This is a genomic window from Duffyella gerundensis (assembly GCF_001517405.1).
Classification (GTDB): Bacteria; Pseudomonadota; Gammaproteobacteria; order Enterobacterales; family Enterobacteriaceae; genus Duffyella; species Duffyella gerundensis.
The window spans coordinates 2,578,336-3,039,708 of sequence record NZ_LN907827.1; the positions used below are offsets into that span (position 1 = coordinate 2,578,336).

At 55.4% G+C, this 461,373-nt stretch carries 402 protein-coding genes, 14 tRNA genes, 3 rRNA genes, 2 other RNA genes and 1 other annotated feature (2 of these 422 cut by a window edge); of the genes, 151 read left to right on the forward strand and 270 right to left on the reverse strand.

Annotation, left to right across the window (positions count from 1 at the left end):
- The 6 genes from mglA to EM595_RS11990 all read right to left on the reverse strand — a co-directional run.
- Nucleotides 1–16, reverse strand: partial view of a galactose/methyl galactoside ABC transporter ATP-binding protein MglA gene (mglA, locus tag EM595_RS11965; protein WP_067432222.1) — the 5' portion only. Its footprint begins 1,505 nt before the window's first position; 16 of the gene's 1,521 nt are visible here — the first part of the coding sequence; it begins with the start codon at nt 14–16; its stop codon lies off the left edge, out of view.
- A gap of 66 nt (nt 17–82) precedes the next feature.
- Entirely contained in the window at nt 83–1,078 is a 996-nt protein-coding gene (gene mglB / locus EM595_RS11970; RefSeq protein WP_067432225.1) for a galactose/glucose ABC transporter substrate-binding protein MglB, read from the reverse strand.
- A 311-nt stretch (nt 1,079–1,389) separates the two neighbouring features.
- Entirely contained in the window at nt 1,390–2,430 is a 1,041-nt protein-coding gene (gene galS / locus EM595_RS11975; RefSeq protein ID WP_067432228.1) for an HTH-type transcriptional regulator GalS, read from the reverse strand.
- Between the two features lie 157 nt (nt 2,431–2,587).
- Complete coding sequence (yeiB, locus tag EM595_RS11980; protein WP_067432230.1) at nt 2,588–3,745, reverse strand: DUF418 domain-containing protein YeiB; 1,158 nt, start codon at nt 3,743–3,745, stop codon at nt 2,588–2,590.
- Between the two features lie 26 nt (nt 3,746–3,771).
- Nucleotides 3,772–4,437 (reverse strand): GTP cyclohydrolase I FolE, encoded by a 666-nt coding sequence (folE, locus tag EM595_RS11985; protein WP_067432232.1) that lies wholly within the window; start codon nt 4,435–4,437, stop codon nt 3,772–3,774.
- A 123-nt stretch (nt 4,438–4,560) separates the two neighbouring features.
- Nucleotides 4,561–5,688: a YbfB/YjiJ family MFS transporter gene (locus EM595_RS11990; protein ID WP_067432235.1), complete on the reverse strand. Its 1,128-nt coding sequence runs from the start codon at nt 5,686–5,688 to the stop codon at nt 4,561–4,563.
- 128 nt (nt 5,689–5,816) lie between these two features.
- Between EM595_RS11990 and ptrR the strand changes: the two genes are divergently transcribed.
- The 3 genes from ptrR to fghA are packed head-to-tail and all read left to right on the forward strand — an operon-like array spanning nt 5,817 to nt 8,765.
- Nucleotides 5,817–6,728 (forward strand): putrescine utilization regulator PtrR, encoded by a 912-nt coding sequence (gene ptrR, locus EM595_RS11995; protein ID WP_067432238.1) that lies wholly within the window; start codon nt 5,817–5,819, stop codon nt 6,726–6,728.
- Nucleotides 6,729–6,784: 56 nt separating this feature from the next.
- Entirely contained in the window at nt 6,785–7,912 is a 1,128-nt protein-coding gene (locus EM595_RS12000; protein WP_067432241.1) for an S-(hydroxymethyl)glutathione dehydrogenase/class III alcohol dehydrogenase, read from the forward strand.
- A gap of 10 nt (nt 7,913–7,922) precedes the next feature.
- Nucleotides 7,923–8,765 (forward strand): S-formylglutathione hydrolase, encoded by an 843-nt coding sequence (gene fghA, locus EM595_RS12005; protein ID WP_067432244.1) that lies wholly within the window; start codon nt 7,923–7,925, stop codon nt 8,763–8,765.
- Between the two features lie 101 nt (nt 8,766–8,866).
- Here fghA and EM595_RS12010 read toward each other — a convergent pair whose 3' ends face one another.
- From EM595_RS12010 to EM595_RS12020, 3 genes are all read right to left on the reverse strand, one after another.
- Nucleotides 8,867–10,333, reverse strand: a complete 1,467-nt coding sequence (locus tag EM595_RS12010; RefSeq protein ID WP_067432247.1) for an amino acid permease — start codon at nt 10,331–10,333, stop codon at nt 8,867–8,869.
- Between the two features lie 129 nt (nt 10,334–10,462).
- Entirely contained in the window at nt 10,463–11,332 is an 870-nt protein-coding gene (yieE, locus tag EM595_RS12015; protein ID WP_067432250.1) for a DNA-binding transcriptional regulator YeiE, read from the reverse strand.
- Nucleotides 11,333–11,342: 10 nt separating this feature from the next.
- Nucleotides 11,343–11,708, reverse strand: coding sequence for a YkvA family protein (locus EM595_RS12020; RefSeq protein ID WP_067432253.1), 366 nt, complete (start codon nt 11,706–11,708; stop codon nt 11,343–11,345).
- Between the two features lie 102 nt (nt 11,709–11,810).
- Between EM595_RS12020 and EM595_RS12025 the strand changes: the two genes are divergently transcribed.
- Together EM595_RS12025 and nfo are read left to right on the forward strand one after the other, a co-directional pair.
- Nucleotides 11,811–12,866, forward strand: coding sequence for a YeiH family putative sulfate export transporter (locus EM595_RS12025; protein WP_067432256.1), 1,056 nt, complete (start codon nt 11,811–11,813; stop codon nt 12,864–12,866).
- 55 nt (nt 12,867–12,921) lie between these two features.
- Nucleotides 12,922–13,770, forward strand: a complete 849-nt coding sequence (nfo, locus tag EM595_RS12030) for a deoxyribonuclease IV (protein ID WP_067432259.1) — start codon at nt 12,922–12,924, stop codon at nt 13,768–13,770.
- A gap of 46 nt (nt 13,771–13,816) precedes the next feature.
- Here nfo and fruA read toward each other — a convergent pair whose 3' ends face one another.
- The 4 genes from fruA to EM595_RS12050 form a co-directional block, all read right to left on the reverse strand.
- The gene (fruA, locus tag EM595_RS12035) at nt 13,817–15,514 is read right to left on the reverse strand and encodes a PTS fructose transporter subunit IIBC (protein WP_067432262.1); all 1,698 of its coding nucleotides are present in this window, start codon (nt 15,512–15,514) and stop codon (nt 13,817–13,819) included.
- A gap of 16 nt (nt 15,515–15,530) precedes the next feature.
- Complete coding sequence (gene fruK / locus EM595_RS12040; protein WP_067432265.1) at nt 15,531–16,469, reverse strand: 1-phosphofructokinase; 939 nt, start codon at nt 16,467–16,469, stop codon at nt 15,531–15,533.
- Complete coding sequence (gene fruB, locus EM595_RS12045; RefSeq protein WP_067432272.1) at nt 16,466–17,599, reverse strand: fused PTS fructose transporter subunit IIA/HPr protein; 1,134 nt, start codon at nt 17,597–17,599, stop codon at nt 16,466–16,468. The genes fruK and fruB overlap by 4 nt, the downstream gene beginning before the upstream one ends.
- A gap of 281 nt (nt 17,600–17,880) precedes the next feature.
- Complete coding sequence (locus EM595_RS12050; protein WP_067432280.1) at nt 17,881–18,141, reverse strand: YkgJ family cysteine cluster protein; 261 nt, start codon at nt 18,139–18,141, stop codon at nt 17,881–17,883.
- Nucleotides 18,142–18,309: 168 nt separating this feature from the next.
- Between EM595_RS12050 and yeiP the strand changes: the two genes are divergently transcribed.
- The 5 genes from yeiP to EM595_RS12075 all read left to right on the forward strand — a co-directional run bounded on the left by yeiP (nt 18,310) and on the right by EM595_RS12075 (nt 23,548).
- Entirely contained in the window at nt 18,310–18,882 is a 573-nt protein-coding gene (yeiP, locus tag EM595_RS12055; RefSeq protein ID WP_067432283.1) for an elongation factor P-like protein YeiP, read from the forward strand.
- A 38-nt stretch (nt 18,883–18,920) separates the two neighbouring features.
- On the forward strand, nt 18,921–19,898 hold the full coding sequence (locus EM595_RS12060; RefSeq protein WP_067432286.1) for a CobW family GTP-binding protein: 978 nt from the start codon (nt 18,921–18,923) through the stop codon (nt 19,896–19,898).
- A 44-nt stretch (nt 19,899–19,942) separates the two neighbouring features.
- Nucleotides 19,943–20,650 carry a phosphatase PAP2 family protein gene (locus EM595_RS12065; protein WP_067432288.1) on the forward strand — a complete coding sequence of 236 codons (708 nt, stop codon included), beginning with the start codon at nt 19,943–19,945 and terminating at the stop codon, nt 20,648–20,650.
- 513 nt (nt 20,651–21,163) lie between these two features.
- Nucleotides 21,164–21,739: a bifunctional murein DD-endopeptidase/murein LD-carboxypeptidase gene (gene mepS / locus EM595_RS12070; protein WP_067432291.1), complete on the forward strand. Its 576-nt coding sequence runs from the start codon at nt 21,164–21,166 to the stop codon at nt 21,737–21,739.
- A 216-nt stretch (nt 21,740–21,955) separates the two neighbouring features.
- Nucleotides 21,956–23,548, forward strand: coding sequence for a cyclic di-3',5'-guanosine monophosphate phosphodiesterase PdeN (locus tag EM595_RS12075; RefSeq protein ID WP_067432294.1), 1,593 nt, complete (start codon nt 21,956–21,958; stop codon nt 23,546–23,548).
- Between the two features lie 192 nt (nt 23,549–23,740).
- On the opposite strand, the gene EM595_RS12080 is transcribed toward EM595_RS12075, so the two are convergent.
- The 3 genes from EM595_RS12080 to rsuA all read right to left on the reverse strand — a co-directional run bounded on the left by EM595_RS12080 (nt 23,741) and on the right by rsuA (nt 26,288).
- Nucleotides 23,741–24,088: a YejG family protein gene (locus tag EM595_RS12080; RefSeq protein ID WP_067432297.1), complete on the reverse strand. Its 348-nt coding sequence runs from the start codon at nt 24,086–24,088 to the stop codon at nt 23,741–23,743.
- 256 nt (nt 24,089–24,344) lie between these two features.
- Nucleotides 24,345–25,547 (reverse strand): Bcr/CflA family multidrug efflux MFS transporter, encoded by a 1,203-nt coding sequence (locus tag EM595_RS12085; RefSeq protein WP_067432300.1) that lies wholly within the window; start codon nt 25,545–25,547, stop codon nt 24,345–24,347.
- 24 nt (nt 25,548–25,571) lie between these two features.
- A complete protein-coding gene (gene rsuA / locus EM595_RS12090; protein ID WP_067432303.1) occupies nt 25,572–26,288 on the reverse strand; it encodes a 16S rRNA pseudouridine(516) synthase RsuA in 717 nt (238 codons plus the stop codon).
- 266 nt (nt 26,289–26,554) lie between these two features.
- On the opposite strand from rsuA, the gene radD reads away from it, so the two are divergent.
- Nucleotides 26,555–28,309: a DNA repair helicase RadD gene (radD, locus tag EM595_RS12095; protein ID WP_067435439.1), complete on the forward strand. Its 1,755-nt coding sequence runs from the start codon at nt 26,555–26,557 to the stop codon at nt 28,307–28,309.
- Between the two features lie 122 nt (nt 28,310–28,431).
- Nucleotides 28,432–28,716, forward strand: coding sequence for a 50S ribosomal protein L25 (rplY, locus tag EM595_RS12100; RefSeq protein WP_067432306.1), 285 nt, complete (start codon nt 28,432–28,434; stop codon nt 28,714–28,716).
- A gap of 65 nt (nt 28,717–28,781) precedes the next feature.
- Here rplY and yejK read toward each other — a convergent pair whose 3' ends face one another.
- The gene (yejK, locus tag EM595_RS12105) at nt 28,782–29,786 is read right to left on the reverse strand and encodes a nucleoid-associated protein YejK (protein WP_067432309.1); all 1,005 of its coding nucleotides are present in this window, start codon (nt 29,784–29,786) and stop codon (nt 28,782–28,784) included.
- Between the two features lie 453 nt (nt 29,787–30,239).
- On the opposite strand from yejK, the gene EM595_RS12110 reads away from it, so the two are divergent.
- From EM595_RS12110 to EM595_RS12135, 5 genes are all read left to right on the forward strand, one after another.
- On the forward strand, nt 30,240–31,295 hold the full coding sequence (locus EM595_RS12110) for an acyltransferase family protein (RefSeq protein WP_067432311.1): 1,056 nt from the start codon (nt 30,240–30,242) through the stop codon (nt 31,293–31,295).
- Between the two features lie 180 nt (nt 31,296–31,475).
- Nucleotides 31,476–31,703, forward strand: coding sequence for a YejL family protein (locus tag EM595_RS12115; protein ID WP_067432320.1), 228 nt, complete (start codon nt 31,476–31,478; stop codon nt 31,701–31,703).
- A 21-nt stretch (nt 31,704–31,724) separates the two neighbouring features.
- The gene (yejM, locus tag EM595_RS12120; RefSeq protein ID WP_067432322.1) at nt 31,725–33,476 is read left to right on the forward strand and encodes an LPS biosynthesis-modulating metalloenzyme YejM; all 1,752 of its coding nucleotides are present in this window, start codon (nt 31,725–31,727) and stop codon (nt 33,474–33,476) included.
- Between the two features lie 73 nt (nt 33,477–33,549).
- Nucleotides 33,550–33,626, forward strand: a tRNA-Pro gene (locus EM595_RS12125).
- Nucleotides 33,627–33,931: 305 nt separating this feature from the next.
- Complete coding sequence (locus EM595_RS12135; protein ID WP_067432327.1) at nt 33,932–34,768, forward strand: glycosyltransferase family 17 protein; 837 nt, start codon at nt 33,932–33,934, stop codon at nt 34,766–34,768.
- A gap of 7 nt (nt 34,769–34,775) precedes the next feature.
- Here the strand turns inward: EM595_RS12135 and EM595_RS12140 are convergent, their stop codons facing one another.
- Nucleotides 34,776–35,318 (reverse strand): GNAT family N-acetyltransferase, encoded by a 543-nt coding sequence (locus tag EM595_RS12140; protein WP_067432330.1) that lies wholly within the window; start codon nt 35,316–35,318, stop codon nt 34,776–34,778.
- Nucleotides 35,319–35,507: 189 nt separating this feature from the next.
- Between EM595_RS12140 and EM595_RS12145 the strand changes: the two genes are divergently transcribed.
- Entirely contained in the window at nt 35,508–35,711 is a 204-nt protein-coding gene (locus tag EM595_RS12145) for a hypothetical protein (RefSeq protein WP_067432333.1), read from the forward strand.
- 140 nt (nt 35,712–35,851) lie between these two features.
- A complete protein-coding gene (locus tag EM595_RS12150; protein ID WP_162265766.1) occupies nt 35,852–36,523 on the forward strand; it encodes a 4'-phosphopantetheinyl transferase family protein in 672 nt (223 codons plus the stop codon).
- Here the strand turns inward: EM595_RS12150 and EM595_RS12155 are convergent, their stop codons facing one another.
- From EM595_RS12155 to apbE, 3 genes are all read right to left on the reverse strand, one after another.
- On the reverse strand, nt 36,524–38,176 hold the full coding sequence (locus tag EM595_RS12155) for a multidrug ABC transporter permease/ATP-binding protein (RefSeq protein WP_067432339.1): 1,653 nt from the start codon (nt 38,174–38,176) through the stop codon (nt 36,524–36,526).
- A gap of 78 nt (nt 38,177–38,254) precedes the next feature.
- On the reverse strand, nt 38,255–38,908 hold the full coding sequence (gene alkB / locus EM595_RS12160; RefSeq protein WP_067432342.1) for a DNA oxidative demethylase AlkB: 654 nt from the start codon (nt 38,906–38,908) through the stop codon (nt 38,255–38,257).
- Between the two features lie 17 nt (nt 38,909–38,925).
- Nucleotides 38,926–39,963 carry an FAD:protein FMN transferase ApbE gene (gene apbE, locus EM595_RS12165; protein ID WP_067432345.1) on the reverse strand — a complete coding sequence of 346 codons (1,038 nt, stop codon included), beginning with the start codon at nt 39,961–39,963 and terminating at the stop codon, nt 38,926–38,928.
- Between the two features lie 432 nt (nt 39,964–40,395).
- Here apbE and EM595_RS21140 point away from each other — a divergent pair, with 432 nt between their 5' ends.
- On the forward strand, nt 40,396–40,560 hold the full coding sequence (locus tag EM595_RS21140; RefSeq protein WP_157883886.1) for a hypothetical protein: 165 nt from the start codon (nt 40,396–40,398) through the stop codon (nt 40,558–40,560).
- A 52-nt stretch (nt 40,561–40,612) separates the two neighbouring features.
- Here the strand turns inward: EM595_RS21140 and ompC are convergent, their stop codons facing one another.
- The 5 genes from ompC to EM595_RS12190 all read right to left on the reverse strand — a co-directional run bounded on the left by ompC (nt 40,613) and on the right by EM595_RS12190 (nt 48,749).
- Nucleotides 40,613–41,734 (reverse strand): porin OmpC, encoded by a 1,122-nt coding sequence (ompC, locus tag EM595_RS12170; protein ID WP_067432348.1) that lies wholly within the window; start codon nt 41,732–41,734, stop codon nt 40,613–40,615.
- A 528-nt stretch (nt 41,735–42,262) separates the two neighbouring features.
- On the reverse strand, nt 42,263–43,432 hold the full coding sequence (locus tag EM595_RS12175) for an HlyD family type I secretion periplasmic adaptor subunit (RefSeq protein ID WP_067432351.1): 1,170 nt from the start codon (nt 43,430–43,432) through the stop codon (nt 42,263–42,265).
- Nucleotides 43,429–45,567 carry a type I secretion system permease/ATPase gene (locus EM595_RS12180; RefSeq protein WP_067432354.1) on the reverse strand — a complete coding sequence of 713 codons (2,139 nt, stop codon included), beginning with the start codon at nt 45,565–45,567 and terminating at the stop codon, nt 43,429–43,431. The genes EM595_RS12175 and EM595_RS12180 overlap by 4 nt, the downstream gene beginning before the upstream one ends.
- Nucleotides 45,568–45,596: 29 nt before the next feature.
- The gene (locus EM595_RS12185; RefSeq protein WP_082691663.1) at nt 45,597–46,955 is read right to left on the reverse strand and encodes a TolC family outer membrane protein; all 1,359 of its coding nucleotides are present in this window, start codon (nt 46,953–46,955) and stop codon (nt 45,597–45,599) included.
- Nucleotides 46,956–47,309: 354 nt separating this feature from the next.
- Nucleotides 47,310–48,749 (reverse strand): hypothetical protein, encoded by a 1,440-nt coding sequence (locus EM595_RS12190; RefSeq protein ID WP_067432357.1) that lies wholly within the window; start codon nt 48,747–48,749, stop codon nt 47,310–47,312.
- Nucleotides 48,750–48,759: 10 nt separating this feature from the next.
- Between EM595_RS12190 and EM595_RS21245 the strand changes: the two genes are divergently transcribed.
- Entirely contained in the window at nt 48,760–49,056 is a 297-nt protein-coding gene (locus tag EM595_RS21245) for a hypothetical protein (protein ID WP_162265767.1), read from the forward strand.
- 124 nt (nt 49,057–49,180) lie between these two features.
- Here the strand turns inward: EM595_RS21245 and EM595_RS12195 are convergent, their stop codons facing one another.
- Entirely contained in the window at nt 49,181–64,621 is a 15,441-nt protein-coding gene (locus EM595_RS12195) for an Ig-like domain-containing protein (protein WP_067432360.1), read from the reverse strand.
- Nucleotides 64,622–65,406: 785 nt separating this feature from the next.
- On the opposite strand from EM595_RS12195, the gene EM595_RS12200 reads away from it, so the two are divergent.
- Genes EM595_RS12200 through rcsB form a run of 3 tightly spaced genes read left to right on the forward strand, consistent with a single transcriptional unit; the run spans nt 65,407 to nt 69,889 of the window.
- Complete coding sequence (locus EM595_RS12200; protein ID WP_231938706.1) at nt 65,407–66,552, forward strand: MFS transporter; 1,146 nt, start codon at nt 65,407–65,409, stop codon at nt 66,550–66,552.
- Nucleotides 66,553–66,576: 24 nt separating this feature from the next.
- Complete coding sequence (gene rcsD, locus EM595_RS12205; RefSeq protein ID WP_067435443.1) at nt 66,577–69,234, forward strand: phosphotransferase RcsD; 2,658 nt, start codon at nt 66,577–66,579, stop codon at nt 69,232–69,234.
- A 1-nt stretch (nt 69,235) separates the two neighbouring features.
- Nucleotides 69,236–69,889 (forward strand): response regulator transcription factor RcsB, encoded by a 654-nt coding sequence (rcsB, locus tag EM595_RS12210; protein ID WP_067432366.1) that lies wholly within the window; start codon nt 69,236–69,238, stop codon nt 69,887–69,889.
- 63 nt (nt 69,890–69,952) lie between these two features.
- Here the strand turns inward: rcsB and rcsC are convergent, their stop codons facing one another.
- Nucleotides 69,953–72,799 (reverse strand): two-component system sensor histidine kinase RcsC, encoded by a 2,847-nt coding sequence (rcsC, locus tag EM595_RS12215; RefSeq protein ID WP_067432369.1) that lies wholly within the window; start codon nt 72,797–72,799, stop codon nt 69,953–69,955.
- A 149-nt stretch (nt 72,800–72,948) separates the two neighbouring features.
- Nucleotides 72,949–75,585 (reverse strand): DNA topoisomerase (ATP-hydrolyzing) subunit A, encoded by a 2,637-nt coding sequence (gene gyrA / locus EM595_RS12220; RefSeq protein WP_067432372.1) that lies wholly within the window; start codon nt 75,583–75,585, stop codon nt 72,949–72,951.
- Nucleotides 75,586–75,761: 176 nt separating this feature from the next.
- Here gyrA and ubiG point away from each other — a divergent pair, with 176 nt between their 5' ends.
- The 4 genes from ubiG to yfaE all read left to right on the forward strand — a co-directional run bounded on the left by ubiG (nt 75,762) and on the right by yfaE (nt 80,755).
- The gene (gene ubiG / locus EM595_RS12225; RefSeq protein WP_067432375.1) at nt 75,762–76,481 is read left to right on the forward strand and encodes a bifunctional 2-polyprenyl-6-hydroxyphenol methylase/3-demethylubiquinol 3-O-methyltransferase UbiG; all 720 of its coding nucleotides are present in this window, start codon (nt 75,762–75,764) and stop codon (nt 76,479–76,481) included.
- Nucleotides 76,482–77,003: 522 nt separating this feature from the next.
- Nucleotides 77,004–79,289: a class 1a ribonucleoside-diphosphate reductase subunit alpha gene (gene nrdA, locus EM595_RS12230; RefSeq protein WP_067432378.1), complete on the forward strand. Its 2,286-nt coding sequence runs from the start codon at nt 77,004–77,006 to the stop codon at nt 79,287–79,289.
- Between the two features lie 72 nt (nt 79,290–79,361).
- The gene (gene nrdB, locus EM595_RS12235) at nt 79,362–80,492 is read left to right on the forward strand and encodes a class Ia ribonucleoside-diphosphate reductase subunit beta (RefSeq protein WP_067432380.1); all 1,131 of its coding nucleotides are present in this window, start codon (nt 79,362–79,364) and stop codon (nt 80,490–80,492) included.
- A 2-nt stretch (nt 80,493–80,494) separates the two neighbouring features.
- Complete coding sequence (yfaE, locus tag EM595_RS12240; protein WP_067432383.1) at nt 80,495–80,755, forward strand: class I ribonucleotide reductase maintenance protein YfaE; 261 nt, start codon at nt 80,495–80,497, stop codon at nt 80,753–80,755.
- A gap of 24 nt (nt 80,756–80,779) precedes the next feature.
- Here yfaE and EM595_RS12245 read toward each other — a convergent pair whose 3' ends face one another.
- The gene (locus EM595_RS12245) at nt 80,780–81,976 is read right to left on the reverse strand and encodes a nicotinamide mononucleotide deamidase-related protein YfaY (protein ID WP_067432386.1); all 1,197 of its coding nucleotides are present in this window, start codon (nt 81,974–81,976) and stop codon (nt 80,780–80,782) included.
- 198 nt (nt 81,977–82,174) lie between these two features.
- On the opposite strand from EM595_RS12245, the gene EM595_RS12250 reads away from it, so the two are divergent.
- The gene (locus EM595_RS12250) at nt 82,175–83,608 is read left to right on the forward strand and encodes a catalase (protein WP_067432389.1); all 1,434 of its coding nucleotides are present in this window, start codon (nt 82,175–82,177) and stop codon (nt 83,606–83,608) included.
- A gap of 70 nt (nt 83,609–83,678) precedes the next feature.
- On the opposite strand, the gene elaB is transcribed toward EM595_RS12250, so the two are convergent.
- Nucleotides 83,679–83,987 carry a stress response protein ElaB gene (gene elaB / locus EM595_RS12255; protein WP_067432392.1) on the reverse strand — a complete coding sequence of 103 codons (309 nt, stop codon included), beginning with the start codon at nt 83,985–83,987 and terminating at the stop codon, nt 83,679–83,681.
- A 338-nt stretch (nt 83,988–84,325) separates the two neighbouring features.
- Between elaB and EM595_RS12260 the strand changes: the two genes are divergently transcribed.
- On the forward strand, nt 84,326–85,984 hold the full coding sequence (locus EM595_RS12260; RefSeq protein ID WP_067432395.1) for a glucan biosynthesis protein D: 1,659 nt from the start codon (nt 84,326–84,328) through the stop codon (nt 85,982–85,984).
- Nucleotides 85,985–86,015: 31 nt separating this feature from the next.
- Here EM595_RS12260 and EM595_RS12265 read toward each other — a convergent pair whose 3' ends face one another.
- The 14 genes from EM595_RS12265 to EM595_RS12330 all read right to left on the reverse strand — a co-directional run bounded on the left by EM595_RS12265 (nt 86,016) and on the right by EM595_RS12330 (nt 101,773).
- Nucleotides 86,016–86,480, reverse strand: coding sequence for a GNAT family N-acetyltransferase (locus EM595_RS12265; protein ID WP_067435446.1), 465 nt, complete (start codon nt 86,478–86,480; stop codon nt 86,016–86,018).
- 83 nt (nt 86,481–86,563) lie between these two features.
- Nucleotides 86,564–88,021 (reverse strand): NADH-quinone oxidoreductase subunit NuoN, encoded by a 1,458-nt coding sequence (gene nuoN / locus EM595_RS12270; RefSeq protein WP_067432398.1) that lies wholly within the window; start codon nt 88,019–88,021, stop codon nt 86,564–86,566.
- Between the two features lie 6 nt (nt 88,022–88,027).
- Complete coding sequence (gene nuoM / locus EM595_RS12275) at nt 88,028–89,548, reverse strand: NADH-quinone oxidoreductase subunit M (RefSeq protein WP_067432400.1); 1,521 nt, start codon at nt 89,546–89,548, stop codon at nt 88,028–88,030.
- A 209-nt stretch (nt 89,549–89,757) separates the two neighbouring features.
- Entirely contained in the window at nt 89,758–91,593 is a 1,836-nt protein-coding gene (gene nuoL, locus EM595_RS12280; protein WP_067432403.1) for an NADH-quinone oxidoreductase subunit L, read from the reverse strand.
- Nucleotides 91,590–91,892 carry an NADH-quinone oxidoreductase subunit NuoK gene (nuoK, locus tag EM595_RS12285; protein ID WP_013509877.1) on the reverse strand — a complete coding sequence of 101 codons (303 nt, stop codon included), beginning with the start codon at nt 91,890–91,892 and terminating at the stop codon, nt 91,590–91,592. The genes nuoL and nuoK overlap by 4 nt, the downstream gene beginning before the upstream one ends.
- Nucleotides 91,889–92,440 carry an NADH-quinone oxidoreductase subunit J gene (gene nuoJ / locus EM595_RS12290; protein WP_067432406.1) on the reverse strand — a complete coding sequence of 184 codons (552 nt, stop codon included), beginning with the start codon at nt 92,438–92,440 and terminating at the stop codon, nt 91,889–91,891. The genes nuoK and nuoJ overlap by 4 nt, the downstream gene beginning before the upstream one ends.
- 10 nt (nt 92,441–92,450) lie before the next feature.
- The gene (gene nuoI / locus EM595_RS12295) at nt 92,451–92,993 is read right to left on the reverse strand and encodes an NADH-quinone oxidoreductase subunit NuoI (protein ID WP_067432410.1); all 543 of its coding nucleotides are present in this window, start codon (nt 92,991–92,993) and stop codon (nt 92,451–92,453) included.
- Between the two features lie 12 nt (nt 92,994–93,005).
- Nucleotides 93,006–93,983 carry an NADH-quinone oxidoreductase subunit NuoH gene (gene nuoH / locus EM595_RS12300; RefSeq protein WP_067432414.1) on the reverse strand — a complete coding sequence of 326 codons (978 nt, stop codon included), beginning with the start codon at nt 93,981–93,983 and terminating at the stop codon, nt 93,006–93,008.
- Entirely contained in the window at nt 93,980–96,706 is a 2,727-nt protein-coding gene (gene nuoG / locus EM595_RS12305) for an NADH-quinone oxidoreductase subunit NuoG (RefSeq protein WP_067432417.1), read from the reverse strand. Before nuoG ends, nuoH begins: the two co-directional genes overlap by 4 nt.
- Before the next feature lie 151 nt (nt 96,707–96,857).
- Nucleotides 96,858–98,198: an NADH-quinone oxidoreductase subunit NuoF gene (gene nuoF / locus EM595_RS12310; protein ID WP_157883923.1), complete on the reverse strand. Its 1,341-nt coding sequence runs from the start codon at nt 98,196–98,198 to the stop codon at nt 96,858–96,860.
- A 2-nt stretch (nt 98,199–98,200) separates the two neighbouring features.
- A complete protein-coding gene (gene nuoE, locus EM595_RS12315; RefSeq protein ID WP_067432423.1) occupies nt 98,201–98,716 on the reverse strand; it encodes an NADH-quinone oxidoreductase subunit NuoE in 516 nt (171 codons plus the stop codon).
- Between the two features lie 2 nt (nt 98,717–98,718).
- Entirely contained in the window at nt 98,719–100,518 is a 1,800-nt protein-coding gene (nuoC, locus tag EM595_RS12320; RefSeq protein ID WP_067432426.1) for an NADH-quinone oxidoreductase subunit C/D, read from the reverse strand.
- Between the two features lie 118 nt (nt 100,519–100,636).
- Nucleotides 100,637–101,314 carry a NuoB/complex I 20 kDa subunit family protein gene (locus tag EM595_RS12325; RefSeq protein WP_067432429.1) on the reverse strand — a complete coding sequence of 226 codons (678 nt, stop codon included), beginning with the start codon at nt 101,312–101,314 and terminating at the stop codon, nt 100,637–100,639.
- A 15-nt stretch (nt 101,315–101,329) separates the two neighbouring features.
- On the reverse strand, nt 101,330–101,773 hold the full coding sequence (locus tag EM595_RS12330) for an NADH-quinone oxidoreductase subunit A (protein ID WP_071852517.1): 444 nt from the start codon (nt 101,771–101,773) through the stop codon (nt 101,330–101,332).
- 360 nt (nt 101,774–102,133) lie between these two features.
- Here EM595_RS12330 and EM595_RS12335 point away from each other — a divergent pair, with 360 nt between their 5' ends.
- Nucleotides 102,134–102,358, forward strand: coding sequence for a hypothetical protein (locus EM595_RS12335; RefSeq protein WP_067432435.1), 225 nt, complete (start codon nt 102,134–102,136; stop codon nt 102,356–102,358).
- A 71-nt stretch (nt 102,359–102,429) separates the two neighbouring features.
- Here EM595_RS12335 and lrhA read toward each other — a convergent pair whose 3' ends face one another.
- Nucleotides 102,430–103,353: a transcriptional regulator LrhA gene (gene lrhA, locus EM595_RS12340; protein ID WP_067432438.1), complete on the reverse strand. Its 924-nt coding sequence runs from the start codon at nt 103,351–103,353 to the stop codon at nt 102,430–102,432.
- A 975-nt stretch (nt 103,354–104,328) separates the two neighbouring features.
- On the opposite strand from lrhA, the gene EM595_RS12345 reads away from it, so the two are divergent.
- Together EM595_RS12345 and yfbR are read left to right on the forward strand one after the other, a co-directional pair.
- Nucleotides 104,329–105,546, forward strand: a complete 1,218-nt coding sequence (locus tag EM595_RS12345) for a pyridoxal phosphate-dependent aminotransferase (RefSeq protein WP_067432441.1) — start codon at nt 104,329–104,331, stop codon at nt 105,544–105,546.
- A 78-nt stretch (nt 105,547–105,624) separates the two neighbouring features.
- Nucleotides 105,625–106,224, forward strand: a complete 600-nt coding sequence (yfbR, locus tag EM595_RS12350; RefSeq protein WP_067432444.1) for a 5'-deoxynucleotidase — start codon at nt 105,625–105,627, stop codon at nt 106,222–106,224.
- Nucleotides 106,225–106,240: 16 nt separating this feature from the next.
- On the opposite strand, the gene EM595_RS12355 is transcribed toward yfbR, so the two are convergent.
- Both EM595_RS12355 and yfbV read right to left on the reverse strand, forming a co-directional pair.
- A complete protein-coding gene (locus EM595_RS12355; protein ID WP_067432448.1) occupies nt 106,241–106,900 on the reverse strand; it encodes a sugar phosphatase in 660 nt (219 codons plus the stop codon).
- 178 nt (nt 106,901–107,078) lie between these two features.
- Complete coding sequence (gene yfbV, locus EM595_RS12360; RefSeq protein WP_067432451.1) at nt 107,079–107,531, reverse strand: terminus macrodomain insulation protein YfbV; 453 nt, start codon at nt 107,529–107,531, stop codon at nt 107,079–107,081.
- A 334-nt stretch (nt 107,532–107,865) separates the two neighbouring features.
- Between yfbV and ackA the strand changes: the two genes are divergently transcribed.
- The 3 genes from ackA (at nt 107,866) to EM595_RS12375 (ending at nt 112,558) form a co-directional block, all read left to right on the forward strand.
- Nucleotides 107,866–109,068, forward strand: coding sequence for an acetate kinase (gene ackA / locus EM595_RS12365; protein WP_067432454.1), 1,203 nt, complete (start codon nt 107,866–107,868; stop codon nt 109,066–109,068).
- An 83-nt stretch (nt 109,069–109,151) separates the two neighbouring features.
- Nucleotides 109,152–111,287 (forward strand): phosphate acetyltransferase, encoded by a 2,136-nt coding sequence (pta, locus tag EM595_RS12370; RefSeq protein WP_067432457.1) that lies wholly within the window; start codon nt 109,152–109,154, stop codon nt 111,285–111,287.
- A gap of 263 nt (nt 111,288–111,550) precedes the next feature.
- Nucleotides 111,551–112,558, forward strand: a complete 1,008-nt coding sequence (locus EM595_RS12375) for a hypothetical protein (protein ID WP_067432461.1) — start codon at nt 111,551–111,553, stop codon at nt 112,556–112,558.
- 49 nt (nt 112,559–112,607) lie between these two features.
- Here EM595_RS12375 and yfcD read toward each other — a convergent pair whose 3' ends face one another.
- A complete protein-coding gene (yfcD, locus tag EM595_RS12380; protein ID WP_067432464.1) occupies nt 112,608–113,129 on the reverse strand; it encodes an NUDIX hydrolase YfcD in 522 nt (173 codons plus the stop codon).
- 338 nt (nt 113,130–113,467) lie between these two features.
- Here yfcD and EM595_RS12385 point away from each other — a divergent pair, with 338 nt between their 5' ends.
- Nucleotides 113,468–114,361 (forward strand): TIGR01777 family oxidoreductase, encoded by an 894-nt coding sequence (locus EM595_RS12385; RefSeq protein WP_067432467.1) that lies wholly within the window; start codon nt 113,468–113,470, stop codon nt 114,359–114,361.
- Nucleotides 114,362–114,396: 35 nt separating this feature from the next.
- On the opposite strand, the gene hisP is transcribed toward EM595_RS12385, so the two are convergent.
- The 14 genes from hisP to pdxB all read right to left on the reverse strand — a co-directional run bounded on the left by hisP (nt 114,397) and on the right by pdxB (nt 127,448).
- The gene (gene hisP, locus EM595_RS12390) at nt 114,397–115,170 is read right to left on the reverse strand and encodes a histidine ABC transporter ATP-binding protein HisP (protein ID WP_067432470.1); all 774 of its coding nucleotides are present in this window, start codon (nt 115,168–115,170) and stop codon (nt 114,397–114,399) included.
- 10 nt (nt 115,171–115,180) lie between these two features.
- Nucleotides 115,181–115,888, reverse strand: a complete 708-nt coding sequence (locus EM595_RS12395) for an ABC transporter permease (RefSeq protein ID WP_067432471.1) — start codon at nt 115,886–115,888, stop codon at nt 115,181–115,183.
- Complete coding sequence (gene hisQ, locus EM595_RS12400) at nt 115,885–116,571, reverse strand: histidine ABC transporter permease HisQ (protein ID WP_067432473.1); 687 nt, start codon at nt 116,569–116,571, stop codon at nt 115,885–115,887. The genes EM595_RS12395 and hisQ overlap by 4 nt, the downstream gene beginning before the upstream one ends.
- A gap of 76 nt (nt 116,572–116,647) precedes the next feature.
- On the reverse strand, nt 116,648–117,427 hold the full coding sequence (argT, locus tag EM595_RS12405) for a lysine/arginine/ornithine ABC transporter substrate-binding protein ArgT (protein ID WP_067432476.1): 780 nt from the start codon (nt 117,425–117,427) through the stop codon (nt 116,648–116,650).
- A 265-nt stretch (nt 117,428–117,692) separates the two neighbouring features.
- Complete coding sequence (locus tag EM595_RS12410) at nt 117,693–118,268, reverse strand: UbiX family flavin prenyltransferase (RefSeq protein WP_067432479.1); 576 nt, start codon at nt 118,266–118,268, stop codon at nt 117,693–117,695.
- A gap of 90 nt (nt 118,269–118,358) precedes the next feature.
- Nucleotides 118,359–119,876 (reverse strand): amidophosphoribosyltransferase, encoded by a 1,518-nt coding sequence (gene purF / locus EM595_RS12415; protein ID WP_067432482.1) that lies wholly within the window; start codon nt 119,874–119,876, stop codon nt 118,359–118,361.
- 35 nt (nt 119,877–119,911) lie between these two features.
- Nucleotides 119,912–120,397, reverse strand: coding sequence for a colicin V production protein (cvpA, locus tag EM595_RS12420; protein ID WP_067432485.1), 486 nt, complete (start codon nt 120,395–120,397; stop codon nt 119,912–119,914).
- Nucleotides 120,398–120,572: 175 nt separating this feature from the next.
- On the reverse strand, nt 120,573–121,322 hold the full coding sequence (gene dedD, locus EM595_RS12425) for a cell division protein DedD (RefSeq protein ID WP_067432489.1): 750 nt from the start codon (nt 121,320–121,322) through the stop codon (nt 120,573–120,575).
- Entirely contained in the window at nt 121,312–122,580 is a 1,269-nt protein-coding gene (gene folC / locus EM595_RS12430; protein WP_067432492.1) for a bifunctional tetrahydrofolate synthase/dihydrofolate synthase, read from the reverse strand. The genes dedD and folC overlap by 11 nt, the downstream gene beginning before the upstream one ends.
- Nucleotides 122,581–122,644: 64 nt before the next feature.
- Nucleotides 122,645–123,556: an acetyl-CoA carboxylase, carboxyltransferase subunit beta gene (accD, locus tag EM595_RS12435; protein ID WP_067432495.1), complete on the reverse strand. Its 912-nt coding sequence runs from the start codon at nt 123,554–123,556 to the stop codon at nt 122,645–122,647.
- 148 nt (nt 123,557–123,704) lie between these two features.
- Complete coding sequence (locus EM595_RS12440; RefSeq protein ID WP_067432498.1) at nt 123,705–124,367, reverse strand: DedA family protein; 663 nt, start codon at nt 124,365–124,367, stop codon at nt 123,705–123,707.
- A 25-nt stretch (nt 124,368–124,392) separates the two neighbouring features.
- Nucleotides 124,393–125,199: a tRNA pseudouridine(38-40) synthase TruA gene (gene truA, locus EM595_RS12445; protein WP_067432501.1), complete on the reverse strand. Its 807-nt coding sequence runs from the start codon at nt 125,197–125,199 to the stop codon at nt 124,393–124,395.
- Nucleotides 125,199–126,209, reverse strand: coding sequence for an aspartate-semialdehyde dehydrogenase (locus tag EM595_RS12450; RefSeq protein ID WP_067432504.1), 1,011 nt, complete (start codon nt 126,207–126,209; stop codon nt 125,199–125,201). Before EM595_RS12450 ends, truA begins: the two co-directional genes overlap by 1 nt.
- Nucleotides 126,210–126,314: 105 nt before the next feature.
- Complete coding sequence (gene pdxB, locus EM595_RS12455) at nt 126,315–127,448, reverse strand: 4-phosphoerythronate dehydrogenase PdxB (RefSeq protein WP_067432507.1); 1,134 nt, start codon at nt 127,446–127,448, stop codon at nt 126,315–126,317.
- Nucleotides 127,449–127,620: 172 nt separating this feature from the next.
- Here pdxB and EM595_RS12460 point away from each other — a divergent pair, with 172 nt between their 5' ends.
- On the forward strand, nt 127,621–128,505 hold the full coding sequence (locus EM595_RS12460) for a DMT family transporter (protein ID WP_067432510.1): 885 nt from the start codon (nt 127,621–127,623) through the stop codon (nt 128,503–128,505).
- Here EM595_RS12460 and EM595_RS12465 read toward each other — a convergent pair.
- Both EM595_RS12465 and tctD read right to left on the reverse strand, forming a co-directional pair.
- The gene (locus tag EM595_RS12465) at nt 128,492–129,871 is read right to left on the reverse strand and encodes a sensor histidine kinase (RefSeq protein ID WP_067432513.1); all 1,380 of its coding nucleotides are present in this window, start codon (nt 129,869–129,871) and stop codon (nt 128,492–128,494) included. The genes EM595_RS12460 and EM595_RS12465 overlap by 14 nt on opposite strands.
- A complete protein-coding gene (tctD, locus tag EM595_RS12470) occupies nt 129,862–130,533 on the reverse strand; it encodes a transcriptional regulator TctD (RefSeq protein WP_067432516.1) in 672 nt (223 codons plus the stop codon). Before tctD ends, EM595_RS12465 begins: the two co-directional genes overlap by 10 nt.
- Nucleotides 130,534–130,652: 119 nt before the next feature.
- Here tctD and EM595_RS12475 point away from each other — a divergent pair, with 119 nt between their 5' ends.
- From EM595_RS12475 to flk, 4 genes are all read left to right on the forward strand, one after another.
- A complete protein-coding gene (locus EM595_RS12475; protein ID WP_067432519.1) occupies nt 130,653–131,633 on the forward strand; it encodes a Bug family tripartite tricarboxylate transporter substrate binding protein in 981 nt (326 codons plus the stop codon).
- 12 nt (nt 131,634–131,645) lie between these two features.
- Complete coding sequence (locus EM595_RS12480; RefSeq protein ID WP_067432523.1) at nt 131,646–132,077, forward strand: tripartite tricarboxylate transporter TctB family protein; 432 nt, start codon at nt 131,646–131,648, stop codon at nt 132,075–132,077.
- A gap of 11 nt (nt 132,078–132,088) precedes the next feature.
- Nucleotides 132,089–133,594 carry a tripartite tricarboxylate transporter permease gene (locus EM595_RS12485; RefSeq protein ID WP_067432526.1) on the forward strand — a complete coding sequence of 502 codons (1,506 nt, stop codon included), beginning with the start codon at nt 132,089–132,091 and terminating at the stop codon, nt 133,592–133,594.
- Nucleotides 133,595–133,712: 118 nt separating this feature from the next.
- Nucleotides 133,713–134,744, forward strand: coding sequence for a flagella biosynthesis regulator Flk (flk, locus tag EM595_RS12490; RefSeq protein WP_067432529.1), 1,032 nt, complete (start codon nt 133,713–133,715; stop codon nt 134,742–134,744).
- Here the strand turns inward: flk and EM595_RS12495 are convergent, their stop codons facing one another.
- Nucleotides 134,745–135,197, reverse strand: a complete 453-nt coding sequence (locus EM595_RS12495; RefSeq protein ID WP_067432532.1) for a rhodanese-like domain-containing protein — start codon at nt 135,195–135,197, stop codon at nt 134,745–134,747.
- Nucleotides 135,198–135,281: 84 nt separating this feature from the next.
- Between EM595_RS12495 and pdxR the strand changes: the two genes are divergently transcribed.
- Complete coding sequence (gene pdxR, locus EM595_RS12500) at nt 135,282–136,715, forward strand: MocR-like pyridoxine biosynthesis transcription factor PdxR (protein WP_067432535.1); 1,434 nt, start codon at nt 135,282–135,284, stop codon at nt 136,713–136,715.
- Nucleotides 136,716–136,776: 61 nt separating this feature from the next.
- Here the strand turns inward: pdxR and fabB are convergent, their stop codons facing one another.
- Complete coding sequence (fabB, locus tag EM595_RS12505; RefSeq protein WP_067432538.1) at nt 136,777–138,000, reverse strand: beta-ketoacyl-ACP synthase I; 1,224 nt, start codon at nt 137,998–138,000, stop codon at nt 136,777–136,779.
- 155 nt (nt 138,001–138,155) lie between these two features.
- Between fabB and mnmC the strand changes: the two genes are divergently transcribed.
- Nucleotides 138,156–140,159, forward strand: a complete 2,004-nt coding sequence (mnmC, locus tag EM595_RS12510; RefSeq protein ID WP_067432541.1) for a bifunctional tRNA (5-methylaminomethyl-2-thiouridine)(34)-methyltransferase MnmC2/FAD-dependent 5-carboxymethylaminomethyl-2-thiouridine(34) oxidoreductase MnmC1 — start codon at nt 138,156–138,158, stop codon at nt 140,157–140,159.
- A gap of 21 nt (nt 140,160–140,180) precedes the next feature.
- On the opposite strand, the gene EM595_RS12515 is transcribed toward mnmC, so the two are convergent.
- From EM595_RS12515 to prmB, 6 genes are all read right to left on the reverse strand, one after another.
- A complete protein-coding gene (locus EM595_RS12515; protein ID WP_067432544.1) occupies nt 140,181–140,462 on the reverse strand; it encodes a YfcL family protein in 282 nt (93 codons plus the stop codon).
- Nucleotides 140,463–140,492: 30 nt separating this feature from the next.
- Nucleotides 140,493–141,041 (reverse strand): elongation factor P hydroxylase, encoded by a 549-nt coding sequence (locus EM595_RS12520; protein ID WP_067432547.1) that lies wholly within the window; start codon nt 141,039–141,041, stop codon nt 140,493–140,495.
- Between the two features lie 70 nt (nt 141,042–141,111).
- The gene (locus tag EM595_RS12525) at nt 141,112–141,909 is read right to left on the reverse strand and encodes a sulfite exporter TauE/SafE family protein (RefSeq protein WP_067432550.1); all 798 of its coding nucleotides are present in this window, start codon (nt 141,907–141,909) and stop codon (nt 141,112–141,114) included.
- 8 nt (nt 141,910–141,917) lie between these two features.
- Nucleotides 141,918–142,739 (reverse strand): penicillin-insensitive murein endopeptidase, encoded by an 822-nt coding sequence (gene mepA, locus EM595_RS12530; protein ID WP_067432553.1) that lies wholly within the window; start codon nt 142,737–142,739, stop codon nt 141,918–141,920.
- Between the two features lie 4 nt (nt 142,740–142,743).
- Nucleotides 142,744–143,829 carry a chorismate synthase gene (gene aroC / locus EM595_RS12535; RefSeq protein ID WP_067432556.1) on the reverse strand — a complete coding sequence of 362 codons (1,086 nt, stop codon included), beginning with the start codon at nt 143,827–143,829 and terminating at the stop codon, nt 142,744–142,746.
- Nucleotides 143,830–143,882: 53 nt separating this feature from the next.
- Nucleotides 143,883–144,815, reverse strand: coding sequence for a 50S ribosomal protein L3 N(5)-glutamine methyltransferase (gene prmB / locus EM595_RS12540; RefSeq protein ID WP_067432558.1), 933 nt, complete (start codon nt 144,813–144,815; stop codon nt 143,883–143,885).
- 154 nt (nt 144,816–144,969) lie between these two features.
- Here prmB and smrB point away from each other — a divergent pair, with 154 nt between their 5' ends.
- The gene (gene smrB / locus EM595_RS12545; protein ID WP_067432561.1) at nt 144,970–145,521 is read left to right on the forward strand and encodes an endonuclease SmrB; all 552 of its coding nucleotides are present in this window, start codon (nt 144,970–144,972) and stop codon (nt 145,519–145,521) included.
- Between the two features lie 418 nt (nt 145,522–145,939).
- Here smrB and EM595_RS12550 read toward each other — a convergent pair whose 3' ends face one another.
- The 5 genes from EM595_RS12550 to EM595_RS12570 form a co-directional block, all read right to left on the reverse strand.
- Nucleotides 145,940–148,948, reverse strand: a complete 3,009-nt coding sequence (locus tag EM595_RS12550; RefSeq protein WP_067432564.1) for an Ig-like domain-containing protein — start codon at nt 148,946–148,948, stop codon at nt 145,940–145,942.
- Between the two features lie 357 nt (nt 148,949–149,305).
- Nucleotides 149,306–149,788 carry a phosphohistidine phosphatase SixA gene (gene sixA, locus EM595_RS12555; RefSeq protein WP_067432567.1) on the reverse strand — a complete coding sequence of 161 codons (483 nt, stop codon included), beginning with the start codon at nt 149,786–149,788 and terminating at the stop codon, nt 149,306–149,308.
- A 171-nt stretch (nt 149,789–149,959) separates the two neighbouring features.
- Nucleotides 149,960–152,101, reverse strand: coding sequence for a fatty acid oxidation complex subunit alpha FadJ (fadJ, locus tag EM595_RS12560; protein WP_067432570.1), 2,142 nt, complete (start codon nt 152,099–152,101; stop codon nt 149,960–149,962).
- Nucleotides 152,098–153,402, reverse strand: coding sequence for an acetyl-CoA C-acyltransferase FadI (gene fadI / locus EM595_RS12565; RefSeq protein ID WP_067432573.1), 1,305 nt, complete (start codon nt 153,400–153,402; stop codon nt 152,098–152,100). Before fadI ends, fadJ begins: the two co-directional genes overlap by 4 nt.
- A gap of 148 nt (nt 153,403–153,550) precedes the next feature.
- On the reverse strand, nt 153,551–153,844 hold the full coding sequence (locus EM595_RS12570) for a YfcZ/YiiS family protein (RefSeq protein WP_157883888.1): 294 nt from the start codon (nt 153,842–153,844) through the stop codon (nt 153,551–153,553).
- A gap of 333 nt (nt 153,845–154,177) precedes the next feature.
- Between EM595_RS12570 and fadL the strand changes: the two genes are divergently transcribed.
- Complete coding sequence (gene fadL / locus EM595_RS12575) at nt 154,178–155,452, forward strand: long-chain fatty acid transporter FadL (RefSeq protein WP_067432576.1); 1,275 nt, start codon at nt 154,178–154,180, stop codon at nt 155,450–155,452.
- Between the two features lie 67 nt (nt 155,453–155,519).
- Here the strand turns inward: fadL and mlaA are convergent, their stop codons facing one another.
- The 10 genes from mlaA to ccmA are packed head-to-tail and all read right to left on the reverse strand — an operon-like array spanning nt 155,520 to nt 163,238.
- Entirely contained in the window at nt 155,520–156,281 is a 762-nt protein-coding gene (gene mlaA / locus EM595_RS12580) for a phospholipid-binding lipoprotein MlaA (protein WP_067432578.1), read from the reverse strand.
- A gap of 34 nt (nt 156,282–156,315) precedes the next feature.
- Nucleotides 156,316–157,530, reverse strand: coding sequence for a c-type cytochrome biogenesis protein CcmI (gene ccmI / locus EM595_RS12585; protein WP_067432581.1), 1,215 nt, complete (start codon nt 157,528–157,530; stop codon nt 156,316–156,318).
- Nucleotides 157,527–157,982 carry a cytochrome c-type biogenesis protein gene (locus EM595_RS12590; protein ID WP_067432584.1) on the reverse strand — a complete coding sequence of 152 codons (456 nt, stop codon included), beginning with the start codon at nt 157,980–157,982 and terminating at the stop codon, nt 157,527–157,529. The genes ccmI and EM595_RS12590 overlap by 4 nt, the downstream gene beginning before the upstream one ends.
- A complete protein-coding gene (locus EM595_RS12595; RefSeq protein ID WP_067432587.1) occupies nt 157,979–158,536 on the reverse strand; it encodes a DsbE family thiol:disulfide interchange protein in 558 nt (185 codons plus the stop codon). The genes EM595_RS12590 and EM595_RS12595 overlap by 4 nt, the downstream gene beginning before the upstream one ends.
- Nucleotides 158,533–160,488 (reverse strand): heme lyase CcmF/NrfE family subunit, encoded by a 1,956-nt coding sequence (locus EM595_RS12600; protein WP_067432590.1) that lies wholly within the window; start codon nt 160,486–160,488, stop codon nt 158,533–158,535. The genes EM595_RS12595 and EM595_RS12600 overlap by 4 nt, the downstream gene beginning before the upstream one ends.
- Nucleotides 160,485–160,961, reverse strand: a complete 477-nt coding sequence (gene ccmE / locus EM595_RS12605) for a cytochrome c maturation protein CcmE (RefSeq protein WP_067432593.1) — start codon at nt 160,959–160,961, stop codon at nt 160,485–160,487. The genes EM595_RS12600 and ccmE overlap by 4 nt, the downstream gene beginning before the upstream one ends.
- A complete protein-coding gene (gene ccmD / locus EM595_RS12610) occupies nt 160,958–161,188 on the reverse strand; it encodes a heme exporter protein CcmD (RefSeq protein WP_067432596.1) in 231 nt (76 codons plus the stop codon). Before ccmD ends, ccmE begins: the two co-directional genes overlap by 4 nt.
- Entirely contained in the window at nt 161,185–161,928 is a 744-nt protein-coding gene (locus EM595_RS12615; protein WP_067432599.1) for a heme ABC transporter permease, read from the reverse strand. Before EM595_RS12615 ends, ccmD begins: the two co-directional genes overlap by 4 nt.
- Nucleotides 161,929–161,961: 33 nt before the next feature.
- Nucleotides 161,962–162,621: a heme exporter protein CcmB gene (gene ccmB, locus EM595_RS12620; protein ID WP_067432603.1), complete on the reverse strand. Its 660-nt coding sequence runs from the start codon at nt 162,619–162,621 to the stop codon at nt 161,962–161,964.
- The gene (gene ccmA / locus EM595_RS12625; RefSeq protein ID WP_067432606.1) at nt 162,615–163,238 is read right to left on the reverse strand and encodes a cytochrome c biogenesis heme-transporting ATPase CcmA; all 624 of its coding nucleotides are present in this window, start codon (nt 163,236–163,238) and stop codon (nt 162,615–162,617) included. The genes ccmB and ccmA overlap by 7 nt, the downstream gene beginning before the upstream one ends.
- A gap of 242 nt (nt 163,239–163,480) precedes the next feature.
- On the opposite strand from ccmA, the gene EM595_RS12630 reads away from it, so the two are divergent.
- From EM595_RS12630 to EM595_RS12650, 5 genes are all read left to right on the forward strand, one after another.
- The gene (locus EM595_RS12630; RefSeq protein ID WP_067432609.1) at nt 163,481–164,395 is read left to right on the forward strand and encodes a formate/nitrite transporter family protein; all 915 of its coding nucleotides are present in this window, start codon (nt 163,481–163,483) and stop codon (nt 164,393–164,395) included.
- Nucleotides 164,396–164,451: 56 nt separating this feature from the next.
- A complete protein-coding gene (locus EM595_RS12635) occupies nt 164,452–165,144 on the forward strand; it encodes a hypothetical protein (protein WP_067432612.1) in 693 nt (230 codons plus the stop codon).
- Nucleotides 165,145–165,480: 336 nt separating this feature from the next.
- Nucleotides 165,481–165,555 (forward strand) — tRNA-Arg (locus EM595_RS12640).
- A 160-nt stretch (nt 165,556–165,715) separates the two neighbouring features.
- On the forward strand, nt 165,716–166,003 hold the full coding sequence (locus EM595_RS21535; RefSeq protein ID WP_371317189.1) for an Arm DNA-binding domain-containing protein: 288 nt from the start codon (nt 165,716–165,718) through the stop codon (nt 166,001–166,003).
- 137 nt (nt 166,004–166,140) lie between these two features.
- Nucleotides 166,141–166,344, forward strand: coding sequence for a hypothetical protein (locus EM595_RS12650; RefSeq protein ID WP_067432615.1), 204 nt, complete (start codon nt 166,141–166,143; stop codon nt 166,342–166,344).
- Between the two features lie 47 nt (nt 166,345–166,391).
- Here the strand turns inward: EM595_RS12650 and EM595_RS12655 are convergent, their stop codons facing one another.
- The 5 genes from EM595_RS12655 to EM595_RS12675 form a co-directional block, all read right to left on the reverse strand.
- Nucleotides 166,392–166,865 carry an anti-virulence regulator CigR family protein gene (locus EM595_RS12655; protein ID WP_067432618.1) on the reverse strand — a complete coding sequence of 158 codons (474 nt, stop codon included), beginning with the start codon at nt 166,863–166,865 and terminating at the stop codon, nt 166,392–166,394.
- A gap of 101 nt (nt 166,866–166,966) precedes the next feature.
- Nucleotides 166,967–167,485, reverse strand: a complete 519-nt coding sequence (locus EM595_RS12660; RefSeq protein ID WP_067432620.1) for a hypothetical protein — start codon at nt 167,483–167,485, stop codon at nt 166,967–166,969.
- Nucleotides 167,486–167,813: 328 nt separating this feature from the next.
- Nucleotides 167,814–167,936, reverse strand: a complete 123-nt coding sequence (locus EM595_RS21480; protein WP_262385444.1) for a hypothetical protein — start codon at nt 167,934–167,936, stop codon at nt 167,814–167,816.
- Between the two features lie 535 nt (nt 167,937–168,471).
- The gene (locus tag EM595_RS12670) at nt 168,472–169,335 is read right to left on the reverse strand and encodes a glucose 1-dehydrogenase (RefSeq protein ID WP_067432626.1); all 864 of its coding nucleotides are present in this window, start codon (nt 169,333–169,335) and stop codon (nt 168,472–168,474) included.
- A 222-nt stretch (nt 169,336–169,557) separates the two neighbouring features.
- On the reverse strand, nt 169,558–169,809 hold the full coding sequence (locus EM595_RS12675; protein WP_067432629.1) for a hypothetical protein: 252 nt from the start codon (nt 169,807–169,809) through the stop codon (nt 169,558–169,560).
- Nucleotides 169,810–170,165: 356 nt separating this feature from the next.
- On the opposite strand from EM595_RS12675, the gene EM595_RS12680 reads away from it, so the two are divergent.
- A complete protein-coding gene (locus EM595_RS12680) occupies nt 170,166–171,386 on the forward strand; it encodes an MFS transporter (RefSeq protein ID WP_067432632.1) in 1,221 nt (406 codons plus the stop codon).
- A gap of 50 nt (nt 171,387–171,436) precedes the next feature.
- On the opposite strand, the gene EM595_RS12685 is transcribed toward EM595_RS12680, so the two are convergent.
- From EM595_RS12685 to EM595_RS12700, 4 genes are all read right to left on the reverse strand, one after another.
- Nucleotides 171,437–172,321, reverse strand: a complete 885-nt coding sequence (locus tag EM595_RS12685) for an SMP-30/gluconolactonase/LRE family protein (protein WP_067432635.1) — start codon at nt 172,319–172,321, stop codon at nt 171,437–171,439.
- 492 nt (nt 172,322–172,813) lie between these two features.
- Nucleotides 172,814–173,095 carry a putative periplasmic lipoprotein gene (locus EM595_RS12690; protein ID WP_067432638.1) on the reverse strand — a complete coding sequence of 94 codons (282 nt, stop codon included), beginning with the start codon at nt 173,093–173,095 and terminating at the stop codon, nt 172,814–172,816.
- A gap of 260 nt (nt 173,096–173,355) precedes the next feature.
- A complete protein-coding gene (locus EM595_RS12695) occupies nt 173,356–173,805 on the reverse strand; it encodes a universal stress protein (RefSeq protein ID WP_067432641.1) in 450 nt (149 codons plus the stop codon).
- A 13-nt stretch (nt 173,806–173,818) separates the two neighbouring features.
- Entirely contained in the window at nt 173,819–174,601 is a 783-nt protein-coding gene (locus tag EM595_RS12700) for an IclR family transcriptional regulator (RefSeq protein ID WP_067432644.1), read from the reverse strand.
- A gap of 136 nt (nt 174,602–174,737) precedes the next feature.
- Between EM595_RS12700 and EM595_RS12705 the strand changes: the two genes are divergently transcribed.
- The 3 genes from EM595_RS12705 to ypdK all read left to right on the forward strand — a co-directional run bounded on the left by EM595_RS12705 (nt 174,738) and on the right by ypdK (nt 177,609).
- Nucleotides 174,738–176,348 (forward strand): MFS transporter, encoded by a 1,611-nt coding sequence (locus EM595_RS12705; RefSeq protein ID WP_067432645.1) that lies wholly within the window; start codon nt 174,738–174,740, stop codon nt 176,346–176,348.
- An 11-nt stretch (nt 176,349–176,359) separates the two neighbouring features.
- Nucleotides 176,360–177,382 (forward strand): HlyD family secretion protein, encoded by a 1,023-nt coding sequence (locus EM595_RS12710; protein WP_419190154.1) that lies wholly within the window; start codon nt 176,360–176,362, stop codon nt 177,380–177,382.
- Between the two features lie 155 nt (nt 177,383–177,537).
- Entirely contained in the window at nt 177,538–177,609 is a 72-nt protein-coding gene (gene ypdK, locus EM595_RS21145) for a membrane protein YpdK (RefSeq protein WP_157883924.1), read from the forward strand.
- Between the two features lie 44 nt (nt 177,610–177,653).
- Here ypdK and alaC read toward each other — a convergent pair whose 3' ends face one another.
- A complete protein-coding gene (gene alaC, locus EM595_RS12715; RefSeq protein ID WP_067432651.1) occupies nt 177,654–178,880 on the reverse strand; it encodes an alanine transaminase in 1,227 nt (408 codons plus the stop codon).
- A gap of 117 nt (nt 178,881–178,997) precedes the next feature.
- Nucleotides 178,998–179,525: a GNAT family N-acetyltransferase gene (locus EM595_RS12720; RefSeq protein WP_067432653.1), complete on the reverse strand. Its 528-nt coding sequence runs from the start codon at nt 179,523–179,525 to the stop codon at nt 178,998–179,000.
- Between the two features lie 434 nt (nt 179,526–179,959).
- On the opposite strand from EM595_RS12720, the gene EM595_RS12725 reads away from it, so the two are divergent.
- The gene (locus EM595_RS12725) at nt 179,960–181,642 is read left to right on the forward strand and encodes a sensor histidine kinase (RefSeq protein WP_067435452.1); all 1,683 of its coding nucleotides are present in this window, start codon (nt 179,960–179,962) and stop codon (nt 181,640–181,642) included.
- Between the two features lie 16 nt (nt 181,643–181,658).
- The gene (locus EM595_RS12730) at nt 181,659–182,387 is read left to right on the forward strand and encodes a LytR/AlgR family response regulator transcription factor (RefSeq protein ID WP_067432656.1); all 729 of its coding nucleotides are present in this window, start codon (nt 181,659–181,661) and stop codon (nt 182,385–182,387) included.
- Between the two features lie 27 nt (nt 182,388–182,414).
- Here the strand turns inward: EM595_RS12730 and glk are convergent, their stop codons facing one another.
- Nucleotides 182,415–183,380 (reverse strand): glucokinase, encoded by a 966-nt coding sequence (gene glk / locus EM595_RS12735; protein ID WP_067432659.1) that lies wholly within the window; start codon nt 183,378–183,380, stop codon nt 182,415–182,417.
- A gap of 362 nt (nt 183,381–183,742) precedes the next feature.
- On the opposite strand from glk, the gene mgrA reads away from it, so the two are divergent.
- The 3 genes from mgrA to EM595_RS12750 all read left to right on the forward strand — a co-directional run bounded on the left by mgrA (nt 183,743) and on the right by EM595_RS12750 (nt 187,660).
- Complete coding sequence (gene mgrA / locus EM595_RS12740) at nt 183,743–184,732, forward strand: L-glyceraldehyde 3-phosphate reductase (RefSeq protein ID WP_067432662.1); 990 nt, start codon at nt 183,743–183,745, stop codon at nt 184,730–184,732.
- Nucleotides 184,733–184,888: 156 nt separating this feature from the next.
- Complete coding sequence (locus EM595_RS12745; RefSeq protein WP_067432664.1) at nt 184,889–185,302, forward strand: DUF2502 domain-containing protein; 414 nt, start codon at nt 184,889–184,891, stop codon at nt 185,300–185,302.
- Nucleotides 185,303–185,791: 489 nt separating this feature from the next.
- Nucleotides 185,792–187,660 carry an acyltransferase family protein gene (locus tag EM595_RS12750; protein WP_067432667.1) on the forward strand — a complete coding sequence of 623 codons (1,869 nt, stop codon included), beginning with the start codon at nt 185,792–185,794 and terminating at the stop codon, nt 187,658–187,660.
- A gap of 55 nt (nt 187,661–187,715) precedes the next feature.
- Here EM595_RS12750 and EM595_RS12755 read toward each other — a convergent pair whose 3' ends face one another.
- Nucleotides 187,716–189,005, reverse strand: a complete 1,290-nt coding sequence (locus EM595_RS12755) for an Nramp family divalent metal transporter (protein WP_071852519.1) — start codon at nt 189,003–189,005, stop codon at nt 187,716–187,718.
- A 303-nt stretch (nt 189,006–189,308) separates the two neighbouring features.
- Here EM595_RS12755 and EM595_RS12760 point away from each other — a divergent pair, with 303 nt between their 5' ends.
- Complete coding sequence (locus EM595_RS12760) at nt 189,309–190,499, forward strand: NupC/NupG family nucleoside CNT transporter (RefSeq protein WP_067432672.1); 1,191 nt, start codon at nt 189,309–189,311, stop codon at nt 190,497–190,499.
- A gap of 227 nt (nt 190,500–190,726) precedes the next feature.
- On the opposite strand, the gene EM595_RS12765 is transcribed toward EM595_RS12760, so the two are convergent.
- Together EM595_RS12765 and EM595_RS12770 are read right to left on the reverse strand one after the other, a co-directional pair.
- A tRNA-Ala gene (locus tag EM595_RS12765) sits at nt 190,727–190,802 on the reverse strand.
- 44 nt (nt 190,803–190,846) lie between these two features.
- Nucleotides 190,847–190,922 (reverse strand) — tRNA-Ala (locus tag EM595_RS12770).
- Between the two features lie 402 nt (nt 190,923–191,324).
- On the opposite strand from EM595_RS12770, the gene EM595_RS12775 reads away from it, so the two are divergent.
- The gene (locus EM595_RS12775) at nt 191,325–192,113 is read left to right on the forward strand and encodes a formate/nitrite transporter family protein (RefSeq protein WP_067432676.1); all 789 of its coding nucleotides are present in this window, start codon (nt 191,325–191,327) and stop codon (nt 192,111–192,113) included.
- A 116-nt stretch (nt 192,114–192,229) separates the two neighbouring features.
- Nucleotides 192,230–192,586 (forward strand): YfeC-like transcriptional regulator, encoded by a 357-nt coding sequence (locus tag EM595_RS12780; protein ID WP_067432679.1) that lies wholly within the window; start codon nt 192,230–192,232, stop codon nt 192,584–192,586.
- Between the two features lie 41 nt (nt 192,587–192,627).
- Here EM595_RS12780 and gltX read toward each other — a convergent pair whose 3' ends face one another.
- Nucleotides 192,628–194,043 (reverse strand): glutamate--tRNA ligase, encoded by a 1,416-nt coding sequence (gene gltX, locus EM595_RS12785; protein WP_067432682.1) that lies wholly within the window; start codon nt 194,041–194,043, stop codon nt 192,628–192,630.
- 269 nt (nt 194,044–194,312) lie between these two features.
- Here gltX and EM595_RS12790 point away from each other — a divergent pair.
- From EM595_RS12790 to EM595_RS12815, 6 genes are all read left to right on the forward strand, one after another.
- A tRNA-Val gene (locus EM595_RS12790) sits at nt 194,313–194,388 on the forward strand.
- 38 nt (nt 194,389–194,426) lie between these two features.
- Nucleotides 194,427–194,502: transfer RNA gene (locus EM595_RS12795), tRNA-Val, on the forward strand.
- A gap of 32 nt (nt 194,503–194,534) precedes the next feature.
- A tRNA-Val gene (locus EM595_RS12800) sits at nt 194,535–194,610 on the forward strand.
- A gap of 4 nt (nt 194,611–194,614) precedes the next feature.
- Nucleotides 194,615–194,690 (forward strand) — tRNA-Lys (locus EM595_RS12805).
- Nucleotides 194,691–194,719: 29 nt separating this feature from the next.
- Nucleotides 194,720–194,856: non-coding RNA, RtT sRNA (locus tag EM595_RS12810), on the forward strand.
- 226 nt (nt 194,857–195,082) lie between these two features.
- On the forward strand, nt 195,083–195,424 hold the full coding sequence (locus EM595_RS12815) for a FlxA-like family protein (RefSeq protein ID WP_067432685.1): 342 nt from the start codon (nt 195,083–195,085) through the stop codon (nt 195,422–195,424).
- Here the strand turns inward: EM595_RS12815 and EM595_RS12820 are convergent.
- A complete protein-coding gene (locus tag EM595_RS12820) occupies nt 195,421–196,341 on the reverse strand; it encodes a LysR family transcriptional regulator (protein ID WP_067432688.1) in 921 nt (306 codons plus the stop codon). The genes EM595_RS12815 and EM595_RS12820 overlap by 4 nt on opposite strands.
- A gap of 95 nt (nt 196,342–196,436) precedes the next feature.
- On the opposite strand from EM595_RS12820, the gene EM595_RS12825 reads away from it, so the two are divergent.
- Nucleotides 196,437–197,453, forward strand: coding sequence for a bile acid:sodium symporter family protein (locus EM595_RS12825; protein ID WP_067432691.1), 1,017 nt, complete (start codon nt 196,437–196,439; stop codon nt 197,451–197,453).
- A 226-nt stretch (nt 197,454–197,679) separates the two neighbouring features.
- Here the strand turns inward: EM595_RS12825 and EM595_RS12830 are convergent, their stop codons facing one another.
- The 3 genes from EM595_RS12830 to zipA form a co-directional block, all read right to left on the reverse strand.
- Nucleotides 197,680–197,898: a DUF3820 family protein gene (locus tag EM595_RS12830; protein ID WP_067432694.1), complete on the reverse strand. Its 219-nt coding sequence runs from the start codon at nt 197,896–197,898 to the stop codon at nt 197,680–197,682.
- On the reverse strand, nt 197,891–199,918 hold the full coding sequence (gene ligA, locus EM595_RS12835; protein ID WP_067432697.1) for an NAD-dependent DNA ligase LigA: 2,028 nt from the start codon (nt 199,916–199,918) through the stop codon (nt 197,891–197,893). Before ligA ends, EM595_RS12830 begins: the two co-directional genes overlap by 8 nt.
- 69 nt (nt 199,919–199,987) lie before the next feature.
- Complete coding sequence (zipA, locus tag EM595_RS12840) at nt 199,988–200,983, reverse strand: cell division protein ZipA (RefSeq protein ID WP_067432700.1); 996 nt, start codon at nt 200,981–200,983, stop codon at nt 199,988–199,990.
- A gap of 216 nt (nt 200,984–201,199) precedes the next feature.
- Here zipA and cysZ point away from each other — a divergent pair, with 216 nt between their 5' ends.
- The 5 genes from cysZ (at nt 201,200) to crr (ending at nt 206,161) form a co-directional block, all read left to right on the forward strand.
- A complete protein-coding gene (gene cysZ, locus EM595_RS12845) occupies nt 201,200–201,967 on the forward strand; it encodes a sulfate transporter CysZ (protein WP_067432703.1) in 768 nt (255 codons plus the stop codon).
- Nucleotides 201,968–202,120: 153 nt separating this feature from the next.
- Nucleotides 202,121–203,092, forward strand: coding sequence for a cysteine synthase A (gene cysK / locus EM595_RS12850; RefSeq protein ID WP_067432706.1), 972 nt, complete (start codon nt 202,121–202,123; stop codon nt 203,090–203,092).
- Between the two features lie 385 nt (nt 203,093–203,477).
- Entirely contained in the window at nt 203,478–203,735 is a 258-nt protein-coding gene (gene ptsH, locus EM595_RS12855) for a phosphocarrier protein Hpr (RefSeq protein ID WP_007889063.1), read from the forward strand.
- Between the two features lie 152 nt (nt 203,736–203,887).
- Nucleotides 203,888–205,615: a phosphoenolpyruvate-protein phosphotransferase PtsI gene (gene ptsI / locus EM595_RS12860; protein WP_067432710.1), complete on the forward strand. Its 1,728-nt coding sequence runs from the start codon at nt 203,888–203,890 to the stop codon at nt 205,613–205,615.
- Nucleotides 205,616–205,657: 42 nt separating this feature from the next.
- A complete protein-coding gene (gene crr, locus EM595_RS12865; RefSeq protein ID WP_067432713.1) occupies nt 205,658–206,161 on the forward strand; it encodes a PTS glucose transporter subunit IIA in 504 nt (167 codons plus the stop codon).
- A gap of 67 nt (nt 206,162–206,228) precedes the next feature.
- On the opposite strand, the gene EM595_RS12870 is transcribed toward crr, so the two are convergent.
- The 10 genes from EM595_RS12870 to EM595_RS12915 all read right to left on the reverse strand — a co-directional run bounded on the left by EM595_RS12870 (nt 206,229) and on the right by EM595_RS12915 (nt 214,964).
- On the reverse strand, nt 206,229–207,563 hold the full coding sequence (locus EM595_RS12870) for an ATP-binding protein (protein ID WP_067432717.1): 1,335 nt from the start codon (nt 207,561–207,563) through the stop codon (nt 206,229–206,231).
- Nucleotides 207,560–208,240 carry a response regulator transcription factor gene (locus EM595_RS12875; protein WP_067432719.1) on the reverse strand — a complete coding sequence of 227 codons (681 nt, stop codon included), beginning with the start codon at nt 208,238–208,240 and terminating at the stop codon, nt 207,560–207,562. The genes EM595_RS12870 and EM595_RS12875 overlap by 4 nt, the downstream gene beginning before the upstream one ends.
- Nucleotides 208,241–208,351: 111 nt before the next feature.
- Nucleotides 208,352–209,233 (reverse strand): cysteine synthase CysM, encoded by an 882-nt coding sequence (cysM, locus tag EM595_RS12880; RefSeq protein ID WP_067432722.1) that lies wholly within the window; start codon nt 209,231–209,233, stop codon nt 208,352–208,354.
- Nucleotides 209,234–209,341: 108 nt separating this feature from the next.
- Entirely contained in the window at nt 209,342–210,430 is a 1,089-nt protein-coding gene (gene cysA, locus EM595_RS12885; protein ID WP_067432724.1) for a sulfate/thiosulfate ABC transporter ATP-binding protein CysA, read from the reverse strand.
- Nucleotides 210,420–211,295 carry a sulfate/thiosulfate ABC transporter permease CysW gene (cysW, locus tag EM595_RS12890; protein ID WP_067432727.1) on the reverse strand — a complete coding sequence of 292 codons (876 nt, stop codon included), beginning with the start codon at nt 211,293–211,295 and terminating at the stop codon, nt 210,420–210,422. Before cysW ends, cysA begins: the two co-directional genes overlap by 11 nt.
- On the reverse strand, nt 211,295–212,128 hold the full coding sequence (gene cysT, locus EM595_RS12895) for a sulfate/thiosulfate ABC transporter permease CysT (RefSeq protein WP_067432730.1): 834 nt from the start codon (nt 212,126–212,128) through the stop codon (nt 211,295–211,297). The genes cysW and cysT overlap by 1 nt, the downstream gene beginning before the upstream one ends.
- Nucleotides 212,128–213,144 carry a sulfate ABC transporter substrate-binding protein gene (locus EM595_RS12900; protein WP_067432733.1) on the reverse strand — a complete coding sequence of 339 codons (1,017 nt, stop codon included), beginning with the start codon at nt 213,142–213,144 and terminating at the stop codon, nt 212,128–212,130. Before EM595_RS12900 ends, cysT begins: the two co-directional genes overlap by 1 nt.
- A gap of 246 nt (nt 213,145–213,390) precedes the next feature.
- Nucleotides 213,391–214,011, reverse strand: a complete 621-nt coding sequence (locus EM595_RS12905) for an RpoE-regulated lipoprotein (RefSeq protein WP_067432736.1) — start codon at nt 214,009–214,011, stop codon at nt 213,391–213,393.
- A gap of 66 nt (nt 214,012–214,077) precedes the next feature.
- The gene (locus EM595_RS12910; RefSeq protein ID WP_067432738.1) at nt 214,078–214,527 is read right to left on the reverse strand and encodes a DUF2919 domain-containing protein; all 450 of its coding nucleotides are present in this window, start codon (nt 214,525–214,527) and stop codon (nt 214,078–214,080) included.
- Nucleotides 214,528–214,538: 11 nt separating this feature from the next.
- Nucleotides 214,539–214,964, reverse strand: coding sequence for a GNAT family acetyltransferase (locus tag EM595_RS12915; protein WP_067435455.1), 426 nt, complete (start codon nt 214,962–214,964; stop codon nt 214,539–214,541).
- 207 nt (nt 214,965–215,171) lie between these two features.
- Between EM595_RS12915 and amiA the strand changes: the two genes are divergently transcribed.
- The 5 genes from amiA (at nt 215,172) to ampH (ending at nt 221,678) form a co-directional block, all read left to right on the forward strand.
- Nucleotides 215,172–216,020: an N-acetylmuramoyl-L-alanine amidase AmiA gene (amiA, locus tag EM595_RS12920; RefSeq protein WP_067432741.1), complete on the forward strand. Its 849-nt coding sequence runs from the start codon at nt 215,172–215,174 to the stop codon at nt 216,018–216,020.
- Between the two features lie 30 nt (nt 216,021–216,050).
- Nucleotides 216,051–216,959 carry an oxygen-dependent coproporphyrinogen oxidase gene (hemF, locus tag EM595_RS12925; RefSeq protein ID WP_067432744.1) on the forward strand — a complete coding sequence of 303 codons (909 nt, stop codon included), beginning with the start codon at nt 216,051–216,053 and terminating at the stop codon, nt 216,957–216,959.
- 392 nt (nt 216,960–217,351) lie between these two features.
- Nucleotides 217,352–218,302 (forward strand): transaldolase, encoded by a 951-nt coding sequence (gene tal / locus EM595_RS12930; protein ID WP_067432747.1) that lies wholly within the window; start codon nt 217,352–217,354, stop codon nt 218,300–218,302.
- Between the two features lie 67 nt (nt 218,303–218,369).
- Nucleotides 218,370–220,370 (forward strand): transketolase, encoded by a 2,001-nt coding sequence (gene tkt / locus EM595_RS12935; RefSeq protein WP_067432750.1) that lies wholly within the window; start codon nt 218,370–218,372, stop codon nt 220,368–220,370.
- A gap of 138 nt (nt 220,371–220,508) precedes the next feature.
- The gene (gene ampH, locus EM595_RS12940) at nt 220,509–221,678 is read left to right on the forward strand and encodes a D-alanyl-D-alanine-carboxypeptidase/endopeptidase AmpH (RefSeq protein WP_071852561.1); all 1,170 of its coding nucleotides are present in this window, start codon (nt 220,509–220,511) and stop codon (nt 221,676–221,678) included.
- Nucleotides 221,679–221,680: 2 nt separating this feature from the next.
- Here ampH and EM595_RS12945 read toward each other — a convergent pair whose 3' ends face one another.
- From EM595_RS12945 to EM595_RS12960, 4 genes are all read right to left on the reverse strand, one after another.
- Nucleotides 221,681–222,724 (reverse strand): DUF1176 domain-containing protein, encoded by a 1,044-nt coding sequence (locus EM595_RS12945; protein WP_067432753.1) that lies wholly within the window; start codon nt 222,722–222,724, stop codon nt 221,681–221,683.
- A gap of 200 nt (nt 222,725–222,924) precedes the next feature.
- Complete coding sequence (nudK, locus tag EM595_RS12950) at nt 222,925–223,503, reverse strand: GDP-mannose pyrophosphatase NudK (protein WP_067432756.1); 579 nt, start codon at nt 223,501–223,503, stop codon at nt 222,925–222,927.
- Nucleotides 223,504–223,629: 126 nt separating this feature from the next.
- Nucleotides 223,630–225,099, reverse strand: coding sequence for an L-asparagine permease (gene ansP / locus EM595_RS12955; protein ID WP_067432759.1), 1,470 nt, complete (start codon nt 225,097–225,099; stop codon nt 223,630–223,632).
- Between the two features lie 288 nt (nt 225,100–225,387).
- A complete protein-coding gene (locus tag EM595_RS12960) occupies nt 225,388–225,663 on the reverse strand; it encodes a YdgH/BhsA/McbA family protein (protein ID WP_067432762.1) in 276 nt (91 codons plus the stop codon).
- A gap of 445 nt (nt 225,664–226,108) precedes the next feature.
- Between EM595_RS12960 and acrD the strand changes: the two genes are divergently transcribed.
- The 4 genes from acrD to EM595_RS12980 all read left to right on the forward strand — a co-directional run bounded on the left by acrD (nt 226,109) and on the right by EM595_RS12980 (nt 231,659).
- Nucleotides 226,109–229,225 carry a multidrug efflux RND transporter permease AcrD gene (acrD, locus tag EM595_RS12965; protein WP_067432765.1) on the forward strand — a complete coding sequence of 1,039 codons (3,117 nt, stop codon included), beginning with the start codon at nt 226,109–226,111 and terminating at the stop codon, nt 229,223–229,225.
- A 716-nt stretch (nt 229,226–229,941) separates the two neighbouring features.
- Nucleotides 229,942–230,322, forward strand: coding sequence for an ArsC family reductase (locus tag EM595_RS12970; protein ID WP_067432768.1), 381 nt, complete (start codon nt 229,942–229,944; stop codon nt 230,320–230,322).
- Nucleotides 230,322–231,449, forward strand: a complete 1,128-nt coding sequence (gene dapE, locus EM595_RS12975; protein ID WP_067432771.1) for a succinyl-diaminopimelate desuccinylase — start codon at nt 230,322–230,324, stop codon at nt 231,447–231,449. The genes EM595_RS12970 and dapE overlap by 1 nt, the downstream gene beginning before the upstream one ends.
- A 21-nt stretch (nt 231,450–231,470) precedes the next feature.
- The gene (locus tag EM595_RS12980; RefSeq protein WP_067432774.1) at nt 231,471–231,659 is read left to right on the forward strand and encodes a YpfN family protein; all 189 of its coding nucleotides are present in this window, start codon (nt 231,471–231,473) and stop codon (nt 231,657–231,659) included.
- Between the two features lie 33 nt (nt 231,660–231,692).
- Here the strand turns inward: EM595_RS12980 and ypfH are convergent, their stop codons facing one another.
- The 6 genes from ypfH to dapA all read right to left on the reverse strand — a co-directional run bounded on the left by ypfH (nt 231,693) and on the right by dapA (nt 238,232).
- Complete coding sequence (gene ypfH / locus EM595_RS12985; protein ID WP_067432777.1) at nt 231,693–232,388, reverse strand: esterase; 696 nt, start codon at nt 232,386–232,388, stop codon at nt 231,693–231,695.
- 108 nt (nt 232,389–232,496) lie between these two features.
- Complete coding sequence (locus EM595_RS12990) at nt 232,497–234,479, reverse strand: tRNA(Met) cytidine acetyltransferase TmcA (protein ID WP_067432780.1); 1,983 nt, start codon at nt 234,477–234,479, stop codon at nt 232,497–232,499.
- Nucleotides 234,480–234,482: 3 nt separating this feature from the next.
- Complete coding sequence (ypfJ, locus tag EM595_RS12995) at nt 234,483–235,337, reverse strand: KPN_02809 family neutral zinc metallopeptidase (protein ID WP_067432783.1); 855 nt, start codon at nt 235,335–235,337, stop codon at nt 234,483–234,485.
- Nucleotides 235,338–235,458: 121 nt separating this feature from the next.
- Complete coding sequence (purC, locus tag EM595_RS13000; RefSeq protein ID WP_067432786.1) at nt 235,459–236,172, reverse strand: phosphoribosylaminoimidazolesuccinocarboxamide synthase; 714 nt, start codon at nt 236,170–236,172, stop codon at nt 235,459–235,461.
- Between the two features lie 132 nt (nt 236,173–236,304).
- Nucleotides 236,305–237,339, reverse strand: coding sequence for an outer membrane protein assembly factor BamC (bamC, locus tag EM595_RS13005; protein ID WP_067432789.1), 1,035 nt, complete (start codon nt 237,337–237,339; stop codon nt 236,305–236,307).
- 14 nt (nt 237,340–237,353) lie between these two features.
- Nucleotides 237,354–238,232 (reverse strand): 4-hydroxy-tetrahydrodipicolinate synthase, encoded by an 879-nt coding sequence (dapA, locus tag EM595_RS13010; protein ID WP_067432792.1) that lies wholly within the window; start codon nt 238,230–238,232, stop codon nt 237,354–237,356.
- A gap of 157 nt (nt 238,233–238,389) precedes the next feature.
- Here dapA and EM595_RS13015 point away from each other — a divergent pair, with 157 nt between their 5' ends.
- Together EM595_RS13015 and bcp are read left to right on the forward strand one after the other, a co-directional pair.
- Nucleotides 238,390–238,971 carry a glycine cleavage system transcriptional repressor gene (locus EM595_RS13015; protein ID WP_067432794.1) on the forward strand — a complete coding sequence of 194 codons (582 nt, stop codon included), beginning with the start codon at nt 238,390–238,392 and terminating at the stop codon, nt 238,969–238,971.
- A complete protein-coding gene (bcp, locus tag EM595_RS13020; protein WP_067432795.1) occupies nt 238,971–239,438 on the forward strand; it encodes a thioredoxin-dependent thiol peroxidase in 468 nt (155 codons plus the stop codon). Before EM595_RS13015 ends, bcp begins: the two co-directional genes overlap by 1 nt.
- Nucleotides 239,439–239,481: 43 nt before the next feature.
- On the opposite strand, the gene EM595_RS13025 is transcribed toward bcp, so the two are convergent.
- The 5 genes from EM595_RS13025 to EM595_RS13045 form a co-directional block, all read right to left on the reverse strand.
- Complete coding sequence (locus EM595_RS13025) at nt 239,482–239,970, reverse strand: hypothetical protein (protein ID WP_067432796.1); 489 nt, start codon at nt 239,968–239,970, stop codon at nt 239,482–239,484.
- A 78-nt stretch (nt 239,971–240,048) separates the two neighbouring features.
- A complete protein-coding gene (locus EM595_RS13030; RefSeq protein ID WP_067432797.1) occupies nt 240,049–241,125 on the reverse strand; it encodes an AI-2E family transporter in 1,077 nt (358 codons plus the stop codon).
- An 88-nt stretch (nt 241,126–241,213) separates the two neighbouring features.
- Nucleotides 241,214–242,800 carry a sensor domain-containing diguanylate cyclase gene (locus EM595_RS13035; RefSeq protein WP_067435460.1) on the reverse strand — a complete coding sequence of 529 codons (1,587 nt, stop codon included), beginning with the start codon at nt 242,798–242,800 and terminating at the stop codon, nt 241,214–241,216.
- 267 nt (nt 242,801–243,067) lie between these two features.
- Nucleotides 243,068–243,676: a DsrE family protein gene (locus tag EM595_RS13040; RefSeq protein ID WP_067432799.1), complete on the reverse strand. Its 609-nt coding sequence runs from the start codon at nt 243,674–243,676 to the stop codon at nt 243,068–243,070.
- A gap of 28 nt (nt 243,677–243,704) precedes the next feature.
- Entirely contained in the window at nt 243,705–244,310 is a 606-nt protein-coding gene (locus EM595_RS13045) for a DsrE family protein (protein WP_067432801.1), read from the reverse strand.
- 753 nt (nt 244,311–245,063) lie between these two features.
- On the opposite strand from EM595_RS13045, the gene bepA reads away from it, so the two are divergent.
- Nucleotides 245,064–246,518 (forward strand): beta-barrel assembly-enhancing protease, encoded by a 1,455-nt coding sequence (bepA, locus tag EM595_RS13055; protein ID WP_067432806.1) that lies wholly within the window; start codon nt 245,064–245,066, stop codon nt 246,516–246,518.
- 5 nt (nt 246,519–246,523) lie between these two features.
- Here the strand turns inward: bepA and hda are convergent, their stop codons facing one another.
- From hda to upp, 3 genes are all read right to left on the reverse strand, one after another.
- A complete protein-coding gene (gene hda, locus EM595_RS13060; RefSeq protein WP_222938449.1) occupies nt 246,524–247,225 on the reverse strand; it encodes a DnaA inactivator Hda in 702 nt (233 codons plus the stop codon).
- Nucleotides 247,226–247,319: 94 nt separating this feature from the next.
- On the reverse strand, nt 247,320–248,603 hold the full coding sequence (gene uraA, locus EM595_RS13065; RefSeq protein ID WP_067432808.1) for a uracil permease: 1,284 nt from the start codon (nt 248,601–248,603) through the stop codon (nt 247,320–247,322).
- Between the two features lie 348 nt (nt 248,604–248,951).
- A complete protein-coding gene (gene upp / locus EM595_RS13070; RefSeq protein WP_067432809.1) occupies nt 248,952–249,578 on the reverse strand; it encodes a uracil phosphoribosyltransferase in 627 nt (208 codons plus the stop codon).
- Nucleotides 249,579–249,817: 239 nt separating this feature from the next.
- On the opposite strand from upp, the gene purM reads away from it, so the two are divergent.
- Together purM and purN are read left to right on the forward strand one after the other, a co-directional pair.
- A complete protein-coding gene (gene purM, locus EM595_RS13075) occupies nt 249,818–250,858 on the forward strand; it encodes a phosphoribosylformylglycinamidine cyclo-ligase (RefSeq protein WP_067435465.1) in 1,041 nt (346 codons plus the stop codon).
- On the forward strand, nt 250,855–251,493 hold the full coding sequence (gene purN, locus EM595_RS13080) for a phosphoribosylglycinamide formyltransferase (protein ID WP_067432812.1): 639 nt from the start codon (nt 250,855–250,857) through the stop codon (nt 251,491–251,493). The genes purM and purN overlap by 4 nt, the downstream gene beginning before the upstream one ends.
- A 36-nt stretch (nt 251,494–251,529) precedes the next feature.
- Here purN and pstB read toward each other — a convergent pair whose 3' ends face one another.
- Genes pstB through EM595_RS13095 form a run of 3 tightly spaced genes read right to left on the reverse strand, consistent with a single transcriptional unit; the run spans nt 251,530 to nt 256,056 of the window.
- Entirely contained in the window at nt 251,530–252,294 is a 765-nt protein-coding gene (gene pstB / locus EM595_RS13085; RefSeq protein WP_067432815.1) for a phosphate ABC transporter ATP-binding protein PstB, read from the reverse strand.
- Between the two features lie 13 nt (nt 252,295–252,307).
- Nucleotides 252,308–253,942 (reverse strand): phosphate ABC transporter permease PstA, encoded by a 1,635-nt coding sequence (pstA, locus tag EM595_RS13090; RefSeq protein ID WP_067432819.1) that lies wholly within the window; start codon nt 253,940–253,942, stop codon nt 252,308–252,310.
- Nucleotides 253,939–256,056, reverse strand: a complete 2,118-nt coding sequence (locus tag EM595_RS13095) for an ABC transporter permease subunit (RefSeq protein WP_067432822.1) — start codon at nt 256,054–256,056, stop codon at nt 253,939–253,941. Before EM595_RS13095 ends, pstA begins: the two co-directional genes overlap by 4 nt.
- A gap of 148 nt (nt 256,057–256,204) precedes the next feature.
- On the opposite strand from EM595_RS13095, the gene ppk1 reads away from it, so the two are divergent.
- The 5 genes from ppk1 (at nt 256,205) to mgtE (ending at nt 262,320) form a co-directional block, all read left to right on the forward strand.
- On the forward strand, nt 256,205–258,265 hold the full coding sequence (gene ppk1 / locus EM595_RS13100) for a polyphosphate kinase 1 (protein WP_067432825.1): 2,061 nt from the start codon (nt 256,205–256,207) through the stop codon (nt 258,263–258,265).
- 5 nt (nt 258,266–258,270) lie between these two features.
- Complete coding sequence (gene ppx / locus EM595_RS13105; RefSeq protein WP_067432828.1) at nt 258,271–259,800, forward strand: exopolyphosphatase; 1,530 nt, start codon at nt 258,271–258,273, stop codon at nt 259,798–259,800.
- A gap of 48 nt (nt 259,801–259,848) precedes the next feature.
- The gene (gene tehB / locus EM595_RS13110) at nt 259,849–260,451 is read left to right on the forward strand and encodes a tellurite resistance methyltransferase TehB (protein ID WP_067432831.1); all 603 of its coding nucleotides are present in this window, start codon (nt 259,849–259,851) and stop codon (nt 260,449–260,451) included.
- A gap of 131 nt (nt 260,452–260,582) precedes the next feature.
- On the forward strand, nt 260,583–260,768 hold the full coding sequence (locus EM595_RS21375) for a YfgG family protein (RefSeq protein ID WP_067432834.1): 186 nt from the start codon (nt 260,583–260,585) through the stop codon (nt 260,766–260,768).
- A gap of 121 nt (nt 260,769–260,889) precedes the next feature.
- Complete coding sequence (gene mgtE, locus EM595_RS13120; RefSeq protein WP_067432837.1) at nt 260,890–262,320, forward strand: magnesium transporter; 1,431 nt, start codon at nt 260,890–260,892, stop codon at nt 262,318–262,320.
- Between the two features lie 35 nt (nt 262,321–262,355).
- Here mgtE and EM595_RS13125 read toward each other — a convergent pair whose 3' ends face one another.
- From EM595_RS13125 to guaB, 3 genes are all read right to left on the reverse strand, one after another.
- On the reverse strand, nt 262,356–263,129 hold the full coding sequence (locus EM595_RS13125; protein ID WP_067432840.1) for a DUF3750 domain-containing protein: 774 nt from the start codon (nt 263,127–263,129) through the stop codon (nt 262,356–262,358).
- 100 nt (nt 263,130–263,229) lie between these two features.
- A complete protein-coding gene (guaA, locus tag EM595_RS13130; protein WP_067432843.1) occupies nt 263,230–264,810 on the reverse strand; it encodes a glutamine-hydrolyzing GMP synthase in 1,581 nt (526 codons plus the stop codon).
- 75 nt (nt 264,811–264,885) lie between these two features.
- Entirely contained in the window at nt 264,886–266,352 is a 1,467-nt protein-coding gene (guaB, locus tag EM595_RS13135; protein WP_067435468.1) for an IMP dehydrogenase, read from the reverse strand.
- A gap of 170 nt (nt 266,353–266,522) precedes the next feature.
- Between guaB and xseA the strand changes: the two genes are divergently transcribed.
- From xseA to EM595_RS13150, 3 genes are all read left to right on the forward strand, one after another.
- Nucleotides 266,523–267,875, forward strand: a complete 1,353-nt coding sequence (xseA, locus tag EM595_RS13140) for an exodeoxyribonuclease VII large subunit (protein WP_067432846.1) — start codon at nt 266,523–266,525, stop codon at nt 267,873–267,875.
- Between the two features lie 72 nt (nt 267,876–267,947).
- A complete protein-coding gene (locus EM595_RS13145; protein ID WP_067432849.1) occupies nt 267,948–268,964 on the forward strand; it encodes a M4 family metallopeptidase in 1,017 nt (338 codons plus the stop codon).
- Nucleotides 268,961–269,299: a protealysin inhibitor emfourin gene (locus EM595_RS13150; RefSeq protein ID WP_067432852.1), complete on the forward strand. Its 339-nt coding sequence runs from the start codon at nt 268,961–268,963 to the stop codon at nt 269,297–269,299. Before EM595_RS13145 ends, EM595_RS13150 begins: the two co-directional genes overlap by 4 nt.
- A 54-nt stretch (nt 269,300–269,353) precedes the next feature.
- On the opposite strand, the gene EM595_RS13155 is transcribed toward EM595_RS13150, so the two are convergent.
- The 10 genes from EM595_RS13155 to ndk all read right to left on the reverse strand — a co-directional run bounded on the left by EM595_RS13155 (nt 269,354) and on the right by ndk (nt 281,856).
- On the reverse strand, nt 269,354–271,789 hold the full coding sequence (locus EM595_RS13155; protein ID WP_067432855.1) for a glucose/quinate/shikimate family membrane-bound PQQ-dependent dehydrogenase: 2,436 nt from the start codon (nt 271,787–271,789) through the stop codon (nt 269,354–269,356).
- A 324-nt stretch (nt 271,790–272,113) separates the two neighbouring features.
- Nucleotides 272,114–273,607 (reverse strand): ribosome biogenesis GTPase Der, encoded by a 1,494-nt coding sequence (gene der, locus EM595_RS13160; protein WP_067432858.1) that lies wholly within the window; start codon nt 273,605–273,607, stop codon nt 272,114–272,116.
- A 226-nt stretch (nt 273,608–273,833) separates the two neighbouring features.
- Nucleotides 273,834–275,015 carry an outer membrane protein assembly factor BamB gene (gene bamB / locus EM595_RS13165; protein ID WP_067432861.1) on the reverse strand — a complete coding sequence of 394 codons (1,182 nt, stop codon included), beginning with the start codon at nt 275,013–275,015 and terminating at the stop codon, nt 273,834–273,836.
- A 19-nt stretch (nt 275,016–275,034) separates the two neighbouring features.
- Nucleotides 275,035–275,652 (reverse strand): YfgM family protein, encoded by a 618-nt coding sequence (locus EM595_RS13170; protein ID WP_067432863.1) that lies wholly within the window; start codon nt 275,650–275,652, stop codon nt 275,035–275,037.
- A gap of 42 nt (nt 275,653–275,694) precedes the next feature.
- Nucleotides 275,695–276,969 carry a histidine--tRNA ligase gene (gene hisS, locus EM595_RS13175; protein WP_067432866.1) on the reverse strand — a complete coding sequence of 425 codons (1,275 nt, stop codon included), beginning with the start codon at nt 276,967–276,969 and terminating at the stop codon, nt 275,695–275,697.
- Between the two features lie 135 nt (nt 276,970–277,104).
- Nucleotides 277,105–278,226, reverse strand: a complete 1,122-nt coding sequence (gene ispG, locus EM595_RS13180; protein WP_067432869.1) for a flavodoxin-dependent (E)-4-hydroxy-3-methylbut-2-enyl-diphosphate synthase — start codon at nt 278,224–278,226, stop codon at nt 277,105–277,107.
- A 41-nt stretch (nt 278,227–278,267) separates the two neighbouring features.
- Nucleotides 278,268–279,257, reverse strand: a complete 990-nt coding sequence (rodZ, locus tag EM595_RS13185) for a cytoskeleton protein RodZ (RefSeq protein WP_067432872.1) — start codon at nt 279,255–279,257, stop codon at nt 278,268–278,270.
- Nucleotides 279,247–279,981, reverse strand: coding sequence for a type IV pilus biogenesis/stability protein PilW (gene pilW / locus EM595_RS13190; protein WP_067432875.1), 735 nt, complete (start codon nt 279,979–279,981; stop codon nt 279,247–279,249). Before pilW ends, rodZ begins: the two co-directional genes overlap by 11 nt.
- A gap of 92 nt (nt 279,982–280,073) precedes the next feature.
- Nucleotides 280,074–281,243, reverse strand: a complete 1,170-nt coding sequence (rlmN, locus tag EM595_RS13195; RefSeq protein ID WP_067432878.1) for a dual-specificity RNA methyltransferase RlmN — start codon at nt 281,241–281,243, stop codon at nt 280,074–280,076.
- 181 nt (nt 281,244–281,424) lie between these two features.
- Complete coding sequence (gene ndk, locus EM595_RS13200; protein ID WP_067432881.1) at nt 281,425–281,856, reverse strand: nucleoside-diphosphate kinase; 432 nt, start codon at nt 281,854–281,856, stop codon at nt 281,425–281,427.
- A gap of 314 nt (nt 281,857–282,170) precedes the next feature.
- Between ndk and sseA the strand changes: the two genes are divergently transcribed.
- A complete protein-coding gene (gene sseA, locus EM595_RS13205) occupies nt 282,171–283,016 on the forward strand; it encodes a 3-mercaptopyruvate sulfurtransferase (RefSeq protein WP_067432884.1) in 846 nt (281 codons plus the stop codon).
- Nucleotides 283,017–283,049: 33 nt separating this feature from the next.
- On the opposite strand, the gene sseB is transcribed toward sseA, so the two are convergent.
- The 5 genes from sseB to trmJ form a co-directional block, all read right to left on the reverse strand.
- On the reverse strand, nt 283,050–283,826 hold the full coding sequence (sseB, locus tag EM595_RS13210; protein ID WP_067432887.1) for an enhanced serine sensitivity protein SseB: 777 nt from the start codon (nt 283,824–283,826) through the stop codon (nt 283,050–283,052).
- Between the two features lie 40 nt (nt 283,827–283,866).
- A complete protein-coding gene (gene pepB, locus EM595_RS13215) occupies nt 283,867–285,150 on the reverse strand; it encodes an aminopeptidase PepB (protein ID WP_067432890.1) in 1,284 nt (427 codons plus the stop codon).
- A 167-nt stretch (nt 285,151–285,317) separates the two neighbouring features.
- Entirely contained in the window at nt 285,318–286,514 is a 1,197-nt protein-coding gene (locus EM595_RS13220; RefSeq protein ID WP_067432894.1) for an IscS subfamily cysteine desulfurase, read from the reverse strand.
- A gap of 87 nt (nt 286,515–286,601) precedes the next feature.
- Entirely contained in the window at nt 286,602–287,096 is a 495-nt protein-coding gene (gene iscR, locus EM595_RS13225; RefSeq protein WP_067432902.1) for a Fe-S cluster assembly transcriptional regulator IscR, read from the reverse strand.
- Nucleotides 287,097–287,258: 162 nt separating this feature from the next.
- Nucleotides 287,259–287,987, reverse strand: a complete 729-nt coding sequence (gene trmJ / locus EM595_RS13230; protein ID WP_067432905.1) for a tRNA (cytosine(32)/uridine(32)-2'-O)-methyltransferase TrmJ — start codon at nt 287,985–287,987, stop codon at nt 287,259–287,261.
- Between the two features lie 118 nt (nt 287,988–288,105).
- Between trmJ and suhB the strand changes: the two genes are divergently transcribed.
- A complete protein-coding gene (gene suhB, locus EM595_RS13235) occupies nt 288,106–288,909 on the forward strand; it encodes an inositol-1-monophosphatase (protein ID WP_067432908.1) in 804 nt (267 codons plus the stop codon).
- A gap of 49 nt (nt 288,910–288,958) precedes the next feature.
- Here the strand turns inward: suhB and EM595_RS13240 are convergent, their stop codons facing one another.
- On the reverse strand, nt 288,959–289,939 hold the full coding sequence (locus EM595_RS13240) for a nickel/cobalt transporter (protein ID WP_067432910.1): 981 nt from the start codon (nt 289,937–289,939) through the stop codon (nt 288,959–288,961).
- Nucleotides 289,930–290,556 carry a DUF1007 family protein gene (locus tag EM595_RS13245; protein ID WP_067432913.1) on the reverse strand — a complete coding sequence of 209 codons (627 nt, stop codon included), beginning with the start codon at nt 290,554–290,556 and terminating at the stop codon, nt 289,930–289,932. Before EM595_RS13245 ends, EM595_RS13240 begins: the two co-directional genes overlap by 10 nt.
- Nucleotides 290,557–290,721: 165 nt before the next feature.
- Here EM595_RS13245 and csiE point away from each other — a divergent pair, with 165 nt between their 5' ends.
- A complete protein-coding gene (gene csiE / locus EM595_RS13250) occupies nt 290,722–291,981 on the forward strand; it encodes a stationary phase inducible protein CsiE (RefSeq protein WP_067435471.1) in 1,260 nt (419 codons plus the stop codon).
- On the opposite strand, the gene EM595_RS13255 is transcribed toward csiE, so the two are convergent.
- The 7 genes from EM595_RS13255 to treR all read right to left on the reverse strand — a co-directional run bounded on the left by EM595_RS13255 (nt 291,964) and on the right by treR (nt 300,217).
- Nucleotides 291,964–293,118, reverse strand: a complete 1,155-nt coding sequence (locus EM595_RS13255; RefSeq protein WP_067435474.1) for a 3-phenylpropionate MFS transporter — start codon at nt 293,116–293,118, stop codon at nt 291,964–291,966. The genes csiE and EM595_RS13255 overlap by 18 nt on opposite strands.
- A gap of 111 nt (nt 293,119–293,229) precedes the next feature.
- A complete protein-coding gene (glyA, locus tag EM595_RS13260; protein WP_067432916.1) occupies nt 293,230–294,483 on the reverse strand; it encodes a serine hydroxymethyltransferase in 1,254 nt (417 codons plus the stop codon).
- A gap of 333 nt (nt 294,484–294,816) precedes the next feature.
- A complete protein-coding gene (gene glnB, locus EM595_RS13265) occupies nt 294,817–295,155 on the reverse strand; it encodes a nitrogen regulatory protein P-II (protein ID WP_067432919.1) in 339 nt (112 codons plus the stop codon).
- Nucleotides 295,156–295,281: 126 nt separating this feature from the next.
- Entirely contained in the window at nt 295,282–296,616 is a 1,335-nt protein-coding gene (glrR, locus tag EM595_RS13270) for a two-component system response regulator GlrR (protein WP_067432922.1), read from the reverse strand.
- Complete coding sequence (qseG, locus tag EM595_RS13275; RefSeq protein WP_067432925.1) at nt 296,616–297,314, reverse strand: two-component system QseEF-associated lipoprotein QseG; 699 nt, start codon at nt 297,312–297,314, stop codon at nt 296,616–296,618. The genes glrR and qseG overlap by 1 nt, the downstream gene beginning before the upstream one ends.
- Nucleotides 297,311–298,744 carry a sensor histidine kinase gene (locus EM595_RS13280; RefSeq protein WP_067432928.1) on the reverse strand — a complete coding sequence of 478 codons (1,434 nt, stop codon included), beginning with the start codon at nt 298,742–298,744 and terminating at the stop codon, nt 297,311–297,313. Before EM595_RS13280 ends, qseG begins: the two co-directional genes overlap by 4 nt.
- Nucleotides 298,745–299,248: 504 nt before the next feature.
- A complete protein-coding gene (treR, locus tag EM595_RS13285) occupies nt 299,249–300,217 on the reverse strand; it encodes a trehalose operon repressor TreR (protein ID WP_067432937.1) in 969 nt (322 codons plus the stop codon).
- Nucleotides 300,218–300,423: 206 nt separating this feature from the next.
- On the opposite strand from treR, the gene treB reads away from it, so the two are divergent.
- Complete coding sequence (gene treB, locus EM595_RS13290; RefSeq protein ID WP_067435477.1) at nt 300,424–301,842, forward strand: PTS trehalose transporter subunit IIBC; 1,419 nt, start codon at nt 300,424–300,426, stop codon at nt 301,840–301,842.
- Nucleotides 301,843–301,854: 12 nt separating this feature from the next.
- Nucleotides 301,855–303,504 (forward strand): alpha,alpha-phosphotrehalase, encoded by a 1,650-nt coding sequence (locus EM595_RS13295; RefSeq protein WP_067432939.1) that lies wholly within the window; start codon nt 301,855–301,857, stop codon nt 303,502–303,504.
- 49 nt (nt 303,505–303,553) lie between these two features.
- On the opposite strand, the gene purL is transcribed toward EM595_RS13295, so the two are convergent.
- Nucleotides 303,554–307,444, reverse strand: coding sequence for a phosphoribosylformylglycinamidine synthase (gene purL / locus EM595_RS13300; protein ID WP_067432941.1), 3,891 nt, complete (start codon nt 307,442–307,444; stop codon nt 303,554–303,556).
- Nucleotides 307,445–307,714: 270 nt separating this feature from the next.
- On the opposite strand from purL, the gene mltF reads away from it, so the two are divergent.
- Complete coding sequence (mltF, locus tag EM595_RS13305) at nt 307,715–309,172, forward strand: membrane-bound lytic murein transglycosylase MltF (RefSeq protein WP_067435480.1); 1,458 nt, start codon at nt 307,715–307,717, stop codon at nt 309,170–309,172.
- On the opposite strand, the gene tadA is transcribed toward mltF, so the two are convergent.
- Both tadA and yfhb read right to left on the reverse strand, forming a co-directional pair.
- Nucleotides 309,169–309,663 carry a tRNA adenosine(34) deaminase TadA gene (tadA, locus tag EM595_RS13310; RefSeq protein ID WP_067435484.1) on the reverse strand — a complete coding sequence of 165 codons (495 nt, stop codon included), beginning with the start codon at nt 309,661–309,663 and terminating at the stop codon, nt 309,169–309,171. The genes mltF and tadA overlap by 4 nt on opposite strands.
- Before the next feature lie 62 nt (nt 309,664–309,725).
- A complete protein-coding gene (gene yfhb, locus EM595_RS13315) occupies nt 309,726–310,364 on the reverse strand; it encodes a phosphatidylglycerophosphatase C (RefSeq protein WP_067432942.1) in 639 nt (212 codons plus the stop codon).
- A gap of 225 nt (nt 310,365–310,589) precedes the next feature.
- On the opposite strand from yfhb, the gene EM595_RS13320 reads away from it, so the two are divergent.
- A complete protein-coding gene (locus EM595_RS13320) occupies nt 310,590–311,429 on the forward strand; it encodes a MurR/RpiR family transcriptional regulator (RefSeq protein ID WP_067432945.1) in 840 nt (279 codons plus the stop codon).
- A gap of 57 nt (nt 311,430–311,486) precedes the next feature.
- A complete protein-coding gene (locus tag EM595_RS13325; RefSeq protein WP_067432948.1) occupies nt 311,487–311,735 on the forward strand; it encodes a YfhL family 4Fe-4S dicluster ferredoxin in 249 nt (82 codons plus the stop codon).
- On the opposite strand, the gene acpS is transcribed toward EM595_RS13325, so the two are convergent.
- From acpS to rpoE, 11 genes are all read right to left on the reverse strand, one after another.
- On the reverse strand, nt 311,736–312,116 hold the full coding sequence (gene acpS, locus EM595_RS13330; RefSeq protein WP_067432950.1) for a holo-ACP synthase: 381 nt from the start codon (nt 312,114–312,116) through the stop codon (nt 311,736–311,738).
- Nucleotides 312,116–312,847, reverse strand: coding sequence for a pyridoxine 5'-phosphate synthase (gene pdxJ, locus EM595_RS13335; protein ID WP_067432953.1), 732 nt, complete (start codon nt 312,845–312,847; stop codon nt 312,116–312,118). The genes acpS and pdxJ overlap by 1 nt, the downstream gene beginning before the upstream one ends.
- Nucleotides 312,848–312,908: 61 nt before the next feature.
- Nucleotides 312,909–313,643 (reverse strand): DNA repair protein RecO, encoded by a 735-nt coding sequence (recO, locus tag EM595_RS13340; protein WP_067432955.1) that lies wholly within the window; start codon nt 313,641–313,643, stop codon nt 312,909–312,911.
- Nucleotides 313,644–313,655: 12 nt separating this feature from the next.
- Nucleotides 313,656–314,561 (reverse strand): GTPase Era, encoded by a 906-nt coding sequence (gene era / locus EM595_RS13345; RefSeq protein ID WP_067432958.1) that lies wholly within the window; start codon nt 314,559–314,561, stop codon nt 313,656–313,658.
- Nucleotides 314,558–315,238 carry a ribonuclease III gene (rnc, locus tag EM595_RS13350; RefSeq protein WP_067432961.1) on the reverse strand — a complete coding sequence of 227 codons (681 nt, stop codon included), beginning with the start codon at nt 315,236–315,238 and terminating at the stop codon, nt 314,558–314,560. The genes era and rnc overlap by 4 nt, the downstream gene beginning before the upstream one ends.
- A 137-nt stretch (nt 315,239–315,375) precedes the next feature.
- A complete protein-coding gene (gene lepB, locus EM595_RS13355) occupies nt 315,376–316,350 on the reverse strand; it encodes a signal peptidase I (protein ID WP_067432964.1) in 975 nt (324 codons plus the stop codon).
- A gap of 9 nt (nt 316,351–316,359) precedes the next feature.
- Complete coding sequence (gene lepA / locus EM595_RS13360) at nt 316,360–318,159, reverse strand: translation elongation factor 4 (RefSeq protein ID WP_067432967.1); 1,800 nt, start codon at nt 318,157–318,159, stop codon at nt 316,360–316,362.
- A gap of 225 nt (nt 318,160–318,384) precedes the next feature.
- On the reverse strand, nt 318,385–318,849 hold the full coding sequence (gene rseC / locus EM595_RS13365; protein ID WP_067432970.1) for a SoxR-reducing system protein RseC: 465 nt from the start codon (nt 318,847–318,849) through the stop codon (nt 318,385–318,387).
- Nucleotides 318,846–319,802, reverse strand: a complete 957-nt coding sequence (gene rseB, locus EM595_RS13370; protein WP_067432973.1) for a sigma-E factor regulatory protein RseB — start codon at nt 319,800–319,802, stop codon at nt 318,846–318,848. Before rseB ends, rseC begins: the two co-directional genes overlap by 4 nt.
- Entirely contained in the window at nt 319,802–320,452 is a 651-nt protein-coding gene (gene rseA / locus EM595_RS13375; RefSeq protein WP_067432976.1) for an anti-sigma-E factor RseA, read from the reverse strand. Before rseA ends, rseB begins: the two co-directional genes overlap by 1 nt.
- A 30-nt stretch (nt 320,453–320,482) precedes the next feature.
- Nucleotides 320,483–321,058, reverse strand: coding sequence for an RNA polymerase sigma factor RpoE (rpoE, locus tag EM595_RS13380; protein ID WP_067432979.1), 576 nt, complete (start codon nt 321,056–321,058; stop codon nt 320,483–320,485).
- 388 nt (nt 321,059–321,446) lie between these two features.
- On the opposite strand from rpoE, the gene nadB reads away from it, so the two are divergent.
- Nucleotides 321,447–323,066, forward strand: a complete 1,620-nt coding sequence (gene nadB / locus EM595_RS13385; RefSeq protein ID WP_067432981.1) for an L-aspartate oxidase — start codon at nt 321,447–321,449, stop codon at nt 323,064–323,066.
- On the opposite strand, the gene trmN is transcribed toward nadB, so the two are convergent.
- Complete coding sequence (gene trmN, locus EM595_RS13390) at nt 323,051–323,788, reverse strand: tRNA(1)(Val) (adenine(37)-N(6))-methyltransferase TrmN (RefSeq protein ID WP_067432984.1); 738 nt, start codon at nt 323,786–323,788, stop codon at nt 323,051–323,053. The genes nadB and trmN overlap by 16 nt on opposite strands.
- A gap of 132 nt (nt 323,789–323,920) precedes the next feature.
- Between trmN and srmB the strand changes: the two genes are divergently transcribed.
- Nucleotides 323,921–325,252 carry an ATP-dependent RNA helicase SrmB gene (gene srmB, locus EM595_RS13395; RefSeq protein WP_067432987.1) on the forward strand — a complete coding sequence of 444 codons (1,332 nt, stop codon included), beginning with the start codon at nt 323,921–323,923 and terminating at the stop codon, nt 325,250–325,252.
- Nucleotides 325,253–325,461: 209 nt separating this feature from the next.
- Here the strand turns inward: srmB and grcA are convergent, their stop codons facing one another.
- A complete protein-coding gene (gene grcA / locus EM595_RS13400) occupies nt 325,462–325,845 on the reverse strand; it encodes an autonomous glycyl radical cofactor GrcA (RefSeq protein WP_067432989.1) in 384 nt (127 codons plus the stop codon).
- Nucleotides 325,846–326,082: 237 nt separating this feature from the next.
- Between grcA and ung the strand changes: the two genes are divergently transcribed.
- Nucleotides 326,083–326,760, forward strand: a complete 678-nt coding sequence (ung, locus tag EM595_RS13405; protein WP_067432991.1) for a uracil-DNA glycosylase — start codon at nt 326,083–326,085, stop codon at nt 326,758–326,760.
- Nucleotides 326,761–326,809: 49 nt separating this feature from the next.
- Here the strand turns inward: ung and grpE are convergent, their stop codons facing one another.
- Entirely contained in the window at nt 326,810–327,388 is a 579-nt protein-coding gene (grpE, locus tag EM595_RS13410) for a nucleotide exchange factor GrpE (protein ID WP_067432995.1), read from the reverse strand.
- 121 nt (nt 327,389–327,509) lie between these two features.
- Between grpE and nadK the strand changes: the two genes are divergently transcribed.
- The 3 genes from nadK (at nt 327,510) to bamE (ending at nt 330,791) form a co-directional block, all read left to right on the forward strand.
- On the forward strand, nt 327,510–328,388 hold the full coding sequence (nadK, locus tag EM595_RS13415; protein WP_067432998.1) for an NAD(+) kinase: 879 nt from the start codon (nt 327,510–327,512) through the stop codon (nt 328,386–328,388).
- 85 nt (nt 328,389–328,473) lie between these two features.
- Entirely contained in the window at nt 328,474–330,135 is a 1,662-nt protein-coding gene (gene recN / locus EM595_RS13420; protein ID WP_067433000.1) for a DNA repair protein RecN, read from the forward strand.
- A gap of 308 nt (nt 330,136–330,443) precedes the next feature.
- The gene (gene bamE, locus EM595_RS13425; protein WP_067433002.1) at nt 330,444–330,791 is read left to right on the forward strand and encodes an outer membrane protein assembly factor BamE; all 348 of its coding nucleotides are present in this window, start codon (nt 330,444–330,446) and stop codon (nt 330,789–330,791) included.
- Nucleotides 330,792–330,826: 35 nt separating this feature from the next.
- Here the strand turns inward: bamE and EM595_RS13430 are convergent, their stop codons facing one another.
- Both EM595_RS13430 and EM595_RS13435 read right to left on the reverse strand, forming a co-directional pair.
- Nucleotides 330,827–331,114: an RnfH family protein gene (locus tag EM595_RS13430; protein WP_067433005.1), complete on the reverse strand. Its 288-nt coding sequence runs from the start codon at nt 331,112–331,114 to the stop codon at nt 330,827–330,829.
- Complete coding sequence (locus tag EM595_RS13435) at nt 331,107–331,541, reverse strand: type II toxin-antitoxin system RatA family toxin (protein ID WP_067433008.1); 435 nt, start codon at nt 331,539–331,541, stop codon at nt 331,107–331,109. Before EM595_RS13435 ends, EM595_RS13430 begins: the two co-directional genes overlap by 8 nt.
- Nucleotides 331,542–331,700: 159 nt before the next feature.
- Between EM595_RS13435 and smpB the strand changes: the two genes are divergently transcribed.
- The 4 genes from smpB to EM595_RS13455 all read left to right on the forward strand — a co-directional run bounded on the left by smpB (nt 331,701) and on the right by EM595_RS13455 (nt 334,794).
- The gene (gene smpB, locus EM595_RS13440) at nt 331,701–332,183 is read left to right on the forward strand and encodes an SsrA-binding protein SmpB (protein ID WP_067433011.1); all 483 of its coding nucleotides are present in this window, start codon (nt 331,701–331,703) and stop codon (nt 332,181–332,183) included.
- A 49-nt stretch (nt 332,184–332,232) separates the two neighbouring features.
- Nucleotides 332,233–332,596: a transfer-messenger RNA gene (ssrA, locus tag EM595_RS13445) on the forward strand.
- Nucleotides 332,597–333,114: 518 nt separating this feature from the next.
- Nucleotides 333,115–333,546: a carboxymuconolactone decarboxylase family protein gene (locus tag EM595_RS13450; protein ID WP_067433013.1), complete on the forward strand. Its 432-nt coding sequence runs from the start codon at nt 333,115–333,117 to the stop codon at nt 333,544–333,546.
- Nucleotides 333,547–333,939: 393 nt separating this feature from the next.
- Nucleotides 333,940–334,794, forward strand: a complete 855-nt coding sequence (locus EM595_RS13455) for a PA4780 family RIO1-like protein kinase (RefSeq protein ID WP_067433015.1) — start codon at nt 333,940–333,942, stop codon at nt 334,792–334,794.
- A 95-nt stretch (nt 334,795–334,889) separates the two neighbouring features.
- On the opposite strand, the gene EM595_RS13460 is transcribed toward EM595_RS13455, so the two are convergent.
- The 7 genes from EM595_RS13460 to EM595_RS13490 are packed head-to-tail and all read right to left on the reverse strand — an operon-like array spanning nt 334,890 to nt 340,986.
- Nucleotides 334,890–335,822 carry a hypothetical protein gene (locus tag EM595_RS13460; RefSeq protein ID WP_067433018.1) on the reverse strand — a complete coding sequence of 311 codons (933 nt, stop codon included), beginning with the start codon at nt 335,820–335,822 and terminating at the stop codon, nt 334,890–334,892.
- 39 nt (nt 335,823–335,861) lie between these two features.
- Entirely contained in the window at nt 335,862–336,296 is a 435-nt protein-coding gene (locus tag EM595_RS13465) for a hypothetical protein (protein ID WP_067433021.1), read from the reverse strand.
- Complete coding sequence (locus tag EM595_RS13470; RefSeq protein ID WP_067433024.1) at nt 336,296–337,294, reverse strand: hypothetical protein; 999 nt, start codon at nt 337,292–337,294, stop codon at nt 336,296–336,298. The genes EM595_RS13465 and EM595_RS13470 overlap by 1 nt, the downstream gene beginning before the upstream one ends.
- Nucleotides 337,295–337,298: 4 nt before the next feature.
- Nucleotides 337,299–337,568: a WXG100 family type VII secretion target gene (locus EM595_RS13475; RefSeq protein ID WP_067433027.1), complete on the reverse strand. Its 270-nt coding sequence runs from the start codon at nt 337,566–337,568 to the stop codon at nt 337,299–337,301.
- Complete coding sequence (locus EM595_RS13480) at nt 337,568–337,843, reverse strand: hypothetical protein (RefSeq protein ID WP_157883889.1); 276 nt, start codon at nt 337,841–337,843, stop codon at nt 337,568–337,570. Before EM595_RS13480 ends, EM595_RS13475 begins: the two co-directional genes overlap by 1 nt.
- Entirely contained in the window at nt 337,830–340,625 is a 2,796-nt protein-coding gene (locus tag EM595_RS13485; protein WP_067433032.1) for an FtsK/SpoIIIE domain-containing protein, read from the reverse strand. The genes EM595_RS13480 and EM595_RS13485 overlap by 14 nt, the downstream gene beginning before the upstream one ends.
- A gap of 13 nt (nt 340,626–340,638) precedes the next feature.
- The gene (locus tag EM595_RS13490) at nt 340,639–340,986 is read right to left on the reverse strand and encodes a hypothetical protein (protein WP_067433034.1); all 348 of its coding nucleotides are present in this window, start codon (nt 340,984–340,986) and stop codon (nt 340,639–340,641) included.
- Between the two features lie 331 nt (nt 340,987–341,317).
- Here EM595_RS13490 and EM595_RS13495 point away from each other — a divergent pair, with 331 nt between their 5' ends.
- Nucleotides 341,318–341,797 (forward strand): nuclear transport factor 2 family protein, encoded by a 480-nt coding sequence (locus tag EM595_RS13495; protein ID WP_067433037.1) that lies wholly within the window; start codon nt 341,318–341,320, stop codon nt 341,795–341,797.
- An 81-nt stretch (nt 341,798–341,878) separates the two neighbouring features.
- Nucleotides 341,879–342,424, forward strand: coding sequence for a spermidine N1-acetyltransferase (gene speG, locus EM595_RS13500; RefSeq protein WP_067433040.1), 546 nt, complete (start codon nt 341,879–341,881; stop codon nt 342,422–342,424).
- 5 nt (nt 342,425–342,429) lie between these two features.
- On the opposite strand, the gene EM595_RS13505 is transcribed toward speG, so the two are convergent.
- The 5 genes from EM595_RS13505 to EM595_RS13525 all read right to left on the reverse strand — a co-directional run bounded on the left by EM595_RS13505 (nt 342,430) and on the right by EM595_RS13525 (nt 348,029).
- Nucleotides 342,430–342,849, reverse strand: a complete 420-nt coding sequence (locus tag EM595_RS13505) for a putative periplasmic lipoprotein (RefSeq protein ID WP_067433043.1) — start codon at nt 342,847–342,849, stop codon at nt 342,430–342,432.
- A 107-nt stretch (nt 342,850–342,956) separates the two neighbouring features.
- Nucleotides 342,957–343,892, reverse strand: coding sequence for a homocysteine S-methyltransferase (gene mmuM / locus EM595_RS13510; RefSeq protein ID WP_067433046.1), 936 nt, complete (start codon nt 343,890–343,892; stop codon nt 342,957–342,959).
- Complete coding sequence (gene mmuP / locus EM595_RS13515) at nt 343,882–345,297, reverse strand: S-methylmethionine permease (protein WP_067433049.1); 1,416 nt, start codon at nt 345,295–345,297, stop codon at nt 343,882–343,884. Before mmuP ends, mmuM begins: the two co-directional genes overlap by 11 nt.
- A gap of 138 nt (nt 345,298–345,435) precedes the next feature.
- Complete coding sequence (locus EM595_RS13520; RefSeq protein WP_067433052.1) at nt 345,436–345,771, reverse strand: DUF2002 family protein; 336 nt, start codon at nt 345,769–345,771, stop codon at nt 345,436–345,438.
- Between the two features lie 299 nt (nt 345,772–346,070).
- Entirely contained in the window at nt 346,071–348,029 is a 1,959-nt protein-coding gene (locus EM595_RS13525; RefSeq protein ID WP_067433054.1) for a methyl-accepting chemotaxis protein, read from the reverse strand.
- Nucleotides 348,030–348,318: 289 nt separating this feature from the next.
- Between EM595_RS13525 and EM595_RS13530 the strand changes: the two genes are divergently transcribed.
- The 12 genes from EM595_RS13530 (at nt 348,319) to emrB (ending at nt 361,431) form a co-directional block, all read left to right on the forward strand.
- The gene (locus EM595_RS13530) at nt 348,319–348,636 is read left to right on the forward strand and encodes a DUF883 family protein (RefSeq protein WP_067433056.1); all 318 of its coding nucleotides are present in this window, start codon (nt 348,319–348,321) and stop codon (nt 348,634–348,636) included.
- Between the two features lie 255 nt (nt 348,637–348,891).
- A complete protein-coding gene (gene nrdH, locus EM595_RS13535; protein WP_067433059.1) occupies nt 348,892–349,134 on the forward strand; it encodes a glutaredoxin-like protein NrdH in 243 nt (80 codons plus the stop codon).
- 4 nt (nt 349,135–349,138) lie between these two features.
- On the forward strand, nt 349,139–349,540 hold the full coding sequence (nrdI, locus tag EM595_RS13540) for a class Ib ribonucleoside-diphosphate reductase assembly flavoprotein NrdI (RefSeq protein WP_067433060.1): 402 nt from the start codon (nt 349,139–349,141) through the stop codon (nt 349,538–349,540).
- A complete protein-coding gene (gene nrdE, locus EM595_RS13545) occupies nt 349,516–351,657 on the forward strand; it encodes a class 1b ribonucleoside-diphosphate reductase subunit alpha (protein WP_071852520.1) in 2,142 nt (713 codons plus the stop codon). Before nrdI ends, nrdE begins: the two co-directional genes overlap by 25 nt.
- Nucleotides 351,658–351,686: 29 nt before the next feature.
- Nucleotides 351,687–352,649 carry a class 1b ribonucleoside-diphosphate reductase subunit beta gene (nrdF, locus tag EM595_RS13550; protein WP_067433062.1) on the forward strand — a complete coding sequence of 321 codons (963 nt, stop codon included), beginning with the start codon at nt 351,687–351,689 and terminating at the stop codon, nt 352,647–352,649.
- 395 nt (nt 352,650–353,044) lie between these two features.
- A complete protein-coding gene (gene proV / locus EM595_RS13555) occupies nt 353,045–354,244 on the forward strand; it encodes a glycine betaine/L-proline ABC transporter ATP-binding protein ProV (RefSeq protein WP_067433064.1) in 1,200 nt (399 codons plus the stop codon).
- Complete coding sequence (proW, locus tag EM595_RS13560) at nt 354,237–355,325, forward strand: glycine betaine/L-proline ABC transporter permease ProW (protein WP_067433066.1); 1,089 nt, start codon at nt 354,237–354,239, stop codon at nt 355,323–355,325. The genes proV and proW overlap by 8 nt, the downstream gene beginning before the upstream one ends.
- 56 nt (nt 355,326–355,381) lie before the next feature.
- Nucleotides 355,382–356,377, forward strand: a complete 996-nt coding sequence (proX, locus tag EM595_RS13565; protein ID WP_067433069.1) for a glycine betaine/L-proline ABC transporter substrate-binding protein ProX — start codon at nt 355,382–355,384, stop codon at nt 356,375–356,377.
- A 135-nt stretch (nt 356,378–356,512) separates the two neighbouring features.
- Nucleotides 356,513–357,700: an MFS transporter gene (locus tag EM595_RS13570; RefSeq protein WP_067433071.1), complete on the forward strand. Its 1,188-nt coding sequence runs from the start codon at nt 356,513–356,515 to the stop codon at nt 357,698–357,700.
- Nucleotides 357,701–358,025: 325 nt separating this feature from the next.
- On the forward strand, nt 358,026–358,556 hold the full coding sequence (mprA, locus tag EM595_RS13575; protein ID WP_067433074.1) for a transcriptional repressor MprA: 531 nt from the start codon (nt 358,026–358,028) through the stop codon (nt 358,554–358,556).
- 152 nt (nt 358,557–358,708) lie between these two features.
- The gene (emrA, locus tag EM595_RS13580) at nt 358,709–359,881 is read left to right on the forward strand and encodes a multidrug efflux MFS transporter periplasmic adaptor subunit EmrA (protein WP_067433077.1); all 1,173 of its coding nucleotides are present in this window, start codon (nt 358,709–358,711) and stop codon (nt 359,879–359,881) included.
- A gap of 14 nt (nt 359,882–359,895) precedes the next feature.
- Nucleotides 359,896–361,431, forward strand: coding sequence for a multidrug efflux MFS transporter permease subunit EmrB (gene emrB, locus EM595_RS13585; protein WP_157883925.1), 1,536 nt, complete (start codon nt 359,896–359,898; stop codon nt 361,429–361,431).
- Between the two features lie 62 nt (nt 361,432–361,493).
- On the opposite strand, the gene EM595_RS13590 is transcribed toward emrB, so the two are convergent.
- On the reverse strand, nt 361,494–362,552 hold the full coding sequence (locus tag EM595_RS13590; protein ID WP_067433083.1) for a tRNA/rRNA methyltransferase: 1,059 nt from the start codon (nt 362,550–362,552) through the stop codon (nt 361,494–361,496).
- A 184-nt stretch (nt 362,553–362,736) separates the two neighbouring features.
- Here EM595_RS13590 and trxC point away from each other — a divergent pair, with 184 nt between their 5' ends.
- From trxC to EM595_RS13615, 5 genes are all read left to right on the forward strand, one after another.
- Nucleotides 362,737–363,156: a thioredoxin TrxC gene (trxC, locus tag EM595_RS13595; RefSeq protein WP_067433086.1), complete on the forward strand. Its 420-nt coding sequence runs from the start codon at nt 362,737–362,739 to the stop codon at nt 363,154–363,156.
- 86 nt (nt 363,157–363,242) lie between these two features.
- Nucleotides 363,243–363,938, forward strand: coding sequence for a tRNA-uridine aminocarboxypropyltransferase (locus tag EM595_RS13600; protein ID WP_067433089.1), 696 nt, complete (start codon nt 363,243–363,245; stop codon nt 363,936–363,938).
- Between the two features lie 91 nt (nt 363,939–364,029).
- Nucleotides 364,030–366,687 carry a bifunctional acetate--CoA ligase family protein/GNAT family N-acetyltransferase gene (locus EM595_RS13605; RefSeq protein WP_067433092.1) on the forward strand — a complete coding sequence of 886 codons (2,658 nt, stop codon included), beginning with the start codon at nt 364,030–364,032 and terminating at the stop codon, nt 366,685–366,687.
- Between the two features lie 117 nt (nt 366,688–366,804).
- Nucleotides 366,805–368,160 (forward strand): CDP-diacylglycerol--serine O-phosphatidyltransferase, encoded by a 1,356-nt coding sequence (gene pssA, locus EM595_RS13610; protein WP_067433095.1) that lies wholly within the window; start codon nt 366,805–366,807, stop codon nt 368,158–368,160.
- A gap of 4 nt (nt 368,161–368,164) precedes the next feature.
- Nucleotides 368,165–368,488, forward strand: a complete 324-nt coding sequence (locus EM595_RS13615) for a YfiM family lipoprotein (protein WP_067433098.1) — start codon at nt 368,165–368,167, stop codon at nt 368,486–368,488.
- Here EM595_RS13615 and EM595_RS13620 read toward each other — a convergent pair whose 3' ends face one another.
- On the reverse strand, nt 368,489–369,793 hold the full coding sequence (locus tag EM595_RS13620) for an MFS family transporter (RefSeq protein WP_067433101.1): 1,305 nt from the start codon (nt 369,791–369,793) through the stop codon (nt 368,489–368,491).
- Between the two features lie 199 nt (nt 369,794–369,992).
- Here EM595_RS13620 and EM595_RS13625 point away from each other — a divergent pair, with 199 nt between their 5' ends.
- Entirely contained in the window at nt 369,993–370,175 is a 183-nt protein-coding gene (locus tag EM595_RS13625) for a hypothetical protein (protein WP_067433104.1), read from the forward strand.
- A gap of 412 nt (nt 370,176–370,587) precedes the next feature.
- Here EM595_RS13625 and rrf read toward each other — a convergent pair.
- The 8 genes from rrf to rluD form a co-directional block, all read right to left on the reverse strand.
- Nucleotides 370,588–370,703 (reverse strand): 5S ribosomal RNA (gene rrf, locus EM595_RS13630).
- A 97-nt stretch (nt 370,704–370,800) separates the two neighbouring features.
- A 23S ribosomal RNA gene (locus EM595_RS13635) occupies nt 370,801–373,704 on the reverse strand.
- A 194-nt stretch (nt 373,705–373,898) separates the two neighbouring features.
- A tRNA-Ala gene (locus EM595_RS13640) sits at nt 373,899–373,974 on the reverse strand.
- An 86-nt stretch (nt 373,975–374,060) separates the two neighbouring features.
- Nucleotides 374,061–374,137: transfer RNA gene (locus EM595_RS13645), tRNA-Ile, on the reverse strand.
- A gap of 71 nt (nt 374,138–374,208) precedes the next feature.
- A 16S ribosomal RNA gene (locus EM595_RS13650) occupies nt 374,209–375,750 on the reverse strand.
- Together the 16S, 23S and 5S rRNA genes with 2 tRNA genes alongside form the textbook arrangement of a ribosomal RNA operon.
- Nucleotides 375,751–376,189: 439 nt before the next feature.
- The gene (gene clpB / locus EM595_RS13655) at nt 376,190–378,763 is read right to left on the reverse strand and encodes an ATP-dependent chaperone ClpB (protein ID WP_067433106.1); all 2,574 of its coding nucleotides are present in this window, start codon (nt 378,761–378,763) and stop codon (nt 376,190–376,192) included.
- A gap of 123 nt (nt 378,764–378,886) precedes the next feature.
- On the reverse strand, nt 378,887–379,621 hold the full coding sequence (gene yfiH / locus EM595_RS13660; protein WP_067433108.1) for a purine nucleoside phosphorylase YfiH: 735 nt from the start codon (nt 379,619–379,621) through the stop codon (nt 378,887–378,889).
- Complete coding sequence (gene rluD / locus EM595_RS13665; RefSeq protein WP_067433110.1) at nt 379,615–380,592, reverse strand: 23S rRNA pseudouridine(1911/1915/1917) synthase RluD; 978 nt, start codon at nt 380,590–380,592, stop codon at nt 379,615–379,617. Before rluD ends, yfiH begins: the two co-directional genes overlap by 7 nt.
- Nucleotides 380,593–380,722: 130 nt before the next feature.
- Between rluD and bamD the strand changes: the two genes are divergently transcribed.
- The 4 genes from bamD to pheA all read left to right on the forward strand — a co-directional run bounded on the left by bamD (nt 380,723) and on the right by pheA (nt 383,460).
- Complete coding sequence (gene bamD / locus EM595_RS13670) at nt 380,723–381,454, forward strand: outer membrane protein assembly factor BamD (RefSeq protein WP_067433113.1); 732 nt, start codon at nt 380,723–380,725, stop codon at nt 381,452–381,454.
- A gap of 274 nt (nt 381,455–381,728) precedes the next feature.
- Nucleotides 381,729–382,055 (forward strand): ribosome-associated translation inhibitor RaiA, encoded by a 327-nt coding sequence (raiA, locus tag EM595_RS13675; RefSeq protein ID WP_067433118.1) that lies wholly within the window; start codon nt 381,729–381,731, stop codon nt 382,053–382,055.
- 97 nt (nt 382,056–382,152) lie between these two features.
- Nucleotides 382,153–382,277, forward strand: a sequence feature (Phe leader region).
- A complete protein-coding gene (gene pheL / locus EM595_RS21300; RefSeq protein ID WP_187486813.1) occupies nt 382,154–382,201 on the forward strand; it encodes a pheA operon leader peptide PheL in 48 nt (15 codons plus the stop codon). It overlaps the preceding feature by 48 nt.
- Before the next feature lie 22 nt (nt 382,278–382,299).
- The gene (gene pheA / locus EM595_RS13680; protein WP_067433121.1) at nt 382,300–383,460 is read left to right on the forward strand and encodes a bifunctional chorismate mutase/prephenate dehydratase; all 1,161 of its coding nucleotides are present in this window, start codon (nt 382,300–382,302) and stop codon (nt 383,458–383,460) included.
- Nucleotides 383,461–383,535: 75 nt separating this feature from the next.
- Here pheA and tyrA read toward each other — a convergent pair whose 3' ends face one another.
- A complete protein-coding gene (gene tyrA, locus EM595_RS13685) occupies nt 383,536–384,657 on the reverse strand; it encodes a bifunctional chorismate mutase/prephenate dehydrogenase (RefSeq protein WP_067433124.1) in 1,122 nt (373 codons plus the stop codon).
- Nucleotides 384,658–384,671: 14 nt separating this feature from the next.
- On the reverse strand, nt 384,672–385,742 hold the full coding sequence (locus tag EM595_RS13690) for a 3-deoxy-7-phosphoheptulonate synthase (protein WP_067433126.1): 1,071 nt from the start codon (nt 385,740–385,742) through the stop codon (nt 384,672–384,674).
- Between the two features lie 479 nt (nt 385,743–386,221).
- Here EM595_RS13690 and EM595_RS13695 point away from each other — a divergent pair, with 479 nt between their 5' ends.
- Complete coding sequence (locus EM595_RS13695) at nt 386,222–387,025, forward strand: acyltransferase (protein WP_067433129.1); 804 nt, start codon at nt 386,222–386,224, stop codon at nt 387,023–387,025.
- Between the two features lie 175 nt (nt 387,026–387,200).
- On the opposite strand, the gene rplS is transcribed toward EM595_RS13695, so the two are convergent.
- The 5 genes from rplS to ffh form a co-directional block, all read right to left on the reverse strand.
- The gene (rplS, locus tag EM595_RS13700; protein WP_003849035.1) at nt 387,201–387,548 is read right to left on the reverse strand and encodes a 50S ribosomal protein L19; all 348 of its coding nucleotides are present in this window, start codon (nt 387,546–387,548) and stop codon (nt 387,201–387,203) included.
- A 42-nt stretch (nt 387,549–387,590) separates the two neighbouring features.
- Entirely contained in the window at nt 387,591–388,355 is a 765-nt protein-coding gene (gene trmD / locus EM595_RS13705; RefSeq protein ID WP_067433132.1) for a tRNA (guanosine(37)-N1)-methyltransferase TrmD, read from the reverse strand.
- A gap of 35 nt (nt 388,356–388,390) precedes the next feature.
- On the reverse strand, nt 388,391–388,939 hold the full coding sequence (gene rimM, locus EM595_RS13710) for a ribosome maturation factor RimM (protein WP_067433135.1): 549 nt from the start codon (nt 388,937–388,939) through the stop codon (nt 388,391–388,393).
- 18 nt (nt 388,940–388,957) lie between these two features.
- On the reverse strand, nt 388,958–389,206 hold the full coding sequence (rpsP, locus tag EM595_RS13715; RefSeq protein ID WP_007893313.1) for a 30S ribosomal protein S16: 249 nt from the start codon (nt 389,204–389,206) through the stop codon (nt 388,958–388,960).
- Nucleotides 389,207–389,352: 146 nt separating this feature from the next.
- Nucleotides 389,353–390,714, reverse strand: coding sequence for a signal recognition particle protein (gene ffh / locus EM595_RS13720; protein WP_067433138.1), 1,362 nt, complete (start codon nt 390,712–390,714; stop codon nt 389,353–389,355).
- A 165-nt stretch (nt 390,715–390,879) separates the two neighbouring features.
- Here ffh and EM595_RS13725 point away from each other — a divergent pair, with 165 nt between their 5' ends.
- Together EM595_RS13725 and EM595_RS13730 are read left to right on the forward strand one after the other, a co-directional pair.
- Complete coding sequence (locus EM595_RS13725; protein WP_067433141.1) at nt 390,880–391,671, forward strand: cytochrome C assembly family protein; 792 nt, start codon at nt 390,880–390,882, stop codon at nt 391,669–391,671.
- 27 nt (nt 391,672–391,698) lie between these two features.
- On the forward strand, nt 391,699–392,985 hold the full coding sequence (locus EM595_RS13730; RefSeq protein WP_067433144.1) for an HlyC/CorC family transporter: 1,287 nt from the start codon (nt 391,699–391,701) through the stop codon (nt 392,983–392,985).
- Nucleotides 392,986–393,053: 68 nt separating this feature from the next.
- On the opposite strand, the gene luxS is transcribed toward EM595_RS13730, so the two are convergent.
- The 16 genes from luxS to mltB all read right to left on the reverse strand — a co-directional run bounded on the left by luxS (nt 393,054) and on the right by mltB (nt 406,358).
- On the reverse strand, nt 393,054–393,569 hold the full coding sequence (gene luxS, locus EM595_RS13735; RefSeq protein WP_067433147.1) for an S-ribosylhomocysteine lyase: 516 nt from the start codon (nt 393,567–393,569) through the stop codon (nt 393,054–393,056).
- Between the two features lie 148 nt (nt 393,570–393,717).
- Nucleotides 393,718–395,322, reverse strand: a complete 1,605-nt coding sequence (gshA, locus tag EM595_RS13740) for a glutamate--cysteine ligase (protein ID WP_067433150.1) — start codon at nt 395,320–395,322, stop codon at nt 393,718–393,720.
- 31 nt (nt 395,323–395,353) lie between these two features.
- On the reverse strand, nt 395,354–395,782 hold the full coding sequence (locus tag EM595_RS13745; RefSeq protein ID WP_067433152.1) for a YqaA family protein: 429 nt from the start codon (nt 395,780–395,782) through the stop codon (nt 395,354–395,356).
- Entirely contained in the window at nt 395,779–396,345 is a 567-nt protein-coding gene (yqaB, locus tag EM595_RS13750) for a fructose-1-phosphate/6-phosphogluconate phosphatase (protein ID WP_067433155.1), read from the reverse strand. Before yqaB ends, EM595_RS13745 begins: the two co-directional genes overlap by 4 nt.
- 300 nt (nt 396,346–396,645) lie before the next feature.
- Nucleotides 396,646–396,722: transfer RNA gene (locus EM595_RS13755), tRNA-Arg, on the reverse strand.
- An 84-nt stretch (nt 396,723–396,806) separates the two neighbouring features.
- Nucleotides 396,807–396,883: transfer RNA gene (locus EM595_RS13760), tRNA-Arg, on the reverse strand.
- Between the two features lie 72 nt (nt 396,884–396,955).
- Nucleotides 396,956–397,032 (reverse strand) — tRNA-Arg (locus EM595_RS13765).
- Between the two features lie 8 nt (nt 397,033–397,040).
- Nucleotides 397,041–397,133: transfer RNA gene (locus EM595_RS13770), tRNA-Ser, on the reverse strand.
- Nucleotides 397,134–397,416: 283 nt separating this feature from the next.
- Nucleotides 397,417–397,602: a carbon storage regulator CsrA gene (gene csrA, locus EM595_RS13775; RefSeq protein WP_067433158.1), complete on the reverse strand. Its 186-nt coding sequence runs from the start codon at nt 397,600–397,602 to the stop codon at nt 397,417–397,419.
- 248 nt (nt 397,603–397,850) lie between these two features.
- Complete coding sequence (gene alaS / locus EM595_RS13780; RefSeq protein WP_067433162.1) at nt 397,851–400,478, reverse strand: alanine--tRNA ligase; 2,628 nt, start codon at nt 400,476–400,478, stop codon at nt 397,851–397,853.
- A 135-nt stretch (nt 400,479–400,613) separates the two neighbouring features.
- A complete protein-coding gene (locus EM595_RS13785) occupies nt 400,614–401,132 on the reverse strand; it encodes a regulatory protein RecX (protein WP_067433165.1) in 519 nt (172 codons plus the stop codon).
- A 245-nt stretch (nt 401,133–401,377) separates the two neighbouring features.
- Nucleotides 401,378–402,445 (reverse strand): recombinase RecA, encoded by a 1,068-nt coding sequence (gene recA / locus EM595_RS13790; RefSeq protein WP_067433168.1) that lies wholly within the window; start codon nt 402,443–402,445, stop codon nt 401,378–401,380.
- Nucleotides 402,446–402,535: 90 nt separating this feature from the next.
- Nucleotides 402,536–403,039, reverse strand: a complete 504-nt coding sequence (gene pncC / locus EM595_RS13795) for a nicotinamide-nucleotide amidase (RefSeq protein WP_222938628.1) — start codon at nt 403,037–403,039, stop codon at nt 402,536–402,538.
- A 97-nt stretch (nt 403,040–403,136) separates the two neighbouring features.
- Nucleotides 403,137–403,916, reverse strand: a complete 780-nt coding sequence (tam, locus tag EM595_RS13800) for a trans-aconitate 2-methyltransferase (RefSeq protein ID WP_067433171.1) — start codon at nt 403,914–403,916, stop codon at nt 403,137–403,139.
- Nucleotides 403,917–404,848: 932 nt separating this feature from the next.
- Nucleotides 404,849–405,184 (reverse strand): zinc ribbon domain-containing protein YjdM, encoded by a 336-nt coding sequence (locus EM595_RS13805; RefSeq protein ID WP_067433179.1) that lies wholly within the window; start codon nt 405,182–405,184, stop codon nt 404,849–404,851.
- Nucleotides 405,185–405,266: 82 nt separating this feature from the next.
- Complete coding sequence (gene mltB, locus EM595_RS13810) at nt 405,267–406,358, reverse strand: lytic murein transglycosylase B (RefSeq protein WP_067433182.1); 1,092 nt, start codon at nt 406,356–406,358, stop codon at nt 405,267–405,269.
- A 308-nt stretch (nt 406,359–406,666) separates the two neighbouring features.
- Between mltB and mutS the strand changes: the two genes are divergently transcribed.
- Nucleotides 406,667–409,228 carry a DNA mismatch repair protein MutS gene (gene mutS, locus EM595_RS13815; RefSeq protein ID WP_067433185.1) on the forward strand — a complete coding sequence of 854 codons (2,562 nt, stop codon included), beginning with the start codon at nt 406,667–406,669 and terminating at the stop codon, nt 409,226–409,228.
- Between the two features lie 98 nt (nt 409,229–409,326).
- Here mutS and EM595_RS13820 read toward each other — a convergent pair whose 3' ends face one another.
- From EM595_RS13820 to cysJ, 18 genes are all read right to left on the reverse strand, one after another.
- Entirely contained in the window at nt 409,327–410,076 is a 750-nt protein-coding gene (locus EM595_RS13820; protein ID WP_067433187.1) for a GolD/DthD family dehydrogenase, read from the reverse strand.
- A 39-nt stretch (nt 410,077–410,115) separates the two neighbouring features.
- Nucleotides 410,116–411,429: an MFS transporter gene (locus EM595_RS13825; protein WP_067433190.1), complete on the reverse strand. Its 1,314-nt coding sequence runs from the start codon at nt 411,427–411,429 to the stop codon at nt 410,116–410,118.
- A gap of 411 nt (nt 411,430–411,840) precedes the next feature.
- The gene (rpoS, locus tag EM595_RS13830) at nt 411,841–412,833 is read right to left on the reverse strand and encodes an RNA polymerase sigma factor RpoS (protein WP_067433193.1); all 993 of its coding nucleotides are present in this window, start codon (nt 412,831–412,833) and stop codon (nt 411,841–411,843) included.
- Between the two features lie 50 nt (nt 412,834–412,883).
- Nucleotides 412,884–413,999, reverse strand: a complete 1,116-nt coding sequence (gene nlpD / locus EM595_RS13835) for a murein hydrolase activator NlpD (protein ID WP_067433194.1) — start codon at nt 413,997–413,999, stop codon at nt 412,884–412,886.
- Nucleotides 414,000–414,175: 176 nt separating this feature from the next.
- A complete protein-coding gene (locus EM595_RS13840) occupies nt 414,176–414,802 on the reverse strand; it encodes a protein-L-isoaspartate(D-aspartate) O-methyltransferase (protein WP_067433195.1) in 627 nt (208 codons plus the stop codon).
- Entirely contained in the window at nt 414,796–415,557 is a 762-nt protein-coding gene (gene surE, locus EM595_RS13845) for a 5'/3'-nucleotidase SurE (RefSeq protein ID WP_067433197.1), read from the reverse strand. The genes EM595_RS13840 and surE overlap by 7 nt, the downstream gene beginning before the upstream one ends.
- 207 nt (nt 415,558–415,764) lie before the next feature.
- Entirely contained in the window at nt 415,765–416,805 is a 1,041-nt protein-coding gene (gene truD, locus EM595_RS13850; RefSeq protein WP_067433199.1) for a tRNA pseudouridine(13) synthase TruD, read from the reverse strand.
- Nucleotides 416,805–417,284 (reverse strand): 2-C-methyl-D-erythritol 2,4-cyclodiphosphate synthase, encoded by a 480-nt coding sequence (gene ispF / locus EM595_RS13855; RefSeq protein WP_067435491.1) that lies wholly within the window; start codon nt 417,282–417,284, stop codon nt 416,805–416,807. The genes truD and ispF overlap by 1 nt, the downstream gene beginning before the upstream one ends.
- Nucleotides 417,284–418,000 carry a 2-C-methyl-D-erythritol 4-phosphate cytidylyltransferase gene (gene ispD / locus EM595_RS13860; protein ID WP_067433202.1) on the reverse strand — a complete coding sequence of 239 codons (717 nt, stop codon included), beginning with the start codon at nt 417,998–418,000 and terminating at the stop codon, nt 417,284–417,286. Before ispD ends, ispF begins: the two co-directional genes overlap by 1 nt.
- A complete protein-coding gene (gene ftsB, locus EM595_RS13865) occupies nt 418,000–418,317 on the reverse strand; it encodes a cell division protein FtsB (protein ID WP_067433205.1) in 318 nt (105 codons plus the stop codon). Before ftsB ends, ispD begins: the two co-directional genes overlap by 1 nt.
- Nucleotides 418,318–418,467: 150 nt before the next feature.
- On the reverse strand, nt 418,468–418,788 hold the full coding sequence (locus EM595_RS13870) for a DUF3561 family protein (RefSeq protein ID WP_067433208.1): 321 nt from the start codon (nt 418,786–418,788) through the stop codon (nt 418,468–418,470).
- Between the two features lie 56 nt (nt 418,789–418,844).
- Nucleotides 418,845–419,450, reverse strand: coding sequence for an adenylyl-sulfate kinase (cysC, locus tag EM595_RS13875; RefSeq protein WP_067433211.1), 606 nt, complete (start codon nt 419,448–419,450; stop codon nt 418,845–418,847).
- Entirely contained in the window at nt 419,450–420,880 is a 1,431-nt protein-coding gene (gene cysN / locus EM595_RS13880; protein WP_067433212.1) for a sulfate adenylyltransferase subunit CysN, read from the reverse strand. Before cysN ends, cysC begins: the two co-directional genes overlap by 1 nt.
- An 11-nt stretch (nt 420,881–420,891) precedes the next feature.
- Nucleotides 420,892–421,800: a sulfate adenylyltransferase subunit CysD gene (cysD, locus tag EM595_RS13885; RefSeq protein ID WP_067433215.1), complete on the reverse strand. Its 909-nt coding sequence runs from the start codon at nt 421,798–421,800 to the stop codon at nt 420,892–420,894.
- Nucleotides 421,801–421,809: 9 nt separating this feature from the next.
- Nucleotides 421,810–423,225 (reverse strand): siroheme synthase CysG, encoded by a 1,416-nt coding sequence (gene cysG, locus EM595_RS13890; protein ID WP_067433217.1) that lies wholly within the window; start codon nt 423,223–423,225, stop codon nt 421,810–421,812.
- A 314-nt stretch (nt 423,226–423,539) separates the two neighbouring features.
- On the reverse strand, nt 423,540–424,274 hold the full coding sequence (locus tag EM595_RS13895; protein ID WP_067433220.1) for a phosphoadenylyl-sulfate reductase: 735 nt from the start codon (nt 424,272–424,274) through the stop codon (nt 423,540–423,542).
- Between the two features lie 9 nt (nt 424,275–424,283).
- Complete coding sequence (cysI, locus tag EM595_RS13900; RefSeq protein WP_067433223.1) at nt 424,284–425,996, reverse strand: assimilatory sulfite reductase (NADPH) hemoprotein subunit; 1,713 nt, start codon at nt 425,994–425,996, stop codon at nt 424,284–424,286.
- A complete protein-coding gene (gene cysJ, locus EM595_RS13905) occupies nt 425,996–427,795 on the reverse strand; it encodes an NADPH-dependent assimilatory sulfite reductase flavoprotein subunit (protein ID WP_067433231.1) in 1,800 nt (599 codons plus the stop codon). Before cysJ ends, cysI begins: the two co-directional genes overlap by 1 nt.
- Before the next feature lie 285 nt (nt 427,796–428,080).
- Between cysJ and queD the strand changes: the two genes are divergently transcribed.
- Nucleotides 428,081–428,443 (forward strand): 6-carboxytetrahydropterin synthase QueD, encoded by a 363-nt coding sequence (gene queD, locus EM595_RS13910; RefSeq protein WP_067433234.1) that lies wholly within the window; start codon nt 428,081–428,083, stop codon nt 428,441–428,443.
- Nucleotides 428,444–428,481: 38 nt separating this feature from the next.
- Here queD and queE read toward each other — a convergent pair whose 3' ends face one another.
- From queE to rlmD, 6 genes are all read right to left on the reverse strand, one after another.
- Entirely contained in the window at nt 428,482–429,153 is a 672-nt protein-coding gene (gene queE, locus EM595_RS13915; RefSeq protein WP_067433237.1) for a 7-carboxy-7-deazaguanine synthase QueE, read from the reverse strand.
- Nucleotides 429,154–429,408: 255 nt separating this feature from the next.
- A complete protein-coding gene (eno, locus tag EM595_RS13920) occupies nt 429,409–430,707 on the reverse strand; it encodes a phosphopyruvate hydratase (RefSeq protein WP_067433242.1) in 1,299 nt (432 codons plus the stop codon).
- A 91-nt stretch (nt 430,708–430,798) separates the two neighbouring features.
- Nucleotides 430,799–432,436 (reverse strand): glutamine hydrolyzing CTP synthase, encoded by a 1,638-nt coding sequence (gene pyrG, locus EM595_RS13925; protein WP_067433245.1) that lies wholly within the window; start codon nt 432,434–432,436, stop codon nt 430,799–430,801.
- A 257-nt stretch (nt 432,437–432,693) separates the two neighbouring features.
- Nucleotides 432,694–433,488 carry a nucleoside triphosphate pyrophosphohydrolase gene (gene mazG / locus EM595_RS13930; RefSeq protein WP_067435494.1) on the reverse strand — a complete coding sequence of 265 codons (795 nt, stop codon included), beginning with the start codon at nt 433,486–433,488 and terminating at the stop codon, nt 432,694–432,696.
- 77 nt (nt 433,489–433,565) lie between these two features.
- Nucleotides 433,566–435,797 (reverse strand): GTP diphosphokinase, encoded by a 2,232-nt coding sequence (relA, locus tag EM595_RS13935; protein WP_067433248.1) that lies wholly within the window; start codon nt 435,795–435,797, stop codon nt 433,566–433,568.
- A 32-nt stretch (nt 435,798–435,829) separates the two neighbouring features.
- On the reverse strand, nt 435,830–437,146 hold the full coding sequence (rlmD, locus tag EM595_RS13940; protein ID WP_067433251.1) for a 23S rRNA (uracil(1939)-C(5))-methyltransferase RlmD: 1,317 nt from the start codon (nt 437,144–437,146) through the stop codon (nt 435,830–435,832).
- 111 nt (nt 437,147–437,257) lie between these two features.
- Between rlmD and barA the strand changes: the two genes are divergently transcribed.
- Nucleotides 437,258–439,984 (forward strand): two-component sensor histidine kinase BarA, encoded by a 2,727-nt coding sequence (gene barA, locus EM595_RS13945; RefSeq protein WP_067433254.1) that lies wholly within the window; start codon nt 437,258–437,260, stop codon nt 439,982–439,984.
- A gap of 33 nt (nt 439,985–440,017) precedes the next feature.
- On the opposite strand, the gene EM595_RS13950 is transcribed toward barA, so the two are convergent.
- From EM595_RS13950 to EM595_RS13975, 6 genes are all read right to left on the reverse strand, one after another.
- Nucleotides 440,018–441,160 (reverse strand): glycerate kinase, encoded by a 1,143-nt coding sequence (locus tag EM595_RS13950; RefSeq protein WP_067433257.1) that lies wholly within the window; start codon nt 441,158–441,160, stop codon nt 440,018–440,020.
- Between the two features lie 86 nt (nt 441,161–441,246).
- Complete coding sequence (garR, locus tag EM595_RS13955; protein ID WP_067433260.1) at nt 441,247–442,137, reverse strand: 2-hydroxy-3-oxopropionate reductase; 891 nt, start codon at nt 442,135–442,137, stop codon at nt 441,247–441,249.
- 15 nt (nt 442,138–442,152) lie between these two features.
- Nucleotides 442,153–442,923 carry a 2-dehydro-3-deoxyglucarate aldolase gene (garL, locus tag EM595_RS13960; RefSeq protein WP_067433263.1) on the reverse strand — a complete coding sequence of 257 codons (771 nt, stop codon included), beginning with the start codon at nt 442,921–442,923 and terminating at the stop codon, nt 442,153–442,155.
- A 47-nt stretch (nt 442,924–442,970) separates the two neighbouring features.
- The gene (gene gudD / locus EM595_RS13965) at nt 442,971–444,308 is read right to left on the reverse strand and encodes a glucarate dehydratase (protein WP_067433272.1); all 1,338 of its coding nucleotides are present in this window, start codon (nt 444,306–444,308) and stop codon (nt 442,971–442,973) included.
- Nucleotides 444,309–444,320: 12 nt separating this feature from the next.
- Entirely contained in the window at nt 444,321–445,667 is a 1,347-nt protein-coding gene (locus EM595_RS13970) for an enolase C-terminal domain-like protein (RefSeq protein ID WP_067433274.1), read from the reverse strand.
- Complete coding sequence (locus EM595_RS13975) at nt 445,664–447,022, reverse strand: MFS transporter (protein WP_067433276.1); 1,359 nt, start codon at nt 447,020–447,022, stop codon at nt 445,664–445,666. Before EM595_RS13975 ends, EM595_RS13970 begins: the two co-directional genes overlap by 4 nt.
- Before the next feature lie 491 nt (nt 447,023–447,513).
- Between EM595_RS13975 and garD the strand changes: the two genes are divergently transcribed.
- Complete coding sequence (garD, locus tag EM595_RS13980) at nt 447,514–449,073, forward strand: galactarate dehydratase (protein ID WP_067433278.1); 1,560 nt, start codon at nt 447,514–447,516, stop codon at nt 449,071–449,073.
- 30 nt (nt 449,074–449,103) lie between these two features.
- Here garD and EM595_RS13985 read toward each other — a convergent pair whose 3' ends face one another.
- From EM595_RS13985 to syd, 4 genes are all read right to left on the reverse strand, one after another.
- Nucleotides 449,104–449,550 carry a flavodoxin gene (locus tag EM595_RS13985; RefSeq protein WP_067433281.1) on the reverse strand — a complete coding sequence of 149 codons (447 nt, stop codon included), beginning with the start codon at nt 449,548–449,550 and terminating at the stop codon, nt 449,104–449,106.
- Nucleotides 449,551–449,561: 11 nt separating this feature from the next.
- Nucleotides 449,562–450,341, reverse strand: coding sequence for a tRNA pseudouridine(65) synthase TruC (truC, locus tag EM595_RS13990; RefSeq protein WP_067433282.1), 780 nt, complete (start codon nt 450,339–450,341; stop codon nt 449,562–449,564).
- On the reverse strand, nt 450,341–450,670 hold the full coding sequence (locus EM595_RS13995; protein WP_067433283.1) for a YqcC family protein: 330 nt from the start codon (nt 450,668–450,670) through the stop codon (nt 450,341–450,343). The genes truC and EM595_RS13995 overlap by 1 nt, the downstream gene beginning before the upstream one ends.
- 593 nt (nt 450,671–451,263) lie before the next feature.
- The gene (syd, locus tag EM595_RS14000) at nt 451,264–451,815 is read right to left on the reverse strand and encodes a SecY-interacting protein (RefSeq protein WP_067433284.1); all 552 of its coding nucleotides are present in this window, start codon (nt 451,813–451,815) and stop codon (nt 451,264–451,266) included.
- Nucleotides 451,816–451,880: 65 nt separating this feature from the next.
- Between syd and queF the strand changes: the two genes are divergently transcribed.
- The 3 genes from queF (at nt 451,881) to xni (ending at nt 455,049) form a co-directional block, all read left to right on the forward strand.
- Nucleotides 451,881–452,723, forward strand: coding sequence for an NADPH-dependent 7-cyano-7-deazaguanine reductase QueF (queF, locus tag EM595_RS14005; RefSeq protein WP_067433285.1), 843 nt, complete (start codon nt 451,881–451,883; stop codon nt 452,721–452,723).
- Nucleotides 452,724–452,891: 168 nt separating this feature from the next.
- On the forward strand, nt 452,892–454,256 hold the full coding sequence (gene ppnN, locus EM595_RS14010) for a nucleotide 5'-monophosphate nucleosidase PpnN (protein WP_067433288.1): 1,365 nt from the start codon (nt 452,892–452,894) through the stop codon (nt 454,254–454,256).
- Between the two features lie 37 nt (nt 454,257–454,293).
- Complete coding sequence (gene xni, locus EM595_RS14015) at nt 454,294–455,049, forward strand: flap endonuclease Xni (protein ID WP_067433290.1); 756 nt, start codon at nt 454,294–454,296, stop codon at nt 455,047–455,049.
- Between the two features lie 31 nt (nt 455,050–455,080).
- Here xni and rlmM read toward each other — a convergent pair whose 3' ends face one another.
- The 4 genes from rlmM to EM595_RS14035 all read right to left on the reverse strand — a co-directional run bounded on the left by rlmM (nt 455,081) and on the right by EM595_RS14035 (nt 458,095).
- Nucleotides 455,081–456,181 carry a 23S rRNA (cytidine(2498)-2'-O)-methyltransferase RlmM gene (rlmM, locus tag EM595_RS14020; protein ID WP_067433293.1) on the reverse strand — a complete coding sequence of 367 codons (1,101 nt, stop codon included), beginning with the start codon at nt 456,179–456,181 and terminating at the stop codon, nt 455,081–455,083.
- Complete coding sequence (locus EM595_RS14025) at nt 456,174–456,569, reverse strand: DUF423 domain-containing protein (RefSeq protein WP_067433297.1); 396 nt, start codon at nt 456,567–456,569, stop codon at nt 456,174–456,176. Before EM595_RS14025 ends, rlmM begins: the two co-directional genes overlap by 8 nt.
- A 47-nt stretch (nt 456,570–456,616) precedes the next feature.
- Nucleotides 456,617–457,534 (reverse strand): transcriptional regulator GcvA, encoded by a 918-nt coding sequence (locus EM595_RS14030; protein ID WP_067433303.1) that lies wholly within the window; start codon nt 457,532–457,534, stop codon nt 456,617–456,619.
- Between the two features lie 336 nt (nt 457,535–457,870).
- Nucleotides 457,871–458,095 carry a YgdI/YgdR family lipoprotein gene (locus EM595_RS14035; protein WP_067433305.1) on the reverse strand — a complete coding sequence of 75 codons (225 nt, stop codon included), beginning with the start codon at nt 458,093–458,095 and terminating at the stop codon, nt 457,871–457,873.
- Nucleotides 458,096–458,289: 194 nt separating this feature from the next.
- Between EM595_RS14035 and csdA the strand changes: the two genes are divergently transcribed.
- Together csdA and csdE are read left to right on the forward strand one after the other, a co-directional pair.
- On the forward strand, nt 458,290–459,495 hold the full coding sequence (csdA, locus tag EM595_RS14040; RefSeq protein WP_067433307.1) for a cysteine desulfurase CsdA: 1,206 nt from the start codon (nt 458,290–458,292) through the stop codon (nt 459,493–459,495).
- Nucleotides 459,496–459,497: 2 nt separating this feature from the next.
- Nucleotides 459,498–459,938 (forward strand): cysteine desulfurase sulfur acceptor subunit CsdE, encoded by a 441-nt coding sequence (gene csdE / locus EM595_RS14045; protein WP_067433310.1) that lies wholly within the window; start codon nt 459,498–459,500, stop codon nt 459,936–459,938.
- Here csdE and tcdA read toward each other — a convergent pair.
- Both tcdA and mltA read right to left on the reverse strand, forming a co-directional pair.
- Nucleotides 459,935–460,741 (reverse strand): tRNA cyclic N6-threonylcarbamoyladenosine(37) synthase TcdA, encoded by an 807-nt coding sequence (gene tcdA, locus EM595_RS14050; RefSeq protein ID WP_067433313.1) that lies wholly within the window; start codon nt 460,739–460,741, stop codon nt 459,935–459,937. The genes csdE and tcdA overlap by 4 nt on opposite strands.
- Nucleotides 460,742–460,786: 45 nt before the next feature.
- On the reverse strand, nt 460,787–461,373 hold the 3' portion of the coding sequence (gene mltA, locus EM595_RS14055; RefSeq protein WP_067435497.1) for a murein transglycosylase A. The gene runs 562 nt beyond the window's last position; 587 of the gene's 1,149 nt are visible here — the last part of the coding sequence; the start codon falls outside the window, past its right edge; it ends in the stop codon at nt 460,787–460,789.

Here is a 461,373-nt window from a genome sequence, read left to right on the forward strand (position 1 = left end):
GATTATCACTGGCCATATTTTACCTGGCTAAAAATTCATAAGGTCACAATAAAGAGCGCGGCCAGTGCCGCGCCCACAGCTTTTATTTAGTGAACTGAGAAAGGTTTTCTTTATCAACCGGCACGTAAGGAACGCGGACGATTTTATTCTCAACTTTAAAGTTGGTTCCCGCAGTGGCTTCTTTGCCATCCGCCAGGTTTTTCGCCATATCCAGCGTCGCTTTTGCCTGGTTAGCCGCATCGTTCAGCACGGTACCGGCCAGCGCACCTGATTTCACTAACGCCAGCGCTTCTGGCAGGGCATCCACACCAAACACCGGAATAGAGGTTTTGTTGTGTGATTTCAGCGCTTCTACCGCACCCATTGCCATCGCATCGTTGTTAGCGATAACCACTTCGATTTTGTTAGCGTTTGGACCAGAGAGCCAGGCGTCCATTTTGTCTTTAGCCTGCGCGGTATCCCACATTGCGGTATCCATCGCCAGCTGCTGGGTTTTCAGGCCATCTTTGTTCAGCGTATCGATAACATATTTGGTACGCGCTTCAGCATCCGGATGACCCGGCTCGCCTTTCAGCAGCACGAACTGGATGGTGCCATCTTTGTTCAGATCCCACGCTGGAGTTGATTTCCAGTGTTTCTCGATCAGCTGGCCCTGGATAATGCCGGACTCTTTAGAATCGGTACCCACGTAGTAAGCTTTGTCATAGCTGGCCAGCACTTTCGCGTTCGGCTCTTTGTTGAAGAACACGATTGGCACGTCGTTGCTGCGCGCTTTATCAACCACTACCGCCGCTGCCGCCGGATCCACCAGGTTAATTGCCAGCGCCTTCACGCCTTTTGCCATCAGCACATCGATCTGGTCGTTCTGTTTGGACTGATCGTTTTGTGAGTCATTCATCAGCAGCTGAATGCCACCCAGGGTTTTCGCTTCTTTTTCAATGTCCTTACGTACCATCGACATGAAGTTATCATCGTATTTGTAGATGGTAACGCCGATACGGGTATCTGCTGCGTGTGCGGTGGCACCAAACATCATGCTGGCAACCAGTGCTGTGAGGGTGAAAACCTTCTTATTCATGGTATCTCCGGGTTTATGCAGGGTATTACGTGGCCCAGCGCATCGCTCTGTGGCCATCTCGCTCGGGCTATCGGTTAAAAACAATGTTAACGTTTGCGTGTTAGGCAACGCCGCCATATTGCCAAGTCAAAAATCGTGACTTCCGTGTTCGATGACGCGTCCTGTAAGAAGTGAACCCTGTTATAGCGAGACCAAAACAGCAGCAAGGGGGGGATTTGCTGCGTTACATTATGTTTCAGTTCGATAAGACGCTGTCATCATAGTGAGCAGCATGTTAATTAACTGTGAATCTGTTCACAGATTGAAAACGGTTACATGGATGATTCGCTCGGATTAGTGACCGGCTCCACATTTTGCCGTGCCGCCACTGAATGACGGCGCACCAGCGTCGGCATAAAGCAGTGCTGAGCGTTAGGATCAAGCTCACCAGCCGCCCCTTTCAGCGCCAGCTCCGTCGCCAGTTTTGCCATAGAAACAATGGGATAGCGCACGGTGGTAAGCTGTGGATCGGTGTAACGAGAAATAGGAATGTCATCGAAGCCAATCACCGAGCAGTGCTGTGGCACCTGAATACCGTTATCTTTCAGCGCGGTAAGTGCGCCAGCTGCCATGCTGTCGTTGTAAGCAAAAATCGCCGTGAGATGCAGATTACGTCCCAGTAGCTCAACCATCGCCGCTTCTCCGCCCTGCATATCAGGCTCGCCGTGCGCCACCCAGGCCTCTGGCGGCGTCAACTGATGCTCGTGCATCGCCTGACGCCAGCCTTCACGGCGCTGCGCGTTATCTTCAATGATATGGCTGGAGCCGAGGAAACCGATGCGCTGATGGCCCTGCTGTAACAGCATGCGCGTAGCGCTCAGCGCGCCACTGATGTTATCCAGACAGACGCAGCGATGCGCATAGCCGGGCACCACACGGTTAATCAGCACCATGCCGGGCACCTGATCCATGAACTCAGCCAGCTCGGCGTCTGAAAGCGTTTTCGCATGCACAATAAGCGCGTTGCAGCGCTGCCGAATCAACACTTCAATAGCATGACGCTCCTTCTCTTCCTGGTGCCAGGAATTAGTAATGAGCGTGTGCTTGGAGACCTGCTGCGCAACGTTGTCCACTGCCTTAACCAGCGCGCCGAAGAAGGGATCGGAGACATCCATCACCACCACGCCGATGGTGTCGCTGACCTGAGTGGCCAGCGCCTGGGCGTTGGCGTTAGGGCGATAGCCGAGCTGAGCCACCGCCTGTTGTACCGATTCCCGCGTCTCCGGCGTCACCGCGCTGCTGTGGTTGAGAACGCGCGACACCGTTGCCACTGATACGCCGGCCTGACGTGCTACATCACGAATTGTGATCATGATTGATCACCACTGAAGGAAAAAGGCATATGCATAGGACACCAGAAAGTAGGCTTTACCCTATTCTGACAGGCTCCGCCGCCGCGCAGCGTGAATCAGGTCACATCACTGAAAGCGGTTACATACAATTCTGTAACCTTTGTGATGCCGGTCATTATCAGTTGCGGGGAGAGAGCTGGCGTTTACGGGCGGAAAGTTGGGTAAGCTGTCGCCACAGCCATTCCACCGGTCCCTGGGCAAAAAAGCGCAGCCAGAGCAGTGAGAAGAGGATATTAATCAGCCAGATAACCGGCACGATAGCCAGCAGCTCCAGGCGGTCAAACTGCATGAACAGGCCAAAACGGTAGAATAAGGTGGTACAGATCAGCGTCTGTAGCAGGTAATTACTCAGCGCCATGCGGCCGACTTTGCCGATTGCCTGGCTCAACTGCCAGTGGGAGATCTGCGGCCAGAAGCCGTAGCATAGCGCGGCATAGCCCAGGCTCTGTAACGGGCTGGCGAGATCGCGCGGTGCCTGCAGATAAAACGCCGTCCAGCGAAATTCCCACTGCAGATGCCATTGCAACGCCACCGCCGGCAACTCAATCAGCCAGCCTGCCGCGGTCAACCACAGCGCAGCGCGGCGATAATGCTGTACGCTGAACTGGCCCTGTAGCCAGCCATTGCGCATCAGCGCGGCGCCAATCATCATGGTGCCAGCCAGCTGCCAGCCATACTGTGACGCCAGCGCCATCAGGCCGGACGAGAGATGATCCAGGCGATTTTCGACCGCCAGCCAGCCGCCGGAGAGTTTCCACTGGGTTTCATACTGAATATTTGCCGCACCCGGCAGCCAGGATGTTCCCGGCTCATGCTGCGAAATTGAACCAAACACCAGCAGCACGCCGACGCCTACCAGATAGAGCAGAATGCCGGTATTGAGCAAAGTGCGCGAAGATGGAACGTCGCGAATAATACGCCAGACCACCAGTCCCACCAGCGCGTAATCAAGCAGGATATCGCCGGTCCACAGCAATACGCCATGCGCGAAGCCAAACAGTAGCAGCCAGCTCAATCGCGCCTGTAGCCAGCCGGAGCCGCGCGACAGCTGAAGTTGCAAGCCGGCGCCAAACAACAGGGCAAATAAGGTGAGGAATTTAAGCTGTGCCAGCCAGTCAAGGATCGCCCAGGTCCAGCTGTCGCGCAGTGAAGGCGTGCCGTTCCAGCCGGGATTGATATAGGCCGCATCGGGCAGGCCAAACGCATTGATATTGAGCAGCAGAATGCCCAGGATAGCGAGGCCGCGAATAAAATCCAGCTGATGATAGCGAACCATGCGCGGCCTCCGTTTTACGCCGTTGCTTAACTATGGCGTACGGCGCGTAAAAATTCCTGACGCGTGTTCTGGCTCGATTTAAACAGGCCGCCAAGCGACGTGGTGGTGGTGGCGCTGGTGGCATCTTTTACGCCGCGCGCTTTCACGCAGTAATGCACCGCATCAATCGACACCGCAACGTTATTGGTGCCCAGCAACGTTTGCAGCGCGATCAGGACCTGCTGCGTCAGCCGCTCCTGCACCTGTGGGCGCTGGGCAAAGAACTGCACGATACGGTTGATTTTCGACAGGCCGATCACCTTGTCTTTTGGAATGTAAGCCACGGTCGCTTTGCCATCAATGATCACAAAATGGTGTTCGCAGGTGCTGGTCAGCGTGATATCACGCACCGTCACCATCTCATCCACTTTCATTTTGTTTTCAATCAGGGTGATTTTAGGAAAGTTAGCGTAATCGAGGCCTGAAAACACTTCATCAACATACATTTTTGCGATGCGATGCGGGGTTTCCATTAGGCTGTCATCTTCCAGATCGAGATTGAGCAGCTGCATGATTTCCGTCATATGCCCGGCAATCAGCTGCTTGCGGGTTTCGTCATGCATATCACGGGCAGGCGCGCGCAACGGGGTCTCGAGGCCGCGAGCCAGCAGCGTCTCATGAACCAGGGCAGCTTCACGGCTTAAGATTGTCATTGATGTCTTCTCCGGCAGGTAATGCTCCCGCCGGGTACACCGACGGGCCAAAATTGTCGGCCATATTGTGAAGCAGTCGACCGGCATTATCCAGCAATCGATCCAATCGGCGATGAAACCTTTTCATGCCGTACGCCGCCACACCAGCGCGCCAGCCAGCAACAGCCCTGCCCCGGCAACATAGAGTGCCGGTTCCAGCCGGTGAGTGAGCAGCGTGGAGATCGAGGAGACCAGCGGACCACCCAGCTGGCCGATGGCGTAACCGGTGGTTAACAGCCCGGCGAGATAGCGGCTATGCGCCGGTGCCAGTTCGCGGCCGCACTGCAACGCCAGCGGTACCACGTTGAGAAAGCCGCCGCCCACCAGCAGCGCGCCGGTGAGCAGACCGGCAAAACCCGGCAGCAGATCGGCGGCGAAAACGCCCAACGCCTGCAGCCACAGGGTTACCGCCAGTCGACGATGCGTCAGCCCACGATGGCGGGTAAGAATGCCGAGCAGAATACCCACTGCCGCGGCGCCGCCAAACAGCGGCCAGACGAACTGCGCGACGTTGCTACCGGGAAAGCGGCTGGCGGCCATCTGCGACAGAAAAGTTGCGGGCAAAATATAACCAAATCCCGCCAGGCTGTAGCTCAGCACCAGCTTTTTCAGATTCCCGTTCAGTTGTAGCGGCGCAGGTTGCTGCTCGGGCCGGTGTAGCTCGCCGCGGCGTGGCAGGAAGCGCACGATGCCTGCCATCAGCAGCAGCGCCATGACGCCATACGCCAGCCAGGCAACGGCGGCGCTAACGCCCCAGGCGTGTAATAGCACCGCCAGCATGCCGCTGACAAAGATACCAATGCCCGGCCCGGCAAACACCGCTACCGCCAGACGAACACGTCCTTGCGACAGCAGCTGTTCATTGCTCCAGGCGGCGATCAAGACCATCACCCAACCGCTGGCGCAGCCGAGTAAAAACCGCAGCAGGCCATGCAGCCACGCGTGTTGCGCCACGGCTGAAAGTAATGTCAGCAGCACCGCGGCCCAGATGCCGACGTGCAATCGCCACTCGACCCGCGTTTTCGCGCGCATGGCATCCCAGGAACCACACAGGTAACCGAGATAGTTGATGGCCGCCACCACGCTGGCGCTGGTCAGCGTCAGCTGATGTTCGGCGATCATCAATGGCACCTGCGGCGTATAGGCAAAGCGCCCTATTCCCATCGCCACCATCAACGATAAAAAAGCGCTCAACGCCACTTTTATTGTCATCCTCTGCTCCTGCCTGCGCGCCGTCTGGTGATGACCCGCTAAGATTAATCATTGCCAGCATCATGCATGGCGGTTAAAATCTCTTAAAGTGAATAATTAAGACCAACTTGCTCACGCGGAGAGAATAGATGGATTTTGTACAGTTGCGCATGTTCTGTTCCGTAGCGGAAACCGGCTCGCTGGCGCGCTCCGCAGAATTGCTGCATCGCGTGCCGTCTAATCTCACCACGCGCCTGCGCCAGTTGGAAGAGGAGATTGGCACCGATCTGTTTATTCGTGAGAAGCAGCGGCTGCGCCTTTCTCCCATGGGACATAACTTCCTGAACTATGCACAGCGTATCCTGGCACTGAGCGACGAGGCGCTGAATATGGCGCGCGCCGGTGAGCCCGGCGGGCCGTTTCATCTTGGCGCCATGGAAAGCACCGCCGCCACCCGTTTGCCGGGTCTGCTGGCATCGTTTCATCAGCGCTATCCCACGGTGACGCTCTCGCTGGTCACCGGCACCTCCGGCGAGATTATCGCCAAAGTGCGCGAAGGCACGCTGGCGGCGGCGCTGGTCGATGGTCCGGTGCGCTACGATGAGCTGAATGGCTGCATCTCTTATCACGAGCAGATGGTTCTGGTGACCAGCGCCGATCATGCGCCGGTGCTGAGTCCACAGGATGCACGGCACGACATGCTGTTTGCCTTTGGCAGTAGCTGCTCTTATCGCCAGCGGCTGGAGGCGTGGTTTCGTGACGCTGGCGTACAGCCCGCGGGCGTTACTGAAATTCAGTCTTATCACGCCATGATGGCCTGCGTGGCGGCCGGTGGCGGGCTGGCCATGATGACCAGCTCGGTGCTGGCGCTGATGCCGGATCGCGATCGTCTACGTGTGCATCCCCTGCCACCGCCGTTGGATCAATCCAGCACCTGGCTGATCTGGCGCCGCGACGCGTTCACCGCCAACGTGGAAGCACTGAAATACCTGATTATTGAGCAGTTTGATGACAAGCCTGAAAACGACGAATTAATGCATCCGTTACCGACACACGAGTAACCCAAAACTGGGCAGGTGAGCACTCATCTGCATCACGCCATAAAGAGGATTATAAAATGGAAATGATTAAAACCCGTGCCGCTGTTGCCTGGGCCGCTGGTGAGCCGCTGAAAATTGAAGAAGTTGATCTGATGCCACCGCAAAAAGGCGAAGTGCTGGTGCGCATCGTCGCCACCGGCGTCTGCCATACCGATGCCTACACGCTGTCTGGTAAAGATCCGGAAGGCGTATTTCCGGCCATTCTCGGCCACGAAGGCGGTGGTATTGTGGAAGCCGTTGGCGAAGGCGTTACCAGCGTTGAGGTTGGCGATCATGTGATTCCGCTTTATACCCCGGAATGCGGCAAGTGTAAGTATTGTTTGTCTGGCAAAACCAACCTGTGCCAGGCGATTCGCACCACGCAGGGCAAAGGATTGATGCCCGACGGCACCACACGCTTTTATAAAGATGGTAAACCGATTTTCCACTATATGGGCACCTCTACTTTCTCTGAATACACCGTAATTCCGGAAATCTCGCTGGCGAAAATCAGCAAAGAGGCGCCGCTGGAAGAAGTGTGCCTGCTCGGCTGTGGCGTGACCACCGGCATGGGCGCGGTGATGAACACGGCCAAAGTGAAAGAAGGCGATACCGTGGCCATTTTTGGTCTCGGCGGCATCGGTCTCTCCGCGGTTATCGGCGCGAAAATGGCCAAAGCGGGCCGTATCATCGCTATCGATATCAACACCAGCAAGTTCGATTTGGCACGCAAGCTGGGCGCGACCGACCTGGTCAATCCAAAGGATTACGACAAGCCGATTCAGGAAGTGATAATTGAGATGACCGACGGCGGCGTGGATTTCTCTTTTGAGTGTATCGGCAACGTGAACGTGATGCGTTCGGCGCTGGAGTGCTGCCACAAGGGCTGGGGCGAATCGGTAATCATCGGCGTAGCGGGTTCAGGCGAAGAGATTTCGACGCGTCCTTTCCAGCTGGTGACCGGTCGCGTCTGGCGCGGATCCGCATTTGGCGGCGTGAAAGGCCGTTCGCAGCTGCCGGGCATCGTCCAGGATTACCTCGACGGTAAATTCCAGCTCAACGACTTTATTACCCACAACATGCCGCTGGAAGAGATCAACGACGCCTTTGACCTGATGCACGATGGCAAGTCAATCCGTTCCGTGGTGCATTTCACCAAATCATAAGGAAGAGAGCATGCCATCGACGCTGGAATTACTGGAAGAGCATCGTCTGTTTGGCGGCTGGCAGCAGCGCTATCAGCACGCTTCGCCGGTGCTGAACTGCACCATGACCTTCAGCATCTTTCTGCCGGAGCCGAAGAGTGACGCGCCACCGCCGGTGCTCTATGTCCTCTCCGGGCTGACTTGCAATGATGAGAATTTCACCACCAAAGCGGGCGCGCAGCGCGTGGCGGCAGAGCTGGGCATTGTGCTGGTGATGGCCGATACCAGCCCGCGCGGTGATGACGTGGCGGACGACGACGGCTACGACCTTGGCAAAGGCGCCGGGTTTTACCTCAATGCCACTCAGGCACCCTGGGATCGTCATTACCGGATGTATGATTACATCAGCGAAGAGCTGCCTGCGCTGATTGCCGACAATTTTAACGTCGGCAAGCGGGCGGCGATTGCCGGACACTCGATGGGCGGCCACGGCGCGCTGATGCTGGCGCTGCGTAACCCGGAGCGTTTTACCTCCGCTTCCGCGCTGGCACCAATTGTGAATCCGTGCGATGTGCCCTGGGGAATCAAAGCCTTTAGCCACTATCTTGGCGACGATCGTTCACAATGGCTGCAATATGACAGCTGCTGGTTGATGCGTCAGGCGCAACAGCAGGTGCCGATGCTGATCGATCAGGGCGACAGCGATCAGTTTCTGGCTGACCAGCTGCATCCTGAACGCCTGCAACAGGTGGCTGAAGAAATGGGCTATCCACTGACCGTGCGCATTCAGCCCGGTTATGACCACAGCTATTACTTCATCGCCAGCGTGATTGAAGATCATCTGCGTTTCCACGCCAGCCATCTGTTTGGCTGAGTCTGCGGGGCAGCATCCGACTGCCCCGTCCTCTTTTCCTTTTCTCCCGTGATAAAAAAAAGCACGCCGTGGCGTGCTTTCTTTTATCTGACGGCTATCGCTTAGCGATCGAGGCCAGGAAACTCCATCTGGTTATATTTCACAAAGCGCGTTTTACGCACCAGCTTGTAGCCAAACCAGATAATCAGGAAGACCGGGATGCCAATATAGGTCGCGGTTACGCCATACCAGTCAATGCGATCCGCCAGGAAAGCCTGGTAATTCTGCCCAAGGGTAATCAACAGGCAAAGCACGAAGGCGAAAATTGGCCCCAGTGGAAACAGCGTCGAACGGTATGGCAGGCTGGCCAGATCGTGGCCCTGTTTTACAAAGCCGCGACGGAAGCGATAGTGGCTGATGGCGATGCCCAACCAGGCGATAAAGCCGGTCATGCCTGACGTATTCAGCAGCCACAAATAGACATCCTGATTGCCAAATTTGGAGGTCAGGAAGCAGAGTCCGGCGACTACCGTGGTGGCATACAGCGCGTTACGCGGCACGCCGCCTTTGGAAAGTTTGGCGAACACGCGTGGCGCTTTGCCTTCTCGCGCCAGCGTAAACAGCATACGCGTTGAGGCGTACATGCCGGAGTTACCGGCTGACAGCACCGCGGTCAGGATCACCGCGTTCATGATCGCCGCAGCAGAAAGCAGGCCAGCATGCTGAAATACCAGGGTAAACGGGCTGACGCTGATATCTTTGATGTCGTTGCGCAGTAATTTAGGATCGGTATAAGGCAGAATCAGGCTAATGATCAGAATGGCGAGGATATAAAACAGCAGGATACGCCAGAACACCTGACGCACCGCACGGGGAATATTTTTTTCCGGCTCTTCCGATTCGCCCGCGGCAATACCAATTAGTTCGGTGCCCTGGAATGAAAAGCCGGCGATCATCGCCACGCCAATCATCGCCGAGAAGCCGCCAGCAAAAGGCGCATCGCCAATCTGCCAGTTGTGCCAGCCCGCCTGTTCGCCACCGCGCAGAATGCCGAGGATCATGGCGACGCCAATGACGATAAAAATCACCACGGTGGCAACCTTGATCAGCGAGAACCAGTATTCCGCCTCGCCAAAGCCTTTTACCGAAATGTAGTTAAGCAGGAACATCAGACAAAGAAACAGCGCGCTCCAGATCCAGCCGGGGGTATCGGGGAACCAGTAGGCCATCAGCAATTGTGAGGCGACCAGCTCTACCGCAATGGTCACGGCCCAGTTGTACCAGTAGTTCCATCCCAGTGCGAAGCCGAAGCCCTCTTCCACATACTTTGAGCCGTAGGTGGAAAACGAACCGGCTACCGGCATAAAGGCGGCGAGTTCGCCAAGGCTGGTCATCAGAAAATAGACCATCAGGCCAATCAGCGCGTAAGAGAGCAGCGCGCCGCCGGGGCCAGCCTGGGAAATGGTGGCGCCCGAGGCGACAAACAGGCCGGTGCCAATCGAGCCACCAATGGCAATCATGGTTAAATGACGCGCTTTTAATTCGCGTCGAAGCGCAGGTTGTTGTGTTGTTTTTTTGTCTTCAGGCATGTGCAAACGCTGCTATAAGAAAAAATGAGGCGAGATTGTAGCAACTCATCCCGCTCTGTATAGCGATAACGCGAGGTTATAAGTTACGTTCATGATGACGCAGAAATTATTAGCGGCCGTCCGGCCGCCTTACGCTTCGGTACAATAAGAGAGAAAGCGACTCAGCGCTTTAGAGATATGTTTCTGCCGATGATGGATGCGATACAGCGTGCGCGACAGCCGGGGAAACGGCAGCGTCAGCTCAACCAGCGTGCCCGCTTCCAGCTGGTCGGCAATGACCCGGCGCGATAAACAGCTAATGCCCATGCCGTGGCGAACCGCATGCTTGATCGCTTCGGAGTTGCCCAGCTCCATCGCCAGCTCGAACTGCGGCAGATGGGACAACAGCAGATAATCGACGATTTCCCGCGTGCCGGAACCGCGTTCGCGCAGGATCCACGGCGCACTCCCCAGGCTCTCTGCGGTGATCGGGCCTGACAGAATCGGCGCATCCGGCGCGGCAAATACCACCAGCTCATCTTCCAGCCACGGCTCGCTGACCAGTTCGCTGACGTGACAGGGCCCTTCAATCAGCCCGACGTCAACGCGAAAATCGGCCACGGCGTGAATCACATCCTGGCTGTTGCCAACGCTCAGCTCCAGCGGCAAACGTGGAAAATCGCGCCGATAACGCGCCATCATCGCAGGTAACAGATAGTTGCCGATGGTGCTGCTGGCGGAAATACGGATCGCCCCGTTGTCTTCCTGAAACAGCTGTTGGATTTCGGTGGCCTGTTCCAGCAGCCCCACGGCGCGCGGATAGAGCAGTCGGCCATGTTCGTTGACCACCAGCCGTTTGCCCACGCGATCAAACAGCTGAACGCCCAGCTGCCCTTCCAGGTCGGCCAGCGCAGCGCTGACCGCCGACTGCGACAGCGCCAGCACCTGTGAGGCCTGCGTCGTCGAGCCGCTCTTCAGCACTTCGCTGAATACTTCGATTTGTCGCAAGGTAATGTGCATGTGTGCTCCGCTATCGTTGCAGCAGCCAGACGGTTGCCGCCAGCCAGATGATCACCAGCAGCAAACAGCCGCCGCCGAGTTTTTTCCCGCTGGCACGCTGGGCCGCCAGCCGCTGTTGCCCCGCCAGCTTCACGTCAGCGGGCAACAGACGCAGCAGCAGCATCATACCGGTCGGCAAAATCACCGCGTCATCCATCAGACCCAACAACGGAATCACATCGGGTACCAGATCGATCGGGCTGATGCCGTAACAGGCCAGCGCCACGGCGGCCGCTTTTTGCCACCACGGCGTGCGCGGATCGCGGCAGGCATACCAGAGTAAAAACATATCGCGCTTGAGGAAACTGGCCCAGCGCCGCAGACGTCTCACCATCATCCCATTTGCCTTATCACTTTTTCAGGTTAATTTTAAATATATAATCAATTTCTCTTTTATACCAGATGCCCTCATCATTCTCCTTACCAACGGGAGGTTATGATGACAACACACACTTTACCGCTAATTTCTCATCACGCTACGCGGCTGCTGCCAGGCCTGGCGCTGGCCGCTGTTATCGCCCTGTTCAGCCAGTGGCTGAGCCAACAGCCCGCGGTCGCCGCGCTGGGATTGGGCGCGCTTACCTTAGCGATCGTCTCGGGTATGCTGCTGGGCAACACGGCTTATCCCGCGCTGGAAACCCACTGTTCGCCCGGCGTGCTGCGCGCCAAACAGACGCTGCTGCGGCTGGGCATTATTCTCTATGGCTTTCGCCTGACGCTGCAGCAAATTGCCGATGTTGGCCTCAGCGGTGTGCTGATTGATCTGCTGACGCTGAGCTCAACCTTTTTGCTCGCCTGCTGGCTTGGCTGCCGACTGCTGAAGCTGGATCGACAAACCAGCTGGCTGATTGGCGCAGGCAGCAGCATCTGCGGTGCAGCGGCGGTGCTGGCCACCGAGCCGGTCGTCAAAGCAGACGGAGCCAAAGTAGCGGTCGCGATCGCCACCGTGGTAATTTTCGGCACGCTGGCCATCTTTCTTTATCCGGCGCTGTGGCCGCTGGTGCAGCATCTCTGGCCCGCCGTGTCGGCCACCGACTATGGCCTGTTTACCGGTTCAACCCTGCACGAAGTGGCGCAGGTAGTGGCGGCGGGTCATGCGATCGGCCCGGAAGCGGAAAACGCGGCGGTGATCGCCAAAATGCTGCGCGTTATGATGCTGGCTCCTTTCCTGCTGTTGTTGGGCGCGTGGATCCGCCGTTCTGCTGCGGCCAGTGCGACGCCGACGCCCATCGCGTTCCCGTGGTTCGCGCTGCTGTTTATCGGCGTGGCGCTGTTTAACTCGCTGCAGCTGTTGCCCGCGTCACTGATCCACGCCCTTACCCAGCTCGATAATCTGCTGCTGGCAATGGCGATGGCGGCGCTGGGCTTAACGACGCGGCTGCGCGATCTGAAACGCGCCGGCCTGCGTCCTCTGGCGCTGGGTCTGCTGCTGTTTTGCTGGCTGGTGCTGGGCGGCGGTGCCATCAATCTGCTGGTGCACCATTTGATGGCCTGAACGCTTCGGTTATGATGGCGCCCCTCACTTGCCAATAACCCACAGGAGAACCGGCATGAAATATATCGGTGCCCACGTCAGCGCCGCCGGTGGCGTGGATCAGGCGGTCATCCGCGCGCATGAGCTGGAGGCCACGGCTTTCGCGCTGTTTACCAAGAATCAACGGCAGTGGCGTGCCGCGCCGCTGAGCACGGAGGTAATTTCCGCGTTTCGCAGTGCCTGCGAACGTTTTAACTATCAGCCGGAGCAGATTCTGCCGCACGACAGCTTTCTGATTAACCTCGGTCATCCTGAAGCCGAGGCGCTGGAGAAATCACGTGCGGCCTTTATCGATGAACTGCAACGCTGTGAGCAGCTCGGATTGACCCTGCTGAACTTTCATCCGGGCAGCCATCTGAATCAGCTCGATGAAGCGCAGTGCCTGCAACGCATCGCCGAGTCGATCAATATCGCGCTGGATAAAACCCAGGGTGTGACCGCGGTGATTGAGAATACTGCAGGCCAGGGCACCAACCTGGGCTTTCGCTTTGAGCAGCTGGCGGCGATTATTGATGGCGTGGAAGATAAATCGCGGGTTGGCGTCTGTATTGATACCTGTCACGCCTTTGCCGGTGGCTATGATCTACGTACCGAAGAGGATTGTGTGGCCACTTTTGCCGAGTTCGAACGCATCGTCGGCTTCAACTATCTACGCGGTATGCACCTTAATGACGCCAAGAGCGCGTTTGCCAGCCGTGTCGATCGTCATCACAGCCTGGGTGAAGGCAATATCGGTAAAACGGTGTTCAGTTGGCTGATGAAGGATGCTCGCTTTGATGGCATTCCGTTGATTCTGGAAACCATCCAGCCAGCGATTTGGCAGGATGAAATTGCCTGGCTGAAGTCGCAGCAGAAAAGCGCGTAATAAAAAAGGCGGCTCCTGGAGCCGCCTTTTCTTTCGCGCAGAAGTATCAGGCTTTCGCCAGTTCCGCTTCCGGACGTTTCAGCACGGCATAGCTGAGACCTGCAATCAGCGTACCGGCGATAATCGCCACCAGATAGCCGACTACCGGCGTAATCGCACCTGGAATCAGCAGCACAAACAGACCGCCATGTGGTGCCATTAGCTTAGCGCCGATTGCCATGGAAACCGCACCGGTTACCGCGCCGCCGACGATACAGCATGGAATCACGCGCATCGGGTCACGAGCGGCAAACGGGATGGCACCTTCAGAGATGAAGCAGAGACCCAGTACCAGCGCCGCCTTGCCCCCTTCCTGCTGCCCTTTGTTAAACTTCCTGCGTGCCACCAGCGTAGCGATACCCATCGCCAGCGGCGGCACCATGCCCGCGGCCATAATAGCGGCCATCGGCGCATAGGTTTGCGAACTGAGCAACCCGACGCCAAACGCGTAAGCCACTTTGTTCACCGGACCACCCATGTCGGTACACATCATGCCACCGAGAATGGCACCCAGCAGCACGGCGTTCGCAGTGCCCATGTTCGCCAGCCAGCCAGTCAGGCCGGTCATGATGCCCGCAACCGGTTTGCCGACCACATAAATCATCAGCAGGCCGGTAATCAAGCTGGCGACCAGCGGAATCACCAGAATCGGCTTCAGCGCCTCCATACTTTGCGGCAGCTTGAGCTTGGTGCTGATCAACTTCGCCGCATAACCCGCTATGAAACCGGCAATGATACCGCCAAGGAAGCCGGCATTAATGCTGGTAGCGATCATGCCGCCAATCAGGCCCGGCGTTAAGCCCGGACGATCGGCAATCGAGAAGGCGATAAAGCCCGCCAGCACTGGCACCATCAACGCAAAGGCGCTGCCACCACCGATTTGCATCAGCGCAGCCGCCAGCGTGCCCGGCTCTTTAAACGCGGTAATACCAAAAGCAAAGGAAAGTGCGATACAGAGACCGCCCGCCACCACCATCGGCAGCATATAAGAAACGCCGGTCAGCAGATGACGATAAGCCCCTGCGCCGCCTTTTTTCTCATCGCTCTGGCTGGCGGATGACTGACCACCCTGCGGCTGATAAGGCTTCGCTTCCGCGACCGCTTTATCCAGTTCCTGTGCGGTTTTCTTCAGCGCCAGACCGGTTGAGGTGCGGTACATCGGCTTGCCGGCAAATTTCGCCAGGTCCACTTCAATATCCGCCGCCACGATCACCAGATCGGCCGCAGCCACTTCTTCTGGCGTAATGGCATTACCTGCGCCTACGGAGCCGCGTGTTTCAACCTTCACCCACCAGCCGCGTTTCGTTGCTTCGCTCTGGATAGCTTCGGCGGCCATAAAGGTGTGCGCCACGCCGGTTGGGCAGGCGGTCACCGCGACAATGCGTTTTTGTGCGTTGGCCGCAGGAGCAGCCGCCACCGTGGCTGGTGCCGCTTCAGCCTGGAAGCTTTTCGCTTCGGCCTTTGCCTTATTAAAGAAGTTTTCCGGTTCGCGCAGCGCTTCGTCCAGGCGACCCAAATAGACTTTCTTACCGTTTAGCGCGGTGTCCTGCGGTATGGCATGACCTGCCACCGCAACCAGCTCGGCTTCAGCCGGGCTGTCGGTTAAGCTCAGACCTGCTTTTTGCGCAGCAGCGGCACCTAACTGTTTCACCATATAGCGGGATGCTTGTCCCAGCGACGGATCGAGAATCAGCAGCGTTTTCATTATACCTCTCCTGCTGTTAGTTAACGGGTTTCAGTTCGACACGCGCCATCATGGCGGCCAACTGAGTACGATCGGTAATGCCCACGTTGCTCTGACTTACGGCCAAAGCTGCCACCGCAGTAGCAAGACGCAGCGTGTGTTCGCTGGATTCACGCATCAGCAAACCATAAATCAAGCCACCTACCATTGAGTCACCTGCACCCACGGTACTGACCACTTCGCAAACCGGTGGTTTGGCAATCCATTCACCCGAGGCGTTCACCCAGAGCGCCCCTTCGGCCCCCAGAGAAATCACCACGTGAGCGATGCCCTGCTCGCGCAGCTGGTGCGCAGCGGCAATCACATCCTGGAGCGTTGGCAGCTTTTTACCGGCCCAGATTTCCAGCTCGCGGCGATTGGGTTTAACCAACCACGGCGCGGCTTTAAGACCGGCTACCAGCGCCTCACGGCTGCTGTCGAAAATAATGCACGGGCAGTGGGTGCGCAGTTCGCTCATCCAGCGCGTAAAGTCATCGGGATCGACGCCAGCCGGTAAACTGCCGCTGACGCAGACCATGTCAAACTGACCCAGCCAACTCAGAGAATCGGTGCTGAAGCGCTCCCAGTCCTGCGCGCTGACGTCAAAACCTGAGAAGTTAAGGTCGGTGACCTCGCCCTCTTTTTCGGTGAGCTTGACGTTGATACGCGTGCGGCCCGGTACGACCTGAAAACGGTTGGCAATGCCCAGCTCGCTGAACAGCAGCTGAAAGCCATCCTGATTATCCTTGCCGAGGAAGCCGCCAACGGTCACGTCGATGCCCAGGTCTTTGAGCACTTTCGCTACGTTGATGCCTTTACCCGCGGCGTGCAAACCGGTGGTTTTCACCAGGTTGACTTCGCCACGTTCGATTTCGGCACAGTAACCCACCAGATCGTATGCCGGGTTAAGCGTGATGGTTGCTACGCGACGGGTCATGATGCCCCCTCGCCCAGCCCTGAGGTAATGGCTTGTTCAATCGCTTCCAGCGCCTGAGGCGCATCTTCGCCGCTGGCGGTAAAGCGCAGACGGTGGCCTTTCTTGACGCCCAGCGCGACAACCTTCATCAGGCTGCGGCCGTTAGCGGGTTTGCCACTGCCATCAAGATTGGTAATGGTGATATCGCTGTTGAACTGCTTGATGACGCTCACCAGCGCGGTGCCCGGACGCGCATGCAGGCCGTGCTCATTACGGATAGTGAACTCCGCCGTCAGCACTTCGGCTTGCTCATCCACTTCGCTGGTCAACAGTGCCAGGACGCCTGCGGCGTCAGCATTCAGCAGACGATCGGCCTTGTTGTTGATCAACAGCGCGCTGAGGTAATTCAGCACCTGCAAAGGCTGGTCATCTACCGCAGCCACGCTGATCAACATCACGGCTTTTTCACCGTTAACATCAAAAGGCGCCTGGGTGCGTGAAACGGCCACGGCGCTGCTCAGGTTGCCCTGCATGCTGTCGTTCAGCCAGATGCCTTGTCCCAGATTCAGTGGCTGCGCGCCGATCACCTGGCTGACAAAGCTGCTGTCGACCGCGCCCGCCTGTTGCAGCCGACCGGCATTCAATGCCTGCAGCGTCATCAGGTCGCTGGCGGCGACGTCCAGCACGATAAGAGAGGTATCAAACTTCAGGCCGTTGCCCTGTTTTTCACCCATCAGCAGGCTGCGCAGCTCTTCCGCCGAGGTGGTGGTTTTAAGCTGTTCTGCAACGTCATCATCGCTTAGCACGTGCGTCAGCTGACGCAACAGCGTGAGGTGCTCATCCGATTTCGCGGCGATACCGATAACCACATACGCCAGCTGATCGTCGCCCCAGGTAATGCCCTGAGGAAACTGAAACACCTGTACGCCAGTATTCAACACCAGATCGCGCGTGTCGGTGGTGCCGTGAGGAATGGCGATGCCGTTGCCAAGGTAGGTTGAGGTCTGTTTTTCACGCGCCAACATGCCCTCAACGTAGGCGTCGCCGACGTTTCCGGCCTGGGCCAGCGCGGCAGCAACCTGACGAATAGCGTCTTCTTTATTTGCGGCTGATGCGCCGACATGAATGGCTTGCGGTTCAAGCTGGAACATAATTCTCCTCTCCTGCTGATGTTGAATCGTTTCAGCTATATCGGGAAAAAAGGCGCTATCGAATAAGGCTTAGCCAGCAACGACAACGCTGAAACGTTTCAATGATAGTGAGCCAGAATAGGCAGATGTGGCAAGCTTTTGCCCAATCGGTATCACCGTTTTTTGAGCTTACGCACATTTCGGTACTTTTGATTTGACCTGAACCGATCGGCTGGCTGACGACATAGCTGAAAGCACAGTAAACGCAACGGCAACGGTCAGCCGATGTTCAGCAAAACCGATTACAATGAAGGTGCAGTGGCCGTTTCCAGATCAAGCAGCCAGATCATCGCCTGCTCGCGCGTGGAACCGCACATATCGGCGGCAGGTTGCAGGCCAGCACAGACTTTCGGCCGCAGCGGCGAATGGAAAATTTTGCAGCGCAGCTGCTCGTCGAGTTGCACACAGGGCACGTTAGCGGGTTTGCCGTTGGGCATGCCTGGAATGGGTGATGAGATAGAAGGCGCTGTGCAGCAGGCAGCACATCCGCTACGGCAATTCATAGGCGACTCCTGAAAAGGGGCAATGAAGATAGCAGCGGCCCGCAACATTTTCCACCACCTTGCGAGACGTTACGCAAAAAGTGGTTTTCGCCCCGCTCAGCGCTTGCCTCGCTGACGGGCCGCGAGTAACGTGACGCGACAAATTTCGGCGATCAAATGAGGATCACAATGCCAAGAGCCAATGAAATCAAACGCGGTATGGCGGTAACTTTTAACGGCAAGCTGTTGTTGGTAAAAGATATCGATGTGCAAAGCCCCAGCGCACGCGGTGCCAGCACGCTGTATAAAATGCGTTTTACCGATATTCGCACCGGACTAAAAGTAGAAGAGCGCTTTAAAGGCGATGACATTCTGGATGCTATTTCCCTGAGTCGCCGCAGCGTGGCTTTCTCCTATATCGACGGCGACGAATATGTCTTTATGGATGATGAAGATTACACGCCATACAATTTCAAGCGCGAACAGATTGAGGAAGAGCTGCTGTTTATACCGGAAAGCGGCATTCCCGGCCTGCATGTATTAACCATGGATGGCCAGGTACTGGCGCTGGAATTGCCACAAACCGTGGATATGGAAATTGTCGACACTTCGCCTGGCATCAAAGGTGCTTCAGCCAGCGCGCGCACCAAACCTGCGTCAATGATCACCGGCCTGACCATTCAGGTACCGGAATACCTGAGCAACGGCGATAAAGTGCGCATTCATATTCCGGAACGTCGCTATATGGGACGTGCCGACTAAATCTTTTTACCGGTCATCGTTATATAAAGGAGGATGCCGTGACGCGGGTCAATTTGATTACCGGATTTTTAGGCAGTGGTAAAACCACCACCCTGCTTCACTTGTTAGCGCACAAGCCAGCGAATGAAAACTGGGCCGTGCTGGTCAACGAATTCGGTGAGATTGGCATTGATGGTGCGCTGCTGGCGGAAAGCGGCGCCGTACTGAAAGAGATTCCGGGCGGCTGCATGTGCTGCGTCAACGGCCTGCCAATGCAGGTGGGTCTGAATATGCTGCTGAAGCAGCAGAAGCCCGATCGCCTGCTAATCGAACCCACCGGCCTCGGCCATCCCAAACAGATCCTAACCATGCTGACCGCTGAGGTTTATCAGCCGTGGCTGGATCTGCGCGCCACGCTGACCCTGCTGGATCCGCGCCAGCTGGCTGACGATCGCGTGCGGGAAAATGAAAACTTCCGCGATCAACTGGCCGCAGCCGATATTATCGTCGCGAATAAAGAAGATCGCTGGCAGGCCGATGACATTGCACGCCTGCAGCAGTGGCAGGAACAGGCGCTGGCGGATCGCACGCTGGTGACTACGCAGTTCGGTCATATCGATCCTACGCTGCTGGATCGCCCGCGGCTGAATCAGCGTGCGCTACCTGATGCGCATCATCATCATGCCCACCGCGCGGCGCCTTCTTTACTGTCTGCATTACATCTGGAAGGCAGCGCGCGCTGGCGTCGTGCGGTTAATCAGGGTCAGGGTTATGCTGGCTGCGGTTGGGTATTTGACGCTGATACCACCTTTGATACGGTTGGCATACTGGAATGGGCCCGGCTCGCGCCAGTGAAGCGGGTTAAAGGCGTGATGCGTATAAAAGAAGGGTTGGTTAGCATCAATCGCCAAGATAGCGATTTTCATATTGAGACGCGGCAGACGATGCCGCCTGACAGCCGTATCGAGCTCATACACGATAGCGAGGCTGACTGGAACCTGCTTCAGCAAAGCTTGTTGAAGCTTCGTTTAAGTTAGCCAGCCTACTCTTCGCTCTGTTTTTTTCTTTGAGTACTTTGACTATGCACGCTACCCGTTTAATCACCATTTTACTGCTCAATGCACTGGGCATTGTGCTGTTTCTCTCGTGGTATTTACCGCCCGATCATGGCTTCTGGTTTGCGCTGGATAAAACGATCTTTTTTGGCTTTAACGATCAAATGGTCGATCATCCGGCGTTTGCCCTACTGGTGGCGATCACCAATTTTCGCGGTTTTGATGCGGTTTCGCTGTTGGCGATGGGCGCGCTCTATTACAGCTTCTGGCGCGGTGAAACGCCGGTTGGACGGCGGCGTTTACTGCTGATTGGCATCAGCATGCTGCTCACTGCCGTGCTGCTTAATCAGCTGGGGCATCTGCTGCCGGTTAAGCATTCCAGCCCAACGCTTTACTTTGAAAATGTGCATCGCGTCAGCGAGCTTACCGGCATTCCGGCAAAAGATGCTTCAAAAGACAGCTTCCCGGGCGATCACGGCATGATGCTCATCATCTTCGCCTGCTTTATGTGGCGCTACTTTACGCCGCGCGCGTTTGTTCTGGCGCTGAGTATTGTGATCGTGTTCTCACTGCCGCGCGTCATGGCGGGTGCGCACTGGTTCACCGATATCATGGTCGGTTCCATGTCGGTAGTGCTGGTAGGATTGAGCTGGTGGCTATTGACGCCTGCAAACGACACGTTGATCAGCTGGCTCGATCGCAGCCTGCCGGGAAAATATAAAGCTACGTCGTAATCTTTATTTCTTCTGACTGGTATTAATGCCTTAATACCAGTTAAATTTAAAACTCACCTTTCATTAATTAATTAGCACGCTAACAAAATACCTTCAGAAGAAATTATTATCGCTGACGCCGTTATTGATGGGCGCTCACAGGATGTCCAGCCGGATATTTCTTATTTTCTCCCTCATCGCGCAAATTAGCAGCTGAAAAGGGTCTAATTCTCGCCATAGCGTCCGAACAAACGCTTAAAATGTAACCAAAGCGTTACAGTATGATTTCACATCAAAAAAACCTATAAATAATTGCATAAAACCCCTCGCCACGGGGTCTCGAATGGGTTAACCTCAGTTTCGATTAGTCTGAAGCAGCAGAAAATTCCACCTTTTTTACAATTAAAATGTGCGTAATCACACATTTTGAAGATTCAGGAATTGTCTTAGGTTCACGCGCTAATTAATCTCAAGCCGTTTTCGCAATTATTTGACGACTTCTGTCGTTAAGGACTTCAAGGGATCACAAACATAATGGTCAAGTCTCAACCGTTTCTGAGATATATCTGGCGGGTTTTACCCGCGGTCGCATTAGCGACGATGTTATCAGCCTGTACCAGCAGTAATCATGGAAATACCGCGCAAAACGAGAATCATGAAGTTAACAACCACAATGGTTTTTTACTTCAGGCGTCTCAGGACGAATTTGAACAGATGGTCCAGAACGTGGATATCAAATCCCGTATCATGGAACAATACGATGACTGGAAAGGCGTGCGTTACCGTATGGGTGGCACAACTAAAGGTGGTATTGACTGTTCTGCCTTTGTGCAACGTACTTTCCGCGATCAGTTCGGTCTCGATCTCCCTCGCTCGACCTGGGAACAGAAAGATACCGGCAAAGAAATTACCCGCACCAAGTTGCGCCCAGGTGATTTAGTGATGTTCCGCGCAGGCTCAACGGGCCGCCATGTGGGCATCTATTTGGGCAACGATAACTTTGTGCACGCGTCCACCAGCAGCGGTGTGATGATCTCCAGCCTGAATGACAGTTACTGGAAGCGTCGTTATACCGAAGCACGTCGGGTATTGAGCCGCTCGCAAAGTTGACCGGTTTCCTGAAGTTCGCGAAAACTGAGATTAATAACGCTGCTTAGGCAGCGTTTTTTTATGCCAAAAATAAACGCCATACCCTTTGTTAACAGATTAAATGATTGTTAATGCTCTTAATAACGCGACATCTTACCGAGAGCGTTATATTCTCCCTGGCTCATGTTGATATGCGGTTCACTTATAGAGACGGGCTTGATCGGGAGATCACACCTTATGCCACTTTCCAGGATAGTGTCGCGTCACGTTATGCATCCCCGACGCATTGCTGTAAACAGCCTCCTCGTCGGCGTGCTGTTCTTTATTCTGTTTATCAGTATTGTTTTTAGCATCACCTGGTATAAGCGCAGCGCAAGCCACGACCGACTCACGCACTATACGCGCGATTACATGAGCCAGGTGTTCACCGAATTACATCACTCTTTGCAACCGTTACTGACTCCCCCCTTTCCTGATTGCCATGCCAGCAATGCCGACCTGACCGCCCGTGCGGCATTTGGCTCAAACATTCGCGCAATTCTGCTGGTAAAGGATGCCATTGCCTACTGCTCTTCTGCCACCGGTGCGTTTTCCCTGGCGGTGCAGACGTTTTCACCCACTACGCATCTCGATCAGCCCATCGATATGAACTTGCTGGCTGGCACGCCCAGGGTACCAGGAAAGCCAGCGCTGGTGCTGTGGTTGCAGAACCCGCATCAGCCACGCAGCGGCATTTTGACCACCATTGATATCAATCTGACGCCTTACCTGCTGCTCGCGTCACGCCAGCAGGAGATTACCGGCATGGCGATGGTGGCAAAAGATCGGGCGCTGACGACGTGGAGTAAGAACATCTTGCCCGCATCGCTACTGCCGACCACGCCGCTGCGGCAGTTCAGCCTGCCCCACTATCCGATTACCTTTTATCTCTATGGCTCTACGCTGGCGCCGCGCGATGTGGAATTCATCGTGCTGGCCGGTATCCTGCTGGCGTTGCTGGTCAGCGCCATTAGCTATACCTTGCTGATCCTGAATATGCGCCCCGGCAAAGAGATTCTGTTGGGCATCAAACGTGGTGAGTTTCATGTGGAATATCAGCCGCTGATCAACAGCGACACTGGCCATATGTACGGCCTTGAGGCCTTGCTACGCTGGACGCACCCAGTAGCCGGTCGGGTGCCCGCCGAGGCGTTCATTCAGTATGCAGAAGTACAAAATTTGATTGTTCCGCTTACCCGCCACCTGTTTGAACTGGTGGCACGCGACGCCGCTGAACTCAAAAAGGCGCTGCCGTGTGGACTGCAGCTTGGCCTTAATCTCTCTCCCAGCCATCTCAGCTCGCCGCAGTTCCGGCAGGATATTACTCACTGGGTAGCGGCAATGCCACCGAACCACTTCGCCTATGTGTTTGAAATTACAGAGCGCGCCATGGTGGCGAACGATCATGCCAGCGAGATATTCAGCTGGATGCATGACAATCAGTTTAAAATCGCCATTGACGATTTTGGCACCGGACACAGCGCGCTGATCTATCTGGAAAAATACCGTTTCGACTATCTGAAAATCGATCGCGGGTTTGTACAAAGCATTGGCCGGCAAACCGTCACCTCGCCGGTGCTGGATGCGGTGATCATGCTGGCGAAGAGACTCAATCTGAACACGGTGGCTGAAGGCGTGGAAACCGCTGAACAGGCCGCCTGGCTAATGGCGCGTGGCGTCACCCATCTGCAGGGCTATCTGTTTAGCCGGCCTCTGACAGTGACGCAGTTGATCGCCTGGCATCAGCAGCAGAAAGATCTGAGAGTTCTTAAAGCAGTGGAAGAAAATTAGCGTTGGTTGGTTTCTGCCTGCTTCAGCTGCGCTTACTCATCGCTAAATTGCGTAATCATCGGCAACAGAAACGGTTCCTGAGGCTGTAACCTGATGGTTAGCTGAGGTCGCGGCGTTTTACATGAGTTGGTGCATGAAGGCGAAAGGGAAAACGACGAGTTTAACGGAAGGTATGTGGCGGCAGATGCAGCGCTAAGCGCGCTGCCAGGCAGCAAAGGTTTCGGCAATGGCGACGCCCTGATTTTTCAGGCGGCAGGTGGTAGCCGATTCATCGCAGCGGCGCACAAACAAACAGGGTTCTCCTTCGCATTCCACTACGCTGCCGTTAACCTCGATCTCCGCCAGCATCATCTTCATTTGCTGCATCACTTCCCACGCCGATTTACCGTCGTGGCTCAGCAACCGGAGACCGATCAGATCCTGCTCATTGGCCAGCAGATTGTTATCCTGCGGCTCAATTTTGCCGCCCGGACCTTCTGCGCACCAGCGATAGCTGTGTGGTAAACGATGAACAATCGAAAGTTGTAGCCCGCTCAATATTCTATCCCCGAGGTAACATTATCGGCACGGCAACGGCTCTGCGCTGGAGTTATCTTTCCAAAAGCGCCGAACAGAGCATCGCCCGGTTGGCATCGCGGTAACAATGCGCCTGTTTTTTGAGAGGAAGCTCTCATTTTGAAACTATATGTACCGCGATTAGCAACGGATAACAACCATTATTGCTGCAATTATTTTACCTGATTGACCCATTAATTTTACAAATAAGAAACATTAATCAGTGATGATGATCAGGCGCTTATTTTACCGCAGCAGAGCGGGATGGACGGCTGGCATAAAGATAGAGCAGCACCGATAACGTGGCGCACAGCGCGATTGACCAGACCATCGGCCAGGCAGTGGTAAACGTCGCCTGTGACAGCACAACGCCGACCATGGCACCGACGCCAAAACGCAGCGTACCGGCCAGTGAAGAGGCGGTACCGGCCATGTGCGGAAACTCATCAAGAATCACCGCCATTGCGTTGGAGGAGACCATCGCCACGCAGCCGATAAACATCGCTACGCCAAACACCAACGGCAGAAAGCCGAGGTCAAGCGCGCTGACAATCAGCAGCCAGATGCCCATAGCAAACTGAATATAAAGGCCCAGACGGAACATCGCCAGCGGGCCAAAACGTCGTACAAAACGACTGTTAAACAGCGTCATAAGGAACAGGAAAACTATGTTCAGCGCAAAGTAGTAGCCAAAGTTTTGCGGTGAAATATGGTTAACCTCAATGTAGACAAAAGGCCCGGCGTTAAGGAAGGAGAAGAGTCCGGCAAAGGAGAAACCGCTGGCCAGCATATAGCTGAAGGCTCGCTTGTGGCGAAACAGCGAAAGAAAGTTACCCAGCGTGGTACGCAGATGAAACCGCTGGCGCTTCTCTTTGGGCAGCGTCTCTTTGATGCGCGTGACCACCAGCACGGTGGTTAACAGCGCGGCAACCGACAGCGTCCAGAAAATCGCATGCCAGTTCCACAGCACTAACAGCCAGCCGCCGATAATCGGCGCCAGTAGCGGCGCAATGGTGGTGATCAGCATGACGAAGGACATCATGCGCGAAAACTCCTCTTTCGAGTAACTGTCGCGCATCAGCGCATTGATCACTACGCTCGCGGCCGCGGCCGAGAGACCGTGCAAAAAGCGCATCACAATGAGCTGATCGATAGTCTGCGCCAGCGCACAGGCCGCCGCCGCCAGTGCAAACGTCAGGGTGCCGAGAGCAATAACCGGTTTACGGCCAAAGCTATCTGCCAGCGGGCCATAAATCAGCTGACCCAGCGCGAAGCCAAAGATATAGATGCTGAGCGTCATCTGCACGCTGCCTGCGGAAACGCCAAACTCGCTAGCAATCTGCGGCATGGCAGGCAGATACATATCGATCGACAGCGGCATTAACATCGCCAGCAATCCCAGCACAACCACTAAACCCGTTGCCGAATTCTGTTGCTTAACCACCCTGTCCTCCCGGCACGAAAACCCTTATTTTTTTGGCTGAGGCACGTTTGCCACCGTGGCAATCTCTTCCGCGGTCAGAGGCCGGTATTCGCCCTCTTCCAGCGCATCATCCAGCGTAATACCGCCGATGCGTTCACGATGCAGCGCAACCACGTGATTCCCTACCGCGGCGAACATGCGTTTAACCTGATGATAGCGCCCCTCGCTGATGGTCAGGCGCACCTGATTCTCACTGAGCTGCTCCAGCGTCGCTGGCAAGGTCAGGCTTTTCTCATTATGCAGCTGTACGCCCGCAGTAAACTGCTCGGCGGTATCATCGGCCAGCGGATTCTCCAGCGTGACCAGATAAGTTTTTTCGCACAGATGGCGCGGTGACGTGATGCGATGCGACCACTGGCCGTCGTCAGTCATCAGCACCAGGCCGGTAGTATCGATATCCAGGCGGCCCGCTGCATGCAGCTTGTACGCCATCGGCTCTTCCAGAAAATAGAGCACGGTAGGATGATCGGGATCGTCGGTGGAACAGACGTAACCCGCGGGCTTGTTGAGCATGAAATAACGCGGACCAAACTGCTGTTGCAGAGGATTGCCGTCATATTCGACCTGATGCTCCGGCTGGAGTTTAAACGACGTGTCGCGCACGACCTCGCCATCCACCGTGACGCGTTTTGCCCGTATTTCACGCGTGGCAATGGCACGGCTGATTTCCAGTTGTTGAGATAAGAATTTATCGAGTCGCATGACGTCTGCTTTGCCTGTTAATTACTGAAAGTGAAAAGATGAAACGGCGTTTACTTCCCGGATAACGGGAGATGCCTCGTGCTGGCAAGAGAGGAAAGAGTCGAGCGCCGATGGGAACCGGAACCGCACTGCTTACCTGCGGGTAAAGCCATTGGAAAAACGATGGCAAGTATATCCTGTGTTCTTCAGCGTAGACAGAGGCGATCGCCCGCTTAGCGCATTTTCATGCCATAATGTGGCACTGTTTCCACATTTCCGCGTTTAACATGTCCTTTACCCTGCGTCCTTATCAACAGCAAGCGGTTGATGCCACGCTCAATCATTTTCGTCGCACCACCGATCCTGCTGTCATTGTGCTGCCTACCGGCGCCGGCAAAAGTCTGGTTATCGCCGAACTGGCGCGGCTGGCGCGCGGTCGCGTGCTGGTGCTCGCCCACGTTAAAGAGCTGGTAGCGCAGAATCACGCCAAGTTTCTGGCGCTCGGAGAACAGGCGGATATTTTTGCCGCTGGCCTGCAGCGCCGCGAAAGTCAGAACAAAGTGGTGTTTGGCAGCGTACAGTCGGTCGCGCGCAATCTGGATAAATTTGACAGCGCCTTTTCGCTGCTGATTGTCGATGAGTGTCACCGCATTGGTGACGATGAAAAAAGCCAGTATCAGCAAATTTTAACGCACCTGCGCGCCGCCAATGCGCAGGTACGACTGCTTGGCCTGACCGCAACTCCGTTTCGTCTCGGCAAAGGCTGGATTTATCATTTTCACTATCACGGCATGGTGCGCGGCGATGAAAAAAGCCTGTTCCGCGACTGCATCTATGAGCTGCCACTGCGTTATATGATCAAACACGGCTTTCTGGTGCCGCCCGAGCGCCTCGACATGCCCGTGGTGCAGTATGATTTCAGCCGCCTTACCGCTCAGGCAAACGGCCTGTTCAGCGACGCCGAAGTGAATCAGGAGCTGAAAAAGCAGGCGCGTATCACGCCGCATATTATCAGCCAGATCGTTGAGTTTGCGGAACAACGCCACGGAGTGATGATTTTTGCCGCCACGGTCGAACATGCGCACGAGGTGCTGGGTTTACTGCCGGAGGGCAAAGCGCTGGTGAGTGCCGGTACGCCGGCAGCGGAGCGCGACGCCATTATTACCGCCTTCAAGCAGCAGCAGATTAAATATCTGGTCAACGTTGCGGTGCTGACCACCGGCTTCGATGCGCCGCACGTCGATCTGATTGCCATTCTGCGCCCCACCGAATCCGTCAGCCTTTATCAACAGATCGTTGGCCGCGGGCTGCGCCTGCATCCGGGCAAGCAAGATTGCCTGATTCTGGATTACGCCGGCAATCCTCACGATCTGTTTACCCCGGAAGTGGGCAGCCCCAAGGGCGCCAGCGATAATCAACCGGTACAGGTATTCTGCCCTTCCTGTGGCTTTGCCAATACATTCTGGGGAAAAACCACCGCCGACGGCATGGTGATTGAACACTTTGGTCGCCGTTGCCAGGGCGTGCTGGAAGATGATGAGGGCCATCGCGAGCAGTGTGATTATCGCTTTCGCTTTAAACAGTGCCCGTACTGTAACGCCGAGAACGATATTGCCGCCCGTCGCTGCCATGAATGCGACAAGGTGCTGGTGGATCCTGACGATATGCTGAAGGCCGCGCTGAAGTTAAAAGATGCGCTGGTGCTGCGCTGCGGTGGGATGACGCTGGAACGCGGCGCTGACGTCAAGGGTGAATGGCTGAACGTCACCTACTTTGATGAGGATGCCACCAGCGTCAGCGAACGCTTTCGCTTACAGACACCGGCGCAGCGCACCGCCTTTGAACAGCTTTTTATGCGGCCACATCAGCGTGCGCCCGGCGTGGCACTAGGCTGGCAAACCGCCGCTGACGTGATCGCCCTGCAGCCGCTGCTGCGCCATCCTGACTTCGTCGTGGCGCGTGCGCGTGGCCATTTCTGGCAGGTGCGAGAGAAACTGTTTGACTATCAGGGCCGCTATCGTCGCGCCAACGAGCTGCGTTAACGCCTTGCCCGCGCAGGCAAAGATAGCTATAATGCCGCCCGCTTTTGCTTGTGCAGAAGCTGAACACTCCAACCTGTTGCTGGGTCGCCTGTAGCAGGAACATTTATTGAAGAGAATCAACAATGTTCACTATTGAAGCAGAAGAACGTAAAGAGCAGGGTAAGGGTGCGAGCCGCCGCCTGCGTACAGCTAACAAATTCCCAGCCATCATTTATGGCGGCGAAGAAGCAGCTGTTGCCATCGAACTGGATCATGACCAGGTTATGAACATGCAGGTTAAGCCTGAGTTCTACACCGACGTGCTGACCCTGGCTGTTGCTGGCAAAGAAGTTAAAGTTAAAGTGCAGGCTGTTCAGCGTCACCCGTTCAAGCCTAAACTGCAGCACATCGACTTCGTTCGCGCGTAATTGTCGCCAACGAGTTGCTAAGAAAACGCCGCATTATGCGGCGTTTTTTTTCGTCTGCGGCAAGGCTATTTCGCGCTGGTGCGGCGCTGTAACTGATCGCGCAGATTAGGCGGCGTGCCTTTAATGGTCAGCGTATCGGTGGCCGCATCCCAGAAAATGCGTTCCCCCAACAGCAGCGCATCAAAGTTGATCGTCACACCACCGCCGCTGCCAGCAAATTTTGTCAGCTGACGCAGCGTGCCACGATCGGCTGGAAAATGCTCTTCCAGTTCATAACCCTGTTCGGCGGTGAAGGCCTGAAAGGTTTTCTCACCCAGCGGCGGCAGTTCATTAGACAGTTCTTCCAGCGCGATCTCTTCGCCTGCCTGCAGTTGTTCATTGCAGTAGCTGTAAACCTGCTGGCGATAGTTCTGCCGCTCATTTTTATCGAGCTGCGATTCCGCACAGAAGTCATCTACCGCCTGCAACAAGCCGCGGTTCTGCGCTTTGGTGTCCAGCCCAACGCTGGCACCGAGGAAATCCATAAAGAAGTCAGCGACTTTACGGCCAACGCGTCCGCGCAGAAAGGTGAGATAACGCGTGGATTCCGGGTTCGTTTCCCATTCGGTGAGATCGATGCGCGCGACAATATCGGCATGATTGATGTCGAGATAGTGCGTCGAACTGATATCCAGCTCTTCATTGACACGCATGCTGCTCTGGCTGTTCAACACGGCAACCAGCAGATACTCAACCGCCAGATAACGGTAATGGCAAAACAGCACTACCCCGCCTTCTGCAAAAGGATATTTTGCCAGCTCGTCGCGTAACCGACCGGTTGCCGCCCGGCTGAAGGCCAGAAAATCATCTTCGCCTTTGCGGCAGTTACGCAGGGCATCCGCCAGTTCACTGCCTTCATCGAACAGGCCATAAGCCTTGCTCTTTGCGCTGTAAACCCGATGTAGTTCTTCAACCATGGCGCTGACGGTGGCATTGGTTGGCAGCAGGGAATCACGCAGAATCAGCTCAAGCGTTTGTTCATCACGCTTCACTAACTGATGCAGGGCGATCTGGTCGATATCCAGACTCATAGCAGGCTCTCCTCTTGGCTAAGGCGCGTATTCAATCATCGTAACGGCACGCTTTCAACTTGCATTCGCTGGCTAAGGCAAACTTTACAGCACGATCCAGAGTAGTCGCTGCGCCATTTTTTAGATCCCGCCTTATCTGTATGAACACATCATTTGCCAAAAAAAGAGAGAACAGAAAAGCAGATGAACTCTCACATTACGCAGACTGCAGGACTGATTTTTTGTTTTACCGATTAAACCACTGGGAAATGTCTATAAGAAAACACCTTGTTTTTAGACAGCCATTAATAAAATCTAAAATAATAATGTTTGATAAAGTAAAAAATGGCTTAATTAAAAAAATAAAACTTAAGCTTAGTCTGAATTCCTTACAAATTGCTGACATTAGGTGTTAACCAGAAAAAATGAAGAATAGACTACGCCTTGTGCATCCGACAAAGGCAGCCTCAGTCAATGAAAAAAGAAATCTATAACTTACAGATCGTAAGAGGAATTGCAGCGCTTATCGTTGTGGCCGGACATTTACTGCCACCCGCAATTGCTGAATATATTCCCGGACAAGTTGGCGTATCGATGTTCTTCTTTTTAAGCGGATATATCATGCTATATTCCTTTAAAGCGAGTGAGCATCCCGTTACATTTTTAAAGAAAAGATTCCTGCGAATTCATCCTGCTTATTTGATCATATCTTTGCCGCTGATTCTTGCTGCACTGGTGAAGACAACATCTGTCCAATACATGCTTCACACCGTCCTGTTGCTACCGTGGCTTGAATGGAGCAGAGAGAAAAATAGCTTTAACATTCACTCACCTATAGCCAACCCAGTCGCCTGGACGTTGATGTTTGAATATTACTTTTATGCTATTTTTACGCTGGGAAAAAGCATCAGGAATAATCGTAACTTTGTATTTTATTTTTCCAGCATAGCGATAGTCACTATTATGGCGTTAAGTAATTTCTTCCTGGGAAATGACGGAAAGCTGGGCTGGACAACGCTGAGTTGGCATGCAATCACCTCTAACCTGTGTAATATTTCATTTATCGCCGGTATGAGCTGGCAGCTTATGTCAGAAAACAAGCATGTTGAGCATAAGCGTCCCTGGGCGCTGCTTTTAATTCCGCTATCAATAATTCTTTTGGATAAAGTAAGCCCGCTAACTAATATTAGTAACAATCAAATAATTGATTTGCTTTTCTCATGTATTCCATGCTGGATTTTTGTAGCAGCACTTTCCACATCAGCCCGGCTTACCGGAAGAATTTTTGATCGTATTCATGCGACAGGCCAGTATTCTTACTCGCTTTATCTTTTTCACTCGGTACTGGCAACCATAATATATCAGCTGCATTTGGCGCCTAAATATGAATGGCCGGTTGCATTAGTGAGCATAACGCTTTCATTATGGATTTCGAAATATCTCTACAAATACATCGAATCGGTTAATGTTATTGAGCTGGTTAAAAATGGCCACAGCCGATACAAGAAAGCACGCGGATATACGGGCTAAGCCACTGCTCAGCCCGGCTTCGGCCGGGCTTTTTCTCGCTTCGTTTATTGCGCATGCCTGATGGGAGTAAACATTAACTGGCGCAACACCCCCTCGAACACATTTGCCTCCATAAAAGTGCAGAAAATGGCGCGCTGTTACGTTAAGATAGCGCCCTTTGCTACCTGATAATTCAACGCTATGCCACAATCATCCCGTTACAGCGACGACCGCGTGGAGAAACTCCTCGCAGAACTGGTGCAGGTTCTGGAAAAAGACCATGCGCCAACCGATCTTTCCCTGATGGTGTTAGGGAACATGGTCACCAATTTGCTCAATACCAGCATTGCGCCCGCTCAACGCCGCGCGATGGCCCGTTCTTTCGCCGATGCGTTACAGTCATCCGTGCGCGAAGACAAAGCCCATTAATGTGAAAATTCGACGTTAATTATGGTAACCAACCGGCAGCGCTACCGCGAAAAAGTCTCCCAGATGATCAGCTGGGGGCACTGGTTTGCGCTGTTTAATATTATCTTCGCTTTCATTCTCGGCAGCCGCTATTTGCTGGTTGCTGACTGGCCTGCCTCACTGGCGGGCCGTATCTATGCCTATACCAGTTGGGTAGGCCACTTCAGCTTTATCGTCTTTGCCGCCTATCTGCTGGTGATTTTTCCGCTGACCTTTGTGGTGATGTCACAACGGTTGATGCGCTTTTTATCGGCCATTTTCGCCACCGCGGGATTAACGCTGGTGTTGGTCGACAGCGCGGTGTTCAGCCGTTTCCATTTGCACCTCAATCCGGTGGTATGGGAACTGGTGATCAACCCCGACCAAAGCGAAATGGCGCGCGACTGGCAGCTGATGTTTATCAGCGTGCCCGCTATTTTCCTTGTGGAGATGCTGTACGCCACCTGGAGCTGGCAAAAGCTGCGCAGCCTCAATCGTCGCTCGTTTGGCAAACCGGTAGCCATGGTGCTGATTACCGCCTTTTTTGCCAGCCATCTGATGTATATCTGGGCCGATGCCAATTTCTATCGCCCTATCACCATGCAGCGCGCTAACCTGCCGCTCTCCTATCCGATGACCGCCCGACGTTTTCTGGAGAAGCATGGTCTGCTTGATGCGCAGGAATATCAGCGTCGGCTGGTACAGCAGGGAAATCCGGAAGCGCTGACCGTCGCCTATCCACTGAGCGATATCAGCTTCCGCGATGCTGGCACGCGCCAGAACCTGCTGCTGATTACGCTTGATGGCGTCAATCAGGCCAGCAGCAGCAAAACGCTGCCCGCCCTTAGCCAGTTCGCGCAGGAAAATGTGAATTTCACCCAGCATTACAGCGCGGGCGATGATGCCGACAGCGGCCTCTTTGGCTTGTTTTACGGTATTTCACCGACCTATATGGATGGTGTGCTGGCGGCGCGCATGCCTTCCACGCTGATCAACGCGTTGAGTAGCCAGGGCTACCAGTTTGGTCTGTTTGCTTCCGATGGTTTCCGTTCACCGCTGTTGCGTCAGGCGCTGTTGGCCGATTACTCCTTGCCTGCGGCGGCTGCGCAGTCGAATGCGCAAACCACCGCCCAGTGGCAAAACTGGTTAAGCAAACAGAAACCGGAAGGCGCGCCCTGGTTCTCATGGATCGCATGGAATGGCCTTGATCGTGCTGATGATAAAGGCGTGGTCTCCAGCCGTCGTTACAAACAGACCGCTGCCAGCGTCGACCAGCAGATTCAGTCTGTGCTGGCTACCCTGCGCGACAAAGGGCTGCTGGATAAAACGGTGGTGGTGATTACCGCGCAGCATGGCGTAGTGCTCGATAACGAAGAGCATGCAGGCGATCGTGCGGCGCTGCAGGTGCCGCTGGTGGTGCACTGGCCAAATACGCCAGCGCAGAGCGTGCAAAAGCTTACCGATCATCAGGATATTATGACCACCCTGATGCAGCGCCTGCTGCACGTCAGCACCAGCCCGGCGGACTATTCGCAGGGCGAAGATCTGTTTGCCGCCGAGCGACGTCATAACTGGGTTGCCAGCATGGATGACAAACGACTGGTGATTACCACGCCGGATACCACGCTGGTGCTGGATAATAACGGCAGCTATAAAGCGTACAACAGTCGCGGCGAGCAGTTGAAAGACCATAAACCGGAGCTGGCCTTACTGTTACAGGTGCTGACCGAAGAGAAACGCTTTATCGCTAACTGATTATTTATTAGTCAGTTAGCTTTTTTGCGGCTTGCATTACCAATGATAAGCGGTAGTATAAGCGTCCACGTGTCGGCACGTAGCGCAGCCTGGTAGCGCACTGTCATGGGGTGTCAGGGGTCGGAGGTTCAAATCCTCTCGTGCCGACCAAAAATTTGCAGTCTGAAAAAGGGATTATCCTGCGGGATAATCCCTTTTTTATTGCTCATCCTGGCACGGCCTTCGCTTCATATCAGCCCTGCAACGCACGCCTTTTTGCCGCATCCTCGGCGGTCAAATGCCGATCGGTGCCCTTCAACGCCCTGATTGTCCTTTGCCGAAGGCACCAGCCTGCTGGCTTTACCGCACTCTGGCCGTTGTAGCCCTCTCCTGCGCTGAATAAAATCTTGTGACCGCGCGCTGGCAATGCCATCATTTGCATCCTGTTTTTACTGCCGCTGTCCGGATGCGTTGCCATGATTTACGACTGTTTTCTCTATTATGATGAAGCGATGCTGCTGGAGCTTCGTTTGCACACCCTGCACCAGCACGTTGATAAATTTGTCATTGTTGAATCGACGCATACCTTTACCGGCAAGAAAAAAGCGCTGCATTTTGATATCACCCGCTTTGCGGCATTCGCCGATCGCATTATCTACGTGGTGTTTGATGAGCCGCCGCACAGCGATGCCTGGGAAAATGAGCGCCGCACGCGCAATCATATTATGGCGGGCCTGAAACAGGCGCAGGATGATGACCTTATTCTGATTTCCGATGTCGATGAAATCATCGATCCACAGCAGCTGGCACGGGCCAACCCACGAGCGCTGTGTAACACCTTTCACCTCAATTTTTATAACTATCAGTTCAACCTGCAGGTGTTTAACGACAACGGCTCGCCGCGGAAATGCACGCTGGTGAAAATGACGCGTTTCGGCACCCTGCGGGACTTTTTTGCCAGCAAGCCGGAAGATCTGCGTAACGTAAAACGCAGCGCCATTAAACGCAGCTGGTGGCGCTGGAATTACCTGAAATGGCGCACCACCATCGTTAACGATGCGGGATGGCATTTTTCCTGGCTGATGACGCCTGAGCGCATCGCAGAGAAGATGTCCAGCATCTCACACACCGAGTACGACCTGCCTGAGCTGAATAACGCGCAGCATATCGAGCAGGCGGTGCGTGAGGGAAAAGATATCTGGAAGCGCGATCGATCGCTGCGGCTGATTCCGCTGACTCACGACAGTTTCCCGGCGCATCTGGTGCAGCATCCAGAAAAATACGCCGATTTTATTCGCCAATCCGGCGAGTAAACCGGCATTAGCGCCTTGCCGCCCACTCTTCGCGGGTGATCTCCCAGATCTCTGATTCCAGCTCGCCAGACACATAATCGGCGAGCCGGGTATCCACCAGCCGCATGCCGCTTTGCAATGAGATGCGCCGTGAGCCGATATTCTCTCGCGCCTTTGGCGCTCGCAGCAGCGGCTTGTTCAATACGTTAAACCAGAAGTCGGTCACGCACTCACACGCCTCGCTCATCAACCCCTGGCGCTGCCATTCCGGCACCAGCCAAAAACCACGGTTATCGTCTTCCCCTTCGCGCAGTGAGATCAGGCCAATCAGCGTCTCCGGCTGCGAATGATGGCGCAGGCTCCAGTGCCATGCCGTGCCTTCTGCCATTGCCGGCAACGCCACGCCCTGCACGTAACGCAGCGCACCATCTTCGGGAAACGGCCAGGGCACCGCGTTATGCAAATATTGCACGATTTCCCAGCGCGGAAAGACCCGCTGAATGTGCGGCACATCGCTGAGGCTTAACGGCCTGAGTTCCAGACGAGCGGTAGAGAGCGGTGGCGTTTCCATGATTTCTCCTTCAGGTTATAAGCTCATTTATAGGGGAGAATGACCGGGCGGGTAAAGCGTAATCAGCACAGAGATCTGTCGTCTGACTGTCATTTTTTTATGGTATAAGTCTGAAAAATGCTGATTGAAACAAAAATGTCACATCGCCAATTTATTCTGTCTGCTCGAATTTGAAGGCAGGAAGACCTGATGATTATCAAAGCTAAAAACCTGAAGGATGCGGAGGAGATGCTGCATTCTGGCATCAACAAAGTCGAGCTGGCCTATGACATCGGCAGCGACGATTTTTTCCGCCTGGCCAGCCGCTGGTGTGAACGCGGGGCTAAAATATCCAAATCTGAGCGACACTTTGTCGTTTCCATCAAGGGGATGTCAATTCCGTCTAACGAGTGATCATTGTGGGAAAGGATGCCCTGTCGCTTGCTGCCTGGCACGCGACCTGCTTTAATTCCTGTCTGAATCCCCTACCCTTTGCGCCTATGTTTTGTGCCCAACAGCCTGTTGCCGTGCCCGATCAGCCTTTTTTCAGCAGCATGAGTGTTTCTCACTGGTGCGTATTGCCGCAGGTACGTTTCTGCGAGCTGCGTTTTAATAGCGCGCATTTCAGCGACGATCTGTTTGCCCTGAGTCAGCTGCCCGCGCCGTCACACCTTAACCGTTCGGTCAGTAAGCGGCGCGCGCACTGGCTCGCCAGCCGCTATGCGGTGCGGCATGCGATGGCAACCTGCGGTATTGATGATGTTGTGCTGGGTAACCATGCGGATCGATCACCGCGCTGGCCCACGGGGATCAGCGCGTCGCTGTCGCATACCGAAGGACGGGCGCTGGTGGTATATAGCGAAGAGCCGCGGCTGCTGGGCATCGATGTCGAACAAAAGATGTCGCTTTCCACGGCCGAAGAGGTCGCCGATACGCTGGTTTCCGCCAGCGAACTGTCGTTGTTGCGCTACTGTCGGCTCGACTTTGCCAGTGCGCTGACCCTGACGTTTTCGCTGAAAGAGAGCCTGTATAAGGCGGTCTGGCCGCGCTGCCAGCAGCTGATGGATTTTCATCAGGCGGAGGTGATTGAGCTTGACAGCCGCCGCGGCGTGGCGCGTCTGCGGCTGTGCGAAAGCCTGACGCCGTTTGTCGGCGGCAGGACCTTTATAGCCGCCTTTCAGATTCAGGAAGCGGAAATTACCACGCTGGTTGCCGCACCGGTGTAATTAAGCGGAGGTATCGGTGCGCGTGACCGCATCCAGCGTCGCCTGTTGCCGCTCATCGCCGGTCAGTTCGCTAAGCTGGCCTTCGCGCATCTCCAGCAGGCGATCCGCATGCACGAAGTAGTGATCGTCGTGGCTGATAGCAAATACCGTTTTGCCCATCTCCTGCAGCCAGGGCAGGATTTCCCGGTAAAAAACCCGTCGGAAATGGGGATCCTGATCGGCCGCCCACTCATCCAGCAGTAAAATATCCCGCTCTTCGGCAATCGCCAGCAGCAGCGCCAGCCGCTTACTCTGCCCTTTGGAGAGCTTGAGGTTGAGCACGCGGTTACCTTCCAGCTTGATTTTGTCCTGCATCTTCAGGCGAGCCAGCCAGTGCTGCACCAGCGTCGGGTTGGCGGGTTCACCGCCCGGCCCGATCAGCCGATCAAACAGATGGGGATCGGTGAACACGGCGGAAAATAGCTGACGATAGCCCTCGCGCTGGTTCTCCTCCAGCGCCACGCCATCGAGTAAAATGGTGCCGCCAGTGGGCTGATACAAGCCGGTGAGCAGCATCGCCAGCGTCGATTTTCCGCTGCCGTTACCGCCGATCAGAAACAGCAGTTCGCCGCGCTTCAGCGTCAGGTTAACCGGCCCGACACCAAAGCCTTTTTCGCCATAGTGAAAGCTGACATCGCGCAGCTCAAGCGTTTGCCACTGCGGATGAACCACCGGCGTGGCAAAGCCCGGCCGGTGCTCGGCCAGATCGAAGGTGCGCAGCTTATTGAAAGCCACCTGTGCGCTGAGTAAGGTTGGTAACGCGCCCACGGCAGAGAGCAACGGCGTGCGTAGAAACAGCAGCGTCAATGAGTAGGTTGCCGCCACTGCGGTATTGGCCCAGCCGAGGCTGTTGGCCATCCAGAACACAATGCCGATAGCGCCCAGCATCATGATGTTTGACCAGTTCACCGCGCTGAGGTGGTAGGTATCCGCCCTGACGATGTGATCGCGATAAGCGCTGGCGTTTTCCTGATAGACGGTGTCATAAATCAGCTGCGCGCGTTGGCGGTTAAGCTGTAGCTCTTTACGCCCTTCGGTCACCGTCTGAAAATCGCCATAAAGCCGATCTTCAATGTCGCGCAGCTTTGCCATATGGCGGTAAACTCGCGCCACCAGCAGCCAGCCGCCGACAATGGTAATCGCCACCCACAGCGAGGTGATCAGGAGCATTTTTGGTGACAGCCAGGCGAGCCAGGCAGCAGAGCCGAGGGTCAGGATCACTCCCTGAATCAGTTCCGGCAGGCGCACAAAGGCGATGGTGATGGCGCGCACGTCGCTGGTCAGTCCCGCCAGCAACTGCGCGTTGCCGATTTGCTCGATGCGTTCCACGCGCGTATCGAGAATACGCTTGATAAATTCGCCGCGCAGACGATAAACGAAATGGTGGCCAAGCTGCGTCAACGCCAGCTGCGAAGCCAGCGTCACCGCCATCAGAATCACCAGCAGCAGCAGGAACTCCGGCAGCACGGTCAACGACGCGTTGATGTTGACGATCAGTTCGCGATTGATGAAGGCGATCAGGCCGATGCCCAGCGCTGCGCTCAGCAGGCTCAGTACAATCACCGCGATAAACGGCCAGCGGTATTGCTTATAAACGACGTGCAGTAACTCCATGATACATTCCAGGTCAGACGAGAGCTGCCAGCAGTGTAATCAGATGATCGTTGATAGCAATAATAATTCTCATTAAGCTTAAAAATGCGCCATCCCAGCGCGACGAAACGTCAGGTTGTAGCGGAACGCGCCCGCGTCGGGATGCACGCCCGGCTTCAGCGGCTGAATGCCGTGAAAGCGCAGCCGCGACGGGCCACCCCACACCACTACATCTCCCTGTTCCAGCAGCACGCGCTGCACCGCGTCGCTGCGTTCAAAGCCACCAAACTGAAACACCGCTGGCAGGCCGAGCGAAACGGAGACGATCGGCTGACTCAGATCCTTTTCATCTTTGTCCTGATGCAGCGACATTTTGGCACCGGGCGCATAGCGATTGATCAGACAGGCATCAGGCGCAAAGTCCTTAAATCCCGCCAGACCAGCGGCGCGCTGCGCCAGCGCCAGAAACGACGCGGGCATCGGCGGCCAGGGGCGGTTGCTTTCCGCATCCTGCTCGCTGTAGCGATAGCCACGACGATCGCTGTACCAGCCTAAATTGCCGCAGTTGGTCATCGCCACCGACATGCGATAGCCGCCGGGCGTGATGCGATGCTGAAACGGATTCACGGCGGCAATCTCCATCACGGTGCGCAGCAGGTCGCCCGCCTCATCGCGTGCCAGCCGCCGCAGGATCACCGCGCCGGGTGCCAGTGGCTCAGTCCAGGGTGCTTCATCGCTAAACAGATCGAGCATCATCGCCTCCAACACTATTAAGGTGCAGTTTTGCCCTGCTCGTCGCGGAGAAAGGCGCGAAACTGCGGTGACATCCAGTGGGTGAAACCGTCACCCTGTTTGGTGACCAGATAGACCGCCAGCTTCTCTTTGATCGCCAGCGCCCGCGCTTTTTCCGTGCCCAGCACCATCAGGCCTGTGTCCCAGCCATCCGCTTCCAGCGCGGTGGTGGCGATCACGGTGGCGGAGACCAGCTTATGCTCAATCGGCGCACCGGTCGCCGGATCGATGACGTGCGAAATGCGTTTGCCATCCAGTTCATAATAGTTGCGATAGCTGCCGGAGGTGCTGATGCCGTGCCCCTGTAAATCGACAATCGCCTCGACGGCATTCTCACGATCGGTGGGTTTTTGCACCGCCACGCGCCAGGCGTTGCCGCCGCTGTTCAGGCCACGCGTCAATACCGCACCGCCCACCGACACCAGATAATTATTGATGCCCCTCTGTTCCATCAGGCGTGCCAGATGATCGGTGGCAAAGCCTTCGCCCATGGTAGAGAGATCGACATACAGATCGGGCAGATCTTTCTGCAGCGACGCGCCGTTTACGCCCTCAGTCACCCGCAGATGCTGTAAACCGGTTTGCGCTTTTGCCGTGGCAATTTGCGCCGCCGTCGGCAGATGGTGCGGCTGCGCGTCAGGCCCAAAGCCCCACAGGTTCACCAGCGGCCCAACGGTAATGTCCATCGCGCCCTGGGTTTTGGCGCCAATGCGCAGTGCCATGACAATAATATCCGCCATGTTGGCGCCGATCGGCTGGGGTTCAAGGCCGTGATACTGATTAAAGTGCGACAGCACCGAATCACTTTTCCAGGTGGATAGCTCGCGGTCGTCATGATCCAGCTGCTGCTGTATCGCCTGCTGCAGTTCCGCCTGCTGCGATGCTTCAACGCCCGCGAGGCTCACGCGCCAGACGGTGCCCATGGTCTTGCCCTGCAATACCAGCGTGGATTCCTGTGGCTTATCGCAACCGGTTAACAGCAGCGCCGCACAACAGACGGCGATCAAAAAGCGCATATCCTTCCCTTCTTTTACGGATAATGAAATTTTCAGCATAACTTGCGGCAAATTGGGACAATTGAACGTTGAATAATGTCTTCAGGCTAACGAAAATAGTGATTCATAGATCGCGTCGCAATTGTGGCGGACATATTACTCGCTAAACAGGAGACCGAAATGATCTATTATGCCCTGCTGCTGCTTTCTTTGGCGGCCATGTTCTATGCAACCTGGCGCATGAAAAAACAGACCAGCAAAAAATCGCTGACCGCTTATCGCGCACGTCGATAAGGCATCACGGCCTCCTTATGGGGCCGTTTTTGCACCGGCGCTGTGCAGCTCGCCTTAAAGGCTGCGCCTGAACCCGCGTTATTCCTGCTTTACAGATTTGGCACGACTCCTGCTTAGGTTAGATTGCGTATGTTACGCCTGCCGACTCAGGAGCTGACCATGATCAACACCCCTTCCGTAGTGATGCTTCACCTAATGAAGTTTTCCGGCCTGACGTTAAGCGGCCTGGCCTTTAGCGGCTTCAGTGAGCAGATGCTGAATGCGGCAACAAAGCCGGAGCAAGGTGGCGACACGCGCGTGTCACAGGAGGAAGCTAAGCGGTGAGCGAGCAGATGCATAAAAAAACGGAGCCTGAACAGGCTCCGTTTTTATTTGATCAGAACTGGTAAACCAGGCCGACACCCACCACGTCGTCGGTATTGATACCGGCATCGTCGGTGAACTGGTTGTCGTCCAGCATGTTGATTTGATAATCAACATAGGTCGACATGTTTTTGTTGAAGTAGTAAGTCGCGCCTACATCGATATACTTTTTCAGGTTCTGCTTGCCGTAACCCTGAATGTCGGTACCGCGTGAGGAGACGTAGGCCAGAGAAGGACGCAGGCCGAAATCGAACTGATACTGTGCCACCAGCTCCCAGTTTTCCGCTTTGTCTGCATAACCGTAAACATCGCTGTCGTTGCTGTCGCCGAAACGGGTAGCGTTATAGGATTTGCTGTAGGTCGCTGCCAGGTAGACGTTGTTGGCGTCATATTTCAGGCCGCCCGCATAGACTTCCGCTTTGTCGCCACGGCCACGAATATCGGTGTTGTTGTTGCCCAGGCCATTTTGATTGTTGGTACGATCAGACTGGAACATCGCCGCGCCGATACCGAAACCAGAGCCGAGATCGTAAGTGGTGCTCAGACCCCAGCCATCACCGTTCTGTGCCAGTACATCACGTCCGCCAGCCGCTTCGGTCGCGTTGTCGTTTTTACCCTGATACTGCACCGCAAAGTTCCAGCCATCAACCAGGCCGAAGAAGTTGTTATTGCGGTAGGTCGCCACGCCGTTGGTGCGCTGGTACATAAAGTTATCCGCGCCGTAGGTGTCGCCGCCGAACTCAGGCAGCACGTCGGTCCACGCGCCCAGATCGTAAATCACGCCGTAGTTACGGCCATAATCCAGCGAGCCCGCATCACCGAACTTCAGGCCGGCAAAGCCAACACGCGTAAAGCTGTCTGCGGTGCCCTGGGCTTCAGAATTATTCAGCGCCGCCTGATATTCCCACTGACCGTAGCCAGTCAGTTCGTTAGAGATTTGCGTTTCGCCTTTAAAGCCAAAGCGCACATAAGATTGGTCACCGTCAGAACCGTCGTTATCGGAAAAATAGTGCAAACCGTCTACTTTGCCGAAGAGATCCAACTTATTTCCATCTTTGTTGTAAATCTCAGCTGCGCCTGCTGAACCAGCGATCAGCATCGCGGGGACCATCAGGGAGAGAACGCGAAGTTTCATTTTTATTACCCTCTAATTATGTGCCTTTATTTGCCACTGCGTGCTGAATGCCTAAAAATTCAGCCGATGGGCCATTGTTCATTCGATGAGGGTAATAATCTATAAAGAAAATGCTACTAAATTTCCGAAGATGTTTCATCGATGCGAAGCAGTGTTTCTAAATGTAAATAAAGCGGAACTTTTAAACAGCACACATCGTTTAAAATTATCGCACAAAATGCACAAAAATATAAAAAACCTTCTATTTCATAACATTAATTTACGCTGAAATCTGAGCACTGAATGATAAAAAGAGTCGGTCATCGGGTTATATAATAGATCCCGCTATCATCATTTTATTTCATTATTACCTTCATTCACCCCGAATGATCTGTTTTACCCTTATTTCCCGCCGGGCTTATTGCCCGGCATTTTTTTGTCTGCAATATGGCGGAACTGGCAGGCCGAATATGATCAACCGCGGAAATAAATGCATCGCCAGGCTTCCTTGTCTGACAATTCAGCCATTCGGAATCATCTGACAAAATATCAGCGTTCGCGCATCGCCTCTTTCACTTTGTTCAGCGGTTTCAACAGGTAATCCATGACCGTTTTTTGCCCGGTTTTAATTTCCACGTTGGCAACCATGCCCGGCACAATAGGAAATTTACGCCCCGCTTTATTGGTCAGCTCCGCTTTCTGCGTGCGCACCCAAACGCGATAATAATATTGATCGCGCTTCACCTCATCCTGCAGCGTGTCGGGCGAGACGGTTTCCACTTCACCATGCAGATCGCCGTAAATCGACGAATCATACGCGGTGACTTTCACCACCGCCGCCAGGCCAGGGCGAATATAGGCGATATCACGGGGATTGATGCGCGCTTCGATCAGCAGCTGATCTTCCAGCGGCACAATCTCCATCAGCTTACCGCCGGGTTGCAGCACGCCGCCAACGGTGGTGACCTGAATATCCTTGACGATCCCGCGCACCGGTGAATAGAGCGTGGCGCGCGTCAGTTGATCTTCTTTACCGGCCAGCACCTGCAACTGGGCATCCAGATCGGCGTTATTTTTCACCTGCTCCTCCCTGGCGCGTACCGCGTAGTCGTTTTTTGCCTCATCGATTTTGCCGCGCAGATCGCTGATCTGACGGCGCAGGCGAATCACCTCAACCTGCCCCGCTGCGCCTTTCGCCACCAGCGGTTCAGTCATACGCAGCTCATCCTGCACCAGTTTCATCGACTGCTGTAAATTGCTGACCGTTTCAGTGAGATTGCGCCGCCGCGATTCAAACAGCTGGCTTTCGCGCGCCACCAGTTCCGGCGCCTTCAGCGTTTCTGCGCTGAACTGCAACGGCGCACCGGTCAGCTCGGCACGCAGCCGTTCTGCCGAGGCGCGCAGGGTACGCGCTTTGGCCTGCGCTTCGCCAAAGTTGGACTGAAAACGGGTGGGATCGAGCCGTGCCAGCACCTGCGATTTTTCCACAATATCGCCTTCATGGACGTTTAGCTCATTGACGATGCCGCCGTCGAGGCTCTCGATCACCTGCGCACGGCTCGGCGGCGTCACCTTACCGGTGCCGACCGTCACCTCATCCAGCACGGCAAAATGCGCCCACACCAGAAACAGCGCCAGCGCCGCGCTGCACAGCCAGATAATGGCTGACGTCCGCCGTTCGTTCTGTTTGAATTTGCGATCCATTAACACCAGGCTCATGCGTTTTCTCCCCGTGCGGGTTGCGGCGTGGCACGGCGCAGGATCTCATCGCGGGCGCCGTCAGCAATAATTCTGCCTCCTTCCATCACCACAATACGATCTACCATTTTTAGCAGCGCCGGTCTGTGCGTCACCAACACCAGCGTGCGGCCACGCAGCCATTCATCCATCTGTTTGATCACATGCTCTTCCAACTGCTCATCCATCGATGCGGTCGGCTCATCAAGCAATACCACCTGTGGCTGGCGCAGGATCATGCGACTGAGCATCACCATTTGCCGCTGGCCGCCGGAGAGTCCGCGGCCACCTTCGTTGATCACCCGATCGAGGCTGGCGGCATCCTGCTGCACCAGGCTCAGCGCGCCGCTGATGCGCAGCGCCTGTAGCATCTCCTGCTCGCTGGCGTGCGGATTACCCAGCATCAGATTCTGCCGCAGCGTGCCGAAGAAGAGCCGCGAATCCTGCGACAGCCAGCCAAGCTGACGACGCAGATCCACCGGATCGATGCGCGCAATGTCGACGCCATCTACCAGCACCTTGCCCTGAGTCGCCAGCGCCTGTCCGGCCAACAGCTTCAGCAGCGTCGATTTGCCTGCGCCCACCTTGCCCAGCAGCGCAATACGTTCGCCCGGCTTAATCTGCAACTGGCCGACGGTGAGCACATTTTTAACTTTCTCTTCATCGTAGCTGTAGCTGACGTTGCGCAGGTCGTAATGGCCGGTCAGCGTTGGGCAGTGTGCCGCTTCGCCTTCCGGCTGTTGATCCAGCGGCTTTTTCAGCAGTTCATCCAGCCCGTTCATCGCGCTTTTGGCATGCTGCCAGCGCGAAAACACCATGGTCAGCTGCATCAGCGGCGCAATGGTGCGCGAGGAGAGCAGGCTGCTGGCCACCAGCGTACCGGTGGTGATATCCCCCGCCAGCACCAGATAAACGCCAAACACCAGCATGCCGGCGTAGGTCAGCTGCTGCACGGTTGAAGCCCAGCCGGTGAGCCGCGCGCCCCACAGTCGCTGCTGCATGCCGATCGTGGCGCTAACCTCGTGCGTCTGTTCCCACTGCCGCTGGAAGTAAGGTTCCGCCTGTAGCGCCTTGATATCCTCAACGCCCTCAATGGTTTCCACCAGCACCGCGTTGCGCAGTGCACCTTCGCGCAGCCCCTCTTTCGCCAGTTTCGCCATCGGGATCTGCACCAGCAGACCGGGAATCACAATCAGCGGAATCGCCAGCAGCGGGATGATCACCAGCGGGCCGCCGATAAAGCCCATGATAAACAGAAACAGAATCACAAACGGCATATCTGCCGCCGCGCCGACGGTGGTGGAGGTCAGCAGTTCACGCACCTGATCGATTTCACGCAGCTGAGAAATAAAAGAGCCGGTGGATTTAGGCCGCGCCTCGTTACGGATGCTCATTGCCCGGGCAAACAGCATGGAAGAGACTTTCAGATCGATGCGCTTGCCCATCATGTCAGACACCTGCGTGCGCATCAGGCGAATCAGGTATTCCACCGCGGCGGCAATCAGCACGCCGGTAAACAGCACCCATAATGTTGGCTGCGACTGCGCCGGGATCACGCGGTCATAGACCTGCATCGAAAACAGAATGCCCGCCAGCGCCAGCACGTTGCCGACCACCGAGGCGAGCGAGATCTCGGCAATGCGCCGCCCCATACCGCGAAAATTGCGCCAGAACCAGTGCGGCTGATAGGGCTGCACAAATTCATCGATGCGTGCGTCACGACCGCGGGCGGCCACGCCGACCACGCCGACCAGCGGCTCCGCGCGCGCCAGCAGGCTGGCCAGTTCGGTTTCCCGCACCACGTCGCCGCCGTCGCTAAGCCAGTAGCGCGCGTTACCTGCGCCATCAATGGCTTCAATCACCGCCACGCCGCCGTTTTCCAGCGCCAGCACCACCGGCGTAATTTCCTGATGCCAGCGCAGTTTGTCGCGCGGCGTCATGGTGAGGTGCAGGCCCAGCAGCCCTGCCAGGCGCTCCAGCTGTTGCGCATCAGTTAATTGCTCAAACCAGCGCATCTGCTGGCGCAGGGTGTCACCATCGGCTGGCTTACCGAAGCGCGCCGCGACGCGCAGCATGGCGGCGATCCAGTTCTCGGTGGTTGCACGTTGTGTTGTCATTAATACTGCCTCTGTGTGCCGTTCGCCGCTTAGTTCAGCGAAGGTAAAGTGGTGCCGCTGCTCTTTTCACGATCGATGCCCATGATATCGAGCAGATTATCGACCGCCGCCGCGTAACGAACCGTGGCATCCCAGCCGTCATACAGCGCGCTGGTGCGCATGCTGTCCGCCTGAAAAACATCCTGCTCTACGCTGAGCAGATCGTTCAGGCTGCGCTTGCTGAGCTTGTACTCATCGGCGTAGACGTTGCGGGTATGTTCTGCGCTGGCCAGCTGAGCTTCGCCCGCCTGCTGACGCTGTTGGGCGCCGATCATGTCGGCATAGGCGGTAGAGGCGTGTTGATTAATATCGAGTTTGGCTTGCTGGATGGCCGCCTGTGCCGCTTCGCGTTCGCCTTCTGCCGAACGCGTTTTGGCATTGACCAGGCCGCCCTGATAGAGCGGCGCTTCCACCTGCAGCTGCAGCTCATCGTCCCAGTATGAACGGCTGTCGTTCTCATATCGGGTGCGGCCCGCCTGCACTTTGATGGTCGGCCAGTGATTAGAGCTGGCCTGCTTGATACGCTGCTGCGCTGCCATCTGTTTCGCCTGCGCGCTGCGTACCGCCGCGCTGTCCTGATAGCCAATTTTATCCAGCGTAATCTGCTGTTTAAGTAGCGCCTCGGGCAGTTCCGGCAGCGTGACCGGCACCACGCCGGTTAACACGGTGAGCTGCGCCAGCGCCGAGCGTTGCTGGGCGCGGTACTGCTCCAGCGTGGCGTGCATACCGGCGATGCGCGTTTCCGCCTGCAGTACGTCTGACTGCGAGCTGAGGCCGGCATCGGCGCGCAGTTTGGCGATATCGCGCACGTGCTCCAGCGATTTCACATTGCTCTGCGATGCGGTGACCAGCGCCTGATAGCGCTTCACCTGCAGATAGGCCTGTAAGGTATCCTGGCCGACGGTGGTCATGGTGTCGTAAAGCGCGAACCGGTAGGCGTCAGAGAGCGCGTACTGTTCATCGATGGCGCCGCCGGTACGACCAAAATCGTACAGCAGCTGGCTGAGCGTGACGCCCGCGGAGCCGCTGTTATTCAGGCTGCCGGACGAGTCCGTTTGATGAGAACGACCGCCAGAACCCTGCAACGAAATCTGCGGATACCAGGCGCTTTTCGCCGCATCCAGATCGCCTTCATTGACATGGATCTGCGCCGCCGCTTCGGCAATTTTGGGATTACGGGCAAAGGCCCTGAGGATAGCCTGGCGCAGCGTCAGCGAGGCTATTTGCTCCTCGCTCGGCGCGGCGCGCCAGTTGAACTCTGCTTTAGGTTCTGTTGCGGCCAGTAACGGTTGAGCCGACGCGCAGATCAGCGCGCCCAGGCAGCAGCAGGCAAACAGTCTGTTGATCATGTGGTATCACATCCCGCGATGTTATTTTTGTTGGTTTTTTTACCTGGCTGCCAGAAAGGCAACGGCCTTTCTGAACATGCTCACCCGATTCGAAACCTGACCGCCTGTCAGGCCAACCGGGCATGTTAGTATCCTGTTAAACGCATTACCTACATTAATACTTCAGCATGAATCAGCGCAACCGCAGACGATCGGAAAGTGTTAATAAAAAATCGGTAACGCGATGTTATAGCGCTTTATCTGTGTTCACGCATGACACTTTACGGAATTAACCGGCGCATAACGCGCGAGTCATTGTCAAAAAACATACAGTTTTACTTAACCCTGACGGCGAGGGTGTCGCCGTCAGTCGCGTTAAATCAGCGTGGCCTGAATATGCTGTTCGGTCAGCAGATCCGCCAGCGTCGAGGAGACGGGCTGATAATAACTTGTGTCACCACTGTGCTGAGCATCGCCCATTAGCGCAGCGTGGCTGCTGTCCGTGTGCTGCAAACCGAGGTCGGCAGCGCTCAGAGTGTGTGCAGCCTGCGTGCCGTGAGTAGCAGCGGTAAAAAAGTTGCTCAATGTTTGCGTAGCGCTGTTGCCGTAGCTATCCGCCTGATGAACGGTGGCGTTAACCGGGCCATCCGGCAGCGCCAGCAAATCAGCAGAAGGCACAGTGACCATGCCATCGGTGGGCGTGTAGCTCTTGCCGTTGATATCGATGCTCTGCACGCCGTCGATGTAGAAACTCAGATCGTGCTGCGCTTCCTGATGGCTCAGGGTCAGATCGCCGCCAATATCCAGCTCGTAATAGACTTCAGGCAGCTGCAACTGGGTGCTGAATTCAAAGCTGACCTGATTGTGGTTACCCGCCGCGTCGCTGGTTGTCGCCACCAGACGGTGTTCGTCGCCATCGATGAAGTTCGCCATATCCGCCGCCGGAATCGCCACGCTCCAGCTACCGTCGCTGTGAATGGTGGCGGCATACTCTTTCATGCTGTCCAGCCCGCCCGCCGAGGCGATGGTCAAACTCTGGCCCGGCGCGCTGTGCGTGGAGAGGTGGCCGGTGAGCACCAGACCCTGCTGCGATTCAGCAATGTTGATCACGTTATCGCTGGTGACATTATCGAAGGTGACGTTGGGGATGCTGGCAAGATGGGTGATCAGCGTGACGTTGCTGCTGGCGCTGACCAGTTGGCCGCTGGCGCTGGTCGCCGTGACCACCGCAGAATAAACGCCGTCGCTGAGCGTTGCCAGTTGCTGATCGTTGAGAGAGACGTGCCAGCTGCCGTCAGCGTTGACGAAACTGTCGAAGTGCTTACCGCCCAGCGTCACGCTAAGTGGCGTATCCGCCGCCAGCCCGCTGGCATGGCCGGTAAACACCAGGCCATAAATGCCTTCCTGATAGCTCACCGCGTTATCGCCAGAAACCGCATCCATGGTCAGGCTGGCAGCCGTGTTCACCGTTGCTGCGTGTACCACGCCATGGCTGGCGTCGGTGGCCGCCACAGCGGTATGACTTACCGCTGGAGCGCTGCTGAGCGTGCTCTCTGCGGCGATGCCAACCGGGCTGACCAGCCCGCTGGCGGAATAAAGCGTCGCGGTGGGCAGCGCGGTATCCGCGGTCTGCCCGGCGGCATACAGGCTGCTCAGCGACAGCGTATCGGCGGTAGCGGTAGAAAACGAAAGATTCAGCGGTTCAACCACGACGGGCTGCACGTTGTGCGTTTCCGGCAGCAGCGTATCGGCAGCGTTAAGGGTTGCCGCATCGCGGACCTGGCGGTGCTGGCGTGATGTTTTAACTGTAGACATAAAGTACCTCGTGAAAACCAAAGAGAAGTTTCGCTCTGAAAAACATAAACAGCAGTTAAGTTTTAGACGTGAGCGAGCCATTCAGCGAACGGGATCGCTGAGATTTCCTGGTGTTCAAGAGTTACAAATCGTAACGCGGAAAGGCGCGTCAAATCGTCAGTCAGCACTTTTAGTGCCAATCATTACCAGAGTGATTATTTTCACTTCCAGGCGTCTGATGCTTGCGCTCACAGGCCTGACTGGTGCCGTAAGCTACCGCTGCACCGTGGGCAAGACCAGTGTCATTATTCCTAAAAAATGGCTGTAACGATTTTGAGACGGGGATATCTCGAAGGAGCAGGAAAAAAGGAAGGAGAGTCAGAGAGATAGCAGATAAGGTAAACTAATAAATATTCCTTATAAAAAGCGGGGCTTTTGCCCCGCTCTGTTGCTTATACCACGTGAACCTGCAGGTTATGCTGCACCAGCACATCGCCCAGCGTGTTATCACTGGTCAGCGCCGAGTTATGGTAGATGTCATAGAGATGACCATCAATCGTACGCTGGCCCGCGGTGCCCCACACGCCGTCGCCGTTGGCCAGCGTTACCTGACCGCCGTTATCGCCTTTGATCAGCAGATCGTCAGCGGGCTTGTCGGTGATGCTCAGCGCCTCCTGTAAATTGAGCTTCACGCCGTTGGTGCCCGCTTTGCCGAGATCCAGCACTTCGATATGCTCAACTTTCAGCCCCAGCGCGGTGAGATCCAGCGTCATGTGGTCGCCGTTCAGCACCAGCGTATCGGTACCCGCGCCGCCATCGATATGATCAAAATTCAGATCGTTGAGCAGCACCTGGTCGTTGCCGCTGCTGCCAATTACCGATGGCCCCTCCTGCTGCGTTCCATCCGCCAGCGTGAGCACCAGGCCACCGATGGTATAGCCCTGATCTTCAGCCAGCGCCGCAGGAGCAGCGGCTGCCGTGCCCGAGTCGGCGGTAACGCTGCTGTGGCTCTGTTCATCCGTGGTAGCCACCAGCGTTGAGGCCACCGCAGCTTTGGTCGACAGCGCGGCAAAGGTGTGCGCCTCGCCGTTTTGCGTGTTGTTGCCCTCGGTGGAGGCCGCTGCTACCAGCCCATCGTCTGCTGCAAATGCCGCCAGCGTGCTGGTGCCGGTGCCGTTCAGCGCCAGCAGCGAACCCAACAGCAACGTTGCCGTGCTGGTACTGGTGTTGCCCGCCACATCGATCACCTGCGCGCGCACCAGCGTGGTCAGCGAGAGCCCCAATCCCGGCAGCGAGAGTAGCTGCGGTGTGAAGACCGCGCCGAAGCGACCCAGCGCATCGGTAGTGGTAACAACGGTTGGCCCCGGATTGCCGTTCGGCAGCAGCAAGGTCAGTCGTACGGTCGATCCCTGCGCGGCGTTAGCGGTGCCGCCGGTGACCGACAGCCCGGTCAGCAGCGAGGTCACCACGCTCAACACCGGATCCACGCCAACCAGCGGCGTGTTGTGCGACAGCGCGGTAAAGCCGCGGCTGGCCGAGGCGGTATTGCCGCCGGCATCGGTGACCGTGACCGACAGCGTCTGGCTGCCGTCGTTGATCGCCTTAAGCGCCGAGGAAGGCAGACTGACGTTCCAGGTACCGTTGCTGCCAATACTGCCGGTATAAGTGGTGCCGCCGACATTAACCGCCACCCGGCCGCCAATGGCGTTGGTTGAGGTACCGCTGATGGTTTCCACCGTGTTGGCTTCGGCAATATTCAGATAGCCGTCACCGCCAAAGAAAGTATTCAGGCCCACCGTTGGCGTTGAATGGCTGACCACGTTAAGCGCGGCGCTGCTGCTGCCGCTGTTGCCGACGAAGTTAGTCACGCTGGCGGTGACGTTATAGCTGCCGTCAGCGATGGCTGCCAGCGAGGCGGCGGGCACGGTGATGCTCCAGTTGCCTGCGGCGTTGACCGTGCTGGTGTAGTTGGTGGCGCCGATGCGCACCGTTACCGTTGAGCCTTCGGCGTTGCTGGCGGTGCCGCTGATGGTCTGGCTGGTTTTCACATCCGCCACGCTGAGTGCGTTATCGCCGAACAGTGAAGTGATGGCCACCGCTGGCGGTGTGTTGCTGATTACGCTGACGCTGCTGCTGCCGCTGGCGACGTTGCCATAGGCATCGGTGGCGCGGACGCTCACCGCCTGGTTGCCGTTGGCCAGCGCCGCCAGGTCGGCCTTCGGCACGCTTAACGTCCAGCCGCCGCCGCTGGTGACCTGCGTGGTATAAACCTTGTTGTTGAGGGTGACGCTCACGCTGGCCCCGGCGTTGAGATTGGTGCTGGCGCCGCTGATGGTCTGGTTATTTGCCAGATCGCCCGCGCTGAGCACGCCATCGCCAAACACCGTGTTCAGCGTCAGGGTTGGCTGATTGGCGATGCCAACCTGTACGCCGACATTGCTGCTGCTGGTATTGCCAACCGCGTCGGTAACGGAAACGCCCACGGTAATATTGCCATTCAGCAGGGTTGAGAGCACCGACGGCGCCACCTGCGCGCTGAAGGCGCCGTTGGCATCGGTGACCGCCCGAATCACCGTATCGCCAATGTTGATCCGCACTTCGGTATTGGGCAGCACGTTGGCGATGGTGCCGCTGACGGTTTGCGTAACCAGCGATTCCACCAGGTTTAGCACCCCGTCGCCGAACAGCGGCGCCAGGGTAATCGCTGGCGGATTGTGAATGCCGACCAACGCACCGGCGGTGGCGCTGTTGGTGTTGCCTGCGCTGTCGGTCACGCTAACGCCCACCGTCAGATTGCCGTCCGCGATGCCCTGCAAAATGGCCGGCGTCAGCACAACGCTGTAGCTGCCGTTCTGCGCGGCGGTGGTCACCAGCTGCTGACCGGCAATCGACACCACCACCCGTGCACCCGGCTCGACGTTGCCTACCACGCCGCTGATGGTCTGATTAATCAGCGCATCGGCGACGTTAAGCAGGCCATCGCCAAACAGCCGGTCAATGGAGACCGTCGGCAGCAGCGTATCGACGCGGAAACCGACCTGTGGCGAGGTGGCAGTATTGCCAGCCGCATCGGTGACGCTGGCGCTGACGATTAAATTGCCCTGTGCCAGCGTGCTCAGCACTTCAGGATTCACCGTCAGGTTAAAGGCGCCGTTCTGACCAACCGTCGTAGTGAGCTGACTGTTACCGACATTTAGCGTGACCACGCTGCCCGCCGCGACGTTATTGACCACGCCGCTGATGATCTGGCCGGTGGCGATATCCGCCAGGTTAAGCACGCCATCACCAAACACCGAACTGATGTTGATGGTGGGCTGCTGGGCAAAAATGCCGACATCGACCGAGGATTGCGCCACGTTACCGACCGGATCCACCACGCGCACGCCCAATGTCAGCGGGCCGTTGAGCAGTGAAGTAAGATCGGCACCGGGCAGAGCCAGGCTCCAGACGCCACCGGCGTTAACCGTAGTGTTGTAGGTGCGCGTGCCGAGCGTCACGGTTAGCTGTGAACCCTGCGCCGCCTGTACCACGCCGCCGATGGTTTGTCCGGCGGCGGCTTCGGCCACGCTCAGCAGATTATCGCCGGTGAGCAGGCCGTTCAGGCTGCCGATCACCGGCACGGCGTTAACGATCGCCTGCGCGGTGGCGCCTGCCGTCGCGGTGTTACCAACAGCGTCGCTGACGGTGACGTTCACCGCCAGCGAACCGTCCGGCACCGTGGTAAGCAATCCTTGTGGGATAGCAATTGAGAAGCGGCCATCCTGACCCACCGCGGCGCTAAGCGTCTGCCCGGCAAGGGTGGTGCTGACCGTGGCGCCAATGCCCGCCGAGGCGACCGTCCCGGTGATCACCTGCGCCAGCGTTGCATCAACAGCATTCAGGGCACCGTCGCCAAACAGCCGATCCACGGTAAGATCCAGCGCCGCATTGACCACTTTATTGACGTTCAGCGTCGCCTCGGTGGCGTTACCCGCGAGGTCAGCCACGCGCAGGCCGAACACCAGCGCGCCGTCGTTCAGACCGCTCAATACCTGCGGCGTTAAGGTAATCGTAAAGTTGCCATCGCCCTGCACCAGCGCCTCTGCAATCGGGTTGCCATCGCCCGCATACAACCTGATGGTCTGCCCTTCCGCACCGCGTGCGCTGCCGGTCAGCAGTTGATCAACGGTGGTATCCACCGCGTTGATCAGATTATCGCCGAGGAAGGCGTTCACCAGGATCAGCGGTGCGTTCTGGTCGACGGAGAAATCCCGCGTGGCGTTAGTGACGTTGCCCGCTGCATCACCGATCTGGGCGGTTATGGTTTGAGTGCCGTCCGCCAGCGCCCGCACGTCAGCGGCCGGTAAGGCCACTGACCAGCGACCATCCGCCTGCACAAAGGCGTTGTAATTCACGCCGTTCAGGGTAATCGCCACCGCCCGGCCCGCTTCACTCACCGATGCGGTGCCACTGATTTCAGCGGAGTTCGCTTCACTGCCGCTGACCACGTTATCGCTGGTAACCGGGTTGATGGTCAGCACAGAAGGCGTGCGATCCACCAGCACCGCTTGCGTGGTGGTAACCGTGCCGCCATCAAGGCCCGGCGTCGTCACCACCACAGGCACGCTGCCGTCGGCGGCAAAGGCGCTGTTGGGCACCGTTACCGTCCAGCCGCCGTTATTATCAAGGGTGGCGATATAGTTCGTACCGCCTACCGCTACGCTGATGTCGCTGCCCGTGGTCAGGTTGCTGTACGTACCGTTCAGCGTGATATCACCGCTCTCACCGGCGTTGATAATGTTGTCGCCGGTGACCGGAGCCAGCGTAATTAGCGGCCCGGCTGGCGGGGTAAGATCAACGCTGACGTTTATCGACGCGGGTTCACTGACATTGCCCGCCGGATCGGTGACCACCGCCTGTACCGTCGTCAACGACGGCAGCGTCTGCATCTGCTGTGGCGTCAGTGTCAGGCTCCATTGACCGTTAGCCGCCAGCTGGGTGGTTAGCGTCTCGCCGTTCAGGGTGATCGCCACCGTCGAACCCGGCTCCGTGCCGGTTGCACTGCCGGTCAGGGTTTGCGAGACGATGCTTTCGCCATAGTTCAGTGCGTTATCACCGGTGAAGGCATCAATATTGACCACCGGCACCGAGACATTGATCAGCGCCTGACCGCCCACGCTGGCGGTGTTGCCCGCGCCATCAGTGGCCTGCACCGTAAAGTTGTACGTGCCATCATCGATACCGGTTAACTGCTCTGGCGTCAGGGCCAGACGCCAGTTGCCGTCAGCATCTACCGTCGCGTTGGTGTAGGTCTGATCGTTAAAGTTCACGCTCACCGACTGGCCAGCCCCGCTGCTGCCGGTAGTGCCGCTGAGTACCAAACCCTCCGCCAGATCGGCAGCATTGAGGTAACCGTTGTCCGAAACCGGATCAACTACCGGCACCGGTGCGCTCAGCGCCGCGGTAAAGGTAAACGGCTGCGTGACGGTGTTGCCCGCCGCATCGGTGGCAATGACGTTTAGCGTATGCGGGCCGTTGCTCAGCCCGCTCAGCGCGCCAGGCGGAATGATCACGCTCCACTGGCCGTTGGCATCGACGGTGCCAGGATAATTAGTGCCGTTGACGTCGATGGTCAGGCGCACCGCCTGATTGGCGCCGCTGCTGCCGGTGCTGCCGGTCAGCGTGGTGCCGTTTGCCGCCTCAGCGATATTCATGACGTCGTCGGTAAACAGCGCGTTACCGGTGACGGTTGGCGGCGAGACGGTTACGCCGGTGATGATCGCCTGCGTGGCAACATCGCTGTTGCCGGCAACGTCGGTTGCGGTGGCGGTAATGGTGTGCTCACCGTTACTGAGCGTGCTCAGCTGCGCTGGCGTCAGCGCCAGGCTCCAGTTACCGTTGTCGTCAACGCTGGCGGGCAGCGCTACGCCATTGTTAAAGCCGGAAATGGTCACCAGCACCTGTTGCCCTGCGCCCACCGAGCCGGTAGAGCCAACAAGAGTTTGCGTAATTTGCGCTTCCGTGGCGTTCAGCGCGCCATCGCCAAACGGTAAGCTGATGGTGGCATCCGGGCCTGTTTGCAGCACCTGCAGCGCATCACTCTCTACAGAAACGTTGCCGGTGATATCGCTGACGGTGACCGTTACCGGCAGCGTGCCGTCCGGCAACGCCTGCAGCGTGGCGGCGTCCAGCGCTACGCTCCAGTCGCCGGTTTGCGCGTTAACCACCGCCGTGTAGTCGACGCCGTTAAGGCTAACCACCACCGCGGGCAATCGGCTGGGATCGAGATCGGTAAGGCCGGTGCTGCCGCGTAGCTCAATGCCTGCCGTCGCCTCAGCCGCATTCAGATAGCCGTCGCCCGCGGGCTGTGCTATCGAGGCGATCGGCGTGGCTTCGGTGATGGCGGTTACCAGTGCGCTGTTTTGACCGCTGTTTCCTGCGCGATCCTGCGCCGTGACCTGCACATTAACCGTGCCGTCGCCTGCTTCCTGTAGCAGCGTTGGCGAAACCGTCACGCTCCAGTTGCCGCTCTCGTCCACCGTGGCATCCGGCAGCGTTGCGCCGTTAAAGGTAACGGTAACGCTCTGGCCCGCCCCGCTGACGCCGGTGGAGCCGCTGATGGTTTGCGGCACCTGCGCTTCCCCGGCATTCAGCGCATTGTCGCCAAACACCGGGTTGATGGTAACCGTTGGCACGCTGCGGGTCAGCAGCTCGCTGCTGATGCTGCTGGTTGCCGGATTGCCCGCAGCATCGTTAGCGCTGACCGCGATCGACACCACGCCGTCGGCCAGCGCGCTGAGCGCATTGGCGGGCAGCGTCACGCTCCAGCGGTTTTCATTGTCCACCACGCCGCTGAAATTAAGTTCGCCCACCGCGACGGTGACCGGCGTACCTGACGCCAGCCCGGTTGCCACGCCGCTGAGCGTTTGTGACGTTTCGACTTCATTGCGATTCAACAACCCATCGCCGAACGGCTGATCGATGCTCAGCGTCGGTAACGTGAGAGCCGTTGTGAAATCAACAGTTTGCGTGTTGGTATTGCCCGCCGCGTCAATGGCGCTGATGGTTAGCTGCTGGGCGCCATCGGCGAGCAACAGCAGATCGGCACCCGGTACGGTGAGCGTCCAGCTGCCGCTGGCGTCGGCAAGGGTGTCATACACTTTGCCATTGAGCTGCACGCTGATTGGCTGATCGGCATCGCTGCTGCCCGTCAGCGTCAGCCCGGCCAGCGCATCCGCCAGGTTTAGCGTGCCGTCGAAGCCAGGCGCGGTGGCGTCAATCGGCGGCGGCGTGGTATTAACGCTGATGTCGCGGTCAACGGTGGCGACGTTGCCGCCTGTACCCGTTGCGGTCGCGCTGACCACTAACGCCCCCTGCGGCAGCGCTGCCAGCGCCGATGCCGGCACCGTCGCACTCCAGTTTCCATTGGCATCAATAATCGCCGAATAATCGGCGCCGTTCAGGGTGACGGTCACCGTCGTGCCCTGCGCCAGCTGCACGCTGTCACCGCTAATCGTCAGCGGGCTAGTCGACTCCTGCAGGTTAATGATGTCGTCGGTGGCGATCGCATCGAGCAGCAGCAACGGCTGCGAGGCGGCGCTGGCCAGTAACGTAACGTTGGCGGTGCTGCTGGCCGGATTGCCTGCCGCATCGGTTACGGTAGCGACAGCGGTTAGCGCGCCATCCGGCAACAGAGCCAGATCGGCGGCCGGTACGGTCGCCTGCCAGTTGCCACTGGCATCCGCGGTGGTGAGATAGGTTTGGCCACCAAAGGTGACGCTGACCTCGCGCCCGGCGATCTGCGCACCGCCACCGCGAATAGTCAGATCGCTGCCCGCCTCAACGGCATTGATATAGCCGTCGGCGCTGAGCGCATCGAGGGTCAGCGTAGGCAGATTTGCCGGATCGGCCTGACGCGTCAGCGTGGCGGTTTGCGTGGTGCTGTTAAGCGCAACGTCCGCCAGCGTGGCGGTTACGGTGTAGGCACCATCCGCCGCGCCCTGCATCACGCCCGCCGGTACGATCACACTCCAGCTGCCATCATCCAGTACCTGCGCGGTGAAACTGCGCCCGTTAAGCGTGACGTTTACCGGCTGGCCCGCATCCGCCAGCGAGGCAGTGCCGCTGATCACCACGTCCTGCGTGGCTTCCAGCACGTTCAGCCGGTTGTCGCCGCCGATCGGGTCGATCGTCAACGTCGGCGCGGTGCGATCAACGGTAAAGCTGTTGCTGGCGGTGCCGGTGTTGCCCACGCTGTCGGTAGTGGTGACAGTAACGCTATTCGCCCCCTCCGGCAGGTTACTCAACACGTCGCTGCCAAGGGTGAGCGACCAGCTGCCGTCGCTGTTGACCGTTACCGGCGAGCTTGTACCGTTCAGCTCGATCACCGCCGTTTGCCCCGGCCCACGAATGCCGGTGTTACCGCTCAGCGTTTGCTCGACGGCCGCCTCACTGATGTTCAGATAGCCATCGCTGAACGGTCGATCGATAGAGGGCGCCAGCGCATCCACGGCCACGGTGATATCCCGTCCGACGCTGGTGACGTTGCCCGCCGCATCGGCGACGCTGACGGCCAGCGGGTAGCTGCCGGACGTAATGCCCGCCAGCGCACCTGCGGGCAGATCCAGTGACCAGCTGCCATCGTTATTGACGGTGGTGCTGTAGGTTTGTCCATTCAGCGTTAACGTTACCGGCTGTCCGCTTTCCGCATCAGAGCGGCCGCTCAGCGTAATGGCCGCCGCGGCTTCACTGGCGTTGATCGCATTGTCACCGCCGATAGGATCGATCGTCAGCGTCGGCGGCACGCGATCCAGCACCAGGGCGCCGGTATCGCTGCTGCTGTTGCCCGCGGCGTCGCTCACCGTCACGCTGTAGTCAGTGCTACCGTCGCCTAACGCCGCCAGCGCCGTGGCCGGTACGCTGACCTGCCAGTTGCCGTTGCCATCCACCGTGCCGGTGTAAAGCGCGCCGTCCAGCGTCAGGGTGACGCTCTGGCCGTCGCCGCTGACGCCGGTGGTGCCGCTCAGCGTCTGCGCGCTGGTGAGCTCGCTGCCGTTAAGCTGTCCGTCGCCAAAGGCGCTGTCGATAGCCAGCGTCGGCAGTGCGGTAGCCAGCACGTTCAGCACGCTGCTGCTGCTCACCAGCACATTGTTCTGCGCATCGCTGGCGGTGAGGATCAAGGTAGCCGGACCGTCGGCAAGACCAGCGACGCTGCTGGCCGGAATCAGCGTGCTCCAGCTGCCGTTGTTAAAGGTGATGGGGAAAGTTTGATTGTTAAAGCTCAGTGACAGCGTGGCGTCGTTGGGCAGATTCTCCACACGGCCGCTGAGAAGGAGTGCCTGACCGGCTTCGCTGGCGTTGAGGTAATTATCACCGGCGATCGCATCAAACGACAGGCCCGCGACCGAGGTGTCAACCGTGATCGACTGACTGGCGCTGGCGGTATTGCCTGCGCTGTCGCTGACCGCAGCGCTGATGGTGGCGCTGTTACCGGTGATCGCCTGCAGTTCGGCGGCGGGGATCAGTACGCTCCAGCTGCCGCTGGCCTGCACCACCGCGCTGTAGAGACCGCTGTTCAGGGTTACGGTGACCGTCTGGCCCTGCTCAACGTTGCTGGTGGTACCGCTGAGCAGCTGATTGCTTTGCAGCTCTGCGCCATCAACAACGGTGTCGCCGGTAAACGGATTAAGGGTCACGGTGGGCGGCGTGGCTTTCAGCGTGATGCTGCTGGTTTGCGTGGTGACGTTGCCCGCCAGATCGGTGGCGGTGACCGGAATGGTGTAGCTGCCGTCGGCGAGGCCGTTCAGCGCACCCGCCGGCACCGACAGCGACCAGCTGCCGTCGCCGCTGGCCGTTACGCTGTATGGCGTACCGTTAACCACGGCAACCACGTTGCTGTTAGGTTCGCTGGTGCCGTTCAACAGCAGCGGCTGGCCGAGATCGGCCGCATTGAGCACGCCATCACCGCCCGGCGTTGCCACTACCAGCACCGGCGCGACGGTATCCACCAGCACGCTGCCGCCGGTGTTGGTATCCGTGTTGCCAGCGATATCGCTGACCGTCACGCTGTAAGGCTGAGTGCCCTGCGGCAGCGCGGCGAGATCGGCCGCAGGCACGCTAACCTGCCAGTTGCCCGCGGCGTCGACGTTGCCGCTGTAGGTGACGCCGCCAAGCACCAGGCTAACGCTCTGGCCAATGCCCGCCACGCCGGTGCTGCCGCTGATAATACCGGCGCCAGCAATATCCGCCGCGTTAAGCGCGCCGTCGCCAAAGGCGGGGTTGAGATCGGCAGCCGAAGGCCCGCCGGTCAGCAGATTAACCGTGCTGCTGTTGGTCAGCGTGACGTTGTTGTTATCGACCACGCTGCTGGTGAACGAGAGCGGACCATCGGCCAGGCCGCCGAGCGCAGCAGCTGGAATGGTGGTGCTCCAGCTGCCATCCGCATTGACAGTGGCGCTGAAGCTCTGGCCGTTGAATGCGACCGTTACCACCGTACCCGGCGCCACGTTGCTGGTGCTGCCGCCAACGATCAGCGGCTGGTTCAGCTCGGCGGCGTTGATATAGTTATCACCGGCGATCGGCGCCAGCGCGATACCGCTGGCGGTGGTGTTGACGGTGAAGGTGGCACTGCTGTCGGCGCGGTTACCGGCACTGTCGCTGACGCTGACCGTCAGCGCCTGACTGCCGTTGCCCAGTCCGCTGAGTGCCGCTGCGGGCACCACCAGGCTCCAGCTACCGTCGGCGGCGACCACGCCGCTGTAAATTTCACCGTTCAGGCTGAGGGTAACGGTTTGCCCCGCTTCGACGTTGGTGGTGGTACCGGTCAGCGTTTGCGGCTGCTGCTGCTCGGCGGCGTCAACCACGCCATTACCCGCAAAGTCGGTAATATTCATCGTCAGGGTCGGTTGATTATCTGCGGCCGCGTCCACCAGCAAATTACTGGTTTGAACGGTTTGATTACCGGCTGCGTCGGTCATGGTCACGGTGAGCGGATTATTACCGTCCGGCAAAACGGCCAGATCGCTGGCCGGGATTTGCAGCGACCAGCGGCCATTGCTGCCGACGCGGGCAAAGTAAAATTTATTGTTCAGGGCGACGGTAACGTCATCACCGTTTTGTCCGCTGCCTGACAGCTGCAACGGCTGGCTGATGTCGCTGCGGTTCAGGACGCCGTCACCGCCCGCCGGATCGACGCTCAGCGGCGGCGGCGTGGTATTCACCACCAGATTACGGGTTTCGCTGCTGCTGTTGCCAGCCGCATCGCTGACCGTCACCGCAACCGGATAGTTGCCGTTGTTCAGCGCTGCCAGATCGCTGACCGGCACCGTCAGTTGCCACTGACCCGTATTGTCGATTACCCCGGTATAGGTTGTGCCGTTGAGCGTAGCGCTGACGCTGCTGCCCGCGGTGCCAGTGCCGCTGAGAGTCAGCGGCTGTGCCTGTTCACTGGCAGAAAGCACGTCGTCGCCAGCCAGCGGATTGAGGCTCACGGCTGGCGGCGTGGTGTCGAGAGTGAAAGGTCGGCTGAGGCTGCTGCTGTTGCCGTTGGCACCGATGGCGGTCAGGGTGACATCGTATCTGCCGTCCGCGAGACCAGCCAGCGTATCCGCAGGCAGGTTCAGGCTCCAGCTGCCGTTGGCGGCCACCAGCGGCTGGTAGTTTTCGTCGTTGATCAGCAGATTTAGCGTGCTGCCCGGCGTGGCGTTACCGCTGAGCAACAGCGCACTGCCACTTTCGGCGGCACTGATGAGATCGTCGCCGCTGATGGTATTAATAGTCAGCAGCGGCGTACTGGTATCCAGTGTGACGCTGTCATTTAGCGTGCTGCTGTTGCCCGCCGCATCGGTCAGGGTCACCGTCAGCGGGATGCTGCCTGACGGCAGGTCTTGCAGCGCCGATGGCGGCAGCTGCAGGCTCCATTCACCGTTTGGCGTGACCACGGCCTGATAATCGGTGCCGTTTAGCGTGACGGTGACCGCCTGTCCGGCGCCATTCAGCCCGGTGGTGCCGCTGAGCGCCTGCGTTTCCGTGAGATCGCTGCTGTTCAGCACGCCATCGCCGCCCAACGGCGTAGTAATCGCCGCGGGATCAAGCGGCGCGGTGGCGATGTTCACCACCGCCGTGTTGGTCACATTGCCTGCGGTCACGGTTACCGTTTGCGCGCCCTGAGCCAGCGCGGCGATATTCGCTGCCGGTACATTCACCGTCCAGCTGAGATCGGCATTGAGCGTGGTGTCATAGTTCACGCCGCCGAGGTTAACGGTCAGCGCGCTACCGGCATCCAGTCCGGCGCTGCTGCCGCTGATGGCGATCGGTGCCTGGCCCTCGGCAATGTTGATGGCGTTATCACCGGCGATGGTGTTGATCGACAGCGTGGTGGTATTGGTATCCAGCGTGTAGTCCGCGCTGGCGTTGGCAACATTGCCTGCCAGATTCACCACGCTCGCGCTGAGCGTACCGTCACTGGCAATGTTGGCCATATTGGCAGCGGGAACCAGCACGCTCCACAGCCCGCCCGTTTGAACGGTAGTGGTGTAATCGATTTCATTCAGCGTGACAGTAATGGTCTGGCCCGGCTGCACATTGGTGGTGGAGCCAGTGATCTGCTGATCGACGCCCTTCTCGGCACCGTTGATCTTATCATCGCCGGTAAAGGGATCGATGGTCAGCGTCGGCAGCAGCGCAGGCGCGGTTTCCACCGTGATCTGCGTATTGCTGGTGATGCTGTTACCGGCAGGATTGGTTACCGTTACGGTGGCTGGATTAACCCCCTGCGGCAACTGTGCCACATCGTTAGCGGGCACCGTCACCGTCCATGCACCGCCGTCCGCTACGGTGTCGGTATAGCTCTTGCCATTCAGCACCACGGTGACGGTATCACCTGCGGAACCGGTGCCGGTGAAGACCAGCGGCGCATCTTCATCATCAACGCCAAAATAGCCGTTATCTCCCGGTGGATTAACCGAGGCCACCGGCGGCGTGCGGTCAAAAAGCAGCGAGGTATCGTCGACGTTGGTATTGCCTGCGGCATCGGTGGCGATCACCGTCAGCAGCTGACTGCCCGCGGGCACCTGAGCCAGATCGGAGGCAGGAATGGAGAGGCTCCAGCTGCCGTCGTTGCTGACCACCGTGTTATAGGTTTGATTATTCAGCGTAACGGCGATGGTATCGCCGCGATTGCCGGTGCCGTTAACCAGCAACGGCTGGGTCTGTTCGCTGGCATTGACCGTACCATCCTGCGCAATGGTATCCAGCGTTAGCGTCGGCTGCGCGGTGTCGATCGTGAGCGGAAGGGTTTGACTGCTGCTGTTACCCGCGGCATTGCTGGTTACCACCACGATGTCATAGCTGGCTGCGCTTAGCGCGGCTAAATCCGCTACCGGAATCTCTACAGACCAGCTGCCGTCGTCATTAACTGTGGTGCGATAAGGGACGTTATTGAGGGTGACACTGACATCATCACCCGGCGTACCGCGGCCGTTGAGGATTAACGGTTGCGCTAACTCGCTCTGGTTCAGCGTGCCGTCTCCGGCGAACGTGGCTACCGTCACCGCTTCGGGCGGCGTGGTATTCACGCTCAGCGGCACCGTCTGGCTGGTCGTGTTGCCGGTGCTGTCGGTGACGGTGGTCACCAGATCGTAGCTGCTGCCGTTGGTCAGCGTGCCCAGCGTGCTGACCGGTATGGTGGCCGTCCAGTTACCCGCGTCATCGACCACGGCATTGATTGTCTGCCCGTTCAGCACGACCGTGACCGTACTGCCTGCTGGCACATTGCCGTTAATCTCCAGCGGCACGCCCTGCTCAGCGGCGTTGATCACACCATCGCCCGCCACCGGTTGCTGAATCAGCAGCGGCGGCAGCGTTGCTGGCGGAACGTTGAAATTCAGCGTCTCAATAAATGGCGGATTACCGGCGACATCGCTGACGGTGATCTGAATAGCATTCGCACCCGCTGGTAATCCCTGCAACACCGCCGACGGAATACTCAGGCTCCAGCTGCCGTCACCTGCAACGGTAGCCGTATAATCCTGACCTGCCACGCGTACCACTACGCGCTGGCCTGGGCCGACCTGGCCCTGCAACTGCTGATCGCTGGCGGCTTCGACGGCGGTCAGCGTGCTATCGGCAAACACGGAATCGCTCAGCACCACGCGGGGCTGGCTGTCAATCGCCAGGTTCAGCGATGCCTGGCTGGAAATGACGGCGCCGCTGGCATCGGTGACGCTGACGGTGAGCGTTTGTGGGCCATCGGCGGCATTGGTAAAGGCCGAAGGCGGAAGCTGCACGCTCCAGCTGCCATCCGGGTTAACCGTGCCGCTGTAAAGCTGATTATTGAATAACAGCGAGACGGTGCTGCCCGGTGCGATGTCACCGCTGGTGATGCCGCTGACCGTTAAGCCAGCACTCGCTTCGCTGGCGTTAAGATAGCCGTCACCGCTGAGCGGCTCGGTAATGGTGATGGCATCGTTGTTGACGGTTGGTGCGGCGACATCAACCGTCAGCGTGGCGTTAGCCGCCGTACCTGCTGCGTTTGCTACGCTGGCGGAAAACGTGGCGTTGCCCGCAGCCAGCGCGCTCAGCGTGGCAGCAGGCACGGAGATGCCCCAGCTGCCATCGGTGCCCACGGTGCCGCTGAAGGTCTGGCCGTTAATGCTCACGGTGACCGTTTGTCCCGCTTCCACATTGCTGGTGGTGCCGCTAAGGGTTTGCGCACTCTGCTTTTCGCCGTTATCCAGCACGTTATCACCGGCAAAGGTATCAATAGCGATAACCGGCTGGCCTGGCGTCGGGGTTTCCGCCACGGTAAAGCTGTGGTTAGACGATGAAACGGTGCCCGCCAGATTGCTGACCGTGGCGGTAAAGGTGGCGGTGCCTGCATTAAGTGCGGCCAGCGTGCCTGCCGGTATCGTAATGCTCCAGTTACCGTCTGCGCCGACCGTGCCGCTAAAACTCTGGCCGTTGAGCGTGACGGTGACCGTCTGCCCTGCTTCGATATTGCTGGTGGTGCCGTTCAGGGTTTGCGCACTCTGCTTCTCACCGTTGTCCAGCAGGTCATCACCGGCAAAAGCATTGATACCAATGGTCGGCTGTCCGGCGACCGGTGCGATCACGCTGACATCAAGGGTTGCCGTAGCGGCGCCGTTGCTGACCGACACGCCGATGGTGGCGCTGCCGCTGGCAATGGCCTGCAGCGCGGCCGGGGGCACAGTGACGCTCCAGCTGCCGTCAGCCGCAACGACGGCCTGATAATTCTGGCCGTTAAGGGTAACGGTGACAATCTGTCCGGCGGCGACGTTGCTGGTGGTGCCGGAGATCGCCTGATCGCTCAGCTTTTCCGCATTATCGAGCACGTTATCACCGGCAAAGGCGTTAAGCGCGATAGTGGGCTGCGCCGGAGCCGGAGCCGGATTATCGTCGTCCCCGCCACCGCCTCCGCCGCCTCCGCCTACACCCACCGCGGCGCCAATCAGGCCCAGCGCACCGATACCACTGGCGGTAATCACACCGGTGGAGTAATCAGCACTGGCCAGCAGCAGCGGTTCAACGCTGGCAAGGGATTCATAACCAGGGGTTAACGTCATGGCGGTGGTGGCATCAACCGCTTCATTGGTCACCGGAAACAGTGCGTGATCCTGCGGATTGACGCCATCGTCGAACACCAGTTCGCTGTGTTCGCCCTCCGCGTTATCGAAGAAGAATTGTTGATAGCGCACCACGCTGCCATCACGCATATGCAGAATCAGGTCGTTACCCTGCCGCTCAAACTCCGTCACCATCGCCCGCGTGCCGTTGACGCGCACCACGCTGGGTTCGCTCAGCAGTACGCTGCGTGACAGCCCACCGTTTGACTGAGAAATGAGTTCGCCACTGTCACGCGAAAGAATGTCAACCAGGCCTTCATTCAGCTCTGCCATTTTTACAACCCCTTGTCTAAACACCTGTGGTGGCAATCAATTTTTTCTTAATACATAAACCAATCTGTCGCTTTCATAAGAAGCAACCTGCGAATGACTGATGTCGTTAAGTCGATTAACCTGGTGTCAGAAAAGGCATCCGGCCTGCAAGCCATGAAGAAAATTCTTTATAAAATGGTGAGATAGTTGTTTTTATCGCTGCACTTGTTTCAAGATATTAAGGAAAAAACGCGCCTTTATTGCAAACAATATTTATCGATTGGATAAAACATACAAATCAAATTGTTAAATAATGGTGATCTTTATTAATTAAAACCATTAAATTAATTGCTTATTTAGTTCGCTAATTGGTTGATTTATCGCAAAGAATTTGACTTAGCGGCGTAGTTTGCTGTGGGAATAAACGGCCGAAACGGCGTGCGGAAGAAGTAGTGACGTGCGGTGAGCAATGAAAATATTTCACCTGAATTCGTGACTGCCTGCACATAAGCGCAGGCTTTTTATCATCAGGCGTCCATAATATTGCCGTCTCATAGCGTAATAACCTGTTGAGTAAAAAGCATTAATGCCATTTGACTTAAGTCAAAGCGCGCTCTTCATCTGGTAAAGGCGCAAAAACAGCGACCTTAAGGTTGATGCGCAGTAAAACGTGCTTTTTAAACTCTTATTCGCCCGTCACCGCTGCATTTCAGTGCTTTCGCAGGCGACGTATCGTTCAAAAAGTAGCGCCATTATGGTATAAAAGCGCGCCAGATGGCCCTGATGTCAGAGATAACAGAATGTTGATGGATGCAAAACGGAATAATACCCACACTCTGGCGACCCAGCGTGCGACACGTGCGGTTTTTCTGGTCGCGGGGATCAGCATGTCGGCATGGGCGCCGCTGGTGCCTTTCGCGCGCGAACGGCTGGGCGTCAGCGATGCTTCGCTGGGTTCGCTGCTGCTGTTTCTGGGTGCCGGCTCGCTGATTGCCATGCCGCTGACCGGCTGGCTGGTGGCCCGCTTCGGTTGTAAAAACACCATGCTCTGTTCCAGCCTGCTGATCATGATGATGCTGCCTTTGCTGGCCATTCTGCCGACGCCGTGGATGCTGGCGCTGGCGCTGGCCTTGTTTGGCGCCGGTCTGGGGACGCTGGATGTCGCCATGAATTTTCAGGCAGTTGAGGTAGAAAAGCAGGCCGACCGGCCGATGATGTCCGGTTTCCATGCGTTTTACAGCCTGGGCGGCATTATTGGTGCCGGAGCGGTGAGCCTGCTGCTGTGGGTCGGCCTGACGCCGGTTGCCGCGATTGGCGTAATCATTGTTATGCTGCTGTTGCTGATGGTGTTTAGCCTGCCGCATCTGCTTAATGAGCGCATTCATCAATCTGACACGCCGCTGTTTGTGATTCCGCGCGGCTGGGTGGCGTTTCTCGGCCTGCTCTGCTTTATCCTTTTTCTGGCGGAGGGCGCGGTGCTGGACTGGGGCGCACTGCTGCTCATCCAGACGCGTGACCTGCCCGTGGCGCAGGCCGGGCTTGGCTACGCCATCTTTTCTGTGGCGATGACCATTGGCCGCCTGACCGGCGATCGCGTGGTAAAACGCTTCAGTCGCTACAGCGTTATGGTCAGTGGATGCTGTCTGGCGGCGCTGGGCATTGCGCTGGCCGTCTGGCTGCCACAGCCGCAAATCGCCCTGCTGGCGTTTTTACTGGTGGGCTTTGGCCTGGCCAATACGGTGCCGATGCTGTTTACCGCGGTAGGGGCGCAGAAAACGATGCCAGCAAACCTGGCGATTTCGGCCATGACAACCATCGGCTATACAGGTATTCTCACAGGTCCCGCTTTGATCGGGTATATATCCCAGTGGCTCAGTTTGAGCATTGCATTTAGCCTGATTGCGCTATTGCTGCTGGTTGTGGCTGCCAGCGCCAGGCTGGTTACACGTTAATTTCAGGTGTCACTTACTGCTATGGTGCCATATAAGTTTCCGCTCACGTCGGGCAACATCACGCGCTTCTTTGTGATCTTCAATCTGCTGTTGTTGCTGACTATCGGCTTTATGGTGCATAACTCGGTGGGCGCATGGCTGACGGCGAAACGTTACGCCATGCTTGATATCACCCATGCGGTGCAGAAGCGCATCGACACCTACCGTTTTGCCACCTGGCAAATCTATGAAAATCTTGCCACCAGCGCTGCGGGCACGCCGCCAGAAAGCTTGCAGGAGACGCGTCTGCGTCCTGACGTTTACTATCTTGAGAAGAATCGGCGTAAAACCGAAGCGCTGATTTTTGGCTCCCATGACAGCAGCACGCTGGATATGACGCTGCGTATGTCGAACTATCTTGATACGCTGTGGGGCGCTGAGAACGGCACCTGGTCGATGTACTTTCTTAATGGCCAGGACAACAGCCTGATCATGGTCTCTACCCTGCCGCTGAAAGATATGGCGACGCGCTTTAAAGAGAGCGCGGTGACCACGCTGGTCGACGCCCGACGTGCCGAAATGCTGCAACAGGCCAACGCGCTGGACGAGCGCGAAAGCTTCTCCCCGCTGCGCCGCTTCGCCTGGCAAAATGACAACTACTTCACCGTGCGCACCACCTTTAATCAGCCGGGACATCTCGCCACCGTGGTGGCCTTCGATCTGCCGATGAACGATCTGGTGCCGCGCAACATGCCGCTGGAGAACTTCCAGCTGCGCCAGGATAGCGCTACCAGTTCAAACACCGACGCCGATTCCGATGGCGATGTGCAAAATACTCAGATTGCGCTGGTGAACCCGAATCTGGAAATTTCCGCCTCGCTCTCCACCACGCCGCTGCAGCTGGTGTACCGCATTCCGCTGACCAGCCTGGTGCTGGATACGCTGCATAATTTGCTTTGGCCACTGCTGGCCAGCTTCTTGCTAATGCTGCTGTCGCTGGCGGGCCTGTTTCTGCTGCGCCAGCAGTCGCTGCGTCCCAGCGAGAATCAAACCGCCGAACTCGATTCCCTGCGCGTGCTGAACGAAGAGATCGTCGCCAGCCTGCCGGTGGGCCTGCTGGTTTATGACTTTGCCAGCAATCGCACCATTATCAGCAATAAAATCGCTGAGCATTTGCTGCCGCACCTTAATCTGCAAAAGATTATCAATATGTCCGATCAGCATCAGGGCGTGTTGCAGGCCACAGTGAATAATGAAGTGTATGAGATTCGCCATGCGCGCAGCGTCTATTCGCCCAATACGCAGCTTTTCCTGATGCGCGATCAGGATCGCGAGTTGCTGGTGAATAAGAAGCTGCAGAAGGCGCAGGTGGTGCTGGATCGCAATCATCAGATGCGTCAGCAGCTGCTGCTTAACCTGGGCCACGCGCTGAATCAGCCGCTGGAGCGGGTAGCCAGCAAACTGGAAGAGCTGAACCAGACCCGTCAGGACAATGCGCTGCAGGAAGTGGTTGAGGAAAATCAGGCGCTGGCCCGTTTAGTGGACGATATCGTGCTGCTGAATCGTTTGGAAACCCATGACTGGTTGCCGGATGCTACCTCATTCAATTTGCAGGCGCTGCTGGACGAGATTACCCTTGAATTGCTGCCGCAGGTTCGCCGTAAAGGCTTAACGCTGCTGGTGAACAACCATCTCAACAGCGATGAAGTGCGCTTCGGCGATCGCCGTTCGATCCGCAAAGTGCTGGCCACGCTGATGCACTATTCGCTGACCACCACTAACTGGGGCAAAATCACGCTCAATGTTGAGTCTCCCGAGGCGCGTCCCGATCGCTTAACCATGACGCTGGTGGATACCGGTGCCGGACTGAGCAAAGATGAACTGGGTAACGCTGATTTTCCTTTCCTCGGTGAAACCGCGCAGGACCGCTTTGGCCAGGCGTCCGGGCTCGCCTTCTTTCTCTGTAAGCAGCTCAGTAAACAGCTGGGCGGTCATCTGGAGATCGTGGCAAAAGAGGAGATTGGCAGCCGCTACACCATGCATTTCAACCTGCCGCTGGAACACCAGCAGCAGCAGGAAGAGAAACTGCTCGAAGGCGTGAATGCGCTGATTGAAATTGCCGTCGATGATGTGCGCAAGATTGTGTGTCATCAGCTGGAAAACTGGGGTGCCAACTGTATTACGCCCGATGAACGGTTTTCCGGTCAGGATCACGACGTGTTAATCACTGACGATCCGACAAAGCTGGTGCCATGGTCGCTGTTGCTTGATGGCTATGAACAGGGTTATCAGCGCCTGTCTGATAATCAGTACCGGGTGAACTTCAACCTCAGTGGCGCCTTGCAGGATGCACTGTTAACGCTGATTGAACAGCAACTGTCACAGGGCGAGGTTGAAGAGGAGCCGGAGCAAGAAGAGTTAACGCCGCTGCTTGGCGGTGGTTACTACCAGCTATTTGTCGAGACAGTACCGGTTGATGTCAAGAGATTGTATACTGAGTCAGCGGACAATGACTACAGTTCGCTTGCTCAGACAGCGCATCGCCTGAAAGGCGTGTTTGCCATGCTCAATCTGGTCCCAGGCAAGCAGCTATGTGAAACGTTAGAAGAACACATTAAAAAGTGTGACGATTCAAACATTAAAAATACCACCAGTAATATTGACGCCTATGTCAATCAACTGCTGCAGCAAGGTAACCAATAAGATGAATAATTTGAATGTAATTATTGCCGATGACCATCCAATCGTTCTGTTTGGCATTCGTAAATCACTGGAACAGATTGAATGGGTCAACGTTGTAGGTGAGTTTGAAGACTCAACAGCACTGATTAACAGTTTGTCCAAGCTTAACGCCAATGTACTGATCACCGATTTGTCGATGCCAGGCGAAAAATACGGTGATGGCATTACGCTGATTAAATATATCAAGCGCCACTATCCCGACCTCAGCATTATTGTTCTGACCATGAACAACAACCCGGCAATTCTTAGCGCCGTGCTGGATCTCGATATCGAAGGCATCGTGCTGAAACAGGGCGCACCAACCGACCTGCCTAAAGCCCTGGCCGCCCTGCAGAAAGGCAAGAAGTACACGCCGGACAGCGTGGCGAAACTGCTGGAAAGGATCAGCGCAGGTGGCTACGGCGACAAGCGTCTCTCGCCAAAAGAGAGCGAAGTGCTGCGCCTGTTTGCCGAAGGTTTCCTGGTAACGGAAATTGCCAAAAAGCTGAACCGCAGTATCAAGACCATCAGCAGCCAGAAGAAATCGGCCATGATGAAGCTGGGCGTTGATAACGATATCGCCCTGCTCAACTACCTGTCGTCGGTCAGCACCACGCCAGCCGCAGACAAAGAGTAACCTGCCCTTAGTGGCAAACAAAAGGCGACAGTGATGTCGCCTTTTTTATTGCCTCCGTCTCGCTTATTCCGCGCGACTTTTCCTCACCCGCTCGGCGTAATAACCCAGCGTCTTTTTCAGCACGTCGAGCGTGACCGGTTTTGACAGGCAATCATCCATGCCCGCTTCCATACAGCGCTGCTTCTCTTCGGCCAGTGCATTGGCGGTGACGCCAACTACCGGAAAACGATGGCCCAGTTCACGCAGGCGCTCGGTCAAGCGATAGCCGTCCATGTTAGGCATGTTGACATCGCTGAGTACGATATCAATCTCGCTGCGACCAATCACGTTCAGCGCATCGATGCCATCCTGTGCGGTCTTGACCTGATAACCGAGTGAGCCGAGCTGCTCTGACAGCAGCATGCGGTTGATCGGATGATCGTCCACCACCAGAATCATGATGTCGTCGTTGTTCTGGCTCATCGCCTCCGGCAGCGGCAGGCTGGTGCCCGCTGCCAGCTCAACCGGCACGCGATAGATGCGTCCTAGCAGCGCGGGCAGCTCATGCAACGTCGTGGTGCTGCAGATCCAGCGTCCCGGCGTGGTTTCGCGTGGCATATCAATATGTCGCGGACAGAAGAGCACCACGGCGCGCACCGGATCTTCCGGTTCGAAGGCGTAATCGGTCAGTACCACATCGTCCGGCTGACAGCGCGCTTTCTCCAGGCGGTTCACCGTCAGGCCCTGACCGCGCAGCAGATCGCACAGGAAGCTGGCCAGATAATCGTTGTGCATCTCCAGCCAAATCGGTTTGTCCTGTAGCCCGTCGAGCAGCGGCGGCGTCACGCCCTGGCTGTTATACATTGGAATGCGCACGATGAACTGGCTGCCCATGCCCGGTTCCGACTCCACTTCGATATCGCCATCCATCATGTTGATCAATTTCTCGCAGATGGCGAGGCCGAGGCCGGTGCCCTGGAAATTGCGCTGGACGCCGGTGCCGACCTGGAAGAAAGGATCAAACAGTCGGGTGATCTCTTTGGCCGGAATGCCGACGCCGGTATCACGAACGCGGAAAGCAAGATAGCCATCTTTAACATAGGCGTGCAGGATGATGCAGCCGGTATGGGTAAACTTAATGGCGTTGTTCAGCAGGTTGGAGATGACCTGTTGCAGGCGCAGCGGATCGCCATCCAGCGCCAGCGGCACATCGTTTTCAATAAAGCAGTACAGCGCCAGCCGCTTTTTCACCACCAGCGACAGATAGTTAGAGGTGATATGGGTAATCACTTCACGCGGCGAGAACTCACGTGGCTCAATCTTTAGCTGTTCCGACTCGATTTTTGAGAAGTCGAGAATGTCGCTGATGATTTTCAGCAGCAGGCTGGATGAGTTGGTCATCGCCGTTACCAGCGAATCAACGCCTTTCGGTAGCTGACGCGTTTGCAGCAGATCGAGGTTGCCGATAATGCCGTACAACGGCGTACGCAGTTCATGGCTGACGGTGGCGAGGAACATCGATTTCGACTGGCTGGCCTGCTCGGCCGCCTGCGCCATCTCCTGCAACGACTGTTCCATCTTCACGCGGGTGCTGACATCCACCAGCACGCAGATCGCCACGTTTTCGTTGCGGTAGCGTGAGTGAACAAAGCTGATTTGCAGGTTGGTGTTGGTGCCGGTCAGCACATCGACAAAGTTCACCTGCTGACCGCAGATGATCTCGGTTAGCCGCTGCCGATCTTCCTGGGTTAGCAGCGTCAGATAATTGTGCGCCAGTTCGTTGCTGAGAATGTTGGTGCCGTCGCTGGTGCGCAGAATACAGATGCCCACCGGCGCCGAGGCGACGATTTTGCGGTTGAATTGCTCATGCTCTTCCAGCCGGTGTGCGTTCTCTTCCGCCGGTAAAAACATGCGCCGCTCAAACAGCCAGGCGAGCGTAAACAGCACCAGCGCGCTGAGGATGTTCAGCAGCAGCGCATTAATCAGCATGATTTTCATGCGATCCATCAGCACCGCGGTCGGCACCGAGTAAACAATGCTCAGGCTGGAAGGCGCCAGCGCTTTTTTCAGCGCCAGCTGCTTGTAGCTGTTGAGATAGCCGAACCAGATTTTATCGTCCGGCAGTTCGCTGAAATTAAACCCCGGATTGCCACGCTGCGAGGTAATCAGCGGCCGGTTCTCTTCGTTGACCAGCGTGGTGGTCATCGGCAGGCTGCCCGGTGCCATAAACTCTTCCAGGCGAATGTTTTGCTCAATACCCAGCAGCGCTTCCAGTTTGTTGGCAACGTACACTGGTGTCATCATATAGAAATTACCGGTGCCCGGCTGCGCGGCGGGCGTGATCCACCAGCTGCTGTCGCGGCGCTCATCATCATTACCGTTGCGATAGCGCAGTACATGTTCACGCAGCGTTTTCAGCGCCCGCTCGCGGTCGACATTACCGCTGCTGATATCAAAATCCGCCAGGCACTGGCTGTCGCCACCGATAAAAAACACCCGGTTCAGCTCGTAGGCGGAAGCAAAGTTGTTTTTCCAGTAGTTGATAAAATAGCTAAGTGAGCCGAGCGAATTGCGCCAGGTACGGCTCATCGATGAGCAGTCTGCGTTGGCAAACAGCGGCGAATACCGCGGCACGCTTTTCCCCGGCACCAGACCGTTAAGCACATCGACGCCGCTGGATGAGGCGTTCAGCCGGTTTTCAGCAATGTATTTAAGCTGGCGCATGACGTCGGCCGAGTGGCGAACATACCACTGCGCCTGGCCAAAATTGACGTTGAACTCCTGTCGAACCTGCGACTCTTTTTCGTGCACGACGCTGATCAGGAAAAATGTGGTTAGCAGTGCGCCAAGCAGCCAGAGCAATAGCGCCAGCGCCCGGAACAGATAGCGGGAAATGCGCAGCGTTGTACGAAAGGAAACGAGGTATCTCAAGGGGAATCCGCTGGGTTGGCCTGGGTAAAATGCAATGCGGTTACACTACCGTTAGCGCCAGCAAAAAGCCAGTTTGCCAGCGGCTTTACGTGGATAACAGACGTAAAAAAGGCCGGGCAAGCCGGCCTTTTTTCAACGAGACAAGCAGATTACTCGTCGTCGCTTTCTGGTGCTTCGTCATCGCTTTCCACTTCTGGCGCGATCTCTTCTTCACCTTCCGCTACGCTGCCGTCGATGGTATCCAGTTCCTCTTCAGAAACGGGCTCCGCGACGCGCTGCAAACCGACAACATTTTCATCTTCCGCCGTACGGATCAGGATCACGCCCTGCGTATTTCGACCTACCACGCTCACCTCGGAAACGCGCGTACGCACCAGCGTACCTGCGTCGGTGATCATCATGATCTGATCGCCATCCACCACCTGCACCGCGCCGATAACCGGCCCGTTACGATCGGTGACTTTGATCGAAATCACGCCCTGCGTGGCGCGTGACTTGGTCGGGTACTCGGCGGTGGCGGTGCGCTTACCGTAACCGTTTTGCGTTACGGTCATGATAGCGCCCTCTTCACGCGGCACAATCAGTGACACCACGCGATCGCCTTCGGCCAGCTTGATACCGCGAACCCCCGAAGCAGTACGGCCCATGGTGCGCACGGCCTGCTCGGAGAAACGCACCACTTTACCGGCAGCGGAGAACAGCATCGCCTCGTTGCTGCCGTCGGTGAGCGCCACGCCAATCAGCTCGTCATCTTCGCGCAGGTTAACCGCAATGATGCCGGCGCTGCGTGGACGACTGAACTCGGTCAGGGTGGTTTTCTTCACGGTACCGCTGGCGGTGGCCATAAAGATATTCACCCCTTCGGCATACTCGCGTACTGGCAGAATCGCGGTGATGCGCTCGTTCGGCTCCAGCGGCAGCAGGTTAACGATAGGACGTCCACGCGCGCCACGGCTCGCTTCTGGCAGCTGATAAACCTTCATCCAATAGAGACGGCCACGGCTGGAGAAGCAAAGAATGGTATCGTGCGTGTTGGCGACCAACAGGCGATCGATAAAGTCTTCTTCTTTGATACGCGCCGCTGATTTACCTTTACCGCCACGACGTTGCGCTTCGTAATCGGTCAGCGGCTGGTACTTCACGTAGCCCTGATGCGACAGCGTAACCACCACATCTTCCTGATTGATCAGGTCTTCGATGTTGATGTCTGCGGTGTTCGCCGTGATTTCGGTACGACGCTGATCGCCAAAGGCGTCACGCATCGCTTCCAGCTCTTCACGGATCACTTCCATCAGGCGGTCAGCATTTTCCAGAATGTAGATCAGCTCCGCAATCTGCCCCAGCAGCTCTTTGTACTCATCCAGCAGCTTCTCGTGCTCAAGACCGGTCAGCTTTTGCAGACGTAAATCGAGAATCGCCTGCGCCTGCTGTTCGGTCAGGAAGTATTCGCCGTTGCGAATGCCGAACTGCTCTTCCAGCCATTCCGGACGCGCTGCGTTGTCACCGGCACGTTCCAGCATTGCGGCCACGTGGCCCAGCTGCCAGGAGTGAGCAATCAGCCCTGCTTTCGCTTCCGCTGGGTTTGGTGCACGGCGAATCAGCTCGATAATTGGGTCGATGTTCGCCAGCGCGATCGCCAGGCCTTCAAGGATGTGCGCACGGTCGCGGGCTTTACGCAGTTCAAAAATAGTACGACGCGTCACCACTTCACGACGATGGCGCACAAAGGCTTCCAGAATGCCCTTCAGCGTCATGATCTTCGGCTGGCCCTGATGCAGCGCCACCATGTTGATGCCGAAAGAGGTCTGCAGCTGAGTCAGTGAATAGAGGTTGTTGAGCACAACTTCGCCCACCGCATCGCGTTTAATCTCAATCACAATGCGCATGCCGTCTTTATCGGACTCATCGCGCAGTGCGCTGATCCCTTCGACACGCTTCTCTTTCACCAGCTCGGCAATCTTCTCAATCAGGCGCGCTTTGTTCACCTGATAAGGGATTTCGTGAATGATGATGGTTTCACGGCCAGTTTTAGCGTCGGTTTCCACTTCACCACGGGCGCGGATGTAAATCTTGCCGCGTCCGGTGCGATAGGCTTCTTCGATACCGCGACGGCCATTGATGATCGCTGCAGTTGGGAAATCTGGCCCTGGGATGTGCTCCATCAGCGCTTCAAGGCTGATATCTTCATCTTCAATAAAGGCCAGGCAGCCGTTGATCACTTCGGTGATGTTGTGCGGCGGAATGTTGGTCGCCATGCCCACGGCGATACCCGAGGAGCCATTCACCAACAAGTTAGGAATTTTGGTGGGCAGCACTTCCGGGATTTGCTCATTGCCGTCGTAGTTCGGCACAAAGTCCACGGTCTCTTTTTCGAGATCCGCGAGCAGTTCATGAGCAATTTTGGACATGCGCACTTCGGTATAACGCATGGCAGCAGCGGAGTCGCCATCAATCGAACCGAAGTTACCCTGACCATCTACCAGCATGTAACGCAGCGAAAACGGCTGCGCCATACGAACAATCGTGTCGTACACCGCAGAGTCGCCGTGCGGGTGATATTTACCAATGACGTCGCCGACCACACGGGCGGATTTTTTATAAGGTTTGTTCCAGTCGTTACCGAGTTCACTCATCGCATAAAGTACGCGGCGATGCACAGGCTTCAGGCCATCGCGAACATCAGGTAAGGCACGGCCAACGATGACCGACATGGCGTAATCAAGGTAAGAATTCTTTAATTCTTCCTCAATATTGACCGGTGTAATTTCTCTTGCAAGGTCGCTCATGGAGCCGCTATCCCTCTACATTATGCCCGGATTCAAAGGTGCGAAAGTATATCACACTGCAATCATCCGGTGAACGGAAAGCGACGTTTCACCTACACTTATCGCGCAAACTCTGCCGTGACCCTCAAGGGTGGAAACGGGTATACTCAGGAAAATTTTGGCAGGAGTCTTTTCTTATGAATGCACAACCACAAGCGAATGTTGATCAGGGCGAAATTGCCAAATTTGAAGCGGTCGCTTCGCGCTGGTGGGATCTGGAAGGCGAGTTCAAACCGCTGCACCGCATCAACCCACTGCGCCTTGGTTATATCGCGCAGCACAGCAACGGCCTGTTCGGCAAAAAAATCCTTGATGTCGGCTGCGGTGGCGGCATTCTGGCAGAAAGCATGGCGCGCGAAGGCGCGGAGGTCACCGGCCTGGATATGGGCGCAGAGCCGCTGCAAATTGCCCGGCTGCACGCGCTGGAGAGCGGGGTAAAAATCGATTATGTCCAGCAGACGGTAGAAGCGCACGCCGATGAGTTTGCCGGCACCTACGACGTAGTGACCTGCATGGAGATGCTGGAGCACGTACCGGACCCACGTTCGGTGGTTCACGCCTGCGCCCGGCTGGTTAAACCCGGCGGCGAAGTGTTCTTCTCCACGCTTAACCGCAACAGCAAAGCCTGGCTGATGGCGATTGTCGGCGCAGAATATGTGCTGCGCATGGTGCCGCGCGGTACGCACGACGTGAAGAAGTTTATCCGTCCGGCAGAACTGCTGGCCTGGGTCGACGAAACCTCGCTGCGCGAGCGTAATATGATCGGCCTGCATTACAATCCGCTGACCAACAAGTTCCGCCTCGGCGGCAACGTTGACGTGAACTATATGGTGCATACCCACGCCGTAGCGAAATGATGTTGATGGGCGGCAACCGTGCCGCCCACCTAAGATTTATCTTAATTCAGCCGCGGCACGCACTTTCTGTTCGCCTGACGGCAAGCGGGTTAATTGATAAGTCAGCCAACTGATTTCCTCGCGCTCTGCTTCTTCTAATCGGCCATTTTTTCATCAAAACATTCAGACGCACCGCGCGCAAAAAACGACTTAAACTGAACCAGTTGCCGTTAAAAAAAGCAGCGTGATTTAAAAAAGCAGCAGCTGAGAAAAATTTTCAAAACGCACGGAAACGGTTGACAGCGTGTTGAGCCTTAGCGGATGCGGACTTAGGAAATTTCCACTAAAAAGCAAGCCCCAAACACGATGTTTTCACGCTTGTACCTTCAGCAATTCTCACTACAATACACCTCATCTAGTACTCTTTTAGTTCAAAACCCCAATATATTGTGTTTATCCACAAGTTACCCACATGGCATAACTCTGTGTATAAACCGGGGATATCACTCACACACCGATATTCACGGACAGGTAAAACGCGACATGAATCAGAGTCTTCTCGTCACTAAACGCGATGGCAGCCAGGAGCGCATTAATCTCGATAAAATCCACCGGGTACTCGACTGGGCGGCCGAAGGTCTGAACAACGTCTCTGTGTCTCAGGTCGAGCTGCGTTCACACATCCAGTTTTACGACGGCATCAAAACGTCTGATATCCATGAAACTATTATCAAAGCCGCTGCTGATTTAATCTCACGCGATGCGCCCGATTACCAATATCTCGCCGCGCGTCTGGCGATTTTCCACCTGCGTAAAAAAGCTTACGGCCAGTTCGAGCCGCCAAAGCTGTACGATCAGGTCGTGCGCATGATCGAGATGGGTAAATACGATCGCCATCTGCTGGAAGATTACAGCGTGGAAGAGTTCGAGCAGATGGACGGCTTTATCGACCACTGGCGCGACATGAACTTCTCCTACGCCGCGGTTAAACAGCTGGAAGGCAAATACCTGGTGCAGAACCGCGTAAGCGGTGAGATTTACGAAAGCGCGCAGTTCCTCTATATCCTGGTCGCGGCATGCCTGTTCTCCGCCTATCCGCGTGAGACGCGCCTTGATTATATCAAGCGTTTTTATGACGCAATTTCGACCTTTAAGATCTCGCTGCCGACGCCGATCATGTCCGGTGTGCGTACGCCAACGCGTCAGTTCAGCTCGTGTGTGCTGATTGAATGTGGCGACAGCCTTGATTCGATCAACGCCACCTCCAGCGCCATTGTGAAATATGTGTCACAACGCGCCGGTATCGGTATCAATGCCGGTCGTATTCGTGCGCTGGGCAGCCCAATTCGCGGCGGTGAAGCGTTCCACACCGGCTGTATTCCGTTCTATAAGCATTTCCAGACCGCGGTAAAATCGTGCTCACAGGGCGGCGTGCGCGGCGGTGCGGCCACGCTGTTCTACCCCATGTGGCACCTGGAAGTGGAAAGCCTGCTGGTGCTGAAGAACAACCGCGGCGTTGAAGGTAACCGTGTACGTCACATGGATTACGGCGTGCAGATCAACAAACTGATGTATCAGCGCCTGCTTAAGGGCGAAGATATCACGCTGTTCAGCCCATCAGATGTGCCGGGCCTGTATGACGCGTTCTTCGCCGATCAGGACGAGTTTGAGCGCCTGTACTGCAAATATGAGAAGGATGAGAGCATCCGCAAACAGCGCGTTCGCGCCGTGGATCTCTTCTCACTGATGATGCAGGAACGTGCGTCCACCGGTCGTATCTACATTCAGAACGTCGATCACTGCAACACCCACAGCCCGTTCGATCCTGCTATCGCACCGGTGCGCCAGTCTAACCTGTGTCTGGAAATCGCCCTGCCGACCAAACCGCTGCTGGATGTGAACGATGAGAACGGTGAGATTGCGCTCTGTACGCTCTCTGCCTTTAACCTTGGCGCGATTGAGAGCCTCGACGATCTGGAAGAGTTAGCGACCCTCGCGGTGCGTGCGCTGGATGCTCTGCTGGATTATCAGGATTACCCAATTCCTGCGGCACAGCGTGGCGCAATGGGCCGCCGTACGCTGGGTATCGGCGTCATCAACTACGCCTACTATCTGGCCAAAAATGGCGTGCGTTACTCTGACGGCAGCGCCAACGCGCTGACGCACAAAACCTTTGAAGCGATTCAGTTTTATCTGCTGAAGGCGTCAAATGAGCTGGCGAAAGAGCAAGGTGCCTGCCCGTGGTTTAACGAAACCACCTACGCGCAGGGCATTATGCCGATCGACACCTACAAGAAAGATCTGGATGCGATTTGCAACGAGCCGCTGCACCTCGACTGGGATGGCCTGCGCGAATCGGTGAAAACCCACGGTCTGCGCAACTCCACGCTTTCTGCGCTGATGCCGTCTGAGACCTCGTCGCAGATCTCCAACGCCACCAACGGCATTGAACCGCCGCGCGGTCACATCAGTATCAAAGCGTCGAAAGATGGCATCCTGCGTCAGGTTGTGCCGGAGTACGAGCGCCTGAAAGATCAGTATGAGTTGCTGTGGGACATGCCAAACAACGACGGTTATTTACAGCTGGTTGGCCTGATGCAGAAGTTCATCGATCAGGCGATCTCGTCGAACACCAACTACGATCCGACACGCTTTGCCAATGGCCGCGTGCCGATGAAACAGCTGCTGAAAGACCTGTTGACCGCCTATAAGTTTGGCGTGAAAACCCTTTACTACCAGAACACCCGCGACGGTGCGGAAGATGCGCAGGATGATATGGCGCCTTCTGTGCAGGACGATGGTTGCGAAAGCGGCGCCTGCAAGATCTGATTTTAGGCTGGGGGCGGCCTGTGTCGCCCCTGCTCTTCCCCGTCGGGGCCAGTTTGCTTTGGATATTTCACTATGGCTTACACTACTTTTTCGCAGAACAAAAACAACCAGCTGGATGAGCCGATGTTTTTCGGTCAGTCGGTTAACGTTGCGCGTTACGATCAGCAAAAATATGACATTTTTGAGAAGCTGATCGAGAAGCAGCTCTCCTTTTTCTGGCGCCCGGAAGAGGTTGATGTCTCACGCGACCGCATCGATTATCAGGCCCTGCCGGATCATGAAAAGCATATTTTCATCAGCAACCTGAAATATCAGACGCTGCTCGATTCCATCCAAGGCCGTAGCCCGAACGTGGCGCTGCTGCCGCTGATTTCCATTCCGGAGCTGGAAACCTGGGTGGAAACCTGGGCATTCTCAGAAACTATTCACTCGCGCTCTTACACCCATATCATTCGCAACATCGTGAACGATCCGTCGCTGGTGTTTGACGATATCGTCAGCAACGAACAGATTCTGTCACGTGCGAAAGATATCTCCGGTTACTACGACGACCTGATCGAGATGACCAACTACTGGCATCTGCTGGGCGAAGGCACCCATCAGGTTAACGGCAAAACCGTTACCGTCAGCCTGCGCGCGCTGAAGAAGCAGCTCTATATCTGCCTGATGAGCGTGAACGCGCTGGAAGCGATCCGCTTTTACGTCAGCTTCGCCTGCTCGTTTGCGTTTGCTGAACGTGAGCTCATGGAAGGCAATGCCAAAATCATTCGCCTGATTGCCCGTGATGAAGCGCTGCACCTTACCGGCACGCAGCATATGTTGAACCTGTTGCGCAGCGGCGAAGACGATCCGGAAATGAAAGCCATTGCCGAAGAGTGCCGTCAGGAGTGTTATGACCTGTTTGCGCTGGCCGCGCAGCAGGAAAAAGAGTGGGCAGAATATCTGTTCCGCGACGGCTCGATGATTGGCCTGAACAAAGATATTCTTTGCCAGTACATCGAATACATTACCAATATTCGCATGCACGCGGTTGGCCTCGATCTGCCATTTAAAACCCGCTCTAACCCGATTCCATGGATTAACTCCTGGCTGGTCTCGGACAACGTGCAGGTGGCGCCACAGGAAGTGGAAGTTAGCTCGTATCTGGTGGGTCAGATTGACTCAGAAGTGGGCGAAGACGACTTCAACGACTTCCAGCTGTAAGCATGGCCAGTTCGCTTGTGATCCTGCGCACCAGCGGTGCGCAGTTACAGTGCAGTGATGAACACCCTTCTCTGCTCGCAGCACTGGAATCGCACAATCTGTGCGTGGAATACCAGTGCCGTGAAGGCTACTGCGGCTCCTGCCGTACCCGCCTGTTAAAAGGCGAAGTCTGCTATGCCGCTAAGCCGCTGGCTTTTGTACAGGAGGGCGAGATTCTGCCCTGCTGCTGCACCGCCAAAGGCGATATCGAAATCGAGATGTAGTCTCTGCTACATCTCGCCACTGTGTTACGCCTTCAACGACTCCACCACATCGACCCAACCGTGCCCGGTACTGACCTCCATTGCCAGCAGCCAGCGACGCAGCATATTTGCGGCCATCATCGCCACCACTTCCTGCCGCGCTTTAGTGTCATGACGGCTGTTGGTAAAGGCGATTCGTTGTGCCCAGGTGCCATCTGGCGTGGTTAACGCCAGGCTGAGCTGATTCTCCTGCAGGCTGCCGATCGCCAGTGCGATGTCAGCGCTGTTTTCGGCGGTCAACTGCGCACAGCGTGTGGCCAGCTCGGTCAGCGTCTCCTGTCCGGCAGGCTCCACATTGCCTGCGCGCAACGGCACCGCGGCGGAGGCGAGCTGCCAGTGGACTAAGCCAGCGGTAAATTGTTCACTGGTAGTGAGCGTCAAACCGCGCGTACGCAGCTGCTGTGCTAATAGCGCCGGCAGCCCGCCCGTTCCCTCATACAATGTGCATTCGGCCAGCTGCAACCGAACCTGCTGCCACGCCTGTTCCATTGCCGTACGTTGCGCAGCGGGGCCGGTGAGCTTGATTTCAATGATCGGCATGGATGAGCGATAGCCCATGGTGACGCCTTCCGGTAGCACAATCCCTTCCAGCTCAGCGGCCAGATCGCTTTCACCGCGGCCAAAGGTTGTCAGGCGCAGGCAGATCGGCGGTTCCGGCAGCTCAAAGCGGCTCTTCAGGCGCGGAATAATCTGCTGTTCCACCATGACTTTAAACTCCGACGGCACGCCGGGGGTAAAAAACATCAGACAGCGGTTAAGCTGCAGCGCAAAGCCGCAGGCGGTGCCGACCGGGTTATCCACCAGCTCGGCATTTTCCGGGATTTCAGCCTGTTTACGGTTGCTGGCTGCCATCACGCGGCCACGGCCAGCAAACCAGGCCTCCATCTTCTGCAGCCACTCTTCATGCAACACTAGTGCGGTACCGCTGGCAGTGGCCGCTGCCAGCGAGCTTAAATCGTCGCTGGTGGGCCCAAGTCCGCCATTAACGATCAGCACATCAGCAATCTGGCTGCGCTCCTGCAACGCACTGACCAGCGCCTCCAGGCTGTCGCCAACCGTTGAACGGCTGGTCATCGGTAAACCCTGTTGAAACAGCACATCCGCCAGCCACGCGGCGTTGGTATCAATAATCTGTCCGTGCAGTACTTCATCGCCCGTTGAGAGCATTTCGACTCTGATCACTTTTGATTTCCTTTATCAGCGCATATTGGCAGGCCAACGCGTAAGAAAAACCGCGCGGTTTGCCTTATTTGATAGATAGCAGCAATAGATTCTGCCTGATTGCCATGCTTCGCTTGCTCGTCACACAATAGGCTATCCCGATGGATATAGCAGAACCTGAAAGACCGTTCCTTAATTCACCTGCAGAGAGATAGCGACATGACTAAAAAAGGACTTACCAGCGCCTCGGGCGCGCCGATTGCTCATAATAATAATTCAATGACGGCCGGACGCCGCGGGCCGTTGTTATTACAGGATGTATGGCTACTGGAAAAGCTGGCGCATTTTGATCGGGAAGTGATCCCTGAGCGCCGTATGCATGCCAAAGGCTCTGCCGCTTACGGCACCTTTACCGTTACCCAGGATATCACCCGTTTTAGCCGGGCAAAAATCTTTTCCGAAGTGGGCAAGCAGACCGAACTGTTCCTGCGCTTCTCCACGGTAGCCGGTGAGCGCGGCGGCGCCGATGCCGAACGCGATATTCGCGGCTTCTCAATGAAATTCTATACCGAAGAAGGTAACTGGGATCTGGTGGGCAACAACACGCCGGTGTTCTACCTGCGCGATCCGCTGAAGTTTCCCGATCTTAACCACGTGGTTAAGCGCGATCCGCGCACCAACCTGCGTAACCCAACCTACAAATGGGATTTCTTCTCGCACCTGCCGGAAGCGTTACATCAGTTGACCATCGATTTCAGTGACCGCGGTCTGCCGCGCAGCTATCGCCACATTCACGGCTTCGGCAGCCATACCTACAGCTTTATCAACGACCAACACGAGCGCTTCTGGGTAAAATTCCATATGCGCTGCCAGCAGGGCATCGCTAACCTGATGGATGATGAGGCAGCACTGTTGATCGGTCAGGATCGCGAAAGTTCGCAGCGCGATCTGTTTGAATCCATCGAGCGTGGCGATTTCCCGCGCTGGAAATTCTACGTGCAGGTGATGCCGGAAAGTGAAGCCTCCTCTACCCCTTACAACCCTTTCGATCTGACCAAAGTGTGGCCGCACGCGGATTATCCGCTGATTGAAGTGGGTGAGTTTGAGCTGAACCGCAATCCGGATAACTATTTTGCCGAGGTTGAACAGGTTGCCATGAGCCCGGCCAACGTGGTTCCGGGCATCGGCTTCTCCCCTGATCGCATGCTGCAGGGCCGTCTGTTCTCGTATGGTGATGCACACCGCTACCGTTTAGGCGTAAATCATCATCAAATTCCGGTTAACGCACCGAAGTGCCCGTTCCATAACTATCACCGTGACGGCGCCATGCGCGTTGATGGCAACAGCGGAAACGGTGCTACCTATGAGCCCAACAGCTTTGGCGTATTTCAGGAACAGCCTGACTTCAGTGAGCCGCCTTTGTCACTGGAAGGTGCGGCCGATCACTGGAATCATCGCGAAGATGAAGACTATTTCAGTCAGCCGCGCGCATTGTTTAATCTGATTGGAGAAGCGGAGCGTCAGCGGATGTTCCAGCGTATCGCCGGTGAGTTGCGCCAGGTGCCGGAATTTATTCAGCAGCGACAGATTGCGTTATTTTATCAGGTTGATACCGCGTATGGCGCGGGCGTCGAGCAAGCGCTGGCTGGATAAGGCGATTGGCGGTCACGCCAGAAAGCAGGTTGTTAAACAGCAAAAAGCGCCCGATTGGGCGCTTTTTTTCTTATCGGCGCAGCAGCAAACCGATAATCAAACCGGCGGTGGCGCCGATGCCGATGCCCTGCCACGGTTTTTCGTGAACATAGTCATCAGCACGGTAGGCAACGTTCTTCGCCTGGTAGTAATAGCTGTCCGAAGCGTTGCTGACGCGTGTTTTCACATCATGCAGCGCCTGCTCAGCTTTGGTTTTCAGCTCAATGTACTTCTGGTCAGCCGGATCGCCGGAGGACTTCAACATCTCTTCAAGCGTGTCCGTTAACAGGGTTAAATCGTCATCAAGACGGGCTTCATGCGGCTCATTAGGTGTAGTCATCTTTTCCTCCGTGTAGGTAACAGCTATCCCATTAACTATAGTCACTTTTTCCGTCTGTGCGACCGATCGGCTCCAGGAATGCGCTGAGAATGGCTTTCGCGTCTGGCGGGCCTGAATCGTACGCCAGCCGCGGCCTTCTAAAGCAAAGATATGTCAGCGCACCGGCAGAAGCGGGGAATTTTCTGCGCTTGTTTGATTTATCTGATAAATTTTCCCTGGACTGAATTTTTATTTCTGCGGACTGTCGTACCTCCCTGTAACCTGGCTAAACAGGTCTGTTTGGGGTGCACGAGCACGACAGTCACTACACTCGTTCAGCAAAGGAAAAGATTTCTGGCATGAATCGTAGAATGTTTATGAAAGCGTCGATGGCCTTCGCCACGGTCAGTGGGATGTCCGGCGTCTCCACGCTATTTTCGCAGTCGGCCTGGGCCGCTGATGGGATCGCTGACGGCAACGCGATGCGCTTCGACTTTGAATCGTTGAAAAAGAACGCTGGCGCGCTGGCGAAGCAACCCTGGGGCGGCGCGCCAGGTCCTCTGCCGGCAACGTTAGCGAATCTTACACCGCAGGCTTATAACGATATTCAGTACGATGCCAACCACTCATTGTGGAACAACATCCCCGATCGTCAGCTTGATGTGCAATTTTTCCACGTTGGCATGGGCTTCAAACGCCGCATCCGCATGTTCTCCGTGGATGCCGCCAGCCGCGAGGCGCGCGAAGTTCACTTCCGTCCTGAATTGTTTAATTACAATGACGCCAAAGTGGATACCAAACAGCTGGAAGGCAAAAACGATCTCGGCTTTGCCGGATTCCGTGCCTTTAAGAAACCGGAGCTGGCGCGTCGCGATATCGTCTCCTTCCTCGGTGCCAGCTATTTTCGCGCCGTCGATGACACCTATCAATATGGCCTGTCAGCACGCGGCGTGGCGGTAAACACCTTCAGCAACGGCCAGGAAGAGTTTCCGGACTTCACCGCCTTCTGGTTTGAAACGCCAGACGCTTCTGCTACCACCTTTGTGGTATATGCGCTGCTGGATGGCCCCAGCCTAACCGGTGCCTATAAGTTCACCATTGAGTGCGAAGCGGAGCGGGTGGTGATGACAATCGAGAATCATCTCTTTGCACGCAAGGATATCGGTCAGCTCGGTATCGCACCGATGACCAGCATGTTCAGCTGCGGCACCAACGAGCGTCGGATGTGCAACACCTACCATCCGCAGATTCACGACTCCGATCGTCTGGCGATGTGGACCGGTAAAGGTGAGTGGATTGCCCGGCCGCTGAACAACCCGCAGCGCTTGCAGTTCAATGCTTATGAAGATGAAAACCCGCGCGGATTTGGCCTGTTGCAGCTCGATCACGACTTCAAAAATTATCAGGACGTGATCGGCTGGTATGATAAACGACCAAGCCTGTGGGTCGAGCCGGTCGGAAAGTGGGGCAAAGGCGCCATCAATCTGATGGAAATTCCTACCACCGGTGAAACGCTTGATAACGTGGTCTGCTTCTGGCAACCCGCGGAGCCAATTAAAGCGGGTAGCGAATTTAGCTTCCAGTACAAACTCTACTGGAGCGGATTACCGCCGGTTCGCAGTGGTCTGGCGCGCGTGGATGCCACGCGCACCGGTATCGGTGGCTTCCCGGAAGGCTGGGCGCCGGGTGAACACTTCCCGGATACCTGGTGCCGCCGTTTCTCCATTGATTTCATTGGTGGCGATCTCAAGGCCGCCGCGCCGAAAGGCATTGAGCCGGTGATTACCGTCTCTGCGGGCACCATCAAGCAGGTGGAGATTCTCTACGTTGAGCCGATCAACGGCTATCGCATCCTGTTTGACTGGTATCCGAACAGTGATGCCATTACGCCGGTTGAGATGCGTCTGTTCCTGCGCACCAAAGAGGAAACGCTGAGTGAAACCTGGCTTTACCAGTATTTCCCACCGGCGCCCGATCAGCGTAAGTATGTTGATGACCGGCAGATGACGCCGGGATAAACGAATAACGGGCGAGAAATCGCCCGTTTTTTTATGCGTGCGACGGCCCGCGCTGCATGCTGATATGCGGAATACCATCTTCAGAATAGACATCGCCATACGGCGTAAAGCCGAGCTGCTGATAAAACCCCTGCAAATGCGCCTGCGCTGAAAGATATTGCTGATGCTCCGGCCAGTGATGCTCACAGCTGCTTAGCGCTTGCTGCATCAGCGCAACACCAAGCCGCAGCCCGCGCGCTTCGTCCGACACAACCACGCGACCAATCGCTACCGGGCTCTGGGCATCGGCTGGCGCCAGAATGCGCGCGCATGCCAGCACGCGCTGCTGGTGCAACGCCAACACATGGCGGTTGTCGCCGACCAGGTCCAATCCATCCAAATCCAGATAGGGACACTGTTGCTCCACCACAAACACCTGCGAGCGCAGCGCCAGCATGCTGTACAGCGTGGTGGTATCCAGTTCATGGTGCGCATAATCACGCCATTCGATCTCCATCATGACAACTCCTGTTATTTCTCTGCGACAGAAATGAAAAAATCAGGCCCGGGAGCCTGATCTTTTTTAGCCTTGCTATGAGATTACATCAGCGGTTGGGCAAGCTGAACCAGCCTGATAAGCGGCTGTGGATAGACACCCAACAGCAGCACCAGAATTGCTGAAATCAGCACCACGACGCCACCGGCGGTAAACGCCCAGTTTGCTGGCGTATCGCGGGTGTGCATTTCCGGCGGGCTGAGGTAGAGGCTCACGGTCACGCGCAGATAGTAATAGAGGCCAATGGCGCTCCCTGCTACCACCGCACCGGTCAGCCACCACAGTTGGCCGCTGACGCTCGAAGCGATGACGTAGAACTTACCGATAAAGCCCAGCGTCATTGGAATACCTGCCAGCGACAGCATCATTACCGTCATCACCGCGGAGAGGATCGGGCGATGCCAGAACAGACCACGGTAAGAGAACAACGAATCGGCATCAGAACCGCGGTACGGGCTGGACATCAAACTGACCACGCCAAACGCGCCGAGGCTGCTGAACAGATAACCGGCCAGATAGACCCCGGCGGTTTCCAGCGCCAGCTGTTGGCTTTGCACTACGATCAGCGCCACCAGCAGATAACCGAGATGAGCGATAGAAGAGTAACCCAGCAGACGCTTGATGTTGCTCTGCGAAATCGCCATCAGGTTACCGAATAGAATGGAAACAAAGGCGATAACGGCCAGCACGGTACGTACTGCTTCGCTGTCGGTAACCGGTGCGTACATGAACAGACGCATGATTACGCCAAAGATAGCGATCTTGCTGGCGGTGGCGAGGAAGGTGGAAACCGGTGCAGGCGCACCCTGATAGACATCTGGTGTCCACAAGTGGAAAGGCACCAGCGACAGCTTAAAGCCAAGACCGATGATCATCATGCCAAGACCGATCAGCAGCAGCGGCTCACGCAGCATATCGTCGCTGAGGTGCTGTCCCAGCGCCACAAAGCTCAGATTGCCGGAGTCAGCGTAGATCAGGGCGATACCAAACAGCAGGAACGACGAGGCAGCAGCTGAAAGAATGGTGTATTTCAGCGCGGCTTCCAGCGAACGTTTCTGACGGAAAGCATAACCAATCAGACCAAACAACGGCAGCGACAGCAGTTCCACACCGATAAACAATGCGGCAAGGTGGTTGGCACTCGCCAGCACGATCCCGCCCAGCGCGGCAATCAGCACCAGCAGATAGAACTCATCCTTGTTATCCGGAAAGCCAGCCAGCCACGGATAGGCAAAGGTGCAGGTCGCCAGGCTGGCTAACATCACCAAACCGGTATAGAACATCGAATAGCCATCGACGCGCAGCAGTGGCGTCACGTCCATCGGGCCAGCGTGACCAACAAACCATAGCGAAAGCAGAGCCAGGTTGAGGCCAACGACCGTCAGCGTTGCGTTAACAAAATGGTTGCGTCGCCACGCAATGGACAGCATCACAACCACCACCGTCAATCCGACGATCAACAGCGGTAGCAACGCGATCAATTGTTGAGGAGTTATTGTCATGGCGAATTACGGCCTTGTAGTTGAAATTGAAGCGGTAAACCACTGCTGAATGTTGCTCATTGCAGCGTGTGAGGTGTCGAGAAGCGGTTGCGGATAAACGCCAACCAGCACCAGCAGCACCACCAGAACCATAATCATAATGAACTCACGCGGAGTCATGCTTTTCAGCGGCTCCTGCGATGTTGGCGCACCGTAATAGGCACGTTGCATCATGATCAGGGAGTAAACAGAGGCAAACACCAGCCCAAACGTCGCGATGATGATAATGGTCGGCACTACCTGGAAGCTGCCGGTCAGAATCATGAATTCACCAACGAAGTTACCGGTCCCCGGCATGCCCAGGTTCGCCACGGCAAAAAACAGTGACAGGCCCGGAATCCATTTGATGCGCGCCCACAAGCCGCCCATTTTACGCATATCGCGAGTATGCAGACGCTCATACAGCTGACCACACAGAATAAACAGCGCGGCGGCAGAGAGGCCGTGCGCAATCATCTGAATCACCGCGCCCTGGAAGGCCAGCTGGCTGCCGGTATAAATGGCGATCAGCACGAAACCCATGTGGGAGATCGAGGTGTAAGCGATCAGACGTTTGATATCGGTCTGTGAGAACGCCATCCATGCGCCGTAGAAGATGCCGATAATGCCCAGCCACATGGCGATAGGGGCAAACTCTGCCGAGGCGTTTGGAAACAGCGGCAGGCTGAAACGCAGCAGGCCGTAGGCGGCCGTTTTCAGCAGGATGCCGGCAAGGTCAACTGAACCCGCCGTTGGCGCCTGACTGTGCGCATCGGGTAACCAGCCGTGCAATGGTACAACCGGCATTTTCACCGCAAAAGCGATGAAGAAGCCCAGCATCAACACATACTCAACCGTTTTGGACATCGGTGTGTTCAACAACAGCTCATAGTTGAACGTCCAGACGCCGGTGGCGTTGTAGTGCACAAACACCAGACCGAGAATAGCGATCAGCATTACCAGGCCGCTTGCCTGGGTGTAGATGAAGAACTTGGTCGCGGCGGTGATACGCGTTTTTCCGTCGGCGGCTTTGTGTCCCCACAGCGCGATCAGGAAGTACATCGGGACCAGCATCATCTCCCAGAAGAAGAAGAACAGGAACATATCGATGGCAAGGAACACGCCAATCACACCGCCGAGGATCCACATCAGGTTAAGGTGGAAAAAGCCCTGATATTTCTCGATTTCATTCCACGAACAGAGCACGGCCATCAGACCGAGCAGCCCGGTAAGCACCACCATCAATAAGGAAAGACCATCGAGTGCCAGATGGAATTCAATGCCGAAGCGCGGAATCCAGGGTACGGAAAATTCAGATGCCCATTGTGGAAGACCTGACGCCTGCGTTAATGCGTAGTTCCCCTGCAACCAGAGCTGAAGGCCCAGCGCCAGCGTCAACCCCATTGTAATGAGTGCAATCCAGCGCGGTAATTTTGCGCCCATGCGTTCGGCCAGCCAGCAGAGTAAGCCGCCGACGAAGGGGATTATGATTAGCCAAGGTAATAACACGGCGTTTAGTTCCCTTTTTTAACCTTGCTATGCCTATTCCGGCGAGTTACTTGCTCCGTCAGAGCCTTCTGCCTGGCGCAGGTGGCGCACATCGGCTGAGGGCAGTCACGGTGGCAAATTGCCAGCGCGGAATGCGCATTCTTCAGGTAATTTTTAACATTCTTAGTTAAGAGCGGGAGAACGAACTCTCCCACCCCACTCACTTGCTTTTACACCACCAGCATCAGCGCCAGCACGACCACGGCACCAATGCTCATCGACGCGACGTACCAACGGAGATATCCATTTTCACTGACCACCAGTCCCTTGTTTGCCAGTCTGGAAAACAGCGCTGGCAGGTTCATCAATGCGTTAAATGGATCGCTTTTCAGCAGCCAGGCGATACCAAGATAAGGTTTCACAAAGATCTTATCGTACAGCCAGTCAAAGCCCCAGGCAGCAAACCACCACGTTGAGAAGAAGCGGCCCGGTGCGCTGTTAGCAATGTTGTTAACCAGCGTACGTTTACCTAACCACAGCGCGGCGGCGATCAAAATACCGACCACAGCAACCACGCCAGAGGCGATCTCAAGGGCAACTTTGCCCGCTTCTCCAGCATCACTCTCTGGCAACACGGTCGACAGCGGTGGCGTAATGAGTGCGCCAACAAAGGTAGACAGGATCAGCAGGACGATCAGTGGCAGATGGTGAGTGATCCCTTTACCTGCATGCGCATGGATCTTCTCTTCGCCATGGAACACGATGAAAATCATACGGAAGGTATAGATCGAGGTAAGGAATGCGCCCACCAGGCCGGCTACCATCAGGTTCATATGGCCGTTAGTCAGCGCACCGAACAAGATTTCATCTTTACTGTAGAAGCCAGCTGTAATGATCGGCAAGGCTGACAGAGCAGCGCCCCCCACCAGGAAACAGATATAAACAAGTGGAATGCTTTTACGCAGGCCGCCCATTTTGAAAATATTCTGCTCATGATGACAGGCAAGAATGACCGAGCCTGAGGAGAGGAACAGCAGCGCTTTAAAGAAAGCGTGCGTCATCAGATGGAAAATGGCGGCATCCCATGCCTGCACACCCAGCGCCAGGAACATGTAGCCAATCTGGCTCATGGTCGAGTAAGCCAATACGCGTTTGATGTCGGTCTGTACCAGCGCGGCGAAACCCGCCAACACCAGCGTAACCGCACCAACAATGCCTACCAGATGCAGCACTTCCGGCGTCAGCAGGAACAGGCCGTGCGAACGCGCAATCAGATAAACACCGGCGGTCACCATGGTGGCAGCGTGAATCAGCGCAGAGACTGGCGTTGGGCCAGCCATCGCATCGGCCAGCCAGGTTTGCAACGGCAGCTGGGCTGATTTACCGACGGCGCCGCCAAGCAGCATCAGCGTTGCCCATTGCAGCATGTGATTGTCAGCGGCGAAGTGCGCCGGTGCCAGCTCTGCCATTTCACGGAAGTTCAGCGTACCCAGCTCGTTGTAGAGAATAAACAACGCGAATGCCAGAAACACATCACCAACACGCGTGATGATAAACGCCTTCATGGCCGCTTTGCCGTTATCCGGATTGGTATAGTAGAAACCGATCAGCAGATAAGAGCACAGGCCCACCCCTTCCCAGCCGAGATACATCAGCATCAGGTTGTCGGCCAGTACCAGAATCACCATGCTGGCGATAAACAGGTTGGTATAGGCGAAGAAGCGCGAGTAGCCCTCTTCACCGCGCATATACCAGGAGGCGAACATGTGGATGAAAAAGCCAACGCCGGTCACCACGGAGAGCATTGTCAGCGATAAACCATCCAGCGTCAGATTGACGTCGATGTTGAAGTTGCCAACGTGCATCCAGGTCCAGAGCGCCTGCGTATAGGCTTGCTGACCATGATTAAAGAAATCAAAGCCCACAAATGCCGTGGTAGCCGCAGCCAGACCAACCGATCCCATACCAATAGTGGCTGACAGATTTTCTGACCAGCGACCACGTGAAAACGCCAGCAGCAGGAAGCCGATCAGCGGAAATAAAACGGTTAAGTAGAGAAAGTTCATCCGCGCATCTCGCTTACTGTGTCAATGTTAAGCGTCTGACGACGACGATAGAGCTGTAATAACAGCGCCAGGCCGATACTCGCTTCTGCAGCTGCCAGACTGATCGCCAGGATGTACATAACCTGTCCATCAGCCTGTCCCCAGTAGCTGCCTGCCACCACCAGCGCCAGCGCTGCGGCATTGATCATGATTTCCAGACCAATCAGCATAAACAGCAGGTTACGGCGCAAAACCAGCGACGTTAGCCCGAGAACGAACAGAACCGCCGCCAGGATTAGACCATGTTGCAGAGGGATCATGCGTGCTCCTCCTTTTCAACTTTGACGTCAGCCGGGCGATTGCTCAGCACTTCGCCATGACGATCTTCACGTCCAATGTGGAACGCCACCACTAAACCTGCCAGCAGCAGCATCGAAGCCAACTCAACCGCAAGAACATAAGGACCAAACAGGCTGATGCCGACGGCCTTGGCATCGATAACCGTGCCATCAATGCCCTGATCGTTAGCCGTGAGAATGGCGTAAACCATCACCACCAACAGCAATAACGAGGCGATGCCCGGACCGATCCACATGGCTGGCTTCAACCATTCACGCTCCTGCTCTTCCGTTGATTTGCCCAAGTTGAGCATCATCACAACGAAGACGAACAGCACCATAATGGCGCCAGCGTAAACGATGATCTCAAGAGCGCCGGCAAAATAAGCACCCAGCGAAAAGAACACGCCCGCCACCGCCAGTAGCGAAATGATCAAATACAACAGGGCGTGCACCGGATTGGTATGCGTAATCACCCGTAACGTGGTGAGAATCGCAACCAGCCCGCAAAAATAAAACGCAAATTCCATGCCTGGCTCCTTAAGGTAATAAACCTTTGACGTCGATGGGTTTGGCTTCGTTTTCAGCGTCGCCCTTATCTTTGCCGTCGATCGCCATGCCCGCCATACGATAAAAGTTATATTCCGGATATTTACCCGGCCCTGAAATTAACAGGTCTTCTTTCTCGTATACCAGATCCTGACGTTTGAACTCACCGAGTTCAAAATCAGGGGTGAGCTGGATAGCGGTAGTGGGACAGGCTTCCTCACACATGCCACAGAAAATGCAACGTGAGAAGTTAATGCGGAAGAACTCCGGATACCAACGGCCATCCTGGGTTTCCGCCTTTTGCAGCGAAATACACCCTACCGGACAGGCTACTGCGCACAGGTTGCAGGCAACACAACGCTCAGCACCATCGGGATCGCGGGTCAACACAATACGGCCACGGTAACGTGGCGGCAGATATACCGGCTCTTCCGGATACATCATGGTTTCGCGTTTGGCGAAGGCATGCATGCCAATCATCCAGATACTGCGAACGGTGGTGCCGAAACCAACGACGATATCTTTTAATGTCATCTCGTAAACCCCTTACTGCGCGTTGTAGAGAATCACTGCGGCGGTCGCCAGCAGGTTCAATAAGGTCAACGGCAGACAAACTTTCCAGCCGAACAACATCACCTGGTCATAACGCGGGCGCGGTAACGCGGCGCGAATCAGAATGAACATCATCATGAAAAATGCGGTTTTCACTGCAAACCAGATGAAAGGTGGTAACCATGGACCGTGCCAGCCGCCGAAAAACAGCGTTACCATCAGCGCGGAAACGGTGGTTATCGCCACATATTCACCCACAAAGAACAGACCGAATTTCATACCGGCATATTCAATGTGATAACCATCGGCCAGTTCCTGCTCCGCTTCCGGCTGGTCAAACGGATGGCGGTGACACACCGCTACGCCCGCAATACAGAAGGTCACGAAACCGAAGAATTGCGGAATGATGTTCCACAGATGCTGCTGGCTGTTAACGATCTCATTCATATTGAATGAGCCCGCCTGCGCCACCACGCCCATCAGCGAAAGACCCAAAAACACTTCGTAGCTCAGGGTTTGCGCAGAGGCGCGCATCGCACCGAGCAGAGCGTATTTGTTGTTACTCGACCAGCCTGCAAACAGCACCGCATAGACAGCCAGACCGGCCATCATCAGGAAGAAGAGCAGACCGATATTCAGGTCTGTCACCATCCACGTTGGCGAAACCGGTACGATAACAAAGGCCAATAACAGCGAGACGAAGGCGATAACCGGTGCCAACGTAAAAATAGCCCGGTCGGTAAAAGGTGGCACCCAGTCCTCTTTAAAGAACATTTTGAGCATATCTGCCACCAATTGCAGCGAGCCGCCCCAACCTACCCGGTTTGGTCCGTAGCGGTTCTGGAACAAGCCGAGCAGACGACGCTCGGCAAAGCTCATAAATGCGCCACACACTACAACCACTAACAGAATAATGACCGCTTTTACCACGCCCCAAATGACATCAATAACATCCGGTGTCAGCCAGTTCATTGTACCGCCTCCCGCAGTTGATCAATGTTAGCGCCGACGAGGAATGGCGGAATGCCCGGCATGCCTAACGGCAAACCAATCTGCCCCGCCTGCAACGCATTGGAAAGTGAAACCGGTAAGCGCAGCGTTTCGCCGGAGCAGGTCAGTTCCAGCGATGTGCCGGCATTGACGCCCAGTTTTGCCGCATCGGCCGGATTAACAAATACGCAGGCCGGCAGCATGCGCTGCTGAATCACTGGCGCACGCTGGCTCATCTCTTCGCTACCGAACAGACGGTAATAAGGCGCTACGCGCCAGCTTGCTTCGGTGCTGACAAAAGCAGCCGGCACTTCTGCAAACCACGCCAGTTGACCCGCAGAGGCTTCAAACAGTCGTACGCCCGGATCGCCGTTACGCAGTTTGCCGCCCACTTCATCCTGGAATTTATTCCACGCCTGCGGTGAGTTCCAGCCTGGTGCCCAGGCAAACGGAATCTGCGAACGCGGTGCCGATGGTTGGTTGTTCCCTTCCATTGAGAAGGCAAACATGGTGTCCTGATCCTGCGGCTGACGCGGTTCATGCACGCTGATGTTGGCACGCGCTGCGGTACGACCACTGGAACGATGTGGTGAACGTGCCAGCTTCTGTCCGCGAATACGGAAAGAGGCATCAGGTGCGGCTTCTTTAATCGCCCGCAACTGTGGCAGTGCGACAACCACGGCATCAATCACATGATCAAGCTGCGTCCAGTCAACGTGGCGATTTTCCACCGTGCTGCGCAGAGAGTGCAGCCAGCGCCAGCTTTCCAGCATATCAATGCTGTTATCGTAATAAGCGGGATCGTAGACCTGGAAGTAACGCTGAGCGCGGCCCTCAAGGTTGATCAGCGTGCCATCACTCTCAGCAAAACTGGCGGCAGAAAGAATGAGCCCGGCTTTTTCCAGCGTGGCGGTGCGTTGATGATCTACCACAATCACGTTTTCTGCGTTGTTCAGTGCGGCATCAACCTGCGCTTTTGGCGCATGACGATAAAGATCGTTTTCCAACACGATCACCGCCTGCGCGTCGCCGCTGGTCAATGATTCCAGCGCGCTGTCCAGCGTATTGCCGCCCATCAGGCCGAGGCCCATGCTGTTTGCCGCTGAGGCCAGCAGCGTGATCCCGACATCGGCTCCGCGCGCTTTAAGTGCTTTTGCCACGTTGGCTGCGGCGGCGATCATCGCTTCGCTACCGGAATGGGTACCGGAAATGATTAGGGGTTTTTTCGCACCGCTCAGCGCCTGCACCACTACATCAAGCTTGCCTTTCAGCGTGGTATCAAAATCACTGACCGCTGGCGCGCTGCTGTCGATGGCGTTAGCGATCGCAAAGCCTAAACGTGCCTGATCGTCGACCGGCGCGCGATAGCTCCAGGCAGCAATATCATCCAGCCGCGTTTCGTCAACGTTGGTGACAAACAGCGGATGTTTCGCATGCTGGCCAATGTTTAAAATGGCAGCGATTTGCCAGTCAGCCACTTTTTGTGCGGCTGCCATTTCACGGGCCTTGCCTTTTACCGCCTGACGAACAGAAAGTGCCACGCGCGCGCCGGTTTGGGTCAAATCTTCACCCAGTACCAACACCGCATCATAGCTCTCAATTTCGCGCAGTGAAGGCGTATGGATGCCGCCTTCCTGCAGAACTTTGAGCATCAGTTCGACGCGAGCCTGTTCGCCTGCTGGCATGCCGGTTGAGAAGTTTTCAGCACCTACCAGCTCACGTAAAGCAAAGTTGCTTTCGATGCTGGCACGCGGAGAACCGATACCGATAATTTTATGCGTCTGGCGTAACACGTCCGCTGCAGCTTCCATCGCCTGGCTTGCATTCAACGCAATCCAGTCGCTACCGCGACGCTGCATCGGATGACGAGGGCGGTCTTTCAGGTTGACATAACCGTAGCCGAAGCGGCCACGATCGCAGAGGAAGTAATGGTTTACGCTACCGTTATAGCGGTTTTCGATACGGCGTAGTTCACCGTAGCGCTCGCCAGGGCTGGTGTTACAGCCAACGCTGCACTGCTGACAGATGCTTGGTGCAAACTGCATATCCCACTTACGGTTGTAACGTTCCGAGTGAGTTTTATCGGTGAAGACGCCAGTTGGGCAAATTTCCACCAGGTTGCCGGAGAATTCGCTTTCCAGCGTGCCATCTTCCGGACGACCAAAGTAGACGTTATCATGCGCGCCATAAACGCCCAGATCTTTGCCATCAGCATAATCTTTGTAATAGCGTACGCAGCGGTAGCAGGCGATACAGCGGTTCATTTCATGCGAAATGAACGGCCCCAAATCCTGATTGCGGTGGGTACGTTTAGTAAAGCGATAGCGTCGGAAGCTATGGCCCGTCATTACCGTCATATCCTGCAGATGGCAGTTACCGCCCTCTTCACAGACTGGACAGTCATGCGGATGGTTGGTCATCAGCCATTCCACCACGCTTTCACGAAACTCTTTCGCTTCACCATCATCAATTGAGATGAAGGTGCCGTCTGAGGCTGGCGTCATGCACGACATAACCAGGCGACCGCGGGTATCTTCGGCGTTTTGATATTGCTTTACCGCGCACTGGCGGCAGGCACCGACGCTACCCAGCGCCGGGTGCCAGCAAAAATAAGGAATATCAAGTCCCAGCGAGAGACAAGCCTGCAACAGGTTGTCTGCGCCATCCACTTCATATTCTTTACCGTCTACATGGATTGTAGCCATAGTGAACATGCTTCCGTAAGGCTCGTCAGCGACAAGCGTTAAACAATAATTCTTTTTCCCTTCTTCTCTTCAGCGGCCGCTATTACTGCGGCATCGCGGAGAAAAGTAAGGTCAACCGGCGTAAGCCAGTTTGAATCCCGGTAGCGGTGGCTTACCAGCGCGTATTCAGCAGATTAGGCTGAATACCTGCAATGGCACGCGTGTTGCCAAACACCTGCGGCGCGATGCCCGCTTCAAACTCTTCGCGGAAATATTTGATTGCGCTCTGTAATGGCTCAACGGCACCCGGCGCATGCGCACAGAAGGTTTTGCCCGGACCGAGCTGGCGGCAGAGCTGTAACAGGGTCTCAATATCACCAGGCTGGCCTTTGCCCTGCTCAAGCGCGCGCAGAATTTTCACGCTCCACGGCAGGCCGTCGCGGCAAGGCGTACACCAGCCGCAAGATTCACGGGAAAAGAACTCTTCCAGATTGCGCACCAGAGACACCATGTTGATCTCATGATCGACCGCCATCGCCAGCGCGGTACCAAGACGGCTACCCGCTTTACCGATACTGCCAAATTCCATCGGCAGATCGAGGTGCTGTTCGGTCAGGAAATCGGTACCCGCTCCGCCCGGCTGCCAGGCTTTGAACTTAAAGCCATCACGCATGCCACCGGCATAATCTTCAAGGATCTCACGCGCGGTGATACCAAAAGGCAGTTCCCAAACGCCCGGATTTTTTACCCGGCCGGAGAAGCCCATCATTTTGGTGCCGGCATCTTCACTGGAAGAAATGCCTTTGTACCAGTCAACGCCGTTGGCGATGATGGCTGGCACGTTGGACAGCGTTTCAACGTTGTTAACGCAGGTCGGCTTACCCCATGCACCAGCAGAGGCAGGGAATGGCGGCTTGGAGCGCGGGTTGGCGCGACGACCTTCCAGCGAGTTGATCAGCGCAGTCTCTTCGCCACAGATGTAGCGACCCGCGCCGGTATGCACAATCAGCTCAAAATCGAAGCCGCTGCCGAGGATATTTTTACCCAGCAGACCGGCTTCCGTTGCCTCAGCAATTGCACGGCGCAGATTAACCGCCGCTTCGATGTACTCGCCACGTAAGAAGATATAGCCGCGATAGGCTTTCAAAGCGAAAGCGCCAATCAGCATGCCTTCCACCAGCTGGTGCGGTAACTGCTCCATCAGCAGACGGTCTTTATAAGTGCCAGGCTCCATTTCATCCGCGTTACACAGCAGGTAACGGATGTTCATGGACTCATCTTTCGGCATCAGGCTCCACTTGAGGCCCGTTGAGAATCCCGCGCCGCCACGACCTTTCAGGCCGGAATCTTTTATCTGCGACACGATCTCATCAGGTGCCATAGCAGTTAGCGCTTTTTCCGCGGCGGCATAACCGTTTTTACTGCGATATTCGTCCAGAAACACCGGCTGTTTATCGTCGCGCAAACGCCAGGTTAAAGGATGCGTTTCTGCAGTACGAATGATCTGTTTAATTGTCATTGATACTGCTCCAGTAACGTCGCAATGGATTCAGGCGTCAAGTGCACATGCGTATCCTCATCTACCATCATGGTCGGGCCTTTATCACAGTTGCCGAGGCAACAGGTAGGCAGCAACGTAAAGCGACCATCCGCAGTGGTTTGACCCGGCTTGATGCTGAGATTAGTTTCCAGCGCGGCCTGTATGCCCTGATAACCGGTGATGTGGCACACCACGCTGTCGCAGTAACGAATAACGTGACGGCCAACCGGCTGACGAAAAATTTGGCTGTAGAACGTGGCCACGCCTTCAACGTCACTGGCGGGAATATCCAGCACTTCAGCAATAGCGTGAATGGCGCCGTCCGGCACCCATCCGCGCTGCTTTTGCACAATTTTCAACGCTTCGATTGAGGCGGCGCGCGCATCTTCGTAATGATGCTTTTCATGCTCAATGGCATCACGTTCAGCAGCGCTCAACACAAAGCCAGCGGTTGGGTCGATCGTTTCGATCGCAATTTTTTGATCGTGCATAGTTAGCGGTCCACGTCTGACATAACAAAATCGATACTACCGAGGTAAACGATCAGATCGGATACCAGGCTGCCACGAATCACCGAAGGAATCTGCTGCAAATGCGGGAAACTCGGTGTGCGCACGCGTGTGCGATAGCTCATGGTGCTGCCATCGCTGGTCAGGTAGTAACTGTTGATACCTTTGGTCGCTTCAATCATCTGGAAAGATTCCTGAGCCGGCATAACCGGTCCCCAGGAAACCTGCAGGAAGTGAGTGATCAAGGTTTCGATATGCTGCAAAGTGCGTTCTTTCGGCGGCGGCGTTGTCAGCGGATGATCGGCCTTATACGGGCCTTCCGGCATGTTGTTAAGGCACTGTTCGAGAATGCGCAGACTCTGGCGCATCTCTTCCATTTTCAACATAACGCGGCTGTAAGCATCGCTGATGCCATCACCAACGGGCACTTCAAAATCGAAGTTTTCATAACCTGAATACGGGCGCCATTTGCGCACGTCAAAATCCAGGCCAGTGGCGCGCAGTCCGGCGCCGGTGGTGCCCCAGGCCAGCGCCTCTTCCAGGTTATATGCCGCCACGCCTTTTGAACGCCCAATCAGCACGGTGTTTTTCAGCGCAGCCTTGGTGTATTCGTCCAGTCGTTTCGGCAACCAGTTAATGAAGTCGCGCAACAGGCGCTCCCAACCTTTTGGCAGATCGTGAGCTACGCCGCCAATACGGAACCAGGCAGGATGCATGCGGAATCCAGTGATAGCTTCCACCACGTCATAAATTTTCTGGCGATCGGTAAAGGCAAAAAACACCGGTGTCATAGCACCGACGTCCTGAATAAAGGTCGAAATGTAGAGAAGATGGCTGTTAATACGGAACAGCTCTGAAAGCATCACGCGGATAACGTCAACGCGATGTGGAACGGTGATGCCAGCCAGCTTTTCTACAGCCAGCACATACGGCAATTCGTTAACACAGCCACCCAAGTATTCGATGCGGTCGGTATAAGGAATGTAGCTATGCCAGGACTGACGCTCGCCCATCTTTTCGGCACCGCGATGGTGATAACCGATGTCAGGCACGCAGTCGACGATCTCTTCACCGTCCAGCTGCATGATGATGCGGAACGCACCGTGCGCAGAAGGATGGTTAGGACCAAGGTTCAGGAACATGAAATCCTGGTTTTCTGTGCCGCGCTTCATGCCCCAATCTTCAGGCTTGAAGGTCAGCGCTTCCATTTCGAGATCTTCTTTCTGCTTGGTCAGTGTAAACGGATCAAACTCGGTGGCGCGTGCCGGATAATCTTTACGCAGCGGATGCCCTTCCCAGGTCGACGGCATCATGATGCGGGTAAGATGCGGATGGCCATCGAAGGTGATACCAAACATTTCCCAGGTTTCACGCTCGTACCAGTTGGCATTAGCGAAAATTTTGGTCAGCGTCGGCAGGTGTAGATCGGTTTCCGCCAGCGCCACTTTCAACATGATGTCGCGGTTACGATCGATCGACAGCAGATGATAGAAAACGGAGAAGTCAGCCGCTGGCAAACCTGCGCGATGCGTACGCAGACGCTCATCCACGCCATGCAGGTCATACAGCATGACGTAAGGTTTTGGCAGCTTGCGCAGGAAGGTGATGATATCCAGCAGCTGTTCACGCTTAACCCAAACCACCGGAATGCCGGTGCGAGTGGCCTGAACGGTAAAGGCATCCGGCCCAAAGCGGTTATGTAACTCGCCGATCACTGGATCATCCAGATGCTCACGGGTTTGCCATGCTGGCTGAGCGAGATCGTGCGCGGTTGAATCTGTCATAGTTTACTCACCATTCTGGCCTGAAATCAGGCGCGCAGTAGAAGGCGTCAGGATGGGCATTGCGCATTAATTGGTTTTGATCGTGCGCACTGCAGCAGGCCATCCATTAACTGTTTGCTTAAACTTCGTCTGGAGAACGCAGGTTAGTGACCGCGATGCGCTCGCCACGTTTTCTCTCGCGTTCCGACTGCATATTGGCGCGATAGACGCCCTGATCGCCAACCACCCAGGAAAGGGGGCGACGCTCTTTGCCGATGGATTCCTGCAGCAACAGCAACGCCTGCATATAGGCTTCAGGACGCGGCGGGCAGCCAGGAATGTACACATCGACCGGCAGGAACTTGTCCACGCCCTGCACCACGGAGTAGATGTCATACATGCCGCCGGAGTTAGCACAGGCACCCATGGAGATCACCCATTTCGGTTCCAGCATCTGGTCATATAAACGCTGAATAACCGGCGCCATTTTAGTAAATGGCGTACCGGCGATGACCATAAAGTCAGCCTGACGTGGCGAGGCGCGTAGTACTTCAGCACCAAAACGTGCAACGTCATGCACCGCGGTAAATGAGGTGGTCATTTCCACGTAGCAGCAGGAAAGGCCAAAGTTATAAGGCCAAAGGGAGTTTTTACGGCCCCAGTTGACCATATCGTGCAGCGCATGTTCCAGTTTGCCCATATAGACACTGCGGTGAACATGCTGCTCAAGAGGATCGGCGACAGTTTCCTGTTTTTGCAGGGGGTAACGGTCATTGTCTCCACCGTTAGGGTCGACGCGGGTGAGCGTATAGTCCATCAGAATGCCTCGCTGTTACTGCTTATGAGGATTGGTGTGAGTGGCGATGTCAGTTTTGACTACAACACGACGACGTGCAGGAGCCCAATCCAGAGCACCAATGCGCACCAGATAAACCAAACCAGCCAGCAGCACCAAAATGAAAATGGCGGCTTCTATAAAGCCTACCCAGCCGCTTTCACGAATCGAAACCGACCAGGCGTAAAGATAGAGTGCTTCAACATCGAAAATCACAAAGAACATCGCAACCAGATAAAATTTGGCTGAAAGACGTATATGTGTGGTTCCAACGGGATCGATGCCGGACTCAAAAGGTGTGTTTTTGTACCTTGCGCGGGCTTTTCCGCCCAAAAGCCATCCGCCCGCTAACATAAAGGCGCACAAACCGAATGCGATGACGACAAATACCGCAAATGCCCAATGATGGGTGATAACTTCAGTGGTTGTTGACATACTCATTGCTTACTCATCAAAAGTGGCGCTGATTTCTGCCGCGAAAAGGCAGCCAAAATGCCATATCGATTCAAGGGAAGGATAAAAACCTCATAATTTTTGCTGTCATTGACCTATAAGCAGCAATTTTATGGGGTTTTTTACTCCTTTCAATAACCTTTTGTCAACTTTGACAAAAGTAACAGTACATTATTTTACACCCGTAGCATTTTATTAACATATGATGCTCGCTTTTTAAGCTAAATCGCTTCAGTTAGTGGGGTTAATATAAGTGTAGCGGTTATTCACAGCGGCGGAGCGCACAATTAACAAACATATTTTGGCAGGTATTGTCCGCTTTTCCTGCACCTTATTGGGGGTATTTTTATGATCCAGAGCACACTTTTAGGCTTTATGAAGCAAAATTGTGCAGGCGGTCACGGCGAAAGCGGAAAAATGATGGCGTCAGGTCATTATGAGCATGCTGATACTATTTCATTTATAACAGTAAGCATGATTTACATAAACTTAGGTGCCAGAGCGAGAGAAACGATGGAAAACCATCAGAAAAAGGGCAAAAAAAAAGCCTTACGTCCGGATAAGCGGGCGTAAGGCCTGATATTCACAATTACTTGTCACAATCCGCCATTAGAGATGTGTTTTAATGGCGTGTTTTAGTGAATTTACTCTTCGTCATCCAGCAGAACGGCATCATCGCCACTCAGTGCAAGATTGTAAGGGTCGTTGGTCGATTCCATGGCATTAAAAATAGCCAGCGCCAGCTCGTTTTCGCTGTCAGGATTACGACACAGCAAATATTGCGTATCGGGCAGTACCGGCAGGCCTTCTGCCGCACCCATAACACGCAGTTCCGGGCTCATCATTTCAACCGGACGTGCGGTCACGCCAAGTCCCGCTTTTACTGCCGCACGCACCGCTGCCAGCGTTGAGGCAACGTAAGAGATGCGCCACGGAATACCGGCCTCGTTCAGATGATCGATAGCCATATCGCGGTACGGGCTTGGTTCATCCAGCAAAACCAATGGAATCGCTTCGCCGCGCTGGAAGATATAGTCGGCCGCGCAATACCATAAGGTTGGCGAGGTACGCAAAACCTGATAGGTAAAGTTGCCTGGGCTGGAGGTGGTAACAACCAGATCGACTTCGCCCTGGTTCAGCATCTCCATCATGAACGGGTTACGTTTCACGCGAACATCGATAGCCAACTTAGGATAGACCGACGTCACGCGGTTTAATAAGAATGGCAGGATGGTATCGGAGGTGTCATCGGAAGCACCGATGGTTAGCACGCCCTGAATGTTGCTGTACATCAGCGACGTACAGGCTTCGTCATTAAAGCGCAGAATTTTTCGGGCATAACCCAGCAGCTGAATACCGTGTTCGGTAAGCAGCTTGTTACGGCCATGTCTGGCAAACAGCTCTTTGCCGACCAGCTGCTCAAGGCGCTGCATCTGTTGGCTGACGGCAGATTGCGTTCTGCAGACCGCAGCAGCGGCGGCGGCAAACGTATTCAAATCTGCTACGGCAACAAAGGTTCTCAGCAGATCGAGATCTAGATTGAGTATCGGACGATTTGCGTTAGTCATATTTTTCTTCACTTATAAGTTTTTTAGTACTGCTACCCTGGTGTTATTGCTCAGCCTGCAAAAGACAGGCCGAAACAATTCGCAATGTCTACATGTGGTGCTCTGACGGTACATCATCTTGCCTGAGGCTACGGGCTGATCATCGCGATGAAGTCAGCGATTTCAACACACGCGATCGCCCGTATTAATGCAAAACAGATGACGCTAAGGCATTCAGGCAGTTAAATTCATTGCAGGATGCTGCGTCATAACAGAAGCCTTCAGCCGCATGACAAGATGCCGCGAAGATAAATGAGACCAGAGTGGTCTCTAATGGTCGTCCCAGACACGTTTTAAAACGCGTTAAATAATAAATTATACTTAATCATTTTGACAATCAAATCGCATTTTTTTTTGCACATCAGCGCAGCAATCTCTGTTATTTACGCGGTTGTGACAAGCAGTAAGGCGATGAATGACTTTTTTCGCTTCTGTAAATTAGTCACCTGGCTTGTTTACAATTACAGATAAAAACCGTGCTGTTGAGAAGCACGATGCCACAACAAGCCAGGCGGCAAAGCGTGTTTGGAGCTTCGTTTTTCGCCATGTGCGCGCCGACTCAGACGCCCTACCCCGCACGCGATCGTCGCCACGCATGATAATTAACCATTTTTATCAGAATTACTTAACAGTTTACCGACGCGTTTATTACCTGTTGATGCAATTCGTTCACAGGCTGTCGTCACAGCGGCCACTGGTAAGCCAGCTTTACAGCGGCAAACTGCCTTTAGTGCATTACGCTGAAATAAAATAAAAAGGCAGCGATATATCCTGGTGATTTTCACCGTTCGCGACTGCCGTGCCAGCATTGCGCGTTATTCTTCTCATTCACGCCAAAACATGTGGTCGGCCTTCTCTAAGTGCAGGCACAGGAGTAAATTGAGCGGGTTTGGTTTCCACGGCAGGAACGATGTTCCGCCAGTTAAGGCGAGAGTAATGAATTTTCAAATTGATAAATCCGGCAAGCTTGATGGCGTGTGTTATGACATTCGCGGCCCTGTTCTGAAAGAGGCAAAGCGTCTTGAAGAGGAAGGGAATAAAGTTCTCAAGCTGAATATCGGCAATCCTGCGCCATTCGGCTTCGAAGCGCCGGATGAAATCCTTGTCGATGTGATCCGCAACCTGCCCAGCGCACAAGGCTACTGCGATTCAAAAGGCCTCTACTCTGCACGTAAAGCGATCGTGCAGCACTATCAGGCGCGCGATATGCGTGACATGACGGTAGAAGATGTCTACATCGGCAATGGCGTATCAGAGCTAATTGTCCAGTCGATGCAGGCACTGCTGAATATGGGCGATGAAATGCTGGTTCCGGCGCCTGACTATCCGCTCTGGACCGCCGCAGTTTCTTTGTCGAGCGGTAAAGCTGTGCATTATCTCTGCGACGAACAACAGGGCTGGTTCCCTGACCTCGACGATATTCGCAGCAAAATCACTCCGCGCACCCGCGGCATTGTGATCATCAATCCCAATAACCCTACCGGTGCGGTATACAGCAAAGAGCTGCTGATGGAAGTGGTTGAAATCGCCCGCCAGCATAATTTGATCATTTTCGCCGATGAGATTTACGACAAAATTCTGTATGACGATGCGCAGCACCATTCTATCGCTGCACTGGCACCAGATTTGCTGACCCTGACCTTTAACGGCCTCTCCAAGACTTACCGTGTAGCGGGTTTCCGTCAGGGTTGGATGGTGTTAAACGGCCCGAAAAAGCATGCCAAAGGCTACATTGAAGGGCTGGAAATGCTGGCGTCGATGCGTCTCTGCGCTAACGTCCCGGCACAGCATGCCATTCAGACGGCGCTGGGCGGTTATCAAAGTATCAGCGAGTTTATCGTGCCGGGTGGACGGCTCTATGAACAGCGCCAGCGTGCCTGGGAGATGATCAACGATATTCCCGGCGTGAGCTGCGTGAAGCCTCAGGGCGCGCTGTACATGTTTCCGCGCATTGATGCTAAAAAATTCAACCTTCATGATGATCAGAAAATGGTGCTGGATTTCCTGCTGCAGCAGAAAGTGCTGTTGGTTCAGGGAACCGCGTTCAACTGGCCGTGGCCCGATCACGTCCGTATTGTCACCCTGCCCCGCGTGGATGAACTGGAGATGGCCATCGGCAAATTTGGCCGCTTCCTGGAAAACTATCGTCAATAAGTCCGCGTGATATACTCTTTCAGCTTCGGGGAGCGACTCGCTTTGCTCCCCGTCGTCTGAACTCAAAGGATGTTTATCATGCAGCAAAGCCATTTTTTCGCCCATCTGTCCCGACTAAAACTGATTAACCGCTGGCCGCTAATGCGCAACGTGCGCACAGAAAACGTTTCTGAGCACAGCCTGCAGGTTGCCATGGTCGCACACGCTCTGGCCCTGATTAAAAATATGAAGTTTGGCGGTCAGCTCAACGCGGAACGCATCGCGTTGATGGCGATCTACCATGATGCCAGCGAAGTGCTGACCGGCGATCTGCCCACGCCCGTGAAGTATTACAACGAGCAGATTGCCCACGAATATAAAAAGATTGAAAAGATTGCCCAGCAAAAGCTGATAGAAATGTTGCCGGAAGAGCTACAGGAAGCCTGGCGTCCATTTCTGGACGAGCATGCGCATTCGGAAGAGGAGACCGCGATAGTCAAGCAGGCAGACGCGCTCTGCGCCTACCTGAAATGTCTTGAAGAGCTGTCGGCGGGTAATAATGAATTTCGCTTAGCCAAAGCGCGCCTGGAGAAAACCCTTCATCAGCGTCGTAGCCCGGAGATGGACTACTTTATGGCGGTTTTTGTGCCCAGCTTTACCCTGTCACTTGATGAAATCTCACAGGATTCCCCTTTGTAAACCGGGCGTCCGCGGCTTAGTGCTTTCTGAACACGTCAATCGTACCGTCATCATTTTTGCTGACGATCAGCTCTTCCAGCGAGGTGAGTTGCATAGCAACCTCATTCAGCCGCGCAGCATCCGCCGGCGCATTCACCGCAACAACGTGCGCGCCTGCGGCCAAACCGGAAAGGATTCCGGCTGGCGCATCTTCCACCACCACACACTCTTCAGAGTCGAGTTCCAGCAGTTGCGCCCCTAACAGATAGGCATCCGGCTCGGGCTTACCACGGCTGACACGTTCGGCGGTGACAAAGATTTCTGGCTCCGGCAATCCGGCTGCTTTGTGGCGCGCGCTGGCGACCGGTTTTGAACCCGAAGTCACGATGGCCCAGGGAATCTGCAATTCGTTCAGCGTAGCCAGTAATTGTTGTGCTCCTGGCAGCGCACGTACGCCTTCAGTATCTTCGGCTTCGCGGCTTTCCAGCAGCAGGAATTCATGTTGAATAGCTTCTTCAGGCTGACCCGCCATAAAGTGACGGAGTGAAGTGATTGCCTGTTTGCCATGAATGAAATCGAGGATCTCATCGGCAGCAATGCCGTGACGCTTGCCCCAGTTGGTCCATGCGCGTTCTACAGCAGGTAAAGAATCCACCAGCGTGCCGTCTAAATCGAACAGAAAACCTCTACACTTCACAAGCCGTTCCTTCTTTCAGGTTGATAATGACCCGCACATTGAACCGCGCCTGACCCGCTTTGTGCAAACCTAATTGGTTCCGCAGATCTGCGCTATGTTCAGCACAGCCAAAAGCACAGGGCGCTGAAATTCTCTTTCAGCGCCCTGTAGACCAATTGCCACTAAGAAACAAGCGGAATCAAAGGTCGTCTAAAAAGGTTTTATCCAGCTGATTAAACGCGCGTTTTAATACGTCAGCCAGTGCCTGATAGGTTGGTTTGCCCTCAACCGGCGCAATCGCCTGCCCTGCTTCCTGCAATTTACCCCGCACCTCATGAAACCAGTGCAGCAGCGTAGGTGGCAACGGCGTTACCGAGCGTTTACCCAGCCACCACAATCCCTGCATTGGCAGGCTACAGGCAAAAATAGCCGTGGCGACCGCCGGACCGAGTTGACCGCCCAGCGCAATTTGCCAGGTGAGCGTAAAGATTGCCAGCGGCGGCATAAAGCGAATGGCAAATCGAGTAGCGTTACTGACGCGATTTTCCGGGAACATCGGTGCCAGCCGCTTATCTGCAGGCCAGGTTTTCATATAACGCTGACCACGTTGGAAGAGTGAAAACCAACTGATATTGCCTGAATTTTCTGCCATTGCTGACCTCAACTTCTTTGGTAGGGATTAAAATATTTTTATAACCACACAACTTTACGTGACATTCTTCAAAAGATTTTGTTTTTGCTGGTCACTCTCGTTATCCTGAGCGCGGTTATACCCGTACTGAGGTAAGCACCCCCACAAAACAGGGGGTTAAGCCACATTCGGCTAAGCGACTTTCAAATAAATACGTAATTTTGCAATAATTTTTTGATGCGGGCGGAAATTTTGCCGTTGGCATGATGTCAGTCATAAATATTACCGCTGTCATGCGCTACTCTAAAAACCTGATTGCGTTATTTTTAGCCACTTTAAACAAATAGGTACTTCCATGTCGAGTAAGTTAGTTCTGGTTCTGAACTGCGGTAGCTCTTCTCTTAAGTTCGCTATCCTGAATCCTGCTGATGGCGAAGAATATTTATCCGGTCTCGCCGAATGTTTCCATTTACCTGAAGCCCGCATCAAATGGAAGCTGGAAGGCAATAAACAAGAAGCCGCGCTGGGCGCGGGCGCTGCTCACAGTGAAGCCCTGAACTTTATCGTTGACACTATTTTGGCACAAAAACCTGAGATCTCCGCACAAATCACTGCGATAGGCCATCGAATTGTGCACGGCGGCGAAAAATTAACGCACTCAGTGATCATTACTGACGAGGTGGTGCAGGGTATTAAAGATGCCTCTTCTTTTGCGCCTTTGCATAACCCGGCCCATCTGATCGGCATTAATGAAGCGCTGAAAAACTTCCCGCATCTCTCTGATAAAAATGTCGCTGTTTTCGACACCGCTTTCCATCAGACAATGCCTGAAGAGTCCTACCTTTATGCCCTGCCTTACCATCTTTACAAAGAACACGGTGTTCGCCGTTATGGCGCGCACGGCACCAGCCACTTCTATGTTTCGCGCGAAGCGGCAAAAATGCTTAATAAGCCAGTTGAAGAGCTTAACGTAATTACCTGCCATCTTGGTAATGGCGGCTCAGTCTCGGCGATTCGCAACGGCGAATGCGTTGACACTTCAATGGGCTTAACCCCGCTGGAAGGTCTGGTTATGGGCACGCGCAGCGGCGACATCGATCCTGCCATTGTCTTCTTCCTGCACGATACGCTGGGCATGAGCGTAGATGCTATTAACAAGCTGCTGACCAAAGAGTCTGGCCTGCTGGGCCTGACCGAAGTCACCAGCGACTGCCGTTACGTCGAAGATAATTATGCCACCAAAGAAGATGCCAAACGCGCGATGGACGTTTTCTGCCATCGCCTGGCCAAATATATCGGTTCTTACACCGCGCTGATGGAGGGTCGCCTGGATGCGGTGATCTTCACCGGCGGCATCGGTGAAAACGCCGCGCTGGTACGCGAACTGGCCTTAAGCAAGCTGGGCCTGCTAGGCTTTGAGGTGGATCATGAGCGCAACCTGGCCGCGCGCTTCGGCAAGTCCGGCTTTATTAATAAAGAAGGCACCCGCCTCGCCATCGTCATTCCAACCAACGAAGAGTTGGTGATTGCGCAGGATGCCGCGCGCCTTACTGCGTAATATCTTCACTCCGTCAGCTCAGGCTGACGGAATTGTTTTGACCGCTTGCGATACCTGAGAGGTTTCCCGTGTCCCGTACTATTATGCTTATTCCGACCGGCACCAGCGTTGGCCTGACCAGCGTCAGCATCGGCGTCATTCGCGCGATGGAGCGCAAAGGCGTACGCCTCAGCGTGTTTAAACCGATTGCCCAGCCGCGTTCAGGCGGCAACACGCCCGACCAAACCACCACCATTATTCGCAAAAACTCCACGATTCCCGCCGCTGAGCCGCTGCATATGTCACGCGTTGAGTCGCTGCTGGGATCCAATCAGCAGGACGTGCTGATGGAAGAGATCATTGCGCGTTACCATGAAAACACCCAGGATGCCGAAGTGGTGCTGGTGGAAGGCCTGGTCCCGACCCGTAAACACCAGTTCGCCAACGCCCTGAACTATGAAATTGCCAAAACGCTAAACGCTGAAATCGTGTTTGTGATGGCGCTGGGCAATGACTCACCGGCGCAGCTGAAAGAGCGTATTGAGCTCACCCAAAGCAGCTTCGGCGGCAGCAAAAACAAAAACATCACCGGCGTGATTATTAACAAACTCAATGCGCCGGTTGATGAACAGGGCCGCACGCGCCCGGATCTCTCTGAGATTTTCGATGACTCCAACAAAGCCAGCGTCGCCAATATCGATCCTAAACAGCTGTTTGCCAACAGCCCGTTGCCAGTGTTGGGCTGCGTGCCGTGGAGCTTTGAGCTGATCGCGACCCGCGCTATCGATATGTGTCGCCACCTCAATGCTGAGATCGTTAACGAAGGCGAAATCCAGACGCGCCGCGTGAAATCAGTGACCTTCTGCGCGCGCAGCATTCCGCATATGCTGGAGCATTTCCGTCCCGGTTCGCTGCTGGTAACCTCAGCCGATCGCCCTGATGTGCTGGTTGCCGCCTGCCTCGCCGCCATGAACGGCATTGAGATCGGTGCCATCCTGTTGACCGGTGGCTACGATATTGATGCGCGCATCAATCAGCTGTGCGAACGCGCCTTCCAGACCGGTCTGCCGGTCTTTATGGTGAAAACCAACACCTGGCAAACCTCTTTGAGCCTGCAGAGCTTCAATCTGGAAGTGCCCAGCGACGATACCCAGCGTATTGAGCGCGTATCAGAATATGTGGCCAGCCACATCGACGCCGACTGGATTGAGTCGCTGACCGCTGCCTCTGAGCGCAGCCGTCGTCTGTCACCACCGGCCTTCCGTTATCAGCTCACCGAGCTGGCGCGCAAAGCGGGCAAGCGTATCGTTCTGCCTGAAGGTGATGAACCTCGCACCGTTAAGGCAGCCTCAATCTGTGCTGAACGAGGCATCGCCACCTGCGTGCTGCTGGGCAATCCAGAAGAGATCAAACGTGTTGCCGCTGCGCAAGGTGTGGTGCTGAACAGCGGCATTGAAATTATCGATCCGGAAGTAGCGCGTAAAAACTACATTGCGCGCCTGGTCGAACTGCGTAAGAACAAAGGCATGACCGAAGTGGTCGCTGAAGAACAGCTGGAAGACAACGTGGTGCTCGGCACCATGATGCTGGAAGGCGGCGAAGTGGACGGTCTGGTGTCCGGTGCGGTGCATACCACCGCCAATACCATTCGCCCACCGTTGCAGCTGATTAAGACCGCGCCAAACAGCTCGCTGGTCTCATCGGTGTTCTTTATGCTGCTGCCCGAGCAGGTGCTGGTTTACGGCGACTGTGCCATCAATCCCGATCCTGATGCAGAGCAGCTGGCCGAGATCGCCATTCAGTCGGCGGATTCCGCTCAGGCGTTCGGTATCGATCCACGCGTCGCTATGATCTCCTACTCCACCGGTAACTCAGGTGCGGGCAGCGACGTTGAAAAAGTGCGCGAGGCGACCCGTATTGCCCAGGCCAAACGCCCTGATTTGGTGATCGATGGTCCGCTGCAATATGACGCCGCGATCATGGCTGACGTCGCTAAATCGAAGGCGCCTGATTCGCCGGTTGCAGGACGTGCAACGGTATTCATCTTCCCAGATCTGAATACCGGTAACACCACCTACAAAGCGGTTCAGCGTTCAGCCGATCTGATTTCCATTGGCCCTATGCTGCAAGGCATGCGCAAACCGGTTAATGACCTTTCGCGCGGTGCGCTGGTTGATGACATTGTCTATACCATTGCACTCACTGCTATTCAGGCTCAGCAGGCTGAAGATCAGGCGTAACACATTTCTGCAAAAACGGTCGCCTGGCGGCCGTTTTATTTTCTTTTTTTATTGAGCAAAAGTAACCGCTGCGTTTCCCTCCTGAATATATTGATAATTCTTGCCTTAGTACCCTCACACTTTATTTACGCTTCGCTTTTTTTCGATAACTTCTTGTCATTTAGTGGCAAAAGGGCTTATAGCGACTATTCTATTTTTAGCAGTTAAATCAAATTCGCTATGGCAACAGCGTCGTAATGATAAAATAATATGGAGATAGATGAATGCGCGAACCTCATGTTGAAACTCGCACCCCTTATATTGAAAGCCGGGAAGTACCGTTAAAACGTATTTCGTGGAGCGCAGTATTTGCCGGTGTTATTACCTCGCTGGTGATCTATATGCTGCTGGCTATTTTAGGCACGGCTATCGGCACCACCACCATCGACCCACTGAAAGAGCAAAACCCGCTTGATAGCATCGGCTGGGGCGCTGCCATCTGGACCGGTGCCAGCATTCTGATCTCCGTTGCCGTAGGCGCCTATATTTCTGGTCGTCTGGCACAGCGTGAAGGCGCACTGCATGGCCTGCTGATGTTTGGCGTTAATGCGCTGATTTGCGTCTGGCTGGCTGTTGTTGTGGTTAACAGCGCGGTGACTGGTGCAATGAATATTGTCGGCACCGGCCTGCAGGCGGTAGGCAATGGTATCGGCGCGGCGGCACCTTCCGTGACGCAAATGGCGAAAGACAAGCTGAAAGAAAATAACATTAACCTGGATGATTTCCAGAACCAACTGGAAACCACGCTGCGTCAAACAGGCAAGCCAGAATTACAACCTGAAAACCTGGAAAATAAAGCGCAGTCTGAAGCCAATAACGCGCAGAATCAGGCTGAGAAAACCGCAAATAATCCACAAAATGCGGATACTGACCTCACCAACTTTGTTAAAGGCTTAATTGACCGTCATGAAAATACATTCCAGGCCGCGGACCGTGAAGCGCTGAAAAATATTATTAAAGCGCGTACCGGAAAAAGCGATCAGGAAGTGGATCAAATGGTAAATCAGGCTGAGCAGAGCTATCAGCAGGCAGTGCAGAAATACGAAGAACTGAAAAAACAGGCCGAGCAGAAAGCGCGTGAAGCTGCAGATAAAGCTGCCGCTGCTACCGCTAAAGTAAGCTGGTTTGTCTTCTTCATGATGATTATCGAAGCGATTGTTGCCGGTGTGATGGGTATGGTTGGCCGTCGTACGCAGCCTCGTCATCGTGTTGCCGGTGAACGTCACGTTTAACCCACGCGGGTTCATCAACAAAACGGGTCGCTATAAGCGACCCGTTTTTTTATCCATTCTCACCGTTGCGGCTCATCCAGAGCGACAAGGCTTTAAGCGAATCATCGGTAAACTCATCGCAACGTGCGGTGATCTCTTCCGGCAGCATCCAAAATATCTCTGCCACTTCTTCTTCCTGCATAGCGAAAGGGCCGTGCGACACACAGCTGAACAGACCGCCCCAGACGCGGCAGTGCTGATCTTCGAAATAGAACATGCCGTGCTCGGCAAAAGGCACATCAGCGATGCCCAGCTCTTCTTCTGCTTCACGACGCGCCGATTCCAGCATGTTTTCACCGGACTGCACGACGCCGCCCGCGGTCGCATCCAGCATGCCGGGCATAAAGTCTTTGTTCTCGGTACGACGCTGCACGAGGATTTTTCCTCTGCCGTCATGCACAACGATATAGGTTGCGCGATGACGCAGCCGCTGCGCACGCATTTGCGCCCGACTCGACTGTGCGATGACCTCATTCTCTTCGTTGACAATATCAACCCACTCGGTGCCCGCAGCCTGACTTTGCTCCACCATCCGTAACCCTTAATAATATTTTTGGCGCACTGTTGCGCGATGATCTTCGCCATGACCGCGCGTTTCGTTGACGCGCGCCGCCCTAAAATAAAGATTTATCTGTTATGAAGCAATAACCGTTTTACTCCCTTTTTTACCCTTTCATTCGTGACAGCGCGACCAAAATATGCTGCGACCGGCGCCCTTTTTTGGTTCTGTTCATGATGCCGAAATCATCACGCGTCATGACGCGGTTTTTTCAGGCTGAAATCCGCGTTATCGCCCCGTTTGTTCGCCAGCCTGGCGCATCTCTTCTATGCTCAAAAGGGGCTATTAAACAACGTATAAGGATACCCGGCATGCATATTTTACTCACCGGTGGCACCGGGCTGATTGGCAGCCATTTGGTGCCAGCGTTATTAGCGAAAGGGCACCAGATTAGCGTGATCAGCCGCGACGTCGCGGCGGCACGGGAAAAACTGGATTCACGGGTGACCATCTGGTCCGGCATCGCCCAACAGAAAGATCTCAACGGTATTGATGCAGTGATTAACCTCGCCGGCGAACCGATCGCCGATAAGCGCTGGAGTGAACAGCAGAAACAGCGCCTGTGTGAAAGCCGCTGGCAGATCACCGAACAGCTGGCGTCACTGATCAATGCCAGCAGCCAGCCGCCACAGGTGCTGATCTCAGGCTCAGCCAGTGGGTTTTATGGCAACAGCGGCGAAGCGATTGTAACCGAAGAGGATGGCGGTCAGGATGAATTCACCCACCAGCTCTGCGCCCGCTGGGAAGCGCTGGCGCTGGCCGCTGAAAGCGATCGCACCCGCGTTTGTCTGCTGCGCACCGGCGTGGTACTGGCGAAGGAAGGCGGCGCGCTGACCAAAATGAAGCTGCCGTTTAAGATGGGCGTGGGCGGACCGATCGGCAGCGGCAAGCAATATATGCCGTGGATTCACATCGACGATATGGTTAACGGCATCCTCTGGCTGCTGGAAAAACCGACGCTGCGCGGCCCCTTTAACATGGTTGCACCTTATGCCGTGCGCAACGAGCAGTTTGCCGCCACCCTGGGTCATACGATGCACCGCCCTGCCTTTATGCGCACGCCAGCGGGCGCTATCAAGCTGATGATGGGGGAATCGGCGGTGTTAGTGTTAGGCGGTCAGCACCTGCTGCCGAAGCGGCTTGAGGAGTCAGGCTACCGCTTTAAATGGGTACAGCTGGATCAGGCGCTGGCTGACGTGGTGTAACGTGAGCCAACGGCGCAGCCGTTGGCTCAATGCGGTTATTTTAACGACCCCGAGAGGAACTGTTTCAGCCGTGGGCTTTGTGTACGGTCGAACACCTCTTCCGGCGTGCCCTGCTCTTCGATTTTGCCCTGATGCAGGAAAATAACGTGGCTGGAGACGTGACGGGCAAATTCCATTTCGTGTGTTACCACCACCATGGTTTTCCCCTCTTCCGCCAGCTTCTGCATAATGCGCAGCACTTCGCCGACCAGCTCAGGATCGAGCGCCGACGTCGGCTCATCAAACAGCAACACGTCCGGCTCCATCGCCAGGGCACGCGCAATGGAGACGCGTTGCTGCTGACCACCGGAGAGATGCACCGGATATTTACCGCGCGCGCGCTCATCAATGCCAACCTTATCAAGATAGGTAATGGCGCGCTGGCGCGCTTCCTGCTTCGACAATCCCAGCACCTGAATCGGCGCTTCCATTACGTTTTCCAGCACCGTCATGTGGCTCCACAGATTGAAGTGCTGAAACACCATGGTCAGGCGCGTACGCAGCATACGCAGCTGCTCTTTGTTCGCCACCTTGAGCTGACCATCGGTGTCGCGCACCAGCGAAATAGCGGCGTTGTTCACCGAAATCGCTCCCTCGCTGGGCTTTTCCAGAAAGTTAATGCAGCGCAGAAAAGTGCTTTTACCAGAGCCGGACGATCCGATAATGCTGATGACATCGCCCGCCTTAGCCTGCAGCGACACCCCTTTCAGCACTTCATGTTCGCCATAACGCTTGTGTAAATCGGTCACGCTTAATTTCATTTCAGCCATGGTCAATCACTCAGTGAGGCGCTATATGTGCCAGCCAGCGGCGCTCTGCGGCGCGGAACAGGCTAATCAGCACATAAGAGATAATAAGATAGAGCACGGCCGCAAGACCGAACGCGGTAAAAGGCTGATAGGTTGCTGAGTTAATATCGCGCGCCACTTTCAGCAGATCCGGCACGGTGGCGGTGAAGGCCAGCGCCGTGGAGTGCAGCATTAAAATCACTTCATTGCTGTAGACCGGCAGCGCGGTACGCAGTGCAGAAGGCAAAATAATGCAGCGATAAAGTTTAAAGGTGGAAAAACCATAGGCGCGCGCCGCTTCGATTTCACCGTGCGGCACCGCCCGAATGGCTCCGGCGAATATCTCGGTGGTATAAGCACAGGTGTTAAGGGTAAATGCCAGCAGCGTACAGTTCAGCCCGCTGCGAAAAAACGCGTTGAGCAGTTCGGTGCCCTTCACCACTTCCAGCGTATACATGCCGGAGTAAAACACCAGCAGCTGCACGTAGAGTGGCGTGCCGCGAAACACATAAGTGAACAGCCAGACAGGCAGGCTAATAAACCGGTTCGGTGATACGCGGGCAATCGCTAACAGCACGGCCAGACAGCCGCCCAGCACCACCGAAATAATCAGCAGCCACAGCGTCATCGCTACGCCGGTGATGCGATAACCATCGCTCCACAGCAGTGCTTTCCAGTATTCCTGAATAATATCGATCATAGCTCAGCCTTTTTCACCCCAACTGAATATCGACGCGTCAGCCACCACAGCACACCGTTGGATAAGGTGGTGAACAGCAGATAAATGGCTCCCGCCACGATAGCGAAGTAGAAAGGTTGCCAGGTGCTTTTGCCTGCCAGTTGCGTCGCTTTTACCACATCTTCCAGCCCAAGCAGTGAAACCAGCGCGGTGGCCTTCAGAATGACCTGCCAGTTGTTGCCGATGCCCGGCAAGGCGTAACGCATCATGCCGGGAAACAGAATGCGGCGAAAAACCTGCGATGAGGTAAACCCAAAGGCGGTTGCCGCTTCAATTTGCCCTTTTGGTACGGCGAGAAAGGCACCGCGGAAGGTTTCGGTAAAATAGGCGCCGTAGATAAAGCCGAGCGTGATGATACCGGCCACCATCGGATCGATATCAAACTGCCCAACGCCTAAGGCATCGGTTAGCTGGTTAAGCGCGATCTGCAATCCATAAAAAATCAGCAGCATCAGCACCAGATCGGGCACGCCGCGGATCAGCGTGGTATAGGCTTCAAACAGCAGCGCCAGCGGTCGATTGCGAGAAAGCTTGGCGGCCGCACCGGCGAGGCCAAGCACAAGCGCCAGCAAGACTGAACTGAGTGCCAGCTCCAGCGTCACCGTTGCGCCTTTAAGAATAACGTCAGAGTAGCCGTAAAGCATGGGGATGATCCTGTCGTGAAGTGTCGATGAACAAGCTGCCCGCTATGCGGCGGACAGCCGTGACGACAGGTGTAAATCAGTCACCGTATACGTTGAAATCAAAGTATTTTTTCGCGATTTTGTCGTAAGTACCGTCTTTACGCATTTCGCCAAAAGCCTTATCAATTGCCGCTTTCAATTCGCCATCATCTTTGCGCAGGCCCATGCCGGTGCCGACGCCGAAGATCTTGTCGTCTTTCACTGCCGGACCAGCAAACGCATAGGCTTTGCCCACTGGCTGCTTCAGAAAGCCTTCGCTTGCCTGAATTTCATCCTGGAATGCCGCATCAATGCGTCCGGCGTTAAGATCCTGATAGACCAGATCCTGGTTGGCATAAGGCGTGATGGTCACCCCTTTTGGCCGCCAGTACTGATTAGCGTAGGTTTCCTGCGTGGTGCCCTGCAGCAGGCCAATGGTTTTGCCTTTCAACGCGGTCAGATCGGGGGAGATTTTCGCGCCTTTCGGTGCTACCAGACGGGCGTTAGCGGCATAGAGTTTTTCAGAGAAGGCGATCTCCTGCTGCCGTTTTTCAGTAATCGACAGTGAGGAGATAATGGCATCGATTTTTTTGGCTTTCAGTGAGGGAATCAGCGCGTCAAAGTCGCTTTCAACATAGGTACATTTGGTCTGAATACGTTTACAGATTTCGTTCGCTAAATCGATATCAAATCCGGTCAGCTGGCCCTGCGTGTTTTTTGATTCAAAAGGCGGATAGGTAGGATCGGTGCCGATGCGCAGCGTTTCAGGCAGAGCAGCAAAGGCGCTGCCTGCGCTGAAGCAGGTCAATAAAGAAAGAGCCAGGAGTCGCTTCTTCATGGATTACCCTCAGTGATGTGTTTGCTTGTTGTTATGATGCTGTTTGCCTGTCCAGAATTGCAGATTTCGTGCCAGATCTGCAAGCGCCGATAACATAGGCGTTGCGCCATTGCCTCCCGGATGAACAACGCTTCATCTTGTCGGTTTAGTGTTCAATATAGAGAATAAAAAGCCGAAGCAAAGCAGGATGATGGCGCATTTTGGTGCATTTGCCGGACAGGTCACGCGGCGGCTCCGTTTTTATGCACCAGACTGGCGCATCACATCACTTTTGTGCACCTTGCCAGCGCACAAACAGATCGTCAGGCAGGTCAATATCAAACTGATCGATGACTCGGTTAACGGTTTGATCAACGATGTCCATGACGTTTTGCGGGCGGTGATAAAACGCTGGCACCGGCGGCATAATGATCGCGCCCATTTCTGCGGCGGTGGTCATCATGCGCAAATGGCCGATATGCAGCGGCGTTTCCCGAACGCACAACACCAGCCGACGCCGCTCTTTTAAAATGACATCTGCGGCGCGCGTCAGCAGCCCGTCGGAATAGCTGTGAACGATGCCGGAGAGCGTTTTCATTGAGCACGGCACGATTGCCATGCCTTCGGTTTTAAACGATCCCGAGGAGATTGTGGCGGCGATATCACGCGCATCGTGCACCACATCCGCCATCTGTTGGACATCACGCAGGCTGTAATCGGTTTCCAGCGCCAGCGTCTGCCGCGCGGCGTTACTCATGATCAGATGGGTTTCCACCTCGTCTACCGCCTGCAAAACCTGCAACATGCGCACGCCGTAAATCGCCCCGCTGGCGCCGGAAATGCCAATAATTATTTTTTTCATGCTGATCCTGTTTAGCTGCGCTTACGCCGGTTGTGCCCACAAAAAAGGCCGGTTTCCCGGCCTTTCATTTCCTGAACGCATCGTCGGTGATTAGCCTTCGTTGTGCAACTCAAGATTTTCGCCTTCATTCTGGCGCAGCGCGGCTTTTGCATCATCATTGCGCAGCGATTGCAGATATTCAAGATACTGCTGATCGACATCTTTGGTGACGTAAATGCCATCAAACACCGAACACTCGAACTGACCAATGTCCGGGTTTTCTTCGCGTACCGCTTCAATCAGATCGCCCAAATCCTGGAAAATCAGCTTGTCCGCTTTAATCAACGTACAGATCTCATCCGCTTCACGTCCGTGGGCAATCAGCTCAGTGGCGCTGGGCATATCGATGCCGTACACGTTAGGGAAGCGAATCTCTGGTGCAGCTGAGGCGAGATAGACTTTCTTCGCGCCCGCTTCACGCGCCATCTCAATAATCTGCTCTGAGGTGGTACCGCGCACGATGGAATCATCTACCAGCAGCACGTTCTTATCGCGGAACTCGGCGCGGTTGGCGTTCAGCTTGCGTCGAACGGCGCTGCGACGCAGATGCTGTCCTGGCATAATGAAGGTACGTCCGACATAGCGATTTTTTACAAAGCCCTGACGATACGGCTTGTCGAGAATGCGGGCAATTTCCAGCGCAATGTCGGTGGAGGTTTCAGGAATGGGAATCACCACATCGATATCGAGATCTTCCCACTCACGCGCAATTTTATTGCCCAGCTTGGTGCCCATGCGAACGCGCGCGCTGTAGACCGAAATTTTGTCGAGGAAGGAGTCCGGACGCGCAAAGTAGACGTATTCGAACAGGCACGGATTAGTTTTCGGGTTTTCTGCACACTGGCGCGTGAACAGCTGGCCCGCCTGCGTGATATAGACCGCTTCGCCCGGCGCGACGTCACGTAAAAACTCAAAGCCCAGGGTATCCAGCGCCACGCTTTCCGAGGCAACCATATACTCCACGCGGCCATCAGGCATAGCACGCTTGCCAATGACCAGCGGACGGATACCGTTGGGATCGCGGAAAGCGACCATGCCATGGCCGATAATCATGGAAACGCAGGCGTAGGCACCGCGCACCATTTTATGCAGCGCGGCAACCGCGGCAAAAATATTGTCTGCCTGCAGCGGATGCTGCGGAAAACGATCGAGTTCCTGCGCAAAGATATTCAGCAGGATTTCAGAATCGGAGGTGGTATTGACGTGGCGGCGGCCGCTTTCGAACAGCTGCTTGCGCAGTTCATGTGCGTTGGTCAAATTGCCGTTATGCGCCAGCGTAATGCCGTAGGGCGAGTTGACGTAAAACGGCTGCGCCTCAGAGGCGCTGGAGCTACCGGCAGTGGGATAGCGAACATGGCCAATGCCCATGTTGCCCTGCAAACGCTGCATGTGGCGCGCTTCAAACACATCGCTGACCAGACCGTTTGCTTTTCGCTGACGGAAGCAATTAATGGCATCAATGGTACAAATGCCTGCGGCATCCTGCCCGCGGTGCTGAAGCACCGTTAACGCGTCATAAATCGACTGGTTTACCGGCATGAAACCGGTGATACCGACAATACCGCACATGTTGTCATTTCCTCATAAGCCGCAGCCCAGTGGAATCACTGGGGTAAAAAACTCGACGAGCTTTTCAGATAATCAAAAAACCACCTGATGATATAACTAAACTGGGGAATCAGCTGTGACTGTTGCCAGTCGGGACTTTTCGAAAAGCCGGTGAATGTATCGAGGAAGAAAAGTATGGCAGAGACAATCAATACGCCACGCAATGCCCCAAAACAGACGCCCAAAACCCGGTCAGTGCCGGACAAGCCGGTCTTTTCCACCAGGGAGCCGATGACGTAATTCACAATCGCCCCTACGATAAGGGTAGCAATAAAAAGTACGCCGATGGCAATGCCATTTCGAACCAGTTCGTCTTCAAAGCCTGTAAACCAGACCGCAAGGAAGGAGTAATAATGACTGGCGACAAAGAATGCGCATCCCCAGGTAACGAGAGATAAGGCTTCCCGAACAAAGCCACGAATCAGGCTGACGAGGGCCGAAAAACTTACTACCGCAATAATGGCGTAATCTATCCAGATCATGAACTCTTCCAGTGACGGTGCCCCTGCATCCAGTTCGGGGCGCATTCTAACAGAAAAAGAAAACGTTTGCGTAGCGTTTTCCCCGTGCCTTTTCGCATAAAAAGAGGCGGCGAAAAAATTCTCAATCGCCGCCTCTGGTTAGCATAATGTTTGCCTGAACAGAAGGCACAAAGCGTTAACGGGCGCTGTAAGGCTTCACCACGCCGCTCAGGCCAGAAATGCCTTTCAGCTCGCTGACTGCCGCCTGCATTTTCGCTTTTGACGCATCCGGTCCTACGTAGAGACGTGTAATTTGTCCCTGCACCGGCGTGGCTGGCACGGTAAAGGCGCGATAGCCCGACAACCGTAGCTGCGCAACAATTTCATTGACCTTGCTGGCATTTTTCAGCGCGCCCAACTGCACCACATACGCCTGCCCAACCGGCGCATCAGCGGGTTTCGTCTGCTCAACAGGTTTAGGTTGCTCAACCACTTTTGGCTGTTCAACCGGTTTGCTTTGCTCGACCGGCTTGCTTTTCGGCTGCTCAACCGGCTTCGCTTTTTCAACCGGTTTCGGCTGCGCTTTAGGCGGCTGGCGCACCGGCTCCGCAGGTTTTGTCGCGGCGACAGGCGGCGGCGTCACCACCGTTGGCGACGTATTGCTTTGCGGCTGCGTCGCGCCACTGTCGGCTGACTGCTGCGGTCGGTTGCTGTTGCCGCCTACCGCCGCACCCGCGCCTTCCGGTGGCTGAGACGGCAACGACTGGGTCACCGGCGGCACCATTTCGCTGTCCTGCTGATCTTCCGGTTTCGGCACCAGCGGAATCGCCGCAAACTCTTCTTTATAGTGCTTCTTCTTGCCGTCAAGCAGCCCAGGCAGCACGATGACTCCCACGGCGACTAATATGATGGTGCCGACTAAACGGTTTTGAAACTTACTTGCCACTGCCCTTCTCCGTTTCCAGCGTTTCCATAACCTGTGCCACGGTGTGGAACGAACCGCACACCAGCACAATATCCTGCTTGCCCGCCTGCTGCATGGCCGCACGCCAGGCTGAAGTCACATCGCTGAACGCCTGTCCTGCAGGCAGATGCGCCAGCAGCTGTTCAGCACTGGCACCGCGCGGTCCGCTTAACGGTGCGCAATACCAGACATCCACCTGATTTGCCAACGCGGCCAGCGTGCCGGCAATATCTTTATCGTGCAGCATGCCGACCACCGCGTGTACTTTACCGGCCACTGGCTCTGCCGCCAGACGACTCGCCAGGTAGCTGGCGGCGTGAGGATTGTGGGCAACGTCGAGAATCAGACGCGGAGCCTGGCTGACGGTTTGAAAACGGCCCGGCAGAATCGCCCGCCCGATATGCGCCCGAATAACCGCATCGTCCACCGCCAGCCCTGACGCGCGCAATGCCGCCAACGCGGTAGCCGCATTCGGCAACGGCACCTGAGGCAGCGGCAGATCGTTAACTTCGCCCTGCGCGTCCACAAAACGCCAGCCGGTAGCCAGCTGTTGATAATGCCAGTCGCGATCGCGTTGATGCAGCCGGGCGCCGCAGGCGCTGGCAACGTCAGCGATGGTCACTGGCATGTCAGGCTCGCCAACCACCGCCGGCTTGCCCTGGCGAAAGATACCCGCTTTTTCGCGGCCAATGCTTTCACGATCGTTGCCCAGCCAGTCGGTATGATCCAGCGCAATGCTGGTCACTACCGCAACGTCGGCATCTACAATGTTGGTGGCATCCAGGCGACCGCCAAGGCCGACCTCAAGGATCACCACATCGAGTGCCGCCTGCTTAAACAGCATCAGCGCCGACAGCGTGCCAAATTCAAAGTAGGTTAATGAGGTGGTTCCGCGCCCTGCTTCAATTGCCGCAAAGCTGGCGGTGTGCGCCGATTCGGCCAGCTCTTCGCCCTGAACACGTACGCGCTCGGTGTAACGCACCAGATGAGGCGAACTGAAGACGCCAACGCGAAAGCCTGCCGCCATCAGCACCGTTTCCAGCGTGCGACAGGTGGTACCTTTGCCGTTGGTGCCGGCGACGGTGAAGATAAACGGAGCGGGTTGCAGCAGGTCGAGCCGCTGAGCGACGTCGCGAATGCGGTCAAGCCCCAGTTCGATCGCTTGCGAATGCAGGTGTTCAAGATAATGAAGCCACGTGGCCAAAGGCGACGTGGCTTGAGGAAGGTGAAGATTATCCATGTGTCCCGTTCACAACGTTACGGTGCATTGGTGAAAGGCGCTCAGCGCGCCTTTCGATCATCTGTCAGGCCTCGTGGCTTTCTGGCTCAGAAGCCGGTGCTGGCTCATCGCTATCAGGCAGCGGGGCTGGCAGGTTCATCATTTTTGCCAGCAGGCTGGCCAGCTTGTAGCGCAATTCCGGACGGCGAATGATCATGTCGATCGCGCCTTTTTCAATCAGGAACTCGCTGCGCTGGAAGCCTGGCGGCAGCTTTTCGCGAACCGTCTGCTCAATAACGCGCGGACCAGCAAAACCGATCAGCGCTTTTGGCTCAGCGATATTCAGATCGCCTAACATGGCGAAGCTGGCTGACACACCGCCCATAGTCGGGTCAGTCATGACAGAAATATAAGGCAGACCGCGCTCGCGCATCTTGGCCAACGCCGCACTGGTTTTCGCCATCTGCATCAGCGACATTAACGCTTCCTGCATACGGGCGCCGCCGCTGGCGGAGAAACAGATCAGTGGACAGTTATCTTCCAGCGCCTGCTCAACCGCACGCACAAAGCGCGCACCCACTACCGAGCCCATTGAACCGCCCATAAAGGCAAACTCAAACGCGGCGGCAACGACCGGCATGCTGTGCAGCGTGCCTTTCATAACAATCAGCGCGTCCGTCTCATCTGTCGCTTTCTGCGCGGCAGTCAGACGATCTTTATATTTTTTGGAATCCTTAAACTTGAGCACGTCTTTTGGTTCCAGCTCGCTGCCCAACTCCACCAGCGTGCCTTCATCAAGCAGCCGGTTCAGGCGCTCACGTCCATGCATACGCATGTGGTGATCGCATTTCGGGCAAACTTCCAGATTGCGCTCCAGTTCGGCACGGTACAGAACCTGGCCGCAGCTGTCACACTTGGTCCACACGCCTTCCGGGATACTCGCTTTACGCGATGGCGTGATGGTGCTCTTGTTGAGAATTCGTTCAATCCAGCTCATTGATGACCTTTCTGTTTGAACCTGGTGAGACCAGTTTTTCTTGTTGCTGCTGTCGGTGACAGCAGACCATAAATGTCGCTCATTAAACCATAACCATCCGGCGCTGTGGATAAAAATCTGGTCGGATGGCCTGGCCTGAACCCTTTTTTTAAGGCTGCTTCTGCTGCTTCGCCGCACGGCGATGGCGCCACACTTCTATCACGCCTGGCAGCACAGAAACCAGGATAATCCCCACGATCAGCAGTTTCAGGTTCTCCTGCACCACTGGTAAATCACCGAAAAGATAACCGGCGTAGGAGAATAGCACTACCCATAACAGCGCGCCCGTCACGTTATACAGCGCAAAGTGACGGTAGGACATGTGCCCCATCCCGGCAACAAACGGCGCAAAGGTGCGCACGATCGGCACGAAGCGCGCAAGGATAATCGTTTTTCCGCCATGACGCTCGTAAAACGCATGGGTTTTATCGAGATAGCTTTGACGAAAGATTTTCGAGTTGGGGTTGCTGAACAACCGCGCCCCAAACAGGCGGCCAATGGTGTAGTTCACCGCATCGCCAAGAATAGCGGCAATCACCAGCAGCGCGACCATCAGATGGATATTGAGGTCGTTGCCCGGCAGCGCCGCCAGCGCACCGGCAACAAACAGCAGCGAATCACCGGGTAAAAACGGCGTCACGACCAGGCCGGTTTCACAGAACAGGATCAAAAACAGAATGGCATAGACCCAGACGCCATACTGCGCCACCAGCTCGGCAAGATGCACATCAATGTGCAAGATAAAATCGATGACTAAATGGATGAAATCCATGGCGCTACTATCCTATGGCTAAAAGTTAATCCGCGAGGAACAGCGGTCCCATCGGCGGTCGGGGAAGATCAAAATGGGATGGATAATCCACCGCCACCAAATAGAGCCCTTCTGCTTTGGCGGTTGCTGCCGCCAGCGTACGATCCTTTGCCGCCAGCAGGCTGGCCATCCAGTTCTCAGGCTGGTTGCCGCAGCCGATCTCCAGCAGGCTACCCACAATGTTACGCACCATGTGGTGAACAAAGGCGTTGGCCTTGATATCCACCACCACATAGGCACCAAAGCGGCTGACCTCAAGGTGCATGATGTTGCGCCACGGCGTGCGCGACTGACACTGCACGGCACGAAACGAGGTGAAGTCGTTTTCACCCAGCAGGCACTGCCCGGCGCGCTGCATTTTTTCCACATCCAGCGGATGGTAAAAATGAGTCACGCCGCCGTGCAGAATCGCTGGCCGCAGCCGTTGATTATAAATGATGTAGCGATAGCGGCGTGCGGTGGCGCTGAAACGGGCATGGAACTCATCCGGCACCGCTTTGACCCAACGCACCGCGATGTCATCCGGCAAATTGGCATTAACGCCCAGCGTCCATGCCGCATCTTTGCGGATCGACGTGGTCACAAAATGCACCACCTGACCGGTACCATGCACTCCTGCATCGGTGCGACCCGCACAAAACACGTTTACGTCATGATCGGCTACTTTTGCCAGCGCCTGTTCCAGCTTGCCCTGCACGCTGCGCACTTCCTGCTGTCGCTGCCAGCCATAATAGCGGCTGCCGTCATATTCGATGCCCAACGCCAGTTTGTGCTCGTTGACCGCCTCAGACATCAGTACATGTACTCCCGCACCAGCTTCTCAGCGGTTTTGATGGCCATCAACGCGCCACCGAAGCGAATATTATCCGCTACCGTCCAGAACTGCAGCAGCTCCGGTACGCCGTAATCATTGCGCACGCAGCCAATGCTCAGCGTTTCGTTACCAGACGCATCGCCTACCGGCGTGGGATAATCGTTCTCTTCAGAAAGCGAAATATCCTCCGCCTCCAGCAAAATCTCGCGCGCTTCTTCAGCCGAGAGCGGACGCAGGTTTTCGACCCACACCTGCTGCGCGTTGCCGTAAAACACCGGCGCCTGCAGGCTGGTTACCGCAATCGGCAATCCTTCGTCCTGCAGTACTTTGCGTACCTGATCCACCAGGCGACGCTCGCTGGCGACGCTACCGGCGTTATCTGCCAGCTGCGGCAGCAGGTTGAACGCCAGCTGACGGCCAAAGTGGTGCTCTTCGGGCGGAATGCCGTTCAGCAAACGGGCGCTTTCGCCTGCCAGGCCGTCCACCGCGGCTTTGCCGTGCGAGGAAACCGACAGCAGGTTAGTGACCTGAATGCGGCTGAGCCCGGCCTGCTCAATCAGCGGCTTCAGTGCACTCAGCAGCTGGCTGGTCAGACTGTCGGCCACGCTGACAATATTACGATTACGGTAATCGCTCAGTACCTGCGGATTCACATCCGGCACCACCAGCGGCACATCCGGCTCCAGCGCGAACAGATCGCTGCTATCGATCACCAGACAACCGGCGTTGGCCGCTTCTTCGGCGTAGCGTGCCGAAGCGTCGCGTCCGGCAACAAAAAAGGCCAGCTGCGCCTGAGACCAGTCAAATTCACTGGCGTCCTGCACTACCAGCGTCTGGCCCACAAAGCGTTTGTTTTCACCGGCGCTGTTGGCGCTGGCGAGCAAAAATAATTCACCCACCGGGAACTCGCGTTCCGCCAGCAGTTCCAGTACAGCGTTCCCTACTGCGCCTGTTGCGCCAAGTAGCGCAATATTCCAGCCGTCAGACATGGTGGTTTACCTCAGACAATGACATAAAAACAGAAGGCGGTGATATTCACCGCCCGGGGATTCAGATTTTTCCCCCTGTAAACAGGGAGAGGATGATCGGCGTATTTATTCCGCCTGATGCACCGCGTTAAAGCCCAGCTGCTGCAGCATCGCTGCTGCTGCGGCATCATCACAGTTAACCTGCAATGAAGACCACTCGCGGCGTTCCTGATATTGCTTGCGTAAACGGTCAAATTCACCCGCTATGGCAGCGACCTGGCGCAGGGGCGCATCATCGCGGCGCACATCATACACCAGATGCACCAATCGTTTCAGCGTTGCCTGATCGAGCGGCCCGCGCAGCGTAATCTCGCCAAACTCCGGTGCGGGCAGCAGGCTGGCCAGCGAGACCTGTTGTGGCTGGCCAATAAACGCACTCCACGCCTCAAACACCTGCGTGGTGCCGCGCGCTTTGCCCTCGAGCGTGTAGCCAGCAATGTGCGCCGTAGCGATGTCCACTTTTGCCAGCAGCGCCAGATCCAGGTCCGGCTCCGGTTCCCATACATCCAGCACCACGCTTAAATCGCCCCGGCTGTTTAACACGTTCAGTAACGCCGCGTTATCCACCACCGGCCCACGACAGGCGTTGATCAGGATGGCGTTGGGCTTCAGCGCGCGCAGCAGCGCCTCATCGGCCAGATGCAGCGTTTTATACTGTCCCTGCTTAAACAGCGGCGTGTGGAAGGTGAGAATATCGGCTTCCGCCACCAGCGTGCTAAGCGGCTGAAAGTCGCCAGGCTCGCCCCTGTCGGCGCGCGGGGGATCGCAGAGCAGCGTCCGCACGCCCCAGGCTTCCAGACGTTTTTGCAGGCGCCCGCCCACGTTGCCGACGCCCACAATGCCAACCGTGCGGTCGGTGAGCTGAAAGCCATCGCGCTCCGCCAGCAGCAGCAGTGCGGAAAACAGGTATTCCACTACCGCGATGGCGTTACAGCCCGGCGCGGCGGAAAAGGCGATGTTCGCTGCGGTAAGGTAATCGTTGTCGATATGATCGGTGCCCGCGGTGGCGGTACCGACAAACTTCACGCTGGTACCATCAAGCAGGGCGGCATCCACCTTTGTCACTGAACGCACCATCAAGCCCTGGGCGTCACTCAGCTCAGCAACCGGCAGCGGACGCCCCGGTACGGCAACCACATCGCCGGTGCGGCTGAACAGTTCATGGGCATAGGGCATATTCTCATCAACGACAATTTTCACAGCGGCTTTCCTGTTCGGACGAAAAGAAGTAAGGAAATTATTCTGGCATAAAGAGGCGGTAAACACACATCGCCTTCACCGCCCAGACCGGCAATGGGATTTTTCTGTGCGTCGCGCTTTTATAAAATGCTGACAGGCGTAAACTTGCGCGCCTTATTATGATGAGGTCGCTATGAATTTTTTGTTCCCCCTGTTTGCGGTGCTGATCTGGTCGATCAACGCCATCGTCAGTAAGCTTTCGGCCGGCGCTATCGATCCGGCGGCGATCTCGCTCTATCGCTGGCTACTGGCCTTTTTGGTGCTGACCCCCTTTGTGCTGCCTGGCGTCTGGCGCAATCGCCAGCGTGTGCGGCAGGTGTGGTGGCAGCTGGCGCTGCTGGGGCTACTCGGCATGGTGCTCTATCAGAGCCTTGCCTACTTTGCTGCGCACACCGTTAGCGCGCTGTTTATGGGCATTCTTAACGCGCTGATTCCGCTGCTCACCGTGTTGTTGAGCGTGCCTTTGCTGCGTCTTGCGCCCACCGTTGGCATTCTGCTGGGCAGCGTGATCTCTTTCAGCGGACTGGTGTGGCTGGTCAGCGCCGGGGAACCGCAGCAGTTGATGACGCACGGGCTGGGAAAAGGGGAACTGATGATGCTGGCGGCCTCAACCTCCTACGCGCTCTATGGCGTGTTGACCAAACGCTGGAGTATCGGCCTACCGAACTGGCAGAGTCTGTATGTGCAAATTTTCTTTGGCCTGCTGTTTCTGACACCCAATTTTCTGCTCGCGCCGGAGGTCACACTCAACCTGCATAATCTGCCGCTGGTGCTGTTTGCCGGTATTCCCGCCTCGATTATCGCGCCGTTTTTGTGGATTCAGGGCGTGCAGCGCATGGGCGCCAGCACCGCCAGCATTTTTATGAACCTGGTGCCGATTTTTACCGCGCTAATCGCCGTGCTGTTTCTGCACGAACAGTTGCACAGCTATCACTTTATTGGCGGTGGACTGACGCTGGTCGGCGTGGTGCTGGCGCAACGGGTAAAAACGCCGTTGCGTCGTGTTAACACAGCCTGAAGGCGATCTGCACACACAGGCCGCCCAGCGGTGCGCTGTCGCCAAGCGTAAGCTGGGTGCCGTGCCACTGGGCGATATCATTCACCAGCGCCAGCCCGAGGCCTGCCCCCTGTTCAAGCCGGGCGCTCTGCAGGCGCTGAAAAGGCTGTAGCGCCTGCTGCCGTTGCGCCTGGGCGATGCCAGGCCCGCTGTCCTCAATGTTAAGGCAACCCGCCACCACGCTGGCGGTTACCACGCCGCCCGGCGGCGTATATTTTATGGCGTTATCCAGCAGGTTAGCGCACAGCTCCGCCAGCAACAGCGGATCGCCCAGAATCATGCAGCGTTCATCGCCTTCATAGCCTAAATCGATCTGCTTACTGCGTGCCTGGCTGTAACGCGTCAGGCAGGCATCGCGCACAATGCCGGTGAGATCGAGATGCTGCATCGGCTGCTGTTCGCTCTGCCGCCCTTTTACCCGCGACAGCTGCAGCAGACGATCGGTAAGCTGAATGGTGTCATCCAGCGTGCTGCGCATCGCCAGCAGGCTTTCGGTGCGCTGCGCAGCCTCTTCGCTGTTCAGCGCTACCGTAACCTGGGTTTTTAAAATGGCCAGCGGCGTGCGCAGCTGATGCGCCGCATCACCGCTGAACCGTTCCTGTCGCGCCAGCAAGGCGCGCAGCCTTGCCATATAGCGATTGATCGCCATCACCAGCGGCTGCAGCTCTGACCACGGCAACAGCGACGGCAGCGGCGTAAGATCGCTGGCATCGCGATGCAGCATCAGCCGTGACAACCGACGCAGCGGACGTAGCAGCCGCCGCAGCATCAGGCTGGCCAGCAACAGCGTGACCAGCACCAGCACGCCCTGACTCCAGAGCGCGGTGCGTAACAGACCGGCCGCCATCTGCACGCGAGAATTAAGCGTTTCGCCCACGATCACCAACGCCATTCCTTCAAAACCCTCCTCGCTGACCGGCTGCCACAGCGCGGCAATCCGAATCGGCAAAGACTGATAGGTGGCGTTGTAAAAATGCACCAGCGCCGGATAGCTGGTGGCCATAGGATTATCCGCGGGAATGGGTGGCAGATCCTGATAACCCGACAGCGTTTTTCCTTCCGGCGAGATCACCTGATAAAAAAGCCGATCGTCCATGTTGCGCTCAAAGCTGTCCAGCACCACCCACGGCACTTCAACCTCCAGGTGACCGCGGCGCACCACCAGCCGCTCGGCGACCGTGCGCGCCGAGGCGAGCAGCGATCGATCGTAGGCAAGATTGGCGGCGGCTAATGCGCTCTGATAATGGGTCAACACCGACAGCGCCCAGAGCAGCAACAGCGGCAGGCCAAGCCAGAGCAGCAGCTCATTGCGCAAGGTTAACCGCATGGCTGGCACTCAAGGCTGTAGCCGAGGCCGCGCAGGGTAACGATGGCCACATTGCTGCCGGCCAGTTTTTTTCTGACGCGATGAACGTAAAGTTCAATGCTCTCGAGGCTCGCCTCATCAGCCAGGGTGAACGTCTGCTCATACAGCTGCTGGCGCGAAACCGGGCGACCACGGCGCTGCATCAGCGTGGTCAGCACGCTCGATTCGCGCGGCGTTAGCGCCAGCGGTTTATCCTGCAGATGAAAATAGCCCTGCTCAAACAGCACCAGTTCACCCAGCACCTGCGTCTGGCTCTGCTGTCCGTGGCTGCGACGCAGCAGCGCACGAATGCGCGCCTCCAGCTCAACCAGATCAAAAGGCTTGCTGAGGTAATCATCGGCACCCTGATTCAACCCGCGCACGCGATCCTGCAGATCGCCGCGCGCCGTCAGCAGCATCACCGGCAGGCTCTGCCCACGCTTGCGCAGCCGCGCCAGCACCTCAAGACCATCAAGCCGCGGCAACGACAGATCCAGCACCACCAGTTCATAGTGTTCGCTTTGCAACAGATGATCGGCGGCAAGGCCATCGGCGACCCAATCCACCACAAACCCCGCCTGGGTCAGCGCTTTTTGCAGCCAGCGCGCCAGCTCCGTCGTATCTTCCACCAGTAAGAGACGCATATCACATCCTGTAATTTTTCCCGGGTAATGAAAGGTAAATGAAAGGTTGCGGCATTAACAATTCGATAACCCAAGAAGTTTGGCAATGTTCACAAACTGGAAGAAAGCCTGGAGCCTTCATGAAAAAAACACTTTGTCGCGCCATTACCTGCGCCTTGCTGACCGTCGCTACCGCCCCTGCTTTTGCTGCCGAAGCGCCGTCACGCACTGAATGTATTGCCCCGGCCAAGCCCGGCGGCGGCTTTGATCTCACCTGTAAATTACTGCAGGTTTCGCTACAGCAAACCAAACAGATTACGTCGCCCATGCGCGTGACCTACATGCCTGGCGGCGTTGGCGCGGTAGCTTACAATGCGATAGTCGCACAGCGCCCGGCTGAAGCGGGCACCGTGGTCGCCTTCTCCGGCGGCTCCCTGCTAAACCTGTCACAAGGCAAATTCGGCCGTTATAACGTTAACGACGTCAAATGGCTGGGCGCGGTCGGCACCGACTACGGCATCCTGGCAGTGCGCAGCGACTCGCCGTGGACCTCGCTGAAAGAGGTAATGACAGCGATCAAAAACGATCCCAATAAAGTGGTGGTCGGCGCGGGCGCCTCGATCGGTAGCCAGGACTGGATGAAAACGGCGCTGATCGCCAAAGCCGCCGACGTCGATCCACGCAAAATGCGCTATGTCGCCTTTGAAGGCGGCGGCGAGACGGTCACCGCCCTGCTCGGCAATCATATCCAGATGATGTCCGGTGACATGAGCGAAATGGTGCCGCACTTGCAGGGCGGCAAACTGCGCGTGCTGGCGGTGCTGGCCGATCAGCGTTTGCCTGGCGACCTGGCCAACATTCCTACCGCTAAAGAGCAGGGTTACGACGTCTCCTGGCCGATCATTCGCGGCTTCTATCTGGGTCCAAAAGTGACCGATGCAGAGTATCAGTGGTGGGAATCCGCCTTCAAAACCATGATGGCCAGCGACGAGTTTAAAAAGCAGCGCGATATGCGTGGGCTGTTTGAATTCAACATGACCGGCCCGGAACTGGATGCCTACGTGAAAAAACAGGTAGCCATGTATCGCGAGCAGGCAAAAGCCTTTGGCCTGGCGAAATAAGCGGAGGCGGCAATGAGCGATCGTATTTTTGCCAGCCTGTGGCTGCTGCTCTGCATCGGCGGCCTGTTTATCGGCGCAGGCATTCAAAGCGAATACAGCTATGAACCGGTGGGGCCTCGGCCCTTTCCGATGATTATTCTTGGTCTGATGGCGGTTTGTGCGCTGCTGATGCTGTTTAAAAAACCGGACAGCATCGCGTGGCCACATAAAAATACGCTGGGTCGACTGGTGGCGCTGGCGGCGATGATGATGCTGTATGGCTGGCAGTTCGAAAACCTCGGTTTTCCGCTCTGCACCACGCTGTTGACCTTTGGTATTGGCCTGCTGTTCGGCGCGACCTGGTGGGCAGCGGCCCTCTCCGGCGTGATCATGGGCATCTCGCTGTTTTACGCCTTTGATCGCCTGCTGGAAGTGACGTTACCGATCGGTAGCTGGCTAAGTTAACGGAGAACCCTATGGAAACCTGGTCTTTTTTAATGCAGGGTTTTGCCGTCGCCATGACGCCAACCAACCTGTTTATCGCCCTGACCGGCTGTTTTATCGGCACCATCGTTGGCCTGTTGCCGGGGCTGGGGCCAATCAACGGCGTGGCGATTTTGATGCCGCTGGCGTTTGCGCTGCATCTGCCCGCTGAGTCGGCGCTAATCCTGCTGGCAACGGTCTATATCGGCTGCGAATATGGCGGACGTATCTCATCGATATTGCTGAATGTGCCAGGCGATGCGGGGGCGATCATGACCGCGCTCGACGGCTATCCCATGGCCCAGCAGGGCAAGGCGGGCGTCGCCCTGTCGATTTCAGCGGTCAGCTCTTTTGTCGGCTCTACCATCGCTATCCTCGGCATTATCCTGTTCGCTCCGCTGCTGGCCAGCTGGTCACTGGCGTTCGGCCCGGCGGAATATTTCGCCCTGATGGTGTTCGCTATCGCCTGCCTCGGCAGCATGATGAGCCATAACCCGCTGAAATCTTTCCTGGCCGCGTTGATTGGACTTGGCATGGCCACGGTGGGCGTGGACGCCAACACCGGCGTGTACCGCTTTACCTTCGACAGCGTGCATCTCTCCGACGGCATTCAGTTTGTGGTGGTGGTTATCGGCCTGTTCTCGGTCAGCGAGATTCTGCTGATGCTGGAATCCACCCGCAGCGGTCAGAAAGTGGTGCGCGCCAGCGGCCGCATGATGTTCAATATGAAAGAGGCGGCCCAGTGTACCGGCGCCACGCTGCGTTCCTCGCTGGTGGGCTTTTTCGTCGGTGTGCTGCCGGGTGCGGGCGCCACTATCGCCAGCGCTATCGCCTACATGAGCGAGAAAAAGATCAGCGGCAGCGACCAGTTCGGGAAAGGCGATATCCGTGGTGTCGCGGCGCCGGAAGCGGCCAACAACGCCTCTGCCTGCGGCTCGTTCATTCCGATGCTGACGCTGGGCATTCCCGGCTCCGGCACTACTGCGGTAATGGTCGGCGCGCTGACGCTCTATAACATTACCCCAGGCCCGGCGATGTTCACCGAGCAGCCCGATATCGTCTGGGGGCTGATCGCCGCCCTGCTGATTGGTAACGTGATGCTGTTAGTGATGAATATCCCGATGATCAACATCTTCGCCCGCATGCTGTCGATCCCACTGTGGTTTCTGGTGCCAGCGATTGCCGCGATTTCGGCTGTCGGCGTCTACGCCGTGCACAGTACGACTTTCGATCTGCTGCTAATGGTGGCGCTGGGAATATTTGGCTATATCCTGCGTAAAATGGACTTTCCGATGTCGCCGCTGATTCTGGGCTTTGTCCTGGGCGAGATGCTGGAACAGAACCTGCGCCGTGCGCTATCGATCAGCAACGGTAACCTGCCGATTCTGTGGGAGAGTTTAATCTGTAAGGTGCTGTTAATTCTGGCAATTACGGTATTGCTGGTACCGCCGTTGTGGAAACGCTGGCGTCGTAAGCGCCTGGCGCTGGCCGCAGAGTAAGATTTTTCGCCTTCCTCACCGCTTGAGGAAGGTTTTTCCCTTCTGTTTTCTGCCCCGCTTTTGTATCATATCCCACGCTCATTTTCCGGTATGCCGGCTTCGTTCTTAAGGATTCCCCATGCAACCTCTCAGCGGCCCCGGTCTGCCACCAGGCGATCGCCCTTCGCTTACGCCTGCCGGTGGGCAGAACCGCGTTGCGGGTGAGCAGCCGCTTTCTCCGGCGCAGCGCACCACGCTGGAGCGTTTGATTGTGCGCATATTGTCGCTGAGTACCTTGAAAGCGCCAGAGCTGTGGGCTGGGATCCGTCATGAAGTGGGCGTAAAAAGTGAGGCTGAACTTCAGTCGCGTCATTTTCCCGCGGCGGAACAGTATCTGAATACGCGTTTGTCGCAGGCGCAGGATGGCCACGCCTCACGGCAGCTGTTGCAACAACTCAGCGATCTGCTGCCGCAGGGTAATAATCGCCAGGCGGTCAGCGATTTTATCCGCCAGCAGTTTGGCCATACCGTTTTGAGTTCATTAACGCCCGATCAGATGCGTCAGGTGCTGACCATGCTGCAAAACGGACAGATGGCAATTCCGCAACCGCAGCAAACCCGCGCTACCGATCGCACCCTGCTGCCGGCAGAGCATCACACGCTGAACCAGCAGGTTGCGCGTCTGGCGGCCGCCACCGGCGAGCAGCCGGTCAAGCTGTGGGCTGGCGTAATGAAGCTGGCCAACCTCAAAAGCGGCGATCCCATTCCGTCACGGCAGTTTCCGTTGTTGACCCATTATTTGCAGGCGCGACTGGCGCTGACGCAGCATCAGGCGCCTACGCTACAGCTGCTTGAAGCCTCGTTGCGCCAGCCGCCCGATCAGGCTGAACATCGCCTGCTGGAAGATTATAGCCGGCAGCGTTTCCAGGCGACGCCTCAAACCGTGCTGACCGCAGCGCAGGCGCAGGATCTGCTTAATCAGCTGTTTGCTCGACGTGCTGAAAAATATCATGAAGCGCGCCTGGCGGATGACGAGCTGCGTCCGCAGCCGATCTACTCGCCTTTTGTGGCCTCGCTGCCGTCGCTGTTGCAGCCCGCCGCAGCACGACCGGCGATGACTGCTTTTATCGTGCTGCTGGTGGTGGTTTTCCTGCTGTGGCTGTTTCTCTGATTAACAGCCGCAGGTCGGCGCGCTGGCCGTTTCAGGCCAGTGGCCCGGCGCATCCCCGGTGTTAACCGGATGCCCGTCACGCAGCCAAAAATCGAGCCCGCCAATCAACTCCTTCACCTGAAAACCTAAGCACGCCAGCTTCCACGCCGCTTTGGTCGAACCGTTACAGCCAATGCCGTCGCAATAGGTGATATAGACTTTGCTGCGGTCCAGCGTCGCGGTGCTTTCAGCGGTCATGGTGCGATGCGGAAAACTCACCGCGCCAACGATATGGCCGCTGGCATACGCCGCTGAAGAACGCGCGTCGATTACCACGATATCCTCTATCTGGCGGGCAAGATCCTGTGCCACATCCCAGGCATCGGCATAATAACGTAATTTCTGTTCCAGCCAGGCGGCGCTTTCAACAGCGGCAGGCGGGGGAAAAGCAAGAACAGCAGAATGTGGGTGCATATTTATCTCCTGGTTGGCGCTTGATAATACTCCGCGCTGGTCTTAGCGTAGAGGCCAATTCTCTACTCAGGATAAGACCCATTTATGGCCAGCGTTGCGTTTTCGTGGCATCACCATTTTGCCCGTCAGCCAGGTGAGCATCGCCGCCAGCGCCTGTGCGCTATGCTGCGAGAGGCAATCAATCAGGGTCGCCTGCAGCAGGGCGATCGGCTCCCCTCCTCCCGCCTGATGGCGGCCGATCTGGCACTGTCGCGGGTGACGGTGGAAGCCGCTTATGGTCAGCTGGAAAGCGAAGGCTATCTGTTGCGACAAACCGGCCGCGGTACCTTTGTCGCATTCAGCGTGACCAAAAAAGCGCAACGGCAACAGCTGGCGCTGCCGGTAAAGCTTTCACGACGCGGCAACCAGATTCTCGCCACTGGCGGCTGTCAGGATCCGCTGTTTCCCCACGCTTTTGCCGCTGGTTCACCTGAGCTGCGAGCGTTTCCTCAGCGCATCTGGCAGCGGCTTACTTCGACGCTGCAGCGCCAGCAAGGTATGACGCTACAACGCTATGGCGATCCGCAAGGCTATTTGCCGCTGCGCGAGGCAATAGCGGATTATCTGGTGCAGTCGCGCGGTGTTCGCTGCAGCGCGCAACAGGTAGTGGTGTTAACCAGCTCGCAGCAGGCACTGCAACTGCTGGCATGGCTGCTTATCGATCCAGATGATGAAGCATGGCTGGAGGAGCCCGGTTATCCTGGCGCGCGCAACGCGTTATTGAGCGCAGGTGCGAATCTGCATCCGGTCATGCTGGATGGAGAAGGTGCGCAGCTGCGTGAGGGCCAGCCGAAACTGATCTATTTAACCCCTTCTCACCATTATCCTGGCGGCGTAACGTTAAGCCTGCAGCGACGACACGCGTGGCTGGCATTTGCTCGTCAGCAGCGCAGCTGGATCGTGGAAGATGACTACGACAGCGAGTTTCACTATCAGGGCGAGCCGATGCCCGCCATGCAGGGTCTCGACCGTACCGGGCGGGTGATTTATCTGGGCACCTTTTCTAAATCACTTTTTCCCTCGTTGCGGCTGGCCTATATGGTCGTGCCCGATGGCCTGGTGGATGCGCTGTGTGCCGCGCGTAGCCTGATGGATGGGCACAGCGCACTGTTGCCACAGGCTGTAACCGCGGCCTTTATTTCTGCAGGGCATTTTGGCGCGCACCTGCGGCTGATGCGCCAGCTCTATCACAGCCGTCGTGATTTGCTGAGACAGCAACTGGAACAGAAATTGGCGGAGTCGCTGGTGAGTTTTCCCACGCAGGGCGGTATGCAATTGCAGGTCAGGCTGTTGTATGGTGATGAAGCAGTCATTACCCGAACAGCCCGTCAGCAGGGACTGCTGTTACCGCAATTATCTTCCCTCTATCGCCACGGGAATGCGGTGCCGGGCTGGCTGCTCGGCTTCAGTGCGCTGGAAAATCAGGAAATTATTCAGGCGGTAGATAAGCTGGCCCGGATCATGGAAAGCAGTCATTGAACACGGCACAAAAACAACAAAGCCCGGTTTCCCGGGCTTAAGCAGATCACTAAGCAGAGGCTTACTGATATTTGCGCATGGTCAGCGTGGCGTTGGTGCCGCCGAAACCGAAGCTGTTGGACATCACCGTGGTCAGCTTGCGCTGGGTAGGTTCGGTCACAATGTTCAGGCCTTCGGCCGCCGGATCCAGCTCATCGATATTGATGCTTGGCGCGATAAAACCGTGCTCCAGCATCAGCAGTGAGTAAATCGCTTCCTGCACGCCAGCGGCGCCCAGTGAATGGCCGGTCATCGCTTTGGTCGCAGACATCGCCGGTGAGTTATCACCAAACACCGCGCGGATGGCACCCAGCTCTTTCACATCGCCCACCGGCGTTGACGTGCCGTGCGTGTTCAGATAGTCGATTGGCGTATCCACGCCTTCCATCGCCATACGCATGCAGCGCATTGCGCCTTCACCCGATGGAGCAACCATGTCCGCACCGTCAGAGGTCGCACCGTAACCGACGATTTCAGCATAGATGTGCGCGCCACGTGCCAGAGCGTGCTCCAGCTCTTCCACCACTACCATGCCGCCGCCGCCGGCGATCACAAAGCCATCGCGTTCGGTGTCATAGGTGCGGGACGCCTTTTCTGGCGACTCATTGTATTTGGTGGAAAGTGCGCCCATCGCGTCAAATTCACAGGACATTTCCCAGCACAGCTCTTCGCCGCCGCCAGCGAAAACGATATCCTGTTTGCCCAGCTGGATCTGCTCAACCGCGTTACCGATACAGTGTGCTGAAGTCGCACAGGCTGAGCTGATGGAGTAGTTTACGCCATGGATTTTAAACGGCGTGGCGAGGCAGGCGGAGACGCCGGATGCCATCGCTTTGGTCACCATATAAGGACCGACGCCGCGCAGGCCTTTTGCACGCATGCCATCAACGCTGGCTGCCTGATTGACCGGCGAGCCGCCGCCTGAACCGGCCACCAGGCCGACACGCGGGTTATTCTGATATTGCTCAACGGTCAGACCGGAGTCTTTCACCGCTTCCAGCATAGAGATATAGGCATAAATTGACGCGTCACTCATGAAGCGCAGCATTTTGCGGTCGATAAGGGCGGAAATCTCTTCTTTAGTGAGTTTAACGTTGCCCCAGACGTGACTACGCATGCCGGAATCTTTCAGCTCCTGTGAGAAAGTGATGCCTGAGCGACCTTCACGCAGCGAAGCTAAAACTTCTTGCTGGTTGTTACCAATGCTCGAAACGATTCCCAAGCCTGTAATCACCGCACGTTTCATTCATTACCTCTGCCACTTTAATTAAGATTCGAGACGCACTCTAGCGTACACTTGTACGCCGAACAAGTCCGATCAGCAGTTTACTTTTGTAAATTTGCGTCATGTGATCGCTGTCGCTAGAATCGCGCCACTGCCTGATTAATGAGCCATAACCCATGAAATTGACCCCGGTAGAACATGCTGAACTTGGCTGGAATGAACAGGGTACACCTGTATCCCGAGCATTCGGCGATATCTACTTTTCCAACGATGATGGCCTCGAAGAAACACGTCATGTTTTTCTGGGCGGCAACGGTTTACCGGCGCGTTTTGCCACCCATCCGCGCCCGCTTTTCATCGTGGCGGAAACTGGATTTGGCACCGGGCTCAACTTTTTAACGCTGTGGCAGGCCTTTGATCGCTTTCACGCCGCGCACGCTGGGGCCAGCCTGCAACGTCTGCATTTTATCAGCTGCGAGAAATATCCGCTGACACGCGCCGATCTCACCGCCGCGCTGGCACAGTGGCCGGAACTGGCGCCCTGGTCAGCCGAGCTGTGCGCGCAATGGCCTGCTGCCCTGCCCGGCTGTCAGCGCCTGCTGTTTGCCGACGGACGCATCACGCTGGATCTCTGGTTTGGTGATATTAATCAGTTACCCGACATTTTTGATGACAGCCTGACGCGTCAGATCGATGCGTGGATGCTGGATGGCTTCGCGCCGTCGAAAAACCCGGATATGTGGACGCCGGAACTGTTTGCCACCATGGCAAAACTGGCAAGAGCCGATGGCACCTTCGCCACTTTTACCGCCGCCGGATTTGTGCGTCGCGGGCTGCAACAGGCGGGATTCACCGTTGAGCGGCGCAAAGGCTTTGGCCCGAAACGGGAGATGCTGTGCGGCCAGCTCACGGCAGCCACGCCGATCGCAGCGATGCAGCCCTGGTATGCGCGCCCTGCCGCGCAGCCCGGTGATATTGCAATTATCGGCGGCGGCCTGGCCAGTGCCACGCTGGCGCTGGCGTTGCTGCGACGTAATCTGCGGGTCACGCTTTACTGTGCTGACGACGCCCCCGCGCTTGGCGCATCAGGCAACCGCCAGGGCGCGCTCTACCCGCTGTTGCAGCCGCATGATGAGGCGCTCAGCCGCTTTTTTCCGGCAGCGTTCAGCTTTGCCCGTCGCTGGTATGACGCGCTACCGCTGAGTTTTGATCATGACTGGTGCGGCGTGACGCAGCTCGCCTGGGATGAGAAAAGCGCGAAAAAAATTGCCGGCATGCTGGAGATGGCTCTGCCATCAGAGATCGCCACCGCGATCAGCCAAAGCCAGGCCGAAGCGCTGGCGGGCGTGAGCCTTGGCTGCGGCGGCATTCATTACCCGGCGGGCGGCTGGCTTTCACCGGCGGAGCTGACCAGTGCCCTGCTGCAACGGGCAGAAACGCAGGGACTACGCGTGCACTGGCTGCATAAACTTGATGCGGTGGAGCGCGAGAACAGCGGCTGGCGGCTGCACTTTGCCAGCCAGCCATCAACGCGGCACGATAATGTGGTGCTGGCTAACGGCCATGCAATGGCCGATCTGACGCAGAGTCAAAAGCTGCCGCTCTACGCTGTCGCCGGCCAGGTCAGCCATGTGCCCTCGCGCGATGGCCTCGCCGAACTGCGGCAGGTCCTCTGCTATGACGGTTATTTAACGCCAGCCAGCCCGCAGTTTGCCAGTCATTCCATCGGCGCCAGCTATCATCGTGGCGAACGTGAAACGCACTTTCGCGACAGCGATCAGCAAGAGAATGCCGCGCGCCTGCGCGCCTGTCTGCCCGACAATAAATGGACCGATGCGGTCGACGTCAGCGATAACGATGCGCGTAACGGCGTGCGCTGCGCCACCCGCGATCATCTGCCGATGGTGGGCAGCCTGCCCGATTACGATCGCACACTGGCCAACTATGCCGATCTCATGACGCAGCAGCAGGATGCCGACAGCGCACCCGTCTGGCCGGGATTATTTGTGCTCGGGGCGCTGGGTTCGCGCGGCTTATGCAGCGCGCCACTGGCGGCAGAGATTTTGGCGGCGCAGATCAGCGGCGAGCCGCTGCCGGCCGATCGCATTACGCTGGCGGGATTGAATCCAAACCGTTACTGGATCAGGAAGTTACTGAAGGGAAAAGCGGTAGAGAAGTAAGGGCGGCAGACCGCCCTGTTATTACGCCTGGCGGCGAGCCTGCAGAAACAGATTGTCCCACATGCCGATCACCAGCGCCTGATCGCGCGGTGAAAGCTCACCGGCGGCAATGGCGTTTTGCAGGCTGTTTTGCACATGCACCTGCAACGCTTCAGGCGTGTGCTCATTAAGCTGCTCTACTTCCGCCACCGCCAGCGTAAGATGACCGCGCAGATACCCGCTGGCAAACAGCTCATCGTCACTGGCGTGGTCAACCATATCGTCAATCAGCGCCAGAATACGTGTTTCAAACTCTGCGATCATGTCATTTCCTCGTTAGAAAATCGCTCCCGCTCAGCTCAGATCGTCCGACCAGGAAAACTGTTCCGCCATAAGCGGAGGGGTGCCATAAAAGGTGCGAAGTCGTTCAATAAAGCGCGCGGGCCGCGTCGGGATCCCTTTAGCAAGATAGTGCATAACCTGCTCATGCACCTTATGCTGAAAAGCGATGCGATCGGGCTCACAATCGCCTTCGAGATTGTCACAACTTACATTGAAGGGAAAGCCTGCTGCGACACAAAACATCCACTCCAGCGCCTGCGGTTTTACCTCAACCGATTCAAACTGGCTTTGCGTAGCGGCATCGCGGCCATCAGGACAATACCAGTAGCCGAAATCGACCTGCTTGCGGCGCTCTGCGCCCGCAATGCACCAGTGCGAAATCTCATGCAGCGCGCTGGCGTAAAAGCCATGGGCAAACACCACCCGATGCCAGGGTGATGTCTCATCCGCAGGAAGATAGATCGGTTCATCATCGCCTTTAATTAGACGGGTCTGAAAGTCGTCAACAAAACAGCCGTCGAACAGGTCGATAAGCTGCTGATAATGGTGTGTGGTGGTCATAAACATTCTTCAAAAAAGTCAGCGCGCGATTGTCGCATCTGGCGGCAACACTGACGAGTAAAAAAGTGGCTTAAAGCTGCTGAAACCAGGCAAGAATTTCCATGCCGTGGCTGTCATAGAGCAGCTTGCTGCTCATCACCGCAGAGACAATCACCACCATCGGCCGGATAAGCTTCTGGCCGCGGCTGAGCACCATATGTGCGCCCATACGCGCGCCGCAAATCGCCCCCAGCAGCATCACCACGCCCAATCCCCACATCACCTGCCCGCCAAACATGAAAAACAGCAGGCTGCTGAGGTTGGAGGTAAAGTTAAGCACCTTGGCATGCGCGGTGGCTTTCGCCATGTTGAAACCGGCCAGCGTGACAAACGCCAGCGCATAAAACGAACCGGCGCCGGGGCCAAAAAAGCCGTCATAAAAGCCGACGCAGCTGCCAGCAATCAGGGCAAACGGCAGGCCGTGCAGCCTGCGCGCACGATCTTCCTCGCCCAACCGCGGCACCAGCAGGAAATAGAGACCGATGGCCAGAATCAACAGCGGTAAAATTCGACGCAGGAGTTCGGTGTGCAAATGCTGAATCAGCAGCGTGCCAATCACCGCGCCGATAAAGGTCATGGCGATGTTGAGCCGCTGTTCGCGCAGGTTGACCGCGCCGCGCCGCAGGAAATAGAGGCTGGCTGAAAAAGAGGCCCCTACCGCCTGCAGCTTATTGGTTGCCAGCGCCTGTGCCGGAGTTAATCCCGCAGCCAACAGCGCCGGTACGGTCAGCAATCCGCCGCCGCCAGCAATCGAGTCGATAAAGGCCGCCAGCATCGCCACGAAAAACAGCAGCGCCACAATTGACGGACTGACCACAAACCATTCCATGACGTTTCCTAAAGCAGATGTTTATCCAGCAATGCCTGACAGGAAGGTGGCAGCGGCGGTGGCTCACGTTTTACCGGCGCCGCGCCTGGTTTTTTCGGCAGGAACCAGCTGTTCAGCTCGGCGCCACAGCCATCGCCCGGCGGCGGCGGAGATTGATCTTCGCATTCTAGGCTACCAGCCGGGCAGCGCAGCCGCACATGCATATGTGCACGGTGCTGGAACCAGGGGCGCACTTTATGCAGCCAGTCACGATCGCTACCGGCATCAGCACAAAGCTGCTTTTTAATCGCTGGATTGACGAAAATGCGCGTAACTTCTTCATCTTTCGCCGCCAATTTGATCAAACTGGCAATCTGCGGCTGCCAGTGACGCGCCACCACGTTTTTGCCATCGGCGGCCACTAAATCCAGCGGCTGCGGCTTCAGTAACATCTGCTCGCTCCAGCGCTGCTTCGGCAGCTGTAGCCAGATATCGACATCCAGCCCGGACTGATGGCTGGCGTGACCGCTGCTGAATCGTCCACCTGCCGCCATGCCCATGTCGCCAATCAGCACTTCCCCAAGGCCAAGGTTATGCACCTGCATGCCCAGCCGCTGAATGAACAGAATCAGATCGGGGTGGCCAAAATAGCGGCGCTGATCCTGACGCATCACCTGATAATGCGGCGAGTTCAGTGGCAGCGACTGTGCGCCAACGATACAGCCGTTGGCAAAACCGCCGATCGCCTGCGATGAACCGGCAATGGGCTGACGGATATTTTGCCACGGCGTTGCCGCCAGCGACACGGCGCTGAACAGCAGCGCCGACAGAAAGACCAAGCTCTTTTTCATCGGCTTACCAGCGCGGTACGGTAGAGGCAACATCGGCATTCTGCGCACGATGACGCAGCAGATGATCCATCAGCACGATCGCCATCATTGCTTCCGCGATCGGCACCGCACGAATGCCCACGCAGGGATCGTGGCGACCTTTGGTGATCATATCGATCTCAGCGCCGTGACGGTCGATGGTTTTGCCCGGCACGGTAATGCTTGATGTCGGTTTCATCGCGATATTGGCGCTGATGGTCTGGCCGCTGCTGATGCCGCCCAGAATGCCGCCGGCGTGATTGCTCTGAAACCCGTTGGCGCGAATTTCATCGCGATGTTCGCTGCCGCGCTGATTCACCACGGCAAAACCGTCGCCGATCTCCACGCCTTTTACCGCGTTGATGCTCATCAAGGCGTGGGCTAAATCAGCGTCAAGACGGTCAAACACCGGTTCACCCAAGCCAACCGGCACGTTTTCTGCCATTACGGTGACCTTAGCACCAATGGAATCGCCCTCTTTTTTCAGCGCACGCATCAGCTCGTCCAGCGCCGCTAATTTGTCAGCGTCCGGGCAGAAAAACGGGTTCTCTTCTACGATGCTCCAGTCTTTCAGCTCGCAGGCAACGTCGCCAATCTGCGCCAGATAGCCGCGCACCTGGATACCGTGTTTCATCGCCAGATATTTCTTGGCGATCGCCCCCGCGGCCACGCGCATCGCGGTTTCGCGCGCCGATGAACGGCCGCCGCCGCGGTAGTCGCGCACGCCATATTTCTGCTCATAGGTGTAATCAGCGTGGCCAGGACGAAAGGTATCTTTGATGGTGCCGTAATCCTGCGAGCGCTGATCGGTGTTCTCGATCAACAGGCCGATGCTGGTGCCGGTGGTCACGCCCTCAAACACGCCGGAGAGAATTTTTACCTGATCCGGTTCGCGGCGCTGGGTGGTGTAGCGCGAGGTGCCTGGACGACGACGATCGAGATCGTGCTGCAGATCGGCTTCGGTCAGCGGGATGCCGGGCGGCACGCCGTCAACAATGCATCCCAGTGCCAGTCCGTGGGATTCGCCAAAGGTGGTTACTCGAAAAAGTTGCCCGATGCTGTTTCCGGCCATGCTGATTCCTTTGCTTACAAGCTGAGTAGCGGCGGGTTCACGCCCGCCAGCGATTAATCGCGATAGAGAGAAAAGTGGTGCTGCGCGTCGATGATCTGCTGTTTAGTCAACATAAAGACACCGTCGCCGCCGTTGTCGAACTCCAGCCAGGTGAAAGGCACATCAGGATACTGTTCCATCATGTGCACCATGCTGTTGCCCACTTCGCAGATCAGCACGCCGTTATCGCTGAGGTAATCAGGCGCGCAGGCCAGAATCCGCCGCACCAGCTTCAGGCCGTCGCTGCCTGCCGCCAGGCCTAGCTCCGGCTCATGACGGTACTCATTCGGCAGATCGCCCATGTCATCTTCATCGACGTAAGGCGGATTGCTGACGATCAGGTCGTAGCGCATCGGTGGCATATTGCGGAACAGATCGGAGCGCAGCGGCGTCACCTGGTGAATCAGGCCGTGCTCTTCAATGTTCTGTTCGGCTACCGCCAGCGCATCGACTGAAATATCCGCCGCATCGACTTCCGCTTCCGGGAAGGCGTAAGCGCAGGCGATGGCGATACAGCCGCTGCCGGTACACATATCCAGAATCGTGGCAGGCGGCTGCTGAACCAATCCGGCGAAACGGTTGTTGATCAGCTCGGCAATCGGCGAACGCGGCACCAGCACACGCTCATCGACATAAAATTCATGACCACAAAACCAGGCTTTATTGGTCAGATAGGCCACCGGCACGCGCTCGTTCACCCGGCGAATCACCCGTTCAACAATACGATGACGCTCGCTGGAGGTCAGGCGCGCATTGTGCATCTCTTCGGGAATATCGAGCGGCAGATAGAGCGTTGGCAACACCAGCTGAACAGCTTCGTCCCAGGGATTATCGGTGCCATGACCATACCAGATGTTGGCGGCGGCGAAACGACTGACCGACCAGCGCAGCATATCCTGAATGGTGTGCAGTTCATTGACCGCCTCTTCGACGAAAATTTTGTCCACGTTGCCCTCCGCAGGCCGTTGGCTAAACACGGCGGCTAGTTTGCCATGAAGAGGGCGATAATTCAGCGCAGCAGTGTGAAAAAGCTGACTTTTGTTTCGGCTGCGGGTTAAGGTAACGGCAAATACGCCCCTGATTACCGACAGAACCTATTCCATGAGCAAAAAACAGACGCTGAACGCCGACGATAAGGCCCTGTTCTCGCAGCTAATGGCGGGAACCAAAAAGCTGACGCAGGATACCATTCTGCATAAACCGGTACGCAAGCCGGGCCGCGAGCTGCCGGTGAAGCGGATGATTTCCGAGCAGATGGACAACAGCCACTACTTTTCCGATGAGTTTCAGCCGCTGCTCTCCGCGGAAGGCCCGATGCGCTACGTGCGCAGTGACGTCAGCCATTACGAGCTGAAAAAGCTGCGGCGCGGCGACTATACGCCGGAGATTTTCCTCGATCTGCACGGCCTGACGCAGAATCAGGCGAAGCAGGAACTTGGCGCGCTGATTGCCGCCTGCCGCCGCGAGCACATTTTTTGTGCCAGCGTGATGCACGGCTATGGCAAACACGTGCTCAAGCAGCAAACGCCGCTCTGGCTGGCACAGCATCCGCACGTAATGGCGTTTCACCAGGCTCCGAAAATGTTTGGCGGCGACGCCGCGCTGCTGGTGCTGATTGAAGTGGAAGAGTGGCAGCCGCCTGAACTGCCATGATCGCTATTCCAGCGACGGCGTAAAAACCAGCCTATTAGCAACGCCGGGAGCAACAGGCACAGAAGTTAAAAATGGCTTTTGCTGGCGGTTCCCGGGCCGGCGATGTAACACAAGAGACTTGTGGAGTTAAATAAGCGGTTAAGTCGCCAGAAAATTAAACTGGATTGGCGTTTCTGTGGTGGCCGAACGCAGAAAAAGAAGAGAATAAAATAAAATAAAATAAAACCGCAGAGATAAAATAATTCAGTTAATTATCAGTATATTAAATTGACTTCTTCGGTATTAATTAAAAAAGCCCTGCGTATTTTTAATTAAAAATGCAACAACAAAACCCGATTAACGATAAATAATTATGGAAAATTCTTTTTTCCATTAAAAAAGCCAGCCGCGAGGGCTGGCTGAATTAGCAAATAATAAATCAGATTAGCTGGGTTTGCACTCCGCTTTGAATCAGCAGCTCGGCATCCTCGCTGCTGTGCTGCCAGACGCTGTACTCCAAGCCGCCCACCGTTATGGTGCCGCTGAGCTGCGACCAATCGCCGTTATCACGCCCGTCGCCCAGCAGGTCGTCAAGGTTAACCACGTCGCTGGCATCGCCATTGATCATCAGCTGGGTTTTGCCGTCGGCGATAAACAGATCTTTTTCGCCCCAGGCCAGTACATCACCTGCCTTGACCGTCAGCATAGTGCTGCCGTGGCCAGTGAGATCAGCGCCTTTCTGTACGGTGCCCGCCAGCGCATCTGCCATCAGCAATGTCGGCTGTTCACTATCAACACGATTGATTTCCGGCTCGATAACCACGTTATCAAACCAGAAGTCGTTACCATTGCCAGACTTCTCTCCGTTGGTTACCGCTACACGTACGGTTTTGCTTTCCGTCGCAACGTAGGTACCGCTGAGATGAATCCAACTTTCGGTTATTGGAGTTTCAGGAATAACAGTTTGCCCATCAACTTTCATGCCCAGCTTTGGCGCCTGATGCTTATCATTTGCCCTAAATGCTTCAAATTCAAAGTGATATACCTGTCCCGCCACTACGGTAATGTCACGATAAATAATGTCGCCATCGTATCCACTTTCGGTCTTATCGTCAGTGTGGCTGTTTACGCCGATACCTGAGCCATAACTTTTAACGGCCATTTCGTTTTCTTTGGCATATTTTCCTGCTGCCGACCAGCCCTGTAGCGTACCGTCGTTAAAGTCCCACACGGTTCGGCTTTCAATCAGGTTGTCACGCACTTCTATATACATTTGTGAACGAAGTTCGCCTTCATTGCCCGCAGCATCGACCGATTTAACCCGGAAGTGCCAGCGATCGTCTGTCAGCTCAGGAGCCGGAATCGTTACTTTCCAGTTGCCGTTTTCATCAGCCCAGGTTTCAACGCTACGGTTATTGTTTTCCCACCCTTCTTGTCCTTTTGCCAGCACGACGATAATTTTGCTGTTTGGCTCGCCCGTGCCGCGGATTTCTGGTGTGCGATCGTTGGTAAAATCGCCATCTGCCAGTTCGCGCAGAGATCCTTCGTTATCCCAAATAGCGGTAATAACCGGTTCTGCCGCACTATCGCTTTTAATATCCAGCTGAAAACTGGTGGAATAATCGAAACCGGCTGAGGTATTACTCACAAAAAAATCCCACTTATGAGCATGGTTCAGTTGCGGTGTGAATGACCACTCGCCTTTGGCGTTGGCTTTGACGCTGGCGAGCGGTTCAAATGCGATGGATAAGCGGCCGTATTGAATATAGACAATGCTGTTTGCTTCGGCTTGACCGCGCAGCGTTGGCGTGCGATCGTCAGTGGAGGCGCCGTTTACCAGCTCACCGGTGCGTATACCGAAGTCATCGTATGCATCAATAATCACTGGCTTCAGCGCATTGCCGCTTTTTAACTCCAGCTGGAAAACCGTCTCAACGTCATCACGATTAGACGAAGTGCTGGCATAAAAGTCCCACGTATAATCCTGATAAAGATTCGGCGTAAACGACCATTCGCCTTTCGCATTGGCCTGCACGCTGGCAGTAGGCTCCCAGGACACACCCGAGCGGCCATAATGAATATAAACGATGCTGTTTGCTTCCGCAGTGCCGCGCAGCGTCGGCGTGCGATCGTCAGTGGAGGCGCCGTTTACCAGCTCACCGGTGCGCATACCGAAGTCATCGTATGCATCAATAATTACTGGCTTCAGCGCATTGCCGCTTTTCACATCAAGCTGGAACACCGGCGTACCATCGCGCCAGTTGGTCGTCGGTGAAGCGTAAAAATCCCACGTTTGATCCTGATACAACTCGGGGGTAAACGTCCATTCGCCTTTTGCGTTAGCTTTGACGCTGGCCACAGGCTCCCATGAGACGCCGGAGCGGCCATAATGAATGTAAACAATACTGTTTGCTTCCGCAGTGCCGCGCAGCGTCGGCGTGCGGTCATCGGTCACTGCGCCGTTTGCCAGCTCACCGGTAGCGGGGCCTGCATCATCAACCACATCAACAATCACTGGCTTCAGTGCGTTGCTGCCCGCATCAGCAATGGTCAGACGGAAAATATCAGCGTTCGGGTTGCGCGTCGCGCTGCTGCTGACCTGAAAGTCGTAAGTGCCCGCATTTAGCTGTGCGGTTTCTACAGACCAGCGGCCATCTGCCTCGGCCCGGGAGCTGGCCACAATCAGCCACTGCCCGGCGGCGTTTGCGGCGAATACGTACACCACGCTGCCCGGCTCGGCCATGCCCTTCAGCATAGGCCGGTTATCGTCGGTCATCGCGCCAAACGCCAGTTCCCCCTGCGCTGTGCCCACGTTGTCTGCTCCGCCGGTAATATAGGGATCAGATGCAGGCGGCGCATTGGGATCCTTGATATTTACCACCCAACTTTCGGAAGGTTCGCTGACATGATCATGGCGATCGCTGGAGGTGACAAAAACTTCTCGCTGGCCGTAGCCCAACTCTTCCTCAATCGTCCAGTAGCCATTAAAATTGGCTACCGCTGATCCGAGCAGCGCGCCGGTATCTTTGTCAAACAGGCGCACAATGCTCTGCGGCTCCGCCGAACCGCTGAATCGTGGTTTTGTGTCATCGGTGATTTGACCGTTGAACAACGGCATGGAATCGCCCACATCGTCCTGCACCGTCTGAATTATCGGCTTCGCTGGCGGCGTGGTATCGACATGAATTGTTGACAGGTATGGCGGGCCGTAATTCATCGCCCGATCGATGTAGCGTACCGACAGATTATGCTGGCCGTCCATCAGCATTACCGGCAACTGGAATGTCCAGGAGCCGTCGGCCTCAATGTTCGTGGTATAGAGCATATTATTAATCACAAACTCTACTTTACCGCCCGCCTCTTTAGGCTCGGAGCCGGCCCAGTACTGGTAGGGAGAGCTGGTGTAGTCTGCGTTGCCGCTGGTAGGATCCCATGGGAAATCTGACATTGTCTGTCCTGTGTATTTTTAGGTTATAAACGTGCGTAACCTCTCACTTCGATGATTTCTCATGTACGGGCTTTGTCTCAAAAACGGGAATGTGCAGATGAAAAAGAATTAATAAACTTGAGATTAATTGCAGCGAAATAAAAACGAAGAAACGCAGTGTTTATTGCTGCCGCGCCTGGCTAATTAAAAGGCGGGTTTACCGATATAAATGTTTGATAAAATGCTGACGTCATTCTTTGGAGAAGAAAGAAAGTGTTATTCCGCGCAAAGCAAACGGATAAAAGAGGCGAATAGTTATTGGGAATTGAAAATGAGAGGGTTAACGGTGAATGCCGGAGCGCGCTCCGGCAGAGTAGATTAGATCGCTTTGGCTAATTTAGATGGGCTGACCTGCCACTCCAGTTTGCTTTCCGTGTCATCGTCGCTAAAAGTCACGCAGGCGATAGCGGAGGTAGCGAACATCGGCGGCGCTTCCGCCGGGCACAGCTCGCTGACCAGATAGCCCACCAGCGGCAAGTGCGAAATCACCAGCGCAGATTTTACGCCCATTTTTTCCAGCGCATGCAGGTAGCTAGCGACCTGAGCGGGATCGCCGCCCGGCGTCAGTTCAGGCAGCACTTCTGCCGAAACCGGCAGCTTCAGCGCTTCGCGCACCGTTGCCAGCGTCTGCTCTGCACGCAGATAGGGACTAACCAGGACACGCTCAATATTCAGGTTCTGGCCGTTAAGCCAGGTCGCCATTTGGCGTGATTCGTCACAGCCGCAATGTGTGAGGGGTCTTACCGAATCACTTGCTGCTTCAAGGGCGGCATCGCCGTGACGCATGATGAAAACTTGCATAAAGCACCGATGTTGTTTGACATGATCGCCGGTAAACCGCGCCTACCGACTCTTCATTCACGCGAATGAACGCTGTGTTTTACCGCAATGCTCTGAGTATAGTCAACTGATTGTTTATTAAATAAGCGCTTCTCAGAGCAGTGCCAGTCGGGCCCTTTTTTACAGCCTCAACTAAGCCGCTGAATTGGGTTGTTTATTCGCCACATCCGGCAGCGGATAATAGCGTTCACCCTGCTCAGCCAATCGGTTCAGCGCCGCACAGGGTGCGAAACGATCGCCATGCAGCTGCATCAGGCTATGCAGCAGCTGCCGCAGGTTTTCAGCGCCAAAACTGTCGATATAACGGAATGGCCCACCGGTAAACGGCGGAAAGCCGATGCCGAATATGGCGCCGATATCGCCGTCGCGTGCGCTACGAATCACCCCTTCATCCAGACAGCGCACCGCTTCATTCAGCATCATCGCCACGCAGCGCTGGGCAACCGCACCGTCGGCCAGCTGGGTTTTCGGCTGCACTTTAAGCAGAGAATAGAGGCTGGTATCAGGCTGACGCCCACGCCAGCGTGGCGCATCGTAGCGATAAAAGCCGCGGCTATTCTTGCGACCTTTGCGGCCATCGTTGAGCACCGCAGCAAACGCTGGCGGTGCGGCAAAACGCTCACCAAACGCTTCGGTTAACACCGGCACAATTTTACTGCCGACATCAATGCCGACCTCATCCAGCAGCTGCAATGGCCCCACCGGAAAGCCGAACTGCACCAGCGATTTATCGATGTGCTCAATCGGCTCGCCCGCCAGCAGGCAATGCAGCGCTTCATTAATGTAGGGTGCCAGAATGCGGTTAACGTAAAACCCGGCTTTATCCGCCACGACGATTGGCGTTTTGCCCTGCTTTCTTGCAAGCGCCACCGTGGTTGCGACGGTTTCAGGCGATGTCGCCGCATGCGGAATGACCTCCACCAGCGGCATTTTGTCCACCGGACTGAAATAGTGCAGCCCGATGATGTTCTCAGGCCGCTGCGCGCCAGCGGCGATATCCACAATCGGCAGCGATGAGGTATTAGAGGCAAAAATGGTCATCTCGCCGCACTGCTGTTCTACTTCCGCCACCATCTGCTGCTTCAGTGCCAGATCCTCAAACACCGCTTCCAGCACAATATCGCGATGGGCAAAGCCTTGATAATCGGTGCCGCCGGAGATCATCGACATTTTCTGCTGGCGTTCCGCTGGCTTCATCTGCCGACGCTGCACTTTCTTGCTCAGCAGATCCCAGCTGTACTGCATGGCATGGTTGATGCCCTGATTGTTGATATCTTTAATGCGTACCGGCAGCCCGGCGCGCATCGCGGTCACGCTGGCGATGCCGCCGCCCATCAGGCCGCCACCCAGTACGCCGACGCGCGCGATGGTGCGCGGCTCCGCGTCCTGCTCTTTTTTCATTTCGGTGGTAGCAAAAAACAGGCTGCGCAGTGCGACAGACTGCGGCGTCATCGCCAGTTCCCCAAAGGCCTGCGCTTCCGCAGCATAGCCATTGCTTTGGCCTAATCCGCGCCGAACCACCGCCAGAATCCGTTCCGCCGCCGGATAGTTGCCGTGGGTTTTTCGCTGGGTCTGCTTGCGCACCACAGAGAACAACAGCGGACGCGCGATCGCACTCTGCGCCAGCCGTTCGCGCCATGGCAGAGGCCGACGCTTTTTCTTGCCCTGCAGTGCGCTTTTCACCGCGGTCTCCAGCAAAATAGAGACGGCAACGGCATCATCCACCAGCCCACATTTCAACGCCTGGCGGGCGCGCAGGGTTTTACCGGTGAGTATCAGGGGCAGCGCCTGTGTCACCCCAATCAGCGCCGGAAGCCGCTGCGTGCCGCCGGAGCCCGGCAGCAAACCCAGCTGCACTTCCGGCAGGCCGAGCCGGGTTTTGTCATCCAGCGTGCAGATGCGGCGATCGCAGGCCAGCGCCAGTTCCAGGCCGCCGCCGAGGCAGGCGCCGTGAATCGCCGCCACGGTAGGAAACGGCAGATGGGCAATCTCCGCCATCACCTGCTGTCCCTGCTCCGCCAGCGCCTGCGCCTGTTGCGCGCTCTGGCAGCGATCGATCATGCTGATATCAGCACCGGCAATAAATGAATCCTTTTTACCCGAGATAAACACCAGACCAGCCAGCCGCGGGTTTGCCCGCGCCTCGCTGATGATCTGCCGCAGCTGCGCAGCAAACTCCGCCTTCAGGGTATTCACCTTTTCATCAGGTACATCAATAGTAATCACCGCGACATGATCCGACCGTAGAGTGAGATGAAACGCTGAACGGTTCATGCATCCACCTCCAGTACCATCGCCGCGCCTAACCCACCCGCCGCGCAGGCGGTGACCAGCCCGAGTCCGCCACCGCGTCGTCGTAGCTCATGCAGCGTTTGGGTAATCATGCGCGCCCCGGTGGCGGCAAACGGATGGCCGTAGGCGATAGAGCCGCCGAGCACGTTGAATTTTTCTTCGTCGATCTCACCCAGCGCCTGCGGGCGGTTGAGCACCTCGCGGGCGAAGCGATGATCGTGAAACAGCTTGAGATTGGTCAGGGTTTGCGCGGCGAAAGCTTCATGCATATCAATCAGGGTGAGCTGATCGAGGGTGATCCCAGCACGATCCAGCGCCAGCGGCGAGGCGTAAACCGGGCCCAGCAGCATATCCTGATGCACATCAATGGCGGTAAACGCGTAGCTGCGCAGCCAGCCGAGCGGCGTGATGCCCAGCTCGCGCGCACGGGATTCGGTCATCATGATCACCGCCGCTGCTCCATCGGTAAGCGGCGTGCTGTTCGCTGCGGTCACCGTGCCGTGCCGGCGATCAAAGGCGGGACGCAGGCGCGCATAATCCTGCGGCTGCGAATCGTGACGCACGTTGTTGTCCTGCTCAAACGGCGCGCGCCACGGCGGGATAAAGGCGGTCATCACCTCCTGCTGCAGCTTGCCCTGCTGCCAGGCGAGCGCCGCCCGCTGGTGAGATCGGTGCGCCAGCGCATCCTGCTGTTCGCGGCTAATGCCGTGGCTTTTTGCCATCTGCTCGGCGGTATCGCCCATGCGCAGACCGGTGGAATATTCCGCGACCGCGGGCGGCACCGGTAACAGATCTTTTGGCCGCAGCCGTTTCAATACCGCGAGCTTCTGCCCCAGCCGCCGCGCCTTGCTCAGATCGAGCAGCGCGCGTGCCAGCGCTCTGCTGACGCCAATCGGCAGCACCGAGGTGGAATCGGCACCGCCAGCAATACCGGCGCGAATAGTGCCCGCACGCAGGCTTTCCGCCACGTTGGCCACCGCCTGAAAGCTGGTGGCACAGGCGCGGCTGACGCTGTAAGCATCGGTGTGCACGCTAAGCCCGCTGGAGAGCACGATCTCACGCGCAATATTTGGCGCCTCCGGCATCTGCACCACCTGCCCGAACACCAGCTGCTCAATGATTTCCGGCGGCAGTTCGCTGCGCGCCATCATTTCGGCAATCAGCAGCCGACCCAGCTCCACGGCGGGCAGCGCCTGCAAAGCGGTTGACTGGCGGGCAAAGGGCGTGCGAAGCCCGTGAGTAATGGCGATGCGTTCACCCTGGCGCAAATGCGGCTGACTCATTGTTTCCACCTGTAATCAAATGTTGGCTTCATGCCAAAAGAGGTCTGACCTCCCAAGTGTTAACCGGATTGTTGCGCGACGCCAGAATGAGAAAAAGAAAATGCGAGAGAAAACACGAAATTGCGGGCCAACAACTGGCCCGTTTTGTTTAGCGCAGGCCGAGCTGAAAAATCAGCGTTTCTGCCTGACAGCAAAAGGTAAAATCGACGTCGAGGCGCACGCCGTCGCCGTCGGGCAGAAAGCGCGGCGCAATAAAACAGGGCTCTGATTCCACCTGATGCGCTTTCGCCGACAGGCTGGCCAGCATCGCTTCCGCCTCTTCACGGCTGGCAAATACCCGCGACCAGGAGGCGGTACAGTCGCTGTTATCCATTATCGTGCCGACATCGACACAGCAACAGGCGGCGGTTTCGGTGGCGCGGGGTTTGTTCAGATCAGACATAGTCGACTCCGGTAAGCTGAAAGCGGATAAGTGTATTGCGTGAATTTTACCCCTTTCGCACAGCGATGTTTACTCCGTCGGGTGAGCAAAGGTTGATCCAGAATAACGATGTTGCATTCTGTGAAATCAGAGCCAAATGAATTTGTTAAGCAGATCTTATTTTGTCGATCAAATCCGTAATATTTGAAAAACATTATTGCAACATCACCAGCGGTCAGCTCTATACTGGCCCAACTGGTCTGATTTGTCAGTTTCAGATTAGTCCCTAGAATCCGCCTTCACCTGTTACCCGTTGTAACAGAGTCTAATAAAAATCTAACTGAGGTTGTGGTCATGAACCATAAGAACCTGTTTGCAAAATCAGCAGTGGCAATTGCGGTGGCGCTCATCTCTACACATGCCTCGGCAGCGGGCTTTCAGCTTAATGAATTTTCTTCGATTGGTTTAGGCCGTGCCTATTCCGGTGAAGGTGCGATCGGCGATACCGCCGCGTCAGCCAGCCGCAACCCGGCGACCATGGCGTTAATGGATCGTCCAGCGTTTTCAATGGGTGCGGTTTATATCGATCCTGATGTCAACATCAGCGGCACCAGCGATACAACGGGTAATAGCCTGGATGCCAAAAACATTGCGCCCTCAGAATGGGTGCCTAACCTGCATTATGTGCAGCCAATCAACGATCAATGGTGGGTGGGCGCGTCGGCCACTGCCAACTACGGTTTGGCGACCGAGTTCAATAACGGCTATGCGGCAGGCGCTTACGGCGGCAAAACCGATCTCACCACGGTTAACTTTAACCTCAGCACCGCCTGGCGCATGAACGACCACTTCAGCCTTGGCGTCGGCTTTGATGCCGTTTATGCCCGAGCGAAAATCGAGCGCTATGCCGGAGAAGGCGGCGCACGCCTCGGCATTCCTGCCGACACGCAGGTGGCGCATCTAAAAGGCGACGAATGGGGCTATGGCTGGAACGCCGGTGTGCTCTACGAAGTGGATGAAAACAACCGCTTCGGCTTTACCTATCGCTCAGAGGTGAAGGTCGATTTCGACGGCGACTACAAGAGCAGCCTGCCGCCAGCGTTAAATGCCCGCAACACCGGCTTACCGTACGCCACCGGCGGCACCACTATTCCTGGCGCGCTGACCCTGAACCTGCCGGAGATGTGGGAAGTGTCGGGCTGGCATAAAGTGGCGCCGCAGTGGGCGGTGCATTACAGCATGGCTTACACCAGCTGGAGCCAGTTCCAGGAGTTGAAGGCCACCGGTTCAAACGGCCAGACGCTGTTCTATAAAGATGAGAGCTTCCACGACGCCTACCGCATCGCGCTTGGCACCACCTACTCTTATAACGATAACTGGACCTTCCGCACCGGTATCGCCTTTGACGACAGCCCGGCACCGGCAGAAAACCGCTCTATTTCCATTCCGGATCAGGATCGCCTCTGGCTGAGCGCCGGTACGTCCTATGCGTTTAATCAGGATGCGTCAGTAGACGTCGGTATTTCTTATATGCACGGTCAGCATGTGACTATTGAAGAAGGCCCGTACAAATTTGAGTCAACCGGCAAAGCCTGGCTCTACGGCGCAAACTTCAACTACAAGTTCTGATGCTTTCCTGAAGACATAAAAAAAACGCGATCTGACGATCGCGTTTTTTTTATCTGTCTGGCTGTGCTTACTCGGCGTCAATATCCTTGAGATCGCCTTCAATCGCCGCCGCGTTAGGGTTCTCTTCCGGCTTCAGCTCGCCGCCGCGGGCAAGGAAATCGTGCCGCTGGAAATAGGCATTGCGGATAAAGGCGTACGGATCGTCCTGCTGGCGCAGAATGCCATCGGAATCGAGCAGCTGCGCGCGCGTTTCCACCCCTTCAATCGCCCATTTGCCGATCGATACCGGCCATGTCAACCAGCCTAACACCGGATAGAGCGTATCGACATAATCGCCGCCGTCTTCACGGATGGTAAAGCTACCGTAGGCTGGCAGCTCAACATACGGGCCGTAACCGACGCCATAATGACCGAGCGTGCTGCCAAAGCGACGCGGACCGCCACGCGCCAGCTCAGGATTGGCCTTGCCCGCCACGTCGATGAAACCGCCAAGCCCCAGCGTAGAGTTGAGGAAAAAGCGCGTGAAGTGAATCATCGCCTGACGCGGTTCGCCAATCAAAAAGGCGTTCACCATGCTGGCTGGCTCATCCAGATTGCCCAGCACGTTGCTCAGTCCGGTCCGCGCCGGTGCTGGCAGATAATCGCGCCACGCCACCGCCACCGGCCGCAGCACGTAAGGATCAACTACGTTGTAGTTGAAGTTAAACATGGTGCGGTTAAAACCTTCCAGTGGATCGCTACGGCCCTGAGGTTCATCCCCAGGTTGCGAGCTGGCGCAGCCGATCATCAACACGCTGGCAAGCGCGACGCCGCTAAGGCGATAGTTCATGGTGTTCTCCCTGTGCTGATTTACTGGGCCCCGTTCAGCGCTGCTGCTGATTAACCTCAACAGACACCGACTGATGACCATCATATGGCGTGACCGCGCTTTCGCCGAACCAGTCACCGGACTGCGGATTCGCGCTGCCGTCACGAGAAATACGCACCCGCACTTTGACCTGATGCTGCGCTGACAACAAACGATCCGGCATCATCGCGTTGCTGTCATCCAGCGTCAGCGATAGTGGAAAGTGGCCTGGCGGCACACGCTTCACCGCGACCGGTACCGGCGAAAGCCCGTCGGAAACCGAAATATACATGACTCCGCCCGGCGGTAACATTTTTTCTGCCGCGGCGGAGAGGCTGATGGTCAACGGTAAGCTGCCCGCCTGTTCACCGGCCGCGGCTTTTGCCTGAGCGATACTGTGGGTGATTTTTTCCACCCGTGAATCGCCTGCCGGCAGCAGCGTCAGCATGGTCTGCCAGGCATCAATCGCCTGCGCATAATGTTGCTGTTCCCAGGCGTTAAAGGCCAGCAGCGCCAGAATGCGCAAATTGCTGCCATCCTGCTGCTGCATTTCCTGCAACAGGGCGCCGCCTTCACGGTTATCTTCTGCATCGCCGGAGCGCGTCAGCACTTCAGCATAGCTTAAACGCACCTCTTCGTTGGTCGGTGCCAGTTGCAATGCGTGCTGAAAGGCCTGCGTGACGGTGGTGACATTGTTCAGCACCATGCCGATGCGCCCCAGAATCATCCAGTCGTTGAGGTTTTGCGGATCCTGCTGCAGGCTGCTGCGAATGCCCAGCCCAAGCCGCGCCAGCTCTTCCATCGACAGCGGTTTGGCCTGCGGATCCATCATCCGCGCGCGCAGCTGCGGCAGCGAGGCCTGCACCTGTGTCCAGGCCGTCAACTGCGTCAGACCACCGGTTTTCAGATAGACGCCCAGCGTGACGCCGATCAACAGCAGCACGCCTGGCAGCAATACCCAGCGGGAAACCGGGGCGCGCGCGTTGCCGGTCTCAGCATCAGGAATATCCGCCAGCAGCGTCTGTTGCAGTTCGCGCACCATTTCTGGCCGCTCCGCTACCGTGCCCTGCGCTTCATCTTCCTCCAGCTCCTGCAAACGCTGATGATAAAACGCCTTGTTCAGGGCATCGCGCTGATGGCGATCGACGCCGTGATTCCGCCAGGCTGGCAGCACAAACAGCGCGCAGGCGGCCAGCAGTAATAATAAAAGCGTTAGCCAGTAGAGGCTCATGGTTGCTTCCTGTTGTGATCGAGCAGCGCATTCAGCCGCTGTTGCTCATCGCTATTCAGCGTGGGTGCCTGCCGCTTACGGCTGCGTAAAATAATCACCGCCCCACCCACCAGCACAAACAGCAGCGGGCCGAGCCATAAAATCAGCGTCGCAGCGGTCAGCGGCGGCTCATAGGTCACAAAGTTGCCGTAGCGCGCTACCATGTAATCGGTGATCTGCGCCTTGCTCTGCCCTTGCTTCATCAGCTCATACACCTTCAGCCGCATATCCGCCGCAATCATGGCGTTGGAATCGGCGATGCTGTTGTTCTGGCATTTCGGGCAGCGCAGCGAGGCGGTGAGCTCGCGATACTGCTGCTCCTGCGCTACCGAATCAAAGTGCAAGGTATCGATAGCCGCGAACAGGCTGCCGCTGAGCAGCAGACCTGCCAGCAATATAACGATGCGCCTCATACCCCGCTCTCCCGGCTGTATTTCTCCCACAGCGGCTTCACTTCCTGATTCCAGACGCGCTCGTTGAGATCGCCAGCGTGGCGATAACGAATAATGCCTTTGCCATCGATCAGAAAGGTCTCCGGCGCGCCATATACGCCGAGATCGAGACCCAGCATACCGTTACCGTCGTACAGGCTGAGCGCATAGGGATTGCCCAGTGTATTCAGCCAGTTAATCGCCTTGCTGCGATTGTCTTTGTAGTTCAGCCCGACCACGCGAATGCCCTGTTCGGCCAGTCCGTTAAGGTATTGATGCTCGGCACGGCAGGTCGGACACCAGGTAGCCCAGACGTTAAGCAGGATCGGCTTGCCGTCAGTGAGGATCTGCTGATCGTAAATTTTGCCAGGCTGATCCAGCGACTCCAGCCGAAACACGGGCACCGGCTTGCCAATCAGCGCCGACTCCAGCCGCGTAGGATCGTCGCCGCTGGCATTGCGCGTCAGCTGCCAAAGCAGCGCCGTCGCCAGCAGTAAAAACAGCACCAGCGGGATATAAAGGATTTTTTTATTCATGCTGGCTCCTGCTGCGTTTTTTTACGGGAACGGTAGCGCGGATCAAGCAGGCAGAGCACGCCTCCCGCCGCCATAAACAGGCCACCAAACCAGATCCAGCGAACAAAAGGCTTGTAATAAATTCGCACCGCCCAGGTGTTGTTATCCAACTCTTCGCCCAGCGCCGCGTAAAGATCGCGGGTAAAGCCGCCGTCGATGGCCGCTTCGGTCATCATCGCGCGCGCCACATTGTAATAGCGTTTTTCCGCATGCAGCGTTGCTTCCGGCTTGCCGTTACGCGTGACGTCGATGATGCCTACGCCGCCGCTGTAGTTAGGGCCTTGCAGGCTGTGCACGTCGCGAAAGGTAAAGTGATAGTGGTGAATATCCACCGTGTCACCCGCTTTCATGCGCACATCGCGTTCGACGCTGTAGCTCTGGCTGAAGGCGATGCCGATCACCGTCACCGCGACGCCAAGATGGCCCAGCACCATGCCCCAGTGGCTGCGCGAAAGGTGGCGCAGTCCGGCAAAAAAGCGATGCCGATGGGTGGCGCGTTCATGCAGTTCCATCAGTGTCAGCAGAATTACCCACACTGCCATCAGCAGGCCAACTACCGTCATCGCCTCAATGCGATCCTGTAGCAGCCACGGCAGCACAATGGAGAGCGCCAGCGTAACCAGCAGCGCTACCGCCAGCCGCCGCCACAGTTTTTGCGGCTCATCACGACGCCAGCGCACCAGCGGGCCGATGCCCAACGCCAGCGCCAGCGGTGCCATCAGCCAGGTAAACATCGTATTAAAGAAGGGTTCGCCAATGGAGATGCTGCCGAGGCCGAGCTGTTTGTGCACCAGCGGCAGCAGCGTGCCGAGCAACACCACCAGCATCGCGGCGATCAGCAGCACGTTATTGCCCAGCAGAAAGGATTCGCGCGACCAGGCTTCATTTTGCACCCGACTACGCACCTTGCTGCCCTTGATGGCGTAAAGCAGCAGCGAACTGCCAATGACAATCACCAGAAAGGCGAGAATAAACATGCCGCGCGCCGGATCGGAGGCAAACGAGTGCACCGAGACCAGCACCCCGGAACGTACCAGGAAGGTGCCGAGCAGGCTTAACGAAAATGCGGTAATGGCCAGCAGCACCGTCCAGGCTTTGAACGCGCCGCGTTTTTCGGTCACCGCCAGCGAGTGAATCAGCGCGGTGCCCGCCAGCCACGGCATAAACGAGGCGTTTTCTACCGGATCCCAGAACCACCAGCCACCCCAGCCAAGTTCGTAATAGGCCCATGCCGAGCCAAGCACAATGCCAATGGTCAGAAACACCCACGCCGCGGTGGTCCACGGACGCGACCAGCGCGCCCATGCGGTATCAAGTCGTCCAGCCATCAGCGAAGCGATAGCAAAGGCAAAGGCCACCGAAAAGCCGACGTAACCCATATAAAGCAGCGGCGGATGAAAAATCAGCCCAATATCCTGCAGCATGGGATTGAGATCGCGGCCATCAATCGGAAAGTCGGGCAAGGTGCGGGTAAAGGGATTGGAGGTTAAGGTGATGAACAGCAGAAAGCCGAAGTTAATCATCCCCATTACCGCCAGCACGCGCGCCACCGCATCCTGCGGCATGCTACGGCTAAACAGCGCCACCGCCAGCGTCCAGCCGCTGAGCATCAGCACCCACAGCAGCAGCGATCCTTCATGCGCGCCCCAGGTGGCAGCAATGCGGTAGTAAACCGGCAGTTGGGTGTTAGAGTTGGCCACCACATAGGCGACGGTAAAATCATTGGCGATAAAAGCGTGAATCAGAATGATAAACGCCGCGGCGATGCAAAAAAATACGCCCCAGGCGAGCGGGCGTGCCAGCGCCATTAATCGTCCATCCTGGCGAGCGGCACCCCATAAAGGATAAACGCTTAACAGCAGCGACAGCCCCAGCGCCAGACAGAGCAGAAAGCTGCCAATTTCAGGGATCATGGTTGTGCCCCCGCCAGTGCAGCCGGGCTGGTATGGTTCTTTTTCATGGCGTCTTCAATTTCCGGCGGAGTATATTTTTCATCGTGCTTGGCCAGCACCTCTTTTGCATTGATCAGGCTGCCGTTCTCCAGCACGCCCTGCGCAACCACGCCCTGCCCTTCACGAAACAGATCGGGAAGAATCCCCTCAAAGGTCACGCTGACCACGCCACTGGCATCATAAAGTTTGAACGAGACCTGCAGGCTTTGCGGATCGCGCTTCACGCTGCCCGGCATCACCATGCCGCCGACGCGCAGGCGCTGACCAGGCTCGGGTTTTTCGTGCGCCTCGCCTTTGCCCTGCAGAATTTCACTCGGGGTATAAAACAGATCGATATTGGCGCGCAGCGCATACATCACCAGCGTGGTGATTAATCCCAGGCCCACGACAATAGCGATAACGACCAGCATGCGGTTTTTACGGCGGCTGTTCACGGTTGATCTCCTGCCGACGTGGCGTGGTTTTTCTGTTTCGCCGCACGGATGCGCCGATCGCGGGCCTGCTGCTGTTGAATGGCGGTGAGCAAGCGACGTCGTTGCAACACGGTGTGCAGCACCAGCCCGGACAGCGCAATCAGGGTGACGATCACCGAAAGCCAGACGAAGAAGGCGTAGCCGCCCATGGCAAAAAACGCCTGCCAGGATGAGAATGCTGGCGTCATGGCTGGCCTCCGGTTTTCGTCGCCACGGCAATTGCCCACGGGCGATGCCGTTCGGTAAACAGGATCAGGTTACGCAGCCGCATCAGCGTCAGGGTAATAAACAGCAGCAGGCAGCCAAGGATCGACCAGCGCAACGGTGTACGCATGCTGGGCGCAATCGCCTGTTGCAGCATGCCGGACGATCCCTGATGCAGCGTATTCCACCACTGCACCGAATAGTGGATGATCGGCAGATTTACCACGCCCACCAGAATCAGGATGCTGGCCGCGCGGCCCGCCAGACGGCGATCGTCAAACGCATGCCATAGCGCAATCACGCCCATATAAAGGAACAGCAACACCAGTTCAGAGGTTAACCGCGCATCCCAAATCCACCAGGTGCCCCACATCGGTTTGCCCCAGGCAGAGCCGGTAACCAGCGCGATAAAGGTAAAGGTTGCCCCCACCGGCGCCATTGCCGCCGCCGCCAGATCGGCCATTTTTATCTGCCAGATCAGGCCGGTAAACGCCGCCACCGCCATCGCCGCGTAAATGCCCATCGACCACATGGCGGCCGGAACATGAATATAGATAATGCGATAGCTGTTGCCCTGCTGGTAGTCCGCCGGGGCAAAACCAAAGCCCCAAATCCAGCCGGTTAACAGCGTCGCCAGTGCCAGCAGCGCAAACCAGGGCACAAGACGACCGCATAACTGGTAGAGCCGCTCAGGCTTTGCCAGCTGATGTAACCACTTCCACATTTTTATTGCTCACAGTGAAGATAAGAAATCGAATCAGTGCAGGCTGATACGCAACGCGGCGGCGGTCGCAAACGGCGACAGCATGGCGCTGAGCACCAACATCGCGCCGAGAATGGCCAAATAGCCGCCGATCGGTAAACCCATGCCGGCGGCATCGATGGCCGCACTGGCAAATATCAATACCGGTATCGCCAGCGGCAATACCAACAGGCTGAGCAGCACGCCGCCACGCCGCAGGCCCACGGTCAGCCCGACGCCGATCGCCCCTAAAAAGCTGAGCGTCGGCGTGCCGAGCAACAGGGTCAGCGCTACGGCGCGCCAACTCGCCATATCCAGCGACAGCAGCAGCGCCACCAGCGGCGACAGCAGGATCAGTGGTACGCCGGTCAGCAACCAGTGCGCCACCACTTTGCCGATCACCGTGATCGGCAGCGGCGTGGGCAGCAGCAGCAGTTGCTCCAGCGAACCATCGAGAAAATCATCGCGAAACAGCCGCTCCAGCGCCAGCAGCGAGGCCAGCAAGGCAGCCACCCAGACGATGCCCGGCGCGATACGCGCCAGCAGCTGCGGCTCCGGGCCGACGCCCAGCGGAAACAGCGTAATCACGATCAGGAAAAACCACAGCGGATTGACGATCTCTGCGCCGCTGCGAAAGGCGAGCTGCAGTTCACGCCGGATAACGCGGATCAGCATGCGTCAGGCTCCACGCCGCACAGCTGGATTTTGCGCACGCGTCCATTGCCTTCCGGCAGATCCTGATGGGTAGTTAAGATGACCATGCCCCCGTTATCGGCATGTTGCATGAAATGCATCATTAATTTTTTTACGCCCGATTTATCGATAGCGGTCAGCGGTTCATCGAGGATCCACAGCGGCGCCTGGCTAAGCCAGAGACGCGCCAGCGCCACACGCCGTTGTTGTCCGGCAGAAAGCTGCGCCACCGGCACCGTTTCATAGCCGAGCAGATCGACGCTTTCCAGCGCTGCATCGCGCTGCGCTTCCGTGCTGGTCGCATGTAAAAAGGCCAAATTTTCGCGTGGCGTCAGCACCGCTTTGATTCCGGCATGATGACCTAAGTAGAGCAGATCGCGATGCCAGCGCTCACGCTGACGCGCTATCGCCGTGCCGTGCCAGTGGATAGCGCCGCTTTCCGGCTGGCTAAGCCCGGCCAACAGCCGCAGCAGCGAGGTTTTTCCGGCGCCATTCGGCCCGTCAATCTGCACAATATCGCCCGCGTCCGCGCGAAAATTCAACGCGCTAAATAGCGTACGCTCATCGCGAACACAGGTGAGATTAATGATTTCCAGCATGAGGGAAAAATCGCGCTATAAAAATGAGGGCGGCATGATAACACATGCCAGCATACTGCCGAAGCGCGCGCGGTGGCCGCAAAGGCCGCTCTGGCCGCGGATTGCCCTGCTGAAACGGCAAAAGCGGGCTAAAATAAGCAGAGTTAATACCTTGTTACTCTTGGTTGTATTTACCGTAACAATTTCAGAACACAAAAACCCGCTACGCTTATTGCCGTGCGCAAATATCACTGGGGAAAAACATGAAGTCAGAAGAAACAATAAAAGAGCACGACGGCGAAAGTAACGAAGTCGATAGCGAAGAAAAAGACAAGGGCGAAGAGATTGAGGTCGACGAGGAAGATCTGCCTTCCGGTGCCGCGGCGATCCATGAACAGATTCGTGAAGATGGTCAGAAAGAGCTTGAGCGCGACGGCATGGCGCTGCTCTGGTCCGCGATTGCCGCTGGTCTGTCTATGGGCGCATCGCTGATGGCGAAAGGGATTTTTCAGGTCCATCTGGAAGGCGTGCCCGGCGGCTTTTTGCTGGAGAACCTCGGCTACACCTTTGGCTTTGTGATTGTCATCATGGCGCGTCAGCAGCTGTTTACGGAGAACACCGTCACCGCCGTGCTGCCGATCATGCATAAGCCCACCGCAGGCAACTTTGCGCTGCTGCTGCGCCTGTGGGGATTGGTGCTGCTCGGCAATATGATCGGTACCGCCATTGCGGCGCTGGCTTTTAGCCAGATGCCAATCTTTGACGATGCCACGCGCCAGGCATTTACCCATATCAGCGAGAAAGTCATGGAGAATTCGCCTGGCGAGATGTTTGCCAATGCGGTGATCTCCGGCTGGATCATCGCTACCATGGTGTGGATGTTCCCTTACGCAGAATCGGCAAAAATCGTGGTGATCATTCTGATGACCTGGCTGGTGGCGCTTGGCGATTTGGCGCATATCGTGGTGGGTTCGGTGGAAGTGTTCTATCTGGTATTTACCGGTGCCGCGAGCTGGCATGAATTTTTATGGCCGTTTGCCGTGCCGACGCTGCTTGGCAATATCACCGGCGGCACGCTGATTTTTGCGCTGATCAGTCATGCGCAGATTCGTAACGACATGAGCAACGACAAGAAGCAGAAAACGTCGTCGCGTAAAAAAACTGCCTCAAAACAGTAAAACGCGCGCCGCTGGCCACTCTGGTGCCAGCGGCGCGTTGCCCCTAAGGATGATTGATGTCCCCTTCCGACCAGCAACTTGAACACCTTTATCAACAGGCTACCGAGCGTACGCTTACCGGCTGGCAGCAGCAGCCCGATATCGGCAACCTTCTGAGCGCGCCGCGCTATGCACAGGATAAATTTGCGCTTACCGCGGGTATCACGCCGGTCATAAACGCGGAGATTCAGTCACTGTTAGCCACGCTGCACCAGCTCGCCGCCGAGGATCCGCTGGCCGATGTCATGCCGCCTGGCGCAGTGCATTTTACCTTTCTCGCCATTACGCCGCCGCACTATGACACGACGGATGCGCAGGATGATTTCAGCCAACTGACACAGGCATTTCAGGCGATTACACCGCTGCGCGTGCGGCTGGAAAAACTGCGGCTGGTGGCGCTGCCAGGGCAGCTGTTGCTGGCGGGCATACCCGATGCGTACAGCCTGGCCATGCGCGCCACCTTCACGCAACAATTGCTGGCAAGCCCATGGCAGAACGCGTTGCACCAGCGCTATCCGCATACGCCGCTGCCGCCGCCCTTTTGGCACAGCACCCTGCTGCGCTATGAAGCGGAGCAGCTACCGCTGCACTTCCGTGCGTTTTTCATGCAGCATCAGCATCGATTTTACGGCGCGGTCGATGCGCCGCTGAAGCTGGTGATGAGTAATTACAACTGGAGCAAAGCCAGAGTGATTGCCGCCTCGCCTTAGTTAAAAAGCGCGAAGGTGCTGACAAAATAGGAGCCGGCAAAGGCGACATAGCTCAGCCACACCAGCATGATTAGCGTCACAGAGAGTTTGAGAGACATGATGTTACCTCGTCAGCAAGGGGGTCAGGGAAAGCGTCTTTACTTTCCTTTACGTTATGCCTGGCTGCTAAAGGCGTTATTGATCCAGCGCAATAGTGCGTGAATTGGCGATAACAGAGATAATGCGCTGCTGACATTAGCCGGCTCAGACCGCATTCACTGCAACAAAACCCGGCCATCACTTGTAAAAAATGCGGCAATTACGGTAACATGCGCCGCGACACTGATGTGTCAGGTTGTCTCCTTAGTTAAATGGATATAACGAGCCCCTCCTAAGGGCTAGTTGCAGGTTCGATTCCTGCAGGGGACACCATTCTATAGTTCGCCACCCTCCGTAACAGTTCGCAAAACCCCTTTAGATACAAGCCAACAACCAATTATCCATTCGTAACCGCTCGCAATGGTTCGTTAATAGCCGCCCCCTTCGGCAGGTAAAAAATGAGTCACTAATTTTACCCATCGGAATCTTATCTATGCTCACCATTAAGCAGGTCGATGCGATCAGGCCGAAAGATAAGCCGTACCGCCTGCTTGATAGCAATGGCCTGCACCTCTGGCAGGTGTCAGGCAAAAAAGCCTGGCAGTCAGGATACAAAATTGGTGGTAAGAAGAAGGTTTTTTCACAGTGCCGTGAAGACCGGCTTCAATCCAACCCGCATAAAGTTGCACTCCCCTGGCAGGCTATACAGCTCAGCGCCCAGCGCAATACAATCCCCTTCCCGGTTAATGCCTCTATTTCAGGAGCACCTGAAATCAGTTAGCAACCGTTTATAAGATTGAGATGAAGTAATCCGCTGAGCTAAAGGGGGATGGCTTCAGATTAGGCTAAAATTCTATAAACAAGCGTCAGCAAACCCCACTGAGGTAACGACGCGGTTTAACAGAAAGAGGACGGAAAATGAAAATTACTGTGGTTTTTGAGGATACTGGCGTTGAAGAGGAGCATGAGTTTGAATCCAAACCTCGCGCCGGAGATTTAGTCACATTAACGCGCGATGGGAAAGGTGAAGATTATATCGTTATCATTGAGCCTGACCCCGATCACACCCATGACAATGGACGTGATGGCTACCCCAAAAAGGCCAGGGTCCGGCCCGCATAATGATCGCTGAAACCGCCCGCACATGGCGGTTTCAGCGTGCGCACTACTCAGTCAAACACACCATTAATCACCGCGGTGACCACGGCGGTGCTCAGTGCAATCAGCACCAGATTATCGCCCACGATTTTCCATTCATGGCCGGGATAATAAGGCAGTTCATTGAGTATCGACGGCGGCAAGCTGCGTTTAGCGATGCCCGGCGGAAGCGGCTTACCGCGCGCGAGATTTTTGGCGATGCCTGGCGGCAGGGATTTGTAGCCGGTAATGCCATATTCTTCGGCCAGGCCACGGGCAAAGGAATAGCCGATATCACGCTCAGCATCACGCGGGTTACCGCCCTTTTTATGGCCGCCTTTGCTTGCGTTGCCCTGCCCTTTCTCCGCATGCTTGCTGTTGCCGTGGGCGTTACCTTTGCCATTGCCGTTACCATGCCCATTACCGGGATCGGCAAGCACAGAAAAACTGGAAAACACTATGCATAGCGCCAGCACAGCAGAATGTGATTTAACGTTCTTATTCATGTTTTTATTCCCGCGAGGATAATCAACATCAATCTATCGCTGGTCCTGATAAACCGCAATCAGCAAAAAGCTCATCTGCGATACCGCCCTTGTACCCGCGGTTAAAAGCCTAGTTGCAGGCTGAGTACCACAATGCCCGGCAATATAAATCCTGACCGGAAACTCACGTAGCGGTTAATCTCATATTTCACGCCATGATAAATATAGGGAGCAAAGCCGATGCCGGAGAGTTTTTTCATTTCGCGGTAAGCACCCGCATCGCCGCATTGTGAAAACGGCTTGATAAAAAACTCTCCGGCATAAACATATATGCCTTCAATCACCAGATTGTGATATTCCCCCCAGCGCTTCTCCATGCCCAGTAGCGCACAGCGGTTGCCTTCGCTATTGATTAGCGTGCCGCCATACAGGCTGTAATCGGACTTTTCGTCTATCTGCTTCTCCAGCGCAACCAGCTCATTTTTAAAGTATTGTGTGTAATCCTTTGTTGGCGCGTAAGCGTGCCAGACAAAAGAGGCGGTGTGTAACGAGTAAAGATCCATTTCACTGGCGGCGGCATTCGATAAGCCTGCGCTCACCACAAGCGCAGCGCAGACCGCGCTTTTTACGTTAATGCCCACGTGTATTTCCTGAAAGCGAATCTGCATTCTGGCTGAATAAATACTGATTGCGATAATACTGTGATTATATTCAGCCACCCGGCATTTACGCTTCGCTTAATAATAGCCGAGGCGGATGCCGTAATTAACATAGAGCAAGGCGATTTCAGGAACAAATAAAAAGTAGTTCTTACGCTGATTCTGTGATGAGAAAGGATAAAGGCAAATTCAGACGGACCGAATGTTGACGATGATCAACGAGCAGGGTTCACCTGATGAATTAGCTTACTGGCAACGCGATCCAGGGATCGCGTTGCCAGCGTCATTAAAGATCCAGTGGCAGCAGACATCAATCCTGCTGAGGTTGCTCTTTGTGCTGCTCTCTTCCACTCTCTTGCGGCAGATCGTCTTCATACACGGGAATTTCCGCATCGTCTGGCACGGGTTCAACATAATCGGGTTGGGGTGTCATAACAGGGATCCTCACTGGAAACAGGTAAGTTAAGCGTAGTCGATAAGGGCGCTGGCGATAGCGCTGCTTTCATGTCGCGGATCCTGTCGATCCTCAGCGAAGCAAAATAGAGCGGATAAAAAATGCGGTACGCGGCAGCAGTGAAAAAAACAGAAACTTGCCTGATGCTCTTTCTCTTCAGATGCTATTAATCACGCCATGAACAAATTGACTCGTCCATAATGCAAGAACAGGACTGCTAGCACTGACATCCTGACCTAATCCTGCAAAATCAGGGTCAAATCAGCAAAAGAAGTATTTTAAATACACCTCCGATCAGCGACTTTTCGCAAATCATAATTGTACAAAGCACTGCATTTTGTATAAGTTTGCCGGGTGATGATTCATCACACATAACGAATGATGCTTTGCATCGCCTCTGGAGGTGTTCGTGGATTTCCACCTGCAGAGGCAATCTTTTTTTCCTGCCTTGTCCCGCGCAATAAAACACCGCTTCAGCAGTCAACTTCACCCAGAGTAAAACGCATTTTCCCAATCAGATAAACGGCACGCCGCCGGTTACCGCAATCGTTGCGCCTGAAATATAGCTGGCGTCATCGCTGGCCAACATGACGTAAGAAGAAGCGAGTTCCGCAGGCTGACCGGCACGTTTCATCGGCACCGATTCACCATCATGCTTCACATCTTCCGCGGTCATCGTGGCCGGAATCAGCGGCGTCCAGATCGGACCCGGCGCAACCACGTTGGATCGAATGCCTTTTTCTGCCAGCAGCGCGGCAAAACTGCCGGAAAAGTTAATGATCGCCGCTTTGGTTGCGGAATAGGCAAGTAGCGTCGGCACCGGACGATCGGCATTCACCGAAGCAGTATTGATGATCACGCTGCCTTTTGGCATATGTGCCACCGCAGCCTTGGTGATCCAGAACAGGCTATAGAGATTGGTTTTCATGGTGCGATCGAACTCATCATCGCTGATCTCTTCCAGCGACTGACGCGTCTGCTGAAAAGCAGCGTTGTTGACCAAAATATCGATTTTGCCGAAAGCATCCACCGCCTGTGATACCAGATGCCGGCAGTGTTCCGCCGAGGTGATATCGCCCGGCACCAGCACGGCTTTTTGACCCGCCTCTTCAATCAAACGCGCGGTGTCCTGCGCATCTTCATGTTCGTTGTAGTAGCTGATCAGCACATCCGCGCCTTCACGCGCATAGGCGATGGCCACCGCACGGCCAATACCAGAATCACCGCCGGTAATCAGCGCCTTTTTGCCCTGCAAACGTCCGCTGCCCTGATAACTCGTTTCGCCATGATCCGGCGTCGGCTGCATTTTAGCCGTGGTACCCGGCCAGTCTTGTTGCTGCTCGGGTTGCGGTGGAAAGGGGCGATGGGAAGTCGTCATCATGTTCTCCTCTTAGGCCAACGCGAGGTTGGCAATCAATGGCGCCTGTTCCGCAGAGGGCGGATGCAGCACGACCACGTTTTCGCGAATGGGAGGTAAGCATAGTTCAGGAAAACCACAGTGACGGGATTCTGCCGGAGAGTAAGTGCATTGAAGAAGTTTACAGCGGAAAAGCGGAAACACGCGGCATTACGGGCGGACAGATGCTGTCCGCCCCTTCCTCTATTGGGCCTGTTGCGCCCAGCGGGAAACACCAATGTTGAGCTTATAGGGTTGCGTAATCGCCTTGCGGGCTATCCAGTAGAGTAAAACCCGGTCGTCGTCACGGTCGCGGTCAGCCATCGACAATAGCTTTAAAGAGAGTGTCGATTTGTTAACCGGCTGATGTTCATCGCTAAGCTCAATCACAGCCTGACCGATTAAACAGCAGACTTCGTCCTCGTTGGAATTGGATTCATATGCTCGGTCTTTCATATTTCCTCCTCGTTGAATGAATATAAAGCCTGGCACAGCATTTTCCACTGCGCAAAAACAACGTACCAGTAGAAACATTCTGTAACCCTGGTTTCGCTGACGCGTAATCCACTATAAAAAACTTACGCAGCGCAGTGCTAGCAAAAGTGTCGTGATATTAGCCACTTACCGCTAGCAATCTTTTATCCTCTCCGTGAAGCGCAGCCATTTTAGGAATTTACTGAAAAAAGCCGTTCATGCCGAAATTACGGCAGTTCATTCCCTGCTGAGGGCGATTCATGGCTTCAGTTCTGCCATGCGCGTGCGTCACGGGTAGGCTGAGGGCAATTTAATGATTCCCGCATGGGGGAGACGCAATGAGCACATCAACAGCACCCTTTTCGAGCCGCACCCGCTGGCTGACCTTAGCCGGCACGGTGGTTATGCAGTTTGCCCTTGGCTCGGTTTACACCTGGAGCCTGTTCAACGGCAAGCTTTCGGCCAAGCTCGACGAACCGATCAGTCAGGTGGCCTTTTCGTTTGGTCTGCTCAGCCTCGGGCTGGCGATCGCCTCCTCGGTGGCGGGAAAGCTGCAGGAGCGTTTTGGCGTGCGTAACGTCGCCATTGGCGCCGGTATTCTGATGGCGATTGGCTTTTACCTCACCGCGCACGCCAGCAATATCTATCTGTTATGGCTCAGCGCCGGTGTGCTGGTCGGCCTGGCGGATGGCGCCGGTTATCTGATGAGCCTGTCGAACTGCGTGAAATGGTTTCCGGAACGCAAAGGAGTCATTTCCGCCTGCGCCATTGGCGCCTACGGCCTGGGAAGCCTCGGCTTCAAGTTTATCTGCGGCTATCTGCTCAGCGTTACCAGCCTGGAGAATACCTTTATCATCTGGGGCGCGATGGCAATGACGATGATCATTATTGGCGCGCTGATGATGACCGATGCGCCGGCACAGCAGCCGACGCAAAACGCGCTGGGCACGACGCGCGACTATACGCTGGCCGAATCGATGCGCCTGCCGCAGTACTGGATGCTGGCGTTGATGTTTCTTACCGCCTGCATGAGCGGCCTGTACATTATTGGTGTGGCCAAGGATATCGGCGAAAGCCTGGTGCACTTAACCAGCCAGACGGCGGCCAATGCGGTAACGGTGATTGCTATTGCCAACCTCAGCGGACGTCTGGTGCTGGGCGTGCTCTCGGATAAAATGGCGCGCATTCGCGTCATCTCACTGGCGCAGATTGTTTCACTGGCGGGCATGAGCCTGCTGCTGTTTACCCAGATGAATGAAACCAGCTTCTATCTGTCAGTCGCCTGCGTGGCCTTCAGCTTTGGCGGCACCATCACCGTTTATCCTTCGCTGGTCAGCGACTTTTTCGGCCTGAATAACCTGACCAAAAACTATGGCGTTATCTATCTGGGCTTTGGTATTGGCAGCGTGCTCGGCTCGCTGATCGCCTCGCTGTTCGGTGGCTTTACAGTGATCTTCAGTTTGATCGCCACGCTGCTTACCCTGTCGCTGGCGATGTCGCTGCTGATACGTCAGCCGGCTCGCGAACGTCATGCGCAACCCGTATTGCAGCGCGGATAAAAAAAGGGCGCCGCGGCGCCCTGTTCTCTTCTCATCGCCTGACGGCAGCGTTATTTTTCCAGTGAGATAAAGCACGGCTCGGCCACACCGGCCACATCAACCCTGACAGCAAACAGATCGCCGGAGAGCGGATAGGTTGCCAGCTCTTCTTCGGTGCGATTTTCACGCGAACTGGTGATATAAAGCGTTTTCAGATCGGGTCCGCCAAACGCCACCATGGTTGGCCAGCGCACCGGCAGCGTGATTTCATCGACGATTTCAGCCGTAGCCGGATCGACCCGTACCACACGCCCACCATCAAATTGCGCCGACCAGTAAAATCCTTCGCTATCGACCGCTGCGCCATCAGGCTGACCGCCCTGCGCATCAAAATGCCGGAACACTTCACGCGGGCCGTGCTCGCCGGTGTCGGGGTCGAGCGGATAACGATAGAGCACGCCATGCGGCGTATCGCTGTGGTACATCCAGCGGCGGTCCGGGGAAAATGCCAGCCCGTTGGAGATTTTTACCTCGTCGATGACATGCAGCTGGTAATCGCTGTCGACGCGGCAGAGTTTGCCACCGTCGCGATCCTGCGGTTCCCACAGGCTGCCGCACCAGAAGCGGCCAAAATGATCGACGCGGCCATCGTTGAAGCGGCTTTTGCTCGCCTCGCCGGGATTATCGGCAACCTTACGCAGTGGCCGACACTGCTCATCCAGCAACCAGACGCCGCTGCGCAGTGCCGCAATCAATCCGCCCTCTTCCCGCAGGCCGATGCAGCCTACCTCTTCCGGCAGGGCAAAACTCTCCAGCTCGCCGCTGGCCGGATCGTAGCGATGAATGGCAGGCGCCAGAATATCGACCAGCCAGAGTTTCTGCTCTTTCACCGACCACAGCGGGCATTCTCCCAGCTCGGCCTGCAAGGCCAGCTCGTGCTCAACCTTATATTCCATGTTTACTCCTCAATATTGGCGTAGCCATTAAATATAGTGCTAAATCAGATGCGAATGATAATCTCTTTTTACTTGCTTTTCGGATTAATCGCTTTATGCTGGCAATATATTAAGTGCATTCCTATTCACCTCGCCCTCTTAATACGTCCCACCATTATTTTGACATATTTCCACATATCTTATTCGCTATATCTACATTACATACATCTTTTCTCCACTTTTATTGCGTAACGTTACCGGCAGAAGCAAGAAAGAGGACGATGAGATGAACAGAATAGTAAAAATGCTATTTGTCGTTGCGACGGTTAGCACATTAAGCGGATGTATTGTCGATCGGGGTTGGGACCATCATCATGGTGGACATCACCACGGCGGCCATCATCGCGGCTGGTAACGGATAAAACAATAAGGGCTAAAAACCCACGGGCAAAGAGTACACACAGCAATATAAAAATAAAAACATTAAGGCGGGAATTTTTCCCGCCTCTTTTTTTAGCTTTTAATCGCGTAATTACATTGATACCAGGTCTTCTTCAGTCCGGGAATATGGCTATCCTGCGACGGTAAAGGATCCACTTTATCAAATCCCCGCTCGCTGCAATATTGTGACAAATCTACCTGCATCGCATCATTATTCACCCGCGCTGGATCAAAACGGTATTGCACCGTATGCGCAGTGGTGTCTTCGTCTATACGTTCAAAAGCACCTGGCTTGTTGGCGGTACATCCCGCCAGTAATAAAAGCGCAACTGCGCTAATAACTGATTTTTTCATTATTTTATCCTCATTGAATGCGAGGGAGTGTAAATACACCATAGGGTGCAAAACATCGGCGTTGTCCGGTTTTTTCCAAGCTTACACCGATTGAATCAATCATTTTAAACGGCTGGTGCTATTGATGAGATCTTGCGAAGATAGCGTCAAGAAGCAAAGAAGAGAGCGCCACACCAGGAATTACCAATAAAAATAAAGCTATACTGACCTTGATGCCCGCGCTGAGCGGGCTTTTTTTATGGCACAGCTTTTTGTCTACATCAGGCGCGCACGTCCACCAGCACCGGGCAGTGCGCCCGCTCAATCACCGCCGCGCTGACTGACCCTTTCAGCAGACGATTGAATGGCGACAGGTGGCGGCGTCCCATAATAATCATGCTGGCCTGATATTTATTGGCCTGGCTGACGATGGTTTCCGCCGCATCTCCGGCAATCACGACGCCGCGCGCTTTAACGCCGTCGCGAAACAGCGCCGCCAGTGCGTGGCGCACCACCATCTCTGCGGTGTTTTGCTCATCCAGCGCTGCGCCAAAGTCACCGGGATCTTCACCGGCATCAATTTCAAACGGCTCATTGCAGGAAGAATAGGTGGGATCGACACAGCACAACACCAGCACGCTGGCCTGCTGCGCCAGCGCCTGTTCGCCTGCCAGACCGGTCACATTTTTCGCCACCGGACTGTTATCGACGGCCAATATCAGGGTTTTCATCGTCGCAACCTCACTATTCGCTGATGGTAATTTTGCCAATTTCGCGCATAAGCGCCTCTTTGCAGCGCAATATTTCAACCTGGTAAAGCGCTTCGTTTTTCTGAAAACGCGCGGAAGGCACCAGCAACGAAATGGAAAAACGCCCAAATAGCGTATCCAGCGCCACTGCCATGGTTGAAATACCTTCCAGCGTTTCACCGCGATCGTAAGAGATGCCGCTTTTGCGCACCTCCCCAATCAGGTTTAGCAGCTCAGGCAGGGTTTTTACGGTTTTTTCGGTGAGTTCAGCATAGGCTTCACCCACCATGGTGCGCACATCTTCATCGCGTTCCAGCGCCAGCAGCGCACGGCCGCCGGAAGTGCTGTAAAGCGGCAGATTTAGCCCCATGCGCGGTACCACCCGCAGTTCGCGCGAGGCGACGACATGATGAACGATAGCCAGCTGCGTGCCACTGGGTCGCGCCAGCGACACCGTTTCATTGGTAGCATGGCAGAGCGCATCCAGCGCCGGGCGGGAGATCTCAATCATGTCGCTGTGCACGTTATTGATCAGGCGCAGCAGCGCCGGGCCGAGACGCACGGCGCCCGCGCCGTAGCTGCGTATCAGCTGTGCCGACTCCAGCGCGGCAACGATTCGCTGCACGGTGGATCGTGGCAGATCAACCGCCTGGGCAATTTCGCCGAGGCTCATGCCGCCAGGCCGATCGCCTACCGCGTTCAATATTTTTGCGGCGCGCGCGATCACCTGAATGCCGCCGCCTCTCTCATCATCTCGGGTGGAACCAGTATCCTTCATCGTGTCGTTTCCTTACTTATGAGGCGGCATCACTGTAGCGTTTTTTTTCAGCGTAAGCAGCATGTATCACATTGCAATACACCAGACCACACTGTAAACTCCGGCTGTATCACATAGCAATACACTGCATCAATAAATGACAACATCCCCTGCTGCGCCCACACCGCCTGCGCCGCATCCTTTTACCTTTCGTCTGGCGATGGGCTTGCTTGGTGTGCTGATTGCCGCCCTTACTTCCGGCCTTAACGATCGCGTTAGCGATATGGCGCTGGCGGATCTGCGCGCCGCGACCGGCATCGATTACGCCACCGGCAGCTGGCTGGTCTCCGCCTATCAGGCGGCGGAAGTAGCAGCGATGATGCTGGCACCCTGGTTCGCCGTCACCTTCTCGCTGCGTCGCTTTACGCTCACCGTTTCGCTGGGCTTTGCGCTGATCGGCGCGCTGCTGCCGTTCGCGCCCAACGGCACGCTGCTGATCGCTCTGCGCGCGCTGCAGGGGCTGTTTGGCGGTGCGCTGCCGCCGATGCTGATGACCGTGGCGCTGCGCTTTTTGCCGCCGCCGATCAAGCTGTTTGGCCTCAGTGCCTACGCGCTGACCGCCACCTTTGGCCCAAATATGGCCGCCTCGCTGGCGGCGCTGTGGACCGACAGCGTCGGCTGGCAGTTTGTGTTCTGGCAGGTGATCCCGCCGATGCTGATCGCCTGCTTGCTGACCGGCTGGGGCATTCCGCAGGATCCGACGCGCTATGAGCGTTTTCGCCAGATGGATCTGTTTGGCATGGTCACCGGCAGCGCCGGCATCGCTATGCTGATTCTGGCGCTGACGCAGGGCGAGCGGCTCGACTGGTTCGACTCACCGCTCTACAGCGGCCTGTTACTGGTCTCGCTGGCCTGCCTGACGGTGTTTGCCATCAATGAATGGTTTCACCCGCTGCCGCTGTTTAAGCTGCAGATGTTGTCACGCCGCAATCTCAGCTTCGGCCTGATCGGATTATCGGCGGTGCTGGTGCTGACACTCTCCGGTTCAGCGTTGCCGTCGGGCTATCTGGCGCAGGTCTCTGGTTTTCGCACCGTGCAATTTGCGCCGCTGGCGCTGACTATCGGCCTGCCGCAGCTGCTCGTGGCGCCACTGCTGGCCGCCTTGTTGAATATCCGCTGGATCGACTGCCGCTGGATGCTGATCGCTGGTGCCACGCTGATTGCCGGTTCCTGTCTGCTCGGCACGCAGATCACCAGCGACTGGGCGCGCACCAATTTCTGGCTGATTCAGGCGATGCAGGCGCTGGGCCAGCCGATGATTATTCTGCCGATTCTGATGACCGCGACCAGCGTGGTGGCACCGCCAGAAGGGCCTTTCGCCTCGGCGATGTTTAATACCGTACGGGGTTTCTCCAGCATTGCCGCAGGCACGCTGGTGGAGTGGTTTCTGAGCCATCGTGAGCAGTTTCACTCCAACGTGTTGCTGAACGCGGCAGCGCAAAAGCCCTGGCTGCTCAGCGCTGAAAATGGCGCCAGCGCCAGCGGTTCGCAGCCTTTTCTGGCCGATGGCAGCGTCAGTTCCGGCGAAAATCTCAGCCAGTTTGCCAGCATGGTGAAACATCAGGCGCTGGTGTTGGGCATTAGCGACAGCTACCTGATGCTGATCGGTTTTGCGGCGCTGCTGATCCTGCTCACCGCCCTGCTGCCGCGCCGCGTCTGGCCGCCACAAACTTTACTTAATTCTTCTACCACGAAAACGAGAATCTGATTATGTCTGCGATGACAACAACACGGCGCAGCGCGCTGCTGCTGGGCCTGCTGATAATTCTGCTGCTGATCGGCTGGGCGATCTGGCACGCCATCAATCAACACGATCGCCGCACCGATGACGCCTGGGTTACCGCGGATTACACACTGGTTGCGCCGAAAGTCTCAGGCTATGTCGCCACGGTAAACGTGCGCGATAACCAGCAGGTCAAGGCGGGCGATATTCTCGCCACGCTGGACGATCGCGATTATCGCGTGGCGCTGGAAACCGCGAGGGCAAATTTACAGGTCAGCGAGGCGCGGCATATTAGCGCACTGGCGCAGCTGGAGCAGCAGCAGGCAAACATCGACGAGGCAAAGGCCGCCCTGCTCGCCAGCCAGGCGACCGCGCAGTACGCCGGGCAGAACGCCGCACGTTATCGCCGACTGTTGCAAAGCGGCACCGCGACCGCGGACGAACAGGAAAAAGCGAGCTCAACGATGCGTTCATCTGCTGCCAGCGTGCAGCAGGCGCAGGCGGCGCTGAGCGCGGCGCAAAAGCAGGTTGGCGTGTTGCAGGCTGCGGTGCGTCAGGCGGAAGCAGACAGCGCGGCCGCCCAGGCGAATGTTGATCAGGCGACGCTGAACCTTTCCTATACGCGCATCGTTGCGCCAATCGATGGCATGGTTGGCCAGCGCGCAGTGCGTCAGGGAGCCTATGTCAGCGCGGGCACGCGTCTGTTGGCGGTGGTGCCGCTGCAGGAGACGTGGATCATGGCGAACTATCTGGAAACGCAGCTGCGTGATGTGCATCCTGGCCAGCCGGTATCGATTCGCGTGGATGCGCTGCCAGGCAAAACCTTCCACGGCCACGTCGACAGCATTGCGCCCGCCACCGGCGCCACCTTCTCGGCTCTCTCGCCAGACAATGCGACCGGAAACTACACTAAGGTGGTACAACGCCTGCCGGTGAAAATTGTGCTGGATGCTCATCAGCCCGATACGGCGCAGCTGCGGGTGGGCATGTCGGTTGTTCCGTCGATTGACGCGCCCTGATTGCGCTATTTATTTTTCTGACGTCGACGGGTAAATTAGCTGCCGCTCCCGCCCTGAGCACAATGGGCACATGCGGTTCAGACGAGACTGAGCACGTTAGCGTTTTTTCCGGGAGGTACGATCGTTTTGGCCGCCATCATTAAGAGGAGTGTGTGATGAAATATGCGCTGATGGGACTCTCTTTCTTCCTGTTGCTGTGGCTCGGCACGTTTCTGCTGATGCTGTGATCATCTGTGATAAAAAAGGCGACCCACGGGTCGCCTTTTTTTGGCTATTCCGCCGCCTCCGTTTTGCCCGGCAAAATACCATCTGCCCGAAACATCGCCTTGATGCCGCGCACCGCCTGACGAATTCGGTCGCTGTTTTCAATCAGCGCAAAGCGAACGTGCGTATCGCCGTAATCGCCGAAGCCGACGCCCGGCGACACGCAAACCTTCGCCTCCTGCAGCAGCAGTTTGGCAAACTCCAGCGAGCCGAGATGCGCATAGCGATCAGGAATTTTTGCCCAGACGTACATTGATGCTTTGGGCATATCTACCATCCAGCCCGCTTCGTGCAGCCCTTTCACCAGTACGTCGCGCCGCCGCTTGTACTGTTCGGCGATATCGCGCACACACTGCTGATCGCCTTCCAGCGCGGCAATCGCTGCCACCTGTAGCGGCGTGAAGGTGCCATAATCGTGATAGCTTTTGATGCGGGCCAGCGCCGCCACCAGCTCAGGATTACCGACCATAAAGCCGATACGCCAGCCCGCCATATTGTAGCTTTTTGATAGCGTAAAGAACTCTACCGCCACGTCGCGGGCGCCGGGAACCTGCATGATCGACGGCGCTTTCCAGCCGTCGTAAACGATATCGGCATAGGCGAGATCGTGGATCACCAGCACGTTGTACTGTTTTGCCAGCGCAATCACGCGTTCAAAGAAGTCGAGCTCAACGCACTGCGCAGTAGGGTTCGACGGGAAGCCGAGGATCATCATTTTCGGTTTCGGATAGCTTTCCCGGATCGCGCGCTCCAACTCGTTGAAGAAATCGACGCCTGCCACCAGCGGCACCGAACGGACCTGCGCACCGGCGATCACCGCGCCGTAAATATGAATGGGGTAGCTGGGATTGGGCACCAGCACGGTATCACCGTGATCCAGCGTCGCCAGCATCAGGTGCGCCAGTCCCTCTTTCGAGCCGATAGTGACAATCGCTTCCGTTTCCGGGTCGATTTCTACGTCGTAGCGCTCGCCATACCATTTTGCGATGGCGCGACGCAGACGAGGAATGCCGCGTGAAGTGGAATAGCCGTGGGTATCGTCACGCTGGGCAACCTGACACAGCTTCTCAACGATGTGCGGCGGCGTTGGGCCATCAGGATTGCCCATGGAAAAATCGATGATGTCTTCGCCGCGCCGACGCGCAGCCATTTTCAGTTCAGCGGTAATGTTGAATACGTAAGGGGGCAAGCGTTCAATGCGGGAAAAACGACGAGACGAACTGTTATCAGCCATGATGTCCTCTGGATTACGTTAGCGCCCGGACCGTCCGAGCGACGTGGATCGCCTGAGCGATCGTCAAAACCATAACGTAGTCGCAACAAAATTGTCGAGAGACCGTCACGCTTTTTTTTAAGCCCGTGCGTTGAGTCGCCCAAAAACCCAGTCGTTGACCCATTCGCCACGCAGCAGGTAATTATCGCGCAGCGTGCCCTCCAGCAGAAAACCGTTTTTCTCCAGAATACGCCGCGATGCCCAGTTGCCTTCCACCACTGACGCTTTCAGCTTGTGAAACTCACACTCATTCAGCAGGAAATCGCATACCGCTGCCAGCGCTTCGCTGCCGTAGCCCTGTCCGCAGACGTGCGGCAGCAGGGTGTAACCAATTTCCGCCTGAGCATAGGGCTTCCATTCGGCGTTGACGCCCATCATGCCTATCGCTTCACCGGTGGCTTTCACCGTCAGCACCACGCAGAGCATATGAAAACTGGTTTTGAGCCACGGCGCCAGCCGGCTGGTAAAGCGCTGCTGTAGATCGTCGTCATCAGGCACGTCACCGATCCACTCCATGGTGCGCGGATCCTGATGCAAACGTTGAAACAGTGGCCAGTCGGTATTGTGCAGGCGGTTTATTTTTAGCCGCTCGGTAGTTAAGTACATAGTCTCATCCTGAAAACCGGAAAACAGCGATAGCGTAACCAGCAAGCGTGCCGGATTAACGCGCCAGAATTGTCATTACCCTCCAACGCACACTGGCAGCACCACTGGCGTAAGGTCGGCTAAACAGCGTAGCCCTTTTGTCACCCGGTTACCGTGATCGCCGCAGTAACTCATCATGCTGATGCTGTGTGCACTGAATGACCGATGCCGATGCCGACATTGTATGTATGTTGTAATCAAAGCAAGTCATTCCACTTAATCCCCTTTTTCTCGCCAGGATTTCCTCTTATTGAAGAGATGAAACCGCCTCCGGATTGATATGGCGCGTGGAAACTGCATTCGCTGCCACTGTGCGCTGGCGCCCGGCGCGTGCATTTTTTATCATGGTCCTTACGCTTCTCTATGCCGGAATCTTTGTGCAAACCCACTTTGAAATGTTATTGGCGGTGTTAGACCGCGCCGCGCTGATGCTGATCTGCCTGTTTTTTATGACGCGCACGCGCCAGTTTCGTCAGCTGCTGCAAAAAGAGGGGCATTCGCGCCAGGAAAAAATGGCGGTCACTGCCATTTTCTCGCTGTTCGCGCTGTTCAGCACCTGGTCCGGCATTAACGTTGATGGCTCGCTGCTTAACGTTCGGGTTATCGCCGTCATGTCCGGCGGCATCCTGTTTGGCCCGTGGGTCGGCATCACTACCGGCGTCATCGCCGGGCTGCATCGCTATCTGATCGATATCGATGGCGTCACGTCGATTCCCTGCCTGATCACCAGCATTATTGCTGGCCTGGTTTCGGGCTGGATCCACCTTAAAATCCCTAAAAATCAGCGCTGGAGCGTGGGCATTGTCGGCGGCATGCTGTGTGAATCGCTGACCATGCTGCTGATTGTGCTGTGGGCAAAACCGCGGTCGCTGGGGCTGGAGATCGTCTCTGACATTGCGCTGCCGATGATCCTTGGCGCTTCCAGTATTGGCCTGATCGTGCTGCTGGTGCAGAGCGTTGAGGGCGAAAAAGAAGCCATTGCCGCCCGTCAGGCCAAGCTGGCGCTGGAGATTGCCAATAAAACGCTGCCGTTGTTTCGGCAGATCAACAGCGAATCGCTGCGTAAAGTGTGTGACATTATTCGCCACGACATCAACGCCGATGCGGTGGCGATCACCAACACGCACCAGATTCTTGCTTACGTCGGCTATGGCGAACAAAACTATCACGATGGCGACGAAGGCATCAGCCCGACCACCGCGCAGGCGATCGGCAGCGGAAAAATCATTATTAAAAACAACGATGAGGCGCACCGCACGCCGGATATTCATTCAATGATTGTGATTCCGCTGTGGGAAAAAGGGGAAGTCACCGGCACGCTGAAAATTTATTATCGTCACGCGCATCGCATTACCTGGACGCTGAAAGAGATGGCGGTAGGGCTGTCGCAGCTGATTTCCACCCAGCTTGAAGTGTCGCGCGCGGAGCAGCTGCGTGAGATGGCGAACAAGGCCGAACTGCGGGCGTTACAGAGCAAAATCAATCCACACTTCCTGTTTAACGCGCTGAATGCGATTTCCGTGTCGGTGCGACTGAATCCCGATACCGCGCGCCAGCTGATCATCAACTTATCGCGTTACCTGCGCTATAACCTTGAATTAAATGATGATGAAAGCATCGATATCAAAAAAGAGCTGTGGCAAATCAAGGATTATATCGCCATTGAGCAGGCGCGATTTGGTGACAAGCTCAGCGTAATTTATGACATAGATGAAGAAGTCAGCTGCACCATTCCCAGCCTGCTGATTCAGCCGCTGGTGGAAAATGCCATTGTGCACGGCATTCAACCCTGCCGCGGCAAAGGCGTGGTAACCATCATGGTGCACGATCTGGGCAATCGCGTGCGCGTTGCGGTGCGCGATACCGGCAACGGCATCAGCGATGACGTGATCGCCCGCGTGGCAAATAATGAGATGCCGGGCAACAAGATTGGCCTGCTCAATGTACATCATCGCGTCAGGCTGCTGTATGGTGCAGGCTTGGAGATCAGTCGTCTGAATCCCGGCACGGAGATCGCCTTTACGCTGTCGAAAAATGGCCAGCTGCTGCCGGAACATAACTTTTTCCTGAATAACTGAAACGGAACCGACGACGTTGAAAGCCATTATTGTTGAAGATGAATTTCTGGCCCAGCAGGAGCTTAGCTGGCTGATTGAGCAGCACAGCAATATCGACGTGGTTGCGCGTTTTGACGATGGCATGGAGGTGTTGCGCTATCTGCACCATCATCGCGTGGATTTGATTTTTCTCGACATCAATATTCCGTCGATGGATGGCGTGCTGCTGGCGCAAAGCGTCAACCAGTTTGCGCACAAGCCGTTGATTGTGTTTATCACGGCGTGGAAAGAGCATGCGGTCGAGGCGTTTGAACTGGAGGCGTTTGACTACATCCTGAAGCCTTATCATGAGGCGCGGATTGTCACGATGCTGCATAAACTGGAAGCGAGCTGGCAACAGCAGCAGTTGGGCAGTAACAGCGGAGCGCCTTCGGTGCCGCAAACAGTAAATTTAGCGAAAGATGAGCGGATTATCGTCACCGATATCGACGATATTTACTATATCGAAGCGCACGAGAAGCTGACGTTCGTTTATACCCGCAAAGAGGAATATGTGATGTCGATGAACATCACGGCGTTCTGCAGTAAGCTGCCGGAAAACCATTTTTTCCGCTGCCACCGCTCCTACTGCGTTAATTTAACCAAGATTCGCGAGATCGAACCCTGGTTTAACAATACCTACATTCTGAAGCTGCACGACCTGCCGTTTCAGGTGCCGGTCAGCCGCGGCAAAGTCAAAGCGTTTCGCCAGCTGATGCGGCTGTAGCGCGGGGCGTCGCCGCCCCGCCGTCGATCAGAGAATGCGACCCAGCGTCTGACGCAGATGCGCACCGGCGCCGAGCAGGCCCGGCTGATCGTGGGTGATCATATAAACCGGAATATTGGTCACATAATCTTTGAAGCGCCCTTTGTCTTCAAACGCCGCGCGGAATCCCGACGCTTTGAAGAACTCCAGGAAGCGCGGCACGATGCCACCCGCAATGTACACGCCACCGAAGGTGCCCAGCGTCAGCGCCAGGTTGCCGCCAAAACGGCCCATGATTACGCAAAACAGCGACAGCGCGCGACGGCAGTCGATGCAGCTGTCATCCAGCGCCCGCGTTGAAACATCTTTCGGCTTCAGGTTTTCCGGCTCGCGCTTGTCCGCTTTAACCACTGCGCGATACAGATTGACCAGACCCGCACCGGAGAGCACGCGCTCGGCCGACACATGGCCCATTTCGCCGCGCAGAATACGCAGGATCTGATCTTCTTCTTCGCTGTTTGGTGCGAAATCGACATGGCCGCCTTCGCCTGGCAAGCTGACCCAGCGCTTATCCACGTGAACCAGATGCGCCACGCCTAAACCGGTACCGGCACCGTAAACGGCGATAGGTTTGTCCGCAACCGCCGCGTTACCGCCAAACTGAATCACATCGCTGTCGGCCAGCATCGGAATCGCCATCGATACGGCGGTGAAATCATTGATGATTTCCAGATGCTCGAAGCCAAGGTTGGCTTTCATTTTGCTGGTAGAAAACGCCCAGTCATGGTTGGTCATCTCAACCCAATCTTCAGTGATTGGGCAGGCAATGGCGATACAGCCATCGATCACATCCTGCTTCTGGCTTTCCAGATAGTAGCGAATGACCGCTTCGAGGCTGGCATAGTCTGATGTTGAAAATGTCTCAATATGGGAAATCGTGCCAGTTTCCACCTCGCACAGGGCAAGGCGCGCATTGGTTCCACCCACATCGCCGACCAGGGCAAATTTTGTCATTCTTCTACTGCTCCGCTTGCGTCAATTCGGTTGAGGGACACTATAAATTTCCCTCCTTAAAACAACAACGCTCACCGGTACGAAAGGTGAGCGCGTCGGATAAAAAAAGCAGCCTACCCTGCCCGGCCTCTGCTCGCCAGCGGCAACTTTCCGAAACTGCACTCAGAATGGCTTCAGAGCAGACTTTTCTTGCGCGAAAACGCGCTTTGCTGTTCGGGCATGGCCGATAAGCCAGGGCGCTATAGCAAGTCTGGCACAGAACCTTAATTTTGGAAGTTGCGATCCGTGCCGAAAAGTGGAGTAGTGTAAACGTATACACTACGCTGTTTTTTTCATTATTGTGCCACTGACGGGAAGCTGCCATGCCTTATCATCCTCATGAATCACGCTATGAAACAATGGAATATCGCCGCTGTGGTCGCAGCGGTCTGAAGCTACCGGCGATCTCGCTCGGCCTGTGGCATAACTTCGGCGACAGCACGCGCGTCGACAACAGCCGGGCGCTGCTGCGTCACGCTTTTGATCGCGGTATCACCCATTTCGATCTGGCCAATAATTACGGCCCACCGCCGGGCTCAGCTGAAGAGAATTTTGGCCGCATCATGCGGGAAGATTTTCACGCCTACCGCGATGAATTAGTGATCTCAACCAAAGCTGGCTACACCATGTGGGACGGCCCTTATGGCGACTGGGGATCACGTAAATATTTGATTTCCAGCCTCGATCAGAGCCTGAAGCGCATGGGCCTCGAGTACGTGGATATTTTTTATCACCATCGCCCCGATCCGGAAACGCCGCTGGAAGAGACCATGCGCGCACTGGATCACGTGGTGCGCCAGGGCAAAGCGCTCTATGCCGCGATCTCCAACTATCCTGCGGATCGCGCTGCTGAAGCGATCGCTATCCTGCGTGATTTAGGCACGCCCTGCCTGATCCACCAGCCGCGCTATTCACTGTTTGAACGCACACCGGAACAGGGCCTGCTCAATGTGCTGGGCGAACAGGGTGTGGGCACTATCGCCTTTTCCCCGCTGGCGGGCGGTGTGCTTACCGATCGCTATTTGCAGGGTGTGCCGGATGATTCCCGTGCCGCCAGCGGCAGCCGCTTTTTGAACAGCGATCAGCTCACCGCAGAGAAGATGGCGAAGGTAGAGCGTTTGCAGGCGATTGCCGTCGAGCGTGGGCAAAAGCTGGCGCAGATGGCGCTGGCTTGGGTGCTGCGTCATCAGCAGGTGACCTCGGTACTGATTGGCGCCAGCAAGACCGCACAAATTGATGATGCGGTTGATATGCTGACCAATCAGCACTTTAGCGAGGAGGAGCTGCAGCGTATTGAGGAAGCGCTGAAATAAGCGCAGGCTGACGCTATCAGCGGGCAATCGGTCGTGCCAGAATTATCTCAATTCGGACGTTTCAACGCTGTTTCAGACAGACAGCGCTGTGCAAAAACGGATTTCACCATAAAGTGACTTCACGGCGGAGCAATCAGCTGCCGACAAGGAGATAATATGAAACGAGCATTACTTTTTGCCGCTTTGCTGGCAGCGTTATCGCCTTTGGCTATTCACACAGCAGAAGCCAACAGTGCAACCATCGATCTGGCGCCGGGCGTCAGCCTGCGCCTCGGCGACCGTGATAACCGCGGTCATTACTGGGATGGCGGTCGCTGGCGCGACGGTCGGTGGTGGAATGACCGTTATCGTTACGATAACCATCGCTGGTGGCGCCAGGATGAATGGCGCCGTCAACAGGCGTGGGAGCGGGAACATCGCCGACGCGCCTGGGAACGGGATCGTTATGATTTCCGGGGACCGCCGCCGCCAGGCTGGCATCACCGGGGCCGCGATCGCGATCGTGATGGCTGGCGTGACGATCGTCACCACGATCGCCGCGGTCCGCCTGACTGGGATCGTCGTCGTTAATTAATCTGATGCCCTGCCTTTGCTTTCACATGGCAGGCAGGGCGTTAGCATTCCAGTTACCCGTCTTTTCTGCTTCCAATGTTATTTTCTGAATGCACGCCGTTATCTTCACGTCAGCTTCATCACTTTGTCGTATTACTTCCATAAAGATTGCTTATTTCCCCTTCACACTTGCCTTCACAGACATATTATTAAAACTCACACACCAGGAAACTTCCGACTTTACATAAAAACCACTCAGCTATAAAAATAATCAATACTTGCTCTCTGGCAAGGATAAATCTTAAAACTAATATTTCCGATCATTCGTAAAAAAACCAATAAAAACAAATAATCTTTTACAATCAAAAAGATAAATAAAATAATCCTAACGACAAATTCAGAAACCCGCTTGAAAAAAGCATAAGACAATTTGAATATGGGGCGGGCTATTTAGCCACATGTTATATTCCGGCCACGCATATTGTTAATATTTTCACAGGAGTTACCGTGGACATTAAATATCGTTCAGATATTGACGGCCTGCGCGCGCTAGCTATCGTGCCCGTTTTACTTTTTCATGCCGGCTTCACCACTTTTTCTGGTGGCTACGTCGGCGTTGATGTCTTTTTCGTCATTAGCGGCTTTTTGATTACCTCTATTTTGTTGAAAGATATCCGCAACAACACCTACAGCATTCTCGATTTCTACGAGCGCCGTATTCGCCGAATATTTCCTGCCCTGTTTGCGGTGATTCTGTTTGTGTTGGTGGTGTCGCCGTTTGCCCTGCTACCGGATGATTACAGCTTCCTGCCTAAAGAGATCGCCGGTGCGCTGCTGTTTGTGTCCAATATTGTCAGCTGGCGCAAATCAGGCTATTTCTCCAGCGATGCCGAAGAGCGTCCGTTACTGCATACGTGGTCGCTTGGCGTGGAAGAGCAGTTCTATATTTTCGCGCCTATCCTGCTGTTCTTTATCATCAGCACGCTGAAGAAAAAGCCCGACCTGTTTTTGCTGGTCATTTTTGCCGCTTCTTTTTTGTTAAGTATTTTTCTTACCGAGCCAAAACCCTCAGCGGCTTTTTACCTGTTGCCGTCGCGCACCTGGGAATTAATGGCAGGTTCCCTGCTGGCGCTGAATCGCGTACCTAAAGCGAAAAGCGCCTTGCTGAATGAAGGCTTTGCGCTGGCGGGTCTGCTCGCCATTGTTAGCAGCGTGTTTCTGTTCGATGCCAGCACTATTTTTCCAGGCTATGCCGCCGCGCTGCCGGTGCTGGGTAGCGTACTGATCATCTACGCCGCGGAGAAAACGCTGGTTGGCAAACTGCTGTCGCTGAAACCAGTGGTCTTTATCGGCCTGATCTCCTATTCGCTTTATCTCTGGCACTGGCCGCTGATCGTCTTCTTCCGCAACTGGAATCTGCTACTTGATGACGGCGGACGTTGGTTAGTGGTTGCCGTATCGCTGGTGATCGCCACGCTGTCATGGCGCTTTATTGAAAGGCCTTTCCGCCATCGTGCCGCATTCCCGGCGAAGCGCCTGTATAAAGTCAGCGCCTGTGGTCTGGCTATCCTGGTTGCTGCCAGCGCTGCAACCTGGAGCAAAGGCAGCTGGCCGGAGCGCTTTGATGCGCAAACGCTGAGCTTCATTTCTGCCCATCAGGACATCAGCCCCGCGCGTAGCAGCTGCCATTTTGGTGAAGGCGTGCCGGATACCGCTAAATATTGTCATTTTGGTGCGGCAAAGCCTACCGTCGCCGTCTGGGGTGACAGTCATGGCGTAGAGATCTCACGTGCACTGGGCAACAATAACGTCTCGCTGTATGAGATTACCTATTCTGCCTGCCCACCGGCGTTGGGCTTTCAGCTCGATGTTCGTCCGGATTGTATTGCCCATAATCAGCGTGCGCTCGACTTCCTGAAGGCGGATAAAGCGATCAATGTGGTTGTACTGGCCGCGCGCTATGAAGCCTATCCCACCACGTTTTACGATAATCTCAACCGCACTGCCGAAGCGTTAATCGCCAGCGGCAAGAAGGTGATTATTATGGGGCCGGTGCCAACGCCGGGTGTCGATGTGCCGAGTACGCTGGCGCGGGGTCGCGATCCTGAATTCTCATTCAGTAATCCGGCCTTCGCCAACATCGATAAGTACATTGACGATAACGTGGTGCGCTTTATGCCCTCTTCTGTGCTGTGCAAAGAGGGCAAGTGCAGCATGTTAGTAAACGGTAAGCCGTTGTTATTTGATAACAACCACCTGAGCATGCAGTCGGCAAATTACGTGGCAGGCTATCTGTCGCAGACCATTGCCAAACAGCAGGGTGTGGCGATCAGCCAGCCGCAGCAGGCGATGGCGCAGAATCGCTCCTCGCTGTAATAAAAAAAGCGGAAGAGCCAGGCTCTTCCGCTTTATTGTCTTACGCAGTGCATCGTCATAACCCCAACGCTTGCCCCACCAGCAGATAAAGATTCAACGCAATCACCAGCACCACAATCAGCCTGCCCGCATTTTGCATCAGCCGGGTATTGGTTAAATCCCCCATCAGCTCACGATTACCGGTAAAAGTCAGCAGCGGGATCAGCGCCAGCGCGATACCAAAACTCAACAGCACCTGGCTCATCACCAGGATGCGCGTCGGATCCCAGCCAGCCAGAATCACGATAAAGGAAGGCAGCATGGTGACCAGCCTTCTGACCCACAGCGGGATGTGAAAGCGGATAAACCCCTGCATCACCACCTGCCCTGCCAGCGTTCCCACCACCGTCGACGAAAGGCCCGCGGCCACCAGGCTGAGCCCAAACACCGTAGCGGCCATATGGCCCAGCAACGGTTCCAGCGTCAAATAAGCCTGATCGAGGTCGGCAATGCCGGTGTGGCCGCTGAAGTGAAAAGCTGCCGCAGCGGTCGCCATCATCGCCAGATTAACAAAGCCGGCAATGGTCATGGCAATGGCCACATCCAGCTTGGTCGATGAATAACGATCGCTGCGCGAGCCGCCGCGATTCACCTGCGTCAGGGCGGAGTGCAGGTAAATGACGTGCGGCATGATGGTGGCCCCCAGCACGCCCGCCGCGAGGAATACCGCATTGGTACCCGACAGCGTTGGTATCGCCATGCCGATCACCAACTCTTTCATTTTAGGCTGGGAGAAAAACAACTCGACGATATAGGCGGCGGCAACAAACAGCAGCAGGCCACCGATGACCAGCTCCAGCGGCTTCTGCCCGCGGCTCTGCAACATCAAAATCAGGAAGGTGGCAATACCGGTCAGCACCGCGCCCTGCAACAGCGAGATGCCCAACAGCAGCTTGAAACCGATGGCGGCGCCGATAAACTCCGCCAGATCGGTGGCCATGGCGATGATTTCCGCCTGCACCCAATAGAACCAGACCGCCGGACGCGGAAAGCGATCGCGAATGTGCTCCGCCAGGTTTTTACCGGTGGCGATGCCGAGTTTGGCCGACATCAGCTGAATCAGCATCGCCATGACGTTAGCCCACACCACGACCCACAGCAGTTGATAGCCATAGGAAGCGCCTGCCTGGATATTGGTGGCGAAATTACCGGGATCGATATAACCGATCGCGGCAATAAAGGCCGGTCCAAGCAGCGCAAGTTTGATTTTTCTGGCCCCACGCGCGGCTCGCTGCGCAGTACGACTTTCCAGCATAGTATTCTGCCCTGTCTTCTTGTGCCCGCATTCAGAATGGGGCGTCGCCATTAAAAGGTCTAAACGGTGGTGCTAATTATTGTGATAGTCATTGCTATGAAGTATAGCCTTGGCTATACCATAGGCCACATTACTGGATCGATTATGCCTGAGCAACCCCCTAAGGGTAGGATATGCTCAAAAAATTAACAATCTTTGTGCGGTTTTTTTGTGCAGACATTCTGTGACCGCTGCGCCTGTTCCGGAAAACAGCAAGATAGGTAATTATTATAATGCGGAGTAGATCTCGTTTTTATGAACGCCGTTACATAGAATACGCAACGAAATATAGCCTGCCTCATATTTGGAGCACATATGTCCCACGTTTTACAATTCCTGTTAGCGCTGGTGGTCGTGACCGTGCTCGCCCTGTTGGTGAGCCACGATCGGAAGAGCATCCGCGTGCGTTACATTATTCAGCTGTTGGTGATTGAAATCTTACTGGCCTGGTTCTTCCTTAACTCGGAAGCGGGTCTTGGCTTTGTGAAAGGCTTTGCCGGGTTGTTTGACCATCTGCTCAAATATGCTGCGCAGGGAACTAACTTTGTGTTTGGCAACATGAGCGATAAAGGCCTCGCATTCTTCTTCCTGAATGTACTCTGCCCTATCGTCTTTATCTCTGCGCTGATCGGCATTCTGCAGCATTTCCGCATCCTGCCCATTGTTATTCGGGCGATCGGTACCGTGCTGTCGAAAGTTAACGGTATGGGCAAGCTGGAGTCGTTTAACGCGGTCAGTTCGCTGATTCTGGGACAGTCAGAAAACTTTATCGCCTATAAAGATATCCTCGGCAAAATGTCGCAGCGTCGTATGTACACCATGGCGGCCACGGCGATGTCGACCGTCTCCATGTCCATCGTTGGCGCCTACATGACCATGCTGCAGCCAAAATATGTCGTGGCCGCGCTGGTGCTGAACATGTTCAGTACCTTTATCGTGCTGTCGCTGATTAACCCTTACCGCATTGAGAATGAAGAAGACCTGCAGCTGAACGATTTGCATAAAGGTCAGAGCTTCTTTGAGATGCTGGGCGAATATATTCTGGCAGGCTTTAAGGTGGCGATCATCGTTGCCGCCATGTTGATCGGCTTTATCGCGCTGATTTCAGCGGTTAACGCGCTGTTTGATACCATTTTTGGTATCAGCTTCCAGGGCGTGCTGGGCTACGTTTTCTACCCGTTTGCCTGGGTAATGGGCGTACCGGCTAACGAAGCGTTGCAGGTTGGCAGTATTATGGCAACCAAACTGGTGTCGAATGAGTTTGTGGCGATGATGGATCTGCAGAAAATTGCCGGTCAGCTGTCGCCGCGCGGTGAAGGCATCCTGTCGGTGTTCCTGGTCTCTTTTGCTAACTTCTCTTCCATCGGTATTGTTGCCGGTGCGATTAAAGGCCTGCATGAAGAACAGGGCAACGTGGTGTCACGCTTTGGCCTGAAGCTGCTCTACGGCTCAACGCTGGTGAGCGTGCTCTCTGCGGCCATTGCTGGCCTGGTGCTGGCGTTCTGATTATCACGGGCGAGCTGGTCTCGCCCATTATTCCTCTGCCCTGCTCTCTTCTGCATTTCCTCTCCATCTCGACTTTCCTCCAGCCAGCACACTGACGCCGCCTCAGCCGTTCTGCGCGCAATAACCGGCAAAACACCATAGCGTAAAGCCGCCGACGCAGGTTAAGCCGCGTAGCGAGAAACAGTGAACATTTTGGATATCACAAAAGAAAGGTAATCAGAGATGATTGGTGGAGATAAGCGGGATCGAACCGCTGACCTCTTGCATGCCATGCAAGCGCTCTCCCAGCTGAGCTATACCCCCACATCTGGAACCCTTTTTTCAAGCCAAACTTTTGGGAAGAAGTTTGGTGGAGCTAAGCGGGATCGAACCGCTGACCTCCTGCATGCCATGCAGGCGCTCTCCCAGCTGAGCTATAGCCCCGTTTGAAAAACGGTGTCGTATCGACGGACGGCATAATATGAAACGGGCCCCGGAGTGTCAACGCCAAATTCTGTTTCTGCGTTTGATCGCTGAAAAAGGCGGCAATCTGTTGCATAGCGATGGTAAACCCGCAGCATCTGGACAGAATTTTCTGCTGAGGCGCCGGGCGAAATAGTGAGAGTGTGTGGATAATTTTATCCAGCGGCCTGTTTCCTTTTTTATCCGTCCCGCTGACGCCCTTTTTATGTTAATTACGGGTTAATAGCGTTATAAGAATTCTCTTGTTTTTGTTAACCTCGCGTGTAAAACTTCGCACGCTAACTATTAGCCCAAGCCGCACCAGCGCTGGGCACGCGGGCATTTTGTTCGCGATTTATTTCCTTAAACAACTCCAGAGATATTATGTCCTTGCATACACCAAAAGAGATCGCTGCCCTGGCTATTCAGGCCGGCGTGGCGAAAAGCCGTCTGCCGATTTCCACCCTGCTGATTTTAGGCTTTTTAGCGGGCGCTTTTATTGCTACCGGCTTCCTGCTCGACCTGCACGTCATCAATCAGTTACCGGCTGACTGGGGCTCGTTTGGCGGTTTCCTTGGCGCTGCGGTATTCCCGGTGGGCCTGATCCTGACCGTGCTGGCCGGCGGCGAATTGCTGACCGGTAATATGATGACCATGCCGGTGGCCTGGTTCGCTCGTCAGATCAGCGCGTTCAGCCTGCTGCGCAACTGGTTTTGGGTAACCCTTGCCAACTTCCTCGGCAGTATTGCGATCGCCTGGTTCTTTGGTCATATGTTGGGCATGACCGAAGGGGATTACCTGAAGAAAACCGTGGCCATCGCCAACGCCAAAATTCACGCTGATTTCCTGCACGCCTTTATCTCCGGCATCGGCTGTAACTGGCTGGTCTGTCTGGCGGTCTGGCTGGCTTTCGCCAGCAAAGATGTGGTTGGCAAAATTTTTGGCATGTGGTTCCCGGTCATGGCCTTTGTTGCTATCGGTTTCCAGCACGTGGTAGCCAACATGTTTATCATTCCGGCGGCTATTTTTGCCGGTCAGCTTACCTGGGCTGATTACGTACCGAACTTTATTGCCGTGTTCCTCGGCAATGGCGTTGGCGGTGCGGTATTTGTCGGTCTCGCCTACTTCCTCGCCTATCGTCCGGCGGTGGAAAGCGCCTCAGCTACCCGATAATTGTTAAGTTTGCCTTCTGCATTAGTTGCGGAGGGCAATTAACTGTTCCTGTTACTTTCACCTGTGACAAATTATTGTAATATGGTCTCCTAACAGACCGTGGCAGGGAAAGCAGCATGAAAAAGGATTGGTTAACCCCGGAAGAACTTGCGAAAGCAACAGGTTACAGCCGCCAGACCATCAATAAGTGGATCAAGCGCGAAAACTGGACCACCGCACCCAAGCCTGGCGTACAAGGCGGTAAGGCGCGCGTCATATTGATTAACGATCAAGTTAAATCCTTTCTGCGATCGACTCGCCACGCGGCGGAAACGCCCGGCTCTTATCAGATTACTCAGCACAGCCTGCCAACCCTGTTATTAAATTCGATTCAGCAGATGAGCAATGATGAACAGGCGCAGCTTACGGCGCTGTTGTTACGCGAAGGGGTAAAAGGTGTGTTGGTGCGGCTGGGGATTAGCGATAGCGAATAATGCGCCCCGGAAGCGACGATGCATTCCGGAGCGCGCGAGCCTTATGCCTGTGCTTCACGCTCGGCGATAAACGCCAGCGCTTTCTCAATACGCGCGATAGCACGCGACTGTCCAATGGCATGAACCGTCACATCCAGCCCCGGCGACTGACCGGCACCTGTTACCGCCACGCGTAACGGCATACCGACTTTACCCATGCCCACTTCCAGCTCATCGGCGGTTGCCTGAATCGCCTGATGCACATTTTCCGCCGTCCAGTCGCTGATGGCCTGCAGCTTATCGCGTACCACTTCCAGCGGCTGGCGCGCTACCGGACGCAGGTGTTTCTTCGCCGCGTCGGCATCGAACTGCTCGAACTCTTCATAGAAGTAGCGGCATGACGCAGCCATCTCTTTCAGCGTTTTACAACGCTCGCCAAGCAGCTGCACCAGCTGAGAAAGCTGAGGACCGGTGCGGGTATCAATATTTTCCTGCTCGATGTGCCATTGCAGATGCGTAGCGACATATTCCGGCGGCAGCGTGGTGATGTAATGATGGTTAAGCCATTGCAGCTTCTCGGTGTTAAAGGCGCTGGCTGATTTGCTCACCGCCGAGAGGTCAAACAGCTCGGTCATCTCGGCCACGCTGAAGATCTCCTGATCGCCATGAGCCCAGCCCAGACGCACCAGATAGTTGAGCAGCGCTTCCGGCAGATAGCCATCATCGCGATACTGCATTACGCCAACCGCGCCATGACGCTTGGAGAGTTTCTTGCCGTCATCGCCTAAAATCATCGACACGTGGGCGTAAACCGGCACCTCGGCGCCAATCGCTTTCAGAATGTTGATCTGACGTGGCGTATTGTTGATGTGATCTTCACCGCGAATCACGTGGGTAATGCCCATATCCCAGTCGTCAACCACTACGCAAAAGTTGTAGGTTGGCGCACCGTCGGTACGGCGAATGATCAGATCGTCCAGCTCCTGATTGCTGAATTCAATCGGGCCGCGGATTTGGTCATCAAAAATCACCGAGCCTTCCTGCGGGTTACGGAAGCGTACAACGCAAGGCTCATCATCGGCATGGTGCTCATGGCTGTCGCGGCAGCGCCCGTCGTAGCGTGGCTTTTCATTATTGGCCATTTGCGTTTCACGCAGCGCCTCAAGACGTTCTTTCGAGCAGTAGCATTTATAGGCCGTACCCGCTTCCAGCATCTCGTCAATGACGGCGTTGTAACGGTCAAAACGTTTGGTCTGGAAATATGGACCTTCGTCCCAGTCAAGATTCAGCCAGTTCATGCCATCCATGATGGCGTCGATAGCTGGCTGCGTGGAGCGCTCAAGATCGGTATCTTCAATACGCAGCACAAACTCACCGCCAAGATGACGGGCATAAAGCCAGGAGTAAAGCGCGGTGCGCGCGCCGCCGACATGCAGATAACCGGTCGGGCTGGGTGCGAAACGGGTTTTGATTTTCATTGAGCGTTGCCTTATTGCGCACGGTTTTTGCTTTAAGCAAAAAACAGGGACATGCTGAAAAAAAGAGTGGCGACATTCTATCATCTGTCGTTGATTCCTCAATCGTTCCCCCGAGGATAAGCGTATCGACAGGTCATATTCCGGCTTCAAAACAGCAATTTTGACTAAATCAGCAACGGCCTGGCTAATTTTAAGACGAACGAACATTTTCGTTTTAAAAACCGTTGACTCACTTTGAACTATCCCTATAATGCGACTCCACACAGCGGGGGTGATTAGCTCAGTTGGTAGAGCATCTCCTTTACACGGAGGGGGTCGGCGGTTCGAGCCCGTCATCACCCACCATCCTAAAGATGGCCTGCAGTGGATAAAAGAATGAGATTGGGTGATTAGCTCAGTTGGTAGAGCATCTCCTTTACACGGAGGGGGTCGGCGGTTCGAGCCCGTCATCACCCACCACTCTCAGACGCTTTTATCAGTAGTAACGAAATGGGTGATTAGCTCAGTTGGTAGAGCATCTCCTTTACACGGAGGGGGTCGGCGGTTCGAGCCCGTCATCACCCACCATTTCGGGTCGTTAGCTCAGTTGGTAGAGCAGTTGACTTTTAATCAATTGGTCGCAGGTTCGAATCCTGCACGACCCACCAATGTAGAAAGGCGCCCTAAAGGCGCCTTTTTGCTTTTCTGCACGTGCAGGGTTTGAACCTGCAGCAGGTTCGACAACATGGCCGGGAGCCATGTTGGCTGATGCGTCAGCATCACCCGCAGGGCGAGGCGCACGATGCGCCGAGGCATATCCTGCACGACCCACCAATGTAGAAAGGCGCCCTAAAGGCGCCTTTTTGCTTTTCTGCTCTGCCCTTCCGTTACCACCTCAATCCTGCGCTTCACTGGCCGCCTTGCTGATCGCTCAGGCATCGCTTGCCCATCGATTTAACCTGAAAACAGTTTACCTGGGTAATATTAACGCCTGTCTGATTAAAGTCATGCGCCAGCAGGCCGATAACCTTTACGCACTTTTGCATGCAAGGAGGATTCTATGTCTGGTATTACATCTGTCAGCAGCATGATCGGCAGCGACACCGGCAACGGCGGCAGCGATGTTTCATCGCAAATCAACAGCCTTAACAAGCAGATTCAGAAAATTACCCAGCAACTTAAAGATTTGTCGGGCAATGACGAGCTGAACAAACAGCAGAAAGCGGAGCAGCAGCAGCTTCTGGAAGCGCAGGTGCAACTGCTGATGGCCCAAATTCAACAGCTGCAACAGCAGCAGGAGGAAAAGCAGCAGGTCATGCAGGAGAGTTCACCGCTGGCCGAACGTCCGGCGGACGGTATCAATCGTCCAAACGACACTAACTCGCTGGATGTGTATATTTAAAAGGCGGGCGCCAGCATCCTTTGTTGCGAAAGCAGAGCAGCCTGCTGGCGCACTTCCTGCCATATCGCTTCGGCGGCGGGCGACAGCGATCGGTTTTTTCGTCGAATCAGCATCAGCTTGCGGTTAACCTCAGGTGTGATGCGTCTGACCATTAACGGCCGTCCTTCCGGCAACGGCAGCGCCAGCGCGGGCAGAATGCTGATGCCAATGCCGGCATCGACCATCGGGTAGAGCGTGACCGGATGGCCAATCTCCTGTACCACGTTGACCGCAATCTGCTGCTGCTGCAGCGCCTCATCGATCAGCACCCGACTGCCGGAGGTGTAATCCTGTAGCACCATGGTACGGCCATGCAACATTGACCAGTTCACCTGCTCTGCCGCCGCCAGCGGATCGTCTTTGCGACACAGCAGCAAAAAAGGCTCTTCCAGAATCGCCTGCTGTTCAAGATCGACCGAACGCAGCGGGCCGATCACAATCCCAAAATCGACCTCCGCATTGCGCACGCCTTGCAGAACCCACTGCTGTGGTCGATCGTGCAGCATGATTTTTATATCCGGAAAATGCAGCTGCGCCGCAGCCAGGCACTGCGGCATCAGGTGTGCCGAGATGGTTTGGCTGGCGGCTACCCGCACGGTGCCACTGCGTTGTTGACCGTAGCTGCGCACTTCCAGCAGCGTGGTGGTTAACTCTTCCAGTAAGCGATCCAGACGGCTGGCGAGCTGCTGGCCTGCATCGGTCAAAATCACTTCGCGAGTAGTGCGATCGAGCAAACGAACGCCCATTTCCGCCTCGAGCTCCTTAATGCTGTGACTCACCGCCGACTGGCTAAGACCAATTTGCTGCCCCGCCTGGCTAAAACTTCCCTGCTGCGCCACCATTACAAAGACACGCAGTTGCCGTAAGGTATAATTCATCTGTTTTATTCATATATGGATTCAATAAATCAATTTTATTTCTAAACCTGCGCGACGCACAATAGCACCCAACATTTCTTTACAAGGCGTTAACAATGCGAATCTTTCGACTCGATCCCATGATGATCAAACTGATCATCACGGTTTTGCTGGCAACTTTTCTGCCGGCGAAAGGCGGTTTTGTGCCGTTTTTTGAATGGCTGACCACCGCGGCCATCGCCCTGCTCTTTTTCATGCACGGTGCAAAGTTGTCACGAGAGAAGATTATCGCTGGCAGCAGCCACTGGCGTTTACACCTGTGGATTCTGTTCAGCACCTTTGTGCTGTTTCCCATTCTTGGCCTGCTGCTGGTTTGGTGGCATCCGGTTAATGTCAGCGCAGAAATCTACACCGGCTTTCTCTACCTGTGCATTCTGCCTGCTACCGTGCAGTCCGCTATCGCCTTTACCTCGATGGCAGGCGGTAACGTCGCGGCGGCGGTGTGCAGCGCCTCGGCGTCGAGCCTGTTAGGCGTCTTTATTTCTCCGCTGCTGGTTAATCTGGTGATGAATATTCACAGCGCTGCCGGTAACAGCGGGCTGGAACAGATCGGCAAAATTATGCTGCAGCTGCTAGTGCCGTTTGTGCTCGGCCATCTGGCGCGGCGCTGGATCGGCGGCTGGGTGGAACGCCACAAGAGCCTGATTGGCAAAACCGATCAAACCTCTATTTTGCTGGTGGTGTACACCGCGTTTAGTGCTGCGGTAGTGAACGGTATCTGGACGCGGGTTGGCGTCGATACGCTGTTGTGGATCGTTGCTGGCAGCCTGCTGCTGCTGTTTGTAGTGCTGCTGGTTAACCTGGCAGCGGCGCGCCTGTTTGGCTTTAGTCGCCCGGATGAGATTACTATTCTGTTTTGCGGCTCGAAGAAGAGCCTGGCGAACGGTGTACCGATGGCCAATATTCTGTTTCCCGTCGCGGCAGTCGGTATCATCGTGTTGCCGCTGATGATTTTTCATCAGGTTCAGCTGATGGTCTGCTCGTTCATCGCACAGCGCTACAAAAAGAAAAATGAGGCCGCTGCTGCAGCGGCTATCAGTAAGCCGGTGAAATCGACCAAAGCCGCCGGTTAAGCGTAGTGAAATAACAAAAAGGCCCGCTTGCGGGCCTTTTTTAATGGGTTGATGCCATGCTAATTCTGCTATCACTACATCGGCACCCCTTTGTCAGGAATCGTGCAGAACACCTCTTCATGCAGTTATTCAGCAGCCTTATACTGGCAGCAAAAAAGAGAGCTAACGACATAAACTGATGCATAACCGCTGGTGATACAACCGACCGCAGCGCGGCCAGCCTGAATCAGGTCCCTTTTTTCAGGGGCTTCACCAGCCCCTCCAGCCCTTCAATTTTGATCGCCAGCGTCATTTCCATCAGTTCACCCAGATGCCCTGATGGAAATTCGGCTTTGCGCGCAAACCACAACAGGTAAGGTTCGGGCAGATCGATCAGCGTCAATCCTTTGTACTTACCAAACGGCATGGTGGTGTTGGCAATTTCTACCAGAAAGGCTTTATCCATTCTGCTCACCCAGCAGGCGAATCATTTCCGCCTCATCAATGATCTCAATACCGAGCTCTTCCGCTTTGGCGCGTTTAGAGCCAGCGGCTTCACCGGCGATCACCAGATCGGTTTTCTTCGATACGCTGCCGCTGACTTTAGCGCCCAGCGCCGCCAGGCGTGCTTTGGCATCATCACGTGACATGATGGTAAGCGAACCGGTGAGCACCACCGTTTTGCCTGCAAATGGCGAATCGATCTCTTCAGCTTTGACCACAACCACTTCCGGCCAGTGAATACCGATGTCGTTGACCAGCTGATGAATAATCTCGCGGTTGCTCTCTTCATCCATGAAATTACGCAGGTGGCTGGCGACGATTTTGCCGACATCCGGTACGGCAATCAGCTCATCCAGCGTTGCCGCCATCAGCTTCTCCAGCGTGCCAAAATGCGCGGCCAGATTCACCGCTGTCGCCTCACCCACCTCACGAATACCCAACGCATAGAGGAAGCGCGGCAAGGTGGTTGCCTTGGCCGCGTTTAGCGCGTTGACCACATTTTGCGCCGACTTTGGCCCCATGCGATCCAGTCCGGTGAGCACGCCAGCGCTGAGGCGAAACAGGTCGGCAGGCGTTTTGACGTACTCTTTTTCCACCAGCTGGTCGATAATTTTATCGCCCATGCCATCGACATCCATAGCGCGCCGTGACACGAAGTGTTTCAGCGCCTCTTTGCGCTGTGCGCCGCAAATCAGGCCGCCGGTGCAGCGCGTGACCGCTTCGCCCTCGACCCGCTCGACATCTGAACCGCAGACCGGACAGTGGCTGGGAAACACGATTTCACGTGTCTCTTCCGGCCGCTCGCTTTCTACCACGTTGACCACCTGTGGAATGACATCGCCTGCGCGACGAATCACCACGCGATCGCCGATGCGCAGACCGAGGCGGGCAATCTCATCGGCGTTATGCAGCGTTGCGTTGCTTACCAGCACGCCCGCCACCTGCACCGGCTCCAGACGGGCAACTGGCGTGATCGCCCCGGTGCGGCCCACCTGGAATTCCACCTCACGCACCACCGTCAGTTGCTCCTGCGCCGGAAACTTAAAGGCGATGGCCCAGCGCGGCGCACGCGCAACAAAACCGAGCTGCTCCTGCAAATCCTGTGAATCGACTTTGATCACCACGCCGTCGATGTCGAAACCCAGCGCCGGGCGATCCTGCTCAACCTGATGATAAAAGGCGAGGACCTCTTCAGCACTGTGACAGAGACGAATGCGATCGCTTACCGGTAAGCCCCAGGCTTTTAGCTGCTGCAGGCGCTGCCAGTGACTGCGCGGCAGTTCGCCGCCTTCCAGCAGGCCAAAGCCGTAACAAAAAAAGGTCAGCGGGCGCTTAGCGGTGATGCGTGGATCGAGCTGACGCAGCGAACCGGCCGCGGCGTTACGTGGATTAGCAAAGATTTTGCCGCCGTTGCGGCGCGCATCATCATTGAGCTTCTCGAAGCCTTTTTGCTTCATAAACACTTCACCGCGCACTTCAAGCCGCGCCGGAATGTTGTCGCCTTTCAAACGCAGAGGGATCGCGCCGATGGTGCGCACGTTGGCGGTAATGTTTTCACCGGTAGTGCCGTCACCGCGCGTGGCGGCGCGGATCAGCAGGCCATCTTCATACAGCAGGCTGACTGCCAGACCGTCCAGCTTCAGTTCGCAGCAAAAGGTAATCTCATCGCTGCTTTTCAGCCGATCCTGCACGCGCTTATTGAACGCGAGATAGGTCGCCTCGTCAAAAGCGTTATCCAGCGACAGCATCGGCACTTCGTGGCGAACCTGCTCAAATGCGCTCAGCGGCGCGGCGCCCACGCGCTGGGTTGGCGAGTCCGGCGTAATCAAATCGGGATGCTGCGCTTCAAGTTCACGAAGTTCGCGCATCAGACGATCATATTCAGCATCCGGCACTTCCGGCGCATCCATCACATGATAGAGATATTCATGATGCCGAAGCGTGGTTCTTAACTCGGTTATTGTGTCCTGTACGGATTTCATAGCGCACCATCAAAGTGAAAAACCCCCGATTAACGGGGGTTTGCGGGTCTAACGAAGAAGAGATAAAGCTTAGCTGTTCGCGTCAATCACATCACGAATACGGGCTTTGTAAGTCTCAAGCTTTTGCGGCGTCATCATGCGGCGTTCATCATCCAGCACCACGCCGCCCACATCATCGGCAATGCGTTGTGCGGATTGCAGCATCAGCTTGAAGTTCTGATGCGCATCGCCGTAGGACGGCACCATCATAAACATGGAGATGCCTGGCGTGGAAAAGTCAGACATTTCGTCAGGATTAAAGGAGCCTGGTTTTACCATGTTCGCAAGGCTGAACAGTACCGGGCCGCTGCCCGCCGGGCTGAGGTGACGATGGAATATATTCATTTCGCCAAACTGGAAGCCCGCCTGCAACACACCCTGCAGTAGCGCTTCGCCGTTCAATACGCCGTTAGCGTGGGCGGCAACGTGCAGCACCAGCACGGTCTCTTTCACTTTTTCAGCAGGCTTAGCAACTGGTGCTGACTGAACCGGCTGTGGCGCAGGCTCAGGTTCCGGCTGGTGTTCAGGCTCCATCTGCAGCAGCGGTTCCTGCTCGATCTGCTCCAGCAGCGGATCAAGAAGCTGATCGGCCTGAGCAAGCTGTGGCGGCATCTGTGTCGGTACAACCGACTGCGGACGCGGCGCCGGTGCGGCTTTTGGTTGCGGATGCGCGACGGGATCGGTCTCAAACAGCGGATCGCGTGCCGCATTCTCTTCCCGGCGCGGTGCCGACCGGGCAGGTTCAGGTTGTTTACGCGGCGCGGGTTGCACGTTGTCGGTATCGTCCAGCGTGTTAAAAGGCGGTTCTTCGTGCTCGGTATGAGAACGACGCACGCGCACTTCGCCCAGCGCATCATCCTCGACGTCGTCACTATCATCTTCGTTTTGCTGTTTTAAACGCTTGTGCGGGCGATCGCGAAAAACGGATGAGCGCTCTTTACGGCTGGTCCACAAACCGTGAAGAAGAAGCGCTATTATGGCGATCGCGCCAACAACGATTAATATCAGACGCAAATCCTGCATCATTGTATTCTCTGTTGTTCCAATACCTTGCCACCGCGGCAAACTTTATCCTCTAACTGTATTTGCCCTGCTACACAAGTGCAAGTCTGTGCACTATTTTCTAACAAATAAGATAGCCTGGACACGGTTTTTCGCTGTTTTTTCAGCCAATTCGCCGCTGGCCTGCAATAAAAGCTGCGTTATGATGGCGCTGTCTGATGGACAAAGGAGAAAATGCCCATGGCAAATGAGAATCGCGTCGCTGCTTATAACGGCGTGCACTACTTTTCGGCGGGCTGGAAACTGATCCGTCTCCCCGGTATTCGACGTTTCGTTATCATCCCACTGTTGATCAATATTTTGCTATTGGGCGGTGCTTTTGTCTGGCTTTTTCACGAACTGGGAAACTGGATCCCGACAATGATGTCGTGGGTGCCCGGCTGGTTACAGTGGTTGAGCTACATTCTTTGGCCGCTGACGGTAATTTCGATCATTTTGGTGTTCAGCTATTTCTTCTCGACGCTGGCCAACTGGGTTGCTGCACCGTTCTGCGGCATTCTGGCCGAGCAGCTCGAAGGGCGTCTCACCGGTCAGCCATTGCCGGACAGCGGTTGGGCGGCGCTGGTAAAAGACTTCCCGCGCATCATGAAGCGTGAATGGCAGAAGCTGGCCTATTATCTGCCGCGAGCGATTGGCCTGCTGCTGCTCTATTTCATTCCGGGCTTTGGGCAAACCGTCGCGCCGGTGCTGTGGTTTCTGTTCAGCGCCTGGATGCTGGCGATTCAGTATTGCGATTATCCCTTCGACAATCACAAGGTCAGCTTTCAGCGGATGCGCCAGGCGCTGCGTCAGCACCGCTCCGCCAATTTGCAGTTTGGTGCGCTGGTGAGCCTGTTTACGATGATTCCGCTGCTGAATCTGATGATTATGCCGGTGGCGGTATGCGGCGCCACTGCCATGTGGGTTGATCGTTATCGCGCGCAGTCAGGCAGTGGACACCCGCATTAATCTGAGAATCGAGGCGGCTCATGCCGCCTTATGCTTTTATCGCAGGGCTTATTTCAGCTAATAATATACATATACGATTTCCTTCCTTCCTTGCTCAATCGTAAGGGGTATTCTTCTGGGGTTTATAATATTTCACACAGTAAAGGACGGGCTATGAGTAAGATCTATGAAGACAACTCTTTGACCATCGGGCATACGCCGCTGGTTCGGCTGAACCGCATGGGCAATGGCCGCATTCTGGCAAAGGTTGAATCCCGTAACCCAAGCTTCAGCATTAAGTGCCGTATTGGCGCCAGCATGATTTGGGATGCGGAAAAACGCGGTATCCTCAAGCCCGGCATTGAACTGGTTGAACCTACCAGCGGTAACACCGGTATTGCGCTGGCCTATGTTGCCGCCGCCCGCGGTTACAAACTGACGCTGACCATGCCAGAAACCATGTCCACAGAGCGCCGCAAGCTGCTGAAGGCGTTGGGTGCCAATCTGGTGTTGACTGAAGGCGCAAAAGGCATGAAGGGCGCGATTTCCAAAGCTGAAGAGATCGTCGCCAGCAATCCCGATAAGTTTGTGCTGCTGCAGCAGTTCAGTAACCCGGCTAACCCGGCGATTCATGAAAAAACCACCGGCCCGGAGATTTGGGAAGATACCGACGGCGAGATTGATGTGTTTATCGCGGGCGTTGGCACCGGCGGCACCATCACCGGCGTGACCCGTTATCTGAAGAACACCAAAGGCAAAACCGATCTGATCAGCGTCGCGGTTGAGCCGACCGACTCGCCAGTGATCGCCCAGGCGCTAGCAGGCGAAGAGATCAAGCCCGGCCCGCATAAGATTCAGGGCATCGGCGCTGGCTTCATTCCAGGCAACCTCGATTTAAGCCTGGTTGATCGCGTCGTCGCCATCACTAATGACGAATCTATCGCCACCGCACGGCGTTTAATGCAGGAAGAAGGTATTCTGGCCGGGATCTCGTCCGGCGCGGCCGTCGCAGCGGCGCTGAAGCTGCAGGAAGAAGAAGAGTTTGCCAATAAAACCATCGTGGTGATTCTGCCCTCTTCTGGCGAGCGCTATCTGAGTACTGCGCTGTTTGCCGATCTGTTCACGGAAAAAGAGCTACAGCAGTAATCAAACATTTCCTAAAGTTGTGTAAAAGGCACCCAAATGGGTGCTTTTTTGTGGAGCAGATCTCACTTTCGTAACCACACTGATTGATCTCTGCTGCGCGGCTCTGGTATTTAAGCAACCAATTATTTCGATCCGCGAAATTAATCGTAGCTTGCGCCAAATCACGCTGAATCGATTTACTGATTTGGTCACAAGGTAATTCGCGGCATAATGGTTAGGTTGAAAAGAGAGCATCGGCCAGATTTCCGCCGTCTGCCTCCAACCTCGTACCGGCGCATCTTTGCCAGGCATAATCCTGAAGCGCGCACCAATACAGGCTAAAGTCCTGCCGCCAGGCTAAACTTTAGATTCATAACACCAAACCAGATAAAGTTGGGGAAATAGCATGTTCCAGCAAGAAGTTACCATTACCGCACCAAACGGTCTGCACACTCGCCCTGCCGCTCAGTTCGTTAAAGAAGCTAAAGCCTTCCAGTCAGAGATCACCGTGACCTCTAACGGCAAATCTGCCAGTGCCAAGAGCCTGTTCAAACTGCAAACGCTGGGTCTGACTCAGGGTACCGTTGTGACGCTGTCTGCTGAAGGTGAAGATGAGCAGCAGGCGGTAGAACATCTGGTCAAACTGATGGCTGAACTTGAGTAATCTGTCGGTTAGTAAGTAGTTTCTCTCCGGCTTAAGAAGTGCCACTTAATTGATCGCGGACATTACGTCCGCGTTATTGCATCCGTAAAGTACGCTTTCGCATGACACTGGCGCACTTAAGTCATGAGCCATCGAGATAAAAAGGTAGGGTTATGATTTCAGGCATTTTAGCATCACCGGGTATCGCTTTTGGCAAAGCACTTCTGCTGAAAGAAGATGAAATCGTCATCAACCGGAAAAAGATCGCTGCAGAGCAGGTGGATCAGGAAGTGCAGCGTTTCCTCGACGGACGCAGCAAGGCCGCCACGCAGCTCGAAGCCATCAGAATTAAAGCCGGTGAAACGCTTGGTGAAGAGAAAGCAGCGATCTTCGAAGGTCACATCATGCTGCTGGAAGATGAAGAACTGGAACAGGAAATCATCTCTCTGATCAAAGACGACCATGCCTCTGCAGACGCCGCTGCCTTTGCAGTCATCGATGGCCAGGCGAAAGCGCTGGAAGAGCTGGATGATGAATACCTGAAAGAACGTGCGGCTGACGTACGTGACATCGGTAAACGCCTGCTGCAAAACATTCTCGGCCTGCATATTGTTGATTTGAGCGCGATCACTGAAGAAGTGATTCTGGTGGCCAAGGATTTGACGCCGTCAGAAACCGCACAGCTCAATCTGAAAAAAGTGCTGGGCTTTATTACCGATCTGGGTGGCCGCACATCGCACACCTCGATCATGGCGCGTTCGCTGGAAATTCCTGCCATTGTCGGCACCGGCAACGTGACCGCCACCGTGAAAAACGGTGATTACCTGATCATTGATGGCGTTAACAACGCTATCCACGTCAACCCTGAAACCTCGGTTGTCGATGAGCTGAAAGGCGTTCAGGAACAGTATCATTCAGAAAAGAATGAGCTGGCAAAACTAAAAGATCTGCCTGCTATTACGCTGGATGGGCATCAGGTTGAAGTCTGCGCCAACATTGGTACCGTGCGCGACGTCGCTGGTGCCGAGCGCAACGGCGCGGAAGGCGTTGGCTTGTACCGCACTGAATTCCTGTTCATGGACCGTGACTCGCTGCCAAGCGAAGAAGAGCAGTTCCAGGCGTATAAAGCCGTGGCTGAAGCGGTAGGCGCGCAGGCGGTTATCGTTCGCACCATGGACATCGGCGGTGATAAAGATCTGCCGTACATGAATCTGCCAAAAGAAGAGAACCCGTTCCTTGGCTGGCGTGCGATTCGTATTGCCATGGATCGCAAAGAAATTCTGCATGCTCAGCTGCGCGCTATCCTGCGTGCGTCGTCATTCGGCAAGCTGCGCATCATGTTCCCGATGATCATTTCCGTGGAAGAAGTGCGTTTCCTGAAGGCGGAACTGGAGATGCTGAAAGCGCAGCTGCGTGAAGAAGGCAAATCCTTTGATGAGAGCATCGAAGTCGGCATCATGGTCGAAACCCCGGCATCTGCGGTCATCGCGCGTCACCTGGCGAAAGAAGTCGACTTCTTTAGTATTGGGACAAACGACCTGACGCAGTATACTCTGGCGGTCGATCGTGGTAACGATTTGATTTCACATCTCTACAACCCAATGACGCCGTCTGTACTGGGCCTGATCAAGCAAGTCATTGATGCTTCACACGCCGAGGGCAAATGGACCGGCATGTGTGGTGAGCTGGCTGGTGATGAACGTGCTACACTACTTTTATTGGGAATGGGGCTGGACGAATTCAGCATGAGTGCCATTTCTATTCCACGCATCAAGAAAATCATTCGTAACACGAATTTCGAAGATGTGAAGGCATTGGCAGAGCAGGCTCTGACTCAGCCCACCGCGGATGAGTTAATGAACCTGGTCAACAAGTTCATTAAAGAAAAAACACTCTGCTGATCCGCAAGACGCTGGCCCAAAATTACTGCTTAGGAGAAGATCATGGGTTTGTTTTCTAAACTTTTTGGCGACAAAACAGATCACGCATCAGGAACGATTGATATTGTTGCGCCGCTGTCAGGCGAAATAGTAAACATCGAAGATGTACCAGATGTCGTGTTTGCGGAAAAAATTGTTGGCGATGGCATCGCAATCAAGCCAGCGGGCAACAAGATGGTGGCACCGGTTGACGGGACCATCGGCAAAATTTTCGAAACTAACCATGCGTTTTCGATCGAATCAGATACCGGTATCGAGCTGTTTGTACACTTCGGCATTGATACCGTTGAACTGAAAGGCGAAGGTTTTAAACGTATTGCGGAAGAAGGCCAGAAGGTCAAAAAAGGTGATCTGATCATCGAGTTTGATCTGGCGCTGCTGGAAGAGAAAGCGAAGTCTACGCTTACGCCAGTTGTGATTTCCAATATGGATGAAATCAAAGAGCTGACCAAACTTACCGGTCAGGTCGTCGTCGGCGAAACGCCTGTGATTCGTATTAAAAAGTAATCTCTGCAGCTCTGAGAAAACGGCACCCTTTGGGGTGCCGTTTTTGTTGGTGCGCGAAGCGCGTTATTCAGTTCAGCTGCCAGTGCGGCAGCCGCAAGGTCAGGGTCAGGCCGCCCTGCTCGCCGTTAACCGCCTGCACTTCGCCATGATGCGCCAGCATCACCTTACGCACAATCGCCAGCCCCAGGCCGTAGCCTTTGCCCATCAGCGGCGAATTGACCCGAACAAAGGGGTCAAAGATGCTCGACAGCTTCTCTTCATCCACGCCGGGCCCCTGATCGCTGATGCGTATCGATAACCACTGTGCCTCACGCCACAGCGTCACCTGCACGCGTTGCCCGGCATGTGAAAAGCGCAGCGCGTTACGCAGCACGTTTTCCAGCCCACGCCGGATCAGCTCGGCGTTGCCGCGCACGGTATAATCCTGCTGACGATCGATATCCAGCCCAATTTCCACGCCCGGAATTTGCGCCTCGTAGCGCACGTCAGTGACCACCGCCTCGATCAGGCCGGTGAGATCGAAATATTGCTCATCGGGCATCGCGTCGTGCTCGGCGCGAGAGAGCGTCAGCAGTTCACCGATCATCTTATCCAGGCGCTGCGCTTCCGCATCGATTCGATCCAGTGACGCGCTGACGTTTTCGGGCATCTGCCGGGCCAGGCCGGTAGCCAGCTGCAACCGCGCCAGCGGCGAGCGTAACTCATGTGAAATATCATGCAGCAGCTCTTCCCGCGCCCGCACCAGCACCGACAGCCGCTCCACCATTTCATCAAAGTTTTTTGCCACCTCGGAAAGCTCATCATGACGACGACGCATGCCGGGAAACAGCCTTACGGAGAGATCGCCGCTGGAGACCCTGGCGAAGCCCAGGCTCAGCTGGCGCATTGGCCGCGTCAGGTTCCACGCCAGCAGCAGACTAAACAGCAGCCCGGCCGCGCCAGCCAGAATAACCATCGGCTCGGGAATGTTGAGGAACTTACGCTGTGAGCCGAGGCGGCTGTCTGCGCGCAACGCCTTAACGTCATAACGCAACGCATACCAGCGTTCGTCCGCACCTTTTACCTGCCGCACCATGACATCAGCAAATGGCCCATCAGCGGCTGGCTGTGCCGCCACTTTATCAGGTGCGTCCTGCGGGGTGACGGTAAAGAATTGGCGATCGGCTGACGGCCAGCCAGCCATCATCTCAGCCAGTGCCGTTGGGCCACCGCTGGCCAGCACCGAGGCCGCTGAGGCGATTTGCAGTTCTGCGATGCGACGTACCGCACGCATTTCGGGCGGCTCGTGGCGCTCACCGGAGATCACAAAGCCCAGCCACAGCAGCTGGCTGATCACGATAAACACCAGCCAGAATCCGATCAGGATTTTCCAGAACATCCTGCCGCGATAATGACGAATCATCGAATACGGTAGCCGATGCTGCGCACGGTTTCGATGGTCACATGGTCAGCGGTTAACGCAGAGAGTTTTTGCCGGATGTTGCTGATATGCACGTCGACGCTGCGATCGTAAGCTTCACGCGGGCGGCCAAGGCCTTTTTCTGACAGCTCATCTTTGGACACCACGCGATCAGGCGCACGCAGCAGCAGATCGAGCAGGTTAAATTCTGAGGCGGTTAAATCAAAGGGTTTTTGCTGCCATTCGGTCATGCGCGTGGCGGGGTTCAGCGTCAGCTCGCCCCAGCGAATCACCTCTTTGCGATCGGGCACCGGCGCCTGCTCTTCAATGCGTCGCAGTACGGCACGCAGACGCGCCACCAGCTCACGCGGATAGCAGGGCTTCGGCATGTAATCATCCGCGCCCATTTCCAGGCCAATCACGCGGTCAATATTGTCGCCTTTTGCCGTTAGCATAATCACCGGCAGTCGGCTTTTTTGCCGCACCTGACGCAGCACGTCGATGCCGCTCATATCAGGCAGCATAATATCCAGGATCATGGCGGTGTAATGGCCGGATAACGCGCCAGCCACGCCAGCGCTGCCGGTCAGTACCAGCGTCGCGTCAAAACCTTCGCCGATCAGGTATTCGCTGAGCAGAGTGCCCAGTTCCAGATCGTCATCAACCAACAGAATTTTCATTGTTACGCTCTCACAACAGACTGGCGCTATTTTGACCTGACTGTAAGAAATCCGCAGCCGCTTTTACGTTATTATTACAGTTGCAGGATTCAGCGGAGCACGATGAAAAGATTAGCTACCGTAAACGCCAGTAGAGAGATAACGATCGCCGCGATCGCAGATAATCGCCACCACCACGCTGCCCGGCTGGGCGGCGGCCAGGCGAATCGCGCCCGCGACGGAGCCGCCGGAGCTGACGCCGCAAAAGATACCTTCGCGTTGCGCCAGCGCGCGCATGGTCTGTTCCGCGGTGAGCTGATCCATATCGATAATCTGATCGACCAGCGAGGCGTCATAAATGCCCGGCAAATAGTCGGCTGACCAGCGACGAATGCCGGGAATGCTGCTGCCCTCGCAGGGCTGCAGGCCAACAATCTTCACCGCTGAAGATTGCTCTTTAAGATAGCGCCCCACGCCGGTAATGGTGCCGGTGGTGCCCATGCTGGAGACAAAGTGCGTCAGGCGGCCCGCGCTCTGCTGCCAGATTTCCGGGCCGGTGGTGCGATAGTGCGCCAGCGGATTATCGGCGTTGTTGAACTGGTCGAGCACCTTGCCTTCGCCCTGCGCTTCCATCTCCAGCGCACGGTCGCGTGCGCCTTCCATGCCCAGCTCACGGCTGACCAGAATCAGTTCTGCGCCATAGGCGCGCATCGCCGCCTGCCGCTCCTGGCTCATGTTCTCAGGCATCAACAGCCGCAGGCGATAGCCTTTCATAGCGGCAATCATCGCCAGCGCGATGCCAGTATTGCCGCTGGTCGCCTCAATCAGCCGATCGCCCGGCTGGATCTCACCGCGCAGTTCAGCCTGATGGATCATTGAATAGGCTGCGCGATCTTTCACCGATCCCGCCGGATTATTGCCTTCCATCTTCAGCCAGATTTCACTGCCGGCCGGTGCCAGGCGTTGTAATTTGATCAGCGGCGTATTGCCAATAGTCTGTTCTAACGTTGTCACGCGCGATTTCCTGGGTAAGCGCAATCCGCTCTGAGACGCGCTAAAAAGGGCTGTTAACTGCATAAAAAAGGGCGGAAAGAATTCCGCCCCGGAGATAGCATAAAACTATCAGGCACTCTGGGCAAAGGCAACCGGACGCAGCGGCGTATTGCCCTGATACAGCCGCGCCTGTTGCAAGCCGACAAACAGGCGCTCGCCCCGCAGCGGCGCGGTCTGATCGCCGTCGAAGACCACGGTAAAGGTTTCTGCCTGCCAGCCCACCGGTGCCACCACCAGCTGCCAGAAGTGTCCACGCGGGCTCACTTCCAGCACGTTGACCGGCAGCGGCGTTTCAATGCTGCTCTGCCGCGCAACGTCCACTTCCCACGGACGCAGGAAGAGCTCAACCGCGCCCTGGTGAACAGGGGTGTAACCCAGCGGCCAGTGATGTGCATCGACGTGGAACTGCGAGCCGTTAACCTGGCTGTCAAAGCGGTTTACTTCGCCGAGGAATTCCAGCACAAAGCGCGTGGCAGGCTCGCGCCACACGTCATCCGGCGTGCCGACCTGCTCAATGTTGCCCTGGCTCATTACTACTACGCGATCGGCAACTTCCATCGCCTCTTCCTGATCGTGCGTAACAAAAACGCTGGTGAATTTCAGCTCTTCATGCAGCTGGCGTAACCAGCGACGCAGCTCTTTACGGACCTGCGCATCCAGTGCGCCAAACGGCTCATCCAGCAGCAAAATTTGCGGTTCCACCGCCAGCGCACGCGCCAGGGCCACACGCTGTTTCTGTCCACCCGACAACTGTGCCGGATAACGATTTGCCAGGTGACCCAGCTGCACCATCTCCAGCAGCTGCGTCACTTTCTGTTTGATCGCCGCCGTGGAAGGACGATCGCGGCGCGGCAGCACGGTCAGGCCAAAGGCGATGTTGTCAAACACCGTCATATGGCGAAACAGCGCATAGTGCTGAAAGACAAAGCCGACCTGGCGATCGCGGGCATGCGTCTGGCTGACATCTTTACCGTGGAAACGAATGTGTCCGCTGTTGTGATGCTCCAGACCGGCAATAATGCGCAACAGCGTGGTTTTCCCTGAACCAGACGGGCCCAGCAGCGCCACCATCTGTCCGGAAGGAATATCCAGCGAGATGTCATTCAATACCTGGGTGCGGCTAAAGGATTTGTTGATGTGACTGATCTCAATGCTCATGATTTTCCTCCCGTTGCAAACGCTGATGCTGGCGTTCTAACCGCCACTGCACCGCGCTTTTCAAAAACAGCGTAACGATCGCCATCAGGGTCAACAGCGCGGCAGCGGTAAAGGCGCCAACGGTGTTGTAATCCTGATGCAGTAATTCAACCTGCAGCGGTAACGTGTAGGTTTCGCCGCGAATCGATCCCGATACCACCGAGACCGCACCAAATTCGCCAATGGCGCGCGCGTTGGTCAGCACGATGCCGTACAGCAGCGCCCAGCGGATGTTGGGCAAGGTCACGCGACGGAACATCTGCCAGCCCGATGCGCCAAGCAGAATGGCCGCCTCATCTTCATGGCTGCCCTGGCTGAGCATCACCGGCACCAGTTCACGCACCACAAATGGACAGGTCACAAAAATGGTCACCAGCGCCATGCCCGGCCAGGAGAACATCACCTGCAGATGATGCGCATCAAGCCAGCCGCCCGCAGAGCCATTCACTCCCCAGAACAGCAGATACATCAGCCCTGCCACCACCGGCGACACAGCAAACGGAATATCAAACAGGGTGAGCAGCAGCTGCCGTCCCGGAAAGGTAAAACGCGTCACCAGCCAGGCGAGCAAGGTGCCAAACACCAGGTTCACCGGCACGGTAATCAGCGCCACCAGCACCGTCAGCCAGATCGCATGCAGCATGTCCGGATCGGCGAGATTTTGCAGAGAAGCGATCAGTCCTTTGCCCAGCGCCTCGTAAAAAATCGAGATTAGCGGCACCACCAGCAGCAGAAAGGTGATCAGGGCGCCGACACCGATCAGCAGCCATTTCGCCCAGTTTACCGGCTGGCGCTCGGCATCATTGCTGTGAGTCATGTCAGTCATCAGTGACCTCCCAGACGGCGGCCAAAGCGGCTTTGCAGGGTGTTAATGGCAAACAGCAGCAGCAGCGAAGCGGCAAGGATCACCGAGGCGATGGCGCTGGCCGCCGGATAATCAAACTCCTGCAACCGAACAAAAATCAGCAGCGAGGTCACTTCGGTTTTCCAGGCGATGTTACCGGCGATAAAAATCACCGCGCCAAACTCGCCAAGGCTGCGGGTAAACGACAGCGCGGTACCGGCCAGCAGCGCTGGCGCGACCTCGGGTAGCACCACACGACGGAAGCTCTGCCACGGCGTGGCGCCCAGCGTCTCTGCCGCCTCTTCATATTCCGGACCTAACTCTTCCAGTACCGGCTGCACCGTGCGCACCACGAAAGGAATGCTGGTGAACGCCATCGCCACCGCGATGCCGATCCAGGTATAAGACACCTTAATATCGAACTGCGCCAGCCACTGACCGTACCAGCCGTTTACCGAGAACAGCCCGGCCAGCGTCAGGCCCGCCACCGCCGTTGGCAGCGCGAACGGCAGATCCATCAGGCCGTCGAGAATGGCGCGGCCTGGAAAGCGATAGCGCGTCAGGATCCACGCCATCAGCATGCCGAAAACCGCATTAAACAGTGAGGCGACGCCCGCTGACAGCAGCGTGACTTTGTAGGCGGCGATCAGCTGAGGATTGGTGATCACATCCCAGTACTGCGCCAGCGTCATCTGCGACAGCTGCATAATCAGCGCGCTCATCGGCAGCAGCAGAATCAGGCAGGTAAACAGCAGGCTGCTGCCTAAGCTGAGCCCAAAGCCGGGCAATACACGTTTATGACTTGCCGCAAACATCAACCACGCCCCGCCGCTAACAATTTATCCAGCTCGCCGCCGCTGGCGAAATGGGTTTTCATCACCTTATCCCAGCTGCCGAACCGATCTTCCACGCGGAACAGCTCGGTGGCAGGAAACTTCGCTTTTTGCGCATCCATTACCGCCGCGTTATTCACGCGATAATAATATTGGGTAATAATTTGCTGAGCCGCTGGCGTCCAGAGGTAGTTCAGATAGGCTTTTGCGGCCGCTTCGGTGTTATTCTGCGCCACGTTTTTGTCCACCCAGGCCACCGGAAACTCCGCCAGAATGTTGGTTTTCGGCACAATCACTTCGTAATCATCTTTGCCATACTGGTTGCGGATGTTATTCACTTCCGACTCAAAGCTGATCAACACATCGCCCAGTCCGCGCTCAACAAAGGTGGTGGTTGCCCCGCGACCGCCGGTATCAAACACCTCAACGTTTTGCAAAAATTTGGTCATGAACTGACGCGTTTTCGCCGCATCCTGACCGTCCGCTTTGTCGGCGGCACCCCAGGCGGCGAGATAGGTGTAACGCGCATTGCCGGAGGTTTTAGGATTAGGGAAAATCAGCTTCACGTCATCGCGGGTCAAATCCTGCCACGACTGAATGTGTTTGGGATTGCCCTTGCGTACCAAAAACGCCATGGTCGAATAGAACGGGGAGCTGTTGTTGGGCAGCCGCTGCTGCCAGTCGGCAGGAATCAGCGCGCCTTTATCATGCAAAACCTGTACGTCGGTGACCTGGTTGTAGGTCACCACGTCGGCACGCAAACCCTGCAGAATAGCTAACGCCTGTTTGGACGAACCGGCGTGCGATTGTTTGATGGTCAGTTTGTCACCGGGATGGCTGGCATCCCACTGTTTTTCAAAAGGGGTATTCAGCGCCGCAAATAGCTCGCGCGAGACATCATAAGAACTGTTCAGCAGTTCGGTGGCCTGCGCTGCGCTCGCCAGCAAGAGCGAGACAGCGGCGCCGCTGACGACTTTTTTTATCATTGGAATGGTCATTTCGCACCCTGAGCAGAAAACCGGCGCAACTCCGCCGTGCAATCAGTGTATTTATAACCCTGTGAAAACCAGTAACGGTTTTATATATCGTTTGATGATTTCAAAGTCGAAAACGCTATAAGCTGCGGGGAAAGGATATGCGGAAAAAAGCTAATCGCCAGCAGGGATGCGGGCGGGCCCGGCTGATTATCAGAACAACCTCACCGGGCCAGAAGTGGCGCGCGATGAGGCCGTTTCGCTGGCAGGTTACTTCTGCCAGACGATTTTGCTCAGCGTCCAGCTTTTTAGCGTGTCGTCAGAAGGAATCAACCCTTCCGGACCGTGCCAGTTGCCGTGATAAACGTAGGCAATGTGCTGGCTTCCCGGCGCCTTACATTCGATATCGCTGCTGTCGATACCGGGCGCTTTCTGGCAGTGACCAAAGGCTTTATCGTAATGCTGACTGAAGGCGTCACCGATTTTACTGCCGTCGGCGCTGGTAATGTCCTTATCCATCACTTCCACCCGCGTGACGCGACTGTCGCCGTAGATCACAAGTTTGACCTGCTCGCCATCCAGCGCCTGCCAGAAACGGCTGACCGCGCCGCCATCGCCACGCATGCCGGAACGCAGACGGTAATCGCCGCCCAACGCCGCTTCCAGCGCGCTTTGCGTCATCGGAGTGGCACCATTAATAGCGCCTACGCCCTCCTCGCTGACGCTCAGCGAATCGCCAAACCAGTGCGTGGGTGACAGGCTTGACCAGGACCAGGAGAGTGGATTCCACCAGCTGCTGTCGCCAGCGGCAGAAGAAGAGGAAGATCCTGAGCTGGCGCAGCCGGCCAGCATAAGTGCGGCAACTATCGCTACCGGGCGAATCGCTTTCATATCAACTCCTGTGAATCGTGCGCATCGCAAAACTGTGCTGATTGGAGTACGCAACAGGCAAAAAGTTTACTCGACGTGGCGATCGGGCCGAAAGCAGTCGGCAAGACGGCGATGGCACAGCAGCCAGCCAGCGGCGAACAGATCGACTAACGCCAGCAGCGACGCGGCCAGCGCCTGATCGTCCTGCCAGGCAAGCCAGCCCTGCTGCACCACGCTGGCCAGCAGGCTAACGATCAATACCCAGCGCCAGCTCTGCCACAGCCGCGGTAGCCGCTGACGATAGCCGGTGAGCAGCAGGCCAAGCGCCGCCGGAATGCCTGATGCAATGCCAATCCAGAACGCCTGTCTGTCGGGGTAAAACAGGGCCAGAAGATCGCTGCCCTGCTGCCGGGACGCGCCCGCCATAATAAACAGCAGCCAGGTGCGCGCCTGCAACAGCAGGATCAGCCAAAAAGCCAGCGGCAAACGCAGCTGGCCTTTGTTGTCATACTCATCGGGCAAATAGTGAGAGGGCATCACGGCGGCAATTAATATTCGCGATCTTCAATCAGGCGCTTGCCCACGCAAATGGCATCCTGCACTTCATAATCGAGCTTTTCATAAAAGCCGAGCACCAGATCGTTCTCTTCCCGCACCATCAGATTAATTTTGGGACAGCCGCGCGCGATCAGCTTTTTCTCCAGACGGTTAAGCAGCGCATTGGCGAAGCCGCGTCCGCGGTAATCCGGATGCACCGCCAGATAATAGACCGAGCCGCGATGTCCATCGTAGCCGCCCATCAGTGAGCCGACAATTTCGCCGCCCACAACCGCCACCAGAAACAGCTCAGGATCGTGATTAAGCTTACGTTCAATATCCATTTCGGGATCGTTCCACGGGCGCAGCAGATCGCAGCGTTCCCACAGGGTAATCACCTCTTCAAAATCTTCCTGGCGAAAAACTCGGATTTCCATCATCTCAGCCCCGATAGCAGCACAATTTGCTGATTATCACGCTTTCTTTTACCGGCGCAACCCTGCACGTCACCATCGGGGCAAAAAAGCGCCGTTTAGCCATCAGGTACGGTGAAATAGTAAGTAAAATGCTGACACACTCGCGTGCTCGAAGTCGCCAGGCCGTTAGGCTATAACACGGGGCTGTTATCTCTTTGCGGAACGCCCATGAAAAAGATCACTGTTCTTAAGCCGTTAACCACGCGTCGCCAGCTGCTGCTTTCCGGCCTGGCGCTGGCGCTGCTGACGCAAAAAAAAACGCAGGCAAAGCAGCCCGCGTCCCCTGCCCTCGCGCGTCCCGCAGCCCGCACCAGTGCAAAGCGCATTGTCATGATCGATCCCGGTCACGGCGGCATCGATTCAGGTGCCGTGGGTGAAGAGGGCTCTGAAGAGAAGCATGTGGTGCTGGAGATTGCCAATAACATTCGTCGCCTGCTCAGCGAGCATGCGCATATTGAGGTGCGCCTGACGCGCGAAAGTGACCACTTTATTCCGCTGGGCCAGCGTGTTGAAATCGCCCATCAGCACGGCGCCAGCCTGTTTATGTCGATTCATGCCGATGGTTTTACCAGCCCGACCGCAAACGGCGCCTCGGTGTTTGCGCTGTCAAACCGCGGCGCCAGCAGCGCTATGGCGCGCTACCTGTCGAAAAAAGAGAACGCGGCTGATGACGTCGGCGGCGTGCAGGCAAAAGACAAGGATCACTATCTGCAGCAGATCCTGTTTGACCTGGTACAAACCGACACCATTAAAAACAGTCTCAACCTCGGCAAACACGTGCTGAATCAGATCCGTCCGGTGCATCATCTGCACAGCGAGCATACTGAGCAGGCGGCTTTTGCGGTATTGAAATCCCCTTCCATTCCCTCGGTGCTGGTGGAAACCTCCTTTATTACCAATCCTGAAGAGGAGAAGCTGCTGGGCAGTACCGCGTTCCGCCAGAAGATCGCCAGCGCTATTGCTACTGGCATCACCCACTATTTTGATGAATACGATCGCCATCCAGGTCGGGTATGATTGGCACACGCTTTTTAAGGTGAGAAACTTATGAACCATCCTGATATTGACCGTGTGAAGCACTTCCTGCTCGATCTGCAGGACCGAATTTGCCAGCAGCTGTCGCTGGCGGACGGCGGTACGCCCTTTGCCGAAGATGAATGGACGCGCCCCGGCGGCGGCGGCGGACGCACACGCGTGCTGCGTAATGGCGGGCTGTTTGAGCAGGCGGGCGTTAACTTTTCCCACGTTTATGGCGATCAGATGCCCGCGTCCGCCACGGCGCATCGCCCGGAGCTGGCAGGACGCAGCTTTCAGGCAATGGGCGTCTCGCTGGTGGTGCATCCGGAAAATCCGTACGTGCCGACCAGCCATGCTAACGTCCGCTTTTTTATCGCTGAAAAGCCGGATGCCGATCCGGTATGGTGGTTTGGCGGCGGTTTCGACCTCACGCCCTATTACGGCTTTACGGAAGATGCGGTGCACTGGCATCAAACCGCCGCACACATCTGCCAGCCGTTCGGCGATGATGTCTATCCACGCTATAAAAAATGGTGCGATGACTACTTCTATCTTAAACACCGCGATGAGCAGCGCGGCATCGGCGGGCTGTTCTTTGACGATCTGAATACGCCCGATTTCAACCGCTGCTTCGACTTTATGCAGGCGGTGGGTAACGGCTACCTTGATGCCTACCTGCCGATCGTGACGCGTCGCCGTGCGCATCCATGGGGTGAACGCGAACGCCAGTTCCAGCTCTATCGGCGCGGGCGCTATGTGGAATTTAATCTGGTCTGGGACCGCGGCACGCTGTTCGGCCTGCAAACCGGTGGCCGTACCGAATCGATCCTGATGTCGATGCCGCCGCTGGTGCGCTGGGAATATGACGCGCAGCCGGAACCGGGTTCGCCGGAAGCGGCGCTTTACAGCGATTTCTTACCGGTAAAAGCCTGGATCTAAACCCGTCGTGGCAGGGCAATAACGGTTGCCCTGCTGTTCACCTGCCGCGTTTTACGCGCACTTTCTTCTCTCTCTGCTAAGCTTGAAGGTGTGATTTTTCCCGGATGCCGGTTCCAGCACCAGCTGAATCGAGCCGACAGACAACGCTTTTGCAGGTGACTCATCAACCTGAACCATTGCAACAATCAGAGAAAACGCATTTTCATATGTAAACGCCTGATGCAATGTGGTTCACCTACTACGCGCGCCGTGACGCCTGCAAGCGCTATCCTGAACAAACAGAGCGACGTTTTCCCCGTCTGTTCTGCTGCGCTCATGCCAGTCAGCACGGCCAACGGAACGTTGCGTTATAACGAAAGTTATCATCCGATTGCTTATCAAGGAGTTTTGAGATGAACCAGCTAGAAGCATTAAAACAGTTCACTACCGTTGTGGCAGACAGTGGCGATATTGAATCCATTCGTAACTACAACCCTGAAGATGCCACCACGAATCCCTCTTTGATCCTGAAAGCCTCCGGCCTTGAATCTTATAAGCACCTGATGGATGACGCCGTCGCCTATGCGAAAAAACAGGGCGGCAGCAAAGAGACGCAGATCATCAACGCCAGCGATAAAGTGGCCGTTAACCTCGGTATGGAAATCCTGAAAAGCATACCGGGCCGCGTCTCGACAGAAGTAGACGCTCGCCTCTCTTTCGATCGCGGTATGTGCGTCACCAAAGCCGAAAAGCTGGTGCGCATGTATGAAGATCACGGCATTGACCGTTCGCGCATTCTGATCAAGCTGGCCTCAACCTGGGAAGGCATCCGCGCAGCGGAAGAGCTGGAGAAAAACGGCATCCACTGTAACCTGACGCTGCTGTTCTCCTTTGCCCAGGCGCGCGCCTGTGCTGAAGCGGGCGTGTTCCTGATTTCACCGTTTGTTGGCCGTATTTATGACTGGTACAACAGCCGTGAAAAGCTGGAACCGTACGTGGCTGACGAAGATCCAGGCGTGAAATCGGTGAAAGCGATTTACGACTACTACAAACAGCATCGCTATAACACCATCATCATGGGTGCCAGCTTCCGTAAGGTTGAGCAAATTCTGGCACTGGCGGGCTGCGATCGTCTGACCCTGTCGCCAAATCTGCTGGAAGAGCTGCAGTCAAGCGATGCGCCGGTTGAACGTAAGCTGACGCCGTCTACCGAAGCGTTCCATCAGCCTGCGCCGCTTTCTGAATCTGAGTTCCGCTGGGAGCACAACAAAGATGCCATGGCAGTAGAAAAACTGTCTGACGGTATCCGCCAGTTCGCGGCTGACCAGGAAAAACTGGAAGCCGTACTCGCCGCACAGCTGTAACCGTAACGCCTCTCAGGCGGGCCGTTGCCCGCCTCGCCATTTCCTCACCTCATAAAGGGAGAAGAACATGTCTTCACATAGAGAACTGGCCAATGCCATTCGTGCATTGAGCATGGACGCCGTACAAAAAGCGAAATCGGGTCATCCGGGCGCACCCATGGGCATGGCCGATATCGCCGAAGTGCTGTGGCGCGACTTTTTGAAACACAATCCGACCAATCCGGCCTGGGCCGATCGCGACCGCTTTATTCTTTCCAACGGCCACGGCTCCATGCTGCTGTATAGCCTGCTGCACCTCAGCGGTTACGACCTGCCGATTGAAGAGCTGAAAAACTTCCGTCAGCTGCATTCGAAAACGCCGGGCCACCCGGAAATCGGTTACACGCCGGGCGTTGAAACCACCACCGGCCCACTGGGCCAGGGCCTGGCGAACGCCGTGGGTCTGGCGATTGCTGAACGCACGCTGGGCGCGCAGTTCAACCGTCCTGACCATGAGATTGTCGACCACTTCACCTACACATTTATGGGTGATGGCTGCCTGATGGAAGGCATTTCCCATGAAGTCTGCTCGCTGGCTGGTACGCTGGGCCTCGGCAAACTGATCGGTTTCTACGATCACAACGGCATCTCGATCGACGGTGAGACCGAAGGCTGGTTTACCGACGACACCGCCAAACGTTTCGAAGCCTATAACTGGCACGTGGTACACGAAATTGACGGCCATGATGCTGAAGCGGTGGCTAACGCCATCAAAGAAGCGCAGAGCGTAACCGATAAGCCATCGCTGATTATCTGCCGCACCGTGATCGGTTTTGGTTCGCCAAATAAAGCGGGCAAAGAAGAGTCGCACGGTGCCGCGCTGGGCGAAGAAGAAGTGGCGCTGACCCGCAAACAGCTGGGCTGGAACTATCCGCCGTTTGAAATTCCACAGGACATTTATAGCCAGTGGGACGCAAAAAGCGCCGGCCAGCAGAAAGAGCAGGCGTGGAACGAGAAGTTTGCTGCCTATAAAGCGGCGTATCCGGAGCTGGCGGCAGAGTACAGCCGTCGTATGGATGGCGGCATGCCCGCTAACTGGGAAGCCGAAACGCAGAAATTTATCGCTGAGCTGCAGGCTAACCCGCAGAAAATTGCCAGCCGTAAAGCGTCACAAAATACGCTGGAAGCCTACGGTAAGATGCTGCCAGAATTCCTTGGTGGATCTGCTGACCTTGCGCCAAGCAACCTGACCATCTGGTCTGGCTCGAAGTCGATTAAAGAAGATCAGGCGGGTAACTATATCCACTACGGTGTGCGTGAATTCGGTATGACCGCCATCGCCAACGGTATCGCCCATCACGGCGGCTTTGTGCCCTATACCGCAACTTTCCTGATGTTTGTGGAATATGCGCGTAATGCGGTACGTATGGCGGCGCTGATGAAGGCGCGTCAGATCATGGTTTATACCCACGACTCTATCGGTCTGGGTGAAGATGGCCCGACGCACCAGCCGGTTGAGCAGCTCGCCAGCCTGCGCCTGACGCCGAACATGGCGGTCTGGCGTCCATGCGATCAGGTGGAAACTGCCGTGGCCTGGAAACTGGCGATTGAGCGTCACAATGGTCCAACCGCGCTGATCCTGTCACGCCAGAATCTTCTGCAGCCGGAACGCTCTGCAGCACAGCTGGATAACATCGCGCGCGGTGGTTATGTGCTACAGGATTGCGATGGCACGCCGGAAGTGATCCTGATCGCCACCGGTTCTGAAGTGGAAATCACCCTGGGTGCCGCTGAGAAACTGACCCGCAGCGGTCACAAAGTGCGCGTGGTTTCACTGCCTTCAACGGATATGTTTGATAAGCAGGATGTCGCCTACCGCGAATCGGTTCTGCCTTCAACCGTTACCGCGCGTGTGGCGGTGGAAGCAGGCATCGCCGATTACTGGTACAAATATGTCGGTTTGAACGGTTCAATCGTCGGTATGACCACCTTTGGTGAGTCAGCGCCTGCCGATAAGCTGTTCAACGAGTTTGGCTTTACCGTGGAAAATATCGTCAGCCACGCTGAAGCATTGCTGCAACCGCATTAATCCTCTGGCCCTCTCATCATGAGAGGGCCATTTTTTTCTGCGCCAATCGTAAAAAAACCTCATCTGGCTACTTCCCGTTGCACAGAATCTGATTACTATGTGTTTTTCCCTCCGCAATCAGATTTGGATGTTATTTCGTTGAAAACTTCCGCTCGTGTTTTACTGGCGCTGCTTTCTGTCGCGCTGCCGTTGAAAGGCATGGCGCAAATCGCGCCGGATCCGCTGCTCGCCTCGCAGATTGTCGACCGTTACGCCGAACATATTTTTTATGGCAGCGGCGCAACCGGTATGGCGCTGGTAGCGATTGATGGCAATCAGCAGGTATTTACCAGCCTCGGTGAAACGCGTCCGGGTAACAACATTCGGCCGCAAAAAGATTCGGTAATCCGCATCGCCTCACTGAGCAAGCTGATGACCAGCCAGATGATGGTGAAACTGGCAGAGCGCGGCACCCTGCGCCTTGACGACCCGCTCAGCAAATATGCCCCGCCAGGCGCCAGCGTGCCGAACTACAACGGCCAGCCAATTCGGCTGATCAATCTCTCCACCCATACCGCTGGCCTGCCGCGTGAGCAACCGGGCGGCAAGGCGGTGCGACCGGTGTTTGTCTGGCCAACCCGCGCCGATCGCTGGAACTGGCTGACGCGCGCGCCGCTGAAGGTGGCTCCAGGCAGCCGCGCCGCCTATTCGAATATCGGTTATGACCTGCTGGCCGATGCGCTGGCGCGGGCGGCCGGTACGCCTTATCCGGCGCTGTTTTCTCAGTTGTTAACCCGCCCGCTGGGCATGAAAGACACCACCTTCACGCCTTCGCCCGATCAGTGCGCCCGTTTGATGGTGGCTGAAAAAGGCGCCAGCCCGTGCGTTAATACGCTGGCGGCGATTGGCAGCGGCGGCGTTTACTCAACGCCAGAGGATATGGGCCGCTGGATGCAGCAGTTTTTGAACTCCGATATTCATCGTCGCACCAGCCAGAGCGATCGCCTGCAAACGGTAATTTATCGTCGCGATCAGCTGGTTAAAGTCGACGGCATGGATGTGCCCGGACGGGCAGACGGCATCGGTATGGGCTGGGTCTATATGGCGCCGCGTGACGGGCATCCCGGCATCATCGAGAAAACCGGTGGTGGCGGCGGCTTTATCACTTATATGGCGATGGTGCCGCAGCATAACGTGGGCGTTTTTGTGGTAGTCACGCGCTCGCCGCTGACGCGTTTTACCGCGATGAGCGACGGCGTTAACAATCTGTTGGCCGAGCTGGTCGGCAATCAGAACGGATCGCCAATGCGGATTGACGCCATCAACTAACCTTAAGGCTGGCTAACCCACAGGGTTGGCCAGTCATCGCTGCTGTGCCAGAGATCGCAGCTTGATTCTTCCGCATACTCCGCCAGCACAAACTCTTCCCCGTTGAAGCGCCAGCGGGACGCGATGCCGCAATCTCCCAGTCCACGTCCTTTCGCCCAGGTGTAAAGTTCGCCCTTCGCGGCGTCAAACTGCGCGTTCACCAGCTCCATCGGCTTTTCGCTTTTTCCCGGCGGGGCAAACGGCAGCGTTAGCATCAGGCCACGGGCGGTCCAGGGCTGTCTGCGCGTGACCTCAAAGGCCAAATCGATGACGTTATACGCGCCCATTTCACAGCTGACCAACAGCAACGCTTTGTCATCGGTCAGTGGCGACACGCTAACCTCACGGCGCATCGGATCCAGCGAACAGGATTCGGTGTTAATGCGCCAGGTCGCGTAGTCGATCAGATCGCGGGTTTCATCGGCGGTCAGCGCTGCGGGCGTCGGCGGCGGCGCTAACGTTGGCGCGGCGGGCTCCGGCGGCACTTGCAGGCGTTCGCCGCGTTTCACCCACGCGCTTTGGCTGTTTACCCTGCCCTGCACATCATCAATCAGCAGCAGGGCAGCTTTGAGTCCATGCAGGGAAAGCGTGGCCTGCGGCTGGAAGGTCAACTGCAAATTATCCGCGTCCAGCACCTGCGCCAGAAACTCATCGACAGAGATAGTATGCGAAGTGGCAATATGATGCGCTTCCACCGCCCAGTGTTTGAGATCGGGATTAAGGCGGCGCTGGTCGATCAGCAGGTTTTCTTTTAAGGAACCGCCCGGCAGCGCACCGCTGTAGCGACTGCCGTAATCGATGCGCAGCAGCGGGCGGTCATTTTCGCCAGCGTGGCGAGACAGCGTCATTACCAGGCCATTTTCGCCGGTCATGCTGCGCGCCACGCAAAAATTCAGGTTATTACAGGTGACCTGCCAGTCCGAAAAGGTTTTTTGCAATGGATCTGCATGCGCACTGGCGACAAAAAGAAAAGGCAGTAACAGCAGCGATTTTGTCGAATAAGACATGAAAAAGACAGATCCCGGTTAAGTGAATGATCATAGCGTAGCGCAATCGATTCAATCTGCCCTTATCCATAAGCCAGCCTGAAACTCACGGCAAAATGAACGGACATGCTGAACAGAGAGATGATTAATACCACAAAAAGCATCCTCTGCCGCTACGCTTTGCTCAATCAGATTGTTCGGACTGTGCACGAACTGGCGCTTCAGGGCTGAAGCCAACCCGCCAGTTGCGCATGCTGCAACAGCATGATGGTTTTGCCATCGCGAATATCGCCACTTTTTATCATCGCTAACGCCTGCGGAAAAGCGATCTCAAGCACCTCAATATCTTCATCTTCCACGCCGCCGCCCGCGTTGTTTCGCTGGCTGTCATCATATTCCGCAGCAAAAAAATGGACGATCTCCGTTACGCCGCCCGGCGACATATAGGCAGAAAACAGCGTTTCAACCTCGCCCACTGCGTAGCCGGTCTCCTCCACCGCCTCTTTACGGATGCAATCTTCCGGCGAATCGTTGTCCAGTAAACCGGCGCACGCCTCAATCAGCATGCCGTTGTGATTACCGTTCACCCAGGTAGCGATGCGGAACTGGCGGATGAGCACTACGCTGTTTTTCTTGCGGTTGTAGAGCAATATGGTGGCGCCGTTACCGCGGTCATAAACCTCGCGCTTATGGCGTAACGGCTCACCCTGCTGGCGAACCAGCTCGTAGGTGTAATTACGCAGGGTAAACCAGTTATCTGAAAGCAGTTTATCTTTAATGACGTTGATTTTAATGCTCATTTCTTTTCCTGCCTGACGCCTTTCTGGCCGATCATCTTAAAACGCTCTGCGGCTTAGCGCCATCCGAAAACCGGCAAAAAAAAGGCGGAATGCCATGAGCATTCCGCCTGTTAAGCCTTAACGCAATTAGCGCGGCGTGGTATCCGCCGATTGATTGGGTTCCGTGGCCGCAACGGCTTTTACCCGCTTACGTACGCCAAACCATCCCAACACCAGGATCACCGCAATCAGCGGCACTGACGCGATGGTGTAGGTGCCGTTCGGATAGTCAAAGGCCATCAGCACCAGTACGCTGGCCAGGAACAGCAGCGTCAGCCAGGAAGTGAACGGCGCGCCAGGTAGCTTGAAGCTGATGTCGTCCGCCTTGCCCTCTTTGATCGCCTTACGCAGGCGCAGCTGGCAGACCACGATAAAGCCCCAGGAAGAGATAATGCCCAGCGAAGCGATGTTGAGTACGATCTCAAACACCTGCGACGGCACGTAATAGTTAAGCACCACGCCAAACACATAGACCACGCAGGTCACGAGAATACCGGCATAGGGCACCTGATGGCTGTTCATCTTCGACATGAACTTCGGCGCGGAACCGCCCATCGACATTGAGCGCAGAATACGGCCGGTTGAGTAGAGGCCGGAGTTAAGGCTGGAGAGCGCCGCACTCAGCACCACGATGTTCATGATGCTACCAATGTAAGGCACGCCCAGTTTGGAGAAAAAGGTCACAAACGGGCTTTGGCCCGCCTGATAGGCGTTCCACGGCAGCAGCATCACCAACAGCACCACCGAGCCAACGTAAAACAAGCCGATACGCCAGATGACGCTGTTGATCGCTTTCGGCAGCATGGTCTGCGGATCTTTACACTCGCCTGCCGCCGTGCCCACCAGCTCAATCGAGGCAAAGGCAAACACCACGCCCTGTACCAGCACTAAAGCAGGCAACAGGCCGTGCGGGAACATGCCGCCATTATCGGTGATCAAATGGAAACCGGTAGCATTGCCGTCCAGCGCTTTGCCGCTGCCCAGAAACACCACGCCCACAATCAGGAAGATAGCGATAGCCAGCACTTTAATCAGTGCGAACCAGAACTCCATTTCGGCGAACCATTTCACGCCAATCATGTTCATGGTGCCGACAATCGCCAACGCGCCCAGCGCAAACACCCATTGCGGCACATCGCCGAAAGCACCCCAGTAATGCATATAGAGCGCCACGGCGGTGATATCGACAATGCCGGTCATCGCCCAGTTGACGAAATACATCCAGCCCGCGACATAAGAGGCTTTTTCACCTAAAAACTCACGGGCATAAGAGACGAAACTGCCGCTGGAAGGCCGGTGTAACACCAGTTCGCCCAGCGCGCGCAGAATAAAAAACGAGAAAATACCGCAAACCAGATAGATTAACGCCAGCGCCGGGCCAGCAGCCTGCAATCGGGCGCCTGCGCCAAGAAACAAGCCGGTACCGATGGCGCCACCGATAGCAATCATCTGCACATGACGATTGCCCATCGCTTTGTGATAACCGCTGTCGTGGGAGTTTAGCCAGCGGCGTTTTGCAGCGCGTTGTTCCGCTGCGTTTTTTGTAGATGCTTTCATACCTGTCCTGTTTATCCTGTCCAACCTGACTCACGCCAGATTAAGCAACCAAACGATTGCGCTGGTTGGGCTAAAGTGACGCGATTAACGCCACCACTCGCTAGTTATAATGTTGTGGTATAGGCAAAATTACGGCGATGAATCCTAACCGTTCTCTTGAACTGAAGCAAAATATCCAGGGCGGGAATAACTATACAAATTGTAATTTTGTGGTGCAGATGTGAGAAAACCGATCAACGAGGTTGACCGGTTGTAATATCAGGGGTTCAGGAAAGAAAGCGGGCTGTCTTAGCGATAGATTTCTGCGGTACCGCTCCAGCGGCTGGAGTCGCCAGGGCTGTCCAGGCCGATGATACGATAGTGATCGGCACCCTGTGCTTTCGCTTTATTCGCCAGCTGGCGCGCGGCATCATCCAGCGAGCCACCTACTGATGAAACGGATACGGTGCCCATCGCCTGCAGGCCCTGCGCCTCATCAGCATCCACCGCTGACGCAGCGAGTGCAGAGAATGAACTGGTAGCCAGTAAAGCGACCGCAGCAATAGCAGCAAGTTGTTTTTTCATCGTATATTCCTTCATTATTCGTGGGCGGCGATTCAGAGCCGCAATCAATTATTTCGATGCTAATTATCTTCCATGCAATGAAAAGCAATCTCACAGGCCGGTAAAATCTCGCAAGGTTTGTGTCGCTTATGCGGATAAAGTTAGAGAAATGTCAATTAAGTAGGGCAAGCGGTATGAAAAGGTTATAAATGAACGTGGTCTGTTTTCACCTGATCGCGGTTACCGCCTTTATCAGGATGTAACCTGCGTTCTTTTTATACGCAGCGACAATATTGCCGGCTCTTTTTTACATTTTCTCCTTAATTCCTCCACGGTTCTGGCCGTTTTGGCGCGTAGAGTAACGGAGTTACGGAAAAGGTAAAGATTGCTAACCCGCTGACAGGAAAGTAAAAATCCTTCGTGATGGTCAACGGGCATTTCAACTGAGATAAGGAGTGTGGTGTCGATGGCGAACTTTTTCATCGATCGTCCAATTTTCGCCTGGGTACTGGCGATATTGATGTGTCTGATCGGTGCGCTGGCGATCGTCTCCCTGCCCGTTGAACAGTACCCCGATCTTGCACCGCCTAACGTGCGTATTACCGCTAACTATCCTGGCGCTTCAGCGCAAACCCTTGAAAACACCGTTACCCAGGTTATCGAACAGAACATGACCGGCATCGATAACCTGATGTATATGTCTTCGCAAAGCAGCAATACCGGTCAGGCGACCATTACCCTCACCTTTACCGCCGGCACCAATCCCGACGAAGCGCGCCAGCAGGTACAAAATCAGCTGCAGTCGGCCCTGCGTAAGCTGCCGCAGGCGGTGCAGTCGCAGGGCGTAACGGTGAATAAAACCGGCGACAGCAACATCCTGATGGTGGCGTTTGTTTCTACCGATGGCAGCATGGACAAGCAGGATATTGCCGATTATGTGGCCAGCAACCTGCAGGATCCGCTCAGCCGCGTCACCGGCGTTGGTCAGGTTGACGCCTACGGCACGCAGTACGCCATGCGCATCTGGCTCGATCCCACCAAACTGATCGACTATGCGCTGACCACCTCTGACGTGGTTAGCGCCATCGTGTCACAAAACAGCCAGGTGGCCGTAGGCCAGGTGGGCGGCCTGCCGTCAGTGGATAAGCAGGCGCTGAATGCCACGGTGAATGCGCAATCGATGCTGCAAACGCCGGAACAATTCAAAGCGATCACGCTGAAAACACAGCAGAACGGTGCCGTCGTCACGCTGGGCGATGTTGCCACGGTTGCGCTCGGCGCGGAAAAATATGACTACATCAGTCGCTATAACGGCCAGCCCGCTTCCGGCCTCGGTATCAAACTCGCTTCGGGTGCCAATGAGATGGAGACCGATCGGCTGGTTCGTGCGCGTATTGATGAACTGGCGCACTATTTTCCGCACGGTCTGGAGGCGAAAGTCGCCTACGAAACCACGCCTTTTGTGAAAGCATCGATTGAAGATGTGGTTAAGACGCTGCTGGAAGCGATCGTGCTGGTGTTCCTGGTGATGTATCTGTTTATGCAGAACATCCGCGCCACGTTGATTCCTACGCTGGCGGTTCCGGTAGTGCTGCTCGGCACCTTCGCCGTGCTCTATGCCTGCGGCTTCAGCATCAATACGCTGACCATGTTTGCCATGGTGCTGGCGATCGGTCTGCTGGTGGACGATGCCATCGTGGTGGTGGAAAACGTTGAACGCATCATGCGCGAAGAGGGCCTGTCACCGCGTGCGGCAACGCGTAAGTCGATGGGCCAGATTCAGGGCGCGCTGGTCGGCATCGCGCTGGTGTTATCCGCCGTGTTCGTGCCGATGGCGTTTTTTGGCGGCACGGTGGGCGCCATTTATCGGCAGTTCTCCATTACCATCGTTTCCGCCATGGTGCTGTCGGTGCTGGTGGCGATGATCCTGACGCCGGCACTCTGCGCCACGCTGCTGAAGCCGATTACCGCCGATCACCATCAGCCACGTCGCGGGTTTTTCGGCTGGTTTAATCGGCAGTTCAATCACAATGCCGATCGCTATGCACGTGGCGTGCAACATATTCTGCACCGCCGTGGCCGCTGGCTGTTCATTTACATGGCAATCATTGGCGTAATGGCCTTTCTGTTTTTGCGCCTGCCGACCTCATTTCTGCCGCTGGAAGATCGCGGCGTCTTTATGACGCAGGTACAGCTGCCGCCAGGCGCAACGCAGCAGCAGACCTCACAGGTAGTGGCAAAAATTGAAAACTATTATCTGACGCAGGAAAAAGAGAACGTGCTGTCGGTATTTTCTACCATCGGCTCAGGACCGGGTGGCAACGGCCAGAACGTGGCGCGCCTGTTTATTCGCCTGAAAGGTTGGGATCAGCGTGACGCGGCCGATCGCACCTCGTTTGCTATCATTGCGCGCGCAACCAAAGCCTTTCAAAAAATCAACGAGGCGCGCGTCATCGCCAGCAGCCCACCGGCGATAACCGGCATGGGCAGCTCCTCCGGCTTCGACATGGAGTTGCAGGATCACGGCGGGCTGGGCCATACCCAGTTAATGGCGATGCGCGACCGTTTACTGGAAATGGCGGATAAAGACCCGGCGCTTTCCCGCGTGCGCCACAACGGGCTGGACGACAGTCCGCAGCTGCAGATCGACGTCGATCAACGCAAAGCGCAGGCGTTGGGCGTGGATCTGGATGAGATCAACGACACGCTGACCACCGGCTGGGGCTCCACCTACGTCAATGACTTTATCGATCGCGGCCGGGTTAAAAAGGTCTACGTGCAGGCCGCCGCGCCGTATCGCATGCTGCCTGATGACATTAACAAATGGTTTGTACGCAATAAGAGCGGCGGCATGGTGCCCTTCTCTGCGTTTGCCACCAGCCGCTGGGAAACCGGCTCACCCCGGCTCGAGCGCTATAACGGCTATTCGTCGCTGGAGATCGTCGGCGAAGCGGCCGATGGCGTCAGCAGCGGAACGGCGATGGATGCGATGGAAAAATTGGTGTCACAACTGCCGCTCAGCGTCGGGCTGGAATGGACCGGTGCCTCGTATCAGGAGCGGCTGTCAGGCTCTCAGGCACCAGCGCTCTATGCGATATCGCTGCTGGTGATTTTCCTCTGTCTTGCCGCGCTCTATGAAAGCTGGTCAATTCCTTTTTCGGTCATGCTGGTGGTGCCGCTCGGCGTGGTCGGCGCGCTGCTGGCCACCTGGTTGCGTGGACTGGAAAACGACGTCTATTTTCAGGTTGGCCTGCTGACCGTGATTGGCCTGTCGGCGAAGAACGCCATTCTGATTGTGGAGTTCGCCAATGAGGTCAATACGCGGGGCAAAGATGTGGTGTCCGCTACGCTGGAAGCGGCACGCCAGCGACTGCGGCCAATTCTGATGACCTCGCTGGCCTTTGTGTTTGGCGTGCTGCCAATGGCGATCAGCAGCGGCGCGGGTTCCGGCAGCCAACACGCGGTGGGCACCGGCGTCATCGGCGGCATGATTTCTGCCACCGTGCTGGCGGTTTTCTTTGTGCCGCTGTTCTTTGTGCTGGTGCGTAAGCGCTTCCCGTTAAAAGAGAAACCGCGCGATTAAATAAAAAAGGCAGTCACCTCAGTGACTGCCTTTTAATGTGTGTAATCAGAATTAATAGCAGGCTAATACACGCCTTCTGAATACGATATTACTTGCGTAACATCGACTCAATAAATTCTTTCCAGGTTGCTACTTCAACTTCAATCATATGATCCTCTCTTATAATGCTAATGACTTTACCCTGACACTGGCGAAAAGTGGTTATGTTTAAACTTATTACTGGTATCGGCTAATTTAGGAATTATCTTAAAACTATTTTCTCTTTTACGCTACGATTTTTTTTCGCTGCCTGATGAGTTTTTTGATACCACGCTACATGGATACTGACAAACTCCGGTTTAACAGCGCTATGGTTGCGTTCTTATGCAAAGGCTTTGTCACCTCATGCTGACAATCGAGTTATGCAAAATCAGTGCCAGATGAAAAGTGATAAACTGCGGAAATATAACAACACCTATTATTTCCCCCCGTATCATTAACGGCTAACTGGGTTATTTCGCCAGCACGTTGATTACCGGCTTTAATTATTTCCTGTGAAAGGCATTCTCCTTATTACCGGCGGCAATACCATTGAGACATGTCTTGTTTTTGAATTAATTCACTCTTATCTGGCCGCTACGCTTGTTTTTTGTGATGGCGGTCTAAAACGTGGCGTTATGAATAGTTATGCGGCATGATCCTGTGACGTGTTTTTGATTATCCCCAGGAATATACCGATGACTGACATCCGCCAGCAGCCGTTCACCCTCTACGGCATCAAAAATTGCGACACCGTCAAGAAAGCGCGGCGTTATCTGGACCAGCAACAGATTGACTATCGTTTCTATGACTATCGCGTTGAAGGCCTGCCCGCCGCACTCCTTCAGCAGTTCATCGATCGCCTGGGTTACGAAGCGTTGCTGAATACGCGCGGCACCACATGGCGCAAGCTGCCGCAGGAGACGCGCGACGCCATTACCGATGCTGCCAGTGCGAAAGCGCTGATGCTGGAACAGCCTGCTATGATTAAACGCCCGTTGCTCCATGCCGCAGACGGTTCTATGCTGCTGGGCTTTGATGAGTCGCGTTACCCTACCTTTCTCCAGGAGACGTTATAATGTTCTGCCCGGTTATCGAATTAGCTCAACAGCTTATCCGTCGGCCTTCGCTTAGCCCGGACGATGCCGGCTGCCAGGCGCTGCTGATCGCCCGTCTGCAGGCGATCGGGTTCACCGTCGAACCCATGCCGATGGGCGACACGCTCAATTTCTGGGCATGGCGTGGCGAAGGGGAAACGCTGGCGTTTGCCGGCCACACCGATATTGTGCCCGCCGGTGATGCTAACCGCTGGATCAACCCGCCGTTTGAACCCACCATTCGTGATGGCATGTTATTTGGCCGCGGTGCCGCCGATATGAAGGGATCGCTGGCCGCAATGGTGGTGGCCGCAGAACGCTTTGTCGCCGCTCATCCGCAGCACCGCGGTCGCCTGGCTTTTCTCATCACTTCTGATGAAGAGGCCAGCGCAGCCAACGGCACAGTTAAGGTGGTGGAACGGTTAATGGCCCGCAACGAGCGGCTCGATTATTGTCTGGTCGGTGAACCCTCCAGCACGGAAATCGTTGGCGACGTGGTTAAAAATGGTCGCCGTGGATCGATCACCGCCAACCTGACGGTGCACGGTGTGCAGGGCCATGTTGCCTATCCGCATCTGGCGGACAATCCGGTGCATCGCGCGCTGCCCGCGCTGAACGAGTTGGTGGCCACAGAATGGGATCGCGGCAATGAATTTTTCCCGCCCACCAGCATGCAGATTGCCAACGTGCAGGCCGGAACCGGCAGCAATAACGTTATCCCTGGCGAGTTCGAGGTGCAGTTCAACTTTCGTTTCAGTACGGAATCTACCGATGAGTCGATTAAAACGCGCGTACAGGCGCTGCTCGATCGCCATCAGCTACGCTATACCATTGAGTGGAAACTCTCCGGCCAGCCTTTTTTAACCGCCCGCGGCAAGCTGGTGGATGCGGTGGTCAAGGCGGTTGCGCACTATAATGAAATTAAACCCCAGCTGTTAACCACCGGCGGGACTTCCGATGGTCGGTTTATTGCCCGAATGGGCGCGCAGGTGGTTGAACTGGGTCCGGTAAACGCCACGATTCACAAGATCAATGAGTGTGTGAAAGCGTCCGATTTGCAGCTGCTTAGCCGCATGTATCAGCGCATCATGGAACAACTGGTCGCCTGAGTATTCTGAAGGAGAGAGCAAATGGAATGGCTGAAAGAGTATTGGTGGATTTTCGTTATTGTGCTGATGGTCGGCGTGTTGATGAACGTTTATAAAGATCTGAAGCGTATCGATCATAAAAAATATATGGATAACCGCCCGGAACTGCCGCCCCATCGTGATTTTAACGATAAGTGGGACGACGAAGATGACTGGCCTAAAAAGAAATAATGCTTTTACGTCCCTCGCCCGAGGGACGTCGCTTTACATCAATACGATCATATCGTCATCGCCTGGAGACGCCCCACTCAACGCCTCATCAAAATAGCGCCGCGGCACGGTATAACGCAGATGATGCAACGCCAGTCCCATACTGCGCTGATCGATGGCGTGAGCCAGATCCTCCACAACGTCCAGCGTTACGTCGCCGCCTAACGCGGTCAGCCGTTCACTGGCCTGTTCCATGGCGCTGACCGGCACGCGATCGTCATACTCGCCGTGAATAAGATGAATGGTCGCCCGATTTGATGCCCGCTGCGGGGTGTGTACATAGCTGCCGCTGAAGATCACGGCGCGACCCGCCAGGCCCGGTTCGGCGTTAAGCGCTTCCAGCACCATGGTGCCGCCCTGCGAAAAGCCCACCAGCGCCGTGGCCGCCGGAGCAATGCCGCTACTCTGCTGCCAGCTGCGTACCGATGCCAGAAACTCAGGCAGGATGGCGGCCACTCGCGTGCGGGCTTCCTCAGCCGACGTCGTCGCCTCAAACCACTGGCTGCCGTTTCCGCTGCCGCTGGCGGCTGGCCCGCCGATGCAGACCACGCAAGCGGTCGGAAATGCGTCGGCAAACCAGCGCCCCAGCTGGCTCAGCGCATGCGGATTATCGCCGACGCCGTGATAAAGCAGAAAGAGCTGTTCAGCGGGCTGAGTCGGCTGTTGTACAACAACATAGTCAGGTTTCATCATTTTCTCCTGAAGCAGTTCCGGTAAAGACGCCCGGACATAGAAGCCCGTTATGTTACGCCGCGTATTGCATCAGCATAGCGGGAAAAACTGAACAACAGGGTCGATTTATTGCAATGCTTCCAGCCGCCGCTGCCACTCTTCCGCCCGTGCAGCATCGCACTGATAAAGCGCGCTGGCCGTTTCCTGTCGCCAGGCGCGGATTGCCCCTTTTGCGCCCGCCAGACCGAGCGCTGCCACGATATCGTTAACCGATCGACGCTGAGTAATCCGTGCACGCAGCGCGGGCAGCGTCATCGACGACTGCGCCAGCAGACGAGTTAGCGCGGGCAGGCTGACCTCAAACGGGCGCAGCGCAAAAGCAAACCCCGCCGCTTCACGCCAGTCATCCTCGCTGAATTCCGGCTCGTTTACCGTGGTCATTTCCAGTTCGATGTTGATCTCCGCACGCAACAGTGGCCAGTCGCGCCGCAGACGCTGGCTGGCCCGCTGCGTCATCTCAACAGCACAGGGTGTGAGCGGCAGCAACGCCATTGCGGTATAGCAGCCGCTGCTGGCTTCAAGGTGCGAGCCGATACGCACCAGCTCAAAGCCATTTTGCTGCCAGAAGCGCCACAGCGCGGGGGTAAAGCCAAAGCTCACCGACAGAAAGTCGCTACCGTTAGTAGCCTGCCGTGCGGCGTCGAGCAGACGGCTGCCCAGCCCCTGCTGGCGCAGGCTGGCTTCCACCGCTATACGGCTGATGCGCAGCGAGCGCAGCGTTGCCGCCTGAGGGCTGTCGCCGTGCGCAGCCAGCGACTGCGCCACCAGATTACCGCGAGGACGGCGCCTGCCCGCCCAAATCTGTGCAGCCAGTTTCGCATCCAGCCCGCCCTCTTCGATCAACCACAGCGCGCCTGCCACCTGATGCTGATGACGCAGCGCGATAAAACGCATGCCTGGCGCATCCATCATGCGACGCAAATCAAGCGGCGAGGTGCGGTAATGTGCACTGGTCAGCAGCTGATAGAGCGAGATCATTAAGGCGGGCTGGCGCTGCCAGTCATGGCGGTCGAGCGGCACGCACTGCCAGTCAGCCTGCGCCACAAGCGGCAAGGGTTCGCTGAACAGCAGACTGCTGTTGAGCAGCGCTTCCAGCGGATCGTGGCGTGCCCAGCGTAACGGCTCGTCGAGGGTGAAATAGTGGACATGCGGCAGGCTGGCACAAAACTTCAGCATAAAACCGCGCCCGGTGCCTTCATAGCCCTGCACGGTGGTGACTAACAGCACATGCGGAAAACGGCTAACCAGCTGCGCCAGCAGCGGCGCCGGAATGGCTGCCGCCTCATCAACGATCAGCCAGTCGGCCGTCACCGCTTCCGCCGCCAGCAGCGCATCCGGTGCCATAAACCGGAACGCCTCACCGGCAAAGCTGGCCAGCACGTCGGTTGCCACTTTGGCCGGCGCGGTAATAATACAGCGGCGCTGCTGTGCCAGCATGCCGGCCAGCGCCGACTTGCCGCGCCCGCGTGGTGCCGTCAACACCGCCACCGCAGGCGGTAGCGCCAGCAGCTGCGACAATATGGCCTGCTGCTGCTGAGGTGCCTGGCAATGCCACGCTGGACGTGACGGCCATGCTGGCTGCGGCCACGGGCTATCCTGCCGATGCAATAAACATTCATGGCAGCTCAGCGATCGCTGAAGATGATGGATAAAATGCGGTGTGGGGATGGCGACGGGCTGTTCGCTCCAGCGCAGGCTGTCGCTGTCGGGCCGTTCAGGCCAGTGCTGCCACGGCGGCACGATGAGCTGTAGCCAGCCACCGGCACGCAGCGTACCGGCCAGTGCAGCAAACGCCTCGGCGTGAAAACCGCGGTGCGCATCAAAAACCGCGTGCTGAAACTCGCGGCCCAGCAGATTTCGCGCGGCGGCTGGCGTGCATGTTATTGAGGCACCTTGCGGTGCCTCATCGCTGACCCAAATCCACTCGCCTGCCAGCTGCTGCTGCCAGCGCTGCGCCTGCTCAAGGCACCAGGCCACATCGCCGCTGATTACACGTAAGCGACGAATGCCCTGCTGCTGCATTAACCGCGTTAGCGCGGCAACCTCCATTGTTTACTGACCGAAGGTATCGCACTGGCCTGGGTTGCCGCTGTCAAAACCGCGCTTGAACCAGGTGTAGCGCTGTTCCGACGTGCCGTGCGTAAAGCTGTCCGGCACCACGCGCCCCTGACTCTGCTGCTGAAGGCGATCGTCGCCAATCGCCTCGGCGGCATTCAGCGCTTCCTGTAGATCGCCCGCCTCCAGAATTTGCTGTTGCTGCATGTAATGGCCCCAGACACCGGCAAAGCAGTCAGCCTGCAGTTCCATCTTCACCGAAAGCTGATTAGCCTGCGTTTTGCTGCCGTTCTGCTGCATCTGGCGAATTTTTGGCTCAATGCCCAACAGTTTTTGCACGTGATGTCCAACCTCATGCGCAATCACATAGCCCTGAGCAAAGTCACCATCGGCGCCCAGCTTGTTCTTCATTTCATCATAAAAGGAGAGATCGATATAAACGGTTTGATCGCTCGGGCAGTAGAACGGCCCCATCACCGATTGCCCGGTGCCGCAGCCGGTCGAGGTCGCGCCGCGATACATCACCAGCTTCGGCGGCTGGTAGGTTTTGTTCATCTGCTGGAATATCTTGCCCCAGGTATCTTCGGTGGTTGCCAGAATAACCGAGGTGAATTTTGCCGCCTCGTCATCTTTCGGACTGACCGCCTGATGCTGCTGAGTGGCCGGCTGTCCGCCGGTAAGCAGCGGCGATAAATCATAGCCGTAGTAGCCTGCTACCACGATAACCACCAGCACCACGATGCCCGCTTTGCCACGCGGCAACGGTATTCTTCCGCCGCCGAGGCCAGACGATGAACGTTGGTCGCGACGATCTTCCACATTGTCGCTTTCGCGACGCCCTTGCCAACGCATAGCGTTCTCCTGAACTTTCCACTGTCGATGACGCAGATTCTAGTTGCGGAAGGCGGTAATAACCAGCGGGGAGCGTGCAGGAATCGCGAACGGAGCGACGGGCGTCGCTCCGCTGGAACAATTAGTCGAGTTTTACACCCAGGCGGTGCGCCACTTCTTCATAGGCTTCAACCACGCCGCCGAGGCTTTGGCGGAAGCGATCTTTATCCATTTTGTTCATGGTTTCTTTATCCCACAGGCGCGCGCCATCCGGGGAAAACTCATCGCCGAGCACCACTTCGCCGTTGAACAGGCCAAATTCCAGTTTGAAATCGACGAGGATCAGACCCGCGTCGCTGAACAGCTTGCTCAGCACCTCATTGGCTTTGTAGGTCAGCTCCTGCATGCGTGCCAGGTTAGCTTTGCTTACCCAGCCAAAGGTTTCGCAATAGGATTCGTTGACCATCGGGTCATGTTTTTCATCGTCTTTGAGGAAAAGATCAAACAGCGGTGGATCCAGCACAATGCCCTCTTCCACACCCAGGCGTTTGACCAGCGAACCTGCGGCGCGATTGCGGATCACACACTCCACCGGCACCATATCCAGCTTTTTCACCAGCGCTTCGTTATCGGAAAGCAGCGCTTCCATCTGCGTCGGAATGCCCGCTTCCTGCAGTTTGGTCATAATGAAATGGTTGAACTTATTGTTGACCATGCCTTTTCGATCGAACTGTTCGATACGCGCACCGTCTCCTGCTGACGTATCGTTGCGGAATTCGAGTATCAGCAGATCCGGGTTCTGGGTGCTGTATACGGTTTTCGCTTTGCCGCGATACAACTCAGCTTGCTTTTGCATCTTAATTCACTCCAAACATGACGAAATGGTGGTAAGCGGCGAGCGACTGTGCGACGCAATCGTTTACCTTGCTGGGCGCTATTATGCCAAACTCGAAACAAAAAGGCCGGAGAATCTCCGGCCAGACAGGATTTATTTGCTTAGCGCCGCCTGGAACACGGCCACCAGCGCATCATTTTGCGACTGGGTCAGCACATGACCTTTGGGATCGATAAATTGCAGACTGCTGCGGTTGTCGAGATCGCCGACCTGCAGTTTGTAATCGCCGTTTGGCAACTGAGGATCTTTCGCACCCAATGCGTCCCAGTCACTTTCGCCTGGCGCGCTGTAGCTGACGTTCAGGCTACCCTGCGAACGATTGCTGTCGCTGACTTCCATGCCGACACGTTTTAACGCCTCTGGCAGACGCTGCCAGACGGTGTTGAACGGTGCGCGCAGGATCAGCGTTGGCAAACCGGTGTCGTCCGCGCCGCTCTGCACATCGATCTGCGCTGAGCTGCGGCTGGCCGCGGCGTTTTGCTGCGCGGAATCCATTTTATCCATGCCGGTGCTGATGTCGTTCAGCATCTGCGCGGTATAACGCTGGATCTGCACCGGCGAGTTCACGTCGTTGCCCTGCTGCTGTAGCTGCAGCAGACGCACGGTCAGCGCCTGCTGATAACCTTGCTTCTGCACGCTGATTTGATAACGGCCGCGGTACTGGTTGTCCTCATCGGCACGGTTCCAGTTTACCCAGTCGGTAGTCAGCTGTTGGCTGCTATCCTGACGTGAAGCGATCGGGAACTTGTAGGATTGCACTACGTTGACCACCTGTGGCCACACCGCGGCGCTGCCTGAACCGTCCATCATCAGCACACCGGTATTACCGGTAAACTGCGCGCGCGTGCCGTTCATCAGCGCCAGCGCCTGAGCTGGTGGGCGGATATCGAGCTGTTTGCCAACCGGACCGTTGCTGGCACTGCGCGGCGTTTCAAAATCGCCGTTTTGCAGCGGCAGTACGGTACCTGGGGCAGCGTTAAGATCTTTCAGCTCGCTGGCCTGAAGATAAGACTCATCGCCGCTGACCTGACGCTTGTAGCGCTGATCGTTGGAACATGCTGCCAGCAGCATAATGGTGGATAGCCCAACTACTTTGACTACCGTGGATTTCGTTACTGAGTAAGCCATTAAATCTCCCTAAATTACAGCAGGCCTGCGTGTTTCAGAGCCTGCTCCACGAACGGACGCGCCGCGCTGGTGATTGGCGTCATTGGTAGACGCAGCGTGTCCGTAGCGATTAATCCCAGCTGTTTTGCAGCCCATTTCACCGGAATAGGATTGGGTTCAACAAAGAGTTTTTGATGCAGCGGCATCAGGCGCTGGTTAAGGCGACGCGCTTCGGCAAAGTTGCCCTGCTGAGCCAGCTGGCACAGCGCAGCCATTTCACGTGCAGCCACGTTAGCGGTGACTGAAATTACGCCATGTCCGCCGAGCTGCATGAAGTCCAGCGAGGTCGCATCATCACCACTGACCAGGATAAAGCTATCGTCAACCAGCTCTTGGATCTGGCTAACCCGCGATAAGTTCCCGGTTGCCTCTTTAATACCGATAATATTTTTGATTTCGGCCAGGCGGGCAACGGTTTCCGGCAGCATATCGCAGCCGGTACGTGAAGGGACGTTGTAGAGCATTTGTGGCAGGTCGGTGCTGTCGGCAATCGCTTTGAAGTGCTGGAACAGACCTTCCTGCGTTGGGCGATTGTAATAAGGCGTCACGGTCAGACAGCCGACAACGCCGGAATCCGTAAAGCGTTTGGTCAGTGAGATGCCTTCCGCGGTGGCGTTTGCGCCGGTACCCGCGATAACCGGAATGCGGCCATCGGCCAGCTCCAGGGTCATCAATACCACCTCACCATGTTCATCATGGCTCAGGGTCGCCGATTCACCGGTGGTTCCTACGGAAACGATCGCCGAAGTGCCGCTGGCGACGTGATAATCAATCAGTTTTTTCAGGCTGGTGCGGCAAACATTTCCTTTATCATCCAAAGGCGTAATGAGCGCAACAATACTTCCGGTGAACATTGGCTAATCCCTCCACAAACAAGTGCTTCATGGTACGTTTGACGGGCAGGGAAAAGCAAGCAACGGCGTCGCCAGGGCGCTTGGCACAGGGTATTTTTTATGTTTACCTTATCCGTATCACTTATGCTTATCACTCTGACGGACAGGAAGCACCATTTTGCCCCAGTCACAGCCACATCATCTGGTTATTACCGCACTGGGCGTTGACCGTCCGGGTATTGTCAACGCCATTACGCGCCACGTCAGCAGCTGTGGATGCAATATCGAAGACAGCCGGCTGGCGATGCTTGGCGACGAGTTCACCTTTATTATGCTGCTTTCCGGTTCGTGGAATGCCATTACGCTGATTGAATCCACGCTGCCGCTGAAAGGCGCGGATATGGAGCTGCTGATTGTAATGAAGCGCACCAACGCGCGCGCGCAGCCGCCGATGCCCGCCACGGTATGGGTGCAGGTGGAAGTCACCGATTCGCCGCACATTATTGAACGCTTCACCGATCTGTTTGACTCAAACCAGATGAATATCGCCGAGCTGGTTTCGCGCACGCAGCCTGCGCAGGACGCCCTGCCACCTCAGCTGTTTATTCAAATTACTGCGCACAGCCCAGCCAGCCGTGACGCCTCGTCTATTGAACCTGCTTTTCATCAGCTATGTACAGAATTGCAGGCGCAAGGCACTATCAATGTCGTTAATGTCGTCCATTCCCCACAGCATGAAGAAAAAATCGGAGAATCGTAATGAATCCACTGAAGGCCGGTGATCCCGCACCGAAATTTAGCTTGCCCGATCAGGATGGCGAGCAGGTAAATTTGACCGACTTCCAGGGACAACGCGTGTTGGTCTATTTCTATCCCAAAGCGATGACGCCTGGCTGTACCGTTCAGGCCTGTGGCCTGCGCGATAACATGGATGAGTTCAAACGGGCTGGCGTGGAAGTGTTGGGTATCAGCACCGACAAACCGGAAAAATTGTCCCGCTTTATTGAGAAAGAGCTGCTCAACTTTACGCTGCTGTCTGATGAGAATCATGAGGTTAGCGAGCAGTTTGGCGTCTGGGGCGAGAAGAGCTTCATGGGGAAAACCTATGATGGCATTCATCGCATCAGCTTTCTGATTGACGCCAAAGGCAAGGTGGAGAAAGTGTTCGACGATTTCAAAACCAGTAACCACTACGACATCGTGATGGATTATCTGAAGTCAGCGTAATTTACTCAGCCGGGCCCGCATTTAGGGGTCCGGCTGATTTCCGCTACAGCGTGTACCACACCTCTTCATCGACTACCGGCAACGGCGCTATGCTCTGCTCCACACCGTGCTGACTTTCCAGCCGCATGTCCGCTTCTTCCAACACCAGCGACGCAAACGGCGTTGCGCTGGCCACGTCGTCAAGCAATGAGGCACTTTCCTCAACCAGCAAATCGGCCAGACGCAGTGCGGGTGCAGCTTCGACCATAAATTCAATTGGCTGGGTAAAGGCTTTGCCGTTGGTGGCAAACAGCCGGTGCTGACCGGGGCGTAAATCGTCCTCCGGCGCGACGTGCCAGGCGCCGTTCTCAGCGGCCTGGCTGCTGCCGATCACCGTCGCGCCATCCAGCAGATAGATCAGCGAAGCCTGACCCGCATTGCCCATCATCGTCGGCCGCAGATCTGAGGTGACCTCGCCGCCGAGAAGCGGCACCGAAGCGCCGTTGTCCGTGGTAAACATATTAAAAGGCATTGTTTCAATGCGTCTGTTCATAGAGCCTCCCTGCAAAAAGTGCGCTCTACGATGCCACGCATCAGGGAAACACGACTGGAGACCTGTCTGGAAATCGCCTTATGGCTCCACGGAATGCTCATCGGCGTGCAGCGTGTCGGGCCAGGCATGCACCACCGCTTTCACCAGCGTGGCAAGCGGGATAGCAAAGAAGACGCCCCAGAATCCCCACAGGCCGCCGAAAATCACCACTGACAGGATAATCACCAGCGGATGCAGGTTCACCGCTTCGGAGAACAGCACCGGCACCAGCAGATTGCCGTCCAGCGCCTGGACAATCAGGTAAACCACGATCATGGTCCAGAAATCGCTACCCAGCCCCCACTGAAACAGGCCGACGCCAATCACCGGCACCGTCACCACCAGCGCGCCGATATAGGGGATCAGCACCGACAATCCCACCAGCACCGCCAGCAGCAGCGCGTAGTTCAGGCCCATCAGCACAAAGGCGATCCAGGTCACCACGCCGACCACCACCATTTCCACCACTTTGCCGCGAATGTAATTGGTGATCTGCTGATTCATCTCCAGCCAGACCTGCCCGGCGAGACCGCGATTGCGCGGCAGCACACGCCGCACCGCATTCAGCATCTGCTCTTTATCCTTAAGCAGGAAGAACACCATCAGCGGCACCACCACCAGATAAATTGCCAGCGTCATTAATCCCATCAGCGAGGCGAGGGAATATTTCACCACGGATTCGCCCAGCCCGGTGACGCGCGCCCGCAGGTTTTCCACAATCACATCCACGATGCCGGCATCGACCAGCGCGGGGAAACGCCGCGGCAGACCGGCCGCATAGACATAGAGCTTGTTGAGCATATTGGGCAAATCGCGCATCAGATTGATGCCCTGCTGCCAGGCAACCGGCGCGACAATCAGCATCATCACCAGCAGCAGACCGGCAAAAATAACCAGCACGATGCTGGTTGCGGCGGTACGGGAACAGCCCAGCCGCTGAAGCCGCACGGTGGGCCACTCCAGCAGATAAGCCAGCACTATCGCCACCAGCAACGGCGCCAGTAATCCGCTAAAAAAGAAGAGAATTGAGAACGCCGCCAGTAAAATAATCAGCAGCGCGATCGCCTCCGGGTCGCTAAAGCGACGGCGATACCATTGGAATAACAGAGCCAGCACAGGCTTTCCTTTCCTGAAAAAAAGAGGCCCGATTCTACGCGAAACGGGCAGGGTTAGCAGTAAGCGGTGTTTGCAGCAGCTCGCGCCGTTAAAGCAACGGCTCGGCGACGGTACCGGCGATCACCACGCGGTTGCGGCCCGCATGTTTGGCCTGATAAAGCGCATCGTCCGCCTGTTTGAAAAATGGGCCAAACGGCCCGTCGCCCGGCTGCCAGAATGAGACGCCAATCGAGATAGAGATTTGACCCACCTGTTCAATGGACGACTGGAAAATGCTTTGCCGTACCCGCTCGGCGATGGTGCGGGCGATTTCCGGCTGTGCGCCCGGCAGGATCATCAAAAACTCCTCGCCGCCGTTGCGACAGACCACGTCAGTCTGACGTGAGGCGTTGTTCAGCTCGATAGCCACCTGCTGAATCACCCGATCGCCGACATCGTGGCCCCAGTTATCGTTGATGCGCTTAAAGTGATCGATATCCATCGCCAGAATGGCAAACGGCTGCTGGGTAGCAAGCAGATAATCGAGCACCGAACTCAGCCCGCGGCGATTCAGCAGCCCGGTGAGCGGATCGCTCTGTACCTCTGAGCGCAGACGGCCAATTTTATCCTGCATGCTCAAAATGCCGGTGCGCATCGCCCGCTTGATCTGCGCCGCTTCAAAGTACCAGCTGCGAATTGCGCCAATCTCTTCTGATACGCCCGGCTCCTCCATCTGCCCCGCCCGCCGCGCCAGTTGCCATAGCGGCGAGGCAATCAGCCGCGCCAGCACCATCGACGCCAGCAGCGTCAGCAGCACAAACGGCACCGAATGGCGCAGCACGTTAAACAGCAAGCCGGTCAGCGGCTGCAGCGTGGTCAACGTGGGTTTCAGCGCTACCACCAGCCAGCCAGCGGTTGGCACCGTGGCATAGCCTGCCAGCATCGATGCATTGTCGAGATGGTCAATTTCCAGCGCGCCATTTTTATTGGCGTCGAGGGTTTTATCATCCACCAAAGGCGCGATGGTTTGCCCGACGCGCTTGCCGTTCTGGTGATAAAGCACCTGATTGTCGCTGTCGACCACATAGAGCGACGTGTCGTCACGATAATACTGTTCGCCCAGCAACGAATTGAGAATGCTTTTCTTCTTCAGATAGAGCGTGCCGCCCACATAGCCAAGATAACGGCCATCCCGCGACCAGATGGGCGTGGAGATAAATACAATCAAATTATTAGCGGCCGAAATGCTGGGTTTGCCGATCATCGGCGCACGGGCGGTCAGCGCAGCGTGCGAGCTGTCGCTGTCAAGATGCATGCCTTTCAGGGTCAGGGATTCCGGTGAAATCGCGCGCACAAAGCCATTTGCGTCGATTACCGCCACCGAGTTAAAGCTGCTGGTCTGTTCCCGCAGACGATCCACTTCGCTCTGCAACAGCGCATCATCGTCAAAGTCTTTGCCGATCGTGTTGGCGCTAAAGCGCAGCTGTGACTGAGCCAGCTGAAAAAAGAGTTCGGTGGTTGATGCCAGCTTGGCAGCATAGACGCGGTTATTTTCCAGCGTATTTTCAATCAGCTCGGCACGCTGTACGCGCCAGGTAGCATAAAGCGCATTGGCTAGAGTGATGACGATACTGGCAACCGCCAGCAGGGTGATCAGCGTACGCAGATCGGTGCGGGGGCGAAGCCGCCCTATCACTGGCAAACTCGCAGGCAGATAAGTTTCATTATTCAGCGCCTTTTAACGTGCGTTTTTTTGGTATTGGCAAACAAGAATCACCCTGAAAATCAGGCGCAATTGTACACCTGACGGAAAAATTAGGAATATCTTGAGGGCCTGACGCTGAATTTATTTTAGTTAAGTCTGGTATTGAAGCGGCGGGATAGCGACGGTTGTGCCTCCGCCCGCATGACATAGCGTGCGGGCGGAGAACAGCAAACCGGCGTGCCGGAGGCGGGAAACGCGTTACAGCATCAGGAAGGCGTAGCCTTCATTTTGCAGCGTAGCCACCGTGGTGCCGCTGGAGATGGTGTGGGTAACCGAGGTGTCGATCCACTCACGCTCAAGCTGATGGAACGCCACCGACTGATCGCAAATCGTCACCTTGACGCCCGCTTTTTCCAGTTCAGAAATAACCTTCAGATTGGGGTTATCGATACCGTACGCTTTTTTGAAATGGTCATTATCCAGCGCCGCAGAAACCGCATCGCCATTAATAGAGACCACAAAATCCAGCTTATTCAACGGCACGCCAGCGGCGTAATAGAGGTTAGTCACGCGCGCAACACGCTCCAGACCGAGGTTGGTCTGCTTGATGTCTCCCTCGTTACGGTTGATCTGAAACACAATCTTATTGCTCAGACCGGCAACGGTGCCAGGCTTGTAAGCCGGGGTATCGACATAGTGAATTTTGCCGTAACCGTCGATCGCGGGCGTTGACCAGAAATTAGCCGGCTCGCTTTTTTTATCGCTAAAGTGATCGCTCACTTTGTCGAACAACGCCGGTGCCTGCAGCACATTGCCGCCAATAAAACCGGCAACCGCCGCGATAACAATGTATGACGCTGGACGCATAGAAGACTCCCTGAAAAAAAGATAAAAATTACATTTGTAACCAGGCGTAGCCCTGGTTTTCTAAAGTCGATACCGTGGTCGGACTGGACAACGCATGTACCACAGATTTATCGATCCAGTTGTTGGGGTAGTGATGGAAGGCCACCGACTGATCGCAGACCGACACCACCACGCCCATAGCGTTAAGCTCCTGAATCAGCTTCAGGTTGGGATTGTTAACACCATAGAGCTTGTGAAAATGATCGTCGGTCAGTAGCGCTGGCGTGGCATCACCGGTCACCGAGACCACAAATTTCAGCTGTTCCTTCGGCACGCCCGCGGCAATGTAGAGATTGACCACGCGCGCCACGCGCTCCAGCCCCAGATTCGGATCGGTCATGGCGCCGTCGCTGCGGGTAATCTGGAAGACAATTTTATTGCTCAGGCCCGGCGCCGGTTTATAGGCGGCATCATTTTCATAATGAATTTTGCCGTATCCCGGCACCGCCGGCGTGGTCCAGAAGCCTTCCGGATCGCTCGGCGGTGAAGAGAGATGGGTGGCAATCTTGTCGTAGATATCACCGCTTTTGGTAATACCGGCGCCCACTGCGCCGCCGATAATGGCGATGAGGGCATAAGAGACAACAGCTCGCATGAGAAAAGCGCTCCAGAATGTCCGGTCTTGGCCGGATGCAAAAAGTAAAGTGCGACATCTATATCACAGCGCTGATTTGAGATGAGTGTCTAAATTCGCCGCTAAAATGGCAGGCAACAGACGAAAGATAATTAACGCCTGTTATCATCAAAGGTTGTTGATTAAGGCGGTGGGATTTTCACAGGAACAGGCGGTACGTAAAAGTGCAGCATCACCGGAATGAAAAGCGTATTGCTCACCTGTTAAGGGGAATGGTATTCACTAAGTGCAATTTCCAGCGCGAAAATCGATCCAAATATAACTATTAACCTATAAAAATAATAAACATTACAATTAAAATAACTAATTGAAATACGAAACCTAATGTGTCCTGCTACGGCTATTTTTCAGAGTATACCTGGATAACATGACAATTACTTTCAGTAAATTTGAATGTGTTTACATAACTTTAAGAAACCGCCATTTTTACGGACGATTTTTTTAATCGATATTTCGTCCCTATTGCGGCTTGCGCAGGCAGTATCCAGCGCGGTAAAGCGTTTGCCTTGAGGTTCGCTGTCGCTGACACCGCCGCGTTGCTCCTGCAGAGAGATATTCAATTTTTTACGGCAATTTTGATGCCAGCTCGCGATTTTCGTCTCTCAGCACGTTGTTTCATTCTTTTATCTCACTCGTTAAGATAACTTACGTTCAGCCCGACATCGCTAACGGCGTGTCACAGATCCATCCTCTTTTCCATTCCGGGACCGCTGCATGATGATTGATTTGAAAAAAACGGTGCTTGCCACTCTGCTCTGCTGCCAGTTTGCCGCAGCGATGCCCGCACGGGCGGACATGCCAGATAATTTACCGGATATTGGCACCACGGCGGGCGCAACGCTGTCGATCAATCAGGAACTGCAGATGGGCGACTTTTATGTGCGCCAGCTGCGGGCCAGCGCGCCGCTGATCAACGATCCGCTGCTTAATGACTACATTAATCAGCTGGGACAGCGGCTGGTATCGCATGCCCAGTCGGTCAGAACGCCCTTCCATTTCTTCCTTATTCGTAATGATGAGCTGAACGCCTTCGCCTTTTTTGGCGGCAATGTGGTGCTGCATTCGGCGCTGTTTCGCTATGCGGATAATGAAAGCCAGCTCGCCTCGGTGATGGCGCATGAGATTTCGCACGTGACCCAGCGCCATCTGGCGCGTGCGATGGAAGAGCAGCAGCGCAACGCGCCGCTGACCTGGGTGGGCGTGCTCGGCTCTATCCTGCTGGCGATGGCTAATCCGCAGGGCGGCATGGCGGCGCTGACCGGCACGCTGGCGGGTACGCAGCAGGGCGTCATCTCCTTTACGCAGAATAATGAACAGGAAGCGGATCGCATCGGCATTCAGGTGTTGCAGCGCGCGGGCTTCGATCCGCAGGCGATGCCCAACTTTTTGCAAAAGCTCGCCGATCAGTCACGCTTCTCCTCCCGGCCGCCGGAAATTTTGTTGACCCACCCGCTGCCCGACAGCCGCCTTTCTGACGCGCGCAACCGCGCCAATCAGATGAAGCCGATGGTAGTGCAATCTTCCCAGGATTTTTACATGGCGAAAGTGCGGGCGCTGGGTATGTACGCCACCGGGCAGAATCAGCTGGGTGACGATCTGCTGAATGAGTGGATGAAAGGCAACAGCCGTGAGCAGGCCGCCGCACAGTACGGCAAAGCGGTGCAATTTTTACAGGCCAAAAGCTTTGATAATGCGAAGCGTATCATTGCGCCACTGCTGGCCAAACAACCGGCCAACGTCTGGTATCTCGATATCATGAGTGACATTGAGATTGGCCTAAATCAGCCGCAGCAGGCGGTTGCGCTGTTGAGCAGTGTGAAGAGCAACAGCCCGGTGGTGCAGCTCAACCTGGCGAATGCCCTGCTGGAAGCGAAGCAGCCTGCCAACGCCAGCCGCATTCTGAATCGTTATACCTGGGCGCATCCTGATGACAGCAACGGCTGGGATCTGCTTGCACAGGCGTCGGCAGCGCAAAACCTGCGTGACGAAGAGCTGTCGGCACGTGCCGAAGGACTGGCTTTAGGCGGGCAGCTGGATCAGGCGATCACGACCCTCAGCAGCGCCAGCGCCCAGGTGCCGTTGGGCAGCCTGAAGCAGGCGCGGTACGATGCGCGTATCGATCAGCTACGTCAGTTGCAACAGCGTTTCCGCCGTTATCAGAAGGGATAACTCGCCTACAGCGCGAGGATATCTTTCACGAAGGGAATGGTGAGCTTGCGCTGGGCGCTGATCGACGCGCGATCGAGACGATCCAGCGTAACGAACAGCGTGCGCATTTCGCGGTCGAGCCGCTTCAGCAGAAAGCGGCCCACATCATCCGGCAGTTCAAAACCGCGCAGGTTGGCGCGCAGCTTAAGCGCCTGCAGTTTATCTTCATCCGACAGCGGTTGCAGACGGTAGATCTGGCCCCAGTCGAGCCGCGAGGCGAGATCGGGCAGCTGCAAATTGAGCTGCCGCGGCGGCCGATCGCCAGTGATCAACAGCCGGGTTTTACCGGTTTCCAGAATGCGGTTGTAGAGATCGAAGATCGCCATTTCCCAGGCGTCGTCACCGGCGATGCATTCGATGTTATCGATGCAGACCAGCGCCATCTGTTCCATCCCGTCTAACACTTCCGGCACAAACCAGGTGCGCTTATCCAGCGGCACATAACCGACCGCTTCGCCACGTGCTGACATCTGTGCGCAGGCGGCATGCAGCAGATGACTACGTCCACCGCCTTCCCGTGACCAGAAATAGAGGTAGCTGCCATGTTCCTGTTGCAGTGCGCCGGTCAGCGCGGCAAGCAGCGACGGGTTTTCCCCCGGCCAGAAACTGGCGAAGGTTTCGTCATCGGGCAGATAGAGTGGCAATGAAAGTTGTGCCGGCGTGTTCAGAATTACCTCGGTCAGGGCGGGCAAAAAATCGCGGGAAGTTTATCACAACTTTGCGGCAGAGACGAAACGGGCAGCCGGGCTGCCCGGGCGATCGTCATCGTGGCGCGTTGTCGTCAGCTTCCAGCACTACTTCTTCCGGGCGCAGCAGGCTGATCGCTTTGAAGATCAGGCTAAGACCGACGCCAACGATGGTTGCCAGCGCCATGCCCTTCAGCTCGGCGGCGCCGATATGAATTTTGGCACCGCTGACGCCAATGATCAGGATTACTGAGGTCAGAATCAGATTCTGTGCCTTGTTGTAATCGACCTTTGATTCGATCAACACGCGAATACCGGAGGCGCCAATCACGCCATAAAGCAGCAGCGAAACGCCGCCCATTACCGGCACCGGAATGGCCTGAATGGCTGCCGCCAGCTTGCCGACGCAGGAGAGCAGAATCGCCAGAATGGCTGCGCCACCGATGACCCAGGTGCTGTATACCCGCGTGATCGCCATCACGCCGATATTTTCCCCGTAGGTGGTGTTGGGCGTTGAGCCAAACAGGCCGGAGAAGATAGTTGAAACGCCGTTAGCAAACATCGAGCGATGCAGGCCGGGGTCGCGCAGCAGATCCTTTTTGACGATGTTAGCGGTCACCACCAGATGACCGATATGCTCGGCGATCACCACCAGCGCAGCGGGCAGAATGGTCAGCATCGCCGCCCACTCAAAGCGTGGCGTATAGAAGGTCGGCAAAGCAAACCACGGCGCATTGTAAACCGGCGTCCAGTCCACGATGCCCATCGCAAACGACAGCGCATAGCCGACCACCACGCCGATCAGGATCGGGATAATCGCCAGAAAACCGCGAAACAGCACCGAGCCGAAGATGGTCACCGCCAGCGTAACCAGTGAAATGGTCACCGCAGTGCTATCTGCTGCGCTGCCTTCAGCCGGTAACAGCCCGGCCATGTTCGCCGCTACGCCCGCCAGTTCCAGACCAATGACCGCCACAATCGCGCCCATCGCCGCTGGAGGAAACATCACGTCCAGCCAGCCGGTGCCCGCTTTTTTCACGATCAGCGCCACCACACAAAACAGCACGCCGCAGAGGATAAAGCCGCCCAGCGCCACTTCATATCCCAGCGGCAGTAATAGCAGCACCGGAGAAATAAAGGCAAAGCTCGAACCGAGATAAGCAGGGATTTTTCCCTTACAGATGAACAGATAGAGCAAAGTACCGAGGCCATTAAACAGCAGCACGGTGGCCGGATTAATATGGAACAGAATAGGCACCAGCACCGTCGCGCCAAACATGGCAAACAGATGCTGAAAGCTGAGCGGAATGGTCTGCAACAGCGGTGGGCGTTCACTAACGCCGATGGCGCGACGAGTCATTATTTATCCTCTTCTGGCGGCTAAAAAAACCAAAAAAAAGCCGACCCTCTGGTCGGCTGTTCGAACAAGACTTTCTGCAAACATTGCGGCGGGCATCACTGGCCTGCCGCCCGCAATGCTCACCAAACTGAATCGGTAACGGCTCCAGCCCCGACCAGGATCCCGACCGCTGAACCTGGCATTGACCTTGCCGTTGACCCGCCAGTTGACCTTGCTGAAGCACGGGCGTTATTGTCGCCGCCAATTTACAGACGCTCAGCGCACAGCAACCGGAGCGTACTGAAGTACGTGAGGATTGCGCGCACTGCGCGGAGGTAAAGTGGCCAGTAAAATAGCCCGCAAGGAACATCATTTAGTGCCAAAGATCTTATCGCCGGCATCCCCAAGACCGGGGATGATATACCCTTTCTCGTTGAGGCCCTGATCCACCGACGCGGTATACAACTCAACGTCCGGGTGCGCCTTCTCCAGCGCCTTGATCCCTTCCGGCGCGGCCACCAGTACCAGCACCTTAATGCTGGTGCAGCCCGCTTTTTTCAGCAGGTCGATGGTGGCGATCATTGAGCCGCCGGTTGCCAGCATCGGGTCAACCACCAACGCCATGCGCTCTTCGATATTTGATACCAGCTTCTGAAAGTAAGGTACTGGCTCCAGCGTCTCTTCGTCACGATAGACGCCCACCACGCTGATACGCGCACTCGGCACGTGCTCAAGCACCCCTTCCATCATACCCAGACCGGCGCGCAGAATCGGCACCACGGTAATCTTCTTGCCTTTGATCTGATCGATCTCAACCGGGCCATTCCAGCCCTCAATCGTAACGCGCTCGGTTTCCAGATCGGCAGTGGCTTCGTAGGTCAACAGGCTACCCACTTCTGATGCCAGCTCGCGGAAACGCTTGGTGCTTACATCATGCTCACGCATCAGACCCAGTTTATGTTTGACCAGCGGGTGTTTGACTTCCACGATCTTCATTGTTGTTCTCCGGCATTGAGTTGAGCGAAAAAAAATCGCGGGATTATACCGCCTTTTGTTTTCAACGCCATATGACTTATGGCAATTAAACGCCAAAGCGGAGCTTTCGCAAGGATCGGACATTTTGTCAGGTAACGCAATCTGCCGCGTGATAAGGCACTCGCAAACGTTTGCTTGCGCTGTTAGAATTGCCGCGCTTTTTTCAAACCACCAACCGCAAACCGCGTGGGGATTTCGCAGTGACCGACAAAACCTCTCTCAGCTATAAAGACGCCGGCGTTGATATCGATGCAGGCAACGCGTTAGTCGATCGTATCAAAGGCGTAGTGAAAAAAACCCGCCGTCCCGAAGTGATGGGCGGACTGGGCGGCTTTGGTGCCCTTTGCGCGCTGCCGCAAAAATACCGTGAGCCGGTGCTGGTTTCCGGCACCGACGGCGTTGGCACTAAACTGCGTCTGGCCATGGATTTGAAACGTCACGACAGCATCGGTATCGATCTGGTCGCCATGTGCGTGAACGATTTGGTGGTCCAGGGCGCCGAGCCGCTGTTCTTCCTCGATTATTACGCCACCGGCAAGCTGGATGTGGATACTGCCGCCGCGGTCATTGAAGGCATTGCCGAAGGCTGCCTGCAGTCGGGCTGTGCGCTGGTTGGCGGCGAAACCGCAGAAATGCCAGGCATGTATCACGGCGAAGATTACGACGTGGCCGGCTTCTGCGTTGGCGTGGTGGAAAAATCAGAGATCATTGACGGCAGCAAGGTCACCGACGGTGATGTGCTGATCGCACTCGGCTCCAGCGGCCCGCACTCCAACGGCTACTCACTGGTGCGCAAAATCCTGCAGGTAAGTCAGACCGATCCGGCAACCCACCAGCTGGAAGGCAAACCGCTGGCCGATCACCTGCTGGCGCCGACCCGCATCTACGTTAAAAATATTCTCAGCCTGATTGAACAGGTTGATGTGCACGCGATTGCGCACCTCACCGGCGGCGGTTTCTGGGAAAACATTCCGCGCGTTCTGCCGGATAACACGCAGGCGGTGCTGGAAGAGTCGAGCTGGCAGTGGCCAGCGGTATTTGACTGGATGCAGCACGCGGGCAACGTCAGCCGTCACGAAATGTATCGCACCTTTAACTGTGGCGTGGGCATGCTGATCGTGTTGAGCCCGGAAGAAGCGGACAAAGCGGTGCAGCTGATGAACGATGCCGGCGAGCAGGCGTGGAAGATTGGCGTGATCAAAGCATCTGATGCCGCTGAGCGTGTGGTTATCAATTCATGAAACGCATCGTCGTGCTGGTGTCCGGCAGTGGAAGCAACCTTCAGGCAATCATGGATGCCTGCCAGCAGGACCGCATCAACGGCCGCGTGGTGGCCGTGTTCAGTAATAAAGCCAGCGCGTTTGGTCTGGAACGTGCGCGCAACGCTGCCATTCCGGCGTTTGCATTGTCAGCCAGTGCGTTTGCCGATCGTGAAGCTTTTGATCGCCAGCTGATCGAAGAGATCGATCGCTGGCAGCCCGATCTGCTGGTGCTCGCGGGCTATATGCGCATTCTCAGCCCGCAGTTCGTGGCGCACTACCACGATCGTCTGCTGAACATCCACCCTTCCCTGCTGCCGAAATACCCTGGCCTGCACACGCATCGTCAGGCGCTGGACAACGGCGACAAGGAACACGGCACCTCAGTGCATTTTGTCACCGACAAGCTGGATGGCGGGCCGGTGATTCTACAGGCCAGGGTGCCGGTATTTGCCGAAGACAGCGAAGCCGAAGTTATCGCGCGCGTGCAGCATCAGGAGCACGCGATCTATCCGCTGGTGGTGAGCTGGTTTACCGCTGGCAGGCTGGAAATGCGCGACAATGCGGCCTGGCTGGATGGCGTTCGACTGCCGCCACAGGGTTACGCCGAAGAGTAAAACAGCCGGTTTCCCGCCCGGGAAACCGTTTTTTAATCAGCCAAATCGACCGGTAATGTACTCTTCCGTGCGGCGCACTTTCGGCGCGGTGAAGATGGTATCGGTATCCGCAAACTCAACCAGCGCACCATGATGCATAAACGCGGTGTAATCTGATACGCGCGCCGCCTGCTGCATATTGTGTGTCACCAGTACCAGCGTGAAATGCTGCTTAAGCGTGCTCATCAGCTCTTCCACCACCAGCGTGGAGATGGGATCGAGCGCCGAAGTCGGCTCATCCAGCAGCAGCACTTCCGGTTCGATCGCAATAGCGCGGGCGATCACCAGCCGTTGCTGTTGTCCGCTGGAGAGCTGTAGCGCATTTTGCCCCAGATTATCTTTCACTTCCGGCCACAGCGCCGCAGCACGCAGTGCCCGCTCGGTCGCTTCATTGAGCACGCGCCGATCGCGTACGCCCTGCAGGCGAAGTCCGTAGACCACGTTTTCGTAGATCGATTTAGGAAACGGGTTGGGCCGCTGGAAAACCATGCCCACCCGCCGCCGTAACGCCGAGAGATCGTCGCCTGATTGCAGGATAGAGCGATCCTCCAGGCGAATATCGCCTTCGATACGGCAGTCGTCGATCAAATCGTTCATGCGATTAAAACAGCGCAGCAGCGTCGATTTACCGCAGCCGGACGGGCCGATCAACGCGGTGATACGATTCCTGGGAATGTTCAGCGAAATAGTATTCAGCGCCTGCTTGCTGCCATACCACAACGATAAATTTTCCACTGCCAGTGCGACTTCAACATCGGCCATAACGAGTTCCAGGTTATTGAGTCAAGGCGCGATAGCGCTCGCGCAGACGATGACGCAGCGCCATCGCCAGTAAATTAAGGCTGATAATGATGGTGACCAGCAACAATGCGCTGGCGTAAACCAGCGGGCGATCCGCTTCGGCATTAGGACTCTGAAAGGCGAGATCGTAGATCTGAAAACCCAGATGCATAAACTTGCGGTCAAGATGCAGATAGGGAAACACCGCGTCAACCGGCAGCTCCGGCACCATTTTCACCACGCCTACCAGCATCAGGGGCGCGGTTTCGCCGGCCGCACGGGCCACGGCGAGGATCAGGCCGGTCAGCATCGCCGGAACCGCCATTGGCAGGGTAATTTGCCACAGCGTTTCAGCACGCGTCGCGCCCAGCGCCAGCGCGCCCTGACGCAGGCTGGCCGGAATGCGCGACAACCCCTCTTCGGTGGCCACAATCACCACCGGCAAGGTCAGCAGCGCCAGCGTTAACGACGCCCAGAGCAGGCCCGGCGTGCCAAACGTCGGGTTTGGTAAATTGTGCGCAAAGAAGAGCTGATCCAGCGTGCCGCCCACCAGCCAGACAAAAAAACCGAGGCCAAACACACCGTAAACGATCGATGGCACGCCCGCCAGATTGACCACCGCAATGCGCACCAGCTGGGTGATCAGGTTTTTTCCGGCATATTCATGCAGCCAGATCGCCGCCACCACACCGAGTGGCATCACCACGATCGACATCATCAACACCATTAAAATGGTGCCGAAGATCGCCGGAAACACGCCGCCTTCGCTTTGACTGGCGCCAGAACTGTCGCTGAGAAAGTGCCACAGCTGCTGGAAAAAATGGCTCAGCTGCTGCGATAAGGTCATGCTGTTGGGATACCAGGCGTGCACAATCTGCGACAGCGGAATGCGGTGCTCAACCCCCTGCGCGTCACGCAGAATCAGCGCATCGCGCTCGCTGTCGTTCAACAGCGACGCAAGCCGTTCCGCCTGAAGCGTAAACTGCCGTTGCAGCGCCAGCTGATCGGCTGCGTAAATTGACTGCTGTTCAGCATTGAAGCGACCTGCGCGCCGCTGCTGCCCGGCCTCATCATCCAGCGCTTCCAGCTGGGCGTTGATCTTCGCCATCTCCACCTGACGAATATTCTCCGCCTGACGACGCTGCAACCGCACCTGTTGTAGCCGCTGTTGCAGCATCGCCTGCGGATTTTGCGCCGTCAGCGGCTGATCGCCTTCGCGCAGCTCAACAAACCAGCCGTAGGCGTTACCGCCGCTGCGCCGCTGCAGCACCATGATCGCCCTGGGCCGCTGCTGGCGCACGATCTCACCGTCGAGCAGGCTATGAAAATCGGCATCGGAAAAGTCGCGGTTGCCGGTTTTGATAACGTAGCGCGTAACCGGATGTGCCCCGTCGGCTGACAGCCCACGCAGCAACTGCTGCTGGCGATCGTAGTGTTCGCGACTGACCACCTCTCCCAACAGCTGACCCGGCGCGCTGTGCAGGGTAAACAGCGTTACCGGCTGCGGCCAGAAGGCGCGAAAACCTTGCCAGGCGAGCAGCACGATCAGCGTGGCAAACGCCAGCAGACTCACCGCCACCGCGCCCGCCGTCAGCCAGCGCCAGCGATCGTTTTGTTTAGCGATGTTCATCCCTGTCCCTCATGCTGACCGTAGCGGCGGCGCAGGCGCTGACGCACCATCTCCGCCAGCGTATTCACGACCAGCGTAAAGGCGAGCAGCACCAGCGCACTAAGAAAGAGGATGCGATAGTGCGCGCTGCCCGCCGCCGCTTCCGGCATCTCAATGGCGATGTTGGCGGAGAGCGCACGCGCGCCGTTGAACAGGCCGTCGGAGGTTTGCGGCGTATTGCCGGTGGCCATCAGCACAATCATCGTTTCGCCTACCGCACGGCCAAAACCAATCATCAGCGCGGCAAAAATGCCCGCCGATGCGCCCGGCAACACAATGCGCGTCAGGGTTTGCCATGGTGTCGCGCCAAGTGCCAGCGACCCCTGCCCCAGCGCCGCGGGCACGCTGAACAGCGCATCTTCGGCAAGGGTGAAAATCAGCGGCACCAGCGCAAACCCCATCGCGACGCCCGCGATGAGCAAGTTGCGCTGTTGATAGCTGTGCTGCAAGCGGCCCACCAGCGAATCACCCAGCAACTGCTGCTCGACGGCGGGCAGTAGCCAGAGCGTCAGCAGCGTGATCAACAGCAGCCAGGGTAGCAGCAACGCCACTTCACGTCCGGCGGGCTGACGCCAGCGACCGGTGAGTTTATTGCAGGCCCAGCCAAACAGCAGAATTGCCGCCGCGAGGATAAACGGCAGCAGCAACACCGCCAGCAGATGATCGGCGACCTTCGGCGCCAGCCACAGTCCGGCAATCAGGCCAATCACCACGCTCGGCAGCGCGCCCATCATCTCAATCGCCGGTTTTACCCAGCGTCGCAGCGCCGGAGACATAAACCAGGCGGTATACATCGCCGCCGCCAGCGCCAGCGGCATGGCAAACAGCAGCGCCAGCAGTGCGGCTTTCAGGGTGCCGCTGACCATCGGCACCAGGCTGAACTTCGCCTGATAATCGTCGTTGGCGGCGGTGGATTGCCACACCCAGTCGGGCGCCGGATAATTTTCATACCAGACTTTTTGCCACAGGCTGCGCCAGCTGACATCCGGCCACGGGTTATCGAGCTGCCATGTTTGCAGCTGGCCAGCGCGTTCGGTCAGCAGCTGATTTCCCTGCGGCGAAATGGCGATATGGTTTGTTCCGGCGGCAAACTGATGAGTGAATATCGGACCTGCCTGCTTGCTGGCAAAAAACTGGAGTTTGCCCTCTGCAGAAAGGGTGGCAAAGGCGCGGCGATGCACCTCGGCGATCACCTGTCCGCGGCCATCCGCTTCAGCAAACTCACGGCTGCGCGTCAGCTGCGCGCCCTGCGCCTGCATCACAGAGAACCACTGGCTGATGCCGTTATCATCAATCACCAGCAGTGAGCGACCGCCGCTGAGCAGACGTAATCCTTTGACCGGCAGCGGCAGCGATAACGTTTGTTGTAGCGCCGGCTGTTCACCGCGCAGGCTCCACAGCTGAAGTTGACGCCCCAGCGCGGCGTAGAGCTGATGACCATCCGGTGAGATCGCCAGCGACGTCGCGCCGGAAGAGAGCGTCTGCCAGACCGGCGGCCGATCCGCCTGCAGCTCAGCCACGCTGATCTGCTGTGCGTCAGCCACCGCCAGACGCCAGCGGTTATCTGCCCGCTGCGCCAGCGCGGCAGTGTCAATATTCTGCGCCGGCAGCGCCAGCGGTGTATCACCCAGCGGAAAACGCCACGCTATATCGGCGACGATCGCAGCCGGTTGCAGCAGCATAAAACGATGCTGTGGCTGGATCAGCGCCAGAGTTTGGTTGTCGACGCTACTGACCACGCGTTCGGGTGGCTGGCTAAGCTGTAGCGCAGGCTGCGTCGGCTGACCGTTAAGGCCGATAAAACGCGCCGCACCGCGGGCGTCAATGCGCCAGGCCCATTTATCCTGCAGGCCCAGTGCCAACGTCGGCTGTGGATCGGTCAGTTCAATCGTCTGTCCGGGTTTGAGGCTGGCGGGGGCAAACAGCGGCACCACCACCACAATCAGCCAGAAAAACAGCAGCAGCATAACCAGCAGCACGCCCACGCCGCAGGCCGTCACGGCACGTCGAACCAGACGGTCGATGTTGCGACGACGACGATCGCTGAAATGGACAGGAATACGGTTTTCAATCATGCCTGAAACTGACCCGAAGAGTGGAAAGCGCTATGTTGCCCGTAGCTGCTTGATATGACAACCGTTGCCGTTGGACATTACTGCCATACTCTCGCCATAATGATCGTGGACACTTTGCCGTGCCCTCATTTTATTGAACGGAGTAACAATGGGTCAGGAAAAGCTGTACATCGAAAAAGAACTAAGCTGGTTGGCTTTTAACGAACGCGTATTACAGGAAGCCGCCGATAAAATTAACCCTTTGATTGAGCGTATGCGCTTTTTAGGGATTTACTCCAACAATCTTGATGAATTTTATAAGGTGCGCTTTGCCGATCTGAAGCGGCGCATTTTAATCGGCGAAGAGCAGGGTTCCGCCAGTTCACATCGCCATTTGATCAAAAAAATTCAGCAGCGCGTGATCAAAGCGGACCTTGAGTTTGACAGCCTGTATAACGATCTGCTGCTGGAGATGGCGCGTAATCAGATCTTCCTGATCAACGAGCGTCAACTTTCGCCCAATCAGCAGAGCTGGTTGCGCCACTATTTTAAGCACGAACTGCGTCAGCACGTGACGCCCATTCTGGTTAATCGCGAAACCGAACTGACTGAATTCCTTAAGGACGATTACACCTATCTGGCAGTGGAAATTATCCGCGGCGACGATATTCAGTATGCGCTGCTGGAGATTCCTTCCGATAAGGTGCCGCGCTTTGTTAACCTGCCTGCGGAATCGCCGCGCCGCCGCAAGCCAATGATTCTGTTGGATAACATCCTGCGTTATTGCCTCGATGATATCTTCAAAGGCTTTTTCGATTATGACGCGCTGAACGCCTATTCAATGAAAATGACGCGTGATGCGGAATATGATCTGGTCACCGAAATGGAATCGAGCCTGCTGGAGCTGATGTCATCCAGCCTGAAGCAGCGCCTGACCGCCGAACCGGTGCGTTTTGTTTACCAGCGCGATATGCCCAACGTGATGGTTGAGATGCTGCGCGAAAAATTCAGCATCTCCAATTACGATTCGGTGATTCCCGGCGGCCGTTACCACAACTTTAAAGACTTCATCAGCTTCCCCAACGTCGGCAAAAGCAATCTGGTTAACAAGCCGCTGCCGCAGATTCGCCATATCGGCTTTGATGGCTTCCGTAACGGCTTCGATGCGATCCGTAATCGCGACATCCTGCTCTATTACCCTTATCACACCTTTGAGCACGTGCTGGAGCTGTTGCGCCAGGCCTCGTTTGATCCCAGCGTACTGGCGATCAAAATCAATATTTATCGCGTAGCGAAGAACTCGCGCATCATCGACGCGATGATCCACGCGGCCTATAACGGCAAAAAAGTCACCGTGGTGGTAGAGCTGCAGGCGCGTTTTGATGAGGAAGCGAACATTCACTGGGCGAAGCGCCTGACCGAAGCGGGCGTACACGTCATCTTCTCGGCGCCGGGGCTGAAAATTCACGCCAAGCTGTTTCTGGTATCGCGCCGCGAAGGCGATGAGGTGGTGCGCTATGCCCATATCGGCACCGGCAACTTTAATGAAAAAACCGCCCGTATCTATACCGACTATTCGCTGTTGACCGCCGATGCGCGTATCACTAACGAAGTCCGCCGGGTGTTTAACTTTATCGAAAACCCTTATCGGCCGGTGACCTTTGATCATCTGATGGTGTCGCCGCAGAACTCACGTCGCATGCTTTATCAGCTGATCGATCAGGAAATTGCCAACGCGCAGAACAAAATCCCGGCTGGCATTACGCTGAAAATTAACAATCTGGTGGACAAGGGATTGGTCGACCGGCTCTACACCGCATCCAGCGTTGGCGTGAGGGTGAACCTGCTGGTGCGCGGCATGTGTTCGCTGATTCCGGATCTTGAAGGGATCAGCGAAAACATCCGTGTTATCAGTATTGTTGACCGCTATCTGGAGCATGACCGTGTCTATATTTTTGAAAACGGCGGCGATAAAAAAGTGTTCCTGTCATCGGCAGACTGGATGACGCGCAACATCGATCACCGTATCGAAGTGGCGGTGGCCATCCTTGACCCTGTTCTGAAACAGCGCATACAGGATATTATTGCCATCCTGTTCAGTGATACCGTAAAGGCACGCATCGTCGATAAAGAACTGAGTAATCGGCATGTGCAGCGCGGCAACCGCCGTAAAGTGCGCTCACAGTTGGCCATTTACGATTACATCAAAACTCTGGAACAACCTGAATAGACCCTATGCCAATTTCTCAGAAGAGCACGCCCCGACCACAAGAATTCGCGGCTATCGATCTCGGATCCAACAGTTTCCATATGGTCATTGCCCGGGTAGTCGACGGCGCCATGCAGGTGCTGGGTCGCCTGAAGCAGCGGGTGCATCTCGCCGATGGGCTGGGCGCGGATAACGTCCTGAGCGAAGAGGCGATGGAGCGCGGACTGAGCTGCCTTGCGCTGTTTGCCGAACGATTGCAGGGTTTCAGCGCCGCCAACGTCACTATCGTGGGTACGCATACGCTGCGCCAGGCGGTCAACGCCGAAGCGTTTTTACAGCGTGCCGCCGACGTAATTCCCTATCCGATCGAGGTGATCTCCGGCCATGAAGAAGCACGCCTGATCTTTATGGGCGTTGAGCACACGCAGCCGGAAAAAGGCCGTAAGCTGGTGATCGATATCGGCGGCGGCTCCACCGAACTGGTGATCGGCGAAGATTTTGAGCCAAAGCTGGTCGAAAGCCGCCGTATGGGCTGCGTCAGTTTCGCGCAGCTCTATTTCCCGCGCGGTGAGATCAGCAAAGAGAATTTCCGTCGTGCCCGCCTTGCGGCAACGCAAAAGCTTGAAACGCTGGCGTGGCAGTATCGCCTGCTTGGCTGGCAGTATGCGCTTGGCGCCTCCGGCACCATTAAGGCAGCGTGTGAAGTGCTGCTGGCAATGGGTGAAAAAGACAAACTGATCACCGTGGAACGGCTGCAAATGCTGTATGACGAAGTGATCAAATATAAATCTTTTGATGCGCTAAGCCTGCCGGGTCTGTCTGAAGAACGCAAAGGGGTGTTTGTGCCCGGTCTGGCGATTCTGTGCGGCGTGTTTGACGCGCTGGCGATTCGCGAGCTGCGACTCTCTGACGGCGCGCTGCGTGAAGGCGTGCTGTATGAGATGGAAGGCCGTTTTCGTCATCAGGATATTCGCAGCCGCACCGCGCAAAGCCTGGCTAACCACTACGCTATTGACAGCGATCAGGCGCGACGCGTGCTGGAAACCACCGAGCAGCTCTATTTGCAGTGGAAAGATCAGAACAGCAAGCTGGCCAATCCACAGCTGGCAGCGCTGCTGAAATGGGCCGCCATGCTGCACGAAGTGGGGCTGACCATTAACCACAGCGGCCTGCAGCGGCATTCGGCCTATATCCTTCAGCACTCCAATATGCCGGGCTTTAACCAGGATCAACAGCTGCTGCTGGCATCGCTGGTACGCTATCATCGCAAAGCGATGAAGCTGGAAGAGATGCCACGCTTTACGCTGTTTAAGAAGAAGCAGTTTCTGCCGCTGATCTTTCTGCTGCGCCTCGGCACGCTGTTGAATAACCAGCGCCAGGCGACCTCAAAGCCGGAATCGCTGTTGCTGACCACCGATGATGGACACTGGACGCTGACCTTTCCGGCGGGCTATCTCAGCCAGAATAATCTGGTGCAGCTCGACCTGGAACGTGAGCAGGCGTACTGGCAGGATGTCACCGGCTGGAAGCTGATGTTGCAGGAAGAAAACGCGTGATTTAACCGGCGGTGATGCGTCACCGCCGCATGAAAAGATAAGGTCATCATGCTCAAGACTTACCCCGAACACTATTTTAGCGAGAAATATCAGCTCACCCCGCCCCACTCCGAAGTGATCGCCGCGCTGCCAAAGCTGCGCGTGGGCAAGGCGCTGGATATTGGTTGTGGTCGCGGCCGTAATACGCTGCTGCTCAACAGCAAAGGCTTCAACGTTACCGCCTGGGATAATAATCCTGACAGCCTGGCGCAGCTGCGCGCAGTAATTGCCGAAGAACAGCTGCAGGGCATTACGGTGGAAGAGCAGGATCTGAACGCGATACGTTTTAACGGCGCCTATGATTTTGTCTTTTCCACCGTGGTCATGATGTTTCTGCAGCCTGCCGCAGTACCGCAGCTGATTGCCGATATGCAGGCCAGCACGGTGAAATATGGCTACAACCTGATCGTTGCAGCCATGGACACCGCTGATTATCCCAGTGCCGATCTCTTCCCGTTTGCCTTCAAATCGGGTGAACTCAGCGACTATTACCGCAACTGGCATATCGAAAAATATAACGAGCACGTCGGTGAACTGCACCGGGTAGATGAACACGGCAACCGGCTCAAGCTACGTTTTGCCACCCTGCTGGCGCAAAAAGCTTCTTATTGATTTTTGGCCGCCTCATTGTGCGGGCGGCCGCTAAAATTTTTATCCGTTAGCACGCTCACTTATTGACCTGCTCACCGCGATATGTCTAAATATCTCAGCCCACTATCGGGTCTTAAACAGGAACACCCTGCGTGAACAACGCCCTACCTCTGCGAAGACGTCAGAAAACCAGTACCATGACCCGTATCGTGTTACTGATCAGCTTTCTTATCCTTTTTGGTCGCCTGATTTTCCTTATCCCTGCCGCCCTTGAGCATTATCAGCAACAGCAAACGCTGCCTGAAACACCTGGTATAACGACGCCGCTTAACCAATAACTTATCCCGCACTTTATGTGGTAGCCTTCCGTGTGACTTTTTGGTCAACACGCGGTTTTCTCTGCCTTTTTGCAGCCAGCCGCTACACTTCGACCTTGCCTCCAGACACAAGGAATGCGTTATGTCTGTTTCCCACGCGCAACAGCTCAGTGAAATTCGTGGCCGTATTCTGACGCTGCTGCTTAATCAGCACGATTTTGTCGATGCGCTGCTGGACAAGCCCTATGACAAAAAAAGCGGGCAGCAGCAGCAACATGAAAAATATCGTCAGCAGTTGCAGCAAAGCATCAACCTGCTGCACGCGGCGGATCTCGCCGATATCCTCGAGGCGTTACCGGAAGAGGAGCGTCAGGCACTCTGGCGACTGATCCCGGCTAATCGCCGCGGCCGCGTGCTGGTCGAAGCGTCAGAAACCGTCTGGGAAAGCCTTACCGAAGAGATGAGCGACAAAGATATCCTGCTGGCAATTGAGCCGCTGGATATTGACGATCAGGCTTATCTGGCGCGCTATCTGCCGCGCGATCTCACCGGCCGCCTGCTTACCACCATGGAGCCGTCGCAGCGTGCGCACGTGCTCAACGTGGTGCATTTTGATCGCGACCGCGTCGGCCGCATCATGGATTTCAACTTTATCACCGTGCGCGCCGATGTGACGCTGGCGACCGTACAGCGCTTTCTGCGGCAGAAAAAAAGCATTCCTGACGGCACTGATAAACTGTTCGTGACCGATCGCAATAATCAGTTTCTGGGCGAGCTGCCGCTGACTGATATTCTGTTAAATCGTCCGGAAATGCCGGTTTATGAGGTGATGAACGATCTGCCGACCACCTTTCGTCTCAATGACAAAGCGGAAGATGCCGCGGGCGCCTTTGAACGTTACAACCTGATTTCTGCGGCGGTAATTGACGACGCCGGCAAGCTGATTGGTCGTGTGACCATTGAAGATGTGGTGGATTTGGTCAACGAAGAGAGCGAAAGCAACATTCGTAAAATGGGCGGGATCAGCCAGGAAGAGGATGTGTTTGCGCCGGTGCGTAAAGCGGTAAAAACGCGCTGGGCGTGGCTGGCGGTGAATCTCTGTACCGCCTTTGTCGCCTCGCGGGTGATTGGCATGTTTGAGAGCACCATTTCGCAGCTGGTTGCGCTGGCGGCGCTGATGCCGATTGTTGCCGGTATCGGTGGCAACACCGGCAATCAGACCATCACCATGATTGTGCGCGCGCTGGCGCTGCGGCAGGTTGAACCAGGCAACTTCTCCTTTCTCATTGTGCGCGAATTAGGCGTGGCGCTGATCAACGGCATTTTCTGGGGCGGAATTATGGGCGGCGTCACCTGGCTGATGTATGACAACCCGGCGCTGGGCGGCGTGATGATGCTGGCGATGGTGCTTAACCTGCTGCTGGCGGCGCTAATGGGCGTGCTGATTCCGCTGCTGATGACCAAATTTGGCCGCGATCCGGCGGTGGGCTCCAGCGTGCTGATCACCGCGCTGACCGATACCGGCGGCTTCTTTATTTTTCTCAGCCTCGCCACGCTGTTTCTGCTGCATTAATTCTCTGGCTGGCTCCGCACGGAGCCAGCGCGACGCTACGGCTTATCTTTCTGCAGATTGTCTCCGCCGATGCCGCCAACAAACGGCAAGCGCAGCCGCAACGGCGTAAAGTCGATGCCCATGTTTAATCCCAGCACGTTCAGTTCAAAGCCCTCTTCCGCGCCAACCGTCACGCCCAGCACACCCAGCAGCGACACCTGCAGACCGCGCCCTGACGGCGGCAGGCCAATCGGATGCAGCAGTGAGCGATAATCTTTACCCAACGCGTTAGCGGGCAGATCCAGCTTCAGCTCGGGCACTTCACGGCCAATGTGGGCGATAAAGGTGTTGCTGTTGGGACCCGGCCATGCGCGATAGGTGTTGGGCCACGGATAGGACTGAATCGCCGCCATGATGTGCGGGATCATCGCCTCCGCCTCTGCGCCGCGATGTTCCACCAGCAGTCGCGGTTTTGCACCATACCAGTAACCATCCGGTTCATTGCTGTTCAGACGGACCTTGTCACCGCTGCCCCAGCTGATGACCTCAAAACGACGATAGCGTGTCTCTCCGGCACGTTTGAAGATGATCCACGGATGCACTGCCACCCGGCCTTTCCAGCCGTAGGTCGGCGCCGCATACACCTGCACGATCGCTTCCGCCGCGTTCTGCCGCGGGTCAGGCGCCAGTCCAGCAGAATCACGGCGGGCTGACCACCAGCCACCGCCGCTGTTGCCGTCGGCATCGCGATTCGCCTGCGCCAGGCTGGCACCCAGCGACAGCAGCAAAATGCAAAGAAAAGTGAGCGCACACACTTTGATTGAAAACATACAGGGGTCCTGATGGATAAAAAGAAAAATCGCCAGTTAACCTAACGAGTTAACTGGCGATAGCAGCAGGCAGAGCGAATCAGCCCTTACGGGCAGGGAGTTATTCCCACTCGATCGTGGCAGGCGGTTTGCCTGAAATATCGTATACCACGCGGGAGATGCCGTTCACTTCATTGATGATGCGGTTTGACACACGGCCGAGGAAATCATACGGCAGATGCGCCCAGTGCGCGGTCATGAAGTCGATGGTTTCCACCGCTCGCAGCGAGACCACCCAGTCATATTTACGGCCATCGCCCATTACGCCAACCGAACGCACCGGCAGGAACACGGTAAAGGCCTGACTGACTTTGTTATAGAGATCGGCTTTGCGCAGCTCTTCAATGAAGATGTGATCGGCGCGACGCAGCAGATCGCAATACTCTTTCTTCACCTCGCCCAGCACGCGTACACCCAGACCCGGACCCGGGAAAGGATGGCGATAAAGCATGTCGTAAGGCAGACCGAGCTCAAGGCCAATTTTACGCACTTCATCTTTAAACAGCTCTTTCAGCGGCTCAACCAGGCCCAGCTTCATCTCTTTCGGCAGGCCACCGACGTTGTGGTGCGACTTGATCACGTGCGCTTTACCGGTGGCAGAAGCGGCGGATTCAATCACATCAGGATAGATGGTGCCCTGCGCCAGCCACTTCACGTCGGTGATGCTGGTCGCTTGCTGATCAAAGACTTCGATAAAGACGCGGCCAATGGTTTTACGCTTGGCTTCCGGCTCATCAATGCCTGCCAGCGCATCAAGGAAGCGCGCTTCTGCTGGTACATGAACGATGTTCAGACCGAAATGATCGCCAAACATCTCCAGCACCTGCTCCGCTTCGTTCAGACGCAGCAGGCCGTTATCCACGAACACGCAGGTCAGGCGATCGCCGATGGCGCGATGCAGCAGCATGGCGGTGACCGAGGAATCCACGCCGCCAGACAGACCAAGGATCACCTTGTCATTGCCAATCTGCTCACGCAGACGCTCAACCGCATCTTCGATGATTTTCGCTGGCGTCCACAACGCTTCGCACTGACAGATATCCAGCACAAACCGCTCCAGCATACGCAGGCCCTGACGGGTATGCGTCACTTCCGGGTGAAACTGCACGCCGTAAAAGCGCTTCTCTTCGTTGGCCATAATGGCAAACGGACAGGTTTCAGTGCTGGCAACGGTCACGAAATCATCGGGAATGGCGGTGACTTTGTCGCCGTGGCTCATCCAGACATCCAGCAGCGGCTTGCCGTTGGCGCTGATGGCATCTTCGATACCGCGTACCAGTGCGCTTTCGGTGGTGACTTCAACCTGAGCATAACCAAATTCACGCTCGCTGGAGCCCTGAACGTGTCCACCCAGCTGAATAGCCATGGTTTGCATGCCGTAGCACACACCCAGCACCGGCACGCCGGCGGTAAAAACGTAATCCGGAGCGCGTGGGCTGTCCAGCTCGGTGGTGCTTTCCGGGCCACCGGACAAAATTATGCCGTTCGGATTGAACTGGCGGATCTGCTCTTCGGTGACATCCCATGCCCACAGCTCACAGTAGACGCCCAGCTCGCGCACGCGGCGCGCAACCAGCTGCGTATACTGCGAACCAAAATCAAGGATCAGTATGCGATGTTTATGAATATTTTCCGTCGTCATTAAGGCGTTTCCAGGCGATAGATTACACAGTACAAAAGTGAAAAGCCCGGCCTGAGCCGGGCGTAACCATGAGGATTAGGATCCCATGCGGTAGTTCGGAGATTCTTTGGTGATGGTCACGTCGTGAACGTGGCTTTCAGAGATTCCGGCCCCGCTGATGCGGACGAATTCCGCTTTGGTACGCAGTTCATCAATCGTACCACAGCCGGTCAGGCCCATACAGGAACGCAATCCGCCCATCTGCTGATGCACGATCTCTTTCAGACGGCCTTTGTAGGCCACACGGCCTTCAATGCCTTCCGGCACCAGCTTGTCTGCGGCATTATCGGTCTGGAAGTAGCGATCGGATGAGCCTTTGGACATCGCGCCCAGGGAACCCATGCCGCGATAGGATTTGAACGAACGGCCCTGATAGAGCTCAATTTCACCTGGCGATTCTTCGGTACCTGCCAGCATGGAGCCCACCATTACGCAGGCCGCGCCCGCTGCAATCGCTTTGGCGATATCACCTGAGAAACGAATGCCGCCATCGGCGATAACCGGAATGCCGGTGCCTTCCAGCGCGGCAACCGCATCCGATACCGCGGTAATCTGCGGAACGCCCACGCCGGTCACGATGCGGGTGGTACAGATGGAACCTGGACCAATACCCACTTTCACCGCGCTCACGCCCGCTTCAACCAACGCCAGAGCGCCCGCGCCGGTGGCCACGTTGCCGCCAACGATTTCGAGATCGGGATATTTAGCACGGGTTTCACGGATGCGGGTCAGCACGCCTTCAGAATGGCCGTGTGAGGAGTCGATCAGCAGCACATCAACGCCTGCCGCAACCAGCGCGTCCACACGCTCTTCGTTGCCCGCTCCGGCACCGACTGCCGCGCCGACGCGTAAACGACCGTGCGCATCTTTACAGGCGTTAGGCTTGCGTTCCGCTTTCTGGAAGTCTTTTACGGTGATCATGCCGAGCAGATGGAAACTTTCGTCAACCACCAGCGCTTTTTCCACGCGCTTTTCGTGCATTTTGTGCAGCACCACTTCGCGTGCTTCACCCTCTTTCACCGTGACCAGACGCTCTTTTGGCGTCATCACGGCGGAAACCGGCAGAGACTGATCGGTCACGAAGCGCACATCACGACCAGTGATAATGCCCACCAGTTCGTTGTTGCCGTTGACCACCGGATAACCGGCAAAGCCGTTGCGATCGGTGAGCAGCTGAACTTCTGCCAGCGTGGTGGTTGGTAGCACGGTTTGTGGATCGGTGACCACACCGCTTTCATGTTTCTTCACCTTGCGAACTTCGTCCGCCTGGCGCTCAATCGACATATTTTTGTGAATAAAGCCCAGCCCACCCTCTTGCGCCAGCGCAATAGCCAGACCCGCTTCGGTCACGGTGTCCATTGCAGCAGAAAGCATAGGGATGTTGAGACGAATATTTTTCGTCAGTTGGGTACTGAGATCGGCTGTGTTTGGCAGCACGGTAGAGTGGGCAGGAACGAGCAGAACGTCGTCGAATGTTAGGGCTTCTTTAGCGATTCGTAGCATGGCAATATCTCGACCTGAAGGTGAATGAGAACAGATAAAATATTGCCGCGGCATTATACAGGCCGAAAACGATTGCCTCCAGTACTTTTTCCGAAAAACCCTTGATCCCAACTTACAGCCATGTAGTATCAATGGATTAACCCGCTGATTTAAAATTTGATCTCTGTCACATGCCGCCACTGCCGAACGCCAATATTTTTACCGTTAGCCGCCTGAATACCACGGTGCGAAAACTGCTGGAAATGGAAATGGGACAGATCTGGCTGAGCGCTGAGATCTCTAACTTTTCACAACCCTCTTCCGGCCACTGGTATTTCACCCTTAAGGATGACGGCGCACAGGTGCGTTGTGCGATGTTCCGCAACAGCAACCGCCGCGTCACCTTTCGGCCGCAAAATGGTCAGCAGGTGTTGGTGCGCGCCACCATCACTCTGTATGAGCCACGCGGCGATTATCAGCTGATTGCCGAGAGCATGCAGCCCGCCGGTGACGGTTTGCTGCAGCAGCAGTTTGAGCAGCTGAAAATGCGTCTGGCGGCGGAAGGCTTGTTTGAGCAAATGCACAAACAGCCGCTGCCCGACCCGGCGCAGCAGGTTGGCGTTATTACCTCATCAACCGGTGCGGCGCTGCACGACGTGCTGCGTGTGCTGCATCGTCGTGATCCCTCATTGCCGGTGATTATCTATCCCACGCCGGTGCAGGGTCAGGATGCGCCAGCGGCCATTGTGCGCGCCATTGAAATCGCGAACCAGCGAGCGGAATGCGACGTGCTGATTGTTGGCCGTGGCGGCGGTTCGCTGGAGGATTTGTGGAGCTTCAACGATGAGCGGGTTGCGCGGGCTATTTTTGCCAGCCGTATTCCCATCGTTAGCGCAGTCGGCCATGAAACCGACGTCACGATCGCTGATTTTGTTGCCGATTTACGCGCGCCTACGCCTTCCGCCGCCGCCGAGCTGGTCAGCCGTAATCAGATTGAACTGCTGCGGCAGCTGCAATCCCAGCAGCAGCGCATGGAAATGGCAATGGACTATTATCTGGCACAGCAGCAGCGCGCCTGGTCACGCCTGCATCATCGTCTGCAGCAGCAGCATCCCCAGTTACGGCTGGCCCGTCAGCAAACCACGCTGTTTCGCTTACAGCGCCGCCTGGACGATGCGATACAGTTGCAGCTGCGCCAGGCAACGCGCACTCAGGATCGGCTTACCCAGCGCCTGGCACAGCAGCAGCCTGAAGCGCGTTTGCACCGTGCGCAGCAGCAACTGCAACAGTGGCATTATCGCTTGCAGCAGGCGGTATTTCAGCAGCTTAACCGCGACAAACAGCGCTTTGGCGTGCGTGCCGCCCAGCTGGAAGCGGTCAGTCCGCTGGCAACGCTGGCGCGTGGCTTCAGCGTGACAACGGCAGCAGACGGCAACGTGGTGAAAAAAACCAGCCAGCTACAGCGCGGCGAGACGCTTAAAACCCGGCTGGATGATGGCTGGATTGAAAGCCAGATCACCGACATTCATGCGGATAAATCCTGAGCAACGAATCGGCAAACCCGGCCAGCGCACACTATACTTTTTGGACACTCTTAATGAACCAGGAAGCATGGTATGCCTTATGCAGTGATCCCCCCTTACATTCTGCGCAAAATTATCGATAACGGTTCCGGCCCGCAAAAAGATTATGCGCGCCGAACCCTGACCCATGTGCAGCATCTGATGGCCGAAACCTGGCAGAAACCCTCGGTGCCACACACGGCGACCGCTGGCCACGTTGAGCGTGAAATCTATGATGCGCAAAACAGCAACAATCTGCCTGGCACGCTGGTGCGCAAAGAGGGCCAGCCCGGTAACAATGACGTTGCCGCAGAAGAGGCCTGGAACTATCTCGGCGTCACCTACGATTTCTTCTGGCGCACCTACAAGCGCAACTCGCTGGATAATCAGGGGCTGGCGCTGCTGGGTACGGTTCATTACGAGAAGGATTATCAAAACGCCTTCTGGAACGGTCAGCAGATGGTTTTTGGTGATGGCGACGGTGAAATCTTTAACCGTTTTACCATTGCGATCGACGTTGTGGCTCACGAGCTGGCGCATGGCGTCACCGAAACCGAAGCGGGGCTGATTTACTTTGAGCAGGCGGGCGCGCTTAATGAGTCGCTCTCTGACGTCTTCGGCTCGCTGGTAAAACAGTTTCATCTGCAACAGACGGCCGATCAGGCCGACTGGCTGATCGGCGAAGGGCTGTTAGCCGAAGGCATTAACGGACGCGGACTGCGCTCAATGTCAGAGCCCGGTACCGCCTATGACGATCCGATGCTGGGCAAAGATCCGCAGCCCAACCATATGCGCGATTATATCCAGACGCGCGACGACAACGGTGGCGTTCATCTCAATTCAGGCATTCCTAATCGCGCCTTTTATCTCGCGGCGACCGCGCTGGGCGGCTACGCATGGGAACTGGCGGGTTACGCCTGGTACGATACGGTGTGCGATAAATCGCTGCCGCAAAACGCCGACTTTAAAACCTTTGCACAACTGACCATTCAGCACGGGCAAAAACGCTTTAATAAATCGGTGGCGGATGCGATTGAAAAAGCGTGGCGGGATGTGGGTGTCTTATCATGAAAGAGCTGCCGGAACTGACGGATGATGCGGTGATCGATTTGGCGCGCGAAGGTGGCGTCGCCTGGATTCCGAAACTGGCGGGCGAACGCCGTTTTGCCCTGGCGCAGTTACCCGCTCCCCGTCGCGAACAGGTCTGCGACATTCTGAAAAAGGCGATGCCATTGGGCGCACCGCCGGGCGAGAATAATCCGGCAGGCCGTGGCGATCAGCGCTATTTTCGCATTCAGATCAGTTATGAAACCGATCGGCAGAGCGGCGATATTGTGATTCTGATACCGGAACAGCTGGCACCGCCGGAGCTGGAACATCTCTGGCGAGAAGGCGAGTGCGAATAACAGGCAAAAGAAAAGGCGGGGATATCCCCGCCTTTTTTATCACTGCTGAACGCGTTAGTTATCCAGCGCGTAAGCAATAACGTAATCACCACGATCCGGCGACTGGCGTGCGCCACCCGCAGAGATCAGGATGTACTGCTTGCCGGTGGTTGGCGAAACGTAGCTCATTGGGCCGCCCTGGCTGCCCACCGGCAGGCGTGCTTTCCACACCTCTTTACCGGTTGAGCTGTCGAAGGCGCGCAGATAGTAATCCTGCGTACCGGCGATAAACACCAGGCCGCCCTGCGTGGCCAGCGTACCGCCCAGCGTTGGCATGCCTACCGGCATCTGTGCGTGCATTTTAATACCGAAAGGACCGGTATCCTGAACGGTACCGACCGGCACCTGCCATACCACTTTCTGCGTTTTCAGGTCTACCGCAGTCAGCGTGCCGAACGGCGGCGTCTGGCAAGGAATGCCCAGCGGCGACATAAAGCGGTTTTTATTGACCGCGTATGGCGTGCCTTTTAATGGCACCGCGCCCATACCGGTGTTAATCGCTTCACCGCCGTTGCTGCCACGAGAGATAGCTTCCGTTTTCGCCGGAATCATCTGCACCCACAGGCCGAGACGCATATCGTTAACAAAGATGTAGTGATTGTTGGGATCGGTTGACAGGCTGCCCCAGTTCATTCCGCCCAGCGAGCCCGGGAAGCTCAGTGATTTGTCGGTGCCTGGCGGCGTGTACAAACCGTCATAACGCATGCCTTTAAAAGCGATACGGCAGGCGAGCTGATCAAACGGCGTCGCTCCCCACATATCGGACTCTTTCAGGGTTTGTGCACCAATCTGCGGCATACCCACCGATTTCGGCTGCGTATCCGGATAGTGTTCACCTGGGATATTGCCTTTTTTAACCGGGACTTCTTTCACTTCCGTCAATGGCTGGCCGGTATGGCGATCCAGCACAAAGATCTGACCGGCTTTGGTGCCAAACACCACCGCTGGCGTGCTGCCGCCCTCTTTGTTAGGGAAGTCGATCAGCGTTGGCTGCATGGGAATATCAAAGTCCCACAGATCGTTATGCACGGTCTGATATACCCACTTTTCCTTGCCGGTAGTCGCATCCAGCGCAAGGATCGAGGCGCCATATTTGTGATCCAGCGGCGTACGGTTCGCGCCCCACAGATCCACTGACGAACTGCCCATCGGCAGGAACACCGTATTGGTGGCCGGATCGTAAGACATCGGCGCCCACGAGTTTGGCGTGCTGCGAGCATAGTGCTGGCCCGCTTCCAGCGCGGCATTCGGGTTCTGATTGCCTGGGTCAAATGCCCAACGCATCTGGCCGGTAATGACATCAAAACCACGCAGTACGCCGCCAGGCATATCGGTCTGCACGTTATCCGCCACGCGGCCGCCTACCACTACGGTGGTGCCTGCCAGCGTGGGTGCTGAGGTCAGCTGATATTTCGGATCGGCGGCTTCACCCAGATCCGCTTTCAGATCAACGATGCCTTTGTTGCCAAACGATTCACAAAACTCGCCGTTGTCGGCGTTGACCGCAATCAGACGTGCATCGATGGTGTTCATCAACAGGCGACGCTGACAGCTGTCACCGGCCGCCAGCGTGGCCGCAGGCACCGGCGTTGAGCCAGGCTCAGAAGGCTGCTGAACCGGTTTCTGCGCATCAAAGTAGGCTAAACCACGGCAGCGTGGCCAGACTTCAGCTTTGGCGTTGATTTCACGTTTCCAGATCTCTTTACCGCTGTCGGCATCCACCGCGATGATGTTGTTATGCGGGGTGCAAAGGTAGATGCGATTACCTACCTGCAATGGCGTCTGCTGATCTTCTGCGCCGTTGCCGGTTGGACTTTCAGGTATGTCGCCGGTACGGAAGGTCCAGGCCACTTTCAAATCTTTGACGTTGTCGCGGGTAATCTGATCAAGCGCCACGAAGCGACTGCCACCTGCCGTATTGCCGTAGTGATCCCAGTCTTTCTGCTCTGCGCCCTTCTCTACCGGCACCAGCGGCAACGCTTTGCCCTCAAAGGCGACGGTTGGATGCGGCTGGAACATCTGTACCAGCGTGGTTAGCATGCCGAGCAGAATCACTGCGCTCAGGCCCCAGGCGATACCCGCCCTGCCTGTTTTGCCTTCACGCTTACGCAGCGCAGGCCAGGTTAGCAGCGCCAGCATAAACAGGCCAGCCGGCACCATCAGGCGAGAAACCAGCGCCCAAAAATCGATGCCCACTTCCTGCAGCGCCCAGATCAGCGTGCCAATAAAGACCAGGCCATACAGCAGCACCGCAGACGATCTGATGCGGAAGAATTGAATGGCCGACAGCACGGTGACGATGCCAGCCAGCAGGAAGTACCAGCTGCCTCCCAGCGAGGCCAGCTTGCCGCCGCCGATCGCAAAATAGAGCCCGGTCGCAAGCAGCACGAGCCCCAGTAAAACAGACCATATCGCCAGGCCTTTCGACGACCGGGCTTTTGTTTCAGCCATAACAACATTCTCCGTGAAAATAGTGCGTCCGAACGCTGCCGTCCTGGAGGGAAGGCACGCGGGCATTTTCAGTAGTTAACCAAAGGTATAATCAGATTTTGTGCCGACACGGAATAACACAGCATAGGCGCTATCCGCCCGGCATCAATATTGTACCATTTGGTTCATACCAGGGTGAATCGATAACTTCGTTATTACGTGGCAATAGCATTTTGGCTACAAAATAAAGCCAGGCTTTTAGTGGAGTCAGCTGAGTAAGGCGGATGAGCGAGGGGATTAATTAAGCAGCAGATAAAAAAACAGGGCCCCGCGGGACCCTGATTGTTACTTTTTGTTCTTTTTCAGATGCGACAGCAGACGCTTACGTTTACGCTGCTGCGTTGGCGTCAGCAGGTTACGTTTACCCGCAAACGGGTTTTCGCCTTCTTTGAACTGAATACGAATCGGCGTACCCATTACGTTCAGCGAGCGGCGGAAATAGTTCATCAGGTAACGCTTGTAGGAATCGGGCAGATCCTTCACCTGATTGCCATGGATAACCACGATAGGCGGATTGTAGCCACCGGCATGGGCATATTTCAGCTTCACGCGACGTCCACGCACCAGCGGCGGCTGATGATCTTCTTCCGCCATGGTCATGATGCGCGTCAACATGGAGGTGTTGATACGTTTGGTGGAGCAATCGTAGGCTTCTGTTACCGACTCAAACAGATTGCCCACGCCGCTGCCGTGCAGGGCAGAGATAAAGTGAATACGGGCAAAATCGATAAAGCCCAGACGATGATCCAGCGTCTCTTTCACTTCATCGCGGATTTCCTGGCTCAGGCCATCCCATTTGTTGACCACAATCACCAGCGAGCGACCGCTGTTGAGAATAAAGCCCAGTAACGAGAGATCCTGATCGGAGATGCCTTCACGCGCATCGATCACCAGCAGCACGACGTTGGCGTCTTCGATCGCCTGCAGCGTTTTGATTACCGAGAACTTTTCGACGGTATCGGTGATCTTGCCGCGCTTGCGCACGCCCGCGGTATCGATAAGGATATATTCGCGGCCGTCACGTTCCATCGGAATATAGATGCTGTCACGCGTGGTGCCCGGCATGTCATAGACCACAACGCGATCTTCACCCAGAATACGGTTAGTGAGCGTTGATTTACCGACGTTAGGACGCCCAACGATAGCCAGCTTGATTGGCAAACCGGTTGGATCGAACGCTTCCTCTTCTTCTTCCGCTTTGGCAACCGCTTCGATCTCTTTCTCTTCCAGATCGGCCCAGTAGGCGGCGTTCTCTTCCTCTTCGGTCAGCTCTTTCGGTTCAACCTTGTCGATCCACGGCAGCAGCACGGTTTCCATCAGGCTGGTAACGCCTCGACCATGTGATGCGGCGATCGAATGAATATCACCCAGACCCAGCGAATAGAAATCGAGAATAGCGGCGTCCGCATCCAAACCATCAGTTTTGTTGGCGACCACCAGGGTTGCTTTCTGACGGGAACGCAGGTGTTTGGCGATCGCTTTGTCCGCAGGCATCAGGCCCGCGCGCGCATCAACCATAAACAACACCACATCAGCTTCTTCAATCGCCAGCAGCGACTGCTCCGCCATACGGGTTTCCACGCCCTCTTCGTTGCCGTCAAGACCCCCGGTATCGATCACGATATAGTCGCGCCCTTCAACTTCAGCACGTCCATATTTGCGATCGCGTGTCAGACCAGGAAAATCCGCTACCAGCGCATCTCGCGTATGCGTAAGACGGTTAAACAGGGTGGATTTTCCCACGTTGGGACGCCCAACCAGCGCGACCACAGGTACCATAACAATGCCTCATTACTTAAAATTTAATTGCCTGAATGCGGTAATTATACCTTTTCGTGCCTGTGTTGCAGGCCATCTGGCACTGATAAACGCAAGCATCGGCAGGAATAATGCCCCTGAAAGGGGTTTGGTTCAGGCTGAAGGCGCTAAGGATAACACGCCGGATGAAAAACGAAACGGCCCCTGATAATCAGGAGCCGTTAACAAAGCCAAACAGTGTCGGACGTTAGCGCGTAATCGCGTAAACTTCGCCGTCTTTTGACTGAATAACCAGTTTGTCGCTGGCTACTACTGGCTCGCTCTGGAAGCCGGAACTGTCTACCTTCTGCTGAGCCACAAAACGGCCATCAGTGGTATTCAGCCAGTGCAGGTAACCTTCGCTGTCGCCGACCACCAGATAACCGTTAAACAGCACAGGTGAGGTCAGGTTACGGTGCAGCAGATCGCTTTGACGCCAGATAGCTACGCCGCCATCCGCATTCAGGGCGATCACGCGATCGTCCTGATCGATCAGGTAAATGCGGCCTGCATCAACGATCAAATCTTTAACGCCGCCGATCTCACGCTTCCACAGAATCTGGCCGGAACGCAGATCCAGCGCCGTCAGGTTACCGTTATAGGCCAGCGCGTAAACCACGCCATTAACGATTACTGGCGTAGTATCCACGTCGCTCAGGCGATCAATTTCTGTCGCGCCACTCGGCTGGGAAATACGCTGCTGCCAAATCAGCTGGCCCTGGTTAAGAATAACCGCGCTAACGCGGCCGTTATCTCCACCCACGATGGCGCCACCAAAGGCCACGGCTGGTGCTGATTCACCGCGCAGTGAAAGCGCAGGCATATCAAGGTTAACCGACCATTTCACCGCACCGCTGTTCTGATCCAGGCCCTGCAGCATGCCATTGCTGGTATGCACCAGCACCAGGCCATCACTGACTACCGGGCGGGACAGTGCTTCGCCCGCCACGTTGGTTTGCCAGTTGATTGAACCATCCGCGCTGTTCAGGGCATAAATCACGCCGCGCTCACTGCCAATGTAGAGCAGTGAACCTGCTGCGGTGATTCCACCAGACAGTAAGGCAGAATGATTTTTCGAGAAGAAGCCGGTTTTCTCAGAGAGATCGACCTTCCACTTCTCTTCGCCGTTGCTGGCATCAAGCGCCTTTACCACGCCAAAACGATCGGCGGCATAAACGGTGCCATCCTGCCAGGCGGGATGCAGATTTGAGTAGAAATCGCCGATGCCATCACCAACGGATGTGCTCCACGCTTCCTGCGGATTAAACTGGTTTTCTACTGTTGGCAACGGGGCCATTTTTACTACATCTTCTTCGCCGCTAAACAGCGAACAGCCGCTGAGTAAGGTGACTGAAATCAGTCCGGGCAGCAGGTATTTACGTAATTCCATGCGCTCTCTCTTGAATGGCTTAACCTAAGTTATTCATTTTCATCTGCATCATTTGCTTCAACGCCGGAGACGCATCCGATGCAATGCCCTTGCTCCAGGCGTCACGCGCGCCCTGCTTGTCGCCTTTGCTCAGCAGCGCTTCACCACGAATATCTGCAATGATTGCACTCCAGCCTTCGCCTTTGACCGCATCAAGGGTCTTCAGCGCTGCCTCAGCCTGTTTCTGCTGTAGCTGCACGCGGGCCAGACGTAAATTCAGCACCGCCTGCAGATTCTCATCTTTTGTCGCTTTCAGGCCGGTTTGTAACTGGGTAGCTGCCTGATCAAGCTGCTGCTGATCGACATACTGTTTTGCCAGATCCAGCGCCGCCAGAGCACCATAAGTGTTGTTATTCTCGCTGGCAAACTTCGCCACCGCTTCCAGCGTCTGCGGGCGGTCGCCCTGCATAGCCTGCGTCACTTTCTGGTAGTTTGCTGAAATCTCTGCGCTGTTGCTGACCTGATGGCCTGTCCAGTAGCGCCATCCTGCCAGTGCGCCAATGCCAATAATCACGCCAACCGCCAACGCTTTACCGTTGTTGGCAAAAAAACGACGCAGCGCATCAACCTGTTCGTTTTCGTTGTTATAGACTTCCACGCAATCCTTCTCCTTACACTGAGTGATGGTGCCGCGCTGTGCTTAGGCCAGTAAAGCCTGCAGCGTCGTGGCCAACTCGCTTTGCGCCAGCGTTTGCTGCTCGCCGTTGCGCAGATCCTTCACCACAACCTGATTGGTTGCCACTTCATCTTCGCCCAGCACCAGGGCAACACGCGCGCCCCACTTATCGGCACGAGCAAACTGTTTTTTGAAATTGCCGCCGCCGAAGTTAGTCATCAGCTTTAACTGAGGCGCTGCATCACGCAGTTTTTCAGCCAGCTGCATGGCGGCTGACTGCACGCCCTGCCCTGAAGCGATAACATAGACATCAACAATGCGGGTCGGTTCAAATTCTGGATTCACCGCCTGAACCAACAGCACCAGACGTTCCATGCCCATCGCAAAACCAACGGCTGGCGTCGCCCGCCCGCCAAGCTGTTCAACCAGGCCATCATAGCGGCCACCGCCACACACGGTGCCTTGTGAACCCAGGCTGGTAGTCACCCATTCAAACACGGTGCGATTGTAGTAATCGAGCCCACGCACCAGGCGCTGGTTAATGGTGTAAGCGATACCGGCATCGTCAAGCAAGGCGCACAGGCCCTGGAAATGCGTACGCGAGTCGTCATCAAGATGATCGGCCAGCGTCGGCGCATCGTTAAGCAGCGTTTGCACATCAGGATTTTTGCTGTCGAGCACGCGTAGAGGGTTGCTGTACATGCGGCGCTTACAGTCGTCATCAAGCACATCTTTATGTTGCTCAAGGAAGGCGACCAGCGCATCACGATAGGCTGCTCGCGCCTCAAGTGAGCCAATAGAGTTGAGTTCGAGAGAGACGTGATCGGCGATGCCCAACGCTTTCCACCAGCGGGCGGTCATCATAATCAGTTCGGCATCAATATCCGGCCCTTGCAGACCAAAAACTTCAACGCCCATCTGATGAAACTGCCGATAGCGGCCTTTTTGCGGGCGCTCGTAACGGAACATCGGCCCCATGTACCACAGGCGCTGCTCCTGATTATAAAGCAGGCCATGTTCCACACCGGCACGCACACAGCCAGCGGTGCCTTCCGGGCGCAGGGTCAGGCTTTCGCCATTACGATCGTCAAAGGTATACATCTCTTTTTCAACGACATCGGTGACTTCGCCGATAGCGCGCTTGAAAAGCGGCGTCTGTTCCACCAGAGGTAACCGGATTTCGCTGTAACCATAACTGGCCAGCACCTGTTTCAGGATACCTTCGATGCGCTGCCATACCACGGTATCGGCAGGCAGATAATCGTTCATGCCGCGAATGGCCTGAATATTCTTCGCCACGGGTTCTCTCTCAAATTATTGTGCAGGCGGAGTGCCTGCTGATTAACGCGCAAACGCGGTTAAACAGGAAATAAAAAACCCGGGCATCTTACCTTAATCACGGCGTTGACGCCCAAGTTGATCGTGGAAGCTGGCTTACTTTTCCAGCAGCTGCACATCAATGCGACGATTCTCATCAAGCATTGCGGCTTTGGCGCGAATACGTGCTTCCAGCTGATCGATCATATCGAGGTTATCAAGACGCTCGCGCTGGCGAACGCCATCTTCATAAAAACCGCTTTTCTTATTGCTGCCGGTGACGCCCAGCGTGGAAATCAGCGCTTCGCCAGGTCCGTTCACCACACAACCGATGATCGAGACATCCATCGGCGTGATGATATCTTCCAGCCGCTGTTCCAGCGCGTTGACCGTGCCGATGACATCAAACTCCTGACGTGAGCAGGTTGGGCAGGCAATAAAGTTGATGCCGCGTGAACGGATGCGCAGTGATTTAAGAATATCAAAGCCTACTTTCACCTCCTCCACCGGATCGGCAGCCAGCGAGATGCGCAGCGTATCGCCGATGCCTTCAGCCAGCAGCAGACCCAGACCGATCGCTGATTTGACCGATCCTGCACGCGCGCCGCCCGCTTCGGTAATGCCGAGATGCAGCGGTTGCTCAATTTGCTTCGCCAGTAAGCGATAGGATTCTACGGCGAGGAAGACATCAGAAGCTTTGACGCTGACCTTGAACTGATCGAAATTAAGACGATCAAGGTGATCAACGTGGCGCATGGCCGATTCCAGCAGGGCCTGTGGCGTAGGCTCGCCATACTTTTCCTGCAGATCTTTTTCCAGCGATCCGGCGTTGACGCCGATGCGAATAGGAATGTTGTAATGACGCGCGCAGTCAACCACCTGACGAATACGCTCGTTGTTACCAATGTTGCCTGGGTTAATGCGCAGGCAGTCGACGCCATATTCCGCGACTTTCAGGGCGATACGATAGTCAAAATGAATATCGGCCACCAGCGGGACATCGACCTGCTGTTTGATGAGTTTAAACGCTTCGGCGGCATCCATAGTTGGAACAGAGATGCGGACGATATCAACGCCAACGCGTTCCAGCGCTTTGATCTGCGCTACCGTGGCGGCAACATCAGTTGTGCGGGTGTTGGTCATGGACTGAACGGCAATCGGCGCGCCGTCGCCCACCGGCACCTTGCCGACGTAAATACGTTTTGATTTGCGACGGATAATGGGTGCTTCGTTATGCATTGTCTCTCTCTCCACAATTGCCCGGGGACGCAGAGATGGCGTTATTGTGCGCCAATCGTCAGGCGGGCAACCTGGTTATTACGGATAAAACGGCTCAAATCTACGGGTTGACCCTGATATTGAATCTGTACGGCACTCGGCGCGCCGATTTTTACACGGTAAGGCGCGGTGCCGGCAAGGCTGAGTTTACCACCACTACGTTGCATTCCGCTGAACAGTTTTTTACCCGCAGAGTCGGTCACTTCCAGCCAGCAGTCGGCGGAAAAGTTCAGCACCATTGCATTGGGATCAACCGCTGGCGAACTTACGCCAGCGGTGTTGGTAGGCAGTGCGCCATTTTCAGGTGCGGAAGGACTCACCGCAGCCTGATTGGATGGCGCTGTTGCGCTGCTGTTGTTCAACGGTACGCTGGTTGCTGGCGCAGCGTTGGTCGCCGCATCAGTAGCCGTGCCAGCCGCAGCATTGGTGCCGGTTTGCGCGGCACCTTCGCTGTTTTCATCAGGTGGCGTTGGTGCCGGTGTCTCTTCACTGCTGCTCTCATCGGTCAGCGGAATTGACTGACTGTTATCACCTGATGCGCTGTTTTGATCGGACAAAGAGACCAGATCGTCCTGAGCGGCTTTGTGATTCTGCCACCACCAGGCGCCGGTCAGTCCGACCACCACAAACAGTACCAGCCAGGTGAAAATCATCAACCAGCCGTCGCGTTTTTTCCGCCTTTTGCCCAGCGAAAAGCTCTGCATTGGCTCAACTTTGGCAGCGCGAATTGGCGTCTGCTTCGCCATCATTGGCAAAAGCTCTTCCTCTGGGACATGAACCAGACGCGCATAAGAGCGGATGTAGCCACGTAAAAACGTGGAGGCCAGATCGGGCGGAGATTTGTCTTCCTCGATATCACGCACGGTGGTGAGTTTCAGACAAAGGCGTTCAGCAACATTCTGCTGGCTCAGGCCCATATGTTCACGGGCGAGGCGCAGGCGCTCACCGGTGGAATTTACTGCTGATTTTTCTTGAGTGGCTTCAGTATTCATTAGCTAAAAAATGCTGGTGCTGTATCGATTGTGGAAAATTTCGCGCCAGCTGGTCACCATAACGTGTCACGTTAAGGGTGTCGCCATGCAGCGCGGCGAAACGAATCTCTAACCACAGGCTTTCTGCAGAAGCAGGCAGGCTGCGTTGATATATATCTAACAAAAGCCGGGTTTTACCCCACTCTCGCTTTCCAAATCGCCTTTCGGCTTCGGCCAGCATCGGTACGCTTTTTTGCCTGTCGGCATCAAGCGCTGCGGTTAACTGCTGTTTTGCCTGGTCCAGCTTGTCCCTTTGCAGATCGCAAAAACCCGCCAAAGCCAGACTGTCAGCGTTTATGCCTGGCTGATTCAGCTTCCGTGCCCGAATAAACTGTTGATGCGCTTCATCATACTGCCCTAAACCGCAGAGAAACGCACCGTAATTGTTAAGCACGTAACCTTCGTTTGGCGCAACGTTACGCGCCTGCTGATAATGATGACGCGCCTGTGCAAGGTCGCCTTGCGCCTGCCGTAAACGGGCCAGTGCCAACTGGACACGGAAATCAGCCGGTGATGCCGCCTGTGCCCGCAACAGGTTGCGTTCGGCAGCAGCATAATCAGCCATTTCCAGCCACGCCAGTCCCAGTTGCAGCCGAGCCTGTGCGGCATCCCGATGCTGATTCTGGACACAGCCGCTTACAACTAAGCATAGCCACAACAAAAAGAGTAATCGTCCTTTATGCATAACGCCTCCCTGATCATGAAGGCGTTATGCTAGCGTCGGTCCAATAAAAGCTATAGCAAACCACTGGGCATCGGCGGCTTAAAAAATGCTTTTCAGAGGGGCTTCACAGATATCGCTTCACCGGCCATCTTGCGACGCAGGGTGCGTTTCGTCCGATCGATCACCTCGCCTGCTAACTGACCGCATGCAGCATCGATATCGTCGCCACGCGTTTTACGCACGATAGTAGTGAAACCGTAATCCATCAGCACTTTGGAAAAACGATCGATACGGCTGTTCGAGCTACGGCCATAAGGCGCGCCCGGGAAGGGGTTCCATGGAATCAGGTTGATTTTGCACGGTGTGTTTTTCAGCAGCTCCGCCAGCTGATGCGCATCATCAGTGCTGTCATTTACATGATCCAGCATGACGTATTCGATGGTCACACGCCCCTGATTGGCGTTGGATTTAGCGATATAACGCTCTACCGCCGCAAGGAAAGTGGCGATATTGTACTTTTTGTTGATCGGCACAATGTCATCGCGAATGGCATCGTTTGGTGCATGCAGGGAGATCGCCAGCGCGACATCGATCATATCGCCCAGCTTGTCCAGCGCTGGCACAACACCAGACGTTGACAAGGTAACGCGACGTTTCGACAGGCCAAAGCCAAAGTCATCCAGCATGATTTCCATCGCTGGAACAACGTTATTCAGGTTAAGCAGCGGTTCGCCCATGCCCATCATCACCACGTTGGTGATAGGACGCTGGCCGGTAATTTTTGCCGCACCAATGATTTTTGCCGCACGCCACACCTGGCCGATGATTTCGGATACGCGCAGGTTACGGTTAAAACCCTGCTGCGCCGTTGAGCAAAACTTACACTCCAGCGCACAACCTACCTGTGAGGAAACGCACAGGGTCGCGCGATCGGCTTCGGGGATATACACCGTTTCAACCAGTTGATCGCCGACGCGAATTGCCCATTTGATTGTGCCATCCGTCGACCGCCACTCTTCCGCCACTTCAGGCGCACGGATTTCGGTGAGATCCTTCAGTTTGCCGCGCAGCACTTTGTTGATATCGGTCATCTGATCGATATCGTCGCAGCAATAGTGATAGATCCATTTCATCACCTGATCGGCACGGAACGGTTTCTCTCCCAGAGAAAGGAAAAACTCGCGCATCTGCTGACGGTTTAAATCGAGCAGGTTAATTTTTTCGCGTTTAGGAGAAACAACCACGGGGGAAGCGGACGCAGGCGTCACAATGTGTTCAGACATAATATTCTCTGGCCTCGTTATTACACGTTATGGCTCGGTATGTGAAAGGAAAAAAAGCGCCTCCGGCGAGGCATACTCACCGGAGGCGCATGATTGTACAAACATCTTTACTGCTATGCCACGTCAGCCGACGCTTTAGCGTTAATTAATTTGTAAACGTCGCTTAACGTTATCCGCAGAATTAACGGGTACGTGGGCAGATTTCGCCTTCGCCGAAGAAATAGGCGATTTCGCGGGCTGCAGACTCAGCAGAGTCTGAACCGTGAGTCGCGTTTTCGGTGAAGCTATCAGCGTAATCAGCACGCAGAGTGCCTGCCAGCGCGTTAGCTGGGTTGGTTGCGCCCATCAGATCGCGATGACGCTGAACGGCATTTTCGCCTTCCAGCACAGAAACCACTACCGGGCCTGAGGTCATGAATTCAACCAGACCGTCAAAGAAGGGTTTGCCCTGATGTTCCGCATAAAAACCTTCCGCCTGCTCTTTGCTCAGGTGCAGCATTTTGCTGCCAACGATTTTGAAGCCAGCGCTTTCAAAACGATTGAAAATGGCACCGATAACGTTTTTAGCAACCGCGTTAGGCTTAATAATAGAAAAAGTACGTTCTGTAGTCATGTTGACCTCTGTCTGATCTTGCGGGTTGAGCCGGTTAAAAGGGCGTGTCCGGCCGAAAATGGCGCCGATTATAGGGGCGTTAACCGCAGATGCCTACCGTAATTCCTGAATTAATTCAAAAAAGTCGATCACCGTAGCGCCATGCTGGCTGACAAACTCTACAGCATGGGCTGCGCAGGCAGAAGTGGGGCGAAATCTGAAAGCCGCCTTATTCAGCCTGGGTCGCCTCGCTGGTTGGCACGCACGAATTTCAGTTGAGCAACGCGGTAGAATCGCCGACACTCTTTTCACACCCGACTGACAATGAGGCCGCAATGAGTTCCTCTTTTTTCGTAACAGCTGACTGGCTGGCAGAACATCAACACAATGGCGACGTGCAGATCCTTGACGCCCGCATGCTGCCGCCGGGGCTGGAAAAAACGCGCGACGTGAACGCTGAATACCTGGCTGAGCATCTGCCAGATGCACCCTTTTTCAACGTTGAAGCGCTTTCCGATCATACCAGCCCCTATCCGCACATGATGCCGCGCGCTGAGAGCTTTGCCGTTGCCATGCGTGAACTCGGCATCAGCAGCGACCGCCATTTAGTGGTCTACGATGAAGGCAACCTCTTTTCCGCACCGCGCGCCTGGTGGATGCTGCGCTGCTTTGGCGTGGCGCAGGTTTCTATCCTCGCGGGTGGTTTGCAGGCGTGGAAAAAAGCGGGTCTGCCGTTGGTTAGTGGACCAGTGACCTTGCCGGAAGCGGAATTTACTGCCAGCTGGCTACAGGATCCGGTGAAGCGTGTCACCGACGTGCTGTTGATCAGTCATGAAGGTAGCGCACAGTTAGTAGATGCCCGCGCCGCAAATCGCTTTCATGCCGAAGTGGATGAACCGCGGCCCGGACTGCATCGCGGACACATTCCCGGCAGCCTTAACGTACCGTGGAATTCGCTGGTGAGTGAAGGCGAGCTGAAAGCAGAACATGAGCTGCGTGCCCTGTTTGCCGAGGCTGGGGTTGATTTGACGCGTCCGATAGTCGCCAGCTGCGGATCCGGCGTCACCGCGGTGGTGGTCATTCTCGCGTTGCAAACTCTGGGCGTGAAAGATGTCACGTTGTATGACGGTTCATGGGGCGAATGGGGAAGCCGCGACGATCTGCCGATCGCCACCGATTGATGATAAAAAGGGAAGCGCAGTGCTTCCCTTTTTTTACAGAATACGCTCACTGCCTTTAAAATCACGCAGGAAACTGCCCCAGCGCCGCTCGTAAAAAGGGGTGATATGCGCGTTAAAAAAGTGGCTAACGCCCCGCTCACCCTCTTTCACTTCACAAATGTCTACCGGTTCATCTTCCAGCAGCGTATCGGTTGCGACACTGCCTGCTGCCTGAATGATATTATCAATATCGCTTTCCGCTTCAATACCGATCAGCAAGTTCGCTGGCTGGTTAGCCTCTTCTTTGATCTGCGCCAGCCAGGCGCGGCGTACCGGTTTATGCTTGCTGAACAACTGGGTCAGCGAGTCAATCATCTGCGCCGGCGGCTCTGCAATCTCAGACAGCAACAGAGAAACGCCCCCTTCCAGCACCGTCTGCTGACTCAGCGCACTGCCCTCTTTATCCAACAGATGGGTAATTTCCCGTGGCGAAAACTCTTTGCCGGTAGGCAGTTTCGGATTGAGAAACAGCGTTTCACCCTGCGTGATTTCAAACAGCGTGCGCACCGGCATTCTTACCCAGGCCTGCTCACCGCTAATGGCCTGCTGCATCGCCTGCTCAGAGGTAAAAAAGGGCACTACCAGCGAGCCATCTTCTTTTTCCCACTTTTGCAGATCAACCGGCGTATCTGCGCTCATCTCTACCTGGGTACTTTCACCCGGCAGCCAGGCATCCGCCGCCAGCAGCAGCTGAAAAAACTCTGGCCGATGAGCTGGCTCCGTTGCTGCCAGCGCTAAGACCTCTTCCAGACGATTGGTGCTTTGCGTCATAGTAATATCCAATAATGAAGCGGCCGCAGCCGCCTGAAAGTTACTTCAACAGCAGGTTAGCAATGGTGCGCACGCCAAGTCCGGTCGCGCCTGCTGCCCACTGATCCACCGCGCCTTTGCGGTAGGTTGCCGAGCAGTCGATATGCAGCCAGCCCTGCTGATAATTCTCAACAAAGTAAGAGAGAAATGCTGCTGCGCTACTCGCTCCTGCCGCATGCGCCGGGCTGGCGATGTTGTTCAGATCGGCAAAATTCGAAGGCAAATGGCTGCGATGAAACTCTGCCAGCGGCAGACGCCAGAAAGGCTCGTTTTCACTGGCCGCGCTGCCCATGACCGACTGTGCCAGCACGTCGTCGAAGGTAAACAGTGCATGATAATCATTGCCCAGCGCCGTTTTAGCCGCACCGGTTAACGTTGCCGCATCGATCAGCAGCTGTGGATGCTGTTCGCTGGCGTCGATCAGGCCATCAGCCAGCACCAGGCGTCCTTCCGCATCGGTGTTCATCACTTCGACGCTTTTGCCGTTGCGATAGCGAATAATGTCGCCCAGCTTGAAGGCGTTGCCGCTGACCATGTTGTCCGCACAGCAAAGATAGAGCTTCACGCGCTTATCCAGACCACGCGAAATTGCCAGCGCCAGTGCACCGGTGACCGTGGCTGCTCCGCCCATATCCGATTTCATGGAATCCATGAATGCGCTCTGCTTCAGGCTGTAACCGCCGGTATCAAAGGTGATGCCTTTGCCGACCAGACAGGCGTAAACCGGTTCGTCGTCGTTGCCAGTTGGATTGTAATCCACCGCCAGCAGCACCGGCTGGCGGGAAGATCCACGGCCTACGGTGTGCAGGCCCATATAGCCCTGCGTACGCAGATCGTCGCCTTTGGTAATCCGGTAGCTTACCGCATCGCCGCCCTGTTCGCGGATTACGTCAACCGCACGCTGCGCCAGCTGCTCCGGCCCCAGCTCTTCTGCCGGCAGGTTAATGGTGTTGCGTACCCAGTCAATGATGGTTAACCGACGGCTGAACTCCGCCTGATCCTGCTCGTTGAAGGTGGGCCAGTTAACCTGACGCTCCCCTTTCGCACCGCGATAGCCCTGCCAGAATGACCAGCATTTTTCCATATCCCACTCATCGCCACTCAGGGTGACATGGCGGATACCCTGACCATCAAGACGGCGCGCGGCGCGCTGAATGGTCGCCGCAGCATCGTGACCGCTAATATGGATGGTCATTCCCTGATCGTTACTGCTGAGAATGGCTTTTTCGCCCCAGCGTGCATCTGCCGCCGCTGTTGACAGCGTTACAGGCATTGTTGTTGTCATCGCATGACTCCTTGTTGCATGGATATTTTTTACTGCGCTATGTTGCGCCTGCACAGCCTAATTATCCAGATTAACACAAACCATTAACCTCTGGTTTTCCTGACGGCGATCAAAAAAGCCAGCGTTCCGTAAAGAACCGCTGGCTTTTAAGCACACCGAAAAATGACTTAGCGCGTGACGATCTCACCTGCCTTCCACGCCTGCCACTGCGGTGAGTGCGCACGCAGACGCGTCAGTGATTTCGCAATCAGCGCAATCGCGTAATCGATCTCTTCTTCACTGCTGTAACGACCCAGAGAAAAACGGATTGAGCTGTGCGCCAGCTCCTCATTCAGCCCCATCGCACGCAGCACATAAGAGGGTTCAAGGCTGGCCGAGGTGCAGGCTGAGCCAGACGACACCGCCAGATCTTTCAGCGCCATGATCAGCGATTCACCGTCAACATAACCAAAACTGACGTTAAGCACCGTGGCAGCGCTGTGCTGCAGATCGCCATTAAGCGTTACCGCTTCCAGCTGGCTCAGCCCCTGCCACAGCCTGTCGCGCAGTGTACGCAGCCGTGCCATCTCTTCCGGCATTGTCTCTCTGGCGATGCGATATGCTTCACCCATGCCAACGATCTGATGCACCGGCAGCGTGCCGGAACGCATACCGCGCTCATGGCCACCGCCGTGAATCTGGGCGTCGAGGCGAATACGCGGCTGGCGACGCACATAAAGCGCGCCAATACCTTTCGGACCGTAGACTTTGTGAGCGGAAAAGGACATCAAATCCACCGGCAGCGCAGTGAGGTCGATCGGCAATTTTCCCACGCTCTGCGTGGCGTCAACATGATAAAGCACGCCGCGCGCTCGACACATTTCGCCTATTGCGGCGATGTCCTGAATCACACCGGTTTCATTGTTAACGTGCATGATCGAGACCAGCACCGTGTCGTCGCGGAAGGCAGCGGTCAACTGTTGCAGATCGATCAACCCATTGGGCTGCGGCGTCAGCCAGGTTACGCTGAAACCTTCACGCTCCAGCTGTTCACAGGTATCCAGCACCGCTTTATGCTCGGTCAGGCTGGTAATAATGTGCCGGCCCTTGCTTTGATAAAAGCTAGCTGCGCCTTTGATCGCCAGATTATTGGCTTCGGTCGCTCCTGAGGTGAACACGATTTCGCGCGGGTCTGCTCCGATAAGATCGGCCACCTGATTGCGGGCGACATCGACCGCCTCTTCCGCCTGCCAGCCATAACGATGCGAGCGAGACGCGGGATTACCAAAGGTTCCGTCAAGCGTCAGGCACTGCATCATTTTTTCAGCAACACGAGGATCGACTGGCGTAGTCGCCGCATAATCGAAATAGATGGGTAGTTTCATTGCTCCTGAACTCCGTCAAGCACGCATAAGGTGCTTCATATTATTCCTCCCTGCGCAAACGGCAGAGAGGAAGAGGGTCAGGGTGAATCAGGCGCGCAGGTTGACGTTGATCGTCTCCTGAACACGGCTGTTCTGGAAGCGGCGGTTTTCATGATCCTGACGATCGGCAACGTCGAGGATCTCCTTGTTATTCACCAACTCAGCGAGATTGATGTTATTAAGGAAATCACTGATGCGTTCGCTCAAATCGCGCCACAGGACGTGCGTTAAGCAGCGCTCACCGCCCTGACATCCTTCTTTACCCTGACATTTGGTGGCATCAACCGACTCATCGACAGCGGTAATCACTTCACCCACTGAGATAGCTGCGGCTTCTTTGCCCAACAGATAACCGCCACCCGGACCCCGTACGCTGGCCACCAGGCCGTTTTTACGCAGGCGCGAAAACAGCTGCTCGAGATACGACAGCGAAATGCCCTGCCGTTCTGAAATGTCCGCTAACGGCACAGGGCCATCGTTGGAATGCAGGGCAACATCGAGCATAGCGGTAACAGCGTAGCGGCCTTTGGAAGTCAGTCTCATGGCTTAGCAACCTCAGTCATCTTCCGGATATCAGAAGGGTAACAGTTAACAGATGGTCGCAAGTCTGACATTCCCGAGTGTTTTGGTCAACTATTTACCCTGGTAAAACACTCAACTATTTAACCTGGTAAAACAGTCAACTATTATGCGCGTTTTTTCGCCTTATTTGTCGCCGGTTTTTTTCTCAAATGAGGCCAGCATGCCGCGCAGAATATTCAGTTCATCACGTTCAGGACGCGCACGCGTAAACAGACGACGCAGCTTGCTCATCACCTGTCCAGGATTGCCTTCGCGAATAAAACCGCTGGTCAGCATCATTTTTTCCATGTGCTGATAGAAGCGCTCCAGATCGTCCACTAACGGATACGGTGATTCGCCATACTGCGGACGTTCCTGCTGCTGCGATTGCAGCCACGCCATGCGCACTTCGTAGGCGATAATCTGTACGGCCATCGCCAGGTTCAGCGAGCTGTATTCCGGATTAGCCTGAATCGCGACATGATAATGACACTTTTGCAGTTCATCATTGGTCAGGCCAACGCGCTCGCGACCAAATACCAGCGCCACCGGCGCCTGCTCGCCCTCTTCAACGCTTTTCACGCCGCATTCACGGGCATCCAGCATTGGCCACGGCAGCGAGCGCGAACGCGCACTGGTGCCGACCACCAGGCTACAGCCCGCGATCGCTTCATCCAGCGTGTCGACAATTTTTGCATCGCCAATGACATCACTGGCGCCCGCCGCCAGAGAGATCGCCTGTGAGTCAGGCTTGACCAGCGGATTAACCAGATAAAGGTTCGTCAGCCCCATGGTTTTCATTGCGCGGGCAACGGAACCCATGTTGCCGGTGTGGGAAGTTTCAACCAGTACAATACGTATATTTTGCAGCATAGCAGTCACGGTCAGGAATATAATTGCTCAATGCTAACATAAAAGCAGGACTTTGCCCGAACTCGCTGCTATACTTCGCGCCGTTTTCCCGTTCTTTAACATCCAGTGAGAGATACCGATGCATCCGATGCTCAACATCGCCGTGCGCGCTGCGCGCAAGGCCGGCAATTTAATCGCCAAGAATTACGAAACTCCGGACGCTGTCGAAGCCAGCCAGAAAGGCAGTAATGACTTCGTCACCAATGTTGACCGCGACGCTGAACGCCTGATTATTGAGGTGATTCGTAAATCTTATCCGCAGCACACCATCATCACCGAAGAAAGCGGTGAGTTGCCAGGCGAAGATCAGGATGTTCAATGGGTTATCGATCCACTGGATGGCACCACTAACTTCATCAAACGTCTGCCCCACTTCTCTGTTTCTATCGCTGTGCGCATCAAAGGCCGCACCGAAGTCGCTGTGGTTTATGACCCAATGCGCAATGAACTCTTTACCTCTTCACGCGGCCAGGGCGCTCAGCTCAACGGCTACCGTTTGCGTGGCAGCACCGCTCGCGATCTGGATGGCACCATCCTGGCGACCGGCTTCCCGTTCAAGAGCAAACAGCACGCCACGCCGTTCATCAATATCGTTGGCAAGCTATTTACCCAATGTGCTGACTTCCGTCGCACCGGCTCTGCCGCACTCGATTTAGCCTACGTTGCCGCTGGCCGCGTTGATGGCTATTTTGAGATTGGCCTGAAGCCATGGGATTTTGCGGCAGGTGAACTGCTGGTGCGTGAAGCTGGCGGTCTGGTCACTGACTTTGTCGGCGGCCACGGTTATCTTGCGTCCGGTAACATCGTTGCCGGTAACCCGCGCGTCGTAAAAGCGCTGCTGGCAAATATGCGCGATGAACTGAGTGAAGCGCTGAAGCGCTAAGATCTCTGGCATCATAAAAAAGGCGGAGCATAATGCACCGCCGTTTTTTTTATCGCTGAAACAACGGCCGCAGGCCTCCGGATAGCGCCGGTTCTGCACTGAACCAGAGCAGGCAACCCGCCAGTACCAACAGCAGGCCACCGCTCAGGGCGAGCAGCGGCAGGCCGATGCCGGCATGTCGCGCAGGCTGACGATTGATCTTCACTGCCAGCGCGCGGGCGCTCTGTACCAGCAGCGCCATCGCCGTGACGGTCAGCGCCGTGCCTGCTGCCATCACCAGCGCGGACAACACCCCCCAGTAATAGACGCCCATCACTTTAGCGAACAGTAACATCATCAGCGCCCCGGAACAGGGACGGAATCCCATCGATAACACCAGCAGCAGTTCGGTTTTCCAGCCAACCACCGATGCCAGTTTATGACTGTCGGGCACGTGCTGATGGCCGCAACCACAGTTGGCATGATGAGCGTGATCGATGGCATGCAGCTGCAAAATTCGTGGCCGTGGCTTTAACGCACGCCACAGGGTTTTGCCGTTGCGCCAGCAGAGCCAGACGCCCAGCAACGCCACGAGTAAAAAGCTGCTTTTTTCCAGCCAGTAACTGCTGAGATGCAGCTGCCGCGACGACAGTTGCAGCACCACTAACAGCAACGTCACCAGCGCAATCGCCATCAATCCCTGCATCAGTGCAGCCAGCAAGGTCAGCCGAATGCTGGTTTTTAACTGCGTCGGATGGGTTGCCAGAAAAGTCGCAATCACTACTTTGCCGTGCCCCGGCCCGGCTGCATGTAGCACGCCGTAAATAAAACTGAATCCAAGCAGCGCACCGCCCGCCTGCGCGGGATGCGCCGCAGCCTGTTGCAGCAAGGTGGTCATCTGCTGATGCAGCTGCTTTTGCCAGATTACGCTTTGCAACAGCAGCTGTGGCCAGTAGTGCCAGCAGAGCAGCGCCAGGCCAATAAAACCCGCGGCAAACATCAGCCACGGCCAGCGCACACGCGACGGTGCGGGATGAGAAATCAATGACATGTCAGGGTTACCGTTTGCGCAAACTGTCGGCCTAAGTCCATCTCCTGCGGGGGTGCATCTGCTTTATCCAGTGACAACGCATAAGCCTGCATCGAAGCATCCGGCTTTGGCGTGTGCAGGCTGAGCTGGCACTGCGCTTTCAACGATTCTGGCAGGGTCAGCGCCTGAGCATTGTCGTAGAACATATCGACAAAGTAGGTGGGATCGAAGGTCAGAATGCGATAGGTCGCCTTACGCAGCGGCTGTGGATGCGCCAGCGGCAGGACAAATTCCAACACCGCCTTCGGTCCGGCGCGGGAAAGATGATATTCAGGCGGCAAATTTTTAAATTTAACCGCCTGCTTTTGCTGCCAAAATTCGGTGAAATAGTGCTGACCGAGCACGTTGGCCATTACCTCAGCCGCCAGCTTTTTCCACACTTCGGAACCGGGTTTGGCCTTGCCGGCATCATAAAGCAGATCGGCAGAGGTAATTTCATCCATGGTCCAGATCATTTTTAAGCCGGTGAGCGAATCGCCTTCGGTCACCAGACTGGTTTTTATCGAGATAAAGCTGTGCGGATGCGACCACGCAGAAGGTGAGAGCAGTGCCAGCAGACAAAAGAAGTATTTATGCATAGTAACGTTACAATATAACAATCCATTTTTTATGTATCTATTCTTCAGTAAATATCTGTGACATCACCCGAAGCTCTGAATAAAAGCGGCACAATTCTCTCGGTCTTCACAGGCAGTTTGTCTACGCTTAATGCTGTTATGACTGGCTGGCTGGAATCACACATTATGAGTGCTGCTTCATCGCTTTTCACCAGTTCACAACGCCGTTGTCATCTGCTGTTGTTGCTTTATCTGCCGACTTCCTCGTTGCGTATTGAGCGTCTTGCCGAGCTCAACGGTGTCACCGTGGAAACGGTAAAGCAGGATATTGCTGAGGTGGAAGAGGAGATCCGGCGTTATCACCAGCTCGATCTTCACTGGCCTACGGCTGAAAGCATTGAGTTGCGTGGCGCTGAACTGAACCGACGTCTCTGTTTGCTGCATACGTTGCGGCGCGGCCTGCGCGTGTCGCCCGATTTTGTGCAGCAACACTTTGCGCCCGTGCTGCGACAGACGCTGGGCGAAAAGCGCGTCGATAAAGCGCTATACGATGAAAAGAATTTGCAGGCGCTGATAATGCACTGCGCCCATCGTCTACAGCGCACCTTCGCGCCACGTGACTGCCTGTTTCTGCAGATTTATATGCAGTTTATCCTTGGTCAGGCGACAGCCAGCGAATTCAATGCCACACAGCTGCAATGGCTAGCGGATAAGCCAGAGCGCGAGGCCGCCAGCGAGCTGATCGGTTACTGGCAAAAGCGTTGTTATCCGGTGCCGGTGGAAACTGAAGTCGCCTTCTGGACGCTGCTGTTTTGTCAACTGCACACGCCCGCACTACAGCACGACAGCCATCCCTCACAGCAGAAACTGCAACAGTCAATTGATGCGCTGATTGCGCGTTTTGAACAACAAGCGGGCACGCCGTTTCGCGACCGGACCGGGCTCGGGACTCAGCTCTATTGCCACATGGCACAGGCGCTGGAGCGCTGCCATTTTGACGTCGGCATTGATAATACGTTAACCGAAGAGATTACCCGTCTGTATCCGCGGCTGCTACGAACCACTGCCGTCGTACTGCAACCCTTTGCTGATGAATATTGCATTCGCTTGTCGGAAGAGGAAGTTGGGCTTATTGCGGTGATATTCGGTGCCTGGCTGATGCAGGAGAATACGCTGCAGGAGAAACAGGTGCTGCTGCTAACCGATGACGATCGTCTGCTTGAGCAGGAAATTGAACAGCAGCTGCGCGAAATGACGCTGCTGCCGCTTAATATCAGCTATCAGTCAACGGCGGCGTTTCAGCAACAGGGTGCGCCCAAGGCGGTTTCGCTGGTAATTTCACCTTATGCCATCACCCTGCCGCTCTATTCGCCGCCGCTGGTGCACGCTGAGCTACCGATTAGCGTGCATCAACAGCAGCGCATCCGCTTACTGCTTGAGTCCTGATGAGGTTGCGCGCGGCCGCAGGAACAGCGCCGGTAGCGTGACCAACGCCATTACCCAGAATACCTCGCCATGAATATGCTGAAACAGCACGCCGCAGATCATAGTCATCACCGCTATGCCACCGCCCATCGCCAGTGCGGAATAGGCGGACTGCAGGCGAATCACCTCGGCGCCCTGCCGTGAGGCGATAAAGCGCATCGCCGCCAGATGGCACACCGTAAAGCTGCCACAATGCAGAATCTGCGCCACAATCAGCCAGGGCAGCGCGGTAGTAGCGCCCAATAATCCCCAGCGTACCAGCGCACAGACTGCGGAAAGCAGCAGCAAATCGCGCGCCTGCCAGCGGCAGAACAACCGCCCACTTAGCGCGAATATCACCACTTCAGCCACCACGCCCAGCGACCACAGATAGCCGACCACGCTGGCGGAATAACCCGCCTCCTGCCAGTAGATCGCGCTGAAACCGTAATAGGCGGCGTGCGCGCCCTGCATCAGCGTTACGCAGAGCAGGAAACGCCAAACGCTGTTATCGCACAACATCTGTTTACACGCCTGCCAGCCGCCCTGCTGCTGGGTTCGCAACGATCCTTGCGGCATTGAATGCGGTTTCAGCAGCATGCCGACCAGCAGCGCGGCCAGACCAATGGTCAGCAGCAACAGGATCGCCTGTGCTGACCAGGCGCTGACCAGCATGCCGGTGAGCGCGGAGCTGATCACAAATGCCAGCGATCCCCACAGACGCACCGGGCCATAAACCAGACCAATCTGCTGCGTCCAGGTCGCGGCCAGCGCATCGCTGAGCGGCACCAGCGGTGAGAAGAACAGGTTAAAGCCCACCATGACCAGCAGCAACCAGAGCCAGCTCTGACTGAGCCAGAATCCCACGGCAAACAGCCCGGTCAGCAGCGCCAGCAGACGAAGCGCGGTAACCAGCTGCGCCGGATTTCTCACCTGCGAGGCGATAAACAGGCTGCCGACAAAGCGGGCAATCATGCCTGCGCCCAGCAGCAGACCGATTTTTTCGGGCTCAAGGCCGGTGGCTTTTAACCAGACAGCCCAGAAAGGCAGATAAATACCGTAGGAAAAAAAGTAGGTAAAGTAGGCCAGACCGAGCCAGCGGGCAGAACGAATTGTCATTTTTTCTCCGACAAACAGGGTGCAGCAGCAGCAGATCCAACGCCCAATCCTGTTCAGGCGCATAAAAAAGGACAGCCTGAGCTGTCCTTTAGGAAAACGTTCACTGATTGATTAGGCGTAAACCGGGAAGCGCGCGCAGAGATCTAACACTTTCTGCTTGATGCGTTCACTGGTCGCGTCATCATTGATGTTATCGAGGATGTCGGCAATCCAGCCAGCCAGTTCACGCACTTCGGCTTCTTTAAAGCCGCGACGCGTTACCGCTGGCGAACCGATACGGATACCGGAAGTCACAAACGGACTTTTTGGATCGTTCGGCACGCTGTTTTTGTTTACGGTGATATTGGCACGACCCAGCGCAGCGTCTGCTTCTTTACCGGTGAGGTTTTTGCTGACCAGGTCAATCAGGAACAGGTGGTTATAGGTGCCGCCAGAGACGATATCGTAGCCGCGCTCAATCAGCACTTCCACCATCGCCTTGGCGTTTTTAGCAACCTGCTGCTGATACGTTTTGAATTCCGGCTCCATCGCTTCTTTAAACGCGACCGCTTTACCGGCAATGACGTGCATCAACGGGCCGCCCTGGCCGCCCGGGAACACGGCAGAGTTCAGTTTCTTATACAGCTCTTCGTCGCCGCCTTTAGCCAGAATCAGGCCACCGCGCGGACCGGCCAGCGTTTTGTGCGTGGTGGTGGTAACGATGTGCGCGTGCGGCACCGGATTTGGATACACATCGGCGGCGATCAGGCCGGCAACGTGTGCCATATCCACAAACAGCCATGCGCCGATGCTGTCGGCGATTTCACGCATTTTTGCCCAGTCACAAATACCGGAATAGGCAGAGAAACCACCGATGATCATTTTCGGCTTGTGCTTCTGCGCCTGCGCGGCGAGATCGTCGTAATCGATTTTGCCGGTTTCATCGATGCCGTAAGGCACAACGTTATAGAGCTTACCGGAAAGGTTAACCGGAGAGCCGTGCGTCAGGTGGCCACCATGTGCCAGGTTCATGCCCAGAATGGTGTCGCCAGGCTGCAGCAGCGCAGTGTACACGGCGAAGTTTGCCTGTGAGCCAGAGTGTGGCTGAACGTTGGCGAAATCGGCACCAAACAACTCTTTCGCACGGTCAATTGCCAGTTGCTCAACGATATCGACATATTCACAGCCGCCGTAATAGCGTTTGCCCGGATAACCTTCAGCGTATTTGTTAGTGAGCTGAGAACCCTGCGCCTGCATAACGCGCGGGCTGGTGTAGTTTTCAGACGCAATCAGTTCGATGTGCTCTTCCTGACGCACCTTTTCTTGCTCCATCGCCTGCCATAATTCGGCATCGTAATCGGCAATGTTCATTTCACGCTTTAACATCCGCATCTCCTGACTCAGCTAACAAAAACGGCATTGATTGCCCCTTTCCGGGGCGAAGGGCCACAGTGTAAACGGTTTTCCCAGGCGACGGTAGCCGCAGCCTTTATTTTTACGCAATCGATTGGCATGCTGATTGTCAGCGAACTTTTACGCTTTTTATTGCCGCAGGTGAGAGAGAAAAATTTTGCGCCGGTGGCGATAATTCCGTGCGCATCACGATTTTTGCACCTAATCAGTGCGGCTTTTGCTCGTCAATCACGGCGTGTGCCAGAGAGCAAAAAGGGCGGCAGCACCCAGTGCTCCGCCCTTTCCGTTACTGCCCACGATCGGCGTTTAAATCGCCTCTTCGTCCTCTTCGCCGGTACGAATACGCACCACGCGAGAAACATCAAATACAAAGATTTTGCCGTCGCCGATTTTACCCGTCTGCGCCGTCTTCATAATGGTGTCGACGCAGGTGTCGACGATATCGTCAGCCACCACGATTTCGATTTTCACCTTCGGCAAAAAGTCGACCATGTATTCTGCGCCACGGTAGAGTTCCGTGTGGCCTTTTTGTCGACCGAAGCCTTTCACTTCCGTGACGGTCATGCCGGTAATGCCCACTTCGGCCAGCGCCTCGCGCACATCGTCGAGTTTGAATGGTTTGATAATCGCGTCAATTTTTTTCATAGCAACCCCTTTTTCCCCTCCGTGGTCGGACAGGTGATGTTCAGTATATCTGCTGTGGCGAACTTCCGACATGCGGATGGCCGTTTTCGCCGGCTACGCTACCACATCTGCCCGGCATGCAGGCAACTACTCTTTGAAATCGGCCGCATCCAGCGCATGTCGCGCCAGCAGCTTGTAAAATTCCGTGCGGTTACGACCGGCGAGGCGCGCAGCGTTGGTCACGTTGCCTTTGGTCATCTGTAACAGCTTACGCAGATAGTTGAGCTCGAACTGATTACGCGCATCAGCAAAGGTAGGCAGTGCGCTGTTTTCGCCTGCCAGCGCCTGCTCCACCAGCGCTTCACTGATGACTGGCGATGAGGTCAGCGCCACGCACTGCTCAATAACATTCACCAGCTGGCGCACGTTGCCCGGCCAGTTGGCGCCAATTAATCGTTTCATCGCATCGGTGGAAAAGCTGCGCACAAACGGCTTATGCCGCTCAGCAGACTGACGCAGCAAATGGTTCGCCAGCAGGGGAATATCTTCCGCTCGCTCGTGCAACGCAGGCAGACGCAGACTGACCACGTTGAGACGATAATAGAGATCTTCGCGAAACTCTTTTTTCTCCATCGCCTTGGGTAAATCGCGGTGCGTGGCGGAGAGAATCCTGACGTTAATATCCAGATCGCGATTACTGCCCAGCGGCCTGACTTTGCGTTCCTGCAGAACGCGCAGCAATTTTACCTGTAGCGCCTGCGGCATATCGCCAATTTCATCGAGAAACAGCGTGCCGCCTTCGGCCGCCTGAAACAGCCCTTCCCGCGCGCTGATAGCACCGGTAAACGCCCCTTTGGCATGGCCAAACAGCTCGGATTCCAGCAACTGCTCTGGCAGTGCGCCGCAGTTAATGGCAATAAATGCGTTGCCCGCGCGCGGACTAGCGGCATGAATAGCCTGCGCGAGGATCTCTTTGCCGGTGCCGCTTTGGCCGTTGATCAGTACGCTAACATCGGACTGTGCCACCATTTGCGCCTGCTCCAACAGACGTAACATCTGCGGGCTACGCGTGACGATCGCCTCTCGCCAGCGGTCATCGCTGACCGGCACGCTCTGCGCCAGCGCCTGATCGATCGCCTTATACAGCGCATCGCGATCCACCGGCTTGGTCAGAAAGCTGAAAATGCCGCTTTGGGTGGCGGCGACCGCTTCCGGGATGGAGCCGTGAGCGGTCAGAATGATCACCGGCAGACCGGGAAAGCGCTTTTGAATTTCACTGAACAGCGTCAGGCCATCCATCTCGTCCATGCGCAGATCGCTGATCACCAGCTCGACCTTCTCTTTATCGAGCTGGCGCAGCGCTTCCGGGCCGCTGGCGGCGGTCGTGACCTGAAACCCTTCGCTGGTTAGTCGCATGCCCAGCAAGGTTAGCAGGCCAGGATCGTCATCCACCAACAGCAGCCGCGCGGTATGCTTTGCCATTATTTTTGCGCCTCTTGTTGGTCAGCGTGCGTGTCCGTTTCGTTCTCATCTACCGCCATCATCTCCGCCGATCGCACGCTGCTGTGATCGGAAATATCGGCTGATTTGCGCGTTGAGAGCTGCCGCTCAATATCGGTCAGCCGTTCAAGCTTGTGGCGCGTTTCCGTCAGTTGTTGATACAACGTGCGCTGCTGCTGACGCATCTGATCGAGCTGCGTATCGCTGGTTTGTTGCAGATGGTGATAGCGGGTACGCGATTCAGAGAGATCGAGCTGGGCCGCCTGCTGGGTACGCCATAGCTGCAGCAGTGGCCGGACCGCGCCAGGGTAATCTGTGCTGAAGGCGTCAAGCTGTTCAACATAAGCGCGTCGTTCCGGCGGCGTAACGTTGCCGTTATCCAGTAATATGCCCTGCTTAAAGGCGTTGTCCCAGCTCTCAGCGGGCCAGCGACGCGCTTCAGCACGCGCGGCGGCGGGCGATAATCGCTCGGCGCAGTCGATAGCACGCAGCCAGTACAGCGGATTTTCCATCGCTGAACGGCCCGCGATCGCCCAAATGGCGTCGCAATTCACCGCCAGATAATCAGCCACTTTGCTGCTGGGCTCGGGCAGCGGCTTTACCGGCAGCATGGATGGCGCGGTGCGCTGACAGCCGGTCAGCGCTAACAGACTTAGCAGCATCAACACGGACTTTTTCATACTTTTGCATTCCCGGGAATGGCCAGCAGTTCAAGTCGAAAACAGACCTCATCCGCGTGTGATTTCACCAGATAAATCTCTCCCTGCATGCTTCTGATGCACTCTTTTGCGATGCTCAGGCCTAAACCACTGCCTTTCACCGCGCCTTTGCGCTGCAGGCTTCCCTGAAAAAATGGCTCAAATATCATCGCCTGTTCCTGCTCCGGAATGGGGGGACCGCTGTTAGCCACCTCAACGATAAGATGGCTATCTTTGCGGTAACTGCGTAGCGAGATGTTACCGGATTCGCTGCCGTAGTGCACCGCGTTGGAATAGAGATTATCCAGCACGCGCATCAGCAATGTCGGTTCTGCAAGGCAGAGGTTTTCCTGCAGATCGAGGGTTGTCTGCAGGTGCTTGGCGCGCGCCGGTAAGGTATGCGCACTGACCACGCTGTCGATGATTTTATCCAGCGCGACCGGCTCCAGCGGCGGCGGCCCGTCAGCCAGCTTACGGTTATATTCCAACAGCTGTTCAATCAGGGTTTGTAGATGTTTGCTGCTGTCATCAAGGATGGTTACCACCTCTTTCTGATCGGCAGTTAACGGCCCGACAACCTCATCCGCCAGCAGCTCTGTGCCCTCACGCATACTCGCCAGCGGCGTTTTCAATTCGTGGGAAAGGTGCCGTAAAAACGCGTGTCGCTGTGATTCCAGCCAGGCGAGCCGCTCACTGAGCCAGATGATGCGTTGCACCAGCGAGCGAATTTCGCGAGGCCCCTTGAAAGAGACGCTGCGGCCAAGCGCACGACCTTCGCCAAGGCGATTGATCATCCGCTCGACCGCCTTGACCGGGCCGATAATCATGCGGGTAAACAGCAGCACCATCAGCAGGCTAATCAGAAAAAGAATCAGGGTTTGCCAGCCGAAAATCTGGCCGCGTTCGGCAATGTCGTGCTGCAACTGCAATCCGCGGCTGAATACCGCCTCACGCGTCGCCTGCACCATACGGGCGTTAGTGTCTGAAAAGCCTTCCAGCGCATTCGCGGCTACCGGCACCGGATTGCCATTATCACACTGCACAGTTTTTAGCGCCGCCAGCGAAGCCCGCAGCGTCGGCCACATGCGCAGTTGCGGCAGCATCCCGGCATGCATTTCCAGCATCTGTTCATAGCGAATACGCTGCGTCTGATAGAGCCGCGCCAGCACGGCATCATCCAGCACGCAATACTGACGGTAGCTGCGTTCCAGCTCAAGCGCGGTGCGCGCCATCGCTTCGCTGCGACGCACATCAGTGAGCGTGTTGCGATTGGTATCGGCCGCCTGCTCGCTGAGCGTGGACAGGCTTTCCCAGGCTTGCCATGCCAGCACCAGCAGCGGCAACAGCACCAGTAAAAACGCCATTAGCACCAGCTGGCGCAACGATCGGGGAAACAGACGCCATTTTTTCACGCGGAAATTCCTGAGCTCATCACTGAGGTGATGCTAACCGAGTCATGAACAGGTTGAAAGCGGTGTCGGCGGGATCGAAAACGGCAGACCGAAGTCTGCCGTTCCAGGCCATAGAAGGCCGAATAAGGTGGTGCCTAACTCAACGTTACGCCCGGAATGTGATAATGCTGCAAACGCGCAGACAATAATCGGTTCAGTGGACGACAGGCACCGTTTTTGTGCGTCATTCGAATTTTATGAGCATCTTGACCGCTTGCGCAGGGCATTCATAATCAGGTGAATGAGCAACTGCGATGATTATAGCAACTATCGTGCCAATTTCAATTATTATCTATTAATCAGAAAGTTAACTGGCATTCTCTATCCGCAAGTCTGTTGTTAGCGTGCCCATACCACTCAAAAATGTCACCCTTAAGCGACACCATTAAATCCAAAAATAAAAGGTTAATTAATTCAATGAATTAGATGTCACCTTTTGGCGACACTACCACTGCACTATTGTCGTTATTCAGATACAGGCTCGATTTCCAGCATGCAGGGAACAGTAACCACCTCTGATGTCGTGTCACCGTTCAGCTTGGCCAGCAGCAACGTTGCTGCCGTATGGCCCGCTTCGCTGAATCCGGGGTTAACCGACAGGATATCGGGAAAAAGAAAGGTTAGCAGTGGCGTATGGCCGATGCTACACACCTGCACATCGGGCTGCGGATGCTGCTGCAAATATTTGATCACGCCAAGCGCAATGGTATCGGACGCACAGATCACCGCCTGCGTCTCTTCAAGAATGACCTGCTGCGCCAGTGAATAGCCTTTGTGATAGCTGAGATCGCCGAGTGCCGCAACAGGCGCAATGGCATGACGCTGACACGCATCGAGATAAGCCTGATAACGCAACCGGCCGGTGGTTTCATCACTGAGTTCAACGCCGATAAAGCTGATACGCTGGCAATTGTGCGCTAGCAGATAATCCATCAGCATGGCCACGGCACCGGCATCGTCGTAGCGCACCGTAGTGATGCCAGGATAAGGATGAACCATCAGCACCATCTTCTGCTGCCACGCCGCCAGAAGCTGCGGATCAAGCCCGGCAAAGCCAAACAGAATCACCCCTTCCACATAGCGCTGCTGCAAAATGTTTAAATGGTCGGCCACCAGCGATGGTTGCAGCAGGCTCTCCATGATCAACACATCAAATCCCTGCGCGTAGAGCAGCGGCAGGATGGCGCGCACCGCCTGATTTTCAGAAGGCGAATCGAGCCGCGACAGCACAATGCCGATGATTTTATCGCTCTGTGCCCGCATCGCCTGCGCTGATTTTAGCGGCATGAAGCCATACTGATTAATCACCGCGGCCACTCGCTCGCGCGTACGCTGGCTGACGTTATCCTCATTATTCAACACTCGCGAAACGGTAGACTTGCCAACGCCGCTTAATCGCGCGATGTCTTTAATGGTCAGACGTTGATTAGCCATTACCGTAACGATTTCCTGTTAAAAAATAGAGAGTAAGGCAGTCTATCACCGAACCTTACCAACCTGACTGGCGGCACAAAATAAGCGCAGCGGCAGCGCAAAAGTGTGAGCCATGCCAAAAACGGGAACGTTCCCACTATGATGTCATCACATTGAGTTATATTTTCTGCCCGCAACTTAATTCCCTTATGCTTTGGCAGGTTTTTATGACAAAAAGTAACGTACAGGATGTCGATCGGCTGATTGCGCTGGTGGGTGGACGGGAGAACATCGCCACGGTTAGCCACTGTATTACCCGCCTGCGCTTCGTGCTGCATGCGCCAGAACTGGCCGATCCGCGCGCGATCGATGAATTGCCCATGGTAAAGGGCAGCTTTACTACTGCCGGGCAGTTTCAGGTGGTGATTGGCACCGACGTTGACAGCTGGTTTGCCCTGCTCACACAGCAACTGCCAGCGGGCGATAACAACCGTGATGAGGTTCGCCGCGCCGCACGGGAAAATATGCGCTGGCATGAGGCGATCATTTCGCATTTTGCCGAGATCTTCTTCCCGCTGTTGCCTGCTCTGATCAGCGGCGGCCTGATTCTCGGCTTCCGCAATCTGATCGGCGATGTGCCGCTGTTTGGCGACGCGCCGCTGATTGAAGGTCATCCGTTCTGGAAAAACGCCTATGACTTTTTATGGCTAATTGGTGAAGCGATCTTCTTTTATCTGCCGGTGGGCATCTGCTGGTCAACGGTGAAAAAAATGGGCGGCACGCCGGTGCTGGGTATTGTGCTCGGCATTACGCTGGTGTCGCCACAGTTGATGAACGCCTATTTGCTGGGCCAACAACTGCCAGAAGCCTGGAACTTTGGCCTGTTTAGCGTGGAAAAAGTGGGTTATCAGGCGCAGGTGATCCCGTCACTGCTGGCCGCCATGACGCTGGCGTGGATCGAACTTCGTCTGAAGCGGCTGATCCCTGACTATCTGCATCTGGTACTGGTGCCAGTCACCTCACTCATCCTTGCGGTATTCCTTGCACACAGCCTGATTGGCCCTTTTGGCCGCATGCTGGGCGATGGCGTGGCGTGGGTGGTTAAGATGCTGATGACCGGCAGCTTTGCCCCGCTCGGCGCGGCACTGTTTGGCTTTTTCTATGCGCCATTGGTGATTACCGGCGTGCATCAAACCACGCTGGCGATCGACCTGCAGCTCATTCAAAATCTTGGCGGCACACCAGTGTGGCCGATTATCGCCCTCTCCAATATTGCGCAGGGTTCTGCGGTGCTGGGCATCATTCTTATTGGCCGTAAAACCAAAGAGCGTGATGTTGCAATTCCAGCCGCCCTTTCCGCTTTTCTGGGCGTCACCGAACCGGCGATGTACGGCATCAACATGAAATACCGTTATCCCATGTTATGCGCGATGGTAGGTGCTGCCTGCGGCGGGCTGATTTGTGGCAGCTTCGGCGTGCTGGCCAACAGCATTGGCGTCGGCGGACTGCCGGGCATCCTCTCCATTCAACCCGCATTCTGGCAGATTTTCAGCCTGGCTATGCTGGTCTCGATTGTGGTTCCTCTGCTGTTAACCTCCATGATCTACCGACGCCAGGCGCGTCTGCAGACTGACAACGCAATTTAACAAGGATGTTTTATGCTTGAGCACATTCACTGGTGGCAAAACGGCGTCATCTATCAAATCTATCCACGCAGCTTTCAGGACAGCACCGGCAGTGGCACCGGCGATATTCAGGGGATTATTCAGCGGCTTGATTACCTGCAATGGCTGGGCGTAAGCGCCCTGTGGCTGACGCCCATTTATCGCTCGCCGCAGGTAGATAACGGCTATGACGTCGCGGATTACCGCGCTATCGATCCCGACTTTGGCACCATGGCCGATTTTGAGCAGCTGGTGGCGGAGGCGCACGTAAGGGATATGCGTATCATTATGGACATGGTGTTTAATCACACCTCAACCGCGCACGCCTGGTTTCAGGCGGCCCAGGATCGCAGCAGCCCATGGCGCGACTTTTATATCTGGCGCGACGGCGTGGCGGGCAATCCCCCCAATAACTGGCACTCTAAATTTGGTGGTTCCGCCTGGCAATGGCATGAGGCCAGCGCGCAATATTATCTGCACTCATTTGCGGCTGAGCAGGCGGATCTCAACTGGGAAAACCCGCTGGTTCGCGAGGAGCTGAAGGCAATTTGTCATTTCTGGGCGGATAAAGGCGTTGATGGCCTGCGGCTTGACGTGATCAATCTGGTTTCCAAACACCCCGACTTTCCTGACGATCACGAAGGTGATGGCCGCCGTTATTACACCGATGGGCCAGCCATTCATCAGTTTTTGCAGGAGATGAGCCGTGATGTTTTCCAGCCGCGCGGGCTGATGACCGTGGGTGAAATGTCTTCCACTTCGCTTGCGCATTGCCAGCGTTATGCCCAACTCGATGGTCAGGAGCTGTCGATGACCTTTAATTTTCATCACCTGAAGATCGATTATCCAGCAGGCAACAAATGGGCACGCGGTACGCCTGATATCGTTGGGCTGAAGCGGCTATTCAGTGAATGGCAGCAGGGCATGCACAATCAGGCATGGAACGCGCTGTTCTGGTGTAACCACGATCAGCCGCGCATTGTTTCCCGGCTTGGCGATGAACAGACCGCCTCAGCAAAAATGCTGGCGATGGTGCTGCACGGCATGCAGGGCACGCCTTACCTCTATCAGGGTGAGGAGATCGGCATGACCAATCCACACTTCACTGCGATTGAAGATTATCGCGATGTGGAGAGCCTGAACGCCTGGCGCGAGTTGCGGGAGCGTGGCGTCAGCGAAGCGGACGCGCTGGCCATTCTGGCGCAGAAATCGCGCGATAATGGCCGTACGCCGATGCAATGGCACAGCGGACCACAGGCCGGTTTTACCCGCGGTGAGAGCTGGATAGGCGTTGCCGATAATTTTTCACGTATTAACGTCGCACAGGCCATTGCCGATGATGATGCCGTGCTGCACCGCTATCGCGAACTGATCAAGCTGCGCAAAACGCTGCCGGTGCTGACCTTTGGTGATTATACCGACCTGGCACCGGAAGACGCTGCGCTCTGGTGTTATGAACGCCGCTGGCATCAGCAACGGTTGCGGGTAATCGCCAATCTGTCTGCCGAGCCCGTGTCGGTAGCCGCCGCGCTGGTGCCCGATCTGGCCGACTGGCAGCCGATGTTCGACAGCGACCAGAGCCGCGATTTCTGCAACTGCGGCGAGCTGATGCCGTGGCAGGCTTGCTGGTTCCTGAAAAATTAGGCAAAAAAAAGCCCCGCAGGTTATCTGCGGGCCGATTGGCAGTTGCTCGTTAGCCGAGTTGCTTGCGGGCATTACGGAACATACGCATCCATGGGCTATCTTCGCCCCACTCCTTCGGATGCCATGAGTTGCTCACCGTGCGGAATACGCGCTCCGGATGCGGCATCATAATGGTGACGCGACCGCTTTCATTGGTCACCGCCGTAATGCCGTTCGGTGAGCCGTTCGGATTCGCCGGATAGTGTTGCGTCACCTTGCCGTGATTATCGACAAAACGCAGCGCCACCAGGCCAGCAGATTCCAGCGTGGCCAGATGCTGGCTGTCGCGAACCTCAACAAAGCCTTCGCCATGCGATACCGCAATCGGCATCCGCGATCCGACCATGCCATCCAGCAGCAACGACGGGCTGGCCGCAACTTCAACCAGGCTGAAGCGCGCTTCAAAACGTTCTGACTGGTTGCGTACAAAACGCGGCCAGCTATCACTGCCGGGAATCAGCTCGCGCAGATTTGACATCATCTGGCAGCCGTTGCACACGCCCAGTGCCAGCGTTTGCGGGCGGTGGAAGAAGGTTTCAAACTCATCGCGCACACGATTGTTGAACAGGATCGATTTGGCCCAGCCCTCGCCTGCGCCCAGCACGTCGCCATAAGAGAATCCGCCACAGGCGACCAGCGCCTGCACATCATCCAGACCGCGACGGCCCGCCAGCAGATCGCTCATGTGCACGTCAACGGCTTCAAAGCCCGCGCGATGAAACGCTGCGGCCATTTCGACATGAGAGTTAACGCCCTGCTCGCGCAGCACTGCCACTTTTGGCCGTGCACCCTTAGCGATATAGGGCGCGGCAACATCCTCTTGTGGACGGAAGGTCAGCGCAACGTTAAGCCCGGGATCCTGATCGCTCTGCTTCGCCTCATGCTCCTGATCGGCGCAAAGCGGATTGTCACGTAAGCGCTGCATCTGCCAGGTGGTTTCTGCCCACCAGACGCGCAGGGTAGTACGGCTTTCGCTGTACACCGGCTTATCGCCAGCGGCGATCACAAAGCGATCGCCCTGCGTCGCCTGACCGATAACGTGCACACAATCCGCCAGACCGTGCTGCGTGAAGCACGCCTGCACCGCCGCGAGATCGGCGTGAGCGATCTGAATCACCGCGCCCAGTTCTTCGTTGAACAGCGCGGCCAGCGCATCATTGCCCAGCGCGGCAATATCGACCTCAACGCCGCAATGACCGGCAAAGGCCATTTCAGCCAGCGTGACCAGCAGGCCACCATCAGAACGATCGTGATAGGCCAGCAGTTTGTCGTCGGCCACCAGCGACTGGATGGCATTAAAGAAGCCCGCCAGCTGCGTGGCATCGCGCACGTCAGCCGGTTTATCGCCCAGCTGACGATAGACCTGAGCCAGCGCGGTGGCGCCGAGCGCATTATGCCCTTTACCCAGATCGATTAACAACAGAGCGTTGTCGTGCTGCGGATGCAGCTGAGGCGTGACGGTGCGGCGCACATCCTCCACTCGTGCAAAGGCAGTGATCACCAGCGACAGCGGCGAGGTCATTTCGCGCTGTTCGGTGCCCTGCTGCCAGCGGGTTTTCATCGACATCGAATCTTTACCCACCGGAATAGTGATGCCCAGCGCCGGACAGAGCTCTTCGCCCACCGCTTTCACCGCAGCATAGAGCCCGGCATCTTCGCCCGGATGACCGGCCGCGGCCATCCAGTTAGCAGAGAGCTTCACGCGTTTCAGCGAGCCGATCTGCGTGGCGGCGATGTTGGTCAGGGCTTCGCCTACGGCCAGACGGCCTGAGGCGGCAAAATCGAGCAATGCCACCGGGGCGCGCTCGCCCAGCGAGAAGGCTTCACCGTGATAGCTGTCGAGGCTGGCGGTGGTCACCGCGCAGTTCGCTACCGGAATCTGCCACGGGCCGACCATCTGATCGCGCGCCACCATGCCTGTCACGCTGCGGTCGCCAATGGTGATCAAAAAGGTTTTTTCCGCCACGGTCGGCAGATGCAGCACGCGCTTAACCGCCTCTTCCAGCGTGATGGCGTCGCGTTGCAGCGCTTCACCCGCAGCCTGCAGACTCTCGACGTCGCGCGTCATTTTTGGCGTTTTGCCCAGCAGCACATCCAGCGGCATGTCGATTGGCGTGTTGCCGAAATGAGCATCCTCCAGCGTGAGGTGCAGCGCTTCAGTGGCTTCACCAATCACCGCATAAGGCGCACGCTCGCGCTGACAGAGCTGGTCAAAAAGCGCCAGTTTGTCCGGATCCACCGCCAGCACATAACGCTCCTGCGATTCATTACACCAGACTTCCAGCGGACTCATGCCCGGCTCGTCGTTGAGAATATCGCGCAGGTTAAAACGGCCGCCACGCTCGCCATCGCTGACCAGTTCCGGCATGGCATTAGAGAGTCCGCCCGCGCCAACGTCGTGGATAAACAGAATCGGGTTGGCTTCGCCCAGCTGCCAGCAGCGATCGATCACTTCCTGACAGCGGCGTTCCATTTCCGGGTTATCACGCTGAACCGATGCGAAATCGAGATCGGCATCGGACTGACCGGACGCCATAGAAGAGGCAGCGCCGCCGCCCAGCCCGATGTTCATCGCCGGGCCGCCAAGCACGATCAGTTTCGCGCCGATGGTGATCTCGCCTTTTTGCACGTGATCGGCACGAATATTACCAATGCCGCCCGCCAGCATGATCGGCTTGTGATAGCCGCGCAGCTCCGTGCCATTATGGCTGTTCACGCGCTCTTCATAGGTGCGGAAATAGCCGGTCAGCGCCGGACGACCAAATTCGTTGTTAAACGCGGCGCCGCCCAGCGGCCCGTCGGTCATGATATCCAGCGCGGTAACGATGCGATCCGGCTTGCCAAAATCTTCTTCCCACGGCTGTTCAAAACCGGGAATACGCAGGTTGGAAACGGAAAAACCCGCCAGCCCCGCTTTTGGTTTAGCACCGCGTCCGGTGGCGCCTTCATCGCGAATTTCACCGCCGGAACCGGTCGCTGCGCCTGGCCACGGAGAAATGGCCGTTGGGTGGTTGTGGGTTTCCACTTTCATCAGAATATGCGCCTCTTCCTGATGAAAGTCGTACACGCCTTTTTCCGCATCGGCATAAAACCGGCCTACCGCCGAGCCTTCCATTACCGCGGCGTTGTCTTTATAGGCCGACAGCACGTAATCCGGGGTTTTCTCGAAGGTGTTTTTGATCATTTTAAACAGCGATTTAGGCTGCTTTTCACCGTCAATGATCCAGTCGGCGTTAAAAATCTTGTGGCGGCAGTGCTCAGAGTTAGCCTGCGCAAACATGTAGAGTTCGATGTCGTTCGGGTTGCGCCCCAGCCGTTCAAACGCGGTTAGCAGATAGTCGATCTCATCATCAGCCAGCGCCAGGCCCAGCTTGCGGTTCGCCTCTTCCAGCGCAACGCGGCCTGCGCCCAGCACATCAACGCTTTGCAGCGGCTGCGGCTCATGGTGTGCGAACAGCTGTTCAGCCTCGGCGAAATCGGTGAATACGGTTTCCATCATTCGATCGTGCAGCAGTGCAGCCAGCTGCTGCCACTGCGTCTCGGTCAGGCTGGTCGCCTGAAGATAAAAAGCCATACCGCGCTCAAGCCGTTTTACCTGGGGCAAATCGCAGTTGTGCGCAATATCAGTGGCTTTTGATGACCACGGAGAAATGGTTCCCGGACGCGGCGTAACCAGCAGCAAACGCCCTTGTGGCGCATGCTCAGCAAGAGAAGGACCATATTTTAGAAGGCGTTGCAGACGGGCTTTTTCTTCCGCATTCAGCGCAGTGCTGACATCGGCGAAATGGACGTACTCGGCGTAAATATCACTCACTGGCAGGTGAGCATCCTGAAAGAGCGACAGCAGTTTGGTAATACGAAATGCCGACAGAGCGGGCGAACCACGCAGAATTTCCATCATAAAGATCTCTCGTCTCGAAGCGCCGGGCGACGACGCTTCTGTGGGCGCAACAGGGGAAAACGGGCGGTATTATAGAGAATCGACCCGCGTTACGAAACCGTTTGCGCATTATTTCTCGCATGCGGGATTTGGCTGAATTTTGCGCAAAACATGCTTTATAAGTTGCTCTGGTCCGGTGAGTTGCGCAAAATGCTCCACGCTCTGGGAATCAGCACATTAAAAAAACTGCCTAAAAAGACAGAGGCCTTTGAGCCGCCGAGAGATAAACATTTGAAACGCCTAAAATTTAATTACCTGCTGATCGGTCTGATCACCGTGCTGCTTGCTGTAGCGCTGTGGCCTGCGATTCCCTGGTATGGGAGTGCGCAAGACAAGATTGCAGAGATAAAATCGCGGGGAGTGCTGCGTATCAGTACCATCAATTCCCCGTTGACTTACTACACCATTAATAATGCACCTGCGGGAATGGACTATGAACTGGCAAAACGTTTTGCGGATTATTTAGGCGTCAAGCTACAGGTAACGGTTCATCAGAACCTCAACGAGCTGTTTGACGACCTTGACGATGGCAAAGCCGATCTGCTGGCAGCAGGTCTGATTTACAACAGTGAACGACTGGCACGCTTTCGCACCGGTCCCAGCTACTATTCGGTTTCGCAGCAGCTGGTTTACCGAATCGGTAAGCCGCGCCCGAAAAACATCGGCGATCTAAAAGGTCGGCTAACGGTGGCGTCTGGCTCTGCCTATTTGTCCACGCTGCGCAGCGTTAAAGAGCAGGAATATCCTGATCTCGACTGGGCGATCTCAACCGATCAAAGCCCCAAAATGCTGTTGGAAGCAGTTGCGGATGGCAAGCTTGATTACACCATTGGCGATTCGGTGACGGTGGGCATGCTGCAACGCATTCATCCGCAGCTGGCGGTCGCCTTCGATATTACTGACGAAGAGCCCGTCACCTGGTATATGCAGCGCGAGCAGGATGACAGCCTGAATGCCGCCATGCTCGACTTTTTCAGTCAGATGGGCGAAGAAGGCGCGATGGCGCGACTGGAAGAGAAATATCTCGGCCACGTCGGCACCTTCGATTACGTCGATACGCGCACTTTCCTGCGCGCCATCGATAACACGCTTCCTGATATCAAACCGCTGTTTGAAAAGTATGCCAGCGCCATCGACTGGCGACTGCTGGCGGCAATCTCTTATCAGGAATCGCACTGGAATCCGCAGGCGACGTCGCCAACCGGCGTGCGCGGTATGATGATGTTGACGCGCAATACCGCCGACAGCCTGCAGGTTGCCGATCGGCTGGACGCAGAACAAAGCATTCGCGGCGGCAGTGAGTATTTACGCCGGATGATGGAGAAAGTGCCAGAAACCGTGCCGGAAGATGAACGCATCTGGTTTGCCCTCGCCGCGTATAACATGGGCTATGCGCATATGCTGGATGTGCGCAAACTCACCGCGAAGCAAGGCGGCAATCCCGACAGCTGGGCCGACGTTAAGCTGCGCTTGCCTATGCTGAGCCAGAAACGCTATTACACGCAAACCACCTATGGCTACGCGCGCGGGCATGAAGCCTACGCCTATGTGGAGAATATCCGTAAGTATCAGATCAGTCTGGTGGGATATCTGCAGGATCAGGACAGGAAGCTGGCGCAGCGCGCTGCAACCGAAGCGGAGCTGGGCAAAGGTTATCCGGCCGTGCAGCCGGACATTGCGATGAATTAATTCGTTTTACTGGCGAGGCGTAGCGCGCGCTTCTGTTCACGGCGCATACGAAAGAAGTCACTTAGCATTGCGGCGCACTCGCTAGCCAGCACGCCGTGCTCGATAGTCACCTGATGGTTCATGCCAGGATGGCGCATGACATCAAGCAGCGATCCCGCCGCGCCGGTTTTCTCATCGCGGGCGCCAAACACCAGCCGCGTGATGCGGCTGTGGATCATCGCTCCTGCGCACATAACGCACGGCTCGAGCGTGACATACAGCGTGGTGTCCAGCAGCCGATAATTCTCCAGCACCTTGCCGCCCTGGCGCAGCGCCATCATCTCGGCATGCGCGGTGGGATCGTGCTGGCCAATAGGCCGGTTCCAGCCTTCACCAATCACGCGTTCGCCCTGCACCAGCACCGCCCCAACCGGCACTTCGCCCTGCTCCCAGGCGCGCTGGGCCAGACCGAGCGCATGGCGCATCCAGTGTTCGTCATTCAACTCGCTCACCCTGCTCTCCGGCACCATAAAGCGCGGCATTATAACGGCATTACCAATAAACTCCAGCCGCCTTACTCCAGCTGCTGCAGCTCACCCTGCGGCGTGACCCGCCAGCGGTGCTGGCAGAAAAACAGCAGCGGGTTATCCTGTTTGCTGTCGCTGTAACCGCTGTAAAGCTGGAGCGGCGTGCCGATTTGCTCCTCCAGCTGAGCCACTTTTTCATGGCCCAGACAGCGCATGGCGAGCACGCGTCCGCCTGCCCCACGACGCATCTGGCTGGCGATAAGTTTGACACGTGGCAAAAAGGCGGAATCGAAATAGACTTTCTCCACCAGCGGCTGCGGGGAGCCGGTGATCAGCCAGACATCCGCGTCTTCGCTGCTGAGGTAATCGGTCAGACGCTGCTGTACCACCGGAAATGCGGTAACACGCTGGCGAAACCAGACGGCGAACGCCTCCTCGCGCGCCAGCAGCTGCCGCTCGCTATGGCCAAAGGTAATCGCCCATAACAGCAGGCTCATCGGCCAGCGTGCCGCGCGGCCTTTAATCAACAGGCCCAATCCGATTACCGGCAGCAGCGGCACCACCAGCAACAGATTCAGCGGCTGACGCCAGAGAAGGTAGCGCATAAAGGTGCCGAACATATCCTGCTGATGCAGCGTGCCGTCCAAATCGAAAAATACTACCCGTCGTTGCGTACCTTTTGTCAAACCGCTCTCCTTTGGGTTTACCTGTTTATTGCAGCTACAAGTGTAGCCCTCAACCGCCGTCGGGGAAAAATTGATGATTCACCCCGCCGACCGCTTTTAATTCTCGTGATAAAGGCCGTTAACGAATAGATTATTCGTTCAGTGCCTTTGTGGCGTCGCATTATCAGAAACAGCCGGTCTACACTTACCGATAGTCCGCTGTTTGTCTTCGATAAAGGAAAGAGTATGAGTTGTTTGCTGCGAATCCGTCAGCTTTATCCGCGTCTGGCGATCAATGAGCGGCGTCTGGCTGATTTTCTGCTGTCGCAGCCGGAACAGGCGCGCCATCTCAGCTCGCAGCAGGTCGCGGAAGAAGCGGGCGTCAGTCAGTCGAGCGTAGTGAAATTTGCGCAAAAGCTGGGCTATCGTGGCTTTACCGCGCTGAAGGTCGCACTGAGTGAGTCGCTGGCTGATAAAGCCGCCATCACCGTCTATAACCAGATCCTGAGCGATGATTCGCTAAAGGTGGTAGGTGAAAAGCTGTTAACTGAAAAAACGGCGGCTATTCGCGCCACGCTTGATATCAACAGCGAAGAGAGGTTGCAGGAGATGTTGCAACTGCTGAAGCAGGCGCATCGCATTGTGCTGGTGGGCATTGGCGCATCCGGCCTGGTGGCCAAAGATTTTTCATGGAAGCTGATGAAAATTGGTCTGAATGCAGTGGCTGAACAGGATATGCATGCGCTGCTGGCTAGCGTGCAGGCATTGCAGCCGGACGATGTGCTGTTAGCGATCTCTTACAGCGGTGAGCGGCGCGAGATTAATCTGGCGGCTCAGGAAGCGCAGCGCGCCGGTGCCCACGTGCTGGCCTTTACCGGCTTTACGCCGAACACGTTGCAGCAGCTGGCATCGCACTGTCTTTATACGGTGGCGGAAGAGCAAAACTCACGTAGTGCCGCTATCTCATCAACCAGTGCGCAGCTGGCGTTGACCGACCTGCTGTTTATGGCGCTGATCCAGCACGATCCCGAACGCGCCTCCAGCCATATCAGGCAGAGCGAAGCGCTGGTAAAAAAGCTGGTTTGAACCGGATCAGCACGTATAATAACCGTGCTTTTTGTCCTGTTATTGATTGAGTGAAAAATGGCGCTGCTGATTACTGAAAAATGCATTAACTGTGACATGTGCGAACCTGAATGCCCTAATCAGGCGATCGCCATGGGTGCGGCGATCTACCAAATCGATCCGGCGCGCTGCACGGAATGCGTGGGCCATTACGATGAACCTACCTGCCAGAGCGTCTGCCCGATTAACCATACGATTATTAGCGATCCGCTATGGCAGGAGAGCAACGACGCGCTGTGGGACAAATTTGTACGGCTTCACCCCTGATTAGCTTTCGATAATCACCGTTGCACAGGCGTAGTTGCGCTCATCGGCCAGCGTCACGTGCACATGCTGAACGCCGAGTTTCTCCGCCACCACCGCGGCCTGCAGAAAAAAGCGCAGGCCCGGCTTGCCCAGTTCATCGTTGTAAACTTCAAACTGATTAAAAGCCAGGCCACCACGAATGCCGGTGCCAAACGCTTTGGCGGCAGCTTCTTTCACCGCAAAACGCTTGGCGAGAAAACGCACCGGCTGCTGGTGCGCCTGATACTGCTGCCATTCGTGATCGCTGAGCACGCGCCGGGCTAGCCGATCGCCGGAACGTGAAATCACGCCTTCGATACGGGTGATTTCAACAATGTCAGTGCCCAATCCTAAAATGGCCATTACCGACGCGCTTCCCGCATCAGCTGTTTCATTTCGCGCACCGCTTCCGCCAGACCGCTAAACAGGGCACGACCAATAATGGCGTGACCAATGTTCAGCTCGTGCATTTCCGGCAGCGCTGCAATCGGCTGTACATTATGATAAGTCAATCCGTGGCCCGCATTGACCTTGATGCCTTTGGCTGCGGCATAGGTTGCGGCACTGGCAATGCGCGCCAGCTCTGCGTCACGGGCGCTGCCCTCAGCAGCCTCGGCATAGGCACCGGTATGAATTTCGATGTAAGGCGCGCCAGCAGCAGCGGCGGCATCAATTTGCTGATGATCGGCATCGATAAACAGGGATACCAGAATGCCAGCATCGGAAAGGCGCTTAACGGCATGGGTAATTTTTTCCTGCTGTCCGGCTACATCCAGCCCACCTTCGGTGGTAACTTCCTGACGTTTTTCCGGCACCAGGCAACAGAAATGCGGTTTAACATGGCAGGCGATGTTAACCATTTCATCGGTGACTGCCATTTCCAGATTCATACGCGTCTGGATGGTTTCCCGCAGGATACGCACGTCGCGATCGGTGATGTGGCGGCGATCTTCACGCAGATGCACGGTAATACCGTCTGCACCCGCCTGTTCAGAAACAAAGGCAGCCTGCACCGGATCGGGATAGTGGGTGCCGCGCGCGTTACGCACGGTAGCGATGTGATCGATATTGATACCTAATAACAGCTCAGACATGACCATCCTCATTCGTTTTCACGATCCAATACGGTGTAAACCAGGCGGTTTCACCGTGACGTTATTCCTGCGGCGGTGGCGTCACCGCTCGCTTTTTGGGCACAAACTGGCGGAACAGCTCATGGCTCTTCAGCGGTTTACCACCAAGATAGGGTTTTAATGCGATGCGGGTAAAGCGTTTAGCGGCTCGCAGTGTGTCAGCATCGGGAAACTCACGCTGGCACAATGCCATCAGCTGACGCCCGGTGAAACTGCGGTTATTAACCACCAGGCTGGCAATAAAGCCCTTCTCTTCACGATAGCTGTAGGTCATCTCATCGCTGACCTCTTCGCCGCTGCCAGCGCAGTGCAGAAAATCAACGCCATAACCAAGATGGCCCAGCAGCGCCAGCTCGAAACGGCGCAGCGCAGGTTCAGGGGAACCTTCGCCAGCGGCCAGCTGTTGCAGACAGTGAAGATAATCAAAGAAGAGTTCGGAAAACGGCGTTTCCGATTCCAGTACGCGGGCCACCAGCTCATTGACGTAGAGGCCGCAGTAAAGGGTAATGCCCTGCAAAGGCAGTGCCAGCGATACCGCTTCGGCGTTGCGCAGCGTTTTCATTTCGCCACGACCGCCCCAGCGTACCAGCAGAGGAGTAAAAGGTTGCAGAGCGCCTTTCAGATTTGAACGCCGGGAACGCGCGCCTTTTGCCAGCACGCGGACCCGACCCTGACCTTCAGTGAACAGGTCAAGGAGCAGACTGGTTTCACTGTAAGGGCGACTGTGCAGAACGAATGCGCGTTGCCAGCCTTCCATTCAGCTCAACTCTCAGAGATCGTCGACGTAGCCCAGGCTGCGCAACGCACGTTCGTCGTCCGCCCAACCAGATTTCACCTTCACCCACAGCTCAAGGTGAACCTTCGCCTCAAACATCTCTTCCATATCTTTACGCGCTTCAATACCGATGGTTTTGATTTTTGAGCCTTTATTACCGATAACCATTTTTTTCTGGCCTTCGCGCTCAACCAAAATCAGGCCGTTGATATCGTAACCACCGCGCTCATTGGTAATGAAACGTTCGATCTCAACCGTTACCGAATAAGGCAATTCAGCACCGAGGAAACGCATCAACTTTTCACGGATGATCTCGGACGCCATAAAGCGCTGTGAACGGTCGGTGATGTAATCTTCCGGGAAATGATGGTCGGCAACGCGCAGACGTTTACGAACGATTTGCGCAATGGTATCGACGTTCTTGCCGCTTTCCGCGGAGATCGGCACCATATCCATAAAGTCCATCTGCTGGCTGAGAAACTGCATATGCGGCAGCAGAATCGACTTATCAGTAATATTGTCGACCTTGTTGATCGCCAGCAGCACCGGCACTTTGTTATCTTTCAGCTTGTTCAGCACCATCTCGTCGTCGGCGGTCCAGCGCGTGCCTTCCACGACAAAGATCACCAGTTCAACGTCACCGATAGAACTGCTGGCCGCGCGGTTCATCAACCGGTTGATGGCGCGTTTTTCTTCCATGTGCAGGCCGGGCGTATCCACGTAGATCGCCTGATAGACGCCTTCGGTATGGATGCCCATGATGCGGTGACGGGTGGTCTGCGGTTTGCGCGAGGTGATCGATACCTTCTGCCCAAGCAGCTGGTTTAACAGCGTCGATTTACCGACGTTGGGGCGGCCGACTATCGCAATAAAACCGCAGTAATTCTCTTGTTCGCTCATTCGAGTCCTAACTTAATCAGCGCCTGTTCGGCCGCTGCCTGTTCAGCTTTACGACGGCTGGAGCCTGTGCCAACCACAGGGTCCGCCATGCCGCTCACCTGACAGTGAATGGTAAATTCCTGGTCGTGCGCTTCGCCTCTGACCTGCACTACCAAATACGATGGCAGCGGTAAGTGGCGTCCCTGCAAAAATTCCTGCAGGCGCGTTTTGGGATCTTTTTGTTTGTCACCCGGGCTGATTTCATCCAACCGTGACTGATACCAGCTGAGGATTAGCCGCTCGACATTCTGAATATCGCTGTCGAGAAAAATGCCGCCAATCAGCGCTTCTACGGTATCGGCGAGAATAGATTCGCGACGGAAACCGCCGCTCTTTAACTCACCAGGCCCGAGGCGAAGACATTCGCCAAGGTCAAACTCTCGTGCCATTTCCGCCAGCGTATTGCCGCGCACCAGCGTGGCGCGCATACGGCTCATATCACCTTCATCCACACGGGGAAAACGGTGATAAAGCGCGTTAGCGATAACGTAGCTGAGAATAGAGTCGCCTAAAAATTCAAGACGCTCATTGTGTTTGCTGCTGGCACTGCGGTGCGTGAGTGCCTGCTGCAACAGATCCTGATGAATAAAAGTGTAGCCCAGTTTACGCTGGAGCTTAGTGATTACGATGGGGTTCATGCGATACCAATTTCTGTCATGCGACTATCTACTCTGCATACGGAACAGGGCTGAAAATCCAACACTAGCAGTTTCGTGTGCAGTGGTTCCCCGAAGGGAACCAACCTTGTTTCTGGCCGTTCAGCACGGGCGCAGAATTAATGGATGCCACCGATGCGGCTGAGGCGAACGCCAGTTGGCCATTCTCCCTCTTGCTTCTCGAAACTCATCCAGATTGCGGTGGCTTTACCCACCAAATTTCTTTCCGGTACAAAACCCCAGTAACGGCTGTCCGCGCTGTTATCACGGTTGTCACCCATCATGAAGTAATGCCCCTGCGGCACAATCCACGTCGCCTGCGGCTGACCCGGCTGCTGATAATACATGCTTGCCTGGCTTTGTGCCTGAGTGACCATCAGAATATTGTGCGTCACGTCGCCCAGCGTCTCTTTGCGCGTGGCCAGACGCAGTCCGCCCGGCATGGTTTTATCCTGTGGCATCTGATAAAAACCGTTGCCCGCTTCGTTGCCGCCGTAACCACTGAAGGTCTGGATGAAATCACTTGGCTGAACGTCAGAGTAAGTTACCGCCAGCGCCCGTGTACAGCCGCTGCCCTTGCTGCAATCCGGCGTGATAGTGACCGTTTTGCTGTCGGGATCGTAACTCACTTTGTCACCCGGTAAGCCCACTACGCGTTTGATGTAATCCACGCTCGGATCTTTAGGGTACTTAAATACCGCGACATCGCCACGCTTTGGATGACCGGTGGGAATCAGCGTCGTTTGCGTAATCGGATCTTTAATACCGTAGGCAAACTTCTCTACCAGGATAAAATCACCGATCAGCAGCGTCGGCATCATAGAGCCAGAAGGAATCTGAAACGGCTCATAGATAAACGAACGCACGATAAACACCACGGCCAGCACCGGAAACACCGATGCTGTAGTTTCCACCCAGCCCGGCTGTTTCGCCACGCTGCGCAGCGTTTTATCATCCAGCGCATCACCGGTCTGAGCCTGTGCTAACGCCTGTTTCGCCCGACGTTCTGGTGCCCACTTGAAACGATCGATACACCATACAATGCCGGTGACGAGCGTTGCGATAAACAGAATCAGGGCGAACATGTTTGCCATGGAATTTCCTTATTTGCTGTCTTTACCGACATGCAGAACGGCAAGGAACGCTTCCTGTGGCAACTCAACGTTACCCACCTGCTTCATGCGCTTCTTACCATCTTTCTGCTTCTGCAACAGTTTCTTCTTACGGCTAACGTCGCCACCATAGCATTTGGCAATAACGTTTTTACGCAGCTGTTTCACCGTTGAGCGGGCAATGACGTGGTTGCCAATTGCGGCCTGAATAGCGATATCAAACTGCTGGCGAGGGATCAGATCTTTCATCTTTTCCACCAGCTCGCGGCCACGATATTGCGAATTGTCGCGGTGAGTAATCAGCGCCAGCGCATCGACACGCTCGCCGTTAATCAGCACGTCAACACGCACCATGTCAGAGGTTTGAAAACGTTTGAAGTTATAATCGAGCGATGCATAGCCGCGCGATGTTGATTTCAGACGGTCGAAGAAGTCGAGAACCACTTCCGCCATCGGAATCTCATAGGTCAGCGCAACCTGCTTACCGTGATAAACCATGTTGGTCTGCACGCCGCGTTTTTCGATACACAGCGTGATCACGTTGCCGAGGAATTCCTGCGGCATCAACATGTGACACTCCGCAATCGGCTCACGCAGTTCCGCGACGTTGTTAAGCGGCGGCAGCTTGGATGGGCTATCCACATAAACCGTTTCACCCGCGGTGGTTTCAACTTCATAAACCACGGTAGGTGCGGTGGTGATCAGCTCAAGATCGTATTCACGCTCAAGACGTTCCTGAATGATCTCCATGTGCAGCAGACCAAGGAAGCCACAGCGGAAACCAAAGCCCAGCGCAGTTGAACTCTCTGGCTCATAGAACAGCGACGCATCGTTCAGGCTTAACTTGCCCAATGCATCACGGAAAGCTTCGTAATCATCTGAGCTAATTGGGAAAAGCCCGGCGTAAACCTGTGGCTTAACCTTTTTAAAGCCCGGCAGCGCTTTGTCTGCAGGATTACGCGATTGCGTTAAGGTATCACCGACGGGGGCGCCCAAAATATCTTTAATGGCGCAAACCAGCCAGCCAACTTCTCCGCACTTGAGCTCGTTGGTATCGACACGCTTTGGCGTGAAGATACCCAGACGATCGGCGTTGTAAACCTGGCCGGTGCTCATGACTTTAATTTTGTCGCCTTTGCGCATGGTGCCGTTTTTAATACGCACCAGCGATACCACGCCAAGATAGTTATCAAACCAGGAGTCGATAATCAGCGCCTGTAGCGGGCCATCCGCATCACCCTGCGGCGGTGGAATATCGCGCACCAAACGTTCCAGCACTTCCGGTACGCCAACGCCGGTTTTAGCCGAGCAGCGCACCGCATCGGTGGCATCGATGCCAACGATATCTTCAATCTCTTCTGCTACGCGCTCAGGGTCGGCTGCTGGCAGGTCGATTTTATTTAAAACCGGCACCACTTCCAGGTCCATTTCCATTGCGGTATAGCAGTTAGCCAGCGTCTGCGCCTCAACGCCCTGCCCGGCATCCACTACCAGCAATGCGCCTTCACACGCCGCCAGTGAGCGGGACACTTCATAAGAGAAGTCGACGTGGCCTGGCGTATCGATGAAGTTGAGCTGATAAACCTGTCCGTCTAACGCTTTATAATCCAGCGTGACGCTTTGCGCTTTAATAGTAATGCCACGCTCGCGCTCCAGATCCATAGAATCCAGAACCTGAGAGGCCATTTCACGTTCGGTCAAACCACCGCAAATTTGAATCAGGCGATCGGAAAGTGTGGATTTGCCGTGATCGATATGGGCGATGATGGAAAAATTTCTTATATGCTTCATTTATATGAATATCTTCGCGTATAAAATCAGTTGAGCATCTGAGCCAGACGCATCTGCGGAGAATGTATATCTCCCGCTATCCTGTCAGCCTCGTTAATGACGACGCATATTACACTGTTAGCGTCCGTCACGAAAGAAAGTAACTTGTCTGTGTACAAGAGATTACGGCAGGTAAGATGAAAAAAGGCTGTTCGACAGCCAGCCTGGCAAGGGAATCGCTAAAGATCACACTTTGCTTTCCACGCGCAGCGCATCCGGCGGCAACGCTATGGACAGAATAACGGGTTGAAACGCCTCGCGGTGTCCCAACCGTAATGACAACCCTTTGGCAACGATAAAGCCCGCCACGCCGCCAAGCAGCGCACCGGTTGCGGCCGCCAGATCGCTGCCAAACAGCATCTGGAACAGGCCCGCCACGGCAAAAAGGCCGACCAGCGGCGTCATATAGACCAGCAGTGCCGAACTTAACAAACTGCTTTCCCGAATGCCAATCTCAATCCGTTGGCCAGGTGAAAGTGGCTTTTCACTGTTAATTTGCATCACGTGCGCGTTTTTTGGCCCTAACTTATTCAGCATGGCGCTGCCGCAGCCTTTACGCGCTGAGCAGCTGTTGCAGGTTGTTTTAGCTTCGGTGTGCAGCGTGGCGATGCCGTCATGCCAGGCGACAACGGTGGCCCATTCTCTCATCATTGTGGCGTACCTAAGTTGATGCTGTCAGCAATACGTTTTGCCGTTGTCGGCGGAAGCTCGCCTACGACCATAATTTCCTTATTATCGCGTATTTCAATTTGAACGGTACGACGTCCAGTGCGCAATAGCTGCGCAGAACTGCCTTTATCTGCCGGGCTGACGTTTACCGAGAAGCTAAACAGGCCATCTGAATAGAGCCGCGACTCGACTGGCTTGTTAAGCGCCGGCAAGGTACGCCGATTTTGCGACACTTCGCGCATGCCCGCTGGTAACCAGCCAGGCTGCCAGCTGAGCTTAACCGGACCGCTATCCGGCACTGAAAGTGACGGCGGCAAATTAGCCTTTTGTAAGCCCTGCATCAGACCGCGAACGCCCTCATCGACGGCAAAACTTACGACGCGATATTGCTCAAGCGTTTCGCCGTCACGATCGAGCAAATCGATCCGCAGCGGCAGCCGGGTTTCGCTGTCCAGCCAGACAATATAGCTGTAACGCGTGCCGTCCCGGGCAACAATGCGTACCACTTCGCACAGCTGATCGGCGATGCGCGTGCGACCGACCGGGACAAAATCGTAATAGCTGGCCAGCTGTTGGAAATCGGCATAGATCAGCGACGGCAAAGCATCAATAATGTGCTTACCGGGCAGGGAGAAAGGCTCAAGGCCTGGCTCAAAATAGCTGATGTCGTTGCCACGTTGGATGATTTCACGACGTGGACCATCCATCTGCAGTAGCTGGGCATAAATTTTATTATCCAGCACGGCATGGCGATAACGCAGTGATTCGATGCCAAGGCGCGAAACGTTGATAAAGGCGAGTTCGTAATTGAGAGACTGGCTGGCCTGTTCCATCTGTTGTAACAACGCCCCGGAAGCAGAAGTTTGCGCCGGGGCGATGGATGGATACAGCAGGCAGCCGGTCAGCAAGCTAACGGCGTACCAGATGTGCTTCATTACTGCTGCTGAATTCCTAATGACTGATTGCCGGGAACCTGCGCCTGAGCCTGCTGTGGCGCATTCTGCTCAAGCTGGAACTGGTTAGAGTGCAGACGACGCTGCAACTCATAATCCTGCAGCATCGCATTAACGCGACGACGCTGATCCTGAACCTGCTGATTAGCACTGTTGGTGTCGAATGCATCCGAGGGAACCCCCAGGCTTACCGGCGACGCTTTGCCCATCATCGGCAGCGTGTTAAACACCGGCGCGTCAGAGGCGGAAGCGGCATTATCAGGTTGGTTGTAGTGCTGCACACCAACGATAACTGCCAGCGACACACAGGCTGCAAGGCCGACCTGCGTAATCTGCGCGGCCCATGGGCGCATGCGCTGCAGGAAGGACATCTTCTGCCAGTGAGCAGGTTCTGGCTGCGCTTCAGGGATGATGTGGCTCACCTTATTGACAGGTTCGTCAGCAATTGCTGCCGCTACACGCGCAGAAATGTCGAAATGAAGGACATCACTAACATCACCGCGCATTGTGTCGCGGATCAGATGATAGCTTTCCCAACTTTTTTGCAGTGTAGTGTCTTTAGACAAGGCGGATAAAACTTCGTTATCCAAAGTTTCACCATCCATCAGAGCGGAAAGTTTTTCTTTCTGCATGTCTCAGTACCCTTCCTGTAGCCGTTATCGTTAACGTTGGATAAGCGGTTGAACTTTATTATCGATGGCCTCTCGCGCACGGAAAATACGTGAACGGACCGTTCCTACCGGGCACTCCATGATAACGGCGATCTCTTCATAGCTGAGGCCGTCGAGCTCGCGAAGCGTGATCGCCATACGCAAATCTTCCGGTAGTGATTCAATGGTGCGAAAGACGATCTGTCTCAATTCGTCAGACAACATTAAGTTCTCAGGGTTCGAAATTTCTTTCAGTGCGCCTGCACTTTCAAAGTTTTCCGCTTCAATAGCATCCACATCGCTGGAAGGTGGACGGCGTCCCTGAGCAACCAGATAATTTTTTGCTGTATTGACCGCAATGCGGTAAAGCCAGGTATAAAAAGCGCTGTCGCCACGAAATGATTCTAGCGCACGATAGGCTTTAATGAATGATTCCTGTACCACATCCGGCACATCGCCTGAGGGAACGTAGCGTGAAACCAGGCTCGCCACTTTATGCTGGTATCGGATAACCAGTAAATTGAATGACTTCTGATCTCCCTTCTGCACACGCTCGACGAGAATTTGATCCGTTAATTGCTCGCTCATCCGAGGTAACATCTCCCCAAATTTTTTTCCACGCGCTGGTACCCACCTGTCATTTGATTTTTTGAGCAAGCCTGCGATTAGAGCCAGGTTTAGCGTGTAAGTTCATTTTTGCCACCGTTAATCGTCGCTCGCAAGCGTGACATCGTCTGGCGATGCCCGTGCGGCCGAAAATACGTTTAGCCGATTGCTGCGCAGAGTAGCGCATAGAGACCACTTTTTCATCTGTAAATCGCTTATATTGCCTGACATCGCTAGCGCTGGCGGTTGTTTACGCCATCTAAGCGCGGCACGATGCGCTTGTTTACCCCCTTCAAGATGAAAATTGCTTTTTTTCCGGAAGCAAATCGACATATGCTCAGCAAACAACCTGTTTAGTAAATTAAACAAAATGACTGATTCTCATCAATACAGCTGTGATGTCCTGATTATTGGCAGCGGTGCGGCTGGCCTTTCCCTGGCGCTAAGAGTCGCAGAAAAACATAAGGTTATCGTACTCAGCAAAGGTCCGGTTAACGAAGGATCGACGCTTTATGCACAAGGCGGCATCGCGGCAGTGTTTGATGAAAATGACAGTATCGATGCGCACATCGACGATACGCTGATTGCTGGTGACGGCATTTGTGATTCTGAAGCGGCTGCTTTTGTGGCACACAACGCGCGGCATTGCGTGCAATGGCTCATCGATCACGGCGTCATGTTTGATAAAGAGACGCCACTTAACGGCGAAGAGCGTTTTCATCTGACGCGCGAAGGGGGCCATAGCCACCGTCGAATCTTGCACAGCGCGGATGCCACTGGCCATGCAGTGGAAACCACGCTGGTCTCACTGGCGTTAAATCATCCCAATATCCGTCTGCTGGAACGCTTTAATGCCGTTGATTTAATTCTTTCCGACAAGCTGGGCTTGCCGGGTGCACGACGCGTTACCGGCGCATGGGTCTGGAATCGGGATAGTGAACGCGTTGAAACGTGCAGCGCCCGCGCAGTGATTCTGGCGACTGGCGGCGCAGCAAAAGTTTATCAATATACAACGAATCCCGATGTCGCTTCCGGCGACGGCATCGCGATGGCCTGGCGAGCAGGCTGTCGAATTGCCAACCTGGAATTTAATCAGTTTCACCCAACCTGCCTGTTCCATCCAGAGGCACGCAATTTTTTACTCACCGAAGCACTGCGCGGAGAAGGCGCCTTGCTGAAGCGTCCTGATGGCAGCCGTTTCATGCCTGATTTTGATCCGCGTGCAGAGCTGGCGCCACGTGATGTGGTGGCTCGCGCAATCGATCACGAGATGAAACGCCTGGGCGCTGACTGTATGTACCTCGATATCAGCCATCAGCCCGCCGATTTTATTCGCGCGCATTTCCCGATGATTTGTGAAAAATTGCAGACGCTGGGCTTTGATCTGACGCGCGATGCTATTCCGGTGGTGCCAGCAGCGCACTACACCTGCGGCGGCGTGATGGTTGATCAGCACGGCAGAACCGACGTTGATCAGCTCTATGCCATTGGTGAAGTGAGCTACACCGGTCTGCATGGTGCGAATCGCATGGCCTCGAATTCCCTGCTGGAATGCCTGGTTTATGGCTGGTCAGCCGCAGAAGAGATTGCCCGCAGCCTGCCACCCGCAGAAATCGCCGTCACGCTGCCGGCCTGGGATGAGAGCCGGGTGGATGATTCCGATGAGCGTGTGGTGATTCAGCATAACTGGCATGAGCTACGGTTGTTCATGTGGGATTACGTCGGCATTGTGCGCACCACCAAACGTTTACAGCGGGCGCAGCGGCGCATTGCCATGCTGCAGCAGGAAATCGAGGAATATTATTCACATTTCCGCATCTCCAACAATCTGCTGGAGTTGCGTAATCTGGTTCAGGTGGCTGAACTCATGGTGCGCTGCGCGCTGGAGCGAAAAGAGAGCCGCGGACTGCATTATACGCTGGATTATCCGCTACAGCTGGCGCAAAGCGGTCCAACCATCATTGCGCCAGCGACCTACATAAACAGATAATAATCGCGCGTCAGGCTGCAATACTCTTCTGAATAGCGCTGATCGGGGCCACGAATCACCATGCGCTCCAGCAGCTGTTCGCCTGGCTGTGGTGAAATCGCCAGCATAACGCGATGCGGCAGGCGCTGCGCATTGTCGGCAATATCATTACGAAAACGTAAATGCCAGCCACGCGCTTCTGCCATCAGAACAAAAGCTTCGCCCGCCTGCGCCGGCAGAATCACACAGAAAAACCCCTCTTCTTCAATGAGATTTTCAGCGCAGGTCAGCAGCGTGTGATGATCGAGCGTATCGGTATAACGTGCCGCGGCGCGCTGCGGCGAAGCGCATTCGGTGCCGGGCGCAAAAAAAGGCGGGTTGCTGACAATCAGCGAGTAGCGCTTGTCGCAGCTGGCGGCCCAGTCAACGACGTTACGGTGATAAACCGTCATACGTGCGGCCCACTGCGACTGAGCGACATTGTCGCTGGCCTGCTGTGCCGCCTGCTCGTCCAGTTCAACCGCATCAATGTGGCACTCTTCGCCGGTGCGCTGTGCCAGCATCAGGGCGATCAGTCCGCTGCCGCAGCCGATATCCAGTGCATTTTTGACATTGCTGACCGGCACCCACGCGCCCAGTAATACGGCATCGGTGCCCACTTTCATCGCGCAACGATCGTGAGCGACAAAAAACTGCTTAAAGGTAAAACCATCACGACGTAACTGCGATTTTTGCTGAGACATGTACACTACCTGAAACGGAAACGGCGCTAGCATAGGACAAAGAATCGCAGGTGAAAAGCGATCTGTTATGCACAAACAGATGAAGATCCTGCGCAAAGTGTCTATAATCGGCGCCCCAAACTGAGGTAGACCATGACTGTAACCACTTTTTCCGAACTCGAACTTGATGATAGCCTGCTGGAAGCACTGCAGGACAAAGGCTTTTCGCGCCCTACCGCCATTCAGGCTGCGGCCATTCCACCCGCACTGGAAGGTCGTGACGTTATGGGCTCGGCGCCAACCGGTACCGGAAAAACGGCCGCTTACCTGCTGCCCGTGTTACAGCACCTGATCGACTTCCCGCGTAAAAAATCGGGCCCGCCGCGCGTACTCATTTTGACCCCAACGCGTGAACTGGCGATGCAGGTTGCCGATCAGGCACGCGAACTGGCCAAACACACCCATCTTGATGTCGCCACCATTACCGGCGGCGTGGCTTACATGAACCATGCTGAAGTGTTCAGTGAGAATCAGGATATCGTGGTTGCCACCACCGGCCGCCTGCTGCAATACATTAAAGAAGAGAACTTCGACTGCCGCGCCGTTGAGACACTGATCCTTGATGAAGCCGATCGCATGGTGGATATGGGCTTTGCCAACGATGTCGAAACCATCGCGGGAGAAACTCGCTGGCGTAAGCAAACGCTGCTGTTCTCTGCCACGCTGGAAGGCGAAGCGATTCAGAATTTTGCAGAACGCCTGCTCAACGAGCCGGTGGAAATTGAAGCCGATCCTACCCGCCGCGAACGTAAGAAAATCCAGCAGTGGTATTACCGCGCGGATGACGTTGAGCATAAAACCAAGCTGCTGATTCACCTGCTCAAACAGCCAGACGTCACGCGCTGCATCGTGTTTGTGCGCAAACGCGAGCGCCTGCATGAACTGGTTACCTGGCTTCATCAGGCGGGCATCTCCAGTTGTTATCTGGAGGGCGAAATGGTGCAGGCAAAACGTAACGAAGCGATCAAGCGTCTGAGCGAAGGCCGTGCCAACGTATTAGTAGCAACCGATGTTGCTGCGCGCGGTATCGATATCGAAGAGATCAGCCACGTCTTTAACTTTGATCTGCCACGTACCGCTGATATCTATCTGCACCGTATTGGCCGTACCGGTCGCGCGGGCCGCAAAGGCATTGCGATTTCACTGGTTGAGGCGCATGACAACGTGCTGCTCGGCAAAATCAGCCGTTATGTGCAGGAACCGTTAAAATCTCGCACAATTGATGAACTGCGGCCTTCAACGCGCCCGCCGAGCGAAAAGCTGAAGGGCAAGCCGTCGAAGAAAGTGCTGGCCAAGCGCAAAGATAAAAAAGAGAAAGAGAAAGAGACCGATAAGCCGCGTGTCAAACTGCGCCATCGCGCCGTGAAGAATATCGGCAAACGCCGCAAACCCAGCGGCAGCGAAACGGCAGAAAAAGGCGAATAATTCATCGCGCCTACAAAAAAACCGCCCTTTCAGGCGGTTTTTTTATGGCTTAAGTCAATATTATCAGCATCAGCCAGCTGAACAGAAAGCAAAACCTAAAAAGCCTCGTTCTTCAGCAGCATCTCTTGCACCGGGAATAAAAAAACATCATTTATTCAATACGATAAAAACAAAGTTAGCTGCTTACTTTTCCATCCGCTGCTACGTTTTTACAAACTTTCAGTAAAGGTACGCGCAATCACATCGCGCTGCTGTTCAGGCGTTAGTGCATTAAAACGCACCGCATAACCTGAGACACGAATGGTCAACTGTGGGTATTTTTCTGGATGTTTTACGGCATCCTCCAGCGTTTCGCGACGCAACACATTGACGTTCAGATGCTGTCCACCTTCCACCAAAACCTGCGGACGCTGCTCAAGTGGTACTTCCCGATATTCGATGTTCCCCAGTTCACTGAGTGGCACCAGCTGGTCTTCGCTGTAATCCGCTTTTGCGCAGACACAGCGCGCCTGTTGTGTTTCGTCATCCAACAACCAAAAAGAGTGCAGCAATGCGTCATTGCTGGCTTTAGTAATTTGAATTCCACTGATCATACTTGCCTCCAGGCATCAGGCACGGCCAATAACGCCGTGCGATAACATCATTAAGACTGCCTGGTATAGCAACATGGGCGGTTGCTATCATTGATGTAAATCAACGCGTAATGAACATGCAGAGGCAGAAGGCATTAAGTCGCTGTTTTTAGTAAAGTCAGGCTATGCTTTTTTAGAATCGGTTTTGGCATCGAACACACATGCTAAGCTGATTCACTATCTGACTGGAGAGATGTTATGAGTGAACTGACCTGGCACGACGTGCTGGCAGAAGAGAAAGAGCAACCCTACTTTAAAGAGACGCTGGCGCTGGTTGCACAGGAACGGGCGGCAGGAAAAACGGTTTATCCGCCACAGCAGGATGTTTTCAACGCGTTTCGGCTGACCGAACTGGGCCAGGTCAATGTGGTTATTCTGGGGCAGGATCCTTATCATGGTCCGAATCAGGCGCATGGGCTTGCCTTCTCGGTGCGTCCCGGCGTGGCGGTGCCCCCTTCGCTGGTCAACATCTACAAAGAGCTGCAGAGCGAATTCAGCGACTTTGAGCGGCCACAGCACGGTTTTTTAGAAAGCTGGGCAAAACAAGGTGTGCTGCTGTTAAATACGGTGCTCACCGTAGAAGCCGGTAAAGCCCATTCGCATGCGCGATTCGGTTGGGAAACCTTTACGGATAATGTAATTGCGGCGATAAACCAGCATCGGGAAGGGGTTGTATTTCTGCTGTGGGGTTCGCATGCTCAGAAAAAAGGCGCGATTATCGATCGGGATCGCCATCATGTGTTGCAGGCTCCCCACCCTTCGCCGCTGTCGGCACATCGCGGCTTTTTAGGCTGTGGTCACTTTGCAACCGCCAACGATATTCTGGCTAAAGCAGGTAAGAAAGCCATCGACTGGCAACCGCAGTTGCCAGCCTGATCGGCTTGCCTTCCTACGCGCGTATTGCGCGTAGGAAGCAAAAGGCGCGTTACGCTTTTGCTTTGGCAACCGCAACCATCGCCGGACGCAGCAGACGGCCATTCAGCGTATAACCACGCTGCATCACCATCATGACGTGGTTAGGTGCCACCTCTTCCGATTCCATCATCGACATCGCCTGGTGGATATCAGGATTGAACGGCACGTTGGTTTCACCCACCACTTCAACGCCATATTTACGAACGGCGTCTAACAGTGATTTCAGCGTCAGTTCAATACCTTCAACCATCGACGTCAGCTCAGGATTGGCTTTATCAGCCACTTCCAGCGCACGTTCAAGGCTGTCGATAACCGGCAGCAGCTCGTTGGCAAACTTTTCCAGTGCAAATTTATGGGCTTTCTCAACATCCAGTTCCGTACGACGGCGAACGTTTTCGATTTCTGCCTGCGCACGCAACTGGGCATCCCTTACGCCGTTCTGTAACTGAGCAAGCTCAGCTTCCAGTTGCGCAATGCGCTCGTCGCGCGGATCCGCTTCTGCCGCATTTTCAGTGGCATCGTTCTGCTGCTGTTCAAGCTCAACGTCTGTTGCAGCCTGCTCGTTTGGGGTGTTCTGTTCTTTAGTCATGGAAATCTCCGCGTTTTTTCACAATCACTCGCTGGTTGGCTTATTATGGGGATCAGAATTGTGGTTTCAAGAGAAGCCATCACATTGTCTGGCCACTTTGGCCTGAGAGGACACCAGCATAATGAACGCCCATTTCAAATGCATTGGCATTGTCGGACATCCACGCCATCCCACTGCGCTAACCACGCATGAAATGCTTTATCGCTGGCTGACGGATAAAGGCTACGAAGTCATCATTGAGCAGCAGATTGCGCGTGAACTCTCACTGGAAAATGTAGAAACCGGCTCGCTGTCGGATATTGGCCAACGCGCCGATCTGGCGGTAGTCGTCGGCGGTGACGGCAATATGCTGGGCGCTGCGCGGGTGCTGGCGCGCTATGACATCAAGGTCATTGGCATCAATCGCGGTAATCTCGGTTTTCTGACCGATCTCGATCCCGATAATGCGCAGCAACAGCTGGCGGACGTGCTGGAAGGCCATTACATCGTTGAAAGCCGCTTTCTGCTTGAAGCGCAGGTCTGCCGTGATGCCTGCTCACCGCGCATCGGTACCGCGATCAACGAGGTGGTTCTGCATCCGGGTAAAGTGGCGCATATGATTGAATTCGAAGTCTATATTGATGAGAACTTCGCTTTCTCCCAGCGTTCCGATGGCCTGATTATTTCTACGCCGACCGGCTCAACCGCCTATTCGCTTTCTGCTGGCGGTCCTATTTTAACGCCGTCGCTGGACGCCATCGCCATTGTGCCGATGTTTCCGCACACGCTCTCTGCCCGACCGCTGGTGATTAATAGCTCCAGTACCATCCGCCTGCGCTTTTCTTCGTTACGCAGCGACCTGGAGATCAGCTGCGACAGCCAAATTGCCCTGCCTATTCAGGAAGGCGAAGATGTGCTGATCCGGCGGAGCGATTACCACCTCAATTTGATTCATCCTAAAAACTACAGCTATTTCAACACGCTAAGTTCAAAACTCGGCTGGTCAAAAAAATTGTTCTAAAAAAGCGATCCAGCTATTTACTGGTTAAAAAACCAGTTTATACTGTATGAAAAACCATATCTGTTTTTCTATACAGGAAGGCATTATGCTGGCACAGCTTACCATCAGTAACTTCGCTATCGTTCGCGAACTGGAAATAGATTTTCAACGCGGTATGACAGCGATTACCGGAGAAACCGGCGCCGGAAAATCGATCGCTATCGATGCACTTGGTTTATGCCTTGGCGGCCGTGCCGAAGCGGATATGGTTCGACAAAATGCGCCGCGTGCCGATTTGTGCGCGCGCTTTGCGTTAAAAGATACGCCAGCGGCCCAACGCTGGCTGGAAGAAAACCAGCTCGATAACGGCAGTGAATGTCTGCTGCGTCGCGTCATCAGCGCCGATGGCCGTTCACGCGGTTTTATCAACGGCACGGCGGTTCCGCTTTCGCAGCTGCGCGATCTGGGTCAGTTACTCATTCAAATCCATGGTCAGCATGCGCATCAGCTGTTGCTCAAAGCCGATCACCAAAAAAATCTGCTGGATGGCTATGCCGATCAGCCGGTATTGCTGCAGGAAATGGCGGCACGCTACCGTTTATGGCATCAGAGCTGCCGCGCGCTGGCGCAGCATCAGCAGGCCGCGCAGGAACGCGAATCCCGTCGTGAACTGCTGCAATATCAGCTTAAAGAACTCAACGAATTTGCACCCGTTGCCGGTGAATTTGAAGCGATTGACGAAGAGTACAAACGCCTGGCAAACAGCGGGCAGCTGCTCTCAATCAGTCAGCAAACGCTGCAAATGCTGGCCGATGGCGATGACAGCAACCTGCAAAGCCAGCTCTACAGTGCTCGCCAGATGCTGACTGAACTGGTCAGTCTTGATGCTTCGCTGGGCAGCGTGCTGAGCATGCTCGAAGAAGCGGCTATTCAGATGAGTGAAGCGAGCGATGAGCTGCGCCATTACTGCGATCGTCTCGATCTCGATCCCAACCGCATGTATGAACTTGAGCAACGCCTGTCGCGCCAAATCGCGCTGGCCCGCAAGCATCACGTTTCACCTGAAGAACTGCCTGTTTTTCATCAGCAGCTGTTGTCGGAAGAAGAACTGCTTTCTCAGCATGAAAGCGATCAGGGTTTGCTTGCCCAACAGGTTGTTGAGCATCATCGGGCGGCGCAGGAAACCGCGCAGGCGCTGCATGAGAGTCGCCTGCACTTTGCGCAGGAGCTTGAGCAGCTGATTGCCGAAAGCATGAAAACGCTCTCCATGCCGCACGGCAAATTCATTATCGATGTTCAGTTTAATGGCGATCAGCTTACCGCTGAAGGCGCCGATCGCATTGACTTCAAGGTCAGCACCAACCCCGGTCAGCCGGTGCAGGCGCTTTCTAAAGTGGCGTCGGGCGGTGAACTGTCACGTATTGCGCTCGCCATTCAGGTGATTACTGCCCGTAAAATGGAAACTCCAGCGCTGATTTTCGATGAGGTCGATGTGGGTATCAGCGGTCCAACCGCTGCGGTGGTGGGGAAAATGCTGCGCCAACTCGGCGAGTCCACGCAGGTAATGTGCGTGACTCACCTTCCGCAGGTCGCTGGCTGTGGTCATCAGCATTTCTATGTCAGCAAAGAAACTGACGGCAACATGACCGAAACCCACATGCAGCCGCTGGACAAACGCGCACGCCTGCAGGAACTGGCACGTTTGCTGGGAGGCAGCGAGGTTACTCGCAATACGCTGGCCAACGCCAAAGAACTTTTGGCCGCGTAACGTCGCACTTTTTTTTATCCCTGGGGTCATATGCTTGCTCTGTAGAGGTTCCCATCAACTGAAAGGTCTATTATCATCGGCAGCTTGTCGCCTGAGTTAAACCTGGATACCGTAGACAGAGTTCAGAATTTGATGGCATACGAAACGGCCTCGACACCGCTCCTGAGCGACAGACAGCTGAAGAATACAGGCATGAAGAACATCTGCTGCATCCCTTTTAAAGGCGATTGAGTAAGCAATGATGCCTGTGCAGACGGCGCTTCAGGTGGTGATCAAGAAGGCGGTTGGCCCTATAAAAGGAATGATAAATGCGCTGTAAAACGCTGACTGCTGCTGCAGTGGTACTCTTAATGACAACGGCTGGTTGTTCGACGCTGGAACGAGTGGTTTACCGTCCGGATATCAACCAGGGGAATTATCTGGCTGCTAACGACGTTGCGAAGATTCATCAGGGCATGACGCAGCAGCAGGTTGCCTATACGCTCGGCACGCCAATGATGCGCGATCCGTTTGGCAGCAACACCTGGTATTATGTGTTCCGTCAGGAACCGGGTCACGAGAAAGTAAAACAGCAGACGTTGACGCTGACTTTTGACAGCAAAGGCGTGTTGACCAACATCAACAACAAGCCTGCGTTAACTGACCACAAAGGTTAATCTAACGCGAGCACAAAAAAAGGCGCCTTTGCGCCTTATTTTTTTGCCGATTTTTCAGCGCGTTGCCGACGTAACTCTTTCGGATCGGCAATCAGCGGACGGTAAATTTCGATACGATCGCCATCCTGAAGTTCATCAGTCAGCTTTACGGGCCGACTGTAAATGCCGACTTTGTTTTTCGCCAGATCAATATCCGTCCGAACAGATAAAATGCCGGATGCCTGAATCCCCTGCTCAACTGTACTGCCTGCGGGCAGCGCTATGCGATAAAGATACTGCTTTTGCGGCAGCGCATAGGCCACTTCAACGGCGATATCAGGCACTGTAAACCTCTTTTGCACGGTGAGTAAAAGCCTGCACCATGTTGTTCGCCAGTTCTTTGAAGATACGACCGAACGCCATTTCCACCAACATGTTGGTGAACTCAAAATCGAGGCTCAGCTCAACTTTGCAGGCATCTTCGCTTAACGAAATAAAGCGCCAGCCGCCGGTCAATTTACGGAACGGGCCATCAACCAGTTGCATCTGGATGCTCTGGTTATCCTGCAAGGTATTACGCGTGGTAAACGTTTTACTGATACCTGCTTTAGACACATCTACTGACGCAGTCATCTGATTGTCTTTCGCGTCAAGAACGCGACTTCCCGTGCAGCCTGGCAAAAACTGTGGATAGGCATCCACATCATTAACAAGTCGATACATCTGCTCAGCGCTGTAAGGCACGAGTGCAGAACGGCTAATCTGGGCCATAACAGTTCCTGTTCATCACAAAACACACTAATAATAACATTCTCAGCAATCAAACAAAAATTCCTTGCCGATTTTGCCATGCTACAATACCGCTTTTATCTCGTGCATATTGGTCACGGGATGCCATTCATTGCGATCTGATATAAACTACGTGGCACTATGACAAAGAAAAAAGCTCAAAAACCCGGTTCTGCTACCATTGCCCTTAACAAACGCGCCCGCCATGAATACTTCATCGAAGAAGAGTTTGAAGCTGGATTGTCGCTACAAGGATGGGAAGTCAAATCTCTTCGTGCAGGCAAGGCCAACATCAGCGACAGCTATATCCTGCTGCGCGATGGTGAAGCCTTCCTGTTTGGTTCAACCTTTCAGCCGCTTTTGGTTGCCTCCACTCACGTGGTTTGCGATCCGACGCGCAGCCGTAAACTGCTGCTTAATCAGCGTGAGCTGGATTCGCTGTATGGCCGCGTAAATCGCGAAGGTTATACCATCGTGGCCCTCTCGCTTTACTGGAAAAACGCCTGGATCAAACTCAAAATCGGCGTGGCTCGCGGTAAGAAAGAACACGATAAGCGTGACGACATCAAAGAACGTGAATGGAAGCTCGATAAAGCACGTATTATGAAAAAAGCACAGCGCTAACCCACTGGTAACGGTAGATGTTTTTCTGCTATACTGCGTAACAGTACTTGGGGCTGATTCTGGATTCGACGGGATTTGCGAAGCCCTAGGAGCATGCCGAGGGGCGGTTTGCCTCGTAAAAAGCCGCAAAAAAATAGTCGCAAACGACGAAAACTACGCCCTAGCAGCTTAATAACCTGCTAAGAGCCCTCTCTCCCTAGCCTCCGCTCTTAGGACGGGGATCAAGAGAGGTCAAAACCAAAAGAGATCGCGTGAATACCTTGCCTGGGGTTGCAGCGTTAAATCTAATCAGGCTAGTTTGTTAGTGGCGTGTCCATCCGCAGCTGACAGGCGAATGTAAAGATTGGACTAAGCATGTAGTGCCGACGGTGTAGTAATTTCGGACGCGGGTTCAAATCCCGCCAGCTCCACCAAATTCTTGATCGATGGCCACCAGAACCATCCGATGAAGTCCTGAAAGCCCGCAAGGCGTAAGCCCTGCGGGCTTTTTTGTTTTCTGCCCTGACCATTCTTTCTGCTCCTTCATCCTCACGTTTCAAAGTCAGAGACAATTACACATCGCAAACGTCGCACTGTCCGAGTGTCGTATGCTCAATCACCTACAGCAGCCAATACGCTTCGAAGTGAGCAACGTATTGCAATGTCAGCGATAGTGCACGGGTCATCTACATACACCAATGCGACACGGCATAGATCTCACTCCCCCGCATCAATAAACCGGCCTTTATCAAAATAGTGACCGTTATTTATCTCTCCAGCCAAATATTCCCCTTATCTGAATCCGTCACGCATCGCCTGTAAAGTTCGAGCGGCTCTAACGCACCGCGCAGCTATTCACCACAGCATTCCCGGGAAAGTGGCAGGCAAAACACCCCTTACTATGCAGGAAGTCCAACCTGAACGCTTTTCTCCCTCAATAAGGAAAATAACAATGACGCCTCTCCGCCTTGCTTACGCCGCATTATCACCAGATGCCTATAAAGGGCTGCTTGCCACCAAAAAGGCGCTCGAAACCAGTTCGCTGGGCAAGAACCTGATTGAGCTTGTTTACCTGCGCATATCACAGATTAACGGCTGCTCATTCTGTCTGGAGATGCATAGCCAATCCCTGCGTGCCGGAGGTGAAAATGTGGCTAAACTTGATGCGCTGGCAGGCTGGCATGTCAGTGCGCATTTCAGTGAACGCGAGCGCGCAGCCCTTCAGTGGAGCGAATCCCTGGTTCACGTCGCTGACACCCATGCGCCAGATTGTGATTACGATAATCTCAGGCCGCATTTTACCGATCGTGAAATCGCCGATCTCACCTTTGCCGTGGCCTTAATGAGCGCCTTTAACCGGCTGGCAATTGGCATGCGCCAGTAAGCGCAGAACACGCAGGCAACGCCGCCAGTGAACCACCGCAACGCGCGTTATTGCGCGGTACAGGTAACAGGCGGAGAAGCGCTCCCCCGCAAGCCTCTCTCACGCGTTACAACTTTCCTGCCTGGCGTGATCGCTCTGGTCGCGCCAGGTTTTGTACTCCGGTTTGCCATAGCCGCTCTTTCAACCGGCTTATGCCAGTGCGCAACTGGCTGTCGACAGCGGTTGGCAAATTCATGCATAGCCAGGAAATCGTCAATGAACAGCGCCGGAATCCAGCCAAAGCGCGCTTTTTCCTTTAGAATGACTCTCTCAACTGAGAATGTGCCCATTTTTTTCCAGTATCGCCATCTGGTTATTGATACGAAAAGTGGCTGAAATGAGGTATAAAGCCGCATGAAAATCCCAAACAGAATCCAACCGCTGGTCGATGATGGCCTAATCGACGACGTCATCCAACGCCTGAAAAGCGGTAAAGAAGCAGACGTTTACACCGTGTTATGCGGTGACAAAATCCAGTGCGCCAAAGTCTATAAAGAAGCCACCCAGCGTAGCTTTAAGCAGGCCGTGCAGTATCAGGAAGGCCGTAAGGTGCGTAACTCGCGCAACAGTCGCGCCATGCAAAAAGGTTCTAAATTCGGCCGCAAGCAGCAGGAAGAGTCCTGGCAGATGGCGGAAGTAGAGGCCCTGTTTCGTCTGGCCGATGCCGGCGTGCGCGTGCCGCAGCCTTACATGTGTATTGATGGCGTGTTGCTGATGGAGTTGGTCACCGATGCGGAAGGCGGCGTTGCACCTCGCCTGAGCGACGTGACCCTGAGCGAAGAGACCGCCCTTGCCGACTTCGACACCATGATCCGTAACATCGTGCGCATGCTGTGCGCCGGCCTGGTGCACGGCGATTTGTCGGAGTTCAACGTGTTACTCGATGCGCAGGGGCCGGTCATTATCGACCTGCCGCAGGCAGTGGATGCCGCGGCCAACAATCACGCTCAATCGATGTTTGAACGCGATGTTAATAATATCACCGCCTACTACGGTCAGTTCGCGCCGCAGCTGCTGACAACGCGCTATGCCAAAGAGATTTGGCTGCTGTACGAAGATGGCAAGTTGACCCCGGAAACCGTGCTCACTGGCACGTTTACTGAGCAGGAGCACAAGGTGGATATGGATTCCCTGATGGATGAAATTATCACCGCAGAAGATGAGTATTATGAACGTCAGCGGGCAAACCGAGAGCGCGACGAGCAGTAATCCGCCGCTGTGCCCTGCCCGACAAATAAAGCCCGCCCGGCATCAGCGCCTGGCGGGCTTTATTGTTGCTGTCGACCACGTTGCTCACACAGCGCTTATCGCCAGTTCACCTTCTCCGCGGCCTGTTCTGCCAGCGGAAGCAGGATACCCTGGTTATGCACGGCAAAGGTCACCAGCTGAGCCATCTCTTCACCCTGCTGCTGGGCCAGCGCGCTGGAAAATGCCTGATAGTGTGGGCTGGAGGTCAGAACACTCTCTTTGTCGGCAATGCTGTGATACAGAATGAAACCTGCAATCAGCGTCACGCCCAGTGAGGCGAGGCGAATGGTGCGCTCCTGACGTGGTAGCAATGCCGCCAGCATGCGGCCCACAATCAGGATCACGGCCAGCGCGTTCAGCAGAATTAAAATACCGCCCACCACAATCGTCAGACCGGCGCTGTAAATCACCGTCATCAACAGCGTTTTCATGTCCCGATCGGCTTTTAGCGGCCTGGCTTTCAGCGGCGTCAGCACACCGCTCGCCAGCTGCACATTTTTTAACGCCATCAGCTCGCCGGGTTCGACAGCCTCAGGCTGCACGCCAAACAGCTTCGCCAGCTGCGGCGTTTTTTTATCCACCAGCAGTTTGTTCAGTCCCAGCACGCTATTTTTTTGCGCCACCGGCATCGCCGCCACGGCATCAGCCAGCGTAGTGAGCATCCAACTTTTCGAGGCCCAGGCGCCGCCCGCTGCCAGCGTGAGCATCAGCAAAACCACCGCGAGGCTGTTTGCCCGGATACGCTTTAGCAGCGGCTCAAGCACCAGCACCGCCAACAGCAGCGCGATGCCAAGGCTGGCCATCAGCCAGAAGAGAAACGGCGTCGCGCGAAAAATATCAATGTCCCTTGCGGCCCAGAGCACGCAGAGGGAAAACAGCAGATAAAGCCCGACCGCCAGTAACAGCGCCAGGTTAAGCGACAGCGCGGTATAAGAGCGTGTGACGGGCGGCGAGGCAATTTGCTCGCCAAGCGGTGAAAGCGTGGTCATGTGAATTCCATTTACGACGTATAAAAAAAGCCTGAGCGATCAGATCGGCGGCGTGCCCAGCGAGCCAAGCAGCTGCTCGGCATCACTGATGCTGTATTGCGCATTGTGTATCGACATCGTGGCGCGTTCGGCAAAATCGGTAGCACGCTGCTGAAGCAGCAGTGATTCACCGGTAACTTCCTCCAGTGAATGCATACGCATGCGCGCCTGCGTCAAATGCTCATCACCGATTCTGATCGCCTGTTGCACGGTGTGCAGATGGAGCCGCGCCCGTTTGAGAATATCGGTGGCCTGATAAGAGACCTCGTTCAGGCCGGACTGATGCGTTTTTTGAAACTCCACCGATCGGGCGTCGTCCCAGCGGCGCAGCATCGCCTGGGTTTCATCGTGATAATGATTGATCTGATGAGCAAACAGCAGCGTCTGCTCTTCAACCAGGTTATAAATCGCCTGTATTTGCAGGGGTGCGTCCATTACAGGCCCTCTTTGCTGTTGATCTGGCGCAGGGCTTCAAAAGCGTCACCCAGCTCTTCACGCGCCTGCCACTGGCGACGTTGATACTCTTCCAGTGCCCTGGCAAATGCCGCGTGATCCTGCAACGCATCCGCGACATCTTCCTCGGCCAGCGCAGTCTGCTGGCTGGCGATGTTATGCTGGCTCTGCATGTCCTGCGCCAGTCGAACGCCGCTTTCAGCCTGCTGCCACGCTTCGTCGGCCCACTGTCTGGCTTCGCTGGCGCTGTTGCTCGCCTGGCTGGCACGATCGCGCGCCTGCTGCGCATACACCAACGCCTCTTCGGTTTTCGCGACGCCATTTTCACAACTTTGCTGTTTAATGAACGCGGCGTTGAGCTGATCGATCGCCTGCTGCAGTTCAAATTCACACTGATTGAGGTGACGGCGTGCAGAGTCGAGATGATGCCGCGCGTTGGTGACGCGCGACGCATCAGAACTGCAGTTGGGTCGCTGGCGCTCGCCCTTGGAATTGGTGGTCCACGAGTTCATACAGCTGTTATAGGCGTTTTGCGCATGGGCCAAATCGTTAGCGGCCTGCTGAGCGCGGGTTTGCGCCGAAGAGACCTCGCTGGCGGCCTGCAGTTTCGCCGCCTGACAACGATTAACCAGCTGCACGGCACGTTGCAGTGCATCGCGCCACTCTGCGGCGGCATTCACGCTGCGTTGATAAACCTTCGCCGCGTGCTGATGGGCGCGGTTAGCCTGATCCTGCGTGTCGGCGGCCAGTTCGCACATGGCCTGGCTTTTCTCACGTACCCGGTTCAGATGATCGGTGGCATCGTCGATCTGGCTGCTGACCAGCGCCACCACCTCTCTGAAATCGGCGACCACGTTATCCGCGCGTTGAAACTGCGCGTTGTTTTCCTGATGCACCACATTGAAATTGCGGCTCCAGTCCATTAACTCCTGTTCAATCTGGTCGATCAGGAACTGGGCTTCACGCGGGGTTTGTGTCATTCAGTTAGCCCTCTGAGTTGAAGTGAGCACGCAGATTTTCCAGCGCGACGTCAAGCTGCGGCAACATCCGCTGTAGCCGCTCAGCCTGGCTGTCAAACCGGCTCAGGGCACGATGAAACGCCTGATGAAAAGCGTCGGCACCCTCGCCTTGCCAGTTCTCACGCAGCCGATACCATGAAGCGGTCAGGCTTGCGCGCCGGCTTTCAACCTCCTGTAGCTGGCGCGCAATATCGTCACGATAGCGCTGTAAATGTTCAGCAAGCGACAATGACATCAGCCGTTACCTCGCAGATAGCGCGCCAGCTGCTGCAGCTTGCGGGCAATGTGATCTTCAAATACCGGCGCATCGGTTTTCAGATAGGCATCGTTCTCCGCCATCACCGTTTCCAGCATCACCGCGATGGCCTGATGATCGGCATCGCGCCACAGCGCATCCAGCAGCACGTAGCCCTCTTTCAGGCTACGCTGCTGGATCGACAGCGCCTGATGAAACCCTTCCAGCTCACGCTGGAAGTGGCGCATCAAGGGGTAGCTCTCATTCAGTGACAACGGTAGCTTCTCCAAACGCGGTGGCCAGCAGCACTTGCAGCTGCTCGCGAGTCTGTTCACGGCTGATGTCGTGATCGAAGGCGTAACTGCTGAACAGGTTGCGCGCGCGCTCGCCTTTCACCAGGTCAACGTACATCGCCGCCAGTGGGTGCTCAGTCATCTCTTCAATTTGCGTGGCCGCTAATGATGAGAACAGCGTCATAGAATCATCGGCGCTAAGCTGCTGCACCACGCGATGAATAAAGTCACGACCGTCGCGCGAAGGATTCATAAAGCTTTGCAGCGCAGTCACCGATTCCGCTGAGACGATCACGTGCCGCGACCGATCGCTGCCGCGACGAACCAGATCGCGCCAGGTGGCCCACAGGCCGCTTTCCGGCGCACCATAAGGATCGTAGCCGTCAACCAGCGCATCGATGCGATCGGGCTCACAGAGAATTAACAGCCCCTGGCGGCTGTGCGCGGTGTCAGCAAACGCGGTCAGCGCCGCTTCGGCCTGCGAGGCATCGGCCAGCGTCACCTGCGCGCCGAGGCTTCGCAGATATTCTGCCGCCGTGTTGACGATACCGCCGCCCGGCAGGTAGGGATCCAGCGCATCGATCACCGTTAGATCCAGCTCCTGCGGCGCAACGGTAGCGGGCAAGCCCACCAGCATATTTGCCAGCATGGTCGCGCGCAGCTCGGTGCGCGAGCCCACCATCAGCATGTTTTGTCCGCGCCCGCGGCGCAGCGTGCACAGCGCATGTGAACGCACGTCGAAGTTACGTCCCAGCCAGAGCCCGATCGGCTTGCCGGATGGCGTCCACATCCGCTCCTCAAAACCGCCATCACGCAGCGGCAGCGCGGCGATGCGCTGCAACTCCTCGGCTGACGGTGGCGCAACGCGGTGCTGCATCACAAAAGCGTTATCGGCCAGCGTACTGGCCATGGTGCCATCCAGCATGATCGGACGTGACGCCTGCGGACCCACGTGGCTGACAATGCTCTCAATCACGCTCTCCAGCGTCGGCTGATCGCCATTTGCGCCCGCATAATCATCGCGACGCGCCAGCCGCGCCACGGCACCACGGTGGTTATCACCATCGCGGCCTGACTGCGCGTTGATCACCAGTTCGCCCGAGGCGGCCAAATCGCGAATCAGGCGCTTGCCTTCGGTACCAAAGGCGGAAATCGTCTGGATATAATCCTGCGCCAGCGACAGCGAGGCGCGCAGGTGTATTTCATTGAAGTTGCTGCTGCGCATGCCTTCAACATCAAAGCGTTGCGCGCAAAGCAGCAGGTGCGTGCCCGCCGCTCGGCCCATGCGCAAAATCGGTCCCAGTTCATCCATACCGGCGGCGGCATCGCCTTCAAAGATCAGCTGATACTCATCGATAATCAGCAGCATGCGCGGCAAAACCTTACCGGTTTTACTGCGCCAGGCGGCCAAGTTGTTAACGTTCTCATCTTTGAACAGTTCATAGCGCCGTTTCATCTCGGCATGGAAATCAGCGAGGATCTTACGGGCAATCGCCGGACGCGTACGCAACGACACCACTTCAGCGTGCGGCAGATCTTTATAAACTTTAAACTCCACGCCGTGCTTGGCATCGAGCAGATAGAGCTTTAATTCCTCAGGCGAATAACGGCTGGTGAGGCCGGAGATAATCACGTGCAGCAGATGCGATTTGCCCGAGCCGACCTGCCCGGCAATCACGCCGTGCGCCACTTCACCCGATGAATGGTGTTTACCAAACAGAATATTCAGCCGCTCGCCAACCGGCGTTTCAATACGCTCGGCTGAGCTGGCGCTCATCATTTTTTCAAGCGGCGCCAGCGCGTTAAAGCTGTTGCTGCTCTGCAGACGCTGATGGGTTTCAGCCTGATCCAGCAGCCGCTCAATCACCTCATGCGTAGCAAAATCTGTAATCTGCAGGCCCTTTTCGGCACGGCAATCGATCACCACGGCGTTCTCAAACGCTTTCATGTCGAAATCGCGCGGCAACGGCGACGACGTGTTGTATTCGAGGATCAAATGACGGCCAGCTCGCGGGCCCGATACGCCAATGCGCGTCAGCAATTCCAGCGCACGCGGTTCGCGCTCGTAAGCGGAAGGGAAATCCACCACCGCGATGATTTCAAACGATTCACCGGAACGCGCCTCTTTAGTGAGATCCAGAAAACGCCCCGCGCCGCCAACAACGCGCTGATTAATGCGCTGAATATCCTGCGTAATGGTGGTCAGCGTTTCGCCGATGCTGCTGCCCGCTTTGCGCGTGCGCGGCAGGTTGGCTTCGAACGGAAAAGTGGCGCCCAAACCTTTGGGATCGAACAGCGTAAAGGTGCTGCTGCCGGGCAGCAGCGTGGCGGTACGCAGCACAATGTCACGCTGCAACGCACGCGATCGATCCAGACTGCTGTCGTCGGTCAGCAGAATAATGGCGCCCTCGGCGCGCAATAAAGGCTGATAAACGGGACGACATGCCATGCGCCGATCCGGCATGGGAATCGGCAACTGACCAAACAGATAATATTCCAGCGGCGTCGGATCGCCATCGGCCTCAAAGCTCTGCCAGAAATCACTCTGCCATGGCGCGCGCAGCGGCGCCGGAATGAGAGCATAAAGTTCGTTAACGCGCGCTTCTTCAGCGGTAAAGCGCTGCTGCAACTCAGCGGGCAACAGCGGCACCGCGCCCTGTAAATAGCCAAGCTGCTGACGAATAGTCTCTTCAAGGGTATGAACGGTCTGCGTGGTTTTAGTGAGTTCCGCGCGAAGCGTGGCGGAAGCGGGCGTTGAGTTCATCAGTTTTTCCCAATCAGAAGAGGACGTATAAAATCCACAGAGCGATCACGGCGAGCACGATCATTTTAGTTTTCTTATGACGCTCAGCTTTTTCAGCTTTTGCCACGTTATCGACCAGCTGATGATAACGATCCTGTTCGACACGCAGCTGTTTCCCCAGCTGGTCCAGCGTATCGATTGAGCGGGAAATGGCAGTGAAATCGAGCTGTTCAACCGGTTGTGCTGGCGCACCCGCCCGGAATTTATCGAACTCTTTGGTCAGTCGCTCGGTAGCGTGTGTGGCGTGTTGATACGCTGCTTGTGTCGCCAGCTCATCGTGCCAGGCCTCACTAAATTCTTTAACCAGTTGCGCTTGTTGCATTGCTTAGATCCCTGTTCTGCAAAGAGAAAATATCCACTTTCTGATAACGCGATTGTGCCCGCCGGTGAGGCGTTACGACGCAGAGATACCGATGAAACAGCAGGAACAAAGCCGCAACAGGCTGTATGTCTGAAACGTAAGGAACTGTTAAATTTTGCGAATTACTGTCAGTAGCGTCAAGACATTATTATCACTTATGCGACTGTATCGCGAGGGCATGACAGAATAACGCTCGCGCACAGCCCTGCCAGACATGTCTCAACGTCGCGGCTGCATGCCGTTGTTCTCCCAAGGTTAGCAAGCCATCCTTTTCATCTTATCAGGAGCCACCATGACCGATAACGTCACGCCACGCCCGCCGCTGCCGCCGTTTAGTCGCCAGAGTGCGGCAGAAAAAGTTCGCCTGGCCGAAGATGGCTGGAACTCCCGCGATGCGGGCAAGGTCGCGCTGGCCTACAGCCTGGATACCCGCTGGCGCAATCGCGCCGAGTTTGTCGCCAGCCGCGCAGAAGCTGAAGCCTTCCTGACGCGCAAATGGCATAAAGAGCTCGATTACCGGCTCATCAAAGAGCTATGGGCGTTTGACAGCCACCGTATCGCGGTGCGCTATGCCTATGAATGGCGTGACGATGCGGGGAACTGGTTTCGGTCCTACGGCAATGAGAACTGGGAATTCAACGACGAGGGTCTGATGACGCATCGCTATGCCAGCATCAATGACCTGCCGATCCGCGAACAGGATCGCCTGTTCCACTGGCCGCAGGGCCGTCGGCCGGACGATCATCCGACGCTGAGCGAGCTGGGGCTGTAACCTCGGCGCGGGCTGCCCGCGCATCGCCATTGGGTTTGATAGCGGTATAATGCGCAGACGACTGATAATAAGGAGCGAAACATGTCAGTGAATTTACGGCCGCTGGAGCGGGAAGATTTGCATTTTGTCCATCAGCTCGATAACAACGCCAGCGTGATGCGCTACTGGTTTGAAGAGCCTTACGAGGCGTTTGTTGAACTCTCCGACCTCTATAACAAGCATATTCACGATCAGAGCGAACGCCGTTTTGTGGTGGAGCATGATGGCTTTAAGGTCGGGCTGGTCGAGCTGGTGGAAATCAACCACATTCACCGCCGCGCGGAATTTCAGATCATCATCGATCCTACGCATCAGGGCAAAGGGCTGGCGAGCAAGGCGGCGAGGCTGGCGATGGAGTACGGTTTTTCAGTGCTGAATCTGTATAAGCTTTACCTGATTGTCGATCAGGAAAATGAAAAAGCGATCCACATTTATACCAAGCTGGGATTTGAGATCGAAGGCGTGCTGAAGCATGAGTTTTTTATCAACGGCGAATACCGCAATACCATTCGCATGTGCATTTTTCAGCAGCAGTATCTGGAGAAGCATAAAATGCCCGGCGCGATGGTGAAACCCACCGCGCAATAACGGGCTTAGCTACGCGCACCAATCTGGTTCATGTACGGCAGCGGCTGCAACGGCTCGATGTCGTACATGCCGCCATAGAAAGGATCTACCAACAGCCAGCCAATAAAGCCGCCAAGCGGAATATTGCCGAGCAAATACCACAGGTTGGCTTTTTCACGTAGCGGCACGGTGACCGGCACATATCCCACACCTTCCAGCATCACCTGATACTGTTTTTTGCCAAAGTAACGGCCGGTGGATTTCGCCAGCATGATAGTTTGCGGCGTGAAGCCTTCTGCCACCGCGCGGCCAGTTTCATCCTGCACGGTAAAACGCGCGCCCTGCGGCACCGAATCAATGCGCACGGCCTGGCTTTCAGATCCCACGATGGTGGCACAACCACTGAGCAGCGTTAGCGCCACCAGCGCGATAAAAAGCGATTTCATAACGGCGTTCCGGTAAAAGTGCAGATCACCAGTTTAGCCCGCCTGCCCTTGCTTTTCATCCGCTAAACCGCGTTTCAATCGCGCGATCATCGTAGGGAATCAGGCTGTTATCGAGGTTGACAAGCGTGCGCAATAGCCGCGATGTCTGCGGGCGTGGTACGGCAGCAGCCGCCGATCAGCCGCGCACCCGCCTGCTGCCACTCCGCCAGCTTGTCATGTAGCGTGCAGCCCGATGGCGCCTCGCTCCAGGTTTTGCTGCTGGCATCGTAATGCTCACCCGAATTGGGGTAGACCGCCAACGGCTTATCGGTCAGCGAGTGCAGATGACGCAGCGCCGGCGTCACGCTCTCCAGCGCAATGCAGTTAATGCCCAGCGCCACCACCTGCGGATGTTTAGCCAGCAAGGCGGCGACCTCGCTCAACGGCGTGCCGTCGCTGATCTGTTCCGCATTGCGCAGCGTAAAGGTGAACCAGGCGCGCGCGTCAGGGAATTCTGCCAGCAGGGCCAGCAGCGCCTGCGCTTCGGCAAATGACGGCAGCGTTTCACAGGCCAGCAGATCGACTCCGGCTTCCAGCAGCGCCGAGACGCGCGGCCGGTGAAACGCCATCATCTCATCCTGCGGCAGTTGATAATCGCCACGATACTCCGAACCATCAGCCAGATAAGCACCGTAAGGCCCAACCGAACCGGCGATCAGCAGCGGCGAGGCGTGCGGCGCGACCGCCAGATAATCACGGCGTGCCCGCTGCGCCAGCTCAACGCTACGACCAATCAGCGTTAGCGACTGCGCGTCGTCCAGCCCGCGAGCGGCAAAGCCCTGCGGCGTCGCCTGATAGCTGGCGGTGATAGCACACTGCGCACCGGCGCAAAAGTAGTCGTAATGCACCTGATAAATTAATTCCGGGTTTTCCATCAGCACCTTTGCCGACCAGAGGCGATCCGCAAGGTTGCACCCGCGCGCTTCCAGTTCGGTGGCCAATGCGCCATCAAGGATCAGCGTGCTGTTTTGCGCCAGGCGCTGGGTCAGATTGTCAGGCTGCATCTTTTTTTCCTTCTGCTGAATGACTTTTTTTGACGCGTTCCGTCAGATAGTACGCCGCGTAGCAACAGGCGACGAACGGCAGACCACACCATAACGCAATGCGCTGCGCCGGGTCGAATGCCAGACCGATGCAGGCCAGCAGGCAGAGCACAAAGCCGAGTATCGGCGTAAGCGGGAACCAGGGCGCACGAAACACCAGGCTTTCCAGTTTTTTGCCGCTGCGCAGATGGTGACGACGAAAGGCGTAGTGCGACGCACAAATGCTCAGCCAGACCGCCACCACGGCAAAGCCGGAAATGGCAGACAGCGCGACAAACACCGTATCGGGCGCAATCACCGCGCTGGCCAGCGCCAGCAGTCCGCCCAGCATGCTGATGCAGATGGCAAACAGCGGAATGCCGCGCGTCGTCAGGCGGGCAAACCGGCGTGGCAGCGTGCCGCTGTTGCCCAGTGACCAGAGCATACGGCCCGATGCGTACAGCCCGGAGTTTGCCGCCGAGAGAATGGCGGTAAGAATCACGAAGTTGATGATATCAGCGGCGTACGGCAGGCCAATCTTTTCAAATACCAGCACAAATGGGCTTTTCACAATACCAGCCTGATCCATCGGAATCAGCGCCGCCAGCACAAATACCGTGCCGACAAAAAACAGGATCAGTCGAATCACGGTGGTGCGAATCGCCAGCGGCAACACCTTTTGCGGATCTTCCGTTTCGCCCGCCGCGATGCCGATCAGTTCGGTGCCGGAAAACGCGAAGTTTACCGCGACCATGGTCATCAGAATCGGCAGCGTGCCGTGCGGCAGCCAGCCGTGTGCGGTGAGATTATGCAGGCCCGGAGCCGGACTGCCATCCTGCATGGGAATGAAGCCAAACATCGCCGCGCCGCCGAGCACAATAAAGGCCAGAATAGTCAGCACTTTTACCAGCGAAAACCAGAACTCGCCTTCGGCAAAAAAGCGTGAAGAGACGACGTTGAGCAGAAAAATGGTCAGGCAGAAAATCAGGCACCAGACCCATACCGGCGACTGCGGAAACCAGTACTGCATACAGAAACCGGCGGCGGTCAGGCTGGAACCCAGCGCCACGGTCCAGGTGAGCCAGTAGAGCCAGGCCACGGTATAACCGGTAGCCGGACTGAGGTAGCGCGCGGCATAGACGTGAAAAGCGCCGGTTTCTGGCATCGCCACCGAGAGTTCGCCGAGGCTCAGCATCACCAGCCAGACCACCAGCGCGCCAATCAGGTACGCCAGCAGCGTACCCGCCGCGCCAGTAGTAGAAATGATGTAGCCAGTATTGAAAAACAGGCCGGTGCCAATGACGCCGCCCAGCGAGAGCATCACCAGATGTCGCGCTTTCATGGTGCGTTTAAATTCGCCGGGAGCGGAAGAAGAGTCTTGCTGCATGCTATTTACCCATATGGACGTCTAAACATCTGTATGGACATGCGTTATACAGCCGCCGGGGGCAGAATGCAACGCGATAAACAGCAGGGTTACTTCAGAGCAGCGGGAAAGAAGCCGCTTTCCCGATGCGCAGAAAAATCAGTCGAATACTTTTTCGAGGTAGCGCTCAAGCGCGGCGCGGGAGCTAAATCCGTGCGGAATACCGTAGTGATCGCGGTTGTCGCCGACCAGGTACATGGGAAAATGGGTGTAGTGATCGCAGGTCTTAATATCGGAAGCGGGATAAGCGAAATGCTGGCTTTTCTCTTTCAGCGTGGGATGGATCACCAGCGCCGTGCGTCCCATACGCGCTTCACGGTTAACGTACACGTAGTTTTCGCCACGGCGATAGCCGTAGGCCTTTTGCGTGACTGCATCCACCTCAAAACCGGCTTTCTCCAGTACTTTTGCCACCTCATCAGGTCGTAAATACATGCTTAATCCTCACAGTCTTCTAAAGCCTCGCAACCTTACAACAGCGCGATGGTAAACCGCTTTCGGAATTATCCTCAAAGCCGGAATACGTGACCGGCAAAGCGTAGCCGCTGTTGTCGCCCGATCGTACCGTAAAGTGCATCGCCATCAGATGATGTACTCAACGTTGGCGGACACCCTAAAGTCTATACGTTTTCTGGCACTCTGTGTGGCGTAAAGGCGAAGCGGATTCAGGCGGGAGGAAATAATGGGCGGGAAAAAGCGACGAAGCAGCAGGATGAGCTGCTTCGTCAGTGAGGTTATGCCGACTGACGCAAAGGCTGCGCGTCGAGGTGGAACTGCTCAACCGTCTGCGCCAGTTGTTCCGCCTGGGATTCCATGGCGCTGGCAGAAGCGGTCATCTGCTGCACCAGCACGGCGTTTTGCTGCGTCACGCTGTCCATCTCATTGACCGCAATGGTCACCTGGCTGATGCCGCGCGCCTGTTCATCCGAGGCGTTAGCAATTTCGCGGATAATGCTCTGCACCGAACTCACGGCGTGCGTCATCTCCAGCATGGTTTTACCGGCGTCGTTAACCAGCAGCACACCATTTTCCACCCGCTGGCTGGACTCTTCGATCAACAGCGCGATCTCTTTAACCGCGTTGGCGCTGCGCTGGGCCAGATTGCGCACTTCGGTTGCCACCACCGCGAACCCACGCCCCTGCTCGCCAGCGCGCGCGGCTTCCACCGCGGCGTTGAGCGCCAGAATGTTGGTCTGGAAGGCGATGCCGTTGATCAGGCTGGTGATGTCGCCGATTTTCTTCGCGCTGCTGTCAATCTGCGCCATGGTCTGTACCACCTGCCCCACCAGCGCTTCGCCGCGACAGGCGATCTGCGTGGCGTTCTCGGTCAGCGCGGTGGCTTGATGCGCATTGGCGGCGTTGTGCTTCACCGTGGCGGTAATCTGCTCCATGCTGGCGGCGGTCTGCTCCAGCGCGGCGGCCTGCTGCTCGGTACGTGCGGCGAGGTCAATATTGCCTGAAGCGATGTCGCCTGCGCCTTGCCGCACCGCGTGACCAGCGGCTTTGATCTGGCCGACAATGTCGCGCAGCTGGGCCTGCATGGTGTGAAGGGCAAAGAACAGGCTGCTGCGATCGCCCTCTTTGACTGGAATCTGGTTATCGAGGTGACCTTTGGCAACCGCCAGCGCAATGGTGGCCGCATGCAACGGTTCCCCGCCGATCGGCTTCAGCACCTTACGACTGAAGACGATGCCCAACAGCGCACTGACCAGCAGAATACTGATGACCATCATAATCAGGGCGTTGTACAGCTGGCGGTCGGCGGCAGCCATCACCTGACTGACCGGCGCCACGACGCCAAGATACCAGGGCCGATCGCTGTTACCAATCATCACCGGCTGCCAGGCGACCAGCGCATCTTCGCCCAGCTGCGCATCAAACCGTTGCAGTATCGCCGCGCCGTGATTGTCGGCCGGACCCTGCCAGGCTTTGCCCGCCAGCGCTTTATCAGGATAGGCCACCACTTTGTTGCCGTTTGACAGCAGCATCGCATAGCCGCTGCCCTGCCATGGCCGAATCTTCATCACCTTATCCTGCAGTGAGGCGAGCGAGATATCCGAAGTCACCACGCCCCAGAGTTTCCCCTGATTTACCACCGGCGTGGCCACCGACGTCAGCAGCGTAGGCACGCCGTTATAGTCGTAGCTGTAGGGTTCAATCAGCGTATCTTTCTGGCTTTTTTGTGGCAGCAGATAATAATCGCCCTGCCCCGGCGTCAGATAGGAGAGCAGCGGATGCAGCTTATAGTTACCCGCGCCATCATGATCAACAAACCAGGCGTAGCGGCCGTTGGGCGCCTGACCCGGCTTCTGTGCAAACTCGGCGTCACGGCCATCAAAAACGTTCTCTTCAAAAATCACAGAAATCGAGAGGTAATCGGGATTTTCGCGCAGCGCATATTCCAACAGCTTATCCGCCGCGCCGCGATCGGTGATGCCCGCGGCGGGTAAGGCGATCAGGCTTTGACCGAGATTACGCGCCACGTCTCGTGCATAGGCCAGCTGCTGCTGGATGCGCAGCGCTTCGCTCTGGGCAATCTGCTGCAAATAGCTTCTGGCCAGCGATTTCTGTTCATGGCTGGATTGCCAGCTCAGTACGCCAATCGTCACGGCAAATCCCAACGCAATGGTCAGGCCGCCGGTCAGTAACACCTGCATACGGGTGCTCATCGTTTTTTTTACTGCATTGGCCATAATGGCCTCCCCTGGAAGTCGTCGTCAAAGTCACCCACATCCTGCGCAATCGATTCCCTGTGCAAAAGTTATCGGCCTGCACGACGCCAGCTTGATGGCTAAATAACGATCGATAGCGCAATCTGTTCTTTTTTTGTTACTGATTTGTGGAAACGCGGCACGGCCTGTGGGCAAGGGGTTTGCGCAGTTACTCGCCTGGATAAGCGGCTATTTTCTCCAGGCTGGGCCGTCACCGTTTCGATTGATGGTCTACACTAGATAACAAGTGAAACGCTAAAAGGAGAAAATAATGGCTAATCAATCAACGAAAAACGAAGACATTGATATCAATCAGGATGTGAGCTTACTGGCCGACACGCTGGATGATTTACTGAAATCCTACGGCAGCAAAACCCAGGAAGAAATTGACAGCGCGCGCAGCAAAGCTGAGTCACTGTTGAAAGAGACCCGTGCCAAGCTGAACGGCGGCGGCAACCGCGTGACGCGCGTCGCTCGTGACGCATCACTGCAGGTTGATGAGTATGTGCACGACAAACCCTGGCATGGCGTAGGTATTGGCGCCGCAGTGGGTATCGTTATCGGTGCACTGCTGGCTTCACGCCGCTAAAATTCGTTTTCCAGACAAAATCCCTGCCCTTACGGCGGGGATTTTTTTTGCTTTTTTTTCACTCGTGCGCCAAACCAGTGACGGCGCGGCTTGCGGCATATGTTCGCCTGATTCACCACCAATACACTACATATAGTATGGTTGATAAAATTAAACGCTACATCTAGTATTCAGCTTATCAACTCGTCACTATCTGGCAGCAGACTTCTGCTGAGCAATACGCTGCTGCCCCTGAGAATAAAGTGAATACGAATCATGCGCATTATTATTTACACAAAAGATGCCTGCGTACAGTGTGACGCCACCAAAAACGCCATGGCGCGCAGCGGCCTCGACTACCAGCTGGTGAATTTGGATCAGAATGTTGAGGCCATTGAGCACCTGCGCGCCCTTGGCTATCGCCAGGTGCCGGTGGTCATCGCCGGTGAGACCCACTGGAGCGGTTTTCGCCCCGATAAGATCGCGGCGCTGCGCTCGCTCGCCGCCGCAGGCGCCTGACGCTATGCCCCCGCTGGTCTATTTTTCCAGCCAGTCGGAAAACACCCACCGCTTTGTGCTGCGCCTGGCGTTGCCCGCCATACGCATTCCGCTACGCGGCACGTTACGGGTCGATGAGCCGTTTATTCTGGTGGTGCCGAGCTACGGTGGCGGCGGATCGCAGGGCGCGGTGCCGATACAGGTCAAAAAATTTCTCAATGATGCCGCTAACCGCCAGTGGATCCGCGGTGTGATTGCCGCAGGCAACCGGAATTTTGGCGAAGGATTCTGCCTCGCGGGCACGATCATTGCGCAGAAATGCCAGGTGCCGTATCTCTATCGGTTTGAGCTAATGGGCACCGCCGACGATATTCAGAATGTGCATGCAGGAGTAACCCAATTTTGGCAACAACAGACACCACGCTAACCTCACCTACGCTCGATTATCATGCGCTGAATGCCATGCTTAATCTTTACGACGCCGAGGGCAAGATTCAGTTTGCGCAGGATCAGCAGGCGACCCGCCAGTTCTTTCTGCAGCATGTCATTCCCAACACGCAGCGCTTTGCCAGCATCGCTGAGCGGCTGCAATATCTGGTGGCCGAAGGTTATTACGAAGCGCAGGTGCTGAATCAGTACGCTTTTAGCTTTGTCACCGCGCTGTTCAAACAGGCGTATCAACGCGATTTTCGCTTTAAAACTTTTCTCGGCGCGTGGAAGTTCTACACCAGCTACACGCTGAAGAGCTTCGATGGCAAACGCTATCTGGAAAGCTTTACCGATCGCGTCTGCATGGTGGCGTTAACCCTGGCGCAGGGCGATGAGGCGCTGGCGCAGCAGCTGCTGGAAGAGATGATCAGCGGACGCTTTCAGCCCGCCACGCCGACCTTTCTCAACTGCGGTAAGCAGCAGCGCGGCGAACTGGTCTCCTGTTTTCTGTTGCGCATCGAAGACAACATGGAATCGATTGGCCGCGCGGTTAATTCGGCGTTGCAGCTCTCCAAACGCGGCGGCGGCGTGGCGTTTCTGCTCTCCAACCTGCGGGAAGCGGGCGCGCCGATCAAGCGCATCGAAAACCAGTCTTCTGGCGTAATTCCGGTGATGAAGATGCTGGAAGACGCCTTCTCCTATGCCAACCAGCTGGGTGCGCGTCAGGGTGCCGGTGCCGTCTGGCTGCAGGCGCACCATCCCGATATTCTGCGCTTCCTTGATACCCGACGGGAAAACGCCGATGAAAAAATCCGCATTAAAACGCTCTCGCTGGGCGTGGTGATCCCTGATGTCACTTTTCGTCTGGCCAAAACCCATCAGCCAATGGCGCTGTTTTCACCCTACGACGTCGAGCGCATTTACGGTCTGCCGTTTGCTGATATCAGCGTGACCGAAAAATATGATGAGATGCTGGCGGACGATCGCATCCGTAAAACCTTTATCGACGCGCGTGAGTTTTTCCAGACGCTGGCAGAGATCCAGTTTGAATCGGGCTATCCCTACATCATGTATGAGGACAGTGTGAACCGTGACAATCCGATTCAGGGGCGCATCAATATGAGCAACCTCTGTTCGGAGATCCTGCAGGTCAACACGCCAAGCCACTATGAGGACGATCTCAGCTATCGTCAGGTGGGCAAAGATATCTCCTGTAATTTGGGCTCGCTGAACATCGCGCATGCCATGGATTCCACTGATTTCCCGCGCACCATTGAGATGGCGATTCGCGGCCTGACCGCCGTATCAGACATGAGTCATATCGGTTCGGTGCCGTCGGTGGCGGCAGGCAATGCGCAGTCACACGCTATCGGTCTCGGCCAGATGAATCTGCATGGCTATTTGGCACGCGAAGGTATTATGTATGGCTCAGAGGAGGCGCTGGATTTCACCAATCTCTACTTTTATTGCGTCACTTTCCACGCGCTGCGCAGTTCCAACGCTATCGCCCGCGAGCGCCAGCAGCGCTTTGCCGGTTTTGAGCAATCGCGCTACGCCAGCGGTGAATACTTCGACAAATATCTCGCCAACGCCTGGCTGCCGCGCACGGAAAAAGTGGCCGCACTGTTTGCCAGTGCCGGTATCACGCTTCCCGATCGCGACGACTGGCTGCAACTGCGTGACGCGGTAATGCGCGACGGCCTCTATAACCAGAATTTACAGGCGATTCCGCCAACCGGATCGATCTCCTATATCAACCACGCCACTTCCAGCATTCATCCGGTGGTGTCACGTATTGAGATCCGCAAAGAGGGTAAAACCGGTCGCGCCTATTATCCCGCGCCCTTCCTGACCAATGACAATCTGCATCTCTATCAGGATGCCTATCAGATTGGCCCGCAGGCGATTATCGATACCTATGCCGAAGCGACGCAGCATGTCGATCAGGGCCTGTCGCTGACACTGTTTTTCCGTGATGGCGTCAGCACCCGCGATATCAATAAGGCGCAAATTTATGCCTGGAAAAAAGGCATCAAAACGCTCTATTACATCCGCCTGCGCCAGATGGCGTTGCAGGGCACCGAAGTTGAAGGCTGTGTTTCCTGCGCGCTGTAAGCCCCCTACTCTATAAAAAGACGATGATTATGCCGCGATTAGCTCCTGTTAAAGCGATCAACTGGAACCAGATCGACGATGAGAAAGATCTCGAGGTCTGGAACCGTCTGACCACCAACTTCTGGCTGCCGGAAAAGGTGCCGTTATCCAACGACATCAGCGCCTGGAACAGCCTCGACCGTACGCAGCAGCAGCTTACCATCCGGGTGTTTACCGGCTTAACGCTGCTCGATACTATCCAGAATGTGATCGGCGCGCCGGGCCTGATGCCCGATGCGCAAACGCCGCACGAAGAAGCCGTGCTCTCCAATATCAGCTTTATGGAAGCGGTGCATGCGCGATCTTACAGCTCGATTTTCTCAACGCTATGCCACACCAGCGACGTTGACGCCGCCTATCGCTGGAGCGAAGAGAACGTGGCGCTGCAAAACAAAGCGCGGATTATCCTTGCGCACTATCAGGAAAACGATCCGCTGAAGAAGAAGATCGCCAGCGTGTTTCTGGAGTCGTTTCTGTTTTACTCCGGCTTCTGGCTGCCGATGTACTTTTCCAGCCGCGGCAAGCTCACTAACACCGCCGATTTGATTCGTCTGATCATCCGCGATGAAGCGGTGCACGGCTACTATATTGGCTACAAGTTTCAGCGCGCGCTGCGCCAGGAAACCCCGGAGCGCCGTGAGGCATTACAGCGGTTCGCCTGTGATCTGCTGCTGGAGCTGTATGAAAATGAGCTGGCTTATACCGAGGACCTTTACGCCGGTACCGGCTGGGCGGAAGAGGTCAAAACCTTCCTGCATTACAATGCCAATAAGGCGTTAATGAATCTGGGCTATGAGGCACTCTTTCCGGCAGAATTAACGGCGGTTAATCCGGCAATATTATCGGCACTGTCGCCGAATGCTGACGAAAATCACGACTTCTTTTCTGGCTCAGGTTCATCCTATGTTATCGGTAAAGCCGTTGAGACCGAAGATGATGACTGGGACTTTTAATCACTGAAATAATGGGGCCATGAGCGCCCCGTTATTTACGACCACTAAGTATTTTCCTGCGTGACTATTTTTAACGAAAACACCTTTTCATCGTATTATTAATTTATCTTATGCTTTCTGCCGTATTCGAATTATTTCCCCTCCTGCCATTCTGACAGCACCATTTATTTCCCCCGAAACAGTCGAAATAACGCTTTTTTCACTTTTAATTATTTCCCGCAGAGCCAGGCTATCCCTGCCCTCAGCGTCTTTTTGTCATGCTACCCGCGATGGAAAGCCGCCGCATCAGGGTTGTCAGCGGGTCTTGTTGTGATAGGGTATAGGCCGAAAATAGAACAGCACATTGCGGGAAGCCGATTATAAATTAACTCTTTCACCAGGAACGTTAACCTTGAATGGCAATTAAACTCGAAGTAAAGAATTTATATAAAGTCTTTGGTGAACATCCGCAGCGCGCATTTAAATATATCGAAAAAGGTATTTCCAAAGATGCGCTTCTGGAAAAAACCGGTCTGTCGCTTGGCGTGAAAAATGCCAGTCTGGCCATTGAAGAAGGCGAGATATTTGTGATCATGGGATTATCCGGCTCCGGTAAATCCACTATGGTTCGCCTTCTCAATCGTCTGATCGAACCGACGCGTGGCCAGGTGATTATTGATGGTGTTGATATCGCCAAAATATCGGACAGTGAATTGCGTCAGGTACGGCGAAATAAGATCAGCATGGTGTTTCAATCTTTCGCCTTAATGCCGCATATGACCGTGCTCGATAATGCCGCCTTTGGCATGGAGCTGGCGGGCGTGGCGGTGCAGGAGCGGCGTGAAAAAGCGCTGGATGCACTGCGTCAGGTGGGCCTTGAAAATTATGCGCATGCCTGGCCCGATGAGCTGTCTGGCGGCATGCGCCAGCGCGTCGGCCTGGCACGGGCGCTGGCGATCAATCCCGATATTCTGCTGATGGACGAAGCCTTCTCCGCGCTCGATCCACTGATCCGCACCGAGATGCAGGATGAACTGGTTAAGCTGCAGGCCCGGCACCAGCGCACCATCGTCTTTATCTCGCACGATCTCGATGAGGCAATGCGCATCGGCGATCGCATCGCCATCATGCAAGGCGGCGAAGTGGTGCAGGTCGGCACGCCCGATGAAATCCTTAACAATCCCGCGAACGACTATGTGCGCACCTTTTTCCGCGGTGTCGATATCAGTCATGTCTTCAGCGCCAAAGATATCGCACGCCGCAGCGCTGGCGCGCTGATCCGTAAATCGCCGGGCTTTGGCCCGCGCTCCGCGATCAAGCTGTTGCAGGATGAAGATCGTGAATTTGGCTACGTGCTGGAGAAGCAGAAATTTCTCGGCGTGGTCTCGATCGATTCGCTCAAGGCAGCGCTGGCCGCCGGGGAAAATCTGGATGGCGCCCTGCTCGCATCTCCCACCGCGGTTGCCGCTGACACCTCGTTAAGCGATTTATTGTCCCATGTGGCGCAGGCGCCCTGCGCCGTGCCGGTGGTCGGTGATGAGCAGCAGTATGTCGGCTTGATATCCAAAGGCACGCTGTTACAGGCATTAGATCGTGAAGGAGCCAGCCATGAGTAAAGAGACCGCCAATCCGTGGCAAACCGCACCGCAAGCCGCCGCCGCACCCGATGCACCGGCGGCTGACGCATGGGGCACGCCTGATGGCGCCCCCCCCGGTCACGATGCTGCCGCCAGCGGCAGCGACTGGCTCAACAGCGCACCCGTGCCGCAGGAAAACCATTTTTCCCTGCTCGATCCCTTTCATAACACGCTGATTCCGCTCGACAGCTGGGTGACGCACGGCATCGACTGGGTCGTGCTGCACTTTCGTCCACTGTTTCAGGGCATTCGCGTGCCGGTGGATTATATCCTTAGCGGCTTTCAACACCTGTTGATGGGCATGCCGGCACCGGTGGCGATCCTGATTTTCGCCCTGATTGCGTGGCAAATCTCCAGCGCCGGGATGGGCGTGGCAACGCTGATATCGCTGATCCTGATCGGCGCGATCGGCGCCTGGTCACAGGCGATGGTGACGCTGGCTCTGGTGCTCACCGCCCTGCTGTTCTGCATGCTGATTGGCCTGCCGCTCGGCATCTGGCTGGCGCGCAGCGACGGTGCGGCGCGCATTGTCAGACCGCTGCTTGATGCCATGCAAACCACGCCGGCATTTGTTTATCTGGTGCCCATCGTCATGCTGTTTGGCATCGGTAACGTGCCGGGCGTCGTGGTGACCATCATCTTTGCCCTGCCGCCGATTGTGCGCCTGACCATTCTCGGCATTAAGCAGGTGCCCGCCGATCTCATCGAAGCGAGCGAATCCTTTGGTGCCAGCCCGCGACAGCTGCTGCTCAAAGTGCAGCTGCCGCTGGCGATGCCGACGATTATGGCCGGCGTTAACCAGACGCTGATGCTGGCGCTGTCGATGGTGGTTATCGCGTCGATGATCGCCGTGGGCGGGCTCGGCCAGATGGTGCTGCGCGGTATTGGTCGGCTCGATATGGGCCTCGCCAGCATCGGCGGCGTCGGCATCGTGATCCTTGCCATTATTCTTGATCGCCTGACGCAATCTTTTGGCCGCGATAGCCGCAGCCGTGGCAGCCGCCACTGGTATGCCAGCGGCCCGTTGGGTCTGCTGACACGTCCTTTCATAAAAAAATAACGTTATCAGGCGGTTCGCCGCCTGTTTCGCTCTCCCCTCATCTACAAGGAATGATTATGCGCAAGAATCTTTTACTGGCGGCGATGTTATCCACGCTGGCCACCAGCCAGAGCTTTGCCGCCGATCTGCCAGGCAAAGGCGTTGACGTGAAACCGTTACAGAGCAGCATCGCTGAAGAGGCGTTTCAGACGCTGCTGGTCAGCCGCGCGCTGGAGAAACTGGGCTATCAGGTTGAGAAACCGGACGAGGTCGATTACAACGTCGCTTACACCTCAATTGCCTCTGGCGATGCCACTTTTACCGCCGTGAACTGGCAGCCGCTGCATGATGATATGTATGCCGCCGCGGGTGGTGATAAAAAGTTTTATCGCGAGGGTAATTACGTCACCGGTGCCGCGCAGGGTTATCTGATCGACAAGAAAACCGCTGAGAAATACCACATCACTAATATCGCTCAGCTTAAAGATCCGAAGCTGGCTAAGCTGTTTGACAGCAATGGCGACGGCAAAGCTGACATGACCGGTTGTACGCCGGGCTGGGGTTGCGAAGCGGTAATCAATCATCAGAACAGCGCTTTTGGCCTGAGTGAAACCGTGCAGGCAAACATGGGCAACTATTCGGCGATGGTGGCTGATACGCTGGCGCGCTACAAACAGGGCAAGCCGATTCTTTATTATACCTGGACGCCTTACTGGCTCAGCGATGTGCTGGTGCCGGGCAAAGATGTGGTGTGGTTGCAGGTGCCGTTCTCCTCACTGCCGGGCGCGCAGAAAGGCGTGGAGACGAAATTAGCCAACGGAGCCAATTATGGCTTCCCGGTAAACAGTATGCATATCGTCGCTAATAAAGCCTGGGCGGAGAAAAACCCGGCCGCGGCCCGACTGTTTGCCGAAATGAAACTGCCGATTGCCGATATCAACGCGCAGAATGCCCGCATGCATCAGGGCGAATCATCTGAGGCGGACGTTAATCGCCATGTTGATGGCTGGATCAAGGCGCATCAGGCGCAGTTCGATAAGTGGGTCGCGGATGCCCAGGCCGCCAGCAAGTAATCTGCAGCAGGGCGACATAAGTCGCCCTTTTTTTTCGCCTGCGCCATCTGGTTTGGCCTGTTAATTAAACCAACATCGAAATAGTTTTTTGAGTTATTATTATCTGCATATGAATATGCAGCCGTTATTTTCCTGATGCACACCACACATCCGCCCCTCCGCCCGGCACTGGTTATCCTGATGTCTGTGGCTACCGGTCTGGCGGTGGCCTGTAACTATTATGTACAGCCACTGCTGGCAACCATTGCAACCACTTTTCAGCTCTCAATCAATCAGGCCGGCTTTATTGTCACTACCGCCCAGCTCGGCTACGCCGCCGGATTACTGCTGCTGGTGCCGCTTGGCGATATGCTGGAGCGCCGCAGCCTGATTGTGATCATGACGCTGTTAGCGGCGGGCGGCCTGGTGATTACTGCACTCTCCCCTTCGCTCTCTTTCATGTTGCTTGGTACGGTGCTGACCGGGTTGTTCTCGGTGGTGGCACAAATTCTGGTGCCGCTGGCGGCTACCCTGGCAGCACCCGAGCAGCGGGGAAAAATCGTTGGCACAGTAATGAGCGGGCTGCTGTTAGGTATTTTACTGGCGCGCACCGTTGCCGGTGCGCTGGCGGAGTTTGGCGGCTGGCGCAGCGTTTACTGGACCGCCAGCGGGCTGATGGTCTTGATGGCGCTGGCCCTGTGGCGCGGATTACCGCGTTACCAACCCAGCGTCTCGCTTAACTATCCGCAGCTGCTGATTTCGATTTTCAGCCTCTATAAACAGAACCGGGTGATCCGCACGCGCGCCATGATTGGCTGTCTCGCCTTCGCGAATTTCAGCGTGCTCTGGACCTCGATGGCTTTTCTGCTCTCTGCTGCGCCCTGGCACTACTCCGAAGGCCAGATCGGTCTGCTCGGGCTGGTTGGCGCAGCGGGTGCGCTGGCTGCGCGTCAGGCGGGCACGCTGGCCGACAAAGGCAAGGCGCGCCTGACCACCAGCATTGGGCTGCTGATTATGCTTGCCTCGTGGGGCGCCACCGCGCTCGGTGCCCATTCGCTGCTGGCACTGATCGTGGGCATCCTGCTGCTGGATTTAGCCGTTCAGGGTGTGCACATCACCAACCAGAGCGTGATCTATCGCCATAAGCCTGATGCACGCAACCGGCTAACTGCTGGCTATATGACCAGCTATTTTATCGGCGGCGCACTCGGCTCGCTGATCTCCGCCAGCGCCTTTCATCTGGCGGGATGGCCAGGTGTTTGTGGCGCTGGCGCGGTTATGACGCTGTTAAATCTGCTGGTCTGGCTGCGCGGTTGGCGGGCTGAGAAGTCCGGCGAATCATAAAGAATTTTCTGATCTATCAGGCCCGGCAGGGTGTAAAGGCTATGCTCAGTCTGGTATGGTGGATTAATACAATATTCAGCCAGGTGATTTTTTCACAGGTGATTAATTAGTGGCTGCAAAGGTTTCTGCCTGTACGGACAGATGCCTTGATACGTTAGCCCACTCGCGCAGCGCTTTCGCTGCTTTTTGACTCCGGATCAGGGATCGATCCGGATACTACGGATGGTGATGTAGTGATTTTCCGACAATCACAGCAGTATGGATTGAGACGGCCAATCAGTTACCTTCGTTATTATACCAGTTGCAACTAGTGAGGTTTTTTTAAATGGACAGTTCTTTTACGCCCATTGAACAGATGTTAAATGTCCGTGCTAATCGCCATAAGGATTTCCCACTGCAGGAGATCATGTTGACGCGCTTGTGCATGCACATGCAGGGGAAGCTGCTGGATAACCGCAACAAGATGCTGAAAGAACAGGGCATCAATGAAACGCTGTTTATGGCGCTGATTACCCTTGATGCACAGGAAGATCAGAGCATCCAGCCTTCTGAACTCAGCTCGGCTCTCGGCTCATCGCGCACCAATGCCACGCGCATTGCTGATGAGCTGGAGAAGCGTGGCTGGATCGAGCGTCGCGAAAGCGAGCACGATCGTCGTTGTCTGCATCTGCATCTGACGGAAAAAGGCAATGAGTTCCTGCGCCAGGTGCTGCCACCGCAGCATCAGAGCCTGCAGTTTCTCTGGTCTTCGCTGGATAAGCAGGAGCAGAATCAGCTGGAAGGCCTGACGCGTAAGCTGTTGAATCGTCTTGATCAAATGGACGAAAACAAACCTACCGCCGCCTGGAATCGATAATAGCAACAACTGCGACACAATCACGCGTCTAAATCGCTATCTTATCTCCCCTTTATCCATGCCAGCGCTCAACACGCTGGCATTTTTGAGCGCGGGATCCTGTCAGCACGGATGGTGGCAACCCGATAACAGTGGAAAACGTGGAGAACCTCATGAGTGCTTCGGCGGATGTATCCAATCCGAAACAGCCTGCTAATAAAAAGAAAAAGCGCAAAGTTGCGCTGCTTTTACTGGCTGCGATCGTATTGGTTGTGGGTATTGCCTGGCTGGTTTACTGGTTTTTAGTGCTGCGTCATTTTCAGGAAACCGATGACGCCTACGTTGCCGGCAATCAGGTGCAGGTAATGGCTCAGGTATCGGGCAGCGTCAATAAAGTCTGGTTTGAAGATACCGACTATGTGAAGAAAGGCGACGTACTGGTGACGCTGGATCAAACCGATGCGCAGCAGGCGTTTGAAAAAGCACAGACGGCCCTCGCTACCAGCGTGCGACAAACGCACCAGATGATGATCAACAGCAAGCAGTATCAGGCAACCATCGAACTGCAAAAAACCGCGTTGGCTCAGGCGCAGGCTGATCTCCAGCGTCGCGTGCCGTTGGGCGCGTCGAACCTGATTGGCCGGGAAGAGTTGCAGCATTCGCGTGATGCCGTTGCCACCGCTAAAGCACAGCTTGATGTTGCCGAGCAGCAGTACAATGCGAATCAGGCGATGATTCTGAATACCTCGCTGGCCGAGCAACCGGCGGTGAAACAGAACGCTGCCGCGCTGCGTGATGCCTGGCTGGCGCTGCAACGTACGCAGATCCGTAGCCCGATGGACGGCTATGTTTCCCGTCGTAGCGTGCAGGTTGGCTCGCAAATCAGCACCACGACGCCGCTGCTGGCGGTGGTTCCCGCGAAAAATCTGTGGGTGGACGCTAACTTCAAAGAGACTCAGCTGGCAGGCGTACGCATTGGCCAGCCAGCCACCGTAGTCAGCGACATCTATGGCGATGACGTGGTCTATCAAGGCAAAGTTGTGGGTCTGGATATGGGCACCGGCAGCGCCTTCTCACTGCTGCCTGCGCAGAACGCCACCGGCAACTGGATCAAAGTGGTCCAGCGTTTACCGGTGCGTATCGAACTGGATGCGCAGCAGCTGGCGCAACATCCGCTGCGCATTGGTCTGTCGACGCTGGTTAAGGTTGATACCACGCAGCAGGATGGCGGCGTGTTAGCCACCAGCGTGCGTAACAATCCCGCTTATGAAAGTAACGCGCTGGCTATCGATCTGGCACCGGCCGATCGGCTGATTGCTGAGATTATCCATGCCAACGCAGGCTAACCTGGCGGGAGTGTATCGTGGCACAAAAACCGCTTGAGGGTACCCAGCTTGTCCTGATGACCATCGCGCTGTCGTTAGCGACGTTTATGCAGGTACTCGACTCAACCATTGCTAACGTAGCGATTCCCACCATCGCCGGTAACCTGGGGGCATCCAACTCCCAGGGAACCTGGGTTATTACCTCGTTTGGGGTGGCAAACGCCATCTCCATTCCGCTAACCGGCTGGCTGGCAAAGCGCGTTGGCGAGGTCAAACTGTTCCTGTGGTCAACCATCGCGTTTGCGGTGGCCTCCTGGCTGTGCGGCATGTCCGAAAGCCTGACCACGCTGATCTTCTTTCGTATTATTCAGGGCGTGGTGGCCGGACCGCTGATTCCGCTGTCGCAAAGCCTGCTGCTGAATAACTATCCGCCAGCGAAACGCAGCGTTGCGCTGTCGCTGTGGGCGATGACGGTGATTGTGGCGCCGATCTGCGGCCCGATTCTTGGCGGCTGGATCAGCGATAACTATCACTGGGGCTGGATCTTCTTCATCAACGTGCCGATTGGCGTGCTGGTGGTGGTGCTGGCGTTGCAAACGCTGCGCGGGCGCGAGACAAAAACGGAGATCAGACGCATCGATATGGTGGGTCTGGTGCTGCTGGTGGCTGGGATCGGCTGTCTGCAGGTGATGCTCGATCGCGGCAAGGAGCTGGACTGGTTTAACTCCACGGAAATCATCGTGCTGACGGTGGTTGCGGTGCTTGCGCTGGTGGCGCTACTGATATGGGAGTTAACTGATGATCATCCGATCGTCGATTTAACCTTGTTCAAGTCCCGCAACTTCACTATTGGCTGCCTGTCGATCAGCCTGGCTTACATGCTCTACTTCGGCTCGATCGTGCTGCTGCCGCAGTTATTGCAGGAAGTTTATGGCTATACCGCAACCTGGGCGGGACTGGCATCGGCGCCGGTGGGCATTATTCCGGTGATTCTGTCACCGATTATTGGCCGCTTTGCCCATCGCCTGGATATGCGCAAGCTGGTGACCTTCAGCTTTATCATGTATGCCGTCTGCTTTTACTGGCGTGCCTATACGTTTGAGCCGGGGATGGATTTTGCCGCATCGGCGCTGCCGCAGTTTATTCAGGGCTTTGCCGTGGCCTGCTTCTTTATGCCGCTGACCACGATTACGCTGTCGGGCCTGCCGCCGGAGCGCATGGCTGCCGCATCGAGCCTGTCTAACTTTGTGCGTACGCTGGCCGGGTCGATTGGCACTTCGATCACCACCACCATGTGGACCAACCGTGAATCGTTGCATCACAGCCAATTGAGCGAGTCGATTACGCCTTATAACGTCAACGCGCAGCAGACCTACGATCAGCTGATGCAGCTTGGCATGACGCAGCAGCAGGCTTCGGCGTGGATTGCCCAGCAGATCACCAATCAGGGGCTGATCATCTCAGCCAATGAGATCTTCTGGGCGTCTGCAGGGGTCTTCCTGTTGTTGTTGGTGATGATCTGGTTCGCCCGTCCGCCGTTTGGTTCTGGCGGCGGCGGCGGCGCGCACTGACGATTTGCCATAAAAAAAGGGCCTGTTTCCAGGCCCTTTTTTACGTCTGTCGCTGATACCGCTTAGCGATTCTGACGCCACCATTCAGCCAACAACACGCCGGTTGCGACCGAGACGTTCAGGCTTTCTACTTTGCCCGTGCCGCCAATGGAGACGCTGAGATCGCCCTGCTGCCAGGCGCTTTCTGACAGGCCATCACGCTCCTGCCCCAACACCAGCACCATTTTCGCGGGCAGCGTCGCTTCTGCCAGCGGCGTACCTTTGTGACTGGATGTCGTCACAATGGTGTAGCCTGCACGACGAAACGCTTCCAAACCCGCTTCGAAGCTCTCATCGCTGATCGCGGTGACGTGCTCGGCGCCGCCTTCAGCAGTACGCACCGCGGCGCCCGACTCCAGCAGAGACGCATCGTTCACCAGCACGCCACGCGCGCCGAAGTGCGCACAGCTGCGCATGATGCCGCCGAGGTTATGTGGGTTACCGATATCTTCCAGCGCCAGCACGCAATCGCGCGCTTCCGCCTGGGCCAGCCAGGTTTTTACCGGCATGCCGGTGCGCTTTTTGATCAGAAAGCACACGCCACCGTGATGCTCAGTGCCCGCCGCTTTGGCCAGCTCTTCATCATCAACCACATGATAAGCTTTGCGGTTGGCGGCCAGCCAGCGCAGGGTTTCCCGAAAACGCGGCGTTACGCTCTGCACAAACCAGGCGCGTACGATGCTTTCCGGACGGCTCTGGAACAGTGCGTGACAGGCATTTTCGCCATAGACACGGCTCTCTTCCTGGCGCTGACGACGCAGCTGAACCGGATCGATAAAGCTTTTGCCGCTGATACCGCTGTGCGCCGGTTGGCTGGCTTCATCATCAACCGGAGGCCGGCTGACGGTGCGCCATGGCGACCCTTCACGACCCTGATCGCGCGAGATACCGCGTTCTTCGCCGCGATCGCGACCACGCGCATCCGCCGGACGGGAAGGACGACGGTCTCTCTCCTGGCCAGCTGCATCCGAACGGCCACCTTTGCCGGTACGGGGATTCTGTCCGCGTGGTTTATTCTCTTCATCGCCGCGAACATACATCACTTTGACTTTGCCGCTTTTGCCTTTAAATTCGTCGTTCATTTTTCCTCCACCGTGGCTGAGCGCGAAGCGCGCAGATTACCTGATGTCGTGCCGGTTAGCCATTAACTCCCGCCAAAAGCTATTAACTATTATACCTATTGAGCGATCCACATTGAGCAAGAAAAACCCACAACGCATAATAACAGCAGGCTATTTATATCAACTTTAACGATTTGAGGTCTCTATGAACACGGTTTGTGCATCCTGTCAGGCAACGAATCGCGTCCCTGAAGAGCGTATTGCTGACGGCGCGAAATGCGGCCGTTGTGGCAATGAGCTGTTTACCGGCGAGGTAGTCAACGCCACCGCAGGTACGCTGGACAAATACCTTGCTGATGATATGCCGGTGCTGATCGACTTCTGGGCACCCTGGTGCGGCCCATGCGTCAACTTTGCACCCATCTTCGCCGATGTGGCGAACGAGCGCCGGGAACAGGTGCGATTTGTGAAAATCAACACCGAAGCGGAACCAGAGCTGAGCGCGCGTTTCCGTATTCGCAGTATTCCTACCATTATGATGTTCAAAAAAGGCGAAATGGTCGACATGCTGAGCGGCGCAATGCCAAAAGCGCCGTTTAATGAATGGATCGACGAAGTCGTATAATGAACAGGCGGCCAACAGCCATGCTGGCCACCCTACGTTTTATGCTGCGCTTCCGCTAGAATGGCGTTTTTACCGCTTCAGGGTGTATGACTATTAACGCCGTTCTGCAATTACGCGCCCAGCGCCTGGCGCGCGCCACCCGCCCTTTCCTTGCCCGCGGCAACCGCGTGATCCGTTGTCAGGGTTGTCTGCTGCCTAAAAAACTCTGCCTGTGTGCCAGCATCGTGCCGCAACCGGCGCGCAGCCGCTTCTGCCTGGTAATGTTTGATACCGAGCCGATGAAGCCGAGCAATACAGGCCGACTGATTGCCGATATTCTACCCGATACTCAGGCTTTTGGCTGGTCGCGCACCGAGCCCGATAGCGCGCTGCTGGCCGCCGTGCAAAACGCCGACTATCAGCCGGTAGTGGTGTTTCCTGAATCCTATGCCGATCCAGGGCGACCCGTGCTGCGCTCGCCACCACGCGAAGGCAAGCCGCTGCTGTTCATTATGCTGGATGGCACCTGGACAGAAGCGCGCAAGATGTTCCGCAAAAGCCCGTGGCTGGATGCGTTGCCGGTCATGTCGCTGTCGTTTACGACGCCCTCCAATTATCAGCTGCGCGAAGCACATGGTGAAGGACAGCACTGCACTGCTGAAGTGGCGGCTGAGCTACTGGCACAGGCGGGCGATCTGGCGGCCGCGCAGGCGCTGAGTGCGCACTTCACGCTGTTTCGTCAGCACTATCTGGCAGGCAAACCGCACCATCCTTTGCATCAACAGGCGATCGCGGACAAATAAACCGTCACTGCCGGTTGCATCGTGACAGAGGTGATTTAAAGTCAGTCTGACTTTTATCTTCTCTCAGTGTTGAACCGGCCAGGAGGCTGTTATGAGCCAGCGAGGATTGGAAGCGTTACTCAGGCCTAAGTCGATTGCCGTGATTGGTGCCTCGACTAAACCACAGCGCGCCGGCTATTTAATGATGCGCAATTTGCTTTCCGGCGGCTTCAGCGGCGCGGTTCTGCCGGTGACGCCGCAGTATAAAGCCGTGTGCGGCGTGATGGCCTGGCCCGATGTCGCCAGCCTGCCACTTTCCCCCGATCTCGCCATTATTTGCACCCATGCCAAAAGAAACCTGCTGCTGCTTGAGGCGCTGGGGAAAAAAGGCTGCAAGGCGTGCATTATTTTGTCTGCGCCGGAAAGCCAGCGTGAAGCGCTGTTAGCCTGCGCCAGCCAGTGGCAAATTCGCCTGCTAGGCCCAAACAGCCTGGGATTGCTGGCCCCGTGGCAGGGACTGAACGCCAGCTTTTCACCGGTGCCGATTCAAAAAGGCAAGCTGGCTTTTGTGTCGCAGTCAGCCGCTGTCTCTAATACGATTCTCGACTGGGCGCAGCAGCGTCAGCTCGGCTTCTCGTGGTTTATTGCACTGGGCGACAGCCTGGATATTGATATCGACGACCTGCTCGACTTCCTCGCCCGTGACGGCAAAACCAGCGCGATCCTGCTCTATCTGGAACACCTCAGCGATGCCCGCCGCTTTGTCTCCGCCGCGCGTAGCGCCTCGCGTAACAAACCGATTCTGGTGATTAAAAGTGGCCGCAGCGCCCAGGCGCAGGCGCTGCTGAAAAGCCATGCCGGACTTGATGCCGCATGGGATGCCGCCATCCAGCGTGCCGGTTTGCTGCGAGTGACCGATACGCATGAGCTGTTCTCTGCGGTGGAAACTCTGAGCCATATGCGCCCGCTGCGTGGTGAACGGCTAATGATTGTCAGTAACGGCGCTGCGCCTGCCGCGCTGGCGCTGGATGCGCTGGATGCGCGTGGTGGTAAGCTGGCGCAGTTGAATGACGACACGGTTGACGCGCTGAATGCGCTGCTGCCGGATGAGATAACCGCGGGCAATCCACTGGATTTAAAAGATGATGCCACCGTTGATCGCTATCTGGACTGCATTGAGATCCTGCTCAACAGCCACGACCTTGATGCGCTGATGATCATTCATTCACCCAGCGCGGTCGCCCCGGCAACACAAACCGCGCAGCGTCTGATTGCCCTGATTCAACAGCATCCACGCGGCAAGCAGGTTACCCTGCTCACTAACTGGTGTGGGGAATTTTCTTCGCTTGAGGCGCGCCGCGCATTTAACGATGCGGGCCTGCCAACCTATCGCACGCCGGAGGGCACGGTTACGGCGTTTATGCATATGGTTGAGTACCGCCGTAACCAGAAGCAGCTGCGTGAAACGCCTGCCCTGCCGGTCAACCTGCCACAGGCGAGTGCAGTTGCGCATCAGCTTATTCAACAGGCGCTGGCACAGGGTATTACCACGCTGGATACGCATGAAGTACGCGCGATTCTGCAGGCCTACGGTTTGACTACGCTGCCGACATGGATTGCCGCCGACAGCGTCGAAGCCGTGACCATCGCTAATCAGGTTGGCTATCCGGTGGCGCTTAAGCTGCGATCGCCGGATATCGCGCACAAATCTGATGTGCAGGGCGTCATGCTGTCGCTGCGCTCCGCCAGCGAGGTACAGCAGGCGGCAAATGCCATTATCGATCGCGTTAAGCAAACGCTGCCGCAGGCGCGCATTGATGGCCTGCTAGTTCAGAGCATGGCCAGTCGCCTTGGCGCACAGGAATTGCGTGTGGTGGTGGAGCAGGATCCGCTGTTTGGGCCGGTGATCCTGCTGGGGGAAGGCGGCGTTGACTGGCAGCCCGATAAGCAGGCCGCCGTCGCCCTGCCACCGCTGAATATGGCGCTGGCTCGCTACTTTATTATTCAGGCGATCAAAGGCGGTAAGATACGTGGTCGCAGCAATGCGCAGCAGCTCGACATTACCGGGCTGAGCCAGCTGCTGGTGCAGGTTTCCAACCTGATCGTTGACTGCCCTGAAATACAGCGTCTTGATATTCATCCCCTGCTGGCGGCAGGCAGCGATTTCAGCCTGCTGGATGTTACCTTATCGCTGGCGCCTTTCGACGGCGACAACGAGGCACGACTGGCCATTCGTCCTTATCCGCACCGGCTTGAAGAGCAGGTGACGTTAAAAAATGGCCAGCACTGTCTGTTTCGCCCCATTCTGCCGGAAGATGAGCCGCTGCTGCGTGAGTTTATTGCGCAGGTCACAAAAGAAGATCTCTACTATCGTTATTTCAGTGAGATCAATGAGTTTACCCATGATGATTTAGCCAATATGACGCAGATCGACTACGATCGAGAAATGGCGATCGTCGCCGTGCGAGAAATTAACGATCGTACTGAGATCGTTGGCGTCACGCGGGCGATCTCTGATGCGGATAATATTGACGCTGAGTTTTCGGTTCTGGTGCGTTCTGACCTGAAAGGATTAGGACTGGGGCGACGCCTGCTGGAAAAAATGATCGGTTATACCCGGGAACATGGCCTGCAACAGCTAAACGGCATTACCATGCCTGGTAATCGCGGCATGATCACACTAGCGAGCAAGCTGAATTTCAATGTGGATATTCAGCTGGAGGATGGCATTGTTAGCCTTAACTTACCGCTGAATAAACAGGTCGATTAACCTTGTAGATAAAGGTAAAAAAGACGCTATCCGGGCGGGTTAATGATAATATTCATCGTTAGGGTCATGATTTAATGGCAAATCGCCATTCATTGCATAGAGAAGAAGCGCACTGTGATGTTGTCTAAATTTAAGCGCAATAAACACCAACAACACCTTGCACAGCTGCCAAAACTGTCACAATCTGCTGCTGACATTCGTACGCTGTTTTCACCCGCTGAATTTCGCCAGACGCTGCTGGAAAAAATAGCTGGCGCGACGCGACGCATCTGCATCGTTGCGCTTTATCTGGAGAACGACGATGGCGGTCGGGCCATTCTGAATGCGCTTTACGACGCAAAACGGGCGCGCCCGGAGATGGATGTTTCTATCTGCGTGGACTGGCATCGTGCGCAGCGCGGCAGAATTGGTGCAGCGGCGGCGGCGACCAATGCTGACTGGTATTGCCAGCTGGCAACCGACAATCCGCAGATCGCCATTCCGGTTTATGGCATTCCGGTAAATACCCGCGAAGCGCTGGGCGTGCTGCACCTGAAAGGCTTTGTAATCGACGACGCGGTGCTGTACAGCGGTGCCAGCCTGAACGATGTGTATCTTCATCAACACGATAAATACCGTTACGATCGTTATCAGTGGATTCAGAACGGCGCGTTGGCTGAGACCTTTTTTAATTGGGTAAAAACCAATTTGCAGGCGGCAGAAGCGGTTAACCGGCTGGATAAATCGGAGCGGCCAAGCAGCCCGGAAATCAAAAACGAGACGCGTCAGTTCCGTCAGGATCTGCGTGGCTTTGATTATCAGTTCACGCCTAACGCCGGCAATGAAGAGCTGGCGGTAACACCGTTGGTAGGGCTCGGCAAACGCAGCTTGTTGAATAAAACCATCTATCATCTGATGCCCTGCGCCGAGAAAAAGCTGACGCTGTGCACGCCCTACTTCAATATGCCCGCTATTCTGGTCAGGAATATTATCGGCCTGTTGCGTGCCGGCAAAGAGGTGGAAATTATCGTAGGGGATAAAACTGCTAACGATTTCTACATTCCGGAAGATCAGCCGTTTAAAATCATTGGTGCTCTGCCCTATCTGTACGAAATTAACCTGCGCCGTTTCCTCAGCCGCTTGCAATATTATGTGAGTAACGGCCAGCTGACCGTGCGTCTGTGGAAAGAAGGCGAAAACAGTTATCACCTGAAAGGCATCTGGGTGGATGACGAATGGATGATGGTCACCGGTAATAATCTCAACCCGCGCGCCTGGCGCCTGGATCTGGAAAACGCCATTCTCATTCACGATCCGTTGCAGGAATTAACTGAGCAGCGTGATAAAGAGTTGGCGCTGATCCGCACGCACACCATCGTAGTAAACCACTTCCGTGAGCTTGAAAGTATTGCTGACTATCCGGCGAAGGTGCGCAAATTGATTCGACGACTGCGTCGTATCCGCATCGACAAACTGATTAGCCGGATTCTCTGACTCCATGCGCCTGTTGCTGCCGCTGCTAATAGTGATGTGCAGCGGCTGCACGCATTTCGCACAGGATAGCTGGACCGGAAAAGATAAAGCACAGCACGTTGTGGGATCCGCTTTACTGACCATAGCCGGTAGCGAATATGGTGCTGCACAGCACTGGAGCCGGGCGCAGAGTCGACAATTTGGTTTGATGTTTGCCTTTACCTTAGGCACTGGCAAAGAGCTGTTTGACAGTCGACGAGCCGGTTCAGGCTGGAGCTGGAAGGATTTAAGCTGGGATATAGCCGGTGCTGCCACCGGCTACAGCCTATGGAATGCGGCGCATCACTGATTACAGTGAAATACCCTTGCCACGCCGATGCAGCATCAGCGAGACCAGAAAAGCCAGCGCGCCCATCGCTGAAACATACCAAAAGAAGCTGGTTTCAATGCCCTGGTGCTTCAGCGTTAGAGCAACAAACTCAGCTGACCCACCAAATATGGCATTCGCAATCGCATAAGATAATCCTACGCCTAATGCTCTGACTTCTGGGGGGAACATCTCCGCTTTGAGGATACCGCTGATCGAGGTATAGAAACTGGTGATCAACAGCGCGAGCATGACCAGAGAAATGGCGGCCCATTCGCTCTCGACGTTCTGTAGCGCGGTCAGAATCGGCACGGTACAGATAGCGGCACCCGCGCCAAAAATCATCATTGAACTACGGCGGCCAATCTTATCTGACAAAGCACCAATTACCGGTTGAATTAACATAAATACAAACAGTGCGCCGGTCATCAATGCACTGGCTGTCTTCGCATCCATGCCCGACGTGTTAACCAGATACTTTTGCATGTAGGTGGTGAAAGTATAAAAACTCAGCGAGCCGCCAGCGGTAAAACCCAGCACCATTAAAAAAGCACGCCTGTGGTTCTTCAGTAATCCCATCAGGCTGCCGGCATCCCGATGCTCACGGGTATTTTTGTCGCTGGTTTCGTTTAATGAACGGCGCAGCCACAGGGCAACTACCGCAAGCACAGCACCCAGCGCAAACGGAATACGCCATCCCCAGCTCTTCAACTCCGCATCGGTCATCAACTGTTGTAAAACAACCACGGTAAGTACCGCCAGCAGCTGACCACCGATTAGGGTCACGTACTGAAAAGAAGCATAGAAACCTTTACGCCCTTCCAGTGCCACTTCGCTCATATAGGTTGCACTGGTGCCATATTCGCCTCCCACTGATAATCCCTGAAACATACGCGCCAGTAATAAGATAATCGGCGCGGCAATGCCGATGCTATCAAACCCAGGCAAGCAGGCAATGACCAGTGAGCCGAAACACATCATGCAGACGGAGATCAGCATGGATTTCTTGCGGCCATGCTTATCCGCAATGTAGCCGAACATCCAGCCACCAATCGGACGCATCAGAAAACCTACGGCAAATACGCCAGCGGTTTGTAAAAGTTGAGTGGTGCTGTCTCCCTGCGGGAAGAAAATATGGGCAAAGTAGAGTGAAAAGAATGAATAGACGTAGAAATCAAACCACTCAACCAGATTGCCTGAGGAAGCACCGACAATCGCCCAGATTCTCTTTTTTGAATCCGATGCCGATGTCAGCGCATTGCTTCCATTCTTAATATTATCTGCCATGTTCACCTTGTTCCTTGCTAAAAGGTCATCTCAAAGGGTTCAGTAAAGCAGGAGTACCAGCAAGGAGATAACTTTGAATGGTGGAAAATGCAGTTTTGTGATGTCAGCAGGATTTTGACTGGGTTGAATTTAGGTTGGTGTGGGAGATTTCGGCTGTTATCAGGTTTGTCGATGCTCAAGCGTAAGAGGTTTGACGTGCATGGTGGCATGTTGGCATGTTGGCATGGTGGCATGGTGGCATGGTGGCATGATGATAATTTTGATCTTAACGGCCGATAATGATGGCGTTGATGTGTGTTCTGCAATTAATCCTGGCAATGCTGGCGAAAAAGCGTTTTTAATTCATGGTTTAGCTGATGAAATACGCTCGAAATCAATGTAAGCATCTATCAACGTGCATATTGCGTGGCAGCTATTTTGCTGAGACTGGGCGCCCTGAACAGTAACCGGACCCTATATGTTACAGCCGGATAATGAAAATCAAATCAGAAACAAGGTTGCCAGTGAAGGGAGCGGATACATAATTCGGGTGTTTAACATGCAATGCAGGCAACCAGAAACGGATGGCAGACGGTGATGGAAGAAGAGAGCATCTTTAATTAAATCAGGGCCTCGCGAAGGGATTGCTGCTGCTGGCATTTGCGGCGCAGTGGCACGGAGAGGCTCATGCCAGCAGCACCACAGGCTGCCCTGGCACGAAGTATGCCTCCCACCGCCTCAATAATTTGGGGGATGCCTTATTTTTTCCATGGGAAAGGGCCCCGCGCTTTCGCGCGGGGCCCTTCYGGTTTGATGCCTGGCAGTTCCCTACTCTCGCATGGGGAGACCCCACACTACCATCGGCGCTACGGCGTTTCACTTCTGAGTTCGGCATGGGGTCAGGTGGGACCACCGCGCTAGTGCCGCCAGGCAAATTCTGTTCCGGACCCCCCCAAAAGGGCGGGCCCGATAATCCGGTACGTGCTGAAAATTGAAACCGCGTCACTGCAAAACGCCTGTGGCGTTGTAAGGTTAAGCCTCACGGGTCATTAGTACCGGTTAGCTCAACGCATCGCTGCGCTTACACACCCGGCCTATCAACGTCGTAGTCTTCAACGTCCCTTCAGGAGACTTATAGTCTCAGGGAGAACTCATCTCGGGGCAAGTTTCGCGCTTAGATGCTTTCAGCGCTTATCTTTTCCGCATTTAGCTACCGGGCAGTGCCATTGGCATGACAACCCGAACACCAGTGATGCGTCCACTCCGGTCCTCTCGTACTAGGAGCAGCCCCCCTCAGTTCTCCAGCGCCCACGGCAGATAGGGACCGAACTGTCTCACGACGTTCTAAACCCAGCTCGCGTACCACTTTAAACGGCGAACAGCCGTACCCTTGGGACCTACTTCAGCCCCAGGATGTGATGAGCCGACATCGAGGTGCCAAACACCGCCGTCGATATGAACTCTTGGGCGGTATCAGCCTGTTATCCCCGGAGTACCTTTTATCCGTTGAGCGATGGCCCTTCCATTCAGAACCACCGGATCACTATGACCTGCTTTCGCACCTGCTCGAGCCGTCACTCTCGCAGTCAAGCCAGCTTATGCCATTGCACTAACCTCACGATGTCCGACCGTGATTAGCTGACCTTCGTGCTCCTCCGTTACGCTTTGGGAGGAGACCGCCCCAGTCAAACTACCCACCAGACACTGTCCGCACCCCGGATCACGGGGCCACGTTAGAACATCAAACGTTAAAGGGTGGTATTTCAAGGTTGGCTCCACGCGGACTGGCGTCCGCGCTTCAAAGCCTCCCACCTATCCTACACATCAAGGCTCAATGTTCAGTGTCAAGCTGTAGTAAAGGTTCACGGGGTCTTTCCGTCTTGCCGCGGGTACACTGCATCTTCACAGCGAGTTCAATTTCACTGAGTCTCGGGTGGAGACAGCCTGGCCATCATTACGCCATTCGTGCAGGTCGGAACTTACCCGACAAGGAATTTCGCTACCTTAGGACCGTTATAGTTACGGCCGCCGTTTACCGGGGCTTCGATCAGGAGCTTCTCTTGCGATAACCCCATCAATTAACCTTCCGGCACCGGGCAGGCGTCACACCGTATACGTCCACTTTCGTGTTTGCACAGTGCTGTGTTTTTAATAAACAGTTGCAGCCAGCTGGTATCTTCGACTGGCTTCGGCTCGGGGAGCAAGTCCCTCCACCTACGCGCCAGCGTGCCTTCTCCCGAAGTTACGGCACCATTTTGCCTAGTTCCTTCACCCGAGTTCTCTCAAGCGCCTTGGTATTCTCTACCTGACCACCTGTGTCGGTTTGGGGTACGATTTGATGCTGCCTGATGCTTAGAGGCTTTTCCTGGAAGCAGGGTATCAGTTGCTTCAGCACCGTAGTGCCTCGTCGTCACGCCTCAGTGTTAAAGTGAACCGGATTTGCCTGGAACACACACCTACACGCTTAAACCGGGACAACCGTCGCCCGGCCAACCTAACCTTCTCCGTCCCCCCTTCGCAGCAACACCGAGTACAGGAATATTAACCTGTTTCCCATCGACTACGCCTTTCGGCCTCGCCTTAGGGGTCGACTCACCCTGCTCCGATTAACGTTGAACAGGAACCCTTGGTCTTCCGGCGAGCGGGCTTTTCACCCGCTTTATCGTTACTTATGTCAGCATTCGCACTTCTGATACCTCCAGCAGACCTCACAGTCCACCTTCGACGGCTTACAGAACGCTCCCCTACCCAACAACGCTTGCGCGCCGCTGCCGCAGCTTCGGTGCATGGTTTAGCCCCGTTACATCTTCCGCGCAGGCCGACTCGACCAGTGAGCTATTACGCTTTCTTTAAATGATGGCTGCTTCTAAGCCAACATCCTGGCTGTCTGGGCCTTCCCACATCGTTTCCCACTTAACCATGACTTTGGGACCTTAGCTGGCGGTCTGGGTTGTTTCCCTCTTCACGACGGACGTTAGCACCCGCCGTGTGTCTCCCGTGATAACATTCTTCGGTATTCGCAGTTTGCATCGGGTTGGTAAGCCGGGATGGCCCCCTAGCCGAAACAGTGCTCTACCCCCGAAGATGAGTTCACGAGGCGCTACCTAAATAGCTTTCGGGGAGAACCAGCTATCTCCCGGTTTGATTGGCCTTTCACCCCCAGCCACAGGTCATCCGCTAATTTTTCAACATTAGTCGGTTCGGTCCTCCAGTTAGTGTTACCCAACCTTCAACCTGCCCATGGCTAGATCACCGGGTTTCGGGTCTATACCCTGCAACTTAACGCCCAGTTAAGACTCGGTTTCCCTGCGGCTCCCCTATACGGTTAACCTTGCTACAGAATATAAGTCGCTGACCCATTATACAAAAGGTACGCAGTCACACCACGAAGGTGCTCCCACTGCTTGTACGTACACGGTTTCAGGTTCTGTTTCACTCCCCTCGCCGGGGTTCTTTTCGCCTTTCCCTCACGGTACTGGTTCACTATCGGTCAGTCAGGAGTATTTAGCCTTGGAGGATGGTCCCCCCATATTCAGACAGGATACCACGTGTCCCGCCCTACTCTTCGAACTCACAGCAGGTGCATTTTTGTGTACGGGACTGTCACCCTGTACCGTGCGACTTTCCAGACGCTTCCACTAATGCACAAGCTGATGATGTTCCGGGCTCCTCCCCGTTCGCTCGCCGCTACTGGGGGAATCTCGGTTGATTTCTTTTCCTCGGGGTACTTAGATGTTTCAGTTCCCCCGGTTCGCCTTGCAGCACTATGTATTCATGCTGCAATGATGCACCTGGGTGCACCGGGTTTCCCCATTCGGGTATCGTCGGCTGTTGCGGTTCATATCACCTTACCGACGCTTATCGCAGATTAGCACGCCCTTCATCGCCTCTGACTGCCTGGGCATCCACCGTGTACGCTTCGTCACTTAACCTCACAACCCACAGGCGTCTCGTGAGACGCTGCGGTCATAAGCGTGACGCGAACACGCCGCTCTCTGCGCCCCTTATTACGGAGGGACGCGACGACGTGTCGTTTCAATTTTCAGCTTGTTCCGGATTGTTAAAGAGCATAATACTTCGCAGCCCGCCGTTGCCGGCGCGCTCTGAAGTATTGTTGAAAACCATATGGTGGAGCTAAGCGGGATCGAACCGCTGACCTCCTGCGTGCAAGGCAGGCGCTCTCCCAGCTGAGCTATAGCCCCATACAGTCTTGCAGAGACCTTTACTACCACTCAACCGAGTGCATCCTCAGGCAAGGATGCCGCTTTGCTCCGCAAGGAGAAAAGCATGGTAGGCCTGAGTGGACTTGAACCACCGACCTCACCCTTATCAGGGGTGCGCTCTAACCACCTGAGCTACAAGCCTGTAGAGGTTTTCTGCTCGTTACTTTCTATCAGACAATCTGTGTGGACACTGCGCGGGAAGGTATCTTCAGGTAAGGAGGTGATCCAACCGCAGGTTCCCCTACGGTTACCTTGTTACGACTTCACCCCAGTCATGAATCACAAAGTGGTAAGCGCCCTCCCGAAGGTTAAGCTACCTACTTCTTTTGCAACCCACTCCCATGGTGTGACGGGCGGTGTGTACAAGGCCCGGGAACGTATTCACCGTGGCATTCTGATCCACGATTACTAGCGATTCCGACTTCACGGAGTCGAGTTGCAGACTCCGATCCGGACTACGACGCACTTTGTGAGGTCCGCTTGCTCTCGCGAGGTCGCTTCTCTTTGTATGCGCCATTGTAGCACGTGTGTAGCCCTGCTCGTAAGGGCCATGATGACTTGACGTCATCCCCACCTTCCTCCGGTTTATCACCGGCAGTCTCCTTTGAGTTCCCGACCGAATCGCTGGCAACAAAGGATAAGGGTTGCGCTCGTTGCGGGACTTAACCCAACATTTCACAACACGAGCTGACGACAGCCATGCAGCACCTGTCTCACGGTTCCCGAAGGCACTAAGGCATCTCTGCCGAATTCCGTGGATGTCAAGAGCAGGTAAGGTTCTTCGCGTTGCATCGAATTAAACCACATGCTCCACCGCTTGTGCGGGCCCCCGTCAATTCATTTGAGTTTTAACCTTGCGGCCGTACTCCCCAGGCGGTCGACTTAACGCGTTAGCTCCGGAAGCCACGAGTCATGCTCACAGCCTCCAAGTCGACATCGTTTACGGCGTGGACTACCAGGGTATCTAATCCTGTTTGCTCCCCACGCTTTCGCACCTGAGCGTCAGTCTTTGTCCAGGGGGCCGCCTTCGCCACCGGTATTCCTCCAGATCTCTACGCATTTCACCGCTACACCTGGAATTCTACCCCCCTCTACAAGACTCAAGCCTGCCAGTTTCAAATGCAGTTCCCAGGTTAAGCCCGGGGATTTCACATCTGACTTAACAGACCGCCTGCGTGCGCTTTACGCCCAGTAATTCCGATTAACGCTTGCACCCTCCGTATTACCGCGGCTGCTGGCACGGAGTTAGCCGGTGCTTCTTCTGCGGGTAACGTCAATGAACGAGGTTATTAACCTCGTCCCCTTCCTCCCCGCTGAAAGTACTTTACAACCCGAAGGCCTTCTTCATACACGCGGCATGGCTGCATCAGGCTTGCGCCCATTGTGCAATATTCCCCACTGCTGCCTCCCGTAGGAGTCTGGACCGTGTCTCAGTTCCAGTGTGGCTGGTCATCCTCTCAGACCAGCTAGGGATCGTCGCCTAGGTGAGCCGTTACCCCACCTACTAGCTAATCCCATCTGGGTTCATCCGATGGTGTGAGGCCCGAAGGTCCCCCACTTTGGTCTTGCGACGTTATGCGGTATTAGCCACCGTTTCCAGTGGTTATCCCCCTCCATCGGGCAGATCCCCAGACATTACTCACCCGTCCGCCACTCGTCACCCGAAGAGCAAGCTCTTCTGTGCTACCGTTCGACTTGCATGTGTTAGGCCTGCCGCCAGCGTTCAATCTGAGCCATGATCAAACTCTTCAATTAAAAGTTCGATTTGCTTCAACTCGTGAAGCGATGCTCAAGGAAAACGTCGTAATGAATTTCAATACGTGTTCACTCTTAAGACTTGATATTTTTTTGCGTCCGGAGACGCTGATATCAATCCTGCGAGTGCCCACACAGATTGTCTGATAAATTGTTAAAGAGCGGCGCTACATTCTCAGTAGCGCGGGTTGCGTATACTACGCTTTCCCGCTGAAGAGTCAAGGATTTTCTCACTTATCTCTTCCTGACACGCCGCTGTGTAAGCCGTTGTTCCGTGTCAGTGGAGGCGCAGTATAGGGATTTTCTGCGGGGTGGCAACCCCTAAATGCAGAAATTATTTCAGTTGCTTATTTTGCAAACAAAATAGCCTTAAAAGGCCTGCGATAGTATAAAAAACCAACAAAAATGGGCCCAAAGGCCCATTTTTGACGGATACTACTTATTGATGAGCGACGATTTGGCCGTCTTCAACATCAAGCTTGATGTTTTTACCAGGCAACAAAGTTCCCGCCAAGATTTGATTCGCTAACGGGTTCTCTATCTGTTGCTGAATAGCGCGTTTCAGAGGACGCGCGCCATAAACCGGATCGTAGCCATTCTGTCCCAGCAGTATCAATGCATCATCTGAGATATCGATCGTGAAGCCGCGATCTTCCAGACGCTTGTACAGCCGCTGCAATTGCACTTTAGCAATAGAAGCAATATGCGATTCGGCCAGAGGGTGAAAGACCACCAGCTCATCGATACGGTTAATGAACTCAGGGCGGAAATGTTGGCCAACCACTGTCATCACCACTTTCTTCATCTCGTCATAATTCACTGCACCGAAGCGCTCCTGAATCAAATCCGATCCGAGGTTTGATGTCATGATGACGACCGCATTGCGGAAATCAACCGTTCTGCCCTGTCCATCCGTGAGGCGTCCATCATCCAGTACCTGAAGCAGGATGTTAAATACGTCCGGATGCGCTTTTTCTATCTCATCCAGCAAAATCACTGAGTAAGGCCGACGACGTATCGCCTCAGTGAGATATCCGCCCTCTTCATAACCGACATAGCCTGGAGGTGCACCCACCAGTCGTGAAACAGAGTGCTTCTCCATAAACTCAGACATATCGAGCCGCACCATCGCATCGTCACTGTCGAAGAGGAAGTTCGCCAGCGCTTTGCACAATTCCGTTTTCCCGACCCCGGTCGGACCGAGGAACAAGAAGGAGCCGATAGGTCGATTTGGATCGGCCAGGCCAGCACGGCTGCGGCGAATCGCATTCGATACCGCTTCAACCGCCTCATTCTGACCAATCACGCGTGAATGCAACTGTTGCTCCATGCGCAGCAGCTTGTCACGTTCGCCTTCCATCATGCGGTCCACTGGTATACCGGTCCAACGCGCCAGCACGTCAGCAATTTCTACCTCGGTCACGCGGTTACGCAACAGACGCATAGTTTTGCCCTCTGACTGCGTCGCCGCGGCCAGCTGTTTCTCCAGCTCCGGAATTTTTCCATATTGCAGTTCAGACATCTGCGCTAAATCACCTACGCGACGTGCCTGCTCAATGGCCAATCGCGCCTGCTCAAGCTCTGCTTTAATAGTCTGCGTGCCTGACAGCGATGCTTTTTCTGCTTTCCACTCTTCTTCCAGCTCAGCGTATTCGCGCTCTTTCTGATTAAGTTCCTCTTCCAGCATGTTAAGCCGCTTAATGCTGGCGTCATCGGACTCTTTCTTCAGAGCCTGCTGCTCAAGTTTGAGCTGAATAATGCGCCGCTCCAGACGATCCAACGCCTCTGGTTTTGAGTCAATCTGCATACGAATACTTGATGCGGCTTCGTCAATCAGGTCGATAGCTTTATCCGGCAGCTGGCGATCGGCAATGTAGCGGTGCGATAACGTCGCAGCGGCCACAATAGCCGGGTCGGTGATCTGCACATGGTGATGCAGCTCATAGCGCTCTTTTAAGCCACGCAGAATCGCAATCGTATCTTCCACGCTGGGCTCAGCCACCAACACCTTCTGGAAACGGCGCTCCAGAGCAGCATCCTTCTCTATATACTGCCGATACTCATCAAGCGTGGTTGCGCCAACACAATGCAGCTCACCGCGAGCCAGCGCAGGTTTAAGCATGTTGCCTGCATCCATCGCACCATCGGCTTTACCGGCTCCGACCATGGTGTGCAGCTCGTCAATAAACAGGATTACGTTGCCTTCCTGCTTAGAAAGATCGCTGAGCACTCCTTTGAGGCGTTCTTCGAACTCCCCGCGATATTTAGCACCGGCCACCAGTGCACCCATATCCAGCGCCAGCACCCGACGGCCTTTAAGGCCTTCAGGCACTTCGCCATTAATGATCCGCTGAGCAAGTCCTTCAACAATCGCCGTTTTACCCACGCCCGGTTCACCAATCAGCACCGGGTTATTCTTGGTACGGCGCTGTAATACCTGAATCGTGCGACGGATCTCTTCGTCACGACCAATGACCGGGTCAAGCTTGCCCTGCTCCGCACGCTCGGTGAGATCGACAGTGTATTTTTTTAATGCCTGACGCTGATCTTCAGCACCCTGATCGTTCACGTTGTCTCCTCCACGAAGTTGTTCAATGGCATGGTTTAGCTTCTCCTGAGTAGCACCTGCATTTTTCAGGAGATCCGCCAGAGAACCGCGCGAATCGAGTGCCGCCAGGACAAATAGCTCAGATGAAATAAAATTGTCACCGCGTTTTTGCGCCAGCTTGTCGCAAAGATTGAGCACGCGGATGAGATCGGCGGAAGGTTGCACATCACCATCCGCGCCTTCAACCTGCGGCAAACGGCTGATAGCCTGTTCGATACTGCTGCGTAATGCGGCAACATCGGTTCCGGCAGAACTCAATAAAGGCCGTACAGATCCGCCTTCCTGATTAAGCAATGCGCTCATCAGATGAAGAGGTTCGATGAATTGGTTATCACGCCCGAGAGCAAGCGATTGGGCATCAGCTAAAGCCAGCTGAAATTTATTGGTAAGACGATCCAGACGCATAATTCCTCCCATTAAGGTCATAATGCTACTGGAGATTAAATGAGGTCTTACCTCAAGTTTTCAAGGTTTATGACCTGTATCTGGTATAAAAAATACGCTACCGGATCGTCTTGTGGTGCAAGGTTATAACAGCCAAACCAAAGTTGCCATACGACCGGTTGATCCGTCGCGCCGCCAGGAGAAAAAATGTTCAGGTTCAGAAACGGTACAATGCGTGCCGCCGCTGATTGAGGTTACGCCACAGGCGGTTAAACGCTGACAGGCTAATTGCCAGATATCAGCGAGGTATTTCTCGCCAGCTGGCACAAAGGCTGTGGCGGCCTCAGCGTCATGCGCCATAAAGGCAGCGCGCACTTCCCCACCGACTTCAAAACGTTGTGGGCCAATTGCAGGACCCAGCCAGATATGAATCTGCGCAGCGGGAACGCTAAACTGCGCCAGCGTATTCTCCAGCACGCCTGCACACAGGCCGCGCCATCCTGCATGTGCCGCCGCGACCTCTGTGCCATCATAAGAGCAAAACAATACAGGTAAACAATCTGCCGTCATTACGGCACACGGCATAGCAGCGTGGTTGCTCCAGACGGCGTCGGCTTGCGGAGGCCGGTCAAAGGCCTCAGTCAGGTGCACAACATCGGTACCATGAACCTGATCAAGCCATATCGGCATGGTTGGCAGTGAGGCCAACGCTACCAGACGCTGACGATTTGCCGCGACGGCTGCCGGGTTATCACCCACGTGCGCGCCAAGATTCAACGAATCCCAGGGTGCAGCACTGATGCCGCCCGCACGTGTTGTTGAACAGGCCCGAACATTAGCCGGTGCCGGCCAGTCAGGAATGATCAGGTGACTTACCAATCAAGCTGGTCCTTGAACATTTCAGTATCGGCCTTCAGAGCGGCATTCAACTCAACCATATCCTGTGGCAAGGGTGCATGCCACTCCATCTCAATACCGGTAATAGGATGGTACAAACGGAGCATCGTCGCATGCAGCGCCTGACGATCGAAGCCGCGCAGCGTCTGCACGAATTCATCAGAAGCGCCTTTTGGCGGACGCGGACGGCCACCATAAAGTGGATCGCCGACTAATGGATGGTTGATATGTGACATATGCACGCGAATCTGATGCGTTCGGCCGGTTTCGAGACGCAGTCGCAGACGAGTATGCGCACGAAAATGTTCCATGATGCGGTAATGCGTTGTGGCTGGCTTGCCCATTGGGTGCACGGCCATGTGGGTGCGTTTCGTTGAATGCCGACTGATCGGTTCATTCACCGTGCCACCTGCGGTCATGCGGCCAATGGCCACCGCCTCATATTCGCGCGTGATTTCACGCAGCTGTAGCGATTCAACCAGATAGGTTTGCGCCGGTACCGTTTTCGCCACCACCATCAAGCCGGTGGTATCTTTATCAAGACGATGCACAATACCTGCACGCGGCACATCCATGATTGGCGAATAGTAATGCAGCAACGCATTGAGCACCGTGCCATCAGGATTGCCTGCGCCTGGATGTACCACCAGCCCACGCGGTTTATTGATGACCAGGATGTCATCGTCTTCATGAACGATATCCAGTGCAATATCCTGCGCTTCCCAGCGCTGCGCTTCTTCGATAGCCGCATCAATGGCGACCTTCTCTCCACCCAGGACTTTCTCTTTGGGTGTGTCGACAATTGCGCCATTTACCGTTACACGGCGCTCAAGAATCCACTCTTTAATGCGAGAACGGGAATAATCAGGGAACAATTCTGCTAAAGACTGATCTAAGCGTTGTCCAAGTTGCGACTCAGACACCGTTGCGGTGAGTTGTACTAGTTGTGCCATATACAGCTTCTTCGTTAACGTTGGGTTTTCACGGCGATGCCGTTTAATATAATGTGCTATCGTACCCGGTCACTATCGGAAGCTTAACGGACAGCTTCCGCACTAACACTTTGAGGATAAGCAAATCGTCATGACGCGTATGAAATATTTGGTGGCTGCAGCCACGTTGAGCCTGGCACTGGTCGGTTGCTCCAGCTCCAAGGATACGGTACCTGACAGCCCGCCATCTGAGCTTTACGCTACGGCTCAGCAAAAGCTGCAGGACGGTAACTTCAAAGGAGCAATAACGCAACTCGAAGCGCTGGATAACCGCTATCCGTTTGGTCCTTACTCACAGCAAGTGCAGCTTGATCTCATTTACGCTTATTACAAAAATGCCGATTTACCGCTGGCTCAGGCAGCTATTGAACGCTTTATGCGTCTGAATCCGACTCATCCAAATATTGATTATGTCGTCTACATGAAAGGACTGACTGACATGGCGCTGGATGATTCTGCATTACAGGGCTTTTTTGGTATCGATCGTTCGGATCGCGATCCGACCCATGCACGTGATGCATTTCGTGACTTTTCGCAGCTGCTGCGGAACTATCCGAACAGCCAATATGCTACCGATGCCAATAAGCGTTTAGTTTACCTGAAAGACCGTTTGGCTAAATATGAGCTTTCTGTGGCGCAATTCTATACTAAACGCGGGGCTTATGTCGCTGTTGTTAATCGTGTAGAGGGAATGATGCGTGATTACAATGATACGCAGGCAACGCGCCAGGCATTGCCGCTGATGGAAAACGCTTACCGTAAGCTGCAGCTAAATGCTGAAGCAGACAAAGTTGCTAAGCTGATTGCCGCTAATCCGGCCTGAAAACGATCTGCTTCAAACTAAAAAGGCAGCCTCAGGCTGCCTTTTTTATGGCGGTGAACCGCGCTTATTTCTGCCGTTTCGCCTGCGTTAACTCATCAACTATGCCTGTTAATTTCTCACAGCTCAAGCGGCACTGCGCAGGTTTGGGAAAGCACCTCACAAATCCTTCTCATTGACATAAAGTGACATTTTTTCGTGACCTACGTCACACAAATAACTGCCTTAAACGTTATGCTGAACCTACCAATCCGGAAACAACAGAGAGGTATTAATGATGATTGTGAACATTACCAGCAAGCAGATGGAAATCACTGAAGCCATTCGCCAGCACGTCGAGGAACGCCTCGCCAAGTTAGAAAAATGGCAAACCGATCTGATTAATCCTCATATTGTCCTTTCCAAAGAACCCAAAGATTTTGTTGCCGATGCAACCATCAACACCCCTAACGGCACGCTGGTCGCGAGCGCCAAGCATGAAGACATGTATACCGCTATTAATGAGCTGATTGCCAAGCTGGTTCGCCAACTGAATAAAGTGCAGCATAAAGGCGAAGCTCGTCGGGCCAACGCCAGCGTAAAAGATATCAGTATCGCCAGTTGATTATCTCGCCATGAATAACGCGCCTCAGGGCGCGTTTTTTATTGACAGCATGAAATTGCTACGGGTAAGGTTATCCCCTGGTTTTTGTGGAACATTTAATGAAACTATCACCGTTTTTCTTCGCCTTCTTTTTTATTTTCCCCTAACAGGGAGGCGATGCGTCGTGTGAGAAAGAAACCGAAGACGAACATCAAAGCCTCCCAAACGGGAGGCTTTTTTTATTGCACCGCTTACAGGTAGCCCTATGACATCCGACAACCCTTTACTGGTATTGCGCGATAAAATCAGTGCCGTAGATGAGAAACTGCTGAAGCTGCTGGCTGAACGCCGCCAGTTGGCCATTGGTGTGGCTCAGGCCAAAATGGCCACCAAACGCCCGATCCGCGATACCGAACGCGAACGTCAGCTGCTTGAGCATCTGATTACCCTGGGCAAAGTACATAAGCTTGATGCGCATTACATTACCCGGCTATTTCAGCTGATCATTGAGGATTCAGTTCTGACGCAGCAGGCATTGCTGCAAAAGGATTTGAATCAAACTCAGCTGCAATCGGCACGTATCGCCTTTCTTGGCCCGAAAGGCTCCTACTCACATCTGGCAGCCCGTAAGTATGCGACTCGCCATTTTGAAAACTATGTGGAATGCGGCTGCCTTAAATTTCACGACATTATAAAACTGGTGGAAACCGGACAGGCGGATTACGCCGTGTTGCCGATTGAAAACACCAGTTCCGGTTCAATCAACGATGTTTATGATCTGCTGCAGCAAACCAGCCTGTCTATAGTGGGTGAAATGACCGTGCCGATTGATCATTGCATTCTGGTGGCGGGCGCAGCCGATCTGCAGAAAATCGACACGGTTTACAGCCATCCACAGCCGTTTCAGCAGTGCAGCCAATTTTTAAATCGTTTTCCACACTGGAAAATTGAATATACCGAAAGCACCGCTGCGGCAATGGAGAAAGTTGCGGCTATGAATTCGCCCACCGTTGCGGCTATCGGCAGCGAAGCAGGCGGCGAGTTGTATCAGCTAAAGGTGCTCGAACGCCATCTTGCTAATCAACAGCAAAATATCACGCGCTTTATTATCCTGGCGCGTAAAGCCGTTGAGGTATCGTCGCAGGTGCCAGCGAAAACAACGCTGATCATGGCAACCGGCCAGCAAGCCGGTGCGCTGGTGGAAGCGCTGTTGGTATTGCGCCAGCACAACCTCATCATGAGCAAACTTGAATCGCGGCCAATCAACGGCAACCCTTGGGAAGAGATGTTTTATCTTGATGTACAGGGCAATTTACGCTCAGAGGCGATGCAGCATGCGTTGCGCGAATTAACCGCAATTACCCGTTCGCTGAAAGTGCTTGGCTGCTATCCTGGCGAAAACGTTATTCCGGTCGATCCCGCCTGATATGCGACACGGGTAATAAAAAAACGCCGACTCTGCAGTCGGCGTTTTTTTATTTATCGCGCATGCATTCAGCGATTACTGACGAATATCGTTTGCCGAACGCAGCAGCGTGCGGCTCTCAAGCATAAATCGTTGGGCATGATCGCCGAACCAATGTTCAACCTTGCGGAAACTGTTAATGAACGCCTGCTTGTCACCATTTTCCAGTAGCGCAATGGCTTCGCCAAAGCGTTGATAGTAACGCTTGATCAACGCCAGGTTGCTTTCAGACGACATAATGATGTCAGCATAAAGCTGTGGATCCTGAGCAAACAAGCGCCCCACCATTGCCAGCTCCAGCCGGTAAATGGGTGAGGAAAGCGCCAACAGTTGATCGAGTTGCACGTTTTCCTCAGCCAGATGCAATCCATACGCGAAGGTGGCGAAATGCCGCAGCGCCTGGATAAAAGCCATATTCTGATCGTGCTCAACGGCGCTGGTACGATGTATACGTGCGCCCCAGACCTGAATCTGCTCCAGGAACCATTGATACGCTTCTGGCTCGCGGCCATCACACCACACGACAACCTGCTTCGCCAGACTACCGCTGTCAGGGCCGAACATCGGATGCAGCCCCAATACTGGCCCGCTATGCGCCGCCAGCATCGCCTGTAACGGTTTATTCTTCACCGAAGCCAAATCAACCAAAATACAGTCGTCAGGCAGCGCTGGCAGTGAGGCAATAATCTCTTCTGTCAGATGAATCGGTACGCTGATAATGACCATGCCTGCATCATTTAACAGCGACTCCGCCTGTGGCCATTCGTCCTTATCAAGAATTCGCACTTGATAACCCGACAGCGTCAGCATTTTTTCAAATAGCCGCCCCATCTGCCCTTTGCCACCTACAATCACCACCGGTCGCAAAGCCGGATTCAGCGTTTTGAAGCCTTTATCATTTTCACTGGTGTAGGACTCGCGCATCACCCGGCGCAGTACGTCCTCAATTAAATCAGCAGGTACACCCAGCGCTTCTGCTTCCTTACGTCGCGAAGCAAGCATGCTCGCCTCACGCTCAGGCACATATATCGGTAAGCCATAGCGGCTTTTAACCTCGCCCACTTCTGCAACCAGCGCCAGGCGTTTCGCCAGCAGGTCAAGAAGTGCTTTATCGACCGTATCGATTTGATCGCGTAATGCGGTCAGTTCAGCCACCATATACTGTTAACCTCTCAGGAAAGACGTTTCGTCAACACGCCCTGCAGATCCTGTTGCATGCTGCGCAGCAAGGTCTCGGTAGTTTCCCAATTAATACAGGCATCGGTTACGGATACGCCATAACGCATTTCGCTGCGCGGCTGCTCTGAAGATTGATTGCCTTCATTAAGATGACTTTCTAACATCAGGCCAATAATTGAGCGATTACCATCTTTGATCTGCGCAACGGCGGATTCTGCTACGCCAGATTGACGACGAAAATCTTTGTTAGAATTGCCATGGCTGCAATCTATCATCAAGGCCGGACGCAGTCCTGCTTTAACCATCTCTTTCTCACACTGCGCCACATCTTCCGGACCGTAGTTTGGTGCTTTACCACCACGCAAAATCACGTGCCCATCAGGATTACCCTGGGTTTGCAGCAGGCAAACTTGCCCTGCCTGGTTGATACCCACAAAACGGTGCGGCATGGCGGCAGCACGCATCGCGTTGATAGCGGTGCCGAGGCTGCCATCGGTGCCATTTTTGAATCCAACCGGCATCGACAGGCCTGACGCCATCTCGCGGTGGGTTTGTGATTCAGTGGTGCGGGCTCCGATCGCCGACCAGCTAAACAGATCGCCAAGGTATTGCGGGCTGTTTGGATCTAACGCTTCAGTGGCAAGAGGTAAACCCATCTCAATCAAACTCACCAACAGTTCACGCGCAATATGCAGTCCGGCTTCCATATCAAACGAGTTATCCATGTAAGGATCGTTGATCAGCCCTTTCCAGCCTACGGTGGTACGGGGTTTTTCAAAGTAGACGCGCATAACAATATAGAGTTCATCCTGCACTTCTTCGGCCAGTTGCTTCAGCTGACTCGCATATTCCAGCGCAGCTTCGGTATCGTGAATTGAACACGGGCCGCATACCACCAGAAGACGTGGATCGCGTCCAGCAATGATGTCCGCAATGGTTTGGCGAGAGGCAGCAACCTGTGACTCAAGACGAGGTTCCAGCGGGATCTTACGTTTCAGCTCTTCTGGCGTAATGAGAATTTGCTCATTGGTGATGTGTACATTGTTTAGCGCATCTTTTTGCATGATCAGGATCCTTTAATTCATATGTTTGATCCTCAGCGAGGAATGAGCATTAATTTACCACAGCATGTAAAACTTGCAATCCAGACTGTACATATTTATTACCATATTCAATTAAATACCCTTAAAAATAATACAACAAATTGAATAACATGAATAATTTAAAATTAGCTTATGTAATATTATCTTTACACACGCCCAGTAACCTATAGCCATCAGTTGGAATGCTGACATGATTCTTTTCCTGCTATTGCTGAAATAATGGGCAGCAGGTCATGCCTGATGAACTCTGGCGGCATGAAATGCTTGTTAATCAGTCAAAGCGTTTTATACGCCTGGTAAGTTAGTTTAGGGATTAAGCCTGCCGCCGGCCGTGTCGCTGTTAACAGGCTGACTGATTCCTTAAAAGCTCTCAACAGTAGACTGATTTTTATGGCAGAGAGTGTCGTAGTTAAAACTGAGTCACAATCGCAGGAAAATAGATGATCATTGAAGATGGCGCTCAACTGAAGGATCTTAAGAATAATGCCTGTCTGGGCACCCATCCCCGCATGGTTAACAGCACAATTAACTTCGTCGGTGAAAATAATTTACTAATTTTTGAGGATAATATTACTTTCACCAATTCAACAATATCCTTCAAAGGTGACAATGCTGTCATTTATCTGAGCAGCAATTGCTTTAGTTATGAAATGAACATGGTCATATTTTCTCACTCTGCCGCTTATGTGGGCCAGAACAACTACTTTAACGAAAAGTTGAATGTCATCATTTCTGAAGGGCAAAATTTCATCCTGGGTAATCAGTGCATGTTTTCTTTTGATATCTGGATCAGGAATTCCGATGCTCACCTGATTTACGACGCAACCAACATGCAAAGGATCAATCCTTCAAAAAGCATCGTCATCGGCGATCATGTGTGGATTGGACAGCATGCAATGATACTGAAAGGCAGCGTGATTCATTCAGGCAGCATAGTGGGTGCAATGAGCGTGCTAGCCGGGAAAACAGTGAAATCAAACTGTAGCTGGGCTGGCAACCCAGCCAAAAGGATTCAGGAAAACATTTTCTGGTCTGGCGAAAGCGTTCATAGCTGGACAGAGCCAATGACTCAGCATTACAGCATTTTGCCCCATCAGAATTTTGTGTTTGAAAATGACGGCCAGGCGATGGATATGGTGGCGTTTGATCGCAAGCTTTTGCAGGCAGCCAGCGTACAAGACAAAGCCAGACTGCCGTTGACGCTAGCAGCAAACAAAAATAAAAATCGTTTCTATGGCGCCTGACTTTCTTTAGTCTCCCTGCCGGTAATGCGTTAACGCGTAAGCCGATCAATACCATCGCTGCAAATTTAGGCCTGTTACGCCCTAACGTTCACCCAACGTGACGCACAAAAAAGGGGTTGGCATCTTGCCAACCCCCTGATTCACTTTAACTTTTGGATGTCGCGTTAGCGATACCTTAGTTAAGACGCTCTTTGATACGAGCTGACTTACCAGTACGCTCACGCAGGTAGTACAGTTTGGCTTTACGCACAGCGCCACGACGTTTAACAGCAATGCTGTCAATTACTGGTGAGTGAGTCTGGAATACACGCTCAACACCTTCGCCGTTGGAAATTTTACGAACAGTGAATGCAGAGTGCAGACCGCGGTTACGAATAGCGATAACCACGCCCTCGAATGCCTGCAGACGTTTTTTAGAACCTTCAACGACCCATACTTTCACTTCCACGGAATCACCCGGACGGAATGAAGGTACGTCCTGTTTCATCTGCTCTTGTTCAATTTGCTTAATAATGTTGCTCATAATTAATTCTCTTATCCTGGGTAAACTGATATTTAAGGAAGATCACTCTTCCGCATCATCGTTTTGTTGCTGACGACATTCCCGTTGGAATTCGTTAAGCAACTTAGCTTGCTCTTCAGTCAGAGCCAGGTTTTCCAGAAGTTCAGGTCTTCTAAGCCAGGTACGGCCCAACGACTGTTTCAGGCGCCACCGGCGGATCTCAGCATGGTTGCCCGACAGCAAAACTGGCGGAACCTCCATCCCTTCTAACACTTCAGGGCGGGTATAGTGCGGACAATCCAGCAAGCCATCTGAAAACGAATCTTCATCTGCTGACGCCTGCTTACCCAATACGCCCGGAATAAACCGGGATACGGAATCAATCAGCGTCATTGCCGGAAGTTCCCCGCCGCTGAGAACGTAATCGCCAATTGACCATTCTTCATCAATTTCGGTTTTGATTACGCGCTCGTCGATACCTTCATAGCGGCCACACACCAGAATTAACTTCTGCTGCGCTGCCAGCTCGCAAACGCCCTGTTGGTCCAGTTTGCGTCCCTGAGGTGAAAGATAAATCACCTTAGCGCCTTCCCCTGCCGCCGCTTTCGCTGCGTGGATAGCGTCCCGTAAAGGTTGCACCATCATCAGCATTCCCGGTCCGCCGCCGTACGGACGATCGTCTACGGTACGGTGCCGGTCGTGAGCGAAGTCACGCGGACTCCAACTCTCAATGCTGAGCAGGCCATTTTTTACTGCCCGGCCAGTTACCCCGAAGTCGGTAATAGCACGAAACATCTCTGGAAACAGGCTGATTACACCAATCCACATCGCGTTCGCCGTTACGTTACCGCTTTGTCCGGAGATCAAAAACCAGGATCCCAATCTACTTCAATGGTGCCGGTAGAGAGATCGACTTTCTTGATAACCTGTTCATCAAGGAACGGGATTAAGCGTTCCTGCGCACCGAATGCATCCTTCAGGTTTGCTTTCACAACGAGTACATCGTTGGAGCCGGTTTCCATCATATCGACGACTTTACCTAACTCGTAACCTTCAGTGGTGATAACCTGGCAGCCCATAAGGTCCTTCCAGTAGTAGTCACCCTCTTCCAGTTCCGGCAGCTGCTGCGAATCGACAAAGATTTCGCAGTTGGTCAGCAGTACCGCAGCATCACGATCTTCAATGCCTTTGACTTTGATGATCATGTCCTGATTATGGCGTTTCCAGCTTTCCAGCTCGACATGCTGCCATTTACCAGCACGTTGAATAAACCACGGCTGGTAATCGAAAATGCTTTCAGCGTCTTCGGTGGATGAAAACACTTTGAGCCAACCACGAATGCCGTAGGCCGAGCCCATTTTGCCTAAAACCACTGGCGTGACGGGAGGCTGTGCGGCGAGTTGCTTGCTCATGCTAACCACCGTGACAGATTAAGCTGCTTTCTTAGCTTCTTTGATCAGCGCGTTAACGCGATCAGAAAGCGTTGCGCCCTGGCCAACCCAGTGCTCAATACGATCCAGGTCCAGACGCAGACCTTCAGCCTGACCAGATGCGATCGGGTTGAAGAAACCAACGCGCTCGATGAAGCGACCGTTACGTGCATTGCGGCTGTCAGTAACGACGACCTGATAGAACGGACGCTTTTTAGCGCCGTGACGTGCCAAACGAATTGTAACCATAACATCCTCTTTAGTGAATAAAACACCCGGCCCCCATCGAGGAACGGGGTCCGGGTGTGTTATAAAAAGCCCGAAAATTTTACTCATTTTGGCGCAAAAAGCAATCGAAACTACATAACCTTTGCGGGCTTTATGTGCTGAATTGATTAACGGCCAGGAAAACCAGGTGGCATCATACCCTTCATGCCACGCATCATTTTCGCCATGCCGCCCTTCTTCATCTTCTTCATCATGCGCTGCATATCATCGAATTGCTTCAGCAAACGATTGACATCCTGCACCTGCATACCTGAGCCCACCGCGATACGGCGCTTGCGTGAGCCTTTAATAATCTCTGGTTTTTCACGCTCTTTGCGCGTCATGGAGTTGATCATCGCTTCCATACGCACCAGAACTTTGTCATCCATCTGTGACTTAACGTTATCCGGCAACTGGCCCATGCCTGGTAGCTTACCCATCAGGCTCGCCATACCGCCCATGTTGCGCATCTGCTTAAGCTGCTCAAGGAAGTCGTTAAGATCGAAGCCGTCGCCTTTTTTAAGCTTACTGGCCAGTTTTTCAGCCTGTGCACGGTCAACTTTGCTTTCGATATCTTCGATAAGCGACAATACGTCGCCCATACCAAGGATACGCGAGGCGATACGCTCAGGATAGAACGGTTCCAGGGCTTCGGTTTTTTCGCCAACACCCATGAACTTGATCGGTTTGCCGGTGATATGGCGAATGGAGAGTGCCGCACCGCCGCGCGCATCACCATCAACTTTGGTCAGAATCACACCGGTAAGCGGCAGCGCTTCGTTAAAAGCTTTTGCCGTATTGGCAGCATCCTGGCCGGTCATGGCATCGACAACAAACAGCGTTTCAACGGGATTGATCGCCGCGTGAACCTGTTTGATCTCATCCATCATCGCTTCGTCTACGTGCAGACGGCCGGCGGTATCCACCAGCAGCACATCATAGAACTTCAGCTTCGCTTCTTTCAGGGCATTTTTAACGATATCAACCGGTTTCTGGCTCAAGTCGGACGGACAAAAATCGACGCCAACCTGTTCAGCCAGCGTTTCGAGCTGCTTGATCGCCGCAGGGCGATAAACGTCAGCGGAAACAACCAGCACTTTCTTTTTATGCTTCTCGCGCAGAAACTTACCCAGCTTACCGACGCTGGTTGTTTTACCCGCACCCTGCAGGCCAGCCATCAGCACCACTGCTGGCGGCTGAGCAGCTAAATTCAGCTGGTTATTTTCATCGCCCATCGCGTTAACCAGTTCGTTACGCACGATTTTGATGAATTCCTGGCCGGGGGTCAGGCTCTTGTTAACGTCATGGCCAACGGAACGTTCTTTTACGCGATTGATAAAGTCGCGGACCACTGGTAACGCTACGTCAGCCTCTAACAGGGCCATACGCACTTCGCGCAGCGTCTCTTTAATATTTTCTTCGGTCAGCCTTCCGCGGCCACTGATATTGCGCAGGGTTTGCGATAAACGATCGGTTAAATTATCAAACATTGTCTCTCACTCAGAATTAAGAGAGGCCGCAATAGCGGCACAATTGCGCGGATTATAACACGAAGCGTCAGCGATCTCTGCAATTGGCAGTGAGATCGTTTGGAGCATGCTGTTGCTGGCGCTATACTGCTTTTTTCCTTATCTGGCCGGTACCTGAATCAACTTATGTCCGTTTTTGCGATCCTGGCGCTCTTCGCCTACTCATTCAGTCTTGCCCTGATTATCCCTGGCTTGCTCAGACAAAGCAGCGCATGGCGCAAACTTGCCGTGCTCTCAGCGGTGATTGCACTGGTTGCGCATGCCATTGCTCTGCAACAGCGCATTTTCGCCTTTGATGGCGGTCAGAACCTGAGCCTGCTCAACATCGGTTCGCTGGTCAGTCTGGTCATATGCAGCATCATGACGATTGTTGCATCGCGCAATCGCGGCTGGTTACTGCTGCCGGTGGTTTACAGCTTTGCGCTGATAAATCTGGCGTTCGCCACCTTTGTGCCCAATGCGTTTATCACGCATCTGGAAACAACGCCGGGCATGATGATCCACATCGGTCTTTCTCTGCTGGCTTACGCGACGCTGATCATCGCCGCGCTCTATGCCCTGCAGCTGGCGCTGATTGATTATCAGTTAAAAAACAAAAAGCTGGCATTCAATAACGATATGCCGCCGCTAATGAGCATTGAGCGGAAAATGTTTCATATCACGCAGATTGGCGTGGTGCTGCTGACGCTGGTACTGTGCACCGGCCTTTTCTACATGCACGATCTGTTTAGCCCGGAGAACGTTGATAAAGCCGTGCTGTCGATTATTGCCTGGTTTGTCTATATCGTTCTGCTGTGGGGGCACTATCATGAAGGCTGGCGCGGACGTCGCGTAGTCTGGTTCAACTGCAGCGGTGCACTACTGCTGACCATGGCCTATTTTGGCAGCCGCATGCTGCAACATCTTATCACTCGCTAATTACTGCTCAACTAAGGGACTTTCGCGTTGGAACATGTTTCAACCACTACGCTTATTATTACACTCGTTGTGATGGTTTTCGTCTCCGCCTACTTCTCGGGCTCGGAAACCGGCATGATGACGTTGAATCGCTATAAGCTGCGCCATCAGGCTAAAAGTGGCCATCGCGCTGCTCGTCGGGTAGAGAAACTGCTGCGTCGCCCCGATCGCCTAATCAGCCTGGTGCTGATTGGCAACAACCTGGTTAATATCCTCGCCTCTTCGCTGGCAACCATTGTTGGCATGCGCCTGTATGGCGATGCGGGCGTGGCTATTGCCACCGGTATTCTGACCTTCGCCGTACTGGTGTTTGCCGAGGTTCTGCCTAAGACCGTTGCCGCGCTTTACCCTGACAAAGTGGCTTATCCCAGCAGCCTGTTGTTGGGGCCACTACAGATCATCATGATGCCGCTGGTTTGGCTACTGAACAGCATTACGCGCGTTTTAATGCGCATGGTGGGCATTAAAACCGATGCGGCGATCAGCTCCGCGCTAAGCAAAGAAGAGCTGCGCACCATTGTTTATGAATCGCGCTCGCTGATGTCCAATCGCAATCAGGATATGCTGCTGTCGGTGCTGGATCTCGAAAAGGTCAACGTCGATGACATCATGGTGCCGCGCAATGAGATCGTGGGTATTGATATCAACGACGACTGGAAATCTATTGCTCGTCAGCTCTCGCACTCGCCGCACGGCCGTATTGTGCTTTATCGTAACTCGCTTGATGATACCGTCGGCATGTTGCGTGTCCGTGAAGCGTGGCGCCTGATGACCGAGAAAAAAGAGTTCAATAAAGAGACCCTGCTGCGCGCGGCCGATGAGATTTACTACATTCCGGAAGGCACGCCGCTAAATACCCAGCTGGTCAAATTTCAGCGCAACAAAAAGAAAGTGGGTCTGGTGGTGGACGAATATGGCGATATCAAAGGCCTTGTTACCATTGAAGATATCCTTGAAGAGATCGTCGGCGATTTCACCACATCGATGTCACCGAGCCTGGCGGAAGAAGTGATGCCGCAAAGTGACGGCTCGGTGTTGATCGAAGGCAGCGCCAATATTCGTGAAATCAACAAAGCCTTTAACTGGACGCTACCTGAAGAAGAGGCGCGCACTATCAATGGGATGCTGCTGGAAGTGCTACAGGAGATCCCCAGCGCCAACACGCGCGTCAAAATCGGTAATTACGATATCGATATTCTTGATGTGCAGGAAAATATGGTTAAACAGGTCAGAATCAAGCCGAAGAAAACGGTTAAAGAATCCGTGGGCTCCTGATCTCTGCTCAATAAAAAAGGCGGCCAACTGGCCGCCTTTTTTGTCGCTGCATGCTGACTACATGCTGACTAGATGTGCAGTTCCTGCAGTTTATCTGCAGGTAATGCCAACTCATCGTTGTGGTTCACACGTACGTCATGCTCAATGATGTGACGAGCAATATCCTGCGCTTCATCAAGTGAATGCATCTCATAGGTGCCGCACTGATATTCATTCAGCTCAGGGATTTTGTTTTGATCGTCGACCTTTAACACATCGGCCATCGCGGCTTTCCATGCGCTGGCAACGCGCTGCTCGTCTGGCGTACCGATCAGGCTCATATAGAAGCCAGTCCGGCATCCCATTGGCGAAATATCAATAATCTCAACGCCATCGCCATTGAGATGATTACGCATAAAACCGGCGAAGAGATGTTCGAGCGTATGAATACCGCGCTCAGGCATCACTTCTTTGTTTGGTGCGCAGAAACGCAGATCAAAAACCGTGATGGTGTCGCCATGTGGTGTATTCATGGTCTTCGCTACACGTACAGCGGGAGCGGCCATGCGAGTATGGTCTACGGTAAAGCTGTCCAGCAATGGCATGTTGTCACCTCTTTTTAAAAAAATTTTCCGAACGATGAAACTTTTTTCGGTACTCAACGTCTGAATATATGAAAGACGCGCATTTGTTATCATCATCCCTGACAACAGAGATGTTAATTTGGCCACATTGATGTGGCCTTTTTCTTTTCTAGCCTTTGCGGCTGGCCAGATATTCTTCCAGGCTCAACGTATCGCCCTCTTCTAACGCCTTCTGCTTATTGATCGACGCCAGCGCTTGCTGAGAGAACGCCTCTTCGGTCAGCACTTCCAGCGGCTCCTCAGAGAGCATATGACGATACTGTTCCGCTAATGCAGCGCCTACTTCTGCAATACCGCCCTCTTTCAGCGCCTGCAGCGTACGCGCAGAATAGGTCAATTCCGGATCGTCAAAAGAGGCGACCAGCTGTTCGCACACCTTCTGATAATGCGGCTCATCCTGCTCACGATCCAACACTTCCGCAACGCGGCTGAAATCTTCGAACAGTGCTCGACCCACGTCGCGCAGCGGCTGTTCGGCTTCTTCGCATCCCATTGCAATGGTTTGGCCCGGTTTGCGTCCTTCCAGAATCACCCGATTCCAGTTTTGACGTGCACACAGCAGCTCAGCGCTGGACATTTCCGGCGCATCTGCGAGTGTACACCAGATGAGGAACAGGTCGAGGAAGCGTACCTGATTAGCATCCACACCAATAGGCGAGAACGGATTGATGTCCAGTGAACGCACTTCAATGTATTCAATACCGCCGCGCAGCAGCGCGTCAGAAGGTGCCTCACCCGGCCGCGTAACACGCTTTGGCCTGATCGGCGCGTACAGCTCGTTTTCGATCTGCAACACATTGGTGTTTAGCTGTAACCAGTGACCATCAGCATCTTTGATGCCCATCGCCGCGTACTCTTCGGATGGCGTTTTGATCGCGCGCTTCAGGGCTTCAACATAGCCTGCCAGCGAGTTAAAGGTAATCCCTAAATTGCTTTGCGATTTATTGGTATAACCTAAGTCGCTCAGACGTAAAGAAGTGGCATGAGGCAACCATAGCGTGTCGTTATCATTGCTTTCAAACGGCAGCTTGCTCTCTTTGCCCTGCAAAAAGCTAGAGCATACCGCGGGTGAAGCACCGAACAGGTAAGGAATAATCCAGCCAAAACGGTAGTAGTTACGGATCAGACGCAGGTAGCCGGCGGAGATGGTCTCTTTGCCGCTTTCTGCATCTTTCACATCAGCCCACTCCTGCCAAAAAGAGAGCGGCAGCGAGAAGTTATAATGGATACCTGAAATGGTCTGCATCAGCGCGCCATAGCGGTTTTTTAATCCTTCACGATAAAGCGTTTTCATCCGGCCAATATTGGACGAGCCATATTGCGCCAGTTCAATCTTGTCGCTGTCTTCGATGATGCAGGGCATGCTAAACGGCCACATGCGCTCTTCGCCCAGATCTTTCGCAACATGGCGATGAATATCGCGCAAAAACGCGAGCAGATGATCAACGTCCTGATCCACCGGCGTGATGAACTCAAGCAGTGTCTCTGCAAAGTCGGTGGTAATCCAGTCATGGGTTAATGCTGAACCCAGGCTGTGTGGATGAGGCGTTGTCGCCAGCTTACCGTCTGGTTGCACGCGCAACGTTTCGCGTTCAATGCCACGGCCAATGCCTTTCAGCGCTTGAGGGTGGGCTTCCAGCCAGGAAAGCGCCTTGGATACGTCCGGGATCACATTGACCTCCCGCTCAGATAATAATTTATTTTTGTTCAGCATAATGTTAACCGTAGCCTCGAATCTTCGCGAATCAATGCCACCATTCCATGCCCTGTAAAGTGGCTATCGTTATTAGGATATAACGCAGCGTTTTGCCGATAGCTAAAAACAGCATTGCCGGAAGCCACGAAAAGCGTAGCCAACCGGCAAGGACGCAAAGCAGATCGCCAACAACTGGCAACCAGCTTAACAACAGTGCTGCTGGACCAAACCGACGCAACCACGTTATTGCTGTGTCATGCCATCGCCCCTGCGGTTTGCCCGGCAGTAAGCGACCAATCAAAATATTTGTTAACCCGCCCAGCGTGTTACCGACCGATGCGGCAAAAACTAACCCGGTGATATTGCCTTTCCCTGCGGTTATCAACGCCACCAGCACTACTTCTGAACTCCCCGGCAACAGCGTGGCGCTCAGAAAACTGCTGGTCAACAACGAGCTGTAGCTCAGCCAGTCATTCACAACAGGCGAACATCCACCACATCCATGCCTGCCGCACGTGCAGCCTGTAATCCAAAATCCGCATCTTCAAAAACAATGCATTTTTCTGGCGCCACGCTCAGCAATTGCGCACAACGCAGGAATGTTTCCGGATGGGGTTTATGTTCGCTGACGTCATCAGCGCCCACAATGGCGGAAAAGTGATGCAGGATGCCCAACTTATCTAGCAGTGCGACAGCCATTGCGCGTTCAGAACCGGTGCCTACTGCCATCGGGCGACGACCATGCCAGGCTTTGACGACGTCAACTAATGGCAAAGCGCGTACATCATCCAGCAGCAGTGTTTTAACCGCAGCGTTTTTTTCAGCAGCTAACTGATGTGGATCCATTGCAAACTGATTCTCAGCGATAATGACTTCCGCCAGACGCCAGGTAGGCGAACCGTTGTAAGCAATCATTTTTGATTCATCAAATGCCATCCCGTAGCGTGCTAATACTTGCGACCACGCTTTTCGATGAGCAGGCTCCGTATCGAGAATAGTGCCGTCCATATCGAAAATCAGGGCGTCGTATTGATCGTACATTACCGCTCCGGGCATCCAGTCAGTGAGACATTACTTTAGCGTAAAGCGCATGGGTTGTCGCCGTCAGTGATGAACAGCAAATGCTTTGAAAGTATTAGGAATTTTATAATTCAGAAAAAGGTGATCGTGCTCTGAAGCCGATAACGGCCTGAAAAGACGAAATTTTGCGGATTGAGAGTGGCTGTGAAGATGCAAAACAACATGCAAAAGGTTAAGCGCTCGTGCAGCTTTGATAATGCAAACCGGAATAATGATTTTTGCCAGAATGGCACTGAGGGGGATAAAACGAGAAAGAAAAGATGGTGCATCCGGGAGGATTCGAACCTCCGACCGCTCGGTTCGTAGCCGAGTACTCTATCCAGCTGAGCTACGGATGCATTGTAAAATCTTCACTTGGGGAGAACTGTCACTGCCTGAGGAAATACTGCCAGAAGAGAACACTCAACTTGCGGAAATTATCATGGTGCATCCGGGAGGATTCGAACCTCCGACCGCTCGGTTCGTAGCCGAGTACTCTATCCAGCTGAGCTACGGATGCAGTGATAATTCTTGTATAACGCAGGGTGCTAAAAACTCACCTTTTACTACTTTTCTAAATGCTACTTTAGAGTGGTGCATCCGGGAGGATTCGAACCTCCGACCGCTCGGTTCGTAGCCGAGTACTCTATCCAGCTGAGCTACGGATGCATCAGAAATGGCGGTGAGGGAGGGATTCGAACCCTCGATGCAGCTTTTGACCGCATACTCCCTTAGCAGGGGAGCGCCTTCAGCCTCTCGGCCACCTCACCATACGCGTTCTGACGAACTGTGCTTTTGAACTTTGTTTCCGCTCATCGGCACTGCGTGGCGCACATATTACTTTCCCGCACTTATAAGTCAAACAATTTTTCAAAGGGATTGTTTGATTGAACACTTACCACTCAATCAGTGCAATTTGACGGCAAAAAGAATGATTTATCAACATCAAGCAAGGGTCGGCGAGTGAAAATAAAGAACAGTGAAAAAGCGGGGAAAGTGGAAATTCAGGCAAAGCGGTAGCGCCTCGCTACGGCGAGCGAGACGCTGAATCCGTTAGAAACTTGTTTGCTGAGTTTTCTCAGCCTGAATGCGCTGATATATCTCTTCACGGTGAACCGATACTTCTTTCGGCGCATTAACACCAATGCGAACCTGGTTACCTTTAACCCCCAGCACCGTTACAGTCACCTCATCACCGATCATGAGGGTTTCACCAACTCGACGAGTTAGAATAAGCATTCTTTGCTCCTTGAAAGATTAAAAGAGTCGGGTCTGTTTGGACTCCCGGCATTATCCATCATATAACGCTAAACGTAGACTAAGACAAATACAATACAGCTCTTCGTCGCGCCAATACATTCCGCTGATAGTTAGTTTAGCCGAAATACACTACATCAGCCTGACTTTGTCATTGACTCTGCATATCGTATTAAAAAGCGCCTGAGCAATAGCCGCAGGCGCTTTTTAACCGAGCATTTTTTATCGCATTATAACTTCGCTGATACCCAACTCTCGACGCCAGCTAATGCCGCTGGAAGAGCCTGAACGTCGCTGCCCCCTGCCTGCGCCATATCCGGTCGACCACCGCCTTTACCGCCTACCTGCTGCGCAACGGCGCCAATCAGCTCACCGGCTTTCACACGGTCGGTTAAGTCTTTGGTGACACCGGCAATCAGCGCAACTTTGTTATCGGCAACCGTTGCCAAAACGATAATGGCTGATCCCAGCTGATTTTTTAAATCATCAACCATGGTACGTAGCAGCTTAGGATCAACATCGTTCAACTGACTAACCAGCAGCTTAGTGCCTTTTACGTCAATGGCCTGGCTGCTGATCGATGCACTCTCTTGCGCAGCCTGTTGGTCTTTCAGCTGTTGCAGCGTCTTCTCAAGCACTTTGATGTGCTCAACCACGCCGCGTACCTTCTCATTCAAGTTGCTGCTGTTGGCTTTTACCAACTGAGCAATCTCCTGCAGCTGCTCGCTCTGCGCATGTACCTCAGCCAGAGCCGCTTCGCCGGTAACGGCTTCAATACGGCGTACGCCAGCCGCAGTGCCAGATTCTGAGGTAATCCTCACCAGACCGATATCGCCGGTGCGTGAAGCATGCGTACCGCCACAGAGTTCGGTGGAGAAATCGCCCATCGATAAAACGCGTACCCGCTGATCGTACTTCTCACCAAACAGCGCCATGGCACCGTTAGCCTTCGCGTCCTCTAAATCCATAATGTTGGTTTCGATCGGGAAGTTGCGGCGAATTTGTGCATTGACGATATCTTCAACACGACGAATTTCATCCGCTTTCATCGCTTCTGAATGCGAGAAATCAAAGCGCAAGTATTTATCGTTAACCAGTGAGCCTTTCTGCGCAACATGCGTGCCCAACACCTGGCGTAAAGCAGCATGCAGTAAATGTGTTGCAGAATGATTCAGACGAATACGGGCGCGGCGATTTTCGTCTACTTCCGCGGCGATATGCTGGCCAACGCGCAGGTGGCCTGAAGCGAGCTTGCCACTGTGACCAATTGCCTGGCCATACTTCTGCGTATCGGCAACGTGAAACTCTGCGTTAGCGCTTTTCAGCACGCCGGTATCCCCTACCTGGCCGCCAGACTCGCCATAGAAAGGCGTTTCATCCAGCACGATAACGCCTTCCTGACCGGCAGAAATCTCATTGACCGATTCGCCATTGATAAAGATAGCGGCGATCTCGGCGTCCAGCGCCAGATTGTCATAACCTTTGAACGCTGAAGCGCGATCGATCTGAATAACATTGCTGTAATCAGTACCAAAACCGCTGGCCTGACGTGCCCGCTGACGCTGCTGCTCCATCGCCTGCTCAAAGCCCGCTTCGTCAATTTTTAGATTTCGTTCGCGGCAAACATCCGCCGTCAAATCCGCAGGGAAACCAAAGGTGTCGTACAGGCGGAAAACGGTTTCACCATCAAGCGTGTCACCCTGAAGCTTGGCCAACTCTTCGTCCAGTAGCGCCAGGCCACGCTCGAGGGTTTTGGCAAACTGCTCTTCTTCAGATTTAAGGATTTGCTCAACCTGAGACTGCTGGCGTTGTAATTCATCCCCAGCGGCGCCCATCACGGCGATAAGCGGTGCAACCAGCTTATAGAAGAAGGTACCCTGAGCGCCCAGCATGTTGCCATGACGTACTGCACGGCGCACGATGCGGCGCAGCACATAGCCACGGTTCTCATTAGAGGGAACAACGCCGTCAGCAATCAGGAAAGCACAGGAACGAATATGGTCGGCAATGACCCGCAGCGATTTATTACTCAGATCGGTTGCGCCGGTCACGTCTGCCACCGCTTTAATGAGCTGCTGGAACAGATCAATTTCGTAGTTGGAGTTGACGTGCTGCAGCACGGCGGTAATACGCTCCAGGCCCATACCGGTATCTACCGAAGGTTTGGGCAACGGTAACATCGTGCCATCAGGCTGGCGATTGAACTGCATGAAGACGATATTCCAGATCTCAATGTAACGATCGCCATCTTCTTTAGCGCTGCCCGGCGGTCCGCCCCAGATATGATCGCCATGATCGTAGAAAATTTCAGTGCAGGGACCGCAAGGGCCAGTATCACCCATTTGCCAGAAGTTATCAGAAGCGTAAGCGCTGCCTTTGTTATCGCCGATACGGATGATGCGTTCGCGGGGAATACCGATCTCTTTTTCCCAGATTTCAAAGGCTTCATCATCCGTTTCATAAACGGTTACCCACAGACGCTCTTTTGGCAGACGAAACCACTCATCGCCTGTCAGGAGTTCCCATGCGAAAGCGATCGCTTCCTGCTTGAAGTAATCGCCGAAGCTGAAGTTGCCCAGCATTTCAAAGAAAGTGTGATGACGCGCGGTATAGCCAACATTTTCTAAATCATTATGTTTGCCGCCGGCACGCACGCAGCGCTGCGACGTGGTCGCGCGCGAGTAGTTGCGCTTGTCCTGCCCAAGAAAAACATCCTTGAACTGGTTCATACCGGCATTGGTAAATAACAACGTCGGATCGTTATTAGGGACAAGGGAGCTGCTGGCTACAACCTGGTGTCCCTTACTGTGAAAAAAGTCGAGAAACGCTTGGCGTATCTCAGCAGTGCTCTTGCTCATAAATATCCTGGAATTACGCTAACGAACGTTTTATCTCTTGAGCAACGTAGCTTTTTGTCACTGTTGCATGCCAAAAGACCAACAAAGTGGGAATAAGATAAATATTCTTCAGGGGGAAGTAAAACCCCATTGCCTTCACTCATCGAAATTTCTGAAAACCGCCTGGATATCCTCGCTAAAAAAGCCGCGAGCCTGTAAAAATCGCTGCACTTTGGCTTTCTCCTTCCATTCCACAGGAAACGGCAGGCCAAATTTACGTTCTGCAATATCATAAGCTTGAGTTGCCCAGTCAATTTCGCAGGCTTCAAATGCCTGTTCAGACTGCTCGCGATTTATGCCCTTTTGGGTCAGTTCCATGCGAATGCGTTGAGGGCCATAACCTTTGCGGCTTCGGCTGGCAATAAATCGCTGAGCAAAGCGCGCATCGTTCAGCCAGTCATGCTCATGACACCAGAGGATAACCTTCTCAAGTGCATCTTCATCAATAGGCTCAGGCGCCGCTTCTTTTAAAAAGGCAGCACGCTGAACAGATAAAGCAATCTTTCGTCGCACTTCTGCTTCGCTGTGATCGCGCTGCGCCAGGATACGGGTCACCTTATCCAGCAGGCGAGAGAATTGATTGCGCGATGCAGGGGCTGGGGTTGAGTCAGTCATATGTGTCCGATACCGGTTGTAAATTACAAGGGTAGCAAAACGCTATGCTTTTAGCCGAAGTGCGCTCTGCTGTGGGTTCTGTGGCAGATTGTGCCGGGATAAAACGGGAAGAGTAAGGACGTTTAAGGAGACAACTAAGTGGGAAGTTATAATCGGGCCTGGCAGCCGTCAATGAGCAGAAAAATAAAGAATACGCTCAGAAAGTATCGTGAACAAGGAGCAGCCAGGCTGCTCCTTTCACTTAATTAAAAATCTTCTTCGCTGTCGCTGGTTGCATCTGCTGGCTCATTGCTGACTTTCTCAGCAGCACCTGCGGTTGGGTTGTTCAGCAGCATGTCACGCAGTTTCGCTTCAATCTCATTGGCAACGGCTGGGTTTTCTTTAAGGAAATTGCTGGAATTCGCCTTACCCTGCCCAATTTTATCGCCATTGTAGCTGTACCATGCACCCGCTTTTTCGATCAGCTTATGCTTCACGCCAAGGTCCACCAGCTCGCCAAAGGTATTGATACCTTCGCCGTACATGATCTGGAATTCAGCCTGCTTAAACGGCGCAGCAATTTTGTTTTTAACCACTTTAACGCGTGTTTCGCTACCCACCACGTTGTCGCCTTCTTTAATGGCACCAATACGACGGATGTCCAGACGAACAGAAGCATAGAACTTCAGCGCGTTACCACCGGTGGTGGTTTCCGGGTTACCAAACATTACACCGATTTTCATACGAATCTGGTTGATGAAGATCAGCAGCGTGTTCGACTGTTTCAGGTTACCGGCCAGCTTACGCATGGCCTGGCTCATCATACGTGCCGCAAGGCCCATGTGAGAGTCGCCGATTTCACCTTCAATCTCAGCTTTTGGCGTCAGGGCAGCAACGGAGTCAATAATGATGACATCAACAGCGCCTGAGCGTGCCAGTGCATCACAAATTTCCAGTGCCTGCTCGCCCGTATCTGGCTGAGAACACAGCAGGTTGTCGATATCCACGCCCAGATTTTTGGCATAGATCGGATCAAGGGCGTGTTCAGCATCGATAAATGCACAGGTTTTGCCCTTGCGCTGCGCGGAAGCAATCACCTGCAGAGTTAATGTGGTTTTACCTGATGATTCCGGGCCATAAATCTCAACGATACGCCCCATTGGCAGGCCACCGGCACCTAAAGCGATGTCGAGTGAAAGCGAACCTGTGGAAATGGTTTCCACATCCATCGAACGGTCTTCACCCAGACGCATGATGGAGCCTTTGCCAAATTGCTTTTCAATCTGACCCAGTGCTGCAGCCAAAGCCTTTTGTTTGTTTTCGTCAATAGCCATTTTTACTCCTAATCATGCGGGATAAAGCATACTCAACGATGCTTCGCTCTGTCTCTGTTGGCAATAATTATACTGTATAATCATACAGTATCAAGCGCTATTTTTAAGAAATTCATTCAGCAGGTAATTAAGGGAAAATGCGACCGACTGACGGCGTACCGCGTCTCTATCCCCCTGAAAATGCTGGCTTATCGCAGCGACTTCTCCTGCTGCGCTGGCAAAGCCAAACCAGACTGTGCCCACCGGTTTTTCCTGCGTGCCGCCATCTGGCCCCGCGATGCCACTGACTGATATAGCGTAGTCAGCGTGAGCTGCGGCAAGCGCACCGCTGGCCATTTCACGAACAACCGCTTCGCTTACGGCGCCGAAGGTGTTCAGCGATGCGGCACTGACCCCTAACATTTGCTGTTTTGCTTCATTGCTGTAGGTCACAAAGCCGCGTTCAAACCACGCCGAACTGCCGGAGATATCGGTGAAGACCTTGGCTATCCAGCCGCCAGTGCAGGATTCAGCGGCCGTGACCTGCCGTTGAAGCCTCAACAATTCTTTGCCTGTCTGCTCGCTTAACTCGCTTAATACCCTATCTGAAATCATCGCCCTCTCCTTTAGCGCGCTAACCTTATCAACAAATTAAGCCCTGGGATAATCCCTCTCACTGCAAATTGCCAGTGTTGTGACACGCTTTCCAGAGTCAGCCGCCGCGGGTAGCCACTAAAAAGAGACGTGGAAAAGCCAATAATACGGTGCCATTGGCACGTAGCGGATAATGTTGTGTCAGCTCACGGCGATAAAGCGACAAAAACTGCGCTTGTTCTTGCGCTGACAACGGTGCCAGAAAGGGTCTCAGCCCGGTGGCTCTCAACCAGTCAATAATAGCATCTACCGATGGCATGACATGGTAATAGGTCGTACGCCAGATATCGGCGGTCGCTTCGTTGGTGGTTAACAGATCGTAGTAACCCTCAGTGCTTAATAGCTCAGCCCGCACGCTGGTTGCATCGCCAATTTTATCGCTGAATTGAGGTAACCCGGCCACGTCGCGCATCGCACGATGAGAAGGTTCCTGAAGATTGTCTGGCATTTGAATAGCCAGCACGCCGCCTGGAGCTAGCTGTGCCAGCAGGTGCGGCATTAGCTGTTCATGTTGGGTCAGCCATTGAAGAGAAGCGTTGGCATAAATCAGGTCCTGGGGCTGGCGGGCCCGCCATGTGCTGATATTAGCCAGTTCAAATGCGCACTGCGGTAATCGTTGTACCGCCTGTTCCAGCATGGCAGGTGAATTATCCAGCCCAACCACTTTGGCTGCAGGCCATTTTTGAGCCAACAACGCCGTACTGTTGCCGGGACCACAACCGAGATCGGTAATATGGTTCGGCCGTTCGAGTGTGATGCGAGTAAGTAGCTCATGCGCCGGGCGAGTACGCTCATTTTCAAACTGACGGTACAGCGAAGGATCCCAGTCACTTTTCATCGGCCACCTCTGAGTTAACTAAATATGAACGCAATAGACCAACGGCAAAAAAGAGCAGCGTGGCACCTTCTTACTGAACGCCAAACTGAGCATCGGTCGTCGCTGATAACTTGAACATCACCCGGCAATATTATCGCGTAGTAGCTCGCCTCGCTTACAACGTCTCTGAGGTCTGTCACGCCATTTGCCAAGCTGAATTGCCCGGTCTGGCGTATTGTCTGGCCGCCATACTGCATCGAAATGAGGCCCTGAGGCTGACATTACATCAGTAAGTTTACCGCGCGAATACAGCCTTAACATCTGGTGCTGCGTGTGTCCTGCCAACGTGATGGAAAGTCATTAAACTTTACGGCATCTACTGGTATCAACCACAGACTACGCTTACCTGTTACGCATCATTCAACGGCGATGATGCCGCAATAGCAGTGCCGCATTTTGTCCCTCATCAACGGCTTTTATTATCGTGGACGGCGACACTAGTCCGGAGTTTGCCTGTTACCTTTCATCATGCTCTCGCTGTAGCTACTCAGTATGGCTTCACTGGCATCAACGATTTTGCTGATGGCATGTCATATCTAATCAGACTATTGAACAGCCAGAAAGTGACGCTTCAATAGCGGCATATTATATGGCGGCGATGAATATCGGCTACGCACTATTGATGAGTGACATTGAGAAGTATTGGTGGCTTAGATAATTTTATTGCGTCGTTATTAGCGGACGTGGCATGCAAATGAGACTGTATCAATGATGTAGCTTCAGCTAAAAATTAGCAGCTTGGTGATTTAATTCATTGATAATCGGTTAAAATCGCAGTGACATTGCGTGTCGGCAACATATCCAACGCCATGCAATCCTGGTAGGCAACTCAGCGCCGACAGGCAGCGCCAGGTTGTCGCATTGTTTTTTACAACAATACGGACAGGCAACACTCAGCCTTTTTTCACGAATTCAGATTTGAGCTTCATCGGCCCGAAGCCATCGATTTTGCAATCGATATTGTGGTCGCCTTCAACCAGCCGAATGCTTTTTACGCGCGTACCAATTTTCAGTGTCGACGAGCTGCCTTTAACTTTTAAATCTTTCACGACGGTCACAGCATCACCATCAGCTAACAAATTGCCATTAGCGTCACGGACGACCAGCGCGTCCTCGTTTGCCGACGCGTCGCCTGGCGACCAGATATGCCCACACTCAGGACAGTTAAGGTTATCGCCATCCTGCCAGCTATATTCTGACTGGCATTGTGGGCACGGAGGTAAAGACATAAAAGACTCCTGATAAAGACAAAAAAAGAGAGCGCCTCAAAACGGCGCCCATCTTATAACCTTACCTTTACTAAGGACAGCGTTAAAACGGATTGTTACTTCGCGCTTTGCCTACCGCCTCGCCCAGTTGCCAAACCGCCATGGCGTAATGGGTGCTGTGGTTATAGCGAGTAATCACGTAGAAATTAGGCAGGCCATACCAGTATTGATAGCTGGTGCCTACATCCAGACGTAACAGGCTGACCTGTTGATTACCTTCCAGCGAGCCTTGCGGCACCAGCCCGGCAGCCTGCAGCATCGCCGGGGTATAACGGGTTTTAAAGCCGTTTTCCAGCGCGGGCGCCTGTCCGCTCGCTGGCACCGCAACGCCACCGCCCGCCACCCAGCCGTGTGCTTTAAAGTAGTTAGCAACGCTGCCTATCGCATCGACCGGATCCCACAGATTGATATGACCATCGTTGTTGAAATCGACGGCATATTGTTTGAAGGAAGATGGCATAAACTGGCCGTATCCCATTGCGCCAGCATAAGAGCCGCGCAGATCCAGCGGATCGTCCTGCTCACTGCGTGCCATTAACAGGAAAGTTTCCAGTTCGCTGCTGAAATATTCTGCGCGGCGAGGATAGCTGAAAGAGAGCGTTGCCAGCGCATCCAGAAGGCGCGTTTTGCCCATCACCCGGCCCCAGCGTGTTTCCACGCCAATAATGCCAACGATGATTTCCGGCGGCACGCCATATTGCTGACGTGCACGTTCCAGCGCATCCTGATATTGATTCCAGAACGCCACGCCATTCGGCACATTATCCGGCGTAATAAACTTGTTGCGGTAGCGAATCCAGGCGCCGTTAGGCCCGGTTGGCGGCGTATAGGATGGTGCCTGTCGATCCATCAGGCGCAAAACATAATCCAGCTTTTTCGCCTGGCCAATCACCGCCTGTAGTTGAGCGCGATCGAAGCCGTGCTTTTGCACCATCATATCGACAAAGCGATCGGCTGCAGGATTACCGGCAAAATCCCCAAACAGTGGCTGTACGTTGTGCTCGCGATCAAGCAAAAAACCGCCTTTTGGTGCCGGCGCTTTTCCTTCCTGATCGGCCTGTTTTTGATTTTTTGAATGGCTGCTACAAGCGGCGAGTAAGACAGTAAGAGAAAGTAAAGCAACCTTGAAACGCATTAAGAACCCATCTGTTTAGCGGTGAAATTTAGCACCATGTTAATCTTTCAAGGCAGTGACTTATAGTGCTAATCCACCCGCCAGCCTTAAATTTACGTTTCCATTCGAACCGCTTTTGCGAGGCCTGCCGCAGCGCCGTATCAGAGGTACAAATATCGTTAAGTCCGCGTCATTTCCCTCTGCTATGGTCACATCTTTATCGACGGGTGAAGCCGTTCGGGCAAAGTGTTAACATCGCCTATTACGCTACGCAGCCGCTGCGTATCCATTTGCCGTACCGGGAAGAATCAACGTTGAGTAAAATCAGTATGACAGCAACAAATCAAACGGACTTCAGCACCCACACGCCGATGATGCAGCAGTATCTGCGGCTGAAAGCCGCCCATCCGGACATCCTTTTGTTCTATCGCATGGGTGATTTTTACGAACTGTTTTATGACGATGCCAAACGTGCTTCGCAACTGCTGGAAATATCGCTGACCAAACGTGGTGCCTCCGCTGGTGAGCCGATACCGATGGCTGGCGTGCCCTATCATGCGGTCGAGAACTATCTCGCTAAGCTGGTGCACTTAGGCGAATCGGTGGCCATTTGTGAGCAAATTGGCGATCCGGCACTGAGCAAAGGTCCAGTTGAGCGCAAAGTTGTGCGCATCGTTACGCCCGGCACCATCAGCGATGAAGCGCTGCTACAGGAGCGCCAGGATAATTTGCTGGCGGCCATTTTTCAAAGCCAGCGCGGCTTTGGCTATGCCACGCTGGATATCAGCTCCGGGCGCTTTCGTCTGTGTGAGCCTTCCGATCTCGATACCATGGCTGCTGAACTGCAGCGGACCAATCCGGCTGAATTGCTCTACCCGGAAGATTTTCCGGCTAAAGAGCTGGTGGAAAACCGCCGTGGGTTACGGCGTCGACCGCTGTGGGAATTTGAAATTGATACCGCGCGCCAGCAGCTGAATATGCAGTTTGGCACCCGCGATTTAAGTGGTTTTGGCGTTGAGCAGGCCCATCTTGCACTGCGCGCGGCGGGCTGTCTGCTGCAGTATGTCAAAGATACGCAACGAACGTCTCTGCCGCATATTCGCTCATTAACCATGGAGCGTGAACAGGACGGCATTATTATGGATGCGGCAACGCGCCGTAATCTTGAAATCACCCAAAACCTTGCTGGCGGCATTGAAAATACCCTGGCGTCGATACTTGATAAAACCGTTACGCCAATGGGAAGCCGCATGCTGAAGCGCTGGCTGCATATGCCAGTACGTGAAAGCCGGGTAATTACCCACCGTCAGGAAAGCATTGAGCAGTTGCAGGACAAAGCAGGCGAACTGCAGCCGGTTTTGCGCCAGGTGGGCGACCTGGAACGCATTCTCGCTCGTCTGGCTCTGCGTACGGCTCGGCCACGCGATCTGGCACGTATGCGTCACGCTTTTCAGCAGCTTCCTGAACTGAATCAGCAGCTTGAAAGTGTAGAATCTGAACACCTCCAGCAGCTAAAACAGCAGATGGGCGAATTTGTTGAACTGAGAACGCTGCTTGAGCGCGCCATTATTGAATCCCCACCGGTGCTGATTCGTGACGGCGGTGTGATTGCGCCGGGCTATAATGCCGAACTGGATGAATGGCGTGCGCTGGCCGATGGCGCAACGGATTACCTTGATCAGCTTGAGATCCGCGAGCGGGAAAAGCTGGGGCTTGATAGCCTGAAAGTGGGCTTCAATGCCATTCACGGCTATTACATTCAGGTTAGCCGCGGCCAGAGTCATCTTGTCCCTATGCATTACATGCGCAGACAGACGCTGAAAAATGCCGAGCGCTACATTATCCCTGAACTAAAAGAGCATGAGGATAAAGTTCTTACCTCGAAAGGCAAAGCGCTGTCGCTGGAAAAAGCGTTATACGATGAGCTGTTCGATCTGTTGTTACCGCACCTCGAAGCATTGCAGCTCAGCGCGGCGGCGTTGGCCGAGCTTGACGTGCTGGCTAACCTTGCCGAACGCGCGTGGACGCTTAACTACTGTCGTCCGGTATTAAGCGAAAAAGCCGGTATTACCATTACTAACGGTCGTCATCCCGTTGTAGAGCAGGTAACCAAAGACCCCTTTATCGCTAACCCGGTTAAGCTTTCACCGCAGCGACGTATGCTGGTGATTACCGGCCCTAACATGGGCGGTAAAAGCACCTACATGCGCCAAACGGCGTTAATCACGCTGATGGCTTACATCGGCAGCTTTGTCCCGGCTGAAAAAGTTGAAATTGGTCCTGTTGATCGCATTTTTACCCGCGTTGGCGCGGCGGACGATTTAGCGTCTGGTCGCTCGACGTTTATGGTTGAGATGACCGAGACCGCTAATATTCTGCACAATGCGACAGAAAACAGTTTGGTGCTGATGGATGAGGTCGGCCGTGGAACGTCCACCTATGACGGGCTGTCATTAGCCTGGGCCTGTGCTGAAAACCTGGCAAATCGCATCAAGGCCATGACGCTGTTCGCTACTCACTATTTTGAGCTAACTACCCTGCCTGAAATTATGGAAGGCGTTGCTAATGTTCATCTTGATGCGGTAGAGCACGGTGACACCATCGCCTTCATGCACAGCGTGCAGGAAGGCGCCGCCAGCAAGAGTTACGGCCTCGCCGTTGCCGCGCTGGCAGGCGTACCAAAAGAGGTGATCAAGCGGGCCAGACAAAAGCTTAAAGAGCTGGAGACGCTCTCTGTGCATGCTGGTGCTACCGCTGCTGATGGCCCGCAGCTACCGTTGTTGGCAGAAGAGACTTCACCTGCTGTTGAGGCTTTGGAGGCGCTCGATCCCGATACGTTATCGCCGCGACAGGCGCTGGAGTGGATTTATCGTCTTAAGTCGCTGGTCTGATTTGACGTCTGCGCATAGTGACTAAAGCTATGCGCAGACAGCCTTTCAGCAGCGTAACAGCCCCGGATGCCTTTCCGGTTCTGCATTACACAGGGCGTTTAAATGATTGAATAGCCACCATCGACAATCAGGTTCTCACCATTAATGATGCCCGCTGCGCCACTGCTGAGATACAGCACGGCAGCGGCAATTTCGTCAGTTGAAGCAAATCGTCGGCCAGGGATTTTTCGTTTCATCTCAGCCGCACGTTCACCATGCCAGTAACGCTTACCTAATTCTGTCTCCACCACGGTGGGTGAAATAGCATTCGCGGTAATCCCAAACGGCCCCCACTCCGCAGCAATCACTTTGGTAAATGCCACGACACCAGCCTTACTGGTGCAATATGCCGCATGATTTTCAAGGGCGATAACGCTGGCTTGTGAGGCAATATTAATAATTCGTCCATACTGGCGTGTTTTCATATCATGGCCGCAGCGCTGAGCAAGGAAAAATGGCGCGGTGAGATTTATCAACAATGTCGCATCCCAACTTGGCTGCGTGACCTCACCCATCGGCTCCAGAATACCGATGCCAGCGTTGTTAACCAGAATATCAATCTGACCATAATCATCGATGATGGTAGAAATCAAATTATCTATCTTATCCAGCTCCTGTAGATCAAACCGATACCCGCGCGCACCTGCGCCAATTTCAGCAGCACATTGCTCTACGTTGTCTGCGCGGTCCACCATTGCAACCTGCGCACCGGCAGCGCTTAGCTGTGTGGCAATTGCGTAACCAATACCTGATGCAGCGCCGGTAATTACGGCGACCTGCCCTTTTAAAGAAAATAGAGAGGCTGACATGGTCATTCCTTATACTGTGTTTAAATCGTTAAACCCGGCTCATGGTGCTTCAGAGTGGTATTCCGCTGACGCTCGGGCATGTTCTTCTTTGGCTGCAGGCTGTGGATCGCGAATAAAAAACGTCAACACTCCGCCAAAGAGATATAAAAGTGAGAATGCGATAACGACGCTCTGCATACTGAACGAAAGGCTGAACATAAAGGTGGCAATAGCAGGCCCAATCAAATTGCCCAATCCACCGCCCAGATTTTGTACGGAAACCGCAGCACCTTTATGTTTCGGTGCGAGCATCGGAAAGATGGCGCCCATCGGCACAAAAGAGGTGAGCGTCAGTGCCAGCAGCAGCGCGCAGAACGTGGCGACCAGCATGTTGCCCGGGAAGAACAGCGGCAGAAAACAGAAAGCAGTCGTGGTAATGGCACTACCAAAAAAGCCAAACCAGCGCATCTGATAAATCCAGCCTATGCGGTCACCAATAATTCCCCACAGCACGTTGGTCACCGGTTGCACAAGAAAGAAAATTCCCCAAATCCATGCCCATTGCTCTGAGGTATAGCCTGCTTCTTTGGTAAATAAAATCGGCATAAAGATGGGAAAGCCAAAAAGCGTGACGTTGCAGAGAATGCGCATAATCAACGCCAGTGAAATGCTGACATCTTCAAAAATAAGCGTGATGCCTTTACTTATCTCACCGAATTTTTGGCGCGGCGGCAAAGTCAGTGGCTTTTCCGTATCCTGCGCCGGAGCCTTGACGCAAAAGAAAACGATAATGCCGCCAACCGCAGCAAAGGCTAATGAGAGCCACAGCGTATTGATATAACCATACAGCGGTACGGTAATTCCCGACAGGAAAGAGGCGGTAATGCCATATCCGATGGTAAACATTGACCAGATCCAACCCGTTGCCGAGGCGAGTCGATGTGCTGGCGTTTGCTGCACAACCAGTACATAAAAACCGTAAAAGAAGAGCGGATAGGCAAAGCCACGCAGACTGTAGCTCAGCAGAATCAGCAGGTAATTATTTCCGGTAATGCCGAACTGGACAAAGGTGGTATGTAAGACGATCCAACTCACCACCCCAATTAACATGATCTTTTTAGGGCCGTATATTTCGCTGATGCCGCCCGAAAGCCAGCTTGAAATGGCTGCAGTCAGCGCATAAAGCGTGAAAACCAGGGAGATCTCTTTTTCACCGTATCCGGCGTCAAACAGATAACGCGACAGATAAGCCAGTTCGATGCCATCACCGGTCATAAATATGGCGATAGCCACATAGCCCCAAAACAGGGATATCGGCATGCCGAAAATAACCCGTGACTGCCCGGATGCCCGATTTTCTTTAATTACATTCATAAGTCGATCCCCATAAGCAGGTTATGCAAAGGATCGCGTTGAGTTGATGTCTCATCTGCGTTTCCCTTTTCATTGCGATGTGTAGCTGGCTGAAATCAGTCAGCGCTAAGCGCAGATGAAAATGTCACAGAGTGGAATTAAAAACGTTGGCATCATTGCCAGCAGAATTAAATGAACGGCAATAATGTGAAGATCATGTGGTGTTGTGCGGCATTTTTGCAGAGTGTCAATAAAGTCTGAAAAGCGTTGATTAGTGCCAGATAGCGCCAGAAGGAGAAAAATGACTGGGCATGTTGAAGTGAAAAGAAGTTCCGAAAGGGGCAAACGTCGGTTAAAAGTCCGTGCAGCAGCCATAAAAAAAGCGGAGGCATCAGCCACCGCTCTTTGTGTTATTTAAAGAAATGTAAACGATTACTCGCGGAACAGCGCTTCAATGCTCAGACCCTGTGCCTGAAGAATCTCACGCAGACGGCGCAGACCTTCAACCTGAATCTGACGAACGCGCTCGCGGGTCAGGCCGATTTCGCGACCAACATCTTCTAACGTGGCAGCTTCATAGCCCAGCAGACCAAAACGACGTGCCAGAACTTCGCGCTGCTTAGCGTTCAGTTCAAACAGCCACTTAACGATGCTCTGTTTCATGTCATCGTCCTGCGTGGTGTCTTCCGGACCGTTGTCTTTCTCATCGGCCAGAATATCCAGCAGCGCTTTCTCTGAGTCACCACCCAGCGGCGTGTCTACCGAAGTAATACGTTCGTTGAGACGCAGCATACGGCTGACATCCTCAACCGGTTTATCCAGCTGCTCCGCGATCTCTTCGGCACTTGGCTCATGATCAAGCTTGTGCGAAAGCTCACGCGCAGTACGCAGATAAACGTTCAGTTCTTTAACAATATGAATCGGCAGGCGGATGGTACGGGTTTGATTCATGATCGCCCGTTCAATCGTCTGACGAATCCACCAGGTAGCGTAAGTCGAGAAACGGAACCCTCTTTCCGGGTCAAACTTCTCAACGGCGCGGATTAAACCCAGGTTACCTTCTTCAATCAGGTCAAGCAGTGCCAGACCACGATTGCTGTAACGGCGGGCAATCTTCACTACCAGGCGTAAGTTACTCTCAATCATGCGACGGCGTGATGGCACGTCGCCACGAAGTGCGCGTCGGGCAAAGAAAACCTCTTCCTCTGCCGTCAGAAGCGGAGAATAGCCGATCTCTCCGAGATAAAGCTGAGTTGCGTCGAGAACACGTTGTGTCGCACCCTGTGATAGCAACTCTTCTTCAGCTACATCGTTATCACCAGGTTCGTTTTCGACAAGAGCCTTCTCATCAAAAATCTCAGCTCCGTTCTCGTCGAATTCCGCATCTTCATGTGACTGGTTAACTTTCAGCGTATTCTGGTTCATAAGCGGCTCCTACCCGTGATCCAAAGGCAAAACATCATGGCTCTGCCGGATTATCGCTGCGGTAAATATCGCAACGGGTTTACGGATTTCCCCTTGTAACGAATTTCAAAATGTAATCTTACTGAACTTGTGCCCGTACTGCCCATGGTGGCAATCTTCTGACCGGCTTTAACATCCTGTTGCTCCCGGACCAGCATTGAGTCGTTATGAGCATAGGCACTCAGGTAATCGTCGTTATGTTTAATGATGATTAAGTTACCGTAGCCTCGTAATGCGTTGCCCGCATACACCACACGTCCGGAGGCGGTGGCGATAACAGGCTGCCCACGAGAGCCAGCGATATCGATACCTTTGTTTCCACCTTCAGAGGAGGAGAAGTTATCGATAATCTTGCCATCGGTTGGCCAACGCCAGCTTCCCACTGGAGTTGAACTATTCGTTGTGCTGCTAACCGTTGGCGGTGCGGTAACCGGAACTGTCGTCGATGCAACATTTGTTCCTGACGATGGCAACATTCTGCCACCAGTTGATTTACCTGAATCCTCAGAATACGTAATTACGGGTTGCTGTGCAACAGCTGTTGGTTTGTTTTGCGGCTGAACCGGTACGGTATTTTGCGTTGCATCTGCTGCGGTTACCGTATTGCCTCCGGTAATCGGCTGACCGGTGCCATTGCTGACCTGCAAGGTCTGTCCGACGCTCAGCGCATAGGGGGTTGGCAGGTTGTTACGCTGCGCCAGATCGCGGTAATCATTGCCGGTAATCCAGGCAATATAGAACAGCGTATCGCCGTGTTTAACGGTATAGGTATTGTTGCCGTAGCTACCTTTCGGAATATTCTGGTAACTGCGATTGTACACAATACGACCATTATCCGTGGACATATTGCTGTTCTGTGGCGCGGTAGTCACAGGCGTGCTGCGCGGAGCAGAATTAGTCATCATGCCGCTGCGTGGTTGCGCAGGCACCGTGCCGTTCATCATGCCGCCGCTGGACTGCACTGGCGCAGAAGCGCCGCCGCCGCTCATGGCATTATCGCCGTTACCGCCAACCTGGCTGATAGGAGCCTGGGTATTGTCACCAGAAGAACATCCCGTCAACCAACATCCAATCAGTGAAACCGCCGCAATTCGGCGCAAAGTAAATAGTGGGCTTCCCGTGCTCATTAATCCCCCGTGTAGCAAAACGATATTGAATGCGGTTTCAGCGCCGCGAGAAAGGTAAGTGCAGCGCGCTCAATCTACAACAGGTAGATGAGAAGAAGAGATACTAGCAATATCGCACCACGGGTGCCATGAGTCAGTTGTATAGAAATGCTTTTAGGCGATAAGAATGAAGAGGATTATGCCAGTTCGCCCTTCACCAGCGGGACAAAGCGCACGGGTTCGATAATATCTGCCAGGAATTCATCGCCAGCGCGACGAATACGCTGCAGTACCTGCTGGTCTTCACCGACCGGCAGCACCAGAATGCCGCCATCATCGAGTTGCGCCATTAAATCATGCGGAATTTCAGGCGGTGCGGCGGTAACGATAATCGCATCAAACGGTCCGCGCGCCGCCCAGCCCTGCCAGCCGTCACCATGACGCGTGGACACATTATGCAGATCGAGCTGCTTGAGCCGACGCTTCGCCTGCCATTGTAAGCCCTTAATCCGCTCCACTGAGCAGACATGCTCGACCAGATGCGCCAGAATGGCGGTCTGGTAGCCAGAGCCGGTGCCAATCTCCAATACGCGCGATGTTGGCGTCAGCTCCAGCAGTTCGGTCATTTTCGCTACCATGTAAGGCTGCGAAATGGTCTGGCCGGAGCCGATCGGCAGCGCCACATTTTCCCAGGCCTTGTGCTCAAACGCCTCATCAACAAATTTCTCACGCGGCACATCACCGATAGCCAGCAACAGGCGCTCATCGTGAATGCCCTGCGCGCGCAGCTGGGTCAGCAGCGTTTCGATGCGTTTACTCACCATTTTTTGTCGACTCCGGCAACATCCAGCCAGTCAGCCACCACCTGTTGAGCACCGTGCGCAGTCAAATCAACATGCAGTGCGGTTACCGATACATAGCCCTCATCAACCGCAGCGAAGTCGGTGTCGGGGCCCGCATCCTGCTGCGCGCCGGGTGGGCCGATCCAGTAAAGCGTCTCGCCACGCGGATCCTGCTGTGGAATCACCTGATCGGCGGGATGGCGGCTGCCACAACGGGTAACACGAATGCCTTTAATCTGATCCAGCGGCAAATCCGGCACGTTGATGTTTAGAATGCGCCCGGTGCGCAGCGGCGTTTGCTGTAGCGCCTTTAACAGTGAGCAGGTCACCGCCGCGGCGGTGTCATAATGCTGATGGCCATTGAGAGATACTGCCAACGCTGGCAAGCCGAGATGGCGCCCTTCCATGGCGGCGGCCACCGTGCCGGAGTAGATCACATCATCGCCGAGGTTAGGCCCGGCATTGATGCCCGAAACCACAATGTCTGGCCGCGGGCGCATCAGCGTATTCACGCCTAAAAACACGCAGTCGGTTGGGGTACCGTTTTGCACAGCAATATCGCCATTCGGATAGCTGAACGTGCGCAGTGCGGTTTCCAGCGTCAGTGAATTGGATGCGCCACTGCGATTGCGATCGGGCGCCACGATTTGCACCTCCGCAATCGCAGACAGCGCTTTCGCCAGTGTCTGAATACCCGGTGCATGAATGCCATCATCATTGCTCAGCAAAATTCGCATCAAATTCCAACCTTAACCCTAATCGCCAGACAACACAGACAGCAAGCTGTTGTGTTTGCAGCAATTTAGTGTGCTTATTTCGTCACAGCAGAAATGTAAAGATAATGGCATTCTAGCGGGCGGCGTCGGGAAGTGGTAGACGTAATTAGACTATTCATTGTGACAGACGGTGGCCCTGCGGAAAAAAGGACCACCGAACTCAGGTGTTTACTCATCCACCTCGGACGCCGGGGCATTCACCAGCTCGCGTACTACCGCCGTGGCAAAACTGCCGGCCGGTAGCCAGAAACTCAACTCCAGCGTGGCATCGTCCCACCAGCGCCACTGAAAATCGCCTGGCACCACCAGCATCGCGCGACGCGCTGCTTCCACCCTCTCGCGCTGCAACAGCGCCAGCAATTCGCCTTCGGCAGCGAGACACTGCTGCTCAAACAGCAGCGCGCTGTCGGTGGTACCGGCGTTGCCGCTGCCAGGCAACGGCGCGGTAATGCGCAGCTCATGTTGCTCTACGCGCTGTTGCAGCGCGGGCAGCTCTTCCTGCTGTGCGACAAACCAGCTGCCGCGGCCGGTAAGCTGCAACGCATCGCCATTTACTACCTGCATCAGGCCGAGCTGCTGCAGCCGATCGCTGGTGACCTGATTGAACATGGCGCTGCGGGCAGCCGAGAGGTAAAAGCTGCGTTTAGGACGTTCACGCACCTGAATCTCATTGCGCGCCCAGCGCTGCGCCATCAGCACATTATTGCCGCCGTGGCCAAAGCGCTGCGGACCGAAATAGTTGGGCACACCCGCCTGCTCAATCTGCTTTAACCTGGACTCAACGTCAGCGCGATCGCCAATCTGGCGAATCATCAGCCGAAAGCGGTTTCCCGCCAGCGCACCGGTACGAATTTTACGGCGGTGACGATCGACCTGCAAAATATCGACGCCTTCCAGCACAAAGCCGCTCATTACCGGCATCTCTTTACCCGGCACGCGCAGGCAAAAGGTCTGTTCGGTAACGGCATGGCGATCTTTCATGCCAGCAAAGCTGACATCACGCGGATGAATACCAACAAATTTCGCCAGCGCATCCGCCACAAAGCGGGTATTGCAGCCGGTTTTTCGCAGGCGCACCAGCAGCTGTTCGCCATCGCCGTCCGGCTGATAGCCCAAGTCTTCCACCACCACGAAATCGTCTGCGCTGGTTTTAAGCTGGCCGCTGCCCGCAGGTTGCCCGTACAGCCAGCCCAGTTGCGCCATATTCATTATGCGTCAGCCTTGAAAATCAGCGCCACTGCCTCGCAGGCGATCCCTTCGCCACGACCGGTGAAGCCCAGCTTCTCGGTGGTGGTGGCTTTGACATTGACGTCATCCATGTGGCAGCCCAGATCTTCGGCAATGTTGATGCGCATCTGCGGCACGTGCGGCAGCATTTTCGGCGCCTGCGCAATAATGGTCACATCGACGTTGCCCAGGCGATAGCCTTTTGCAGCAATACGTCGCCAGGCTTCACGCAGCAGGCCGCGGCTGTCAGCACCTTTGAAAGCGGGATCGGTATCGGGGAAAAGCTTGCCAATATCCCCCATCGCCGCGGCGCCCAGCAGCGCGTCGGTCAGCGCATGCAGCGCCACATCGCCATCTGAGTGCGCAATAAAACCGTGCTCAAAAGGAATGCGCACGCCGCCAATAACCAGCGGGCCTTCGCCACCAAAAGCGTGCACATCAAAACCCTGTCCGATACGCATCATGCGCTCTCCTTATTGGATAATTCTGTCAGATAGAAATTCGCCAGTGCCAAATCTTCCGGCCGCGTGACTTTGATATTGTCACTGCGTCCGACCACCAGCTCCGGATGATAACCACAATATTCCAGCGCCGAGGCTTCATCGGTGATGATGGCACCTTCCTGCAGTGCGCGCGTCAGGCAGCTGCGCAGCAGCTCAAGCGGAAACAGCTGCGGCGTCAGCGCATGCCACAGATCGTTACGTTCCACGGTATGGGCAATTGCGGGTTGACCCGGCTCCGAGCGCTTCATGGTGTCACGCACCGGCGCGGCCAGAATGCCGCCGGTTTTACTGTGATGGGTAATCGCCAGCAGGCGCGTCAGATCGTCCTGATGCAGACAGGGCCGCGCCGCGTCATGCACCAGTACCCAGTGATAACCGGCCGCCATCTGCAGGCCCGCCAGCACCGAGTCAGCGCGCTCTGAACCGCCAGTGACCACTATAATGCGCGGATCCTGCGCCAGCGGCAGCTGCGGAAACCAGTGATCCTGCGGGCTGATGGCCACGATGATCTGTTTCACCGCGGGGACTGCCAGCAGGCTATGAATACTGTGTTCGAGGATCGTACGCTGGCCGATGCGCAGGTACTGTTTAGGATGTTCCGCTTGCATGCGGCTGCCGATGCCAGCTGCCGGAACAACGGCAATGACATCAGGAAAGGTGGTGTTGTTGGTCATTAGCGTTGTTGGCTTTGCGCTGATTGCTGCGCATTACGTCGATTCTGGTCAGGCACCAGACGATAGAAAGTCTCACCGGGCTTAATCATGCCCAGTTCGTTACGTGCGCGCTCCTCAATGGCTTCCGAACCGCCGTTGAGATCGTCGATTTCAGCAAACAACTGATCGTTTCGCGCTTTAAGTTTGGCGTTATTCGCCTGTTGAACCGCAACGTCATCATTGACGCGCGTATAATCGTGCAGGCCGTTCTTGCCCAGCCAGAGCGAATATTGCAGCCAGCCAAGTAGAGCAAGTAACAGCAGCGTCAGTTTTCCCATGACCGCCCCCTGAAAAACGGCCCAATCATCCCATAACTTTACACAGGACTCCACTACGACGGTGAAATAGAGTGGCTTTCACAGCGGGGAAGTAAAAAGAGGCGAAAGATCTTGTAACCAGCGGTCGCGTTTCCACATCGCTTCCACCGCTTACCAGCCAGAGAGAAAGGTAAACAGCAGCCAGAACAGGCACACCACCACCACAGCGGTAGAGAGCAGCGTCCACAGCAGACGGCCACGCAGCATCAGGCTCAGCGCAATGCCGATCAGCACCGATACCGGCAACAGCGCCAGAAAAAATGGCCAGGTGTAGAGGAAGAAAAACAGCGTATTAGAACCGTAGATCAGGAAAGGCAGTGCCAGCGCACACCAGTAGGATACAAAGCCGATAACGCCGCCGGGAAATGACCATACGGGGTCTTCCGGTTCGCGGTCCTCTTTACGTGCCAACAAGGGAGTAATGTTTTGCATAGGTATCCTGTAGACGCTGGTAACGGCCCGCCAGACGGAAGCGAGCCGTGACTGACTCAGGATGGGATGATATCGCGGTCTCGCAGTAGATCTAACACTTGTGTGGCTAATTTTGTTACCAATTGTTCGCCATCCAGATGAATATCTGCCTGCTCTGGCACCTCATAAACTGCATCGATGCCGGTAAAATTACGCAGCTCGCCAGCGCGCGCTTTTTTGTACAGCCCTTTGGGATCACGCGCTTCGCAGATCGCCAACGGCGTATCGACAAACACTTCAATAAACTGGCCATCGTCGAGCGTGTCACGCACCATCTGGCGCTCTGCCCGATGCGGCGAGATAAACGCCGTCAGCACCACCAGCCCGGCATCCACCATCAGCTTTGCCACTTCACCGACACGACGAATATTCTCTTTGCGATCGGCGTCGCTGAAGCCAAGATCGCTGCACAGGCCATGACGTACGTTATCGCCATCCAGCAGGTAGCTGCTGACGCCCGCCTGATGCAGCGCCTCTTCAACCGCACCGGCAACGGTGGATTTCCCCGAGCCCGAGAGCCCGGTAAACCACAGCACCACGCCGCGGTGCCCGTGCTGCTGCTCACGGGCGTCGCGCGTCACCGGGTGCGCATGCCAGACAACATTTTCGTCATGCTGCGCCATCAGTTGCCGCCCAGCAGATCGCGTACGTTCCAGTGCGGGAAATGACGGCGCACCAGCGCGTTCAACTCCAGCTCAAAAGCGCTGAACTCGCCGCTATGGCTGCTCTCTCCGCCCTGCTGCGGTTCACGGATCATGCCCGCACCCACGGTGACATTGGTCAGGCGATCGATAAAGATCAGGCCGCCGGTTACCGGGTTTTGCTGATAAGGATCCAGCACCATCGGCTCATCAAAGGTGAGATTAACCAGGCCGATGCCGTTCAGCGGCAGGCTGCTGGCGTCGTGCTTCTCCAGCGAGTTAATCTCAACCTGATGGGAAATGCTTTCCACCCGGGCGCGTGCTTTCTTGCCTGCGACCTTGATATCGAAACTTTGGCCCGGCGTCAGCGCTTTTTCCGCCATCCACACCACATCCACTGAGGCCGCCTGCACCGCATTCAATGCCGTTGCCGCATCCACCAGCAGATCGCCACGACTGATATCGACTTCATCGTTCAGCACCAGGGTAATCGCCTCGCCCGCCGCCGCTTCCTGCAGATCACCGTCAAAGGTGACAATACGCGCCACGCTTGATTCCACACCCGATGGCAGCACCTTCACGCGCTGACCGACACGCACCGTTCCCGAGGCCAGCGTACCGGCATAGCCGCGGAAATCGAGGTTAGGACGGTTGACGTACTGCACCGGAAAGCGCATCGACTGTGCTTCAACAATGCGCTTCACTTCTACCGTTTCCAGCACGTCGAGCAGTGTTGGGCCGCTATACCAATTCATGGTGGTGCTCTGCGTAGCCACGTTATCGCCTTCCAGCGCGGACATGGGCACAAAGCGAATGTCGAGATCGCCCGGCAGCTGCTCGGCAAAGTCGAGATAATCCTGTTTGATCTGCTCAAAGCGATCCTGGCTGTACTCCACCAAATCCATCTTGTTAATCGCCACGATCAGATGCTTGATGCCCAGCAGCGTTGAGATAAAGCTGTGGCGACGCGTCTGATCCAGCACGCCTTTACGCGCATCGATCAGCAGAATGGCCAAATCGCAGGTTGACGCGCCGGTGGCCATGTTGCGGGTATATTGCTCGTGTCCCGGCGTGTCAGCGATGATAAATTTACGCTTTTCGGTAGAGAAATAGCGGTACGCCACGTCGATAGTAATGCCCTGCTCGCGTTCGGCCTGCAGGCCATCTACCAGCAGCGCCAGATCCAGTTTCTCGCCCTGCGTACCGTGACGCTTGCTGTCAGTTTGCAGTGAAGAGAGCTGGTCTTCATAGATTTGCCGCGTGTCATGCAGCAGGCGACCAATCAGCGTGCTTTTACCATCATCGACGCTGCCGCAGGTCAGAAAACGCAGCAGGCTTTTATGTTGTTGTGCGGTCAGCCAGGCTTCGACGCCGCCCTGATCGGCAATTTGTTGTGCAATAACGTTATTCATCTGGCGTCTCCTTAGAAGTAACCCTGGCGTTTCTTAAGCTCCATCGAGCCCGCCTGATCGCGATCGATCATCCTGCCCTGACGCTCACTGGTGGTGGAAACCAGCATCTCTTCGATGATGCCCGGCAGCGTCTGTGCTTCCGATTCCACCGCGCCGGTTAATGGCCAGCAGCCCAGCGTGCGGAAACGCACCATACGTTGCTCGATCACTTCACCAGGCTGCAGATCGATACGATCGTCATCAATCATCATCAACATGCCGTCACGCTCCAGCACCGGGCGCGGAGCCGCCAGGTAAAGTGGCACGATCTCAATGTTTTCCAGAAAGATGTACTGCCAGATATCCAGTTCGGTCCAGTTGGAGAGCGGGAAAACGCGGATGCTCTCGCCTTTATTCACCTGGCCGTTGTAGTTGTGCCACAGCTCCGGGCGCTGATTTTTTGGATCCCAGCGGTGGAAGCGATCGCGGAACGAATAGATGCGCTCTTTGGCACGCGATTTTTCTTCATCGCGGCGGGCACCACCAAACGCAGCATCAAACCCGTATTTATCCAGCGCCTGCTTCAGCCCTTCGGTTTTCATGATATCGGTGTGCTTGGCGCTGCCGTGCACAAAGGGGTTAATGCCCATTGCCACGCCTTCCGGATTGCGGTGCACCAGCAACTCAGCGCCGATGTTTTTCACCGTGCGATCGCGGAACTCGTACATCTCACGGAATTTCCAGCCGGTATCAACGTGCAGCAGAGGAAACGGCAGCGCGCCGGGGAAAAAGGCTTTGCGCGCCAAATGCAGCATCACCGATGAGTCTTTGCCGATGGAATACATCATCACCGGATTACTGAACTCCGCCGCGACTTCGCGGATGATATGCATGCTTTCCGCCTCAAGCTGGCGCAAATGGGTGAGTCGTTTTTGGTCCATAATTTTTCCTCAAGCCAAAGTGACAACAGCGGACTCGCGGACCACCTGCTGTGCAGAATGTTGATACCAGGCCAGCTGCTGATGCAAATTGACCACTTCGCCAATCACCAATAGCGCTGGCGTGGGAGCTGAACGAGCCAGCTCATCTAATTGTTCGAGCGTGCCGATCAGCACCTGCTGATCCTGACGCGTGCCGCGGCCAATCACCGCGATCGGCGTGGAGGCGCTGCGTCCATGGGCAATCAGCTGCGCGCTGATTTCAGCCGCTTTCACCGTGCCCATGTAAATCGCCAGCGTTTGCCGCGCTCTGGCCAGCGATGGCCAGTCGATGCCATCGCCATCAGGGCGGCAATGGCCGGTAATGAAAAGTACGCTCTGCGCGTGATCGCGATGGGTCAGCGGAATACCGGCGTAGGCGGTTGCACCTGCGGCCGCGGTGATGCCCGGCACCACCTGAAAAGGAATACCTGCCTGCTGTGCCGCCTGCAGCTCTTCGCCGCCGCGGCCAAAGATAAAGGGATCGCCGCCTTTCAGACGCACAACCCGTTTGCCTTTCAGCGCCAGCGACACCAGCAGCTGATTAGTCTCTTCCTGCGGTACCGAATGCGCACCGGCACGTTTGCCGACACAAATACGATCGGCATCGCGCCGGACCAGATCGAGCACTTCGTCGCTGACCAGATGATCGTAAAGCACCACGTCTGCCAGCTGCATCACCTGCAAACCGCGCAGCGTCAGCAAACCGGCATCGCCTGGCCCGGCACCGACAAGAATGATTTCACCCTGCTGTTGTCCCGGCGATTCCAGCTCTGCGGCCAGTGTCTGTTCCGCGCCCTGCACGTTGCCCGCCGCCATCTGGCTGGCGAACAGGCCGTTAAACGCCCGCTCCCAGAAACGGCGACGATCGGACATTTTGCTGAAGCGGGCTTTAACCCGGTCACGCCAGCTTCCCGCCACTTCAGCCATCTGGCCAAGGTTGGCAGGCAACAGTGCTTCCAGTTTTTCACGCAGCATACGCGCCAGAACCGGTGCCGTGCCGCTGGAGGAGATCGCCACCACTAACGGCGAGCGATCAACAATCGACGGAAAGATAAAGGTACATTTCGGTTGGTCATCCACCACGTTTACCAGGCGATAACGCTGGTTCGCGGCGTCAAAAACGCGGGCGTTCAATACGCTGTCGTCGGTGGCAGCGATCACCAGGAAGACGTGATCCAGCTGCGCCTCATCAAACTCCTTTGCCAGCCAGGTTAGCTGCTGTTCGTCTGCCAGCGCCTGCAGTTCCGGGCAGAGTTCGCGTGCAGCAATCAACACCTTTGCGCCAGCCCTGCGTAACAGCTCAATCTTGCGGGACGCAATATCGCCGCCACCGACAACCAGCACCGGCTTTTCTTTCAGCTCGGCAAATATTGGCAGATAGTCCACGTCAACCTTTCTATTTATCAGGATTACAAAACTGTATGCGACTATACGTCTCAGCTCTCAACGAGATGAAATTACCAATTAGAATGAGTAGTTCCCAAATGGAATAACGCCGCGGTATAGCACATGCTTTTTTGTGCTTAAGGAATGATTTATCACTACTTTTTTCTGCATGCAACCGTCAGTCATCCAGGCCAGCGCGGGCACGAATTAGGAATAGCCGGGGGTGCGCGTTGACGCTGAATGGATACACAGCGAAAAAAGCTCGGTTCAGGAAAGCAGGGATAAAAAAAGGGGCGATCATCGCCCCTGAGGATTCAGCCTTCGTGCAGGCCGCATTCACGCTTCAGCCCGAAGAAGCGCGTCTCTTCTTCGGCCATGCCCGGTTCCCACTTTTTGGTGGTGTGAGTATCGCCCACGGAGAGATAGCCTTCCTCCCACAGCGGATGATAGCTCAGGCCATGCTGCTGCAAATATTGATAAACCTGGCGGTTATCCCAGTCAATGATCGGCAGGATCTTGAACACGCCGCGCTGAATGGCGAGCACCGGCAGGTTAGCGCGGCTGCCCGACTGATCGCGGCGCAGACCAGCAAACCAGGTTTGCGCCCCCAGCGAGCTCAGCGCGCGATTCATCGGCTCAACCTTATTGATCAGGTTGTACTTCTCGATACCTTCAACGCCCTGCTCCCACAGCTTGCCGTAGCGCGCCTCTTGCCAGGCAGCGGAGTGCTCCGCCTGGTAAACTTTAAGGTTGAGGTTAAGCTTTTCCGTCAGCGCATCGATAAAGCGATAGGTTTCCGGAAACAGGTAGCCGGTATCGGTGAGAATCACCGGAATATCGGGCTTCTGCTGCGTCACCAGATGCAGCGACACCGCCGCCTGAATGCCAAAGCTGGAAGAGAGCACGAACTCGCCGGGCATGTTTTCCAGCGCCCAGCTCACCCGCTCTTCCGCAGAGAGCTTTTCCAGCCGGGCGTTGGCCGCCGCCAGCGCCAGGATACGTTCTACCTTCGGCAGCTGATTGAGTTCTGCCAGATCGCGTAAAGACATGCTTGCCCCCTATTCCCAGAGATCGCGCGCCGGATCGAGCACCGGCCGAATGATACCGGCACGGATGGTGAAATCACCGAAGCCTTCGTCTGCCTCACGCTCGGTTGCCCAGCGTCCCACCAGCTCATTGATGCTGATCAGGATCTCTTCTTCATTGATGTTTTCGCGGTACATCCGCGGAATGCGCGTGCCGATGCGATTGCCACCGATATGCAGGTTGTAGCGGCCTGGCGCTTTACCGACCAGACCGATTTCAGCCAGCATGGCACGGCCACAACCGTTCGGACAACCGGTAACGCGTAACACTATGTGCTCATCGCCCACGCCGTGTTCGTTCATGATCGCCTCAACGCGGGTGACAAAGTCGGGCAGGAAACGCTCCGCTTCCGCCATCGCCAGCGGACAGGTCGGGAAAGCAACGCAGGCCATCGAGTTTTCGCGCTGGGCGGTGACGTTTTCCATCAGGCCGTGACTGCGTGCAATCGCTTCAACCTTCGCTTTTTCGCTTTCCGGCACGCCCGCAACGATCAGGTTCTGATTGGCGGTCAGGCGGAAATCTCCCTGATGAATCTTCGCAATCTCCGCGATGCCGCTTTTCAGTGGGCGATCGGGATAATCGAGCAGGCGACCATTTTCGATAAACAGCGTCAGGTGCCACTGATTGTCGATGCCTTTCACCCAGCCGAAGCGATCGCCACGGGTGGTAAATTCATACGGGCGAATCGGCTCAAAGGTGAAACCGGCGCGCTTCTCAACTTCCGCCTTAAAGGTCTCAACGCCGACGCGCTCCAGCGTATATTTGGTTTTGGCATTTTTACGGTCGGTACGATTTCCCCAGTCGCGCTGGGTCGTCACTACCGCTTCTGCTACCGCCAGGGTTTGATCCAGCGGCAGGAAGCCAAATTCACTTGCGGTACGCGCATAAGTCGCTTTATTTCCGTGCTCCAGCGACAGGCCACCGCCGACCAGCAGGTTAAACCCAATCAGCTTGCCATTTTCAGCAATCGCCACGAAATTCATGTCATTGGCATGCAGATCGATGTCGTTGTGCGGCGGCACTACTACGGTGGTTTTAAACTTACGCGGCAGGTAGGTTTCACCGAGGATCGGCTCTTTATCGGTGGTAGCAACCTTCTCTTTATCCCACCAAATCTCAGCATAGGCGCGTGTTTGCGGCAGCAGATGCTCAGAGAGTTTCTTCGCCCACTCGTACGCTTCCTGATGCAGCTCCGATTCAATCGGGTTCGACGTACACAGCACGTTGCGGTTTACGTCGTTGGCGGTGGCCAGCGCGTCAAGCCCAACTTCATGCAGCATCTGGTGCGCCGGTTTCACGTTCTTTTTCAGAATGCCGTGAAACTGGAAGGTCTGCCGGTTGGTCAGGCGGATGCTGCCATAAATCGTGTTGTTGGCAGCGAACTTATCGATGGCCAGCCACTGCGTCGGCGTGATGATCCCGCCCGGCAAACGGCAGCGCAGCATCATGGCGTGACGCGGCTCCAGCTTCTGCTCGGCACGTTCGGCACGAATATCGCGGTCATCCTGCTGATACATACCGTGAAAACGGATCAGCAGAAAGTTATCGCCGGTAAAGCCGCCGGTGAGGCCATTGTCGAGATCCTCAACGATGGTGCCACGTAAATAGTTGCTCTCTTTTTTCAGGCGCTCGGCATCGGAAAGTTTGCCTTCCACCACCAGCGGCCCTGGATGTTTTTCGCTCATTAGTAAACGTCTCGCTGATAGCGGCGCTCAATGCGCAGCTCACTTAAAAACTCGTCAGCTGTTTCGGTGTCCATGCCACCGTATTCAGCTACCACTTCCAGTAATGCCTGCTCAACGTCTTTCGCCATACGATTGGCGTCGCCGCAGACATAAATGTGGGCGCCTTCGTTAATCCAGCGCCACACTTCCGCACCTTTTTCGCGGATTTTGTCCTGTACATAAACTTTATGCACCTGATCGCGTGACCAGGCGAGATCGATATGGGTCAACAGCCCCTCTTTTACATAGCGCTGCCATTCCACCTGATAGAGAAAATCTTCGGTGAAATGCGGATTGCCAAAGAACAGCCAGTTTTTACCGCTGGCGCCTTCGCTGTCGCGCTGCTGCATAAAGGCGCGAAACGGCGCGATACCGGTGCCTGGACCAATCATGATTACCGGAGCATCCGGGTTAGCAGGCAGACGGAAGTTATCGTTATGCTCGATGAAGACGCGAACATCGCCCTCTTCTTCCAGTCGATCGGCCAGCCAGGTTGATGCGCCGCCGGCACGTTCACGATCGTTGACCTCAAAGCGTACCGCACCCACGGTGATATGCACTTCGCTCTCATTTTCCGCCTGCGACGAGGCGATAGAATAGAGACGCGGTGTTAACGGCCGCAGCAGCTCGGTCAGCTGTTCCGGACGCAGCTCCATCGGCGCGTCACGCACCATATCGACGATCGGCATGGTCTGCGCATAGATCTGTAGCTTGCTTTTATCCGCCGCGATCTCCAGCAGCGCCTCATTGCGCGCCAGCGTGGCGTACTGCTGTACGATTTGCGGCGTGTTTACCGTCAGTTCGTAATGGCACTGCAACGCCCTGGCCAGCGGTAAGGTTTCCCCGTTGACGCTGACCGGTTCATCACCTTTTAACCACAGCAGCTCAACCAGTTCGTTGACCAGCGCCGGATCGTTTTCATACCAGACGCCTAACGCATCGCCCGGCTGATAGCGCAGTCCGGAGTCGCCCAGATCGATTTCGATATGGCGCACATCTTTATCGGAGTTGCGGCCGGTAATCTTCTGGTTAACCGACAGGCTGGCGGTAAGCGGTGCTTCTTTATTATAGGGGCTGGTGGCCACTTCATTAACGCTGCCCGTGGCGGCGGTCTGCGCAGGCGCCGCGACCGGCGCACGTTTTTTCAGGATCTCTACCACCGCCTGGCGCCATTTTTCGGCGTCGGCAGCGTAGTCGACATCGGCGTCAACGCGATCCAGCAGACGTTCGCCCCCCAGCTCAGCGAGCTTGCCATCGACATCTTTTGCCGCCTGGCAGAAGAATTCATAGGAGGTATCGCCCAGCCCAAACACCGCAAACGCCGTATCGGCGAGCTTCGGTGCCTTTTTCGACAGCAGAAACTTATGCAACGCCACCGCTTCTTCCGGCGGTTCGCCCTCGCCCTGCGTGGAGGTGACAACGACCAGCAGTTTTTCCTGCGCAATCTGCTTGAATTTGTAATCGCCAGCGTTCACCAGATTAACGGTGAGTTTGGCGGCGATCAGGTCATCGCGCAGCTGCTCGGCCACGCGACGGGCGTTGCCGGTCTGCGAGGCGGACAGCAGCGTAATCGCGGGCGCTTCCGCCGCCGGTGCGCTGGTGGCTACCGTGGCACCAGGAGCCTGATTGACCATGCCCCAGAAATAACCGGAGAGCCAGGCGAGTTGCGTGGTGGAAAAGTCGGTGGTTGCCGCCTGTAAACGCGCGAGTTGCTCCGGGTTTAACGGAAGCAGTGAAGCAGGAGGAGCCTGAGTCGTCATTGCGTAGAATTCCGGTGTGTAAAATTGTGGCTTGAGCTGGGAAATGCCAACAGGGTAAACGGCTGCATAATAACGATTAAATAAGGGTTCGACATAATAAATAACCAAAATGACTAAACGCTTTTACCGTTAGGTTATAGTGCTAAAAGTGGTAGAAATTAGGCTTATTAATCAATTAATTAAATTCAGACCTGGCGAGGGCTACGCTTTAACGGTGGAAACGGGTGCGTCAAAGCGCGCTTTCCGGTAGACTTCGCCGGTTTTTTTAGGAAAAAGGCAGTTAGCATGGCAACCACACTTTTTAAAGATTTCCATTTCGAAGCGGCGCACCATTTACCGCATGTCCCTGAAGGACACAAATGTGGCCGTTTGCACGGACACTCGTTTATGGTGCGGATTGAAATTACCGGCGAAGTGGATGCGCATACCGGTTGGGTGATGGATTTTGCCGACTTAAAGGCCGCCTTTAAGCCGATCTACGATCGGCTGGATCACTACTATCTCAACGATATCGCTGGTCTGGAAAACCCAACCAGTGAAGTGTTAGCGCAGTGGATTTGGCAAAACCTCAAGCCAGATTTACCGGAGCTGAGCGCGGTAATGATTAAAGAAACCTGCACCGCGGGCTGTATTTATCGCGGTGAGTAAGCCTGTGGGGCCGCTGTTACCGGCGGCTCCAGCAGGATTCAGGCAATATTCAGGTATTTGTGCGTTTGCATCGACAGCCGCCAGTTGCGGGCAATACAGGTTTCGATGCACAGGCGGGTTGCCGCGTCTTTCTGGCTGATAGGCTGCAGCGCAATGATGCGCGACTTGTCATCCTTCAGCGTACTTAACAGCAGTTCCAGCTCATCAATATCGCGCTGCCGTCCCACCGGATGCTTTACCTCATCGGCACGTTGCAACGCCTGCGCAATGACATCATAGCCGCCACGCATATTCACTTTCGGGGACACCGTTACCCAGGTTGCGGACGAACAGCGAATCTCATGGGTGCCGCTGGTTTCAATCTGACAGCTAAACCCCGCCTGCTCGAGACTTTCCGTCAGTGGGCGCAGATCGTAAATGGCCGGTTCACCGCCGGTAATCACCACATGGCGCGCCGTCCATTGTTGATCGGCAATGGTTTGTATCAGGGTCGCAGCATCCGCCGATCCCCAGGCGTCGCTCTCTTCCGTTTTAACCAGAATATCGCCGAGCGCGGTTTCCCGATTGGCCAGCTTATCCCAGGTATGTTTGGTATCGCACCAGCTGCAGCCGACCGGGCATCCTTGCATACGGATAAAGATTGCTGGCACGCCGGTATAGAAACCTTCGCCCTGCAACGTCTGGAACATTTCATTAATCGGGTACTGCATTATTAACTCGCTCGGGAAAAATAAGGGCGCTGATTATGGCAGATCACAGAGTAAGGTCAAAGGCGGATTCATTTTTGCCCGGAATCGGGCGGTATTTGCGGCAACGTCACTGGACGTTTTTCGGTCTTGCAGGCGAGCTTCTTAAAGATGTTGGCCTTAAAGTCATTGAACTTAAGAAGCCCGCCTGCAAGGCAAAAAAAAAGCCCCATTTCTGGGGCTTATCATTTTCCGTATGCGAATACGGTAAGGCGTGGCTTATGCCTGGCCTTTCACTTCTTTCAGACCGTTAAACGGTGCTTTTGAACCCAGCGCTTCTTCGATACGAATCAGCTGGTTGTACTTAGCAACGCGATCTGAACGGCTCATTGAACCAGTTTTGATCTGGCCCGCTGCGGTACCTACTGCCAGGTCGGCAATGGTCGCATCTTCGGTTTCGCCTGAACGGTGAGAGATCACTGCAGTGTAACCAGCGTCTTTCGCCATTTTGATCGCAGCCAGCGTTTCGGTCAGTGAACCGATCTGGTTGAATTTGATCAGGATGGAGTTAGCGATACCTTTATCGATGCCTTCTTTCAGGATCTTGGTATTGGTTACGAACAGATCGTCGCCAACCAGCTGGATTTTGTCGCCCAGCACTTTGGTCTGATAAGCAAAGCCGTCCCAGTCAGATTCATCCAGGCCATCTTCGATGGAAACGATTGGATACTGCTTGGTCAGATCTTCCAGGAAGTGGGTGAACTCTTCTGAAGTGAAGGCTTTGTTGCCTTCGCCAGCCAGCACATACTTGCCGTCTTTGTAGAATTCAGAGGCCGCACAGTCCATCGCCAGGGTGATATCTTTACCCAGCTCATAGCCTGCCGCTTTAACCGCTTCAGCGATAACAGCCAGTGCTTCAGCGTTAGAGCCGAGGTTTGGCGCGTAGCCGCCTTCATCGCCAACGGCCGTGTTCAGGCCTTTAGCCTTCAGCACTTTCGCCAGGTGATGGAACACTTCTGAACCCATACGGACCGCTTCTTTCAGGCTTGAAGCGCCAACCGGCTGGATCATGAATTCCTGGATGTCGACGTTGTTGTCGGCGTGCTCGCCGCCGTTGATGATGTTCATCATTGGCAGTGGCATAGAGAATTTGCCTGGAGTGCCGTTCAGCTCAGCAATGTGCTCATACAGCGGCATGCCTTTAGAGGCAGCTGCTGCTTTGGCGGCTGCCAGAGAAACGGCCAGGATCGCATTAGCACCAAAGTTGGATTTGTTCTCAGTCCCGTCCAGATCGATCATCACTTTATCGATGTTCGCCTGATCTTTCGCATCTTTGCCTTTCACAGCATCTGCAATCGGGCCGTTTACCGCAGCTACCGCTTTGGTCACGCCTTTACCCAGGAAACGAGATTTGTCGCCGTCACGCAGTTCCAGTGCTTCACGTGAACCGGTAGAAGCCCCTGATGGTGCCGCTGCCAGACCCACAAAACCGCCTTCAAGATGTACTTCCGCTTCCACAGTCGGGTTACCACGTGAATCAATGATTTCACGACCGATGACTTTTACGATTTTGGACATTAGATTTTCCTCAGTACTGGTTAAGCTAAGCTTGTTACGATCCTAAGACAAACAACGCGCGAAAAGTTCGCGCGCTGCTCGTGAATACTGCTTACTTCGCTAAACGCTTCTGGTGCTCGCTGGCCGCTTTCACAAAGCCGGCAAACAGCGGATGCCCATCACGTGGCGTTGAGGTGAATTCCGGATGGAACTGGCAGGCAACAAACCATGGATGATCGGGAATCTCGATAATCTCTACCAGCTGGTCATCTCCGGAGCGACCGGCAATACGTAAGCCCGCCTCTTCGATGCGATTTAATAGCATGTTATTCACTTCATAGCGATGACGGTGACGCTCAACGATGGTGTCAGTACCATACAGCTGACGCACCAGGCTGTCGCCGGTGAGCTGGCACTGCTGGCTGCCAAGGCGCATGGTGCCGCCAAGATCGCTCTGTTCAGTACGCACTTCAACGTTGCCGTTTTCATCACGCCATTCGGTAATCAGCGCCACAACCGGGTATTTACAGTCCGGTACAAACTCCGTGGAGTTCGCGCCTTCCATGCCCGCTACGTTGCGCGCAAATTCCATCAGCGCAATCTGCATGCCGAGACAAATGCCCAGGTACGGCACCTTGTTCTCACGCGCATACTGCGCGGTCATCAGCTTGCCTTCCACGCCGCGATAGCCGAAACCACCAGGGATCAGGATAGCATCTAAATCTTTCAGCAGTTCGACACCGCGCGTTTCTACGTCCTGCGAGTCGATAAGCTTGATGTTCACCGTGACACGGTTTTTCAGGCCACCGTGCTTCAGCGCTTCAATCACCGATTTGTACGCATCTGGCAGTTCAACATATTTGCCCACCATACCGATGGTGATTTCACCGCCCGGATTGGCTTCTTCATAAATGACCTGCTCCCATTCGGCGAGATTCGCTTCCGGTGCATTCAGATTAAAGCGTTTGCAGATGTAGTCATCCAGGCCTTGCGATTTCAGCATGCCAGGAATTTTGTAGATGGAGTCGACATCTTTCAGCGAGATAACCGCTTTTTCCGGCACGTTACAGAACAGCGCGATTTTCGCCCGCTCATTGGCCGGCACGGCGCGATCGGAACGGCAAATCAGCACGTCTGGCTGGATACCGATCGACAGCAGCTCTTTCACCGAGTGTTGGGTCGGTTTGGTTTTCACCTCACCCGCTGCCGCCATGTAAGGCACCAGCGTCAGGTGCATATACATGGTGTGTTCACGGCCAACATCTACCGCCATCTGGCGAATCGCTTCAAGGAACGGCAGTGATTCGATATCACCCACCGTGCCGCCGATTTCCACCAGCACCACATCGTGCCCTTCACCGCCCTCAAGGATGCGCTCTTTGATCGCATTCGTGATGTGCGGGATTACCTGAATCGTGGCGCCAAGATAGTCGCCGCGGCGCTCTTTGCGCAGCACTTCAGAATAAATACGGCCAGTGGTGAAGTTGTTGCGGCGTGACATTTTAGTGCGAATGAAACGCTCGTAGTGACCCAAATCGAGGTCGGTTTCGGCACCGTCATCGGTGACAAACACTTCCCCGTGTTGCGTCGGGCTCATGGTACCCGGATCCACGTTGATATAGGGGTCCAGCTTCATGATGGTCACGTTCAGACCACGTGCTTCGAGGATGGCTGCGAGGGAGGCTGCGGCAATGCCTTTACCCAGAGAGGAAACAACCCCGCCGGTCACAAAAATATAGTTCGTTGTCATGCTGAACCTGAGAGTTTAGGTTTAAAGACGATGGAATAACCAGGACGGGAAAACAGTATACCGGAACTCCCATAAGGCCACAATTGATGATTCATTTTCACTCCATCGTCTTATTGCGGATAAAGTAGCCGATTGGCTCGGATTGAATTTTGATGTGCGTCACAAAATCGACGCTTTGCTGAATCGTGTAAGCTCAACTGTCGAAAGGTTGTGCAATCCGCTGCACCGGGCCGATTTCAGCTCAGCGCAGGGTGAACTTATGCCTGGTTTTTTTCGCCCTGTTTAACCTGCTGCCAGGCGGCCTCCATCTGTTCCAGCGTTGCCTCCTGCATTTGCAGTTGCTGGCTGGCAATGATCGCCTCTACCTGTCGGAAACGGCGTTCAAACTTGTCGTTAGCCTTTTGCAGCGCGGTCTCCGCTTTTTTTCCCAAATGTCGCGACAGGTTTACCGTGGCAAACAGCAGATCGCCCATCTCCTCTTCGAGCTTATCCTGGTCGATAACCGTCTGCTGGGCTTCGTGCATCACTTCATCAATCTCTTCATGCACTTTCGCCACCACCGGCCCCAGCGTGGTCCAGTCAAAGCCCACGTTGCTGCAACGCTTCTGGATCTTATGGGCGCGCATCAGAGCGGGCAACGCGCGAGGAATGTCATCCAGCGCCGAATGCTGCGCTTTATCGGCTCGCTCTGCGGTTTTGATTTTTTCCCAGTTTTGCAGCACCTGAGCGCTGTTCTCCGCCTGTGCATCGCCGAAAATATGGGGATGACGGCGCTCAAGCTTGTCGCTGATAGCGTGGCAGATATCGTCAAAGTTGAAGCGGTGTTCTTCCTGCGCCATCTGCGCGTAAAACACCACCTGGAACAGCAGATCGCCTAACTCCCCACGCAGATCGTCGAAATCCTCGCGCTGAATGGCATCCAGCACTTCGTAAGTCTCTTCCAGGGTATAGGGCGCAATGGTGGCAAAGGTCTGTTCGCGATCCCACGGACAGCCGTGTTGTGGATCGCGCAGGGTTTTCATGATGTTCAGCAGGCGGTCAATAGCGGTCATAGTGGCGGTCTCGTCATTCTGTTCAGGTGCAATGTTGTCCACATTGCACCTGAGATCGGACGCGACCGCAAGCTGGCTTAGTGCAGGCGGCGCGCGTCGATGATATCCGGCACCTGATTCAGGCGCGCTAAGACGCGGCCCAGCACCTGCTGATTGTAGATTTCAATATCCATATCGATGGTCGCCAGCTGCTTACGGGTATCGCTGCGGCTGGCAACGCCAAGCACGTTGACCTTCTCATTAGCCAGAATGGTGGTGATGTCACGCAGCAGGCCGCTGCGATCGTTGGCGGTGACGCGCACCACCAGCGAATAGCCACTGGAATAGCTTTCGCCCCACACCGCATCGACAATGCGCTCCGGCGCATGAGAAATCAGATCCGCCAGCTGGTCGCAGTCGGCACGGTGAATCGAAATGCCGCGGCCCTGGGTGATAAAGCCGACGATATCATCGCCGGGAATCGGCTGGCAGCAGCGCGCAATGTGGTGCATCAGATTACCGACGCCTTCTACCACCACGCGGCCGCTCTGTTTGCTGCTCGGCGCGTGTGACTTCTGTGTCAGCTGGCGCAGCGCCTCACGATCTTCCTCTTCGGCGCTCGGCTTATTCAGCTTCGACTGCAGGAAGTTGACCATCTGATTGAGACGGATATCGCCGCCGCCAATTGCCGCCAGCAGCTCATCCAGCGAGGTGACGTTATAGCGCGGCAGCAGCAGTTTTTCCGCCTCTTTCAGGCTGATGTCGAGCTGGCTCAGCTCGCTGTCGAGAATTTGTCGTCCGGCAACAATGTTTTTGTCGCGATCCTGCTTGCGGAACCAGGCGTGAATTTTAGAACGCCCTCGGCTGGTGGTGATGTAGCCAAGATTGGGATTGAGCCAGTCGCGGCTCGGGTTCGGCTGCTTCTGCGTGATGACCTCGATCTGATCGCCCATCTGCAGCTGATAGGTAAAGGGCACGATGCGGCCGCCAATTTTGGCGCCAATGCAGCGGTGACCGATATCGCTGTGAATATGGTAGGCAAAATCCAGCGGCGTGGAACCAGCGGGCAGATCGATCACGTCGCCTTTTGGCGTAAACACGTAAACCCGATCGTCAAAGACCTGGCTGCGCACCTCTTCCAACATTTCGCCAGAATCGGCCATCTCTTCCTGCCAGGCGATCAGCTTACGCAGCCAGGCGATGCGCTCTTCGTGGCCCGCCGCTCCGCGCGCATGGCTGCTGCTGGTGGAGCCCTCTTTGTATTTCCAGTGAGCGGCGACGCCCAATTCGGCATCTTCGTGCATCTGCCGGGTACGGATCTGGATCTCTACCGTTTTGCCGCGCGGGCCCAGCACCACGGTGTGAATGGACTGATAGCCGTTGGGTTTCGGGTTGGCGACGTAATCGTCAAACTCGCTGGGCAGGTGGCGATAAAGCGTATGCACAATGCCGAGCGCGCCGTAACAATCCTGCAGGCGCTCCGCCACAATACGCACCGCGCGCACATCAAACAGCTCGTCAAAGGCCAGCGCCTTTTTCTGCATCTTGCGCCAGATGCTGTAGATATGTTTCGGACGGCCGTAAACCTCCGCCTTCACGCCCTCCTTCACCATTTCGGTGCGCAGCGAGTTAACGAAGGTATCGATGTATTGTTCACGGTCGATACGGCGCTCGTGCAGCAGTTTGGCGATGCGTTTGTATTCGTCGGGATGCAGATAGCGGAAGCAAAAATCTTCCAGCTCCCATTTGAGCTGGCCGATGCCGAGCCGGTTGGCCAGCGGCGCATAGATATTGGAACACTCTTTCGCTGCCAGCACCCGCTCATCTTCGGTGCCATCTTTCACTTCGCGCAGGTGCGCGATGCGCTCCGCCAGTTTCAGCACCACGCAGCGGAAATCTTCCACCATGGCCAGCAGCATGCGACGTACGTTATCGACCTGTTCAGAGGCCATGGAATCGTTGTGAATCGCCTTCAGCTGGCGAATTGCATCCATGTCACGCACGCCATGCACCAGCGAGACGATGCCCTTGCCGAACTGCTCTTCCAGCGTCTCTTCCGACACCACATCGGCGTTAGCCAGCGGGAAAATCAGCGCGGCGCGCAGGCTGTCGATATCCATACTGAGCATCGAGAGGATTTCCACCATCTCAATGCCGCGCCAAAGCAGCAGCGCCTGATCGGGATGATTTTCGGTGGCGGCATGACAATAGCGCCAGATTTCGGCAAGGCGTTCACATGACTGTTGGTTGGTGATCCCCAAACTGGCGATCCATTGGTCGATCGCGAACTCGCCAGCCGTATTCAGATGTGCACTTCTTACCGCAACCATATCCTCTCCTGATCGAACGCTCCGCAGAGCGCTTAGGTTTTGCTGAAAAGCACCATGGATTCGAGATGACCGGTATGTGGAAACATATCGAGCATCGCGACCCTCTCCAGGTGGTAACCGGCAGCCAGTAAAGTCTGACTGTCCCGCGCCAGGGTCGCTGGATTGCACGACACGTACACCACACGCTGTGGTGCCAGCCTGGCGATATGCTGCATTACGCCTGCGGCCCCGGCACGCGCCGGATCCAGTAACACCTTATTAAAGCCTTGCGCCGCCCATGGCTGGCGTGTCACGTCATCGTCTAAATTTTCATGAAAGAAGGTGACGTTATTGAGATTATTCAGTGATGCATTATACGCACCCTGGCGAACTAATGCTGCAACACCCTCCACACCGACAACATTTTCTGCCTGTTTCCCCGCCGGAAGTGTGAAATTTCCCATCCCGCAAAAGAGATCCAGCAGCCGATCTTGCGGCTGCAGATCGAGCCAGGCCAGCGCGCGACTCACCATCTGCTGATTCACCGCATCGTTAACCTGAATAAAATCACGCGGACTGAAACTCAGGCGCAAACCTTGCGAGTGATAAACCGGCGGCTCGCCGTTGACCTGCTCAAGCGTCTCGCTGTCCGGGGCCAAAAACAGCGATACCTGCTCTGTATGCGAAAACTGTTCCAGTTTTTGCCGGTCGGCGGCGCTCAGCTGCTCAAGATGGCGCAGGATCATCAGCGGTCCGTTATCGGCCTGCACCAGCTCAATGTGTCCCAGACGGCGCGCCGCCTGTAAACTGCGCAGGCACTGGCTGAGTGGCGCAATCAGTGCATTAAGTTCGGGCATCAAAACAGGGCATTCGGTGATTTCCACCAGTTCAGCCGAGGCGGCCTGGCGAAAGCCCATCTGCAACCGCTTCTCTTTCGGCAGGTAATTCAGACTCAGGCGCGCGCGACGACGATAGCCATATTCACTGCCGCTGATGATTTCATCAATGGCGATATCGCGGCCCGCTTCCTGGCTGAGCTGACGCGATAACGCCCGCGCCTTGCTCTCCTGCTGTAGCGCAACCGACGCATGCTGCTGCTGGCAGCCGCCACAACGTGAAAAGTAGGGGCAACGTGGCGTCACCCGCTGCGGGCTGCGGGTGATCAGCTTGCTGGCTTTGCCGCGCGCATATTGGCGCTTCTCCTCCAGCAGCGTGACCTCCACTTCCTCGCCCGGCAACGCGCCGCTGATAAACAGCGCCTTGCCCTGATGACGGGCAACGCCCTGACCAAAGGGATCGAGATCGTCGACCGTTACGGTGATGCGTTGGCGGGTCGTCACGCGCCGCTTTGCAGAGTAGAATTGCGCCATAATGTTCTCGGGATAAGAGTAAAATCGCGCGTAATCTACCGCAGGTGCTGGCGATTTACGACTTCAATGCGCGTTACGCGGCGGCATCCTCGCTGCCCTGAATGGGATAGTATGACCAAATATAGCCTGCGGGCGCGAATGATGATTTTAATCCTGGCCCCGACGCTGATGATCGGGCTGCTGCTCAGCACCTTTTTTGTGGTGCACCGCTATAACGAGCTGCAGCGTCAGCTGATGGACGCCGGCGCCAACATCATTGAGCCGCTGGCGGTCTCCAGTGAATATGGCATGGCATCGCACAGCCGCGATGCGGTGCGCGAGCTGGTCAGCCTGCTGCACCGCCGCCACTCCGCTATCGTGCGCGCCATTACCGTATTTGATGACAACAACGAGGTTTTCGTCACCTCTAATTATCAACAGCATGGCGATCTGCTGCGGCTGCCTGCGGGCGTCGAGCCACCTCAGGCGCTGGCCAGTGAACGTCACGGCAACGTGATTATTCTGCGCACGCCGATTCTCTCCGAAACCTGGTATCCCGACGAGATGCGCGGCAAAGCGCTTAAGCCCACCGGCAATCCGCTCGGCTACGTCGCCATTGAGCTCGATCTGCAATCGGTGCGCCTGCAGCAGTACAAAGAGGTGTTTGTCTCCACGCTGCTGCTGCTGTTTTGCCTCTGCATCGCCATGCTGTTCGCCTACCGCCTGATGCGTGACGTGACCGGTCCGATCCGCAATATGGTCAGCACCGTGGATCGCATTCGTCGCGGCCAGCTCGACAGTCGGGTTGAAGGCCATATGCTCGGCGAACTCGATATCCTGAAAAACGGCATTAATTCGATGGCGATGTCGCTGACCGCCTATCACGAAGAGATGCAGCACAACATCGATCAGGCGACCTCGGATCTGCGCGAAACGCTGGAGCAGATGGAGATTCAGAACGTAGAGCTGGATTTAGCGCGCAAACGCGCGCAGGAAGCGGCGCGCATCAAGTCTGAGTTCCTTGCCAACATGTCGCATGAGCTGCGCACACCGCTCAATGGCGTGATCGGCTTTACCCGTCAGACGCTGAAAACGCCGCTCAGTGCCACCCAACGTGACTATCTCAATACCATCGAACGCTCGGCCAATAACCTGCTCAGCATCATCAATGACGTGCTGGATTTCTCCAAGCTGGAAGCGGGCAAGCTGGTGCTGGAATCGATCCCCTTTCCGCTGCGCGCCACGCTGGATGAAACCATCGTACTGCTGGCCCCCTCGGCGCATGAAAAAGGGCTGGAAATCACCATCAGCCTACAAAGCGACGTACCGGATAACGTTATTGGCGATCCGCTGCGTTTGCAGCAGATTGTCACCAACCTGATCGGTAACGCGGTGAAGTTTACCGAGCGCGGCAATATCGCCCTACGCATCGATAAACGCGCGCAGAATCATGAAAAAATTGAGCTGACGCTGCGCGTGCAGGACAGCGGTATTGGCATCGCGGAAGAACAGCAGTCGCAGCTGTTTCAGGCGTTTCGCCAGGCCGATGCCAGCATCTCCCGTCGGCATGGCGGCACCGGCCTTGGCCTGGTGATTACCCAGCGGCTGGCCAACGAAATGGGCGGCGATATCACCTTTCAAAGTCGGCCCAATGAAGGATCAACGTTTTGGGTGCACTTCTCGCTCGATCTTAACCCCAACGCCAGCAGCAACCCGCATGCGCTGATGGCGCTTCAGGGCAAACGGCTCGCCTACGTCGAGGAGAATGCCATTGCGGCGCAGGCGACGCTGAACATGCTCAGCAGCACGCCGCTGGAGGTGAGCTACGGCACCAGCCTCAACGCCCTGCCCGATGCGCATTTTGATATTTTACTGATGGGCATGCCGGTCAGCCGTCAGCCGCGCGCCATTCCTGCTGAACTGCTGCAGCGCCAGCTGGCGATCGCCAACAGCGTGATCATGGCGTTACCGAGCCAGATGCTGATCTATGCCGAAGAGCTGAAGGCGCGCGGCATTGATGCCTGCATCGCCAAACCGGTGACCTATACGCGCCTGATGCCGATCGTGCTTGAGCTGCACACCCGCACGCTTTATGACCTGCCGCCGTCGACGCGATTACCGCTAACCGTGCTGGCGGTGGATGATAATCCGGCCAACCTCAAGCTGATCGGCGCGCTGTTACAGGAACAGGTCGAGCACACGCTGCTCTGTGACAGCGGCGAGCAGGCGATCGCCATCGCGCGCCAGCAGCGACTGGACGTGATCTTAATGGATATTCAGATGCCGGAGATTGACGGCATTCGCGCCAGCGAAATCATTCGTGCCATGCCGCAGCATCAGCACACGCCGATTGTGGCAGTCACCGCGCACGCCATTGATGGCGATCGCGAGCACCTGATCAAAGCGGGCATGAACGATTATCTTGCCAAGCCGATTAACGAACAGAAACTGGCGCTGTTGCTGGCGCGCTATTCGCCCGGCGTGGTACATGAGTCGCAGCCGGTGCCGCATTTGCAACTGCCGTCGCTGGACTGGTCGCTGGCGCTGCGTCAGGCGGCCAACAAAACCGATCTCGCTGAGGAGATGCTGGGCATGCTGCTCGATTTTCTGCCCGACGTGGCGCAACAGGTTGAACAGTTTATGGAGGAAAAAGATGCGCAGCGTCTGCGCGATATCATCCATAAACTGCACGGCAGCGCCAGCTACAGCGGTGTGCCGCGACTGAAACAGCTCTGTTTGCAGCTGGAGAAAAGCCTGCGTCAGCAGGAGGATATTGCGGAGTTTGAGCCGGAGATTTTTGAGCTGCTGGATGAGATGGAAAACGTTGCCCGCGAAGCAAAACGCCTGCTGGCACGCTAAAGTAAAACCGGGCAGTCCGCGCCCGGTTACACATTACTTCAGCTGCTGGCCCATCTTCAGCAGCGCGGCAACGTTGCGTGAGCTCAGCCGCAGGTTTTCAGCGGCCTTTTCCAGCGCCTCTTCCAGCGTACAGATACTGTAAATAATGCTGAAGACCGCATCGATACCGTGCTGATGCACCACGCCAACGTCAGCGGTCAGGCTGCCTGCAATGCCAATCACCGGCTTGTTGTAGCGCTTCGCCACCTTCGCCACGCCAATCGGCACTTTGCCGTGAATCGTCTGACTGTCGATGCGGCCTTCACCAGTAATCACCAGCGTGGCATCTTTGACAAGCGCATCCAGTCCCAGCGCCTCGGTGACAATTTCAATGCCGCGGCGCAGTTCCGCCTGGCAAAACGCATGCAGCGCGGCGCCCATGCCACCGGCCGCACCGCCGCCTGGCACGTGCAGCACGTCGATATCCAAATCGCGCTGAATGATCGCCGCATAGTGTTGTAACGCAGCATCCAGTTGCGTGACCTGCGCCGGTGCCGCGCCCTTTTGCGGGCCAAAAATAGCCGATGCGCCCTCTTTGCCGGTTAACGGATTGGTGACATCACAGGCCACCTCAAAGCGGCACTGTTTGATGCGGGCATCGAGCTGACTGTTATCGATACGCGCCAGATCGGGCAATGCGCCGCCGCCAAAACCGATCTGCTGATCCTGCGCATCTAACAACTGCGCACCCAGCGCCTGCATCATCCCGGCGCCGCCGTCATTGGTGGCGCTGCCGCCAATGCCGATAATAAAATGCTTAACGCCTTTATCCAGCGCGTTATGAATCAGTTCACCGGTGCCGTAAGAGGTGGTAATCAGCGGATCGCGCTGGGCGGCAGGCACCAGTTCAAGGCCGCTGGCGGCAGCCATTTCGATAAAGGCGGTTTGCTCATCGCCGGAGAGACCATAAAAAGCGTCGACTTTTTTGCCCAACGGCCCGGTTACCTCCAGTTTGACAATCTTTCCCTGTGTCGCCGCCACCATCGCTTCCACGGTTCCCTCGCCGCCGTCGGCAACGGGCAATTTGACATAGTGCGCCTGCGGGAAGATTTCGCGGAACCCCGCCTCAATCTCCGTGGCGACCTGCAGGGCGGATAAACTCTCTTTATATGAATCCGGTGCGATAACTATTTTCATAAGCGTTCCGAGCGCGGGTGAACTGACAGCCGTCAGTCAGGTATCAGCCTGCTGATGAGACCCGGCGCAACGGCGCCGGGCCAGGATCAAACCTGCCGGGAGACTTCGATCTTCGCTAACTTCTCATAATAGCAGGCCAGCGCGCTGTGGTCGGCGGTGCCCAGACCATCGGCTTTCAGCGCCTGCATCATCTCCATTACCGCGGCGGTCAGCGGCAGCTGTGCACCGATGGAGTGTGAGGTATCAAGCGCGTTAGCCAAATCCTTGATATGTAAATCGATGCGGAAGCCTGGCTTGAAGTTGCGGTCCATTACCATCGGCGCTTTGGCATCCAGCACCGTACTGCCGGCAAGGCCGCCGCGAATCGCCTGATAAACCAGATCCGGACTCACGCCCGCCTTGGTGGCCAGCGTCAGCGCTTCCGCCATCGCAGCGATGTTCAGCGCGACAATCACCTGGTTAGCCAGCTTGGTCACATTACCCGCGCCAATTTCACCGGTGTGCACCACCGAGCCGGCCATCGCTTTCATGATGTCGTAGCATTGATCAAACAGCGCTTTATCGCCGCCGACCATGACCGACAGCGTGCCTTCAATCGCTTTTGGCTCGCCGCCGGAGACCGGCGCATCCAGCAGGGCGATCTGCTTTTCAGCCAGCGCAGCATGAATTTCGCGGCTGGCCAGCGGCGCAATCGAACTCATGTCGATCACCACCGTGCCCGGCTTCGCGCCGTCCACTACGCCATTTTCGCCCAGCACCACTTCTTGCACCTGCGGGGAATTGGGCAACATGGTGATGATCACATCACTCTGCTCCGCCACTTCTTTAGCCGTTTTGCCCACGGTGGCACCCAGCGCCACCAGCTCAGCTTCGTTTTCTGCATTGTGATCGCGCACCACCAGGCTGTAACCCGCTTTAATCAGGTTTTTGCTCATCGGCTTGCCCATGATACCAAGGCCAATAAATCCAATTTTCATCTGTGACTCCTCACTTTATTTTTTAAAACGATCGCACAGCGCCTGGGTGGCATTGCGGAAAACCCCTAAATCACTGCCGACGGCGACAAAACCTGCGCCCCATTCCAGATAACGGCGCGCATCCGCTTCCACCGGCGCCAAAATACCGCTGGGTTTACCGGCGGCTTTGGCGCGCTCAAAAAGGTACTGGATCACCTTGAGCACTTCCGGATGCGCAGGCTGGCCGAGATAGCCCAGCGCGGCGGAGAGATCGCCCGGCCCAACAAAAATGCCGTCCACCCCTTCCACCGCGGCAATGGCATCAATGTTGTCCACCGCCTGCTGCGTTTCGATCTGCACCATCACCGTGATGTTGTCGTTCACCGTGCTGTTGTAATCGGGTAGCGTGCCATACATGTTGCTGCGGTGAGAAACCGACACGCCGCGAATACCGGCCGGTGGATAGCGTGTTGAGGCAACCGCCAGCCGCGCTTCCTCTGCGGTTTCGACAAACGGAATCAGAAAGTTGTAAAAGCCGATATCGAGCAGGCGTTTGATGATCACCGGTTCGTTACAGGGCGGCCGAACCACGGCGGCACTGCTGCTGCCCTTGAGTGCCATCAGCTGTGGCACAAAGGTGGTGATATCATTCGGCGCATGTTCGCCATCCAGCACCAGCCAGTCGAATCCTGCCAGGCCGAGCACTTCGGTGGTCAGCGGATTGGCCAGCGCGCACCAGCTGCCAATCAGGGTCTCGCCGGCCAGCAGGCGCTGACGAAAGCGGTTCGGATAGATCGCGTTGCTCATAATGACTCCTGTTAATCAGGCTTCGCGCGTGACGCCAAGCCAAAAAGTTAGCGCACCAGGCAGGGACGCTTATTGTCGAAGGTCCAGTCTGGCACCAGAAACTGCATCGCCTGCGCGTCGTCGCGGGCACCCAGCCCATGCTGTTGATACAGCGCGTTCGCCTTCATCACCTGATCCATATCGAGTTCGACGCCCAGGCCCGGCTTTTGCGGCACCTGCACCATGCCGCCTTTGATTTGGAAAGGTTCTTTGGTCAGCCGCTGATTACCCTCCTGCCAGATCCAGTGGGTATCTATGGCGGTAATGCTGCCCGGCGCGGCAGCGGCAACGTGGGTAAACATCGCCAGTGAAATATCGAAATGGTTATTGGAGTGCGAGCCCCAGGTCAGGCCAAAGTCATGGCACATCTGCGCCACGCGCACCGAGCCTTGCATGGTCCAGAAGTGCGGATCGGCCAGCGGAATGTCCACTGACTGCAACGACAGCGTATGGCCCATCTGTCGCCAGTCGGTGGCGATCATATTAGTGGCGGTAGGCAGGCCGGTGGCACGGCGGAACTCCGCCATCACCTCGCGGCCGGAATAGCCCTGTTCGGCACCGCAGGGATCTTCCGCGTAGGCGAGCACGCCGGTTAGCTGTTTACCGAGCAGGATCGCCTCATTCAGCGACCAGGCGCCGTTGGGATCGAGCGTGATGCGCGCCTCAGGAAAACGCTTCGCCAGCGCGGTCACCGCTTCTGCCTCTTCGCTGCCGCGCAGCACGCCGCCCTTGAGCTTGAAGTCATTGAAGCCATATTTTTCATAGGCTGCTTCAGCCAGCCGAACGATGGCGTCTGAGGTCAGCGCCTCTTCGTGGCGCAGGCGATACCAGTCGCATTTGTCATCACGCTGGTTTTGATAAGCCAGCGAGGTTTTGGTACGGTCACCGATATAGAACAGATAGCCAAGCATATCTACGCTATCGCGCTGCTGCCCTTCGCCAAGCAGGCTGGCGACATTAACCTGCAGGTGCTGCCCGAGCAGGTCGAGCAAGGCGGCTTCGATGCCGGTGACCACATGAATGGTGGTGCGCAGATCAAAGGTTTGGTTGCCGCGTCCGGCAGCATCGCGATCGGCAAAGGTCGTGCGTACCAGCGTCAGCAGGTTTTTGTACTCGCCCACCGTTTTGCCAATCACCAGCCTGGCGGCATCTTCCAGCGTTTGACGAATTTTCTCGCCGCCGGGAATTTCGCCCACGCCGGTATGGCCTGCGTTGTCTTTGATGATCACGATGTTACGGGTGAAAAAAGGCGCGTGCGCCCCGCTCAGGTTAAGCAACATGCTGTCGTAACCGGCGACCGGAATCACCTGCATGTCGGTGATTTTTGGCGTGCTTGTCTCGTTCATTTGCAGCTCCTTTTACTGATAATCGCGGCCAAACGCCGGGCGTTTACGATCGAATGTCCAGCCAGGAATGAGGTATTGCATCGCCTGCGCATCGTTGCGCGCGCCCGCAGGCAGCGTTTGATACAGCGCATGTGCTTCATAGACTTTGTCCCAGTCGAGCTCAATGCCGAGACCGGGCCGATCCGGCACGGCGATCTTGCCGTCGCGGATTTGCAGCGGTTCTTTGGTCAGCCGCTGATCGCCCTCCTGCCAGATCCAGTGGGTATCGATAGCGGTGGGTTTGCCGGGCGCTGCCGCACCGACGTGGGTAAACATCGCCAGCGAGATATCAAAGTGGTTATTGGAGTGACAGCCCCAGGTCAGGCCCCACTCATCGCAGAGTTGCGCCACGCGCACAGCGCCGCTTAACGTCCAGAAGTGCGGATCGGCCAGCGGGATATCGACCGCATTGAGCATCACCGCATGGTTCATCTCACGCCAGTTGGTGGCGATCATATTGGTGGCGACCGGCAGGCCGGTGGCACGGCGAAACTCCGCCATCACCTCGCGCCCGGAATAGCCCTGTTCGGCGCCGCAAGGGTCTTCTGCGTAGCTCAGCACATCCTGCATGTTTTTACAGAGCGCAATCGCTTCTTCCAGGCGCCAGGCACCGTTGGGATCGACGGTAATTCGCGCCTGTGGAAAACGTTTTTTAAGCGCCGACGCCGCCTCCAGTTCCTGCTCGCCCGGCAACACGCCGCCTTTCAGCTTGAAGTCTTTAAAGCCATATTTGTCCTGTGCCGCTTCGGCGAGGCGCACAATCGCCGCGCTATCCATCGCCTGCTGGTGACGCAGGTGATACCAGTCATGGCTGGCGCCTGCGCCATCGCGATAGGCCAGATCGGTTTTCTCACGATCGCCGATATAGAACAGATAGCCGAGCACGGTGACCTCGTCGCGCTGCTGGCCGGGTCCTAACAGTTCCACCACCGGTACGCCGAGATGCTGACCGAGCAGATCCAGCAGCGCCGCTTCCAGCGCCGCCACCGCATTCACCCGCAGTTCAAAGGTCCAGGCGCCCTTGCCGAAGGTATCGAAATCTGCCGACTGATTGCCTTTATGCACCTGCTGCACCAGACGGTTCATGCGGGCAATCTGCTGGCCTTCCACCTGCGGAATAGCCTGTTGCAGCGTCTGCAAAATGGTTTCCCCACCGGGCGCTTCACCTACGCCGGTGCGCCCGGCGCTGTCGGTAAGCACCACGATATTGCGGGTGAAGCAGGCGGCGTGCGCGCCGCCGATGTTGAGCAACATGCTGTCGTAGCCCGCCACCGGGATCACCTTCATGCTGGTGATCACCGGGCTGCTTTGCGTCGTCATAGTGGATCCTTGTGCATCGGTTTCAGTTCAAAGCGTTTGATGTCGCCGGTGATGAACAGGAAGCTGAACGCAGCGACAAAGGCGTGGATGCCGACATAGACCAGCGCGCCGTTATACGATCCGGTCGTCGCGATGATGTAGCCGATAGCGATAGGCGTTACGATGCCCGACGCGTTACCAAACATGTTGAACAGACCGCCGCTGAGACCGCTGATCTCTTTCGGTGCGGTATCGGCCATCACCGCCCAACCCAGCGCGCCAATGCCCTTGCCGAGGAAGGCCAGCGCCATAAAGAACACCACCACCCATTCGGTATCGACATAAATACAGACCACCATGGAGATCGACATCAGCATGCCTACCACAATCGGCGTCTTACGGGCGATGTTCAGCGAGCCGGTTTTGCGCATCAGCATGTCGGAAATTACCCCGCCCAATACGCCGCCGATAAAGCCGCATACCGCGGGAATCGAGGCGACAAAGCCCGCCTTCAGAATCGACATGCCGCGCTCGTTGACCAGATAGAGCGGGAACCAGGTGATGAAAAAGTAGGTTAGCGCGTTGACGCAGTACTGGCCGAGATAGATGCCCAGCATCATGCGTGAACTGATGAGCTGGCGAATCTGGAACATTTTTTCGTCCCAGCCGACTTTGCGCTCCTCTTTCTTCTTGTCCATGTTGATCAGCGCACCGCCCTGCTCAATATATTCAAGCTCCGCTTTGTTGACGCCCGGATGATCGTTGGGATCGTGGATCACCTTCAGCCAGACAAAACTGAGGATGATGCCCAGCCCGCCCATAAACCAAAAAACGTGTGCCCAGCCGACGGCAGAGGTCAGCCAACCCATAATCGGCGCAAAAATCACCGTGGCGAAATATTGCGCCGAGTTAAAGATGGCCACCGCCGTGCCGCGCTCCTGCGCCGGAAACCAGGCCGCGACAATGCGGCTGTTACCGGGGAATGAAGGAGCTTCCGCCAGACCCACCAGGAAGCGCAGGGTGAACAACGCAATCACAATGCCGAAGCCATCAAAGACGTCAACAAAACCCTGTAACAGCGTGAACAGCGACCAGATAAAGATGCTGCAGAAATAGACGCGCTTTGAGCCGAAGCGATCGAGTAACCAGCCACCCGGAATCTGCCCGATCACATAAGCCCATGAGAATGCAGAGAAGATATAACCCATGCCGATCGGATCGAGTCCGATATCCCTGGCCATTGATGTGCCAGCGATGGAGAGCGTGGCGCGGTCACCGTAGTTAAACGAGGTGACGATAAATAACATCACAACGATCCAATACCGCGCGTTGGTTCTTTTCTCCACCGCGCTTTTGGCGGGGCTGACTGTACTCATGATGCACTCCTGAAACTGTTTTCACTCTGCATGCATACACATCGCGTTGGGTATCAGAATGAGGTCGGGTTAAACACAGCGATTTTATTGTTGGCAAACAATCTCTTTGCGCAGTGTCAGGTCATATCCTGGTGCAACGTTGAAAAGTATATGAAGGGCGGCTGGCGCAGGCATTAGATGAACGCACGAGTATTTGCGCTAACAAACATCGTTTTTATGGCATTTGCACATTTTAGTGCGCGAGCGCTCACGAAAACCGTTTTTAGCGCCGATTTATTACGCCAAATCGCATGGTTTTATCGGGCTTTGTGAGAATCTTCACTTGTACCTGGTGAAGCGCCAGAAAATAGCCGCAATCAACCGCTGAATGGCCGACATTTGCACAGTGTGGTGCCCCCCGCGGCTGCCTATACTTTTTTCCGGCAAACAATTTCCGCAGTTGATGTGTATCGCATCACTTTTACCGTTTTCTCACTGTGGGCAGATGAGCAATGAATAAAATCACCGTAGAGACACCGCTTTATATCAAGGTGCATGAGTCGGACAATGTCGCCATTGTGGTGAATAATCATGGCCTTCCCGCCGGTACGATGTTTGCCGGTGGCCTCAGACTGATTGAGCAGGTGCCGCAGGGCCATAAAGTGGCGCTCAGCGCCATTGCCCGCGGCGAACCGATTCTGCGCTATGGCGAAATTATTGGTTATGCCGTGCAGGATATTGCCCAGGGCAGCTGGGTAGAGGAGTCGCTGGTGGCCCTGCCGGAAGCACCGCCGCTGGCCAGCCTGCCGCTGGCGAATCAGGTGCCGCCGCCGCTGCCACCGCTTGAGGGTTACACCTTTGAAGGCTATCGCAACGCCGATGGCAGCGTTGGCACGCGCAATCTGCTCGGCATTACCACCAGCGTGCATTGTGTGGCGGGCGTGGTCGATCATGTGGTCAGGATCATTGAGCGTGAACTGCTGCCGCGCTATCCCAACGTCGACGGCGTGGTTGCGTTGAATCACCTTTACGGCTGTGGCGTGGCGATCAATGCCCCGGCAGCGGTGGTGCCGATCCGCACCGTGCATAACCTGGCGCTCAACGCTAACTTCGGCGGCGAAATTATGGTGGTCAGCCTCGGCTGCGAGAAGCTGCAGCCAGAGCGTCTGCTGGCGCCGGGCGGCGGGCTGGAGGCGATTAACGTCGGCGATGATGACATTATTCGTTTACAGGATGAGCAGTTTGTCGGTTTTGAGGCGATGGTGACGTCAATTTTGCAGGTGGCCGAGCGCCATTTGCAGCGGCTTAACCAGCGCCAGCGTGAAACCTGCCCCGCCTCAGAGCTGATTGTCGGTATGCAGTGCGGCGGCAGCGATGCTTTTTCCGGCGTGACCGCCAACCCGGCGGTCGGCTTCGCTTCCGATCTGCTGGTGCGCTGCGGTGCCACGGTGATGTTTTCAGAGGTCACGGAAGTACGCGATGCGATTCATTTGCTGACGCCGCGCGTGATCGATGAAGCGGTAGGCAAGCGCCTGCTGGAAGAGATGGCGTGGTATGACGACTACCTCAATCAGGGTAAAACCGACCGCAGCGCCAATCCCTCACCAGGCAATAAAAAAGGTGGCCTGGCGAACGTGGTAGAAAAAGCACTGGGTTCGATTGCCAAATCAGGACGCAGCGCCATTGTTGAGGTGCTTTCTCCCGGCGAACGCCCTACCCGTCGTGGCCTGATTTATGCCGCTACGCCAGCCAGCGACTTTGTCTGCGGCACGCAGCAGTTGGCATCGGGCATTACGTTGCAGGTGTTTACCACCGGCCGTGGTACGCCCTATGGTCTGGCGGCCATTCCGGTGATCAAAATGGCAACGCGTAACGCGCTGGCGGAGCGGTGGCATGATTTGATGGATATCAACGCGGGTACCATCGCCACCGGGGAAGAGACGATTGAGCAGGTGGGCTGGCGGCTGTTTGAATTAATTCTGGATATTGCCAGCGGCCGCAAACAGACCTGGTCCGATCGCTGGGGAATTCATAATCAGCTGGCGGTATTTAACCCTGCGCCGGTGACCTGAAGGCCGCCAGCACAGGCTGGCGACGCTGAATTACAGCAGTTGCATCCACTGCTCAACCCATGGCATGGCCACGGACTCCGGCTCAGGATGCTCTTCAGCATCAATCAGCAGCACGTCGCCCAGCCGTTGCGCGCCCTGCTCCTGCAGCAGGGCGTCAAACTTCTTGCCGCCGCCGCAGAAATGCTCATAGCTACTGTCGCCCAGCGCGATAACGCCGTAACGCAGATCGGGCTGGTGGCCCAGCTTTTCACGCATCTCTTCGTACAATCTGCCGATGCTGTCAGGCAGATCGCCCTGGCCAGTGGTCGAGGTGATAATCAGCGCCACCTCACTGGCGTAGGGTTGCCAGTCAGCCAGCGTTGCGTCTTCATAAACATGCACATCGTGCCCGGCCGCCTGCAAAACAGGCTGCGCTTCTTCCGCCACTAACAGGGCATTGCCGTACATCGTGCCCACAAAAATTCCAATCTTGGCCATTGCTGCTCTCCTCAGGGTAATGCGATATCCTGGCCTGCCGACGGCGTAATTTCAACCCGAGGGAGATCGGGGAGAAGCTGCTGCCAGCCAAAATGCGTCATCATCGTTTGCCAGACACCATCAAGCCCGGCGGTAATGCACAGTGGCTCACCGGTTACCGGGTGCGTTAATGCAAGTTTACTGGCGTGCAGCATGAGCCGATTGCAGCCCCAGTGCTCGGCAGCGGCGCGATTCTGTTTGAGATCGCCGTGATTGGTATCGCCAATAATCGGATGGCGTAAGTGCACCAGATGGCGACGCAGCTGGTGTTTACGGCCGGTTTTTGGCTTCAACTCAACCAGGCTATAGCGCGCGCTGTCGTAGCGCCCAACCGCAATTGGCATTTCTACCCTGGCCAGCCCGCGATAATGAGTCACCGCAGGCTGCGGCAGACGATCGGCGGAGGCAAACTTATCTGCCACCTTGTCCAGCTCTTCCACCAGCGGATAATCCAGCAGCGCTTCATCCTGCAGCCAGCCGCGCGTCAGCGCATGGTAGGTTTTTTCGATTTGATGCTGCTCAAACTGCTGCGACAGCAGCCGACCCACTTCACTCGACAGGCCCATCAGCAAAACGCCGGAGGTCGGACGATCGAGACGATGCACGGTAAACACATGCTGACCAATCTGGTCACGCACCGTCTGCATCACTACCACTTTTTCTTTGCGATCCAGCCAGCTACGATGTACCAACCAGCCAGCGGGTTTGTTCACCGCGACCAGCCACTCATCCTGATAAAGAATCTCCAGCATTAAGCCTGACCGTCCGTAAAGACTGCATCCAGACGATTCAGCACCAGCAACAGTTCGGTGCGGCCACTGAGATCGGCCTCCAGCGCCATCTCATAATAAGGCACAATCGCAAAGCTGCCCGGCAACGGCCGTTGCGCATCCAGCAGCGCACGCATCCGCGGAATTAAGATCCATTGCAGCCACTCAAGTGCATGCATGGTATCGACGCAGAAAGGCTCCACGCTGGTAAAAGCGGCTGCGTCAGGCGCTGCGGTGCGCCACAGATCATATTTTTTTAGCACCTGCTCAATCTCATTCAGATAAGCGGCGACTTGCTGTTCAGGCGTCAAAAGCATCTCCGGGGGAACAGATTCGGGGGCGAAAAGGATAGCACTGGTCGGCCAAAATCAGCATAAAAAAAGGGAGCACTGTAAAAACAGTGCTCCCGGTTCGTTTGTAGACGTCCTGCTACGCTTATGCTCCCTGCTCGTCCATGAAAACTTTTCCTGCGTGACATCCTGCCACTCTCGTCATCATGACCTGTATTCCTTTAGCATCCTGGCCCACCGCACATTCCGTAGCGGCTCTCATTCTCCATCCTGGAGGTGTCCTTTATCCTCATCCTGAGGTGTCCTGCTTCAACCCTGAAGCCTTCCTTGAGGCGCGTATCCTTCTGCGATCCGCTTCTTCATCCTGAATCGACATCATCCTGATGCCGCTTAATCCCGGTGGTCTCCTGACCGACCTGCAACATTCTGACAGACTCTTATAACGACACAAGGTAACGAATAATTTAACGATAAGTGCTTACAGGTTAGCAAATCGTCACGCTTATATAATTTTTTGATTTATTTACATTTTTATAACGTCTGAAGAATTAAACCCGGCGTTATTTTGGCGATCTCTCACAAGCTATGTGCGAGATCTCTTACAAAGCATATAGCTAAAGGCTTACATCTGGCTGGAGGGCATTTAAAAAGGAGGGCACATCTTCAGACAATATCTCACGCTTATTGGTTCCCAACTGTTCAAGAATAACCTCACCGCGGAGATTACACAGCGAAACCACTTCCAGCTCTGAATCTGTGGTCGCGATAAACAGCGTGGGTGACTGCTTCAGCCGGCGCTTCATCACCAGGTGGCCGATCAGGTTTTCCTGTATGCGAATAAAATCGTCCTCGCTCCACACCTGCAACAGCGTAAGCGGGCGCGTACCAAGGCGTGCCGTCATATCACCAGCAAACTGCGTGGTATACCAGGCGGTAATTGCTGGCTGAAGTGCGAGATCGAGAGCATGAGAAACCGCATCAAGGTTCTGCGGCAGTGTAAACGGCTGGGGCTGCCATAAGACGCTCGTCTCACGCGTAGTTATAATACAGGATGAAGGCACGCTGTAAAGCGCTTCGCTCTCTGGCGCATGACCGTATTGCTGCTGCCACTGCTGGCAATAATTTGTTGTAAAATTTCGCAGCGCATTTGCCGTTTCAACCATCATTAATTTTCTCACTCCACAGGGGTACGTTACACTTAACCCCTTATTTCTGATTTTCGGTAACCGTTATGTCTTACGACAACCATCAGGCGCTAAACAGCCTGACGCTGGGCAAGCCCACAGCCTACCACGATATTTATGATGCCAGCCTGTTGCAGGCGGTGCCACGCAGTATGAATCGTGAACCGCTGGGTCTCTATCCCGAGAGCCTGCCCTTTCAGGGCGCCGATATCTGGACGCTGTATGAGCTCTCCTGGCTGAACAGTAAAGGCGTGCCACAGGTAGCGGTCGGCGAAGTGGTTCTGGATGCCAGCAGCCAAAACCTGATTGAATCCAAGAGCTTCAAACTCTACCTTAACAGCTTCAACCAAACCAAATTTGCCGACTGGGGCAGCGTCCGCACCACGCTGGAACGCGATCTCTCCGCCTGTGCGCAGGGCGACGTTAGCGTGGCACTGTTTCGTCTGCAGGAGGTCGAAGGTCAGCCGATTGGGCACATGGCGGGCGTCTGCATTGATGAGCAGGATATCACTATCGATGATTATCAGTTCAACGCTGACTATCTCGACAACGCCACGCGTAGCGAAGTAGTGGAAGAGAGCCTTGTCAGCCATCTGCTGAAATCAAACTGCCTGATTACCAATCAACCAGACTGGGGTTCGGTGATGATTCGTTATCGTGGGCCGCGCATCGATCGCGAAGCATTGCTGCGCTACCTGGTCTCTTTCCGTCATCACAATGAGTTTCATGAGCAGTGCGTTGAGCGCATCTTTAATGATGTACTGCGCTACTGCAAGCCAGAGCAGCTCACGGTTTATGCACGCTACACACGGCGTGGCGGCCTGGATATTAATCCCTGGCGCACCAACACGCCGTTTGTGCCCTGCCGTTCGCGTCTGGTCAGGCAGTAATTGCGAGAAGCCTCGCAGCGCAGTGCGATAGCGTTGTTAAAGCGCTGGCAGGACGGTTAACCTGTTTATCACAGCGGCCTTTTGCCGTCAGAACAAGGATTTCGCTGCCGCGCGTGAATCTCGTCCGGCAGCGACAACTATCACCGAAACGGGTGCAAAGGAGTTTATTTGATTACGCATATCAGCCCTCTTGGCTCAATGGATTTACTTTCGCAGCTTGAAGTCGACATGCTCAAGCGCACCGCCAGCAGCGATCTTTACCAGCTTTTTCGCAACTGTTCGTTGGCCGTCCTGAATTCAGGTAGCCAGACCGACAGCAGTCAGGAGTTGCTGTCGCGCTTCGAGGATTTTGATATCAACGTGCTGCGTCGTGAACGCGGCGTGAAGCTGGAGCTGATTAACCCGCCGGAAGAGGCGTTTGTCGATGGGCGTATTATTCGCTCGCTGCAGGCTAACCTGTTCGCCGTGCTGCGCGATATTCTGTTTGTAAACGGTCAGCTCAGCAGCAATTTGCTGGAAGAACAGCAAGATAACAACGCGTCGGCGTATATCACCAATCAGGTCTTTTCTATTCTGCGCAATGCGCGCGCGCTTCATGTCGGCGAATACCCCAATACCGTGGTGTGCTGGGGCGGCCACTCAATCAATGCGGTGGAATACCAGTATTGCCGCAACGTGGGTTCGCAACTCGGCCTGCGCGAATTAAACATCTGTACCGGCTGTGGGCCGGGCGTGATGGAAGCGCCGATGAAAGGCGCGGCGGTCGGCCATGCTCAGCAGCGCTATAAAGAGAGCCGTTTTATTGGTTTGACCGAGCCTTCAATTATCGCCGCTGAACCGCCTAATCCGCTGGTGAATGAGCTGATTATCATGCCGGACATTGAAAAACGTCTGGAAGCCTTTGTGCGCATTGCGCATGGCATCATTATTTTCCCTGGCGGCGTGGGCACGGCGGAAGAGCTGCTTTATCTGCTGGGCATCATGATGAACCCACACAATAAAGATCAGGTGCTGCCGCTGATTCTGACCGGACCCAAAGAGAGTGCGGATTACTTCCGTGGTCTGGATGATTTTATTGTCAGCACGCTGGGTGAACAGGCTAAACGTCACTACACCATCATCATTGATGACGCCGCTGAAGTGGCGCGCCGCATGAAGCAGGCAATGCCGCAGGTGAAAGAGTATCGCCGCGAAACCGGCGACGCTTACAGTTTTAACTGGTCGATTCGCATCGCTCCCGATCTCCAGCAGCCGTTCCTGCCAACGCACGAGAATATGGCGAACCTTAATCTTTATCCTGACCAGCCTGCGGAACAGCTTGCCGCCGCACTGCGTCGGGCGTTCTCCGGCATCGTGGCAGGTAACGTTAAAGAGATGGGCATTCGCGAAATTCGTGAGAAAGGTCGCTATAAGCTGCACGGCGACGCGGCGATCATGCATCGCATGGATGAGTTGCTGCAGGGCTTTGTCGCGCAGCACCGCATGAAACTGCCGGGCACGGCTTATATCCCGTGCTACGAAATCATCAAATAACCGCAGGCGGGCAGCAGGATGCCGCCCGAAACCGATCATGACTTTTCATCTGTTAATCGTCGATGCGCTGAACCTTATCCGTCGCGTCCACGCCGTGCAGGGTTCCCCCTGCGAAGAGACCTGTGTTGGCGCGCTGCGTCAGCTGCTCAACCATACTCAGCCGACTCATGCCGTGGCGGTTTTTGACGACGATCGCCGTTTACCCGGCTGGCGTCATCGCCTGCTGCCTGATTACAAAGCGGGCCGCCCGGCCATGCCGGACGATTTGCAGCGCGAAATGCCCGCGCTGCGTGCGGCTTTTGAAAAGGTGGGAGTTGCATGCTGGACGGCGAATGAAGATGAGGCTGACGATCTGGCGGCCACGCTGGCGGTGAAAATGGCGGCCCTGGGTCACCGCGCCACCATCGTCTCTACCGATAAAGGCTATTGCCAGCTGCTGGCACCGGCGATTCAGATCCGCGACTATTTTCAGAAGCGCTGGCTGGATATGGCATTTATTGAAAAAGAGTTTGGCGTGGCGCCGCATCAGCTGCCCGACTATTGGGGGCTATGCGGCATCAGCAGCAGCAAGATCCCGGGCGTTGCCGGTATCGGACCAAAAAGCGCGCAGCAGCTATTGCAGCAGTTTGGCTCGCTCGCCGCCATCTGGCAGCAGCTGGAGGCGGTACCCGATAAATGGCGCAATAAGCTGCAGGACCAGCAGGAGATGGCGCAGGTTTGCCGACAGGTGGCAACGTTGCGCGCTGATTTACAGCTGGCAGGCAATTTGAAATCCCTGCGTCTGGCACCCTGAATAGCAGGCTCGGCCTGCTGTTCAGCAACCTTTAGCGCTCGTCGCGACGGCCCGGCGTGGCGCTCCAGATGCGACGGATATGCACCGTCACTTCCTCACGATCGTGATAAAGCTGGCGGGCATGAATTTGTGCGTTGATGCCTTTTTCCTGCAAACGCTCCTGAATCAGCTGCAGGTTCTGCGACACCTCTTCATAGCGCTTTTTCATCGGTAATTTAAGGTTGAAGATCGCCTCACGACACCAGCCATTAACCAGCCAGTCAGCCATCAGGTTCGCCACGCGCACCGGTTTTTCAACCATGTCGCAAACCAGCCAGTAAATGTTGCTGCGCGTTGGGCGATAACGAAAACCATCTTCTTTGTGATGGGTCACCTGGCCGGTGTCCATCAGGCTCTGCGCCATCGGTCCATTATCCACCGAGTGCACCATCATGCTGCGTTTCACCAGCTGATAGGTCCAGCCGCCGGGGCAGGCACCGAGATCCACAGCATACATGCCGCTCGCCAGACGCTCATCCCACTCGTCGGCGGGAATGAAAATATGAAATGCCTCTTCCAGCTTTAACGTTGAACGGCTCGGCGCATCGGACGGAAACTTCAGGCGTGGAATGCCCATAAAGAACGGCGAATTGTTTTCCGGCAGCGAATAGCCGACGTAACAGGTGCCCGGTGCGATAAAGAACACATGCACCACCGGCCGTTTCGCGCTCTCATAGTTGAGCAGGATTTTGTTGGCACGCAGGCTCGCGCGCAGCGGCACGGTAAATTTGCGGCAGAACTTCAGCAGCTCTTTGGCTTCGTTGGTATCGGGCACCTCGACGCGCAGGTCGCCGCCCTTCTCCACCGCTCCGGTCAGCATGCCGGTCACCGGCGTGATGCGATCCTCGCTGGGCAGATCGCGCAGCAGTTCGCCGACCACCACCATCTGACGGGCAAAAATCAACGACTGAAACGGCAGCTCACGCAGCAGCTTCTCCGCTTCACCCTGCTGATAGCATTCAAACAGCACATAACCGGACTGCTCTTTCACGCGAGCAAAGCCGAAGACGTTCCGCTCCGCGGCTTTGGCCGTAATCTCAGCCGCGCACTCTTTCTCAAAGCCGGAACGGCAATACAACAACACTTTATTCATGGCGATCTGCCTTTGTTTTCAGACGCAGCGCGCCAATCAACATCAAAAACCAACCGATAAGCAGGCAAAAGCCGCCAACCGGGGTGATAAATACCAGCATATGCAGGTGAGAGAGCGCCAGACAATAAAGGCTACCGCTGAACAGCACGGTGCCCAATGCCAGCAGCGCGCTGCTCCAGTAAAACCAGATATTTGCCCGACGTAACATCGCGGCAGCGAGGCCCATCATCGCCAGCGTATGGTACGCCTGATACTCAAGACCGGTGTGGATCCACGCCATTTCGGTTGGACCCAGCGATTTGCTCAATACGTGTGCGCCAAAGGCGCCAAACGCCACCAGCAGAAAGCCACTGATGGCGGCAAAGATGAATGTGGCACGACTGGACATCAGACTATCCTCAACACAGCACGCCATCCCGTGGCGCACCGAAATAATTAGTGTTCGTAGCGAAAGCGGAACTTTTCCTGTTCGCTGGCGGCCTTGGCCAGAATCCACTGCCGAAAGGCGGCTATTTTACCCAGTTCTGCCTGGCTGTCATGACAAACCAGATAAAAAGCATTTTTGCTCACCAGCACATCATTAAACGGACAGACCAGTCGGCCCGCTTCCAGCTCGGTTTGCGCCATGACGTTATTGGCCAGCGCAATGCCCTGACCATGAATCGCCGCCTGTAGCACCATGGCGCTGTGGCTGAAGATCGGTCCCTGCTGCACATTGATGTGCTGTAAACCCAACTGGCGCGTATAGGCCTGCCAGTCACGGCGCGAAGCATCATGCAGCAGCGTAACCTGGGCAAGATCGGCAGGCGTTTTCAGTGCGCGATCGCCAATCAGCAGCTGTGGCGAACAGACCGGCAGCAGATATTCGGCATAGAGTTTTTCCACGCGCAGGCCCGGCCAGTTGCCGCGACCATAAAAAATCGCCACGTCGACATCGTCCGCCAGCTTCTCCTCTTCGCGGTCAACCGCCTGGATGCGCACGTCGATGCCCGGATAAGCTGAGTTAAAGCTGGTCAGCCTCGGCACCAGCCACTGAATGGCAAAACTGGGGGGCAAACTGACGGTCAATGCGCCTTTTGCGCTGCGCGCCTGGAGCTTGCGGGTCGCATCATTCAGCGCGGAGAAGATCTCTTTGATATCGAGATAGTAGCTTTGGCCCTCTTCGGTCAGCAGCAGCGAGCGATTGCGCCGCCGAAACAGCTTCAGGCCAAGGAAATCCTCCAGCGATTTAATCTGATGGCTTACCGCAGCCTGAGTAACAAACAGCTCTTCAGCCGCTTTAGTAAAGCTGAGATGTCGGGCTGCGGCGTCAAAAACGCGCAGTGCATTGAGTGGTGGAAGACGCTTAGACATAGTTCCCGCGCAGACGATAGAGGCAAAACCAGATGAACTGGCAAGGTTGCGTTACGTATTAGATTTTTTTATCCGAGGCATTATAAATTGTCCGTTGAGGAAGCTCCAGCAAATACCTATAGTTGCGCCACTTCCGGAGCCGGAACGAAAAGTTTTTGCAGATTTGTGCGAGAGATCGCGGAAAGAAGAGAGACTTTTGGCTTGTGGTTGTGATGTTGTGTTTGCATTTTTGATCTGACATTTTCAGATCTGATTTTTCTTCCTGTAGATTTATCCTGTCTGTCCATAGTGATTTAATACAGCACCGCAAATTGCGGTGCTTTTTTTTTGCTGCGATTACTGTCCGGTTTCAACCATCTCTTTTACGTCTGAACGGTTGATCTGCTGCTTGTTGCCATTGGCATCTTTATAGCTGATCATACCGGTATCGCTATCCACGACTGGCTTGCCATCGGCAACAATGGTGCGTCCGTCATTGGTATGCATCACATAGTTGCTTGAACAGGCAGCCAGGGTAAAAGTCATGGCACACGCGGCTAACACTGCGGCGAATTTTTTCATTTTCTATTTCCTTGTAGATAGATTGCGATAAACCACCCGCTAAATGTGCACGCGAAAAGGAAAAATCCCTTTACAGACAACAGCATTTTGCGGCGGGAAAAAGTTTACACCTTGCATCTAACAGCATAACCCGCTTTTTCAGCTTTGCCAGTTGCTGCGCCATACGTACTGAGTTCCTTACCGACGAGCAGGATATGACACCCTTCAATCCAGTAACATTTCGCAGCCAGTTTCCCGCCCTGCACGATGCTGGCGTTTACCTTGATAGCGCCGCCACCGCCCTGAAACCGCAGGTTGTCATTGATGCGACACAGCAATTTTACAGTCTCAGCGCTGGCACGGTGCATCGTAGCCAGTTCGCGGAGGCGCAAAAACTGACCGCACGTTATGAACAAGCACGTGGCCAGGTCGCCGACCTGATTCATGCTGCCAGCCCGCTGGAGATCGTCTGGACACGCGGCACCACCGATGCGATCAATCTGGTGGCAAACAGCTGGCTGCGCCCTCGATTGCAGCCGGGCGATGAGATTTTGGTTTCCCGCGCAGAGCATCATGCCAATCTGGTGCCGTGGCTGATGCTGGCAGCGCAAACCGGCGCTCGCGTAGTGGAATGGCCGCTGAACGCGCAGCTGCTGCCCGACATGACTCTGCTACCGACGCTGCTAACCGCTAAAACGCGGCTGCTGGCGGTCAGCCAGATGTCTAACGTCACCGGCGGCGGCCCCGATCTCGCGCAGGTGATTGCGCTGGCGCGCAGCGTGGGTGCCAAAGTGATGGTGGATGGCGCGCAGGGCATCGTGCATAACGCGCCCGACGTTCAGCAGCTGGATATCGATTTCTACGCGTTTTCCGGCCACAAGCTTTACGGGCCGATGGGCATCGGCGCACTGTACGGCAAGGCAGCGCTGCTGGAGGAGATGCAACCTTCGCAGGGTGGCGGCAAAATGTTAACCAACGTCAGCTTTACCGGCTTCACGCCGCAGCCGGTGCCGTGGCGCTTTGAAGCGGGCACGCCCAACGTCGCTGGCGTGATTGGCCTGAGCGCAGCGCTGGAATGGCTGCAGACCATCGACCTGGCCGGTGCCGAACGCTGGAGTCAGCAGCTGGCCAGTCAGACAGCTGAACAGCTGGCGCAGATTGCCGGTTATCGCAGCTTTCGCTGTGGCAATTCCAGCCTGCTCTCTTTCACCATTGATAGCGTACACCACAGCGATATCGTCACGCTGCTGGCGGAAAGCGGTATCGCACTGCGCGCCGGTCAGCACTGTGCGCAGCCATTGATGGCGGCGTTAGGCGTGAGCGGCACGCTGCGGGCATCTTTTGCCCCCTATAATAATCAGCAGGACGCAGAGGCGCTGGTTAGCGCGCTGCATCACGCACTGGACATACTGGCAGACTAGAGATGACAACCCTGATTGCACCGCACCCCTTCGGCACCCTGCTCACCCGTGATGCACTGGAGGCGAAATTTGACGCCTGTCGGCTGTGGGAAGAGAAATATCGTCAGCTGATTCAGCTGGGCAAGCAGCTGCCTGCGTTGGCAGAGACGTTAAAAACAGCAGAGATTGAGCTTAGCGGCTGTGAAAATCGCGTCTGGCTGGGCCATCAGCGGCTGACAGACGGCACGCTGCATTTTTACGGTGAGAGTGAAGGACGTATCGTGCGCGGGCTGCTGGCGGTGTTGCTCACCGCGGTTGAGGGTCAAACGCCGGATACGCTGCTGGCGCAGGATCCGCTGCTGATCTTTGATCGCCTTGGGCTGCGTGAGCAGCTCAGCGCCTCACGCAGCAGCGGCCTGCAGGCGCTGGCCGCTGCGGTGATCGCGGCCGCACAAGCGCATTAAGCCTGCGCTGCGCGCTGGCGCGCCAGCAATTTTTTCAGCGCATGCGACACGGCGACAAAGCCAAAGGTCGCCGTCACCATTGTGGCGGCACCGAATCCTGAAGCGCAATCCATGCGTTTTGGCCCCTCTGCGGTGCTGCGTGAAGCGCACACTGAACCATCCGGCTGCGGATACATCAACGCCTCGGTAGAAAACACGCAGTCGATACCCAGTCGGCCTTTGCTGTTCTTCTTGATGCCAAAATCCTGCTTCAGACGCTCACGCAGCTTTGCCGCCAGCGGATCCTGAATGGTTTTTGCCAGATCGCTGACCTGAATTTGCGTGGGATCGATCTGTCCGCCCGCGCCGCCGGTGGTCACCAGCGGAATTTTATTGCGGCGACACCAGGCCAGCAGCGCGGCTTTTGGCCGCACGCTATCGATGGCGTCAATCACGTAGTCAAACGCCGGTGCCATCAGCTCAGCGGTATTGTCTGGCGTAATAAAATCATCAACGCAAATCACGCGGCATTCCGGGTTAATTTCGCGGATGCGTTCCGCCATCACCTCGGTTTTCGCCTTACCGACGTTATCGCGCAGCGCGTGAATTTGTCGGTTGGTGTTGGTGACACAGACGTCATCCATGTCGATCAGCGTCAGCGTGCCAATGCCGGTCCGCGCCAGCGCTTCCGCCGCCCACGAACCCACGCCGCCAATGCCCACCACACAGATGTGCGCATCAGCAAATCGTTGTAGCGCATCCTGACCATACAGGCGCGCCGTACCGCCAAAGCGTTGCCGCCAGGCTTCAGAAATCAGAGTCATAATTACCTTCAGAGGCTGCGGGCAGAAAGCCCGCAGCAGAGAACATTACAGAGCGTTGCCAGAGAGCAGCATACCATTACTTTTTTGCTGGTTGCTGAACAGTAATTGCCCTGCGCCAGGCGCAGAGCGCAGCACCCAAACGCGGCCATAATGGTTATAGAAGCCAGCCATGTGGCCGGCATCGGTGCCAATACCCTGATAGATATCGAAATGCTGTCCTTTAATCGCGCCGCCGACGTCCAGCGCCACCATCAACCGCATCTCATAGCGACCGTTAAACTTCCCTTTCTGATCCAGCAACGGCACTTCTGCCAGCAGCACGGTGCCTGGCGGCAGCAGCGCGCGATCGGCAGCCACGGACGCTTTGGCAACCAATGGCACGGCGCTGGCACCGCGAACCGGCGCAAAGTTTTCCGGCTTGAAGAAAACAAACGACGGGTTAGTTTCCAGCAGCTCGCGCACATCCGCTGCGCTATGCTCTTCCGCCCATTTGCGAATCGCCTGCATCGACATATCTTCGCGCTTCACTTCGCCGCGATCGATCAGCTCTTTACCGATGCTGTGATAACCCCAGCCATTTTTCCCGGCGTAGCCAAAGAAAGTCAGCGGGCGACCATCACCATAATCGACGT

What these genes read in the sequence shown, in the direction of transcription:
- EM595_RS13690 (WP_067433126.1), bottom strand. Translation starts at nt 385,742, where the DNA reads ATGCAAAAAGATGCGCTAAACAATGTACACATCACCAATGAGCAAATT.
- EM595_RS13895 (WP_067433220.1), bottom strand. Translation starts at nt 424,274, where the DNA reads ATGTCTTTACGCGATCTGGCAGAACTCAATCAGCTGCCGAAGGTAGAA.
- EM595_RS13605 (WP_067433092.1), top strand. Translation starts at nt 364,030, where the DNA reads ATGAGCCAGCGAGGATTGGAAGCGTTACTCAGGCCTAAGTCGATTGCC.
- EM595_RS12330 (WP_071852517.1), bottom strand. Translation starts at nt 101,773, where the DNA reads ATGAGTATGTCAACAACCACTGAAGTTATCACCCATCATTGGGCATTT.
- trmD (WP_067433132.1), bottom strand. Translation starts at nt 388,355, where the DNA reads ATGTGGATTGGTGTAATCAGCCTGTTTCCAGAGATGTTTCGTGCTATT.
- ccmD (WP_067432596.1), bottom strand. Translation starts at nt 161,188, where the DNA reads ATGACGCCAGCATTCTCATCCTGGCAGGCGTTTTTTGCCATGGGCGGC.
- EM595_RS12150 (WP_162265766.1), top strand. Translation starts at nt 35,852, where the DNA reads ATGAGTGTTTCTCACTGGTGCGTATTGCCGCAGGTACGTTTCTGCGAG.
- hemF (WP_067432744.1), top strand. Translation starts at nt 216,051, where the DNA reads ATGAACCATCCTGATATTGACCGTGTGAAGCACTTCCTGCTCGATCTG.
- EM595_RS12145 (WP_067432333.1), top strand. Translation starts at nt 35,508, where the DNA reads ATGATTATCAAAGCTAAAAACCTGAAGGATGCGGAGGAGATGCTGCAT.
- nuoG (WP_067432417.1), bottom strand. Translation starts at nt 96,706, where the DNA reads ATGGCTACAATCCATGTAGACGGTAAAGAATATGAAGTGGATGGCGCA.
- proV (WP_067433064.1), top strand. Translation starts at nt 353,045, where the DNA reads ATGGCAATTAAACTCGAAGTAAAGAATTTATATAAAGTCTTTGGTGAA.
- EM595_RS12325 (WP_067432429.1), bottom strand. Translation starts at nt 101,314, where the DNA reads ATGGACTATACGCTCACCCGCGTCGACCCTAACGGTGGAGACAATGAC.
- nuoK (WP_013509877.1), bottom strand. Translation starts at nt 91,892, where the DNA reads ATGATCCCTCTGCAACATGGTCTAATCCTGGCGGCGGTTCTGTTCGTT.
- mepA (WP_067432553.1), bottom strand. Translation starts at nt 142,739, where the DNA reads ATGAAAAAGAGCTTGGTCTTTCTGTCGGCGCTGCTGTTCAGCGCCGTG.
- grcA (WP_067432989.1), bottom strand. Translation starts at nt 325,845, where the DNA reads ATGATCAGTGGAATTCAAATTACTAAAGCCAGCAATGACGCATTGCTG.
- bamE (WP_067433002.1), top strand. Translation starts at nt 330,444, where the DNA reads ATGCGCTGTAAAACGCTGACTGCTGCTGCAGTGGTACTCTTAATGACA.
- EM595_RS14030 (WP_067433303.1), bottom strand. Translation starts at nt 457,534, where the DNA reads ATGTCTAAGCGTCTTCCACCACTCAATGCACTGCGCGTTTTTGACGCC.
- EM595_RS13525 (WP_067433054.1), bottom strand. Translation starts at nt 348,029, where the DNA reads ATGGCCAATGCAGTAAAAAAAACGATGAGCACCCGTATGCAGGTGTTA.
- nrdF (WP_067433062.1), top strand. Translation starts at nt 351,687, where the DNA reads ATGCCGCGATTAGCTCCTGTTAAAGCGATCAACTGGAACCAGATCGAC.
- rsuA (WP_067432303.1), bottom strand. Translation starts at nt 26,288, where the DNA reads ATGCGACTCGATAAATTCTTATCTCAACAACTGGAAATCAGCCGTGCC.
- fruK (WP_067432265.1), bottom strand. Translation starts at nt 16,469, where the DNA reads ATGACCCGTCGCGTAGCAACCATCACGCTTAACCCGGCATACGATCTG.
- EM595_RS12440 (WP_067432498.1), bottom strand. Translation starts at nt 124,367, where the DNA reads ATGGATTTCATCCATTTAGTCATCGATTTTATCTTGCACATTGATGTG.
- aroC (WP_067432556.1), bottom strand. Translation starts at nt 143,829, where the DNA reads ATGGCCGGAAACAGCATCGGGCAACTTTTTCGAGTAACCACCTTTGGC.
- EM595_RS13450 (WP_067433013.1), top strand. Translation starts at nt 333,115, where the DNA reads ATGACGCCTCTCCGCCTTGCTTACGCCGCATTATCACCAGATGCCTAT.
- EM595_RS13725 (WP_067433141.1), top strand. Translation starts at nt 390,880, where the DNA reads ATGTCCGTTTTTGCGATCCTGGCGCTCTTCGCCTACTCATTCAGTCTT.
- recO (WP_067432955.1), bottom strand. Translation starts at nt 313,643, where the DNA reads ATGGAAGGCTGGCAACGCGCATTCGTTCTGCACAGTCGCCCTTACAGT.
- EM595_RS13150 (WP_067432852.1), top strand. Translation starts at nt 268,961, where the DNA reads ATGAAAGAGCTGCCGGAACTGACGGATGATGCGGTGATCGATTTGGCG.
- rodZ (WP_067432872.1), bottom strand. Translation starts at nt 279,257, where the DNA reads ATGAATACTGAAGCCACTCAAGAAAAATCAGCAGTAAATTCCACCGGT.
- EM595_RS14025 (WP_067433297.1), bottom strand. Translation starts at nt 456,569, where the DNA reads ATGTCCAGTCGTGCCACATTCATCTTTGCCGCCATCAGTGGCTTTCTG.
- lepA (WP_067432967.1), bottom strand. Translation starts at nt 318,159, where the DNA reads ATGAAGCATATAAGAAATTTTTCCATCATCGCCCATATCGATCACGGC.
- iscR (WP_067432902.1), bottom strand. Translation starts at nt 287,096, where the DNA reads ATGAGACTGACTTCCAAAGGCCGCTACGCTGTTACCGCTATGCTCGAT.
- cysI (WP_067433223.1), bottom strand. Translation starts at nt 425,996, where the DNA reads ATGAGCGAAAAACATCCAGGGCCGCTGGTGGTGGAAGGCAAACTTTCC.
- pdxR (WP_067432535.1), top strand. Translation starts at nt 135,282, where the DNA reads ATGGCCAGCGTTGCGTTTTCGTGGCATCACCATTTTGCCCGTCAGCCA.
- ung (WP_067432991.1), top strand. Translation starts at nt 326,083, where the DNA reads ATGAGTGAACTGACCTGGCACGACGTGCTGGCAGAAGAGAAAGAGCAA.
- bamD (WP_067433113.1), top strand. Translation starts at nt 380,723, where the DNA reads ATGACGCGTATGAAATATTTGGTGGCTGCAGCCACGTTGAGCCTGGCA.
- EM595_RS13095 (WP_067432822.1), bottom strand. Translation starts at nt 256,056, where the DNA reads ATGATTGAAAACCGTATTCCTGTCCATTTCAGCGATCGTCGTCGTCGC.
- purC (WP_067432786.1), bottom strand. Translation starts at nt 236,172, where the DNA reads ATGCAAAAGCAAGCTGAGTTGTATCGCGGCAAAGCGAAAACCGTATAC.
- EM595_RS12685 (WP_067432635.1), bottom strand. Translation starts at nt 172,321, where the DNA reads ATGGAATATAAGGTTGAGCACGAGCTGGCCTTGCAGGCCGAGCTGGGA.
- yejM (WP_067432322.1), top strand. Translation starts at nt 31,725, where the DNA reads ATGGTAACCAACCGGCAGCGCTACCGCGAAAAAGTCTCCCAGATGATC.
- gltX (WP_067432682.1), bottom strand. Translation starts at nt 194,043, where the DNA reads ATGAAAATCAAAACCCGTTTCGCACCCAGCCCGACCGGTTATCTGCAT.
- upp (WP_067432809.1), bottom strand. Translation starts at nt 249,578, where the DNA reads ATGAAGATCGTGGAAGTCAAACACCCGCTGGTCAAACATAAACTGGGT.
- recN (WP_067433000.1), top strand. Translation starts at nt 328,474, where the DNA reads ATGCTGGCACAGCTTACCATCAGTAACTTCGCTATCGTTCGCGAACTG.
- rcsB (WP_067432366.1), top strand. Translation starts at nt 69,236, where the DNA reads ATGAATAATTTGAATGTAATTATTGCCGATGACCATCCAATCGTTCTG.
- yieE (WP_067432250.1), bottom strand. Translation starts at nt 11,332, where the DNA reads ATGCACATTACCTTGCGACAAATCGAAGTATTCAGCGAAGTGCTGAAG.
- EM595_RS12670 (WP_067432626.1), bottom strand. Translation starts at nt 169,335, where the DNA reads ATGACGACTTCCCATCGCCCCTTTCCACCGCAACCCGAGCAGCAACAA.
- EM595_RS13320 (WP_067432945.1), top strand. Translation starts at nt 310,590, where the DNA reads ATGAGTTGTTTGCTGCGAATCCGTCAGCTTTATCCGCGTCTGGCGATC.
- sixA (WP_067432567.1), bottom strand. Translation starts at nt 149,788, where the DNA reads ATGCAAGTTTTCATCATGCGTCACGGCGATGCCGCCCTTGAAGCAGCA.
- ansP (WP_067432759.1), bottom strand. Translation starts at nt 225,099, where the DNA reads ATGAAAGCATCTACAAAAAACGCAGCGGAACAACGCGCTGCAAAACGC.
- EM595_RS13530 (WP_067433056.1), top strand. Translation starts at nt 348,319, where the DNA reads ATGGCTAATCAATCAACGAAAAACGAAGACATTGATATCAATCAGGAT.
- csrA (WP_067433158.1), bottom strand. Translation starts at nt 397,602, where the DNA reads ATGCTTATTCTAACTCGTCGAGTTGGTGAAACCCTCATGATCGGTGAT.
- apbE (WP_067432345.1), bottom strand. Translation starts at nt 39,963, where the DNA reads ATGCGCTTTTTGATCGCCGTCTGTTGTGCGGCGCTGCTGTTAACCGGT.
- dapE (WP_067432771.1), top strand. Translation starts at nt 230,322, where the DNA reads ATGTTCTGCCCGGTTATCGAATTAGCTCAACAGCTTATCCGTCGGCCT.
- EM595_RS12875 (WP_067432719.1), bottom strand. Translation starts at nt 208,240, where the DNA reads ATGAAAATTCTGTTGGTTGATGACGATCTGGAACTGGGCACTCTGCTC.
- EM595_RS13870 (WP_067433208.1), bottom strand. Translation starts at nt 418,788, where the DNA reads ATGCAAAACATTACTCCCTTGTTGGCACGTAAAGAGGACCGCGAACCG.
- yeiB (WP_067432230.1), bottom strand. Translation starts at nt 3,745, where the DNA reads ATGGTTCGCTATCATCAGCTGGATTTTATTCGCGGCCTCGCTATCCTG.
- EM595_RS13025 (WP_067432796.1), bottom strand. Translation starts at nt 239,970, where the DNA reads ATGAACAGACGCATTGAAACAATGCCTTTTAATATGTTTACCACGGAC.
- tctD (WP_067432516.1), bottom strand. Translation starts at nt 130,533, where the DNA reads ATGCGTCTCTTACTGGTGGAAGATACGACGGAGCTGGCGCGCTGGCTG.
- syd (WP_067433284.1), bottom strand. Translation starts at nt 451,815, where the DNA reads ATGATGGTTGAAACGGCAAATGCGCTGCGAAATTTTACAACAAATTAT.
- mutS (WP_067433185.1), top strand. Translation starts at nt 406,667, where the DNA reads ATGACAGCAACAAATCAAACGGACTTCAGCACCCACACGCCGATGATG.
- rlmM (WP_067433293.1), bottom strand. Translation starts at nt 456,181, where the DNA reads ATGAATAAAGTGTTGTTGTATTGCCGTTCCGGCTTTGAGAAAGAGTGC.
- EM595_RS13220 (WP_067432894.1), bottom strand. Translation starts at nt 286,514, where the DNA reads ATGAAACTACCCATCTATTTCGATTATGCGGCGACTACGCCAGTCGAT.
- EM595_RS12570 (WP_157883888.1), bottom strand. Translation starts at nt 153,844, where the DNA reads ATGTCTGATCTGAACAAACCCCGCGCCACCGAAACCGCCGCCTGTTGC.
- EM595_RS12820 (WP_067432688.1), bottom strand. Translation starts at nt 196,341, where the DNA reads ATGAATTATACCTTACGGCAACTGCGTGTCTTTGTAATGGTGGCGCAG.
- EM595_RS12020 (WP_067432253.1), bottom strand. Translation starts at nt 11,708, where the DNA reads ATGATGGTGAGACGTCTGCGGCGCTGGGCCAGTTTCCTCAAGCGCGAT.
- raiA (WP_067433118.1), top strand. Translation starts at nt 381,729, where the DNA reads ATGATTGTGAACATTACCAGCAAGCAGATGGAAATCACTGAAGCCATT.
- EM595_RS12000 (WP_067432241.1), top strand. Translation starts at nt 6,785, where the DNA reads ATGGAAATGATTAAAACCCGTGCCGCTGTTGCCTGGGCCGCTGGTGAG.
- EM595_RS12615 (WP_067432599.1), bottom strand. Translation starts at nt 161,928, where the DNA reads ATGTGGAAGTGGTTACATCAGCTGGCAAAGCCTGAGCGGCTCTACCAG.
- EM595_RS12745 (WP_067432664.1), top strand. Translation starts at nt 184,889, where the DNA reads ATGAAACGAGCATTACTTTTTGCCGCTTTGCTGGCAGCGTTATCGCCT.
- fruA (WP_067432262.1), bottom strand. Translation starts at nt 15,514, where the DNA reads ATGAAAACGCTGCTGATTCTCGATCCGTCGCTGGGACAAGCATCCCGC.
- yfbR (WP_067432444.1), top strand. Translation starts at nt 105,625, where the DNA reads ATGCAGCAAAGCCATTTTTTCGCCCATCTGTCCCGACTAAAACTGATT.
- nadK (WP_067432998.1), top strand. Translation starts at nt 327,510, where the DNA reads ATGAACGCCCATTTCAAATGCATTGGCATTGTCGGACATCCACGCCAT.
- gyrA (WP_067432372.1), bottom strand. Translation starts at nt 75,585, where the DNA reads ATGAGCGACCTTGCAAGAGAAATTACACCGGTCAATATTGAGGAAGAA.
- EM595_RS12520 (WP_067432547.1), bottom strand. Translation starts at nt 141,041, where the DNA reads ATGACCACCACACACCATTATCAGCAGCTTATCGACCTGTTCGACGGC.
- yfbV (WP_067432451.1), bottom strand. Translation starts at nt 107,531, where the DNA reads ATGGCAGAAAATTCAGGCAATATCAGTTGGTTTTCACTCTTCCAACGT.
- EM595_RS13045 (WP_067432801.1), bottom strand. Translation starts at nt 244,310, where the DNA reads ATGCGAGCTGTTGTCTCTTATGCCCTCATCGCCATTATCGGCGGCGCA.
- yfcD (WP_067432464.1), bottom strand. Translation starts at nt 113,129, where the DNA reads ATGGTGGAGCAAAGTCAGGCTGCGGGCACCGAGTGGGTTGATATTGTC.
- luxS (WP_067433147.1), bottom strand. Translation starts at nt 393,569, where the DNA reads ATGCCATTGCTGGACAGCTTTACCGTAGACCATACTCGCATGGCCGCT.
- EM595_RS12870 (WP_067432717.1), bottom strand. Translation starts at nt 207,563, where the DNA reads ATGATTCGTCATTATCGCGGCAGGATGTTCTGGAAAATCCTGATCGGA.
- elaB (WP_067432392.1), bottom strand. Translation starts at nt 83,987, where the DNA reads ATGACTACACCTAATGAGCCGCATGAAGCCCGTCTTGATGACGATTTA.
- rplY (WP_067432306.1), top strand. Translation starts at nt 28,432, where the DNA reads ATGTTCACTATTGAAGCAGAAGAACGTAAAGAGCAGGGTAAGGGTGCG.
- EM595_RS12990 (WP_067432780.1), bottom strand. Translation starts at nt 234,479, where the DNA reads ATGGAGGTTGCCGCGCTAACGCGGTTAATGCAGCAGCAGGGCATTCGT.
- rpoS (WP_067433193.1), bottom strand. Translation starts at nt 412,833, where the DNA reads ATGAACCAGAATACGCTGAAAGTTAACCAGTCACATGAAGATGCGGAA.
- EM595_RS13255 (WP_067435474.1), bottom strand. Translation starts at nt 293,118, where the DNA reads ATGACAATTCGTTCTGCCCGCTGGCTCGGTCTGGCCTACTTTACCTAC.
- grpE (WP_067432995.1), bottom strand. Translation starts at nt 327,388, where the DNA reads ATGACTAAAGAACAGAACACCCCAAACGAGCAGGCTGCAACAGACGTT.
- trxC (WP_067433086.1), top strand. Translation starts at nt 362,737, where the DNA reads ATGAACACGGTTTGTGCATCCTGTCAGGCAACGAATCGCGTCCCTGAA.
- flk (WP_067432529.1), top strand. Translation starts at nt 133,713, where the DNA reads ATGCAACCTCTCAGCGGCCCCGGTCTGCCACCAGGCGATCGCCCTTCG.
- EM595_RS12680 (WP_067432632.1), top strand. Translation starts at nt 170,166, where the DNA reads ATGAGCACATCAACAGCACCCTTTTCGAGCCGCACCCGCTGGCTGACC.
- galS (WP_067432228.1), bottom strand. Translation starts at nt 2,430, where the DNA reads ATGATCACAATTCGTGATGTAGCACGTCAGGCCGGCGTATCAGTGGCA.
- garD (WP_067433278.1), top strand. Translation starts at nt 447,514, where the DNA reads ATGAATAAAATCACCGTAGAGACACCGCTTTATATCAAGGTGCATGAG.
- pheA (WP_067433121.1), top strand. Translation starts at nt 382,300, where the DNA reads ATGACATCCGACAACCCTTTACTGGTATTGCGCGATAAAATCAGTGCC.
- EM595_RS12900 (WP_067432733.1), bottom strand. Translation starts at nt 213,144, where the DNA reads ATGACCATTCCAATGATAAAAAAAGTCGTCAGCGGCGCCGCTGTCTCG.
- amiA (WP_067432741.1), top strand. Translation starts at nt 215,172, where the DNA reads ATGAAAAAGATCACTGTTCTTAAGCCGTTAACCACGCGTCGCCAGCTG.
- cysT (WP_067432730.1), bottom strand. Translation starts at nt 212,128, where the DNA reads ATGTTTGCGGCAAGTCATAAACGTGTATTGCCCGGCTTTGGGCTCAGC.
- EM595_RS12155 (WP_067432339.1), bottom strand. Translation starts at nt 38,176, where the DNA reads ATGGAGTTACTGCACGTCGTTTATAAGCAATACCGCTGGCCGTTTATC.
- nadB (WP_067432981.1), top strand. Translation starts at nt 321,447, where the DNA reads ATGACTGATTCTCATCAATACAGCTGTGATGTCCTGATTATTGGCAGC.
- mlaA (WP_067432578.1), bottom strand. Translation starts at nt 156,281, where the DNA reads ATGAACTATCGCCTTAGCGGCGTCGCGCTTGCCAGCGTGTTGATGATC.
- EM595_RS12460 (WP_067432510.1), top strand. Translation starts at nt 127,621, where the DNA reads ATGAATTTTTTGTTCCCCCTGTTTGCGGTGCTGATCTGGTCGATCAAC.
- ispF (WP_067435491.1), bottom strand. Translation starts at nt 417,284, where the DNA reads ATGCGTATCGGACAGGGTTTTGATGTGCACGCTTTTGGTGGCGAAGGC.
- EM595_RS12135 (WP_067432327.1), top strand. Translation starts at nt 33,932, where the DNA reads ATGATTTACGACTGTTTTCTCTATTATGATGAAGCGATGCTGCTGGAG.
- dapA (WP_067432792.1), bottom strand. Translation starts at nt 238,232, where the DNA reads ATGTTCACCGGAAGTATTGTTGCGCTCATTACGCCTTTGGATGATAAA.
- EM595_RS12200 (WP_231938706.1), top strand. Translation starts at nt 65,407, where the DNA reads ATGGATGCAAAACGGAATAATACCCACACTCTGGCGACCCAGCGTGCG.
- acpS (WP_067432950.1), bottom strand. Translation starts at nt 312,116, where the DNA reads ATGGCCATTTTAGGATTGGGCACTGACATTGTTGAAATCACCCGTATC.
- treR (WP_067432937.1), bottom strand. Translation starts at nt 300,217, where the DNA reads ATGGCTAATCAACGTCTGACCATTAAAGACATCGCGCGATTAAGCGGC.
- rseC (WP_067432970.1), bottom strand. Translation starts at nt 318,849, where the DNA reads ATGATGAGAGAATGGGCCACCGTTGTCGCCTGGCATGACGGCATCGCC.
- alaS (WP_067433162.1), bottom strand. Translation starts at nt 400,478, where the DNA reads ATGAGCAAGAGCACTGCTGAGATACGCCAAGCGTTTCTCGACTTTTTT.
- EM595_RS12475 (WP_067432519.1), top strand. Translation starts at nt 130,653, where the DNA reads ATGAAAAAAACACTTTGTCGCGCCATTACCTGCGCCTTGCTGACCGTC.
- speG (WP_067433040.1), top strand. Translation starts at nt 341,879, where the DNA reads ATGTCAGTGAATTTACGGCCGCTGGAGCGGGAAGATTTGCATTTTGTC.
- EM595_RS12525 (WP_067432550.1), bottom strand. Translation starts at nt 141,909, where the DNA reads ATGGAATGGTTTGTGGTCAGTCCGTCAATTGTGGCGCTGCTGTTTTTC.
- EM595_RS12825 (WP_067432691.1), top strand. Translation starts at nt 196,437, where the DNA reads ATGCGAATCTTTCGACTCGATCCCATGATGATCAAACTGATCATCACG.
- rimM (WP_067433135.1), bottom strand. Translation starts at nt 388,939, where the DNA reads ATGAGCAAGCAACTCGCCGCACAGCCTCCCGTCACGCCAGTGGTTTTA.
- gshA (WP_067433150.1), bottom strand. Translation starts at nt 395,322, where the DNA reads ATGCTGAACAAAAATAAATTATTATCTGAGCGGGAGGTCAATGTGATC.
- der (WP_067432858.1), bottom strand. Translation starts at nt 273,607, where the DNA reads ATGGTACCTGTGGTCGCGCTGGTTGGGCGTCCCAACGTGGGAAAATCC.
- EM595_RS12775 (WP_067432676.1), top strand. Translation starts at nt 191,325, where the DNA reads ATGTCCTTGCATACACCAAAAGAGATCGCTGCCCTGGCTATTCAGGCC.
- EM595_RS12495 (WP_067432532.1), bottom strand. Translation starts at nt 135,197, where the DNA reads ATGCACCCACATTCTGCTGTTCTTGCTTTTCCCCCGCCTGCCGCTGTT.
- uraA (WP_067432808.1), bottom strand. Translation starts at nt 248,603, where the DNA reads ATGACTCGTCGCGCCATCGGCGTTAGTGAACGCCCACCGCTGTTGCAG.
- EM595_RS13625 (WP_067433104.1), top strand. Translation starts at nt 369,993, where the DNA reads ATGGTGGCATGTTGGCATGTTGGCATGGTGGCATGGTGGCATGGTGGC.
- rseB (WP_067432973.1), bottom strand. Translation starts at nt 319,802, where the DNA reads ATGAAGCACATCTGGTACGCCGTTAGCTTGCTGACCGGCTGCCTGCTG.
- sseB (WP_067432887.1), bottom strand. Translation starts at nt 283,826, where the DNA reads ATGACGCAAAGCACCAATCGTCTGGAAGAGGTCTTAGCGCTGGCAGCA.
- glnB (WP_067432919.1), bottom strand. Translation starts at nt 295,155, where the DNA reads ATGAAAAAAATTGACGCGATTATCAAACCATTCAAACTCGACGATGTG.
- srmB (WP_067432987.1), top strand. Translation starts at nt 323,921, where the DNA reads ATGACTGTAACCACTTTTTCCGAACTCGAACTTGATGATAGCCTGCTG.
- nuoN (WP_067432398.1), bottom strand. Translation starts at nt 88,021, where the DNA reads ATGACAATAACTCCTCAACAATTGATCGCGTTGCTACCGCTGTTGATC.
- purN (WP_067432812.1), top strand. Translation starts at nt 250,855, where the DNA reads ATGAAACGCATCGTCGTGCTGGTGTCCGGCAGTGGAAGCAACCTTCAG.
- ompC (WP_067432348.1), bottom strand. Translation starts at nt 41,734, where the DNA reads ATGAAACTTCGCGTTCTCTCCCTGATGGTCCCCGCGATGCTGATCGCT.
- EM595_RS12265 (WP_067435446.1), bottom strand. Translation starts at nt 86,480, where the DNA reads ATGGAGATCGAATGGCGTGATTATGCGCACCATGAACTGGATACCACC.
- EM595_RS12970 (WP_067432768.1), top strand. Translation starts at nt 229,942, where the DNA reads ATGACTGACATCCGCCAGCAGCCGTTCACCCTCTACGGCATCAAAAAT.
- EM595_RS13615 (WP_067433098.1), top strand. Translation starts at nt 368,165, where the DNA reads ATGCGCCTGTTGCTGCCGCTGCTAATAGTGATGTGCAGCGGCTGCACG.
- lepB (WP_067432964.1), bottom strand. Translation starts at nt 316,350, where the DNA reads ATGGCAAACATGTTCGCCCTGATTCTGTTTATCGCAACGCTCGTCACC.
- ndk (WP_067432881.1), bottom strand. Translation starts at nt 281,856, where the DNA reads ATGACTACAGAACGTACTTTTTCTATTATTAAGCCTAACGCGGTTGCT.
- EM595_RS12175 (WP_067432351.1), bottom strand. Translation starts at nt 43,432, where the DNA reads ATGAGCCTGGTGTTAATGGATCGCAAATTCAAACAGAACGAACGGCGG.
- EM595_RS12760 (WP_067432672.1), top strand. Translation starts at nt 189,309, where the DNA reads ATGTCCCACGTTTTACAATTCCTGTTAGCGCTGGTGGTCGTGACCGTG.
- folE (WP_067432232.1), bottom strand. Translation starts at nt 4,437, where the DNA reads ATGACAATCTTAAGCCGTGAAGCTGCCCTGGTTCATGAGACGCTGCTG.
- EM595_RS12910 (WP_067432738.1), bottom strand. Translation starts at nt 214,527, where the DNA reads ATGCCCTCTCACTATTTGCCCGATGAGTATGACAACAAAGGCCAGCTG.
- EM595_RS12515 (WP_067432544.1), bottom strand. Translation starts at nt 140,462, where the DNA reads ATGATCGCAGAGTTTGAAACACGTATTCTGGCGCTGATTGACGATATG.
- fruB (WP_067432272.1), bottom strand. Translation starts at nt 17,599, where the DNA reads ATGTTCCAGCTTGAACCGCAAGCCATTCATGTCGGCGCATCAGCCGCA.
- pepB (WP_067432890.1), bottom strand. Translation starts at nt 285,150, where the DNA reads ATGACAACAACAATGCCTGTAACGCTGTCAACAGCGGCGGCAGATGCA.
- EM595_RS13590 (WP_067433083.1), bottom strand. Translation starts at nt 362,552, where the DNA reads ATGAACGACGAATTTAAAGGCAAAAGCGGCAAAGTCAAAGTGATGTAT.
- trmN (WP_067432984.1), bottom strand. Translation starts at nt 323,788, where the DNA reads ATGTCTCAGCAAAAATCGCAGTTACGTCGTGATGGTTTTACCTTTAAG.
- guaB (WP_067435468.1), bottom strand. Translation starts at nt 266,352, where the DNA reads ATGCTACGAATCGCTAAAGAAGCCCTAACATTCGACGACGTTCTGCTC.
- EM595_RS12375 (WP_067432461.1), top strand. Translation starts at nt 111,551, where the DNA reads ATGCGCGAACCTCATGTTGAAACTCGCACCCCTTATATTGAAAGCCGG.
- EM595_RS13950 (WP_067433257.1), bottom strand. Translation starts at nt 441,160, where the DNA reads ATGAAAATAGTTATCGCACCGGATTCATATAAAGAGAGTTTATCCGCC.
- EM595_RS13125 (WP_067432840.1), bottom strand. Translation starts at nt 263,129, where the DNA reads ATGTTTTCAATCAAAGTGTGTGCGCTCACTTTTCTTTGCATTTTGCTG.
- surE (WP_067433197.1), bottom strand. Translation starts at nt 415,557, where the DNA reads ATGCGAATTTTGCTGAGCAATGATGATGGCATTCATGCACCGGGTATT.
- smpB (WP_067433011.1), top strand. Translation starts at nt 331,701, where the DNA reads ATGACAAAGAAAAAAGCTCAAAAACCCGGTTCTGCTACCATTGCCCTT.
- EM595_RS12590 (WP_067432584.1), bottom strand. Translation starts at nt 157,982, where the DNA reads ATGAGGCGCATCGTTATATTGCTGGCAGGTCTGCTGCTCAGCGGCAGC.
- EM595_RS13805 (WP_067433179.1), bottom strand. Translation starts at nt 405,184, where the DNA reads ATGTCTTTACCTCCGTGCCCACAATGCCAGTCAGAATATAGCTGGCAG.
- EM595_RS13570 (WP_067433071.1), top strand. Translation starts at nt 356,513, where the DNA reads ATGCACACCACACATCCGCCCCTCCGCCCGGCACTGGTTATCCTGATG.
- queF (WP_067433285.1), top strand. Translation starts at nt 451,881, where the DNA reads ATGTCTTACGACAACCATCAGGCGCTAAACAGCCTGACGCTGGGCAAG.
- EM595_RS12465 (WP_067432513.1), bottom strand. Translation starts at nt 129,871, where the DNA reads ATGCGGTTAACCTTGCGCAATGAGCTGCTGCTCTGGCTTGGCCTGCCG.
- fadI (WP_067432573.1), bottom strand. Translation starts at nt 153,402, where the DNA reads ATGAGTCAGCCGCATTTGCGCCAGGGTGAACGCATCGCCATTACTCAC.
- EM595_RS13495 (WP_067433037.1), top strand. Translation starts at nt 341,318, where the DNA reads ATGACCGATAACGTCACGCCACGCCCGCCGCTGCCGCCGTTTAGTCGC.
- ubiG (WP_067432375.1), top strand. Translation starts at nt 75,762, where the DNA reads ATGAATGCACAACCACAAGCGAATGTTGATCAGGGCGAAATTGCCAAA.
- tal (WP_067432747.1), top strand. Translation starts at nt 217,352, where the DNA reads ATGAACCAGCTAGAAGCATTAAAACAGTTCACTACCGTTGTGGCAGAC.
- EM595_RS12185 (WP_082691663.1), bottom strand. Translation starts at nt 46,955, where the DNA reads ATGATCAACAGACTGTTTGCCTGCTGCTGCCTGGGCGCGCTGATCTGC.
- EM595_RS12180 (WP_067432354.1), bottom strand. Translation starts at nt 45,567, where the DNA reads ATGACAACACAACGTGCAACCACCGAGAACTGGATCGCCGCCATGCTG.
- ptsI (WP_067432710.1), top strand. Translation starts at nt 203,888, where the DNA reads ATGATTTCAGGCATTTTAGCATCACCGGGTATCGCTTTTGGCAAAGCA.
- EM595_RS13695 (WP_067433129.1), top strand. Translation starts at nt 386,222, where the DNA reads ATGATCATTGAAGATGGCGCTCAACTGAAGGATCTTAAGAATAATGCC.
- EM595_RS13785 (WP_067433165.1), bottom strand. Translation starts at nt 401,132, where the DNA reads ATGACTGACTCAACCCCAGCCCCTGCATCGCGCAATCAATTCTCTCGC.
- ccmB (WP_067432603.1), bottom strand. Translation starts at nt 162,621, where the DNA reads ATGCTGATCCGCGTTATCCGGCGTGAACTGCAGCTCGCCTTTCGCAGC.
- cysW (WP_067432727.1), bottom strand. Translation starts at nt 211,295, where the DNA reads ATGACTGACATGACTCACAGCAATGATGCCGAGCGCCAGCCGGTAAAC.
- ligA (WP_067432697.1), bottom strand. Translation starts at nt 199,918, where the DNA reads ATGAAATCCGTACAGGACACAATAACCGAGTTAAGAACCACGCTTCGG.
- rseA (WP_067432976.1), bottom strand. Translation starts at nt 320,452, where the DNA reads ATGCAGAAAGAAAAACTTTCCGCTCTGATGGATGGTGAAACTTTGGAT.
- treB (WP_067435477.1), top strand. Translation starts at nt 300,424, where the DNA reads ATGACAAAAAGTAACGTACAGGATGTCGATCGGCTGATTGCGCTGGTG.
- ftsB (WP_067433205.1), bottom strand. Translation starts at nt 418,317, where the DNA reads ATGGGAAAACTGACGCTGCTGTTACTTGCTCTACTTGGCTGGCTGCAA.
- pdxJ (WP_067432953.1), bottom strand. Translation starts at nt 312,847, where the DNA reads ATGTCTGAGCTGTTATTAGGTATCAATATCGATCACATCGCTACCGTG.
- bamC (WP_067432789.1), bottom strand. Translation starts at nt 237,339, where the DNA reads ATGGCTTACTCAGTAACGAAATCCACGGTAGTCAAAGTAGTTGGGCTA.
- lrhA (WP_067432438.1), bottom strand. Translation starts at nt 103,353, where the DNA reads ATGACTAACGCAAATCGTCCGATACTCAATCTAGATCTCGATCTGCTG.
- cysZ (WP_067432703.1), top strand. Translation starts at nt 201,200, where the DNA reads ATGGCAAATGAGAATCGCGTCGCTGCTTATAACGGCGTGCACTACTTT.
- csdE (WP_067433310.1), top strand. Translation starts at nt 459,498, where the DNA reads ATGACAACCCTGATTGCACCGCACCCCTTCGGCACCCTGCTCACCCGT.
- fadJ (WP_067432570.1), bottom strand. Translation starts at nt 152,101, where the DNA reads ATGAACCGTTCAGCGTTTCATCTCACTCTACGGTCGGATCATGTCGCG.
- xni (WP_067433290.1), top strand. Translation starts at nt 454,294, where the DNA reads ATGACTTTTCATCTGTTAATCGTCGATGCGCTGAACCTTATCCGTCGC.
- EM595_RS12815 (WP_067432685.1), top strand. Translation starts at nt 195,083, where the DNA reads ATGTCTGGTATTACATCTGTCAGCAGCATGATCGGCAGCGACACCGGC.
- bepA (WP_067432806.1), top strand. Translation starts at nt 245,064, where the DNA reads ATGATGATTGATTTGAAAAAAACGGTGCTTGCCACTCTGCTCTGCTGC.
- EM595_RS12600 (WP_067432590.1), bottom strand. Translation starts at nt 160,488, where the DNA reads ATGATCCCTGAAATTGGCAGCTTTCTGCTCTGTCTGGCGCTGGGGCTG.
- EM595_RS13295 (WP_067432939.1), top strand. Translation starts at nt 301,855, where the DNA reads ATGCTTGAGCACATTCACTGGTGGCAAAACGGCGTCATCTATCAAATC.
- EM595_RS13435 (WP_067433008.1), bottom strand. Translation starts at nt 331,541, where the DNA reads ATGGCCCAGATTAGCCGTTCTGCACTCGTGCCTTACAGCGCTGAGCAG.
- relA (WP_067433248.1), bottom strand. Translation starts at nt 435,797, where the DNA reads ATGGTTGCGGTAAGAAGTGCACATCTGAATACGGCTGGCGAGTTCGCG.
- fadL (WP_067432576.1), top strand. Translation starts at nt 154,178, where the DNA reads ATGAACCATAAGAACCTGTTTGCAAAATCAGCAGTGGCAATTGCGGTG.
- xseA (WP_067432846.1), top strand. Translation starts at nt 266,523, where the DNA reads ATGCCGCCACTGCCGAACGCCAATATTTTTACCGTTAGCCGCCTGAAT.
- hisQ (WP_067432473.1), bottom strand. Translation starts at nt 116,571, where the DNA reads ATGCTTTACGGCTACTCTGACGTTATTCTTAAAGGCGCAACGGTGACG.
- queD (WP_067433234.1), top strand. Translation starts at nt 428,081, where the DNA reads ATGGCAACCACACTTTTTAAAGATTTCCATTTCGAAGCGGCGCACCAT.
- EM595_RS12115 (WP_067432320.1), top strand. Translation starts at nt 31,476, where the DNA reads ATGCCACAATCATCCCGTTACAGCGACGACCGCGTGGAGAAACTCCTC.
- csdA (WP_067433307.1), top strand. Translation starts at nt 458,290, where the DNA reads ATGACACCCTTCAATCCAGTAACATTTCGCAGCCAGTTTCCCGCCCTG.
- EM595_RS12655 (WP_067432618.1), bottom strand. Translation starts at nt 166,865, where the DNA reads ATGAATAAGAACGTTAAATCACATTCTGCTGTGCTGGCGCTATGCATA.
- EM595_RS13475 (WP_067433027.1), bottom strand. Translation starts at nt 337,568, where the DNA reads ATGTCATTGTCGCTTGCTGAACATTTACAGCGCTATCGTGACGATATT.
- ccmA (WP_067432606.1), bottom strand. Translation starts at nt 163,238, where the DNA reads ATGCTGGAAATCATTAATCTCACCTGTGTTCGCGATGAGCGTACGCTA.
- mglB (WP_067432225.1), bottom strand. Translation starts at nt 1,078, where the DNA reads ATGAATAAGAAGGTTTTCACCCTCACAGCACTGGTTGCCAGCATGATG.
- ppk1 (WP_067432825.1), top strand. Translation starts at nt 256,205, where the DNA reads ATGGGTCAGGAAAAGCTGTACATCGAAAAAGAACTAAGCTGGTTGGCT.
- truD (WP_067433199.1), bottom strand. Translation starts at nt 416,805, where the DNA reads ATGAATATGGCGCAACTGGGCTGGCTGTACGGGCAACCTGCGGGCAGC.
- yejK (WP_067432309.1), bottom strand. Translation starts at nt 29,786, where the DNA reads ATGAGTCTGGATATCGACCAGATCGCCCTGCATCAGTTAGTGAAGCGT.
- recA (WP_067433168.1), bottom strand. Translation starts at nt 402,445, where the DNA reads ATGGCTATTGACGAAAACAAACAAAAGGCTTTGGCTGCAGCACTGGGT.
- EM595_RS12905 (WP_067432736.1), bottom strand. Translation starts at nt 214,011, where the DNA reads ATGAAAGCGATTCGCCCGGTAGCGATAGTTGCCGCACTTATGCTGGCC.
- rpoE (WP_067432979.1), bottom strand. Translation starts at nt 321,058, where the DNA reads ATGAGCGAGCAATTAACGGATCAAATTCTCGTCGAGCGTGTGCAGAAG.
- EM595_RS13040 (WP_067432799.1), bottom strand. Translation starts at nt 243,676, where the DNA reads ATGCGTCCAGCGTCATACATTGTTATCGCGGCGGTTGCCGGTTTTATT.
- fabB (WP_067432538.1), bottom strand. Translation starts at nt 138,000, where the DNA reads ATGAAACGTGCGGTGATTACAGGCTTGGGAATCGTTTCGAGCATTGGT.
- rpsP (WP_007893313.1), bottom strand. Translation starts at nt 389,206, where the DNA reads ATGGTTACAATTCGTTTGGCACGTCACGGCGCTAAAAAGCGTCCGTTC.
- EM595_RS12710 (WP_419190154.1), top strand. Translation starts at nt 176,360, where the DNA reads ATGACAACAACACGGCGCAGCGCGCTGCTGCTGGGCCTGCTGATAATT.
- cvpA (WP_067432485.1), bottom strand. Translation starts at nt 120,397, where the DNA reads ATGATCTGGATAGATTACGCCATTATTGCGGTAGTAAGTTTTTCGGCC.
- accD (WP_067432495.1), bottom strand. Translation starts at nt 123,556, where the DNA reads ATGAGCTGGATTGAACGAATTCTCAACAAGAGCACCATCACGCCATCG.
- nuoI (WP_067432410.1), bottom strand. Translation starts at nt 92,993, where the DNA reads ATGACATTAAAAGATATCGTCGTTGGTTTCGGCACCACCGTTCGCAGT.
- proX (WP_067433069.1), top strand. Translation starts at nt 355,382, where the DNA reads ATGCGCAAGAATCTTTTACTGGCGGCGATGTTATCCACGCTGGCCACC.
- eno (WP_067433242.1), bottom strand. Translation starts at nt 430,707, where the DNA reads ATGTCCAAAATCGTAAAAGTCATCGGTCGTGAAATCATTGATTCACGT.
- EM595_RS21140 (WP_157883886.1), top strand. Translation starts at nt 40,396, where the DNA reads ATGATCAACACCCCTTCCGTAGTGATGCTTCACCTAATGAAGTTTTCC.
- EM595_RS12250 (WP_067432389.1), top strand. Translation starts at nt 82,175, where the DNA reads ATGACTAAAAAAGGACTTACCAGCGCCTCGGGCGCGCCGATTGCTCAT.
- EM595_RS12195 (WP_067432360.1), bottom strand. Translation starts at nt 64,621, where the DNA reads ATGGCAGAGCTGAATGAAGGCCTGGTTGACATTCTTTCGCGTGACAGT.
- EM595_RS12755 (WP_071852519.1), bottom strand. Translation starts at nt 189,005, where the DNA reads ATGGCGACGCCCCATTCTGAATGCGGGCACAAGAAGACAGGGCAGAAT.
- mgtE (WP_067432837.1), top strand. Translation starts at nt 260,890, where the DNA reads ATGTCTGTTTCCCACGCGCAACAGCTCAGTGAAATTCGTGGCCGTATT.
- ccmI (WP_067432581.1), bottom strand. Translation starts at nt 157,530, where the DNA reads ATGAGCCTCTACTGGCTAACGCTTTTATTATTACTGCTGGCCGCCTGC.
- guaA (WP_067432843.1), bottom strand. Translation starts at nt 264,810, where the DNA reads ATGACGACGGAAAATATTCATAAACATCGCATACTGATCCTTGATTTT.
- EM595_RS13155 (WP_067432855.1), bottom strand. Translation starts at nt 271,789, where the DNA reads ATGGCTGAAACAAAAGCCCGGTCGTCGAAAGGCCTGGCGATATGGTCT.
- EM595_RS13485 (WP_067433032.1), bottom strand. Translation starts at nt 340,625, where the DNA reads ATGAACTCAACGCCCGCTTCCGCCACGCTTCGCGCGGAACTCACTAAA.
- cysN (WP_067433212.1), bottom strand. Translation starts at nt 420,880, where the DNA reads ATGAATAACGTTATTGCACAACAAATTGCCGATCAGGGCGGCGTCGAA.
- ypfH (WP_067432777.1), bottom strand. Translation starts at nt 232,388, where the DNA reads ATGAAACCTGACTATGTTGTTGTACAACAGCCGACTCAGCCCGCTGAA.
- EM595_RS12780 (WP_067432679.1), top strand. Translation starts at nt 192,230, where the DNA reads ATGAAAAAGGATTGGTTAACCCCGGAAGAACTTGCGAAAGCAACAGGT.
- EM595_RS12190 (WP_067432357.1), bottom strand. Translation starts at nt 48,749, where the DNA reads ATGTCTACAGTTAAAACATCACGCCAGCACCGCCAGGTCCGCGATGCG.
- cysD (WP_067433215.1), bottom strand. Translation starts at nt 421,800, where the DNA reads ATGGACCAAAAACGACTCACCCATTTGCGCCAGCTTGAGGCGGAAAGC.
- EM595_RS12650 (WP_067432615.1), top strand. Translation starts at nt 166,141, where the DNA reads ATGAAAATTACTGTGGTTTTTGAGGATACTGGCGTTGAAGAGGAGCAT.
- EM595_RS12725 (WP_067435452.1), top strand. Translation starts at nt 179,960, where the DNA reads ATGTTATTGGCGGTGTTAGACCGCGCCGCGCTGATGCTGATCTGCCTG.
- mmuP (WP_067433049.1), bottom strand. Translation starts at nt 345,297, where the DNA reads ATGCAGCAAGACTCTTCTTCCGCTCCCGGCGAATTTAAACGCACCATG.
- pstA (WP_067432819.1), bottom strand. Translation starts at nt 253,942, where the DNA reads ATGAACATCGCTAAACAAAACGATCGCTGGCGCTGGCTGACGGCGGGC.
- clpB (WP_067433106.1), bottom strand. Translation starts at nt 378,763, where the DNA reads ATGCGTCTGGATCGTCTTACCAATAAATTTCAGCTGGCTTTAGCTGAT.
- EM595_RS12140 (WP_067432330.1), bottom strand. Translation starts at nt 35,318, where the DNA reads ATGGAAACGCCACCGCTCTCTACCGCTCGTCTGGAACTCAGGCCGTTA.
- gudD (WP_067433272.1), bottom strand. Translation starts at nt 444,308, where the DNA reads ATGAACGAGACAAGCACGCCAAAAATCACCGACATGCAGGTGATTCCG.
- pilW (WP_067432875.1), bottom strand. Translation starts at nt 279,981, where the DNA reads ATGCATAAAGGACGATTACTCTTTTTGTTGTGGCTATGCTTAGTTGTA.
- nudK (WP_067432756.1), bottom strand. Translation starts at nt 223,503, where the DNA reads ATGAGCATTAAAATCAACGTCATTAAAGATAAACTGCTTTCAGATAAC.
- tehB (WP_067432831.1), top strand. Translation starts at nt 259,849, where the DNA reads ATGCTCAAGACTTACCCCGAACACTATTTTAGCGAGAAATATCAGCTC.
- yeiP (WP_067432283.1), top strand. Translation starts at nt 18,310, where the DNA reads ATGCCAAGAGCCAATGAAATCAAACGCGGTATGGCGGTAACTTTTAAC.
- queE (WP_067433237.1), bottom strand. Translation starts at nt 429,153, where the DNA reads ATGCAGTACCCGATTAATGAAATGTTCCAGACGTTGCAGGGCGAAGGT.
- EM595_RS12395 (WP_067432471.1), bottom strand. Translation starts at nt 115,888, where the DNA reads ATGATCGATATTATTCAGGAATACTGGAAAGCACTGCTGTGGAGCGAT.
- mazG (WP_067435494.1), bottom strand. Translation starts at nt 433,488, where the DNA reads ATGACCGCTATTGACCGCCTGCTGAACATCATGAAAACCCTGCGCGAT.
- EM595_RS13145 (WP_067432849.1), top strand. Translation starts at nt 267,948, where the DNA reads ATGCCTTATGCAGTGATCCCCCCTTACATTCTGCGCAAAATTATCGAT.
- tcdA (WP_067433313.1), bottom strand. Translation starts at nt 460,741, where the DNA reads ATGACTCTGATTTCTGAAGCCTGGCGGCAACGCTTTGGCGGTACGGCG.
- ppx (WP_067432828.1), top strand. Translation starts at nt 258,271, where the DNA reads ATGCCAATTTCTCAGAAGAGCACGCCCCGACCACAAGAATTCGCGGCT.
- ypfJ (WP_067432783.1), bottom strand. Translation starts at nt 235,337, where the DNA reads ATGCGTTGGCAAGGGCGTCGCGAAAGCGACAATGTGGAAGATCGTCGC.
- cysJ (WP_067433231.1), bottom strand. Translation starts at nt 427,795, where the DNA reads ATGACGACTCAGGCTCCTCCTGCTTCACTGCTTCCGTTAAACCCGGAG.
- EM595_RS12075 (WP_067432294.1), top strand. Translation starts at nt 21,956, where the DNA reads ATGCCACTTTCCAGGATAGTGTCGCGTCACGTTATGCATCCCCGACGC.
- EM595_RS11990 (WP_067432235.1), bottom strand. Translation starts at nt 5,688, where the DNA reads ATGACAATAAAAGTGGCGTTGAGCGCTTTTTTATCGTTGATGGTGGCG.
- EM595_RS12110 (WP_067432311.1), top strand. Translation starts at nt 30,240, where the DNA reads ATGAAAAAAGAAATCTATAACTTACAGATCGTAAGAGGAATTGCAGCG.
- ffh (WP_067433138.1), bottom strand. Translation starts at nt 390,714, where the DNA reads ATGTTTGATAATTTAACCGATCGTTTATCGCAAACCCTGCGCAATATC.
- mprA (WP_067433074.1), top strand. Translation starts at nt 358,026, where the DNA reads ATGGACAGTTCTTTTACGCCCATTGAACAGATGTTAAATGTCCGTGCT.
- csiE (WP_067435471.1), top strand. Translation starts at nt 290,722, where the DNA reads ATGAGTGCTGCTTCATCGCTTTTCACCAGTTCACAACGCCGTTGTCAT.
- bcp (WP_067432795.1), top strand. Translation starts at nt 238,971, where the DNA reads ATGAATCCACTGAAGGCCGGTGATCCCGCACCGAAATTTAGCTTGCCC.
- EM595_RS13975 (WP_067433276.1), bottom strand. Translation starts at nt 447,022, where the DNA reads ATGAGTACAGTCAGCCCCGCCAAAAGCGCGGTGGAGAAAAGAACCAAC.
- bamB (WP_067432861.1), bottom strand. Translation starts at nt 275,015, where the DNA reads ATGGAATTACGTAAATACCTGCTGCCCGGACTGATTTCAGTCACCTTA.
- EM595_RS13245 (WP_067432913.1), bottom strand. Translation starts at nt 290,556, where the DNA reads ATGCATAAATACTTCTTTTGTCTGCTGGCACTGCTCTCACCTTCTGCG.
- nuoE (WP_067432423.1), bottom strand. Translation starts at nt 98,716, where the DNA reads ATGCACGATCAAAAAATTGCGATCGAAACGATCGACCCAACCGCTGGC.
- pstB (WP_067432815.1), bottom strand. Translation starts at nt 252,294, where the DNA reads ATGGCCGATGTTGAAGTCGCACTGGCAGTGGAAAATTTATCGTTGTGG.
- crr (WP_067432713.1), top strand. Translation starts at nt 205,658, where the DNA reads ATGGGTTTGTTTTCTAAACTTTTTGGCGACAAAACAGATCACGCATCA.
- sseA (WP_067432884.1), top strand. Translation starts at nt 282,171, where the DNA reads ATGAGTTCCTCTTTTTTCGTAACAGCTGACTGGCTGGCAGAACATCAA.
- rlmD (WP_067433251.1), bottom strand. Translation starts at nt 437,146, where the DNA reads ATGGCGCAATTCTACTCTGCAAAGCGGCGCGTGACGACCCGCCAACGC.
- EM595_RS13825 (WP_067433190.1), bottom strand. Translation starts at nt 411,429, where the DNA reads ATGAATGTAATTAAAGAAAATCGGGCATCCGGGCAGTCACGGGTTATT.
- yfaE (WP_067432383.1), top strand. Translation starts at nt 80,495, where the DNA reads ATGGCCAGTTCGCTTGTGATCCTGCGCACCAGCGGTGCGCAGTTACAG.
- mgrA (WP_067432662.1), top strand. Translation starts at nt 183,743, where the DNA reads ATGCCTTATCATCCTCATGAATCACGCTATGAAACAATGGAATATCGC.
- glk (WP_067432659.1), bottom strand. Translation starts at nt 183,380, where the DNA reads ATGACAAAATTTGCCCTGGTCGGCGATGTGGGTGGAACCAATGCGCGC.
- smrB (WP_067432561.1), top strand. Translation starts at nt 144,970, where the DNA reads ATGAGCAAAAAACAGACGCTGAACGCCGACGATAAGGCCCTGTTCTCG.
- EM595_RS21535 (WP_371317189.1), top strand. Translation starts at nt 165,716, where the DNA reads ATGCTCACCATTAAGCAGGTCGATGCGATCAGGCCGAAAGATAAGCCG.
- mltB (WP_067433182.1), bottom strand. Translation starts at nt 406,358, where the DNA reads ATGCGTTTCAAGGTTGCTTTACTTTCTCTTACTGTCTTACTCGCCGCT.
- EM595_RS12675 (WP_067432629.1), bottom strand. Translation starts at nt 169,809, where the DNA reads ATGAAAGACCGAGCATATGAATCCAATTCCAACGAGGACGAAGTCTGC.
- purF (WP_067432482.1), bottom strand. Translation starts at nt 119,876, where the DNA reads ATGTGCGGTATTGTCGGTATCACCGGTTTCATGCCGGTAAACCAGTCG.
- EM595_RS12550 (WP_067432564.1), bottom strand. Translation starts at nt 148,948, where the DNA reads ATGTCAGATTTCCCATGGGATCCTACCAGCGGCAACGCAGACTACACC.
- nrdH (WP_067433059.1), top strand. Translation starts at nt 348,892, where the DNA reads ATGCGCATTATTATTTACACAAAAGATGCCTGCGTACAGTGTGACGCC.
- pyrG (WP_067433245.1), bottom strand. Translation starts at nt 432,436, where the DNA reads ATGACAACGAACTATATTTTTGTGACCGGCGGGGTTGTTTCCTCTCTG.
- tam (WP_067433171.1), bottom strand. Translation starts at nt 403,916, where the DNA reads ATGAAAAGTGACTGGGATCCTTCGCTGTACCGTCAGTTTGAAAATGAG.
- EM595_RS12385 (WP_067432467.1), top strand. Translation starts at nt 113,468, where the DNA reads ATGCATATTTTACTCACCGGTGGCACCGGGCTGATTGGCAGCCATTTG.
- rlmN (WP_067432878.1), bottom strand. Translation starts at nt 281,243, where the DNA reads ATGTCTGAACACATTGTGACGCCTGCGTCCGCTTCCCCCGTGGTTGTT.
- EM595_RS13470 (WP_067433024.1), bottom strand. Translation starts at nt 337,294, where the DNA reads ATGACACAAACCCCGCGTGAAGCCCAGTTCCTGATCGACCAGATTGAA.
- truC (WP_067433282.1), bottom strand. Translation starts at nt 450,341, where the DNA reads ATGCTGGAGATTCTTTATCAGGATGAGTGGCTGGTCGCGGTGAACAAA.
- hisP (WP_067432470.1), bottom strand. Translation starts at nt 115,170, where the DNA reads ATGGCTGAAATGAAATTAAGCGTGACCGATTTACACAAGCGTTATGGC.
- ispD (WP_067433202.1), bottom strand. Translation starts at nt 418,000, where the DNA reads ATGACCAACAACACCACCTTTCCTGATGTCATTGCCGTTGTTCCGGCA.
- mnmC (WP_067432541.1), top strand. Translation starts at nt 138,156, where the DNA reads ATGAAATTGACCCCGGTAGAACATGCTGAACTTGGCTGGAATGAACAG.
- purL (WP_067432941.1), bottom strand. Translation starts at nt 307,444, where the DNA reads ATGATGGAAATTCTGCGTGGTTCGCCCGCTCTGTCGGCATTTCGTATT.
- EM595_RS12010 (WP_067432247.1), bottom strand. Translation starts at nt 10,333, where the DNA reads ATGCCTGAAGACAAAAAAACAACACAACAACCTGCGCTTCGACGCGAA.
- EM595_RS12025 (WP_067432256.1), top strand. Translation starts at nt 11,811, where the DNA reads ATGACAACACACACTTTACCGCTAATTTCTCATCACGCTACGCGGCTG.
- glyA (WP_067432916.1), bottom strand. Translation starts at nt 294,483, where the DNA reads ATGTTAAAGCGTGAAATGAACATTGCCGATTACGATGCCGAATTATGG.
- EM595_RS12830 (WP_067432694.1), bottom strand. Translation starts at nt 197,898, where the DNA reads ATGGATAAAGCCTTTCTGGTAGAAATTGCCAACACCACCATGCCGTTT.
- era (WP_067432958.1), bottom strand. Translation starts at nt 314,561, where the DNA reads ATGAGCGAACAAGAGAATTACTGCGGTTTTATTGCGATAGTCGGCCGC.
- EM595_RS12050 (WP_067432280.1), bottom strand. Translation starts at nt 18,141, where the DNA reads ATGAATTGCCGTAGCGGATGTGCTGCCTGCTGCACAGCGCCTTCTATC.
- EM595_RS13600 (WP_067433089.1), top strand. Translation starts at nt 363,243, where the DNA reads ATGACTATTAACGCCGTTCTGCAATTACGCGCCCAGCGCCTGGCGCGC.
- EM595_RS13460 (WP_067433018.1), bottom strand. Translation starts at nt 335,822, where the DNA reads ATGACCACGCTTTCACCGCTTGGCGAGCAAATTGCCTCGCCGCCCGTC.
- EM595_RS12480 (WP_067432523.1), top strand. Translation starts at nt 131,646, where the DNA reads ATGAGCGATCGTATTTTTGCCAGCCTGTGGCTGCTGCTCTGCATCGGC.
- EM595_RS12690 (WP_067432638.1), bottom strand. Translation starts at nt 173,095, where the DNA reads ATGAAAAAATCAGTTATTAGCGCAGTTGCGCTTTTATTACTGGCGGGA.
- fghA (WP_067432244.1), top strand. Translation starts at nt 7,923, where the DNA reads ATGCCATCGACGCTGGAATTACTGGAAGAGCATCGTCTGTTTGGCGGC.
- EM595_RS12720 (WP_067432653.1), bottom strand. Translation starts at nt 179,525, where the DNA reads ATGTACTTAACTACCGAGCGGCTAAAAATAAACCGCCTGCACAATACC.
- nrdB (WP_067432380.1), top strand. Translation starts at nt 79,362, where the DNA reads ATGGCTTACACTACTTTTTCGCAGAACAAAAACAACCAGCTGGATGAG.
- pncC (WP_222938628.1), bottom strand. Translation starts at nt 403,039, where the DNA reads ATGATTTCAGATAGGGTATTAAGCGAGTTAAGCGAGCAGACAGGCAAA.
- ptrR (WP_067432238.1), top strand. Translation starts at nt 5,817, where the DNA reads ATGGATTTTGTACAGTTGCGCATGTTCTGTTCCGTAGCGGAAACCGGC.
- EM595_RS12345 (WP_067432441.1), top strand. Translation starts at nt 104,329, where the DNA reads ATGAATTTTCAAATTGATAAATCCGGCAAGCTTGATGGCGTGTGTTAT.
- EM595_RS12945 (WP_067432753.1), bottom strand. Translation starts at nt 222,724, where the DNA reads ATGTCTTATTCGACAAAATCGCTGCTGTTACTGCCTTTTCTTTTTGTC.
- tyrA (WP_067433124.1), bottom strand. Translation starts at nt 384,657, where the DNA reads ATGGTGGCTGAACTGACCGCATTACGCGATCAAATCGATACGGTCGAT.
- EM595_RS12980 (WP_067432774.1), top strand. Translation starts at nt 231,471, where the DNA reads ATGGAATGGCTGAAAGAGTATTGGTGGATTTTCGTTATTGTGCTGATG.
- EM595_RS13520 (WP_067433052.1), bottom strand. Translation starts at nt 345,771, where the DNA reads ATGTATTTACGACCTGATGAGGTGGCAAAAGTACTGGAGAAAGCCGGT.
- ispG (WP_067432869.1), bottom strand. Translation starts at nt 278,226, where the DNA reads ATGCATAACGAAGCACCCATTATCCGTCGCAAATCAAAACGTATTTAC.
- EM595_RS13820 (WP_067433187.1), bottom strand. Translation starts at nt 410,076, where the DNA reads ATGTCAGCCTCTCTATTTTCTTTAAAAGGGCAGGTCGCCGTAATTACC.
- yqaB (WP_067433155.1), bottom strand. Translation starts at nt 396,345, where the DNA reads ATGTACGATCAATACGACGCCCTGATTTTCGATATGGACGGCACTATT.
- rnc (WP_067432961.1), bottom strand. Translation starts at nt 315,238, where the DNA reads ATGAACCCCATCGTAATCACTAAGCTCCAGCGTAAACTGGGCTACACT.
- EM595_RS13505 (WP_067433043.1), bottom strand. Translation starts at nt 342,849, where the DNA reads ATGAAATCGCTTTTTATCGCGCTGGTGGCGCTAACGCTGCTCAGTGGT.
- suhB (WP_067432908.1), top strand. Translation starts at nt 288,106, where the DNA reads ATGCATCCGATGCTCAACATCGCCGTGCGCGCTGCGCGCAAGGCCGGC.
- EM595_RS12450 (WP_067432504.1), bottom strand. Translation starts at nt 126,209, where the DNA reads ATGTCTGACGGCTGGAATATTGCGCTACTTGGCGCAACAGGCGCAGTA.
- trmJ (WP_067432905.1), bottom strand. Translation starts at nt 287,987, where the DNA reads ATGCTGCAAAATATACGTATTGTACTGGTTGAAACTTCCCACACCGGC.
- EM595_RS12705 (WP_067432645.1), top strand. Translation starts at nt 174,738, where the DNA reads ATGACAACATCCCCTGCTGCGCCCACACCGCCTGCGCCGCATCCTTTT.
- glrR (WP_067432922.1), bottom strand. Translation starts at nt 296,616, where the DNA reads ATGGCAAAGCATACCGCGCGGCTGCTGTTGGTGGATGACGATCCTGGC.
- proW (WP_067433066.1), top strand. Translation starts at nt 354,237, where the DNA reads ATGAGTAAAGAGACCGCCAATCCGTGGCAAACCGCACCGCAAGCCGCC.
- rluD (WP_067433110.1), bottom strand. Translation starts at nt 380,592, where the DNA reads ATGGCACAACTAGTACAACTCACCGCAACGGTGTCTGAGTCGCAACTT.
- EM595_RS12960 (WP_067432762.1), bottom strand. Translation starts at nt 225,663, where the DNA reads ATGAAAAAACAACTTGCTGCTATTGCTGCGGTCGCTTTACTGGCTACC.
- EM595_RS12260 (WP_067432395.1), top strand. Translation starts at nt 84,326, where the DNA reads ATGAATCGTAGAATGTTTATGAAAGCGTCGATGGCCTTCGCCACGGTC.
- nrdI (WP_067433060.1), top strand. Translation starts at nt 349,139, where the DNA reads ATGCCCCCGCTGGTCTATTTTTCCAGCCAGTCGGAAAACACCCACCGC.
- truA (WP_067432501.1), bottom strand. Translation starts at nt 125,199, where the DNA reads ATGTCTGAGGCGGTCAACGAGCACAAACTGGCGTTGGGCATCGAATAT.
- EM595_RS14035 (WP_067433305.1), bottom strand. Translation starts at nt 458,095, where the DNA reads ATGAAAAAATTCGCCGCAGTGTTAGCCGCGTGTGCCATGACTTTTACC.
- nuoJ (WP_067432406.1), bottom strand. Translation starts at nt 92,440, where the DNA reads ATGGAATTTGCGTTTTATTTTTGCGGGCTGGTTGCGATTCTCACCACG.
- EM595_RS13620 (WP_067433101.1), bottom strand. Translation starts at nt 369,793, where the DNA reads ATGGCAGATAATATTAAGAATGGAAGCAATGCGCTGACATCGGCATCG.
- emrA (WP_067433077.1), top strand. Translation starts at nt 358,709, where the DNA reads ATGAGTGCTTCGGCGGATGTATCCAATCCGAAACAGCCTGCTAATAAA.
- nrdA (WP_067432378.1), top strand. Translation starts at nt 77,004, where the DNA reads ATGAATCAGAGTCTTCTCGTCACTAAACGCGATGGCAGCCAGGAGCGC.
- EM595_RS13490 (WP_067433034.1), bottom strand. Translation starts at nt 340,986, where the DNA reads ATGCAACAAGCGCAACTGGTTAAAGAATTTAGTGAGGCCTGGCACGAT.
- ptsH (WP_007889063.1), top strand. Translation starts at nt 203,478, where the DNA reads ATGTTCCAGCAAGAAGTTACCATTACCGCACCAAACGGTCTGCACACT.
- EM595_RS13455 (WP_067433015.1), top strand. Translation starts at nt 333,940, where the DNA reads ATGAAAATCCCAAACAGAATCCAACCGCTGGTCGATGATGGCCTAATC.
- qseG (WP_067432925.1), bottom strand. Translation starts at nt 297,314, where the DNA reads ATGAAAAAGTCCGTGTTGATGCTGCTAAGTCTGTTAGCGCTGACCGGC.
- EM595_RS13465 (WP_067433021.1), bottom strand. Translation starts at nt 336,296, where the DNA reads ATGGACGCACCCCTGCAAATACAGGCGATTTATAACCTGGTTGAAGAG.
- folC (WP_067432492.1), bottom strand. Translation starts at nt 122,580, where the DNA reads ATGGATAATCTTCACCTTCCTCAAGCCACGTCGCCTTTGGCCACGTGG.
- EM595_RS21480 (WP_262385444.1), bottom strand. Translation starts at nt 167,936, where the DNA reads ATGACACCCCAACCCGATTATGTTGAACCCGTGCCAGACGATGCGGAA.
- rplS (WP_003849035.1), bottom strand. Translation starts at nt 387,548, where the DNA reads ATGAGCAACATTATTAAGCAAATTGAACAAGAGCAGATGAAACAGGAC.
- ackA (WP_067432454.1), top strand. Translation starts at nt 107,866, where the DNA reads ATGTCGAGTAAGTTAGTTCTGGTTCTGAACTGCGGTAGCTCTTCTCTT.
- EM595_RS13840 (WP_067433195.1), bottom strand. Translation starts at nt 414,802, where the DNA reads ATGGTGAGTAAACGCATCGAAACGCTGCTGACCCAGCTGCGCGCGCAG.
- nuoL (WP_067432403.1), bottom strand. Translation starts at nt 91,593, where the DNA reads ATGAACTTTCTCTACTTAACCGTTTTATTTCCGCTGATCGGCTTCCTG.
- radD (WP_067435439.1), top strand. Translation starts at nt 26,555, where the DNA reads ATGTCCTTTACCCTGCGTCCTTATCAACAGCAAGCGGTTGATGCCACG.
- pta (WP_067432457.1), top strand. Translation starts at nt 109,152, where the DNA reads ATGCTTATTCCGACCGGCACCAGCGTTGGCCTGACCAGCGTCAGCATC.
- acrD (WP_067432765.1), top strand. Translation starts at nt 226,109, where the DNA reads ATGGCGAACTTTTTCATCGATCGTCCAATTTTCGCCTGGGTACTGGCG.
- cysA (WP_067432724.1), bottom strand. Translation starts at nt 210,430, where the DNA reads ATGAGCATTGAGATCAGTCACATCAACAAATCCTTTAGCCGCACCCAG.
- pssA (WP_067433095.1), top strand. Translation starts at nt 366,805, where the DNA reads ATGTTGTCTAAATTTAAGCGCAATAAACACCAACAACACCTTGCACAG.
- garR (WP_067433260.1), bottom strand. Translation starts at nt 442,137, where the DNA reads ATGAAAATTGGATTTATTGGCCTTGGTATCATGGGCAAGCCGATGAGC.
- EM595_RS13325 (WP_067432948.1), top strand. Translation starts at nt 311,487, where the DNA reads ATGGCGCTGCTGATTACTGAAAAATGCATTAACTGTGACATGTGCGAA.
- alkB (WP_067432342.1), bottom strand. Translation starts at nt 38,908, where the DNA reads ATGCTCGATCTGTTTAGCGATGAAGCACCCTGGACTGAGCCACTGGCA.
- EM595_RS13985 (WP_067433281.1), bottom strand. Translation starts at nt 449,550, where the DNA reads ATGGCCAAGATTGGAATTTTTGTGGGCACGATGTACGGCAATGCCCTG.
- EM595_RS12695 (WP_067432641.1), bottom strand. Translation starts at nt 173,805, where the DNA reads ATGAAAACCCTGATATTGGCCGTCGATAACAGTCCGGTGGCGAAAAAT.
- EM595_RS12065 (WP_067432288.1), top strand. Translation starts at nt 19,943, where the DNA reads ATGCACGCTACCCGTTTAATCACCATTTTACTGCTCAATGCACTGGGC.
- EM595_RS13240 (WP_067432910.1), bottom strand. Translation starts at nt 289,939, where the DNA reads ATGTCATTGATTTCTCATCCCGCACCGTCGCGTGTGCGCTGGCCGTGG.
- EM595_RS12595 (WP_067432587.1), bottom strand. Translation starts at nt 158,536, where the DNA reads ATGAATAAAAAAATCCTTTATATCCCGCTGGTGCTGTTTTTACTGCTG.
- EM595_RS12635 (WP_067432612.1), top strand. Translation starts at nt 164,452, where the DNA reads ATGTCCCCTTCCGACCAGCAACTTGAACACCTTTATCAACAGGCTACC.
- EM595_RS12485 (WP_067432526.1), top strand. Translation starts at nt 132,089, where the DNA reads ATGGAAACCTGGTCTTTTTTAATGCAGGGTTTTGCCGTCGCCATGACG.
- barA (WP_067433254.1), top strand. Translation starts at nt 437,258, where the DNA reads ATGACCAAATATAGCCTGCGGGCGCGAATGATGATTTTAATCCTGGCC.
- nuoH (WP_067432414.1), bottom strand. Translation starts at nt 93,983, where the DNA reads ATGAACTGGCTGACACCGGATGTTATTGATGTCATTTGGGGCGTGGTA.
- mepS (WP_067432291.1), top strand. Translation starts at nt 21,164, where the DNA reads ATGGTCAAGTCTCAACCGTTTCTGAGATATATCTGGCGGGTTTTACCC.
- cysC (WP_067433211.1), bottom strand. Translation starts at nt 419,450, where the DNA reads ATGGCGCAGCATGACGAAAATGTTGTCTGGCATGCGCACCCGGTGACG.
- garL (WP_067433263.1), bottom strand. Translation starts at nt 442,923, where the DNA reads ATGAGCAACGCGATCTATCCGAACCGCTTTCGTCAGCGCCTGCTGGCC.
- argT (WP_067432476.1), bottom strand. Translation starts at nt 117,427, where the DNA reads ATGAAGAAGCGACTCCTGGCTCTTTCTTTATTGACCTGCTTCAGCGCA.
- alaC (WP_067432651.1), bottom strand. Translation starts at nt 178,880, where the DNA reads ATGGCTGATAACAGTTCGTCTCGTCGTTTTTCCCGCATTGAACGCTTG.
- nlpD (WP_067433194.1), bottom strand. Translation starts at nt 413,999, where the DNA reads ATGAGCACGGGAAGCCCACTATTTACTTTGCGCCGAATTGCGGCGGTT.
- EM595_RS12915 (WP_067435455.1), bottom strand. Translation starts at nt 214,964, where the DNA reads ATGGAAATCCGAGTTTTTCGCCAGGAAGATTTTGAAGAGGTGATTACC.
- nfo (WP_067432259.1), top strand. Translation starts at nt 12,922, where the DNA reads ATGAAATATATCGGTGCCCACGTCAGCGCCGCCGGTGGCGTGGATCAG.
- EM595_RS12630 (WP_067432609.1), top strand. Translation starts at nt 163,481, where the DNA reads ATGAAGTCAGAAGAAACAATAAAAGAGCACGACGGCGAAAGTAACGAA.
- EM595_RS12700 (WP_067432644.1), bottom strand. Translation starts at nt 174,601, where the DNA reads ATGAAGGATACTGGTTCCACCCGAGATGATGAGAGAGGCGGCGGCATT.
- nuoC (WP_067432426.1), bottom strand. Translation starts at nt 100,518, where the DNA reads ATGACAGATTCAACCGCGCACGATCTCGCTCAGCCAGCATGGCAAACC.
- zipA (WP_067432700.1), bottom strand. Translation starts at nt 200,983, where the DNA reads ATGATGCAGGATTTGCGTCTGATATTAATCGTTGTTGGCGCGATCGCC.
- mmuM (WP_067433046.1), bottom strand. Translation starts at nt 343,892, where the DNA reads ATGCAGCCTGACAATCTGACCCAGCGCCTGGCGCAAAACAGCACGCTG.
- EM595_RS13970 (WP_067433274.1), bottom strand. Translation starts at nt 445,667, where the DNA reads ATGACGACGCAAAGCAGCCCGGTGATCACCAGCATGAAGGTGATCCCG.
- cysK (WP_067432706.1), top strand. Translation starts at nt 202,121, where the DNA reads ATGAGTAAGATCTATGAAGACAACTCTTTGACCATCGGGCATACGCCG.
- EM595_RS12335 (WP_067432435.1), top strand. Translation starts at nt 102,134, where the DNA reads ATGATCCAGAGCACACTTTTAGGCTTTATGAAGCAAAATTGTGCAGGC.
- tkt (WP_067432750.1), top strand. Translation starts at nt 218,370, where the DNA reads ATGTCTTCACATAGAGAACTGGCCAATGCCATTCGTGCATTGAGCATG.
- EM595_RS12410 (WP_067432479.1), bottom strand. Translation starts at nt 118,268, where the DNA reads ATGAAAAAAATAATTATTGGCATTTCCGGCGCCAGCGGGGCGATTTAC.